At 65.6% G+C, this 457467-nt stretch carries 421 protein-coding genes, 6 tRNA genes, 1 other RNA gene, 4 pseudogenes and 1 riboswitch (1 of these 433 only partly in view); of the genes and pseudogenes, 237 read left to right on the top strand and 195 right to left on the bottom strand.

Annotated elements, in window-relative coordinates; translation table 11 throughout:
• Both LRC39_RS03225 and LRC39_RS03220 read left to right on the top strand, forming a co-directional pair.
• A protein-coding gene (locus LRC39_RS03225; protein ID WP_430624919.1) for a DUF1036 domain-containing protein crosses the window boundary here: on the top strand, positions 1-592 show its 3' portion. The gene continues 428 nt to the left of window position 1, outside the view; the window shows 592 of its 1020 coding nt (coding positions 429-1020); its start codon lies beyond the left edge, outside the window; the stop codon is at positions 590-592.
• Positions 589-1290: a pyrimidine 5'-nucleotidase gene (locus tag LRC39_RS03220; RefSeq protein ID WP_346296307.1), complete on the top strand. Its 702-nt coding sequence runs from the start codon at positions 589-591 to the stop codon at positions 1288-1290. Before LRC39_RS03225 ends, LRC39_RS03220 begins: the two co-directional genes overlap by 4 nt.
• Before the next feature lie 70 nt (positions 1291-1360).
• On the opposite strand, the gene LRC39_RS03215 is transcribed toward LRC39_RS03220, so the two are convergent.
• Complete coding sequence (locus LRC39_RS03215; protein ID WP_346296306.1) at positions 1361-1660, bottom strand: GIY-YIG nuclease family protein; 300 nt, start codon at positions 1658-1660, stop codon at positions 1361-1363.
• Positions 1661-1816: 156 nt separating this feature from the next.
• On the opposite strand from LRC39_RS03215, the gene dapD reads away from it, so the two are divergent.
• Genes dapD through dapE form a run of 3 tightly spaced genes read left to right on the top strand, consistent with a single transcriptional unit; the run spans position 1817 to position 4317 of the window.
• Complete coding sequence (dapD, locus tag LRC39_RS03210) at positions 1817-2662, top strand: 2,3,4,5-tetrahydropyridine-2,6-dicarboxylate N-succinyltransferase (protein WP_346296305.1); 846 nt, start codon at positions 1817-1819, stop codon at positions 2660-2662.
• A gap of 18 nt (positions 2663-2680) precedes the next feature.
• Positions 2681-3154, top strand: a complete 474-nt coding sequence (locus tag LRC39_RS03205) for a DUF805 domain-containing protein (protein ID WP_346296304.1) — start codon at positions 2681-2683, stop codon at positions 3152-3154.
• Positions 3154-4317: a succinyl-diaminopimelate desuccinylase gene (dapE, locus tag LRC39_RS03200; protein ID WP_346296303.1), complete on the top strand. Its 1164-nt coding sequence runs from the start codon at positions 3154-3156 to the stop codon at positions 4315-4317. The genes LRC39_RS03205 and dapE overlap by 1 nt, the downstream gene beginning before the upstream one ends.
• A 143-nt stretch (positions 4318-4460) precedes the next feature.
• Here dapE and truA read toward each other — a convergent pair whose 3' ends face one another.
• The 3 genes from truA to def all read right to left on the bottom strand — a co-directional run bounded on the left by truA (position 4461) and on the right by def (position 6852).
• Positions 4461-5198 (bottom strand): tRNA pseudouridine(38-40) synthase TruA, encoded by a 738-nt coding sequence (truA, locus tag LRC39_RS03195; protein WP_264075391.1) that lies wholly within the window; start codon positions 5196-5198, stop codon positions 4461-4463.
• A gap of 112 nt (positions 5199-5310) precedes the next feature.
• Entirely contained in the window at positions 5311-6246 is a 936-nt protein-coding gene (gene fmt / locus LRC39_RS03190; protein ID WP_264075390.1) for a methionyl-tRNA formyltransferase, read from the bottom strand.
• A 78-nt stretch (positions 6247-6324) separates the two neighbouring features.
• The gene (def, locus tag LRC39_RS03185; RefSeq protein ID WP_263990463.1) at positions 6325-6852 is read right to left on the bottom strand and encodes a peptide deformylase; all 528 of its coding nucleotides are present in this window, start codon (positions 6850-6852) and stop codon (positions 6325-6327) included.
• A gap of 149 nt (positions 6853-7001) precedes the next feature.
• Here def and LRC39_RS03180 point away from each other — a divergent pair, with 149 nt between their 5' ends.
• Both LRC39_RS03180 and LRC39_RS03175 read left to right on the top strand, forming a co-directional pair.
• Positions 7002-8204 (top strand): DNA recombination protein RmuC, encoded by a 1203-nt coding sequence (locus tag LRC39_RS03180; protein WP_346297467.1) that lies wholly within the window; start codon positions 7002-7004, stop codon positions 8202-8204.
• A 199-nt stretch (positions 8205-8403) separates the two neighbouring features.
• On the top strand, positions 8404-9780 hold the full coding sequence (locus tag LRC39_RS03175; RefSeq protein ID WP_346296302.1) for an AmpG family muropeptide MFS transporter: 1377 nt from the start codon (positions 8404-8406) through the stop codon (positions 9778-9780).
• 16 nt (positions 9781-9796) lie between these two features.
• On the opposite strand, the gene LRC39_RS03170 is transcribed toward LRC39_RS03175, so the two are convergent.
• The 5 genes from LRC39_RS03170 to ffs all read right to left on the bottom strand — a co-directional run bounded on the left by LRC39_RS03170 (position 9797) and on the right by ffs (position 13446).
• Positions 9797-10225 (bottom strand): hypothetical protein, encoded by a 429-nt coding sequence (locus tag LRC39_RS03170; protein ID WP_164634053.1) that lies wholly within the window; start codon positions 10223-10225, stop codon positions 9797-9799.
• Positions 10226-10244: 19 nt separating this feature from the next.
• Positions 10245-10847, bottom strand: a complete 603-nt coding sequence (gene recR, locus LRC39_RS03165; RefSeq protein ID WP_011156185.1) for a recombination mediator RecR — start codon at positions 10845-10847, stop codon at positions 10245-10247.
• A gap of 103 nt (positions 10848-10950) precedes the next feature.
• Positions 10951-11271: a YbaB/EbfC family nucleoid-associated protein gene (locus LRC39_RS03160; RefSeq protein WP_164634054.1), complete on the bottom strand. Its 321-nt coding sequence runs from the start codon at positions 11269-11271 to the stop codon at positions 10951-10953.
• A 21-nt stretch (positions 11272-11292) separates the two neighbouring features.
• Complete coding sequence (locus LRC39_RS03155; RefSeq protein ID WP_346296301.1) at positions 11293-13164, bottom strand: DNA polymerase III subunit gamma/tau; 1872 nt, start codon at positions 13162-13164, stop codon at positions 11293-11295.
• A gap of 185 nt (positions 13165-13349) precedes the next feature.
• Positions 13350-13446, bottom strand: an RNA gene (gene ffs / locus LRC39_RS03150) — signal recognition particle sRNA small type.
• A gap of 177 nt (positions 13447-13623) precedes the next feature.
• On the opposite strand from ffs, the gene LRC39_RS03145 reads away from it, so the two are divergent.
• The 3 genes from LRC39_RS03145 to LRC39_RS03135 are packed head-to-tail and all read left to right on the top strand — an operon-like array spanning position 13624 to position 15915.
• Positions 13624-14043: an HIT domain-containing protein gene (locus LRC39_RS03145; RefSeq protein ID WP_107342812.1), complete on the top strand. Its 420-nt coding sequence runs from the start codon at positions 13624-13626 to the stop codon at positions 14041-14043.
• Positions 14044-14047: 4 nt separating this feature from the next.
• The gene (nudC, locus tag LRC39_RS03140; RefSeq protein ID WP_346296300.1) at positions 14048-14980 is read left to right on the top strand and encodes an NAD(+) diphosphatase; all 933 of its coding nucleotides are present in this window, start codon (positions 14048-14050) and stop codon (positions 14978-14980) included.
• On the top strand, positions 14977-15915 hold the full coding sequence (locus LRC39_RS03135; protein ID WP_346296299.1) for a sugar kinase: 939 nt from the start codon (positions 14977-14979) through the stop codon (positions 15913-15915). Before nudC ends, LRC39_RS03135 begins: the two co-directional genes overlap by 4 nt.
• A gap of 125 nt (positions 15916-16040) precedes the next feature.
• Here the strand turns inward: LRC39_RS03135 and LRC39_RS03130 are convergent, their stop codons facing one another.
• Positions 16041-16478 carry a cupin domain-containing protein gene (locus LRC39_RS03130; RefSeq protein WP_346296298.1) on the bottom strand — a complete coding sequence of 146 codons (438 nt, stop codon included), beginning with the start codon at positions 16476-16478 and terminating at the stop codon, positions 16041-16043.
• Positions 16475-17242, bottom strand: coding sequence for a hydroxyacylglutathione hydrolase (gene gloB / locus LRC39_RS03125; RefSeq protein ID WP_346296297.1), 768 nt, complete (start codon positions 17240-17242; stop codon positions 16475-16477). Before gloB ends, LRC39_RS03130 begins: the two co-directional genes overlap by 4 nt.
• A 179-nt stretch (positions 17243-17421) precedes the next feature.
• Between gloB and LRC39_RS03120 the strand changes: the two genes are divergently transcribed.
• Complete coding sequence (locus tag LRC39_RS03120) at positions 17422-18192, top strand: class I SAM-dependent methyltransferase (protein WP_107346406.1); 771 nt, start codon at positions 17422-17424, stop codon at positions 18190-18192.
• A gap of 99 nt (positions 18193-18291) precedes the next feature.
• On the opposite strand, the gene LRC39_RS03115 is transcribed toward LRC39_RS03120, so the two are convergent.
• The 5 genes from LRC39_RS03115 to LRC39_RS03095 all read right to left on the bottom strand — a co-directional run bounded on the left by LRC39_RS03115 (position 18292) and on the right by LRC39_RS03095 (position 25297).
• Complete coding sequence (locus LRC39_RS03115) at positions 18292-18981, bottom strand: DUF4167 domain-containing protein (protein WP_346296296.1); 690 nt, start codon at positions 18979-18981, stop codon at positions 18292-18294.
• A 456-nt stretch (positions 18982-19437) separates the two neighbouring features.
• The gene (gene prmC, locus LRC39_RS03110; RefSeq protein ID WP_346296295.1) at positions 19438-20307 is read right to left on the bottom strand and encodes a peptide chain release factor N(5)-glutamine methyltransferase; all 870 of its coding nucleotides are present in this window, start codon (positions 20305-20307) and stop codon (positions 19438-19440) included.
• On the bottom strand, positions 20304-21389 hold the full coding sequence (gene prfA, locus LRC39_RS03105) for a peptide chain release factor 1 (RefSeq protein WP_346296294.1): 1086 nt from the start codon (positions 21387-21389) through the stop codon (positions 20304-20306). The genes prmC and prfA overlap by 4 nt, the downstream gene beginning before the upstream one ends.
• 54 nt (positions 21390-21443) lie before the next feature.
• Positions 21444-23711 (bottom strand): phosphoenolpyruvate--protein phosphotransferase, encoded by a 2268-nt coding sequence (ptsP, locus tag LRC39_RS03100; protein WP_107354104.1) that lies wholly within the window; start codon positions 23709-23711, stop codon positions 21444-21446.
• 332 nt (positions 23712-24043) lie between these two features.
• Complete coding sequence (locus tag LRC39_RS03095; RefSeq protein ID WP_346296293.1) at positions 24044-25297, bottom strand: aspartate kinase; 1254 nt, start codon at positions 25295-25297, stop codon at positions 24044-24046.
• 191 nt (positions 25298-25488) lie between these two features.
• Between LRC39_RS03095 and ubiG the strand changes: the two genes are divergently transcribed.
• Together ubiG and LRC39_RS03085 are read left to right on the top strand one after the other, a co-directional pair.
• Positions 25489-26250, top strand: coding sequence for a bifunctional 2-polyprenyl-6-hydroxyphenol methylase/3-demethylubiquinol 3-O-methyltransferase UbiG (ubiG, locus tag LRC39_RS03090; RefSeq protein WP_104511875.1), 762 nt, complete (start codon positions 25489-25491; stop codon positions 26248-26250).
• A 127-nt stretch (positions 26251-26377) separates the two neighbouring features.
• The gene (locus LRC39_RS03085; protein WP_107354102.1) at positions 26378-27277 is read left to right on the top strand and encodes an EamA family transporter; all 900 of its coding nucleotides are present in this window, start codon (positions 26378-26380) and stop codon (positions 27275-27277) included.
• Here the strand turns inward: LRC39_RS03085 and LRC39_RS03080 are convergent, their stop codons facing one another.
• From LRC39_RS03080 to LRC39_RS03060, 5 genes are all read right to left on the bottom strand, one after another.
• Positions 27278-27715: an EamA family transporter gene (locus LRC39_RS03080; RefSeq protein WP_346296292.1), complete on the bottom strand. Its 438-nt coding sequence runs from the start codon at positions 27713-27715 to the stop codon at positions 27278-27280.
• 229 nt (positions 27716-27944) lie between these two features.
• Complete coding sequence (locus LRC39_RS03075) at positions 27945-28439, bottom strand: DUF1178 family protein (protein ID WP_346296291.1); 495 nt, start codon at positions 28437-28439, stop codon at positions 27945-27947.
• Positions 28436-29311 (bottom strand): carbon-nitrogen hydrolase family protein, encoded by an 876-nt coding sequence (locus LRC39_RS03070; RefSeq protein WP_346296290.1) that lies wholly within the window; start codon positions 29309-29311, stop codon positions 28436-28438. Before LRC39_RS03070 ends, LRC39_RS03075 begins: the two co-directional genes overlap by 4 nt.
• Positions 29308-29583, bottom strand: coding sequence for a glutaredoxin 3 (grxC, locus tag LRC39_RS03065; protein ID WP_263990447.1), 276 nt, complete (start codon positions 29581-29583; stop codon positions 29308-29310). The genes LRC39_RS03070 and grxC overlap by 4 nt, the downstream gene beginning before the upstream one ends.
• Positions 29584-29625: 42 nt before the next feature.
• Positions 29626-30441, bottom strand: coding sequence for a ComF family protein (locus LRC39_RS03060; RefSeq protein WP_346296289.1), 816 nt, complete (start codon positions 30439-30441; stop codon positions 29626-29628).
• 105 nt (positions 30442-30546) lie between these two features.
• On the opposite strand from LRC39_RS03060, the gene LRC39_RS03055 reads away from it, so the two are divergent.
• Both LRC39_RS03055 and LRC39_RS03050 read left to right on the top strand, forming a co-directional pair.
• Entirely contained in the window at positions 30547-30846 is a 300-nt protein-coding gene (locus LRC39_RS03055; protein ID WP_107342796.1) for a hypothetical protein, read from the top strand.
• A 26-nt stretch (positions 30847-30872) separates the two neighbouring features.
• Positions 30873-31702: pseudogene (locus LRC39_RS03050) on the top strand (methyltransferase domain-containing protein).
• Positions 31703-31800: 98 nt separating this feature from the next.
• Here the strand turns inward: LRC39_RS03050 and LRC39_RS03045 are convergent.
• Positions 31801-32202, bottom strand: a complete 402-nt coding sequence (locus tag LRC39_RS03045; protein WP_011156162.1) for a (deoxy)nucleoside triphosphate pyrophosphohydrolase — start codon at positions 32200-32202, stop codon at positions 31801-31803.
• 184 nt (positions 32203-32386) lie between these two features.
• Positions 32387-33628, bottom strand: a complete 1242-nt coding sequence (argJ, locus tag LRC39_RS03040; protein ID WP_346296288.1) for a bifunctional glutamate N-acetyltransferase/amino-acid acetyltransferase ArgJ — start codon at positions 33626-33628, stop codon at positions 32387-32389.
• Positions 33629-33850: 222 nt separating this feature from the next.
• Here argJ and LRC39_RS03035 point away from each other — a divergent pair, with 222 nt between their 5' ends.
• Complete coding sequence (locus LRC39_RS03035; protein ID WP_346296287.1) at positions 33851-36652, top strand: [protein-PII] uridylyltransferase; 2802 nt, start codon at positions 33851-33853, stop codon at positions 36650-36652.
• A gap of 232 nt (positions 36653-36884) precedes the next feature.
• Here LRC39_RS03035 and LRC39_RS03030 read toward each other — a convergent pair whose 3' ends face one another.
• Entirely contained in the window at positions 36885-38042 is a 1158-nt protein-coding gene (locus LRC39_RS03030; protein ID WP_346296286.1) for a hypothetical protein, read from the bottom strand.
• Complete coding sequence (locus LRC39_RS03025; RefSeq protein ID WP_346296285.1) at positions 38039-38872, bottom strand: hypothetical protein; 834 nt, start codon at positions 38870-38872, stop codon at positions 38039-38041. Before LRC39_RS03025 ends, LRC39_RS03030 begins: the two co-directional genes overlap by 4 nt.
• A gap of 477 nt (positions 38873-39349) precedes the next feature.
• Between LRC39_RS03025 and LRC39_RS03020 the strand changes: the two genes are divergently transcribed.
• On the top strand, positions 39350-40690 hold the full coding sequence (locus LRC39_RS03020; RefSeq protein WP_107354094.1) for a S41 family peptidase: 1341 nt from the start codon (positions 39350-39352) through the stop codon (positions 40688-40690).
• A gap of 164 nt (positions 40691-40854) precedes the next feature.
• On the opposite strand, the gene LRC39_RS03015 is transcribed toward LRC39_RS03020, so the two are convergent.
• Positions 40855-42522 (bottom strand): isovaleryl-CoA dehydrogenase, encoded by a 1668-nt coding sequence (locus LRC39_RS03015; RefSeq protein WP_346296284.1) that lies wholly within the window; start codon positions 42520-42522, stop codon positions 40855-40857.
• Between the two features lie 138 nt (positions 42523-42660).
• On the opposite strand from LRC39_RS03015, the gene LRC39_RS03010 reads away from it, so the two are divergent.
• Genes LRC39_RS03010 through chrA form a run of 4 tightly spaced genes read left to right on the top strand, consistent with a single transcriptional unit; the run spans position 42661 to position 46964 of the window.
• Positions 42661-43296 (top strand): TetR/AcrR family transcriptional regulator, encoded by a 636-nt coding sequence (locus LRC39_RS03010; protein ID WP_346296283.1) that lies wholly within the window; start codon positions 42661-42663, stop codon positions 43294-43296.
• A 39-nt stretch (positions 43297-43335) separates the two neighbouring features.
• Positions 43336-44817 (top strand): amino acid permease, encoded by a 1482-nt coding sequence (locus LRC39_RS03005; RefSeq protein ID WP_346296282.1) that lies wholly within the window; start codon positions 43336-43338, stop codon positions 44815-44817.
• 36 nt (positions 44818-44853) lie between these two features.
• Entirely contained in the window at positions 44854-45747 is an 894-nt protein-coding gene (locus tag LRC39_RS03000) for an SDR family oxidoreductase (RefSeq protein ID WP_346296281.1), read from the top strand.
• The gene (gene chrA / locus LRC39_RS02995) at positions 45744-46964 is read left to right on the top strand and encodes a chromate efflux transporter (RefSeq protein ID WP_346296280.1); all 1221 of its coding nucleotides are present in this window, start codon (positions 45744-45746) and stop codon (positions 46962-46964) included. The genes LRC39_RS03000 and chrA overlap by 4 nt, the downstream gene beginning before the upstream one ends.
• 21 nt (positions 46965-46985) lie before the next feature.
• On the opposite strand, the gene LRC39_RS02990 is transcribed toward chrA, so the two are convergent.
• The 3 genes from LRC39_RS02990 to LRC39_RS02980 form a co-directional block, all read right to left on the bottom strand.
• Entirely contained in the window at positions 46986-49322 is a 2337-nt protein-coding gene (locus LRC39_RS02990; RefSeq protein ID WP_107342785.1) for a Tex family protein, read from the bottom strand.
• Between the two features lie 189 nt (positions 49323-49511).
• The gene (locus tag LRC39_RS02985) at positions 49512-52256 is read right to left on the bottom strand and encodes an ATP-binding protein (RefSeq protein WP_346296279.1); all 2745 of its coding nucleotides are present in this window, start codon (positions 52254-52256) and stop codon (positions 49512-49514) included.
• Positions 52257-52351: 95 nt separating this feature from the next.
• Positions 52352-52780 carry a DUF1330 domain-containing protein gene (locus LRC39_RS02980; RefSeq protein WP_263990436.1) on the bottom strand — a complete coding sequence of 143 codons (429 nt, stop codon included), beginning with the start codon at positions 52778-52780 and terminating at the stop codon, positions 52352-52354.
• A gap of 81 nt (positions 52781-52861) precedes the next feature.
• On the opposite strand from LRC39_RS02980, the gene LRC39_RS02975 reads away from it, so the two are divergent.
• The 3 genes from LRC39_RS02975 (at position 52862) to LRC39_RS02965 (ending at position 55099) form a co-directional block, all read left to right on the top strand.
• Positions 52862-53224, top strand: coding sequence for a DUF1304 domain-containing protein (locus tag LRC39_RS02975; RefSeq protein WP_346296278.1), 363 nt, complete (start codon positions 52862-52864; stop codon positions 53222-53224).
• A 151-nt stretch (positions 53225-53375) separates the two neighbouring features.
• A complete protein-coding gene (locus LRC39_RS02970) occupies positions 53376-54596 on the top strand; it encodes an ABC transporter substrate-binding protein (RefSeq protein WP_346296277.1) in 1221 nt (406 codons plus the stop codon).
• A 290-nt stretch (positions 54597-54886) separates the two neighbouring features.
• Positions 54887-55099, top strand: coding sequence for a hypothetical protein (locus LRC39_RS02965; RefSeq protein ID WP_107342781.1), 213 nt, complete (start codon positions 54887-54889; stop codon positions 55097-55099).
• Positions 55100-55194: 95 nt separating this feature from the next.
• Here the strand turns inward: LRC39_RS02965 and LRC39_RS02960 are convergent, their stop codons facing one another.
• Positions 55195-55446, bottom strand: a complete 252-nt coding sequence (locus LRC39_RS02960) for a hypothetical protein (RefSeq protein WP_107357377.1) — start codon at positions 55444-55446, stop codon at positions 55195-55197.
• A 182-nt stretch (positions 55447-55628) separates the two neighbouring features.
• Here LRC39_RS02960 and LRC39_RS02955 point away from each other — a divergent pair, with 182 nt between their 5' ends.
• The gene (locus LRC39_RS02955) at positions 55629-57845 is read left to right on the top strand and encodes a transglycosylase domain-containing protein (protein WP_346296276.1); all 2217 of its coding nucleotides are present in this window, start codon (positions 55629-55631) and stop codon (positions 57843-57845) included.
• A gap of 62 nt (positions 57846-57907) precedes the next feature.
• Here LRC39_RS02955 and LRC39_RS02950 read toward each other — a convergent pair whose 3' ends face one another.
• The 4 genes from LRC39_RS02950 to LRC39_RS02935 form a co-directional block, all read right to left on the bottom strand.
• Positions 57908-58741, bottom strand: coding sequence for a M48 family metallopeptidase (locus LRC39_RS02950; protein ID WP_346296275.1), 834 nt, complete (start codon positions 58739-58741; stop codon positions 57908-57910).
• 255 nt (positions 58742-58996) lie between these two features.
• Positions 58997-60325, bottom strand: a complete 1329-nt coding sequence (locus tag LRC39_RS02945) for a polyhydroxyalkanoate depolymerase (RefSeq protein ID WP_107342779.1) — start codon at positions 60323-60325, stop codon at positions 58997-58999.
• Positions 60326-60463: 138 nt separating this feature from the next.
• A complete protein-coding gene (locus LRC39_RS02940; RefSeq protein WP_346296274.1) occupies positions 60464-61294 on the bottom strand; it encodes an ABC transporter permease in 831 nt (276 codons plus the stop codon).
• Positions 61291-62088 (bottom strand): ABC transporter ATP-binding protein, encoded by a 798-nt coding sequence (locus LRC39_RS02935; protein ID WP_264076596.1) that lies wholly within the window; start codon positions 62086-62088, stop codon positions 61291-61293. The genes LRC39_RS02940 and LRC39_RS02935 overlap by 4 nt, the downstream gene beginning before the upstream one ends.
• Before the next feature lie 107 nt (positions 62089-62195).
• Here LRC39_RS02935 and LRC39_RS02930 point away from each other — a divergent pair, with 107 nt between their 5' ends.
• Positions 62196-63518, top strand: coding sequence for an ActS/PrrB/RegB family redox-sensitive histidine kinase (locus LRC39_RS02930; protein WP_107354084.1), 1323 nt, complete (start codon positions 62196-62198; stop codon positions 63516-63518).
• 91 nt (positions 63519-63609) lie between these two features.
• The gene (locus LRC39_RS02925) at positions 63610-64164 is read left to right on the top strand and encodes an ActR/PrrA/RegA family redox response regulator transcription factor (protein WP_107342775.1); all 555 of its coding nucleotides are present in this window, start codon (positions 63610-63612) and stop codon (positions 64162-64164) included.
• A 138-nt stretch (positions 64165-64302) separates the two neighbouring features.
• Here the strand turns inward: LRC39_RS02925 and LRC39_RS02920 are convergent, their stop codons facing one another.
• Positions 64303-64782, bottom strand: coding sequence for an MmcB family DNA repair protein (locus tag LRC39_RS02920; RefSeq protein WP_107354083.1), 480 nt, complete (start codon positions 64780-64782; stop codon positions 64303-64305).
• Positions 64783-64937: 155 nt separating this feature from the next.
• On the opposite strand from LRC39_RS02920, the gene LRC39_RS02915 reads away from it, so the two are divergent.
• The 3 genes from LRC39_RS02915 to LRC39_RS02905 all read left to right on the top strand — a co-directional run bounded on the left by LRC39_RS02915 (position 64938) and on the right by LRC39_RS02905 (position 68031).
• A complete protein-coding gene (locus LRC39_RS02915; protein ID WP_346296273.1) occupies positions 64938-66056 on the top strand; it encodes a vWA domain-containing protein in 1119 nt (372 codons plus the stop codon).
• Positions 66057-66146: 90 nt separating this feature from the next.
• Entirely contained in the window at positions 66147-66812 is a 666-nt protein-coding gene (locus LRC39_RS02910) for an MBL fold metallo-hydrolase (protein ID WP_346296272.1), read from the top strand.
• Between the two features lie 454 nt (positions 66813-67266).
• A complete protein-coding gene (locus LRC39_RS02905; protein WP_346297466.1) occupies positions 67267-68031 on the top strand; it encodes an AraC family transcriptional regulator in 765 nt (254 codons plus the stop codon).
• Between the two features lie 63 nt (positions 68032-68094).
• Here the strand turns inward: LRC39_RS02905 and LRC39_RS02900 are convergent, their stop codons facing one another.
• The 3 genes from LRC39_RS02900 to LRC39_RS02890 form a co-directional block, all read right to left on the bottom strand.
• Entirely contained in the window at positions 68095-68514 is a 420-nt protein-coding gene (locus LRC39_RS02900) for a DUF1236 domain-containing protein (RefSeq protein WP_107342771.1), read from the bottom strand.
• Between the two features lie 118 nt (positions 68515-68632).
• Positions 68633-69817: an extracellular catalytic domain type 1 short-chain-length polyhydroxyalkanoate depolymerase gene (locus tag LRC39_RS02895; protein WP_346296271.1), complete on the bottom strand. Its 1185-nt coding sequence runs from the start codon at positions 69815-69817 to the stop codon at positions 68633-68635.
• A gap of 173 nt (positions 69818-69990) precedes the next feature.
• A complete protein-coding gene (locus tag LRC39_RS02890) occupies positions 69991-70254 on the bottom strand; it encodes a hypothetical protein (RefSeq protein ID WP_107354080.1) in 264 nt (87 codons plus the stop codon).
• Positions 70255-70564: 310 nt separating this feature from the next.
• On the opposite strand from LRC39_RS02890, the gene LRC39_RS02885 reads away from it, so the two are divergent.
• A complete protein-coding gene (locus tag LRC39_RS02885; RefSeq protein WP_346296270.1) occupies positions 70565-71026 on the top strand; it encodes a DUF2269 family protein in 462 nt (153 codons plus the stop codon).
• A gap of 1 nt (position 71027) precedes the next feature.
• On the opposite strand, the gene LRC39_RS02880 is transcribed toward LRC39_RS02885, so the two are convergent.
• Positions 71028-72140 carry an FUSC family protein gene (locus tag LRC39_RS02880; RefSeq protein WP_107357374.1) on the bottom strand — a complete coding sequence of 371 codons (1113 nt, stop codon included), beginning with the start codon at positions 72138-72140 and terminating at the stop codon, positions 71028-71030.
• A 170-nt stretch (positions 72141-72310) separates the two neighbouring features.
• Here LRC39_RS02880 and LRC39_RS02875 point away from each other — a divergent pair, with 170 nt between their 5' ends.
• From LRC39_RS02875 to LRC39_RS02855, 5 genes are all read left to right on the top strand, one after another.
• The gene (locus LRC39_RS02875; RefSeq protein WP_346296269.1) at positions 72311-73675 is read left to right on the top strand and encodes an MmgE/PrpD family protein; all 1365 of its coding nucleotides are present in this window, start codon (positions 72311-72313) and stop codon (positions 73673-73675) included.
• A gap of 79 nt (positions 73676-73754) precedes the next feature.
• Positions 73755-74360 carry a PAS domain-containing protein gene (locus LRC39_RS02870; RefSeq protein ID WP_264075354.1) on the top strand — a complete coding sequence of 202 codons (606 nt, stop codon included), beginning with the start codon at positions 73755-73757 and terminating at the stop codon, positions 74358-74360.
• Between the two features lie 174 nt (positions 74361-74534).
• Positions 74535-75956 carry a malonyl-CoA decarboxylase gene (locus tag LRC39_RS02865; protein ID WP_346296268.1) on the top strand — a complete coding sequence of 474 codons (1422 nt, stop codon included), beginning with the start codon at positions 74535-74537 and terminating at the stop codon, positions 75954-75956.
• A gap of 147 nt (positions 75957-76103) precedes the next feature.
• Entirely contained in the window at positions 76104-77021 is a 918-nt protein-coding gene (locus tag LRC39_RS02860) for a pirin family protein (RefSeq protein WP_346296267.1), read from the top strand.
• 70 nt (positions 77022-77091) lie between these two features.
• Positions 77092-78009: a phosphoribosylaminoimidazolesuccinocarboxamide synthase gene (locus LRC39_RS02855; RefSeq protein ID WP_346296266.1), complete on the top strand. Its 918-nt coding sequence runs from the start codon at positions 77092-77094 to the stop codon at positions 78007-78009.
• A 66-nt stretch (positions 78010-78075) separates the two neighbouring features.
• Here LRC39_RS02855 and cysK read toward each other — a convergent pair whose 3' ends face one another.
• Positions 78076-79074, bottom strand: coding sequence for a cysteine synthase A (gene cysK, locus LRC39_RS02850; protein ID WP_107342763.1), 999 nt, complete (start codon positions 79072-79074; stop codon positions 78076-78078).
• A 281-nt stretch (positions 79075-79355) separates the two neighbouring features.
• Between cysK and LRC39_RS02845 the strand changes: the two genes are divergently transcribed.
• Both LRC39_RS02845 and LRC39_RS02840 read left to right on the top strand, forming a co-directional pair.
• On the top strand, positions 79356-79913 hold the full coding sequence (locus LRC39_RS02845) for an HNH endonuclease (protein ID WP_107342762.1): 558 nt from the start codon (positions 79356-79358) through the stop codon (positions 79911-79913).
• A 116-nt stretch (positions 79914-80029) separates the two neighbouring features.
• Entirely contained in the window at positions 80030-80650 is a 621-nt protein-coding gene (locus LRC39_RS02840; protein ID WP_346296265.1) for a class I SAM-dependent methyltransferase, read from the top strand.
• 50 nt (positions 80651-80700) lie between these two features.
• Here the strand turns inward: LRC39_RS02840 and LRC39_RS02835 are convergent, their stop codons facing one another.
• The 3 genes from LRC39_RS02835 to LRC39_RS02825 are packed head-to-tail and all read right to left on the bottom strand — an operon-like array spanning position 80701 to position 83392.
• Positions 80701-81210: an ureidoglycolate lyase gene (locus tag LRC39_RS02835; RefSeq protein WP_346296264.1), complete on the bottom strand. Its 510-nt coding sequence runs from the start codon at positions 81208-81210 to the stop codon at positions 80701-80703.
• A complete protein-coding gene (locus tag LRC39_RS02830) occupies positions 81207-82046 on the bottom strand; it encodes a bifunctional allantoicase/(S)-ureidoglycine aminohydrolase (protein WP_346296263.1) in 840 nt (279 codons plus the stop codon). The genes LRC39_RS02835 and LRC39_RS02830 overlap by 4 nt, the downstream gene beginning before the upstream one ends.
• A gap of 38 nt (positions 82047-82084) precedes the next feature.
• On the bottom strand, positions 82085-83392 hold the full coding sequence (locus LRC39_RS02825; RefSeq protein WP_346296262.1) for a dicarboxylate/amino acid:cation symporter: 1308 nt from the start codon (positions 83390-83392) through the stop codon (positions 82085-82087).
• Positions 83393-83497: 105 nt separating this feature from the next.
• On the opposite strand from LRC39_RS02825, the gene LRC39_RS02820 reads away from it, so the two are divergent.
• The 3 genes from LRC39_RS02820 (at position 83498) to LRC39_RS02810 (ending at position 86256) form a co-directional block, all read left to right on the top strand.
• Positions 83498-84379, top strand: a complete 882-nt coding sequence (locus LRC39_RS02820) for a LysR family transcriptional regulator (RefSeq protein ID WP_346296261.1) — start codon at positions 83498-83500, stop codon at positions 84377-84379.
• 630 nt (positions 84380-85009) lie between these two features.
• Positions 85010-85597: a sigma-70 family RNA polymerase sigma factor gene (locus LRC39_RS02815; protein ID WP_346297465.1), complete on the top strand. Its 588-nt coding sequence runs from the start codon at positions 85010-85012 to the stop codon at positions 85595-85597.
• The gene (locus LRC39_RS02810; protein WP_346296260.1) at positions 85594-86256 is read left to right on the top strand and encodes a ChrR family anti-sigma-E factor; all 663 of its coding nucleotides are present in this window, start codon (positions 85594-85596) and stop codon (positions 86254-86256) included. Before LRC39_RS02815 ends, LRC39_RS02810 begins: the two co-directional genes overlap by 4 nt.
• On the opposite strand, the gene LRC39_RS02805 is transcribed toward LRC39_RS02810, so the two are convergent.
• Positions 86253-87398: an AI-2E family transporter gene (locus tag LRC39_RS02805; protein WP_346296259.1), complete on the bottom strand. Its 1146-nt coding sequence runs from the start codon at positions 87396-87398 to the stop codon at positions 86253-86255. The genes LRC39_RS02810 and LRC39_RS02805 overlap by 4 nt on opposite strands.
• A gap of 181 nt (positions 87399-87579) precedes the next feature.
• Here LRC39_RS02805 and LRC39_RS02800 point away from each other — a divergent pair, with 181 nt between their 5' ends.
• Complete coding sequence (locus LRC39_RS02800; protein WP_346296258.1) at positions 87580-88656, top strand: phospholipase; 1077 nt, start codon at positions 87580-87582, stop codon at positions 88654-88656.
• Between the two features lie 3 nt (positions 88657-88659).
• On the opposite strand, the gene LRC39_RS02795 is transcribed toward LRC39_RS02800, so the two are convergent.
• The 4 genes from LRC39_RS02795 to LRC39_RS02780 all read right to left on the bottom strand — a co-directional run bounded on the left by LRC39_RS02795 (position 88660) and on the right by LRC39_RS02780 (position 91030).
• Positions 88660-89157: a hypothetical protein gene (locus tag LRC39_RS02795; RefSeq protein WP_346296257.1), complete on the bottom strand. Its 498-nt coding sequence runs from the start codon at positions 89155-89157 to the stop codon at positions 88660-88662.
• A gap of 60 nt (positions 89158-89217) precedes the next feature.
• Entirely contained in the window at positions 89218-89940 is a 723-nt protein-coding gene (locus LRC39_RS02790; RefSeq protein ID WP_107346398.1) for an LrgB family protein, read from the bottom strand.
• Positions 89937-90320 (bottom strand): CidA/LrgA family protein, encoded by a 384-nt coding sequence (locus tag LRC39_RS02785; RefSeq protein WP_346296256.1) that lies wholly within the window; start codon positions 90318-90320, stop codon positions 89937-89939. Before LRC39_RS02785 ends, LRC39_RS02790 begins: the two co-directional genes overlap by 4 nt.
• A gap of 152 nt (positions 90321-90472) precedes the next feature.
• Positions 90473-91030 carry a hypothetical protein gene (locus LRC39_RS02780; protein ID WP_346296255.1) on the bottom strand — a complete coding sequence of 186 codons (558 nt, stop codon included), beginning with the start codon at positions 91028-91030 and terminating at the stop codon, positions 90473-90475.
• A gap of 194 nt (positions 91031-91224) precedes the next feature.
• On the opposite strand from LRC39_RS02780, the gene LRC39_RS02775 reads away from it, so the two are divergent.
• Complete coding sequence (locus LRC39_RS02775) at positions 91225-92277, top strand: AbrB family transcriptional regulator (RefSeq protein ID WP_107354063.1); 1053 nt, start codon at positions 91225-91227, stop codon at positions 92275-92277.
• A 2-nt stretch (positions 92278-92279) separates the two neighbouring features.
• Here the strand turns inward: LRC39_RS02775 and LRC39_RS02770 are convergent, their stop codons facing one another.
• On the bottom strand, positions 92280-92828 hold the full coding sequence (locus LRC39_RS02770) for a disulfide bond formation protein B (RefSeq protein ID WP_346296254.1): 549 nt from the start codon (positions 92826-92828) through the stop codon (positions 92280-92282).
• 171 nt (positions 92829-92999) lie between these two features.
• Between LRC39_RS02770 and LRC39_RS02765 the strand changes: the two genes are divergently transcribed.
• Positions 93000-93084, top strand: a tRNA-Leu gene (locus tag LRC39_RS02765).
• 218 nt (positions 93085-93302) lie between these two features.
• A complete protein-coding gene (locus tag LRC39_RS02760; RefSeq protein ID WP_346296253.1) occupies positions 93303-94421 on the top strand; it encodes an alpha/beta hydrolase family protein in 1119 nt (372 codons plus the stop codon).
• On the opposite strand, the gene LRC39_RS02755 is transcribed toward LRC39_RS02760, so the two are convergent.
• Positions 94416-94928 (bottom strand): MarR family winged helix-turn-helix transcriptional regulator, encoded by a 513-nt coding sequence (locus LRC39_RS02755; RefSeq protein ID WP_346296252.1) that lies wholly within the window; start codon positions 94926-94928, stop codon positions 94416-94418. The genes LRC39_RS02760 and LRC39_RS02755 overlap by 6 nt on opposite strands.
• 595 nt (positions 94929-95523) lie before the next feature.
• On the opposite strand from LRC39_RS02755, the gene LRC39_RS02750 reads away from it, so the two are divergent.
• Both LRC39_RS02750 and LRC39_RS02745 read left to right on the top strand, forming a co-directional pair.
• Positions 95524-96975, top strand: coding sequence for a porin (locus LRC39_RS02750; protein ID WP_346296251.1), 1452 nt, complete (start codon positions 95524-95526; stop codon positions 96973-96975).
• 730 nt (positions 96976-97705) lie between these two features.
• Positions 97706-99265 carry an acetyl-CoA hydrolase/transferase family protein gene (locus tag LRC39_RS02745; RefSeq protein WP_107342748.1) on the top strand — a complete coding sequence of 520 codons (1560 nt, stop codon included), beginning with the start codon at positions 97706-97708 and terminating at the stop codon, positions 99263-99265.
• 139 nt (positions 99266-99404) lie between these two features.
• Here LRC39_RS02745 and LRC39_RS02740 read toward each other — a convergent pair whose 3' ends face one another.
• Positions 99405-100457, bottom strand: coding sequence for an acyltransferase family protein (locus LRC39_RS02740; protein WP_264075338.1), 1053 nt, complete (start codon positions 100455-100457; stop codon positions 99405-99407).
• Between the two features lie 173 nt (positions 100458-100630).
• On the opposite strand from LRC39_RS02740, the gene hrpB reads away from it, so the two are divergent.
• From hrpB to LRC39_RS02725, 3 genes are all read left to right on the top strand, one after another.
• Positions 100631-103108 (top strand): ATP-dependent helicase HrpB, encoded by a 2478-nt coding sequence (gene hrpB, locus LRC39_RS02735; RefSeq protein WP_346296250.1) that lies wholly within the window; start codon positions 100631-100633, stop codon positions 103106-103108.
• Positions 103109-103238: 130 nt separating this feature from the next.
• Positions 103239-103760, top strand: a complete 522-nt coding sequence (locus tag LRC39_RS02730; RefSeq protein WP_264054082.1) for a TIGR02281 family clan AA aspartic protease — start codon at positions 103239-103241, stop codon at positions 103758-103760.
• 109 nt (positions 103761-103869) lie between these two features.
• Positions 103870-104082 carry a hypothetical protein gene (locus tag LRC39_RS02725; protein ID WP_346296249.1) on the top strand — a complete coding sequence of 71 codons (213 nt, stop codon included), beginning with the start codon at positions 103870-103872 and terminating at the stop codon, positions 104080-104082.
• Between the two features lie 72 nt (positions 104083-104154).
• Here LRC39_RS02725 and yddG read toward each other — a convergent pair whose 3' ends face one another.
• From yddG to LRC39_RS02710, 3 genes are all read right to left on the bottom strand, one after another.
• Positions 104155-105021 (bottom strand): aromatic amino acid exporter YddG, encoded by an 867-nt coding sequence (yddG, locus tag LRC39_RS02720; RefSeq protein ID WP_346296248.1) that lies wholly within the window; start codon positions 105019-105021, stop codon positions 104155-104157.
• A gap of 76 nt (positions 105022-105097) precedes the next feature.
• Complete coding sequence (locus tag LRC39_RS02715) at positions 105098-105823, bottom strand: beta-ketoacyl-ACP reductase (protein WP_263990389.1); 726 nt, start codon at positions 105821-105823, stop codon at positions 105098-105100.
• Between the two features lie 181 nt (positions 105824-106004).
• A complete protein-coding gene (locus LRC39_RS02710; protein ID WP_346296247.1) occupies positions 106005-107183 on the bottom strand; it encodes an acetyl-CoA C-acetyltransferase in 1179 nt (392 codons plus the stop codon).
• 270 nt (positions 107184-107453) lie between these two features.
• Here LRC39_RS02710 and phaR point away from each other — a divergent pair, with 270 nt between their 5' ends.
• Complete coding sequence (phaR, locus tag LRC39_RS02705; RefSeq protein ID WP_042440735.1) at positions 107454-108044, top strand: polyhydroxyalkanoate synthesis repressor PhaR; 591 nt, start codon at positions 107454-107456, stop codon at positions 108042-108044.
• A 145-nt stretch (positions 108045-108189) separates the two neighbouring features.
• Here phaR and LRC39_RS02700 read toward each other — a convergent pair whose 3' ends face one another.
• Positions 108190-109932 carry a bifunctional diguanylate cyclase/phosphodiesterase gene (locus tag LRC39_RS02700; protein ID WP_346296246.1) on the bottom strand — a complete coding sequence of 581 codons (1743 nt, stop codon included), beginning with the start codon at positions 109930-109932 and terminating at the stop codon, positions 108190-108192.
• Positions 109933-110170: 238 nt separating this feature from the next.
• Here LRC39_RS02700 and LRC39_RS02695 point away from each other — a divergent pair, with 238 nt between their 5' ends.
• Positions 110171-110485 (top strand): hypothetical protein, encoded by a 315-nt coding sequence (locus LRC39_RS02695; protein WP_107342740.1) that lies wholly within the window; start codon positions 110171-110173, stop codon positions 110483-110485.
• A gap of 18 nt (positions 110486-110503) precedes the next feature.
• Here the strand turns inward: LRC39_RS02695 and LRC39_RS02690 are convergent, their stop codons facing one another.
• The 3 genes from LRC39_RS02690 to mtgA form a co-directional block, all read right to left on the bottom strand.
• Entirely contained in the window at positions 110504-111133 is a 630-nt protein-coding gene (locus LRC39_RS02690) for a hypothetical protein (RefSeq protein ID WP_346296245.1), read from the bottom strand.
• 242 nt (positions 111134-111375) lie between these two features.
• A complete protein-coding gene (gene rpmF / locus LRC39_RS02685) occupies positions 111376-111558 on the bottom strand; it encodes a 50S ribosomal protein L32 (protein WP_011156094.1) in 183 nt (60 codons plus the stop codon).
• 161 nt (positions 111559-111719) lie between these two features.
• Positions 111720-112430, bottom strand: a complete 711-nt coding sequence (mtgA, locus tag LRC39_RS02680) for a monofunctional biosynthetic peptidoglycan transglycosylase (protein WP_346296244.1) — start codon at positions 112428-112430, stop codon at positions 111720-111722.
• 101 nt (positions 112431-112531) lie between these two features.
• Between mtgA and LRC39_RS02675 the strand changes: the two genes are divergently transcribed.
• Together LRC39_RS02675 and LRC39_RS02670 are read left to right on the top strand one after the other, a co-directional pair.
• Positions 112532-113458: a polyprenyl synthetase family protein gene (locus LRC39_RS02675; RefSeq protein ID WP_346296243.1), complete on the top strand. Its 927-nt coding sequence runs from the start codon at positions 112532-112534 to the stop codon at positions 113456-113458.
• 7 nt (positions 113459-113465) lie between these two features.
• Positions 113466-114152 carry a DUF1345 domain-containing protein gene (locus LRC39_RS02670; protein WP_107342737.1) on the top strand — a complete coding sequence of 229 codons (687 nt, stop codon included), beginning with the start codon at positions 113466-113468 and terminating at the stop codon, positions 114150-114152.
• Positions 114153-114173: 21 nt separating this feature from the next.
• On the opposite strand, the gene LRC39_RS02665 is transcribed toward LRC39_RS02670, so the two are convergent.
• Both LRC39_RS02665 and LRC39_RS02660 read right to left on the bottom strand, forming a co-directional pair.
• Positions 114174-114617 carry a BLUF domain-containing protein gene (locus LRC39_RS02665; RefSeq protein WP_107354048.1) on the bottom strand — a complete coding sequence of 148 codons (444 nt, stop codon included), beginning with the start codon at positions 114615-114617 and terminating at the stop codon, positions 114174-114176.
• Between the two features lie 16 nt (positions 114618-114633).
• Complete coding sequence (locus tag LRC39_RS02660) at positions 114634-116217, bottom strand: putative bifunctional diguanylate cyclase/phosphodiesterase (protein WP_346296242.1); 1584 nt, start codon at positions 116215-116217, stop codon at positions 114634-114636.
• A gap of 308 nt (positions 116218-116525) precedes the next feature.
• On the opposite strand from LRC39_RS02660, the gene LRC39_RS02655 reads away from it, so the two are divergent.
• From LRC39_RS02655 to LRC39_RS02645, 3 genes are all read left to right on the top strand, one after another.
• The gene (locus tag LRC39_RS02655; protein ID WP_107354046.1) at positions 116526-118178 is read left to right on the top strand and encodes a Na+/H+ antiporter; all 1653 of its coding nucleotides are present in this window, start codon (positions 116526-116528) and stop codon (positions 118176-118178) included.
• A 67-nt stretch (positions 118179-118245) separates the two neighbouring features.
• Positions 118246-118476 carry a hypothetical protein gene (locus LRC39_RS02650; protein WP_346296241.1) on the top strand — a complete coding sequence of 77 codons (231 nt, stop codon included), beginning with the start codon at positions 118246-118248 and terminating at the stop codon, positions 118474-118476.
• A complete protein-coding gene (locus LRC39_RS02645; protein WP_263990381.1) occupies positions 118473-118634 on the top strand; it encodes a type II toxin-antitoxin system RelE/ParE family toxin in 162 nt (53 codons plus the stop codon). Before LRC39_RS02650 ends, LRC39_RS02645 begins: the two co-directional genes overlap by 4 nt.
• A 153-nt stretch (positions 118635-118787) precedes the next feature.
• Here LRC39_RS02645 and ispG read toward each other — a convergent pair whose 3' ends face one another.
• From ispG to LRC39_RS02630, 3 genes are all read right to left on the bottom strand, one after another.
• On the bottom strand, positions 118788-120083 hold the full coding sequence (gene ispG, locus LRC39_RS02640; RefSeq protein ID WP_346296240.1) for a flavodoxin-dependent (E)-4-hydroxy-3-methylbut-2-enyl-diphosphate synthase: 1296 nt from the start codon (positions 120081-120083) through the stop codon (positions 118788-118790).
• 13 nt (positions 120084-120096) lie between these two features.
• Positions 120097-121020 carry a DMT family transporter gene (locus LRC39_RS02635; protein WP_346296239.1) on the bottom strand — a complete coding sequence of 308 codons (924 nt, stop codon included), beginning with the start codon at positions 121018-121020 and terminating at the stop codon, positions 120097-120099.
• A 164-nt stretch (positions 121021-121184) separates the two neighbouring features.
• The gene (locus LRC39_RS02630) at positions 121185-121673 is read right to left on the bottom strand and encodes a Fur family transcriptional regulator (protein ID WP_107354042.1); all 489 of its coding nucleotides are present in this window, start codon (positions 121671-121673) and stop codon (positions 121185-121187) included.
• A gap of 195 nt (positions 121674-121868) precedes the next feature.
• Here LRC39_RS02630 and LRC39_RS02625 point away from each other — a divergent pair, with 195 nt between their 5' ends.
• From LRC39_RS02625 to LRC39_RS02615, 3 genes are read left to right on the top strand one after another with little or no spacing between them, the layout of a single operon-like run.
• A complete protein-coding gene (locus LRC39_RS02625; RefSeq protein WP_107342728.1) occupies positions 121869-122354 on the top strand; it encodes a MarR family winged helix-turn-helix transcriptional regulator in 486 nt (161 codons plus the stop codon).
• A complete protein-coding gene (locus LRC39_RS02620) occupies positions 122347-123516 on the top strand; it encodes an HlyD family secretion protein (protein WP_346296238.1) in 1170 nt (389 codons plus the stop codon). The genes LRC39_RS02625 and LRC39_RS02620 overlap by 8 nt, the downstream gene beginning before the upstream one ends.
• A gap of 3 nt (positions 123517-123519) precedes the next feature.
• A complete protein-coding gene (locus tag LRC39_RS02615; protein WP_107342726.1) occupies positions 123520-125082 on the top strand; it encodes an MDR family MFS transporter in 1563 nt (520 codons plus the stop codon).
• 177 nt (positions 125083-125259) lie between these two features.
• On the opposite strand, the gene pcaF is transcribed toward LRC39_RS02615, so the two are convergent.
• Positions 125260-126468 carry a 3-oxoadipyl-CoA thiolase gene (pcaF, locus tag LRC39_RS02610; RefSeq protein ID WP_346296237.1) on the bottom strand — a complete coding sequence of 403 codons (1209 nt, stop codon included), beginning with the start codon at positions 126466-126468 and terminating at the stop codon, positions 125260-125262.
• A 176-nt stretch (positions 126469-126644) separates the two neighbouring features.
• Between pcaF and mutS the strand changes: the two genes are divergently transcribed.
• The gene (mutS, locus tag LRC39_RS02605; RefSeq protein WP_346296236.1) at positions 126645-129365 is read left to right on the top strand and encodes a DNA mismatch repair protein MutS; all 2721 of its coding nucleotides are present in this window, start codon (positions 126645-126647) and stop codon (positions 129363-129365) included.
• A 107-nt stretch (positions 129366-129472) separates the two neighbouring features.
• Here mutS and LRC39_RS02600 read toward each other — a convergent pair whose 3' ends face one another.
• Positions 129473-130426 carry a peptidylprolyl isomerase gene (locus tag LRC39_RS02600; RefSeq protein WP_164573385.1) on the bottom strand — a complete coding sequence of 318 codons (954 nt, stop codon included), beginning with the start codon at positions 130424-130426 and terminating at the stop codon, positions 129473-129475.
• A gap of 342 nt (positions 130427-130768) precedes the next feature.
• Here LRC39_RS02600 and secA point away from each other — a divergent pair, with 342 nt between their 5' ends.
• On the top strand, positions 130769-133609 hold the full coding sequence (gene secA, locus LRC39_RS02595; protein WP_264075325.1) for a preprotein translocase subunit SecA: 2841 nt from the start codon (positions 130769-130771) through the stop codon (positions 133607-133609).
• A 248-nt stretch (positions 133610-133857) separates the two neighbouring features.
• On the opposite strand, the gene LRC39_RS02590 is transcribed toward secA, so the two are convergent.
• Positions 133858-135291, bottom strand: a complete 1434-nt coding sequence (locus tag LRC39_RS02590; protein WP_346296235.1) for a L,D-transpeptidase family protein — start codon at positions 135289-135291, stop codon at positions 133858-133860.
• Positions 135292-135662: 371 nt separating this feature from the next.
• Positions 135663-136625: an acetyl-CoA carboxylase carboxyltransferase subunit alpha gene (locus tag LRC39_RS02585; RefSeq protein ID WP_346296234.1), complete on the bottom strand. Its 963-nt coding sequence runs from the start codon at positions 136623-136625 to the stop codon at positions 135663-135665.
• Positions 136626-136899: 274 nt separating this feature from the next.
• On the opposite strand from LRC39_RS02585, the gene LRC39_RS02580 reads away from it, so the two are divergent.
• A complete protein-coding gene (locus LRC39_RS02580) occupies positions 136900-137475 on the top strand; it encodes a cytochrome b (protein WP_346296233.1) in 576 nt (191 codons plus the stop codon).
• 6 nt (positions 137476-137481) lie between these two features.
• Here LRC39_RS02580 and xerD read toward each other — a convergent pair whose 3' ends face one another.
• Together xerD and LRC39_RS02570 are read right to left on the bottom strand one after the other, a co-directional pair.
• Positions 137482-138501 carry a site-specific tyrosine recombinase XerD gene (xerD, locus tag LRC39_RS02575; protein WP_346296232.1) on the bottom strand — a complete coding sequence of 340 codons (1020 nt, stop codon included), beginning with the start codon at positions 138499-138501 and terminating at the stop codon, positions 137482-137484.
• Positions 138502-138517: 16 nt separating this feature from the next.
• Complete coding sequence (locus LRC39_RS02570) at positions 138518-138664, bottom strand: hypothetical protein (RefSeq protein ID WP_011156073.1); 147 nt, start codon at positions 138662-138664, stop codon at positions 138518-138520.
• A 138-nt stretch (positions 138665-138802) separates the two neighbouring features.
• On the opposite strand from LRC39_RS02570, the gene LRC39_RS02565 reads away from it, so the two are divergent.
• Genes LRC39_RS02565 through LRC39_RS02555 form a run of 3 tightly spaced genes read left to right on the top strand, consistent with a single transcriptional unit; the run spans position 138803 to position 141971 of the window.
• Positions 138803-139420: a shikimate kinase gene (locus LRC39_RS02565; protein WP_107354033.1), complete on the top strand. Its 618-nt coding sequence runs from the start codon at positions 138803-138805 to the stop codon at positions 139418-139420.
• Positions 139417-140562, top strand: coding sequence for a 3-dehydroquinate synthase (gene aroB / locus LRC39_RS02560; protein WP_264054067.1), 1146 nt, complete (start codon positions 139417-139419; stop codon positions 140560-140562). Before LRC39_RS02565 ends, aroB begins: the two co-directional genes overlap by 4 nt.
• 47 nt (positions 140563-140609) lie before the next feature.
• The gene (locus LRC39_RS02555; RefSeq protein ID WP_107342715.1) at positions 140610-141971 is read left to right on the top strand and encodes an HlyC/CorC family transporter; all 1362 of its coding nucleotides are present in this window, start codon (positions 140610-140612) and stop codon (positions 141969-141971) included.
• 13 nt (positions 141972-141984) lie between these two features.
• On the opposite strand, the gene LRC39_RS02550 is transcribed toward LRC39_RS02555, so the two are convergent.
• Positions 141985-142254, bottom strand: a complete 270-nt coding sequence (locus tag LRC39_RS02550; RefSeq protein ID WP_107342714.1) for a BolA family protein — start codon at positions 142252-142254, stop codon at positions 141985-141987.
• 121 nt (positions 142255-142375) lie between these two features.
• Here LRC39_RS02550 and LRC39_RS02545 point away from each other — a divergent pair, with 121 nt between their 5' ends.
• Entirely contained in the window at positions 142376-143020 is a 645-nt protein-coding gene (locus LRC39_RS02545; RefSeq protein ID WP_107354031.1) for a J domain-containing protein, read from the top strand.
• Positions 143021-143084: 64 nt separating this feature from the next.
• Here LRC39_RS02545 and LRC39_RS02540 read toward each other — a convergent pair whose 3' ends face one another.
• The gene (locus tag LRC39_RS02540; RefSeq protein WP_346296231.1) at positions 143085-143702 is read right to left on the bottom strand and encodes a DedA family protein; all 618 of its coding nucleotides are present in this window, start codon (positions 143700-143702) and stop codon (positions 143085-143087) included.
• A gap of 276 nt (positions 143703-143978) precedes the next feature.
• On the opposite strand from LRC39_RS02540, the gene cobS reads away from it, so the two are divergent.
• From cobS to LRC39_RS02520, 4 genes are read left to right on the top strand one after another with little or no spacing between them, the layout of a single operon-like run.
• Complete coding sequence (gene cobS / locus LRC39_RS02535) at positions 143979-144974, top strand: cobaltochelatase subunit CobS (protein WP_107342711.1); 996 nt, start codon at positions 143979-143981, stop codon at positions 144972-144974.
• A gap of 4 nt (positions 144975-144978) precedes the next feature.
• A complete protein-coding gene (locus LRC39_RS02530) occupies positions 144979-145389 on the top strand; it encodes a GNAT family N-acetyltransferase (RefSeq protein WP_264054063.1) in 411 nt (136 codons plus the stop codon).
• Entirely contained in the window at positions 145386-147290 is a 1905-nt protein-coding gene (gene cobT, locus LRC39_RS02525; RefSeq protein WP_264054062.1) for a cobaltochelatase subunit CobT, read from the top strand. The genes LRC39_RS02530 and cobT overlap by 4 nt, the downstream gene beginning before the upstream one ends.
• A gap of 24 nt (positions 147291-147314) precedes the next feature.
• Positions 147315-148442: an esterase-like activity of phytase family protein gene (locus LRC39_RS02520; RefSeq protein ID WP_346296230.1), complete on the top strand. Its 1128-nt coding sequence runs from the start codon at positions 147315-147317 to the stop codon at positions 148440-148442.
• Positions 148443-148468: 26 nt separating this feature from the next.
• Here LRC39_RS02520 and LRC39_RS02515 read toward each other — a convergent pair whose 3' ends face one another.
• Together LRC39_RS02515 and rpmB are read right to left on the bottom strand one after the other, a co-directional pair.
• On the bottom strand, positions 148469-151693 hold the full coding sequence (locus LRC39_RS02515; RefSeq protein ID WP_346296229.1) for a PAS domain S-box protein: 3225 nt from the start codon (positions 151691-151693) through the stop codon (positions 148469-148471).
• Positions 151694-152018: 325 nt separating this feature from the next.
• Positions 152019-152324 carry a 50S ribosomal protein L28 gene (rpmB, locus tag LRC39_RS02510; protein ID WP_107342708.1) on the bottom strand — a complete coding sequence of 102 codons (306 nt, stop codon included), beginning with the start codon at positions 152322-152324 and terminating at the stop codon, positions 152019-152021.
• A gap of 301 nt (positions 152325-152625) precedes the next feature.
• Between rpmB and LRC39_RS02505 the strand changes: the two genes are divergently transcribed.
• From LRC39_RS02505 to LRC39_RS02485, 5 genes are all read left to right on the top strand, one after another.
• The gene (locus tag LRC39_RS02505; RefSeq protein ID WP_430624918.1) at positions 152626-153498 is read left to right on the top strand and encodes a DUF3108 domain-containing protein; all 873 of its coding nucleotides are present in this window, start codon (positions 152626-152628) and stop codon (positions 153496-153498) included.
• A 302-nt stretch (positions 153499-153800) separates the two neighbouring features.
• Positions 153801-157058, top strand: a complete 3258-nt coding sequence (locus LRC39_RS02500; RefSeq protein ID WP_346296228.1) for a helicase-related protein — start codon at positions 153801-153803, stop codon at positions 157056-157058.
• A 29-nt stretch (positions 157059-157087) separates the two neighbouring features.
• Positions 157088-157357 (top strand): RNA-binding S4 domain-containing protein, encoded by a 270-nt coding sequence (locus tag LRC39_RS02495; protein ID WP_264075312.1) that lies wholly within the window; start codon positions 157088-157090, stop codon positions 157355-157357.
• Between the two features lie 74 nt (positions 157358-157431).
• Entirely contained in the window at positions 157432-157770 is a 339-nt protein-coding gene (gene fdxA / locus LRC39_RS02490) for a ferredoxin FdxA (RefSeq protein ID WP_164573739.1), read from the top strand.
• A 231-nt stretch (positions 157771-158001) separates the two neighbouring features.
• Positions 158002-159126, top strand: coding sequence for a CarD family transcriptional regulator (locus LRC39_RS02485; RefSeq protein ID WP_430624917.1), 1125 nt, complete (start codon positions 158002-158004; stop codon positions 159124-159126).
• Positions 159127-159207: 81 nt separating this feature from the next.
• Here the strand turns inward: LRC39_RS02485 and LRC39_RS02480 are convergent, their stop codons facing one another.
• Both LRC39_RS02480 and LRC39_RS02475 read right to left on the bottom strand, forming a co-directional pair.
• Positions 159208-160713, bottom strand: coding sequence for a M48 family metalloprotease (locus tag LRC39_RS02480; protein ID WP_346296227.1), 1506 nt, complete (start codon positions 160711-160713; stop codon positions 159208-159210).
• Between the two features lie 23 nt (positions 160714-160736).
• Complete coding sequence (locus LRC39_RS02475; protein ID WP_346296226.1) at positions 160737-161525, bottom strand: thermonuclease family protein; 789 nt, start codon at positions 161523-161525, stop codon at positions 160737-160739.
• A gap of 358 nt (positions 161526-161883) precedes the next feature.
• Between LRC39_RS02475 and LRC39_RS02470 the strand changes: the two genes are divergently transcribed.
• From LRC39_RS02470 to LRC39_RS02460, 3 genes are all read left to right on the top strand, one after another.
• Complete coding sequence (locus LRC39_RS02470; protein ID WP_346296225.1) at positions 161884-163089, top strand: ABC transporter substrate-binding protein; 1206 nt, start codon at positions 161884-161886, stop codon at positions 163087-163089.
• Between the two features lie 177 nt (positions 163090-163266).
• A complete protein-coding gene (locus LRC39_RS02465) occupies positions 163267-164055 on the top strand; it encodes an enoyl-CoA hydratase (RefSeq protein ID WP_346296224.1) in 789 nt (262 codons plus the stop codon).
• A 2-nt stretch (positions 164056-164057) separates the two neighbouring features.
• Entirely contained in the window at positions 164058-164822 is a 765-nt protein-coding gene (locus LRC39_RS02460) for a hypothetical protein (protein WP_346296223.1), read from the top strand.
• A gap of 142 nt (positions 164823-164964) precedes the next feature.
• Here LRC39_RS02460 and LRC39_RS02455 read toward each other — a convergent pair whose 3' ends face one another.
• The 3 genes from LRC39_RS02455 to LRC39_RS02445 are packed head-to-tail and all read right to left on the bottom strand — an operon-like array spanning position 164965 to position 168056.
• Positions 164965-165771, bottom strand: a complete 807-nt coding sequence (locus tag LRC39_RS02455) for an enoyl-CoA hydratase/isomerase family protein (protein ID WP_346296222.1) — start codon at positions 165769-165771, stop codon at positions 164965-164967.
• Between the two features lie 33 nt (positions 165772-165804).
• A complete protein-coding gene (locus LRC39_RS02450) occupies positions 165805-166965 on the bottom strand; it encodes an acyl-CoA dehydrogenase family protein (protein ID WP_346296221.1) in 1161 nt (386 codons plus the stop codon).
• A gap of 26 nt (positions 166966-166991) precedes the next feature.
• Positions 166992-168056: an acyl-CoA dehydrogenase family protein gene (locus tag LRC39_RS02445; protein ID WP_346296220.1), complete on the bottom strand. Its 1065-nt coding sequence runs from the start codon at positions 168054-168056 to the stop codon at positions 166992-166994.
• A 259-nt stretch (positions 168057-168315) separates the two neighbouring features.
• Between LRC39_RS02445 and LRC39_RS02440 the strand changes: the two genes are divergently transcribed.
• Positions 168316-169098 carry an SDR family NAD(P)-dependent oxidoreductase gene (locus tag LRC39_RS02440; RefSeq protein ID WP_346296219.1) on the top strand — a complete coding sequence of 261 codons (783 nt, stop codon included), beginning with the start codon at positions 168316-168318 and terminating at the stop codon, positions 169096-169098.
• Positions 169099-169151: 53 nt separating this feature from the next.
• Here the strand turns inward: LRC39_RS02440 and LRC39_RS02435 are convergent, their stop codons facing one another.
• The 3 genes from LRC39_RS02435 to LRC39_RS02425 all read right to left on the bottom strand — a co-directional run bounded on the left by LRC39_RS02435 (position 169152) and on the right by LRC39_RS02425 (position 171550).
• The gene (locus LRC39_RS02435) at positions 169152-169448 is read right to left on the bottom strand and encodes a GlsB/YeaQ/YmgE family stress response membrane protein (RefSeq protein ID WP_164637250.1); all 297 of its coding nucleotides are present in this window, start codon (positions 169446-169448) and stop codon (positions 169152-169154) included.
• A gap of 72 nt (positions 169449-169520) precedes the next feature.
• The gene (locus tag LRC39_RS02430; protein WP_107342695.1) at positions 169521-170081 is read right to left on the bottom strand and encodes a YidB family protein; all 561 of its coding nucleotides are present in this window, start codon (positions 170079-170081) and stop codon (positions 169521-169523) included.
• Between the two features lie 137 nt (positions 170082-170218).
• Positions 170219-171550 carry a TadE/TadG family type IV pilus assembly protein gene (locus LRC39_RS02425; protein WP_346296218.1) on the bottom strand — a complete coding sequence of 444 codons (1332 nt, stop codon included), beginning with the start codon at positions 171548-171550 and terminating at the stop codon, positions 170219-170221.
• A 207-nt stretch (positions 171551-171757) separates the two neighbouring features.
• Between LRC39_RS02425 and LRC39_RS02420 the strand changes: the two genes are divergently transcribed.
• A tRNA-Arg gene (locus LRC39_RS02420) sits at positions 171758-171834 on the top strand.
• A gap of 66 nt (positions 171835-171900) precedes the next feature.
• On the opposite strand, the gene LRC39_RS02415 is transcribed toward LRC39_RS02420, so the two are convergent.
• Both LRC39_RS02415 and LRC39_RS02410 read right to left on the bottom strand, forming a co-directional pair.
• Positions 171901-172902 carry an NADP-dependent oxidoreductase gene (locus tag LRC39_RS02415; protein ID WP_346296217.1) on the bottom strand — a complete coding sequence of 334 codons (1002 nt, stop codon included), beginning with the start codon at positions 172900-172902 and terminating at the stop codon, positions 171901-171903.
• Positions 172903-172994: 92 nt separating this feature from the next.
• Positions 172995-173945, bottom strand: coding sequence for a hypothetical protein (locus LRC39_RS02410; RefSeq protein ID WP_346296216.1), 951 nt, complete (start codon positions 173943-173945; stop codon positions 172995-172997).
• Between the two features lie 295 nt (positions 173946-174240).
• Here LRC39_RS02410 and LRC39_RS02405 point away from each other — a divergent pair, with 295 nt between their 5' ends.
• On the top strand, positions 174241-175872 hold the full coding sequence (locus tag LRC39_RS02405; protein ID WP_346296215.1) for an FMN-binding glutamate synthase family protein: 1632 nt from the start codon (positions 174241-174243) through the stop codon (positions 175870-175872).
• A 29-nt stretch (positions 175873-175901) separates the two neighbouring features.
• Here LRC39_RS02405 and LRC39_RS02400 read toward each other — a convergent pair whose 3' ends face one another.
• Both LRC39_RS02400 and LRC39_RS02395 read right to left on the bottom strand, forming a co-directional pair.
• Entirely contained in the window at positions 175902-177971 is a 2070-nt protein-coding gene (locus LRC39_RS02400; protein WP_346296214.1) for a carbohydrate porin, read from the bottom strand.
• 372 nt (positions 177972-178343) lie between these two features.
• The gene (locus LRC39_RS02395; RefSeq protein WP_346296213.1) at positions 178344-179156 is read right to left on the bottom strand and encodes a creatininase family protein; all 813 of its coding nucleotides are present in this window, start codon (positions 179154-179156) and stop codon (positions 178344-178346) included.
• A gap of 129 nt (positions 179157-179285) precedes the next feature.
• Between LRC39_RS02395 and LRC39_RS02390 the strand changes: the two genes are divergently transcribed.
• From LRC39_RS02390 to LRC39_RS02365, 6 genes are all read left to right on the top strand, one after another.
• Positions 179286-180428 (top strand): ABC transporter substrate-binding protein, encoded by a 1143-nt coding sequence (locus LRC39_RS02390; RefSeq protein ID WP_346296212.1) that lies wholly within the window; start codon positions 179286-179288, stop codon positions 180426-180428.
• Positions 180429-180436: 8 nt separating this feature from the next.
• Positions 180437-181267, top strand: a complete 831-nt coding sequence (locus LRC39_RS02385; RefSeq protein WP_346296211.1) for an ABC transporter ATP-binding protein — start codon at positions 180437-180439, stop codon at positions 181265-181267.
• Entirely contained in the window at positions 181264-182088 is an 825-nt protein-coding gene (locus LRC39_RS02380; RefSeq protein ID WP_346296210.1) for an ABC transporter permease, read from the top strand. Before LRC39_RS02385 ends, LRC39_RS02380 begins: the two co-directional genes overlap by 4 nt.
• Complete coding sequence (locus LRC39_RS02375) at positions 182088-183074, top strand: 2-hydroxyacid dehydrogenase (RefSeq protein WP_346296209.1); 987 nt, start codon at positions 182088-182090, stop codon at positions 183072-183074. Before LRC39_RS02380 ends, LRC39_RS02375 begins: the two co-directional genes overlap by 1 nt.
• Before the next feature lie 2 nt (positions 183075-183076).
• Positions 183077-183760 (top strand): protease inhibitor Inh/omp19 family protein, encoded by a 684-nt coding sequence (locus LRC39_RS02370; protein ID WP_107354004.1) that lies wholly within the window; start codon positions 183077-183079, stop codon positions 183758-183760.
• Positions 183761-183898: 138 nt separating this feature from the next.
• The gene (locus LRC39_RS02365) at positions 183899-185335 is read left to right on the top strand and encodes a DUF1254 domain-containing protein (RefSeq protein WP_346296208.1); all 1437 of its coding nucleotides are present in this window, start codon (positions 183899-183901) and stop codon (positions 185333-185335) included.
• Positions 185336-185389: 54 nt separating this feature from the next.
• Here LRC39_RS02365 and LRC39_RS02360 read toward each other — a convergent pair whose 3' ends face one another.
• Together LRC39_RS02360 and LRC39_RS02355 are read right to left on the bottom strand one after the other, a co-directional pair.
• Positions 185390-186883 carry an NAD-dependent succinate-semialdehyde dehydrogenase gene (locus LRC39_RS02360; RefSeq protein ID WP_346296207.1) on the bottom strand — a complete coding sequence of 498 codons (1494 nt, stop codon included), beginning with the start codon at positions 186881-186883 and terminating at the stop codon, positions 185390-185392.
• Between the two features lie 162 nt (positions 186884-187045).
• A complete protein-coding gene (locus LRC39_RS02355) occupies positions 187046-187375 on the bottom strand; it encodes a hypothetical protein (RefSeq protein ID WP_164572411.1) in 330 nt (109 codons plus the stop codon).
• Positions 187376-187614: 239 nt separating this feature from the next.
• Between LRC39_RS02355 and LRC39_RS02350 the strand changes: the two genes are divergently transcribed.
• Both LRC39_RS02350 and LRC39_RS02345 read left to right on the top strand, forming a co-directional pair.
• Positions 187615-188802, top strand: coding sequence for a serine hydrolase domain-containing protein (locus tag LRC39_RS02350; RefSeq protein WP_263990333.1), 1188 nt, complete (start codon positions 187615-187617; stop codon positions 188800-188802).
• A gap of 130 nt (positions 188803-188932) precedes the next feature.
• Positions 188933-190627 (top strand): AMP-binding protein, encoded by a 1695-nt coding sequence (locus LRC39_RS02345; RefSeq protein WP_346296206.1) that lies wholly within the window; start codon positions 188933-188935, stop codon positions 190625-190627.
• A gap of 214 nt (positions 190628-190841) precedes the next feature.
• On the opposite strand, the gene LRC39_RS02340 is transcribed toward LRC39_RS02345, so the two are convergent.
• Positions 190842-191843: an adenosine kinase gene (locus LRC39_RS02340; RefSeq protein ID WP_346296205.1), complete on the bottom strand. Its 1002-nt coding sequence runs from the start codon at positions 191841-191843 to the stop codon at positions 190842-190844.
• Between the two features lie 378 nt (positions 191844-192221).
• Between LRC39_RS02340 and murJ the strand changes: the two genes are divergently transcribed.
• From murJ to LRC39_RS02265, 15 genes are all read left to right on the top strand, one after another.
• Positions 192222-193778, top strand: a complete 1557-nt coding sequence (gene murJ, locus LRC39_RS02335; RefSeq protein WP_346296204.1) for a murein biosynthesis integral membrane protein MurJ — start codon at positions 192222-192224, stop codon at positions 193776-193778.
• 55 nt (positions 193779-193833) lie between these two features.
• A complete protein-coding gene (trpS, locus tag LRC39_RS02330; RefSeq protein WP_107353998.1) occupies positions 193834-194886 on the top strand; it encodes a tryptophan--tRNA ligase in 1053 nt (350 codons plus the stop codon).
• A gap of 236 nt (positions 194887-195122) precedes the next feature.
• Positions 195123-195617: a universal stress protein gene (locus LRC39_RS02325; RefSeq protein ID WP_264075281.1), complete on the top strand. Its 495-nt coding sequence runs from the start codon at positions 195123-195125 to the stop codon at positions 195615-195617.
• A 147-nt stretch (positions 195618-195764) separates the two neighbouring features.
• Positions 195765-196331, top strand: coding sequence for a NifU family protein (locus LRC39_RS02320; protein WP_164637212.1), 567 nt, complete (start codon positions 195765-195767; stop codon positions 196329-196331).
• A 134-nt stretch (positions 196332-196465) separates the two neighbouring features.
• On the top strand, positions 196466-197161 hold the full coding sequence (gene tsaB, locus LRC39_RS02315; protein WP_346296203.1) for a tRNA (adenosine(37)-N6)-threonylcarbamoyltransferase complex dimerization subunit type 1 TsaB: 696 nt from the start codon (positions 196466-196468) through the stop codon (positions 197159-197161).
• 22 nt (positions 197162-197183) lie between these two features.
• The gene (gene rimI, locus LRC39_RS02310) at positions 197184-197669 is read left to right on the top strand and encodes a ribosomal protein S18-alanine N-acetyltransferase (protein ID WP_107353994.1); all 486 of its coding nucleotides are present in this window, start codon (positions 197184-197186) and stop codon (positions 197667-197669) included.
• A gap of 60 nt (positions 197670-197729) precedes the next feature.
• Complete coding sequence (locus tag LRC39_RS02305; RefSeq protein ID WP_107342669.1) at positions 197730-198161, top strand: Fur family transcriptional regulator; 432 nt, start codon at positions 197730-197732, stop codon at positions 198159-198161.
• Between the two features lie 87 nt (positions 198162-198248).
• Entirely contained in the window at positions 198249-198908 is a 660-nt protein-coding gene (locus LRC39_RS02300; protein ID WP_346296202.1) for an HAD family hydrolase, read from the top strand.
• A gap of 120 nt (positions 198909-199028) precedes the next feature.
• Complete coding sequence (gene miaB / locus LRC39_RS02295) at positions 199029-200420, top strand: tRNA (N6-isopentenyl adenosine(37)-C2)-methylthiotransferase MiaB (protein ID WP_346296201.1); 1392 nt, start codon at positions 199029-199031, stop codon at positions 200418-200420.
• Between the two features lie 6 nt (positions 200421-200426).
• On the top strand, positions 200427-201482 hold the full coding sequence (locus LRC39_RS02290) for a PhoH family protein (RefSeq protein WP_012494162.1): 1056 nt from the start codon (positions 200427-200429) through the stop codon (positions 201480-201482).
• Positions 201483-201550: 68 nt separating this feature from the next.
• Positions 201551-202054: an rRNA maturation RNase YbeY gene (gene ybeY, locus LRC39_RS02285; RefSeq protein WP_346296200.1), complete on the top strand. Its 504-nt coding sequence runs from the start codon at positions 201551-201553 to the stop codon at positions 202052-202054.
• A 1-nt stretch (position 202055) separates the two neighbouring features.
• A complete protein-coding gene (locus LRC39_RS02280; protein ID WP_346296199.1) occupies positions 202056-203201 on the top strand; it encodes a hemolysin family protein in 1146 nt (381 codons plus the stop codon).
• Entirely contained in the window at positions 203198-204811 is a 1614-nt protein-coding gene (gene lnt / locus LRC39_RS02275; protein WP_346296198.1) for an apolipoprotein N-acyltransferase, read from the top strand. The genes LRC39_RS02280 and lnt overlap by 4 nt, the downstream gene beginning before the upstream one ends.
• Positions 204812-205008: 197 nt before the next feature.
• On the top strand, positions 205009-205428 hold the full coding sequence (locus LRC39_RS02270) for a helix-turn-helix domain-containing protein (RefSeq protein WP_011156011.1): 420 nt from the start codon (positions 205009-205011) through the stop codon (positions 205426-205428).
• Between the two features lie 208 nt (positions 205429-205636).
• Positions 205637-206317 carry a tRNA (guanine(46)-N(7))-methyltransferase TrmB gene (locus LRC39_RS02265; protein WP_234822393.1) on the top strand — a complete coding sequence of 227 codons (681 nt, stop codon included), beginning with the start codon at positions 205637-205639 and terminating at the stop codon, positions 206315-206317.
• Positions 206318-206329: 12 nt separating this feature from the next.
• Here the strand turns inward: LRC39_RS02265 and LRC39_RS02260 are convergent, their stop codons facing one another.
• Together LRC39_RS02260 and LRC39_RS02255 are read right to left on the bottom strand one after the other, a co-directional pair.
• The gene (locus LRC39_RS02260; protein ID WP_264054023.1) at positions 206330-207175 is read right to left on the bottom strand and encodes a phytanoyl-CoA dioxygenase family protein; all 846 of its coding nucleotides are present in this window, start codon (positions 207173-207175) and stop codon (positions 206330-206332) included.
• A 121-nt stretch (positions 207176-207296) separates the two neighbouring features.
• Entirely contained in the window at positions 207297-208382 is a 1086-nt protein-coding gene (locus LRC39_RS02255; RefSeq protein WP_346296197.1) for a DUF2336 domain-containing protein, read from the bottom strand.
• A 338-nt stretch (positions 208383-208720) separates the two neighbouring features.
• On the opposite strand from LRC39_RS02255, the gene rimP reads away from it, so the two are divergent.
• The 9 genes from rimP (at position 208721) to LRC39_RS02210 (ending at position 221061) form a co-directional block, all read left to right on the top strand.
• Complete coding sequence (rimP, locus tag LRC39_RS02250) at positions 208721-209500, top strand: ribosome maturation factor RimP (RefSeq protein ID WP_107342660.1); 780 nt, start codon at positions 208721-208723, stop codon at positions 209498-209500.
• Between the two features lie 2 nt (positions 209501-209502).
• Entirely contained in the window at positions 209503-211116 is a 1614-nt protein-coding gene (gene nusA, locus LRC39_RS02245; protein WP_107342659.1) for a transcription termination factor NusA, read from the top strand.
• Between the two features lie 61 nt (positions 211117-211177).
• The gene (locus tag LRC39_RS02240; RefSeq protein ID WP_346296196.1) at positions 211178-211957 is read left to right on the top strand and encodes an RNA-binding protein; all 780 of its coding nucleotides are present in this window, start codon (positions 211178-211180) and stop codon (positions 211955-211957) included.
• Complete coding sequence (infB, locus tag LRC39_RS02235; RefSeq protein WP_164637188.1) at positions 211950-214604, top strand: translation initiation factor IF-2; 2655 nt, start codon at positions 211950-211952, stop codon at positions 214602-214604. The genes LRC39_RS02240 and infB overlap by 8 nt, the downstream gene beginning before the upstream one ends.
• 174 nt (positions 214605-214778) lie before the next feature.
• The gene (gene rbfA, locus LRC39_RS02230; protein WP_107342656.1) at positions 214779-215192 is read left to right on the top strand and encodes a 30S ribosome-binding factor RbfA; all 414 of its coding nucleotides are present in this window, start codon (positions 214779-214781) and stop codon (positions 215190-215192) included.
• Positions 215192-216292, top strand: coding sequence for a tRNA pseudouridine(55) synthase TruB (gene truB, locus LRC39_RS02225; RefSeq protein ID WP_107342655.1), 1101 nt, complete (start codon positions 215192-215194; stop codon positions 216290-216292). Before rbfA ends, truB begins: the two co-directional genes overlap by 1 nt.
• Positions 216293-216294: 2 nt before the next feature.
• Complete coding sequence (gene rpsO, locus LRC39_RS02220; RefSeq protein ID WP_107342654.1) at positions 216295-216564, top strand: 30S ribosomal protein S15; 270 nt, start codon at positions 216295-216297, stop codon at positions 216562-216564.
• A gap of 340 nt (positions 216565-216904) precedes the next feature.
• Positions 216905-219073 carry a polyribonucleotide nucleotidyltransferase gene (gene pnp / locus LRC39_RS02215; protein WP_264054019.1) on the top strand — a complete coding sequence of 723 codons (2169 nt, stop codon included), beginning with the start codon at positions 216905-216907 and terminating at the stop codon, positions 219071-219073.
• A 305-nt stretch (positions 219074-219378) separates the two neighbouring features.
• Positions 219379-221061: a methyl-accepting chemotaxis protein gene (locus LRC39_RS02210; RefSeq protein ID WP_107353979.1), complete on the top strand. Its 1683-nt coding sequence runs from the start codon at positions 219379-219381 to the stop codon at positions 221059-221061.
• Between the two features lie 10 nt (positions 221062-221071).
• Here the strand turns inward: LRC39_RS02210 and LRC39_RS02205 are convergent, their stop codons facing one another.
• A complete protein-coding gene (locus tag LRC39_RS02205) occupies positions 221072-222010 on the bottom strand; it encodes a LysR substrate-binding domain-containing protein (protein WP_264054017.1) in 939 nt (312 codons plus the stop codon).
• 269 nt (positions 222011-222279) lie between these two features.
• Here LRC39_RS02205 and katG point away from each other — a divergent pair, with 269 nt between their 5' ends.
• Together katG and LRC39_RS02195 are read left to right on the top strand one after the other, a co-directional pair.
• Complete coding sequence (gene katG / locus LRC39_RS02200) at positions 222280-224490, top strand: catalase/peroxidase HPI (RefSeq protein WP_346296195.1); 2211 nt, start codon at positions 222280-222282, stop codon at positions 224488-224490.
• A gap of 231 nt (positions 224491-224721) precedes the next feature.
• Positions 224722-225240 (top strand): DUF3060 domain-containing protein, encoded by a 519-nt coding sequence (locus LRC39_RS02195; protein ID WP_346296194.1) that lies wholly within the window; start codon positions 224722-224724, stop codon positions 225238-225240.
• A 355-nt stretch (positions 225241-225595) separates the two neighbouring features.
• Here LRC39_RS02195 and fabI read toward each other — a convergent pair whose 3' ends face one another.
• The 3 genes from fabI to fabA form a co-directional block, all read right to left on the bottom strand.
• Complete coding sequence (gene fabI, locus LRC39_RS02190; RefSeq protein WP_012494145.1) at positions 225596-226405, bottom strand: enoyl-ACP reductase FabI; 810 nt, start codon at positions 226403-226405, stop codon at positions 225596-225598.
• Between the two features lie 176 nt (positions 226406-226581).
• Positions 226582-227808, bottom strand: coding sequence for a beta-ketoacyl-ACP synthase I (fabB, locus tag LRC39_RS02185; protein ID WP_346296193.1), 1227 nt, complete (start codon positions 227806-227808; stop codon positions 226582-226584).
• Between the two features lie 61 nt (positions 227809-227869).
• On the bottom strand, positions 227870-228397 hold the full coding sequence (gene fabA / locus LRC39_RS02180; RefSeq protein ID WP_107353974.1) for a bifunctional 3-hydroxydecanoyl-ACP dehydratase/trans-2-decenoyl-ACP isomerase: 528 nt from the start codon (positions 228395-228397) through the stop codon (positions 227870-227872).
• A 275-nt stretch (positions 228398-228672) separates the two neighbouring features.
• On the opposite strand from fabA, the gene irrA reads away from it, so the two are divergent.
• Complete coding sequence (gene irrA, locus LRC39_RS02175; protein ID WP_413776034.1) at positions 228673-229146, top strand: iron response transcriptional regulator IrrA; 474 nt, start codon at positions 228673-228675, stop codon at positions 229144-229146.
• 109 nt (positions 229147-229255) lie between these two features.
• Here the strand turns inward: irrA and LRC39_RS02170 are convergent, their stop codons facing one another.
• Positions 229256-229780, bottom strand: coding sequence for an SH3 domain-containing protein (locus LRC39_RS02170; RefSeq protein WP_107342646.1), 525 nt, complete (start codon positions 229778-229780; stop codon positions 229256-229258).
• A 234-nt stretch (positions 229781-230014) separates the two neighbouring features.
• On the opposite strand from LRC39_RS02170, the gene LRC39_RS02165 reads away from it, so the two are divergent.
• From LRC39_RS02165 to LRC39_RS02135, 7 genes are all read left to right on the top strand, one after another.
• Positions 230015-231016: a 2-hydroxyacid dehydrogenase gene (locus LRC39_RS02165; protein WP_107342645.1), complete on the top strand. Its 1002-nt coding sequence runs from the start codon at positions 230015-230017 to the stop codon at positions 231014-231016.
• 119 nt (positions 231017-231135) lie between these two features.
• On the top strand, positions 231136-232521 hold the full coding sequence (locus tag LRC39_RS02160; RefSeq protein WP_346296192.1) for a cytochrome P450: 1386 nt from the start codon (positions 231136-231138) through the stop codon (positions 232519-232521).
• Between the two features lie 136 nt (positions 232522-232657).
• Positions 232658-233182 (top strand): TerB family tellurite resistance protein, encoded by a 525-nt coding sequence (locus LRC39_RS02155; protein WP_346297462.1) that lies wholly within the window; start codon positions 232658-232660, stop codon positions 233180-233182.
• Between the two features lie 182 nt (positions 233183-233364).
• On the top strand, positions 233365-234144 hold the full coding sequence (locus LRC39_RS02150; RefSeq protein ID WP_107342642.1) for an SDR family NAD(P)-dependent oxidoreductase: 780 nt from the start codon (positions 233365-233367) through the stop codon (positions 234142-234144).
• Between the two features lie 118 nt (positions 234145-234262).
• Entirely contained in the window at positions 234263-235060 is a 798-nt protein-coding gene (locus tag LRC39_RS02145) for a glutamine amidotransferase (protein ID WP_346296191.1), read from the top strand.
• A 103-nt stretch (positions 235061-235163) separates the two neighbouring features.
• Positions 235164-235664 (top strand): nuclear transport factor 2 family protein, encoded by a 501-nt coding sequence (locus LRC39_RS02140; protein WP_264075266.1) that lies wholly within the window; start codon positions 235164-235166, stop codon positions 235662-235664.
• Positions 235665-235741: 77 nt separating this feature from the next.
• Positions 235742-236554, top strand: a complete 813-nt coding sequence (locus tag LRC39_RS02135) for an enoyl-CoA hydratase (RefSeq protein WP_346296190.1) — start codon at positions 235742-235744, stop codon at positions 236552-236554.
• 186 nt (positions 236555-236740) lie between these two features.
• On the opposite strand, the gene LRC39_RS02130 is transcribed toward LRC39_RS02135, so the two are convergent.
• A tRNA-Ala gene (locus LRC39_RS02130) sits at positions 236741-236816 on the bottom strand.
• A 200-nt stretch (positions 236817-237016) separates the two neighbouring features.
• Here LRC39_RS02130 and LRC39_RS02125 point away from each other — a divergent pair.
• The 4 genes from LRC39_RS02125 to LRC39_RS02110 all read left to right on the top strand — a co-directional run bounded on the left by LRC39_RS02125 (position 237017) and on the right by LRC39_RS02110 (position 240029).
• Positions 237017-237307 carry a YggT family protein gene (locus LRC39_RS02125; RefSeq protein ID WP_012494137.1) on the top strand — a complete coding sequence of 97 codons (291 nt, stop codon included), beginning with the start codon at positions 237017-237019 and terminating at the stop codon, positions 237305-237307.
• A gap of 23 nt (positions 237308-237330) precedes the next feature.
• Entirely contained in the window at positions 237331-237657 is a 327-nt protein-coding gene (locus LRC39_RS02120; RefSeq protein ID WP_012494136.1) for a DUF167 domain-containing protein, read from the top strand.
• Between the two features lie 106 nt (positions 237658-237763).
• Positions 237764-238651, top strand: a complete 888-nt coding sequence (folD, locus tag LRC39_RS02115) for a bifunctional methylenetetrahydrofolate dehydrogenase/methenyltetrahydrofolate cyclohydrolase FolD (protein WP_346296189.1) — start codon at positions 237764-237766, stop codon at positions 238649-238651.
• Between the two features lie 208 nt (positions 238652-238859).
• Positions 238860-240029: an IS481 family transposase gene (locus tag LRC39_RS02110; RefSeq protein WP_346295641.1), complete on the top strand. Its 1170-nt coding sequence runs from the start codon at positions 238860-238862 to the stop codon at positions 240027-240029.
• A 67-nt stretch (positions 240030-240096) separates the two neighbouring features.
• Here the strand turns inward: LRC39_RS02110 and LRC39_RS02105 are convergent, their stop codons facing one another.
• The 5 genes from LRC39_RS02105 to typA all read right to left on the bottom strand — a co-directional run bounded on the left by LRC39_RS02105 (position 240097) and on the right by typA (position 246236).
• Positions 240097-241617 carry a M20 family peptidase gene (locus LRC39_RS02105; RefSeq protein WP_283812318.1) on the bottom strand — a complete coding sequence of 507 codons (1521 nt, stop codon included), beginning with the start codon at positions 241615-241617 and terminating at the stop codon, positions 240097-240099.
• Positions 241614-242153, bottom strand: coding sequence for an inorganic diphosphatase (gene ppa, locus LRC39_RS02100; RefSeq protein WP_107342636.1), 540 nt, complete (start codon positions 242151-242153; stop codon positions 241614-241616). The genes LRC39_RS02105 and ppa overlap by 4 nt, the downstream gene beginning before the upstream one ends.
• A 76-nt stretch (positions 242154-242229) precedes the next feature.
• Positions 242230-242739 carry a GNAT family N-acetyltransferase gene (locus LRC39_RS02095; RefSeq protein WP_011155978.1) on the bottom strand — a complete coding sequence of 170 codons (510 nt, stop codon included), beginning with the start codon at positions 242737-242739 and terminating at the stop codon, positions 242230-242232.
• Between the two features lie 175 nt (positions 242740-242914).
• Positions 242915-244183 (bottom strand): flavin monoamine oxidase family protein, encoded by a 1269-nt coding sequence (locus LRC39_RS02090; RefSeq protein WP_346296188.1) that lies wholly within the window; start codon positions 244181-244183, stop codon positions 242915-242917.
• Positions 244184-244412: 229 nt separating this feature from the next.
• On the bottom strand, positions 244413-246236 hold the full coding sequence (gene typA, locus LRC39_RS02085; RefSeq protein ID WP_164603455.1) for a translational GTPase TypA: 1824 nt from the start codon (positions 246234-246236) through the stop codon (positions 244413-244415).
• A 614-nt stretch (positions 246237-246850) separates the two neighbouring features.
• On the opposite strand from typA, the gene LRC39_RS02080 reads away from it, so the two are divergent.
• The 3 genes from LRC39_RS02080 (at position 246851) to LRC39_RS02070 (ending at position 252838) form a co-directional block, all read left to right on the top strand.
• A complete protein-coding gene (locus LRC39_RS02080) occupies positions 246851-247678 on the top strand; it encodes a hypothetical protein (RefSeq protein ID WP_346296187.1) in 828 nt (275 codons plus the stop codon).
• A 1128-nt stretch (positions 247679-248806) separates the two neighbouring features.
• Positions 248807-249002, top strand: a riboswitch (cobalamin riboswitch).
• A 109-nt stretch (positions 249003-249111) separates the two neighbouring features.
• A complete protein-coding gene (locus LRC39_RS02075) occupies positions 249112-251388 on the top strand; it encodes a TonB-dependent receptor (protein WP_346296186.1) in 2277 nt (758 codons plus the stop codon).
• 4 nt (positions 251389-251392) lie between these two features.
• Positions 251393-252838, top strand: coding sequence for a PepSY domain-containing protein (locus tag LRC39_RS02070; protein WP_346296185.1), 1446 nt, complete (start codon positions 251393-251395; stop codon positions 252836-252838).
• 3 nt (positions 252839-252841) lie between these two features.
• Here LRC39_RS02070 and LRC39_RS02065 read toward each other — a convergent pair whose 3' ends face one another.
• A complete protein-coding gene (locus tag LRC39_RS02065) occupies positions 252842-254287 on the bottom strand; it encodes a TAXI family TRAP transporter solute-binding subunit (protein WP_346296184.1) in 1446 nt (481 codons plus the stop codon).
• A gap of 129 nt (positions 254288-254416) precedes the next feature.
• Between LRC39_RS02065 and LRC39_RS02060 the strand changes: the two genes are divergently transcribed.
• Positions 254417-254719, top strand: a complete 303-nt coding sequence (locus tag LRC39_RS02060; RefSeq protein WP_346296183.1) for a 4a-hydroxytetrahydrobiopterin dehydratase — start codon at positions 254417-254419, stop codon at positions 254717-254719.
• Positions 254720-254802: 83 nt separating this feature from the next.
• Positions 254803-255177, top strand: coding sequence for a YkvA family protein (locus tag LRC39_RS02055; protein ID WP_164572975.1), 375 nt, complete (start codon positions 254803-254805; stop codon positions 255175-255177).
• Positions 255178-255198: 21 nt separating this feature from the next.
• Here LRC39_RS02055 and LRC39_RS02050 read toward each other — a convergent pair whose 3' ends face one another.
• Positions 255199-255819: a TetR/AcrR family transcriptional regulator gene (locus tag LRC39_RS02050; protein ID WP_346296182.1), complete on the bottom strand. Its 621-nt coding sequence runs from the start codon at positions 255817-255819 to the stop codon at positions 255199-255201.
• A gap of 136 nt (positions 255820-255955) precedes the next feature.
• On the opposite strand from LRC39_RS02050, the gene LRC39_RS02045 reads away from it, so the two are divergent.
• Positions 255956-258091: an NAD(P)/FAD-dependent oxidoreductase gene (locus LRC39_RS02045; protein ID WP_346296181.1), complete on the top strand. Its 2136-nt coding sequence runs from the start codon at positions 255956-255958 to the stop codon at positions 258089-258091.
• Positions 258092-258152: 61 nt separating this feature from the next.
• On the opposite strand, the gene LRC39_RS02040 is transcribed toward LRC39_RS02045, so the two are convergent.
• Entirely contained in the window at positions 258153-259127 is a 975-nt protein-coding gene (locus tag LRC39_RS02040) for an NADPH:quinone oxidoreductase family protein (protein WP_346296180.1), read from the bottom strand.
• Positions 259128-259359: 232 nt separating this feature from the next.
• Here LRC39_RS02040 and LRC39_RS02035 point away from each other — a divergent pair, with 232 nt between their 5' ends.
• From LRC39_RS02035 to LRC39_RS02000, 8 genes are all read left to right on the top strand, one after another.
• On the top strand, positions 259360-260196 hold the full coding sequence (locus LRC39_RS02035) for an SDR family oxidoreductase (RefSeq protein WP_346296179.1): 837 nt from the start codon (positions 259360-259362) through the stop codon (positions 260194-260196).
• Between the two features lie 199 nt (positions 260197-260395).
• Positions 260396-260926, top strand: a complete 531-nt coding sequence (locus LRC39_RS02030; protein WP_408017696.1) for an invasion associated locus B family protein — start codon at positions 260396-260398, stop codon at positions 260924-260926.
• A 185-nt stretch (positions 260927-261111) separates the two neighbouring features.
• Positions 261112-262311 carry a 23S rRNA (adenine(2503)-C(2))-methyltransferase RlmN gene (rlmN, locus tag LRC39_RS02025; protein ID WP_164637152.1) on the top strand — a complete coding sequence of 400 codons (1200 nt, stop codon included), beginning with the start codon at positions 261112-261114 and terminating at the stop codon, positions 262309-262311.
• Positions 262312-262314: 3 nt separating this feature from the next.
• Positions 262315-262908 carry an HD domain-containing protein gene (locus LRC39_RS02020; RefSeq protein ID WP_346296178.1) on the top strand — a complete coding sequence of 198 codons (594 nt, stop codon included), beginning with the start codon at positions 262315-262317 and terminating at the stop codon, positions 262906-262908.
• Positions 262908-263408, top strand: coding sequence for a hypothetical protein (locus LRC39_RS02015; RefSeq protein WP_107342621.1), 501 nt, complete (start codon positions 262908-262910; stop codon positions 263406-263408). The genes LRC39_RS02020 and LRC39_RS02015 overlap by 1 nt, the downstream gene beginning before the upstream one ends.
• On the top strand, positions 263405-264184 hold the full coding sequence (locus LRC39_RS02010) for a phosphatase PAP2 family protein (protein ID WP_346296177.1): 780 nt from the start codon (positions 263405-263407) through the stop codon (positions 264182-264184). The genes LRC39_RS02015 and LRC39_RS02010 overlap by 4 nt, the downstream gene beginning before the upstream one ends.
• Positions 264185-264284: 100 nt before the next feature.
• A complete protein-coding gene (gene argG / locus LRC39_RS02005; RefSeq protein WP_346296176.1) occupies positions 264285-265622 on the top strand; it encodes an argininosuccinate synthase in 1338 nt (445 codons plus the stop codon).
• Positions 265623-265866: 244 nt separating this feature from the next.
• On the top strand, positions 265867-267624 hold the full coding sequence (locus tag LRC39_RS02000) for an alkaline phosphatase (RefSeq protein ID WP_346296175.1): 1758 nt from the start codon (positions 265867-265869) through the stop codon (positions 267622-267624).
• Between the two features lie 15 nt (positions 267625-267639).
• On the opposite strand, the gene LRC39_RS01995 is transcribed toward LRC39_RS02000, so the two are convergent.
• On the bottom strand, positions 267640-269760 hold the full coding sequence (locus LRC39_RS01995) for a putative bifunctional diguanylate cyclase/phosphodiesterase (RefSeq protein WP_346296174.1): 2121 nt from the start codon (positions 269758-269760) through the stop codon (positions 267640-267642).
• A 493-nt stretch (positions 269761-270253) separates the two neighbouring features.
• Between LRC39_RS01995 and mepA the strand changes: the two genes are divergently transcribed.
• Positions 270254-271216, top strand: a complete 963-nt coding sequence (gene mepA, locus LRC39_RS01990) for a penicillin-insensitive murein endopeptidase (protein ID WP_346296173.1) — start codon at positions 270254-270256, stop codon at positions 271214-271216.
• Between the two features lie 21 nt (positions 271217-271237).
• Here the strand turns inward: mepA and LRC39_RS01985 are convergent, their stop codons facing one another.
• On the bottom strand, positions 271238-273031 hold the full coding sequence (locus LRC39_RS01985; RefSeq protein ID WP_346296172.1) for a potassium/proton antiporter: 1794 nt from the start codon (positions 273029-273031) through the stop codon (positions 271238-271240).
• Between the two features lie 203 nt (positions 273032-273234).
• Between LRC39_RS01985 and map the strand changes: the two genes are divergently transcribed.
• Positions 273235-274059 carry a type I methionyl aminopeptidase gene (gene map, locus LRC39_RS01980; RefSeq protein WP_107342614.1) on the top strand — a complete coding sequence of 275 codons (825 nt, stop codon included), beginning with the start codon at positions 273235-273237 and terminating at the stop codon, positions 274057-274059.
• A gap of 184 nt (positions 274060-274243) precedes the next feature.
• Positions 274244-275206, top strand: a pseudogene (locus tag LRC39_RS01975) (IS5 family transposase).
• Positions 275207-275566: 360 nt separating this feature from the next.
• On the opposite strand, the gene LRC39_RS01970 reads toward LRC39_RS01975, so the two are convergent.
• The gene (locus tag LRC39_RS01970; protein WP_346296171.1) at positions 275567-276562 is read right to left on the bottom strand and encodes a Ku protein; all 996 of its coding nucleotides are present in this window, start codon (positions 276560-276562) and stop codon (positions 275567-275569) included.
• A gap of 104 nt (positions 276563-276666) precedes the next feature.
• Between LRC39_RS01970 and LRC39_RS01965 the strand changes: the two genes are divergently transcribed.
• Both LRC39_RS01965 and radC read left to right on the top strand, forming a co-directional pair.
• A complete protein-coding gene (locus tag LRC39_RS01965; RefSeq protein WP_107342612.1) occupies positions 276667-276909 on the top strand; it encodes a hypothetical protein in 243 nt (80 codons plus the stop codon).
• 104 nt (positions 276910-277013) lie between these two features.
• A complete protein-coding gene (radC, locus tag LRC39_RS01960; RefSeq protein ID WP_264053989.1) occupies positions 277014-277733 on the top strand; it encodes a RadC family protein in 720 nt (239 codons plus the stop codon).
• A gap of 15 nt (positions 277734-277748) precedes the next feature.
• Here the strand turns inward: radC and LRC39_RS01955 are convergent, their stop codons facing one another.
• The 7 genes from LRC39_RS01955 to LRC39_RS01925 all read right to left on the bottom strand — a co-directional run bounded on the left by LRC39_RS01955 (position 277749) and on the right by LRC39_RS01925 (position 285599).
• A complete protein-coding gene (locus LRC39_RS01955; RefSeq protein ID WP_346296170.1) occupies positions 277749-278270 on the bottom strand; it encodes a DUF1566 domain-containing protein in 522 nt (173 codons plus the stop codon).
• Positions 278271-278317: 47 nt separating this feature from the next.
• Entirely contained in the window at positions 278318-279118 is an 801-nt protein-coding gene (locus tag LRC39_RS01950; protein WP_346296169.1) for a crotonase/enoyl-CoA hydratase family protein, read from the bottom strand.
• Between the two features lie 140 nt (positions 279119-279258).
• Positions 279259-280710, bottom strand: coding sequence for a glycogen synthase GlgA (gene glgA, locus LRC39_RS01945; protein ID WP_346296168.1), 1452 nt, complete (start codon positions 280708-280710; stop codon positions 279259-279261).
• Positions 280707-281969 carry a glucose-1-phosphate adenylyltransferase gene (glgC, locus tag LRC39_RS01940; RefSeq protein ID WP_346296167.1) on the bottom strand — a complete coding sequence of 421 codons (1263 nt, stop codon included), beginning with the start codon at positions 281967-281969 and terminating at the stop codon, positions 280707-280709. Before glgC ends, glgA begins: the two co-directional genes overlap by 4 nt.
• A gap of 8 nt (positions 281970-281977) precedes the next feature.
• Positions 281978-282226: a hypothetical protein gene (locus LRC39_RS01935; protein ID WP_346296166.1), complete on the bottom strand. Its 249-nt coding sequence runs from the start codon at positions 282224-282226 to the stop codon at positions 281978-281980.
• A gap of 14 nt (positions 282227-282240) precedes the next feature.
• Positions 282241-284556 carry an FdhF/YdeP family oxidoreductase gene (locus LRC39_RS01930; protein ID WP_346296165.1) on the bottom strand — a complete coding sequence of 772 codons (2316 nt, stop codon included), beginning with the start codon at positions 284554-284556 and terminating at the stop codon, positions 282241-282243.
• A 104-nt stretch (positions 284557-284660) separates the two neighbouring features.
• Positions 284661-285599, bottom strand: coding sequence for a 1-phosphofructokinase (locus tag LRC39_RS01925; RefSeq protein ID WP_346296164.1), 939 nt, complete (start codon positions 285597-285599; stop codon positions 284661-284663).
• A 224-nt stretch (positions 285600-285823) separates the two neighbouring features.
• Here LRC39_RS01925 and LRC39_RS01920 point away from each other — a divergent pair, with 224 nt between their 5' ends.
• Positions 285824-287104 carry an alpha-glucosidase/alpha-galactosidase gene (locus tag LRC39_RS01920; RefSeq protein WP_346296163.1) on the top strand — a complete coding sequence of 427 codons (1281 nt, stop codon included), beginning with the start codon at positions 285824-285826 and terminating at the stop codon, positions 287102-287104.
• 208 nt (positions 287105-287312) lie between these two features.
• Here LRC39_RS01920 and LRC39_RS01915 read toward each other — a convergent pair whose 3' ends face one another.
• The gene (locus LRC39_RS01915) at positions 287313-288137 is read right to left on the bottom strand and encodes a universal stress protein (protein ID WP_107342604.1); all 825 of its coding nucleotides are present in this window, start codon (positions 288135-288137) and stop codon (positions 287313-287315) included.
• A 152-nt stretch (positions 288138-288289) separates the two neighbouring features.
• Positions 288290-289021: a protein-L-isoaspartate(D-aspartate) O-methyltransferase gene (locus LRC39_RS01910; protein ID WP_346296162.1), complete on the bottom strand. Its 732-nt coding sequence runs from the start codon at positions 289019-289021 to the stop codon at positions 288290-288292.
• 232 nt (positions 289022-289253) lie between these two features.
• Here LRC39_RS01910 and LRC39_RS01905 point away from each other — a divergent pair, with 232 nt between their 5' ends.
• The 5 genes from LRC39_RS01905 (at position 289254) to LRC39_RS01885 (ending at position 294844) form a co-directional block, all read left to right on the top strand.
• Positions 289254-289475: a ChaB family protein gene (locus LRC39_RS01905; RefSeq protein WP_346296161.1), complete on the top strand. Its 222-nt coding sequence runs from the start codon at positions 289254-289256 to the stop codon at positions 289473-289475.
• Positions 289476-289551: 76 nt separating this feature from the next.
• On the top strand, positions 289552-290535 hold the full coding sequence (locus tag LRC39_RS01900; RefSeq protein ID WP_346296160.1) for a zinc-dependent alcohol dehydrogenase family protein: 984 nt from the start codon (positions 289552-289554) through the stop codon (positions 290533-290535).
• 135 nt (positions 290536-290670) lie between these two features.
• Positions 290671-291108: a thioredoxin TrxC gene (gene trxC, locus LRC39_RS01895; protein ID WP_346296159.1), complete on the top strand. Its 438-nt coding sequence runs from the start codon at positions 290671-290673 to the stop codon at positions 291106-291108.
• A gap of 102 nt (positions 291109-291210) precedes the next feature.
• Complete coding sequence (locus LRC39_RS01890) at positions 291211-291960, top strand: 50S ribosomal protein L11 methyltransferase (protein WP_346296158.1); 750 nt, start codon at positions 291211-291213, stop codon at positions 291958-291960.
• Positions 291961-292279: 319 nt separating this feature from the next.
• Positions 292280-294844 carry a sensor domain-containing protein gene (locus LRC39_RS01885; protein ID WP_430624916.1) on the top strand — a complete coding sequence of 855 codons (2565 nt, stop codon included), beginning with the start codon at positions 292280-292282 and terminating at the stop codon, positions 294842-294844.
• A 1421-nt stretch (positions 294845-296265) separates the two neighbouring features.
• Here LRC39_RS01885 and LRC39_RS01880 read toward each other — a convergent pair.
• The 4 genes from LRC39_RS01880 to LRC39_RS01865 form a co-directional block, all read right to left on the bottom strand.
• Positions 296266-296835 carry a Swt1 family HEPN domain-containing protein gene (locus LRC39_RS01880; protein ID WP_346296156.1) on the bottom strand — a complete coding sequence of 190 codons (570 nt, stop codon included), beginning with the start codon at positions 296833-296835 and terminating at the stop codon, positions 296266-296268.
• A complete protein-coding gene (locus tag LRC39_RS01875; RefSeq protein ID WP_346296155.1) occupies positions 296832-297458 on the bottom strand; it encodes a DUF5343 domain-containing protein in 627 nt (208 codons plus the stop codon). Before LRC39_RS01875 ends, LRC39_RS01880 begins: the two co-directional genes overlap by 4 nt.
• 346 nt (positions 297459-297804) lie before the next feature.
• Positions 297805-297879: transfer RNA gene (locus LRC39_RS01870), tRNA-Glu, on the bottom strand.
• Between the two features lie 221 nt (positions 297880-298100).
• Entirely contained in the window at positions 298101-298436 is a 336-nt protein-coding gene (locus LRC39_RS01865; protein WP_012494099.1) for a hypothetical protein, read from the bottom strand.
• Here LRC39_RS01865 and LRC39_RS01860 point away from each other — a divergent pair.
• From LRC39_RS01860 to LRC39_RS01850, 3 genes and pseudogenes are all read left to right on the top strand, one after another.
• Positions 298345-299482 (top strand): annotated as a pseudogene (locus tag LRC39_RS01860) (RluA family pseudouridine synthase). The gene LRC39_RS01865 and the pseudogene LRC39_RS01860 sit on opposite strands and share 92 nt — an antisense overlap.
• 221 nt (positions 299483-299703) lie before the next feature.
• Positions 299704-300603: an RNA polymerase sigma factor RpoH gene (rpoH, locus tag LRC39_RS01855; protein WP_107342595.1), complete on the top strand. Its 900-nt coding sequence runs from the start codon at positions 299704-299706 to the stop codon at positions 300601-300603.
• Positions 300604-300778: 175 nt separating this feature from the next.
• Positions 300779-301141, top strand: coding sequence for a hypothetical protein (locus tag LRC39_RS01850; protein ID WP_107342593.1), 363 nt, complete (start codon positions 300779-300781; stop codon positions 301139-301141).
• Between the two features lie 95 nt (positions 301142-301236).
• Here LRC39_RS01850 and bla read toward each other — a convergent pair whose 3' ends face one another.
• Positions 301237-302112, bottom strand: coding sequence for a class A beta-lactamase (gene bla, locus LRC39_RS01845; RefSeq protein ID WP_346296154.1), 876 nt, complete (start codon positions 302110-302112; stop codon positions 301237-301239).
• A 288-nt stretch (positions 302113-302400) separates the two neighbouring features.
• On the opposite strand from bla, the gene LRC39_RS01840 reads away from it, so the two are divergent.
• Positions 302401-303285 (top strand): hypothetical protein, encoded by an 885-nt coding sequence (locus tag LRC39_RS01840; protein ID WP_346296153.1) that lies wholly within the window; start codon positions 302401-302403, stop codon positions 303283-303285.
• An 87-nt stretch (positions 303286-303372) separates the two neighbouring features.
• On the opposite strand, the gene LRC39_RS01835 is transcribed toward LRC39_RS01840, so the two are convergent.
• Both LRC39_RS01835 and LRC39_RS01830 read right to left on the bottom strand, forming a co-directional pair.
• Complete coding sequence (locus tag LRC39_RS01835) at positions 303373-304986, bottom strand: phosphoenolpyruvate carboxykinase (RefSeq protein ID WP_346296152.1); 1614 nt, start codon at positions 304984-304986, stop codon at positions 303373-303375.
• A gap of 188 nt (positions 304987-305174) precedes the next feature.
• On the bottom strand, positions 305175-305909 hold the full coding sequence (locus LRC39_RS01830) for a HugZ family protein (protein WP_164572003.1): 735 nt from the start codon (positions 305907-305909) through the stop codon (positions 305175-305177).
• A gap of 233 nt (positions 305910-306142) precedes the next feature.
• On the opposite strand from LRC39_RS01830, the gene LRC39_RS01825 reads away from it, so the two are divergent.
• From LRC39_RS01825 to LRC39_RS01805, 5 genes are all read left to right on the top strand, one after another.
• Complete coding sequence (locus tag LRC39_RS01825) at positions 306143-306844, top strand: response regulator transcription factor (RefSeq protein WP_011155926.1); 702 nt, start codon at positions 306143-306145, stop codon at positions 306842-306844.
• 105 nt (positions 306845-306949) lie between these two features.
• The gene (locus tag LRC39_RS01820; RefSeq protein WP_346296151.1) at positions 306950-308749 is read left to right on the top strand and encodes a sensor histidine kinase; all 1800 of its coding nucleotides are present in this window, start codon (positions 306950-306952) and stop codon (positions 308747-308749) included.
• Positions 308746-309213 (top strand): HPr kinase/phosphorylase, encoded by a 468-nt coding sequence (locus LRC39_RS01815; RefSeq protein ID WP_346296150.1) that lies wholly within the window; start codon positions 308746-308748, stop codon positions 309211-309213. The genes LRC39_RS01820 and LRC39_RS01815 overlap by 4 nt, the downstream gene beginning before the upstream one ends.
• 187 nt (positions 309214-309400) lie before the next feature.
• On the top strand, positions 309401-309802 hold the full coding sequence (locus LRC39_RS01810; protein WP_011155923.1) for a PTS sugar transporter subunit IIA: 402 nt from the start codon (positions 309401-309403) through the stop codon (positions 309800-309802).
• The gene (locus LRC39_RS01805; RefSeq protein ID WP_107353926.1) at positions 309799-310131 is read left to right on the top strand and encodes an HPr family phosphocarrier protein; all 333 of its coding nucleotides are present in this window, start codon (positions 309799-309801) and stop codon (positions 310129-310131) included. The genes LRC39_RS01810 and LRC39_RS01805 overlap by 4 nt, the downstream gene beginning before the upstream one ends.
• Positions 310132-310182: 51 nt before the next feature.
• On the opposite strand, the gene LRC39_RS01800 is transcribed toward LRC39_RS01805, so the two are convergent.
• Positions 310183-311721, bottom strand: coding sequence for a glycosyltransferase family 39 protein (locus LRC39_RS01800; protein ID WP_346296149.1), 1539 nt, complete (start codon positions 311719-311721; stop codon positions 310183-310185).
• Between the two features lie 144 nt (positions 311722-311865).
• Here LRC39_RS01800 and lepA point away from each other — a divergent pair, with 144 nt between their 5' ends.
• The 8 genes from lepA (at position 311866) to LRC39_RS01760 (ending at position 322840) form a co-directional block, all read left to right on the top strand.
• Positions 311866-313677 carry a translation elongation factor 4 gene (lepA, locus tag LRC39_RS01795; RefSeq protein ID WP_346296148.1) on the top strand — a complete coding sequence of 604 codons (1812 nt, stop codon included), beginning with the start codon at positions 311866-311868 and terminating at the stop codon, positions 313675-313677.
• A gap of 25 nt (positions 313678-313702) precedes the next feature.
• Positions 313703-314614, top strand: coding sequence for a hypothetical protein (locus LRC39_RS01790; protein ID WP_346296147.1), 912 nt, complete (start codon positions 313703-313705; stop codon positions 314612-314614).
• Positions 314615-314860: 246 nt separating this feature from the next.
• Positions 314861-315271 carry a hypothetical protein gene (locus LRC39_RS01785; RefSeq protein ID WP_346296146.1) on the top strand — a complete coding sequence of 137 codons (411 nt, stop codon included), beginning with the start codon at positions 314861-314863 and terminating at the stop codon, positions 315269-315271.
• A 482-nt stretch (positions 315272-315753) separates the two neighbouring features.
• A complete protein-coding gene (locus LRC39_RS01780) occupies positions 315754-316605 on the top strand; it encodes an alpha/beta fold hydrolase (protein ID WP_346296145.1) in 852 nt (283 codons plus the stop codon).
• 354 nt (positions 316606-316959) lie between these two features.
• Entirely contained in the window at positions 316960-318792 is a 1833-nt protein-coding gene (gene aceK, locus LRC39_RS01775) for a bifunctional isocitrate dehydrogenase kinase/phosphatase (protein WP_346296144.1), read from the top strand.
• 90 nt (positions 318793-318882) lie between these two features.
• Positions 318883-319626, top strand: coding sequence for a sulfate transporter family protein (locus LRC39_RS01770; protein WP_107353921.1), 744 nt, complete (start codon positions 318883-318885; stop codon positions 319624-319626).
• A 578-nt stretch (positions 319627-320204) separates the two neighbouring features.
• Positions 320205-321146 carry an alpha/beta fold hydrolase BchO gene (bchO, locus tag LRC39_RS01765; RefSeq protein WP_430624952.1) on the top strand — a complete coding sequence of 314 codons (942 nt, stop codon included), beginning with the start codon at positions 320205-320207 and terminating at the stop codon, positions 321144-321146.
• 128 nt (positions 321147-321274) lie between these two features.
• Positions 321275-322840, top strand: a complete 1566-nt coding sequence (locus tag LRC39_RS01760) for a S10 family peptidase (RefSeq protein WP_346296142.1) — start codon at positions 321275-321277, stop codon at positions 322838-322840.
• Positions 322841-322969: 129 nt separating this feature from the next.
• Here the strand turns inward: LRC39_RS01760 and nth are convergent, their stop codons facing one another.
• A complete protein-coding gene (nth, locus tag LRC39_RS01755; RefSeq protein ID WP_346296141.1) occupies positions 322970-323752 on the bottom strand; it encodes an endonuclease III in 783 nt (260 codons plus the stop codon).
• A 22-nt stretch (positions 323753-323774) separates the two neighbouring features.
• Here nth and LRC39_RS01750 point away from each other — a divergent pair, with 22 nt between their 5' ends.
• From LRC39_RS01750 to gpmI, 3 genes are all read left to right on the top strand, one after another.
• Positions 323775-324290 carry a DUF2244 domain-containing protein gene (locus LRC39_RS01750; protein WP_346296140.1) on the top strand — a complete coding sequence of 172 codons (516 nt, stop codon included), beginning with the start codon at positions 323775-323777 and terminating at the stop codon, positions 324288-324290.
• A gap of 50 nt (positions 324291-324340) precedes the next feature.
• Positions 324341-325237, top strand: coding sequence for a bifunctional helix-turn-helix domain-containing protein/methylated-DNA--[protein]-cysteine S-methyltransferase (locus LRC39_RS01745; protein ID WP_346297563.1), 897 nt, complete (start codon positions 324341-324343; stop codon positions 325235-325237).
• 91 nt (positions 325238-325328) lie between these two features.
• Entirely contained in the window at positions 325329-326843 is a 1515-nt protein-coding gene (gpmI, locus tag LRC39_RS01740) for a 2,3-bisphosphoglycerate-independent phosphoglycerate mutase (RefSeq protein ID WP_346296139.1), read from the top strand.
• A 78-nt stretch (positions 326844-326921) separates the two neighbouring features.
• On the opposite strand, the gene dapB is transcribed toward gpmI, so the two are convergent.
• The 7 genes from dapB to dnaK form a co-directional block, all read right to left on the bottom strand.
• On the bottom strand, positions 326922-327737 hold the full coding sequence (gene dapB, locus LRC39_RS01735; RefSeq protein ID WP_107342575.1) for a 4-hydroxy-tetrahydrodipicolinate reductase: 816 nt from the start codon (positions 327735-327737) through the stop codon (positions 326922-326924).
• A 94-nt stretch (positions 327738-327831) separates the two neighbouring features.
• Positions 327832-328140: a DUF1330 domain-containing protein gene (locus LRC39_RS01730; protein WP_107353916.1), complete on the bottom strand. Its 309-nt coding sequence runs from the start codon at positions 328138-328140 to the stop codon at positions 327832-327834.
• A 23-nt stretch (positions 328141-328163) separates the two neighbouring features.
• Positions 328164-328877 carry an orotidine-5'-phosphate decarboxylase gene (gene pyrF, locus LRC39_RS01725; RefSeq protein ID WP_346296138.1) on the bottom strand — a complete coding sequence of 238 codons (714 nt, stop codon included), beginning with the start codon at positions 328875-328877 and terminating at the stop codon, positions 328164-328166.
• A gap of 7 nt (positions 328878-328884) precedes the next feature.
• Positions 328885-329466, bottom strand: a complete 582-nt coding sequence (locus LRC39_RS01720) for an NADPH-dependent FMN reductase (protein ID WP_346296137.1) — start codon at positions 329464-329466, stop codon at positions 328885-328887.
• Between the two features lie 106 nt (positions 329467-329572).
• The gene (locus LRC39_RS01715) at positions 329573-330178 is read right to left on the bottom strand and encodes a class I SAM-dependent methyltransferase (protein ID WP_107342571.1); all 606 of its coding nucleotides are present in this window, start codon (positions 330176-330178) and stop codon (positions 329573-329575) included.
• A gap of 93 nt (positions 330179-330271) precedes the next feature.
• Complete coding sequence (dnaJ, locus tag LRC39_RS01710; RefSeq protein WP_346296136.1) at positions 330272-331411, bottom strand: molecular chaperone DnaJ; 1140 nt, start codon at positions 331409-331411, stop codon at positions 330272-330274.
• A gap of 216 nt (positions 331412-331627) precedes the next feature.
• Positions 331628-333523 (bottom strand): molecular chaperone DnaK, encoded by a 1896-nt coding sequence (dnaK, locus tag LRC39_RS01705; protein WP_346296135.1) that lies wholly within the window; start codon positions 333521-333523, stop codon positions 331628-331630.
• Between the two features lie 334 nt (positions 333524-333857).
• Here dnaK and LRC39_RS01700 point away from each other — a divergent pair, with 334 nt between their 5' ends.
• Positions 333858-334799 carry a hypothetical protein gene (locus tag LRC39_RS01700; protein WP_346296134.1) on the top strand — a complete coding sequence of 314 codons (942 nt, stop codon included), beginning with the start codon at positions 333858-333860 and terminating at the stop codon, positions 334797-334799.
• A 104-nt stretch (positions 334800-334903) separates the two neighbouring features.
• Here LRC39_RS01700 and grpE read toward each other — a convergent pair whose 3' ends face one another.
• Both grpE and hrcA read right to left on the bottom strand, forming a co-directional pair.
• Positions 334904-335527: a nucleotide exchange factor GrpE gene (gene grpE, locus LRC39_RS01695; RefSeq protein ID WP_107342568.1), complete on the bottom strand. Its 624-nt coding sequence runs from the start codon at positions 335525-335527 to the stop codon at positions 334904-334906.
• Between the two features lie 90 nt (positions 335528-335617).
• The gene (gene hrcA, locus LRC39_RS01690; RefSeq protein ID WP_107342567.1) at positions 335618-336706 is read right to left on the bottom strand and encodes a heat-inducible transcriptional repressor HrcA; all 1089 of its coding nucleotides are present in this window, start codon (positions 336704-336706) and stop codon (positions 335618-335620) included.
• Positions 336707-336860: 154 nt separating this feature from the next.
• On the opposite strand from hrcA, the gene rph reads away from it, so the two are divergent.
• From rph to hemW, 3 genes are read left to right on the top strand one after another with little or no spacing between them, the layout of a single operon-like run.
• Positions 336861-337574, top strand: coding sequence for a ribonuclease PH (gene rph / locus LRC39_RS01685; protein ID WP_011155897.1), 714 nt, complete (start codon positions 336861-336863; stop codon positions 337572-337574).
• 51 nt (positions 337575-337625) lie between these two features.
• Positions 337626-338258 carry an RdgB/HAM1 family non-canonical purine NTP pyrophosphatase gene (gene rdgB, locus LRC39_RS01680; protein ID WP_346296133.1) on the top strand — a complete coding sequence of 211 codons (633 nt, stop codon included), beginning with the start codon at positions 337626-337628 and terminating at the stop codon, positions 338256-338258.
• On the top strand, positions 338248-339405 hold the full coding sequence (hemW, locus tag LRC39_RS01675; protein WP_346296132.1) for a radical SAM family heme chaperone HemW: 1158 nt from the start codon (positions 338248-338250) through the stop codon (positions 339403-339405). Before rdgB ends, hemW begins: the two co-directional genes overlap by 11 nt.
• 4 nt (positions 339406-339409) lie before the next feature.
• Here the strand turns inward: hemW and LRC39_RS01670 are convergent, their stop codons facing one another.
• Entirely contained in the window at positions 339410-339811 is a 402-nt protein-coding gene (locus tag LRC39_RS01670) for a nuclear transport factor 2 family protein (protein WP_346296131.1), read from the bottom strand.
• Between LRC39_RS01670 and LRC39_RS01665 the strand changes: the two genes are divergently transcribed.
• The gene (locus LRC39_RS01665; protein WP_346296130.1) at positions 339810-340172 is read left to right on the top strand and encodes a winged helix-turn-helix transcriptional regulator; all 363 of its coding nucleotides are present in this window, start codon (positions 339810-339812) and stop codon (positions 340170-340172) included. The genes LRC39_RS01670 and LRC39_RS01665 overlap by 2 nt on opposite strands.
• Before the next feature lie 17 nt (positions 340173-340189).
• Here LRC39_RS01665 and LRC39_RS01660 read toward each other — a convergent pair whose 3' ends face one another.
• Complete coding sequence (locus LRC39_RS01660) at positions 340190-341389, bottom strand: penicillin-binding protein activator (RefSeq protein WP_346296129.1); 1200 nt, start codon at positions 341387-341389, stop codon at positions 340190-340192.
• A 217-nt stretch (positions 341390-341606) separates the two neighbouring features.
• Here LRC39_RS01660 and rsmI point away from each other — a divergent pair, with 217 nt between their 5' ends.
• From rsmI to LRC39_RS01615, 9 genes are all read left to right on the top strand, one after another.
• Positions 341607-342563 carry a 16S rRNA (cytidine(1402)-2'-O)-methyltransferase gene (rsmI, locus tag LRC39_RS01655; protein ID WP_346296128.1) on the top strand — a complete coding sequence of 319 codons (957 nt, stop codon included), beginning with the start codon at positions 341607-341609 and terminating at the stop codon, positions 342561-342563.
• Positions 342550-342942, top strand: a complete 393-nt coding sequence (locus LRC39_RS01650; protein WP_011155891.1) for a YraN family protein — start codon at positions 342550-342552, stop codon at positions 342940-342942. Before rsmI ends, LRC39_RS01650 begins: the two co-directional genes overlap by 14 nt.
• 72 nt (positions 342943-343014) lie before the next feature.
• Positions 343015-343956 (top strand): glutathione synthase, encoded by a 942-nt coding sequence (gshB, locus tag LRC39_RS01645; RefSeq protein ID WP_346296127.1) that lies wholly within the window; start codon positions 343015-343017, stop codon positions 343954-343956.
• Between the two features lie 216 nt (positions 343957-344172).
• Positions 344173-344904 (top strand): HTH-type quorum sensing-dependent transcriptional regulator RpaR, encoded by a 732-nt coding sequence (gene rpaR / locus LRC39_RS01640; protein WP_107353903.1) that lies wholly within the window; start codon positions 344173-344175, stop codon positions 344902-344904.
• 85 nt (positions 344905-344989) lie between these two features.
• Entirely contained in the window at positions 344990-345646 is a 657-nt protein-coding gene (gene rpaI / locus LRC39_RS01635; RefSeq protein ID WP_346296126.1) for a 4-coumaroyl-homoserine lactone synthase, read from the top strand.
• On the top strand, positions 345643-345867 hold the full coding sequence (locus LRC39_RS01630) for a hypothetical protein (protein WP_107342556.1): 225 nt from the start codon (positions 345643-345645) through the stop codon (positions 345865-345867). Before rpaI ends, LRC39_RS01630 begins: the two co-directional genes overlap by 4 nt.
• A gap of 99 nt (positions 345868-345966) precedes the next feature.
• Entirely contained in the window at positions 345967-347505 is a 1539-nt protein-coding gene (locus LRC39_RS01625; RefSeq protein WP_346296125.1) for a YifB family Mg chelatase-like AAA ATPase, read from the top strand.
• A 126-nt stretch (positions 347506-347631) separates the two neighbouring features.
• Positions 347632-349536, top strand: a complete 1905-nt coding sequence (locus LRC39_RS01620; RefSeq protein WP_346296124.1) for an ATP-binding protein — start codon at positions 347632-347634, stop codon at positions 349534-349536.
• A gap of 160 nt (positions 349537-349696) precedes the next feature.
• Positions 349697-350647 carry a GNAT family N-acetyltransferase gene (locus tag LRC39_RS01615; RefSeq protein ID WP_346296123.1) on the top strand — a complete coding sequence of 317 codons (951 nt, stop codon included), beginning with the start codon at positions 349697-349699 and terminating at the stop codon, positions 350645-350647.
• Positions 350648-350792: 145 nt separating this feature from the next.
• Here LRC39_RS01615 and coaA read toward each other — a convergent pair whose 3' ends face one another.
• The 7 genes from coaA to hisB all read right to left on the bottom strand — a co-directional run bounded on the left by coaA (position 350793) and on the right by hisB (position 355502).
• The gene (gene coaA, locus LRC39_RS01610) at positions 350793-351749 is read right to left on the bottom strand and encodes a type I pantothenate kinase (RefSeq protein WP_011155883.1); all 957 of its coding nucleotides are present in this window, start codon (positions 351747-351749) and stop codon (positions 350793-350795) included.
• Positions 351750-351823: 74 nt separating this feature from the next.
• On the bottom strand, positions 351824-352147 hold the full coding sequence (locus tag LRC39_RS01605) for a phosphoribosyl-ATP diphosphatase (RefSeq protein ID WP_011155882.1): 324 nt from the start codon (positions 352145-352147) through the stop codon (positions 351824-351826).
• A gap of 53 nt (positions 352148-352200) precedes the next feature.
• Positions 352201-352968, bottom strand: a complete 768-nt coding sequence (hisF, locus tag LRC39_RS01600) for an imidazole glycerol phosphate synthase subunit HisF (RefSeq protein ID WP_011155881.1) — start codon at positions 352966-352968, stop codon at positions 352201-352203.
• 10 nt (positions 352969-352978) lie between these two features.
• Positions 352979-353716 (bottom strand): 1-(5-phosphoribosyl)-5-[(5-phosphoribosylamino)methylideneamino]imidazole-4-carboxamide isomerase, encoded by a 738-nt coding sequence (gene hisA / locus LRC39_RS01595; RefSeq protein WP_346296122.1) that lies wholly within the window; start codon positions 353714-353716, stop codon positions 352979-352981.
• Positions 353713-354363 carry an imidazole glycerol phosphate synthase subunit HisH gene (gene hisH / locus LRC39_RS01590; protein WP_346296121.1) on the bottom strand — a complete coding sequence of 217 codons (651 nt, stop codon included), beginning with the start codon at positions 354361-354363 and terminating at the stop codon, positions 353713-353715. Before hisH ends, hisA begins: the two co-directional genes overlap by 4 nt.
• Complete coding sequence (locus tag LRC39_RS01585) at positions 354360-354881, bottom strand: DUF2628 domain-containing protein (RefSeq protein ID WP_346296120.1); 522 nt, start codon at positions 354879-354881, stop codon at positions 354360-354362. The genes hisH and LRC39_RS01585 overlap by 4 nt, the downstream gene beginning before the upstream one ends.
• Before the next feature lie 27 nt (positions 354882-354908).
• A complete protein-coding gene (gene hisB / locus LRC39_RS01580; RefSeq protein ID WP_107342551.1) occupies positions 354909-355502 on the bottom strand; it encodes an imidazoleglycerol-phosphate dehydratase HisB in 594 nt (197 codons plus the stop codon).
• A 187-nt stretch (positions 355503-355689) separates the two neighbouring features.
• Here hisB and hslV point away from each other — a divergent pair, with 187 nt between their 5' ends.
• Genes hslV through hslU form a run of 3 tightly spaced genes read left to right on the top strand, consistent with a single transcriptional unit; the run spans position 355690 to position 358210 of the window.
• Positions 355690-356259 (top strand): ATP-dependent protease subunit HslV, encoded by a 570-nt coding sequence (gene hslV, locus LRC39_RS01575; RefSeq protein WP_011155876.1) that lies wholly within the window; start codon positions 355690-355692, stop codon positions 356257-356259.
• Complete coding sequence (locus LRC39_RS01570; RefSeq protein WP_346296119.1) at positions 356256-356867, top strand: DUF2585 domain-containing protein; 612 nt, start codon at positions 356256-356258, stop codon at positions 356865-356867. The genes hslV and LRC39_RS01570 overlap by 4 nt, the downstream gene beginning before the upstream one ends.
• Before the next feature lie 41 nt (positions 356868-356908).
• A complete protein-coding gene (gene hslU / locus LRC39_RS01565) occupies positions 356909-358210 on the top strand; it encodes an ATP-dependent protease ATPase subunit HslU (protein ID WP_012494055.1) in 1302 nt (433 codons plus the stop codon).
• A gap of 335 nt (positions 358211-358545) precedes the next feature.
• Here the strand turns inward: hslU and LRC39_RS01560 are convergent, their stop codons facing one another.
• The 3 genes from LRC39_RS01560 to LRC39_RS01550 are packed head-to-tail and all read right to left on the bottom strand — an operon-like array spanning position 358546 to position 361314.
• Complete coding sequence (locus tag LRC39_RS01560; protein ID WP_346296118.1) at positions 358546-359130, bottom strand: Smr/MutS family protein; 585 nt, start codon at positions 359128-359130, stop codon at positions 358546-358548.
• Between the two features lie 5 nt (positions 359131-359135).
• Complete coding sequence (locus tag LRC39_RS01555; protein WP_346296117.1) at positions 359136-360629, bottom strand: murein transglycosylase A; 1494 nt, start codon at positions 360627-360629, stop codon at positions 359136-359138.
• Positions 360607-361314, bottom strand: coding sequence for a Tim44/TimA family putative adaptor protein (locus tag LRC39_RS01550; RefSeq protein WP_107353894.1), 708 nt, complete (start codon positions 361312-361314; stop codon positions 360607-360609). The genes LRC39_RS01555 and LRC39_RS01550 overlap by 23 nt, the downstream gene beginning before the upstream one ends.
• A gap of 463 nt (positions 361315-361777) precedes the next feature.
• On the opposite strand from LRC39_RS01550, the gene secB reads away from it, so the two are divergent.
• Positions 361778-362251 (top strand): protein-export chaperone SecB, encoded by a 474-nt coding sequence (secB, locus tag LRC39_RS01545; RefSeq protein ID WP_011155870.1) that lies wholly within the window; start codon positions 361778-361780, stop codon positions 362249-362251.
• A gap of 79 nt (positions 362252-362330) precedes the next feature.
• Here the strand turns inward: secB and dnaQ are convergent, their stop codons facing one another.
• From dnaQ to LRC39_RS01525, 4 genes are all read right to left on the bottom strand, one after another.
• Positions 362331-363029: a DNA polymerase III subunit epsilon gene (dnaQ, locus tag LRC39_RS01540; RefSeq protein WP_346296116.1), complete on the bottom strand. Its 699-nt coding sequence runs from the start codon at positions 363027-363029 to the stop codon at positions 362331-362333.
• 35 nt (positions 363030-363064) lie between these two features.
• Positions 363065-363664 carry a dephospho-CoA kinase gene (coaE, locus tag LRC39_RS01535; protein ID WP_346296115.1) on the bottom strand — a complete coding sequence of 200 codons (600 nt, stop codon included), beginning with the start codon at positions 363662-363664 and terminating at the stop codon, positions 363065-363067.
• A gap of 96 nt (positions 363665-363760) precedes the next feature.
• On the bottom strand, positions 363761-364369 hold the full coding sequence (locus LRC39_RS01530; protein ID WP_107353891.1) for a Maf family protein: 609 nt from the start codon (positions 364367-364369) through the stop codon (positions 363761-363763).
• Positions 364366-365205, bottom strand: a complete 840-nt coding sequence (locus tag LRC39_RS01525) for a pyruvate, water dikinase regulatory protein (protein ID WP_107342542.1) — start codon at positions 365203-365205, stop codon at positions 364366-364368. Before LRC39_RS01525 ends, LRC39_RS01530 begins: the two co-directional genes overlap by 4 nt.
• Positions 365206-365659: 454 nt before the next feature.
• Between LRC39_RS01525 and hemJ the strand changes: the two genes are divergently transcribed.
• The 7 genes from hemJ to LRC39_RS01490 all read left to right on the top strand — a co-directional run bounded on the left by hemJ (position 365660) and on the right by LRC39_RS01490 (position 373851).
• Positions 365660-366100 carry a protoporphyrinogen oxidase HemJ gene (hemJ, locus tag LRC39_RS01520; protein ID WP_346296114.1) on the top strand — a complete coding sequence of 147 codons (441 nt, stop codon included), beginning with the start codon at positions 365660-365662 and terminating at the stop codon, positions 366098-366100.
• A gap of 261 nt (positions 366101-366361) precedes the next feature.
• Positions 366362-367627 carry a transcription termination factor Rho gene (rho, locus tag LRC39_RS01515; protein ID WP_011155864.1) on the top strand — a complete coding sequence of 422 codons (1266 nt, stop codon included), beginning with the start codon at positions 366362-366364 and terminating at the stop codon, positions 367625-367627.
• A gap of 86 nt (positions 367628-367713) precedes the next feature.
• On the top strand, positions 367714-369036 hold the full coding sequence (gene mnmE / locus LRC39_RS01510) for a tRNA uridine-5-carboxymethylaminomethyl(34) synthesis GTPase MnmE (RefSeq protein ID WP_346296113.1): 1323 nt from the start codon (positions 367714-367716) through the stop codon (positions 369034-369036).
• 162 nt (positions 369037-369198) lie between these two features.
• On the top strand, positions 369199-371067 hold the full coding sequence (gene mnmG / locus LRC39_RS01505) for a tRNA uridine-5-carboxymethylaminomethyl(34) synthesis enzyme MnmG (RefSeq protein WP_346296112.1): 1869 nt from the start codon (positions 369199-369201) through the stop codon (positions 371065-371067).
• 168 nt (positions 371068-371235) lie between these two features.
• On the top strand, positions 371236-371907 hold the full coding sequence (gene rsmG, locus LRC39_RS01500; RefSeq protein ID WP_346296111.1) for a 16S rRNA (guanine(527)-N(7))-methyltransferase RsmG: 672 nt from the start codon (positions 371236-371238) through the stop codon (positions 371905-371907).
• Between the two features lie 28 nt (positions 371908-371935).
• Positions 371936-372790: a ParA family protein gene (locus LRC39_RS01495; RefSeq protein WP_107342538.1), complete on the top strand. Its 855-nt coding sequence runs from the start codon at positions 371936-371938 to the stop codon at positions 372788-372790.
• A gap of 170 nt (positions 372791-372960) precedes the next feature.
• Positions 372961-373851: a ParB/RepB/Spo0J family partition protein gene (locus tag LRC39_RS01490; RefSeq protein ID WP_346296110.1), complete on the top strand. Its 891-nt coding sequence runs from the start codon at positions 372961-372963 to the stop codon at positions 373849-373851.
• Positions 373852-374106: 255 nt separating this feature from the next.
• Here LRC39_RS01490 and holA read toward each other — a convergent pair whose 3' ends face one another.
• The 4 genes from holA to LRC39_RS01470 form a co-directional block, all read right to left on the bottom strand.
• Positions 374107-375138, bottom strand: a complete 1032-nt coding sequence (holA, locus tag LRC39_RS01485) for a DNA polymerase III subunit delta (RefSeq protein WP_346296109.1) — start codon at positions 375136-375138, stop codon at positions 374107-374109.
• Positions 375139-375194: 56 nt separating this feature from the next.
• Complete coding sequence (gene lptE, locus LRC39_RS01480) at positions 375195-375758, bottom strand: LPS assembly lipoprotein LptE (protein WP_107342534.1); 564 nt, start codon at positions 375756-375758, stop codon at positions 375195-375197.
• The gene (leuS, locus tag LRC39_RS01475; protein WP_346296108.1) at positions 375745-378375 is read right to left on the bottom strand and encodes a leucine--tRNA ligase; all 2631 of its coding nucleotides are present in this window, start codon (positions 378373-378375) and stop codon (positions 375745-375747) included. Before leuS ends, lptE begins: the two co-directional genes overlap by 14 nt.
• A 205-nt stretch (positions 378376-378580) precedes the next feature.
• On the bottom strand, positions 378581-380254 hold the full coding sequence (locus tag LRC39_RS01470) for a diguanylate cyclase domain-containing protein (protein ID WP_346296107.1): 1674 nt from the start codon (positions 380252-380254) through the stop codon (positions 378581-378583).
• 170 nt (positions 380255-380424) lie between these two features.
• On the opposite strand from LRC39_RS01470, the gene LRC39_RS01465 reads away from it, so the two are divergent.
• Positions 380425-381084: a YggS family pyridoxal phosphate-dependent enzyme gene (locus LRC39_RS01465; RefSeq protein WP_346296106.1), complete on the top strand. Its 660-nt coding sequence runs from the start codon at positions 380425-380427 to the stop codon at positions 381082-381084.
• Between the two features lie 67 nt (positions 381085-381151).
• On the opposite strand, the gene LRC39_RS01460 is transcribed toward LRC39_RS01465, so the two are convergent.
• Positions 381152-381721, bottom strand: a complete 570-nt coding sequence (locus tag LRC39_RS01460) for a L,D-transpeptidase family protein (RefSeq protein WP_346296105.1) — start codon at positions 381719-381721, stop codon at positions 381152-381154.
• Between the two features lie 164 nt (positions 381722-381885).
• On the opposite strand from LRC39_RS01460, the gene LRC39_RS01455 reads away from it, so the two are divergent.
• Positions 381886-382572: a response regulator transcription factor gene (locus tag LRC39_RS01455; RefSeq protein WP_011155851.1), complete on the top strand. Its 687-nt coding sequence runs from the start codon at positions 381886-381888 to the stop codon at positions 382570-382572.
• 39 nt (positions 382573-382611) lie between these two features.
• Positions 382612-383061, top strand: a complete 450-nt coding sequence (locus LRC39_RS01450) for a cyclic nucleotide-binding domain-containing protein (RefSeq protein WP_107342529.1) — start codon at positions 382612-382614, stop codon at positions 383059-383061.
• 60 nt (positions 383062-383121) lie between these two features.
• Here LRC39_RS01450 and LRC39_RS01445 read toward each other — a convergent pair whose 3' ends face one another.
• From LRC39_RS01445 to LRC39_RS01425, 5 genes are read right to left on the bottom strand one after another with little or no spacing between them, the layout of a single operon-like run.
• Positions 383122-383934, bottom strand: a complete 813-nt coding sequence (locus tag LRC39_RS01445; protein ID WP_346296104.1) for an exodeoxyribonuclease III — start codon at positions 383932-383934, stop codon at positions 383122-383124.
• A gap of 51 nt (positions 383935-383985) precedes the next feature.
• A complete protein-coding gene (locus LRC39_RS01440; RefSeq protein WP_346296103.1) occupies positions 383986-384582 on the bottom strand; it encodes a class I SAM-dependent DNA methyltransferase in 597 nt (198 codons plus the stop codon).
• An 11-nt stretch (positions 384583-384593) separates the two neighbouring features.
• A complete protein-coding gene (locus LRC39_RS01435; RefSeq protein WP_346296102.1) occupies positions 384594-385538 on the bottom strand; it encodes an outer membrane lipoprotein carrier protein LolA in 945 nt (314 codons plus the stop codon).
• Positions 385539-385555: 17 nt separating this feature from the next.
• Positions 385556-388027: a DNA translocase FtsK gene (locus tag LRC39_RS01430; RefSeq protein WP_346296101.1), complete on the bottom strand. Its 2472-nt coding sequence runs from the start codon at positions 388025-388027 to the stop codon at positions 385556-385558.
• Positions 388028-388040: 13 nt separating this feature from the next.
• Positions 388041-389267 (bottom strand): aminotransferase class I/II-fold pyridoxal phosphate-dependent enzyme, encoded by a 1227-nt coding sequence (locus LRC39_RS01425; RefSeq protein WP_346296100.1) that lies wholly within the window; start codon positions 389265-389267, stop codon positions 388041-388043.
• Between the two features lie 162 nt (positions 389268-389429).
• Here LRC39_RS01425 and LRC39_RS01420 point away from each other — a divergent pair, with 162 nt between their 5' ends.
• Both LRC39_RS01420 and LRC39_RS01415 read left to right on the top strand, forming a co-directional pair.
• Positions 389430-389663, top strand: coding sequence for an AbrB/MazE/SpoVT family DNA-binding domain-containing protein (locus LRC39_RS01420; protein ID WP_346296099.1), 234 nt, complete (start codon positions 389430-389432; stop codon positions 389661-389663).
• Positions 389664-389666: 3 nt separating this feature from the next.
• Positions 389667-390073, top strand: a pseudogene (locus tag LRC39_RS01415) (type II toxin-antitoxin system VapC family toxin).
• A 152-nt stretch (positions 390074-390225) separates the two neighbouring features.
• Here the strand turns inward: LRC39_RS01415 and LRC39_RS01410 are convergent.
• The 5 genes from LRC39_RS01410 to tesB all read right to left on the bottom strand — a co-directional run bounded on the left by LRC39_RS01410 (position 390226) and on the right by tesB (position 395155).
• Positions 390226-391668 (bottom strand): ammonium transporter, encoded by a 1443-nt coding sequence (locus tag LRC39_RS01410; protein ID WP_346296098.1) that lies wholly within the window; start codon positions 391666-391668, stop codon positions 390226-390228.
• A gap of 37 nt (positions 391669-391705) precedes the next feature.
• The gene (locus LRC39_RS01405) at positions 391706-392044 is read right to left on the bottom strand and encodes a P-II family nitrogen regulator (RefSeq protein ID WP_011155842.1); all 339 of its coding nucleotides are present in this window, start codon (positions 392042-392044) and stop codon (positions 391706-391708) included.
• Positions 392045-392353: 309 nt separating this feature from the next.
• On the bottom strand, positions 392354-393682 hold the full coding sequence (locus tag LRC39_RS01400) for an ammonium transporter (RefSeq protein WP_346296097.1): 1329 nt from the start codon (positions 393680-393682) through the stop codon (positions 392354-392356).
• A 75-nt stretch (positions 393683-393757) separates the two neighbouring features.
• Entirely contained in the window at positions 393758-394096 is a 339-nt protein-coding gene (locus tag LRC39_RS01395) for a P-II family nitrogen regulator (protein WP_011155840.1), read from the bottom strand.
• A 183-nt stretch (positions 394097-394279) separates the two neighbouring features.
• Entirely contained in the window at positions 394280-395155 is an 876-nt protein-coding gene (gene tesB / locus LRC39_RS01390; RefSeq protein ID WP_346296096.1) for an acyl-CoA thioesterase II, read from the bottom strand.
• 97 nt (positions 395156-395252) lie between these two features.
• Between tesB and LRC39_RS01385 the strand changes: the two genes are divergently transcribed.
• Together LRC39_RS01385 and LRC39_RS01380 are read left to right on the top strand one after the other, a co-directional pair.
• On the top strand, positions 395253-396614 hold the full coding sequence (locus LRC39_RS01385) for a ubiquinone biosynthesis hydroxylase (RefSeq protein ID WP_263991784.1): 1362 nt from the start codon (positions 395253-395255) through the stop codon (positions 396612-396614).
• Positions 396615-396707: 93 nt separating this feature from the next.
• Entirely contained in the window at positions 396708-397241 is a 534-nt protein-coding gene (locus LRC39_RS01380) for a DinB family protein (RefSeq protein WP_346296095.1), read from the top strand.
• Here LRC39_RS01380 and LRC39_RS01375 read toward each other — a convergent pair.
• The 3 genes from LRC39_RS01375 to trxA all read right to left on the bottom strand — a co-directional run bounded on the left by LRC39_RS01375 (position 397238) and on the right by trxA (position 399150).
• On the bottom strand, positions 397238-397435 hold the full coding sequence (locus LRC39_RS01375; protein ID WP_107342518.1) for a Trm112 family protein: 198 nt from the start codon (positions 397433-397435) through the stop codon (positions 397238-397240). The genes LRC39_RS01380 and LRC39_RS01375 overlap by 4 nt on opposite strands.
• 90 nt (positions 397436-397525) lie before the next feature.
• Entirely contained in the window at positions 397526-398203 is a 678-nt protein-coding gene (locus tag LRC39_RS01370; protein WP_107342517.1) for an LON peptidase substrate-binding domain-containing protein, read from the bottom strand.
• A gap of 26 nt (positions 398204-398229) precedes the next feature.
• Entirely contained in the window at positions 398230-399150 is a 921-nt protein-coding gene (gene trxA / locus LRC39_RS01365) for a thioredoxin (protein WP_346296094.1), read from the bottom strand.
• Positions 399151-399458: 308 nt separating this feature from the next.
• On the opposite strand from trxA, the gene LRC39_RS01360 reads away from it, so the two are divergent.
• Positions 399459-399533, top strand: a tRNA-Gly gene (locus LRC39_RS01360).
• Between the two features lie 274 nt (positions 399534-399807).
• Here LRC39_RS01360 and LRC39_RS01355 read toward each other — a convergent pair.
• A complete protein-coding gene (locus LRC39_RS01355) occupies positions 399808-401745 on the bottom strand; it encodes an acyltransferase family protein (RefSeq protein ID WP_346296093.1) in 1938 nt (645 codons plus the stop codon).
• 224 nt (positions 401746-401969) lie between these two features.
• On the opposite strand from LRC39_RS01355, the gene LRC39_RS01350 reads away from it, so the two are divergent.
• A complete protein-coding gene (locus LRC39_RS01350; protein ID WP_164636376.1) occupies positions 401970-402392 on the top strand; it encodes a secondary thiamine-phosphate synthase enzyme YjbQ in 423 nt (140 codons plus the stop codon).
• Between the two features lie 112 nt (positions 402393-402504).
• Positions 402505-403803, top strand: a complete 1299-nt coding sequence (locus LRC39_RS01345; RefSeq protein WP_346296092.1) for a RuBisCO large subunit C-terminal-like domain-containing protein — start codon at positions 402505-402507, stop codon at positions 403801-403803.
• A 26-nt stretch (positions 403804-403829) separates the two neighbouring features.
• On the opposite strand, the gene LRC39_RS01340 is transcribed toward LRC39_RS01345, so the two are convergent.
• The gene (locus tag LRC39_RS01340; RefSeq protein WP_346296091.1) at positions 403830-404915 is read right to left on the bottom strand and encodes a hypothetical protein; all 1086 of its coding nucleotides are present in this window, start codon (positions 404913-404915) and stop codon (positions 403830-403832) included.
• Between the two features lie 175 nt (positions 404916-405090).
• Complete coding sequence (locus LRC39_RS01335) at positions 405091-405873, bottom strand: cobalamin B12-binding domain-containing protein (protein ID WP_234822295.1); 783 nt, start codon at positions 405871-405873, stop codon at positions 405091-405093.
• 851 nt (positions 405874-406724) lie between these two features.
• On the opposite strand from LRC39_RS01335, the gene LRC39_RS01330 reads away from it, so the two are divergent.
• Complete coding sequence (locus LRC39_RS01330) at positions 406725-407507, top strand: HAMP domain-containing protein (protein ID WP_107342502.1); 783 nt, start codon at positions 406725-406727, stop codon at positions 407505-407507.
• Positions 407508-408004: 497 nt separating this feature from the next.
• On the opposite strand, the gene LRC39_RS01325 is transcribed toward LRC39_RS01330, so the two are convergent.
• The 4 genes from LRC39_RS01325 to LRC39_RS01310 form a co-directional block, all read right to left on the bottom strand.
• Positions 408005-408080 (bottom strand) — tRNA-Thr (locus LRC39_RS01325).
• A gap of 148 nt (positions 408081-408228) precedes the next feature.
• Positions 408229-409929 (bottom strand): heme biosynthesis protein HemY, encoded by a 1701-nt coding sequence (locus LRC39_RS01320; protein WP_346296090.1) that lies wholly within the window; start codon positions 409927-409929, stop codon positions 408229-408231.
• 8 nt (positions 409930-409937) lie between these two features.
• Positions 409938-411347 (bottom strand): COG4223 family protein, encoded by a 1410-nt coding sequence (locus LRC39_RS01315; RefSeq protein WP_346296089.1) that lies wholly within the window; start codon positions 411345-411347, stop codon positions 409938-409940.
• A gap of 51 nt (positions 411348-411398) precedes the next feature.
• Positions 411399-412145, bottom strand: a complete 747-nt coding sequence (locus LRC39_RS01310; RefSeq protein ID WP_346296088.1) for a uroporphyrinogen-III synthase — start codon at positions 412143-412145, stop codon at positions 411399-411401.
• A gap of 242 nt (positions 412146-412387) precedes the next feature.
• On the opposite strand from LRC39_RS01310, the gene tsaD reads away from it, so the two are divergent.
• From tsaD to LRC39_RS01290, 4 genes are all read left to right on the top strand, one after another.
• The gene (gene tsaD, locus LRC39_RS01305) at positions 412388-413461 is read left to right on the top strand and encodes a tRNA (adenosine(37)-N6)-threonylcarbamoyltransferase complex transferase subunit TsaD (RefSeq protein WP_346297562.1); all 1074 of its coding nucleotides are present in this window, start codon (positions 412388-412390) and stop codon (positions 413459-413461) included.
• A 36-nt stretch (positions 413462-413497) separates the two neighbouring features.
• Positions 413498-414487, top strand: coding sequence for an NAD(P)H-dependent glycerol-3-phosphate dehydrogenase (locus LRC39_RS01300; protein WP_346296087.1), 990 nt, complete (start codon positions 413498-413500; stop codon positions 414485-414487).
• 2 nt (positions 414488-414489) lie between these two features.
• Positions 414490-414903, top strand: a complete 414-nt coding sequence (locus LRC39_RS01295) for an EVE domain-containing protein (protein WP_107342497.1) — start codon at positions 414490-414492, stop codon at positions 414901-414903.
• Between the two features lie 183 nt (positions 414904-415086).
• A complete protein-coding gene (locus tag LRC39_RS01290) occupies positions 415087-415749 on the top strand; it encodes a class I SAM-dependent methyltransferase (protein ID WP_346296086.1) in 663 nt (220 codons plus the stop codon).
• 9 nt (positions 415750-415758) lie between these two features.
• On the opposite strand, the gene mtaB is transcribed toward LRC39_RS01290, so the two are convergent.
• Both mtaB and dapF read right to left on the bottom strand, forming a co-directional pair.
• Entirely contained in the window at positions 415759-417030 is a 1272-nt protein-coding gene (mtaB, locus tag LRC39_RS01285; protein ID WP_346296085.1) for a tRNA (N(6)-L-threonylcarbamoyladenosine(37)-C(2))-methylthiotransferase MtaB, read from the bottom strand.
• Complete coding sequence (gene dapF, locus LRC39_RS01280; RefSeq protein ID WP_346296084.1) at positions 417030-417911, bottom strand: diaminopimelate epimerase; 882 nt, start codon at positions 417909-417911, stop codon at positions 417030-417032. The genes mtaB and dapF overlap by 1 nt, the downstream gene beginning before the upstream one ends.
• A gap of 236 nt (positions 417912-418147) precedes the next feature.
• Between dapF and LRC39_RS01275 the strand changes: the two genes are divergently transcribed.
• Both LRC39_RS01275 and LRC39_RS01270 read left to right on the top strand, forming a co-directional pair.
• Positions 418148-418969 carry a GyrI-like domain-containing protein gene (locus tag LRC39_RS01275; RefSeq protein ID WP_346296083.1) on the top strand — a complete coding sequence of 274 codons (822 nt, stop codon included), beginning with the start codon at positions 418148-418150 and terminating at the stop codon, positions 418967-418969.
• On the top strand, positions 418966-419664 hold the full coding sequence (locus tag LRC39_RS01270; protein WP_346296082.1) for an SIMPL domain-containing protein: 699 nt from the start codon (positions 418966-418968) through the stop codon (positions 419662-419664). The genes LRC39_RS01275 and LRC39_RS01270 overlap by 4 nt, the downstream gene beginning before the upstream one ends.
• 9 nt (positions 419665-419673) lie before the next feature.
• Here LRC39_RS01270 and LRC39_RS01265 read toward each other — a convergent pair whose 3' ends face one another.
• From LRC39_RS01265 to LRC39_RS01255, 3 genes are read right to left on the bottom strand one after another with little or no spacing between them, the layout of a single operon-like run.
• Positions 419674-420735, bottom strand: coding sequence for an MBL fold metallo-hydrolase (locus LRC39_RS01265; protein ID WP_346296081.1), 1062 nt, complete (start codon positions 420733-420735; stop codon positions 419674-419676).
• 4 nt (positions 420736-420739) lie between these two features.
• Positions 420740-421147, bottom strand: coding sequence for a type II toxin-antitoxin system VapC family toxin (locus LRC39_RS01260; protein WP_107353845.1), 408 nt, complete (start codon positions 421145-421147; stop codon positions 420740-420742).
• A complete protein-coding gene (locus LRC39_RS01255; RefSeq protein ID WP_107353844.1) occupies positions 421148-421396 on the bottom strand; it encodes a type II toxin-antitoxin system Phd/YefM family antitoxin in 249 nt (82 codons plus the stop codon).
• A 265-nt stretch (positions 421397-421661) separates the two neighbouring features.
• Here LRC39_RS01255 and ffh point away from each other — a divergent pair, with 265 nt between their 5' ends.
• The 7 genes from ffh (at position 421662) to leuC (ending at position 427343) form a co-directional block, all read left to right on the top strand.
• Positions 421662-423206 (top strand): signal recognition particle protein, encoded by a 1545-nt coding sequence (gene ffh / locus LRC39_RS01250; protein WP_346296080.1) that lies wholly within the window; start codon positions 421662-421664, stop codon positions 423204-423206.
• Positions 423207-423373: 167 nt separating this feature from the next.
• Entirely contained in the window at positions 423374-423694 is a 321-nt protein-coding gene (rpsP, locus tag LRC39_RS01245) for a 30S ribosomal protein S16 (protein WP_011155812.1), read from the top strand.
• A gap of 12 nt (positions 423695-423706) precedes the next feature.
• Positions 423707-424237: a ribosome maturation factor RimM gene (gene rimM / locus LRC39_RS01240; RefSeq protein WP_107342489.1), complete on the top strand. Its 531-nt coding sequence runs from the start codon at positions 423707-423709 to the stop codon at positions 424235-424237.
• Positions 424234-424377 carry a hypothetical protein gene (locus LRC39_RS01235; protein WP_346296079.1) on the top strand — a complete coding sequence of 48 codons (144 nt, stop codon included), beginning with the start codon at positions 424234-424236 and terminating at the stop codon, positions 424375-424377. The genes rimM and LRC39_RS01235 overlap by 4 nt, the downstream gene beginning before the upstream one ends.
• Positions 424374-425120 (top strand): tRNA (guanosine(37)-N1)-methyltransferase TrmD, encoded by a 747-nt coding sequence (gene trmD, locus LRC39_RS01230; protein WP_346296078.1) that lies wholly within the window; start codon positions 424374-424376, stop codon positions 425118-425120. The genes LRC39_RS01235 and trmD overlap by 4 nt, the downstream gene beginning before the upstream one ends.
• A 113-nt stretch (positions 425121-425233) precedes the next feature.
• A complete protein-coding gene (gene rplS / locus LRC39_RS01225; protein ID WP_011155809.1) occupies positions 425234-425623 on the top strand; it encodes a 50S ribosomal protein L19 in 390 nt (129 codons plus the stop codon).
• A gap of 310 nt (positions 425624-425933) precedes the next feature.
• Positions 425934-427343 carry a 3-isopropylmalate dehydratase large subunit gene (gene leuC, locus LRC39_RS01220; protein ID WP_164573476.1) on the top strand — a complete coding sequence of 470 codons (1410 nt, stop codon included), beginning with the start codon at positions 425934-425936 and terminating at the stop codon, positions 427341-427343.
• Positions 427344-427403: 60 nt separating this feature from the next.
• On the opposite strand, the gene LRC39_RS01215 is transcribed toward leuC, so the two are convergent.
• The 4 genes from LRC39_RS01215 to LRC39_RS01200 all read right to left on the bottom strand — a co-directional run bounded on the left by LRC39_RS01215 (position 427404) and on the right by LRC39_RS01200 (position 429518).
• Positions 427404-428096 carry a hypothetical protein gene (locus tag LRC39_RS01215; RefSeq protein WP_346296077.1) on the bottom strand — a complete coding sequence of 231 codons (693 nt, stop codon included), beginning with the start codon at positions 428094-428096 and terminating at the stop codon, positions 427404-427406.
• Positions 428097-428218: 122 nt separating this feature from the next.
• Entirely contained in the window at positions 428219-428545 is a 327-nt protein-coding gene (locus LRC39_RS01210) for a hypothetical protein (RefSeq protein ID WP_346296076.1), read from the bottom strand.
• Between the two features lie 111 nt (positions 428546-428656).
• Positions 428657-428938, bottom strand: a complete 282-nt coding sequence (locus tag LRC39_RS01205) for a hypothetical protein (RefSeq protein ID WP_107342484.1) — start codon at positions 428936-428938, stop codon at positions 428657-428659.
• Positions 428939-429173: 235 nt separating this feature from the next.
• Positions 429174-429518: a hypothetical protein gene (locus LRC39_RS01200; protein ID WP_346296075.1), complete on the bottom strand. Its 345-nt coding sequence runs from the start codon at positions 429516-429518 to the stop codon at positions 429174-429176.
• Positions 429519-429621: 103 nt separating this feature from the next.
• Here LRC39_RS01200 and LRC39_RS01195 point away from each other — a divergent pair, with 103 nt between their 5' ends.
• The 3 genes from LRC39_RS01195 (at position 429622) to LRC39_RS01185 (ending at position 433144) form a co-directional block, all read left to right on the top strand.
• Positions 429622-430035 (top strand): metallopeptidase family protein, encoded by a 414-nt coding sequence (locus tag LRC39_RS01195; RefSeq protein WP_164607216.1) that lies wholly within the window; start codon positions 429622-429624, stop codon positions 430033-430035.
• Positions 430036-430120: 85 nt separating this feature from the next.
• Positions 430121-430726, top strand: a complete 606-nt coding sequence (leuD, locus tag LRC39_RS01190; protein ID WP_346296074.1) for a 3-isopropylmalate dehydratase small subunit — start codon at positions 430121-430123, stop codon at positions 430724-430726.
• A gap of 726 nt (positions 430727-431452) precedes the next feature.
• The gene (locus LRC39_RS01185; protein WP_346296073.1) at positions 431453-433144 is read left to right on the top strand and encodes a methyl-accepting chemotaxis protein; all 1692 of its coding nucleotides are present in this window, start codon (positions 431453-431455) and stop codon (positions 433142-433144) included.
• Positions 433145-433319: 175 nt separating this feature from the next.
• On the opposite strand, the gene LRC39_RS01180 is transcribed toward LRC39_RS01185, so the two are convergent.
• A complete protein-coding gene (locus LRC39_RS01180) occupies positions 433320-434198 on the bottom strand; it encodes an HpcH/HpaI aldolase/citrate lyase family protein (RefSeq protein ID WP_346296072.1) in 879 nt (292 codons plus the stop codon).
• A 181-nt stretch (positions 434199-434379) separates the two neighbouring features.
• Between LRC39_RS01180 and LRC39_RS01175 the strand changes: the two genes are divergently transcribed.
• On the top strand, positions 434380-435024 hold the full coding sequence (locus tag LRC39_RS01175; protein WP_107342478.1) for a carbonic anhydrase: 645 nt from the start codon (positions 434380-434382) through the stop codon (positions 435022-435024).
• Positions 435025-435176: 152 nt separating this feature from the next.
• Here the strand turns inward: LRC39_RS01175 and LRC39_RS01170 are convergent, their stop codons facing one another.
• Both LRC39_RS01170 and LRC39_RS01165 read right to left on the bottom strand, forming a co-directional pair.
• Positions 435177-435734 (bottom strand): TIGR00645 family protein, encoded by a 558-nt coding sequence (locus tag LRC39_RS01170; protein WP_346296071.1) that lies wholly within the window; start codon positions 435732-435734, stop codon positions 435177-435179.
• Positions 435735-435893: 159 nt separating this feature from the next.
• On the bottom strand, positions 435894-436928 hold the full coding sequence (locus LRC39_RS01165; RefSeq protein WP_107342476.1) for an aspartate-semialdehyde dehydrogenase: 1035 nt from the start codon (positions 436926-436928) through the stop codon (positions 435894-435896).
• Between the two features lie 114 nt (positions 436929-437042).
• Between LRC39_RS01165 and LRC39_RS01160 the strand changes: the two genes are divergently transcribed.
• A complete protein-coding gene (locus LRC39_RS01160) occupies positions 437043-437852 on the top strand; it encodes a hypothetical protein (protein ID WP_346296070.1) in 810 nt (269 codons plus the stop codon).
• Positions 437853-437994: 142 nt separating this feature from the next.
• Positions 437995-438396 carry a hypothetical protein gene (locus LRC39_RS01155; protein WP_012493995.1) on the top strand — a complete coding sequence of 134 codons (402 nt, stop codon included), beginning with the start codon at positions 437995-437997 and terminating at the stop codon, positions 438394-438396.
• A gap of 167 nt (positions 438397-438563) precedes the next feature.
• On the opposite strand, the gene leuB is transcribed toward LRC39_RS01155, so the two are convergent.
• Positions 438564-439676, bottom strand: a complete 1113-nt coding sequence (gene leuB / locus LRC39_RS01150) for a 3-isopropylmalate dehydrogenase (RefSeq protein ID WP_346296069.1) — start codon at positions 439674-439676, stop codon at positions 438564-438566.
• 218 nt (positions 439677-439894) lie between these two features.
• Here leuB and LRC39_RS01145 point away from each other — a divergent pair, with 218 nt between their 5' ends.
• A complete protein-coding gene (locus LRC39_RS01145) occupies positions 439895-441088 on the top strand; it encodes a YbfB/YjiJ family MFS transporter (protein WP_346296068.1) in 1194 nt (397 codons plus the stop codon).
• Between the two features lie 138 nt (positions 441089-441226).
• On the opposite strand, the gene LRC39_RS01140 is transcribed toward LRC39_RS01145, so the two are convergent.
• The 4 genes from LRC39_RS01140 to LRC39_RS01125 form a co-directional block, all read right to left on the bottom strand.
• Positions 441227-441739 (bottom strand): superoxide dismutase family protein, encoded by a 513-nt coding sequence (locus LRC39_RS01140; protein ID WP_346296067.1) that lies wholly within the window; start codon positions 441737-441739, stop codon positions 441227-441229.
• A gap of 272 nt (positions 441740-442011) precedes the next feature.
• A complete protein-coding gene (locus LRC39_RS01135) occupies positions 442012-442791 on the bottom strand; it encodes a molybdopterin-dependent oxidoreductase (protein ID WP_264075099.1) in 780 nt (259 codons plus the stop codon).
• Between the two features lie 93 nt (positions 442792-442884).
• Positions 442885-443526, bottom strand: coding sequence for a cytochrome b/b6 domain-containing protein (locus tag LRC39_RS01130; protein WP_107353828.1), 642 nt, complete (start codon positions 443524-443526; stop codon positions 442885-442887).
• A gap of 212 nt (positions 443527-443738) precedes the next feature.
• Positions 443739-444314 carry a fasciclin domain-containing protein gene (locus LRC39_RS01125; RefSeq protein ID WP_107353827.1) on the bottom strand — a complete coding sequence of 192 codons (576 nt, stop codon included), beginning with the start codon at positions 444312-444314 and terminating at the stop codon, positions 443739-443741.
• A 272-nt stretch (positions 444315-444586) separates the two neighbouring features.
• On the opposite strand from LRC39_RS01125, the gene LRC39_RS01120 reads away from it, so the two are divergent.
• The gene (locus tag LRC39_RS01120) at positions 444587-446098 is read left to right on the top strand and encodes a malonate--CoA ligase (protein ID WP_346296066.1); all 1512 of its coding nucleotides are present in this window, start codon (positions 444587-444589) and stop codon (positions 446096-446098) included.
• 251 nt (positions 446099-446349) lie between these two features.
• Here the strand turns inward: LRC39_RS01120 and LRC39_RS01115 are convergent, their stop codons facing one another.
• Positions 446350-447294, bottom strand: coding sequence for a cation diffusion facilitator family transporter (locus tag LRC39_RS01115; protein WP_346296065.1), 945 nt, complete (start codon positions 447292-447294; stop codon positions 446350-446352).
• Between the two features lie 377 nt (positions 447295-447671).
• Between LRC39_RS01115 and sdhC the strand changes: the two genes are divergently transcribed.
• From sdhC to LRC39_RS01080, 7 genes are all read left to right on the top strand, one after another.
• Positions 447672-448070 carry a succinate dehydrogenase, cytochrome b556 subunit gene (sdhC, locus tag LRC39_RS01110; RefSeq protein WP_011155787.1) on the top strand — a complete coding sequence of 133 codons (399 nt, stop codon included), beginning with the start codon at positions 447672-447674 and terminating at the stop codon, positions 448068-448070.
• Positions 448067-448480, top strand: a complete 414-nt coding sequence (gene sdhD / locus LRC39_RS01105; RefSeq protein WP_107342467.1) for a succinate dehydrogenase, hydrophobic membrane anchor protein — start codon at positions 448067-448069, stop codon at positions 448478-448480. Before sdhC ends, sdhD begins: the two co-directional genes overlap by 4 nt.
• Positions 448481-448483: 3 nt before the next feature.
• Positions 448484-450307: a succinate dehydrogenase flavoprotein subunit gene (gene sdhA / locus LRC39_RS01100; protein ID WP_264053892.1), complete on the top strand. Its 1824-nt coding sequence runs from the start codon at positions 448484-448486 to the stop codon at positions 450305-450307.
• Between the two features lie 114 nt (positions 450308-450421).
• A complete protein-coding gene (locus tag LRC39_RS01095; protein WP_011155784.1) occupies positions 450422-451204 on the top strand; it encodes a succinate dehydrogenase iron-sulfur subunit in 783 nt (260 codons plus the stop codon).
• Positions 451205-451444: 240 nt separating this feature from the next.
• Positions 451445-451933 (top strand): pyridoxamine 5'-phosphate oxidase family protein, encoded by a 489-nt coding sequence (locus LRC39_RS01090; RefSeq protein WP_264053891.1) that lies wholly within the window; start codon positions 451445-451447, stop codon positions 451931-451933.
• Positions 451934-452194, top strand: a complete 261-nt coding sequence (locus tag LRC39_RS01085) for a hypothetical protein (protein ID WP_164636313.1) — start codon at positions 451934-451936, stop codon at positions 452192-452194.
• Between the two features lie 268 nt (positions 452195-452462).
• Positions 452463-454508 (top strand): OmpA family protein, encoded by a 2046-nt coding sequence (locus LRC39_RS01080; protein ID WP_346296064.1) that lies wholly within the window; start codon positions 452463-452465, stop codon positions 454506-454508.
• 76 nt (positions 454509-454584) lie between these two features.
• On the opposite strand, the gene LRC39_RS01075 is transcribed toward LRC39_RS01080, so the two are convergent.
• Positions 454585-455112, bottom strand: coding sequence for a L,D-transpeptidase (locus LRC39_RS01075; RefSeq protein WP_346296063.1), 528 nt, complete (start codon positions 455110-455112; stop codon positions 454585-454587).
• Positions 455113-455483: 371 nt separating this feature from the next.
• Positions 455484-457436, bottom strand: a complete 1953-nt coding sequence (gene acs, locus LRC39_RS01070; RefSeq protein ID WP_346296062.1) for an acetate--CoA ligase — start codon at positions 457434-457436, stop codon at positions 455484-455486.
• Between the last annotated feature and the right edge of the window lie 31 nt (positions 457437-457467).

Raw genomic sequence — 457467 nt, 5'->3', positions numbered from 1 at the left:
GTATCTGGCCGAAGACTCCGGCTACGACGACGAACAGGCCAAGCTCGCCGCGATCCAGCGGCTGCTGGTGATCGCCGGCTACGACGCCTCGCCGATCGACGGCGTCGACGGCCCGAAGACGCAGGCCGCGCTGTCCGCCTTCCTCAAGAGCCGAGGCCTGAAGCCGGAAATCGTCGATGCGCCGGATTTCTTCGACGTGATGATCAAGGCAGTGCAGCAGCCCTCCGGCAGCGGACTGACCTGGTGCAACGACACCAAGTACAAGATCATGGCGGCCGTCGGTGAAGACGACGGCAAGACCATCACCAGCCGCGGGTGGTACGGCGTCGCGCCCGGCCAATGCCTGCGTCCCGACCTCGGCGCTCAGCCGAAGCGGGTGTTCAGCTTCGCCGAAGCGGTCGACGGCAGCGGCCGGCCGGTCACCATCAAGGGCCGTGCGCTGAACTGGGGCGGTGGCGTGACGCTGTGCACGCGCGACAGCAAGTTCGAGATCGGCGAACAGGGAGACTGCGCGGCGCGCGGCCTCGCCGCCACCGGCTTCGCGGCCGTCGATCTCAGTAGCGGCAAGACATTGAGGTTGTCCGCCCCATGATGCAACTCGGCAAACGCGGCTTCGATCACGTCGAGACCTGGGTGTTCGATCTCGACAACACGCTGTACCCGCATCACCTCAACCTATGGCAGCAGGTCGATGCGCGGATTCGCGACTTCGTCGCCAACTGGCTGAAAGTGTCGCCGGAAGAGGCCTTCCGTATCCAGAAGGACTACTACAAGCGCTACGGCACCACGATGCGCGGGATGATGACCGAGCACGGCGTTCACGCCGACGACTACCTGGCTTATGTCCACGCCATCGACCATTCGCCGCTGCAGCCGAATCCGGCGATGGGCGATGCGATCGAGCGACTGCCGGGCCGCAAGCTGATCCTGACCAACGGCTCGACCGCCCACGCCGGCAAGGTGCTGGAACGGCTCGGCATCGGCCATCATTTCGAGGCGGTGTTCGACATCATTGCGGCCGACCTCGAGCCGAAGCCGGCGCCGCAGACCTACCGCCGTTTTCTCGATCGCCATGGTGTCGACCCGGCCCGCGCCGCGATGTTCGAAGACCTCGCCCGCAACCTCACCGTGCCGCACCAGCTCGGCATGACCACCGTGCTGGTGGTGCCTGACGACAGCCAGGATGTGGTCCGCGAAGACTGGGAGCTCGAAGGCCGCGACGCCGCCCACGTCGATCACGTGACCGATGATTTGACAGGGTTTTTGGGAAAGCTGAGTCCCTCGAAGTAAGGCGCCACGCCTCCCCAGTAATGACGTCATCGCCTGCGCATGCGGGCGATCCAGTATTCCAGTGCACCAGTTAGGCAGGACCGGCGATCTCGGGGTACAGATCATTCCAATCCGGATTGTGCTGCTCGATCAGTCTGATCTTCCATTCGCGCGGCCATTTCTTCAGTCGCTTCTCGCGCCGGATCGCGTTCTCGATACTGTCGAACACTTCGAAATACACCAGCCGATCGACGCCGTAGCGCAGCGTGAAACCCTCGACCTCTTTGGATTTGTGCTCGGCTATGCGGCGGACGAGGTCATTGGTGACGCCGACGTAGATCGTCCCGCTGATCCGACTGGCCAGGATGTAGACGTAAAACTGACGCGACATCGGCGCCCTCCCACGGTCCAATGCTCTAGGATACTAGATCGCCCGGACAAGCCGGCGATGACTTGGGGGACGCGGCGGCGCCTTGACTCCGACCCGGCGAATCCGGACAACACTCCGCAAAACTCTCCCTGAAATCAGCCTCCCAAGGACCCGTCGATGCCGCTCACCGCCCTGGAATCTACCATCAACGCCGCTTTCGACGCGCGCGACACCGTTACCGCGGCAACGCAGGGCGAGATTCGTCAGGCCGTCGAGGACGCACTCGATCTGCTCGACCAGGGCAAGGTGCGGGTGGCGCAGCGCGACGACTCCGGCGCCTGGACGGTCAATCAGTGGCTGAAGAAAGCAGTGCTGCTGTCGTTCCGGCTCAACGACATGGGCGTGATCGCCGGCGGCCCGGGCGGCGCCAACTGGTGGGACAAGGTGCCGTCGAAGTTCGAGGGCTGGGGCGAGAACCGCTTCCGCGAAGCCGGCTTCCGCGCCGTGCCGGGCGCAATCGTGCGCCGCTCCGCCTTTATCGCCAAGAACGCGGTGCTGATGCCGTCTTTCGTCAATCTCGGCGCTTACGTCGATGAAAGCACCATGGTCGACACCTGGGCGACCGTCGGCTCCTGCGCCCAAATCGGCAAGCGCGTCCACATCTCCGGCGGCGCCGGCATCGGCGGCGTGCTCGAGCCGCTGCAGGCCGGCCCGGTGATCATCGAGGACGACTGCTTCATCGGCGCCCGCTCCGAAGTCGCCGAGGGCGTGATCGTGCGCAAGGGTGCCGTGCTGGCGATGGGCGTTTTCCTCGGCGCCTCGACCAAGATCGTCGACCGCGAGACCGGCGAAGTCTTCGTCGGCGAAGTGCCGGAATATGCCGTGCTGGTGCCCGGCACCCTGCCCGGCAAGCCGATGAAGAACGGCGCCCCCGGCCCGGCCACCGCCTGCGCGGTGATCGTCAAGCGCGTCGACGAGCGCACCCGCTCCAAGACCTCGATCAACGAATTGCTGCGGGACTGACACCTGTAGGAGGCGCGAATGGACTGGACCACGCTGTTCTTCAGCTTTCGAGGTCGGATCAATCGCGCCAAATACTGGCTGGTCGGACTGATCTACGTCGCCGCCTGGATGGTGTTCACAGTGCTGGCCATCGCCTGGCTCGGCGGCGTCGATCCCGAGCAGCTGTTCCGCTTCGCCGGCGGCGCGCTGCTGATCTGGTTGATCGCCATCGCACTCGGCCTTGCCGGCACCTGGTCGGGCCTGGCCACCGGCATCAAACGGCTGCACGACCGCGACAAGAGCGGCTGGTGGATCCTGCTGTTCTGGTTCGGCCCGAGCCTGCTCGGCGGCTCCAACCAGACCATGGAGGACAGCCCCGTCAGCCTGGTGCTGGCACTGATCGGGCTCGGCATCGCGATCTGGGGCTTCGTCGAACTCGGCTGCCTGCGCGGCACCCGCGGTCCTAACCAATACGGCCCGGATCCTCTGGAGCCGCAAGGCACGCCGACCTGATGACCTCGACTCCGACTGCGCTTTCGATCGCCCAAGACCTGCTGCGCTGCCCCTCGGTAACTCCGGCGGACGCCGGCGCACTCGATGTGTTGGAGACGCTGCTCAAGGGTGCAGGGTTCACCGTGCATCGCGTCACCTTCTCGGAGCCGGGCACCGCCGACATCGACAATCTTTATGCGCGGCTCGGCGACGGCGCGCCGCATCTTTGCTTTGCCGGCCACACCGATGTCGTGCCGCCAGGTGAAGCCAGCGCCTGGACTCACGGCGCCTTCGCGGGCGACGTTGCGGACGGCCTGCTGTACGGCCGCGGTGCGGTCGACATGAAGGGCGGCATCGCCTGCGCGATCGCGGCGACGCTGGACTATCTGGCGGCGATCGGCGGCAAGTCAAAGGGCTCGATCTCGTTCCTGATCACCGGCGACGAGGAAGACGTCGCGGTCAACGGCACCGTCAAGCTGCTGCAATGGGCCGCCGAGCGCGGCGAGCGATTCGATCACTGCATCGTCGGCGAGCCGAGCAATGTCGAGGCGATCGGCGACACCATCAAGATCGGCCGGCGCGGCTCGCAATCCGGTGTGCTGATCGTCGACGGCGTCCAGGGCCACGTCGCCTATCCGCACCGCGCCGCCAATCCGGTGCCGGATATCGCCAGGCTGATCACCGCGCTGAACGACGAGCCGCTCGACCATGGCTCGGCACAGTTTCAGCCGTCGAACCTGGAATTCACCTCGGTCGATGTCGGCAACACCGCCACTAACGTGATCCCGGCACAGGCGCGCGCCAAGTTCAACATTCGCTTCAACGATCACCACACCCAGGAGACGCTGAAGGCGCTGGTCGAACAGAGGCTGGCGGCCGCGTGCGCCAACCGCATCCGCGCCCGGATCGAATGGCTGCCGTCGAACGCCGACGTGTTCGTCACCAAGCCCGGCGCCTTCACCGATCTGGTCGGCGCCGCGATCGCCGAAGTGACCGGCAGCAACCCCGACCTCAACACCGGCGGCGGCACCTCGGACGCGCGCTTCATCGCCAAATACTGCCCGGTGGTCGAATTCGGCCTGGTCGGCCAGACCATGCACCAGATCGACGAACGCACGCCGGTCAGCGACCTCGACAAGCTGACCGCGATCTATCGCGGCGTGCTGGAGAGATATTTCAAGTAACAACGACCTCGCTTTGTCATTCCGGGGCGCGCGTAGCGCGAGCCCGGAATCCATACTCACTGTGAGGGGTTATGGATTCCGGGCCTGTGCCGCTTCGCGGCCCATCCCGGAATGACGAACGAGATGCTTGCGCCCCTTTGCGCTTAGTAATCCACCTGCATCAGATACAGCCCCTCCGGCGGCGCGACCGGGCCGCAGGCGGAGCGCTTACGCGCGGCGAGTGCGGCGGCGAGGTCGTCCGCGGTCCAGCGGCCTTCGCCGACCCACACCAGCGAACCGACCATCGAGCGGACCTGGCTGTGCAGGTAGGAACGGGCATTGGTGACGATATCGACAGCATCGCCGTTGCGGATCACATCGAGCACATCGAGCGTCTTCTCAGGCGACGCCGCCTGGCATTCGGTATCGCGGAACGTCGTGAAGTCGTGCTTGCCGATCAGCACCTGCGCGGCGCGGTGCATCGCGTCGGTATCGAGCGGCTTCGGCACCCGCCACACCTTGCCGATGTCGAGCGCCAGGTTGGAGCGGCGGTTGGCGATGCGGTAGCGATAATGCCGCCGCACGGCCGAGAACCGCGCTTCGAATGTGTCCGGCACAATTTCGGCCGCCAGCACAGCGACCGGGTTGGGACGCAGATGGGCGTTCAGCGCATCGCGGAGCTTGTCGGCGCGGAACGGCTTCGGAATATCGACATGCGCGACCTGCCCCAGCGCATGGACGCCGGCGTCGGTGCGGCCGGCGCCATGCACCCGCACGGCCTCGCCGCAGGTCGCCAGTACCGCGGCCTCCAGCGCGCCCTGCACCGACGGCAGGGCCGGCTGCAACTGCCAGCCACAAAACGGCGCGCCGTCATATTCGATGGTGAGTTTGTAGCGGGGCATGACCCTATTTGGTGTCATTGCCGGGCTTGACCCGGCAATCCATCGTTCAAGAGAGATTTGTTTCGAGGATGGATGCGCGGGTCAAGCCCGCGCATGACGCTGTGCAATAGGCTCAGCCAACCACTCGCACACCCTTCGCGATCGGCGTGCCGCGCAGGAAGTCCTCGGCGGTCATCGGCTGCTTGCCGGCGCGCTGCAATTGCGCGATTCGGATCGCGCCGTCGCCGCAAGCAATCGTGAGATCGTCGCCGATCACTTCGCCCGGCGTGCCGCGCTCCTCGGCGAGCGCGCAGCGCAGCACCTTGATCCGGACCGGCTGACCTTCGATCGGCAGTTCGCACCACGCGCCCGGAAACGGCGACAGGCCGTGGATGTGGCGCAGCACCGCGCGCGCTGGCTTGGCGAAATCGATCTTGGCTTCGGCCTTGTCGATCTTGGCTGCGTAGGTGACGCCGTCTTCGCTTTGTTTGGTGAGCTGCAGCCCGCCGCGCTCCAGCGCCGCCATCGCCCGCACCATCAGATCGGCGCCGAGCCGGGCGAGCTGATCGTGCACGTCGGTGACCGTCATGGCGTCGGTAATGGCGATACGCTCGGCCATCGCGACATCGCCGGTGTCCAGCCCGGCGTCCATTTTCATCACCATCACGCCGGTCTCGGCGTCGCCGGCCATGATGGCACGATTGAGCGGCGCGGCGCCGCGCCAGCGCGGCAGCAACGAACCGTGCAAATTGTAGCAACCGAGCTCGGGCGCATCGAGAATCGCCTGCGGCAGGATCATGCCATAAGCGACGACGACGGCCGCATCCGCCTCGTGGGCGCGGAAGTTCGCCAGCGCCTCATCGGTGCGCAGCGTCTTGGGCGTCAGCACGGGCGCCTGCAGCCGGTGCGCGGCTAGCGCCACCGGCGTCTCCTGCAGCTTCATGCCCCGACCGGCCGGCTTCGGCTCGCGCGTATAAACCGCGGCGATGTCGTGGCCATGAGCCGCCAGCGCCAGCAGCGTCGGTACCGCGAACTCGGGCGTTCCCATGAAGACGAGGCGAAGCGGCATGGCGTCAGAGTCCCGGACAGGTCTGGGCGACGGAGGGCCGAGCGTCGCAACGCGCCGGCCGATCACCTGCGCGAGCGCTCAGACGTATTTGATGCCGCGCTTGGCAGCCTTCTCGAACTTGCGGATCACCATCGCTCGCTTCAGCTTCGACAGGTGATCGACGAACAGCACGCCGTTGAGATGGTCGATCTCGTGCTGGATGCAGGTCGCGAACAGACCGTCCGCATCCTCTTCCTTCACGTTGCCGTCGAGGTCGGTGTAGCGGATCCGAACCGTCTTGGGCCGTTCGACCTCGGCGTAGTATTCCGGGATCGACAGACAGCCCTCCTCGTACACGTTCATGTCCGACGAGGCGCCGATGATCTCCGGATTGATGAAGGCGCGCGGATCGCTTTTGCCGTCGCCTTCCTTGCGGACGATATCCATCGTGATCAGCCGCACCGGCTCGGCGATCTGGATCGCCGCCAGCCCGATTCCGGGAGCGTCGTACATGCTCTCGAACATGTCGTCGGCGAGCTTGCGGATCTCGGTCGTCACCTCGGTGACGGGCTTGGAGATCTCGCGCAGCCGTTTGTCGGGCAGAATGATGATTTCGCGTAGGGCCATGGCGGCGATTTAAGCGGCGCCGACGTTGCGGTCAATCCGGGACCGACCGGAGCTTCTGCCACTTTCGGCGCGGCCTGCCTTAAAGGTCTGTTCAGCGTCATGTTCTATCTTCGTTCTTGATGGCTGTGCAATCTGCTACACCGGCGGCGATGGACCAGATTCTGTTCAGGCTCGGCGAAGTGCCGGTCAGCCTCGGCATGGCCGGCGCAGCTTTTGCCGCACTCACGCTGGCCCTGCTCGCGATCATCGCCGTCCTGGTGGCCCGCGGCAGCGCCGCGCGGCGGACCGCGGAGATCGATCAGCGGCTGGCGGTGTTGATGCGAGCCCAGCACGAGGCCAACGGCCGGGTCGATGCAATGGGCCGGGCGCTTGCCGGCCGTCAGGCCGAGATGGCCCGGGCGATGAGCGAACGGCTCGACAGCGTCACCCACCGGTTCGGCCAGTCGCTGACCCAATCGACCCGCTACACCATGCAGAGCCTGCAAGCGCTGCACGAGCGGCTCGGCATCATTGACCGTGCCCATGACAACCTCACCGAATTGACCGATCAGGTGACGACCCTGCGCGACGTGCTCGCCAACAAGCAGGCACGCGGCGCGTTCGGCCAGGCGCGGATGGAAACCATCGTGCAGGACGGGCTGCCGAAGGGCTCGTTCGCGTTCCAATACACGCTGTCGACCGGCAAACGGCCGGACTGCGTGGTGCTGCTGCCGGATCAGCGGCCACTGTGCATCGATGCCAAGTTTCCGCTGGAAGCGGTGACGGCGCTGCGCGAGGCGACCACCGAAGAAGCCAAAAAGGCCGCCGCGCAGCGGCTGCGCACCGACGTGATGCGCCATGTCGACGACATCGCGTCCAAATACCTGATCCCGGGCGAGACCCAGGACACCGCGCTGATGTTCGTGCCGTCGGAGTCGGTCTATGCGGAGATCCACGACGGCTTCGACGACGTGATCCAGAAGGCCTACCGAGCCCGCGTCGTGCTGGTGTCGCCGTCGCTGCTGATGCTGGCGATCCAGGTGATGCAGCAGATCCTCAAAGACGCGCGGATGCGCGACGCCGCCGATCAGATCCGCACCGAGGTGCTCAGTCTCGGTGACGATCTGGCGCGCTTGCGCGAGCGCGTTACCAAACTGCAGACCCATTTCGGCCAGGTCACCGACGACGTCCGCCAGATCCTGATCTCCGCCGACAAAATCGAGCGCCGCGCCGCTCGGATCGAGGAGCTCGACTTCACCGACCAAGCCGCCGAGTCCGCATCGGCCCCTGCCCCCGAAGCTCCGTTGGCACCCGATCGCGCCGATCTGTTCGCCTCGCGCGCCTTCAAGATTGACGAAGTCGCGCCGAGCTGAGGCCGCGCCACACAACCCGCCGTCATCGCCCGCAAATGCGGGCGACCCAGTATCCCAGAGCCTTCGTGGCTCAGCGGCGACATGGTCCAGCATGGCCTCGTGCTTCACACAAGTCATGGTGAGTACTGGTTCGCCCGGACAAGCCGGGCGATGACGGACTTTGATGCCCCGCTTCCGTCGAATCTGCTACCAACCACGCATGAATGCTCCCGATCCCGCGTCGAATCCCGAGGCGCCGTCGCAAGTAGCCGTCACCAGGCCGAGCTGGCGCGAGGCGATGGCGGTGTATTTGCGGCCGCGGGTGCTGGTGGTGCTGTTTCTTGGCTTCTCCTCCGGCCTGCCGCTGGCACTGTCCGGTTCGACGCTCCTGGTGTGGATGCGCGAATCCGGCGTCGATCTCGGCACCATCGGGCTGTTCGCGTTGGTCGGCACGCCCTACACGCTGAAATTCATCTGGGCTCCGCTGGTCGACGCGCTGCACGTGCCGCTGTTCACCCGGACGTTCGGCCGGCGCCGCGGCTGGCTGGTGTTCGCCCAGCTGCTGCTGATCGCCGCCATCCTGGTGCTGGCATTCGCGGACCCGGCGAAATCGCCGCTCTACGTCGCGATCGGCGCGTTGCTGGTTGCCACCACGTCGGCCACCCAGGACATCGTGGTCGATGCCTTCAGGGTCGAGAGTCTGCCGGAACAAGAACAGGCCGCCGGCATGGCCGCCTATGTGGCGGCGTATCGGATCGGCATGCTGGTCTCGACTGCCGGCGCGCTGTTCCTGGTCAGCGCCTACGAATCCACCGGGCGGACCCGGCTGGAATCCTGGATGTGGGGCTACGTGACGATGGCCGCGATGGTGTTGATCGGCACCGTCACGGCGCTGCTCGCCACCGAGCCGGAACAGTCGGCGCGGGCCGAAGCTGCAACCAGCGGCGAAAGCGCGTTTCGCCGCGTCACCCAGGCGGCGATCGGTGCGTTCTCCGAATTCCTCGGCCGCAAGGACGCGTTCGCGGCGCTGGCTTTCGTGGTGCTGTTCAAGTTCACCGACGCGTTCTCCGGCACCATGACGGCGCCGTTCGTGATCGACCTCGGCTTCACGCGCAACGACTATGCGGCGATCGTCAAGGGCGTCGGACTGGCCGCAACGCTGATCGGCGGCTTTGCGGGCGGCTTCGTGGCGCGGCGTTATTCGCTCGCCGCCAGCCTGTGGATCGGCGGCCTGCTGCAGGCGGTCGCCAACCTGTCGTTCTCGTGGCTCGCCGTGGTCGGCGTCGATCAATGGGCGCTGGCGCTGGCGATCAGCGCCGAGAACTTCACCAGCGCGATCGGCACGGTGATCTTCGTCGCATATCTGTCGGCGCTGTGTAAGAACCCGCTGCACACCGCCACCCAATACGCCCTGCTGACCGCACTCGCTGCGGTCGGGCGGACTTATCTGTCGTCGGGGGCGGGCTATGTGGCCAAGGCGACCGGATGGCCGGCGTTCTTCGCGATCTGCGTCGCGGTCGCGATCCCGAGCCTGTTGCTGCTGGCGTGGCTGCAGCGCCGCGGCCATTTCGCGGCGCTCGGTCCGGTGAAGGTCTGACGGATCATCCCGCCGATTACTTCAGCAGGCTCCACTTGGTCACCACGGCTTCGCTCATTTGGCCGGGCTCGTTGGCGCAACTGACCGACTCGATCTTCAGCGCAACCTGCTTGCCGCGGTGTGTCTTCAGTTGCGACGCCTGGGCATCGTCGGCCGGCACGATCTGGAAGGTCTCCGGCCCGTTCTCGAGATTGCACAAGCCTGCCGGCGCCGGCAGCCGGCGCGGCTCGCTGACGAGCTGATACACCGGCCCGTTCTTGCCCTTGGCCCGGGTCTTCAGCGCATTGAGTTCACCGCTGAGCACATCGCCGACGCGAAGCGCGGTCGGCTTCGGCAACGCCGCCTGCGTCCCGCCCTGCTGCGCATCTTGCGCGGACACCCCGGAGGCAACGAGCGTCAGGGCGAGCGCGGCAATCGTCGGAAGCGTGAAGCGTGGCTGAGTCATCAGGTCCAATCCGGTTGAGTCAGAACAAAGTGCGCTGTCGCATCGCCGCCGACAGCGTCCCTTCGTCGAGATAGTCGAGTTCGCCACCGACCGGCACGCCATGGGCGAGCCGGGTCACTTTGACGTTGGCGTCCTGCAAGAGGTCGGTGACGTAATGTGCGGTGGTCTGGCCATCGACGGTGGCGTTGAGCGCCAGAATGATCTCGGCGACGCCGGGATCATGCGCACGCTTCACCAACGCATCGATCGTCAGATCCTCGGGGCCGACGCCGTCGAGCGGCGAGAGCGTGGCCCCCAGAACGTGGTACCGGCCGTTTGTGGCAGAGGCGCGTTCGAGCGCCCACAAATCCGCAACGTCGGCCACCACCACGATGATCGAGGAATCGCGCCGGGGATCGGTGCAAACCGTGCACGGGTTCTGCGAGTCGATGTTGCCGCAGGTGCTGCAGACTTCGATCTTGTCGATCGCGACCTGCAAGGCCGAGGCGAGCGGCGCCATCAGCGCATCGCGCTTCTTGATCAGATGCAGCGCAGCGCGCCGCGCCGAGCGCGGTCCCAATCCGGGCAGCCGCGCCAGCAACTGGATCAGACGTTCGATCTCGGGGCCTGCGGCACCGGCCATCGGGACTCCGTCTCCGTGGGTTGATCAGACGCGACGACACAACGCTTCGCCACTCTCATTGCCGAGACGGGCGTCTAAGGCGCGAATCGAAAGGCGAGAAAGACTAGCCCAGGCCGAGCCCGGGCGGCAGGCCGAGGCCGCCGGTCAGCGCCTGCATCTTCTCCTGCATCGCGGCTTCCGCCTTGCGATGGGCGTCGCCATGCGCCGCCACCAGCAGATCTTCGAGCACTTCGCGCTCGTCGGGCTTGATCAGCGACGGATCGATCGAGATGCCACGCACCTCCATCTTGGCGCTCATCCGTACCTTGACGAGGCCGCCGCCCGACAGGCCCTCGACCTCGATCTGGTCGAGCTCGGCCTGCATCGCCTTCATCTTCGACTGCAGTTGGGCAGCCTGTTTCATCATGCCGAGAAAGTCAGCCATGATCGGTTTCCTTTCAGATCGCTAATCGTCGTCGTCAATTCGCTCGGAGGGATCGTCCATATCAGACTCGATCTCCACCGGCTCGGGGGCGAGGCGCCGCACGGTCAGCTTGGCGCCGGGAAATCGCGCCAACACTTCCTGGACCCGCGGATCGTTCTCCGCCGCACGCTCGCGTTCGTTCTGCTGTGCCTCGTTCTGCTTGCGCAGCGTCGGCTGGCCGGGCTCGTTGGACACGATCACGGTCCAGCGCCGACCGGTCCATTGCTCGAGCTTGCGGCCGAGATCGTTGATCAGGCTGCGCGATGCGCTGGGCTCCAGCGCCAGTTCGAGCCGTCCGTCCTCGATCCGCACCAGCCGCACGTCGGCTTCGAGCGCCAGACGGGTCATCACGTCGCGCTTCTCGGAAGCCAGTGCGACGAGCTGCGGAAACGTCGAGATCTTCAGCGCCGATGATTCGGGCTCTGGCGCCGGTGCGCTGACCGGCGAGCGCGCCGTGCTGTCGAGGCCGCCGCGCAACATGGTCGGCGCGGGCGCGGCGCTCATGGTCGGTGCGCTGCGCGGCATCGCCGCGCTGGGAGCGGACAGAGCCGGGGCCGACGTCAGCGCAGCAGACGCACCGCCGCTGCCGCCGCTGCCACCACCGCTGGCGATCGCCGGCGCATCACCGCCGCCGCTCTGCTCCAGCATCCGCAATGCTTCATCGGGCGTCGGCAGATCGGCCGCATAGGCGATCCGCACCAGCACCATCTCGGCCGCCGCGGCCGGGCGGGTCGCGCCCTGCACCTCGGCAATGCCCTTCAGCAGCATCTGCCACATCCGCGACAGCACCCGCATCGACAGCTTGGTGGCGAACTCCCGCCCGCGCACCCGCTCGGTCTCGCCGAACGCGACATTGTCGGCGATCGCCGGCACGATCTTCACGCGGGTGACGAAATTGACGAACTCGGCAAGATCGGAAAGCACCACCACCGGGTCAGCGCCGGTGTCGTACTGGTCGCGGAATTCAGCGAACGCGGCGGCGATATCTCCCCGCGCCAGCGCATCGAACAGTTCGATCACCCGGGTGCGGTCGGCGAGGCCGAGCATCTGCCGCACCGCATCGGCGCGCACCAGACCGGCCGCGTGCGCGATAGCCTGGTCGAACAAGGATAGCGAATCGCGCACCGATCCTTCGGCCGCACGGGCGATGATGCCGAGCGCTTCCGGCTCGACCTCGACGCCTTCCTTCTGGGCGATATTCGACAGGTGATTCATCAGCACGTCGGCTTCGACCCGGCGCAGGTCGAAGCGCTGGCAGCGCGACAACACCGTCACCGGCACCTTGCGGATCTCGGTGGTGGCGAACACGAATTTGGCGTGCTCCGGCGGCTCCTCCAGTGTCTTCAGGAAGGCGTTGAACGCCGCCGTCGACAGCATGTGCACTTCGTCGATGATATAGACTTTGTAGCGCGCGCTCGCCGGCGCATAGCGCACGCTGTCGTTGATCTGGCGGACATCGTCGACGCCGGTGTGCGAGGCGGCGTCCATCTCCAGCACATCCATGTGCCGGCTTTCCATGATCGCCTTGCAGTGCACGCCGTGCACCGGCATGTGGATGGTCGGGCCCTTCACCGAACCGTCCGGCAATTCGTAATTCAGCGCCCGGGCGAGGATACGCGCGGTGGTGGTCTTGCCGACACCGCGGACGCCGGTGAGAATCCAGGCTTGCGGAATACGGCCCGTATCGAACGCGTTGGAGACGGTGCGGACCACCGCTTCCTGGCCGATCAGATCATCGAAGCTGTTGGGACGATATTTCCGCGCCAGCACCCGATAGGCGCCGGCCGGCGCGCTCGCGCTGCCCGGCTGCTCGGGAGCAGCGGACGGCGTCGCGGAAAGGCCAGAGTCACTCATCGGTCGGTCCGCAATGCTGCGTTGGTGGGGCCGGATTGCGGAAGGGAGCGGGGCGGTCGCGACGGGGCAGGATCATGCGGCTGGCCCGGAACACCCCTTACACCGGACCGGCATCCGCCGGTCCTGACCCACCTTCGTCCGGCCGTGGCGCCCCGAATGCCAGGGCAGCACGGCCGAAAAATGAGGTAGGAGACTGACGAGCGACCCGATCCAGACCTCGTTAGGGCTGCTTCCTTCCGGACCTGACCCGGTTGGCGAGAGGCTCGTCCACCGCCAATCTCCCGGTCCCTATTTGGCGCCAAACCGACCCGAATGCAAGTCGCTGGTCCCGCCCTTGGACCTTCGACTAGGTGGCGCTTCCGCCGGTCCGGGCGGCTTGGTATGACTGCGAGGCGGCCTACCGGCCGTCCCCGCCACAGACAAGAGCCCACGCTCCGCTAACGGGCCGATGGAACCGCAATGTCCCCCTCCGACTGGTCGCTGAGCTCCCGGCTCGAACAAGACACCATCAATATCGGCGATCTGCCGCTCAGCCGCGTGCTGGTGATCAAGGACGCACATTACCCCTGGCTGCTGCTGGTGCCGCGCCGGCCCGACGTCAGCGAGATCATCGACCTCGACGAGGTGGCCCAGGCGCAGTTGATGACCGAGATCGCCCGCGTGAGCCGGGCGCTCAAGGAGGTCACCAAATGCGACAAGCTCAATGTCGCAGCGCTCGGCAATCTGGTGCCACAGCTTCACATCCACATCATCGCGCGGCGCTCCAGCGACGTCGCCTGGCCGCGACCGGTGTGGGGCGTGATGCCGCCGCTGGCGCACGATCCCGAAGAGGTGCAGCAGTTCATCAATCTGCTCCGCCGCAAGATCTGGCTGAGCTGAGCCGATGAGCACGCCCTTCCCGCTCGGCCAGCCCGCTTTCGTCACCCACGTGCTCGACCGCGCCGCGCATCTGCGCGGCAACGACGCCAAGCTGATGGCGATGGAGGAACGTGGCGACACCCGCGCCTTCGTGGTGCATCGCGATTCGCTGTTGGTGAAGCACGAGCCCGATGGCCCACGGGCCGAGCTGACGCTCAAAGAGGCGCTGGCACTCGGCGCCAATCCGGGCACGATCTTCCTCGGCTTGCGCAATGGTGCAGCCGTGTTCGGGATGGGGATCGGCGCCCCGGCTGCGGACAAGCTCGCCGGCCGGCCCGACGCCGGCCTCGTCGAGCTGCGCGGCCTTGCGATGCAGGGCGTGTTGCCGGTCGAGCAGCTCTCGGCGATCGCGATGGCGAAGTCGCTGGTGAACTGGCATCAGCGCCACGGCTATTGCGCCAATTGCGGCACTCGTACCGCGATGGCGCAGGGCGGCTGGAAGCGCGACTGTCCGTCCTGCAAGGCCGAGCACTTTCCGCGCACCGATCCGGTGGTGATCATGCTGGTGACGCATGGCGACCGCTGCCTGCTCGGCCGGCAGAAGCAATTCCCGGCTGGGATGTACTCGTGCCTCGCCGGCTTCGTCGAGGCGGCCGAGACGATCGAAGACGCGGTGCGCCGCGAGATCGCCGAGGAGTCCGGCATCCTGTGCACCGACGTGCGTTACTACATGACGCAGCCGTGGCCGTATCCGTCGTCGCTGATGATCGCCTGCACGGCGACCGCCACCACCGACGACATCACTGTCGATCGGACGGAACTTGAAGACGCGCGGTGGTTTTCCCGTGACGAGGCGGCGCAGATGCTGAAGCGCGAACATCCGGACGGACTGTTCGGGCCGCACCCGTTCGCGATCGCGCACCATCTGCTCGGCCGCTGGCTGGAGGGACAATCATGAGCGAGACTGCCAAACGCGCGCCGCGCGTGCTGTGCATCGGCATTCCGGTGCGTGACCTCACGTTCCGAATCGAGGCGGTGCCCGGCCGTGGCAACAAGGTGCCGGCCAGTTCGTTCGGCGAGATCTGCGGCGGCAATGCGCTCAATGCCGCGATCGGGATCGGGCGACTCGGCGGCCGGGCGGAAATGTACGGCCCGATGGGCCACGCGGACGAAGCCGCCGCCCGCTTCATCTTCGACAAGCTGGCCGAGGAAGGCATCGGCTCCAGCGGTCTCATTCATATGCCGGGGCTGGTAACGCCGATCTCCGCGGTGCTGGTCGATCCGACCGGCGAACGCACCATCGTGACGTTCCGTGACCCCGGCCTATGGAAGGTCGCGCTGCCCGACGCCGACACGCTGCTGAAGGATTGCGACGCCATCCTCACCGAAAGCCGCTGCTCCAGCTTCGTCACGCCGCTGTGCGCGGAGGCTACCCGGCGCGGCATTCCGGTGGTCGTCGACGTCGACAACGCGATGTCGATGAACGACGGACTGCTGACCGCCGCCTCGCATCTGATCTGCTCGGCGGAAGCGCTGCACGGCACCGCAGGCATCGACGACGATGCCGAGGCACTGAAGAAGCTGGCGACGCTGACTCATGCCTTCGTGGCAGTGACCCGCGGGCCGAAGGGCACACTGTGGCTCGACGACAAGCACGAGTTTCGCGAGACACCTGCGTTCCCGGTGCATTCAGTCGATACGCTCGGCGCAGGCGACATTTTCCACGGCGGCTTCACCGTGGCGTTCGGCGAGGGCCAGGACATCGCCCACGCACTGCGATTCGCCTCCGCGGCCGCGGCATTGAAATGCACCCGCCCCGGCGGCGCCTTTGCCTGCCCGAGCCGCGCGGAGGTCGACGAACTGCTGGCAAAATCGCCGGTCGGCGCGCTGTAAGTCATTCATGCTCAAATGATGGGTTGGGCGGCCTGTGCCTTAGCCCATCATTTTGTTCGGCCGTTATTGCGATGGGTTACGCGTGGCGCGCGAGCCTGTCGTTCAGCCGATCCTCGCGAGGGACTTCATCGCACCGGCTCCCAGCCGGGCGGCGCCAGTTCGAAGCCGGCGAAGTCGAAACCCGGCGCCACGGTGCAGCCGACCAGCGTCCATTCACCGGTCGACGTTGCCGCCTGCCAAGCCTGCGGCGGAACGATGAGTTGCGGCAGATGCCCGGCGCCGAGATCGGGGCCGAGCGTGGTGGCGCGGCGGCCGTCGTCATCGGCGACCTCCAGCATCAGGGCCGCGCCCGCGTAGTAGTGCCAGACTTCGACCGCGTCGATCCGGTGCCAGTGCGAGAGCTCGCCTGCACGGAGCAGGAAGTGGATCGCGGTCGAGTAGCTGCGGCCGCTGGGGTCGCAGCGAGGATCGCGAAACGTTTCGCGATAGTGGCCGCCTTCCGGATGCGGCTGCAGACCGAGCCGCGCGATCACTTCGGCGGCGCTGAGAGTCACCGCGCTCACCCGTTGTTCTTGCGCTCGCGGATCTCGCCGAACACGTCGGCGGCGGGCGCGTCGGACAGGCCCACGGCGGCGGCGACTGACGGCACATCGGCCCGCAGGAACACGTTGGCCTGCTTCTCCTCGCCGAGCGTCACCGGAATCGTCGGCTTGCCTTCGGCGCGCAGCGCTTCGACCTGCTTGGCGCGGGCCTGCAGCGCCGCATTGTCGGGCTCGATGCCGAGCGCGAATTTGACGTTGGAGGCGGTGTATTCATGGCCGCAATACAGCTTGAAGTCGTCCGGCAGCGCCCGCAGCTTCAGCAGCGACTCCCACATCATCGGATAGGTGCCTTCGAACACCCGGCCGCACCCGATCGAGAACAGCGTGTCGGCCGCGAACAGCGCGCGGTCATCGTCGAACACGTAAGAAATGTGATCGAGGGTGTGGCCGGGAGTTTCCAGCACGCGCGCAGTGAGGCCGCCGATGCGGACGAAATCACCTTCCTGCAGGCGGACGTCAACGTCAGCGATCTTGGCGTTGGCGTCGTGCGGCGCATAGACGCGGCACAGATACTTCTTCTTCAGCTCGGCAATGCCGCCGACGTGATCGCCGTGATGATGGGTGACCAGAATGTCGGTCAGCTTCCAACCTTCTTTGTCGAGCGCAGCGATCAGGGGGGCAGCTTCCGGCGCGTCGATCGATGCGGTCGCTCCGGTGGCCGGATCGTGGACCAGATAGCCGAAATTGTCGGTGAGACACGGAACGATACGGATGTCGGCGGGCATGAGATCTCCGGAACTTGAAGGCGGCAGGAGCGTGCCCGGCGCCGTTTCTGTCGCCGGCGTCACGCAGTGTCGAATCCTAACATGGGGGCAGACCGGGACGAAATGAAGCGGTCACAGCCTCGTAAACCAAGCAGGGTGTGGCTTTGCCGGACGGTACGACGCCGTGGTAAATGGTGGGCATGACCATGGACGTCGTGGATCTGCGGGAGTTCTACAGCAGCCGTCTCGGCATCGTCGCACGGCGGCTGATCAACCGCGGCATCCAGTCGCGCTGGCCGGATGCGCGCGGTGATCGCGTGCTCGGCCTCGGCTATCCGACGCCCTATCTCGGCCTGTTCCGAGACAGATGCGAGCGCTGTATCGCCTTCATGCCGGCGGCTCAGGGCGTGTTGAAATGGCCAACCGCGCGATCGACGCTGTCGTCGCTGGTCGACGAGCACGCTCTGCCGCTGCCGGATGCGGCGGTCGACCGCATCCTGCTGGTGCATGCGCTGGAGATGTCGGACGACCCTGAACGGCTGCTGCGCGAGGTGTGGCGGGTGATGGCGCCGGCCGGACGGCTGCTGGCGATCGTCCCGAATCGCCGCGGCGTCTGGGCACGCCTCGACAACACCCCGTTCGGCCACGGCCGTCCTTATTCGCGCTCGCAGATCGCCGACCTCCTGCGGCGGACCTGGTTCACCCCCACGGCCTGGAGCGAAGCGCTGTTCGTGCCGCCGCTGGGGCACGGCTGGCTGCTGCGATCGGCACCGGCATGGGAGCGGATCGGCGCATCGACCTCGCTGCCGTTCGCCGGCGTGCATGTGGTCGAAGCCACCAAGCAGGTGGTGCGGGCGCAACCGGTCAAGCGCGAGCGCATCCGGCTGATTCCCTCGCTGGAGCCTTCGCTGGTGCCGTCACCGACCCCGCTGCAAGGCGACGAGCCGGACGCGCCGCCGCTGCTGCGTTGAAGCGACATGCGCTGAAACGACATGCGCTGAAATGACAAAGGCCGCACCAACAGGCACGGCCTTATCTGATCCTGGGATCGATCGAATCAAACGCAGCGATTAATCGCCGGCGCCGGCATCCTCACCCGACGGAGCCGGGGCGACGGCCTGTGCGGCGGCTGGCTCGCCACGCGGACGGCGCCGACGACGCGGCGGGAAGCGCTCACCGCCCCCGTTGCTCTCGAAAGCGTTGGGGCCGAGCTGCGGCTGCGGACCGGTGATGAAAGACGGCAGGCGATCGACGCCCTCGGCCGCCGGCTGCGGCTGCTCGCGCGGCACGAACTGCGGCTGCGGACGATGCTCGCGCGGCTGCGGCTGTTCACGCGGCTGATAAGGCTGCGGCTGCTCGCGCTGCTGGTACGGCTGGGGCTGCTGTACAGGGACGAGGCCCGGCTCGGCGCCGAAATTGGAGAAATTGCCCTCGCTGTCGTCGTCGTTGTCCAGCGTGTCGTTGTCGATTCGCGGCTGCGGCTGATTCTGCCGGAATTGCTCCTGGGCAGCCGCGATCAGACGAAAGTAGTGCTCGGCGTGCTGGTAATAGTTCTCGGCCGCCACCGGGTCACCCGAAGAGCGGGCATCGCGGGCGAGCTGAACGTATTTCTCGGCGATGTGTGAAGCGGTACCACGGATCTTGATATCGGGGCCGTTCGATTCAAATACCCGGGTCATCGGGTTTTGGCCGCGCCGATTGTTATTATTGCCGCCGTTATTCCGGTTACGCAGCCGCTTATTGTTCTGCCCGTTTCTCATGTCCTACCTTCTTACCGAACCTCTTTTTGCAAGGCATGGCTGCGCCTGACGCAGGTCGCACTACGCCTCTCCGAACAGCCCTTCAGTCTCTGGTCGCTTAGTGCCGTATGTCGCGTTCAACAAAGACGCGTTCCCCAACTCCGGCGGGCGGTCGTGCTGCGCCAGCCGGACCAAATCAACGAGCCTGTGCAACGAGGCTCAGCTTCTCGCGCGTGAGTTCTTCAAGCGTGAATCGTTTAGGCTTTCGTTCGCTTCGCGGTCGAAAGCTGCGCGGCTGCCCCAGCCTATCGCGCTTGATCGAAACCGCCGTATGGAACCCTTTCGGTCAGGGGCTCTCGTAGAGAAGAACATGCCCCACACCGCACCGCGGGGCCAGCCACTCTGACCGATATCTGGAGCGGAACGTAGTCGCTCTCGGTCGATATTCCAAGCGGTTTTTTGCAATTTGTTCCGATATCAGGGGCCCGCCAGCCGCCCGGTCACCGCCCGGAAAATCCCTGACAAATCAGGCTGGAAGGGGTCAGAGACGGTTAACCCCGAGGCCTGCATCAGGGCGCTTACATCGCGTTCCTGACCTTGTCCGATTTCAACCACCAACGCGCCTCGTGGTTGCAACAGGCGGACCGATTCGGGGATAATTTTCCGGTAGGCATCGAGCCCGTCGGCTCCGCCGTCGAGCGCGCGGCGCGGATCATGCTCCCGCACCTCGCGATCAAGCCCCGCAATCTCGTTAGCTGGAATATAGGGCGGGTTGGAAACGATCAGGTCGAACCGCCCTTGCAGCGCCGAGGCGTAGTCGCAGGCAAGGAAGCCGGCGCGATCAGCAAGTCCAAGACGCTGCGCATTCCGTCGTGCCGTGCGGAGGGCGCCGAGGCTGATATCGGTGGCAACGCCGATGGCATCCGGCCGCTCGTGTAGTAGCGCGAGCAGGATCGCGCCGCTCCCAGTCCCGATGTCGAGTATCCGCGGCGCAGGTAAGGCTCGCTCCTGCAGGATCGCGAGCGCGGCCTCCACAATCGTCTCAGTATCGGGGCGCGGCACCAGCGTATCGGCAGAGAGTTCGAACGGCAGCCCCCAGAACTCCCGCATGCCGAGGATGCGAGCCACCGGCTCGCCGCCGAGCCGCCGCGCCGCAAGCGACTGCAGCCGCTCGTTCTCCTCAGCGGTCAGGATACGCTCGGCCTGAACTAGCAGCCCGGTGAGATCGAGCCCGGCGACCTCGCCGACCAGCAGCCGGGCGTCGAGTGCGGCCGACTCGATCGCCGCATCCTGGAATTGCCTGGCGAGACGACGACGCGCGAATGCGATCGTCGGAGCGTCGCTCACGCCGCGTTGCCCTGCTCGGCGAGCTGCGCCGCCTGGTATTCGGTGGTCAGCGCATCGATCAGTTCACCCAAGCCTTCGCCCGCCATTACTTGCGGCAGCTTGTACAGCGTCAGATTGATGCGGTGGTCGGTGACGCGCCCTTGCGGGAAGTTGTAGGTGCGGATGCGTTCGGAGCGATCGCCGGAGCCGACCTTGGCCTTGCGCTCGGCGGAGCGTTCGGCATCGACCCGCTGCCGCTCGGCATCGTAGATCCGCGAGCGCAGGATGTTCATTGCCGAAGCGCGGTTCTTATGCTGCGAGCGGCTGTCCTGCATCATCACCACGATGCCGGTCGGCAGATGGGTGATACGGATCGCCGACTCGGTCTTGTTAACGTGCTGGCCGCCGGCGCCCTGCGCCCGCATCGTCTCGATCCGCAGGTCTTCCTGTTTGATATCGACGTCGACCTCCTCGACCTCAGGCAGCACCGCGACGGTCGCGGCCGAGGTGTGGATGCGCCCTTGAGTTTCGGTGTCGGGCACACGCTGGACACGGTGCACCCCGGATTCGAATTTCAGCTTGGCGAACGCGCCGCGACCTTTCACTTCGGCGATGATTTCCTTGAACCCGCCGACCGTGCCTTCGCTCGCCGAAATCACTTCGACGCTCCAGCCCTGTAGCGCGGCAAACTTCTCGTACATCCGGAACAAATCGCCGGCGAACAACGAGGCCTCGTCGCCGCCGGTGCCGGCGCGGATTTCCAGCATCACGTTGCGCTCGTCCATCGCGTCCTTCGGCAACAACGCGATGCGGATCTGCTGGATCAGTTCGTCGCGGTGAGCGTCGAGCGCATCGCGCTCGGCCTCGGCCATCGCCCGCATCTCCGGCTCGGTGGCCGGATCTTCGAGCAGCTCGTCCATCTCACCGAGTTCGTCGCGGACCTGGCGATAACTCTTCACCGCCTCGACCAGCGGATTGAGCTCCGACAATTCGCGGGTGATGCGGACGTAGTCCTCGGCGCCGACCTGGGCCATCAGCTGCGCTTCGAGCGAGGCATGATGCGCGAGGAGGACGTCGAGCTTGGCTTCGGGCAGTGTGGACATGAACGATCTCGGGTGAACGCGAAAAACGACAAGCGGCGGCAGGCAGCCGCGTCGCTACAAGGCGAGCTGATGCGCTTCGGCGAATTCGATCAGCTTGTCGCGAATCGAGACGCTGCCGGCCGGCGCGTCGAGCAGCGGTCCGATCATCGCCTCGGCCTTGGCGAGGTCGAGGCCGAGGATCATCGCCTTCACCGGGCCGTGCGCCAGTGCCGACACCGATAGCGAGCGGTAGCCGATCGCGATCAGCGCCAGCGCCGCCAGCGGCTGCGAGGCCATCTCGCCGCAAAGCGACAGCGACCGCTTCGCCGCCCGGGCCTTGCGGACGATGTCGCGCAGCGCCCGCAGGATCGGCGCCGACAGCGTGTCGAACCGCTCCGACACTTTCGAGTTGCCGCGATCGACCGCGAACAGGAACTGGAACAGGTCGTTGGAGCCGACCGAGACGAAGTCGGCGCGCTTGAACAGCTCGTCGAGCTGATACAACAGCGCCGGCACTTCCAGCATGGTGCCAACGTCAACGCGCTCCGGCAAAGTGTGGCCGTGCTGGCGCAGATAAGTCAGTTCACGCTCGATGATGCTCTTGGCGGCATCGAACTCGGCCACCTCCGAGATCATCGGGAACATCACCCGCAGGTAACGGCCGGCGGCGGCGCGCAGCATCGCCCGGATCTGGCTGCGCAGCAGGCCGGGACGGTCGAGCCCGAGCCGGATCGCGCGCCAGCCCAGCGCCGGATTTTCCTCGACCACCGTCTCCATGTAGGGCAGCGCTTTGTCGCCGCCGATGTCGAGGGTGCGGAAGGTCACCGGCTTGCTGCCGGCGGCGTCGAGTACGGCGCGATACAGCGCGAGCTGATCCGACGAGCGCGGCAAGCTCTGGCCGACCATGAACTGCAGCTCGGTGCGGAACAGGCCGATGCCCGACGAGCCGGTGTCTTCGATGTGCGGCAGGTCGATGGTCAGGCCCGCATTGATCATCAGGTCGATCGGCTGGCCGTCCTTGGTGGCGCAGGGCAGATCGCGCAGCGCTGAGTATTGCGCCTGCCGACGGGCGCGGAAGCGCACCCGCTCCGCATAGGCGGCTTCGATTTCGGCCGACGGGCGGACATAGATCGAGCCCGAGGTCGCATCGACGATGATCGCGTCGCCCGGATCGGCGATGCCCGGCGCGTTCGGCACCTCGCCGATCGCCGCGATGCCGAGGGCACGCGCCACGATCGAGACGTGCGAATTGGCAGTGCCCTCTTCGAGCACCAGGCCGCGCAGCCGCTTGCGGTCGTAATCGAGCAGCGCCGCCGGGCCCATCGACCGCGCGATCAGGATGGCGTTGTCGGGCAATTGCTCGCGCGACGGCGCATGGTCCTGCCCGACGAGCTGGCGCATCAGGCGGTGGCCGAGGTCTTCCAGATCATGCAGCCGGTCGCGCAAGTAAGGATCGGTCGAGCGCAGCATCCGCGCCCGGGTGTCCGACTGCACGCGTTCGACGGCTGCTTCGGCGGTGAGGCCGGTGGCCACCGCCTCGTGCAGCTTGTGCGACCAGCCATGGTCGTTGGCGAACATCCGATAGGCTTCGAGCACGTCGCGATGCTCGCCGCCCTCGGCGAAATCACCCCGCTCCAGCATCCGGTCGAGGTCGGAGCGCAACTTGGCGAGCGCCGCGTCGAGCCGCTTGATTTCCTTCGGCAGGTCTTCGGCGATGTAATTGGTGATGACGACGCGCGGCTCGTGCAGCACCACATGGCCGAGCGCGATGCCGTCCGACAGCACCGCGCCGGTCTTGTGGATCGAGTGCCGCGCCGCCGGCTCCGCACCGGGCTGGGCCAGCGCCGACAATTCGCCGGAGGCGATCATCTCGGCCAGCACCATCGCGGTGGTCTGCAGCGCCTCGACCTCTTCCTCGACATAGGTGCGCTTGGCGCGGTTCTGCACCACCAGAACGCCGAGGGTGTTGCCCGCGCGCAGGATCGGCACGCCGAGGAACGAGTGGTAAATTTCTTCGCCGGTTTCCGGGCGGAACGAGAACGCCGGATGGCTCTGCGCATCCGACAGGTTCAGCGGGGTCGCTTCGGAGGCGACCAGACCGACCAGACCTTCGTGGGCGTTCAGCACGGTCTGGTGCACCGCCTCGCGGTTCAGACCTTCGGTGGCGTACAGCTCGAGGGTGTTGTCGATCCGCAGCACATAGACCGAGCACACTTCGGCGACCATGTTGGCCGCGATCAGCACCACGATCTTGTCGAGGCGTTCCTGCGCGGAGACTTGCTCCGCCATGGTTTCGCGGAGCCGTCTCAGCAAGACGCGGGGGCCACCCGACGTGCTCCGCATGTGCCGCAATCTCCTCTGCGAGCCTTGCCTCCCCGCGCGACGCCGCGCCAGCAGAAAAGCTCCAAAAACAATCCTCGTCCGGCGTTCGCCCGGCCCCGCGCGTGTGTCCACAGCGCGTGTCCGAACTCGAACACGAACCCGCAGCTGGTCCGGTCGCGGACACCGCCGCCGAACCTTCGCAACGCAACAAAACCGGCTTTGCCAGCCGACCTGTCAGCGCGCCGCGCCGCTCAGGCCGTATAGCGAATTGACGCTTGATTTGCCAAGCAAAACGCCTGCCAGCGGACGCAACATCGGGCCCGCCGGCTCTCTCAAATCACCGAAAAATTGTTCTAAACTTGATCCAGACCATAGAGCGTATGCAGCGTCCGCACCGCCAGCTCGGTGTAAGCGGCGTCGATCAGCACCGAGAACTTGATCTCGGAGGTGGTGATGGCGCGGATGTTGATGTTGCGGGCCGCGAGCGCAGCGAACGCCTGGGCCGCGACGCCGGCATGGCTGCGCATACCCGAGCCGATCACCGACACCTTGGCGACGTCGGTCTCGCTGTCGAAGCGGGCGTAACCAATCTTGTCCTCCGCCGAGGTGATGGTCTGCTTGGCACGGGCGAAGTCGGCGGCCGGCACCGTGAAGGTCAGATCGGTGGTCTTGCCGTCCTCGGAGACGTTCTGGACGATCATGTCGACGTTGATATTGGCGTCGGCCAGCGGACCGAAGATCGACGCCGCCACGCCCGGCTTGTCCTCGATCCGGCGCACAGAGATCTGCGCCTCATCCTTGGAAAAGGCGATGCCGGTGACGACGTGGTTCTCCATGGAATTCTCCTCGCTGCTGATCAGCGTGCCCGGCGGCGTGCCGTGCGGATCGATATCTTCGGGCTTGTCGAAACTGGAGCGGACGAAGATCGGCATGTTGTGGACCATGCCGAGCTCGACCGAGCGGACCTGCAGCACCTTGGCGCCGAGCGAGGCCAATTCCAGCATCTCTTCGAACGACACCTTGTCGAGCCGGCGCGCCTTCGGCACCACCCGCGGGTCGGTGGTGTAGACGCCGTCGACGTCGGTGTAGATATCGCAGCGGTCCGCCTTCAGCGCCGCCGCGATCGCCACCGCCGAGGTGTCGGAGCCGCCACGGCCCAGCGTGGTGATCCGGCCGGTTTCGGCATGGATGCCCTGGAAACCGGCGATCACCGCCACTTCCTTGCGCTCGGAAAAGCGCTTGATGATTTCGCTGCCGTTGATCCCGACGATCCGCGCCGAAGCGTGCGCGTCGCTGGTCAAGATCGGGATCTGCCAGCCCTGCCAGGACCGCGCCTGAATGCCGAGCGACTGCAGGGCAATCGCAAGAAGACCCGACGTCACCTGCTCGCCGGACGCCACCACCGCGTCGTATTCACGCGCGTCGTGCAACGGCGAGGCTTCGGTGCACCAGGCCACCAGCTCGTTGGTCTTGCCGGACATCGCCGACACCACCACGGCGACCTCATGGCCAGCGTCGACCTCGCGTTTGACATGGCGCGCGACGTTCTGGATGCGCTCGATATTGGCGACGGACGTGCCGCCGAATTTCATCACCAGCCGGCCCATGACGAATAGTGCAATCCTTGGAGACAACGAGTATTGATGGCGCGGAATCCGCCAGGCGGGAGCCGCGTGGCGCGTATACACAGCGTCGCGGTTTCGGGCAAGCAAGGGCATTGCGGCCGCGGAACAGGCGCAACCCGCTCCGGCCGCGTGCCGGGCGACAGGTACGGACATTGAGGAGCATCGCGCACCCCATGGCACTGCAACCCGAGTCCCCCGGCCAGCCGGCCTCGACCGTCGATCCGGCCGAGATCGCGAAATTCTCCAAATTGTCGGCCGAGTGGTGGGACCCCACGGGGCGGATGGCGCCGCTGCACCGGATCAACCCGCTGCGGATCAGCTTCATCCGCGATGCGGCCTGCCGGAAATTCGAGCGCAATGCCAAGAGCCTGAGCTGCCTTGAGGGCTTGCGGATGCTGGACATCGGCTGCGGCGCCGGCCTGCTGTGCGAACCGTTCACCCGGCTCGGCGCCCAGGTGATCGGCATCGACCCGTCGGCCACCAACATTGCGGCCGCCAAGCTGCACGCCGACAAGTCGCATCTGGCGATCGACTACCGCAACGTCATGGTCGAGGAAATCGACCCGCGTGAGCGGTTCGACATCGTGCTGGCGATGGAGGTGATCGAGCACGTCACCGACGTCGGCGCGTTCCTGTCGCGCTGCGCCGCGCTGATGAAGCCGACCGGCATTATGGTGGTGGCGACGCTCAACCGGAACTGGAAGAGCTTCGCGCTCGCCATCGTCGGCGCCGAATATGTGATGCGCTGGCTGCCGCGCGGCACCCATCAGTGGGACAAGTTCGTCACCCCCGCCGAACTCGAGCAGCACCTCAACCGGCTGAAGCTCACCGTCACCGAGCAGTCCGGCCTGGTGTTCAATCCGCTCGCCGACCGCTGGAAGCTGTCGCCCGACATGGACGTGAACTACATGATGGTGGCCGAAGCGGCGCCGTAGTTCTGGACGATCGCGCGCTTCCCCCTCCGGCGCGCGAAAGTCCTCGCAATGCAGGCATGATCCGGGTCCGGTTGACCGCTGCGGACCGGATCGCCGAGGCTGCAGCGTCCCTCCTGCCGCCACCGCCATGTTTACCGTCGCTTCGCTCTGGATCCCCTTCACGCTCGTCGCCGCGCTCGGCCAGGTCGCGCGCAACGCGATGCAGCGCTCGCTGACCGGGCCGCTCGGCACCTGGGGCGCCACCAATATCCGCTTCCTGTTCGGCTTCCCGTTCTCGCTGCTGTTCTTTGCCGGCGTGATCTGGGCGACCGGCGACGCGATACCGTGGCCCGGCCTCGATTTCTGGCCATGGCTGCTGCTCGGCGCGCTGTCGCAGATCGCAGCCACCGGCATGATGCTGGCGGCGATGAACGAACGCTCCTTCGTGGTCACCACTGCCTATCTGAAGACCGAAGCGATCCAGACCGCGATCTTCGGCTTCGTGTTCCTCGGCGATCACCTGAACCTGTGGAAGGTGGTGGCGATCCTGATCGCGACGGTCGGCGTCGTGGTTACGGCGCTGCGGCCGGGTGCTGCCCGCGGCCTCGTCAGCCTGCGGCCGACGTTGCTCGGGCTGAGCGCCGCTGCAGCCTTTGCGCTTTCGGCGGTCGGGTTTCGCGGCGCGATCATCGTGGTGCCTGACGTGACCTTCGTCACGGCTGCGACCTTCACCCTGGTGTTCGGCCTCGGGGTGCAGACGCTGGTGCTGACCATCTACCTGCTGGCGCGGACGCCGCAGGTGCTGCGCGACATCTTGAGATTGTGGCGGCCGTCGATGCTGGCCGGCTTCGTCGGCGCCGCGGCCTCGCAGTTCTGGTTCCTGGCATTTGCGCTCACCGCCGCCGCCAATGTCCGCACCTTGGCGCTGATCGAGGTGCTGTTCGCGCAAGCCGTGGCGTACTACTCGTTCAAGCAGCCGGTGGCGCTGCGCGAGATCCTCGGCATCATCCTGATCGTGCTCGGCGTCGCGCTGCTGGTCGCGGTGTGATTACTTCAGCGCGATGATTACGGCGCCAGCGGCGATCAGCGCGATCCCAATCCATTCGGCGCCGGACGGCCGCTCCCCGAGAAACAGCACGCCGAACAGCACCACCAGCACCACGCTGAGCTTATCGATCGGCGCCACCAGGCTGGCCGGGCCGAGCTTGAGCGCCCGGAAGTAGCACAGCCATGACGCCCCGGTGCATAGCCCTGATAGAATCAGGAAGGTCCAGGTCTTGGCGCTGATCGGCCCGTCCGCGACCAGCTTTCCGGTCGCCGCCAGCAGCCCGCCGAGCGCCACCAGCACCACCACGGTGCGGATGAAAGTGGCGAGATCCGAGTTGACGTCCGCCACGCCGACCTTGGCAAAGATCGCCGTCAGGGCGGCAAACACCGCCGACAGCACCGCCCAGAATTGCCAGGAAAGCAGGGTGTCGGGATTCATGAGCAAAGTCGTTCGTTGCGCATGCCCCATCGGCAGCGAACTCCCTCGCCCCGCCGTTGCGGGGAGAGGGTTGGGGTGAGGGGCGACACGCATAGTTGTCTCTCGACTGTGAGGAGACGCCCCCTCACCCGGTCCGCATCTATCGATGCGAACCGACCTCTCCCCGCACGCGCACGCGGGGAGAGGTTAAGTCGCGCGCCTTCCTGGCGAGAGGCGCACCTCATTGCGGTTAGTTCCGGTCGTCCGGCAGCACCGGCAGCGGCGCCACCTCGATGCCTTCGTCGATCAGCGCTTTGGCCTCGGCCGGGGAGGCTTCGCCGTAAATCGGGCGGTGTTCGATATCGCCGTAATGCATCGCGCGTGCCTGCTCGGGGAAGCGCTCGCCGACATTGTCGGCAGTCTTGACGATGTGGTCGCGCAACTCCTTCAGCTTGGCGCGCAGCTCGCGCTCCTGCGCCATCAACAGCGGCGTCGGCGCATCTGCAGACGTCGTCTCGGCCGGAAGGTTGGTCGCGGCGGGTTCGGCGGCGGCCGGCCCGGGCGCGCGGCCACGGCCTTTCTTGCCGACGATCTGCGGCGCCATGATCGCCTTTTCGACCTTGACCGAATCGCATTGCGGGCAGCTCACCAGCTTGCGCCGAACCTGAGTCTCATAGGCCGACGAGCTCTGAAACCAGCTCTCGAACACGTGGCCTTTGTCGCAGCGCAGGCTGTAGCGGATCATGACTGCCGGACCAGATGCAGGTGTCCCGGGCCGGCGTTCGCATCGGCCACGGTGAAACGCCGGCCGTGCTGCAGCGACGGAATCTTGCCGCGCGCTTTGGTCACTTCGGCCGGATCAATCCGCGCCATGATGAAGCCGGGCTCGATGCCGCCTTCGGCCAGCACCTTGCCCCACGGATCGATGATCAGCGAGTGGCCGAACGTCTCGCGCTTGTTCTCGTGCAAACCGCCTTGCGCCGCGGCGAAGACGAAGCAGCCGTTCTCGATGGCGCGGGCGCGCAGCAGCACGTGCCAATGCGCCTCACCGGTCGGCTTGGTGAACGCCGCCGGCACCGCCAGGAACGATGCGCCGGATTCGGCCAGCGCGCGGTACAGCGCCGGGAAGCGCACGTCGTAGCAGATCGTCAGGCCGATCCGGCCCCACGGCAGGTCCGAGATCACCGCGGTCTCGCCGGGCTGGTAGTTCGCCGACTCCCGGTAGCTCTCGCCATTGCCGAGATCGATGTCGAACATATGGATCTTGTCGTAGCTCGCCAGGATCGTTCCGTCGGGACCGATCAGGAACGAGCGGTTGACCGCACGCTCCGGCGACGCGCGCAGCGCCAGCGAGCCGATGTGCAGATGGATGTTCAGTTCACGCGCCAGCTCGCGATACGCCTTCAGCGACAGATCGTCGTCCTGCTCGGCAAGCTGGGCGAACAGCGCTTCGCGGTTCAGCTGCATCATGTTGCTCACCTCGGGGGTGAGCACGTAGTCGGCACCGGCCTTCACCGCCTCGCGGATCAGCCGGATGCCCTGCTCCAGATTGGGCTCTGGGGTGAGGCCGCTGCGCATCTGCACCAGGGCGGCATTGAACGGCACCGCTTCGGTCATGACGCCGCCTTTTCGCCAGCGAGCAGCGCGTCGAGCTTGCCCTCACGGTCGAGCGCATAGAGGTCATCGCAACCGCCGACGTGGAGGTCGCCGATGAAGATCTGCGGATAGGTGGCGCCGGGGCCGGCGCGCTCGTCCATCTTCACCCGATAGCCCGGATCGACCGCGACGTCGTACTCGGTGAAGGCCGCCTTCTTGCGGTTGAGGAGCGACTTGGCGGCGCTGCAATAGCCGCAGCCGGGGCGGGTGAAGATCTCGATCGCTGCGGGCATTCAGGCTCCGTTGGGTTGCCGAGGATGGGCGCAAGGAGCGGATTATATGGGGGATTTCAGCGTATCGACAACCCGCGCGAAGACCAGCACGTCGACCGAGGCCGCCCTCGCCCGGAGCAGCGCGCGGGCGCAGGCGTCAACGGTGGCACCGGAGGTGAGCACGTCGTCGACCAGCACGATCCGCCGCCCGTGGATCTCGGCCTTACGGTGTTTCGGAACCTTGAAGGCGCCCTGCACATTGGCGGCGCGCTCGCTGCGCGACAGCCCGATCTGGTGCGCGGTCGGCCGGACCCGCTGCAGCGCCTCAACCGCGACCGGCAGCTTGGCCTGCCGGCCGATCACCTGCGCCAGCGCGCCGGACTGATTGTAGCGGCGCGAGAAGCCGCGGCGCCAATGCAGCGGCACCGGCACCAGCAGATCGGCATCGGCCAGCAGAGGCTGCCCGGCGCGCGCCATCCATCGTCCCATAGTCGGCGCCAGATCGGTGCGGTCATGGAACTTCAGGCCGTGCACCAGTGCCTTGGCGACCTCGTCGTAGCGCACGGCGGCCCGGGCACGGCTATAGGCCGGCGGAGCGGCGATCGCCTGCATCGACAGCATGCCGGGGCCGGGATCATAGACGAACGGGATGCCGAGCTTTTCGCAGTAAGGCGGGGCGATGAAGGATAGCTGCGACCAGCACTGCGCACAGACGCCCTCGCCTGCGACCGGCTCGCGGCAAGCGACGCACAGCGTCGGCAGCGCCAGATCCAGCGCCGCCTGAGCCGCGCGGGTCCAGATCCGGCGCAAACTGCTGGCAGCGGCAGAGAAGCCGCCCAGCCCCCGCACGCCAGCCCGGTTGATCGCGCCCACACGCATGACGCGAGGCTAACGCCACTCACGCAACCGTCAAGCGACAGAACCTTGTAGTGCCGGGCCGGAAAAAAGCGCACAACACCGCCAGTCCTTCTCCGGGAGATCGCCGTGTCCGAGCCCACCGACAAGCCTGCCGACGTCACCTATCTGGATATTCCGACCGCGCCGCACGTGTATTTCGACATCGCTCCGGCGCACGGGGTGATCGCCAATGGCGTCGAGGTCGAGCTCGCGGCACGCACCCTGAACCCGCTCGCCGACGGGACGGTCGAGGTGAAATTCGTCACCACCGCTCGGCTGCGCTGCAGCCAGGCCGGCGCGCAGCATTTGCGCAACGCGCTGGATGCGGTGCTGAAGATGTTCGAAGCCTCGCAGCAGAGCCCGGCCGCGGCCTCCAAGCTGAACTGATCGTGGCGCGAACGATTTGACCTGCGATGTCTGATTCCACGCCGATCCTGTTCGATCGCCGGCTGCTCGCGGCGCGGCTGCAGCGTGCCGCCACGCTCGGCCCGGTGCCCTTCCTGCTCGACCGCGTCGCCGACGAGATCGACGAGCGGCTGCACGCCGTGCTGCGCGACTTCACCAACGTCGCCGATCTCTGGACGCCCGGCGGGCTGAAGCTGCAGCGATTTCCCAAGCTCGCGCATCTGGCAGTCGACCCGTCCGGCACCGAAGCCCTGCCGTTCGCGCCGGGATCGCTCGACCTGGTGGTCTCGGCGCTGGCGCTGCAATTCGCCAACGACCTGCCCGGGGTGCTGGCGCAGCTCCGCCGCGCGCTCAAGCCGGACGGCCTGCTGCTCGCGGCGCTGACCGGCGGCGATACGCTGACCGAACTGCGCCAGGCCTTCGCGGCCGCCGAGGCCGAGATCGAAGGCGGGGTGTCGCCGCGCGTCGCGCCGGCCGCCGACCTGCGCGATCTCGGCGCACTCTTACAACGCGCCGGCTTCGCGCTGCCGGTGACCGACGTCGACCGCGTCGTGGTGCGCTACGACCACGCGTTCGCGTTGATGCAGGATCTGCGGCGGATGGGTGCCACCAACGTGCTGATCGAGCGCCGCCGGACGCCGCTGCGCCGCGCCACGCTGGGACGGATGGCCCAGATCTACGCCAACCGCTTCAGCGACCCCGACGGCCGCATCCGCGCCACATTCGAGATCGTCTGGCTCTCCGGCTGGTCCCCCACGAAAGCCAGCAGCAGCCGCTGAAGCCGGGCTCGGCGAAGGCGAGTTTGGAAGAGGCGGTGAAGGGCAGTCAGCCGATGTAGTTCCACCGTCATTGCGAGGAGCGCCGCGACGAAGCAATCCAGCTCGGTGCACTGAGCTGGATTGCTTCGCTTCGCTCGCAATGACGAGAGCCGGCGCCTTACATCAGCAATTCGATCAGCGGCGGGATCAGCGGCAGGTCCGCCGGCGGCATCGGGTAGTCGCGGAGTTTATTGGCACGAACCCAGGCGAGTTCCTGGCCCTCGCGGGGCATCGCCAGGCCTTCCCAGCGCCGGCAGACATACAGCGGCATCAGCAGGTGAAAGTCCTCATAGGCGTGACTGGCGAAGGTCAGCGGCGCCAGGCAGGCTTCCTTCACGGTGATGCCGAGCTCCTCGTCGAGCTCGCGGATCAGCGCCGCCTCCGGCCGCTCGCCGGGATCGAGCTTGCCGCCGGGAAACTCCCACAGGCCGCCGAGCTGCTTATGCTTCGGCCGCTGCGCGATCAGCACGCGATTATCGGCATCGATCAGCGCAACGGCGACGACGAGGAGGAGGTTCATACCACGCTCCCGATGAGACGCACGGCGGCTTTCCGACTAACAACGTCGTGCCCCGCGAAGGCGGGGCACCCAGTATCCCAGAGCGCTTGTGAAAAACCACGAGCGGCACGGCGTACTGGATCGCCCGCCTGCGCGGGCGATGACGACCTACAAAGAAATAGGGCCGTGCTGCTCATAACCAAACTCACGACCGATAGTCGCCGTTGATCGCGACGTATTCCTTGGTGAGGTCGCAGGTCAGCACGCGGGCGCGGCCTTTGCCGAGGCCGAGGGCGACCTTGATCTGAATGACCGGCTTCTTCATCTGCGCCGAGACTTCCTTCTCGTTGTAGGACGGATCGCGCGCGCCGGCCTTGGCGACGCGGATGCCGTTGAACGAGATCGACAGCTTATCGCGATCGGCCGGCTCGCCGGCCTTGCCGACCGCCATCACCACCCGGCCCCAATTGGCGTCTTCGCCGGCGATCGCGGTCTTCACCAGCGGTGAATTGGCGATCGACAGCGCGATCTTGCGGGCCGAGACCTTGGTCTTGGCGCCCTCGACGATGATCTCGACCAGTTTGCGGGCGCCTTCGCCGTCGCGCGCCACCTGCTCGGCGAGGTCGGCCAGTACGGCGTTGAACGCCTTGACGAACGCCTTCAGCCGCGGGTCCGAGGCGCGCGAAATCTTCGGCGCGCCGTTTTCGGCGGCCGCACCGGTCGCGAAAGCCAGCAGCGTGTCGGAGGTCGAGGTATCGCCGTCGATCGTCACGGCGTTGAAGGTATCGGTGACGCCGGCCTTGAGCAGCGCCTGCAGGCAGGACGCCGACAGCGGCGCATCGGTGAAGATGAACGACAGCATCGTCGCCATGTCGGGCGCGATCATGCCGGCGCCCTTGGCCATGCCGTTGATCGTCACCTTGGCCTTGCCGAGCTTGACGGTGGCGGTCGCGACCTTCGGGAAAGTGTCGGTGGTCATGATCGCCTTGGCGGCGTCCATCCAGCCGTCGGGCCCCGCGTCGAGCGCCAGAGCGTCGAGCACGCCATCGAACTTGGTGGCGTCGAGCGGTTCGCCGATCACCCCGGTCGAGGCCAGGAACACTTCGGCCGGCTTGCAGCCGACCGCCTTGGCGGCGAGCTGCGCGGTCAGCGCGGTCGCCTTTTTGCCGGTCTTGCCGGTGAAGGCGTTGGCATTGCCGGAATTGACCACCAGCGCCCGGGCGCCGCCGCCCTTCAGCTTATCGCGGCACCATTCAACCGGCGCGGAGGCGCATTTCGAGGTGGTGAACACGCCGGCGACGGTGGTGCCCTTCTCCATCTCGACCAGCAGCACGTCGGTGCGGCCCTTGTAGCGGATGCCGGCCGCGGCAGTCGCGAGGCGCACGCCGGCGATCATAGGCATGGCGGGGACATCGGTGGGGGCGAGCGGGGAGACTTTGCTGGACATCGTGCGCTTTCGGCAGGTTGTACCCCCGCCGGCGCGGGAGCGGCGTTCCCCTCTCTCACAAGCTCGCGACGATGAGAAGGAGAATTCGCGAAAACTGACGAAAATCCCATCGTCACAATCCGTTGCGGGCGCCTATGCTGGCTGGGCCGAGCTCGCCTCCGCAGTTACCCTCGGGCGGAATTCCGTGACAGCAGCGTTGCCGTCCGATATCCGGAAATAGCCATGGACAAAGTCGTTTCACCTGCCCGCCCCGCCGCCGACGAGCGCTTCGACAGCGCCCGGGTCGCCGCCGAGATCGCCACGCTCGCCGAGAAGCACGCCGGCAACGACGGCATGTTCCGCACCGCGCTGGCGATGCTGATGAAGGCCGAGCTGGCGAAAGCCCGCACCGAAGCCGAGGCGCAATTGCTGCGCGACCGCCACGGCCGGCGATGCGCCGAGCGGCTCTGCTACGTCCAGGACGCGATTATCCGGCTGCTATTCAACGCCGCAACTGAATACCTCTACAACACCCCGACGCCGTCGAGCTCTGAGCGGATGACGGTGGTGGCGACCGGCGGCTACGGCCGCGGCCTGATGGCGCCGGAGAGCGACATCGATCTGCTGTTCATCCTGCCCTACAAGCAGACCGCCTGGGGTGAGCAGGTCGCCGAAGTCATCCTGTACTGCTTGTGGGACATCGGCCTGAAGGTCGGCCACGCCACTCGCTCGGTCGACGAGTGCATCCGCCAGGCGCGCGCCGACATGACGATCCGCACCGCCATCCTGGAGACGCGATTTCTGGCCGGCGACGAAGCGCTGTACGCCGAGCTGGTCGAGCGTTTCGACAAGGATGTGGTCGAGGGCACCGCAGCCGAATTCGTCGCCGCCAAGCTCGCCGAACGCGAGGAGCGTCACCGCCGCTCCGGCCAGTCGCGCTATTTGGTCGAGCCCAACGTCAAGGACGGCAAGGGCGGCCTGCGCGACCTGCACACGCTGTTCTGGATCGCCAAATACGTCTACCGGGTACGCGAGCCCAGCGAACTCTCCGAACGCGGCGTGTTCGATCCGGCCGAGCTTCGGACCTTCCGCCGCTGCGAAGACTTCCTGTGGTCGGTCCGCTGCAACATTCACTTCGTGACTAAGCGCGCCGAAGACCGGCTGTCGTTCGATTTGCAGCGCGAGATCGGCGTGCGGCTCGGCTACACCTCGCATCCGGGGATGCAGGACGTCGAGCGCTTCATGAAGCACTACTTCCTGATCGCCAAGGAAGTCGGCAACCTCACCGCGATCCTGTGCGCCAAGCTGGAAGACCAGCAGGCCAAGGCGGCGCCGGCGCTGACCCGGATGATGGCGCGGCTGCGCCCGGCCGCCAAGCGCCGCCGGGTGCCGGAGAGCGACGACTTCGTCACCGACAACAACCGCATCAATCTGGCGGTGCCGGACGTGTTCAAGCACGATCCGGTCAACCTGATCCGGGTCTTCCGGCTGGCGCAGAAGAACAACCTCGCTTTCCACCCGGACGCGATGCGCACGGTGACGCGGTCGCTGTCGCTGATCACCCCGCAGCTCCGCGACAATCCCGAAGCCAACCAGCTGTTCGTCGAGATCCTGACCTCCGACAACGCCGAGCCGGTGCTGCGGCGGATGAACGAGACCGGCGTGCTCGGGCGTTTCATCCGCGCCTTCGGCCGCATCGTGTCGATGATGCAATTCAACATGTATCACAGCTACACGGTGGACGAGCATCTGATCCGCTGCGTCGGCAATCTGCAGGAGATCGAGCGCGGCGGGAACGATGAGTTCGCGCTGTCGTCCGAACTGATGCGCAAGATCCGGCCGGATCACCGCGCGGTGCTGTACGTCGCCGTGCTGCTGCACGACATCGCCAAGGGCCAGCCCGAGGATCACTCTACCGCAGGCGCCAAGGTGGCGCGGCGGCTGTGCCCGCGATTCGGCTTCAGCCCCGCCGACACCGAACTGGTGGCGTGGCTGATCGAGCAGCATCTGGTGATGTCCACGGTGGCGCAGTCGCGCGACCTGTCGGACCGCAAGACCATCGAGAACTTCGCCGCGGTGGTCGAGACCGTCGAGCAGATGAAGATGCTCACCATCCTGACCACCGCCGACATCCGCGGCGTCGGTCCGGGGGTGTGGAACGGCTGGAAGGCGCAGCTGATCCGGACCTTGTACTACGAGACCGAACCGGTGCTGACCGGCGGCTTCTCGGAGGTGAACCGCGCCGAGCGGATCCGCGCCGCGCAGGCCGAATTCCGCGCCGCCTTCACCGAATGGCCGGAGGCCGACCTCAACGCCTATGTGGCGCGGCACTATCCGGCCTATTGGCTGAAGGTCGATCTGCAGCGCAAGATCCGCCACGCCCGCTTCCTGCGCGCCTCCGAACAGGCCGGCCACAAGCTGGCGATCAATGTCGGCTTCGACGAAGCCCGCGCCGTCACCGAGCTGACGATCCTGGCGGTCGACCATCCCTGGCTGCTGTCGGTGATCGCCGGCGCCTGCGCCAGCGCCGGCGCCAACATCGTCGACGCCCAGATCTACACGACCACCGACGGCCGCGCGCTCGACACCATCTCGATCAGCCGCGAATACGACCGCGACGAGGACGAGGGCCGCCGCGCCACCCGTATCGGCGAGACCATCGAAGAGGTGCTGGAAGGCAAGCTGCGGCTGCCCGAAGCAGTCGCCCGCCGCGCGACCAGCGGCAGCAAGGCCAAGCTGCGCGCCTTCGTGGTCGAGCCCGAGGTCGAGATCAATAACAACTGGTCGGACCGTTACACCGTGATCGAGGTCAGCGGCCTCGATCGCCCCGGCCTGCTGTACCAGCTCACCACGGCGATCTCGAAGCTCAACCTCAACATCGCCTCGGCGCATGTCGCAACTTTCGGCGAACGCGCCCGCGACGTGTTCTACGTGACCGATCTGTTAGGTGCCCAGATCACCGCCCCGACCCGCCAGGCGGCGATCAAACGGGCGCTGGTGCATCTGCTCGCCAACGGCGACGCCGCCGAAAAGCCGGCGGCGTGAGCTCAAGACGTCGAAGAGCGGTTCTGTTCTAACGGAATCGGGAGTGCGCTTCTGGAGACTTATCACCGGAGCTACCTCTTGGTGAAAAGGCGCGAAGCGCCGTCTCGAACCATGCGCAGCAGGTGATGCGCCTCCTCATCCTCCGATGCGCCGGCCTTGCCAGCCCCCTCAGAATGAGGGCTTAGAACTCTCGGCAAAGGACAAATACGCCCCAATCGGTCGATGAAGCGACCTAGCCCAACTTCAGAAGGATATCGTTGCTAGCAGCGGCGATGGCTTGCGAGCCAGATTCGAATACTATGCTTCTTAGTGAATTGGATATCTGACGAAAGGAACCTAGACGCTCTGCCATATGGAACAAAAATTTTACTCGATTAAAAGAGACAGCCCGACTTGTATACCTCTTCAGGCTACGAGCTACCCTCTGCTCAATTAACTCAGCATTCATGCCGGGGCTTAAGCCCCTTCGCAGATCGCCGATCACGTAGTTAGCGAACGACCCGACATCTTCGTATCTTTCGAGCACATCAAACCCTGCGCGCCCCTCAGTCAAGAGAACGCGAATAACCTCAGCGATCCGCTCTTCTTGCCGCCGCAAAGGCCTAATGCGCCGCTCGATCAAATCATTCACAGGCCGGGAATTGTAACGCCTCTCAACTCGTGGATCACGATATCCGCGCCCCCTCACTCCAATCACTAGATCACATTCAGTTGCGCTTTTTGCCAGATCTACAAGGCCCCCAAAATCATCACCCGTCTTCCGAATTGCCAAAGGATCAACCCAACGCGGCAATTCAACGTAAACATTCTTGCCTTCTTGGCGCACCACCACATCAGCCGACTTAAAGCAATCTTCTACGACCGCCTCATCTTTCATGTTCTTGGTCAGGGCCTTCAGGAGTGGCGCAACAATAACGCTGCCCATGAACCAAATAACTGCATTATTTCTGCTGCTGAATTCGACTTCCTTCCTCTGAACCGCGTCGAAGGCAGCCTTATATGCGACAGCTCTTGCGTTACAAAATAAGGCATAGTTCATCTTTGTAAGTGGCGCCTCTATTTTGGTGAGCCACTCTTTTACCTTAGGAGAAAGCTCATCTCTCGTCCCAACATGCACCACACCCTCAATATCGAGCAGCGCAAACACTTCAGGATCACCAACCGCTACAGAGCGATTACCAGCGACGGGCTGACGGAGGCACCGATCGATAAAGACCTGAAATCCAACAATCCTTCCACCCCGATCGGTTCGCTGAACGTAAGTGGCATTGCCATCACTCCTTGAAACAAGCAACGGAATTGCGAATCCTGGCCCCTTACGCGACCCGACACTTACACCCACAAGTCGCAAAGAACGAAAAGCAACGGCATCAAGATTGCTGTTGCTCATAGCCATCCCTTCGCCTGATAGACGGAATGAACCAGCGCCCTGACGGTCGCATGATTTTCGATTGGCCGACTACCGCTACTGAAGGGATATTCATGAATTGGTATTCCGTAAGCCTTCAATCGCCCCCCGATGTCGGGGTCGCTCGCTAAACTATCTGGAATTATGGCGGCACAGACACACTTCTTCAATTCTATCGGATCACCAAATACTAACTCTGGGGTCGAAACGCGATCATCAAGACCGGAAACTGCTTGCATACTGGCCAAGACCATCCGTTTGTAGCAATCAGCCTCGAAATTAGAGCCTGGCACATTCAATTCTCCTTCAATCGCGTTCCTCAGAAAATCTTCCGCAGATCCGAACAGAGTCGAAACCAAGCGCGCAGCGGATTGGGGCTCTGGTGCGAGAAGAAAATCAAATAGCGGCATATATGGATGCAGGTATTGATCCATATAGCCCTTAACGAATGCGCCACTGTCGAAGGCGAACACGTATTTTGGAGACGGGACCAAGGTCGGATCAAGAACGAGCACGGTTGGGAATAAGCAAGCTAGAGAAGCTGGCTCAAAATCGCTGGTGCCACGAAACGCTGAACGACCATAGAACGCATATGTAACCGCTTCACCAAGCACTCCACAGACTTCTGGAGCAACAATTTTTCCAGACGAGATAATGTCCCGCAACACGTAGCTGCTTGTGATGTGCGTCAGCCCCAACAATTGATTTGGCACCGTCAGCTTCTGGACAAGGTCCCGAAAAGCGGTTTGGTTCGCTCGCCCTGTTGGACCGCGCAACTTTCGCCTCACTTTATTTTCCAGCAACGACGTCATTATTCAAAGCGAGACGATTAGAGCCAATTCCAATGTACTTGCCATTATCTCCCCCTTCGCGCCCGTCGCAAGGGCTTGCTGTCCGTGAACAGAGGATTTCTTCTTTTGGGCCACTACGTCAACTCAATCCACTTATCTCATGACCTTCGGCTCCTGCGCTCGACATCGAATGGGTGAGCTGCGAATATGGGCTATAATGTTTGACCGATCTGTTAGGTGCCCAGATCACCGCCCCGACCCGCCAAGCGGCGATCAAGCGGGCGCTGGTGCATCTGCTCGCCAACGGCGATGCCGCCGAAAAGCCGGCGGCCTAACCGCGTCGGGCGCCTTGATCACGCCCGCTTCGCACGTATCTGATCAGGCGTCCTATCCGGGCGCCGGTGCCCCTTTCACGGGAACCGATGGCGACCGCGGTCGGTTCTGGTTCCGCAACGCCCCCACGGCGGCCGTTTTCCGCCCCTTCACATGAGTTCGCCCATGCGCAAAATCGTCGTCCGCTCGCTTGCCGTCCTCGGCGTCGTCGCGGTTCCTGTTGTGTCCGCGCTCGCCTTGCAGCGCGAGCAGACCGCCCCGGCCGATCTCGACCTGATCGGCGGCGTCATCCAGCTGGTGCAGCGCGCCTACGTCCATCCGATTCCCTCGGACGAACTGACCAAGGATGCCCTGAAGGGCATGCTGAACCGGCTCGATCCGCACTCGGACTACATGGACGAGAAGGAATTCAAGGACATGCAGACCGACATGTCGGGCCAGTTCGGCGGCCTCGGCATGCAGATCACCGCTCAGGGTGGGATTCCGCGGATCGTCTCGCCGATCGACGGCACGCCGGCGGCGCGCGCCAAGCTCGAGCCGGGCGACCTGATCATCAAGGTCGGCGCCGCCACCACCCAGGGCATGAGCCTGCGCAACGTCGTCGACATGCTGCGCGGCGTGCCGGGCACCAAGGTCACCATCACCATCATGCGCGGCAAGGACGAGCCGTTCGACGTCACCCTGACCCGCGAAATCATCAAGGTCGCGTCGGTGAAGTCGGAGATGAAGCCGGACGGCGTCGGCTATATCCGCATCAGCCAGTTCGGCGGCGACACCGCCGATGGCTTCACCGCCGCACTCGCCAAGCTGAAGAGCGACGCCAAGAACGATGGTCTCAAGGGCCTGGTGATCGACCTGCGCAACGATCCGGGCGGGCTGCTCAACGCCGCGGTCTCGGTTGCCGGCGATCTGCTCGACGGCGGCACCGTGGTGTCGATCCGCGGCCGCCAGGCCGACGATCAGCGGGTATTCTCGGCGCCGTCGAAGGGCGACAAGCTGCCGGGCGTGCCGATCGTGGTGCTGATCAACGGCGCCTCGGCCTCGGCATCGGAGATCGTCGCCGGCGCCTTGCAGGACCGCAAGCGCGCCACCGTGATGGGCACCACCAGCTTCGGCAAGGGTTCGGTGCAGACCGTGATCCCGATCAAGGGCCACGGCGCGGTGCGGCTGACCACGGCGCTGTACTACACGCCGGCCGGCCGCTCGATTCAGGACGAGGGCATCGTGCCGGACGTGATCGAAGAGGCGCCGAAGGATCAGCAGATCAGCGGCGGACCGCTGATCCGCGAGAGCGCGCTGCACGGCGCGATCGCCAATCCGGGCAAGCTCAGTAAGTCGGACGCCACGCCAGCGCCGACCACGCCGAAGATCGGCGAGCCGACCGACGACAAGACCAAGTCCGCGACCTCGGCACCGATCAAGGCCGACCTGATCGGCAAGCCCGAAGACGCCCAGCTCAACGCAGCGCTGGCGCTGGTCCTGAAGAAGGACGCGGCGCCGAAGTAACCACCAGCGCGCAACCGCAGCGGTCCGCCTAATACGCACGTGATGCCCGGCCTTGTGCCGGGCATCGACGTTTTGATCTGACCTTGCTCTTCAAGACGTGGATGTCCGCGACAAGCGCGCGGTATGGCGACTTAGATTCAAGGCCGCTCTCACGACCGCAATGGTCACCGCGGCCGGGCGCGGTCGATGATCGCGGCGAAGTTCACGCCCTTCGGCAAAGCGCCATAGTGATGCGCGCCGCGTTGCGCCAGCCGCGACGCACAGAACGCTTCGGCGACCTCTTCCGGCGCGTGCCGGATCAGCACGCTGGCCTGCAGCCCGACCGCGAGGCGATCGACCAGATCGCGGGCGCGCTCCTCGAAGTCCGAAGCATCGCGCATGTCATCCTTCAAAGCGGCGATGTGACGGTCGAACGCCACATCGGCGCCCTTGGCCTGCTCGACCTCGGCGAAATATGCCTGCAGCGTCTCGGGCGTACGGGTCATCGCCCGCAGCACATCGAGGCACTGCACATTGCCGGAGCCTTCCCAGATCGCGTTGACCGGGCTTTCGCGGAAGTGACGCGGCATCGGTCCGTCTTCCATCACGCCGGAGCCGCCGATGCACTCCATCGCTTCAGCGGTGAGACCGGGCGTGCGCTTGCAGATCCAGTATTTGCCGATCGCCGAACCGATCCGGATCAGATGCGCCTGCTGCTCGTCGCCGCGGTGGTCGAGTGCGCGGGCGATCCGCATCGTCAGCGCCAGCGCCGCTTCGGTCTCCAGCGCCAGATCCGCCAGCACGTTCTGCATGATCGGCTGATCGATCAGCAGACGGCCGAATGCCTTGCGCTGCCGGCAATGATCGATCGCCTGCGACAACGCCGCCCGCATGATCGCCGACGAGCCAATCATGCAATCGAACCGGGTCATCGCCACCATCTCGATAATGGTGGCAACGCCGCGGCCTTCCGGCCCGATCATCCAGCCGAGCGCGCCGCGCAGCTCGGTCTCGCTCGAGGCGTTGGAGGCATTGCCCATCTTCTTCTTCAGCCGCAGCACCTGCAGCGGGTTCTTGGCTCCGTCCGGCTTCCAGCGCGGCACCAGGAAACACGACAGCCCGCCCGGCGCCTGGGCTAGCACCAGGAAGGCGTCGCACATCGGTGCCGAGACGAAGAACTTGTGGCCGACCAGCTCGTATTCGCCGCCCGGTCCGCCGGCGCCGACCGGGATCGCCCGGGTGGTGTTGGCGCGGACGTCCGAGCCGCCCTGCTTCTCGGTCATCGCCATGCCGATGGTGATGCCCTGCTTCTGATCGACCGGGACGTTGCGGGCGTCGTAGCTGCGCGCCAGGATCTTCGGCAGCCACTGCTTGGCAACGTCGGGCTGCAGGCTGATGCACGGCACCGCCGCGAACGTCATGCTGATCGGGCAGCCGTGGCCGGCCTCGATCTGGCTGTGCAGATAGAACCGCGCCGCGCGGGCGACATGCGCGCCCTTGCGCGGGTCGCTCCACGGCGAGGCGTGCAGCCCGTTCTCGATCGAAGTCTGCATCAGCTGGTGATAGGCGGGGTGGAAGCGCACCAGATCGGTGCGGCGGCCATAGCGATCATGGGTGTCGAATTCCGGCAGATGCCGGTTGGCAAGCGCGCCGAGTTCGAGATATTCGGCGGTGCCGATCCGGGCGCCGAAATCGGCAATATCGTTGGCGGCCCATTCGGCGCCCTCACGCGTCACCGCCTCGACCAGCGGCCGGTCGGCGGTGAACAGATTGTAGTCGGCGAGTTCGACCGGCTGGTTGATCACCTCGTGGGTGACGGCGCCGTAGTTGTCGGCGATCGCGGCGTTGAGCATTCAGGTCCTCCCGGGCGGCGCCTCTGGCGCTTGCGATGGTTCGGCAGGCATCATAGGCAACCCGTATCGGGCAGGTGTTCGGATTGGGCCTGGATGGCGAAGCGCGCGGAAACCTCAGCAAAAACACGGCGAAGGCCGGTGCAGCCGCGCTCGCACGAAACCTCGCGGGCGATCCGCGACGCATTTGTTCGGCTTCTGGACGAAAAGCCGTTCTCCGAAGTCACGATTCGCGAGATCGTGCTGGTGGCCGGCGTCGGGCTCGGCACCTTCTACGAATATTTCTCCAGCAAGGATGAGCTGGCGCGCGCCTGCGTGCATCTGCGGACCAAGGATCTGCTGCTGGCGCTGCGCCGCCGACGCACCGCGCTCGGCAGCTATGACCTCGCCACCGGCGTCACGGCGGCGATCACGGCGCAGGCCGAAATCTATGCGCAGGCGCCGCGCGAATGGATGCAGCATTTCATGCTGGAGCGGCACAAGAGCGAGCGCAGCCACTATCTCGAAGCCTACGACCTGTTCCTGAAGGAATGGGAGGCGCTGCTCGAAGGCGCCTCCGACTGGCCACCCGGCCGCTCCGCCGCCGAGGCGGCGTTGCCGGTCTTCAGCCTGATGTACGGAATGTTCGCCCACGCTTTGATCCGGGGCATGCCGCCCGCCGATTTTGCGGTGTACCGCCACCAGCTGGTGAGGGCGGCGCTCGGCTGTCTGGCGGGAATGGTGCCGCCAGAGGCAAGCGCCGGAGCAGTGGAACCCGGCGGCCGTCGCCGCGCTTGAGATCGAGCGGGTTCCGCCGCAGGGAACTGGGATTCGAGAGTGGCCGACATCTGGACGCGTAAATCGCTGAGCAGCCTGCAAATCGAGGCTGCGGCCGGGGACAGCGGCGACGGCGAGGTGCACCACCTGAAGCGGTCGCTGTCGGCGGTCAATCTGGTTGCGCTAGGGGTCGGGGGCATTATCGGCGCCGGCATCTTCGTGCTCACCGGCCATGCAGCCGCCGCGAATGCCGGACCGGCCGTCTCGCTGTCGTTCGTGCTCGGCGCGGTGGCCTGCGCTTTCGCCGGGCTGTGCTACGCCGAGATGGCTTCGACCGTGCCGGTGTCGGGCAGCGCCTACACCTATGCGTATGCGACGATCGGCGAGCTCGTGGCCTGGATCATCGGCTGGGACCTGATCCTGGAATACGCCGTCGGCGCCACCACGGTGGCGATCGGCTGGTCCGGTTACTTCGTTAGCCTGCTCGGCAATTTCGGCATCCACCTGCCGGCGCAGTTCACGACGGCGCCGCTCGCCTACGACGCAGCCACCCACGCCTGGTCGACCACCGGGGCGATTCTCAACCTGCCGGCGATGGCGATCATCCTGGCGATCTCGACGCTGCTGGTGATCGGCATCCAGGAATCGGCACGGTTCAACAACGTCATCGTCTGCATCAAGCTGACGGTGATCGCGCTGTTTCTGATCTTCGCCGCGCCGATGGTGACGCCGGCCAATTGGGTGACGGCGGCCAATCCGGACGGCGCGTTCATTCCGCCGGCGCAGGAGAACGGCGTCTTCGGCTGGTCGGGCGTGCTGCGCGGCGCCGCGGTGGTGTTCTTCGCCTTCATCGGTTTCGACGCGGTCTCGACCGCCGCGCAGGAGGCCAAGAACCCGCAGCGCGACATGCCGCTCGGCATCCTCGGCTCGCTGGCGATCTGCACCGTGCTGTACGTCTCGGTGGCGTTCGTGCTGACCGGGATCGTGCCCTATGACCGGCTCAACGTGCCCGACCCGATCGCAGTGGGGATCGATGCCGCCGGGATCGGCTGGCTGTCCTCGATCGTCAAGATCGGCGTTGTCACCGGGCTGACCTCGGTGATCCTGTTGCTGCTGCTCGGCCAGACCCGCGTGCTGCGCGCAATGGCGCATGACGGCCTGATGCCGAAGGCGGCCGCCGCCACCCACCCACGCTTCCGCACCCCGCATGTCGCCACCATCGGCACCGGCCTGATCATCGCCGGCCTTGCCGGGGTGCTGCCGATCGGACTGGTCGGCGAGCTGGTCAGCATCGGCACACTGTTCGCGTTCGCGGTGGTCTGCGTCGGCGTGCTGGTACTGCGGATCAAGCACCCGGAGCAGCACCGCCCGTTCAGGGCGCCGGCGATCTGGCTGGTGGCACCGGCCGGCGCGATCGTGTCGTTCATCCTGATGCTCGGCCTGCCGCTCGATACCTGGATACGGCTCGGGGTGTGGCTGGCGATCGGTCTTGCAATCTACTTCCTGTACGGGCGTCATCACAGCAAGCCCGCGGGGCGCTAGACTAGGCTCGGCGGACAACGGCCAGGAGGGCATCCGATGAGCACGAGCGCCGAGCATCAACGCACCGCGCTGGTCACCGGCGCCAATTCCGGCCTCGGCAAGGCCATCGTCACCGCGCTGGCGGCGGATGGCCTGCGTGTCGGGCTGGTGTCACGCGACCGCGCTCGCGGCGAAGCTGCGCTCGCGGATATTCGCGCCGCCACCGGCAATCAAGACCTGCACCTGTTCGTTGCCGACCTGGCCGACCAGGCCTCCGTCCGCGCCTTGGCGCAGGCGGTGCGCGACCGCTTCGACCGGCTGCATCTGCTGATCAACAATGCCGGCACTGCTTTTGCGGAGCGGCGGCTGAGCCCGCAAGGCATCGAATGCGCGCTGGCGACCAATCACCTCGGCCCGTTCCTGCTCACCAACCTGCTGCTCGACCTGATCAAGGCGAGCGCGCCGGCGCGGATCGTCAATGTCGGCACCCGCATCGATGCAGCAATGGATTTTGACGACCTTAACTGGGACAAGCGCCCCTACGGCATGATGAAGGGCTACGCGCAGTCCAAGCTCGGCAACCTTCACTTCACCTTCGAACTGGCGCGCCGCCTGCAAGGCAGCGGCGTGACCGTCAATTGTGTATTCCCCGGGGTGTTCAAATCCAACCTCGGCGGCACCGACGGCGCCCAGGGCTTGTTCTGGAAGCTGCTGATCAGGTTCGGCGGCTGGGCAATCCCGACAGCCGAAACCGCCGCCCAGCGCGTGCTGTATCTCGCCAACGCACCGGAGCTTACGGGCGTCAGCGGTCAGTACTTCGCGGATCGCAAGACGATTCCCGCGCCGGCGCAGGCGCTCGACACAGAAGCCAATCGGCGGGTGTGGGAGATCAGCGAACGGCTGACCGGGCTGTCACCGCCGCAACCCGGCATCGGCCAGGAGACGCCGTGACGCCTCCTCCCGCTCCAACAGCGCAGCAGCCGCAGAGCGGCACGCCGCGCGAAGTGCTGCTTGTGTTCCTCAAGCTCGGCCTCACCTGTTTCGGCGGGCCGATCGCGCATCTGGGATATTTCCGCGACGAGTTCGTCGTCCGGCGGCGCTGGCTTGACGAGCAGAGCTACGGCGATCTGGTCGGGCTGTGCCAGTTTCTCCCTGGCCCGGCCAGCAGTCAGGTCGGACTCGCGATCGGCCTCAAGCGCGCCGGCGCTCTCGGCGCGCTCGCCGCCTGGACCGGATTCACGCTGCCATCGGCGCTCGCGCTGGTGCTGTTCGCTTATGGCGCCGCCGCGCTCGACGGACCGCTCGGCACCGGCCTGCTGCACGGGCTGAAGCTGACGGCGGTGGCGATCGTCGCCCAGGCGGTGTGGGGGATGTCGCGTCAGCTTTGTCCTGATCGCGAGCGTGCAACCATTGCGATCGCGGCGGCGCTGATCGTGCTCCTCAGCGCGATGCCCATCGCTCAGCTCGGCGCGATCGCGCTTGGCGCGGTGGCCGGGATGTGGTGGTGCCGCAGCGACACGCTGCAGAATTTCGGCGACGTCGGGGCGCGGGTATCACGGCCGATCGGCGTCGCGGCGCTGCTCGGCTTCGTGGTGCTGTTGCTCGGCTTGCCGCTCCTCGCTCAGCTGAGCGGATCGTCGATCGTTGCGGCGTTCGATGCGTTCTATCGCTCGGGTGCTCTGGTGTTCGGCGGCGGTCATGTGGTGCTGCCGCTGCTCCGCGATGGGTTCGTCGGGCCGGGCTGGGTGAGCGACGACGCGTTCCTCGCCGGCTATGGCGCGGCGCAGGCTGTGCCGGGACCGCTGTTCAGCTTCGCCGCTTACTTGGGCGCGATCGCAGCACCGGTCCGAGGACTGGTCGGCGCGGCGATCGGTCTGGCCGGCATCTTCCTGCCGGGATTCCTGATCCTGCTCGGCGTGCTGCCGTTCTGGCATGGACTGCGGCGCTATTCGGCCGCGCAGGCGATGATGCGCGGCGTCAATGCCGCCGTAGTCGGTCTGCTCGGCGCCGCACTGTATAGCCCGGTCTGGACCAGCACGATCCGCAGCACGGCCGACGTCGCGGTCGCGCTCACCGGCTTTGCGTTACTCACGATCTGGCGCGTGCCGCCGCTCGTCGTCGTCGCCTTCAGCGCGGCGGCGGGAATCGCTGGCGCGCTGTTCGGCTAAGCGCAGGAAGCGGTAAAGCGCTCACCGCCCCTTGCTGCGGCCCTTCTCGGCCGCCTTGGCCAGCGCTGCCGCGAATGCGCCGCCCCCGCTCGGGGCTTCCTGGCGCGGCTTGTAGCGGTCGACCAGCTTGGCGCTGGCGCCGCCGCCACCACCGCCGGTGCGGCGCTCGCCGGGAGCGGGGATCGGGTCGGACATCCGCAGCGTCAGGCCGATGCGGTTACGCGGCACGTCGACCTCGAGCACCTTGACCTTCACCACCTGACCCGGCTTCACCACTTCGCGCGGATCGTTGATACGCCGCTCCGACATCGCCGAAATGTGGATCAGGCCGTCCTGATGCACGCCGATATCGGCGAAGGCGCCGAACGCCGCCACGTTGGTGATCGTGGCTTCCAGGATCATGCCGGGCTTGAGGTCGGTGATCTTCTCGACGCCTTCCTGGAAGGTCGCGGTCTTGAACTCGGGACGCGGGTCGCGGCCGGGCTTTTCCAGCTCCTTCAGGATGTCGCTGACGGTCGGAATACCGAACTTCTCGTCCGCGAAGGCCTGCGGCTTGAGGCCCTGCAGCACCTTGGTCTGGCCGATCAGCGCCTTGATGTCGCTCTTGGTGGCGGCCAGGATCTTCTTGACGAGCGGATAGGATTCCGGATGCACGCCGGAGGCGTCGAGCGGATTTTCGCCGTCGCGAATCCGCAAGAACCCGGCGCACTGTTCGAACGCCTTCGGCCCCAGCCGCGGCACTTCCTTCAGCTTGTCACGGCTCGGGAACGGCCCGTTGGCGTCGCGATGCGCCACGATGTTCACCGCCAGCGTCTCGCCGATGCCCGACACCCGCGCCAGCAGCGGCGCCGAAGCGGTATTGAGATCGACGCCGACCGCGTTCACGCAGTCTTCCACGGTGGCGTCGAGCGCGCGCGCCAGCGCGTGCTGATTGAGGTCGTGCTGATACTGGCCGACGCCGATCGACTGCGGCGGCACCTTCACCAGTTCGCCGAGCGGATCCTGCAGACGGCGCGCGATCGACACCGCGCCGCGGATCGACACGTCGAGATCGGGGAATTCCTTGGAGGCGAATTCCGAGGCCGAATACACCGACGCGCCGGCTTCCGACACGATCGCCTTGGTCAGCTTCAGATCCGGCTTGGCCTTCATCAGATCGGCGACCAGCTTCTCGGTCTCGCGCGAGGCGGTGCCGTTGCCGATCGCCACCAGCTCGATGCGGTGCTTCACGCAGAGCTGCGCCAGCGTCAGCATGCTCTCGTTCCACTGCCGCTGCGGCTCGTGCGGATAGATCGTGGCGTGATCGACCAGCTTGCCGGTGCGGTCGATCACCGCGACCTTGACGCCGGTGCGGAAGCCCGGATCGAGGCCCAGCGTGGCGCGGCCGCCGGCCGGCGCGGCGAGCAGCAGGTCGCGCAGATTCGCCGCGAACACCCGGACCGCTTCGGTCTCGGCCTGTTGCCACAGCCGCATCCGCATATCGAGCGCCAGCGCGGTCTTAATCCGCGTCCGCCAGGCCCAGCGCACGCAATCCGACAAGAAGCCGTCGGCGGGGCGGCCCTTGCGGGCGATGCCGAAGGTCGCGGCGATGCGGTTCTCGTACTGGGTCGGCTCCTTCGACTCCGGATCTTCGCCGTCGCCGAAATCGAGCGACAGCACCTCTTCCTTCTCGCCGCGCAGCAGCGCCAGGATGCGGTGCGACGGCAGCTTCTCGTAGGGCTCGGAGAAGTCGAAGTAATCGGCGAATTTGGCGCCGACGGTCTTCTTGCCGTCGCGCACGGAAGCCTTCAGCGCACCGCGGCTCCACATCGCTTCGCGCAGTGAGCCGGTGAGGTCGGCATGTTCGGAGAAGCGTTCGACCAGAATGGCGCGGGCGCCTTCGAGGGCGGCCTTGACGTCGGCGACCGGGTGCTCGCCCTCGGCCTTCACATAGGCGGCCGCCTCGGCCTGCGGATCCTTGTCGGGGTTCTGCAACAGCAGGTCGGCGAGCGGCTCCAGGCCCGCCTCGCGCGCGATCTGCGCCTTGGTCCGGCGCTTCTCCTTGAACGGCAGATAGATGTCTTCGAGACGCGCCTTGCTGTCGGCCTTCAGCAGCGCCGCCTCCAGCTCCGGCGTCATCTTGCCCTGCTGCTTGATGCTGTCGATGATCGCGGTGCGGCGCGCCTCCATCTCGCGGAGGTAACGCAGCCGCTCCTCGAGGGTGCGGAGCTGCGCGTCGTCGAGCATCCCGGTCGCCTCTTTGCGGTAGCGGGCGATGAACGGCACGGTCGATCCGCCGTCGAGCAGGTCGATGGCGGCCTGGACCTGCTGCTCACGGACGGCGAGTTCGGATGCGATGACGGACGCGATGTTCGGCACTGGGAGTCTCTTTGGCAGATTCGAAGGAGGGGGACTCGGCCACGGCGGCGCGGCGAATCGAAGGCAACCTACGCGATCTTGCGGGCAAGATGCAGGGCGCGTGACCGCCCGGTGCACGACGTGTGCATAACCCCTCGGGCACCGCTCCGGACCAAATCGATTTGCCGTGTTCCCTGTTGAAAACGCGGTCTATTTCGCCGGCACGTCGGCTTCGGCGTCGAGCACCCGGCGCAGCATCCGTGCCAGATCGGCACGGCGATACGGCTTCGGCAGCAGCTGCACGGCAGGACCGAGCCGGCCATGATGCAGCATCGCGTTCTCGGTATAGCCGGAGGTGAACAGCACCTTCAGACCCGGCTTGTACTTGCGCAGCTCCTCGGCGAGCTGCGGCCCGTTCATGCCGCCGGCCAGCATCACGTCGGTGAACAGCAGATCGAATTCGACGTCGTCATACACCATCGACATCGCTTCCGCCGCGGAAGCCGCCGAGTGCGCGGTGTAGCCGAGCGCCTTCAGATGCGTCATCACGTAGCTACGCACCAGCGCATCGTCCTCCACCACCAGCACCGACTCGCGGCCGCCCTGCGCCAGCGGCGGCGCGGCACTGTCGAGCCCGGTATCGAGCGACGCGACCGCATACGGCAGATACAGCCGAATGGTCGTCCCGTGCCCTTCCTCGCTGTACAGCTCGATATGGCCGCCTGACTGCTTGACGAAGCCGTACACCATGCTGAGGCCGAGACCGGTGCCTTCGCCGACCGGCTTGGTGGTGAAAAACGGCTCGAACACCCGGTCACGGATCGCCGCCGGAATGCCGCAGCCGGTATCGCTCACCGCCAGCATCACGTAGCGGCCGGCGCTGACTTCGTCGTGCTGCGCCGCATAGGCCTGGTCGAGATCGACGTTGCCGGTCTCCAGCAGCAGCTTGCCGTTGCCCTTCATCGCATCGCGGGCGTTGATCGCAAGGTTGATCAGCGCGCTGCCGAGCTGCGACGGATCGGCCAGCGCCGGACGCAGATCCGGCGACGGCTCGACATCGATCTCGATGCCGGCCCCGAGCGTCGGCCGCAACAGCTTGACGGTGTCGAGCATCAGCGCGTTGACGTCGATGCTGCGCGGCTGCAGCGGCTGCTTGCGCGAGAACGACAACAGGCCGTGGGTGAGATCGGAGGCGCGCGTCACCGCCTGGTCGACCATCGTGGCAACGTCCTTCAGCGCCGGCCGGTCGGACACGCCGTCGGCGAGCATTTCGATGCCGCCGGTGATCACCGTGAGGATGTTGTTGAGGTCGTGCGCGACGCCGCCGGTGAGCTGGCCGATCGCCTGCATCTTCTGCGCCTGGCGCAGCTGGCGCTCGGATTCCTTGAACGCCGTGAGGTTGCGATACACGATCACCGCGCCGGCGAACGAGCCATCCGGGTTTTCCATGCGCCGCGCGCTTGCGGCGAGCTGCACCACCGGGTCATCGCCGTGGCGGATGCCGAGTTCGACATTGTCGAAACTCTCACCGCGCCGCGCACGCGCTGCCGGACTGTCGTAATCCGGCATCGGCGTGACGCCGTCGGCGAGGAAGCGTTTGTACTTCCGCTTCCAGCGCTCGGAGCCGATGTCCTCGGCGACTCCGAACAGCGTCACGCAAGTCGGATTGGCAAACACCCGCTTGCCCTCGGCGTCGAGCACCGCCACCGCGTCCGCCATGCTGGCGATGGTCTTGTCGAGCAGCTCCGACTTGCTCCGCAGCGCCGCGTTGGCGGCGTCGATCTTGGCAACGGTTTCGTCGAAGGCGTCGGCAAGGATGCGGCTCTCGCCGCGCAGCCCCGCCGGCATCACCAGCCGTCCGGTGCGGGAAAATGCCGCGACCGCCCGGGTGAGCTGCATGATCGGACTGGCGATCGAACGCGACAGCAGCGCCGACAGCAGCACCGCACCGAGGATGGCGGCAAGGCCAACGATCAATCCCGGCGTCCGCAGCGCGGTGGCGGGCGCCATGATCCGTTCCAGCGGTTCGGTCTCGATCACGGCGGTGCGGATGCCGTTCGACAGCGGCGCCATCACGATCGCCGCGGCGACGCGTTCACCGTCGGGCCGGGAGAACACCGCCGCAGCGCCGGGCTTTTCGCTAAGCGCGGCGGCGAGTTGCGGGAAGTCGTCCTGCCAGCGCCGCTCCGGCTCCGCCGGCACGATTCGGCCGTCCATGTAGTTCATCATGTAGCCGCCGTCGGCTTCGACGAAATACACGTCAGTGTCGTTGTCGAGCACGTCCCGGATGCGCTCGAACACCGGACGCAGATCGTAAGTGATCATCAGCACCGCAAACACCACGCCACTGGCATCGCGCACCGGTGCCGCGGCTGTGAACCGCGGCGACGACGAAGCGGCGGCGTCTGTGCCGCTCGGTGCCCAAAAGATCCGGATCGGCGAGAAGTACACCTCGTCGCCCGTCAGCCCCGCGGCATGCCTGAACGTTTCATCATCACCGAGCGTTGGCAGTTCAGCGTCCGGCACGGTGCGGATGCTGCGGTTCGGCACGTGGCGATCGACGGCGATCAAGGCGCGCCCGCCATTGGCGACGCCGACCAGCCGATAGGCCAGAAGGCCGGGCTTGACCTGCATGTTGCCCGCATACGCCGCCGCCAGATGCGCGCGCCACTGCGCTTCGGTGAGCCCGACGTCCGGATCTGTGCCGCCATTGAGCCGCGCCCGGACGATGCCGAGATGCGCTGGCAACAGCCGGGCTGACAACACTTCGTTGCGGATGATGCGGAGCACCGATTCGTAGGCGCCAAGCCGCGCCTTGGCCTGATACGCGAGCCGCGTCAGCCCAGACGGCACGGCTGCCCGCCCGATGTTGTAGTACGCGAGCACTCCGATCGCCGCCACCGTACACGCCACCAGCACGGTCATCGCCAGGGTCAGGCGCACCGACAGGCGCATCGATCGAATCTCCGGGAAGGAACTCAAGATAAAAGGCAAACTATAGGAAGCGCCGAAGCGGCGCTACCTATAGTCCTATCCTGACGTCCGGCGCATCAGGTCGGGATTTCGCCGAATCCTTTGCCAGGCTTCAGCGGCTTCAGGCGGATCAACCGGGAATCCTCGACGGCCGCCTGACGGTGTTTCACCGCCTCGCGATACACCGGATCGCGAATCATCTCCACGAATGCCGCAACGCTCGGGTACTCGGCGATGAACACGTGATCCCAGTGTTCGTCCTGCGGGCCGATCAGCATCAGTTCGAACTGGCCCTGCCACACCACCTTGCCGCCGAGCCGCTCGAACACCGGGCCCGAGTCGCGGCCGTACGCCGCATAGGCTTCGGCGCCGGTTGCGTCACGACCGTCCGGATAGGCAGCGCGCGGCTTCAGCCGCACCAGGTTGAGCATATGGATCGGCCCCGGACGATCCATCTCGCGAAACTGCGCGAACACTTCCTTGGTCGGATCGATATGGCTGGTCATGCGCCCTCCTGTTGCTTTGAATTTGTTTGGCCGTGCTAGTATCACGATTGAGCCGCCGATGTCTGCCACTGGAGCCTGTGCGTGAACGCCGCTGCCACCCTTCTTGTCGCGCTGGTCGCGGCCCTGCACGTCTTCTTTCTCGTGCTCGAGATGTTTCTCTGGACCAAGCCGCTCGGGCTCAAGGTGTTTCGCAATAGTCCCGACAAAGCCGCGGCGTCTGCGGTGCTGGCCGCCAATCAGGGTCTGTACAACGGCTTCCTGGCGGCCGGGCTGATCTGGTCGCTGCTGCATCCGAACGCCGCGGTGGCGCTGCAGCTTGCCACTTTCTTTCTCGGCTGCGTCATCGTCGCCGGATTGTACGGCGCCTGGACGGTGAGCCGGCGCATTCTCTACGTCCAGGCAGCTCCCGCCGGGGTGGCGCTGATCGCAGCGTGGGTCGCGTAGTCGGCAAGTAGGATGCTGCATCGCACAGCGCGGCAAATTGCAACGGCGCGCCATCGCGGCATTGCCAGACCTCGAGTGCTGATCCACACTCCCCGCTAACGGCGGCAGGCAAAACGCCGCCGGTCATAAGCCATGAGGGAGTAGACCAGCGATGAAGAGCCTGTATCAGGCCGCCGTAGCGGCTCTTGCGACCGTTGCGCTGACCGCCGTGCCCGCCGCGGCGCAAAAGAAATACGATCCGGGAGCGTCCGACACCGAGATCAAGATCGGCCAGACGGTGCCGTTCTCCGGCCCGGCCTCTGCGTACGCCGGCATCGGCAAGACCCAGGCCGCCTATATGCGGATGATCAATGATCAAGGCGGCATCAACGGCCGCAAGATCAACCTGATCCAGTACGACGACGCCTATTCGCCGCCGAAGGCCGTCGAGCAGGTCCGCAAGCTGGTCGAAAGCGACGAGGTGTTGCTGACCTTCCAGATCATCGGCACGCCATCTAACGCCGCCGTGCAGAAATATCTCAACGCCAAGAAGGTCCCGCAACTGCTCGCCGCCACCGGCGCGACGCGATTCACCGATCCGAAGAACTTCCCCTGGACGATGGGCTTCAACCCCAACTACCAGACCGAAGGCCGCATCTACGGCCGCTACATCCTGCAGAATCACCCCGACGCCAAGATCGGCATCCTGTTCCAGAACGATGACCTCGGCCGCGACTACGTCACCGGCCTGCGCGCCGCGCTCGGCGACAAGGCCGACAAGATGATCGTCGCCGAAGCCTCCTACGAACTCACCGATCCGACCGTCGACTCGCAGATCGTCAAGCTGAAGTCCGCCGGCGCCACACTGCTGTACGACGCGTCGACGCCGCGCTTCGCCGCGCAGGCGATCAAGAAGGTCGCGGACCTCGGCTGGAATCCGATCCATATCCTCGACATCAACGCCAGCCCGGTGTCGGCCACGCTGAAGCCGGCCGGCCTCGACATCTCCAAGGGCATCATCAGCGTCAATTACGGCAAGGACCCTGCCGATCCGCAATGGGCCAACGACGAGGGCGTGAAGAAGTATTTCGCCTTCATGGATAAGTACTATCCGGATGGCGACAAGCTCAACACTGTCAACAGCTACGGCTACAGCACCGCGGAGCTGCTGGTCACTATCCTGAAGCAGTGCGGCGACAACCTGACCCGCGAGAACGTCATGAAGCAGGCCGCCAGCCTGAAGAATGTCGTCGGCGACCTGTCGCTGCCGGGCATGTCGGTCAACACCTCGCCGACCGACTTCCGCGTCAACAAGCAGCTCCGGATGATGAAGTTCAACGGCGAGCGCTGGGAGCTGTTCGGCCCGATCATCGAGGACGACGCGGCGATGTAATCGCAGCAATCAGTTCGGCAGCAGCACGTCATTCCGGGTCGCGGATGGAACTCGCGCCCCGGATTCCCCCATAGCGATAGTAGCAAAGCCAATCTCCGAGGGCGGTTTCCCGATCCTCACAGAGGACGGCCTATTCAGCCGGATACCAGAAGACGGCCTTTCTACCCCGGTACATCGCCGGGTATCGACCAATTCTGCACAGACAGCCTGCCCGAATCGCGTTCGAATGCCGCCAACAGACGGGAGTAGAAGCCGTTGAGTGGAGGCGCTGCCGGCGGCGGCGGATCAGCATGAGAGCAGACAGCACCAGCAACCGCTATTTCACCGTCGAACAGCTCGAGGAGCTGGCGGTCGCCAAGTACATCGAGGCGGCGCTGACGCCGGCCGGCGAGGAGCGCGACGAGCTGCTCGAAGAGGCCAAGCGGTTCGCCAGCCGGGCCAAGATGAAGAGCTGGCTGATGGGCGAGATCGGCGCTGCACCGCGCCGTCGCAACTATCACTAACCGCCGATACCCGATTGCCGGTGCAGCGGCCTGGCACTCAGCGAAGGAACGGCTTTGCCCAAATCAGAACCGGCCGGTGGTGTTGACCCTCGCGATTACTCCCACGGGATCGCGCTGACTTCGCGCTGCAGCCGATCCATCGCGGTCATCACCGCGGCGCCGGCAAATTCTCGGCTGGCCTGGCCGGGATCGACCGTGGCGACCTTCCAATTCGCACCATTGGTGTCGTCACAGGGCTGGCACGGCCGAATCCGGATCGCCTCGACCTTGTCGCAGTGACGCTGGCCGCGGACGTCCTGCAGCAGCAGCGCCTCGATCTCCTCCGCGGTCCTCAACACCCTGGTCATCACTGGTTCCTTCTGTACGGTCGGCGGGCGCCGCATCGATCGCAGAGCTGTAGCGCAAGGTCTTGAGATGCCTCAAGTCTGCGCCGGTTCCATCAAATCGGGAACCGCGCTTTAACCTTCGCTTTACCGGGCCTTAAACCGGGTTCGCTAGCGTCGCCTCAACGGTCGGCGTGGACGATGCGATGGCGTGGGGCAGGAAAAAAGCCGGCGAGAGGCGAGAGCCGAAATTCGGGTCCGGTGAATCGCTCGCCGACATGCGCCTGACGCCGCAGGATCGGGTGAACGTGGCCGACGACAAGCCAAAGAAGAAGCCCACGGGCAAAGCCGGCGGCGGCGCGCGCAAGCGCAAGGCGCGCAAGGGCGTGATCGCGTCGGTGCGCCAGGCGATCGGCCGCGTGGTGTATTGGAGCGCGGTCGCCGGCATTTGGGCGGTGCTCGCCGTGGTCGGCGTCATGGTCTGGGTGGGCGCGCATCTGCCGCCGATCCAATCGCTGGAAATTCCGAAGCGGCCGCCGACCATCACCATCGTGGCCGACGACGGCTCGACCATGGCGGTGCGCGGCGAACAGGCCGGCACCAATGTGGCCCTCAAGGAGCTGCCGCCGTATTTGCCGAAAGCCTTCATCGCGATCGAAGACCGCAGGTTCTATCAGCACTTCGGCGTCGATCCGCTCGGCATCGCCCGCGCCGCGGTCACCAACGTGCTGCATCGGGGCGTGTCGCAGGGCGGCTCGACGCTGACTCAGCAGCTCGCCAAGAACCTGTTCCTGACCCAGGACCGCACGCTGACCCGCAAGCTGCAGGAGGTCGAGCTGGCGCTGTGGCTGGAGCGCAAGCACTCCAAGGCCGAGATCCTCGAACTGTATCTCAACCGGGTGTATTTCGGCTCCGGCGCCTACGGGGTCGAGGCTGCGGCGCAGAAGTACTTCGGCAAATCGGCCAAGGACGTCACGCTGGTCGAGGCGGCGATGCTGGCGGGCTTGGTCAAATCACCGTCGCGCCTCGCGCCGAACCGCAATCCCGAAGGCGCCGAAAAGCGCGCTCAGATCGTGCTCGCCGCGATGGCGGAGGCCGGCTTCGTCACCGACAAGCAGGCCCAGGCCGCGATCGCCAACCCGGTTTACACCGTCAAGCCGACCGGCGCCGGCACCATCAACTACGTTGCCGACTGGGTCACTGAGGTGCTGGACGATCTGGTCGGCCAGATCGATCAGTCGATCATCGTCGAGACCTCGATCGATCCGAGGCTGCAATCGGTGGCCGAGGCGGCGATCATCGACGAGCTGGCGGCCAAGAGCGTCAAATACAAGGTCACGCAGGGCGCACTGGTGGCGATGACGCCGGACGGAACGGTGCGGGCCATGATCGGCGGGCGCAATTATGCCGACAGCCAGTTCAACCGCGCCGTCACCGCCAAGCGGCAACCCGGCTCGGCGTTCAAGCCGTTCGTGTATCTGACGGCTGTCGAAGCCGGTCTGACGCCCGACACCATCCGCCAGGACGCCCCGCTCGACCTCAAGGGCTGGAAGCCGGAGAACTACACCCACGAATATTTCGGCTCGGTCACCCTGACCCAGGCGCTGGCGATGTCGCTGAATACGGTGGCGGTGCGGCTCGGGCTCGAAGTCGGGCCGAAGAACGTGGTGCGCACCGCGCACCGGCTCGGCATCGCCTCCAAGCTCGACGCCAACCCGTCGATCGCGCTCGGCACTTCGGAAGTGACGCTGACCGAGCTGGTCGGCGCCTACTCCACCTTCGCCAATGGCGGACTGTTGGTGTCGCCGCATGTGGTGAAGCGGATCCGTACCGCGCAAGGCAACAAGGTGCTGTACGTCCGCAGCGACGAGCCGGCGAGCCGGGTTGTCGATCCCCGCGCGGTGGCGATGATGAACACCATGATGCAGGAAACGCTGCGCTCCGGCACCGCCCACAAGGCTGACCTGCCGGGCTGGGTTGCGGCTGGCAAGACCGGCACCAGCCAGGATTTCCGCGACGCCTGGTTCCTCGGCTACACCTCGACGCTGGTCACCGGCGTCTGGCTCGGTAACGATGACAACTCGCCGACCAAGAAGGCCACCGGCGGCGGACTGCCGGTCGAGGTGTGGACGCGGTTCATGCGCGAAGCGCTGAAGGGTGAGACGCCGCAGCCATTGCCCGGCGACTGGAGCGGCGGCCCGATCGCGAGCAGCCCGCCGGCCGGCCTCGGCGGCGGCCTGAATGCCCCGCCCACAGGCGGCGGCACTATCGCGCAGGCCGGCCCGCGCGGCGAAACCCAGGTGATCAACGCGCCCCCGCCCCCCGGGGCAGCCCGCATGCCTCCGCCGACCCGCGCCAACGTGCGGCCAGAGGCGGACGCCGGCCTCGATGGCTGGCTGATGGATCGGTTGTTCGGGCGGTGATGCGGCGTGCAAGTCTGAGCGGCGCGGCAGGCCGCAGTCACCGCGCCCGCGTCCAGCGCACCTCAGTCGCTGATGCCGTATCGGTGCAGGTCGTTGCCGTAGGAGTCGAGCCAGGTCTTGGCGCGCTCCATCTGCGGGCACACCTTGCCGACCACGCGCCAGAACCGCGCCGAGTGGTTCATCTCGACCAGATGCGCGACTTCGTGGGCCGCCAGATAGTCCAGCACATAAGGCGGCGCCAGGATCAGCCGCCACGAGAACGACAGCGAGCCGGCCGAGGTGCATGAGCCCCAACGGCTCGACTGGTCGCGGATCGACAGCCGCGTCACCTTCACGCCGAGCTCCGGCGCATAGCGATCGCAAGCCTTCTGCAGGTCGCGGCGGGCCTCGCGCTTGAGGAAATCGAGCACCCGGCGCTCGATGTGCTCGGTCTCGCCGGCGACGCACAGGATCTTTTCGCCGGACTCGCGCACTTCGGTCCACACCGTGCCGCGGCCGGCGCGGTGCACGATCTTATGGTCCTGGCCACGGAGGGGCACAAGCGTGCCTGGCAGGAACGGCGCCGCCTTCGGCAGCCGGCCGAGACGCGCGGCGATCCACGCGCCGTGACGCTGGGCGAATTCCTTGGCGTCGGCGAGCGTGCCGCGCGGCGGCATCGTCAGAATCGCTTCGCGATCGCTCGGATGAATCCGCAAGGTGTAACGTCGCGCGCGGCGGTGGCGGCGAATGCGAACGGCGAAGAACTGCGAGCCGTGTCGGACGGGGATTGTCGACGGCTCCGTGGGGCGCCGATAGAGAAGTGCGCGGGCCATGTCTGCAGGTCCAGGGAAAGGAAGGTCCCCTGGAATCTGCCATAACCGCCGCCATGGGAAGCGCTCGGCGCAAAAACAAATCATTTGCCCAATATACAGGGCAAAGCCGATGTCGCACCCCTAAGTGATGGGGCTCGGAACTCGAAATTTTCGCGAATTTCGATTCAAAACGATACCCTGAGAGGTGACTCACTCCTCACTACTTGCGGAACCCATGAATCCGGATTCCCCCAGGCTATGTACACAACTGATCAGACCGCTTGCGCTTTGATTTATCAGCGCAAACTGATCAGCACCAACGCGTCATCCACAGCGCCTGCTAATGACGACGCGTAGTAGTCACTCCGCCGCGCGCGCCGGCGTATCGCTCGCCGACGACGCATGGAAATCACAGATACGCGGCACGATTTCCGAACGGAAACGCGAGCCGTTGAACACACCGTAGTGGCCGACGCCCTTCTGCACGTAGTGCACGCGCCGATTATCCGGGATCGACGAACACAGACCGTGCGTCGCCTCGGTCTGACCGAGACCGGAGATGTCGTCGTTCTCGCCTTCCACCGTCATCAGCGCGACGCGCTTGACCTTCGACGGCTCGACCAGCTTGCCGCGATGCGTCATCTCGCCTTTCGGCAGCGCGTGCTTGACGAACACCAGATCGACCGTCTGCAGATAGAACTCCGCGGTCAGATCCATCACCGCCAGATACTCGTCGTAGAACTCGCGGTGCTTGTCGGCGAGGTCGCCGTCGCCCTGAACCAGATGGTTGAACAGGTTGCGATGCGCGTCCATGTGCCGGTCGAGGTTCATGCTGATGAACCCGTTGAGCTGCAGGAACCCCGGATAGACGTCGCGCATGAAGCCCGGATGCGGGAACGGCACCTTGGTGATGACGTGGTTGCGGAACCAGTCGATGCCCTTCTCGGCCGCGAGATTGTTCACCGCGGTCGGATTGCGGCGGGTGTCGATCGGGCCGCCCATCAGCGTCATCGACAGCGGCACGAACGGATCTTCGTTGGCCTCCATCACCGACACCGCGGTCAGCACCGGCACCGACGGCTGGCACACCGCCATGACGTGAACGTTGCCGCCCAGCGTCTGCAGCATCTCGATGACGTAATCGACATAGTCGTCGAGGTCGAACCGCCCGGCCGCGGCCGGCACCATCCGGGCGTCTGCCCAGTCGGTGATGTAGACTTCATGGGTCGGCAGGAAGGCTTCGACCGTGCCGCGCAGCAGCGTGGCGTAGTGGCCGGACATCGGCGCTACGATCAGCAGCCGCGGCTGCGGATGGCGCAGCGGACGCTCCAGCTTGCGCTCGAAATACAACAGCCGGCAGAACGGCTTTTCCCAGACATTGTGGATCTCGATCGGGACCCGCATGCCGTTGACTTCGGTGTCGTCGAGCCCCCACTCCGGCTTGCCGTAGCGGCGGGTGGTGCGCTCGAACACTTCGCAGGCCGCGGCAATCGACTTGCCGAATTCGGTGTGGCTCCACGGGTTGAGCGGGTTCTTGAACGCCAGCTTGGTCGCGTCCGACATCGCCCGCGCCGGATTCAGCGAGGCGTGCGCCATCTCGTAGAACCAGTACATCGGCGTGGTCAGCGCCGGACTGACTTCCGCAGGCATCTCCGGCGGGCGACCAAATTCACCAATGACAACCGGCATCGTGTCGTGTCCCTCGTAACCCCGTGCAGCGCAACATAGTGGCGGCTGGGTACAGGCGCGTCAATCACAAGATCGAAATATGCGCTTCACCGCGCAAAAAGTAAGCACGGACAGTCCACAGGCCTGTCCGGATTCATCCTACTCGCCGCTCTGGATCAGTGAGCCGTGGCGTCGGGCGCTGTTCAGCATCGCCAGGAAGCTGATGAACGCGGCCACGAACAGCAGCACGTTGATGCCGAGCGCCCACAGCATCAGATCGCCGCGAAACTGGTGATCTATCAGCAGCGCCCGCATGCCTTCGAACACGTAGGTCGGCGGCAGCATCCAGGCGACGGCCTGCAGCCAATGCGGCAGCACCGCGACCGGATAGTAGACGCAGGCGAGCGGCATCACGCCGAACATCAGGCTCCAGACGATGCTCTCGGCGCCGAGGCCATGACGCAGCACAAGTCCCGACACGAAGATGCCGAGCGCCCACGAGGTAAAGATCAGGTTACAGAAGAACGCGCCGAGCGGCAGGCCGAAGCCGAACAGGTTGAAGTCGAACAGCGTCATCGCCAGCACCACCATCGGCACGACACCGATGGCGAGACGGATCAGGCTCATGATCATCAGCGCGATCAGAAACTCGAGCGGCTTCAGCGGGCTCATCATCAGATTGCCGAGATTGCGCGCCCACATCTCCTCGAGAAACGAGATCGAAAACCCGAGCTGACCGCGAAACAGAATGTCCCACAGGATCACCGCGCCGATCAGCGTGCCGCCGGCGCGGGCGAAGAACCCGGCATTCTGCGCCACGTAGCTCTGGAGAAAGCCCCAAGTGATCACTTGCAGTGCCGGCCAGTACACCAGCTCGAACAGCCGCGGCCATGACGACAGCAGCAGGTACCAATAGCGCAGCACCATGGCGCTGATGCGATGCCAGGCGAGGCCGTGACCGAGTTCGAGGCCGGCGATCAGACTTCTCATGATTCAGCATCCCGGGCTCGGCCGCGGGCGACGTCGAGAAACACCTCCTCCAGCGTCGACCGGTGATAGCGCGCCATGATGGCCGACGGGGTGTCGTCGTCCTCGATCCGGCCGCGCTTCATAATGACGACGCGATCGCACAGCCGCTCGACTTCGAGCATGTTGTGCGAAGCCAGCAGGATGCTGGCGCCGCGGCGCTTGCGATAACTCTCCAGATGCGACCTGATCCAGTCGGCGGTGTCGGGATCGAGCGAAGCGGTCGGCTCGTCGAGCAGCAGCAGTTCGGGCTGGTTGATCAGCGCCTTTGCCAGCGCCACCCGGGTTTTCTGCCCGGCCGACAGCTTGCCGGAGGCGCGGTCGAGAAAGTCGGTCAGGTCGAAATCGGCGGCGAGTTCGGCGATCCGGCCGCGCAAATCCGGCACCGCATAGAGCTGGCCGAACACGGTCAGGTTCTGCCGCACCGTCAGCCGCGACGGCATGTCGACATAGGGACTTTCGAAGTTGATCCGGCCGAGCACGTCGGCCCGCTGCTCCGGCATCGCGCAGCCGAGCACCCGGATCCGCCCTGCGGTCGGCAGCACCAGACCCATGATCATTGCGATCGTCGTGGTCTTGCCGGCGCCGTTGCCGCCGAGCAGCCCGGTGATACTGCCGCGCGGCACCCGGAACGAGATGTCGTCCACTGCCCGCGTGGTCTTGTAGGTCTTGACCAGATTCGAGACTTCAATCGCCGCAGACACGGAGGAAGACCCCGCCGGGTCGTCGACCCGGTCAACGCTATCGATCGCCATCATGGAGCCTGTTTGGCGATTGCCGGCGGTGAGCGCAAGCGTGCCGCCGGGCGATCCGCCGCGGGCGGCGTCAATTGGCATCCCGAGCCGCCGACGCTACTGTCCGGCGCATGTCCGATGATCTGATTTCCGCCGACTTCCGGCATCCGCGGCGCCACGTTCGCCTCGATACCATCCTGCGCCTGCGCTGGCTGGCGGCGCTCGGCCAGCTCGCCGCGATCTTCGTGGTCTCGGAAGGGCTGGAATTCGACTTCGCGGTGATGCCGTGCATCGTCATCATCGCCGTGTCGGGCCTGGTCAACCTCGCGCTGCAGATTGCCTTCAATCCGATGCAGCGGATGGAGCCGATCTACGCCGCGCTGCTGCTCGCGCTCAACATCTCGGAGCTGGCGGGCCTGCTATACTTTACCGGCGGCCTGCAGAACCCGTTCGCGTTCCTGTTCCTCGGGCCGGTGCTGATCAGCGCCACCGCACTGCCGACCCGGATGACGATCTCGCTCGGGATCTTCGCGGCGGGCTGCGCGGCATTCCTCGGCTATAGCCATCTGCCGCTGCCCTGGGCCGGCGAGGAGCCGGTGGCGCTGCCGCGGATCTATCTGGTCGGCGTCTGGCTCTCGATCCTGCTCGCGATCGGCGTTACCAGCCTCTACACCTTCCAGGTCACCGAAGAGGCCCGCAAGCTCGCCGACGCGCTGTCGGCGGCCGAACTGGTGCTGGAGCGTGAGCAGCATCTGACCCAGCTGGATGGCCTCGCCGCCGCGGCCGCGCACGAACTCGGCACGCCGCTATCGACCATCTTCCTGATCTCGCGCGAACTGGAAAAAACCGCCCCGCCGGAGATGGCCTCCGACCTGCGGACCCTGCGCGAACAGGCGCAGCGCTGCCGCGAGATCCTCGGCAAGATCGCCCAGTTGTCGTCGGCCGGCGCGCCGTTCGACCGGATGCCGCTGTCGACGCTGATCGAGGAGGCAGTGGCGCCGCATCGCGACTTCGGCATCGCCATCAAGATCCGGCTGGCGCAGCACGGCGAACCTGAGCCGGTGGTGATGCGCAACCCCGCGATCCTGTACGGCATCGGCAATATCCTGGAGAACGCCGTCGACTTCGCCCGCAACGCCGTCGAGGTGAATGCCTGGTGGAACGCCGAGACCGTGCAGATCGTGGTGTCGGACGACGGTCCGGGCATCAAGCCGGACGTGCTGCGCCGGATCGGCGAGCCTTATCTGTCGCGCCGCCGCAGCGCCGACGATCCCAATCGCGAGCGGTCAGGCCTCGGCCTCGGCGTGTTCATCGCCCGGACCTTGCTGGAGCGAACCGGCGCCAAGGTCGAGTTCCGCAACAAGACCTTCCCGGATCATGGTGCCATCGTCCAGCTCAGTTGGCCCAGGAACCGCTTCGAGACTATCGAAAAGACCGAAGAAACAATGGCTTGACCTGCCCCGCGCGCTCCGGTCGCAGGCGCACGCTCTTGGCAGCGCGGTGTCGCACCCCCATATCTTGTGACACTCGACGAGGAGCCCCGCCGTGAACGCCATTCCCGAACTGAATGACCACACCGATCGCTCGCTGCTGATCGTGGAGGACGACAAGCCGTTCCTCGACCGGCTGGCACGGGCCATGGAAACGCGCGGCTTCGCGGTCACGGCCTGCGACAGCGTCTCCAGCGGTCTCGCCCAGATCGGCAAGGCGGCACCGGCATTCGCCGTGGTCGATCTCCGTCTCGGCGACGGCAACGGCCTCGATGTGGTCTCGGCGCTGAAGCGCGAGCGCCCCGATTGCCGCGCCATCGTGCTGACCGGCTACGGCAACATCGCCACCGCCGTGACCGCGGTGAAGATGGGCGCGGTCGACTATCTGTCGAAGCCGGCGGACGCCGACGACGTCGTCGCGGCGCTGCTCTCGACCGGCAACGAAAAATCCGAACCGCCGCCGAACCCGATGTCGGCCGACCGCGTCCGCTGGGAGCACATTCAGCGCATCTACGAGATGTGCAACCGCAACGTCTCCGAGACCGCGCGCCGACTCAACATGCACCGCCGCACCCTGCAGCGCATCCTCGCCAAACGCGCCCCGCGGTAAGCAAAGCCCTCTGTCGATTATCAGTCTGGTCATTCCGGAGCGCGAACAACGTTCGCGAACCCGGAATCTGACGCGCGAACAACCCATCGGGCTTCCGGGCTCGCTGTCACGCGGCGCCCCGGAATGACGGCGGGATAACTACCCTTCGGCAAATCCCTGCGGGTCGGCGAGGCGGCCAAGGCGTTGAGCGGCGGCCAGCGCAAAACGCAGCATCATCACCTTGCGGGTCGCCGCCGGCAACTTGTGCTCCGGCGCTTCGCAATGCAGATGAGCGCCGTAGCCGTCGGCCACGATCAGCCCGGTCTCAGCCGGAAAAATCTCGCACGGCAGATCCTGAGTGAAGGCGAAGAACAGCCGATCGCAATGCGCCCGGTAGTCGGGCCATTTGTGATCGGCCCGCAGATCCTCGATCGACGATTTGATCTCCACGATCCAGATCTCGCCGCGCTCGTTCAGCGCCACCAGATCGGCGCGCCGCCCGGACGGCAACGATAGCTCACTGACGCAGGCGAAGCCGAGCGAACGCAGCAGCCGCTGCGTGCCGCGCGCAATGCTGAGCGCGGTCTCCGACTGCCGCAGATCGCGCGGCAGAATCATTTGAACGGCATTCGATTCCATCGCGTCCAAGTCTAGCCGAAGTCGGAGCGGGTGCCCAACCGGTCCCGTCAGTTCCGATCTCGGCCGCAGGACCGTTGCGACGGCACCATTTTCGAAGGCGCCGCACGGCGGAGCATTGAGTTGCGGGCTTGGCGGGGGCGCCGGAGACCATCACGATGAAACGCATCACTCTCAAAACCGCGCTGGCTGCCGCCGCGCTGGCGCTTCCACTCTCCTTCGCGACGGCAGCGCAGGCGCGGCCCTCGGTCGAAGTCGCATTCGTACTCGACACCACCGGCTCGATGAGCGGCCTGATCGAAGGCGCCAAGCGCAAGATCTGGTCGATCGCCACCACCATCCTCGACGACAATCCCGACGCCGACATCCGGATGGGGCTGGTCGCCTATCGGGACATCGGCGACGACTACGTCGTCCGCAGCGTCGACCTCACCACCGACATCCAGGACCTCTACGGCCAGCTCCTGCAACTACAGGCGCGCGGCGGCGGCGACTGGCCCGAAAGCGTCAACGAGGCGCTCGATACGGCGATCAACAAGCTGCATTGGCGGCAGGGCGGCGACACCCGCCGCATCGTTTTCCTGGTCGGCGATGCTCCGCCGCACATGGACTACGCGCAGGACACCAAATACCCCGAGACCCTGGCAGTCGCCCGGCAGAAAGACATCATCGTCAACGCGGTGCAGGCCGGCACCGCGCAGGACACCGCGCGGGTGTGGCGCGAGATCGCCGACGGCGGCCGCGGCCGCTACATCGCCATCCCGCAGGACGGCGGGCAGATCGTGGTGATCCAGACGCCCTATGACGACGAGATCATCATCCTGCAGAAGCAGATCAACGGCACCGTCATCCCCTACGGCCCCGCGCCGATGCAGCGGCGGACCGAAGAGAAGACCGGACAGCTCGCCAAGGTCGCGGCCGCAGCGCCGGCCTCGGCGTCCGACATGGCCAGCTACATCAACAAGCGCGCCCGCAGTTCGTCCGAGGCCGTGACCGGCGGCGGCGATCTGGTCAGCGACGTGCTGGCCGGGCGGCAGAAGCTCGATCAGGTCAAGGACGCGGACCTGCCGCCGGAGTTGCGCGCGCTGCCGGCCGAGCAACGTGCCGCCAAGCTCGACGCCCAGATGACGGCCCGCAAGGCGCTCAACGACAAACTCGCGGCCCTGGTGAAGCAGCGCGATGCCTATCTGATGGCGCAGCGCGACAAGCAGCCGAAGCAGGCTTCGTCGTTCGACCGCGAGGTCGAGGCGACCCTGAAAGCGCAGCTCAAGCGATAGCGAGCGCTGTCGGCGGTTCGGGCGTGAGCGGCGATACCGGAGGGTGAGCCGAGCTTTGACTCACCCTCATCGACGCGGCATTGTCCGGCCATGACCGAGACCCAGACCAAGGCCAAAGCCGGCGCCGCAATCATTCGCGTGACGCCGTTCCAGCAGAACTGCACGCTGTTGTGGTGCGAAGCGACCCGCAAAGCCGTGGTTGTCGATCCCGGCGGCGACGTGCCGGAGATCCTGGCTGCGATCGAAAAGACCAATGTCGAGGTCGGCGCAATCTGGCTCACCCATGGCCACATCGACCATGTCGGCGGCGCCGCCGATCTGCGCGATGCCTTGAAGGTCGAGGTGATCGGCCCGCATCGCGACGACCAGTTCCTGCTCGACAATGTCGTCAACTCCGGCCGCAGCTTCGGCATCGACGGCGTCCGCGACGTCACCCCGGACCGTTGGCTCGCCGACGGCGACAGCGTCAGCATCGGCGAGCTGAGCTTCCAGATCCTGCACTGCCCGGGCCATTCGCCGGGCAGCGTCGTGTTCTTCAATGAAGCGATGCGGTTCGCCTTCGTCGGCGACGTGCTGTTTGCCGGCTCGGTCGGGCGCACCGACCTGCCCGGCGGCAGCCACGCCACACTGATCCAGTCGATCACTCAGAAGCTGCTGCCGCTCGGCGACGACGTCGGCTTCATCTGCGGTCACGGGCCCGGCTCCAGCTTCGGTCAGGAGCGCCTGACCAACCCATTCCTGACCGGCGAAGCCTGACCGCCACCTCCGGCTCTTCCGTTTTTCTGAGCTGACCCGGCCGGCGCGACTCGTTCGCGCTGGCTGAAATGCCTTGCGCGGGGGCCGCCGAACGGTGCCCTGGTCAGTCGTTTGAACCTATTGCCGGCTGCTACGTCCAATTTTCCGCAAATACCTGGGAATCTTACGAGGACCTACGGTTCCCTCGTTCTGTTACCAGGATCGGCCGGAATGTTGCGTGCGGACTGGAGACGTAATCGGAGATGACCGTCGAGCTTCTCAACGAACCTCTCTCCCGGTACCCCGCGTTTGACACCGCCGATCCGGAAGAACTGCGCCAAGCCTTGAGCTCCGTTTACGGCGCCAAGTTGGTGGAAGGCCCGATCTGCGCCGATTTCCACGCGCGCAGCAATTTCGTCCAGCTCGATGACATCGCGCTCGCCTTCGGTGTCGGCACCGGTTCGATCGTGGTCGAATTCCCCGAGGGGAATGTGCGCGGCTGCAGATCGCTCTGTCGGGGCAATTCATCACCCGCAGCGGCGGCACCAGCACAGCGATCAACGCGCGGCAGGCCGGCATCATCTCGCCCGGCCGCAATGCACGCACCGAATATGGTCCGTCCTACAGTTTCAGCCTGCTGCGCGTCAGCACCACGGCGCTGGAGCGGAAGCTGACCACCCTGCTCGGCTGTAAGCCGAAGGCGTCGATCGAATTCGAGCCGGCGGCCAACAACGAAGCGCCGCAGGTGGTCAACTTGCGCCGGATGCTGTGCTTCCTGGCCAATCAGCTGAATTGCAGCCCGCTGCCGCCGGTGGTGCTGGGCGAGCTGCAGGAGGCCATCACCCTGCTATTCCTCAGCGCCTTCCGGCACAATTACAGCCGGCAGCTCGAGCGCGAGTCGCACGGCATCGCGCCGAAGCACGTCCGCCAGGTCGAGGAATACATCGAAGCCAACTGGATGCGCCCGATCACCATCGAAAAACTGACCGCACTCACCGGCATCAGCTCGCGCGGCATCTTCAAGGCGTTCCAGCGCAGCCGCGGGTATTCGCCGATGGCGTTCGCCAAGCGGGTGCGGCTGCAGCACGCCCATAATTTGCTGTCGGACGGATCGACGCCGACCACCGTGACCGCAGCCGCGCTGTCCTGCGGCTTCTCCAACCTCGGCCACTTCGCCCGCGACTATCGCGACATGTTCGGCGAAAAGCCCTCCGAGACGCTGCAGCGCGCGCGGCCCTGAACATAAGAGAACGGGCCGCGTCCCCTCCGACGCGGCCCGCCCCTCGTTCATCAGGTCGTTCGATTATTCGATGATCTCGACGACCTTGTGGGTGCGCGGATCGACCAGCACGGTGCGATCGTTCACCACGGTATAGCGATATTCGCTGGCGCGGCCGAAGCGATCCGGCACCTCATAATAGGTCACGCCGTCCGAGGGCAGCACGACGCCGACGCGAACTTCGTCACGATAGCGGAACGACGGATGACGCTGCTCGACCACGTAGTGACGGAACTGCGGACGATCGTCGACGCCCAGGATGCCGGCTACGCCGCCAACGACGCCACCGATCGTTCCACCAACCACCGCGCCGACCGGACCTGCGGCGCGCTCACCATCGCGCGCACCACGCTCGATGCCGCCCGGAACGCCCTGGGCGTTGGCCACAGCAGGCGCCGCAAGGGCAAGGACGACGATAGCGGTTCCGGCAAAACGATTGATCATGGTCAGACTCCCGTTCGGTGAAAGGTGGTCTGACAAGTCTCGTTTCGGCGATCCGTTCCGTACCCCGCTGCACCGTCGCGTGCGCATAATTGGTGCACCCAGTCAGGGAACCCAGCGCTTACTTCATCAATCCTGCGGCGGTGAGGGCGCGGGTGATCACAGCGCCGACATCGAGCCCGCGCTTGCTATCAGACGCCTCATCCGACGCGCCGGCCTTGTTGGATCGCTGCTGCGACTTGCGGTGAGGAGTGTCGGTCGCACCGGAGCGATGTCCATCCGTGGCGGCTCGTGCCACCGCCGTCTTTTCCGGCGATCGCGTCTGATAGACCCGCCCGGTCAGGCCGAAGAACTGCGCGATGTGGTAGGACGATGAAATCCCGACATCGAGCAAATAGGCGCCGGCAACGCCATAGCGTTCATCCCCGGCGCCTGCACCGAGCGGCGTGCCATGCGCCATGCCGGTGATGGTGTAGGATTCCACCACGGTCTCGCCGCTCGAATTCCACCACACGCGGTGCGGATAGCCGTCGATCTTGTTCTGAGACATCGGCGCCTCGGGCAGCCCGTGCAGGTCGAGCCATTGCCGGACCAGCGCGTCGGCATTGGCCGGATCGACCGTCCGGTCGGCATCGCCGTGCCACACCGCCAGCTTCGGCCATGGTCCTTTGTGCGCAGTGGCACCGCGCACCAGATCGCCGAGCTGATGGCCCGTGCGCGCCGAAGCGTGACGCATTTCCTTCAGCGCCTGCCGCACATTGAGCGCGACACCGTAAGGCAAGCCCGCGATCACTGCGCCGCCGGCGAACACGTCCGGATAAGTCGCGAGCATCGCCGCCGCCATCGCGCCGCCCGCCGACAGACCGGTGACGAAGATCCGCGCACGGTCGATGTGATGGCTGCGCGCCATGTGCTCGACCATCTGCCGGATCGAGCCGACCTCGCCGCTGTCGCGGCGGATGTCGTCGGGCGCGAACCAGTTGAAGCAGGTGTTGGGATTGTTGGCGCGGGTCTGCTCCGGCAGCAGCAGCGCGAAGCCGTAACGCTGCGCCAGCGTGCACCAGCCGGCGCCGATCTCATAGCCGGCGGCATTCTGGGTGCAGCCGTGCAGGACAACGACCAGGGGCAGCTTCTGGGTGATCCCCTCAGGGACGAACGAGAACATCCGCAAGTCGCCGGGATTGGCGCCGAACGCGGTGGTCTCGGCGAGCCGGCTGTCGTGAGCCGCCTCGCCCCAAGCCAAGCCATTGAGACTGTGCATTTTTCGGAGCTGGCCGAGGAAATCGATATGGTCTTTCAGTGACACGGTCGCTCCTGGTCTGGGCCCCTGCCCTGGCACGGATATAATTGCTGCGGTGCAATATGGTAGGCCCGCGCGGGCGACCAGCCGGTCTGCGCCAGCCGAAGATCCGCGGTCACAAAAAGACCCGCAGCTTGCTGCTGCGGGCCATAGTCGGGGAGGAATCCCGAAAACGCGAGCTACTTGGCGGGCCCCTTCGACATGCTGCTGGGCTGCACGTCGTTCTTCTTCGAGGAGTGCTTTTTCGATTTGCTGGTCGCCATGCCCTGGGTCGAGCCTTTGGACATGCCGTTATCGGACATGCCGGGCGAGCCGCCGCCGGACATGCCGTTGTTCATCTTGGTCGAATCCTGCGGCGCCGGTCCGGTGGTCTGGGCCGAAGCGGTGCCGGCGAACGTGCCGATTGCTGCGCAGCAGAGCGCAGCAAGCAATGCCTGTTTCATAGGTGAGCTCCTGTCGCTGTCACGCCGGCCTAACCGCAAAGCGGTTTGAACGTTCCTGCCGTACATCCGGAACGGCTGCGATAAGGCTGGGGGGATCGACGTCACGCGCGGCGTGTTGAAGCAGACCCGGCCATGTGGGAGCGAAAACGCATGCGCCCAGCGATACGCGCGTTATTCCAAAGCGCTGCAGCTTTCCGGGCGACGAAGGTCGATTTGACAAATCATCCCAAAACAATGAGCACAAAGCGAAAATTCGAGCAGTGGCGCGGCGGGGTGCTGGTCACGACGGCACAGGCGCGGAACAGACCCGATGTATGATGTGTTCAAGTTTCTCCACGTCGTCGGCGTGGTCGTGCTGGTCGGCAACGTCACCATCACAGCCTTCTGGAAGGCGTTCTCCGACATGACGCGCGATCCGAAGATCGTGGCGCATGCGCAGCGCGGCGTGACGGTCTCGGATTTCATCTTCACCCTGGCCGGCATCGTCCTGATCATCATCGGCGGCTACGGCGCCGCGCTGGTGAAGGATATGCCGCTGTTCACCTCGTTCTGGCTGGTGGCCGGGCAGATCCTGTTCGTGGTCTCGGGCGTGATGTGGCTCGGCATCCTGATCCCGCTGCAGATCCGGCAGGCGCGCCTTGCGCGCAGCTTCGCCCAGGGCGGCGAAATCCCGGCGCAGTACTGGCGCGACGCCAAGACCTGGCTGGTCTGGGGCATCATCGCCACGGTGCCGCTGGTCGCGGCCGTGTTCGTGATGGTCTACAAGATCTGAGCTACGCGACCCGCGCGGTCGGCTTGCTGGGCTGACCCCATTCGGTGACCCGCATTTCCAGGTCGCGGAAGTTCTGGTGGAGCTGCTCCATGGCGAAACCGAGCGCGAAGAACCGTTCGGCCTGATCGCCCGGCAGCGCCCGGATCAGCCCGTCGCGCCGCACCGCGGCGACCTCGGCCGCATAGGCGGCCAGCGCCTGTTCCATCGGGCCCAGCGGTGGCGGCGCATGGCGCTGGCGCAGCGCCTCGGCGCAGGCGGCCAGATGCGAGGTCGCAGCAAGGCGCAGATTGTCGATCGCGCCCCCGAGCCGCTCCTGCAATGACGGCGGCAGCGGCGCGGTGACGGAGCGACCGACCATCACCAGATCGTGGCGCAGCCGCAGCAGGGTGCGGACCAAGGGCGCGACATCCGGCCCGCGCGACAGCCCGGCGTTCCGCTCGCGCTGCGCCTCGGCACCGATTTCGGCCAGCGTCACCAGCGACGCGCCGATGCCGTCCTGCAGGCGGTGCAGCGCGTCGTTGTCGAGGCCCTTGGTCAGGCCGGCCAGCAGCGCTCCGAGCGCATCGGCCATCAGCTCCAATGAGCGCGCCGCGGCGGCGAGCGCCAGCCCCTGCGCCCGCGACGGCAGCACTACGAACGACACCGCGAGCCCCACGATCGCCCCGACCCCGACTTCGAGCACGCGGTCGATCGCCGAGGCCAGCGGCTCCACCTTGGTGATGGTCGGCACCAGCAGCACGATGATCGCCGTCACCGTGGCGACGTTGAGATTGGGCTTGATGGCCGCCAGCAGCGCCAACGGCGCGACCGCCAGCGCCAGGGCGCCGAGCAGCCCGAGCTCACTGTGATGCGGCACGAAGATCGTGATGGCGCCGCCGTAGATCGCGCCGCCGATGGTGCCGACGAGATAATCGCCCGCCGTTTTCAGCGACCGTCCGACGCTGGTCTGCGTCACGATGATCGCGGTGAGCACCGCCCACAGCGGCAGATGCAAATGCAGACTCTGCGCGACCCCAAGCGCAAGCAGCGCCGCGAGGGTGATACGCAGGGCCAGCCCCCATTGTGGCTGGCGCGGTTTCCATTGCGAAAGCAGGCGTGTCCTGGAGGATGTCATCGGCGGCAGCAATCGTTCCGGTTGCACCGTCTGGCGCGGAATCACCCGCGCCAGAGAGCACGGCCCTGCGCACCGCGCAAATCCGCACCACTGCGGATGGGCCCTGCACCGGCGCGGCTTGAACCGCGTCCGCGGCGCGCCTAACGTGCCGCGCAAAAGAGGGAGCCCAGATGGCCAACGAAACCGCCACGCTCGCAGGCTACGTCGCCGCGCTGCAATTCACCGACATTCCGCAGGACGTTCTGGCGCGCGCCAAGCTGCTGACGCTGGACTTCCTCGGCAGCGCGATCCGCGCCCGGCGCGAAGCCGAATCGACGCCGTCGATCCTACAGATGTTGCAGGCGTTGTCGCTCGACGGAACCGGCGACTCCACGGTGTTCGGCGATGACAAGCGCTGGACCCCGGCGGTGGCGGCGCTGCTGAACGGTGCGCTCGGGCATTCGCTCGATTTCGACGACACCCACGCCGACTCGTCGCTGCATCCCTCGGCCCCGGTGGTACCCGCCGCATTTGCTGTCGGCGAACTGGTCGGGGCCTCGGGCCGCGATGTGCTGACCGCGATCGTCGCCGGCTATGAAGTGTGCTGCCGGCTCGGCAACGCGCTCGATCCGACCTCGCACTACGCGCGCGGCTTCCACCCGACCGCAACCGCCGGCACCTACGGCGCCGCGGCCGCCGCCGCCAAGCTGTTCGGCCTGTCGCAGGATCAGATCGTCGCAGCGTTCGGCGTGTCGGGCAGCCAGGCCGCGGGCTCGCTGCAATTCCTGGTCAACGGTGCGTGGAATAAGCGCTATCAGGTCGGCGCCGCCGCGATGAACGGCGTGATCGCCGCGACGCTGGCGAAGAACGGCTTCATCGGATCGACCGAGTCGGTCGAGGGCATCCATGGTCTGCTGGTCGGCTACACCGACACGCCGCATCACGACAAAGCGGTGGCCGACCTCGGCAGCGTCTATGAGACCATGAAGATCGGCGTGAAGCCGTATCCGAGCTGCCGCTACACTCACGCGGCGATCGACGCGCTGATCGCGATGCGCCGCGAGCACAATCTGACGCCGGCGCAAATCACGCGCGTCGAAGTCGGGCTGCACAAGAACGGCATCACGCTCACCGGCGACGCGCCGACCAAGCGGCATCCGCGCTCGATCGTCGGCGGTCAGTTCTCGATGTTCTTCACCGGCGCATTGGCGCTGGAGCAGGGCAGCTTCGGCTGGGACGACTACACGCGGCTTGGCGACCCGGCGATCGATGCGCTCGCGGACAAGTTCGACGTGGTGCGCGACGAACGGCTTGAAGGCAAAACCCATCCGTTCGGCGCCCGCGTGTCGATCACCACCGAGGACGGCGTGCATGAACGGATCTACGCCGATCCGTCCGGCGAGCCGAACTCGTTCCCGAGCGACCAGGCAATGACGCAGAAATTCCTGCAGCTCGCCCGTCCGGTGCTGGACGGTCGCGCGCAGAGTTTTGCCGATGCAGTGCTGACGCTGGAGCGCTTCGCCAAGGTAAGCGAAGCAACCGCCTTGGGACGCTAGGGAACCATCGGCGGTATTGACATACTCACAATCTGGCGTAGCAAAAGAGCCGACACTCCCGGACCACGGAGAGCGGTCGATGCAACGCTTCGTCTGTGAACAGAATATCGCGCACTTCCAAAAGCTGCTCGAAACGGCCGAGGATGAGAAGCTGCGCCGGACGCTGCTCGGCCTGCTATCGTCGGCCAAGCGCGAACTGGCGCTGCTGCACTCGCAGCTCTCCGGCGCCGACCTGTCACCGCTGGCGCATCGTAACCGCGGCGGCGATCTCAATTCGGTGCTGGCGCAAATCCGCGCCGGCTTCGATGCCTCCGACCATCCCTACATGCTGATCGATGCCGGCCCCGGCCTGAAGATCATCGACATCAACGACGCCTATGCGCGCGCCACGTTCACATCGCGCGATAGCATCGTCGGCCAGCCTCTGTTCGAAATCTTCCCGGACAATCCGGCAATCGAGACTGCCGACGGCGTGAGCAACGTCTACAACTCACTGCGCACCGTCGTGGAGACCGGTCAGCCGCACGCGCTCGCCGTGCAGCGCTACGATGTCCGCAACGCCGAGGGCGTGTTCGTCGAGCGCTATTGGCAATCGATCAACACCCCGGTGCGCGACGCCGACGGCAAGCTGATGTGCCTGCTGCACAATGTCGAGGACGTCACCGCCGAAGTGCTGGCGAATTAGCCGGCGGCGGTCCTCGGCGCACCCAGCGACATCCCTTCCGGCCCGGTCACGAAGCCGTGGCGAAACCATCGTCCTGCTCATGCGTCTGGAAGGCGTTGTCCGGAACGTCTATGGTTGTGACGTACCGCGCTTCGTACGTGAAGCGACGATGTCGCAAGCCTGGGGATGAAGCTGATGCCGATAGCCACCACCGCAGACCGCGCTTCGGAGTTTCTCGGCGGCCTGTTCAACAGCCTCACCGAGCGCGGCCGCAGCCTGTTCGGGCTGACCAGCTCACAGCCGATGTCTGGTGACGAACTGATCGCGCTCGGCGAGACGCTGCTGTCGCGGCGCGGTGAAGCGTCCGGCGTCGCGCTCGCTGCGTCACTGCTCGCCGGCTACGATGCTGCTGACGACGAGGACAAGCTGGCGTTTCTCGATGCGCTCGCCGAACAGTTCGGGCCCGACCTCGCCGAACTCAACGCCGCGATCGAAGCGTTTCGTGCCGACGCCTCGGCCGAGGCGATCGGCGAATTGCTCCGGGCTGCCGAGCCGCGCCGGCAGGAACTGATCCGCCGCCTCAATCACGCGCCGGGCGGCACCGCCGCGCTGGTGAAGATGCGTGAGGCGGTGCTGGCCCGCATCGCCGCGCATCCGCAGTTGCGTCACGTCGACGACGACTTCGTGCATCTGTTCACGTCGTGGTTCAATCGGGGGTTTCTGGTGCTGCAGCGGATCGACTGGACGACGCCTGCCAACATCCTGGAAAAGATCATCCGCTACGAGCAGGTGCATACCATCCACGACTGGGACGATCTGCGCGCGCGGCTGGCCCCGCCAGATCGGCGTTGCTACGGCTTCTTCCACCCGCGGCTGGTCGACGAACCGCTGATCTTCGTCGAGGTCGCGCTGACCAAGGACAGCCCGGCCGCGATCGCGCCGCTACTTGATCTCGAGCGCGAGCCGATCTCCGCCAGCGATGCTACCACCGCGGTGTTCTATTCGATCTCCAACACCCAGCAGGGCCTTGCCGGGATCTCGTTCGGCAATTTCCTGATCAAGCAGGTGGTGGAGGAAATCAAGCGCGAGCTGCCGAACGTGCAGACCTTCGTGACGCTGTCGCCGGTACCGGGCTTTGCGAAGTGGCTGAAGCGCGAGCGCGACAATCCGGACTCGACGCTGCTCGATGCTTCTGCGCGCACCGCGCTGGAAGCGCTGGATACGCCGAGCTGGTTCGACGATGCCGACACCGCCGACCGGCTGAAGCCGATCGTGCTGCAGCTCGCCGCCGCTTACTTCCTGCAGGCCAAGGGGCCGAACGGCCGGCCGCTCGACCCGGTGGCCCGCTTCCACCTCGGCAACGGCGCGCGGCTCGACCGGCTGAACTTCCTCGGCGATCGGTCACCGAACGGCATGCGGCAATCGCACGGGTTGATGGTCAACTACCTGTATGCGCTCGGCGACATCGAGGCCAACCACGAGGCGCTGTTCGAACGCGGCCAGATCGCCGCCGCCTCCGCGGTGCGCAAGCTGGTGCCGACCAAGCCGGTGACCAGCGAGCCGCGCAAGGGCAACGCGAAGTCCGCCAGCGCTCCGCAGCCCGCGCCGACGGCATGACAAACGACGGGATGCCTGCAGCATCTTACACGGGCCTCACGCCGTCATTGCAAGGAGCGAAGCGACGAAGCAATCCAACTGGCTCCGCTCGGCTCCTGGATTGCTGCGCTTTGCTCGCAATGACGAAGACAACTTGGGAGTGATCCGATGAGCTGGATGCCCACCAACGATCCGGTGCTCGGCGATCCGACCACCTGCGATGCGCTGGAATTGATCATCGTGCCGCGCACCCGCGATCTTGGCGACGGCTTCGCGGTGCGCCGCGCGCTGCCGCACGGCAAGCGGCAGATGGTCGGTCCGTTCATCTTCTTCGATCATTTCGGGCCGGTGCAGTTCATCGCCGGCAAGGGCATGGACGTGCGGCCGCATCCGCATATCGGGCTGGCCACCGTCACCTATCTGTTCGACGGCAAGATCATGCACCGCGACAGCGAGGGCAACATCCAGGAGATTGCGCCCGGCGCGATGAACCTGATGACCGCCGGCCGCGGCATCGCGCATTCCGAACGGACGCCGGACGTCGAGCGCCGGGACGGCCAGTCGATGCTCGGCCTGCAGAGCTGGATCGCGCTGCCGCAGGCTGCCGAAGAGATCGCGCCGAGCTTCCAGCACTTCGCGGCGGCGACGCTGCCGCTGGTGCAAGACACCGGCTTCACCGCCCGGGTGATCGCCGGCTCGGCGTTCGGCAAAGTCTCGCCGGTGACGATGGTGTCGCCGTGGTTCTACGTCGAGGTCAACGCCAAGGCCGGCACCGCGGTGCCGCTCGATCCGGACCACGAGGAGCGGGCGATCTATGTGGTCGACGGCGAGGTCGAGATCGCCGGCGAGAGCCACGTCGGCCCGACCCTGCTGATTTTCCGCCCCGGCGACCGCATCACTGTCCGGGCAAAGACGGACACGCGGATGATGTTCCTCGGCGGCGATGCGCTGGAGGGGCCGCGCCACATCTGGTGGAATTTCGTCTCGTCCAGCAAAGAGCGCATCGAACAGGCCAAACAGGACTGGAAAACCGGCCGTTTCGCCGCCGTCCCGAACGAGAGCGAGTTCATTCCGCTGCCGGAATGATAGACTGCGGGCCCGAAACGATCCCCGCCGCCGGCTGCACCGGCGGCCGTCTCTGCCTGGAACACCGCCCATGACCACGATGCTCTCGAGCGACCTGCCGCTGACCAAGATCGGCCGCGGCAAGGTGCGCGACATCTATGCCGTCGACGACGACCGGCTGCTGCTCGTCACCACCGACCGGATCAGCGCCTTCGACGTCGTGATGGGCGAGACCATTCCGATGAAGGGCGCGGTGCTGACCCAGGTGAGCGCGTTCTGGTTCGGCCAGCTCGGCGGCGTGGTGCCGCATCACATGATCAGCGCCGACATCGACGAGATCATCGCCGCGATCCCGGCGCTGCAGGGCCATCGCGCGGCGCTGGCCGGCCGCACCATGCTGTGCCGGCGCACTACCGTGTTCCCGATCGAATGCGTGATCCGTGGTTACATCACCGGCTCGGCCTGGAAGGAATACGCCGCCTCCGGCACGCTGGCGGGCGAGAAACTGGCCGAAGGCCTCAAGGAAAGCGAGCGGCTGGATCCGCCGATCTTCTCGCCGGCCACCAAGGCCGAGACCGGTCACGACGAGAACATCACCATCGCGCGGATGCGCGAGATCGTCGGCGACGAGGCCGCCTACACGCTCGAGAGCATGACACGCGCGATCTACACCCAGGGCGAACAGGTCGCCCGCGAGCAGGGCATCATCATCGCCGATACCAAGTTCGAATTCGGCCGAGACAAGGACGGCCGCATCATCCTGATCGACGAGGTGATGACGCCGGATAGTTCGCGGTTCTGGGCGGCCGATACCTACGCGCCGGGCCGGTCGCAGCCGTCGTTCGACAAGCAGCCGCTGCGCGATTATCTCGATGCCGAACGCCGCGCCGGGCGTTGGAACGGCGAAGCGCCGCCGCCGAAGCTGCCCGCCGAGATCGTCGAGGCCACCTCGAAGCGCTATCTCGACGCCTACCGCCGGCTCACCGGCGCCGATCTGGTGGTGACTTAAGTTACTCCGTGCTGCGCCGGATCGCGGGGCACCCGCCATCCGGCATCAGCATCAGCACGCGTTCGATCACACGCCTTCGAACAGCACCGTCGACAGGTAGCGTTCCGAGAACGACGGCACGATCGCCACGATGGTCTTGCCGGCGTTTTCCGGCCGCTTGCCGAGTTCAATCGCGGCGGCGATCGCCGCACCCGACGAGATGCCGCCCGGGATACCCTCGTGCCGCGCCAGCGCGCGCGAGGTTTCGATCGCGGTAGCGCTCGGGATCTTGACCACCTCGTCGATCACCGAACGGTCGAGAATGTCCGGAACGAAGCCGGCGCCGATGCCCTGGATCTTGTGCGGGCCGGGCGCGCCGCCCGACAGCACCGGGCTTTCCTCCGGCTCGACCGCCACTACCTTCAGCGACGCCTTGCGCGGCTTCAGCACCTGGCCGACGCCCGAGACGGTGCCACCGGTGCCGACACCGGCCACGAAGATATCGACCGCGCCGTCGGTGTCGTTCCAGATCTCTTCCGCGGTGGTGCGGCGATGCACCGCCGGGTTGGCAAGGTTCTTGAACTGCTGCGGCATCACCGCGTTCGGGGTCGCCGCCACCAGCTCTTCGGCCTTGGCGACCGCGCCCTTCATGCCCTTGGCGGCTTCGGTCAGCACCAGCTCGGCGCCGAGGAACGCCAGCATCTTGCGGCGCTCGATCGACATCGATTCCGGCATCACCAGCTTCAGCCGGTACCCCTTGGCGGCCGCAACGAAGGCCAGCGCAATACCGGTGTTACCGGAGGTCGGCTCGATCAGCACGGTGTCGGGCTTGATGATACCTTCCTGCTCCAGCGCCGCGATCATCGCCGCACCGATACGATCCTTCACGCTGCTCGCCGGATTGAAGTACTCGAGCTTGGCATAGATCGTCGCGTTGACGCCGTGCTGCTGCGGCAGCCGGTTCAGACGTACCAGCGGCGTATCGCCGTAAGCATCGGCGATCGACTCGTACACCCGGCCGCGGCCGGGACGGTGGGCGGGTGCTTCTGCGACGGCTTTGATCGATGCGGTTGCTGCGCTGGACATGACGCCTCCTCACTTAGGTTGGCGGATTTACGGGAACTGTCACTGGGCAATCTGCTAGGCCGCCGCGGCCCCGTCAACGCGGCGGGTAAAAATGGAACAAACACCTCTAAAGCGACGGGTTTCTGGAATACGTTTGCTGCTTATGCGCTCCAGCTTGGGCTGAAATCCCGCCCTGCGGGAGAGACATTTCTGCATCGCCCTTCACAAGCCCGTCACGCTGACTGTAGTATGCCTTCGCATGCTGCTTCGCAGCGTCGATCGACGGGGGTCAGGAGCGTTTCTTGAACGCGCATGTCTCACATGGCGGTTGGCCGGTGCTGGTGCTCAACGCGGACTTCCGGCCGCTCAGCTACTATCCGTTGTCGCTTTGGTCGTGGCAGGACGCGGTCAAAGCGGTGTTCCTTGATCGCGTCAATATTGTCGCCCACTACGACCGCGCGGTGCATAGTCCGAACCACGAGTTTCGGCTTCCCAGCGTCGTCTCTCTGAAATCCTTCGTCAAACCGACCACGCATCCGGCCTTCACCCGGTTCAACGTGTTCCTGCGCGATCGGTTCGTCTGCCAATATTGCGGCGCGCCCGAAGATCTCACCTTCGATCACATCATCCCCCGCTCCAAGGGCGGCCAGACCACCTGGGAAAACGTCGTCGCCGCCTGCTCGCCGTGCAACTTGCGCAAGGGCAATCTGACGCCCGAACAGGCCAAGATGTTTCCGCGCCAGACCGCATTCGCCCCGACGGTGCATCAGCTCCATCGCAACGGCCGGCTGTTCCCGCCGAACTATCTGCACGAGAGCTGGCTCGATTACTTGTACTGGGACACCGAGCTGGATCCGTAGCCCTCGGCCGGACGTCACCTCGTCTCGCTCCTGTCATCACACATCCTCTGCCCGCTTTACACCGCCTCTCGCAGGCTGCACTGCTGCGTTCGAATGCGCGTGCGAACGGATCGGTGATGTCGGGTTTTCTTGTTCTGCTGGTGCTGCCGGCCCTCTGGGTGGGCTGGCGGATGGCGTCCAGGCGGACGGTGCTGCCGTGCCCGTCGGAGATCGCCTGGCTGGTGGAAATGGAAAATCCGCTGGCGCGCGCCACGCGCTCCGAACAGGTCGTGGCGCAATTGCAGCTGCGGCCGGGCGACCATGCAATCGACATCGGCTGCGGCCCCGGACGGGTGACGCTTCCGCTGGCGCGGGCTGTCGGACCAAGCGGCCAGGTCACCGCGCTCGACATTCAGGACGGCATGCTGGCGAAGGTGGCTGCCAAGGCTGAGGCCGAAGCGCTGACCAACATCCGCCCGCTCCGAGCCGACGTACGGGACGCAGACGTCGCGGCGGGCTCGCTCGATGCCGCCGTGATGGTGATGGCACTCGGCGAATTTCCGCGCGGCACCGAGATCTTTCCATCGGTGCATCGCATGCTGCGCCCCGGCGGCCGACTGCTGGTCGCCGAGAGCGTGTTCGATCCGCATTACGTGTCCCGCCGCCGGGTGCGCGAGCGGGTCTCGGCCGCGGGATTTCGGGAGCTGCGCTGCTCCGGCAACGCCTTCGGCTACAGCATCACGTTTGAGCGGCCGTAGCCCTTCGCCACGTCCTATCTGGCGTGCCCTAGTCCTATCGAGCGTCGAAGTCAGCTCTTGGGCAGGTGCACGATCCACGGTTCGTCGAACACGTGCTCCTCCAGATTCACGCCCGGCCCGCTGCGGTCGATTACCACGAAATCCTGCGCGGCGCCGAACGGCGTCAGCACGCTGTGCCAGATGTTGCGGGCGTAGCAGATGCCCTGATGCGGGGCGGTGACGAAGGCCTGCGGCGCGCCGGGCTTGCCGGCTTCATCCGGGCAGACCACCACCAGAAACGGCGCGGCGTTCAGCGGCACGAACGCCTGGGCGCCGAGCGGATGGCGCTCGACCAGGTTGAGCCAGAGCGGCATCGCGTAAGGCTCCGCCTCGACCAGGCCGACCACCACGCGCGCGCCGTCGCCGATCACCTCGATCTCGGCAAGATCGTGGAAGCGCCTTGCCATGCCAGCATTCATCGGACGCGAAGAGGTCTGCGCCGTATCGATCACCTGGCCGAACGGCGCGAACGCCGCCGCCGTCAGCGGCTGCGCCACGATTTTTCGCGCGGCCGCGGTCATCGTCCGAGCCCGCGGCGGCCGAGCGCCGGGTGGCGGTTGACGTCCTTGTACAGCAGATAGCGGAAGCGGCCGGGACCGCCGGCGTAGCAAGCCTGCGGGCAGAACGCGCGCAGCCACATGAAGTCGCCGGCCTCGACTTCGACCCAGTCGCGGTTGAGCCGATACACCGCCTTGCCTTCGAGCACGAACAGCCCGTGCTCCATCACATGGGTTTCCTCGAACGGAATCGAGGCGCCGGCCTGCAGCGTGACGATGTTGACGTGCATGTCGTGGCGCAGATCCTCCGGGGAAACGAACCGCGTCGTCGCCCAGGTGCCACCAGTGCCGGTCATGCCGGCGGGCTCGATCTCGGACTCATGAGTGACGAAGGCATCCGGCGCAGCAAGACCGGGGACGGGTTCGTAGGCCTTGCGAATCCAGTGGAAGCGCGCCGGCTCGGAGCCAGCGTTATGCAGCCGCCAGCCGCAGCCCGGCGGCAGATAGGCGTAGCTGCCGGGGCGCAGCGCATGGGACTTGCCGCCGAGTTCGAGGCTCGGCGTACCACCGACCACGAAGACGACGCCTTCGCCCTGCGGATCCGGCTCCGGATGGTCGCTGCCGCCGCCGGGCGCGACCTCCACCAGATATTGCGCGAAGGTCTCGGCGAAACCGGACAGCGGCCGCGCCAGAATCCAGACGCGGGTATTGGTCCAGCCGGGCAGCAGGCTGGTGACAATGTCGCTCATCACGCCGTGCGGGATCACCGCATAGGCCTCGGTGAACACCGCGCGGCCGGTGTGGAGCGTGCTCTGCGGCGGCAGCCCGCCGCAAGCCGGGTTGTAGATCGGGGCGTTCATCGCGGTCTCCCTGCGTTTCTTGGTATCAGGCGGGGCGGTCAGGCAGAGGCTTCGGCGATCGGCGCATCCAGGATCGCTGCGGTGTCGGTGGTGACTTCACCGTTCAGCACGCGTTTTGCCTGGGCGCGGTCGATGTCGCCCTCCCAGGCAGCGATCACCACGGTCGCCACGCAGTTGCCGACCAGATTGCCGAGCGCCCGGGCGATGCCGACGAACCAGTCGACCGACAGCACCAGCACCAGCCCGATCAGCGGAATATCCGGCACCGCCGACAGCGTTGCGGCCAGCACCACGATCGCCGAGCCGGGGACGCCGTGAGCGCCCTTCGAGGTCAGCAGCGCGATGCCGAGGATCACCAGCAGATGACCGAACGACAGCGGCGTATTGGTGGCCTGGGCGATGAACACCGTCGCCAGTGTCAGATACAGCGAGAACGCATCGAGGTTGAATGAGTAGCCGGTCGGAATCACCAGACCGACCGTGGAGTCCTTGATGCCGAGCCGCTCCAGCTTGCGCATCACCTGCGGCAGCACGCTGTCGGATGAGGCGGTGCCGGCCACCACCGTCAGTTCTTCGCGCAAGTAGGCCAGCAGCTTGAGCAGGCTGAAGCCCGCCAGCCGCATGATGCTGCCGAGAATCACGAACACGAACAGCGCGACGCCGGCATAGAACAGGCCGACCAGCAGGCCGAGCTGCTTGAGCGAGCCGATGCCGTATTTGGCGACCGTGAACGACACCGCGCCGAGCACGCCGAGCGGCGCCAGCTTGACGATGATGCCGATGATCTTGAACAGCACCTCGGTGATCCGCTCGATGCTGTCGGCTAAGGGCTTGCCGCGCTCGCCGAGCAGCGACAGGCCGGCGCCGAACAGGATCGCGATGATCAGCACCTGCAGCACGTCGCCTTTGGCGAACGCGTCGATGAAAGTGGTGGGCACCAGCCGCATGATGAAGTCGGTGAAGCCGGTGACTTCCTTGACGTGGCTGCTGTAGCCGGCGAGTGCCGAGCCATCCAGCGTCGCGGTGTTGACGTTCATGCCGGCGCCCGGCTGGAACACGTAGGCCAGCACGATACCGAGCGCGAGCGCGACCGTTGTCACGGCTTCGAAGTAGATCAGCGATTTCAGCCCGACCCGCCCGACCTTCTTCAGGTCGCCGGCGCCGACCATGCCGTTGACCACCACGCCGAACACCAGCGGGGCGATCGCGAACTTGATCAGTTTGATGAACAGGTCGCCGAGCGGCTTCAGCGCGACCCCGACCTCGGGCCACAACGCACCGAGGGCAACACCAAGCACAAGGGCGGCGACCACCTGCCCAAACAGCGACCTGAAAAACCGCGTCATCGGAATGTTCCCGGGATTTGGAGCCTGCGAAACAATCACTGCTGAGTTTCTAGACGTCAAATATTTCATGTGTCTCGATTGATACGTTTGAAGTATGATTGAGGGATGGAAATCCGCCATCTCCGCTATTTCGCCGCCGTGGCGCGGCACCTGAATTTCACCGCGGCCGCCGAGAGCCTCGGCGTGGCGCAGCCGCCGCTCAGCCAGCAGATCAGGGATTTGGAGGCCGAGATCGGCACCCCGCTGTTCGAGCGGACCACGCGCCGCGTCGCGCTGACCCGGGCCGGCGAAGACTTCTTGAAGCAGGCGCTCGCGATTCTGGAGCGGGCCGACACCGCCGTGCAGCGCGCCCGCTCGATCGGCGCCGGCACCGCCGGCATTCTCAATGTCGGGCTGACCGGATCAGTGCTCACCGGCCCGCTCGGGCGAGCGATCCAGCAGTTTGCGCTCAACTACCCGAACGTCGATCTCCGCATCCACGAGATGTCGCCCGACCGGCAGGTCGCAGCGCTGAAATCCGGCCAGACCGACGTCAGCTTCCTGCGCTGTCCGCCGCAAGATGCCGAGATCACCAGCGACTTGGCGTGGCGGGAATCGGTCCGGCTGGTGCTGCCGAAAGGCCATGCACTATCGGCCAGGAAGGTGACGCTGGCGGATCTCCGGGACGAGAGCTTCGTGTTTCTGCGGCTGGAGGATTCGCTGTTTGCGAAGTATCTGTGGCAGTGCTGCTTCGAGGCGGGGTACGCGCCGCGCGTCACCCATCAGGCGATCGAGTCGGCATCTCTGACGAGCCTGGTCGCTGCGGGTCTCGGCATCGCCATTATCCCCGAATTCGTCAGCAAGCTGGCGCATCAGGACGTGGTGTATCGGCCGATCGCCGGACCGGCGATTTTGGCCGATGTCTACGCCCTAACGACCGGCGCCAACAATCCGCTGGCGCGTCAGTTCATCGCGCTGGTGCAGACGCTGTCCAGCAAGGCGGGCTGACGATCCGATTCGTTCGGCCCAGCTGCCGACCGCACAAAAAGACCCGACTCAGAGTCGAGGGCCCGCCGGCATCGCCGGCAGGCCCCGCGACCATGGCTGGGTTCGCGTTCGATCGGTCACGTTGCTGTCGCCGAAGATCAGCCGAGCACCGCGTACGGCACCAGCGGAGCGAGCGTCATCAGGAGCGCGCCGCCGATCACAGCAGCTTCCATGCCGTTCAGTTTCCGAAGCATCGACATCATCAAACCTCCCGTTGGCTGTTAGCACGCTGTTTACGAAGCGGCGGCGCCGTCGGATCACCGCTTCGCCATCACAGCCGCGTGAGCCGGACCCGGCCTGATGCGCTCGCCTGCCGCATGCGATTTTTTGTCGGGATGCGGTGATCCAAACGATCGGCTGGTTCGTATCAGAACAAATGCAATCGATCCGATCGCGCGCTCGCTGCTCATGATTCTCCGCACACCAGATTCGATCCTCAGGCGCGACTACCTGATTACTACTCGCGAGCATGTGAGCGCGACACATGGCGCGCTCCGCATCGCCGCGTCCCGCGTTAGGCTGCAGGGTTCAGAGCGTGCGCTTCAAGGCGATGTTGCGGATCGGTGCACGCCCGGCAACGGAGCGGTCGTCATGGATCAATTGCGCGACGGTCCACGCCCGCCTTCGGCGGAGATGGCGGACTGCATCGTCCGGATCGCGGCCGCGCAGGATCGGGCCGCGTTCGAGACGCTGTTTCGCCACTTCGCGCCGCGCCTGAAATCATACTTCGCGCGGCGCGGCGGCGATCCGGCCCTGGCCGAAGAGATCACACAGGAGACGATGGTATCGGTCTGGCGCAGCGCCGCGCAGTTCGACCCGGCCAGAGCCTCGGCCTCGACCTGGATCTTCACCATCGCGCGCAATCTCAGCATCGACCGGCTGCGGCAGGCGAAGCGGCCGAGCTTCGATCCCAATGACCCGGCATTCGTGCCCGACGAGGAAGAACCGCCCGACCGCCGGCTGGAGCGCACCGAAACCGAGCAGCGCGTGCGCGACGTGATGGAGACGCTGTCGTTCAACGAGAAGAGTGTTTTGATGCTGTCGTTCTACGAAAACCAATCGCACAGCGAGATCGCCGAGCAGCTCGGCCTGCCGGTCGGCACCGTGAAGTCGCGAATCCGACTCGCCTTCGGCAAGCTGCGGGCGGCGCTCGATGCGCCCGCCGGAGAGCCGCGATGACGGTGCGACACCACATCGGCGACGATCTGCTGCTGAGCTACGCCGCCGGCGCGCTGGACGAAGCTTCGAGCCTGCTGGTCGCCACCCATCTGGCGCTGTGTCCGCATTGCCGTGCACGCGCGGCCGCGGCCGATGCGCTCGGCGGCGAAATGCTCGACGCGCTGCCCACCGCGGACGTGACGCCGGACTTGTGGCAGAGCGTGCTGGCGCGGACCCAGGCCGAACCAGAGATTCCCTCCGCGATCCCTGCAACGGCGCTGCGGCCGCGCTCCGACATCGTGATCCCCGAGCCGCTGCGCAGCTATCTCGGCACTGACCTTGCCGGCTTGCGCTGGACCCGGCTGGCGCCGCGGGTGCAACAGATCACCATCGACATCCCGGGCTGCCGCCCGCGCGCCCGGATGCTGCGGTTCGAGGCCGGCACGCGGGTGTTCGAGCACGGCCATTCCGGGCGCGAACTGACGCTGGTGCTGCATGGATCGCTGTGCGACGGCGACACCGTGATGCGGCGCGGCGACGTCGCCGAGACCGACGAGCGCACCGAACACCAGCCGCAGGCCGGCGCGGGCGAGGACTGCATCTGCCTCGCCGTCACCGACGCGCCGCTGCGGTTCAAGAACCGGTTCGCCCGGCTGCTGCAACCCTGGTTCGGGATTTAAGCGACCGGCGTCGTGCCACGATCGCTACGGATCGGGGCGACTGCGACCGGCTCGGCCTCGACCGGGCTGGCATTAACACCGATCGGCGGCGTATCGCCCGCATCCTCACGCGCGGACGAATAGATGTCCCAGGTGGCGATGAACATCGCGGCGATCACCGGGCCGATCACGAAGCCGTTCAGGCCGAACACTTCGAGACCGCCGAGGGTGGAGATCAGCACCACGTAGTCCGGCATCCGCGTATCTTTGCCGACCAGGATCGGGCGGAGGAAGTTGTCGACCATGCCGATCACCAGCGAGCCCCAGACGATCAACCCGACGCCGTGCCAGACCGAGCCGGTGGCGATCAGATACAGCGCCATCGGCAGCCAGACGATTCCGGCTCCGACCGCCGGCAGCAGCGACAGGAACGCCATCACCACCGCCCACATCAGCGCGCCGCTGATGCCGAGCACATAGAAGGCGAGCCCGCCGAGCGCGCCCTGAATCAGCGCGATCAGCATGTTGCCCTTCACGGTGGCGCGGATCACGACGGTGAACTTGTCGAGCAGCCGGCTCTGATGATCGACGCCGAGCGGCATCGCTCGGCGGATACGTCCGGCCAACAGATCGCCATCGCGCAGCAGGAAGAACAGCAGATACACCATCACGAACAGATTGACGGTGAAGTCGAAGGTGCTCTGGCCGATATCGAGCGCTTGGCCCGCCAGATACTGGCTGCCGCGCAATAGCGCAGCCGACAGCCGCTGCTGTATGTCCGCGAGATTGCCGACGCCGAACCGGCTGAGCAGATCGCCGAGCCAATCGGGCCGGGACGCCAATAGCTCCCGCATGGTTTTCAGCAGATCGAGGTTGCCGGACTCGATCTTGGTGTAGGTCGCAGCCGCCTCGCGCGCCAGGGCGGCGCCGAGCAGCGACATCGGCAACAGCACCATCAGCACGATGATCGCCACCGAGGTGAACGCCGCGAGATTGCGCCGGAAGCCGAAGGCGCGGTTGAGATGGCGGTTCAGCGGCGCGAACAGGATCGCGATCACCATGCCCCACAGCACGGCGCTGTACAGCGGCCAGAGAATCCAACCGAACAGTCCGGTGGCGACCACCAGCAGCAGAATGAAGAACTTGTTTTCGGATGCCGGCATCCAGGTCCCCTTGCCTCGCCGACGGCAACGTTCCGCTCGGGCTTTGGCTCCTCGCCACCCTAGAGGGTTTTGCGCCGAATGGGACCCCGCCTGATCACCGCAGCGTTCTTGTTTGCGGTTTGCAGCGCCCCCGATCCCTGACACTGTCGGGCCGTACAACACAAGATCGGAAAGGGATGGGATGAGCGAGGCCGTGATCGACGACATCGTGGCGCTGCTGCCGCCGCTGCTGCAGAGCCTCGAATCGCTCGGCTTCGTCGCGCGCTATCTGCATCCGCCGGAATTCGGCGACCTGCTCAAGCTCGCCGGCACGCCCGAACAGGCCCTGCAGGCCGAGTTGCCACGACTGGCGAATTGGCCCGAGACCTTCGCGCATCTGCGGGGTCCGCTCCAGACCGCCGGCGAGCAGGCGCTCGCGGCGTTTGCCGGCCTGCGCGCGGTCGATGCCGGCCAGGGCGATCTCGGCGACGTCTTCCGGGCGCTCCGGCGTCTGCCGCAGGGGCTGGAGGCGCTGTATCCGCTCGCGGCAACTCTGCCGCCGGTGTCGAGTTTCTTCCTCGATCCGGACAGCCAGCAGAACGAAACATTGCTGGCGCGGCTGACGCAGCCGAAGCATCCCGACAGCGGTGTGTTTCACCGGTTCAACAAGCCCGGCAGCCGTGGCGGCTATTCGCTCTACGTGCCGGAATATTACGACCCGGACCGGGAATGGCCGCTGGTGATGGCGCTGCACGGCGGCAGCGGTCACGGCCGGCTGTTCCTGTGGAGCTGGCTGCGCGACGCGCGCGCCCGCGGCGCCATCGTGGTGGCGCCGACCGCGAGCGGGCGAACCTGGGCGCTGATGGGCGAGGATGTCGATTCACCCAATCTGGCCCGCATCCTCGACGAGGTGCGGGGGCATTGGCGGATCGATCCGTCCCGGCTGCTGCTGACCGGCCTCAGCGACGGCGGCACGTTCTGCTACGTCTCGGGCCTGACCAGCGACTCGCCGTTCACCCATCTGGCGCCGATCGCCGCGAGCTTTCATCCTCTGCTCGCCGGCGCTGCGGATTCCGCACGGCTGCGCGGGCTGCCGATCCAGATCGTCCACGGCCGCCACGACTGGATGTTTCCGGTGGAGGTGGCCCGGCAGGCCCACGAGGCGCTGGTCTCGGCCGGCGCCGACGTCAGCTACCGCGAAATCGCCGACCTCAGTCACAGCTACCCGCGCGAGGCTAACGTCGCGCTGCTCGATTGGCTGAAGCTGCCGGCGGCGTAGCGCTCAGGCCGTACGCCGCACCAACAATGTGCGCCGGACCAGTTCCGAGGCCTGGCCGCGGTCGGCGAACAAAGCGAGCAGCAGCAGCGCCAAGCCGCCATGAAACAGCCCGGCGCCGAGCGCGGTGGGCGCGATCTGCCAGATCAGCAGCGGCGCCGCGACCATCAGGGCGGGCGCGAGCACGTAGGCTGCGCTCAACACCGGCGAAGCGGGATAGCCGAGCCGCCACACCACCGCGCCAAGCGCGGCCAGCGCCATCAGAGCTTTCACTCCGGCCATGAAGCGCAACAGCAGCACCAATTCGGCATCGCTCTGGGCACGCGCGGCGATCGTCGCATCCGGCGAAGCCAGAATCGCGGCCATCACCGCGATCAGCGCGGCCGTAATCGCCACGACCGGACGCGGCATCGACCAGCGCAGCGGCGGGGCCGCGACGTACGAGACAGGCCCCACTGAAACATCGGACATCAGCGACATCCTCAGACGGATGATTTCGCGCAAAGCGTAACGCGGTGGTTGCCGCGGCGGCAAATCACACTGCAGCGACAGCGTGAGCCGACCTCAGTGCACCAGCAGAGTGACCAGGACCGGCACCAAGAGCGCGGTGATCAGCGCGTTCAGGCTCATCGCGATGCCGGCGAACACGCCGGCGATGGCGTCGACCTGGAAAGCCCGCGCGGTGCCGATGCCGTGCGAGGCTAGGCCGACCGCGAAACCCCGCGCCCGGTAATCCCGAATCCCGAGCCGGTTCATCAGCGGCGAGACGACGATCGCGCCGAGGATGCCGGTGAGGATCACCGCCACCGCGGTGAGCGACGGATCGGCGTGCAGCGACTCGCTGATACCCATCGCGACGCCCGCAGTGACCGATTTCGGCGCCAGCGACAGCACCACGGTCTCGGGCAGCCCGGCGAGCTGCGCCAGCCAGACCACCGAGACGATCGCGGTGACGCAGCCGACGACCAGCGCCAGGGCCATCGGCAGGATCGCGGCCAGCACCAGCTTGCGGTTCTCGTACAGCGGCACCGCCAGCGCCACGGTGGCGGGGCCGAGCAGAAAATGCACGAACTGCGCGCCGCTGAAATAGGTGGTGTAGGAGGTGCCGGTCGCCCACAGGAACACGCCGATAATCCACATGGCGTGCAGAACCGGATTGACCAGCGGATTGCGCCCGGTCGCCTGCGACACCGCATCGGTCGCCGCATAGACCAGCAGCGTCACGGTCAGCCACAGCAGCGGCGTCTGCGACAGGTACACCCACAGCGAGAACGGGTTGGCGTTCATCGGGGCACCCACATCGCCAGCAGCCGCGCGACCACCACGAATGTCACCACCGTGACCACCAGCGTGATCAGCACCGACCCGGCCAGGACCAGCATGATCGCAACACCGTGGGTGGTAATCATATCGAGCTGCTGGATTACCCCCACGCCGGCAGGCACGAACAGCAGCGACAAATGCGCCAGCATGCCCTTGGAGGCCTCCTCGACGCCGCCATTGCCGAGCGGTCCGAGCGCCAGCGGCTTGACGTAATCGCGCAGCACCAAAAGGCAGAACAGCAACATCAAGCCGAGCACCGGGCTCGGCAACGGCCAGCCCAGCCCGCGAGCGATCACTTCGCCGACGAGCTGGCACAGCAGGATCAGGCCGACACTGGCGATCATCGGGTTCCCTCACGCGGAAAATCGCCCGCACCGATGCGGTCTCCGCCGGAACCTGTCAATCGCAACGGCAGGACGGCTGCTATGCGCCCGATATCGCCGGTACGACGCACAAAGGCCGGTTCGCCCGCAGCCGTCCATGAAAGCGCGTGACGTCAGCCCTTCAGGCGCTTGTTGCACTCGCTCCAGTAGCCACCGCCCTTTTGAATCCAGCGCAGGCCGCCCGTGGTGTTCGCGGCCTTGTTCGCCTTCCACTGCTGCGCGCAAGTATGCAGTCGCGCCAGCGTCGGTTTTTCCTGTGCGAACTTGGCATCAATCGCGGTCGGATACACCGCCGGCCCTTGCGGCCCAGCCGGCGCTGCGGCGCTCTTGGCTTTCGACTTGCTCTCGGGTTTGGATTCGGCCGGCTTGGCTTCGGATTTGGCCTCCGGCTTCGCGTCGGGCTTGGCATCTGCGGGCTTGGCATCTGCGGGCTTGGCATCTGCCGGTTTGGCTTCCGCGGCCTTGCTGTCGGCGCTCGCCGCTGCCCCGCAATGCTCCTTGCGGAAGTCGTTCCAGCCCTGCCCGTTCAGCGTGCCGTCAGTCTTGGCGGCCTGATACTTGGCACTGCACTCCTGCGCGGTCAGCGCCTGCGCGGGCGTTGCGGCCAACCATGTCAGCAGCGCCGCCGCAGTCACTAGCGCCGCACGGGTCTCGTACCTCAGAACTCTCATGTCCCATCTCCCTGGTGTGCCACCCATTGATATTCTATCTCGCGGGATGCAACTGACAATTGCGATCCGATTACCAGCGGCGAGAGACAGCCAGCACCCGCATCGCCGGCATGGCCGCGCGCGCGAGGCGCAATTGCCGAAGGTATAATGATTTGCAATAAGGTCGCGTGCCTCAAAATCCTGCGCTGACCGCCATGACGTTGCGGTCCAAGACTCTCCAGGTGGTCGAAACGATCGCCATCGGCTCAGCCGGCGGCGCATTGTTCTATTGGGCGCAGCTCCCCGGCGGACTGATCACGGGCGCAATGATCGCGGTCGGCGCCGCCGGCCTTGCCGGACGCAAGATGGGCCTGCCGCCGCCACTGTCGCACATCGTGCTGATGGCGCTCGGCGTCTCGCTGGGCTCGGTGGTGTCGCCCACCATGGTGCACAATCTGGCGTCCTATCCGGTGACGATCGGGCTGCTCGCGGTGGCGACGTTCTGCGCCACCTTCGGCAGCAGCATCTATCTGCAGCGCGTCCATGGCTGGGACCGGACGTCGGCATTGCTGGCCGGCAGTCCCGGCGCGCTGTCGCAAATCATCATGCTGGCCACCGAACGCAAAGCGGACGTGCCCGGCATCGCCGTCGTTCAAGTCATGCGTGTGATCATCCTGACCAGCGCAGTGCCGATGCTGCTGGCGCTGATCGGCATGGCGGGTCACGGGCCACTGCCGTCGCGCGGGCCGGAGGCGACACCGCTCGTCCTGGCCGTCCTGATCGCGGTCGCGGTCGGCGTCGCGCTGCTGCTGCGGCTGGTGAACTTTCCCGCAAGCTGGATGTTCGGCGCAATGCTCGGCTCATCGGTGCTGCACGGCGGCGGTTGGGTGGAAGGCACGCTGCCGCAATGGGCCTATCTGGCCGCACTGGTCGGGATCGGCACCCTGATCGGCGCTCGGTTCGGCGCCATCAAGCCGCGCACGATCCTCAGTTATATCGGGGCAGCGCTCGGTTCATTCGCCGTCGCGATCGCGATCTCGGCGGTGTTCGTCGTCGCCATCATGCTGACCACACCGGTCAAGCTGAACGACCTGGTGGTGGCGTTCTCACCCGGCGCCATGGATGCCATGATGGCGCTGGCGCTGACGCTGCACATCGATCCGGTGTTCGTCGGCGCGCACCATCTATCGCGCTTCATCTACGTCTCGATCGTGACGCCGGGGATCGTGCATTGGTTCGGGCACAGCCCGGACGACGTCGACGACTGACCTCAGCGCCGCTTGAGCCGGACCAAGCCCCATCCGCACAGCGCGGCGAGCGCCAGCGACGCCAGCACGTTGTAGCCGGCAAACGACAGGCCGAGAAACCGCCACTGGACCTCGTCGCAACGCACGACTTTGACCGTGTCGAGCTGGGCGAGCAGTCCACCAGCCTTGCTGAGGTCCAGGATCGGTCCCGAGCAGTCCGACGGGCCGGCCCAGAACCGCCATTCGACTCCGGCGTGGTAGGCGGCAAGGCCGGCATTGCCGAGCGCCATCAGGCCGAGCACGACCAGTCCAGCCGCCAGCAGCCCCACCGGTGCACGGCGCCAGGCCGCAAAGGCGATCAGCAGCCCGAGCGGAATGTCCAGATAGTAGGCGTAACGCTGCTCCAGGCAGAGCTTGCATGGCGCCAGCCCCAGCACAAGCTGGGAAAACCAAGCGAGCCCCAGCGCCGCCACGGCGACGACCGCGACGGTCAGCGCCACGCCTCCCGCGATCCGCTCCGGGCGGCCCGTCTCGGCAATGGTGCCTCGATGGTCGATCAAGTCGGCGGTCACTGTCGATCTCCGGGATGCGGCAGGGGTCGTATCTCGGGGCCGAGACGCTGTCGAGACGTTGTCCGATCAAACCAGAGTGTCCGCCGCCGCCTCGGCGCGTCGGGTTGACCCCGACTCCGGGACCGCTATAGTCCCGCGCGCTTCGCGGCCGGATGATTTTTGGTCGCGCGGGCCCCTGTGGCGGAACTGGTAGACGCGCTCGACTCAAAATCGAGTTCCGCAAGGAGTGCTGGTTCGATCCCGGCCAGGGGCACCATTTCGCCGAGCACATCTGCCCCCGTGTTTCAGCAGCCCCTTTGTACGACAGCCTCTGCCGGGGACGGCATGCTGCAGTGCGCAGCAGAGCGTGCAACGCAGCATCGATCTTGGCTCTCAGGACCCGCTTCGCGAGTGACAGCAGCTCGCAATTCAGTTATTCGATCAACTAAGTAATTTAACGAAGTCGGTCGAGGTAATCGGGAGGGGGTCGCAGTCTTGCGACTGGGCAACAGCATCCAGGATCATTGCGACGTTCGAGGACTGCTCGATCACGACGAGTACAGTGACGAATTCAGCAGATTGCTATGCGTGGCGCAGAACGAAGGCGTCAGCTTTTCCGAATGCGTGGCCGCCGCGAAACTGATCCGATCGAGCAACGGGCCCGGTTGGCGGCAGGCTTGGGAAGAGCTCGCCAGATCACATCTCCGTCGCGCTCAGGAAGCCTGTCGCACCGGCAATGAGTTGGCGGCGCAGAAGGGCTGGCTGCATGCGGCTAACTATTTCATGGCCGCAGCGATCGAGAGCTGCCCGGAGGGCGCAGAACCAACCCTGGGAGCTTTGGCGCACACCTGCCTCCGGCACTTTCTGGCGAAGCTGACTCCCCAAGGCGAGACCGTCGTCATCCCGTGGCTGGAAGAGAGATCCCTTGAGGGTTTCTATCTGCCGGTCACGTCTCACGGCGCAAACGCACATCCGGTCGTCGTCTGTATCGCCGAGACCCGGCGCACCAAAGAAGAGATCTTGTCACTGGTCCTGCGCTCCGCTCGTCAGCGCGGCATGGCGCTGCTCTGTGTCGATCTTCCCGATGAGGCACCATCGCCACGTGTCGCCGCCGAGACGGGCATCACAGCGGCACTCGACTATCTGATCGAGGCCCGCGGGATCGACCCGGCGCGAATCGCCGTCATCGGCGACGGCAGCCCTTCTTCGCTCGTCACCCGTGGCATCGCTCTCGACGGCCGCGCCGCAGCCGCCGTGTGCGACGGCGGGCTCTGGGACTTATGGGCGGCACGTCAGACCGACGCGTGTGTCGCGGCGCTGGGCATGGTTCAGGCCGGGCCACGGCTGCCGGCGATGAACTGTCCGATGCTGGTTCCGCTGCGGGCGGGCGAAGCCATCGAGCCGGGCCACGCCCGCCATCTGCTGGCCCAACATCACCCCGGAAACCGCGACATCCTGCTGAAGGTATTTGGCGAGACGAGCAGCGGCCCGTGGACGCTCGACGGCTACGACCCAATTCTGGTGGCCGACTTCGTATTCGACTGGCTCGGCCAGCAATTGAATGCCGGAGCCGGGGAGGCCGACTGCATTCGCCGGCTGGAGTCGCGCTTATAGGCCGCTGGCGAGTTTGACGGTCGCCTTTTCCAGGCGGTTCTGTAGCTCCCCGAGCTGGGACGTGAGCTGTTCCAGTTCCTCGCCACTGATCTCTTCAAAGATGAAGCTGTTGAGGGCGCGCTCGTCGGTCGCCAGACCGGCAATCTGCTTGTAGGCCTTATCAGATAGAGACAGTTTCACCACCCGCGCGTCGTGGCTGTCGACCTGACGCCGGACCAAGCCCTTCTTCTCCAGAAGCTTGGATTGCGTGGTGATGAACGACGGATCGACGTGGACAGCCTTGGCGACATGGCGGATCGAAACTCCGTCACCCTGCTCGAGGTCCATGACTGCCATCAGCAGCGCGAACTGCGGCCCGCTGATGCCGAGCGACTTGGCGCGGAACTGACGGATCTCGTCGAGAAAGACGGCGACGCTCGCGACCGTCGTGGCGAAACGCCTGGCGAGGTCGGGATCAATCGTCGAGCCGCGTGGCGCACGAGCCTCTGCTTTACTCTTGGTCTGCATTGTCCGGTCAATGTCCCGCACAAGCGCCAATGCTCGTGCATAGCTCGTCGCACAACTAGGTTGGCAGTGTACACAACTTCCTCAACCGCTCATATCAATTCCGGTCGAACAAGGGCGTCTGTGCACGCTGCGCGCAGCTATACAGGTTTTGCGGGAAGATTGCTGCCCGGACGAGTGCGGTCAAGACGGCCGCTCCTCGCATAACTTGTGAATGCTCGAGGGCAGAGTGGGAGCGGCACGCTCAACAGCCGCCCGACTTGCAGCTTCAACGCTGCAGTCGACATGAGCCGCTGAACCGACCTCGATCTTCTTGCAACACCTCGACCTCCCACCAGTCGTGGAAATTGTGCGTCGCCACCGTCTTGTTGCACAAATGCAACGTGCCGATCCAAATCATATTGCTGAGTAGATAAATGAATTTGCTAACGTGATGAAATCAACCATGATCCGCCGCAGACGGGGTGGGGCAAACACTAGTCGTCCCGTTGAGAGGTCTGTCGCGCCGAGGCGCTGGCGAACTTCGCGTCACAGGGCCACCTCGGGGCGCTCCCGAAGGAACCGGCTCCATCCACTTTGTTGACCTTGGAGGGTTGCAATGAACATCATTAAGCAACTGGCGCTGGGAACAGCTGCAGCGGTAATCGCTGTTGGCAGTGCTCAGGCCGCTGATCTTCCGTTGAAGGCGAAAGCCGTCGAATACGTGAAGGTCTGCTCGATCTACGGCGCCGGCTTCTACTACATCCCGGGCACCGACACCTGCATCAAGCTCGGCGGCTATCTGCGCGCCGACGTCACGATGTTCGGCAGCGGCGGCTATAACGCTCCGGCCTGGAACGGCAACGCCGGTCAGAAGAACCGTCTTTCCAACGACTACATCTTCCGGTCTCGCCAGGATATCAACATCGATACCCGCACCGCGACCGAATACGGCGTGGTTCGCACCTACTTCGATGCGACCTTCAACTGGACCACGGGCACCGACACCATCGCCAACGGTTCGCTCGGCGTTTACTACGCGTTCATCCAGTTCGCCGGCTTCACCTTCGGTAAGGCGGTGTCGCAGTTCGACACTCCCTGGACCGGCTATCCGGGCAACAACACGTCGTTCCTGATCGGCGGCTATGACGACGTCACCGGCATCAACCAGGTGTCGTACACCGCGGAATTCGGCAACGGCGTGTCGGCCTCGATCTCGCTCGAAGATCAGTCGTCGTACCTGCAGTCGGCGCTGTACAACGTGTCGTCCGCTCCGAACTTCCTGGCCTACGGCGCCAACTCCTACGCCGGCACCTCGATCCCCGACATCGTCGGCAAGATCCGTGTCGACCAGGCTTGGGGTCTGTTCCAGGTTTCGGCCGCGGCGCATCAGGTTCGTGCCAGCTACTACAACCCGGCGCTCGAGACCTCGGGTCATCCGAGCGATACCTGGGGCTACGCGGTCCAGGGCGCTCTGTCGCTCAAGAACCTGCCGACCGGCCCCGGCGACAGCATCAACATCACGGCGACCTACTCGAACGGCGCGACCCGTTACGTGCTGGGCGGCGTGAGCCCGAACTCGTTCGCGATCTACGGCAACAACTCGGTCCCGGGTACCTACCAGAGCGTCGCGTTCGGCGTTGCGGCTGACGGCGTGTTCGCCGGCCTCAACAACCTGACCGGCACTGGCATCGAGAAGACCAGCGCCTGGGGCGTCCGTGGTGCGTTCAACCACAACTGGAACCCCTACTGGTCGAGCTCGCTGTTCGGTTCGTACACCAAGATCGACTACAACGGCACCGCGACCGCTCTGATCTGCACCGGTCTCGGCGCCAATGTGGCCGGCTTCAACTGCAACCCGGACTTCGCGATTGCTCAGGTCGGCACCGTCACCCGCTGGACCCCGGTCAAGAACCTGACCCTGTCGGGCGAAGTGATGTACACCTATCTCGACCAGGCTTCCTCGGGCGTGCTGCCGCTGACCGCTTCGGCGACCAAGCCGGCTGCGAACTACGAGTTCAAGGACCAGGGCGTCTGGAGCGGCAACCTCCGCGTTCAGCGTAACTTCTGATCCGCGCTTCTCGAAGCGAGAATCTGATGAACCCCGGCGGGCAACCGCCGGGGTTTTTCTTTGCGCATCGAACACCGGTTCTCTGAATGATTTCGATCGGAAGCCAGCACACAACGCGAAGCGTGGGGGCACGTATCAGGGCTCCCTCTCCGGCAGAGGAGGAGATCGCCATTTACTACGAGTGTTCGCGAAGCCGCTTCCTGGAGACAGGTCGATCGGCCACACTCATTGACTAAATTACCTGTTGTAGTCAGGCAAAATACTCATATACTTATGAACAAGGTCAGCGGGTGATCGGTGACCGTCGAAGGAGAGGAAAGAGATTTCGGTTCCTTCATGAGACCTCCAGAAAACCTCCGGCAATGCCCTGCCGGAGGTTTTCGCTTTTGGGGCATCGCCTCGACTGCCAACAGGCCCAGCCGGAAAACGGCACCATCGCCGAACAGCGGTTGGCGCGGGCCTGCCCTGCAAACGCCACATGCCGGCTCGTCACCCTCCCACGTGCCTCTTCGCGCCCGTTTGACGCTTTCCGTTCGGCGGAGTTTGATTGAGGAATCAAATAGCTGATGCGAAGGTGCGGCGCCGGGCGTGACCTTCAGATACGGCGCGCGGCATCGTTTGGGAGCGGGACGCATGCCTCCTTCGCCATAGGTTGCATGGCTCTTTTTGTCACAGCGACTAGACGAATCGCATCAATCCCCTGGCCGCTCCTAGCAAGAAAGAGTCGTTGATGGTCAACGCCGAGCGCATCCTTGCTCCCCACCTCCGCTCCAAGGTCATGACCGCAGCCGACGCTGCCGCGCTGATTCCGTCCGGCGCGCATGTCGGCATGAGCGGCTTCACCGGCGCCGGTTATCCGAAGCTGCTGCCGCTGGCGCTCGCCGAGCGCATCAACGCGCATCACGCCCGCGGCCAGAAGTTCAAGGTCAGCGTCTGGACCGGCGCCTCGACGGCGCCCGAGCTCGACGGCGCACTCGCCAAGGTCGACGGCATCGAGATGCGGCTGCCTTATCAGTCCGACCCGACCTGCCGTAAGCGGATCAACGCCGGGCGGATGGAATACATCGACATCCATCTGTCCCACGTCGCCCAGCACGCCTGGTTCGGCTTCCTCGGTAAGCTCGACATTGCTGTGGTCGAAGTCGCTGGCATCCGCGAGGACGGCAGCCTGATCCCGTCGTCGTCGATCGGCAACAACAAGACTTGGCTCGATCTCGCCGACAAGGTCATCCTGGAGGTCAACGCCTGGCAGGACATTCGCCTCGAAGGCATGCACGACGTCTATTACGGCACGCAGCTGCCGCCGAACCGCAAGCCGATTCCGATCATCGCCTCTGGTGACCGTATCGGTGAGCAGTATCTGCGCTGCGATTCCGCCAAGATCGTCGCGATCGTCGAGACCAACCTGCCCGATCGCAACTCGGCGTTCTCGCCGCCCGACGACACCTCGCAGGCGATCGCCGGCCACATCCTGGATTTCCTCGGCCACGAGGTGAAGAAGGGCCGGCTGCCGCACAATCTGCTGCCGCTGCAATCGGGCGTCGGCAACGTCGCCAATGCGGTGATGGCCGGCCTCGAAGATGGCCCGTTCGAAAATCTCACCGCCTACACCGAGGTGCTGCAGGACGGCATGCTTCACCTGTTGCGCAAGGGTAAGCTGACTCACGCTTCGGCGACCGCGTTGTCGCTGTCGCCGGAAGGCTATGACGAATTCCTGCGCAATCTCGATTTCTATCGCGAGCGCATCGTGCTGCGTCAGCAGGAGATTTCCAACCATCCGGAAGTGATCCGCCGGCTCGGCGTGATCGCGATGAACGGCATGATCGAGGCCGACATCTACGGCAACGTCAACTCGACCCACGTGATGGGCACGAGCATCATGAACGGCATCGGCGGCTCCGGCGACTTCGCCCGCAACAGCTTCCTGTCGTTCTTCATGACGCCGTCGGCCGCCAAGGGCGGCAAGATTTCCTGCATCGTGCCGATGACCTCGCATGTCGATCACACCGAGCACGACGTTCAGGTGATCGTCACCGAGCAGGGCCTCGCCGATCTGCGCGGCCTGTCGCCGAAGCAGCGCGCTAAGGTGATCATCGAGAATTGTGCGCACCCGACCTTCCGGCCGGCGCTGAAGGAGTACTTCAAGCGCGCGCTGGAATACTCGCCGGGCCTGCACACTCCGCACATTCTCGACGAAGCGCTGACCTTCCTGCCGAACTGGATGGCCAACAAGGCCGCACGTGAAGCCTGGCGCGACGACGCCGTGGTGCAGGCCGACGCCTGGCGGTAAAGACCCACCCTCTCCGTCGTTGCAAGCGACGCGAAGCATCCAGCCCCCATACGAGGCTGGACTGCTTCGCGACAGGGCTGTGCGCGTACGGCACAAAGCGCGGATCCGAGTTGCCGAGCTATGAAGACGTAAGTCTTGATTACTCCGCGGCCTGCAGCCGCGGTGCCTTTTTGCGCGGGGCGATCCAGAAGGCATCGGGACGTTCGAACAGGAACGTGGCGCCGCTCTTCATCGCCAGTTTCCAGATGATCAGCGCGCCGACCACCCCGGCAATGTTGACGATGATCGCGATCACGCCGAGATCGAGAAACGGCGCGTACTTCAACAGCAGCGACCGGCTGATCGCCATCGGCAGGAAGAACGCGAGATAGATCACAATCGAATGCTCGCCGCAGAACCGCAAGCCGTCGAGCCAACGCTTCTCCGCCAGCAACGTGCCGACCGTGATGATGGCGCAGGCGCCCGCGAGGCCGAGCAGCAGCGAAATCACCGGCAGGTCGGCAGCCCCGATATGCACCAGCACCGCGTTGATCACCGCCCACCCCGCGAGGCCGATCAGCGCCAGGGCCGGGCGGGCGCGGGCCGCATCGGAAAACGCGAAGACGTGCCGGGCGAACAGATAGCCGGTGTAGAAATAGAAGAACCGCGCACAGAACTCGTCCGGCACCATCCAGCCGGTGGCAACATGCAGGGATTCCAGGAGCGCGGCGACAGCCCAGATCAGCAGCGGCGGCAACCGCCGCGTCAGCTTGGTGACGACAAAGAAGATCGGCAGCAGATAGATGAACCATAGCGTGCCGAATGGATCGATGAACGACAGCGCATATAGCTTCGCGACGCCGATCCACCCCATCTCGGCGGCGAAGCTCGGCGCCTTGAAGGCGAACTGGATCGTCACCCACAGCACATAGAAGTAAGCGAAGTGCACGACCTTGCGATCGAGATAGGTCCGCCAGCCGCGATCGATCACCACCGCCAGGAATAGGCCGGAGATCAGGAAGAAGTCCGGCATCCGGAACGGGCGGGCGAACTCGACCACATAGTGCATGAAGCTGGTCTGGCCTGCCGCGGCCTCGACGCCGAGCACCGAGTGCATCATCACCACCATGATGATGCAGATGCCCTTGGCATAGTCGACCCAGTCGACCCGGCCGCCGTGCATGCGCGGAGCCAGTGTGCCGTTCGCAGTCATGGTTGTTCCCGTCTGATGCGGCTCGGATGCATCATCGGCGCGATCGGTTGAGTTAGTGTTGCCCCCACTATCGAATGTGCGGCATTTCCGGAATTGGAAGCCTGGGTGGGCTGTTTTGCCGCTGCAGGTTGTTTCTGTTAACCATCCGCCCCTTGCATCCTTCGAGCTGACTTTTGACCCGCACCTTCGATACCCCGCTGCCGATCGACGACGCGCTCGACAAGCTCACCGCCGCGCTCGAGGCGAGCAATACCGCGGTGTTGGTCGCGCCCCCCGGCGCCGGCAAGACCACCCGCGTGCCGCTCGCGTTGCTCGATGCGCCGTGGCGGAAGAACCAGAAGATCATCGTGCTGGAGCCACGGCGGATCGCCGCCCGCGCCAGCGCCGAGCGGATGGCGAAGACGCTGGGCGAGAAGGCTGGCGAGACGGTCGGTTATCGCGTCCGATTCGGCTCCAAGGTGTCACGCGCCACCCGGATCGAGGTCGTCACCGAGGGCATTTTCACCCGCCAGATCCTCGACGACCCGGAACTCACCGGCGTCGCCGCGGTGCTGTTCGACGAGTTTCACGAACGCTCACTCGATGCCGATCTCGGCCTCGCCCTGGCTCGCGACGCCCAGCAAGGTCTGCGCGAGGACCTACGCATCCTGGTGATGTCGGCGACGATCGACGGCGCCCGCGTCGCCCGGCTGCTCGGGGATGCGCCGGTGGTCGAAAGCCTCGGCCGGGCGTTTCCGGTCGAGACCCGCTATCTCGGCCGGCGCAGCGACGCGCCGCTAGAGCGGCAGATGGCCGAGGCGATCGCGCAGGCGCTGCGGGCGGAAATGGGCTCGGTGCTGGCGTTTCTGCCCGGCGCCGCCGAAATCCGGCGCACCGAGACGATGCTGCGCGAGCGGGTGCAGGATCCGGCGGTCGAGATCGTACCGCTGTTCGGCGCGCTCGACGCCGCGGTGCAGGACCGCGCCATCCAGCCGGCACCTAAGGGCCAGCGCAAAGTGGTGCTGGCGACCTCGATCGCCGAGACCTCGCTGACGATCGAGGGCGTGCGGATCGTCGTCGATTGCGGCTTATCCCGAGTCCCCCGTTACGAGCCGGACCTCGGCCTGACCCGGCTGGAGACGGTGCGCGCCTCGCGCGCCGCCGTGGACCAGCGCCGCGGCCGTGCCGGCCGGATCGAGCCCGGCGTCTGCTATCGGCTGTGGGACGAGCCGCAGACCGCGTCGCTGCCGGCCCATACGCAGCCGGAAATCCTGTCCGCCGATCTGTCGTCGCTGCTGCTCGACCTCGCCCAATGGGGCGTCGCCGATCCGTCGTCGCTGGCCTTCCTCGATCCGCCGCCGCAACCGGCGCTGAAGGAAGCCCGCGAGCTGCTCGGCGAGCTCGGCGCGCTCGATCCGGACGGCCGTATCACCGACGAGGGCCGCAGCCTGCGGGCGATGGCGCTGCCGCCACGGCTGGCGCGGATGATCGTCGATGCCGCCCGCCACGGCTGCGCCGAGGATGCCGCCGAAATCGCCGCGATTCTGACTGAGCGCGGGCTGGGCGGCGACGGTGCCGACCTCGACCATCGCCGCGACCAATTCCGCCGCGACCGCTCGCAGCGCGCCAGCAGCGCCCGGCAGATGGCGCAGCGCTGGGCAGCGCAGGCCGCGTCGTCGTCTCGCTCCCCGCAAGACGCTGGCGAGCTCTCCTCCGGCGTCCTGCTCGCCTTCGCGTTTCCGGATCGTGTCGCCAAGAACCGCGGCAATGGCAGCTTCACGCTCGCAAATGGCCGCGGCGCCGCGGTTGAGCAGACTTCTGCGCTGGCACGCGCACCGTATCTGGCGGTCGGCGAACTCACCGGCAGCGCCGCACAGGGCCGCATCCTGCTGGCGGCGCCGATCACGCTGTCCGAGATCGAGCTGCATTTCGGCGATCAGATCACCGACGCGGACGAGGTGAGCTTCGACCGCTCCGCGATGGCTCTGCGGGCACGGCGCCGCCGCGGGCTGCATGCGATCACACTGTCCGAAGCGCCGCTGGCGCTGACGCCCTCCGAACAGACCGCGCGCGTGCTCGCCGACGGCCTTGTCGCGGCCGGGCTCGAGCGGCTGCCGTGGTCGAAGCAGCTTCAGCAATGGCGCGGCCGGGTGATGTTCCTGCGCAAGGCCGAGGGCGACCCATGGCCTGATTTGTCGGATGCCGCCCTCGCCGAGTCGCGCGAAAACTGGCTGGTGCCGGCACTATTCGACAAGACCGGCCTGAGAGACTTTTCGGCCTCCGACCTGTCGGACGCCCTGATGAATCTGCTGCCGTGGGAGCTGCGGGGCCGGCTCGACCGCGAGGCGCCGACGCATTTCGAGGCGCCGACCGGCTCGAAGCTGCCGATCGATTACGAGGCCGAACAGGGCCCGACCATCGCGGTGCGGCTACAGGAATTGTTCGGCCTGACCAGCCATCCGTCGGTCGCCGGCGGCGCGGTGCCGCTGGTGCTGGAACTGCTGTCGCCGGCGCACCGGCCCGTGCAGGTCACGCGCGACCTGCCGGGATTCTGGCGCGGCTCGTACGCCGGGGTGCGGGCCGATCTACGTGGCCGCTATCCGCGCCACCCCTGGCCCGACGACCCCGCCTCGGCGCCGCCGACCCGCCGCGCCAAGCCAAAAGGCACCTGAGCCGGCGCTCGCGTTAATCCTTCGCTCACCGTTTTCGCCAAAAACATCCGGATGCATCGGACGCCGCGGTCGCGTCCGGCATCCGCGCGTGATCCAATCTGCGCGGCGACGGACTGTGTGAGTAGGCGTTATGCGTAGCATCCTGATTTTCGCCGCAGCCCTCGTGGTGCTCGGCACCGCGATGGCTCAAATCGCCGACCGGATTACCCCGGCTCCGGCGCAGGCCCATGCGGCGCCTCACGCCACTGTCGGCATGGCGGCGGCGACTTCCGAACCCTATGGCCGCAGCATCAGCATCGACCGCGACCCGCGCGGCCATTTCCGCACCGATGGCCGGATCGACGGCCAGCGGCTGTCGTTCATGGTCGACACCGGCGCCTCGGTGGTCGCTCTCAATGAAAGCTCGGCGGCGCGGTTCGGTCTGCGGCCGTCGCGCGGCGACTACACCGCCAAGGTCTCGACCGCGAACGGCCAGGTGAAGGCGGCGCGCGCCCGCATCGCGATGCTGGACGTCGGCGGACTGATCGTACGCGACGTCGATGCGCTGGTACTTCCCGACGAAGCGCTGTCGGAGAACCTGCTCGGCCTGTCCTATCTGTCGAAGCTGAAGCGCTTCGCCTATGCGGACGGCCGCATGGTTCTCGAGCAATAATCTCGATTACTTCCTGAACATCCGTTCAAGAAAATCCCTGCGGTTCCGCAGGAACGCTCATCGCGACTGCATGTTTTCTCTCCGCAATTTGAACAGAGAGGAGACACACATGAAGATGGGCTACGTGCTCGCCGCGGTTGTCGCGGCCGCGATTTCGCTTCCCTCGATTGCGTCCGCCGAGACGACGATCATCAAGAAGAAGGTGTATCGCGATGGCCCGCGCGCCGAGATGATGCATCGGGATCATGGCTGGCACCGCGGCTGGCGCCACCACCATCATCACGGCGACCGCGTGGTGGTGATCCACAAGCACCGCTACTGATTTCTTCGGCAGACCGAGACGACAAAGCGACCGGACAGCCTCCGGTCGCTTTGCTGTACGGGCCTCGCTGGATCAACTCCGCTTCAGCATGTCCTTGGCAGCGAGCAGGCCGCCGCCGGCGATCAGCAACGCTGCAATTGCCAGCGCGGTGGTTGGACGGGCATAGCCGGCGAGGATCAGAAACGCTGTCGACAGCAGCGGCGTGGCATAAGATGCGGCGCCGAGCACACGGATGTCGCCGCGTTTCATCCCGATGTCCCAGGCGTAGAAAGCCGCGCCCACAGGTCCGATGCCGAGCGCGATGATCGCCGCCCATTGCATCGTGGTGTCCGGCCACACGGTCGGCTCGATCAGCACATGCACGGCCGTGGCCAGCAGCGCGGTGACGAAGCAGAAGCCGGCGACCGCATCGGTCGGCACCGCACTGAGCCGGCGCGACAGCACCGAATAGCTCGCCCAAACGAAAGCCGCGATGAACGCCGCGGCAAGCCCGGGCAGATAGGCCCGCTCGATCACCGCACCGTTGCCGGTGAACAGCAACACCGTGCCGGCAAGCCCGAGCAGCGCCCCGGCAACGTGATGCAGCTTCAGCCGCTCGCCCGGCAGCAGCGAGGAGAACAGCACGATCAGCAGCGGCCATAGATAATTCAACAGGCCCGCCTCGGCTGGCGGCGCCAGTCGCAGCGCCAGGAAATACAGCGCGTGATAGCCGAACAACCCGCCGACGCCGACCGCCCACACCAGCGGCGGTTGGCGCAGCGCGCGAACCGCCTGCGGCCGCACGATCCAGCCGACTGCGGCAGCGAGCGCACCGATCGCGAACGTCATGGCGGCAAGCTGAAACGCCGGGATGGTGCCGGTCGCAACCGTCATCACCGCAAGCAGCGACCACATCAGGATCGCCGACAGGCCGATCAGCGTCGCAACGCGCGACGTCATGAGCGCACCTGCAGGCTGATCCTCGCAGCAGCACGGCAGACGCGCCGTGCGAGGATCGAAGTGCCGCCCTTGTGCCTCAAACCATGTATTGGCCGCCGTTGATGGTGAGCGTCGAGCCGGTGATGTAGCCGGCATCGTCGCCGGCGAGGAACACCACGGCGCGCGCGATCTCCTCGGCCTCGCCGAGCCGGTTGCATGGGATCAGCGGCAGGATCGCCTTGTCGAGCACATCCTTCGGCACCGCCTGCACCATCTCGGTGTTGATGTAGCCCGGGCAGATCGCGTTCACCGTGATGCCGCCGCGCGCATTCTCCAGCGCCAGCGCTTTGGTGAAGCCGATGTCGCCCGCCTTGGCAGCCGAATAGTTCACCTGACCGAACTGGCCCTTCTGCCCGTTGATCGACGAGATGTTGACGATGCGCCCGAACTTGCGATTGCGCATGCCCTCGATCACCTGCCGCGTCATGTTGAAGAGCGAGCCGAGGTTGGTGTTGATCACCGCATTCCATTGCTCGAGCGTCATCTTGTGGAAGGCGCCGTCGCGCGTGATGCCGGCATTGTTCACCAGAACATCGACGGGACCGAGTTCGGCCTCGACTTTCTTGACGCCCTCGGCACAGGCATCGAACGAACTCACGTCCCATTTATATACCGGAATACCCGTCTCGTTTTTGAATTTTTCCGCTGCCGAATCGTTGCCCGCATAGGACGCTGCGACTTTGTAGCCCGCCGCTTTCAACGCCTTGCTGATTGCTGCACCGATACCGCGCGTCCCCCCAGTCACCAACGCCACCCGCGTCATTGCAAAGCTCCTCCCGCAATTCCTTTTTTGTCTAGAACGCGATTGTGTCTTTTCGAATAAAAGGATGGTCGCTCGTGAACATCAAGCAAAAACGCCCGGCAATCTGCCGGGCGTTTGAACAATCGTTCTTGCACTGCAACTGATCAGTCCGTGTATCGCGACATCGTCGCGACACGCGCGATCAATCGCGCGCGAGGCACATCGCAATGCCCATGCCACCGCCGATGCAAAGCGTGGCAAGACCTTTCTTCGAATCGCGCTTCTGCATCTCGTGCAACAGCGTCACAAGGACGCGCGCACCCGACGCACCGATCGGATGACCGATCGCGATCGCACCGCCGTTGACGTTAACCTTAGAAGTATCCCAGCCGAGATCCTTGTTCACCGCGCAGGCCTGCGCCGCGAAGGCTTCGTTGGCTTCGATCAGATCGAGATCGCCGACCAACCAGCCGGCCTTCTTCAGCGCCGCGCGCGACGCCGGGATCGGACCAGAACCCATGATCTTCGGATCGACGCCGGCCTGGCCCCACGACACGATGCGGGCCAGCGGCTTCTTGCCTAGCTTCTCCGCCTGCTTGGCGGTCATCAGCACCACTGCCGCCGCGCCGTCGTTGATGCCCGAGGCAGAACCCGCCGTCACCGTGCCGTCCTTCTCGAACGCCGGCTTCAGCTTGGCCATCGCTTCGATGGTGGCGCCGTGGCGCGGATACTCGTCGGTGTCGACCACGATGTCGCCCTTGCGGGTCTTGATCGTCACCGGCGCGATCTCGTCCTTGAACTTGCCGGCCTTCTGCGCGGCTTCGGCCTTTTGCTGAGAAGCCACCGCGAATTCGTCCTGCTGGTCGCGGGTGATCTGCCATTGCCGCGCGACGTTCTCGGCGGTGTTGCCCATGTGGTAACCGTTGAAGGCATCCCACAGACCATCCTTGAGCATGGTGTCGACGAGTTCGACCGCGCCCATTTTCACGCCGCCGCGCAAATATTGCGCATGAGGCGCCATGCTCATCGATTCCTGGCCGCCGGCAACGACGATATCGGAGTCGCCGTTCATCAGCGCCTGATAACCGAGTGCGACCGAGCGAAGACCCGAGCCGCAAAGCTGGTTGATGCCCCATGCCGGGCTCTCGACCGGAATACCGGCCGCGATCGACGCCTGCCGCGCCGGGTTCTGCCCCTGACCGGCGGTGAGAATCTGGCCCATGATCACTTCAGAAACCTGCGCCGGATCGATACCGCCGCGCTCCAGCGCAGCCTTGATCGCGACCGCGCCGAGATCGTGCGCCGGCGTATTGGCGAAGGCGCCGTTGAAACTTCCGACAGCGGTGCGTGCGGCGCTGACGATGACGACATCGTCCGACATGGACATCTCCTGGGCTTGAGTTTTTGACGGTCTCTTGGACGGCGGGGCCTGGTTGGCGTGCCGGTGTCGGCGCACATCCTGTGAAGCCGGCGGCGGCGTGTCAATCCGGCACACGCATGTTGGTGCTGCGATGCCGATAAATTCACTCTGCCTGGCGGCGCCGCACAAAACGGTAGCCGAGGTGCATTGAAAGTGCTTACTTTATTGCATTGCGTCTCAGCCTGCTGTCGGGAGGCGGCGGGTTCCTTATCCTCCGTGTGTGTGGGTGACATGGCGAAATCAGACCAACCGACCACGATCAAAAAATACGCGAACCGGCGGCTCTACAACACCGGCACCAGTACTTACGTGACGCTCGAAGACCTTGCCACGATGGTCAAGGATGGTGAGGACTTCCTCGTTTACGACGCCAAGACCGGCGACGACATCACCCGAAGCGTGCTCGCGCAGATCATCTTCGAGCAAGAGAACAAGGCCGGGCAGAACCTTCTGCCGACCACCTTCCTTCGACAACTCATCCGCTTCTACGGCGACAGCATGCAGATGGTGGTGCCGAAGTATCTGGAGCAGTCGATCGATTCGCTGACGCGCGAGCAGGAGAAATTCCGCAAGCAGATGGCGTCGACCTTCAGCCTGACTCCGTTCGCGCCGCTGGAAGAGACCGTCCGCCGCAACATGGAGCTGTTCCAGCAGACCTTCTCGATGTTCGTGCCGCGCCCGCCGAGCCACGAATCGACCGACGAGGTACCTGCGGAGACCAGCGGCGGCGCCGACAGCATCGAAGATCTGCGCCGGCAGATGAAAGAGATGCAGGACCGGCTCGAGCGGATGTCGCTCGAACAGCCGAAGAAAGACGAATAGCAGCGAGGTTTGCTGCTCAGAATCTTTCCGGTTCTGATCCTATCAGAACCGGAAACCCTCGATGATCTCTCACGAGAGTTTAAGCCAGGCCGGCCAACGCTCGCGGTGCCCGGTCGCTCGCTTAGCCTTGCTAATCGACGGCTTTCTAATAGACCGCTTTGCCGGCGAGGCCCGCAGCCGCTTCGGCGACGATCGGCCACGGTCGCTGCTGCGACGCCAATCCGATCAGCCGGCCCTGGATGTAGTCGCAGCCCCAGTCGCGCAACAACTGCGCTGACTCTTCGTCCTGCACCCATTCGGCCACGGTTTTGATCCCGAGCCGGCGTGCCAGATCGATCAGCGTCTGCACGAAGGCACGGTCGTCGGCCGAGCGCGCGATGTTCTGCACGAAGGCGCCGTCGATCTTGACGATGTCGACGCCGAGCGCACGCAGATTGCGAAACGACGTGTAGCCGGCGCCGAAGTCGTCGATCGCGATCTTGGCGCCGAGCGTCTTCAGCCGGTTGACGAAGCCGCGCACCTCGTCGAGGTCGGGGATCGCCACCGTCTCGGTGATCTCGACGATCATCCGCTCGGCGATCCCGGGATGCGCCAGCATCAGCGATTCGATTCCGGCCCACCAATCGGCATCGATGGTGGTGTCGGGCGAAATATTGAGGCTGAGGGCGACACCGGGCGCCAAGGCGAGCTCGGCCACCACCAGTTCGAGCACGCGATGATCGACCAGCCGGATCAGCCCGAGCCGCTCGGCCACCGGCACGATATCGGGCGCGAGCAGCACCTGGCCGTCGTCGGTTCTCATCCGCACCAGGCATTCGTGGAAGGCCGGCACCCGCGAGGCCGCGTCGACCACCGGCTCGTAGGCCAGCACGATGCGGCGCTCGTTCAGCGCGGTGACGATCTCGTCGGTGACGCGGATGTTGACCCGGCGCTGCGTGTCGCGCTCGACATTCGGCCGCCACATCGCGAACGAGCCGGCGCGCCGATGCTTGGCGGCGGCCAGCGCCTCCTGGGCGCGGTTGATGGCTTCATCGGCGGTGCGGGCATGGCGCGGCGCACTGACCGCGCCGATCGATGCGGTGATCGACACCGGGCCGGATTTGGTCGGCACGATCTCGTCGCGCACGGCCGCGAGAAACCGTTCGGCCGCGATATGCGCGTCGTCGACCGTGCAGTTCTTCAGCACCAGGCCGAACTTGTTGCCGGAGAACCGGCCGAGCTGATCGCCGGCGCGCAGCCGGCTGCGGATCCGGCCGGCGATGGTCGAGATCACTTCGTCGGCGACATCGAAGCCGAACGAATCATTGACCCGCGCCAGATGATCGAGCCCGACCAGCATGAACGACAGGTTGGTACGAAAGCGCGACGCTTCCTCGATCGCTTCGGCGAGCGCGGCGATCAGATGGGTGCGGTTGAGTTCGCCGGTCAGCGGATCGTGCTGCGACAGCTTGAGGAGCTGCTCGTCGCGGGCGTGGCGCTCGTTGTTGATGCGGACGATGCCCTCGACCCGCGCCGGGCGACCGTCGGGGCCGGCGAACCAAACCCCGGTCTCCTCGATCCAGCTCACCGGCGCCGAGGTGGAAGCCCGGATGCCGTATTCGATCCGGTACGGCACGCAGCCGGGGCCGACCGCGGCAGCGCCGTTGAGCAAAGCTTCGGACCGGATCGCGCGGGACGGCTCCAGCATCGCCGCAAAGCTCGCGCCGGATGCCAGCGCTTCGGCCGGAATGTCCTGAAACAGCTCGCCGACCCGGCCGGTCCAGCTCAAGGTATCGGAAGCGAGGTCCCACACGAAGGCGGCTTGGCCGAGCAGCGACAGCAGCGACGGATCAGACGCGGTCGCGGTCTGCGCGGTCGATGAGCGTGGCGCAGGAGCGGCGGACGACACGACTGCCTCGTTTCGGGACGCTGTCAGGTGATTCTCCTGTGCAGGATAGGTCGGCCGAACATCCCAACGCTAGGTCGATAATATAAAGAAATTGGAAACCAATTCGGATTCCGGGGCAGGAACGGAAAGCCGAGCCTCGGCATACTACGAGGTGGAGGCTCCGGCACACGACTTGCGACGACGCCATCAGGACGGGGAGACCCGTCCCGAAACGAGACAAGTAAGCGTAGGTGCGACAATGGCGAAGGTCTGGATCGACGATGGAAGCGACGTCCACGCCGCCTCGGCGGAGCCGGATTGCGCCGAGGGCGAACTGATCGAGCCGTTGCCGATCCCGGTGACGCCGCCGCCGATGCGGACCCGCTACACCGACCGCCTAGTCCGGCCGTCGTCGAATTTCGTGGCCCAATTGATGGCGATCGATGGCGGCTATCCGCAGACCCGCGACTGCAATCGGGCCGAACCCGGCCACGCCAATGCGGCGTACCGCTCGACCACCGGTCACGCCTTCACGGCGCCGCCCACCGGCTTTCGAACCCAGCGGATGTCCTGATCGCCTACGCGGCGCGGCTCAGCGCGCCGGCGACTTTTCCTCGTCCTTCGCCGTCGCAGTCGGCTTCACCGGCTCGGGCCGATCGAGCAGCACCGCTTCGGCGATCGACGCCGCGGAGGCAGCGGATGCAGAGGCCGGTTCGACCGTCTGCGGCGCCAGCTCGGTCGCGGGCACCACCACCGGTGCCGGCTCGGCAACCGGCGCCGGCTGCTCCGGCTCGTCTTCAATGATCTCGGCAGACGATTTGGCGGCGGCACGCGCCGCGCGGGCTTCGCGCTTGTGCCGGCTGCGCAGCGCGATGCCGCTGAGAAAATCGACCAGCGCCAGCAGCGCCAGCAGAGCCACCGTGGCATTGGCGAACTGCGGCAGCATCACGAATTCGGCCGTGATGCCGGCGAGCACCAGCAGCGACAGCAGATGATCGGTGAGGTATTTGGCTCCGGGCCGGGCCGCCTTCATCACTTCGGGCAGCAGCAGCAGCACGCCGAGCGCCACCAGCATGTCGCCGAGCGCGATCGTCCAAGTGGCACCGGAGGGCAGCACGACACGGGTCATTGCCGCGTCGAACGCCAATCCCGGCATCAGGAAGACGATGATGTTGCAGATCGCGACCGGGATCAGCAGCAGCGGGAAACCGATAATCGACATCGGCGAAGCCTGTGGTTCAGAACGACCGGACGCGAGTGGGCGATCGTCCGGACGCGGACGTCAACTCCCTAACGCAACACTTGGTACGAATTCAGGCATCGGGCGGATCGCATTGCGCGATGTGCCGCCCCGCGTGCGCGGCCGACACTTGCGTCCTTCCCGCGAGTGCGACGCGGCGTCTTGTCTGAGTGTGGCCGAAACCACCCGACATGCCGCGCCGACTCAAGGATCCGAGCGAGAGCTCAGGAATCCTTCTTCTTCAGAACCTGGCGGCCCTTATACATCCCGGTCTTGAGATCGAGATGGTGCGGGCGGCGCAGTTCGCCGGAATCCTTGTCCTCGACATAGGTCGGGCGCTTGATCGCGTCCGCGGACCGGCGCATGCCACGCCGCGAGGGCGAAGTTTTTCTTCTCGGAACGGCCATATCGGTAATCCTTAACGGAGGTTCCCTGGCGAAATCGGTCTCGGCGTCCGCGTTTGGACGGCCCGCTTGCGCGCAGGCGAAATGCGTAAGGCCGGGCTTATAACGGAAGCCGGATCGGAATGCTAGGGCGGTCGGCGCGCAAAATGCGCCCCAAACCGTCGTCACGACTCGCGATTTTCCCGCCAGCACTGCCGCAGCTCCGCCGCACGGGCGCGGGCGACGTAGGTGGCGGCAAGCCGGCGGACACCGGGGCCCGGCGCACGGGCGCTGCGAATCTTCGGATTGGGCAGGATCGCGGCCAGGAGCGCGGCCTCCTTGGCGGACAATTGCGCGGCGGAGCGGCCGAAGGCGTAATCGGCGCCGGCCATCGCGCCGAACTGACCGCTCGGGCCCCATTCGGCGATGTTGAGGTAGATTTCGAGGATCCGCTGCTTGGGCAGCACGAAGTCGATCCACAGCGCCAACGGCGCCTCCAGCGCCTTGCGGATGACGCTGCGCGCCGGCCACAGGAACAGGTTCTTGGCGACCTGCTGGGTGATGGTCGAGCCGCCGCGGCTGGTCTCGCCGTCCTGCATGTCGTCGATCACGTCGCGCACCGAATCCCAGTCGATGCCGTGATGGCTGCAGAACTTGGCGTCCTCGGCCGCCACCACGCTACGCGGCAGCGTCGGCGAGATGGCTTCGATATCGATCCAGGTCCGGCTGACCGGCGCACCGGTGGCCCAGCGCCACAGCATCAGCGTCGAAACCGGCTGGCCGCCGCCATACAGGATGGTGAGGAGATAAGGCAGGGCCAGCAGCGCGAGCCCTGCGAGGATGACAATGCGAACCACACGCTTGGTGCGAGGCGCAAACGCAACGGGATCAGACACGATCGCTCCCGGTGATGGCCTGGCCCCTTGCCCTCCGCCGAATTGACGAAGCCGGTGCCATGATGAATGGTCCGGCCGAATTTTATCTGGAGCACTTCCGAATGGCCACCGGCACTTCCACGATCGACTTTGCCAAGCGGCTCGACACCACCGCCGAGGATACCGAAGCGCTGCTCGGCCGGCTGTTGTCCGACGAATTGATGTCCGACGAGATCGCCCGGCCGCGCCGGCTGATGGAGGCGATCCGCTACTCCACGCTCGGCGGCGGCAAGCGGCTGCGGCCGTTCCTGGCGGTCGAGAGCGCTGCTGTGTTCGGCATCGATCGCGCCGCCGCGCTGTTGGTCGGCGCCGCGCTGGAGTGCATCCATTGCTACTCGCTGATCCACGACGACCTGCCGGCGATGGACAACAGCGATCTGCGCCGCGGCCGGCCGACGCTGCACAAGGCCTATGACGACGCCACCGCAATCCTGGCCGGCGACGCGCTGCTGACCTTCGCGTTCGACATCGTCACTCGCGACGAGGTGCACAAGGATCCGACGGTGCGGCTGCTGCTGACGCGGGTGCTGGCGCGTTGCGCGGGTCTCGGCGGCATGGTGGGCGGCCAGATGCTCGACCTTGCCGGCGAAGGCCGGTTCGGCGACCGCGAGCCGGTCGACGTCGCGCGGCTGCAGCAGATGAAGACCGGCGCCCTGCTTCGCTACGGCTGCGTCGCTGGCGCGATCCTCGGCCAGGCCAACGCCGACCAGTATCGCGCGCTCGACGATTACGGCCGCGCGCTCGGCGAGGCGTTCCAGATCGCCGACGATCTGCTCGACGTCGAAGGTGACGCCGCCGCGCTCGGCAAGCCGGCCGGCGCCGATGCCGCGCTCGGCAAGACCACCTTCGTCACCCAACTCGGCATCGACGGCGCCAAGCAGCGGCTGCGCGACCTGATCGCGCGCGCCGACCAGGCGCTGGCGCCGTTCGGCGACCGCGGCGACGTGCTGCGCGCCGCCGCCCGGTTCGTGGCGGAGCGGAAGAACTGATCGCCGCATGACCCATCACCCGGACGACGATGCGCGGCTGCTTCGGTTTCGAAAGCTGCCGCGCGTCGTCCGGCTGGTGTATTCGCGGCCGCGGCTGTTCGCTTCGATCGCGGTCGGCATCGCCGCGGTGCTGCTGCTGCCGGCGTGGCTGCGGCCGGTGACGCGGGCGCTGATCGGCTGGGACGTGTCGATCGTCGTCTATCTGGTGCTGGCCTATTCGATGATGGCGCGCTGCGGCGTCGCCTATATCCGCCGCAACGCGGTGTGGCAGGACGACGGCCGCTTCCTGATCCTGATGGTGACGGCGTTCGGCGCCTACGCCAGCATCGCGGCGATCGTCTCCGAACTCGGCAACGCGCATCGCGGCGCCGCCGAGCTGGCGCTGGCCACCTTCACCATCGCGCTGTCATGGGCAGCGGTGCACACCACCTTCGCGCTGCATTACGCCCACGAATATTATCGCGGCGACCGCGAAGGCGGGCTGGCGTTTCCCGGCAGCGACGAGCACACCGAACCCGATTATTGGGACTTCGTGTACTTCTCATTCGTGATCGGCATGACCGCGCAGGTGTCGGACGTCGGCATCACCGACCGGACCATCCGCCGCACCGCGACCGCGCACGGCGTGGTGTCGTTCGTGTTCAACACCGCCTTGGTGGCGTTGATGGTCAACATCGCGGCGAGCGCGATCTGACGTGCTGTTCGCAGGCGCCGCTCAGGCGGCGCGGGCTTCTTCCTCGAAAGCGAGATGGCGCACGATCTCGAGCAGCCGGTCGCCCTCAATCCGCTCGGCGTTGAACCCGGTCTGCCGGCCGAAATGGCCGAACAGATCCTGATCCTCACGCGAGCGACCGAGAAACGCCATCGACCAGTTGCTGAACAGCCGCTCGCGCGCGGCGCCGAAACCGAGCACCTGAATGTCGCCGTGGCGCTCGTCGCGCAGGATCTTCTCGAACAGCGATTCGACCGATGGGCACGGCCCTTCCAGCACCTGGGCGAACAGGCCGCGATTGAACACCAGCGCGCCGGTCACCGAGAGCGGCGGATTGTTGCGGCGGGCCGCAGCCAGAATCGATTCGATCTCTTCGGCGATCCGCAGCGAGCCGCCGGCAATCAGGTTCTTGCTGTAATACACGCAGCGATACAGCTCGCTCGGCATCGGCCGATGCTCCCCCTCAGAGGCTGACTTCCGTCGCCGCGTCGATCACGTTGCGGCTTTCTGCGAGAAAATGCTCGATCTCGCCCGGCGGGATCGGCCGGCTGATCAGATAGCCCTGCACGTCGGTGCAGCCGTCGGCCGCGACGCGCGCCAGCTGATCCTCGGTCTCGACGCCCTCGGCCACCGTTGCCATGCCGAGGCTGGCGCCGAGCGAGGCGATCGCCCGCACGATCGCGCGGTTGCCGCGATCGTCCGAGGCCTCGCGCACGAACGACTGATCGATCTTGATCTTGTCGAACGGGAAGCTGCGCAGGTAGCCGAGCGACGAATAGCCAGTGCCGAAATCATCGAGCGACACCCGGACGCCGAGTCCGCGCAGTTGCTGCAGCACCGCCAGCGCATTGCCGCGGGCATCGAGCATCACGCTTTCGGTAATCTCCAACTCCAGCCGCCGCGGATCCAGCCCGCTGTCGGCGAGCGCCGACACCACGGTCGCGACCAGCGACCGGTTGGTGAACTGGGTCGCCGAGATGTTGACCGCGACCGTGTAGTCGCCGGGCCAGCTCGCAGCATCGCGGCAGGCGGTGCGCAGCACCCATTCGCCGATCGGGCCGATGATCCCGGTCTCTTCGGCGATCGGAATGAAATCGAGCGGCGACACCGGGCCGCGCGTCGGGCAGCGCCAGCGCAGCAGCGCCTCGAAGCCGGCCACCCGCCGGCTCTGCAGATTGACCTGCGGCTGATACACCAGCGAGAACTCGCGCAGCGCCAGCGCGCGGCGCAGATCGGTCTCCAGCGCGCGCCGCGCACGCATGCTCTCGTCCATGGCGGATTCGAACACGCGATAGCCGGCGTAGCGCTCCTGCTTGGCGCGATGCAGCGCCAGTTCGGCGTTCTTCAGCACGCCGTCGACGTCGAGCTCGTCGTCGCTCACCAGCGCGATGCCGACGAACGCGCTGACATTGATCAGCTGACCCTCGAGCAGATACGGCCGGCTCAGCAGATCGACCAGACGCTTAGCCAGGATCACAGCAGCTTCGGGCTGATCGCGGCCGGTCTGGATCACGCCGAACTCGTCGGCCTCGAGCCGGGCCAGCACGTCGCTCGGCGTCAGCGCCGAGCTGATGCGCTTGGCGACCAGACACAGCAACGCATCGCCGATGGTGCGGCCGAGCGTGTCGTTGATGGCCTTGAAGCGATCGAGATCGATCGTCAGCACCGCGGCGTCGCGGCGGACCTCGGCGGGCTGCGTCAACAGATCGGCGAGCCGCTCGTGAAACACCAGCCGGTTCGCCAGTTGCGTCAGCCGGTCGATACGCGACAGCTCGACACCGGCGATGCCCTGGCGCAGGCGCTCGCTGATATCGGCGGCGCTGATCAGCCAGCCGCCGGTAAATGCCGTGATGTCGATCCAGTAGATCCGCTCGTCCGGGAAAATGATCGGGCGCGACGCCTTGCCGCCCTCGCAGCTCGGGTCGAAACCGAAACGAGACAGCAGCTGGTCGCGCGGTATCGCACCGAAGGCCAGATCGAACATCGGATTGGTCATCACGATCTCGCCCTCGGGCGAGATCAGCGCCAGCCCAATGTCAATCGCCATGAACGCCGCCAGCGTCAGCTGAGCGGTGCGTTGCGACGGGTCGTGATCGGCCGCACCATCCGGAGCGCTTGCGCTCCCCTGTGGCTCCAGCAGATCAGCCGTTCTGATGACTGAGACTAACCCCATAACCTTGAACAGAACGCGGGGAGTGTTGCCAAATGCATAATTACCACCAGACCGCCACATCGACGGTAAATCCAAGGTTAGTTGAACAGCAGGCGTTTGAGACGAAAGTCGCACGTAGTGTTACGAAGGATTGCGCCTGATGCGTAATTGGCTACCGCTTGACCGACCGAAACTTCCGGGCGATGCAAGCATTCTCCGGCAGGCTCACTCGAAATCAGCGTGGTGACGTGGAAGCCAAATTCCAGATTTTTCTCACGCTGCTCGCGGTGCTGGCCGGAACGGCGCTGCTGGCCCGACGCGTCAACATCGCACCCGCGATCCTGCTGCTGATCGCAGGCATCACGCTGGCCTTCATTCCCGGAATGCCGGCGATCGAACTGCCGCCGGACCTGATCCTGCTGCTGGTGCTGCCGCCGCTGATCTATTCGGCCAGCGTAGCGATGAGCTGGCGCGAATTCTGCGCCAATCTGCGGGCGATCGGCCTGCTCGCGATTGGCTGCGTGATCTTCACTGCTTGCGCGGTCGCGGCAGCGTCGCACTATCTGATCGGCCTGCCGTGGTCGGTCGGCTTCCTGCTCGGCGCGATCGTCGCCCCGCCCGACGTGGTGGCGCCGCTGGCGATCGCCCGCAAGCTCGGCCTGCCGCGGCGGATCGTCGTGGTGCTGGAAGGCGAAGGGCTGGCCAACGATGCGACCGCACTAATCCTGTACCGCTTCGCGGTGGCGGCGATCATGACCGGCGCGTTCTCGCTGACCAAAGCATCGGGCACCTTCGTGGCAATCATGGCGGGCGAACTGGCCTTCGGCGTCGCAGTCGGCTGGCTCAGCCTGCGGGCGCGGCATTGGGTGCGCGACCCGCAGATCGAGATCACGCTGTCACTGCTGACGCCGTACATCGCCTATTGGATTCCCGAACATCATGGCGGCTCCGGCGTGATCGCCACCGTCGCCTGCGGGCTGTACATCTCGTGGAACGGCCCGCTGCTGATCTCGGCTGCGACCCGGCTGCAGGGCATCTTCTTCTGGGATCTGGTGATCTACCTGATCGAGGGGATGCTGTTCCTGCTCACCGGCTTCCAGCTCCGCGCGCTGCTGGAGCGGTCGAAGGAATTTGCCTTCGGCGACATCCTGTCGGCGACGCTGCTGGTCGCCGCGATCGTGATCGCCGCGCGCTTCATCTGGGTCTATCCGGCGTTCTATCTGCCGCGGTTTCTCAGCCGCCGCTTGCGAGCAAGCGATCCCTATCCGTCATGGCGCACGGTGTTCGTGATCGGCTTCACCGGCGTGCGCGGCGCGGTGTCGCTCGCCGCGGCGCTGGCGCTGCCCTATGCGCTGCCGGGCGGCGAGACGTTCCCGTATCGCGACCTGATTCTGTTCGTCACCTTCGGGGTGATCCTGATCACACTGGTCGGCCTCGGCCTGACGCTGCCCGCCGTGGTGAAGCTGCTCGGCGTCACCCGCGTCGGACACCGGGAGCAGATCGCCGAGCACGACGACGAGATCACCGCCCGCCGCGAAGCATTGGCTGCCGCGCAGGCATCGCTGAAGAAGATCACCGACAATCGCGAACTCACCGACGAGGTGCTGAAGCTGCTGCACGCCCGGCACCAGACCAGGGCCAGTCTGCTACCCGATCCGATCGGCTCCCCGGAGCACGAGGCCTCGGCGGTAGGCATCGCCCTGGTGCGCGAACTGATCGCGGTCGAGCGCAAATTCATCCACGCCCAGCTCCGCGCCGGCAAGATCACCGACGAGGCGCGACGCCGAATCGAGCGCGATCTCGATCTCGAGGAGGCCAGTCTAGCTAACCGCGAAAGCGGACCGGCGCCGTTGTAAGGCCGTCATGCAGTGACCGAGCCGGCCAAATTCTGCCTGATCGTCGGAATCGTGCTAATCTGCATGCATGAAAAAACCTGAGCTGGAACTATTACTCGACCGGGTCTCGACGTGGCCTACGGCCACCCAGCAGGACCTGCTGGATTCGATCGCCGAGATCGAGTCCCGCCACGATCTCGTTTACCGGCTGAGCGATGGTGATCGGATTGCCGTCCAACGCGGACTAACGGACCTTCAAGAGAACCGGCTTGCCAGCGATGAAACGGTGGCCGCGCTGTTCAATCGCTTTCGGACATGAAGGTTCGCTGGTCCGACAACGCGGTCCACGAACTCGACGAGATCTTATCGTTCATTGCTGAGCGCAACCCATCCGCCGCCCATGCGGTTGCGGATTTGATTTGGGAGCGAACGCGCCTGCTGGGCGAGTTTCCTTTGGCCGGCCACAAGACGACCTGACGACCGTCCGAGCGCTATCCGTGGTCCGCTATCCGTTCGTGATCTTTCACAGAGTGGACGACGCAAAGGATGAAGTCGTCATCCTCAGCGTCCGCCACACCGCAAGACGCGACCCCACGCGCTCAGCATGAGAGCGCTAACCGTGGCCGGGACTTACTCCGCCGCCGGCACCATCTGGGCCGCGCCGGGCTTCGGCGTCGCGCCGTAGCGCTGCTCGATGTAGTCGATCACCAGCGCCTTGAAGTCGGACGCGATGGTGTCGCCGCGCAGGGTGCGGAATTTCTGGCCGTCGACGAACACCGGAGCCGCCGGAGATTCGCCGGTGCCGGGCAGCGAGATGCCGATATTGGCGTGCTTGCTTTCGCCCGGGCCATTGACGATGCAGCCCATCACCGCGACGTTGAGATTCTCGACGCCCGGATAGCGGCTGCGCCATTCCGGCATCTCGTCACGGATGAAGTCCTGGATCGAGCGCGCCAGCTCCTGGAAGGTCGTCGAGGTGGTGCGGCCGCAGCCGGGGCAGGCCGCGACCAGCGGCACGAAGGTGCGGAAGCCCATGGTCTGCAGCAGTTCCTGCGCGACCTGGACCTCACGGGTGCGGTCACCGCCCGGCTCGGGGGTGAGCGAAATTCGGATGGTGTCGCCGATACCCTGCTGCAGCAGGATGCCGAGTGCCGCGGACGACGCCACGATGCCCTTCGAGCCCATGCCGGCTTCGGTGAGGCCGAGATGGATCGCGTAGTCGGAGCGCGAGGCCAGATCCTGGTACACGGCGATCAGGTCCTGCACCGCCGAGACCTTGGCGGACAGGATCATCTTGTTCTTGGGCAGGCCGATCTCTTCGGCGCGCGCGGCGGACAGCAGCGCCGACTGCACCATCGCCTCGCGGGTGACGGCGCGGACGTCGCGCGGATTGGGGCTGGCTGCGTTCTCGTCCATCAGCTTGGTGAGCAGCTCCTGGTCGAGCGAGCCCCAATTGGCGCCGATGCGGACCGCCTTGTTGTTCTTGATTGCGATCTCGACGATATCGGCGAACTGCGTGTCACGCTTGTTCTTGAAGCCGACATTGCCGGGATTGATCCGGTACTTGTCGAGCGCCTCGGCGCAGGCCGGGTATTCGGCGAGCAGCTTGTGGCCGATGTAATGGAAGTCGCCGATGATCGGCGTGGTCAGGCCGAGCTTGCGGATGCCGTCGCGGATGTGCGGGACAGCGGCGGCCGCCTCCTCGCGATCCACGGTGATCCGGACCATCTCCGAGCCGGCCCGGGCCAGCGCGGCGATCTGCTTGATGGTGCCCTCGATATCCGCGGTGTCGGTATTGGTCATCGACTGAACGACGATCGGGGCACCGCCGCCGACGGCCACATCGCCGACCATGACCTGGGTGGTTTGGTGCCGCGGCGCGGGGCCGGCGACGTCGTCTCGCAGCGGATTTTCGAGCTTGTTCATGGCGGTCCGAATATCAGGTTTTGGTGACATTCAGCAATGGATCGTTGGGTGCAGGAACCGGAGCCGGCCGGTTCACGAGATAGAGACCGGCGATCACCAGCACCGCCGCGGCGCCGAATGCCGGGGTCAGCGGGTCGTGCATGATCAGATAGCCGGCCGCCACCCCGAATAAAGGGGTAATGAAGGTGAAAGCCGACAATTTGCTGGCCGAATAGGTCTTCACCAGCCCGAACCAGAGCAAAAATGTCAGTCCGACCACCCAGATGGTCTGATAGGCCATCAGCCCGAGCGACAGCGTCGACGGCATTTTGGTGATGGTTTCGCCCGACAGCAGCGCCGCGCCGGTCAGAATCGGCACCGAGATCGCCACCTGGTAGGCCAGCCCCTTCTCGGCCGGGGCCCGCTGCAGCCGGGTTCCCTTGACGATCAGGGTGGTGGCGGCCCACAGCGCACCGCCTCCGACCAGCATCAGGTCCCCGATCAGCACACTGCTATCGACATCGGCCTGCGGCACCCCGATCGCCAGCGCCACGCCCGCAAAGCTCAGCGCCAGCCCGGCCCATTGCATCCGGCGCAGCCGCTCGCCGAGCAGCCGGTAGGAGCCGAGCGCGACGAAGAACGGCGCGGTGTACAGGAACACGACTGCGCGCGACGCCGTTGTCAGCGTCAGGCCGTGATAGATCAACACGAATTCCAGTCCGAACAGCGCCCCGGCGAACAACCCGGCGCGCAGCGTTCCGTCGCGCTGGAACAGCTTCACCCGGCGCGATTTGGCGATGATCAGGATCACGATCAGGGCGCCGGCCGACCGGATCGCCGCCTGCAGGAACGGCGGAATATCCGGCAGCACCAGCTTCACGGCGATCTGGTTGAAGCCCCACGACAGGCAGCACAGCAGCATCAGCGCAATCGCGCCGGCGCTCAGCGGACGCCCCATGGTGCCGCTCACCGCAGCGGTCGCGGGGACTTAATGATCAGGCGCGCGGGAATCGCCGGGGTCCGGCGTGACGTCTTGACCAACATGGTGCCTCCGGCTTTTCGCCGTGTTGTGGCGGGCGCTGGCGCGCCACGCTCCTCCCATGGATCAAGGCGTAAACTGCGTCAGGCGGCTTGGCAATGGCCGCACACGCCGGTGATCTCGACCACCGACATCTTCGGCGTGAACCCCGTTTGGCGGGCGGCTTCGTTGAGGCGCTGGGTCACTTCGGAGGCCGGGACCTCGGCAACCGAGCCGCAGCATTCGCAGATCAGGAACGCGACGGTCGCAGCGTCGTCGTGATCGTGGCCGCAGGCCAGGAACGCATTGCGGCTCTCGATCCGGTGCACCAACCCGTTCTGCATCAGGAAATCGAGCGCCCGATACACCGTGATCGGCGCCGGACGCGGCATGTCCCGGGCCAGTTCCTCGATCACCTCATAGGCGCCGAGCGGCCGATGGCTGGACAGCAGTGCGCGCAGCACCTGGCGGCGGATCGGCGTGAGGTTTTGCGAGCGGCCGGCACAGACCCGCTCGGCGTGTTCCAGACCTTCGGCGGAGCAACGGTCGTGATCGTGCCCCGGCGCGGGGAAGGTCGGCTTCAATGCGGTCATCGGGCCCATCACACTCACGCGCCGGCCAACCGGGCCGGCTCATGTTTGAGCAACATCCTACACCGGGGCGGCGTTCAAGTCTCGCGACCGACCCAGGTTTGAGAGGCATGCGCAACTCGGATTTGTCGTATGCGAATCGGCGCCTTGAGAAATAATAAGCTTGCTTATCTTATGCAAAGCTTAGGAGGCGGCGCTATGACCCGGGGTCCGGAGGACCAGAACTTCATCTTTGCGTTCGCCGAGGTGCAGCGCCTGATGCGCGCCTATGCGGACAGGCAGGCCTCCCGGCACGGCATCACCCGCGCCCAATGGGCGGTGCTGGCCAAGGTGGAGCGCGCCGAAGGGCTGAAGCAGTCCGAACTCGCCGAACAGATGGAGCTGCAGCCGATCACCCTGACCCGGCTGATCGACAAGCTGTGCGACCACGGCTGGCTGGAACGCCGCAGCGACGACAGCGACCGGCGCTGCAAGCGGCTGTACCTGCGCGAAGCGGCGCGGCCGCTGCTCGGCAAGCTCGCCGGCCTCCGCGCTGAACTCACCGACACCGCGCTCGCCGGCCTGACGCCGGAGGATGCCCAGCGCCTGGTGCGGCAGATGCAGATCATCAAGGAAAACTTGCGTGGCGCGATCCAACAGCACTGCCACCGCGAAGAAAAACGACGGGAGGAGCACTATGGCTGAACCGGCCCTGAAATTTCCGACCGAGCAGAAGGAGCCTTCGGCCGCCCCGTCCGTCGCCGCGAGCGGCGGTCCGCGCCGCGGCCTCGGCGGCACGTGGCGGCGCTATCGCCGGCCGCTGCTGCTGGTCGTGCTGCCGATGGTGGCGCTGATCGGAGGCATCACCTTCTATCTGGAGGGCGGCCGCTACGTCACCACCGACGACGCCTATGTGGGCGCCCAGAAGGTGCTGATTACGCCAGACGTCGCCGGCAAGATCGTCGAAGTGACCGTCAAGGAAGGTCAGCGCGTTCAGCCCGGCGACGAGCTGTTCCAGATCGATCCGGTGCCGTTCCGCCTCGCGGTGGCGCAGGCCCAGGCCAAGCTCGCCGATGCCAAGACCAGCCACGCCAATCTGGTCGCCAACGTCAAGCTGTACGGCCAGACCATCGACCTGGTGAACGCCGGCATCGCGCTGAAGCAGCGCGACGTCGAGCGCAAGACCTCGCTGGTGCAGAGCCGCGCCGGCTCGCAGCTCGATCTCGACAATTCGACCGCCGCGCTGGTGACCGCGCAGGCGCAGCTGCAGCTTGTCAAGCAGCAGCAGTCGACCGCACTCAACCAGTTGCTCGGCGATCCCGAACTGCCGCTGAAGAAATTCCCCGCTTACGCCCAGGCCAAGGCGGCGCTCGACGACTCCGAACGTAACCTGCGGCTGTCGACCGTGCGGGCTCCGATGAGCGGCACCGCCACCCAGGTCGACAACATCCAGCTCGGCCGTTTCGTCGCCGCCGGCACGCCGGTGTTCAGCGTGATCGACACCGCGCAGCCATGGGTCGACGCCAATCCGAAGGAAAGCGACTTCACCTATGTGGCGGTCGGCCAGACCGTGACGCTCGATGTCGACGCCTTCCCGGATCATCAGTTCAAGGGCCGGGTGTCGTCGCTGTCGCCGGGCACCGGCGCGCAATTCGCGGTGCTGCCGCCGCAGAACGCCACCGGCAACTTCGTCAAGGTGGTGCAGCGGGTGCCGCTACGCATCACGCTCGACGAGACCGATCCGATGATCAAGCGGCTGAAGGCCGGCATGAGCGTCAACGTCGCGATCGACACTAACCACCGCCGGTCGCTGGCCGGCCTGCTCGGTTTCGGCCGCGCCGCCGCGGCCCAGCCGGAGCACAACTGACCGATGGCGGGCGCGGCACAATCTCACGCGGTCCCCGGCTTCCGCCGGAATATGGTGACGATCTGCGCCATGACCGCGACGATCATGCAGGCGCTCGACACCACGATCGCCAACGTCGCGCTACCCTATATGCAAGGCTCGCTGTCGGCATCGCAGGACCAGATCAACTGGGTGCTGACCTCCTACATCGTCGCCGCCGCGATCATGACGGCGCCGGTCGGCTGGATCGCCAACCGGTTCGGCCGCAAGCGCATCTTCATCATCTGCTCGGCCGGCTTCACCATCGCGTCGGTGATGTGCGGCCTCGCCCAGGACATCACCCAGATGGTGCTGTTCCGGCTGCTGCAGGGCGTGTTCGGTGCCGCGCTGGTGCCGCTGTCACAGGCGGTGATGCTGGACAGCTACGCGCTGCACGAGCGCGCCAAGGCGATGTCGATCTGGGGCATGGGCGTGATGATGGGGCCGATCATGGGCCCGTCGCTCGGCGCCTGGCTGACCGAGACGTATTCCTGGCACTGGGTGTTCTTCGTCAACCTGCCGTTCGGCGCCATCACCGTGCTGGGGCTGGCGATGTTCATGGACGAGACCGACAAGAACCACGAATTACGGTTCGACTGGTTCGGCTTCGCGGCGCTGGCGGTCGGCATCGGCGCGATGCAGCTCGCGCTCGACCGCGGCGAGCAGCTCGACTGGTTCAACTCGCCCGAGATCATCATCGAGTCGATCATCTCGGTGGTCGGATTCTACTACTTCTTCGCTCACTCCTTCACCACCGAACGCCCCTTCATCCAGTTCGCGATCTTCAAGGACCGCAACTTCGTCGGCGGCGTGGTATTCATGACCGTGATGGGGCTGGTGCTGTTCTCCACCATGGCGCTGTCGTCGCCGTTCCTGCAGAACGTCGAAGGCTACCCGATCATGACCGCCGGCCTGCTGCTCGCCTCGCGCGGCTGCGGCACCTTCGTGGCGATGATGATTGTCGGGCGGATCATGCGCTACATCGAGGCCCGCACCCTGATCGCGACCGGCCTGTCGCTGACCTGCGCGTCGCTCTACGTGATGACCGGCTGGACCGATCAGACCAGCGTGTCGAGCGTGGTGGTCACCAGCATCATCCAGGGCTTCGGCTTCGGTCTGGTCTTCGTGCCGCTGTCGACGGTGGCATTCATGACGCTGCCCGGGCAGCTCCGCACCGACGGCACCGCGATGCTGACGCTGGTGCGCAACGTCGCCAGCTCGGTCGGCATCTCGGTGGTGATCGCCAAGCTATCGTCGGGCACCACCACGGCGCACGCGATCCTCACCGAGCACATCAACCCGTTCAACGACGCGCTGCAGATGCCCAACGTCACCGGCATGATCGACCTGTCGACCACCACCGGCAAGGCGATGATGGACGCGATCGTCACCATGCAGGCGCAGATCATCGCGTTCTCGCACGACTACGCGATGGTGATGTTCCTCACTGCCGCCGCCGTGCCGATGGCAATCATTATCGGCTCGACCAAGGCCGCGCTGCGCAAGCAAAGCGAAGCCGCTGCCGATCATGCCGCGGTGATGGAATAGCTCTCCCCCTCTGCCCGCAAGAGCGGTGCGAGGGAGATCATGGGCACGCCGCCCCACACCCCAGCGTCATGCGCGGGTTTGACCCGCGCATCCATCGCGCGCCGAGCGCGCCTCACGAAAGCCCTTGCGAAGAGGATGGATTGCCGGGTCAAGCCCGGCAATGACGTAACATCTTCGTTAGTTCACCTTCTCGATCGCCATCGCGACGCCCTGGCCGACGCCGACGCACATCGTGGCGAGAGCGAGCTTGCCGCCGCGCTTTTCCAGGCCGTGCACCGCGGTCAGCGCCAGGCGGGCGCCGCTCATGCCGAGCGGGTGGCCGAGCGCGATCGCGCCGCCGTGCGGATTGACGAAGTCGGCGTCGTCCTGGACACCGAGCTGGCGCAGACAGGCGATGCCCTGGCTGGCGAACGCCTCGTTCAGCTCGATCAGGTCGAAGTCGCTGATCTTGAGCCCGAGCCGCTCCATCAGCTTGCGGGTCGCCGGCACCGGGCCGATGCCCATGATCCGCGGCGGCACCGCGGCCGAGGCGAGGCCGAGGATTTTTCCGCGCGGCGTCAGGCCGTATTTCTTCACCGCCGCGGCGGATGCGATCAGCAACGCGGCGGCGCCGTCATTGACGCCCGAGGCGTTGCCGGCGGTCACGGTGCCCGGATTGCGCACGATCGGCTTCAGCTTGGCGAGGCCTTCGAGCGTGGTTTCGGGACGCGGATGCTCATCCTTGTCGACCGTGATCGGGCCAGCCTTGCCGCCCGCATAGGTCACCGGCGCGATCTCCTCGGCGAAGTAACCGGCCGCGATCGCCGCGCCGGCGCGCTGCTGGGAGCGGATCGCGAACGCGTCCTGGTCGGCACGCGAGATCTGGAATTCTTCGGCGACGTTCTCGCCGGTCTCCGGCATCGAGTCGACGCCGTATTGCTGCTTCATCAGCGGATTGATGAAGCGCCAGCCGATCGTGGTGTCGAAGATGTCGGCGGTCCGGGCGAATGCTTCGGTCGCCTTACCCTGCACGAACGGCGCGCGCGTCATCGACTCGACGCCGCCGGCGATCGCCAGATCGATCTCGCCGCCGCGGATCGCGCGACCCGCCGCGCCGACCGCATCGAGTCCGGAGGCGCACAGCCGGTTGAGGGTCTGGCCGGGCACCGAGTCCGGCAAGCCCGCGAGCAGCGCCGCCATGCGGGCGACGTTGCGATTGTCCTCGCCGGCCTGATTGGCGCAGCCGAAGAACACCTCGTCGACCGCGCTCCAGTCCATGTCGGGATGCTTGGCCATCAGCGCCTTGATCGGCACCGCCGCGAGATCGTCGGTCCGAACCTTGGCAAGAGAGCCGCCGTAACGGCCGATCGGGGTGCGCACCGCGTCGCAGACAAACACGTCGGCCATCGAAACTCTCCCTATTTTGCCGATCCGGGCTGGGGCGCCGGACTTGAAGCCGGGTTGTAGGAAGCGCCGCCGAACAGGTCAATCCGCCGCAGGCTGGCGCGCACCCGGTTGAAACCCGTGCATGGCTCGCCGCGCGAGGTAGGAACAAAGGTGCGATTTTTGCTATGCATCGGGCCATGACCATCCGCCCCGACATCGCTCTGCCGCCCGACGCCGCTCCGCCTCCGGAAGCGCCCGCCAAAATGTCGCCGATGATGGAGCAGTACCACGAGATCAAGGCCGCAAATCCGGGCCTCTTGCTGTTCTACCGGATGGGCGATTTCTACGAACTGTTCTTCGACGACGCCGAGATTGCCGCACGCGCACTCGGCATCACGCTGACCAAGCGCGGCAAGCATCTCGGGCAGGATATCCCGATGTGCGGCGTGCCGGTGGAGCGTGCCGACGATTATCTGCACCGGCTGATCGCGCTCGGTCACCGCGTCGCGGTGTGCGAACAGACCGAAGATCCAGCGGCGGCGCGCGCACGCAAGAGCGTGGTGCGGCGCGACGTGGTGCGGCTGATCACGCCGGGCACGCTGACCGAAGACACCCTGCTCGATGCCCGCGCCAACAACTACCTGCTGGCGATCGCGCGCGCCCGCGGCTCGGCCGGCGCCGATCGCATTGGCCTCGCCTGGATCGACATCTCGACCGGCGAATTCAACGTCACCGAGTGTTCGACCGCCGAGCTTGCCGCAACGCTGGCGCGGATTAATCCGAACGAAGCGATTGTGCCGGACGCGCTGTACAGCGACACCGAACTGGCTCCGACGTTACGCGAACTCGCCGCCGTCACGCCGCTGACGCGCGACGTGTTCGATTCCGCCACCGCCGAGCGGCGGCTGTGTGATTACTTCGCGGTCGCCACCATGGACGGCCTCGCCGCGCTGTCGCGGCTGGAAGCGACCGCCGCCGCAGCCTGTGTGACGTATGTCGATCGCACTCAGCTCGGCAAACGCCCGCCGCTGTCGCCGCCGTCGCGCGAAGCCGCCGGCACCACGATGGCGATCGATCCGGCGACCCGCGCCAACCTCGAACTCACCCGCACGCTCGCCGGCGAGCGCCGCGGCTCGTTGCTCGACGCGATCGACTGCACCGTCACGGCCGCCGGCTCGCGCCTGCTGGCGCAGCGTCTCGCCGCGCCGCTGACCGATGCGGCGGCTATCGCAAGGCGGCTCGACGCGGTCGAAGCCTTCACGGCGGACTCGGGACTGCGCGAACAAATTCGCAGCTCGCTGCGGGCGGCGCCCGACATGGCCCGCGCACTGGCGCGGCTGTCGCTGGGCCGCGGTGGTCCGCGCGACCTGGCGAACCTGCGCGATGGCATCCGTGCCGCCGACGAGGTGCTGGCACAGCTCGGCCAACTCGCCACGCCGCCGCAGGAGATCGCGAGCGCGATGGCGGCGCTGCAGCGCCCCTCACGCGGCCTGTGCGCCGAGCTCGGCCGTGCGCTCGCCGACGATCTGCCGCTGCTCAAACGCGACGGCGGCTTCGTTCGCGAAGGCTACGAGCCGGCGCTCGACGAGACCCGCAAGCTGCGCGACGCCTCGCGGCTGGTGGTGGCCTCGATGCAGGCGCGCTACGCCGACGACACCGGCATCAAGGCGCTGAAGATCCGGCACAACAACGTGCTCGGTTACTTCGTCGAAGTCTCGGCGCAGCACGGCGACAAGCTGATGGCGGCGCCGCTGAACGTCACCTTCATCCATCGCCAGACGCTGGCCGGCCAGGTGCGGTTCACCACCGCCGAACTCGGCGAGATCGAAGCCAAGATCGCCAATGCGGGTGATCGCGCACTCGGGCTCGAGCTGGAAATCTTCGACCGCCTCGCGGCAATGATCGATGCCGCCGGCGAAGACCTGCGCGCCGCCGCGCATGCGTTCGCACTGCTCGACGTCGCCACCGCGCTCGCCAAGCTCGCCAGCGACGACAACTACGTCCGACCGGAGGTCGACGAGTCGCTGAGCTTTGCGATCGAAGGCGGCCGGCATCCGGTGGTCGAGCAGGCGCTGAAAAAGGCCGGCGAGCCGTTCATCGCCAATGCCTGCGATCTGTCACCCGGCCCGGCGCAGACCAACGGCCAGATCTGGCTGCTGACCGGCCCGAACATGGCCGGTAAGTCGACCTTCCTGCGCCAGAACGCGCTGATCGCGCTGCTCGCCCAGGTCGGCAGCTTCGTGCCGGCGAGCCGGGCGCGGATCGGCATCGTCGATCGTCTGTTCTCACGCGTCGGCGCCGCCGACGATCTCGCCCGCGGCCGCTCGACCTTCATGGTCGAAATGGTGGAGACCGCCGCGATCCTGAACCAGGCGTCCGAGCGGGCGCTGGTGATCCTCGACGAGATCGGCCGCGGCACCGCGACGTTCGACGGCCTGTCGATCGCCTGGGCGGCGATCGAGCATCTGCACGAACAAAACAGATGTCGTTCGCTGTTCGCCACGCACTACCATGAGCTGACCGCGCTGTCGGCCAAGCTGCCGCGGTTGTTCAACGCCACGGTGCGGGTCAAGGAATGGCGCGGCGAGGTGGTGTTCCTGCACGAGGTGCTGCCCGGCTCCGCCGACCGCTCCTATGGCATCCAGGTCGCCAAGCTGGCCGGCCTGCCGCCCTCGGTCGTGACGCGCGCCAAGGCGGTGCTGGCCAAGCTCGAAGCCAACGACCGCGGCCAGCCCAAGACGCTGATCGACGATCTGCCGCTGTTTGCGATGACGGCCCGCGCACCGGCCGAGGCCGCGCCGCCGAGCGAGGCGGAGCAGCTGATCGAAGCCGTCAAGGCGCTGCATCCGGACGAGATGACCCCGCGCGAAGCGCTGGACGCGCTGTACGCCCTGAAGGCCAAGCTGCCACAACCGTAGGATAGGTTGAGCGCACGCGAACCTATCCTACGAACTGAACCGCACCCGGTCACGAAAAATGGCCGGGACAAGCCCGGCCATTTCGACAATCAACTCTTTGAAAAGACTTACTTCTTGGCCGGCGCCGGGGTGGCGGGCTTGGCCGCATCGGCAGGCTTCGCCGCATCCGCCGGCTTGGCGGCATCCGGCTTCGCAGCCGCGTCGGGCTTGGCGGCCGGCTGGTCCAGCCGCTCGATCTTGGCGGCCTGGCGCAACTTGCTGACGTAGTCCGACTGCGCCTTGCGGGTGACGTACTGCTCGATCTGCGCCTTGACCTGATCGAAGCTCGGCGGCTTGCGGTTGCGCTTCTCTTCGACCTTGATGATGTGCCAGCCGAATTGGGTCTTGATCGGATCTGAGATCTTGCCCGGCTCCAGCGCGAACGCCGCGGCGGAGAATTCCGGCACCATCTGGTCCTTGGTGAAGAAGCCGAGGTCGCCGCCGTCGGACGCACCCGGGTCCTTGGACTTCTTCTTGGCCAGCTCGGCGAAGTCGGCCCCCTTCTTCAGCTCTTCGGCGACCGCCTTGGCCTCATCCTCGGTCTCGACCAGGATGTGGCGGGCGTGAACTTCCTGCTCGCCGGAGATCTGCTTGGCGGCTTCGTCATAAACCTTCTTCATCGCCTCGTCGGTGGTCGCGGCCTTGCCTTCGGCGGCGAGCACATCGTCCATCAGCAGACGGTTACGGGCGAAATCCAGACGCTTTTTGAAATCCGCGTTGTCCTGGATCTTCTTGTCCTCGGCTGCCTTGGCGACGATCTTCATGTCGATCAGGAAGGCGAGCACGTTTTCCTTCCGGGTCGCGGGATCGAGCTGGGCGAGGCTCGGGCCGAGCTCCTGCTCGGCAAGGTCGACGTCGCTCTGGCGGATTTCGGCGCCGTTGACCTTGGCGAGCACGGGGTTCGCATCCTGGGCGCGCGCAGCCGGCGCGGCCAGCAGCGCAAATGCGAGACAACCTGTCACAGCCGCGCTGATGAGGCCGGCGCGCAGGCCGGATGAGACTGCGTTGGACGCAGGTGTCATGGAAAATCCTTGTCTTGAAAGCCGGGGTGTCGGGGCGGCGGAACAGTCACCCAATCGCGGTGCCTTGGCAACGCGAAAACTCTGTCAAAATGATGAAATCCTTGAAAGGCGGGCGCGTTGACAACCCTCAGGCCCAGCCATATCTGTGCCGCCACAGGCTCGGGTCGGGCGGTCGTCGCGCGACCGCACCCTGGGCAGCCGGCCCTCGGATTGCTGGATTACCAATCATTTCGCGCGCGCACCTGTATCCTGATAGGTGCCTGAGCGTCACGATGAGTTGATAGTGGCTCGAGCGAACGGCATCAAGGCTGCGAAGTCACACCGCAACAACAGGAAGCTGGCATGATCGGCGCGCTCGCCCGCAAACTCTTCGGCTCCGCTAACGACCGCAGGGTCAAGGGCTACCAGACGCGGGTTGCCGCGATCAATGCGCTCGAACCGGAACTGGCCGCGCTGTCCGACGAGGCGCTGCGCGCCCGTACCGCTGAATTCCGCGCCGAGCTCGCCAACGGCAAAACCCTCGACGATCTGCTGGTACCGGCGTTCGCCACCGTCCGCGAAGCCGCCAAGCGCACCCTCGGCCAACGCCACTTCGACGTCCAGCTGATCGGCGGCATGGTGCTGCACGAGGGCGACATCGCCGAGATGAAGACCGGCGAAGGTAAGACCCTGGTCGCGACGCTGGCCGTGTACCTCAACGCACTCGCCGGCAAGGGCGTTCACGTCGTCACCGTCAACGACTACCTCGCCAAGCGCGACTCCGGCTGGATGGGCCAGATCTACGGCTTCCTCGGCATGACCACCGGCGTGATCGTGCACGGCCTCGACGACGCCCAGCGCCAGGCGGCCTATGCCTGCGACATCACCTACGGCACCAACAACGAATACGGCTTCGACTATCTGCGCGACAATATGAAGTACCGGCTGGAGGACATGGTCCAGCGCGGGCACAATTTCGCGATCGTCGACGAAGTCGACTCGATCCTGATCGACGAAGCCCGGACCCCGCTGATCATCTCTGGTCCGCTCGACGACCGTTCGGACTTCTACAACACCATCGACACCTTCATCCCGCGGCTCGACAAGTCGGACTACGACGTCGACGAAAAGCAGCGCACCGTGACGCTGACCGAAGCCGGCATGGAGAAGATCGAGACGCTGCTGCGCGACGCCGGCCAGCTTCGCGGCGAGTCGCTGTACGACGTCGAAAACGTCTCGGTGGTGCACCACGTCAACCAGGCGCTGCGCGCCCATGCGCTGTTCCAGCGCGACAAGGACTACATCGTCCGCAACGATGAGGTGGTGATCATCGACGAATTCACCGGCCGCATGATGCAGGGCCGGCGCTATTCGGAAGGCCTGCACCAGGCGCTGGAAGCCAAGGAGCACGTCACCGTCCAGCCGGAAAACCAGACGCTGGCGTCGATCACCTTCCAGAACTACTTCCGGATGTACGACAAGCTCGCCGGCATGACCGGTACGGCGGCCACCGAGGCCGACGAGTTCTTCGACATCTACAAGCTCGAAGTGGTCGAGATCCCGACCAACCTGCCGATCGCCCGTCTCGACGAAGACGACGAGGTGTATCGCACCCAGCAGGAGAAGTACGCCGCGATCCTCGCCGAGGTCGAGCGCGCCAACAAGCGGATGCAGCCGGTGCTGGTCGGCACCGCCTCGATCGAAAAGTCCGAGGTGCTGGCCGAGTATCTGAAGAAGAACGGCTACAAGCAGATCGACTTCACCGACCCGAAGGGGATGGACAAGCTGTACGCCGCCGCCCGCGCCGGCAAGCCGGCCAAGCTGTTCGCGGTGCTGAACGCGCGCTTCCACGAGCAGGAAGCCTATATCGTCGCCGAAGCCGGCGTACCGGGCGCGATCACTATCGCCACCAACATGGCTGGCCGCGGTACCGACATTAAGCTCGGCGGTTCGCTGGAGATGCGGATTCAGCAGGAAGCCGCGCACATCACCGACGAAGCCGAGCGGGCGGCGAAGATCACCGAGATCAAGGCCGACATCGAGCGCTTCCGCGACATCGTGCTGAAGGCCGAAGACGAAATCGAAATCGAGCCCGCCAAGGGCAACAAGCCGGCCAAGACCGCCAAGCGCCCCGGCGGCCTGTACATCATCGGCTCCGAACGTCACGAGAGCCGCCGTATCGACAACCAGCTGCGCGGCCGTTCCGGCCGTCAGGGCGACCCGGGCCGCTCCAAGTTCTTCCTGTCGCTGGAAGACGACCTGATGCGGATCTTCGGCTCCGACAAGCTGGACACCATGCTGACCCGCCTCGGCTTGAAGGAAGGCGAGGCGATCATCCATCCGTGGATCAACAAGGCGCTGGAAAAGGCGCAGCAGAAGGTCGAGGCGCGCAACTTCGACATCCGCAAGAACCTGCTGAAATTCGACGACGTTCAGAACGACCAGCGCAAGGTGATCTTCGATCAGCGCATCGAGCTGATGAAGGAAGACAGCGTGGCCGAAACGGTCGCCGACATGCGACACACCTACATCGAGGACCTGGTCGCCAAATACGTGCCCGAGCACGCTTATGCGGAGCAGTGGGACGTCGCCGGGCTGAAGGCCGAGGTCGAGCGCGTGGTCGGCCTCGACATTCCGGTCGACGAATGGGCCAAGGAAGAAGGCATCGCCGACGAAGAGCTGATCACGCGGCTGGAGCGGGTATTCGACGAGCACATGGCCGCCAAGGTCGGTCAGTGGGGCGCGGACGTGATGCGCTACGCCGAGAAGAGCATCCTGCTGCAGACCCTCGACCATCTGTGGCGCGAGCATCTGGTGATGCTCGATCACCTGCGTCAAGTGATCGGCCTGCGCGGCTACGGCCAGCGCGATCCGCTGCAGGAATACAAGTCCGAAGCCTTCAATCTTTTCCAGGAGATGAGCTCGCACCTGCGCGAGGCGGTGACGGCGCAGCTGATGCGGGTCGAGATCATTCCGCCGGATCAGCCGCAGGAATTGCCGCCGATGGAGGTCCACAAGATGGACCCCGACACCGGCCAGGACGAGATGGCGCTGGCCAGCGTGACGCTGGCACCGGCGCAGATCACCGACAAGGCGGACCGCGATCCGAACAAGCCCGAGACCTGGGGCAAGGTCGGCCGCAACGAGGACTGCCCGTGCGGAAGCGGCAAGAAGTACAAGCACTGCCACGGCCGCTACGCCTAAGCGCCGCCAAGCAGATCAAAAGAACGAGCAATGCCCGGCCTCACCGCCGGGCATTTTGCTGTTTGCTGTCTGGAAAGTCGGCCACCGCAGTCGTCATCCGGGGCGCGCAGCAAAGCTGCGCAAACCCGAAATCCAGATGTTCTTGAAATCCTGCCGGTGTCGACACGGCGAGATTCCGGATTCGCTCACTGATGCGAGCGCCCCGGAATGATTGGCCGATGGACTTTGCTAAAGAAGCGCGAGCCGCCTCAGCGGAACGCAGAGAACCGGCTGTCGAACGAGTTCGACGACACCACCGGCGCGCCGCCGGAGATCATGCCGGACGGCCTGGCGGGGGCCGACGAGGTAGTTTCGGCATCGACGCTCGGCTTCAGCGGCGGCCGCGACGCGGCGGCCTGCTTGGTCTCGGCAGTCTTCGGCGCGGCGCCTTGCGGACGCGGCGCCGGCTCGTGGCGCGCTGCGGTGCTAGCCGGCGCGGACGGCGCCGGCCGGGCGGCTGCGGAGGACTCGCCAGGCTTGTGGCTGCCGGCGAGCAACCCACCGATGTCGTCTTTGGAGGCCGAGGCGACGCGCGCCTTCGCGGCGGATGCATTCGGCTCCGCCGGAGCTGCGACCAGCAGATTATCCGAGGGACGCGGCGGATTGACGGTCGGCGGAATCGTGCCGGGCGCGCGGTCGAACGAGGCGACCGATAGCGACTTGTCCTCGGGCACTTCCGACAGGCCGGTCGAGGCATCCGGAATCTTCGAGGCGAACACGTGGTTCATGCCGCCGTCGATGCCGGTGTTCAGCCGGGCCACCGGGGTGCCCTTGGCGACCAGCTCAGCGATCTTGATGTTGTCCTGCTTGTCCTTCTCGCGCACCGCCTCGGCGATGTCGGGACGGATCTCGTAGGTCGGACACTTGGCCGAGGCGTTGAACTGCAGCGGCCTGCTCGAGCCGGGCGGCGGCGCGGCGTCGAACACGTATTTATGCTCGCAGAAGTCGACTTTCGGCTCCTGCCGGGTAACTTCGAAATGGTCGTAGCCTTCCTTCAGCATCTTCCAGAACGGCATGTTCGGGTTGTTGCGATGCTTGGCGAAGTTCACCGGCGTCATCTTGAACGGATAGGCCTGCAGCTGGAACGCGCGCTGGCCTCCGAAGAACGACTCGCGCCCCAGCGCGTAGATCTCGGCGATCTGCTCGTCGGTCATCGCGTAGCAGCCGCGCGACGAGCAATCGCCGTGCACCATCAGCTGTGAGCCGGTGCGGCCGAGCGACTTGTCGAACGCGTTCGGGTAGCCGGTGTTGAACGACAGATAGTACGAGGACTGCGGGTTCATCTGGCCCGGAGAGATCGAATAGAATCCCTCGGGTGCCTGACGATCGCCTTCGCGGATTTTCGGCCCCAGATCGCCGGACCATCGGCAGATCGGATAGGACTTCAGCAGTTGGAAAACACCGGTGCGGTCCTGCTTCCAGACCTCGAGCTCGGCTTCCTGCTTGAACAGTCGCACCAGGATCGGCGACTGCAGGTCCATATTCTTTTCCTGCATCGCCGCGACCAGCTTGGGCGGCACCGGCTGATTGGCCTTGGCATTGGTCGCCAGCGCCATCTGATCGCTGTTGCAGCCGGCGAGCAAAGGCATCGTCGCGAGCGCAGCTGTCAGCATCAGCGCGCGTACAAGCGGGCTTTTCGTCACCACGAAGCTCCCCCGACGACCGGCAAACCCGCACCCCACATTCGAGCTATCCAGTCGTCCAGCTTCCGCGCGGCCATCTCCGGCACCGGATCTTGCAAGATCCGGCGGATTCGACCGCTCGCATTTACCAAACTCTGCACCGCGTTGGCTCCAAACCGCTGGGGCCGTGTGCAGTCTGCCAAGATTATCCTTAAGCCCTTGGGGTCGCAAGCCGATCAGGCCGGCGGCAGGGCGGTCCGGAGATCATGGTCAAGGAACATTGAATCGCCGGCGCGCGGCGAAACTGCGGCCGAGCGCCGAATTTCGAACCAGCGGTGCAGATTTGGTTAAGATTTGATCAATTCGCCGGACCGGTGGCGAGCCGGTCCCGATCAGGCCAGCTTGCGGCCGATATCGAGGAATTTCTGCCGGCGCTGGGCGCGGATCGCATCGCGGCCCTGGCCCTTCAGCTCGGCAAAGGCGGCCGCGATCGCATCGCCGGCGGTCGCGATCATCGCCTCCGGATCGCGATGGGCACCGCCCTTCGGTTCGGCCAGGATCTGGTCGATCACCCCGAACCTCAGCAGGTCCTGGGCAGTGATCTTCATCGAATTCGCCGCTTCCTGCGCCTTGGTGCCATCGCGCCACAGGATCGAGGATGCCGCTTCGGGCGAGATCACGCTGTAAACGGCGTGTTCGAGCATCAGCACCTTGTTGGCGGTGGCGATCGCGATCGCGCCGCCGGAGCCGCCCTCGCCGATCACCAGCGCGACGTTCGGCACCCCGAGCTGCAGGCAGGCGTCGGTCGAGCGGGCGATCGCCTCGGCCTGGCCGCGCTCCTCGGCGCCGATGCCCGGATAGGCGCCCGCGGTATCGACCAGCGACAGCACCGGCAGATCGAAGCGGTCGGCCATTTCCATCAGCCGCACGGCCTTGCGATAGCCTTCCGGCCGCGCCATGCCGAAATTATGCCGGAGCCGGGTTTCGGTGGTCGAACCCTTTTCCTGGCCGATGACGCAGACGGCTTCGCCGCGGAACCGGCCGAAGCCGCCCACCAGCGCCTCGTCGTCGCCGAACTTGCGGTCGCCGGCCAAAGGCGTGAACTCGGAGATCAGACCTTCGATGTAATCGACGCAGTGCGGCCGCTGCGGATGACGCGCGACCTGGGTCTTCTGCCACGGCGTCAGCGCCGCATAGAGATCCTGCAGCGCCTGCTGCGCTTTCTCTTCGATCTTCTCGATTTCCTCGTGGATGTCGCTGCCGGAGGCCGCGAGCGTGCGCAATTCGTCGATCTTGGAATCGAGTTCCGCCACCGGCTTTTCGAAGTCGAGATAGCTGCGCATGGGCCCGGACATGACTTTGGCGATATGGGGAGGAAAGCTGCGGCCGATAGGGCCGCCCGGCTTTTCAAGCCATCCGGGAGCCAAGTCAAGCGGCTGGGACAACTGTCGCAGCGCCGGATCGTGCACCAGCCGGCGCGGCTCGCGCCGGTCGGGAGGCCGGCAGCCGGCGGTTGAACCGCACAACCGCTGCCGGCTGCGGTCGAAATCGATGAAGCTTCGGTAAGTTGATTTTCACTCGCCGATCTGATGGCTCGGCACCGCCCCTGCCCTAGCCAGAAAGTCCAACATGACCGCCTCAGACGACGCTCCCATCTCGACCGATCGCTTCATGTTCGGGCGCGCGCAGCGCTGGCTGCACTGGTCGATGGCGCTGCTGATCTTCGCGGCGATCGGACTCGGCATCGTGTCGGCCTACTATCCGTCAGGCCAGCAGCCGCGGCAGGGTTTGCTCGAACTGCACAAATCGATCGGCTTCACCATCCTGGCGCTGCTCATCGTCCGCATCGTATTGCGGCTGATCAGCGGCGAGCCGCCATATCGACAGCCGCTCGGACATCTCACCGAAATGGCGGCGCGCGCCGGCCATCTGGCGCTCTATGGCCTGATGCTGTTCATGCCGGTCAGCGGCTATCTGTTCTCCGGCGCCGGTGGCTACTCGCTGCCATGGTTCGGACTGTTTCAATGGCCGCGTCTGGTGCCGCGCGATCACGCCCTCTCCGAATGGGGCCAGATGCTGCATGACCGCGGCGCCTGGGTACTGGGCGCGGTGCTCGCAGTGCATCTCGGCGCGGTGTGCTGGCATCAGTTCGTCAAGCGCGACGAAGTGCTGTCGCGGATGACCGGCCGAGCTTCCAAAAGCTAGCGCGGTTCAGCGGCCTTCGCCGAGCGGGTGCAGGTCGCGCACCAGGCTCTTCAGCCGCTCCTCGACCACATGGGTATAGATCTGCGTGGTCGAGATATCGCTGTGACCGAGCAGCGTCTGCACGATCCGCAGGTCGGCGCCGTTGTGCAGCAGGTGGCTGGCGAAGGCGTGGCGCAGGACGTGCGGGCTCACCAGACGCGGCGACAGCCCGGCGCGTGCCGCCAAATCCTTCAGATCGCGGGCAAAATGCTGGCGGGTGAGATGCCCGCTCTCGCCGAAGGACGGAAACAGCCATTTCGAGGCCGGCGCGCCTTTGGTTTCTTTGGTGGCGGCCGCAACCTCTTCAAGATAGCGCGCCATCGCCTGCTTGGCGCCGGCGTTGAGCGGCACCAGCCGCTCCTTGTCGCCCTTGCCGCGGACCACGATCATCCGAGCGTCGCGCCGCGCTGCCGAGAGCGGCAGCGACACCAGTTCCGAAACGCGCAGCCCGGTGGCGTACAGCACTTCGAGCAGGCAGTTCAGCCGCGCCGCGCGCAGCCGGGCCGGCCCCTCCGCAGCATCGGTCTCCTGCCGGGCGCAGGCCAGCAGCCGGTCAACATCCGCAATCGACAGCACTTTCGGCAGGCTACGGCCGCGCTTCGGCCCAGCCAGGATCGCGGCCGGGTCATCGGCACGAATCCGCTCGCTGAGCATGAACCGAAACAGATGGCGCAGCGCCGACAGCCGGCGGGCGACGCTGGAGGTGGCAAAGCCGCGGTTGTCGAGATCGGCCAGATAGGCCCGCAGTGCCGCGGTGTCGGCGGAGCCGATGCTGAGTCGGCGGCGGGACAGGAAGTGCGACAGATCCGCCAGATCGCGCCGATAGGCATCGAGCGTGTTGGCGGAAGCGCCCTGCTCGGCCGCGATCATGTCGAGAAACAGCTCGGTCAGCCCGGCGTCCGAATAGGAGGCGGGACGCAGCGGTGCGGCTTGAGGCTCAGGCTCCGGCAGCGCGGCGGCTTTGGATGTGGTTCGCGGTCGACGCATGCGACCAGCCTAGCGGCTATTTCTTGAGAAATTTGTCCGGGCCGATCGTCACGGTCATTTCGCGGCTGTTCGGCCCGACGAAATTGGCCAGCGCGAAAATCGTCCCGTAAATGATACCGCCTACCACACCAATCACCGTCAGGAACCGAAACAGGGTGGGCATTCGCGAATCTCGGCAGCGGCAGGCGTTTGGCGGCGACGCGCGACTACGACCATGTTCGCCCTTCCCTTGCAAGAGACTCTGGCAAGCCCGGCGACCGGGGTAGTATAGCTTGCCCTTTCAGTCCCACGGATGCCGCGAATGTCTGAAACCGTACCGACGGCTGCTGCCGGCAGGTCGCCCCAGGAAGCCGAGATCGTCGCGGCGCTGGGCGATCGCCCGGTCGTGCTCATCGGCATGATGGGCGCCGGCAAATCCACCGTCGGGCGCCGGCTCGCGCTGCGGCTCGGGCTGCCGTTTCTCGACGCCGACACCGAAATCGAATCGGCCGCGGCAATGACCATCCCGGAGATCTTCGAAACCCACGGCGAGCCGCATTTCCGCGACGGCGAAGCCCGGGTGATCGCCCGGCTGCTCGACGGCGGCACCAAGGTGCTGGCGACCGGCGGCGGCGCTTTCATGCGCGAGGAGACTCGTGACCGGATCCGCGAAAAGGCGATCTCGATGTGGCTCGAGGCGGAGGCTGACGTGATCCTGCGCCGGGTCAAGCGCCGGGCCGACCGACCGCTGCTGAAGACGCCCGACCCGGCCGGCACCATCGCCCGGCTGATCGCCGAGCGCTACCCGCTGTACCGCGAAGCCGACATCACCATCGCGTCGCGCGACGTGCCGCACGAAAAGATCGTCGACGAATGCGTCGCCGCGCTCCACCACTATCTGTGCGGCGCACCTGCCCCAACCCTGAGCGAGACTTCATGAACGCCCCGCAGAAACACTCCGCCCCGATCACCGTCGAGGTCGCCCTCGGTGACCGCGCCTATGAGATCGTGATCGGCCGCGATGTGATCGCCTCGCTGGGCGAACGGATCGCCAAGCTGCGGCCCGGTGCGCGCACCGCGATCGTCACCGATCGCACCGTGGCGAAGACCTGGCTGAAGCGCGCCGAGGAGGTGCTGGACCAGGCTGGCATCGCGCATGCATCGGTGATCGTCGGCGAAGGCGAAAGCTCCAAGAGCTATGCGGGCCTCGAACAGGTCTGCGAGGCGCTGATCGCCGCCAAGATCGAGCGCAACGATCTGGTGATCGCGCTCGGCGGCGGCGTGATCGGGGATCTTGCCGGCTTCTCCGCTTCGCTCCTGCGCCGCGGCGTCGATTTCGTGCAGGTGCCGACCTCGCTGCTGGCGCAGGTCGACTCCTCGGTCGGTGGCAAGACCGGCATCAACTCGCCGCAGGGCAAGAACCTGATCGGCACATTCCATCAGCCGGTGCTGGTGCTGGCCGATACAGCGATTCTCGATACGCTATCGCCGCGCCAATTCCGCGCCGGCTATGCTGAAGTGGCGAAGTATGGCGCGCTCGGCGACGAGGCGTTCTTCGCCTGGCTCGAAGCCAATCATGCCGAGCTGTTCAGCGGCGGCGCCGCACGCGAGCACGCGGTGGCCACCTCGTGCCGGGCCAAGGCCGCCATCGTCGCCCGCGACGAACGCGAGACCGGCGACCGCGCCCTGCTCAATCTCGGCCACACCTTCGGCCACGCGCTGGAAGCGGCGACCGGGTTCTCGGACCGGCTGTTCCACGGTGAGGGCGTCGCGATCGGCATGGTGCTGGCGGCGGAATTCTCGGCCGAGCGCGGCATGATGCCGGCGGCCGACGCGCAGCGGCTCGCCAAGCATCTCACCGAAGTCGGCCTGCCGACCCGGCTGCAGGACATCGCCGGCTTCACCCAAGAAGGCCTTGCCGACGCTGACCGATTGATGGCGCTGATGGCGCAGGACAAGAAGGTCAAGCGCGGCGAACTCACCTTCATCCTGATGGAAGGCATCGGCCACGCTGTGATCGCCAATAAGGTCGAGCCGGCGCCGGTGCGCGATTTCCTGCAGCGGAAACTGGCGCAAGCCTAACGGCCGCTGCGGCGCCCTGCGGTCACGCAGGCGAACCCAAGAGCATCATGAACTCGACTCTGAGCAACGTTCTGATCGCGGTCCTGCTGCTGATCGCCAACGCCTTCTACGTCGCGGCGGAGTTCGCGCTGGTGCGCAGCCGCGGCTTCCGCATCAAGGCGATGGTCGAGAAGCAGCGGTTCGGCGCCGAACTGGTGCAGCACATCCTCGGCAACGTCGAAGCGTATCTGGCCTGCTGCCAGCTCGGCATTACCATGGCGTCGCTCGGGCTCGGCTGGGTCGGCGAGCCGACCGTCTCGGCGCTGCTTGCACCGGTGCTGCAGCCGATGGGCTTGTCGGAATCAGCGCAGCACTTCATCGCGTTTCTCGGCGGCTTCCTGTTCTTCTCGTCGCTGCACATCGTGATCGGCGAGCAGGTGCCGAAAACGCTGGCAATCCGTCAGCCGGAGCCGGTGTCGCAGTGGATCGCCTATCCGCTGCACATCTCGTTCATCCTGCTGTATCCTCTGAACTGGCTGCTGAACCAGGCCTCGCGCGGCGTGTTGAAGCTGCTCGGCGTCGAAGAAAACTCCGAGCACGAGATCCTGACCGACGTCGAGATCGAGGGGCTGGTCGGCGAATCCGCTGAGCACGGCAAGATCGAAAGCGGCGAGGCTGAGTACATCCAGAACGTATTCCGGTTCGGCGAACTGGTGGTGTCGGACGTGATGGTGCACCGGACCGCGATGGTCACCGTCAACGCCGATCAGCCCAGCGAACAACTGGTGAAGGAAGTTCTGGCGACCGAATACACCCGCGTGCCGCTGTGGCGCGACAAGCCGGAGAACATCGTCGGCGTGCTGCACGCCAAGGACCTGCTGCGCGCGCTACGCGCCGCTGACGGCGACGCGTCCAAGATCGATATCGGCAAGATCGCGCTGCAACCCTGGTTCGTGCCGGAGATGCGTCCGGTCTCCGAACAGCTCAAGGCTTTCCGCACCCGCAAGACTCACTTCGCGCTGGTCGTCGACGAATACGGCGAAGTCGAAGGCATGGTGACGCTCGAGGACATTCTCGAGGAAATCGTCGGCGATATTTCCGACGAGCACGACGTCGTGGTCGCCGGCGTCCGCACCCAGCCGGACGGCTCGGTGGTGGTCGACGGCTCGGTGCCAATCCGCGATCTCAACCGCGCAATGGACTGGAACCTGCCGGACGAGGAAGCCACCACGGTGGCGGGCTTAGTGATTCACGAGGCACGGTCGATTCCGGACCGCGGTCAGAACTTCACCTTCCACGGATTCCGCTTCCGCGTTCTGCGCCGCGAGCGTAACCGCATCACGGCGCTGCGGATCTCGCCCGTGCCGCGCGACGGCGAGGCCGATCTGATCGAAAAGAAGAGCCGGAAGACACGAGCCGGATCAGCCTAAGCGATTTGTTGGCTCAGGCTTCGCCGGGCGCTTTGGCCTTGATGGCGAGCGCGTGCACGCCGCCTTTCAGTTCCGGGGCCAGCAGGTCGTTGACCATGCGGTGACGATCGACCCGGCTCTTGCCCGCGAAGGCCGCCGATACGATATTCACCCGGAAGTGAGTCTCGCTGCGACCGGCGTGACCCGCATGACCTTCATGTAGGTTGGATTCGTCGATGACGTCGAGGCTTTCGGGCGTGAAAGCTTCGCGCAACTTCTGCGTGATAGTGTCCTGCGTGCCCATGCCGTGATGCCCCACCCGTTCGGCCGTTATTCCGTCAAATCCGTCTGCGACGCATCAACCCGGGGGCTGCTCGGAATGTCAAGACTTGAAGCCCGGAGCGTTGCGTAGTCAAAGTCCGCCCATGCCAATCGACTCGTCCAAATTCTTCGACAAGATCCGCGTCAAGCCGCGGGCCGCGGAAGTGGCGCGTGAAGCCGCGCGCGAACAGGTGCGGATGTGCGACGCGCCCGGCTGTACCAGCCGCGCGGCGCACCGTGCGCCGAAGGGCCGCGGCTACGAGAAGGATTACTGGCACTTCTGTCTCAACCACGTCCGCGAATTCAATCAGGGTTATAACTTCTTCGAAGGGATGAATCCGGATGACGTCGCCCGCTATCAGAAGGACGCGCTGACCGGTCATCGTCCGACCTGGAAGATGGGACAGAACGGCGCCAAGAGCCGCGCCCGCAGTCCCGAGGATCTCGAAGGCGCCGCCGATCCGTTCAATGTTTTCAACGAATTCACCGGCAGCCGCCGCCGGCGTCGCGGGCCCGACCCGGCCGACGAGGCGCGCGCCGAGCCGCGCAAGGTGTTCAACGCCGAGCGCAAGGCGCTGCAGGTGATGGGCCTCGAGAGCGACGCGACGCTCGAAGTGGTCAAGGCCAAGTACAAGGCGCTGGTGAAGCAGCATCATCCCGACGCCAATGGCGGCGACCGCTCGACCGAAGACCGCCTGATCGAGATCATCAAGGCCTACAACTATCTGAAGACGGTGGTGCGGAGCTGAACGCTCTCGGCGGCACCTGCCCGTCGCTGGCGAATGACGCCTGCGTCGTTGACCTTGATTGAAGCTAAGCCGGCGTGCCCTTCCAGCGCCGATACGCCCATAGCCCCAGCAACAGCGTTCCGGCAACGCCGGCGAGCACCGGCAGCCAGTGGTGCAGCGTCGTGTGGCTGCGCTCGAGCGCGGTGGCGGCGATCACGCCCGGCAGCACATGCGCCGGGGCCCACAGCAGGATCGCCGGGACATCGACGGCAAAGAACCGCTGCGGCGTCATCTGCATTGCGCCGGCGGTGACCGGCACGAAGGCACGGATCGGCGGTACGAACCGGCCGAACAGCACCGCCCAGGTGCCGTAACGCACGAAGAACGCTTCGGGCTTCGCCACCACGTCCGGATAGTTCGACAGCGGCCACGTGCTCAAAATGCGGCGCTGCCCACGATGGCCGGTCCAATACGCCGCACCGTCGCCGATCAGCGCGCCGGCGATCGCCGAGGCGAGAACGCCTATGAGACTCAGTTCGCCACCGGGAATCAGCGCGCTCAGCGCCAGGATCACGGTCGAGCCCGGCACCAGCGATCCCACCACCGGCACGGCTTCGAGCAGCGCCGCCAGAAACAGCGTCAGATAGGCGAGGCCGGGATGCGACGCGGCAAAATGGACCAGCGAGTCGAGCAGTGAACTCAAGGCGGTGGGGCTCCAACGAGATGGACAGGCAGTTGCGACAGCTTACGACCCCTGCCCTGCCGAAAAGTTGCACGCCGATTCGGCATCGCCCACCGAATCCGCAACACAGCCTTCACAAAACCGCGTCACGCTCCTATCTCAATGAAACATCGACGGAACTTTGATCGCGCGGCGGGCTTCTGCGGATCGCGGCTCTCTGCTAGGTTCAATTCCGCACTCAACCGCATCCACCAACGAAGATCGGGTTTCGGGCGCGTCCGGGACCACGGAGGATTGATGACCGCCGCTACGACCACCGCTCCGGAGATCACTGGCTTACCCGACATGAAGGTGTCGGTCCGGCAGGTCTTCGGCATCGACAGCGACCTTGAAGTTCCGGCCTATTCCGAGGTCGACCCCCACGTCCCGGATGTTGATCCGGATTACCGTTTCGATCGCGCCACCACCCTGGCGATTCTGGCAGGCTTCGCCAAGAACCGGCGTGTGATGGTCACCGGCTTCCACGGCACCGGCAAGTCGACCCACATCGAGCAGGTCGCGGCGCGTCTCAATTGGCCGTGCGTGCGCGTCAACCTCGATAGTCACATCAGCCGTATCGATCTGGTCGGCAAGGACGCGATCGTGGTCCGCGACGGCAAGCAGGTCACCGAATTCCGCGACGGCATCCTGCCCTGGGCGCTGCAGCACAACGTCGCGCTGGTGTTCGACGAATACGATGCCGGCCGTCCCGACGTGATGTTCGTGATCCAGCGCGTGCTGGAGATTTCCGGCCGGCTGACGCTGCTCGACCAGAACAAGGTCATCAAGCCGCACCCTGCCTTCCGGCTGTTCGCCACCGCCAACACCATCGGCCTCGGCGACACTTCGGGCCTGTATCACGGCACGCAGCAGATCAACCAGGGCCAGATGGACCGCTGGTCGATCGTCACCACGCTGAACTATCTGCCGCACGACGAGGAAGTCGAGATCATCCTCGCCAAGGCCAAGCACTATCGCAATGCCGAAGGGCGCGACATCGTCAACAAGATGGTCCGGCTCGCCGATCTGACGCGTAACGCCTTCGCCAACGGCGATCTGTCGACGGTGATGAGCCCGCGCACGGTGATCACCTGGTCGGAGAACGCCGAGATCTTCGGCGACATCGGCTTCGCGTTCCGCGTCACCTTCCTCAACAAGTGTGACGAGCTGGAGCGGCCGCTGGTGGCGGAATTCTATCAGCGCTGCTTCAACGCCGAGCTGCCCGAGAGCTCGGTCAACATCGCGATGAGCTGATCCCATGCCTTCAGTTTCCGTCGACCGCACTTATGGCAAGACCAAGAAGGCGGTTCTCGACGGACTGAAGGCCTACAACAAAGAGCAGTGGGGACGGCAGAAGTACAAGCGCTTCGCCGTCTCACTGCGAAACGGAGAGCAAATCGTCGGAGGCGTCGTCGGCGAGATGTGGTCGACGGTACTGTTCATCCAGTACTTCTGGATCGAGCAGGCCTACCGGGGCAAACGACACGGCAGAAAGTTGCTCGCGGCAATCGAGGACGAAGCACGGAAGTTTGGAGCCACGAGGTCATATCTCGACACGATGAGCTTTCAGGCTCCAGGCTTCTATTCGACCTCCGGTTATAAAAAGTTCGGCGTCATCGACGGTTATCCTGACGATGTGACGCGGCACTGGTTCATGAAAGCGCTATGAGCACCACGACCAACACAAAGCTCCGCACCGGATCGAAGGAAGCGCCGACCGAGCCGTTCAAGCGCGCCGTCACCTCGTGCCTGCGCGCGATCGCCAAGGCTCCGGAGCTGGAGGTTACTTTCGCGGCCGAGCGCCCCGGACTCGCACCGGGCAAGGCGCGGCTTCCCGAGCCGGCGCGCAAGATGAGCAAGCGCGACGCCGCAATCGTGCGCGGCCACGCCGACTCGATCGCGCTGAAGCTCGCCTGTCACGACCCGAAAGTGCATCGCAAGCTGATGCCGGGCAATCCGCAGGCCCGCGGTGTGTTCGAAGCGGTGGAGCAGGCGCGCGTCGAAGCGCTCGGCGCACGGCGGATGGCGGGCGTCGCCAAGAACCTCACCGCGATGCTCGACGATCATTTCCATCGCGGCAAATTCGACGAGATCACCGACCGTGCCGATGCGCCGCTATCGGATGCGCTGGCGATGCTGGTGCGCGAGCGGCTGACCGGGCTGGCGCCGCCCACCGCGGCCAAGAAGCTGGTCGACCTGTGGCGGCCGGTGCTGGAAGACAAGCTTGGGTCGCGGCTCGATCAGCTCGAACACTTCGCCGACAACCAGGCGAAGTTCGGTGACGTGATCCACGACATGCTCGACGCGCTCGAGCTCGGCGACGATCGCGACACCGAGACCGACGAAGACGAGAACCAGGACGACAAGCAGGAAGGCGAGAACGATCAGTCCGGCGCCGAGGGCGAGCCGCAGGGCGAAGCCGCGCAGGAGATGAGCGCCGAGCAGGCCGAAGCGACCAGCGACGAGGTCAGCGACAGCCAGATGGAAAGCGCCCAGGCATCGACCTCAGACGCCTTCGACGATTCCGAACTCGGCGAGGACGAAACACCGGGCGAAGCCACCCGGCCGCACAATCGCGGCGCCAACGAGCCGCGTGGGCCGGAGTATCACGCCTTCGCGCCGAAATTCGACGAGATCGTCGCCGCCGAAGATCTCTGCGACCACGACGAGCTGGAGCGGCTGCGCAGCTATCTGGACAAGCAGCTGGCGCATCTGCAGGGCATCGTCGCGCGCCTCGCCAACCGGCTGCAGCGCCGGCTGATGGCGCAACAGAACCGCGCCTGGGACTTCGACCTCGAAGAAGGCATTCTCGATCCGGCGCGTCTGTCGCGCGTGGTGATCGATCCGTTCCATCCGCTGTCGTTCATGAGCGAGAAGGAAGCGACCTTCCGCGACACCGTGGTGACGCTGCTGCTCGACAATTCCGGCTCGATGCGCGGCCGCCCGATCACGGTGGCGGCGACTTGCGCCGACATTCTGGCGCGCACGCTGGAGCGTTGCGGCGTCAAGGTCGAGATCCTCGGCTTCACCACACGCGCCTGGAAGGGCGGGCAGTCGCGCGAGGCCTGGCTTGCCGCCGGCAAGCCGGCCAATCCGGGCCGGCTCAACGACCTGCGCCATATCATCTACAAGTCGGCGGACGCGCCGTGGCGCCGGGCTCGCAAGAACCTCGGGCTGATGATGCGCGAGGGGCTGCTCAAGGAAAACATCGACGGCGAGGCGCTCGACTGGGCACACAAGCGCCTGCTCGGCCGCCCCGAGCAGCGCAAGATCCTGATGATGATCTCGGACGGCGCTCCGGTCGACGACTCGACGCTGTCGGTCAATCCCGGCAATTACCTCGAACGGCATCTGCGCCACATCATCGAGGAAATCGAGACCCGCTCGCCGGTGGAGCTGATCGCGATCGGCATCGGCCACGACGTGACGCGCTACTATCGCCGCGCCGTCACCATCGTCGACGCCGAAGAGCTCGGCGGCGCCATCACCGAGAAGCTCGCCGAACTGTTCAGCGAGACCGCCACCCCGGCCGCAACGCCGGGTCCGCGCCGGCGTCGTCTACACTCGTGAGCGCTCTTAGGCTGAGATGAGCCGATGAACGCTCCGCGGGGCGAGGCTGGGAAGCGGAGCGATCCCACGGCGACAGCCGTACCGGACTTCGCCACGACGACGCGCCGCAAGTTGCTTGCGGCCGGCTTGTCACTGGGCGGCGCCGCGGCGTTGGCCAGTTTCGCGCCGACCCTGGCGTTGTCGCAGGCCAAGCCTGTCGAAGCCGACGAGCTGACACCGCCGGCACCGCGTTCGATCGAGGTGCGGGCTCGCCCGATCGATCACTTCGATCTGCGCGATCGCGCCCATCGCCAATTCGGTGCGCTGCAGTTTCGCAGCGGCCTGATCCTGACGTCCGGCTTCCGCGGGTTCGGCGGGTTGTCCGCACTGCGCCTCGATCCCCGCGGCGAGCGGTTCGTCGCGATCAGCGACAAGGCGACCTGGTTCACCGGCCGCATCGCCTATGACGGAGCGGCGCTGAGCGGTCTTGCCGACGTCGAAGCAGCGCCGCTGCTCGGCCCCGACGGCATGCCGCTGCGGGCACGTAAGTGGTACGATAGCGAGTCGCTCGCGTTCGACGGCGGCACAGCCTATGTGGGCTTCGAGCGCGTCAACCAGATCGTCAAATTCGATTTCGGCCGCGACGGCATCCGCGCGCGTGGCCAGCCGATCGCGGTGCCACCGGCGCTGCGCAAGCTGCCCAACAACAAGGGCATCGAATCGCTGGTGGTGGTACCGAAGCCGCACGCGCTGGCTGGCACGCTGATCGCGCTCTCCGAGCGCGGCCTCGATGCCGAGCGCAACACCATCGGCTTCCTGATCGGCGGCAAATCTCCCGGTCAGTTCTCGGTCCGCCGGACTGCCAACTACGACATCGCCGACGCCGCGCTGCTGCCGGGCGGCGAGCTGTTGATCCTGGAGCGCAAGTTTTCCTGGTTCGAAGGCGTGCATATCCGCATTCGCCGGATCGCGCTGAACACGATCATCCCGGGCGCAACCGTGGATGGCCCGGCTATCTTCGAGGCCGACCTCGGCAACGAGATCGACAACATGGAAGGGCTCGACGTCCATGTCGATTCCAGCGGCGCGATCGTGCTGACGATGGTGTCGGACGACAATTTCTCGATGCTGCAGCGAACCCTGCTACTGCAGTTCACGCTGGAAGCCGACTAAAGCCGCTGAGTGCGATTGCGCGCGGTTCAGGCCGGCCGTGCCGCTGCGGCCCTGCTCGGCTTGGGCGGTTCGGCGGCGGCGGTCGACCGCGCCGCTTCGGCCTCCTGGGCGGTCGCCAGGGCACGGCGGATCATCCGGGCGAGATCGCTGCGCCGATATGGCTTCGACAGCAGCAGCACGTCGGAATCGATCCGGTCATTATGGATCAGCGCGTTCTCCGAATAACCGCTGGTGTACAGCACCCTGAGCCCCGGCCGACGCTTGATCATTTCGGCCGCGAGTTGCACGCCGTTCATCGGGCCGGGCATCACCACGTCGGTGAACAGCAGGTCGAATGCGGTGTCGCTCTCGCCGATCGACAAGGCTGCGGCGGCGTTGCCGACCGACAGCGTGGTGTAGCCGAGGCTTTTGAGCTGGGCGTTGACGTAGCTGCGCACCATGGCGTCGTCTTCGACCACCAGGATCGTCTCGGTGCCCCCAACCGCGTTCTGCTCGATGGCCGGCGCAGCCTCGGCGTCGACCTGGATCTGAGCTCGCGGCAGATACAGCCGGAACGTCGTGCCCTGCCCCTCCTCGCTGTCCAGCGTGATGTGTCCGCCCGACTGCTTGATGAAGCCGTACACCATGCTGAGGCCGAGACCGGTGCCCTTGCCGACCTCCTTGGTAGTGAAGAACGGATCGAACACTTTGCTGCGGATCGCTTCCGGAATGCCGCAGCCGGAATCGGTGATCGCGATCATCACGTAGTCGCCCGGCGCCAGATCACCGAACCGCTTACCGAGATCCGGATCGACCACGACGTTGCTGGTCTCGATCGTGAGCTTGCCGCCCTTCGGCATCGCGTCGCGTGCATTCACCGCGAGATTGACCAGCGCCGATTCAAGCTGGCCGCGGTCGACATAGATCGACCACGTATCTGGCGCGAGCACGGTCTCGACTTCGATCGGCTCGCCGAGCGTCGGCCGCAGCAGGCTCTGCAAGCCCGACAGCAGCGCGTTGACCTCGGTCTCGTCGGGCCGCAGCGGCTGCTTACGCGCAAAGGCGAGCAGCAGCCGGGTCAGCTCAGACCCCCGGTCGGCCGCCTCGCTGATCAGCTTGGCGATCGCCGCTAGATGCGGCTGGTCGGCAACACCGTCGCTGATGATGTCGATGGTGCCAGTGATCACCGTCAGCATGTTGTTGAAGTCATGGGCGATGCCGCCGGTCAGCTGCCCGATCGACTCCATCTTCTGCGATTGCCGCAGCTGCTCTTCGAACGCGATCTTCTCGGTCAGGTCGCGCATGAAGACGTTGACGACGAACCGCCCCTCGACCGGCAGCGCCGTCATCGAGACTTCGAGGGCGATCGGCGAGCCATCGCGCCGGACTGCTTCGATCTCGATGCGATGCCCCTGAATCACGCTCATGTCGTGTTCGATCGCTTCGATGAAGCGTCGATAACCGGTCTTGATTTCTCTGGTTTGATCCGGCGGGAGCGCTAGCTCGCCGAAATCCTGACCGATCGCTTCCTCGCGGCTCCAGCCCAGCATCGACTCGGCGTGCGGGCTCCAATCGGTGATCCGCCCCTGCGCGTCGAGCTGCACGAACGCGTCGAGCGCCGTATCGATGATCGCGCGCGACATCTGCTCGCTGCGACGAAGCGCGTCCTCGGCCTTCTTGGTCTTGGTAATGTCGTGGTACACCATCACGGCGCCCTGAATCTCGCCGGTTTCATTCCGCAACGGGCGGCCGTTCGCGATCAGATAGGAGCGGCGCGTCGAGCCGATCGGCTGCACCGCGAACTCGAAATTGATGATGGTCTCGCCGCGAAAGGCGCGGAGCAGCGGCGACTGATCCTGCGCCATCGGATTGCCGTCGGCATCGAACCGGTCGAACGATCGAGTGGTGTTGAGCATGCCGACGCCAGACAGCTGGCCGAAGGTTTCCCGAGCGGCCGGATTGGTGAGAATCACCATGCCGCTCGCGTCGGCGACCAGTACCGGATCGACCATGTTGTCGATGGTGTTCTGCAGTACTTCGGCGATCCGCGAACGCTGCTCGACCTCGGACGCCAACGCCTCCGCCTTGCGCTGTGACTCTGAAGCCATCCGCGTAAAAGCGTCGGCCAGCATGTTGATCTCGTGGCCACCGCCGGTTTTCACCTTGACCGGCACGCCGCTCGATGAGAACGCCACGATCGAATTGGTGATCCGCACCAATGGCCGTGTCAGCGAGCGCGCCAGCGGAAACGCCATCAGCATCGCCACCAGGATCGCCACCGTGCCGCCCAGGATGGTGGAATTCCGCACCGCCGTTTGCACCGACGTCAACGACACGTAGGGCCGCATTTCCACCACCGCGAGCCTCGGCCCGTTCGGCAGCTCAGCCCAGTCCCACCCGGCGCCGAAGCGTTCGCCGGCGCTATCCGCGACCAGGGTCGGTGTATCGCCACCCTTGCGCAGAAACAGCAGTTCGGACATCCGCGGGAAGTCGTCTTGAATGCGACTTGGTTTGCCGAGGTCAAAGCCGAATTCACGCGACCGGTCGGGATGCAGCAGGTAATCGCCATCGGCGTTGACGACGTAGATGATGCTGCTGCCGTCGGAGCTCTCGCGGATCCGCTCGAGCAGGCCGCGCAGATCGGTATTGATGACGAGGAGACCGAGACGCGTGCCATCGGCCCCGTCGATCGGCGCCATGGTGCGCACCGTCGGCACGTAGGGTGTCTCGAGACCGGTCGCGGTCTTGTTCAGCTCGACCTTCGACATCGCCACCCGGTTGGGCGGCAACGCCATGCCTTCCTTGAAGTACGTGCGATCGCCGCGGCGGGTCAGCTCGGACTGCGGCACGGCGCGGATGCTGTTGTTCGGACCGAGCCGATCGACCCGCACCAGCTCGCGGCCGCCGTCCTCCGGGCCGATCACGCGCAGAATTGCACAGCTCGGCTTGGCCACCAGCTCGGCGATGAAACGGGCTTCAATCCGCTTGCGCCAGTTCGCCGGCTCCTCGCCGGTGGTTTGCAGGCTGTCACGCCGGGCTGAGAGCAAATCGCGCAAGGCCGCCGAGGACTGCGCCCCAACCGCATCGGCATGCGTATTCTGCAGTGAGGTCTCGATCAGCAGCGCGTTGAGCTGAGCGTGGGTGTGAAGCCGCATCAGCGCCCGCGGCATCACCAGATCGACGACGTTCTGGTAATTGAGAAATCCGAGGACCGCGGTGGTCACCAAAACCAGCGCTACCATGGCGAGGGTCAGCCGGGTCGACAGTTTCATGAAGGCCCCTGCGATGGCGACCGCACCGGCGCGCATGGAAGAGCGACGGCGGCGGCTTATGCTGCGGTATGCGCTCGAATGGGCGATCAGACCGACGTGAAGAAGTTGTGCGATCGGCCGATCGCTCCGTCACCTCGGGAAAGTACGTGATTCGAACGAAGGTATATTCCTGGTAGTGATACCGGGATGTCGCACCCTCGAATGCCGGTCCTGGCCACGCAGGGGCCTGCGGCCGCCCATCCGGACCAGCACGCACGACAAAACGGCCGGGTCGAACGACCCGGCCGCCGAAATCTCAATCAGGCCTGAACTGGCGAAGCGGCGATCAGCTCGCCGCGGCAACCGGCGCGCCCGCCGTCTTCTTGGCGATCGCGCGCTTCAGCTCCACCGCCTTCGGCGACAGCTCGGCGTCGCGAGCCTTGAGCAGGTAGGCGTCGAGGCCACCGCGGTGGTCGACGCTCTTGAGCGCATTGGTCGAAACGCGCAGCCGCACCGCGCGGCCAAGTGCGTCCGACAGGAAAGTGACGTTGACCAGGTTGGGCAGGAAACGCCGCTTGGTCTTGATGTTCGAATGGCTGACCTTGTGGCCGACCTGGGCACCCTTGGCGGTCAGTTCGCAGCGCCGAGACATGGCGAAAATCCTCTGTCATCCCCCGCCGGCCCACCAGCAGGCGCGGGGCTTCATCATTCGTCCGTTTTCAGGAACCGCGGACCTATAAAAGGGCTGGCGCGCAGCGTCAAGCGACGGCTGCGCCGGAACCCGAAAATGCCGAATCGGGAACTGCCGTGAGGTGCTCGGCGATACGCGGATTGCGGGCACCATCAAGCATCTGGCACCATATAAAGGACGTATTCGGTTCCGACACCAACAAATCGGCCCGGTGCGAGTTGACCCATCGACGGCGCCCTCCGCGCCAGGCAGGACATCGTTCGTGAACATCAGCAGCCGCCACATTGCCACTGTCATTCCCGCGGCGACCCGGTACGCGGGTCTGGGCTGGCTGCTGGCTGCCGCCGCGGTGCTGACCGCAGCTCCTGCGGCCGCTCAGGGCAAGCTCGACGCCCGCTATGAAGCGTCACTCGCCGGAATCGAGGTCGGCAAGGGCGCCTGGGTGATCCAGGTCGACGATGATTTCTATTCGGCGTCCGCGACCGGGACGACCTCCGGCGTGATGCAGGCGTTTTCCAGCGGCCACGGCCGCGGCGAAGCGCAGGGCCGGGTGATCAACGGCCAGCTGGTGCCCGGCAACTACATGGCCAGCATCACGGGCGGTAAGAAAACAGAAACCATCCGCATCACGCTCGCGAACGGCAACGTCAAAGAGTCCAGCATCGAGCCGGAGCCGCCACCGGACGACGACCGCATCCCGGTGACGGACGCGCATCGCCGTGGTGTGATCGATCCGATGACGGCGTCGTTCCTGCGCGTGCCGGGCACCGGCGAGGTGCTCAGCCCGGATTCTTGCCGGGTGTCGACACCGATTTTCGATGGTCGGATGCGCTATGACCTGCGCATGGAATACAAGCGCACCGAGACGGTGAAGGCCGAGAAAGGCTATCGCGGGCCGGCGCTGGTCTGCGCGGTCTATTTCAACCCGGTGTCGGGCTACATTCCGGATCGTGCCGCGATCAAATATCTGATCAAGCAGCGCGACATGGAAGTCTGGCTGGCGCCGATTGCCGGCACCCGCGTTCTCGCGCCCTTTCGGCTGAAGATCCCGACGCCGGTCGGCAACGCGATGCTGGAAGCAACGCAATTCATCACCCAGGCCACGCCGCCGAAGTCGGCGTCACGCGCGCAATAGAGCGCGGCCCCGCCTGCCTGCGATCGGCGGCGTTGAATCATGTTGACTCCCGTCGGAATCGCGGAACGCATGAACCGCGGCGAACTCACCCGGGCGAAGAGGATAATGGCCTGTCTTTTCACCTGATCTTGAGCGCGCGGCTGAGCCCTGTACGACATATTGCGTCAGCCACTCCCGACTCAGAACGAGTCAGCGATTCGGCCGCGTTTCGTTCCGGACTCGTTCCAGCCCTTAATCGGCGATTGCTGCGGCGTCGCGATGTGACACAGATCTGACCGCGACCACGCAGAAATCCACTCGAAATGCCCAACCTGTACTCTGAATCGTTTACCAATGACCGCGTTCCCGGCGCCGGCGTGACCGCGGTGCTAGGCCCGACCAACACCGGCAAGACGCATCTGGCGATCGAGCGGATGGTCGCGCACCCGTCAGGCCTGATCGGTCTGCCGCTGCGGCTGCTCGCGCGCGAGGTCTATAACAAGATCGTCGACAAGGTCGGCGCCAACGCCGTGGCGCTGGTCACTGGCGAAGAGAAGATCAAACCCTCCAAGCCGCGCTACTGGGTCTCAACCGTCGAGGCGATGCCGCGCGATCTCGACGTCTCGTTTCTGGCGGTCGACGAAATCCAGATCGCGGCCGACCTCGAGCGCGGCCACGTCTTCACCGACCGGATTCTGCGCCGGCGCGGCCGCGACGAGACGCTGCTGCTCGGCGCCGCGACGATGCGGCCGATGATCGAGCGGCTGTTGCCCGGCGCCAGCATTGTCACCCGGCCGCGGCTGTCGCAGCTCGAATATGCCGGCGACCGCAAACTGACCCGGCAGCCGCGACGGACCGCGATCGTGGCGTTCTCGGCCGACGAGGTCTATGCGATCGCCGAATTGATCAAGCGCCAGCACGGCGGTGCCGCGGTGGTGCTGGGCTCGCTGAGCCCGCGCACCCGCAACGCCCAAGTGGCGATGTTTCAGTCCGGCGACGTCGATTACCTGATCGCCACCGATGCGATCGGCATGGGGCTGAACCTTGATGTCGACCACGTCGCGTTCGCGTCCGACCGCAAATTCGACGGCTATCAGTTTCGCCGCCTGACCCCGCCTGAATTTGCTCAGATCGCCGGGCGCGCCGGCCGCGCCACCCGGGACGGCACCTTCGGCACCACCGGGCGCTGCGCGCCGTTCGAGCCCGAGCTGGTCAACGCGTTGCAAAATCACAGCTTTGAACCGGTGAAGATGCTGCAATGGCGCAACGCCGAGCTGGATTTCGCCTCGCTCGGCGCGCTGCAGGTGTCGCTGGCGGAGTCGCCCCGGCACGAGGCGCTGACGCGCGCCCCGGTTGCCGAGGATCTCCGCGTGCTCGACCACGTTGCCCGCGACCCTGAGGTGCGCGAAATCGCGCAGGGCAAAGCCGCGGTGGAGCGGCTATGGGATGTCTGTCAGGTCCCGGACTACCGTAAGATCGCACCAGCGGCCCATGCCGAGCTAGTGATCACGCTATACCGGTTCTTGATGCAAAAGGGGCGGATACCGGATAGCTGGTTCGCTGCCCAGGTCGATCAGGCGGATCGCACCGACGGCGGTATCGACACGCTTTCCGCGAGAATTGCGCAAATCCGCACCTGGACCTTCGTCGCCAACCGGCCGGATTGGCTCGCCGACCCCGAACACTGGCAGGGCATCTCGCGCGACGTTGAAAATAAATTGTCAGATGCGTTGCATGAACGGCTCACGGAACGTTTCGTCGATCGCCGGACCAGTGTATTGATGCGCCGCCTGCGGGAAAACACGATGTTGAATACGGAAATTGGCAAGACTGGTGAGGTGATCGTCGAGGGCCACGTGATTGGCCGGCTCGATGGCTTCACCTTTGCGCCCGACGCGGCCGAGGCCGGCTCGGATGCGAAGGCGTTGCAGGCGACGGCGCAAAAGGCGCTAGCCGGCGAAATCGACGCGCGCGCCGAGAAGTTGTCGAACGCACCAGACGATCAGTTCATCCTGACCTCAGACGGGACCATTCGCTGGACCGGCGATGCGGTCGCGCGGCTGGTGGGCTCGGACGACGTGCTGCGGCCGCGGCTGCGGATCATCGCCGACGACCGTCTGGCCGGCGCGCCGCGCGAAGCGGTGCAGACCCGTCTCGACCTGTGGCTCAAGACCCATGTCGAAAAGATCCTCGGACCGCTGTTCGAACTCGGCAAAGCTGAGGATGTCAGCGGCATTGCCCGCGGCATCGCCTTCCAGCTGATCGAGGCGCTCGGCGTGCTGGAGCGCGCCAAGATCGCGGCCGAGATGAAGGATCTGGACCAGCCGTCGCGCGCGACTTTGCGCAAATACGGTGTGCGGTTTGGCGCCTACCACATCTACTTCCCCTCGCTGCTGAAGCCGGCGGCGCGAGCGCTTGCCTCGCTGCTGTGGGCGCAGAAGCAGGACAATGTCGACCTTGCCGCGCTGTCCAGCGCGCAGCATCTCGCCGGCAGTGGCCGCACCTCGTTCCCGGCCGACAAGGCGCTGGATCGCGATGCCTACCGCACGCTGGGCTACCGGTTGTGCGGCGAACGCGCCGTCCGCGTCGACATTCTCGAACGTCTCGCCGACCTGATCCGCCCTGCGCTGGCGTGGCGTGAAGGCGCGCCCGGCGAGAAGCCGGCGGGTGCGTTCGACGGCCGCAGCTTCGTCGTCACCCAGGCGATGACGTCGCTGACCGGTTCGGCTGGCGAAGACTTCGCGTCGATCTTGAAAGCGCTCGGCTACCGCATGGAGCGGCGCCCGGCGTTGCCCCAGGCGCCGAAAGCTGCCGAAGCGGCGGCTCCGGCCTCGACCGAGGCGGCGAGCACGACCGAAATGTCGGCTGAAGATCAGGCCATTCTGGCCGGCGCAATCGCGTTCGAGCCGTCGCCGACGGACGGCGACGCCGCCGAGGCTGCGCCGAGCGCCGACGAACAGCCCGTCGCCGAGCAGCCTGCGGCTGTTGCAGCGGAGCCGGTTGCGGAAGCCACCAACACCGAGACTGCGGAGCAGCCCGCTGCTGAAGCCGGCGAAGCCGCCGCGACCGAAGCGACGGCAGCCGAAGCTTCGCCCGCAGCTGCCAGCGCCGAAGCAGCGCCGGCCGCCAAGGCGGAGCCGGAGCTGGTTGAAGTCTGGCGTCCAGGTGGACGCTCCGACGAGCATCGGCCGCGTCACGATCGTAACCGCCATCGCAATCGTCCGCAGCACGGCGCTCCTGCCGGCGCGACTGAAGGCGAAGCGGCCGAAGCCAAGGGTGACCGTGGTGGAGGGCGCGGCAAGGGTGATTTCCGTCGCAATCGGCGCGATCAGGAAGGTGAAGGCGGGCGCCGCGAGGCTTCCGGCGAAGGACGGCCGCCGCGCGAGCGCTTCAAGGGCCGCGACAAATTCCAGGACAAGTATCAGGGCGGGCCGAAGGGTGGCCGCGACAACCAGGGCGGCTCGCACCGGCAGGTGCATTCCAGCGCCCCGCGTGAGCGCGACCGGCCGATGGATCCGAATTCGCCGTTCGCCAAGCTCGCCGCGCTGAAGGAGCAACTCACCGCCGGCCGCAAGGACTAAGGCGCGCCGGCATAGCCAGTGGTTCGGGCTTGGAGCGTCAGCGTCTCGATAAATGGCTGTGGCATGCGCGCGTCGTGCGCGCCCGCACCAGCGCTGCGGCTCTGGTCGAACGCGGCCACGTTCGCATCAATGGCGTGCGCGAGACCTCACCGGGGCATGGCATCAAGACCGGCGACGTGCTGACGATTGCGCTGGATCGTGGCGTGCGGGTGCTGAAGGTGGTTGGGTTCAGTGAGCGCCGCGGCGACGCCGAGTCGGTTACTGGACTTTATGCCGATCTCGGAATGCCACGGGAATAGGCATCGACACTTGCGGCTGCGGAGCTCCTGCGGTACGCAAACACTCAAAATTAGAACCGTTCCGGAGCGTTGGGATGACTTACGTCGTCACTGAAAACTGCATCAAGTGCAAATACACCGACTGCGTTGAAGTCTGCCCCGTGGATTGTTTCTACGAGGGCGAGAACATGCTGGTCATCCATCCGGACGAATGCATCGACTGCGGCGTGTGCGAGCCGGAATGCCCGGCGGAAGCGATCAAGCCGGATACCGAGCCGGGCCTTGAGAAGTGGCTCGAGCTGAATTCGGAATACGCCAAGACGTGGCCGAACCTGACCCAGAAGAAGGACGCTCCGGCGGACGCCAAGGAGTTTGACGGTCAGGCTGGCAAGTTCGAGAAGTACTTCTCTTCGGAGCCGGGTTCGGGCGACTAAGCCGAAGGTCTTGAGAAGGCCGGCTCAGCCGGCCGACCAGCTTAACCCTGTTGACGAGATGAGCCCCGGGGCACCGCCCCGAATGGGCTGGAATCGTCATAAATCATTGATTTTTGCGGGGAATGTGCTATATTTAGCACATTCGTCAACTCCGGCATGCCGTTTTTGCGGCCGGGAAGGGTTCCCCGTCAAAAGCAACGAACAGGGGCGTGGCGGTTCCACGCGCAGGCTGTGTCACAGAAAACGCGTAAAACGAGTGTTTCTTCAAAGGGTGCCAAGTCGGCATCTGCGGCCAGCCGCGGAGCCACAAAGAGCCGTTCGAAGGCTTCTGTCAAGGACACCCGGACAGCCGCCAAAGCGACCGCCGCAAAGGCTTCTGTTTCCAAGACCCAGACCAAGGCGGGCGCCAGCAAGGCGAGCGCCACCAAACACGCTACCGCAAAGGGGTCTGCTGCAAAGGCTTCGGCCTCTAAAGCTCCGGCCTTCAAGTCCTCGAAAATCAAAAGAAGTGAAATGCCAACCAAGTCTGCGAAAACTCCCGCCAAGCCGGCGGCCTCCAAGCCCGTCGCCGCACCCAAGCCGGCGGCGAAGCCTGCCAAGGCTGCCGTTGCCCCCAAGGCGGAGGTGAAGGCCGAGGTCAAGACCGAGGTGAAGGCGCCCGTTGCCAAGGCGGCGGTAAAGCCGGAAGTGAAGCAGCCGGTGGCGGTGTCCAAGCCGGCGGCCCCGGCGCAGGCGCGCGTCGAGGAGCCGAAAAAGGCCGTGACCCAGCGTCAGGGCTTCAAGGCCAACGAATTCGTGGTCTATCCGGCCCACGGCGTCGGCCAGATTCTGGCGATCGAGGAGCAGGAAATCGCGGGCGCCAAGCTCGAGCTGTTCGTCATCAACTTCATCAAGGACAAGATGACGCTGCGGGTGCCGACCGCGAAGGTCGGCAATGTCGGTATGCGCAAGCTGTCCGATCCGGCGCTGGTGAAGAAGGCGCTGGAGACACTGAAGGGCCGTGCCCGCGTCAAGCGAACGATGTGGTCGCGCCGCGCGCAGGAATACGAAGCCAAGATCAATTCGGGCGACATCGTTGCGATCGCCGAGGTCGTCCGCGACCTGTATCGCTCGGAATCGCAGCCGGAGCAGTCCTACAGCGAACGCCAGCTCTATGAAGCCGCGCTGGATCGTCTGTCGCGCGAGATCGCGGTGGTGCAGCACATCACCGAGACCGAAGCCGTCAAGGAAGTCGAGAGCCAGCTCGCCAAGAGCCCGCGCCGCGGCGCCAAGGCCGAGGCGGAAGCCGAAGCCGAGTCCGATGCGGATCTCGACGGCGATTCCGACGACGAGGCGGTGACCGACGAGGCCGCGTAAGCAGCCGCATTCGGTTTGAAGCAATCAAGGCCCGGCCATCCAGCCGGGCCTTTTTCGTGGGCCAAGAGACCTGTTCTTCGGTTAGTCGACGACGATCTTCACCAGCTCGCGCGGCTTGACCTGGGCGTGGGCGTCGAGGCCGTTGAGCACACGGAAGCGCTCCAGCGGCCGGTCGACACCTGACATCCGGTGCGACAGCGACTCGACGGTGTCGCCGGGCTGCACGCTGATCACCTTTATGCGCAGCGGTCGGGCGGCCTGGATCTCCTCGAGCGACAGCCGCCGGAACGAATTCACCGTCTCGCGGGCGTTGCGGTCGCTCTCGGCGGTGCGCTGCCGGGTCGCGAAGATGAAGCGATAGACGTCGCTGCCGAACCGCAACGCATAGACCCTGAACTGCCACTGCTCGCCGCGCGCCGTCACCGACGCGGTCGGAAAGCCGTTGACGGTCAGCTCCTCGGTCGAGCTCTTATCGACGTTCTCCATCCAGCCGGAGTTCAGATAGTCGGCAAGCGACTGCTCGGCCGGCACCCGGACGACGTCGAACCGCATCGCTTGATTGCCGCCTTCACGCAGGCCGATCACCGCCTGCGCGGTGTTGTCGAGCGTGAACGATTCCGGCACCTGGAAGGTGAAGCCGAGCTTGGGATGCAGGAAGCGCCGGCCGCGCACGAAGCCTTCGCTCGGGTCTTCGCCATAGACAATGTTGTCGATCGCGTTGAGATAGGCCTCGCGGTCGCGCTCGCCGCGTTCGCCACGCCAGCCGCCCTGCGGCGCGGTGTATTGCCGGGCGTTGTTCTGGGCGTTGCTGACGCGCTCCGGCGTCGCCGGATGCGACGACAGAAAGTCGGTGCGGCTGTCGCCGGTGGCGCGATTGGCCTTGAGCGCCGCGTTGCGCTCCATCGCGGTGAGGAAGCGCGCCGCGCCGTAGGGATCGAACTGCGCCCGCGCCGAGATGCCGATGCCGATGCCGTCGGCTTCGAGCTCCTGCTGCCGCGAGAAGCTCGCCATCGACAGCTTGGTCTTGGCCAGCGCCAGCGCCGTCATGCCCGGGTCGTTGCCCATGTCGGTGACGACACGGGCGACCAGCGCCGCCTGCCGTGCCTGGTCCTCGCGGATGGCGGCGTGCTTGGCCAGCACATGCGCCATCTCGTGCGACAGCACGGACGACAATTCCGATGTGTCGGTGGCGAGCGCGATCAGCCCGCGGGTGACGTAGAGCTGGCCGGTCGGCAGCGCGAAGGCATTGACGGCGCCGGAATTGAGGATCGTCACCTTGTAGGTCAGGTCGGGCCGATCCGACGCCGCCACCAGCCGGTCGACGATGCCGGAGATCAGCGCTTCGAGCTTGGGGTCATCATAGGCGCCCCCATAGGTCGCGAGGATGCGCTCGTGTTCGCGCTCGGCGGCGGGGGATTGGGCTGGGGGGCGGTTGGGTTTTGTGGGCGGGGCGGCGACGACCGGGCCGGTCTCGAACCTGGAAGGATCGCCGCAGCCGGCCAGCGTCAGGGCAGCACCCAGCAGCAGCCACGCCGCCACCTGGCGGCGGCCCTTGCGGAAGTTGCGCCGTGCTGCACCCCAATTCACGCGACTGCTCACTTTCGGGCCCTTCAGTCCCCGCCCGCTCGTTCGATCTGTCCCACGTCGCGCACCGCCATACTCGCCCCGGCCCGCTTCTCGACCCAGCCGCGCACCCGAATTTGTTGTCCTGTCAGAGACTTGGGTGCGAGCCCGGCGGCCTCGAACGACCCGATGATGCGCCTTGAAATAGTCACCGCAAAGCCACGAGTCCAGCGACCGCCAAAGTTCAGATAGACCGTCGAACCGACTTCCCGCACCGAGCTGATTCGGCCTTCGACCACGGTAAAGCGCCCTATCCAGGTCACCATATCGCCGGAATTTGCGGCGTTTTTTATGACATCCCTCGCCATCCAGATACCGACCGCCGCAGCGCGGGCGCCGGCTTCCGCCGCCAGCAGGTCCTTCCGGCACTCCGCCGGCAGGACGTCGATCCCTACCAGTGCACCACCCTCGGCCAGCAGCCGGCGCTGCACCAGCTCCCTGCCCGGCTCCGTCACCACGAAGGCCGATTGCCGGCCATAGCGGTCCGGCCCGTCGTCGGCACCATGCAGCAATACCTTTCGGCCGAGCGTCAGGGCCGACAGGGCCGCGGCCTCCGCGTCATATCGTTCGCGGGAAGGCTCGATGCCGGCGAGCCGGATTTCGCGGCCGTCGGCCAAGCGCAGCGTGCGCGGATCGATCACCGACGCCACCACGCCCTCGCCCTGCACCGGCAGATCCAAACAGCCAGCCGCCCCGGCGCCGTCCGCCTGCGACAGCATCACAGCACCGCCGCAGATCGCGTTCAGCCACCAGGCGCTGTTTCGCCGAAATGCCATCGAGACCGCCGTGCTGATTCGGGTTCGCCGCAAACATCACGAAGACTAGCGATCCGCGCGATCCCGGCGAAGTGGAATGGCTAGCGCTTCCGTCAGGACGTTGATCGTTACGCGACAGACCGATGAGCGATATCGCAGGCCCGTGCAGCGCGTATCGCGCGAGCCCGCATCGATCGTAACCGCGCGACTACTAATCGCCTCAGATGCATCAACGTGTAGTAACACACCTCTGCACGCACAGACTCATTCCACTCGCCGGAAAACGGCGTCGCTTGCCGCGCAGCAGGCGATGCGGCATGATCGCGGGCAATCATCAGAAGCGCCGCGATCATGATCGGCGCTCGCCAGGGAGGATGTCTTGAAGCCGTTCCGCAGCACTCTACTCGCATGTCTGTCGATCGCAGCGATCACCGCCGCGCAGGCGCAGACTCAGCCACCGCTGAAGCTCGGCGCGATCCTCGACATGTCGGGCCTCTATGCCGACATCACCGGGACGGGCAGCGAGACTGCGGCCAAGATGGCGGTGGAGGATTTCGGCGGCACGGTGCTGGGGCGCAAGGTCGAGATCATCGCCGCCGACCATCTCAACAAGGCCGATCTGTCCGCCAGCATCGCCCGCGACATGCTCGACAATCAGGGCGTCGAAGCGATCATCGACGTCGCCGCCTCGGCGACCGCGCTGGCCGCCGCCGAGATCGCCAAGGCCCGCAACAAGATCATCATGTTCTCCGGCCCGGGCTCGATCCGGCTCAGCAACGAAGCCTGCGGCCCCTATACCGTGCACTACGTGTTCGACACCTTCGCGCAGGCCAACACCACCGGCCTTGCGGCGGTGAAGCAAGGGCTCGACACCTGGTTCTTCCTGTCGGCCGACTACGCATTCGGCCAGGACCTCGAGCGCGACACCACCAATGTCATCAAGGCGTCGGGCGGCAAGGTGCTGGGCAGCGTCAAGCATCCGCTCAACACCTCCGACTTCTCCTCATTCCTGCTGCAGGCGCAAAGCTCGAAGGCGAAGGTGATCGGCCTCGCCAATGCGGGCGGTGACACCATCAACGCGATCAAGCAGGGCGCCGAGTTCGGCATCACCAAGGGCGGCCAGAAGATCTCGCCGCTGCTCGCCTTCATCTCCGATATCGACAGCGTCGGGCTGGAAACCGCCCAGGGCCTGATCCTGGCCGAAGCGTTCTATTGGGATCTCAACGACGAGACCCGCGCGTTCTCCAAGCGCTTCATGGAGCGCACCAAGCGGATGCCGACCTCGGCGCAGGCGGGCCTGTACTCCGAAACGATGCACTACCTGCAGGCAGTCAAGGCGGCCGGCACCACCGACGCGGCCGCGGTGACCAAGAAGATGAAGGAAATGCCGATCAACGACTTCTTCGCCAAGAACGGCAAGATCCGCGAGGATGGCCGGATGGTGCATGACATGTACCTGTTCGAGGTCAAGAAGCCATCGGAATCGAAGGGCCGCTGGGACTACTACAAGCTGCTCGCGACGGTACCGGGCGATCAGGCGTTCCAGTCGCTCGCCGATTCCCGCTGCCCGCTGGTGAAGAAGTAGCTCGATCAACATCGTCATTGCGAGGACGCAGCGACGAAGCAATCCAGCTCAGTGCACGGCGCTGGATTGCTTCGCCTTCGGCTCGCAATGACGGACTACCCATAGTCGGAGACGGCGCCGAGACGCGCGTCATCCAGACAGTCGCTGGGGCACAACGAACAACAACAAGGACCCGCCATGACCGACATCGTCCTGCAAGACCTCGACCGCGGCCTGCTCACCATCACGATGAACCGTCCCGATCGACGCAACGCGCTCAATCAGGACATGATCCGCGGCTTGGTCGAGGCGGCGCATCGCGCCAAGGATGATCCGGACGTCCGCGCGGTGCTGCTGAAGGGCGCCGGCGGCACGTTCTGCGTCGGCGGCGACGTCAAGTCGATGGCGGCTGCGGGTGCTCCGCCGCCGCTCGAACAGAAGGTGGCGAACCTCCGCCGTGGCATGGAGGTGTCTCGCATCCTGCATCAGATGCCGAAGCCGGTGGTGGCGCAGATCGACGGCGCGGCGGCCGGAGCAGGCCTGTCGATGGCGCTCGCCTGCGATCTGCGGGTGGCGGGCGCTTCGGCCAAGATCACCACCGCGTTCGCCAAGGTCGGGCTCTCCGGCGATTTCGGCGGCACCTACTTCCTGACGCATCTGATCGGCGCCGCGAAGGCCCGCGAGCTGTACCTCACCTCGCCGGTGCTGACCGCCGAGCAGGCGCAGGCACTCGGTATCGTCAGCCGGGTAGTCCCCGACGCCGAAGTTGAATCCGCCACGCGCGAGCTGGCGCTGTCGCTGGCGCAGGGCCCGACCGTGACGCTCGGCTACATCAAGACCAACATCAACAATGCCGAAACCCTGTCGCTCGAAGCCTGCTTCGACGCCGAGGCGCTGCATCACTCGCGCTGTGCCGAGACTGCGGACCACAAGGAAGCCGCCGCCGCCTTCGTCGAGAAGCGCGCGCCGGTGTTCCAGGGCTGCTGACGATGGCGCCGTTCCTCCGCCTGCGCCAGATCTGCCTGGTTACTGAGCCGATCGAACCCGCTGCCTCGCGCGTCGCAACGATTCTCGGGCTGAACATCTGCTACCGCGATCCCCACGTCGGCAAATACGGCCTGGAGAACGTGCTGCTGCCGGTCGACGCGACGCTCCTGGAAATTGTCGCACCGACCCAGCCGGGCACCGCGGCGGGCCGCTTCCTGGAGAAGACCCAAGGCCGCGGCGGCTACATGGCGATCTTCTGTTGCGACGATCCCGACGCCCGCGGCCGTCACGCCGCCAGCCTCGGCGTCCGCACCGCCAATGTGATCGACCACGCGCCGTATCACGGCGTCCAGCTCCATCCGCGCGACTGCCGCGCCGCGTTCATCGAGCTCAACCACACTGCAGGCTCCGACAACATCCGCGGGCCTTACCCGCCGGCGGGGCCGGACTGGGCCAAGGCGATCCGCACCGACACCACGCAGGCGCTGACCGCAGTCGAGATGCAAAGCCCCGACCCGGCCGATCTCGCCGCGCATTGGGGCCGGATTCTCGAACTGCCGGTGGAAACGAATGCGGATGGCGTCGCCGAACTGCGCCTACCGAACGCCACGTTCCGGTTCGTGCAGGGCGCCAGCGAAGCGCTGACGGCGCTGACGTTCAAGGTGGCGGATGCGGAGAAGGTTCGCGCAGCCGCACAGGCGCAGGGCGTGCCGCTCACCGCCAACGGCTTCCGCCTGGCAGGCGTCGAGTTCAGGCTGACCGCCTAACTACGAGTCATTCCGGGGCGCTCGCAAAGCGAGCGAACCCGGAATCTCTGGCGTCCATCAAGGTGCGAAATAACTTCGAGATTCCGGGTTCGCGCTCCGCGCGCCCCGGAATGACGACGTGGGGCCGACGAGTAGTTTTGCCCTACCGTCCCTTGAAATGCGCGACGCGGCGTTCTTCGGTAGCTTTGACGCCTTCCTTGAAGTCTTCGGTGGCGCGCAGGCGGGTTTGCTCGGCGAGTTCGTGCTTGGTGGCTTCCATCACCCGGTCGGCCAGGTCGGCGCGCATTGTGGCGCGGGTCGACAGCAGGCCGAGCGGCGAGCATTCAGCGATCTCGCGGGCGAGCTTCAGTGCGCCGCTGCGTACCTCGTTGATCGGCACCAGCACGTTGGCCAGGCCCATCTGCACCGCTTCTTCGCCGGTGACGCGGCGCGAGGTGTAGAACATCAGCTCGGCGTTGTTCTTGCCGATCAGCTCCGGCAGCGTCACGGTCAGGCCGAAACCGGGGTGGAAACCGAGCTTGGTGAAGTTGGCCGAGAACCGCGCCTCCGCGCAGGTGACGCGGAAGTCCGCCGACACCGCAAGACCCAGTCCTCCGCCGATCGCGGCGCCGTGCACCGCTGCGATGATCGGCTTCTTGGCGCGGAAGATCCGCACCGCCTCGTAGTACAGATGACCGATCTCGCCGAGGCTGTCGGCCGGATCGCCCTTCGCCGCCGCCGGGTCGGCTTCCTGCCGGGCCGGATCGCCGAAATTGGCGCCGGCGCAGAACGCCTTGCCTTGCGCCGCCAGCACGGTGGCGCGCACTTGCGGATCGGCGTCGATCTCATCCAGCGCGTTGGCGATCTGCCGGATCAGCGAGATGTCGAAGAAGTTCAGCGGCGGCCGCTGGATCTCGATGGTGGCGACATGGCCGGTCTTTTCGACCGCGATATCGGTGTAGCTGCTCATGATTGATCCTCGATCGTTCGATGCGCGCCGGCGTCAGCGCAGGCCGAGCCCGCGGGCGATGATGCCGCGCAGCACCTCGGTGGTGCCCCCCTGGATGGTGAGCTTCGGTGCCAGCTTGGTGGCGAACGCCGTCAGCTCGTCGAGCGTTGCATGATTCGATGCCTCGCCATCGACGAAGGCGGCGAGCTCACGCACCCGGTGCGGTAACTGCTGCTCCCAGATCGTGCCAATGTCCTTGACGATCGAGGCTTCCACCACCGGCTCCTTGCCGGCCTGCAGCATGCCGGCGACCGACACCGACATCCGCCGCATGGTGTGCAGTTGTGCCACCAGCCGGCCGATACCCTCGGCGCCGCGGGTGTCCGGATCGGGACCAAGCGCACGCACCAGCTCGGTGAGCACGTAGTAGGTCTCGAGGAAGCGTTCCGGCCCCGACCGCTCGTAGGCGAGTTCGGAGGTTGCCTGCTTCCAGGCGCCGTCGACCTCGCCGAGCAGATGATCGTCCGGTACGAACACGTCGGTGAACACCACCTCGTTGAATTCATACTGCCCGGTGATCTGCGCGATCGGGTTCACCTTGATGCCCGGCGACCTCATGTTGACCAGGAATTGAGTGAGCCCGTGGCGGCGGTTTTCCTTGGTGGGCGGCGAGGTACGGAAGATCGCGATCATGTAGTCGGCGATGTGCGCCGAGGTGGTCCAGATCTTCGAGCCATTGATCAGGTAGCCGCCGTCGGTCTTGGTCGCCTTGGTCTTGGCAGCGAACAGATCGGAGCCGGAATTCGGCTCGCTCATGCCGATCGCGAAGCACAATTCGCCGCGGCAGATCCGCGGCAGAATGTCCATCTTGATGTGCTCGGGCGCGTATTTCAGCAGCACCGGTCCGCTCTGGCGATCGGCGACGAAGAACCGCCGGGTCGGCGCATTGGCGACACGCATTTCTTCGGTGACGACGTAGCGCTCCAGGAAGGTGCGCTCGTGGCCGCCGTATTTCTTCGGCCAGGTCATGCCGAGCCAGCCACGCTCGCCGACGCGGCGGGAGAATTCAGGTGCGTCGGAGTCTTCGCGCTGCGGCTTATTGGGATCGAAGGTCCCGGCGGCGATCTCTTCGGCGAGGAAGGCGCGGACTTCCTTGCGCAGTTCTTCGCAGACGGGCGGCAGGCGGATCGGATCGAAACGGAGGGCGGCGGTCATCGCATAATCTCGCTACGTTGATGCGGTCAGCGCGAAGCGACCAGCGGCCACAAATCATCGGCGCCGCGCGCCGCGACCATGCGGCCGAGCTCGACCGCCCAATGGCTTTCGTTGCCAAAATCGTCGCGCCAGGCGAGCGCGCGCAGGCTGAAGCGATGCAGGATGTGCTCGCGGGTGAAGCCGATCGCGCCGTGCACCTGATGGGCGATCGCCGCGCCTTTCTCAGCCGCTTCGGCGCAGCGGATCTTGGCCGCACTGGCTTCGAGGAACACGGCGTCGTCGAAGCCTTCGGCGCTGCTGATCGCATCGGCCGCGGAAGTTGCGGCGGCCAAGGCAGCAGACGTCTCGCCGGCGAGCTTCGCCAGATTGTGCTGCACCGCCTGGAATTTGCCGATCTTCTTTTCGAACGCGACGCGCTCATTGGCGTAAGTCACGCTGCGGTCGAGCAGCGTTTCCAGCGCGCCGGCGATCTGCAGGCTGCGCGCGACGGCGCCCATCAGCATCAGCGAAGTCTGATCAAGCCCTTGGGGCGCGGGCGCCGTGGTAATCGGCGCGACCTTGTCGAAGGTGACGACATCTGACGCATCGCCACCAAGGCCGAGGCCCTTATCAATTCGGCAGGTCGACGCCGGGACCAGCGCGATCTTCGCGCCGGCGGCGCTCTGCGCCAGCACGGCGATATGCTGTGCGTCTTGCGCGAACGGCACGCTGCGCGCGCGACCCGACAGCTTGCCGTCGGCATCGAGCGTGAGGCGATCTTTCGGGTGGGCGGGCGCGATCGTCATGGCGCCTTCCGGCGCGGCGATCTTGCCCTGCGCCAGCAGCCAGCCGGCCAGCATGGTCTCGGCGAGCGGCACGGCGAGGCCGGCGCGGCCTGCTGCGTTGAGGACGCCGAAGCCCTCGGCAAGGCTCGCGCCCGAGCCACCGAATTCCTCCGGCACCCATGACAGCGGCAGCCCCGATTCACTCAGCGCCTGCCACAGCGGCGCCTTCCAGGTTTCGGCTTTGTCGGCATTGATGGTTTGCGCATCGGCGAGGTCGGCGAAGATCTTCTCCGCGGTCTCGACGACGATATTGTCGGTCTCCGTCACGGCGTTTCCCGGTTGCGCACTCAGCTCCCGGCGGATCGCCAAGCATGTGTGCTGGTCTTGTTGTTGTGCGGCATGATGCGGAAAAGCTGAAACGAACACAAGCGCAGCCGGCACGGGGCGGATTGCGCACCGGACATGGTCAAACGCCTCACGCCGCAGGCTTATTCCGCATCATGGGCTTTGTCGGCTTGCTCTCGATATCGCAACCGATATGGTTGCGGCGACGCGGCGAAGCCGGTTCGATGCAAAGGGAGTGAAGATGTCAGACGGACTGAACGTAATCGTCACCGGGTCGGCCTCGGGCCTCGGCGCCGCGACCGCCAAGATCCTCGCCAAGGACGGCGCGCGGCTGGTGATCAACTACGCATCGAGCAAGGACGACGCCGAGAAGACTGCCGAAGAGTGCCGCAAGCTCGGCGCCGCCGAAGTGATCGTGGTGCAGGGCGACGTCGCCAAGGACGAGGATTGCAAACGCATCATCGAAGCCGCGGCCCCCTGGGGCAAGCTCGACGCGCTGGTGAACAACGCCGGCACCACCAAGCACGTGGCGCATCATCTGCTCGATCAATTGTCGGCCGACGACTTCCAGCGGATCTACGCGATCAACACCATCGGCCCGTACCAGATGGTCCGCGCGGCGCGCGAGCTGCTCGTCGCCGGCGCCAAGGCGGCCGGCCGTGCATCGGCGGTGGTCAACGTCTCGTCGGTCGCTGGAATCAGCGGCATCGGCTCGTCGATCGCCTATGCGGCCAGCAAGGGCGCGCTCAACACCATGACGTTGTCACTGTCGCGCGCGCTGGCGCCGAACATCCGCGTCAACGCGATCTGCCCCGGCTACATCGACACGCCGTGGTTCACCAAGGGACGCGGCGCCGAGGAAGCCAAGCAGGTGCGCGACATGGTGGTGTCGCGCGTGCCGCTGAAGATCGCCTCGACCGCCGAAGACATCGCCGAATTGGTATGCTTCCTGGCAACGCCGAAATCGAGCAGCATGACCGGCGAACTGGTGCGGATGGACGCCGGCATGCACCTGGCCGGCTGACCTCACATCCGCACGCAGCAGTAAGCGGCCCGGCGAACCGGGCCGCGACAGTCTCAGCGCGGATCGTAGGGATAGCGATTGCCGGGATCGGAGATCACCCGCCGCGCCACCAGCCTGTTCCAGATGAACAGCACCGCCACCGCGCCGATCGTCGCGGTGATGAAGCCGGCGCCCTGATTAGGGCCGTAGTGCCCGATCATCTGTCCGACCGCGGTGGCGAGGAATGCGCCCGCGATGCCGAGGACCGTGGTGAGCACGAAGCCTTGCGGATTGTTCGGCCCCGGCGACAACACCCGCGCGATGATGCCGGCAATAAAGCCGACCAGCAGAATCCAGAGTAACCCGCCCATCTTCCGTATCCTTTCTCACGGTCCGCTCCGGACCGCTCGCAACCAAAGCAACAACAACCCCGCCGCTGCCGATCAGATCCAGCGCGACGCTTCGTCGTCGGTCGGCAGCCGCCCGTCCGGGGTGAGCTGGTCGACCACGTCGGGCAGATAGCGACTGAGGCCGTCGAGCAGTTCGTCGCGCGACATCCCGGTCTGCCGGGTCATCGCGTCGATCTGTTCAGAGCCGAGCGCATTGGCGAGATCGCTCGGTCCGATCTGCTGGTTGGGGCCGTGACCGACCCAGGAGTTGGCGGCATCGCCGAGGCCATTGTGCTGAAGCTGCCGCAGCAGATCGCCGAGCCCGCCCGACAGCACGCTGCCGGCCGCACCGCCGAGCACCAGGCCTCCAAGACCGCCCTTCAGGAAGTCACCCCAACCACCGCCGGTATTCGCGGGCGGAGGCGCCGGCACCGGGCGCGGCTGATTGGCCGGCGCAGCCTGCGGCTGGCCGCTGGTCATATGTTTGTAGGCCTTCCACGCCAGCAGCGCGAGAATCGCCATGGTGAACTTGGACATGCCGCCGCTTTTGTCCTGCGGGTCGGCCGGGCCGCGCGGGCCGTTCTGCATGCCGTTGAGGATGTCGAGCAAGCCCATCGAGACCTCCTATGTGGTGCCGGCACGGCGCCGCTCCGGCGCGGCGCTCCCGGCCGGCATCACAACGTAGGAAGGGGTGATGGAGTTTCCAAGGCGGACCCGGCGGTCGCGCCGAATCCGAAAACCGTACCTGTCGCTCAGCTGGTGATGCGCGCGTCGGCGACGGCCTTCTTGAACAACGCGTTCATCGCTTCGGCGATACCCTGGGTGGGGCTGACCTCGAAGTAGAAGCCCGGCGACGCGCAGGCTTCCATGTTCTGCGCGATCTCGCTGTTCGGCGACGGGCCGTAGGGGCCGGCATTGAACGGCGCGATCCACTGCTTGTACCAGTCGTTGCTCGGCAGGTTGAGATAGGTGGTGTACAGCACCGCGATCTTGACGCCGCGATCCTTCAAGGTCTTGCACAGCGCCGGATTGATCGGCGACTGGCAGCGGTTGCCGGTCTTCGGCTTCAGGCAGCTCGGATTGTATTCGTCCGCGACGCCGTCCGAGACAAAGAACAGATATTTCTGCGGCGAGCCGGACACGCCCGAGCCGGGCGCGCTGATCTCTTTGTTGATGGCGGGAAAGATCGTCGTGTAGCTGGTGTCCTGGTCGTTGTTGTCGTTCTGACCCTTCACCGTCATCAGGTCGATCGCGCTCGCCGCGGTCTTGGCGCTCGACAGGCTCGCCGATAGCGAGAACAGGTTGCGCAGCCCGGCAGACTGGGCGGACGCGCCGAAGTCGTAGATCGCCATGCGGAACTGGTTGGAGTAGGTCGCGGTCGCGTTCGCGGTGTCCATCAGTTGCTGCGTGGCGCTGCGCAGCACGTCGATCCGGGTGGTGATACCGAGCGACTTGGCCAGATTGTAGTAGTTATTCTTGTTGTTGACATCGTGACAGGCGAACGCGCAGTGATCGTCCGACGACTTGTTGGCGGTGGCCGCGATCATCGCCGACACGTCGTTGGGGGTGGCACCCACGCCCATCGACGGCGAATTGTCGAGCAGCAGATAGAAATCGATGTATTTGGGCATGCTGGCGGTGGCGGTGGACGTGCCGCCCACCGTCATGGCCGACATCCCGACCACCTTCATGAACATCGTCGAGATCTGGGCCGAGAACGTCACCTGCGAGGTGACGACGTCCGACGCCTTGGTCACCGTCGCCGATGAGCTGGCGAGGGTGTAGCCGGTCAGGCCGTTCAGATTGCCGTTGAAGATCCGCAGTGCGTCATCCGCACCGGACGAGATCACACCATCGCCCGACATCGCTCCGGCGGCCACATAGGCCGGCGAGGTCCGCGACACCGCACCGACCGAGGCCGCATCCGCCGCGGCCTGCAGCTTGCTTCGCAGCGCATTGGCGCGGCTGTAATCGACCGCGCAGCCGATCGCGGAGATCAGCGGAACCAATACCAGCGCAAAAATCACCGCGATATTGCCGCGCCGGTCACGAGAAAAGCGAGCTATCGACCTCGAAAACGTCATGAGTACGCCCGACTAACACAGCCGGGCGCGAACCTAGCGGGGGCCGCCTAAGCAAGATTTAAAGTCTATGACGAAACCACGGCCCGAGCCGGCGCCGTGCGACGACGGGGAGCCCGATCGCGGTCAGCAAGCCCGACTTCCGGGTGGCGATCGGACCGCCGCTCTGCTATGGGAGGCTCCTGCTCGCGGCCCTGGCCGCAGCCGGACGGTCCCGTAGCTCAGCCGGATAGAGCGGCGGTTTCCTAAACCGTAGGTCGGATGTTCGAGTCATCCCGGGATCGCCAGCTTTGCTCCCCGGCACGGCTGGCCGGCACGAGGCCGGCCAGGTCGACGGGTAAGCCCCCCTTAGCTCACACCTTGACCATCCGCTTGCCGCGGTTTTCGCCGGCCAGCAGGCCGATCAGCGCCTGCGGGGTGTTCTCCAGGCCGTCGATGACGTCCTCCTGCACCTTGAGCTTGCCGCTCGAGACCCACTCCTGCAGCTTGGCGACCGCTTCGTCGCGCTGATCCATGTAGTCCATCACGATGAAGCCCTGCATGATCAGCCGCTTCACCACGATCAGGCCGGGGATGCCGCGCGGGCCGGTGGCCGAGGGGGTGCGGTCGTATTGCGAGACCGCGCCGCAGCAGGCGATCCGGCCCTTCAGGTTCATCTGCGGCAGGCAGGCTTCGAGGATGTCGCCGCCGACATTGTCGAAATACACATCGATTCCGTTCGGCGCCGCGGCGCGCAGTGCCTTGAACAGCGCGCCGTCCTTGTAGTCGACCGCCGCATCGAACCCGAGCTCGCTCACCAGCCAGTCGCACTTCTGCTTGCCGCCGGCGATACCGACCACGCGGCAGCCTTTGATCTTCGCAATTTGGCCGACGATCGAGCCGACCGAACCGGCCGCGGCCGACACCACCACCGTCTCACCGGCGCGCGGCTTGCCGATGTCGAGCAGCCCGAAGTAAGCGGTCAGGCCGGCAATGCCGTAGACGCTGAGCAGATGCGTCATCGGCTCGACCTTGGGCAGCTTGGCGAGATGCTTGGCGGGCAGCGCCGCATAGTCCTGCCAGCCGGTATCGGCGAACACGAGATCGCCCGGCGCCAGGCCCGGCGCTTTCGAACTCACCACCTCGGCGACGCTGCCGCCCGGCATCACGCTGTCGGTTTCGACCGCGGCCCGATAGGTCGCGCCCTGCATCCAGGCACGGTTGGCGGCATCAAGCGAGATGTAGCGAACCTTGACCAGCGCCTCGCCGTCTTTCGGCTCGGGAACCGGCGATTCCGCCAAACGGAAATGCTCCGGGCCGAGTTTCTCCTTCGGCTTCTCGATCAGCAGGATCTGGCGGTTGACGGTCGCGGTCATGAGCTTCCTTGTTGCTTGATGGAAATGCGGACGCGACGCGATCTTAGTTGATCCGCGGCGAAAGGAAATCGGCAGCACCGAAGGCCGTGCTGTTAGACCGCCATCGCCTGCATCACGCGATCGAGCGCGCGGGTGTAGACCTTCCGGGCGATGTCCGGAAACCGGCGGCTGAGCGATTCGATCATCACGCCCGAATTGATCTCGAGCACCCGGGGGCCTTGCGCGGTCCACACCACGTCGACCGCGCCGAAGCCAAGGCCGATCGCACGGGCGGCTTCGGCCGCAAGCGCAACGCAGCTATCGCGCAGCTCGCCATCGCCGAGTAGTTCGGGCTCCGCGCCGAATTCGAGATTGTGCCGCCAATCGAGCCGGAACTGCGTGCCGGCCGGCACCACGGCATCGAGCGCAGCATGATCCGCCGGCAGGTTTGCCAGCACGGCGCCGAGCCGATCCGCCGGGACCGCGTCGAGCAGAAGCTGCAAGGCGCTGCGCACGCCGTCGCCGCCGATCGCCGGCCGCTTCTTTTCGTAAACCACCAGCGGCACGCGATCGAGCAGGATGACGCGAACCTCGCGGGCGATATCGAAATACGGCGCGATCGCCAGATTCTGGTTGGCGGCGAAGATCGCGGTGGCGGCCCGTTCGAGCTCGAGCTCCGTGGTCGCCTTGAACACCAGATGGCCGCAGGTGCCCTCGTTCGGCTTGAGCACCAGCCCGGCCGGATGCGCGCGCAGCATCTCCAGCATCGCCGACCAGTGGCCACTGCTCGGCACGTACTTGAAGTGTTCGTGATTCATGAACAGCCGGTGCGGCACGCAGGCAATGCCGGCCGCGGCGAGGATGTCGGCGGTCGCCGCTTTGTCATTGGCGAGGCGATGCGTCACCGAGCTGTTCAGACCGAAATCGTAACCATAAATAAAATGCCGGACGTCGCCTTTGCTCAGCACGATCAGCCAGCCGTCGAGCCCGAGCGTGACGTCGACGCCGCGCGCGTCGCAATAGTCTTTGACGATCCGGACGATCACGCGGTCGGCATATTGCATCGGGGGTCTCGTCAACAGGCAGTGACCGGCGCGGCGGACGGCTGCCGGCCGGCGCGCGGTGGGATCGCTTTGCAGCGGCGAAATGTCAAGCCGAACCGCATCGCACGACTCTCGGGCGCCGGCCATCGTCACAGGATTGCGACCGCGGCGTGACCGGATGATCGCGGAAGCTCCGAGGTTATCGAGGCCGGCGCGCCGTGCTATACCGCGGCCCGGTCGCCGCACTCACACGCACGGGGCTCCCCGCTGCGGCGGCTGATCGAACGTCAGTCCTGCCGACCCCCGCGGGGATTCCATGGAAACGCTGCTGCTTCCGCTCTCGCCGCGCTACATCGTTCTCACTGTCTGCGCCGTCCTCACCGCACTCCTCGCCGCACTCGCAGCGTTCGACGCCCACACGCCGCTGTTCGGCGTGGTGCTGGTGCCGCTGCTGGTGTTCGGCGCGCTGACGCTGCTCGGCATCCACGATCTGCTGCAGACCAGTCACGCGGTGCTGCGCAACTATCCGATTTCGGCGCATCTGCGCTTCCTGCTCGAAGAAATGCGCCCGGAGATGCGGCAGTACTTCTTCGAGAGCGAGAAGGACGGCAAGCCGTTCAGCCGCGACACCCGCGCGCTGATCTATCAGCGCGCCAAGATGGAACTCGATAAGCGTCCGTTCGGGACTCAGAAAGATGTCTATGGCGACGGCTACGAATGGATGCACCACTCGGTCGCGCCGCGGCCGCACGCCGACGAGCCGTTCCGGATCACGATCGGCGGACCGGACTGCGCCAAGCAGTATTCGGCCTCGGTGTTCAACATCTCGGCGATGAGCTACGGCGCGCTCAGCCCGAACGCGATCCGCGCGCTCAATGCCGGCGCCAAGAAGGGCGGCTTCGCGCACGACACCGGCGAAGGCGGTGTCAGCCCGTATCACCGCGAGCACGGCGGCGATTTGATCTGGGAGATCGGCTCCAGTTACTTCGGCTGCCGCACCCGCGACGGCAGGTTCGATCCCGAGGCGTTCGCCCGGGTCGCGGCCGACGACCAGATCAAGATGGTCGAGCTGAAGGTCAGCCAGGGCGCCAAGCCGGGCCATGGCGGCGTGCTGCCGATGGCCAAGATCTCGGAAGAGATCGCGCAGATCCGCGGTGTCGGCATGGACGAAGACTGCGTCTCGCCGCCCTATCACAAGGCGTTCTCGACGCCGATCGAGATGATGCGGTTCATCGCCGAGATGCGCCGGCTCGCCGGCGGCAAGCCGGCCGGTTTCAAGCTCTGCGTCGGCCACCCCTGGGAATTTCTGGCGATCTGCAAGGCGATGCTCGCCACCGGCATCTATCCGGATTTCATTGTCGTCGACGGCAAAGAAGGCGGCACCGGCGCCGCCCCGCTGGAATTCATGGACCATCTCGGCATGCCGATGCGCGACGGCATCAGCTTCGTGCACAACGCGCTGATCGGAATCGGCGCCCGCGACCGCATCAAGCTCGGCGCCTCGGGCAAGATCGCCACCGGCTTCGACGTCGCGCGCGCGATGGCGCTCGGTGCCGACTGGTGCAACTCGGCGCGCGGCTTCATGTTCGCACTTGGCTGTATCCAGTCGCTGAGCTGCCACACCGACCGCTGCCCGACCGGCGTGACCACCCAGGAGCCGTCGCGCTACCGTGCGCTGGTGGTGCCGCACAAGCTGGAGCGGGTTTACAACTATCACCGCGCGACGTTGCAGGCGCTGGCCGAACTGGTGGCGGCCGCCGGCCTCGACCATCCGCGCGATATCCGCCCGTATCACTTCTCGCAGCGGACCTCGCCGTCGGATGTCATCTCGCTGGCGCAGCTCTACCCGGCGCTGCGTCCGGGTGAGTTGCTGGAGGGCACCGACGATCTCCGCTTCAAGCAGGCCTGGGCAATGGCCCGAGCGGAGAGCTTTGCGCCGGTGGTTTAACGCTCATCATCGCAGCGCAGGTGGGCGCGTCAGAACTCCCCGTGTACCCGGCCTGAGAACACCGAGACCGGGCCGCGGTCGGCGTTGTAGGCGGGGTTGGCGATCAGCTGATAGTCGGCGGTTGCGGTCCACGACGAGTTGAGCGCCAGCGCATAGTAGCTTTCGAACACCCGCTCGCGGCGATAGTTCAGCGCGCCGTCGCCGATCAGCGGGCCGAGCCCGCCGGCGGCTAGGAAATCGCGGTGATCGCGTGACAACCCGTTGAGCGCGCCGGCGATGCCGATCACGTCGTCCGGGCGGCCCCAACGCTGGCCGCGGATCGACACGCCGCCCGACAGGCTGCTGTCGATATCGGTGAACGCCATGATCTCGTTCTTGCCGTCGTTCCAGCTCCAGCGGCCGAACACGCCGATGTCGTCGGTGACCGCCTGCTCCAGGTTGAGCGCGTAGCCGTATTTGATCCGGCCGCGGCGGGTCTGGGTGATGTCGAGGTTCAGCGACGGATCGTTCAGCGTCTCGCGATAGCTGCCCGAATAGGTGCTGTTGATGAAGCCCAGCGTGCGCAGCTTGCCGGGAAGGCCGAACAGCGAATAGCGGGTCTCGAGTTCGGCGACGTATTCGCCGCGCTTGAGCAGCTTCATGTCGTAATTGTTCGAGTTGGATTCGGCATCGACCAGGAAGTAACCGGCGCGGATCGCCCATTGCTTCTGGTTGAGTTCGGCGGTGGCGCCGTAGCCGAGGCCGAGCTTGTCGGCGGCGTAGTCGAACGCGCCCGAGGCCCAGATCGACCAGTTCATGAAATCGCGGCGCGGATCGTGCGCGTAGGAGTTGCCGTCGAACACGTCGATGACGCTGAAGCGGCCGACCTGCAGCGTCAGCCGCGAGATGTCGGCCTTGCCGGAGAGCTGCGAACCGCTCGAGGCGAGCTGTTCCTGCTCGCCGCCGAGCCCGAAGGTCTGGCGCAGATAGAACCGCGACGGGCTGAAATGCGGGTAGGCGAAGCCGGATTTCTGCGCTTCGCCGTTCGGGAAACCGCCGGCGCCGACCGTGTCGCTGAGCCCGTAGCCCTGCAGGAATTCCGGATTGAAATAGAACTCGCCGCCGTCCCACAGCCGGACATTGGCGAACAGGCTGGTGCTCCAGGTGTTCTTGAACTGCGCGCCGGGGAACAGGCTGTTGGTACCGCTATACGGTGCCCGGAACGACGGGTAGCCCTGCCCGATGAAGGTGGTCTGGCCGTGGAGCTCCCAGCGATCGGTCTCCGGATCGGCCACCGCGGCGAGCGACGGGAAGGCGTCGGCGCTGCCGGTGCCGAACCAGTCGATCTTGCGGTTCACGCCGACACGCACGGCCTGCAGGTTGAGCGACGTCGCGTAGCTCGCGCCGGTCGGCAGCGCGACGGTGGCGTTCTGATACTGGCTGTAGAGGTATTCGATCCGCGCGCTCCAGTTCGGCGTGAAGCCGTATTCGACGCCGGCACCTGCCGCCCAGCCGATCCGCGCGTTCATCACGCGGCCGACGTCGGGGTCGGTGAGATAGCGCTCGTGCTCGAAAGCGAGGCCGCCGGTGACATAACCGAGCCATCGGCCGGCGATGACGCCGAGCCGGGCCCGGACCGTGCCGTAATAGTCGAGGTGCTGCAGCGTGTTGGCGGTGCCGTTGTCGAACTCCGACAGCACCGCGTTCTGCGGCAGATAGCTCGGAAACGAGATGTCGGCTTCGACACCGAGCAACAGGTTCGATCCGGTGACGAAATTGTAGCCCGCCTGGGCGCCCGCGGTGGCTCCACCGGCGCCGTTGCTGTTCTGCGCCATCGAATTGGCGTCCTGCAGCGTCGCGCCGGCATGGCCGCGGACGTAACCCGCATGGGCGCCGACGTAGAACCCGCTCCAGTCATAGGCCGGGTCCGGCCGCGGCTTGCCAATGCCGCCCGCGGCTGCGCCCTGCGGCAGCAGCAACGCGGCGGCGGTCGCCGCGCCGGCGATCAGCGTCGAGGCGGACGGACGCCGAAAGGTCCGATTGTGCGGCGAGCACAGCTCACGCGAGGCGAAGTCGCGGCGGTCCGAAATCGGGCTGGCGGGGCATCGTCGAACAGTCATCAAGCTCACCTGAAACGCAAAAGAGCGCGCGGCGATTGGTCGCGCCTCGTCACCCCGACGGCATCTGAATGTCGTTCGCAACCTGACGAAAGTCGGAAGCAGTGTCAGCTTATGAGGGCCGGCGACACGCAAAAGCGCCATCTACCGCACACAACTCGAAGCGTCGGGGGCAGGACAGCGCCAGTCTGGAATTCCTCAAAGTCCAGATGGCACGGTAACTTACTGCCGTTGATGAGGCGCGCGAGGCCGGCGGCTTCTCCGCCTCAAAAGATCCAGTGGTATCAGAGGAAGAACCGGTTGGCCGGGCACGGCGCAGGTGAGCAGCGACGCAACCCAGCGTGGCGACCCCGCCGATGCGCTCGGCGGATACCCTCAGGCGGAGGGTTTGGTCGACAGCGCGGCGAGATCGAAGCGGTGCATGTCGGCCAGCAGCTCGCAGAACGCGCCGGCCCCATGGTCGAGCAGCCGCCGACCCTTCTCGGCGGTGGCCGCGGAGGCGTCGCCGATGGCGCCGCTCGGATGCAGGTCTTCGGCCGCCCAGGCAAACGGCGCCGGCCGCTGCGCCGACAACCAACGATAGGTCTGCTCCATCGCCACGCTCGCCGGGCGGAAGTCGGCGACTTGGTCGGCCCGCACCAGCTCCGGCGCATGCGCCAGCATGATCGAGGTCTCGGTCGCGCCGCCATGGATGCCGTGGCGCAGCTCGTCGGCGGTGAACAGCCCGTCGGGCACGCCGAACCGCGCCCAGCCGGTGGTCACCACCAGCATCCGGTGCCGGACGCGCAGCTCCTGCGCCACCAGGCCCATCGCGGCGCTGTTGCCGCCATGGCTGGTCACCATCACCAGCTTGCGCACACCCGCCCGGGCGATGCTGTCGCCGATCTCGGTCCACAGCTTCAGCGCGGTCTCGGTCGACAACGTCAGCGTGCCCGGGAACGACAGATGTTCGGTCGACAGACCGATCGCCTGCACCGGGAGGAACGTCGCGGGAATGTCGTCCGGCAGGCGATCTCTCACCCGCGCCAGATAGGCTTCCGCAATGGTGACGTCGGTCGACAGCGGCAGATGCGGCCCGTGCTGCTCGATCGCGGCGAGCGGCAGCACCGCAATCCAGCGCGACGGATCAGCGCCGGTGATCTCCGGCCAGTGAATCGCGCTCCAGTCGCGGGGCGGCAGCTTGGTCATCGGCGAAATGCGGGGTGACGGAGAAGTGGTTCAAATGCCGGCATTGTTTCGCTATCAATCCTGAAACGCTCGAATCCGCGCCGCCCTGATGCCGCCATCATGGGCCAAAATGAACGACGGAGTCCAACCATGAGCCCCGCTTTCCTGCTGCGAGCGTTAACCGGGGTGCTGTTGGCGGTGGGAGTGGCGCTGGCTTCTCCCGTTCATGCCTCCGGCCACGGCCATGGCGCCGAAAAACCCATCGAAAAGCCGCCGGAACCGCCGCCCCCGCCCCGACCGAAGAAGCCGCCGCCGCCGAAGGTGCAGCCGGTCCGCAAAGTGCCCGAAGGCGGCTTCGACAAGGTGTCGTTCGGCACCAATTGGGTGGCCGAAGGCGAGCATGGCGGGTTCTTCCAGGCGGTCGCGGACGGCACCTACAAGACCTACGGCCTCGACGTCAGCATCGTCCCGGGCGGCCCCAACGTGAACAATCGGGCGTTGCTGATCGCCGGCAAGCTCGACTTCTTCATGACCGCCAACACGCTGCAGTCGTTCGACGCGGTGGCCAACAACGTGCCGGTGGTGGCGATCGCGGCGATCTTCCAGAAAGACCCGCAGGTGTTCGTGTCCCACCCGGAGTCGAAGATCGAAACGCTGGACGATCTGAAGCCGCTGACGCTGTTCGTCTCCAAGGAGGGCATCACCAGCTACTTCCAGTGGCTGAAATCCGAATACGGTTTCAGCGAAGCCAAGGTGAAGCCCTATACCTTCAACCCGCAGCCGTTCATCATCGATCGCCGCAGCGCGATGCAGGGCTACGTCACCTCCGAACCGTTCACCGTCGAGCAGGCCGCCAAGTTCAAGCCGAACGTCCTGCTGCTGGCCGATTACGGGCTCAACGGCTACTCGACGCTGATCGAAACCCGCCGCGATCTGATCGATAAGAATCCCGACATGATCCAGCGCTTCGTCGACGCCTCGATCATCGGCTGGTACAATTATCTGTACGGCGACAATTCCGCCGGCAATGCGATGATCAAGCAGCTCAATCCGGAAATGACCGACGAGATGCTGGCCTATTCGGTCGATAAGATGAAGCAATACGGCATCGTCGATTCCGGAGACGCCATCAAGAATGGCATCGGCGCGATGAACGACGAACGCTACGCCTCGTTCTTCGACAAAATGGCGCGGGCCGGCGTGGTGACCCGCGGCCTCGATTTCCGCAAAGCCTATACGTTGCAGTTCATCAACAAGGGCGTCGGCGTCGACCTGCGTCCGAAACAGAAATAGCCGGCCGCATGGCCTCATCGCCGCGACCGTCCGCTGCGGATGCCGGCGCCACCGGGCCGGCGATCGAACTGCGCGGCGTCACCAAGACCTACCGTACCGGCACGCTGGCGCTCGGCCCGATCGACCTCAATATCGGCCGCGGCGAGTTCGTGTCGCTGCTCGGCCCCTCCGGATGCGGCAAGTCGACCGCGCTGCGGATGATCGCCGGATTGGCAGCGCCGTCCTCGGGGCGGATCGAGGTCGGCACCGCGTCGCCGCGCAGCCGCGGCGAACATCCGATCGGCTTCGTGTTCCAGGAGCCGACGCTGATGCCGTGGGCGAGCATCCGGCACAACGTCGCGTTGCCGCTGAACCTGGCGCATGTCGCCAGCGCCGAAATCGCCCGGCGTGTCGACGAGGTGCTGGCCCGGGTCGACCTGGCCGAGTTCGCCGACGCGTTTCCGCGCGAACTATCCGGCGGCATGAAGATGCGAGCGTCGCTGGCGCGCGCGCTGGTGACGAGGCCGGACATCTTGCTGATGGACGAGCCGTTCGCCGCACTCGACGAGATCACCCGGTTCCGACTCAATGACGATCTGCTGGCGCTGTGGCGCGAGCTGCAGATGACGGTGGTGTTCGTCACCCATTCGGTGTTCGAGTCGGTGTATCTGTCGCAGCGCGTGGTGGTGATGACGCCGCGCCCAGGCCGGATCGCAGCCTCCTTCGATATCGATGCACCGACATCCCGCGGCGAGGAGTTCCGGCTCTCGGCCGACTATGCGGCGCAGTGCCGTGAGGTCTCGCGCGCCCTCGCGTCGACGGGCGAAAGCCCCCCCACCACACGCGAGGCGCGGGTATGAGCGCCCTACCCACTTCACGTGACGACGCTTCTTCGCTTGGCGCCCGCGCCGGGCTCCGGGTCGCGCTGCCGATCGTGGTGCTGATCGCTGCGATCGTCGCGTGGGACCTGATCGTCAGACTCAATCAGATCCCGCCTTACGTGCTGCCGGGCCCGGTGCTGGTGGCTTCGACGCTGATGCAGGACTGGCCGGTGCTGTTCGGCTCGCTGCTGACCACGCTATGGACCACGCTGGAAGGCTTCGTCGCCGCCGCGGTCGGCGGCATCGCGCTGGCGCTGCTGTTCAACCAGTCACGACTGCTCGAATATTCGCTGTTCCCCTATGCGGTGGTGCTGCAGGTCACGCCGGTGATCGCGATCGCGCCGCTGCTGCTGATCTACCTGCCGCAGGAAACCGCGGTTATCGTCTGCGCCTGGATCGTGGCGTTCTTTCCGGTGTTGTCCAACACCACGCTCGGCCTTAACTCGGTCGATCGTAATCTCGCCGGCCTGTTCCGGCTGTATGGCGCCTCGCGCTGGCAGACGCTGCTGCGGCTGAAGCTGCCGGCGGCGCTGCCTTACATCCTCGGCGGCCTGCGCATCGCCGGCGGACTGTCGCTGATCGGCGCCGTGGTCGCCGAGATCGCGGCCGGTTCGGCCGGCGCCGGCTCGGGCCTCGCCTACCGGATTGCCGAATCCGGATACCGGCTCAACATTCCGCGCATGTTCGCAGCATTGCTGTTGCTGTCGACGGCGGGCATTGTGATCTATCTGCTGCTGGCGCTGGTGTCGCATCTGCTGCTGCGGCGCTGGCACGAGAGCGCGTTGGGAAAGGATAATTGATGCCGGGGGAAACGGGCGCGTCGGAGCCGATTGATCTGTTGATCTATGGCCCCCGCAAGGAGGTCATCGATCAGGGCTTCCCGGCCGGTTATGTGCTGCACAAATGTGAGCGTGCCGATGACCTCGAAAAGCTGAGCGACGAGGCTCGCGGCCGCATCCGCGGGATCGCGGTCACCGGCCTGGTGCCGACCGGCGCGGCGATGCTGGCGCGGTTTCCGAAACTCGAAATCGTGGCGAGCTTCGGCGTCGGCTACGACCATGTCGACTCCGCCTGGGCGGCGCAGCATGGCGTGATCGTCACCAATACCCCCGACGTGCTCACCGAGGAAGTCGCCGATACCGCGCTCGGGCTGCTGATCGCGACGTTGCGCGAGTTCATTCGTGCCGACAAATACGTCCGCGCCGGACAGTGGCAGACCCAGGACTATCCGCTCAGCACCGGGTCGCTGCGCGACCGCAAGGTCGGTATGGTCGGCATGGGCCGGATCGGTCAGGCGATCGCCCGCCGGCTCGACGCCTCGCTGGTGCCGGTGGTGTATCACTCGCGCAATCCGGCGCCCGGCGTCGCCTACCAGCACTATCCGAACCTGATCGAGATGGCCAAGGAGGTCGATACCCTGGTGGTGATCACCCCGGGCGGCCCCACCACCGCCAAGCTGATCAACGCCGAGGTGCTCGATGCGCTCGGGCCGCGCGGCGTGGTGATCAACGTCGCGCGCGGCTCGGTGATTGACGAAGCGGCGCTGATTGACGCCCTGAAGTCCGGCAAGATTCTCGCTGCCGGCCTCGACGTATTCGCGGCCGAACCGAACGTTCCCGAAGAGCTGCGCGCGATGGACAACGTGGTGCTGCTGCCGCATATCGGCTCGGCCTCGGTGGTGACGCGCAATGCGATGAACCAGCTGGTGGTCGACAATCTGAAAGCCTGGTTCGCAGGCCAGCGGCCGCTGACGCCGGTGGCCGAAACTCCGGTGAAAGGCCGCTGACGATGTGGCGCGCGTTCGGCACGGTGATCCTCTCGGCGCTGCTCGCGTCTGTCGCCGCGGCGCAGGACGCAGCCTCGATGAAGAAGGAGATGGTCGGCCAGTGGGAGCTGGCGACCACCGAACGCAGCAAGACCTGCGTCGTCACGCTGACGTCCGAACCCGCCGCCAAGGGGCTGAAACTGACTCTCGAGCCGGACTGCGCCAAGACGCTGCCGTTCACCAAGGCGATCGTCGCCTGGGACGTCAAAGGCCTCGACATCGTCCGGCTGGAGACCGCCGACGGCGACTCGGTGATCGATTTCACCGAGGTCGAGAGCGGCATCTTCGAAGGCCATCGCGACGGCGAAGGGATCTACATCCTGCAGAACCTGGTCGCAGCCCGCTCGCTCGCCAAATCGATGGAGCAGATGATCGGTGACTGGACGATGGTGCGCGGCAACGGCCGCCAGGTCTGCGGCCTGACACTCACCAATACCGAAGCCGGCAACGATAATTTCCAGGCATTCCTGAAGCCGCGCTGCGATGCGCAGATCGCCGGCTTCGGCCCGACGATGTGGCGGCTCGAGCATGGTGCAATGCTGCTGGTGGCGCCGAACGGCGATAGCTGGCGGTTCGAGGCCGACGACAATGCGCAGTGGCGCAAGGTGCCTGATACCGCCGACCCACTGATCATGCTGCGGCAGTGACTTCGTAGAGTTACCAGTCAGCTTCCAGTCTCGACGATCGAGCTTCTGGCCGTTTGACCTGCGTCATAGCTCAGCCGGCACTCAACTCAGCATCCTGCCCGGAACGCCATCTGCGATGCGTCGAGGGAGGACGGCAACATGATTGGCTGGTTGAAGGCAATGTCGGCGGCCGCAACGGCCGCGCTGCTGCTGATGACGGCGCCCGCGCGAAGCGAGCCGGCGCCGGTCTCCGACGAGGAGGCGCTGAGCCTCGGGATCGATGCTTATTTGTACTTCTATCCGCTGGTGACGATGGACCTTACCCGCAAGCAATCGACCAATGTCGAGGCGGGCAAGGAGTTCGGCAAAGGGCCGATGAACAGCTTCGTCAGCGTGCCGGCCTATCCGCCGGCGGATTTCAAGACGATCGTGCGGCCGAATTTCGATACGCTGTATTCGATCGCCTGGCTCGATCTGGCGCGAGAGCCGATAGTGGTGACGGCGCCCGACACGAACGGCCGCTACTACCTGCTACCGATGCTCGATATGTGGACCGACGTGTTCGCCTCGCCCGGCTGGCGCACCACCGGCACGCAGGCGCAGAAATTCCTGGTCACCGCGCCCGGCTGGAGCGGCGCAGTGCCGGCTGGATTGCAGCGGATCGAAGCGCCGACGCCGATCATCTGGATCATCGGCCGCACCAAGACCGACGGGCCGGCGGACTACGCCGCGGTGCACCAGATCCAGGCCGGCTACACCGCGACGCCGCTATCGCAATGGGGCAAGCCGCCGGGACCGGCCCCGGCCTTCCTGCCCGATCCGGCGATCGACATGAAGACGCCGCCGAAGCAGCAGGTCGACAGCATGCCGGCCGGCCAGTTTTTCGCCTACGCGGCCGAGCTCCTGAAACAGAACCCGCCGCATATCACCGACCAGCCGATCATCGCGCGGCTGCGCCGGATCGGGCTGGAGCCGGGCAAGAGCTTCGATCTCGACAAAGCCGCCCCCAATGTGCGCAAGGCATTGGGCGCAGCACCGGCCGAGGCGCTGAAGCTGATGAGCTGGAAGATGCCGACCATGGCCCGCGTGACCAATGGCTGGAGCATGAACATCGACACCATGGGGGTGTACGGCAATTACTACCTGAAACGCGCGATCGTCGCCCAGTTCGGGCTCGGCGCCAACGTGCCTGAGGACGCGATCTACCCGGTCAACATCGCCGACGAAACCAGCAAGCCGCTCGACGGCACCAGCAACTACGTGCTGCGTTTCCAGAAAGGCGCCACGCCGCCGGTCGACGCGTTCTGGTCGCTGACGCTGTACGATTCCGACGGCTTCCCGGTGCCGAACGCGCTGCAGCGCCAGGCGCTGAGCAGCTGGATGCCGCTGAAGCCCAACGCCGACGGCTCGCTCGACCTCGTGATCCAGAACGCCAACCCCGGCACCGAGCGCGAATCGAACTGGCTGCCGGCGCCGAAAGGACCGTTTACCCTGACGATGCGGATGTACGCACCCAAACAGGAAGCCCTGACCGGCCGCTGGGCTCCGCCGCCGGTGACACGCGTGCAACCGCCGACCCCGCTCGGCCAGCAATAGCCCCAACGACGAACGGCGCGTCATCCGGCGCGCCGTTCATCGACGAGGCTGCTCTCAGATCCCCGCCATCATCACGTATTTGATCTCGACATACTCTTCGATGCCGTGATGCGAGCCTTCGCGGCCGAGGCCGGATTCCTTGACGCCGCCGAACGGGGCGACTTCGGTGGTGATCAGGCCGGTGTTGACGCCGACCATGCCGCTCTCCAGCGCTTCTGCAACGCGCCAGACGCGGCCCAAATCGCGGGCGTAGAAATAGCTGGCGAGGCCGAACGGCGAGGCGTTGGCGAGCCGGATCACTTCGGCTTCGTCCTTGAAGCGGAACACCGGCGCCAGCGGACCGAAGGTTTCTTCATGCGCCACCAGCGCGTCGGGCCGAACATCGGCCAGCACGGTCGGCTCGAAGAAGGTGCCGCCGAGCGCATGGCGCTTGCCGCCGGTGATCACCTTGGCGCCGTTCGACAGCGCATCCGCAATGTGCCGCTCGGTCTTCTCGACCGCGGCCTCATTGATCAGCGGACCTTGCGTGACGCCCTGCTCGGTGCCGTCGCCGACCTTCATCGCCTTGACCTTGGCGGCGAGCTTCTCGACGAACGCGTCGTAAACGCCGTCCTGCACATAGAGCCGGTTGGCGCAGACGCAGGTCTGACCCATGTTGCGATATTTCGACACCATCGCGCCTTCGACCGCGGCGTCGACGTCGGCATCGTCGAACACGATGAACGGGGCGTTACCGCCGAGTTCGAGACCGAGTTTCTTCACCCCGACCGACGCCTGCTTGTAGAGGATCTTGCCGACTTCGGTAGAGCCGGTGAAGCCGACGAAGCGCACGGCCGGATGTTCGCACAGCACCTTGCCGATCGCCGGCGCGTCGCCGGTGAGGACGTTGAACACGCCCTTCGGCACGCCGGCCTTTTCGGCCAGCGCCGCCAGCGCGAAGGCGCTGAGCGGCGTTTCCTCGGCCGGCTTCAGCACCACGGTGCATCCCGCCGCCAGCGCCGGCGAGACCTTGCGGGTGATCATTGAGCTCGGGAAATTCCATGGCGTAATCGCGCCGCAGACGCCGATCGGCTGCTTGATGGCGATCAGCCGGGCATCGGCACGCTGGGTCGGGATGGTTTCGCCATACACCCGACGCGCCTCTTCGGCGAAGAACTCGACATAGGCGGCGCCGATATCAACTTCGCCGAGCGCCTCGGCAAGCGGCTTGCCCTGTTCGGTGGTGAGGATCAGCGCCAGATCCTCGCGGTTGGCGAGGATCAGCTCGAACCATTTGCGCAAGATGTTGGAGCGATGCTTGGCGGTGAGCTTGGCCCAGGCCGGAAAGGCCTGCGCGGCTGCTTCGACCGCCTGGGTGGCCTCGGCGGCGCCGAGATGCGGCACCTTGGCGATCGTCTGGCCATTGGCCGGATTGGTCACCGCAATCGTCGACGTGCCCGACCAAGCGCCGCCGATGTAGCACTGCTCGCGCAGCAGCGACGGGTCCTTCAGTCGATCGCGCAGCGAGGTGGCTTGATCGGCGGTGCGGGCGGCGGCGGTGGGTGACATGGAATGCTCCGGCGTTGCTGGTGGATCGCAGCGGGACCGCGATGGCCCCTGTCGCCGGTCAATATAGGCAGAGATCGCGCGGCGCACAGCGCCGGCCCGGCATCGTCCTGCGCATCACCGCACGCTTTCGCGGCCGCGAATCGAGGCCGCGGTGCACCACGTTCAGGCGGCGCCGGCGATCCAGGTGCTGCGCAGATTGATCATGCGTTCGGCGGCGGTGCGGGCATGAGCGCGCGAAGTGGTGGCGCAGACGCGATACTCAAGCTCCGGGAACGGCTGTGCGGTGCGGCGGCCGAACCACGATCCAGCACGTGCCGATTTGACCGGCAGCTGCGCCAGTGCGACCGCGAGATTGTCGACCGCCTCGAAGCCGTACAGCGCGCCGGTCTGCGCGTAACGCACTTCGTAGATCCCGGGACTGACCGGCGCCTCGATATTGCCGCCACGGCCGGGCTGCGGATAGCGCTTCCAGTCACTCCAGGTCGGGATCATCTCGGTGCTCCGGGCGGGGGCGTCGCAACTTTGGGTTGGACGGCGGCTGCGGCCGCTAGGTTCAACACTGCGGCGACTTTGTGAACGCCACGCCTACCCGTTCGTTCCCGGCACGAATTCGTCGCCGCTCGCAGATGCGAGACTTTGTCGCCCGACCTCGTTAACGCTTGCCCAGCGGAACCGCTCGGTGAACAATCCGGCCGCTTTAGAAAACTGCCAAGCAAACAAGGGAGGACAACATGCAAAGCAGCAACCCGATCGACCAGAGCTTGCGCCAGATGAGCGAGCGCGGCGACATCCCCGGCGTCGTGGCCATCGCAGGCAATTCGCAGGAGGTGTTGTACCAGGGCGCGTACGGCAAGCGCGATTTGTCGAAGCCGGAGCAGATGACCACCGACAGCGTGTTCTGGATCGCATCGATGACCAAGGCGATCACCGCCGCTGCCGCGATGCAGCTCGTCGAGCAGGGCAAGCTGTCGCTCGACGAGCCGATCGGCAAGCTGCTGCCCGATCTCGCCCAGCCGCTGGTGCTCGACGGATTCGATGCCGACGGTACGCCGAAGACCCGGCCGGCCAAATCGCCGATCACGCTGCGGCAATTGCTCACCCACACCGCCGGATTCTGCTACGACATGTGGAACGCCGACATGGTGAAGTACATGGAGCGGCACGGCATCCCCGGCATCATCGGCTGTCAGGAAGCCGCACTGAAGACGCCGCTGGCGTCAGATCCGGGCACGCGCTGGGAGTACGGCATCAACATCGACTTCGCCGGCAAGGCGGTCGAGGCCGCCAGCGGCATGAAGCTCGACGCATATTTGCGCGATCATTTGTTTGCGCCGCTCGGCATGACCGACATCGGCTTCAAGATCACCGACGACCAGCGGAAGCGGCTGGTCGCGGTGCATGCGCGCGGCGAGGATGGCTCGCTGTCGCCGATTCCGTTCGAGGTCGCGCAGGAGCCGGAATTCCACATGGGTGGCGGCGGCCTGTACGGCACCGCGGCGGACTATCTGAAGTTCACCCAGATGATCCTCAACAAGGGCCGCGGCAACGGCAACCAGGTGCTGAAGCCTGAGACCGTGGCGATGATGGGCCAGAACCACATCGGCGATCTCAACGTCACCAAGCTGAACTCGGCGATCGCCTTCGCCACCAACGACGTCGACCTCTATCCCGGCATGACCAAGAAGTGGGGCCTCAGCTTCCTGATCAACACCGAGAAAACGCCGGAGGGCCGCAGCCCGGGCAGCCTCGCTTGGGCCGGGCTCGCCAATACCTATTACTGGATCGATCCGACCCGCGACGTCTGCGGCGTGATCCTGATGCAGGTCTTGCCGTTCGCCGACGCCAAGTGCCTGGAGGCATTCGCCGCGTTCGAACGCGGAGTCTATGCCGGCCTCGGCGCGGGACAGCAGGCAGCCTAAATCTCTAGCGCCGCCGGCGGGGTCGCAATGCCCTGCCGGCGGCGCTATGCTTCGTGAAAGAGGCGACAAGCCCACACGATGACGACCCGGCACTCCAAACCGTCCGGGCGCTAAGGCGAGGACCAAGGACGTGACCAGCTCGACCCCCAGCTATGTCTGCGGCGTCTCCGACGCGCCGCTGCTCGGAATCACCATCGGCCAGGCACTCGACCGCGCGGTGGCGCTGTGGCCCGATCGCGAAGCGCTGGTTTCACCCAGCCATGACACCCGTTGGACCTGGCGCGACTTCGCTGCACGCGTGGATGCGCTGGCCGCCGGCTTTGTTGCGCTCGGCCTGGAGCGCGGCGCCCGCATCGGCATCTGGTCGATGAACCGGCCGGAATGGACGCTGACGCAGTTCGCCGCCGCCAAAGCGGGACTGATCCTGGTCACCATCAATCCGGCCTACCGGCTGAGCGAGCTGGAATTCGCGCTCGCCAAGGTCGGCTGCGCCGCGCTGGTGACCGCCACCGCGTTCAAGACCTCGCACTACATGGAGATGCTGAACACGCTGATCCCGGAGCTGGCGACCTCGCCGCCCGGCGCATTGCAATCAGCCAAGCTGCCGAAGCTGCGCACCGTGATCCAGATCGGCGGACCGAAGGCGCCGGGCACGATTGCGTTCGATGAGGTTGCGGCCATGGGCGGCGCGCGCCACCGCGACCAGATCGCGGCGTTCGCAAGCGAGCTGCAGTTCGACGATGCGGTCAACATCCAGTTCACCAGCGGCACCACCGGCTCGCCCAAGGGCGTGACGCTGACGCATCACAACATCCTCAACAACGGGTACTTCGTCGGCCGCGCGATGAAACTGACCGCGGCGGATCGCATCTGCATTCCGGTGCCGCTGTATCACTGCTTCGGCATGGTGATGGGCAACCTCGCCTCCGTCACCTGCGGCGCCGCCATGGTGTATCCCGGCGAAGGCTTCGATCCGCTGGTGACGCTGCAGACCGCATCGCGCGAGAAATGCACGGCGCTGTATGGCGTGCCGACGATGTTCATCGCCGAGCTCGATCACCCGGACTTCGCCAGCTTCGATCTGTCGTCACTGCGCACCGGCATCATGGCGGGGGCGCCGTGCCCGGTCGAAGTGATGCGCCGCGTCAACGATGCGATGAACATGCGCGAAGTCACGATCGCCTACGGCATGACCGAGACCAGCCCGGTCAGCTTCCAGAGCGCTGTCGACGATCCGGAAGACCGCCGGGTCTCGACCGTCGGCCGCATTCATCCGCATGTCGAAGTGAAGGTTGTCGATCTCAACGGCAAGGTCGTGCCGCGCGGCCAGCGCGGCGAACTCTGCACCCGCGGCTACAGCGTGATGCTGGGCTATTGGGACGAGCCGGAGAAGACCGCCGACGTGCTCGATGCCGCCGGCTGGATGCACACCGGCGACCTCGCCACCATCGACGACGAAGGCTTCTGCAACATCGTCGGCCGCATCAAGGACATGGTGATCCGCGGCGGCGAAAACCTGTATCCGCGCGAGATCGAGGAATTCCTGTATCGCCACCCGAAGATTCAGGACGTCCAGATCTTCGGCGTCGCCGACGACCGCTACGGCGAAGAACTCTGCGCCTGGGTCCGCCCGCGTCCCGGCGAAACGCTGAGCGCCGACGACGTCCGCGCGTTCTGCCAGGGCCAGATCGCCCACAACAAGATCCCGCGCTACATCGAATTCGTCGACGAATTCCCGATGACGGTGACCGGCAAGATCCAGAAATTCATCATGCGCGAGAAGGTCGAGGCCAAGCTCGGCCTGAAGGCGGCAAAGACGGCGTAGTTAGCTCGATGATGTCTCGTTCGTCATTCCGGGGCGCGCGGAGCGCGAACCCGGAATCCATACTCCCTGGACTCTCGGTGAGGCGCCGTGGTGGCGGCACTTTGCAGAACTAACAACAAACAGGGGTTATGGATTCCGGGCTCGCGAGCTGCGCTCGCGCCCCGGAATGACAAAAGAGAGGTGGGGGTTCAAAGGCCCGCTGTGTCGCCTCGACCTACACCGCCAGCCCGTGCTGCTGCGCCAATTCCTTCAGCGACACCTGCGGGCGGGCGCCGATGTGCTGGATCACTTCGGCAGCGGCCAACGCGCCGAGGCGGCCGGCGTTTTCGTAGCCGAGATTGCGGACCAGGCCGAACAGGAAGCCGGCCGCGAACAGGTCGCCGGCGCCGGTGGTGTCGACCAGCTGATCGATTGCGGTCGCGGGCACCAAGGTCACGCCGTCCTTGTCGACCACCGCGCAGCCCTTTTCGCTGCGGGTGACGACGCCGAGCGCGACGTCCTGAGCCAGCAGAGTCAGCGCGGCATCGAAATCCGAGGTCTGGTACAGCGAGTGCAGCTCGGCCTCGTTGGCGAAGATCAGGTCGACGGTCTTGGAGCGCATCAGCTCGAGGAATTCGCCGCGATAGCGGTCGACGCAGAACGCATCCGACAGCGTCAGCGCCACCTTGCGGCCGGCACCGTGGGCGATCTTCGAGGCCTTCAGGAACGCTTCCTTGGCCTGCGGCGGATCCCACAGATAGCCTTCGAGATAGGTGATGGCCGAGGCGGCGATCTTGGCCTCGTCGATATCGGCAGGCGACAGGTCCTGCGCCGCGCCGAGATACGTGTTCATGGTGCGCTGGCCGTCCGGCGTCACCAGGATGTAGGAGCAGCCGGTCGCCGGGCCGTCGGTCGCCGGCTTGGTGTCGAAGGTGACGCCTGCGGCGCGGATGTCGTGGGTGTAGAGCTTGCCGATCTGGTCGTCCTTGACCTTGCCCAGATAGACCGTGCGGGCGCCGAACGAAGCCAGCCCGACGATGGTGTTGGCGGCCGAGCCGCCGGACATCTCGGTGGCCTGGCCCATGTCGGCATAGATCGCCGCGGCGCGGGCTTCATCGATCAGCGCCATGCCGCCCTTGGCCATGCCGTGCTTGACCAGGAAGTCCTCTTCGGTGCGGACCAGCACGTCGAAGATCGCGTTGCCGATGGCGAGGACATCGTATTGGGCTGAGCTCATCGAATTCGATCCATAACGGGGAGAAATAAGGAAAACCCCGCGGATTGTGCGGGTCGGGCCGGTGCGTCGCCGGCCGCGCGAAAGGCGGGCCGACCTATCATGTTCGGGTCGGCAGCCGCAAGCGAGGGTGGTTCCCAAGGTCGTCATGCGCGGGCTCGACCCGCCTGCGGGGCCGAAGCCCTTCGGCGCGGCGAAGGCCCGCGCATTCCTCGTCTTCGCAAGATGCTCTTTTGAGAAGGTTGGATGGCCGGGTCGAGCCCGGCCATGACGGCGGGAGTGAGGAAGCCTACCGGCCAACAGGGCCACCCCCTTTACCAATCGGCCACTAAACCGAGCTGCGCCGGGCCGTTGCGCCGGCAATCCGGCTATAAGGCCGGGATGCTTCGCCCGCTGCTCACCGTCTCCGCAGGGACTCTGTCGTCACGTTTGTTGGGATTCGTTCGCGACGCACTGGTCGCGGCGCTGCTCGGCGCCGGCGTGGCGGCGGATGCGTTCCTGCTGGCGTTTCAGCTCGTCAACGTGACGCGGCGGCTACTCACCGAAGGCGCGCTCAACGCCGCGCTGGTGCCGGCGTGGCTGAAAGTGCGCGAACACAACGGTCCCGTGGCAGCGGCCGCGTTCGCCGGGCGGCTGCTCGGCAGCATTGCGCTGGCGACGGTGCTGCTGGCGATCCTGCTCGGCGTGTTCATGCCGCTACTGATCGCGGTGCTGGCCCCCGGTTTCATCGGCCAGCCCGCACTACTGATGGCAACCCGCGACGCCCGGCTGATGCTGCCATATCTGGCCTTCGCCGGCCCGGTCGCGGTGATGATGGGACTATTCAACGCGCAAGGCAAAGTCGGCCTTACCGCGTTCTCGCCGCTGTTATTCAACATATCGCTGATCGTCGTCACGGCAGTGCTGCTGCTCGGCCACAACGACCCGAGCCTTGCGGCGCTGATCCTGTCCGGCACCGTCGGGGTTGCCGGGTTGCTGCAGCTTTCGATCCTGGCGGTCAACGGCCGCGGCGAACGGCTGGCGACACCGCTGCGCGCCGGTTTCGACGCGGCGATGCGGACATTCTTCGCCAAGGCGATCCCCGGGATGATCGCCAATTCCGGACCGCAGCTCCTGATCGTCGCCGGCGCCATCATCGCCTCGGCGCAGCCGGCGGCAGTGTCATGGCTGTACTTCGCTAACCGGCTGATCGAGCTGCCGCTCGGCATCGTCGGCGTTGCGATGGGCGCGGTGCTGGTGCCGGAACTGGCGCGGGCGGTTCGCGGCGGCGATCGGACCGCATTGTCGGAAGCCGCCTCGCGCGGTCTGGAACTGGCGGTCGGGGTGGCGCTGCCTGCGACCTTCGGACTGATCGTGCTGGCCGAACCGATCGTGCGGCTGTTGTTCGAACACGGCGCGTTCAGCGCCGCGGACTCGGCCGCCACCGCCCAGGCGCTGGCGGTGCTGGCGGTCGGCCTGCCCGCTCAGGTGCTGGCCAAGAACTGGTCGGCCGCGTTCTTCGCCCGCGAAGACACCCGCACGCCGCTCGTGGCGACCCTGATCTCGGTCGCGGTCGCGCTGGTTGCCGCCGTGCTGCTCGGCCGGCTGTTCGGCGCCGCCGGGGTCGCGGCCGCGATCAGCCTCGGCGCCTGGAGCAACGCAGCCCTGCTGCTGGGGCGCGGCGTGCAGCGCTTCGGGGTCACCATCGATGCGCCGGCGCGGCGCCGGGTGGTGCTGATCGTGCTTGCATCCCTGGTGATGGGCGCGCTGCTGTGGTTCGCCGCCGGCGTGGTGCTGCCGCTGATGGCGACAGGCTCCACTTTGGTCCAAGGTGCGGCGCTCGCGGTGCTGATCGGCGGCGGTCTAATCGTCTATGCCGCAGTTTTAATGCTGTCCGGCGTCATTCGTCCTGATGGGGTGCTCCGCGCGCTGCGGCAGCCACGCGGCTTGCGCGACTAGCGCAGCTGTGCCACTTCACGGCGCCTTTTCCAGACCAAGCGCGGGAATCACGATCATGGCCATCACGCAGCGGGTATTCTCCGGCATCCAGCCGACCGGCAATCTGCATCTCGGTAATTACCTCGGCGCGATCGTGAACTTCGTGAAGATGCAGGAGACGCACAATTGCGTTTACTGCGTCGTCGACCTGCATGCGATCACCGTTCCGGTGACGGTCTGGGGCGGTCCGGACGAGTTGCGCAAGAACATCCGCGAAGTGACCGCGGCGTTCATCGCGTCCGGCATCGATCCGAAGAAGCAGATCATCTTCAACCAGAGCCAGGTGGCGGAACACTCCGAATTGGCCTGGGTGCTGAACTGCATCGCGCGGCTCGGCTGGCTGAACCGCATGACTCAGTTCAAGGAGAAGGCCGGCAAGGATCGCGAGAATGTCTCGGTCGGCCTGTACGACTATCCGGTGCTGATGGCCGCCGACATTCTGGTGTATCGCGCCACCCACGTTCCGGTCGGTGAGGACCAGAAGCAGCATGTCGAACTGACCCGCGACATCGCCCAGAAGTTCAACAACGACTTCTCGGCATCGATTGCGGCGCAGGGCTTCGGCGACGCTTACTTCCCGCTGCCTGAGCCGGTGATCACCGGCCCGGCGACCCGGGTGATGAGCCTGCGCGACGGCACCAAGAAGATGTCGAAGTCGGACCCCTCCGATTACTCGCGCATCAACCTGACCGACGATGCCGACGCGATCGCGCAGAAGATCAAGAAGGCCAAGACCGATCCGGAGCCGCTGCCGAGCGAAGAAAAGGGCCTGGAGACCCGCCCTGAAGCCGACAATCTGGTCGGCATCTACGCCGCGCTGTCCGGCAAGCCGAAGACCGACGTGCTGACCGAGTTCGGCGGCGCACAGTTCTCCGCCTTCAAGTCGAATCTGGTCGACCTCGCCGTGACCAAGCTGTCGCCGATCGCCGGCGAAATGAAGCGACTCTCGGCCGACCATGCCTATGTCGACTCAGTGCTTGCCGACGGCAGCGACCGCGCCCGTGCGATCGCTGCCGAAACCATGGTGGCCGTGAAGGACATCATGGGCATGGTGCGCAAGAAGGGCTGAGGCTTCGCACGCTCCCGTCATGGCCGGGCTCGACCCGGCCATCCATCTTCTTCAAAGGACTCTTGCAAGATTGGATGGATGCGCGGGCCTTCGCCGCGCCGAAGGGCTTCGGCCCCGCAGGCGGGTCAAGCCCGCGCATGACGTCGTGTCCGAGACGCCCGCTTGTCCTGCCCGCTGTCGCCATGGCAGCATCGCGTCGTTGCGCGGGCGCGCGCTTGGGAACTCCGGGGGCACCAATGAGCAGCCAGCGACGGAGCTATGAATCCGGCCACAAGCCGAAATGTCTGGTGATCGTCGACGACACCGCCGAGTGGGATCGCGCGGTGTATTACGGCAGCCGCTGGGCGGTGCGGGTCGGCGGCGGCGTGGTGATGGTGCGCGTCATCGAGATCCTCGACAAGAACCAGCAATGGCTCGGCGTCGCCGACGTGATGCGCGCCGAAGCGATCGAGACTGCGGAGCTTGCGCTCGACCGCGCCTCCGGCCGCGCCAACGGCGTCGCCGGGATCACGCCGGAGCGGGTGATCCGCGAAGGCGACACCATCGCCCAGGTGCGCAAGGTGATCGACCAGGACGTCGACATCGTCATGCTGGTGCTGGCGGCCGATGATGGCCCGGAAGGACCGGGTCCGATCGTCACCGCGATGGTGCGCCATCTCGGCACCTTCCCGGTGCCGGTGATGATGGTCGCCTCCAGCCTCACCGACGACGACATCGACGCCCTCGCCTGAGCCTGTGCGGCCCTCGAAAACGTGAGCGTTGTCAGCGACTTTCAGCAACCTCCGGGAGAGCCCGCGGGTTGACCGTGCGTTTCCGAGCGCTATTTGCTAGGAGAAGCCTACGCACCGGCCTTGAACCGGCGACGACGGAGACAATCGATGTTCATTCAGACCGAACCGACCCCCAATCCGGCCACGTTGAAATTCATTCCCGGCCGGACCGTGCTCGACAGCGGCACGCTGGAATTCACCGATGCGGCCCAGGCGGCCCGCTCGCCGCTCGCGGCGCGGCTGTTCGACATCGATGGCGTCAGCGGCGTGTTCTATGCCACCGACTTCGTCACCGTCACCAAGGACAAGGGCGAGTGGCAGCACCTCAAGCCCGCGATCCTCGGCGCCATCATGGAGCACTACATGTCGGGCGCGCCGATCCTGGCCGACGGCAAGTCGGACGGCGAGGATGGCGATGACGACGAGTTCTACGCCGAGGGCGACGCCGAGACGGTCGAGATCATCAAGGACCTGATCGAAACGCGGGTGCGCCCGGCGGTCGCCAATGACGGCGGCGACATCACATTCCGCGGCTTCAAGGACGGCATCGTCTATCTCAACATGCGCGGCGCCTGCGCCGGCTGCCCGTCGTCGACCGCGACCTTGCAGCACGGCATCCAGAACCTGCTGAAGCACTTCGTGCCGGAAGTGGTGGAAGTCCGCCCGGTCACCTGACCGATAGCTGCCGCAACGCTAGGCAGGCACGACAAACAGGCATGACGCACCGCGCCATGCCCTCCGTCCGAATAGTTGTCGATCGACCCGCCCGGGACATGACGCAACCGTCGCATTGCTGATATGTTAGCCGGATGCTGATCCTCGCCATTGATACGGCGCTCGACGCCTGCGCAGCCGCGGTGCTGGATACCGAGGCTAATTGGCTGCTCGCGGGCGAATTGCAGGCGATGCAGCGTGGCCACGCCGAAGCCCTGATGCCGCTGCTCGGCCGGGTGATGGACGCATCCGGGATCGGTTTTCTCGATATCGACCGCATCGCGGTGACCACCGGGCCTGGTAGTTTCACCGGCCTCCGGGTCGGCCTTTCGGCTGCGCGCGGTATCGCACTCGCAGCCGCCAAGCCGGTCGTCGGGCTGACGACGCTGTCAGCGTTCGCGGCGCCGCTGGTGAGCGAGACCGACGACACGCCGATCCTGTCGGTGATCGATGCCCGTCACGACCACGTCTACTACCAGCTCGTCGCCGGCAACGGCACGATGATTATACGCCCGCGGGTGGCGCCGATCGCCGAAGCGCTGGAAGCCGCGCGTTACGGCGCGCCGCGGCTGGTCGGCAACGCCGCGCAGCTGCTTGCCGATCGCTGGCCGGCCCTGACCCCGCCGCCACTTGCAGTGGATCAGCGCCCCGCGCCGGATATCGGCTGGCTCGCCTGGCTTGGTGCAGCAGCAACACCGGAAGCCGCACCCGCCAAACCGTTCTATTTGCGGCCGCCGGACGCCAAGCCGAAGATTGATCCCATCGCTCAATCGGCGCAGCCCGCCGCATGACGCGCTGCCTTATGTGCCATCAATGATGACTTGGCTGGCCGAATTCTGGGGCTACGCCGACGCTGTGGTCGAAACGGCGACGCTGCGCGACGCGCCGAAGCTCGCCGAACTGCATGCCGCTTCGTTTCATCGCGGCTGGGACGAACAGGAATTCGCCGACCTTTTGAGCGAGCGCAATACGCTGGTGCACCGACTGCGGGTCGGCCGGCGAATCATCGGATTTGTTGCATCGCGGATCGGCGCGGACGAAGCCGAAATTCTATCAATTGCGATCGCAGCCTCGTATCGCGGCCGCGGTCTGTCGCGTGAAATGCTGCTGACTCACCTCGGCCATCTCGCAGGACGTGGCGTCGCCACGGTGTTTCTCGAGGTGGAGGAAAACAATCAGCCGGCACGACGACTCTACAATCGTACCGGTTTTCAGGTGGTTGGCCGACGCGAGCGCTATTACCGACAGCCCAACGGGGAACAATTGAACGCATTGATAATGCGTCGCGACTTGTCCTGATCGCCTTACAGTGGCAGAACAATGCCCAATAACCATTCACCCGCAACCACGTTGACGCCGATGTCCGAACCCAAGGCAACCGAAATCGAAGCCCGCTGCGCCGCCACCGGCATGCGCATGACGGAGCAGCGCCGCGTGATCGCGCGAGTTCTGGCGGAGTCGGAAGATCATCCCGACGTCGAAGAACTGTACACCCGCTGCGTTGCGATCGACGACAAGATCTCGATCTCGACGGTGTACCGCACCGTCAAGCTGTTCGAAGATGCCGGCATCATCGAGCGTCACGACTTCCGTGAAGGCCGCGCCCGCTACGAGCAGATGCGCGACAGCCATCATGACCACCTGATCAACCTGCGTGACGGCAAGGTGATCGAATTCACCAACGAAGAGATCGAGAAGCTGCAGGCCGAGATCGCCCGCCGCCTCGGCTACAAGCTGGTCGACCATCGGCTCGAACTGTATTGCGTGCCGCTCGAAGACGATAAGTCCTGAGCCGGTAGCACGCCCGACGCAGCTGCCGATCGCCGCGAGCTTACCGGCTCGCGGCGTTATTAGTTTCAATCGCAGCCGGCCGCAGATGTGAATCCCGAACTTGTTATCTTCGATTGTGACGGCGTCCTGGTCGACAGTGAGCTGATCTCCTGTCGGGTTCATGCCGAAACGCTGACCCGCTACGGCTATCCGATCACGCCGGACCAGGTCGCGGCGCGTTTCCTCGGCCGGTCGGGTCGCGAGGCCCGGCGCGAGATCGAAGCCGAGACTGGCCGGCGCTTCGCCGACGACATCGAAACAAACCTGCTCGGCGCACTGCTCCGCGCCTTCGCCGAAACGCTGCAGCCGATCCCGTTCGTCACCGACGCGCTCGACACGCTGGAGCAGCCATTCTGCGTCGCCTCGAGCGGCACGCTGGATCGGATCCAAATCGCGCTGACCCATGCGGGTCTCATTGGCCGGTTCACCCCGCATCTGTTTTCGGCCGAGCAGGTGGCGCACGGCAAACCGGCGCCGGATCTGTTCCTGTTTGCGGCGGCGCAGATGCGAGCCGCCCCGGAGCGCTGCGTGGTGATCGAAGACAGCGTGCCGGGGGTGCTGGGGGCGAAAGCGGCCGGCATGACCGTGCTGGGCTTTCACGGCGGTGGCCATTGCACCGAGGCCAGCGCGGCCGCGCTGACCGCCGCCGGGGCCGATCGGTGTTTTGCCGACATGCGGCAACTGACGACAATCATTGAAGAAATTTAGCCGCCCGAGAGACCGCGCGCGGCAAATCGACGGTCGCGGCTGGATTTCGCCGGGTTTCGCCTATAAGTGACGGGCAACGCGCTGGAAAACGCGCGTTTTTTGTTTGGGCCCCCGCACGCAATGTCTCCGCCGCGCAAGCTGCACATCAAGTCATACGGCTGTCAGATGAATGTCTACGATGCTCAGCGCATGGTGGACGCGCTGGCGCCGGAAGGCTTTGTCGAGACCGCGAACGTGGATGACGCCGATCTGGTGATCCTGAACACCTGCCACATTCGCGAGAAGGCGTCCGAGAAGGTCTATTCCGAGCTCGGCCGGCTGCGCGTCGCGCGTGACGAGGCCGCAGGCCAAGGCCGGCGGATGCAGATCGCGGTCGCAGGGTGCGTGGCGCAGGCCGAAGGCGAAGAAATCATCCGCCGCGCGCCGGTGGTCGATGTCGTGGTCGGGCCGCAGAGCTATCACAACCTGCCGCACCTGCTGGCCAAAGCCGAACAGCATGGCCGGGCGCTGGAGACCGAGTTCCCGATCGAGGACAAGTTCGGCGTGCTGCCGCAGCCGGCGCCGGACGCGATCCGTGCTCGCGGCATCTCGGCCTTCGTGACGGTTCAGGAAGGCTGCGACAAGTTCTGCACCTTCTGCGTGGTGCCCTATACCCGCGGCGCCGAAATGTCGCGCCCGGTGGCGGCGATCGTCGAGGATGTCAAACGGCTCGCCGAAAACGGCGTCCGCGAAATCACGCTGATCGGCCAGAACGTCAACGCCTATCACGGCGACGGGCCGGACGGCCGCGCCTGGTCGCTCGGGCGCCTGGTGCGGCGACTGGCCGAGATTCCGGGGATCGTCCGGCTGCGCTACTCGACCAGCCATCCGAACGACGTCAACGACGATCTCTTGGCCGCGCATCGCGATCTGCCGGCGCTGATGCCGTTCGTGCATCTGCCGGTGCAGTCCGGCTCGGACCGGATCCTGGCGGCAATGAACCGCAAGCACACCGCCGACGATTATCGCCGCGTGATCGACCGGTTCCGTTCTGCTTCCGCAGCGATCGCTTTCTCATCGGACTTCATCGTCGGTTTCCCGGGTGAAACCGAGCGCGATTTTTCCGCGACTCTCGCGCTTGTCGTACAAATCGGCTACGCTGGGGCGTATTCGTTCAAATACTCCCCGCGGCCCGGCACGCCCGCGGCGGACATGCCGGAGATGGTGCCTGCAGCGGTCATGGACGAGCGGTTGGAGCGGCTCCAGCAATTGATCGACCAGCAGCAATCGGCCTTCAACAAGGCCGCGATCGGCCGGACCGTGGAGGTCCTGTTCGAGCGCGCCGGCCGCAAGCCCGGCCAGATCGTCGGCCGCACCGCTTATCTGCAGCCCGCCCATGTGATGGCGCCCGACAGCATCATCGGACAGGTGCTGCCGGTCCGCGTCGACAGCCTCGAACGCTACAGCCTGCTCGGCGAACTCGCATCCGCAACCTCCCGGCCGGCCGATGCGATGGCCGCCACAGGAGCCTGAGCCCCCTTGGTCAAAAGCGCACCGGAATCGTCTTCGTTCGTTTCCCGCCGCAAACCCGATCGCGACAGCTTGAACCCGCCTGAAACCCAGGTCGTCATCGATTTCGACGACAACCGTGCCGCCTCCGCTCTGGTCGGTCCCTACGGCCAGAACCTCGCTCAGATCGAGCGCAGGCTCAGCGTGGTGGTGGATTCGCGCGGCAACCACATCACCATCGGCGGCTCGCGCGAGGGCTGCGATGCAGCCCGGCGCGTGCTGGAAACGCTGTATGCCCAGGCGGTGTCGGGCCACGATCTAGTGCAGGGCGACGTCGAAGGCGCGATCCGCGCCGTGATCGCCCAGGGGTCGCTGTTCGAATTCGACACCAAGCAGCCGTCCGCCACCGCGTTCGAGGCGATCAATTTGCGCAAGCGCCCGGTCCGGGCCCGCACCGCCGCGCAGGACTCCTACATCCGCGCGCTGAAGCGGCACGAGCTGGTATTCGGCGTCGGCCCGGCCGGCACCGGCAAGACCTGGCTGGCGGTGGCGCATGCCGCGCAGCTGTTCGAGCGCAAGGAAGTCGACCGCATCATCCTGTCGCGGCCCGCGGTCGAAGCCGGCGAACGGCTCGGCTTTCTGCCCGGCGATCTGCGCGAGAAGGTCGATCCTTACTTACGGCCGATCTACGACGCGCTGTACGACCTGATGGATGCCCGGATCGTCGAACGCGCGCTGCAGTCCGGCGAGATCGAGATCGCGCCGCTGGCATTCATGCGCGGCCGCACCCTGACCAACGCGGCGATCATCCTCGACGAGGCGCAGAACACCACGTCGATGCAGATGAAAATGTTTCTCACTCGTCTCGGCGAGAACAGCCGGATGATCATCACCGGCGACCCGAGCCAGGTCGACCTGCCGAACGGCCAGACCTCAGGCCTGGCCGAAGCGGCCCGGTTGCTATCCGGCGTCGAGGGCATCGCCCAGGTCCAGTTCAGGGCCGAGGACGTGATCCGCCACGAGTTGGTGGCGCGAATCGTCGCCGCCTACGAAGGAGCGCCGTCACCGGCGAATGGTAAGTCGTGATGTCGCAGCCACGCCCTGGGCGCCACCCCGATTGCAACGGGGCGGACCCGGATAGTAATTTTGCCTCGATGACCCATCGTGCTCGTCTATTCACCGAAGTCGTGATCGAAGCCGATTGCTGGCAGGCCGAAGCATCGGCCGAAGCAACCGTGCTGCGCGCGATCGAAGCCGCCGCCGATGCGATCGACAGCGACACCGGCGGCGCCGAGCTGGCCGTGATGCTGACCGACGACGATCACATCCGCCAGCTGAATGCGTCGTTCCGCGGCAAGGACAAGCCGACCAACGTGCTGTCGTTTCCCGCTGCCCAACCCGAGGTGCAGCCGGACGGCGCGCCGCGGATGCTCGGCGACATCGCGATCGCGTATCAAACCGTCCGTCGCGAGGCCGACGACGAAGACAAACCGTTCGATCACCACCTCAGTCACCTCGCCGTGCACGGCTTCCTGCATCTGGTCGGTTACGACCACGAGACCGATCAGGAAGCCGAGGAGATGGAAGACGCCGAGCGCGCAATCCTGGCGCGGCTCGGGATTCCGGATCCGTATGCGGGCCAGGATCGGGTGAGCTGACATGCCCGACGGCGACAGAGCTCAGACCGGTTCGCAGGCTTCGCTGCAGGATTCCACGCGCGGTCAGTTACCCGCGGTGGTGCACCAGGGCGAAGTGCTGCATCCCTATGGCGGCAATTGGCTGATCCGTGCGATCCGTTCGCTGTTCGGCTGGAAGCCGGGCTCGGTGCGCGACGATCTGCAGGTCGTACTCGACACCAGCCCGCCCGACGACTCCGGCTTCTCGACGCTCGAGCGCACGATGCTGCGCAACATCCTCGGGCTGCACGATCGCCGGATCGCCGACGTCATGGTGCACCGCGCCGACATCGTCGCGATCAAGCAGGACATCCAGCTCGGCGAACTGCTCAGCCTGTTTCAGGACGCGGCGCATTCGCGGCTCGTGGTTTACAACGAGACGCTCGACGATCCGGTCGGCATCGTTCACATCCGCGACCTCGTGGCGTTCATGACCGCCAAGGCCAAGGTGCCGCCGGCAACGGTTGCCAAGCGCAAGAAAGCACTGCCGGCCGGGCTCGACCTCCGCGCCATCGATCTGAAGATGCCGCTGACCGAAACCGGCATCATCCGCAAGTTGCTCTACGTGCCGCCATCGATGCGGGCGATCGACCTGCTGGCCCAGATGCAGGCGGCGCGGATTCATCTGGCGCTGGTGGTCGACGAATACGGCGGCACCGACGGCCTGGTGTCGATCGAAGACATCGTCGAACAGATCGTCGGCGAAATCGATGACGAACACGACTCGACCGAGCCGCCGTCGATCGTGCGCCAGGCCGACGGCTCGTTCATCGCCGATGCGCGAGCCAGTCTGGAAGACGTCCGCGCCATGATCGGCGATCAGTTCGTCACCGGCGAAGCGGGCGAAGACGTGGAAACCCTCGGCGGCTACCTCGTCAATCACGTCGGCCGGCTGCCGGTGCGCGGCGAAGTGATCGCCGGCCCCGGCACCTTCGAATTCGAAGTGCTCGATGCCGACCCGCGGCGGGTGAAGCGGCTGCGGATCGGGCCGCGCAAGGAACGCCCCGCCCCACGCACACGCGACAGTCGGCGGCGCGAGACCGCGACCGATTCCGCTGCGCCGCCGACCACGGACGGCAGCGGCTCCACCTCATCACCAATGACCGGCGACGGGACCGGTTCGCCGTGACGCGTCGGGGTGTGCTGAGCCGGATCGCCTCGGGCATCATCCTGGCGTGGGGCTGGAAGCGCGCTGTGATCGCGCTGCTGGCCGGCGCACTCTCCTCACTGGCGATGGAGCCGTTCAAGGCCTGGCCGGTTCTGTTCATTACCTTCCCGATCGCGGTGTGGCTGATCGACGGCTCTGCGGCCGGCAAGCGGCGCGGCGTCCCCGCTGCGGCGATGGCCGGCTGGTGGTTCGGCTTCGGTTATTTCGTCCCCGGCCTGTACTGGATCGGCTACGCGTTTCTGGTCGATGCCGACACCTTCGCCTGGCTGCTGCCGGCCGCGATATGCGGCTTGCCGGCCTATCTGGCGCTGTTCACCGCGCTCGGCTTCGCGCTGGCACGGCTGTTGTGGCGCCCCGATAGTCTGCGCATCCTGTCGCTCGCCGTCAGCCTGACGATCAGCGAGTGGCTACGCGGCCACCTGCTCACCGGCTTTCCCTGGAATGCGTTCGGCTACGCCCTGACCGAGCCGCTCGCGCTGGCGCAAAGCATTTCGGTGATCGGCATCTGGGGACTGACGCTGCTGGCGGTGGCGATCTTTGCCTCGCCCGCGGTGCTGATCGATGGCGGCACCACCGGCAAGCGGCGCTGGCCGGCGCCGGCGATCGCACTGGGCGTGCTGGCCGCGATGGCGGTGTTTGGTGGCATTCGACTCAAATTGTCGCCGACCCAGCTCGTCGACAACGTCCGGCTGCGGATCATGCAGCCCAACCTGCCGCAGGACGCGCGCTTCAATTATTCCGCCAAAGCCGACGTGATGCAGAAATATCTGTCACTGTCGGACCGCTCGACAGGGCCGAAATCGACCGGGGTGCGCGACGTCTCGCTGCTGATCTGGCCGGAATCGGCGTTTCCGTTCTTCCTGTCGCGGGAAGCGGATGCGATGGCGCAGATCGCAGAGCTGCTGCCGAAGGGCACCGTGCTGCTGACCGGGGCGGTCCGCCCGCCTGAATTACCGCCGGGGCGCCGGATTACCCGCGCGTACAATTCGATCTACGCGATCGATCATGATGGCAGCATTTTGTCGGTCTACGACAAACTCCATCTGGTCCCATTCGGCGAATTTCTGCCGTACCAGAATCTGATGGAGAAGATCGGCTTCGTCCAACTTACCAAGGTGCAGGGCGGATTTTTATCCGGTGTGGCGCGTCATAACCTCGAACTGCCCAACGCCCCGCCGCTGCTGCCGCTGATTTGTTACGAGGCCATTTTCCCGGACGAAATTGCGATCGGCAACAACCGTCCCGGCTGGATGCTGAATCTCACAAACGACGGCTGGTTCGGCATTTCCAGCGGCCCCTATCAGCACCTGCAGCAGGCGCGGATGCGTGCCATCGAGCAGGGCCTGCCGCTTGTTCGCGCAGCGAACACCGGCGTTTCCGCAGTGATCGATCCGGTCGGACGGATCGTCGCAGAGCTCGGCCTCGGCGTCGAAGGGGTGCTGGATTCGGGGCTGCCGGCACCGGTGGCACCGACGATCTATGCGCGGGTGGGCGAACTTCCTGCAGCCGTGCTGGTTGCGTTAGTGATGATGCTTGTACTATTACGAAAGCGCTCACCGGGCTCGTGCTAATACGCGGATCGGCGACGCAACCAGAGATTAAGTTCGAGAAAATTCGCACTCGCGTAGCCCGCGAATTTTCCTCGGCGTAAATTAACGCCGAATCCCCGTTGGATTCCAAAGACATTTGACGACTCCAATATTTGAGGCGTATTCCAACCCGCATGCGCTAACTGTTGGCGTATGCACGTGCCTGAGGAGTGAGTGAGATGTCGACTAAAGCGCCCAATCCTGTTGACAAATACGTCGGCAGCCGTGTGCGCATGCGACGCATCATGCTGGGCATGAGTCAGGAGAAACTCGGCGAAGCGCTGGGTCTGACTTTTCAGCAAGTGCAGAAATACGAGAAGGGGACCAACCGCGTCGGCGCCAGCCGCATTCAGCAGATCGCTGAAGTCCTGCAGGTCCCGGTGTCCTTCTTGTTCGAAGGCGGCCCGAGCGGCGGCCTCGCTAACGGCAACGGCTTCAGTGAGGCGCCGTCGCCTTCATACGTGTCCGACTTCCTCGCGACTTCCGAAGGTCTGGCGCTGACCCGCGCCTTTACCAAGATCACCGATGCCAAGCTTCGTCGCAGCATCGTCGATCTCGTCGAACGGATCGCCGCGCGCGAAGCGGACGAGACGAACTGATCGATCGACCTCCGTCGCGCCGGCCTCCGCAAATGATATAAGCGGGGCCGGTTTTTCGTTCACGGTCGAAACAAGATGGCGGTCCTGTATGCAGGGCAGCCTGTCGAAGAAGTGCGAGCGCGGTCGCTTGATGTTCAATATTGATCACCCAGACTCGGCGCCGGACACTGAAGATCACAATGGCGAAGATCACGATGGTGACGTCGTGATGCACGGCCAGGGATCGTTCTTCGGCCGCCGCAAGGGTCACAAGCTGCGGGCTCATCAGGCCGACCTGATCGAGAACCTGCTGCCGCATCTGTCGCTGCAGATCGACGCTCCGGCGCCCGAACCGCTAACGACATTGTTCGATCCTCCGGTCGAGCATATGAGGCTCGAAATCGGTTTCGGCGGCGGTGAACACCTGATCGCCGAAGCGCTGGCGCATCCAAACACGGGGTTCATCGGCGCCGAGCCTTACGTCAACGGCATGGCGAAGATTCTGGCCCGGATCGAGGCCGAGAACATCCGCAACATCCGGCTGTTTGCCGGCGACGCCTCGGAGCTGCTGGCCTGGGTGCCGGCCGGCTCGCTGGCGCGGATCGACCTGATCCATCCCGATCCGTGGCCGAAGCGCCGACACTGGAAGCGTCGCTTCGTGCAGGACGCCACCGTCACGGCGATGGCACGCGCGTTGACGCCGCACGGCGAATTCCGCTTTGTCAGCGACATCGACGGCTACAACGCCTGGACGCTGGCGCATCTGCTGCGTGCGCCGAGCTTCGACTGGCTCGCCCAGCGCGCCGACGATTGGCGCAAACCCTGGCCCAACTATACGATGACGCGCTATGGCCGCAAAGCCGAACGCGAGGGCCGGCGCGCCAACTATCTGCGTTTCGAACGACTCTAATCTCTCCGGCGATTAGTTCGTCTGCGCGGCGAGCCTGGCGTTCCGCACGTCGGTCGCCTCCCACACCATTCGCTTGCCGCGTTCGCGTCCGAGCAGTTCGATCGGATCGTGATTGTCGATGTGGCCGAACTGACCTTTGTACACGCTGTAGCCGCATAGCTCCTGCAGCCGCCGCGGAAAGCGCTGCGCGATCTCCTGCGGAATCCCGAGCTGCAGGTTTTCCTGCTGCCGCATCCACCCCCAACAATAGGCGCAAGAGAATGCAAAGCGGCGAGCCTCCGAGGTGTTGGGGCCGCCGCCGTGCCACAGCGCGCTGTCGAACAGCATCACGCTGCCGGCCGGCATCGTCGCGGTGAGCGCGTCGTAGTCCTGGCCGTACACCGGCGAGGTCGCGTACTTATGACTTCCAGGAATGATCCGGGTCGCGCCGTTGGTTGCGGTGAAATCCGACAGCGCCCAGATCGCGTTCAGCGTGATCGGAATGTGTGGCCGCGGCAGCGGAATGAGTTGCGTATCTTCGTGAATCGGCTGCGCCTCCTGGCCGGGCCCGAGCACCAGCGAACAGAACGATGAGAGCAAACACTCCTTGTCGAGCACGGCCTCGACGATCGGCAGCACGCTGCTATGCAGCGGCACGTCCCAGAACACCTCGTCGTAAGTGAGCAGGTTGTTGACCCGGAGCGTCTTGAAGCCTTCGAACGACGTCTTGGCGCAACCAAGCTGATGGTCACGCTCGATCCGTTCGACCGCGCTGATCAGCGCCGCGACCAATGCCGGGTCCGCGGCCCGTTCGATCACGGTGTAGCCGTCGTCGCGGATACGCTGGGCATGCGTGGTGATGTCAGCTTCGCTGAGCATAATCATCCTCCCTTGTCGGCGCTGTTGGCCCGCCGTTGAGGCAAGCATAGAGCGATTTTGACCGAAGTGGATACTGCTTGCGCAGAAAGAAGACGCGCGAGCTGGCAGCCGCGCGGGCGGCTCAGGCGTCGGCCTGCCGCATCTTCCAGAAGCCGAGCACGCGCTGCGCCGTCGACAGCGCCAGGCGCTCGAAATTGTGCTGCGCTTCTTCAACGTCCGGGCAGGCCACCGAGCGGTCCGGCCCCAGCCGCAGCCCGATCAGGGCGCGCACCGTCGCCCAGCCGAAGCCGAGCGCCTTGCCGAGGATCAGCACCGGGTCGTGCCGCTCGCCGGACATCATCTGATCAAGGGTGGAGATCCGCGTGCCGGTCATCGCCGACAGCGCCGCCACCGTCTCCTCGTATTGATGCGCCCGCGCGAAGCCGAGCACGGTCGCTTCGTTGAGTTCGCCCTTGTTGTGCAGCTCCACCACCGAGCGCTGCGCGGCGTCGAAGTCGCGCTGCACCGACGGCTGCCGCGACTCGCCGGCGAGCTCGCGCATCGCCCGGTTGATCGCGATCCGCGAACTCGGCCTTGCGCTTTCGAACAGGCGCCGGCGCACCAGATCGGTCGAGCACGCCAACAGATCCTTCAGCCGCGGCGGCGACAGATCATCCCGCGTGCCGACCGCGATCGCCAACACCCCGTCCTGCGCAGCGCGGCGGATCAGGCCGTTGAAGCCGGTCGCGGAGAATTCGGCACCCGCATTGCTGGCGACCTTGCGCACCACGTCGCGGTCGCCGCGACGCACGATCACGTCGGTGACCGGCGGCGAAATGCTCGGCCGCTCTGAGATGGCGAGCAGATGCGTCTGGCCGCGCAGCCTGGCGAGCTCGACCAGCGTCGGATCATCGAGCATCATCGAGCGCCGCAGTAGCGGTCCGGCGATGCCGATGTCTTCATCGTGCACCAGCTGCCGGACCAATTCGGGCGGCGCATTGCTGATTTCCGAAAACCGCCGCGCCAATTCGCTGCGAACTTCGACGTCGATCTCCGGCACCAGCGTCAGCAGGATGCCGTCGAACAGCGCGACATGATCGGGCTGGAAGCTCTCGGCACCCCGAATGTACAGGTCGGAAATCCGGCGCACGGCATCAGCACGCCGGACGGGATCGCCCTGCCTGACAATGTCATCGAGTTCGGGAAGCTGAGATGTAGCGGCAGGCATCCATCGTTCTCGCGGGCGGGCCGCATTGGTACGACTGGAACCTAAAGCGGCTGCATGAACGAAGCGTTGAGCTGCGGCGTCGCATTTGCTGCGGCTGCCCCGAGGATCGGCCCAGCGCGGGGGCTCCGGACAGCTCTTGTCGCTGGGCGCAAAAAGCGCTATATCGGCGCTACTTCGAAATTCTCATACGATCCGTATCGAGAGTGGGCCCTGCGGGACCCGCTCTTTTTTATTACCTGGATCGTGGGACGCGGACCGTCGCCCCCTCGGGAGCGAGACCTCATTCACCACCTTGATACCGTTTATCGGCGAGACGTTATAACGCTTTGACCCAGGACATGACCGAGCCGACCACAGCCGTTCCGGAAACCGATGCCCTGGCCGAACCGCGCCTGGTGATCGAGCCCGGTGTCGCGGCGCGGTTCAGCGCCGTCGCGGAGCCGGTCTTGCTGGCAATGGGTTACCGCCTTGTTCGGATCAAGGTGTCAGGCGACGCCGGCTGCACCGTGCAGATCATGGCCGAGCGGCCCGACGGCACCATGCTGATCGACGATTGTGAGGCGGTGTCGCGAGCGCTGTCGCCGGTGCTCGACGTCGCCGATCCGATCGACCGCGCCTACCGGCTGGAAATCTCTTCGCCCGGCATCGACCGGCCGCTGGTGCGCCGCTCCGATTTCGCCCGTTACGCCGGGCACTTGGTCAAGATCGAGATGGCCGTGCCGCACCAGGGCCGCAAGCGGTTCCGCGGCCTGCTCGACGGCGTCGAGGGCGACGCCGTGCGGGTGCAGCGCGAGGGCGGCGCCAAGGACGAAGATCCGCTGGTGCTGCTGCCGATGCACGACATCGGCGATGCCCGGTTGGTGCTGACCGACGAGCTGATCGCCGAATCGATGCGCCGCGGCAAGCAGGCCGAGCGCGACCTGAAGCAGAGCCTCGGGCTCGCACCGGAACCGCCGCCGCACGCCAAGCGCAGCGATCCGACCAAGAGCCAGGCGCCGAAGCGCGGCGCCAAGGCCGCCAAAGCGGCCGCCAAGCCGACACCGCAGAACACCAAGAAACACCGCCTTGCCGCCGAACGAGCGCGGCGTGGCGAGATCGACACCTCTGAGGGAGACTGACCATGGCCGTCAGCGCCAATAGGCTGGAACTGCTGCAGATCGCCGATGCGGTGGCTCGCGAAAAAACCATCGACCGCGGCATCGTGATTGCCGCGATGGAAGACGCGATCGCCAAGGCGGCGCGTGCCCGCTACGGCTCGGAGACTGACGTCCACGCCGAAATCGACCCGAAGAAGGGCGAGCTGCGGCTGTCGCGCCATATGCTGGTGGTCGAGCAGGTCGAAAATCCCGCCAACCAGATTTCCCTGAAGGATGCGCAGCGCGCCAATCCGGGCGCGCAGATCGGCGACACCATTGCCGACACGCTGCCGCCGCTGGAATACGGCCGGATCGCCGCGCAGTCGGCCAAGCAGGTGATCGTGCAGAAGGTCCGCGAGGCCGAGCGCGACCGCCAGTACATGGAATTCAAGGACCGCATCGGCGACATCGTCAACGGCGTCGTCAAGCGCGTCGAATATGGCAGCGTGATCGTCGACCTCGGCCGCGGCGAAGCGATCATCCGCCGCGACGAAATGCTGCCGCGTGAATCGTTCCGCAACGGCGACCGCGTCCGCGCCTATGTGTTCGACGTCCGCCGCGAGACCCGCGGCCCGCAGATTTTCCTGTCGCGCACCCATCCGCAATTCATGGCCAAGCTGTTCGCGCAGGAAGTGCCGGAAATCTACGACGGCATCGTCGAGATCAAGGCGGTGGCCCGCGATCCGGGCTCGCGCGCCAAGATCGGCGTCGTGTCGCGCGACTCGTCGGTCGACCCGGTCGGCGCCTGCGTCGGTATGCGCGGCTCGCGCGTGCAGGCCGTGGTGAACGAGCTGCAGGGCGAGAAGATCGACATCATTCCGTGGTCGCCGGACATCGCCACCTTCGTGGTCAATGCGCTGGCGCCGGCCGAAGTCTCGAAGGTCGTGATCGACGAAGATCGCGAACGTATCGAGGTTGTGGTTCCGGATACCAATAACCAACTATCCCTGGCGATTGGTCGCCGCGGTCAGAACGTGCGGCTCGCTTCGCAGCTCACCGGCTGGGATATCGACATCCTGACCGAGAGCGAAGAATCCGAGCGCCGCCAGGCCGATTTCGAGAAGACCACCCGGGCCTTCATGGACGCGCTGAACGTCGACGAGGTGGTCGGCCAGCTGCTCGCCTCCGAAGGCTTCACCTCGGTCGAAGAACTGGCTCTGGTCGACCCGCGTGAACTCGCCTCGATCGAAGGTTTCGACGAGGAAACCGCCGCCGAACTGCAGATGCGCGCCCGCGAATATCTCGACCGGATCGAATCCGAACTCGAGGCGCGCCGCGTGGAACTCGGCGTCGAGGACGCCCTGAAGGACGTCCCCGGCGTCACCTCGAAGATGCTGGTGAAGTTCGGCGAGAACGACGTGAAGACCGTCGAGGATCTGGCCGGCTGCGCCACCGACGATCTGGTCGGTTGGACCGAGCGCAAGGACGGCGCCGAGCCGGTGAAGTATCCTGGCATCCTCGACGGCCTGGAAATGTCGCGCGAGGACGCCGAGCACCTGATCATGCAGGCCCGCGTCAAGGCCGGCTGGATCGACGAGTCGGAGCTCGCCTCCGAAGAAGAACCCGCGGACGAAGCGTCCGACGAGTCGGCGGACTGAACCGCCGATGCGTTGCGACCCGAACCCGCGCAGCACGTGAGATGAAAGGCCCGCTGCACCCATGCTCGCTGCCGAACCCGGCGCAGATCTCGACGACGGACCGCGGGCCAAAACGCCCGCGACCGTGCGGATGTGCGCGGTCACGCGGCAGGTGCGGCCGACCGGAGAACTGATCCGGTTCGTGGTCGGCCCCACCGGCGAAGTGGTGGCCGATCTCAAGCGCAAGCTGCCGGGCCGCGGCCTCTGGGTCACGGCGTCTCGGGAGATGGTGACGCAGGCGGTTCGCCGCCGCGTCTTCGCCAAAGGTTTCAAGCGCGACGTCAAGGCGCCGGCGGATCTCGCCGACGCGATCGAACGCCTGTTGGTGCGGTCGGCCCAGGATGCGCTGGCGATCGCCGCCAAGGCCGGCCAGGTGGTCAGCGGTTTCGGCAAGGTCGAAACCGCGCTGAAGAACCGCGAAGCCGTCGCGGTGATCCATGCCACCGACGGCGCGGCCGATGGAATCCGCAAGCTGGACGGGCTTTGTCGGCAAATCGACGGAGATGCGACCGCGGGCCGCAATTTTCCTCGCCTCGCCGCACTCAGCTCTGCAGAATTGGATTTGGCATTAGGGCGGTCAAATGTGATACATGCTGCCCTGCTTGCGGGCCCGGCCGGACAAACATTCCTGTCGCGCTGCCAGATCCTGGTCCGATACCGGCTGGCGGGCGATGGCGATGCCGATGCGGCCACGGCGGAAACGCCGATCGACACGCCGAAAGACGCTGCTGACCAAGACGCCGCTGACGAAGTCCGTGCGAACGCGCACAACGTTGAGAGATTGGGACTACTGAATGGTTGATACGAAAACTCCTGGCGACAAGACTCTGACGATGCCGACCAAGACTTTGACGCTGAAGCCGCGCGTCGAGCAGGGCGTCGTGCGCCAGAGCTTCAGCCACGGCCGTAGCAAGCAGGTGGTGGTCGAGAAGCGCGGCAAGCGGCGCATCGGCGGCGACGAGCCGGCCGCGCCCGCAGCGCCCGAAGTTGCAAAGAAGCCCGCCCCGGCGCCCGCCGCGCCGAGCCGGCAGCAGTCACGCCCAGCGCCGCAGCAGTCGCGCAGCGGTATGGTGCTGCGGACCTTGACCGAGGACGAGCGCACCGCCCGCGCCACCGCGCTGGCCGACGCCCGCGTGCGCGAGATCGAGGAGCGCAAGCAGGCCGAGATCGAAGCCCAGCGCCGCGCCGAGCAGGAAAAGATCGAGAAGGCCGAGCGCGAAGCCGCCGAGGCCCGCCGCAAGGCCGAGGAAGAGCGTCACCGCCAGGAAGACGAAGCCAAGCGCAAGGCCGAGACCGAGGCCAAGAAGCGCTTCGGCGACGCCGAGCCGGCCAAGAAGCCCGCCGAAACGTCGACGACGACCACCACCACGAGTGCGGCGCCGGCCCGTCCGGCGACCACGACGACGCGCGCCCCGACTCCGGCCGGCCGTCCGCCGGCCGTTGCGGCCGAAGCGGGCGACGACGATGAAGCGCCGCGGATGATCCGCCGTCCGGGCGGCCCCGCCCGTCCGGCGCCGGCGCCGAAGCAGCCGGCCGCCAAGCCGGGCGCCTCGAAGCAGCGCGGCCGTCTCACCGTCGTCACCGCGCTCAATGCCGATGACGTGCGCGAACGTTCGATCGCCTCGTTCCGTCGCCGCACCCAGCGGCTGAAGGGCCACGCCTCGAACGAGCCGAAAGAAAAGTTGGTGCGTGAAGTCGTTATTCCCGAAGTGATCGCCATCCAGGAACTCGCCAACCGCATGTCTGAACGTGCGGTCGACGTGATCCGCCTGCTGATGAAGCAGGGCGCGATGCACAAGATCACCGACGTGATCGACGCCGACACCGCGCAGCTGATCGCCGAAGAGCTTGGCCACACCGTCAAGCGCGTTGCCGCGTCGGACGTGGAAGAAGGCCTGTTCGACGTCGTCGACGATTCCACCGATACCGAGCCGCGGTCGCCGGTCGTGACCGTGATGGGCCACGTCGACCACGGTAAGACCTCGCTGCTCGACGCGCTGCGCCACGCCAACGTGGTGTCGGGCGAAGCCGGCGGCATCACCCAGCATATCGGTGCCTATCAGGTGACCTCGCCGGAAAGCGGCAAGAAGATCACCTTCATCGACACCCCCGGCCACGCCGCATTCACCGCGATGCGCGCCCGAGGCGCCAAGGTCACCGACATCGTGGTTCTGGTGGTCGCCGCCGACGACGGCGTGATGCCGCAGACCATCGAGGCGATCAATCACGCCAAGGCGGCCGGCGTTCCGATCATCGTGGCGATCAACAAGATCGACAAGCCGGACGCCAAGCCCGACCGTGTCCGCACCGACCTGCTGCAGCACAACGTTCAGGTGGAATCGATGGGCGGCGACGTCGTCGACGTCGAGGTGTCGGCCAAGAACAAGATCAACCTCGACAAGCTGCTCGAGATGATCGCGCTGCAGGCCGAAATCCTGGAGCTCAAGACCAACACCCAGCGTCCGGCCGAAGGCACCGTGATCGAAGCCAAGCTTGATCGCGGCCGTGGTCCGGTCGCCACCGTGCTGGTTCAGCGCGGCACCCTGCGGGTCGGCGATATCATCGTGGCCGGCGCCGAAATGGGCCGCGTCCGCGCGCTGATCTCCGACCAGGGCGAAACCGTGCAGGAAGCCGGCCCGTCGGTCCCGGTCGAAGTGCTGGGCTTCAATGGTCCGCCGGAAGCGGGCGACCGCCTCGCGGTGGTCGAAAACGAAGCCCGCGCCCGCCAGATCACCGATTACCGTGCGCACCAGAAGCGCGAGAAGTCCGCAGCCTCCGTTTCCGGCATGCGCGGCTCGCTCGAGCAGATGATGACGCAGCTGAAGACGTCCGGCCGGAAGGAATTCCCGCTGATCGTCAAGGCGGACGTGCAGGGCTCGCTGGAAGCGATCCTCGGCTCGCTGGAGAAGCTCGGCACCGACGAAGTCGCCGCGCGCATCCTGCACGCCGGCGTCGGCGGCATCAGCGAGAGCGACGTCACGCTGGCCGAAGGCTTCAACGCCGTCATCCTCGGCTTCTCGGTCCGCGCCAACAAGGAGGCCGCTGCGGCCGCCAAGCGCAACGGCATCGAGATCCGCTACTACAACATCATCTACGATCTGGTGGATGACATTAAGAAGGCGATGAGCGGCCTGCTCGCGCCGACCCTGCGCGAAACCATGCTGGGCAACGCGCAGATCCTGGAGATCTTCAACATCTCCAAGGTCGGCAAGGTCGCCGGCTGCCGTGTCACCGACGGCACCGTCGAGCGCGGCGCCAATGTTCGCCTGATCCGCGACAACGTCGTGGTGCACGAAGGCAAGTTGTCGACCTTGAAGCGCTTCAAGGACGAAGTGAAGGAAGTCGTCGCCGGCCAGGAATGCGGCATGGCGTTCGAGAACTACACCGACATGCGGGCAGGCGACATCATCGAGTGCTACCGCGTCGAGACCATCCAGCGCTCGCTGTAAGTCCGATTCTTACAGTCGAGACGCTCGGATTGAACTGAGGCGTCATGGCCGGGCCGAAGCGCGAAGCACGTCTTCGCGACGAAGTCCCGGCCGTCCACGTCTTGCTTTGCCCCATCGAAGACGTGCATGCCCGCGGCCAGGCGCGGGCATGGCGGCAGTATTTGAGAGAACATCATGTCTCGCCAAAACCAGAAGAGTTCCCCGCCCGGCGGCTCGACCCGCTCGCTGCGCGTCGGCGAGCTGATCCGCCACGCCGTGGCCGAGATCCTCGCCCAGGGCGGCGTGCACGACCCGGTGCTCGAAAGCCACCTCGTCACCGTGCCCGAGGTGCGGATGTCACCCGACCTCAAGCTCGCGACCATCTACGTGATGCCGCTCGGCGGCCGCGACGAGAAGCTCGTGCTCGACGCGCTCGAGCATCACAAGCGCTTCCTGCGCGGGGAGATCGCCCACCGCGTCAATTTGAAGTTCGCCCCCGAACTCCGCTTCCGCATCGACGAACGTTTCGCCGAGGCCGAGCGGATCGACAAACTGCTGCGCTCGCCGGCAGTCCAGAAAGACCTCGAACCGAATTCGGACCAGGATTAATGACCGTGACCACCCCCGACGCCCTGCTCGCCCCGCACGACGTGCAGCACGCCGGCGCCGACGAATCCGCCGCGCAGATCCGTAAGCCGCGCGACAACAACGACCCGCGCAACGCCAATCGCGGCGGCGGCAATGGCAAGCCGCGCCGCGACAAGCGCGACGTCCATGGCTGGGTGGTGCTGGACAAGCCGATCGGCATGACCTCGACCCAGGCGGTCGCGGTGCTGAAGCGGCTGTTCTCGGCCAAGCGCGCCGGCCATGCCGGCACCCTCGACCCGCTCGCCTCCGGCGGCCTGCCGATCGCGATGGGCGAAGCCACCAAGACGGTCCCGTTCGTGATGGACGGCCGCAAGCGCTATCGGTTCACCGTGGCGTGGGGCGAGGAGCGGGATACCGACGACACCGAGGGCCGCGCGGTTGCCACCAGCCCGGAGCGGCCGACCGCCGAGGCGATCATGGCACTGCTGCCGCGGTTTACCGGCGTGATCGAACAGGTTCCGCCGCAATATTCGGCCGTGAAGATCCAGGGCGAGCGCGCTTACGATCTGGCGCGCGATGGCGAGGTCGTGCCGCTGGTCCCGCGGCCGGTCGAGATTCACGAATTAACCCTTGTGGAACATGGAGATGACGGCCGCTCGGTGTTCGAGGCCGAGTGCGGCAAGGGCACCTATGTACGGGCGCTCGCCCGCGACATGGGCCGGCTGCTCGGCTGCTACGGCCATATCTGCGCGCTGCGCCGCACCGTGGTCGGGCCGTTCGACGAGTCGGACATGATTCCGCTGGAAGAACTACAGGCTTTGTGCGATAGAGCGGCGTCCGGCGAGGGTAGCCTCGCCGACGCGCTACTGCCCGTTGAGACCGCGCTGGACGACATCCCGGCGCTGGCCGTCACTCGGGCTGATGCGGCAAGGCTCCATCGGGGCCAGGCCGTTTTGTTGCGCGGACGGGATGCGCCTCATTGTAGCGGCACAGTCTATGTCACGGTGGCAGGCCGGCTTCTGGCCCTCGCCGAAGTCGGCAATGGCGAGCTCATCCCCAAGCGCGTTTTCAACCTCACCGGGCTGACTGCCAGCTCGGCCGTTCGCAAGGAAAGTATCTGACGATGTCGATTACCGCAGAACGCAAAGCGGAAGTCATCAAGACCAGCGCCACCAAGGCCGGTGATACCGGCTCGCCCGAGGTTCAGGTCGCGATCCTGTCGGAACGCATCAACAACCTGACCACGCACTTCAAGACCCACACCAAGGACAATCACTCCCGCCGTGGGCTGTTGAAGCTGGTGTCGACGCGCCGTTCGCTTCTCGACTACATCAAGAAGAAGGACGAAGCGCGCTACAAGGCGCTGCTCGAAAAGCACAACATCCGTCGCTGAGGCGTCGGAACACCGGCCAAAGCGGATGTGCCACGACACGTCCGCGACGGCCGAAGCAAGATGTTCGCACGGGCGAGTCTTCCATCCGCCCGTGTCAGTCGGCTCAGTCGCATTCCGGCGGTTGAGCTCGTCAACGGGCCTCCAGCCCGCCGTGCGGGACCGAAGACCGATGCGTCTTCCCCGCAGCCGGGAGGAATGAACGCCATTTCCCAACTGAAGACCATGGCAGGATCGCCGGACGCTGTTTGTGCACTCGCGCAGTCAGCGTCTCGCCATCTTGCGCATGGTCTTTTGGTATTTGGCGTCCGGTCTTCCCGACAACCGATGAAAGAAAGACCCGATGTTCAATATCCATTCCGTGGAAATCGATTGGGGTGGCCGTCCCCTCAAGCTTGAAACCGGCAAGGTCGCCCGCCAGGCCGACGGCGCCGTCGTCGCGACCTATGGCGAGACCGTCGTGCTCGCCACCGTGGTGGCCGCCAAGGCGCCGCGTGAAGGCGTCGACTTCCTCCCCCTCACCGTCGACTACCAAGAGAAGGCCTACGCGGCCGGTCGCATTCCCGGCGGCTACTTCAAGCGTGAAGGCCGTCCGACCGAGAAGGAGACGCTGGTCTCCCGTCTGATCGACCGTCCGATCCGTCCGCTGTTCGCCGACGGCTGGCGCAACGAGACCCAGGTCATCGTCACCGTGCTGTCGCACGACATGGAGAACGATCCGGACGTGCTGGCGATGGTCGCCGCCTCCGCGGCGCTGACGCTGTCCGGCGTGCCGTTCAAGGGCCCGATCGGTGCCGCCCGCGTCGGCTTCATCAACGACGAATACGTGCTCAACCCCGTGCTCGACGAGATGGCCGAAACCCAGCTCGAGCTGGTGGTGGCCGGTACCGCCGACGCGGTGCTGATGGTCGAATCCGAGGCCAAGGAGCTGTCGGAAGAGATCATGCTCGGCGCCGTGATGTTCGGTCACCGCCACTTCCAGCCGGTGATCGACGCGATCATCGACCTCGCCGAGAAGGCCGCCAAGGAGCCGCGCGAACTCACCGTCGTCGACGACAGCGAGATCGAAAAGGAAATGCTCGGCCTGGTCGAGCAGGAGCTGCGTGCCGCCTACGCCATCCCGGTCAAGCAGGATCGCTACGCCGCGGTCGGCAAGGTCAAGGAGAAGGCGATTGCGCACTTCTTCCCGGAAGGCCAGGAGCCGAAATACGACAAGCTGCGCATCGCCGGCGTGTTCAAGGAACTCGAGGCCAAGATCGTTCGCTGGAACATCCTCGACACCGGCAAGCGCATCGACGGCCGTGACAGCAAGACCGTCCGCAACATCCTGGCCCAGGTCGGCGTGCTGCCGCGGACCCACGGTTCGGCGCTGTTCACCCGCGGCGAAACCCAAGCGATGGTCGTGACCACGCTGGGCACCGGCGAAGACGAGCAGTATGTCGACTCGCTGTCCGGAACGTACAAAGAGACGTTCCTGCTGCACTACAACTTCCCGCCCTACTCGGTCGGCGAGACCGGCCGCCTCGGCGGCACCAAGCGCCGCGAGATCGGCCACGGCAAGCTGGCGTGGCGCGCGATCCATCCGGTGCTGCCGCCGCATCACGAGTTCCCCTACACCATCCGCGTCGTCTCCGAGATCACCGAGTCGAACGGTTCGTCCTCGATGGCGTCGGTGTGCGGTGCCTCGCTGGCGCTGATGGACGCGGGCGTGCCGTTGAAGCGGCCGACCGCGGGTATCGCGATGGGTCTGATCCTGGAAGGCGAGCGCTTCGCCGTGCTGTCCGACATCCTCGGCGACGAGGACCATCTCGGCGACATGGACTTCAAGGTGGCAGGCACCGAGGCGGGCATCACCTCGCTGCAGATGGACATCAAGATCGCCGGCATCACCGAAGAGATCATGAAGGTGGCGCTCGGTCAGGCCAAGGACGGTCGCATCCACATCCTGGGTGAGATGTCCAAGGCGCTCGATCGCGCCCGCGCCGAGCTCGGCGAACACGCGCCGCGTATCGAAACCTTCAAGATCCCGACCGACAAGATTCGCGAAGTGATCGGCACCGGCGGCAAGGTGATCCGCGAGATCGTCGAAAAGACCGGCGCCAAGGTCAACATCGAAGACGACGGCACCGTCAAGGTGGCCTCATCCGACGGCGAGTCGATCAAGGCCGCGATCAAGTGGATCAAGTCGATCGCTTCCGATCCGGAAGTCGGCGAGATCTACGAAGGCACCGTCGTCAAGGTGATGGAGTTCGGCGCGTTCGTGAACTTCTTCGGCGCCAAGGACGGTCTGGTCCACATCAGCCAGCTCGCCGCCGGCCGCGTGCAGAAGACCTCCGACGTCGTCAAGGAAGGCGACAAGGTCAAGGTCAAGCTGCTCGGCTTCGACGACCGCGGCAAGACCCGGCTGTCGATGAAGGTGGTCGATCAGGCCACCGGCGAAGACCTCGAAGCCAAGCAGAAGGCGGAAGCCAAGGCCGAAGGCGAAGCGCCCGCACAGGCTGCCGGCGAGTAAGCCGTTCGGCGCGACACCACGTCGTAACAACTCATCATCGATCAAGGGCGGCCTCATCGGCCGCCCTTTTTCATTGGCAGGACGTTGATTGGCAGGACCTTCCGAGCGGCAGCGGACGCGACTTACCACCATGCCGAGCGTTGTTAGTTCATCGTATGAATCCTGGGTTGAATTAAATTCGGTAATTGAGTGCTGATTGCTCCCCCCGGGCTAGGGCAAACTTAACGGGGCCTTCACCAAAATGGCGATCAGCTTCGGCCCCGGATCCTCCGATCAGCGCAACCGAATCCCGAGGAAGGCATCGAATGTTCTCCTTCACCCGCTCCGCCGGCCATGACCATGCGGCAGCGATGCTCGCGGCGCTCAATCGCTCCCAAGCGGTGATCGAATTCGACCTCGACGGCAACGTGATCGACGCCAACGACAACTTCCTCGCCGCGCTCGGCTACTCGCTGCCCGAGATCAAGGGCAAGCATCACAGCATGTTCGTCGATCCGACCGAGCACGACAGCCCGGCCTATCGCGAATTCTGGACCGCGCTGCGCGCCGGTCAGTATCAATCCGGCGAATTCCTCCGCATCGGCAAGGGCGGCCGGGAGGTCTGGATTCAGGCGTCCTACAATCCCATCCTCGACAAGAGCGGCAAGCCGACCGGTGTGGTGAAGTTTGCAGCCGACATCACCGCAGCCAAGACCCATTCGTTAGAAGACGCCGGCAAGCTCGCGGCGATCGGCCGCGCCCAGGCGGTGATCGAGTTTGCGATGGACGGCACCGTCCTCACAGCCAACGATAATTTTCTCGCCGCGATGGGGTACTCGCTGGGCGAGATCAAGGGCAAGCATCACAGCATGTTCGTCGAGCCATCGGTGCGCGACAGCAGCGACTACCGTGAATTCTGGTCACGGCTGAACCGCGGCGAATACTTCCCCGGCGAGTTCAAGCGGATCGGCAAGGGCGGCAAAGAAATCTGGATCCTGGCGTCCTACAACCCGATCCTCGATGCTCGCGGCAAGCCGTTCAAGGTGGTGAAATACGCAACCGACGTCACGGCGCAGAAGCTGAAGAACGCCGACTTCTCCGGCCAGATCGACGCGATCCGCAAGTCGCAGGCGGTGATCGAGTTCAGCATCGACGGCACGGTGCTGGACGCCAACGACAACTTCCTGCACGCGCTCGGTTACTCGCTGGGCGAGATCAAGGGCAGGCACCACAGCATGTTCGTCGATCCTGCCGAGCGTGAGGGTGCGGCCTATCGGGCGTTTTGGGCGGCGCTCGGACGGGGCGACTACCAGGCCGGCGAATACAAGCGCATTGGCAAGGGCGGCAGAGAGGTCTGGATCCAGGCGTCGTACAATCCGATCCTCGATCTCAATGGACGGCCTTTCAAGGTGGTGAAGTACGCCACCGACACCACCCGCCAGGTACTCACCCGCATGGGCAATGAACGCGTTCGTGCCATGATGGAATCGGTTGCGGCGGGTGCGGAGGAACTCAACGCTTCGGTGCGCGAGATTTCTGAAGCGATGACCAAGTCGCGGCAGACCGCGATGAACGCGGTCGGCGAAGTCGATGCCGCCGACTCGCAGGCCAACCAACTCAACGATGCGGCGCAGGCGATGAGCGGCATCGTCGAACTGATCAATCACATCACCGGGCAGATCAACCTGCTGGCCCTCAATGCCACGATCGAATCGGCGCGCGCCGGCGAAGCAGGCCGAGGCTTCGCCGTGGTGGCGGCGGAGGTGAAGAACCTCGCCAATCAGGCCAAGCAGGCGACCGACAAGATCGGCACCGAGATCGGCAATCTCACCAGCATTTCCGGCGACGTCGTCGGCGCACTCGGCAAGATCAAGACGGCGATCCAGAACGTCAGCGAATACGTCAGCTCGACGGCTGCGGCGGTCGAGGAGCAGAGCACGGTGACCAGCGAGATGTCGTCGAGCATGCAGCGCGCCGCCGCCGAAGCGGCTGCGATCGCGGCCGGCTAAGTAACCAGCCTCAGGCGACCGCGGATTCGATCGGCGCCGCGCCGGCGATCCCCTGTTTAACGACCTCGCCGAATGCCTCGAAGTCAGCGCGGCGCGGCGAGGTTTTGCGGAAGACGAGGCCGACACTGCGGCCAGGCTGCGGCCGGCGCAGCCGCAGAAATTTCACCCGCGAATCACGGCGCTCCACCTCGGCGGCGATCTGCGGAATCAGCGTAATGCCGTAGCCGCCCGCGACCATCTGAATCACCGTCGTCAGGCTGGACGCACCGAAACTGGCGGTGCCGGCGCTCCCGATCTGAATGCCGCGATTGCGCGCAGTGGCGCAAAACGCCAGTGCCTGATCGCGCAGGCAGTGCCCATCCTCCAGCAGGATCAGCCGCGACTGGTCGATCTCCTCGACCCCGATCGGCGTGTGTTCCGAGCGCGGATCCTCGGCCGGCACCGCGAGCAAAAACGGGTCATCGAACAGCGGAATCGCGTCCAGATCGGAATGCCCGGCAGGCAGCGCCAGCAGCGCGGCATCGAGCACGCCGCTCACGACGTCGGCCACCAGCGGGCGGGTCTGGCTTTCCCGCAGCTCCAGCCGCAGCTCCGGGAAGCGCTGTTGCAGCAGCGGCAGCACCTTCGGCAGCAGATACGGCGCCAGCGACGGAATCACCCCGAGGCTGAGCCGGCCGGTGAGCGGCTTGGCGCGGTGGCGGGCGAAGTCCACCAGATCGCGGGTCGCAGCCAGCACCTCTTCGGCACGCCGGGCGATCTCGCGGCCGATGTCGGTGAGAAACACCTCACCGGGCCGGCGTTCCACGACTTTCACCCCGAGCGTGCGCTCCAGCTCGGCGATCTGCATCGACAATGCCGGCTGAGTCACCGAACAGGCATCGGCGGCGCGGCCGAAATGGCCGTGCCGGGCCAAGGCCGACAGATAGCGAAGCTGCCTCAGGGAGATCATGCGATCAGTTTATCTGATCACGAGGCAAAATCAATTCGACTGGACCTGATGATAGAACTGATCCAAGGTCTGCATGCTGGACCTGGAACACAACTTCCGGGGGTGAACGGCCAACACACACCCTTCACTCCAGGAAGCAACGCCGCGGGCGATCCCCCACGCTCGCGGCGTTCAATTCGATCCCGGACCTGGCCGGCGTCACGAAACTTTCCAAAGACGCCAGCACATTGCGCCGGGAAAACACTGCAACGCGAGATCGGAGAGACACCATGGACGCAAAGACGGATGACAAGGGCGCAGGCAAGTGCCCGTTCTCAGGCGGCAGCCACGGCCACCGCAACCGTGATTGGTGGCCGGATCAGCTCGACATTTCGGTGCTGCACAACAACTCGAAAAAGTCCGACCCGATGGGCGAGGCGTTCGACTACGCCGAAGAATTCAAGAAGCTCGATCTGGAAGCGGTGAAGAAGGACCTTCACGCGCTGATGACGGATTCGCAGGAATGGTGGCCGGCCGACTTCGGTCATTATGGCGGCCTGTTCATCCGCATGGCCTGGCACTCGGCCGGCACCTATCGCATCACCGACGGCCGTGGCGGCGCCGGCGCCGGCCAGCAGCGTTTCGCGCCGCTGAATTCGTGGCCGGACAACGCCAACCTCGACAAGGCCCGCCGGCTGCTGTGGCCGATCAAGCAGAAGTACGGCCGCAAGATCTCGTGGGCCGACCTGATGATCCTCACCGGCAACGTCGCGCTGGAATCGATGGGCTTCAAGACCTTCGGCTTCGCCGGCGGCCGCGCCGATGTCTGGGAGCCGGAAGAGCTGTATTGGGGCCCGGAAGGCACCTGGCTGGGCGACGAGCGCTATTCGGGCGAGCGCCAGCTCTCCGAGCCGCTCGGCGCGGTGCAGATGGGCCTGATCTACGTGAACCCGGAAGGCCCGAACGGCAACCCCGATCCGGTCGCCGCCGCCAAGGATATCCGTGAGACGTTCTATCGCATGGCGATGAACGACGAAGAGACCGTGGCGCTGATCGCCGGCGGCCACACCTTCGGTAAGACCCACGGCGCCGGCGATCCCTCGCTGATCGGGCCGGCTCCGGAAGGCGGGCTGCTCGAGGAGCAGGGTCTCGGCTGGACCAGCAAATTCGGCACCGGCTTCGGCGCCGACACCATCACGGGCGGCCCGGAAGTGATCTGGACCACCACGCCGACCAAGTGGAGCAACAACTTCTTCTGGAATCTGTTCGGCTACGAGTGGGAGCTGGAGCAGAGCCCGGCCGGCGCCAAGCAGTGGCGCGCCAAGGGCGCGGGCGCGACCATTCCGGATCCGTTCGATCCGGAGAAGAAGCACGTGCCGAAGATGCTCACCACCGACCTGTCGCTGCGCTTCGATCCGATCTACGAGAAGATCTCGCGTCGCTTCATGGAAAATCCCGATCAGTTCGCCGACGCGTTCGCCCGCGCCTGGTTCAAGCTGACGCATCGGGACATGGGACCGCGCGTGCGCTACCTCGGCCCGGAAGTGCCGAAGGAAGAGCTGATCTGGCAGGATCCGATCCCGGCGGTCGACCACGAACTGGTCAGCGATGCCGACATCGAGTCGCTGAAGGCGAAGATCCTCGCCTCTGGTCTGTCGGTGTCGCAGCTGGTCTCCACCGCGTGGGCGTCGGCCTCGACCTTCCGCGGCTCGGACAAGCGCGGCGGCGCCAATGGTGCGCGCATTCGCCTGGCCCCGCAGAAGGACTGGGAGGTCAACCATCCGGCCGAGCTGGCGCAGGTGCTGAGCAAGCTCGAAGCGATCCAGGGCGAGTTCAATGGCGCGCAGAACGGCGGCAAGAAGGTTTCGCTCGCCGACCTGATCGTGCTCGGCGGCGTCGCTGCGATCGAGAAGGCCGCCAAGGATGCCGGCACCACCGTCAAGGTGCCGTTCACCCCCGGCCGGATGGACGCGTCGGCCGAGCAGACCGACGTCGAGTCGTTCGAGGTGCTGGAGCCGCGGGCCGATGGCTTCCGCAACTACATCAACACCAAGCGGCATCAGTTCATGCACCCCGAGGAGGCGCTGGTCGACAAGGCTCAGCTTCTCCGGCTCACCGGCCCTGAACTGACCGTGCTGGTCGGCGGCCTGCGTGTGCTCGGAGCCAACTACGAACACGCCACCCACGGCGTGCTCACCGAGCGGCCCGAGAAGCTGACCAACGACTTCTTCGTCAACCTGCTCGACATGGGCACCAAGTGGACCAAGGCGAACGGCGAGGTCGAGATCTACGAAGGCCGCGACCGCAAGACCAACGAGTTGCGTTGGACCGGCACGCGCGTCGACCTGATCTTCGGCTCGCACTCCCAGCTCCGCGCCTTCGCCGAAGTGTACGCGTGCTCGGATGCCCAGGATAAGTTCGTGAAGGACTTCGCCGCGGCCTGGGCCAAGGTGATGAACGCCGACCGGTTCGACATCGTCGGGCAGAAGGCCGCGGCCTGATCGCCACCGACGATGAGTTGATGACGACGAAAGGGCGGCCTTCGGGTCGCCCTTTTGCGTCTCCGCAAGCGGGCCTGATAGCAACGCTTGATGGACGTGAACCTCAATCAGCGTTTGCCCATCTCACGAAATGTCTGCGCGCCGCTGCGGTTCCATTTCTCTGCGTTGCGTTGACGATACTTGATCGGTTTGCTTTCCTTTGCGTCCCTTCAACAACGCAAGGATGTCTTGATGCTGCTTCGCCTGCCTGTGATCACCGCTGCGATGCTGGCCGTTGTCGGCCTCGCTCATGCCGATGACGATGAGCTGACGATTCAAGGCATCGGAATCAGCCGCGACATCGACTGTCAGGGCAAGAATGTCGGCGTGTACGGCGCGGAAAACGAGATCGCTCTGACCGGCCAATGCCGCACCATCACGGTACATGGCAGCAAGCACAAGGTCAGTTTCGAGCAGGGGCAGACGCTGTCGGTGTCGGGCTCGGACAACGTCGTCAACGGCGGCCGCGCCAACGACGTCGTGGTCAGCGTGGCGAAGAACACCGTGACGACGACGCTGGAAGCCGGCGAGGAGCCGGGCAAGCTGAAAGCCACCGGCGCCAATAACAAGATCACGCTGATGCTGTCCGGCCCGTCGCGGCTGGACGTCGGCGGCGTCGAGCAGGTCGTCGAGTGGTCGAAGGCAGACGGCGCCCCAAATCCCGAAGTCCGTTCGTCCGGCGCGCTGAATTCGATCAAGCGGAAGAAGTAAGCCCGGCGCCTGCCGGCTGCATCTCCGCTTTCGCAAGGATGACGGATGCTGCGACGCGCGTCGCCCTCACCCCAGCCCTCTCCCGCAAGCGGGAGAGGGAGTCCCGCTGCGGTTGGGGAGAGGCCTCGCGTGGACTCGTTAGCTCATAAGCTCGGTGATGGCGCGAGATCGGTGATGGCCCTCTCCGCCAGCACGGCGCGCTCCCTCTCCCGCGTGCGGGAGAGGGCTGGGGTGAGGGCGCCCCAGGCACGGCAGTAGCGTTCGCCGCAACTCATCACGCTGGATTAAGCGCAAAGCGCCTTTCGCCCAGACTGCCGACTGATAGGAGACGCCGCGCGAGAGCCCGGCCTATCCGCTACGCCTTGTCGGCGTCCGCCTTCAGCGCGTCCGGCTTCGGCATCAGCACGATGTTGTAGCCGGAATCGACGTAGTGGGTTTCGCCGGTGACGCCGCCGGAGAGGTCCGACAAGAGATACAGCGCCGAGCCGCCGAGTTCTTCCAGCGTCACGCCGCGGCCGAGCGGCGAGTGTTTTTCCATGAAGCCGAACATCGCGCGGGAATCGCCGATGCCGGCGCCGGCCAGCGTCCGCACCGGACCGGCCGAGACCGCATTGACGCGGATCCCCTTCGGGCCGAGGTCGCAGGCGAGGTAGCGCACGCTGGCTTCCAACGCCGCCTTGGCGAGGCCCATCACATTGTAGTTCGGCATCGCCCGCTCGGACGCGCCGAAGGTCAGCGTGATCATCGCGCCGCCATCCGGCATCAGCGCCGCGGCGCGCTTGGCGACCTCGGTGAAGGAGAAGCAGGAGATCACCATAGTGCGCGAGAAGTTGGCGCGGCTGGTGTCGATGTACTGACCGCGCAGCTCGTTCTTGTCGGAGAAGCCGATCGCGTGGATCACGAAGTCGAGCTTGCCCCACTTGTCCTTCAGCGTATCGAACACCGCATCGACGCTGGCGATATCTTCGACGTCGCAGGGCAGCACCAGATCGGAATTCAGCGACTGCGCCAGCGGCTTGACCCGCCGGGCCAGCGCTTCGCCCTGATAGGTGAAGGCGAGTTCGGCGCCGTGCGCCGCCAGCGTCTTCGCCATGCCCCAAGCGATCGAATGGTCGTTGGCGACGCCCATGATCAGCCCGCGCTTACCCTGCATCAGTCCCTGCATTGTGGTCGCTCTCTGGTTCGGACCTCATCCTGAGGAGCACGCGACAGCGCGCGTCTCGAAGGATGAAGCGGTCAACAACTCATGGTTCGAGACGGCGCCAAAGGGCGCCTCCTCACCATGAGGATCCTAGCACGTGGATGTGGCAACTCACCGGGACCGGGGAGAGCCTTCCGCGATCACGCATCCAGCCGCTTGAACACCAGCGTGGCGTTGGTGCCGCCGAAGCCAAAGGAGTTCGACAGCACGGCGCCGAGCTTGGCGTTGTCGACGCGCTTGCGCACGATCGGCATGTCGGCGAAGGCCGGATCGAGTTCGGTGATGTGAGCGCTTTCGCAGATGAAGCCGTTCTGCATCATCAGCAGCGAGTAGATCGCCTCCTGCACACCGGTGGCGCCGAGCGAGTGGCCGGTCAGCGCCTTGGTGGCCGAGATCGGCGGGCACTTGTCCTCGTTGCCGAACACCTTGCGGATCGCCGCGATTTCCGGCGGGTCGCCGGCCGGCGTCGAGGTCGCGTGCGGATTGATGTAGTCGATCTTGATGCCGCCGGTGGTTGCCAGCGCCATCTTCATGCAGCGCTCGGCGCCCTCGCCCGACGGCGCCACCATGTCGTAGCCGTCGCTGGTCGCGCCATAGCCGATGATTTCGCCGTAGATCTTGGCGCCGCGCGCCTTGGCGTGTTCGAGCTCTTCCAGCACCAGGACGCCGGCTCCGCCGGCGATCACGAAGCCGTCGCGCGACACGTCATAAGGGCGCGAGGCAGTGGCCGGAGTGTCGTTGTACTTCGACGACATCGCGCCCATCGCGTCGAACAGCACCGACAGCGACCAGTCGAGTTCCTCGCAGCCGCCGGCGAACATCACATCCTGCTTGCCCCACTGGATCAGCTCGTATGCGTTGCCGATGCAGTGGTTGGAGGTCGCGCAGGCCGACGAGATCGAGTAGTTGACGCCCTTGATCTTGAACCAGGTCGCGAGCGTAGCCGACGCCGTCGAGCTCATCGCCTTCGGCACCGCGAACGGACCGACGCGCTTCGGGCCCTTGGTACGGGTGATGTCGGCGGCTTCGACGATGGTGCGGGCCGACGGGCCGCCGGAGCCCATCACGATGCCGGTGCGCTCGTTCGAGATATCGGACTCTTCGAGCCCGGAATCGGCGAGCGCCTGCTCCATCGCAACGTGGTTCCACGCCGCGCCTTCACCGAGAAACCGCATCGCGCGACGATCGACCACATCGGCCGGATTCAGCGTCGGTGCGCCCTGGACCTGCGAGCGGAAGCCGAGCTCGGCATGCTTTTCGGCACGCGAAATACCGGACTTGGCGTCGTGCAGGCTCGCCAGAACTTCTTGTGTGTTGTTACCAATCGACGAGACGATCCCCATCCCCGTCACAACAACTCGTCTCATGTGATCGCCTCGTTCACTCCAGGGTCGTTCGCGGCTGAAGACACGGCTCGGCTAGCACTCGCTAGCCGCCGACCGGCTGCGCCGTCTGCTTGAACAGACCGACTTTCAGATCCTTTGCGCGGTAGATGACCTCGTCGTCGGCCGAAAGCCAGCCATCGGCAATGCCGAGCCAAAGCTTCGAGCGCATCACCCGCTTGATGTCGACATTGTAAACGATCTTGCTGATGTGCGGCAGCACTTGGCCGGTGAACTTTAGTTCCCCGAGGCCGAGCGCGCGGCCCGGGCCTTCGCCGCCGACCCAGCCGAGAAAGAAGCCGACCATCTGCCACATCGCGTCGAGGCCGAGGCAGCCCGGCATCACCGGATCGTTCTTGAAGTGGCAGGCGAAGAACCAGAGGTCCGGCTTCACGTCGAGCTCGGCGCGAACCTGGCCCTTGCCGAACTCGCCGCCGTCCTCGGTGATGATGGTGATGCGGTCGAACATCAGCATGGGCGGCAGCGGCAGCTGGGCGTTGCCCGCGCCAAACAGTTCGCCCCGGCCGCAGGCCAGCAGATCTTCATATTCGTAGCTGGAGCGACGGTCCCGCATGCGACGATGCCTTCTTCTTGATTCGATCGTGAGGTTTTTGGCTGCCCACGCGGCCGATTCGGTGCGTGCGCGAAGCGCGCCCGGTGAATGCGCGGGTCTGTAACATAGGCATATTGCCCCGCCTAGCGGCACCTCCGTGATCTTACTTAAGCAAATCGACCGAGCTTCGCTAGTTGCGAAGCGCTTGCACCAACAAGGAATGCTTCCTATAATCAGACGGTCGAGTTTCCAACAGGCGCGCATTAGGGGTTGCGGAAGTGGACATCGGTGAACGAGTGGCATTTTTGCAAGAGGAACCGGCGCACGAGGCGCACTCGCACGCAGAACCTCGGCTGAACGGCTGCCCGTGGCATGATGTCAACGAGATGCTGCAGTCGGTCGGCCTGCGTCCGACCCGTCAGCGTATGGCGCTGGGCTGGCTGCTGTTCGGCAAGGGCGACCGCCATCTGACGGCGGAAATGCTGTACGAAGAGGCCAGCCAGGCCAAGGTGCCGGTGTCGCTGGCGACCGTCTACAACACCTTGAACCAGCTCACCGAAGTCGGTCTGCTGCGTCAGGTCAGCGTCGACGGCACCAAGACCTATTTCGACACCAACGTGTCGGCGCACCAGCACTTCTACCTCGAGAACAACCACGAGCTGATCGACATTCCCCATGCCGAGCTCGAGCTCAAGGCGACGCCGGATGTTCCCGATGGCTACGAGATCGCCCGGGTCGACGTCGTTGTGCGGCTGCGAAAGAAGGGCTGAACGCCGTCTTTCGAGTGATTCTTGGTGATGGTTGAGGCCCGAGCGCAGCCTTCCCTCGGGCTTTTTTACGCGCCCTCGCCGCGGCCGTCGGGCATCGGCTACGGCGCGATCAGTTGACCTGCTCGTCGGCGTAAACGCCCCACAGCTGCAGCTTCTCGATCCAGCCGTCGAAGCCACTGCCGACGATCCGGCACCATTTCATGTCGCAGCGCTTGACCTGCGCCACCACGCCGGCCTGCAACCGGGCCACCACGGCGCTGCCGGAGCTGGCGCTCTCATACAGCGGCGCCAAGCCGTCCTTGTCCTTCATGGTGACGACCGCGGTGCGGCGGCCGGACAGCAGCGAGTGGTACACCCAACCTTCGGCGCCCTCGGAATCCCGGACCCGCCGCCAGTTCTCGAATTCGGCGGTGACTTCGACCGGCAGGCCCGCGCGGGTGTAGACCCAGGCGACGTCGTTGTCCTTGGTCGGTCCGACCCGGACATTGACGTGATCAGACTTAAGACTGACGTATCGCGGCACCGGCAGTCCGCTCGCCGACAACGGTGACTCCTTGCCGGCGTGCGCGAAGGTCGCAGCGCAAATCATCGCACCTGCGAACGCCGTTACCGCCATCAGGTATTTCATCGACATCGACACGCCTCTTCGTCGCGGGATTTGCGGCGCGGCCGTCTCCGGCGAAACCCAGGGGTCCTTGTCTTGGCGCGGTCTTCTGCTAGAGAAGGCCGGAAGGCATCCGGTAACCCAAGGAACGGAAGGGACCTTATGGTCGGGACCGGCCCCTGTGGTCACGCTGCTGCGGGAGTGTCGAACAGCTGAGTTAACGGGGACTAAACGATCTCGTTAAGCTCGTCAGAGAGCGTTGGAATGTCGGTTAAGAAAAAGCCTCTGGTCGTCGTCACCCGCAAGCTTCCGGACTCGATCGAAACCCGGATGCGTGAGCTGTTCGACGCCCGGCTGAATCTCGACGATGTCCCGATGACCGCCGAGCAACTCGCCGAAGCCGCCCGCACTGCCGACGTCCTGGTACCAACGGTGACCGACGAGATCACCGCCGCGATGGTCAACCAGCCCGACTGCAAGCTGCGGCTGATCGCGCATTTCGGCAACGGCATCGACAATCTCGACGTGGCCGCAGCGCATGCGCGCGGCATCACCGTCACCAACACCCCCAAAGTTCTGACCGAAGACACCGCCGACATGACCATGGCGCTCATCCTGGCGGTGCCGCGCCGGATGATCGAAGGGGCCGCGCTCCTGACCGACGGCGGCGAATGGCCCGGCTGGTCGCCGACCTGGATGCTTGGACGCAGGCTCGGCGGCAAGCGGCTCGGCATTATCGGCATGGGCCGGATCGGCCAGGCGGTGGCGCGCCGCGCCCGCGCGTTCGGGCTGCAGATCCACTATCACAACCGCAAGCCGGTGGCCCCGCGGATCGCCGACGAACTCGGCGCGACCTATTGGGATTCGCTCGACCAGATGCTGGCGCGGATGGACATCATTTCGGTGAACTGTCCGCACACCCCGGCGACGTTCCACCTGCTGTCGGCGCGGCGGCTGAAGCTGATCCGCAAGGACGCCTTCATCGTCAACACCGCCCGCGGCGAGGTGATCGACGAAGAAACGCTCACCAAGCTGATCGAAGCCGGCGACATCGCCGGCGCCGGCCTCGACGTTTACGAGCACGAGCCGGCGGTCAATCCGAAGCTGGTGCGTCTCGCCAAGCACGGCAAAGTCGTGCTGCTGCCGCACATGGGCTCGGCCACCATCGAGGGCCGCGTCGAGATGGGCGAGAAGGTGATCATCAACATCCGCACCTTCCTGGATAATCACAAGCCGCCGGATCGCGTCCTGCCCGGAATGCTCTGAGCCCGGTTTGGGCCGCCACGCTGCGGCCGAACGCCTCGCTTGCGGGTTCCGCCGACGCCTTCTCCCTGCCTGTTTCCCACACTACCTTCGTTGGACAACGACGAGGGAGTGGGTTCGAGGTGAGCATCGCCGCAATCGACGACCGCCCGGCATCCCGTGCGCCGCTGATCCCGCCGACGCCGCCGCGCGCGCCAGAGAATCTTTCGGCGCTCGGCCGGCTCGCCGCGATCCGCCACAACGCGATCGCGAGCTGGGGCGACCGCGCCTACCAGGACGATGTCGTCCGGGGCCGGTTCTTCGCCCACTCCAGCTACATCCTCAACACGCCGGACGCGATCCGCCACGTGCTGGTCGACAATTTTGGCAACTATCACCGCACCGCGACGGGAATCCGCGTGCTGCGGCCGATGCTCGGCGAGGGCCTGCTGCTGGCCGAAGGCCGCGACTGGAAGCATCAGCGCCGGACGCTGGCGCCGGCCTTCACCCCGCGCGCCGTCGCAACGCTGGTGCCGCATATGGCCTCGGCCACCGACGAGGTGGTCGAGGGGCTGCATCGCAAGACCGGCGCTCCCGTGGACTTGCGCGAAACCATGCAGCATTTGGCGCTGGAGATCGCCGGGCGGACGATGTTCTCGTTCGAGATGGGAACGCACGGTCAGACGCTGCGCAGCTTCGTGATCGACTACGGCACCCGGCTGGCGAGCCCGCGGTTTCTCGATCTGTTGCTGCCGCTCGGCTGGCCGACGCCGCAGGATGTTTCGCGCGCATTGTTTCGCCGGCGTTGGACGCGCTTCATCGGCGAACTGATCGCCGCGCGACGTGCAGCCGGCAAGGCGGAAGGCGCGCCGCCGCGCGACCTGTTCGAACTGATGCTGGCGGCGCGCGACCCGGAAACCGGTGAAGCATTCTCCGACGCGCAGCTTGGCGATCAGGTCGCCACCATGATCCTGGCCGGGCACGAAACCACCGCCGCCGCGCTGTTCTGGGCGCTGTACCTGTTGGCGCTCGATCCCGACGCCCAGGAGCGGTTGGCCGGTGAAGTTCGCCGGGTCGGTCTCGGTGGCACCGAGATCGACCGGCTGCCGTTCACCCGTGCGGTGCTCGACGAAACGCTGCGGCTGTATCCGCCCGCATTCCTGATCGTGCGGGAAGCCGCGGGGCCCGACCAGGTCGCGGGCTTTGCGGTTCGTCGGCACGACGTGATGCTGATCGCGCCGTGGCTGCTGCACCGGCACGAGAAGCTCTGGAGCGATCCGAACGCGTTCGTGCCCGAGCGCTTTCTGCCGGGCGCGCCGCCGCCCGACAGGTTCGCCTATCTGCCGTTCGGCGTCGGCCCGCGGGTTTGTATCGGGGCGCATTTCGCCCTGGTCGAAGCCACGCTGGCGCTGGCGAAGGTCGTCGGCAACTTCCGGATCGAGCTGATCGATTCCGAGCCGGTGGTCCCGATTGGGGTCGTCACCACCCAGCCTGATCGGTCGCCGCGGTTCCGGCTCACCGCCCGGTGAGCCTTGCGGCACCAACGAAGCCCTTTCGCATTGCCAAACCGTCATGGAACTCCCCGGAACCGGGGCAGGATTGCGAGCGTTCCCTTTCCACGTCATAGAGCGACGAGCCGTCGCCCCCATCGAAAGACGAGAGACGATGCTGGACAAACTGCGCCAATTCATCACCGACGTCGTCGCCCCGAGCGCCCCGGATGAGCTGACGCTCGACGAGGGCGGCTACCGCCTCGCCGCGACGGCGCTGCTGATTCATGTGATTTCGATCGATGGCGACCCGTCGGAGGTCGAAAAGCAAAAGCTGCACGCTTTGCTCGAACAGCGCTTCGGTCTCGACACCGCGACCGCGTCTCGGCTGATTGCCTCGGCGACGCTGATCGAGGGCGAGGCCGTTGACCTTTACCATTTCACCAGCGTGATCATGCGTTCGGTCAATGAGCAAGGCCGGCTGCGGATCGTCGAAATGATGTGGGAGCTGGTGTACGCCGACGGTACCGTCACCGAATTCGAAGAGAACGTGGTGTGGCGCGCAGCCGACCTGTTGGCGGTCTCGACCCGCGACCGCGTCACCCTGCGCCAGAAGGTAGCTGCCGAGGCTCCGGTCGCGCCCAGTGCCGCCCAAGGCGGTACGATGGGGAGTATGCCTGAGGTCGATCCCGCGAACTAACCAGAAATCCGGCGAAACCTCGGGTAACGGGAACCCTTATTTGTCCCGCCACGCCTCGCAGCATCAGCGTGCGTTTCGGCCCTGCAAGCCGCATCGGCCCTTGCACGCTGCTTGCTTCCCGCATAAGGCCATAGCTGTTCCCTGGAGGCCGTTCGGCCCATTTGAAACATGAGTTTCCTGTCGTGACTGAACGTGTGACGTTGATTACAGGCGCATCGGCCGGGATCGGTGTCGAACTGGCGCGAATTTTTGCAGACAATGCTCATCGCGTGGCACTGGTGGCGCGGCGCGGCGACCGCCTCGAATCCCTTGCGGCGGACATTCGCGCCAAGGGCGGACCGGAGCCGATCGTGATCGCATGCGATCTCGGCCAGCCGGGCGCCGCCGAACAGATCATCTCGGCTCTGAACGCGGCGGGCGTCGAGGTCGAGTACCTCATCAACAACGCCGGCTACGGTCTGTTTGGCCGCGCGGTCGAGCTCGATCGCGAAAGCCAGCTTGGTATCATCGACCTCAACATCAGGGCGCTGACCGATCTGACGCTGCGGTTTGCCGACAGCATCGCCCGCCTGCGCGGCGGCATCCTCAATGTCGCGTCGATCGCCGGCTTCCTGCCCGGCCCCGGCATGGCGGTGTACTACGCGTCGAAAGCCTATGTGCTGTCGTTCAGCGAAGCGCTGCATCAAGAGCTCGGTCCGAAAGGCGTGCGCGTGACCGCGCTGTGTCCGGGCCCGGTGCAGACCGAGTTCCAGGACCGCGCCGGCTTCGAGCCGGGCTTCGACAGCGCCGTGCTCAACGTGTCGCCCGCGGAGGTCGCGCGTCAGGCCTATCAGGGCCTGATGGACAACAAGCGGATCGTGCTGCCGGGCCTTGGCGTGAAGATCGTGCCGTTCCTGCTGCGCTTCTTCCCGCGCGGCTTCATCGCCGCCGCAGTCAGCGGCTTCCAGTTGCGCCGTCGCTGATATTTCGCAGGGCCATGATCTGGCCCGAGCCTTGCTTTAAGAATTTGTCATCTTCCGCCGGACATCCTGATCGGCGGTGCGGCAATTCTGTTCGGCGCGGCTCTGGACTGACCCTCCCATGCTTGTTCGACTGACCGATTGCGGCCGGGCATCTTCGCCTGCGCTGCAGCCTGCAAAGGCCAATGATCCGAGACCGGTGCTGATCGTTCTGCACCAGGAGACCTCGACGCCCGGCCGCGTCGGCAATGCGCTGCGCGCGCTCGGCCATCCGCTGGACATTCGCCGGCCGCGGTTCGGCGATTCCCTTCCGCCGTCGCTCGACGAACACGCCGGCGCGGTGATCTTCGGCGGACCGATGAGCGCCAACGATCCGGACGATTACATCCGCCGTGAGATCGATTGGATCGCCGTGCCGCTGAAGGAACGGCGGCCGTTCCTCGGCATCTGCCTCGGCGCGCAGATGCTGGCCAAACAGCTCGGCGCCCGCGTGGCACCGCATCCTCACGGCCGTGCCGAGGTCGGCTACTACGACATCCGCCCCACCGCCGCGGGCCGCGCGATGTGCGCGCACTGGCCGCGGCAGGTGTACCACTGGCACGTCGAAGGCTTCGAGCTGCCGGCCGGCGCCGATCTGCTGGCGGAAGGCGGCGACTTTCCGGTGCAGGCGATCCGCAGCGATACCGCCTTCGGCTTTCAATTCCATCCCGACGTGACCTGGGCGATGATGCATCGCTGGACCACCAAGGGAGAGGAACGGCTGTCGCTTCCCGGCGCGCGGCCGCGACGCGAGCATTTTGCCGAACGCGCCGTGCACGATCTCGCCGAGCGGATCTGGCTCGAACACTTCCTCGACCACTGGCTGTCGCGCGCGCCCCTCGGCGCGCCGGTGACGGCGCTGCGTGAGGCCGCGGAATAGCGCCGGGCTCCCCGCCGCAAATCCGCTTCCCTCGCGGCCGCGGCGATTGCTAAGCTCCCTGCCAAGCTTCGGCGGACATGACCGGGGCAGCAAGGGAGTGCGCATGACGAGCGAGGAATTCGCGCGGCTGCTGGAGAGTTTGACTCGCGCGGCGGAATCCGGCGACGGCGCAAGGTTCGCCAACCATTTCACCGAAGACGCGACGTACCACGACTACATCTACGGCCCGCACACCGGACGCGCCGAGATCGCCGCGATGATGCAGGACCTGTTTCATCGCGACGCCGCCGATTATCGCTGGGAGATGTTCGACCCCGTCTGCAACGGCGACCTCGGCTATGCATGGTCGCTGTCGAGCTTCACCTCGACCGTGCCCGACTTTGCAGGCCAGCGCGTGGTGATCGACGGCATCAGCCGCTTCGTGCTGCGCGGCGCGCTGATCGCGGAGTATCACGAATCGGTCAATGGCGGCGTGGCGATGGCGCAGCTCGGCGTCGCACCCGAGCGGATGGCCAAAGTCTTCCGCAAATGGAGCGGCTGGCTGCAGCAGCGCCCAGAAACCCAGGACTATCTGGCCCGGCCCAAGGGCTCGCGCCGCGCCTGAAATCTATCGCCCACGGCGGGCGACGCGCACGACGCTGGTCGTGCGCCCAACAACAATCAACAAAGGGAGAAACGCCGTTGAGCTACCAGGACATCCTCTATGAGGTCGCGGATCGGATCGCGACCATCACGCTGAACCGGCCGGACCGCATGAATGCGTGGACGCCGGTGATGGAGCAAGAGGTGCGGGCTGCGATGCAGCAGGCGGCTTCGGACAACGACGTGCGCGTCATCGTGCTGACCGGCGCCGGCCGCGGCTTCTGCGCCGGAGCAGACATGGAGGTGCTGCAGAACATCGATCCATCCGACGTTCGCCGCGCCGCCGATCTGCCGCCGTTCGACATGAATCGCAGGGCGGACTGGCAGACCCGCTACGCGTTCTATCCCTCGATTCCCAAGCCGATCATCGGCATGCTCAACGGCGCCACGGCCGGGATCGGCATGGTCCACGCGCTCTATTGCGACGTTCGCTTCGCCGCCGACTCTGCGGTGTTCACCACCGCCTTCGCGCGGCGCGGACTGATCGCCGAGCATGGCATCTCCTGGATGCTGCCGCGGATCGTCGGCCACGCCAACGCGCTCGATCTGTTGCTGTCGGCCCGCCGTGTGTCGGCCGACGAGGCGCTGCGGATGGGACTGGTGAACCGGCTGTATCCGGCCGATCAGCTCCGGGAGCAGACCTACGCCTATGCCCGCGACCTCGCCGATAACGTCGCGCCGGCATCGATGCGGGTGATCAAGCGCCAGCTCTACGACGTGCCGTTCCAGACGTTGGCGGAGGCGACCATCGAGGCCAATCGCGAGATGGCGATTTCGCTCGCCAGCGCCGACTTCAAGGAAGGTGTCGCCAGCTTCGTCGAAAAGCGCCCGCCGCGCTTCAGCGGCGTGTGATCGAGTGTAGATCGCCGGGCGTCTCGACAGGGACGCTCGGCGGCCGTCAGCCGGCTGTCAGGCTATCAAAGGTTCAGACGCGAAAAATCAGCGGTCGAAGACCGAGGGTTCGTCCTGTTTTTCAGAAAAACCGTGCTGGGATCGTGTCGCGAAGGTCGCCAACTTTCCGTCTTGGTCTCGGAAAGTTGGTGGAGCCAGGCGGGATCGAACCGCCGACCTCATCATTGCGAACGATGCGCTCTCCCAGCTGAGCTATGGCCCCTTGCGCGGTCAGGACATGTCGTCCCGGCCAGCGAACGCCGCCATTTACAGTGCAGGTCGCGGCCAAGTCAAGGACGACAGGGCGGATCGAAATCGGCCGGCCGCGGCTTTATTGCCGCCGAGTTCCCTTGTTTGGACGGGGGTGAACCGATATCTACGGCTCGAGCTTTCCGCGACCGAAACCGCGAGTTTTCCCCCGCCATGCGCGCCATTCTCGACATCGTTCTCATCATCCTCGATCTCTACATCTGGCTGCTGATCGCCTCCGCGATCCTGTCCTGGCTGATCGCCTTCAACGTGGTGAACACGCGCAACCAGTTCGTCGGCGCGGTGTCCGAGTTCCTGTACCGAATCACCGAGCCGCTGCTGGCGCCGATTCGGAATCTGCTGCCCTCGCTCGGCGGCCTCGATATCTCGCCGATCATCCTGATCCTTCTGATCATGTTCCTGCAGCGCGTGATCACCTATTACATTTACCCGGCAGTGTTCTAACCGCCGGACAGGCGGAGGCCGGCATGGCGGAAGCTTGGCGGTATTCGGCTCAGGGCGTGGCGGTAGCGGTGCGGGTGACCCCGCGCGGCGGCCGCGACGACATCGACGGGCTGGAAACACTCTCCGACGGGCGGCCGGTGGTCAAAGTGCGGGTTCGGGCGATCGCCGATGGCGGCGAGGCCAACCGGGCAGTGACGGAGCTGCTGGCCAAGGCGGTCGGCGTGCCGAAGCGCAATGTAAGGCTGCTGTCGGGCGCGACCTCGCGGCAGAAACAGATCGCGATCGACGGCGATCCAAAACAGCTCGGCGAGGCGTTGCGCCGCCTGGTGGCGGCCAAGCCCGCCGAATAATCACCCGGGAGGCCCGCGAGGGCGATCCACCGTTCGCCTCTCCGCTCCGGGGAGGCGTTGTCATTTCGATGCGGACGCATCGGCTGGGACAGGCAAAGAGGACGACATGACAGCCCGGATCATCGATGGAAAAATCATCTCGGCCGAGCTACGCGCCCGCGTCGCCGCCGAAGTCACGCGGCTGAAGACCGAGCACGGCATCACGCCGGGCCTGGCGGTGGTGCTGGTCGGCAACGACCCCGCCTCCGAGGTCTACGTCCGCTCCAAGCACAAGCAGACCCAAGAGGCCGGCATGGCCTCGTTCGAACACCGGCTGCCGGCCGATGTCCCGCAGGCCGAGCTGATGGCGTTGATCGCAAAGCTCAATGCCGATCCGGCGGTACATGGCATCCTGGTGCAATTGCCGCTGCCCAAGGGGCTCGACAGCAATGCGGTGATCGACGCGATCGATCCTGCCAAGGACGTCGACGGCCTCAACCCGACCAATGCGGGCCGGCTCGCTTCCGGCCTGTTCGCGCTGACGCCGTGCACGCCGCTCGGCAGCATCATCATGGCCAAGACGGTGCACGCCTCGCTCGAAGGCATGAACGCGCTGGTGATCGGCCGCTCCAATCTGGTCGGCAAACCGCTGGTGCAATTGCTGCTGAACGAGAACGCGACTGTGACGATCGCGCATTCGCGCACCCGCGATCTGCCGGCGCTGTGCCGCCAGGCCGATCTGGTGTTCGCCGCGGTCGGCAAGGCCGAGATGGTGAAGGGCGACTGGATCAAGCCGGGCGCCACCGTGATCGACGTCGGCATCAACCGGACGCCGGGCAAGGACGGCGGCAAGGACAAGCTGCTCGGCGACGTCGCGTTCAACGAGGCCAAGGAGGTCGCCGGCGCGATCACGCCGGTCCCGGGCGGCGTCGGCCTGATGACGGTGGCGTGCCTGCTGGTCAACACCGTCCGCGCCGCCTGCGCGATCCACGGCCTGCCGAAGCCGGCGGTGTAAGCGGACGCGGCTATAGCCGCGTCTCCGCATTCGTCATACGCGGGCTTGACCCGCGTATCCATCGCGCGCGGAAGCGCGCGAAAGAAGCATTTCGCGAAGATGATGGATTGCCGGGTCGAGTGTTCAGCCCGGAGACATGACCTACGGGTGTTCGGAGACATAGTCGACGCATCATAGTGGCTGGATTTGGCGGTTGGAGGCCAAGTCCATGCCCTGGCGTGAGGTGTCGGCAGTGGATCAGAGACGCGAGTTCGTACGGCTTGCGATGCAGGAGGGGGCGAACCGGCGCGAGCTGTGCCGGCGGTTCGGCATTCATTGGACGACCGGCTACAAATGGTTGGAGCGATGGGCGGCCGGAGGTGATCTCGCCGACCTGTCGCGGCGGCCGCACGACAGCCCGCGGCAGACCTCGGCGGCGTGTGAGGCACAGGTGCTGGCGGTTCGTGATGCGCATCCGGCATGGGGCGCGCGCAAGATCGCCAGCTCGATGGAGCGGTCCGGACAGCACGCTCCGGCGGTGTCGACGATCCACGAGATCCTGCGCCGGCACGGCCGGATCAAGCCTGCCGCCGGCGGTCCACCGGCGACGCTGCGGTTCGAGATGCCGGCGCCGAACATGCTTTGGCAGATGGACTTCAAAGGCTGGGTTCGGCTCGGCAACGACGTCCGCTGCCATCCGCTGACCGTGGTGGACGATCACTCACGCTACGATCTGTGCCTCCAGGCTTGCGCCGATCAGCGCGGCGAAACCGTGCAGGACAGGCTGCAAACGACGTTCCGGCACTACGGCTTGCCCGACACGATCTTCGTCGACAACGGCTCGCCGTGGTCGGACAGTTCCGGCGAGCGCTGGACATGGTTCTCGGTGTGGCTGCTCAAGCTCGGCATCAGGGTGATCCGTAGTCGTCCCTATCACCCGCAGAGCCGCGGCAAGAACGAGCGTTTTCATCGCACGCTGGACGACGAGGTGTTTGCACTGCGGCCCTTGCGCGACCTCGCCGAGGCGCAACGTGCCTTCGATTCCTGGCGCGAGGTGTACAACTTCGAGCGCCCTCACGAGTCGCTAGGCCAGCTGGTGCCTGCTGATCGCTACCAGCCGAGCCGGCGTTCTCTGCCGGACCGCCTGCCGGCTCCAGAATACGATGAGCGCGACATCGTCCGATCCGTCTCGAAAACCAAGGCCTATGTCAGCTTCAAAGGTCGTTTGTGGAAGGTGCCGCAAGCCTTCGCCGGAGAGCGCTTGGCCATCAGGCCGCTCTCCACCGACGGCAAATACGGCGTGTTCTTCGCTGCCCACCAAGTCGCCACCATCGACTTGACGGGCGTGGAAAGTGTCGGTCATGTCTCCGAACACGTGTCGACTATGTCTCCGGGCTGAACATCGAGCCCGGCAATGACGATGCGCGTTAAGTCACGCACTGTGCCGTGACCGGAGGCGCGGTGCTTCAGCCCGCCGTGCTCTGCATCAGCCGTACGTAGAACCGGATCATGTCCGCGTAGTTCTTGATGCTGATACGCTCGTTGGTGCCGTGGAAGCGCTTAAGATCTTCGGGCGTGGCGCGGACCGGCGAGAACCGGAAGATGTTGTCGGCGACCTGCGCGTAGTGCCGCGAGTCGGTTGCGGCGATCATCAGGCCCGGCGCGACGATCACGTCGGGAAACACCTCGCGGATGGTGCGGTTCAGCGCCTGATAGGACGGGCTACTGGTGCCGGTCACCGGCGGCGGATCGAAATTGCCTTCGAAGCCGCTCACCGCGATCTTGTCGTTGGCGACCACGCTGCGGACATGATCGGTGACGCTGGTCTGGGTATCGCCCGGCAGCAGGCGGAAATTGACGCTGGCCTCGGCGACGCCGGGCAGCACGTTGTCCTTGTCGCCGGCGTTGAACACGGTGAGCGCCGTCGTTGTCTGCACCATCGCCGCGGTGGTGCCGCTCTTGGCGAATTCGCGCAGCAGCAGCGGCCGGAACAGCCAGAGGTTCGACAGCGCGACCCGGCTGAAGCCGCTCATCTCCGGCGCCAGGGTGTCGAACATCTCGGCCACCGAACCGCGGATCCGCATCGGCAGCCGGTTGTCTTCGAGATGGGTCAGCGCCGCCGCCAGCATCCCGATCGCGGTGTCGCGCGGCGGCATCGACGAATGGCCCGGGGTGCCGCGGGCGGTCAGCACCAGCGTGGCGTAGCCCTTTTCGGAGACGCCGATCAGCGCGGCGGGCTTGTCGAGGCCCTTCATCACCCCGTCGGTGATCAGGAGCCCCTCGTCGAGCACGAAATCGAGCCGGACGTTTCGCGACGCTAGCAGCTCGGCGATCTTGGCGGCCCCGCGCAGGCCGGAGACTTCCTCGTCATGGCCGAACGCGAAATAGATCGTCCGCTTCGGCCGGAAGCCCTGCTTGGCCATCAGCTCGGCAGCCTCCAGCATGGCGTAGAGGTTGCCCTTGTCGTCCCACGAGCCGCGGCCCCAGACGAAGCCGCCTTCGATCGCGCCGCTGAACGGCGGCTGCTGCCAGTCTGCTTCGGTCTTCGGCGCGATCGGCACCACGTCCTGATGCGCGAGTAGCGCGATCGGCTTGGCCTGCGGGTCGCTGCCTGCCCAAGTGTAGAGCAGGCTGTGACCGCCGACGACCTCCTGCTTGGCCGCCGCGTGGAACGCCGGGAAGCTGGCCTCGATATGCGCGCGCAAGCCGCGGAGCGCCTCGGCGTCCTGCTCGGGATTGAGGAAATTGGAGATGGTCTGAAAGCGGATCGACTGCGACAGCCGCTGCGCGGCGCCCTGCTCGTCGATCGCGATCGGCGGCACTGCGGCGACATCGATCTGCCGCGAGCCGTGCCGGAAGGTGTTGTAGGCCAGCACCCCGGCCAGGACCGCGACCGCCAGCACGGCGATCGCGACCAGGTTCCGAATCCATCGAAGCAGCCGGCGCATCAGAACTCCTGTTCGCCGGCGTTTCGTCCGGCCGCTCAGCCCTTCTTGGCTTGCTTGGCCCGGTCGAGGCCTTCGAGGATCAGCTTATGGGCCTCGTCGGCACCGCCCCAACGCACCACCTTGACCCACTTGCCGGGCTCGAGGTCCTTGTAGTGCTCGAAGAAGTGCTGAAACTGAGCCAGCGTGATCTCCGGCAGGTCCGAGTAGGTCTTGATGCGGTCGTAGCGCTGGGTCAGCTTCGACGACGGGACCGCGATGATCTTCTCGTCGTGGCCGGCTTCGTCGCTCATGTACAACACGCCGACCGGCCGCACGCTCATCACCGCGCCCGGCACGATGCCGCGGGTGTTGGCAACCAGCACGTCGCAGGGGTCGCCGTCGTCCGACAGGGTGTGGGGGATGAAGCCGTAATTCCCCGGATAATGCATCGAGGTATAAAGGAACCGATCGACCACCAGGGTACCGGCGGCCTTATCCATTTCGTACTTGATCGGCTCACCGCCGACCGGCACCTCGATGATGACGTTGACGTCATACGGAGGGTTCACGCCGACGGGGATTGCGTCGATGCGCATCAAGAGCTCCAGACTGATTTGATTTCAGGAACCACCCGAATAGCCTGCGCTGGCGGCGTTCGCCAGCGCAAAAAGCTTAGTTGCTCCAGGCAAACGCAACCTTGTCGAGCGACTTCGGCCCGAACCGCTCCGACGAGCGGGCGACCATCCGGCCGCCGAGGGCGCGATAGAACTCGGTCGCCGGCTCGTTATCGGACAGCGCCCAGATCACCATGCTCTTCAGGCCGCTCTGCACCAGATCGCGCCGGGCGGCGGCGAACAGGCGGCGGCCGAAGCCGAGCCCCTGGAACTCGGGACGCAGATAAAGCTCGTAGATCTCGCCTTCGAACTGCAGGCTGCGGGCGCGGTTACGACCGTAATTGGCGTAGCCGGCAATCTTGTCGCCGAAGCACAGCACGCTGATTCGGCTGCCCTTGCGGATCGCCGAGTCCCACCAGGTCGGACCGCGGCGGTTGATCAGCTTTTCCAGCTCCGCACCCGGGATGATGCCCTGATACGCGGAACGCCAGGCTTCGTCATGGGTGGCCGCGACCGCGGACGCATCCGCTGCCCTTGCCGCTCGTACCTCGATCAGGGTCGTGCTCATGACGGTGATCAAAGCAAGTCGCGGGGCCGGCTTCAAGCTCCAACGTTAATTATCGGTTAACGTGTGGATTTTCTGCACCAGACGCCGCCCGCGCTGTGCCGGAATCGGACAACTCACCGGAAGGCCTGCGTATTTCCGCGCCGATTTGCGGCAGTCGCGACACGTCGGGTGGAAGTTAGTTCGCGGCGAAACCTGCACCGCTGCGACAATCGATCGCTTGTCGCGCTGCACGCTCGCCCGAATCACGCGCCCCATGGGCGGTCGAGAAGAACTGCGGCGAGGTCGCCTCCCCGGCAAAGAACAGCCGGCCGTCGACCGGCGCGGCCAGCACCGCGCGGGCGCCGGCATGGCCGGGCAGCGCGTGCGAATAGGCGCCGCGCGCGAACGGATCGTGGGCCCATCGCGATTCCGCCAGCGGCGACAGCTTGCGGCGGATGTCGTTGCCGAGCAGATCGGCGATCTCGTCGACCGCCTGCGCGGCGAACGCCCCCTCGCCGGCGTCTTCCAGCTCACGCGCGTAGCGGCCGCCGAAGAAGCCCTCGATGCAATCATGACCGAACGGGCGCAGGTGATACGTCCCCATCGCGCTCCGCATCGTGGCAGCGCGTAAGTTGCCGTCGGCGGGAAAGCCGTTCGGATCGGACAGCTTCAGCATCACCTTGTCGTCGACGCCGAGCGGCAGATGGCGCGCGGCCTCGACCTTGTCCGGCAACGCCGGCGCAAACCGGATGGCCTCGTCGGCGATCAGATTGGTCGGCACCGTGATGATGACCTGGCTGGCACTGAGCGTGCCGAGCGAGGTCTTGATTTTGATCTGCCGCTCGGAGTGATCGATCAGCTCGACCACACAGTTCAGCGCAACCGGACATGGCGCACCGTAGGCCGCAATCAGCGTGCCGTAGCCTTCGCGAACCCGCCAATTGATGCCGGTGTCGCGATAGGATTCGAGATCGTGCACCGAGATGCGATCAAGCTCGGCGCCGTTGACGTAGGTCGACACCGCATCGATCATCGGATTCCAGCGGTTGCCCGGCTCGAGCAAGGTCGCTGCAGCAACGTCGGTTTTCTTTTTCGCCGCGCGCCAGACCCGCTCGTAGAACGCATCGAGCGCCTTGCCGAAGGCGGCGCGGTCGCGCTTGGGAAACACATCGCCGAAGCTCGCCTCGCCCCACGGCGGGTGCGTCTTGTCGATGCCAATGCCGAGCTGCTCGGCGATGCCGACGAACGAGTTCTCGTCGGCCGAATGCAGCCAGCCGCATCCGACGTCGAATGCGATCTCCGGCGTCACCATCCGGGTCCAGGCCCGGCCGCCGATCCGGCTGCGCGCTTCCAGCACGATCACCGACAGACCCGCGCCCTCCAGCGCCCGCGCCGCGCCAAGGCCGGCCGCGCCGGCGCCGATGATCGCGATGTCGACCGATGATGGAAGGCTGGATGACGGCATGCCCGATTCTACCATGGCGATGACGGCGGTTGGATGTCAGGGCCGCTGAAACGACGATGCCCGGCACGAAGGCCGGGCATCGGGTATCGAAACGGCGTCAAGTTCCAGCGTTCGGATTGATCACCGACCTCTCAGCGTCATTGCGAGGAGCGAAGCGACGAAGCAATCCAGAGCTCGGTGCACGGGCCCCTGGATTGCTTCGCTTCGCTCGCAATGACGGAAAGGGAGATCAGGCGACCGCCTGCTTGCTCTTCTCGGCGCGCTTGCGCTCGTTGGGGTCGAGCAGGCGCTTGCGCAGCCGGATCGACTTCGGGGTGATCTCGACCAGCTCGTCGTCCTCGATGTAGGCCAGCGCCTTTTCGAGCGTCATCCGGATCGGCGGCGTCAGGCGCACCGCTTCGTCCTTCGAGGTGGTGCGGATGTTGGTGAGCTGCTTGCCCTTGAGCACGTTGATCTCGAGATCGTTGTCGCGGGTGTGCTCGCCGACGATCATGCCCTTGTAGACCTTCCAGCCCGGCTCGATCATCATCGGACCGCGATCTTCGAGCTTGAACATCGCATAGGCGACCGCCTCGCCCTGATCGTTGGAGATCAGCACGCCGTTGCGGCGGCCCTGGATCTCGCCGCGATACGGCAGGTAGTCGTGGAACAGCCGGTTCATGATCGCGGTGCCCTTGGTGTCGGTCATCAGTTCGCCCTGGTAACCGATCAGGCCGCGGGTCGGCGCGTAGAATACCAGGCGCAGACGGTTGCCGCCCGAGGGCCGCATCTCGATCATCTCGGCCTTGCGTTCGCTCATCTTCTGCACGACGACGCCGGAGAACTCCTCGTCGACGTCGATCACGACTTCCTCGACCGGCTCGAGCAGCTGGCCGTTCTCGTCGCGGGTCAGCACGACGCGCGGACGCGACACGCTGAGTTCGAATCCTTCACGGCGCATGTTCTCGATCAGGATCGCGAGCTGCAATTCGCCGCGGCCCGACACTTCCATCGCGTCCTTGTCGGCGGATTCGACGACGCGCAGCGCGACGTTGCCCTCGGCCTCGCGGAGCAGACGGTCGCGGATCAGGCGGCTGGTCACCTTGTCGCCTTCGGTGCCGGCGAGCGGCGAGTTGTTGACGATGAACGACATCGACACGGTCGGCGGATCGATCGCCTGGGCCTGGATCGGAGTATCGACCGCCGGATCGCAGAAGGTGTCGGCGACCGTCCCCTTGGTCAGGCCGGCGATCGCCACGATGTCACCGGCTTCGGCGATATCGAGCGGCACGCGCTCGAGGCCGCGGAAGGCGAGGATCTTGCTGATACGACCCTGCTCGACCAACTTGCCGTCGCGCGACAGCACCTTGACGGCCTGGTTCGGCTTCACCGAGCCCGACGCGATGCGGCCGGTGATGATGCGGCCGAGATAGGGGTTGGCTTCGAGGATGGTGCCGAGCAGACGGAACGGGCCTTCTTCGACCACCGGGGCGTGAACGTGCTTGAGCACCAGCTCGAACAGCGGCTTCATGCCTTCGCTCGCATCGCCGTCCGGCTTGTCCGACATCCAGCCGTTTTTGCCGGAGCCGTACAGGATCGGGAAGTCGAGCTGCTCGTCGGTGGCGTCGAGCGCGGCGAACAGGTCGAACACCTCGTTGACCACTTCGGTGACGCGGGCGTCGGAGCGGTCGACCTTGTTGATCGCGACGATCGGCTTGAGGCCGAGCTTGAGCGCCTTGCCGACCACGAATTTGGTCTGCGGCATCGGGCCTTCGGCGGCGTCGACCAGCACGATCACGCCGTCGACCATCGACAGGATGCGCTCGACCTCGCCGCCGAAGTCGGCGTGGCCAGGCGTGTCGACGATGTTGATGTGGGTTTCGCCCCAGACCACCGAGGTGCACTTCGCCAGAATGGTGATGCCACGCTCGCGTTCGAGGTCGTTGGAGTCCATCGCCCGTTCGACCTGGCGCTGGTTGTCGCGATAGGTGCCGGACTGCTGCAGCAGCTTGTCGACAAGAGTGGTCTTGCCGTGGTCGACGTGGGCGATAATAGCGATATTACGGAGGTTCATGGCTCTCTGTCGGTCCTGCGGGCGTTGCCTGATCAGCGCGATCACAGGCACACCGCGCGAATCGCCGAAGGACGCACCGCAGCCAGCCTGTGTCTGAAACGCGCCGGGCAATCGCAATCTGCAATCGCAAAAAACAGGCCCGGCCGAATAGGACCGGGCACCAGCACGCGTTGCGACGCAATATACGCAGAAATCGCGAAATAACAATGACGGTTGCGGATGGACAGACCTGCTTCGGCGCGGTGGCCGCCGGAACGTGCCTCGGAGCACCTCCGTCTTTATGCGGCGTAATGTAGCTATCTCACCACGATAAAAGTCTATAAAAATCAACACCTTATCCATTCAGCGATCACCGCCAAAGAGTGCTGAGCGACGATTCACAACTGTCTCAACCGAGGATTTTCAGTCTTGAAGAAAGAAAGGGAATCGGGCATGCTCCAAAACGACAAACAGCCACCCAGAGGGTGGCCGTTTGAAGCGATCTTCGGCGGTAGAGCAATCCGGCTCGCCGTAGCGAAGGCGGAATCGAGCACCAGCTAGGACCGAGCGTAGGAAGCTTAATTTTAGCGAGATGCTCGGTTCCGGTCAACGACTACCCAATGTCGGGACCAATCGTGGAGACCAGCAAGGCCAGCATACGCGAGCAGCTTGAACGTGAGAGGGTTCGTCTGATGGACGAAGCCGCTCAACGTATCGAGGCGGCGCGAGCGCTTGAAGTCAAGATGGCAAAGCTGGCCGAGCTGGAAAAGCTCGCTGCCGACTACGGCTATCGGCTGACCCCAACTGACGGATCGTCAGAGCCGCCTACCCAGGAGACGACCGCTCCCCCGCCCAAACGGGAGCGTACTGCCACCTCCAACCAGTATGACGGCACGTTCGGCGGACTGATTGACCGGTACCGAAGCGACGAACGGTCCCCGTACAATCAGTTGAAGCATAACGTTCGCAATAACTACGACTTCACCCTTAATCGCCTGCGCAGCGAGATCGGCGCGGAACTGGTCCGAGATTGGAGTGCCGCTCGCGTGCAGCGTCAGTACGACGACAGTTGGGCGGCAAACGGCAAGTTGGCTATGGGCCACGCGGTTGTTGGCAAACTCCGATTGTTAATGACCTTCGGCTCTACGATTCTGAATGATGACGCCTGCACTAGGCTAAGTTCTATCTTGGGGAACATGCGTTTCCCTAGGTCAAGTTCAACGCCGCGTGTTGGGTTGCTGACGGTTGAGCATGTGGACAGCATAAGAAGGCAGGCCCATAGCTGGGGGCTTCATTCCATTGCGCTTGCCCAAGCCTTTCAGTTCGAAGTCCCAGGTCTCCGGCAAATGGATGTTATCGGCGAATGGGTGCCGTTGAGTGAACCGGGCCCCCCTCCGAAATCGCGAAAGGCGACGAAAAGTGGATGCGCGGTCTCCGATGGTCAGACATCGATGAAAACATGATACTTCAAAGGATGCTAAGTGGAGGCCGATTCAGCGAGGAAAGAGCAATCGTTGTCGATCTCAAGAAGTGCCCAAGAGTAATGGAAGAGATTGGCAAGACTCCTCCTTGGCTCAAGAACGGTCCGCTGATTGTGAGCGAGTCGACTGGGCTTCCTTGGAGGCACGCAGAGTATCGGAGAAAATGGCGGCAAATCGCCAATTCAGTTGGCGTTCCAAAAACCGTCAAGAATATGGACAGCGGCCGAACCGGCGATAACCAATCCGCAACCGCTGTGGGGATCTTCGGGTGATATTGCCGGATGCAAAGAAATCCGGGGCCACAAAGGCCCCGGTGGTCTCTCTAACCAAGTGTGGCACCCGCTGACGGGCGGGTCGAAAGGTAGGTGGTACATGACAACATAAAGCTGCCAGATCACCAAAGAGGCTGTCGATCATGTTGGCGCATGGTCGGCAGCTTCTGCGGAGGGCCGGGGCTGGTGCCGCTAGCTGGATTTCCACCCGCGACGCTTGGGTCCAATCCCCAACCGGTCCACCATTTCTAATATCAGATTCAACCGGTTATGTCCACTTGGACGCCGATATGCCTTGGAGTGTTTCACTCTCAACAAATGAGACGCCAGCCTTTTTCCAGAGCCGCTTTCATTGCCGTTAGAATGTTCGCAATCGGCGCGCGGTGGGTCTTTTCAAAATCCTGCACGGTCAAAAGGGACGGCGTCCAGGTCGCCCGTATAGCCCAGCGTCCCGAGAACCAAGTCAATCGCGCCTACGTCGTTCTTGATCTCGGCTAGGCGTTCCCTGATGCGCTGGGCTTCGTTGAACGGTCCGCGCGCTTCGTAAGTAGCCCGTTGACGGTTTGCTCAAATGTCTCGGTTCGGGACCGCTTTATGGTCTCGGTCACGTCAGATCGCCCCTGCCAGCATGTTCGCGCCTTTGGACCGCAACGGCAGCGGCTTAGTAAGTTTGCTGCCTAAGGCCAGGCTTTGTTGCTCAGAGCGCTTGACCCATCTATGTAATGTTATAACGTCACATCCATCGTCGCCGAGATAGGTAATTTCATAGTGCAGCCGCTGCCCCTTGGACTGACTGGATTTTTTCCGTTCGGTTCGTTGACACCGCTGCCGTATGTCCAATACCGTGCCCAGCGACGGTTCCCGAAAGGGATCAATAGGGAACGCGGTGCGGGTCTTCGGGCTCTATTCCGCGGCTGCCCCCGCAACTGTAAGCGGCGAGCCATTCGCCACACGCCACTGGGCTTTCGTCCTGGGAAGGCGGTGAACGGCAACGACCCGCGAGCCAGGAGACCTGCCGTCAGTCGTGGTCACACGCGAGCACATCGGGCGGGGTGTCCTGGTGCGAGTCGAACCGGAGCCCACAAGAAGGCTGCGGCAGACCTGTTTCGCGGTGACGTGCCACGTTAGCCGCGAGCCAAGAAAATGACTCCCGCCGTTCTGCCTCTCGGGCGCAATCGTCGCCTGCTGTCCTCTGTCGCCCTCGTCCCTCTCCTCTGGCCGGTCGACGGCCTTGCGCAAACCGCCTCGGCCAATCCGCGCGGTCTCGACCCGATCGTGGTCGAGGGCCAGACCGTACGTGCCGCCAAGCCGCGCGCGACGGCCAATGCCGGATCGTCGCGCCAGCGCCGCGCCGCCGCACGTCCGGTCGCGACGCCCGCCCCCGCGCCCACTCAGCCGACGACGACCGCGGCGACCGCCCCGACCTTCAACCTCGGCACCCCGTCCTCGACCGGCAGCCGCCTCGGCCTGACGCCGCTGCAGACACCGGCCAGCGTCGAAGTGATTCGCGCCGAAACCATCGCCGAGCGCGGTCAGCACAACGTCATCGACGCTGTGACGCAGAACGCCACGGGCTTCACCGCGAGCCCGCGCCCGGGAAATGGCGGCCTCGCCTTCACCACCCGCGGCTTCACCGGCAACGGCACGGTGATGTCGCTCTACGACGGCACCCGGCTGTATGTCGGCTCCGGCACCATGACGTTCCCGTTCGACACCTGGACGGCGCAGAGCATCGAAGTGCTGCGCGGCCCGGCCTCGGTGATGTATGGCGAAGGCGCGATCGGCGGCGCCATCAACGTGATCTCCAAGAAGCCGCTCGATGTGGCGCGCAACGAAGCCGAGATCTCGCTAGACACCAACCTGACCCGGCGTCTCGCGGTCGACTCCGGCGGCCCGATCAATCCCAATGTCAGCTATCGGCTGGCGGCGATCGGCAACATGTCGGACGGCTGGGTCGACCGTGACAAGACATCGAACGTCGCGGTGTCCGGTTCGGTCCGGGTACAGGCCGCCGACAATCTCGCCTTTACGCTGAGCGAAGACTACGCCGACCGCAGCCCGTCGCGCTATTTCGGCACGCCTTTGGTGAACGGCCGGCTCGACGAGTCGCTGCGCTTCCAGAACTACAATGTCGGCGATGCCTCGATCCGCTATCGCGACAACTGGACCCAGCTCAAGACCGAGTGGGACGTTGCCGAAGGCGTCTCGGTGAAGAACGTCACCTACTATCTCAGCACGCACCGGCACTGGAAGGACGTCGAGAGCTACGCGTTCAGCCCGACCACCGGAAATATCAACCGCAGCTCCTATATCGAGATCTTTCACGACCAGGAGCAGATCGGCAACCGCTTCGACACCACCTTCAAGGGCCATGTCTTCGGCCTCGCCAACGAATTCGTCGCCGGCTTCGACGTCAACCGCATCGCCTTCACCCATACCAACAACTCGCCTTACGCCGGCACTTCCTCGGTGCCCACGTACAATTTCGATCCGGGCACTTTCCTGCCGGTGAGCCCGACACGGCCGAGCTTCCATACGCTGACGACGCAATATGGCGTGTTCGCCGAGAACCGGCTCAGCCTGACCGACCAGCTTTCGCTGATCGGCGGCATCCGCTCTGACAATCCGACGGTGCAGCGCACCGATTTCCTCTCGCCTTCGAACAGCTTCGAGAAGACCTACTCGGCGCCGAGCTGGCGGGTCGGGGCGGTGTACAATCCGATCGAGAACCTCTCGATCTACGGCCAGTATTCGACCGCGGTCGATCCGGTCACCAACCTGATCACCATGACGGGCGTGAACCGCGACTTCTCGCTGTCGACCGGCAAGCAGGTCGAAGTCGGCATCAAGCAGCAGCTCGCCGGCGGTCGCGCCGAATGGACCCTGGCGGCGTATCACATCGTCAAGAACAACCTGCTGGCGCGCGATCCTCAGAACCCCGCCAACACCAATCCGCTGCAGATCGGCCAGCAATCGTCGCGCGGCATCGAAGCCTCGGCCGGCCTCAAGGTCACCGAAACCATCCGGCTCGACGCCAACTTCGCCTGGCTGCGGGCCAAATACGACGACTTCACCCAGGTGGTCGGCGGCCGGGCGGTGAACTACGCCGGCAACGTCCCCAACAACGTGCCGCAGATCGTCAGCAACATCTGGGCGACCTGGGCGTTCGCGCCGGGCTGGTCGGCCAATGCCGGCATCCAGCTCGTCGGCGACACCTGGGCCGACGACGCCAATACGCTGGTGCGGCCGGCCTATAACGTCGTCAATGCCGGGCTGATGTGGAAGCCGGACGCCCGGCAGACGCTGGCACTGCGGGTCTATAATCTGTTCGACACCGTCTATGCGACTTCCGGCGGCACGTCGCAGTGGATCCTCGGCATGCCGCGCACCGCGGAACTCTCCTACAACGTGAAGTTCTAGAGCGATGTCCAGCGTCGTCAGGCGCGCGAAGCGGTGGCTGTATCTCGGCCACCGCTGGCTCGGCATCGCAGGGTGTCTGCTGTTCGCGATGTGGTTCATCTCCGGCGTGGTGATGATGTACGTCGCGTTTCCGCATTTCGACAAAGAAGAACGCTGGGCGGCGTTGCCCGACCTCGCCTGGCAGCGCGTCTTGCTGCCGCCCGATCAGGCGATGCAGGTGGCCGGCGTGACGCACTATCCGCGCGACCTGCGGCTGGTGATGCTCGATACCGAGCCGGTGTACCGTCTGCTCGACTGGAGCGGCCGGCGCACCACCGTCTCGGCGGTCGACGGCCGCAAGATCGATCAAGTCAGCGCCGATCAGGCGCTGGGGATCGCGCGGCACCATCCGGCCGCAGTCGCGCCGCGGCTGATCGAGGCGGTCGATCGCGACCAATGGAGCGTGACGTCGCGCTACGATCCGTTCAGGCCGCTGTACCTGATCGGGCTCGGCGACGCCGCCGGGACAGAGCTCTATGTTGCGTCCCGCGGCGGCGAGATCGTGCTCGATACGACACGGCAAGAGCGGATCTGGAATTGGTTCGGCGCGATCCCGCACTGGATCTACTTCACAGTGCTGCGCCAGGACGGGCCGCTATGGCGGCAGGTGGTGCTGTGGGTCTCTGGCATCTTGATGGCGGTCGCGGCGAGCGGCGTCTGGATCGGACTGCTCCGCGCCGGCCTGCGGCGGCGCTACGCATCGGGCCGGATCACGCCGTATCGCGGCTGGATGGCGTGGCACCACATCACCGGGCTGATCGGCGGCGTGGTCGTGCTGACCTGGATGGCCTCGGGCTGGCTGTCGATGAATCCGGGCGAGGCCTTCGCCCGCCGCGGCGAGAGCCGCGACATGCTGCAGCGCTATGCCGGCCACGATGCTCCGACGATCGCTGCCAAGCTTCCCTCCACGCTTCTTCCGGGCGTCGTCGAAGCCCGCTTCGCCTGGATCGGCGGCACGCCGCTAATGCTGCTGGGACACCGTGACGGACGCCAGACTGCCGCCGATCCTGAAGACAGCACGGCAAAACAGCTGCCGGAGGAAACGATCATCGCCGCCGCAGCCACGCTGCTCCCGGACGCCACGATGGTGCTACGGCAGCGGCTCGAACGGTACGACACCTATTGGTACCAGCACCATCGGCAGCGCGTGCTGCCGGTGCTCCGGGTCGGCTTCGACGACCCAGCCTCAACCTGGTTTCACCTCGATCCCGCAACCGGTGAGCTGCTCGGGCGCAGCGACACCAGCGCGCGGAGCTATCGGTGGTTGTTCAATGCCCCACACAGCTTCGACTTCCCGGTGCTGCTGGCGTATCGGCCGGCCTGGGATCTGGTGGTGATCGTGCTGTCACTCGCCGGCCTGGTGATCTCGGTCAGCGGCGTGGTGATCGGCTGGCGGCGGTTGGTGCGCTGAACGCTACACCGCCTGCGGCCGGGCGCCACGCACCGGCGGTAGCGACGTCACGTCGGCAAGCAGCAGCTTGCGGTCGGTGACGGCGTTGTGGAACTGCTCCAGCGCGATGCTGAACGCCGTCAGCGCCGCGCTGTCGATCGCACCGTTCTCGTAAGCCGTCAGCGTGTCGCGCAGGATTGCGTCGGCCTCGGTCTGCATGGCATCGAGTTCTTCGGCCGAACTGCAGCGGCGCGCGGTCGCCAGCATGTCGAGCAGCCGCTCGCGCTGCGACGCCGTGCTGGTGCGTTCATCCTTGCGCAGGAAACTGGCGAACCACGCACCGGCCGACCCCATCAGCGACAATCCCATCAGCGAGAACCAGATCAGGTCGCTGTAGCGATCGAGGAAGCTCTTCTCTTCGCCGTCCACATAGGCGGCGGCGCCCGGCTGCACCGGAATCACCGCATCCTTGTCGGTGTCGGGCGTTTCGATCTTCGCGGCGAGCGGCACTTCACCCATCACGATCTGGCGGGCGGTGAACAATTGCTCGGTGAACGTCGCGATCGTGGTGTCGGAGGCGCCTTCGCGCGCCACGATGTAATGCGAAAAGCTGACGGTCTTGATCTCGTTGTCCGGCCGCGCCGGTGCGCCGCCGAACGCGCCGGCCGGAATCGACGCCGCCTCATAGGACGGGTGATTGGCTGCCAGCGCTTCGGAGGATTCGATCGACAGGAACACCGGCTCGCGCCCGGTGTGAGCGGTTGCCGCCACCGCATCGCCGATGATCTTGCTGTTGAGCGGACCGGCGGCCAGCAGCGCATCGACCTTGCCGGTGCGGACCGCGTCGGCGACTTCGGCCACCGGTACCGCCAGCGTCTGCACTTTCGACGGATCGACGCCGTATTGCTGCAGGATCACCGTGAGCAGACCAGCGTTGGCTTCGGTGCGACCGACGACGCCGACCCGCTTGCCGGTCAGATCGGTGATGGCGGCGATGCCCGCGCTCTTGCTGCCCTTGCGTTTGCCTTTCGGCTCCGTGCTTGCAGGCGCCCACAGCACCGCGACGTTCTTATGCAGCACGGCCACCGACTGGGCCTGCTTCGGAACCGGCAGGTCGCCGCGGATCACCGCGAGATCGACGGAGCCGGACTTCAACGCCAACGCGCTCGCGGCCGGACCATCGGTCACCACCGGCCGCAACCGAACGGTATTACGCTCGCGTGCAAACACTTGGGCAAGCGCCTGGATCAGCTTGTAATCGTCGCCGGTCTGCGGCCCGACCGCGATCTTGAGGGTGACGGGCCGCATCGCGAAGTAATAACCCGCGCTGGCGATCCCGATCAGCGACAGGATCGTCGCCAGCACGACCAACAGCATCCGGCGCCAGGGCGAGCGCAAAGACGGCTGCAGCATCGTCTCCAGGGAGTCGGAACCGTCCGCCAACCGTGACAATCGCTGCGTGCTGCTCATCCGTGATCCGAACCCGTCCCGTCAGCAGTTCCCAGCGGACGCTGGTTCCGCCGCCTGCTGCTTCGCTAGCCGAGCGGTTTGGCTGCATTATGGTGGTGCCGGGGCGACGGCACTTGGGAGACACACGGCATGAAGCGATTAACTGAAGCAGACCGACGGACCGCGCTGGCGGACCTCACCGGCTGGCGCGAGGTCGAAGGCCGCGAGGCAATCGGCCGCAGCTATCAGTTTCGCGACTTTGGCGAAGCGTTCGGCTTCATGACGCGGGTCGCGCTGGTCGCCGAAAAGGCCGATCATCACCCCGAATGGCGCAACGTTTACAGGACGGTGGACGTTGTGCTGACGACTCATGATGCCGGCGGCGTCACCGAGCGTGACATCCGGCTTGCCCAGGCGATGGACGCGATCGCCGCGCAATGCGGCGCGAAGTGACGCGCAGTCTTGCGAGCACGCCGGCCGATCACCAAATCCGGCGGGACCGATCATTTTGTTCCGCCGCGCGCGGGAGTGCTTCGATGACGACTGATCACAGCGTGGGGTTCGAACCTGCCGACCGCTTGGCGCAGGACCCGGAACAGGTGCGCCGGCGGTTCTGGCGCAAGATCAAAAGCGTCGCGGTCCGGCTTCCGTTCGTCGAAGACATTCTGGCCGCGTATTACTGCGCGTTCGACCGGCAGACGCCGCGGCACGTCCAGATCGCGCTGCTGGGTGCGATCGCTTACTTCATCCTGCCGTTCGATTTCCTGCCCGATTTCCTGCCGGTGTTGGGCTTCACCGACGACGCCGCGATCCTCGCCACCGCGCTGCGGATGGTCGCCAGCAACATCACGCCCGAACACCGCGAAGCCGCGCGCGCCGCGATGCAGCGCGGGCTGGAAGAAGAGGCGTAACGACGCCCTGCCGTATTCCGTTTAAGCCGGCTCGAGCATCCGCGCCAAAACCCGCGTGGCGAGTGCGGCACGTTGCGCCATCGCGTCCGTGCTGATCGGCGGCTCGCCGAGCAGGGCTTGCAGCGGCGCGATCCCGATCAGCACTGAAAAGAACACGCTGATCAGCGTCGCGACCTCATCGCAGCGGATGATGCCGCGGTCCGCAGCCTGCTCGAAGAACCGCGTCGCGGCCTGCGTCACCGGCGCCCGGCCGCTGGCTTCCAGCTCGCGCGCGACCGAACCGCCGCCGCGCCCCGCTTCGGCGATCGCCAGCCGATACATCGCGGTCCGCTCCGGATGCAGCAGCTCGCTGAGGAAGATCCGGCCGAACTGCTCCAGCACGACGAGAAACTGCTGCCGGTTTTGCGGCTCCGGGAGCTCCGGCGACGGCTGCATCCTGGCGGCGCCATAGCGGATCAGCGCCGTCAGGATCTCCTGCTTGCTGGCGAAGAACTCGTACAGCGTCCGCTTCGAGGTGCGAGCGCGGCGGACGATCTCGGCGGTGGTCGCCGCCTCGAACCCCTTCTCGACGAAGACATCGAAGGCGGCCTGCAGGATCGCTGCGCGGCGCTGGTCTTGCTCAGTTTCTTGTTGTTTTTCCATAACTTGGCGACCGCTTCAGTTGCCCCCGAGATTCCGGTACCAAACGGTACCAGATGTGATAGATTGTGGTACCCAATGGTACCGCAAGCGCGACCGACGTCAAAGCCGGTGTTTGGCGGACCTGAGCGGAGGCAGCATGAAGACCTTCCTGACGGTGAAACTGGTCCTGGTTCCGTTTGCGGTGTTCTGGGCGTTGCTGGCACTGCATCAGCCGGCCATGGCGATGTGGTCAGGCCTCGCACTCTCGCTCGCGGGCAATGCCTGGCGGGCCTATCGGCGCGAGCTGTTCGTACTCGAAGCCGGCGGCCTGGTGCTGTTCGCAGGCCTCGCGGCCCTGCACCTGATCGATCCGGCGACCGCGGCCGCCAATGCACTCTGGCTGTCGTTTGCCGGGCTGGCAGCGGTCAGCGCGATTAGCCTGGCGGCCCGACGACCGTGGACGTCCGACTATTCGCGCGCCGCACATCCGGACAACGCCGAGACGCCGCAGTTCTTCCTGGTCAATGCTGCGATCACCGGTCTCTGGGCAGTGCTGTTCGCCGCGATTGCCCTCTGCCGCTATGTCGCCGCGCCGGGCGAAGTGATCACCGCGATCGTCAGCGTTGGCGCGGTGATCTCGATCTTCGGACCGAAGCTGGCCATTCACCTAATCCTGAACCGGATGGCGGCGTCACGGGAAAGCTACCGCTGGCCGGCACCGTCGTTCCCGCCGTCTGAAGGGCAGGACTGCGACGTCGTCATCATCGGATCGGGCATCGGCGGTCTGACGGCGGCGGCGCTGCTCGCCGACGCCGGACTGCGCGTGAAAGTCTTCGAGCAGCACGTCGTCGCCGGCGGCTATTGCCACACTTATTTGCGCAAGGCGCATCATCAGGGCCGGCCGGTGCTGTACCGGTTCGACGCCGGCCCGCACGACTTCTCCGGCGTGCAGCCGGGCGGGCCGTTCGCCACGCTGTTGCGGCGCCTCGGCGTCGCCGATCGCATCGTTTGGGAGCGGGTCACGCACAGTTTCCACACTGAGGCCGGTGCGATCGACGTGCCGCCGGACTGGCGCGACTACGTCAGGCTGCTCGGCGATCGGTTTCCCGGCAGCGCCAGCGGTCTCGCGGCGCTGTTCGACGAGATCAAGGCGATCTTCGACGACATGTTCGCGACCGCTGCCGGCCGCGGCGGCGTACCCGGGATGCCGTCGAGCATCGATGAGCTGCTGGCGTTTCCGCGCAATCACCCGCACGCCTATCGCTGGATGAGCCGGCCGTTCGCCGACCTGGTCGCGGCGCATGTCCAGGACCCCGCAGCGGTAGCGTTCATCAACGGCCTCGCCGGCTATATCGGCGATGGCAGCGAGCCGCCGACCTGTGCCCGGATGGTACCGATCTTCGGTTATTACTTCCACGGCGGCTATTATCCGCGCGGCGGCTCGAGCGTGGTCTCCGACGCGCTGGTCGCCGCGATCGAGGCACGCGGCGGCGAGGTGAATCTCAAGACGCCGGTGGCGCGCATCCTGATCGAGAACGAAGCGGCTGCCGGCGTGGTGCTCGGCAACGGCAGGGCAGTGCGGGCCCGCGCGGTGATCTCCAACGCAGACCTGAAGCACACACTGCTCGACCTGGTCCCGGCCGAGGCGCTGCCACGGGACGCCCTGCGCTGGATCACCGAGGCGGCGCCGGCGAATTCCTGCTTCAGCGTGCATCTCGGGCTCGACTGCGTGCCGGACATCCGCCCGTCAGTGCATCTGCACGCGCCGATGCGGATCGGGCTGGCGATGATGTCGAAGCTCGACCCGACGGCGGCACCGGCCGGACACTCGATCCTGTCGCTGATTCATCTGGTGCCGCACGCGGAGGCGAGAAGCTGGTTTCCGCCCGAGCCCGATCACGATTGGAAATCCTGGCGGCGGTCGGAGGCGTATCTGCGTCGCAAGCAGGAACTCGGCGACCGCATGATCGCGGCGGCCGAAACCGTGATCCCGAACCTGTCGCAGCACATCGTGTACCGCACCGATGCCAGCCCGGTGACCTACGCGCGCTACGACGGAGCGAGCTTCGGGTCGATCTACGGCATGTCGCGCGCCGGCCAGCTCAAAGGCTCGAAATCGCCGCTGCGCAATCTGGTGATCGCCGGCGGCGGCAACATCGGCGCGGGCATCGAGGCCGTGGTGATATCAGGCGCCGAAGCCGCCGAAGCGCTGCTACCCGGGCTGCTGGCGCGCACGCAACCGGTCGCCAGCGAGCCCGCCGCGGCTACGACGCCGGAGTTGATGCCGGCGTAACGCGATCACTCCTAAGGAGGGTTACGCGCTGCGCGCTAACCCACCTTAGGATTCAGCATTCTCACGGATGCAGGATCACCTTGCCCATCGCCTGACGGCCGGCGAGCACCTTCAGGGCGTCGGCGGTCTGCGCCAGCGGGAAGGTGCGGTCGACGTGCGAGGAGATCTTGCCCTCGGCCGCCCATTGCACCAGCTTCTCGAGATTGGCGCGGTTCTTCTCCGGGTTGATCCGCGTCCACGCGCCCCAGAACACGCCGCGAATATCGCAGCCCTTCAGTAGCGCGAGGTTGAGCGGCATCTTCGGAATGTCGCCGGCCGCAAAGCCGATCACCAGGAAGCGGCCTTCCCAGGCGATCGAGCGCAACGCGGCTTCAGCGTAACTCCCACCGACCGGATCGAACACGATGTCGACGCCCTTGCCGCCGGTGAGTTTCTTCAGCCCCTCTTTCAGATCTTCCTTCGCGTAGTTCAGCGTCAGCTCGGCGCCGTGCTGCTTGGCGAATTCGAGCTTCTCGTCCGAGGAGGCGCAAGCGATGACTTTGAGGCCCATCAGCTTGCCGAGCTCGCACGCCGCAAGGCCGGTGCCGCCGGCAGCGCCGAGCACCGCGAGTGTCTCGCCCGGCTTCGGGCTGGCGCGGTCTTCCAGCGCGTGCAACGCGGTGCCGTAGATGATGAAGATGCCGGCGGCGCGGTCGTAATCGAGACTGTCGGGGATCTTGACGATCGACGCGGCGGGGAGCGCGATCTTTTCGCGCGCGCCATTGTGGCCGCAGGACGCCGCGACGCGGTCGCCGGGCTTGAGGTCGGTGACGCCCTCACCGACGCTCTCGATCACGCCCGCGACTTCCGCGCCCGGCGAGAACGGGAACGGCGGCTTGATCTGGTACTTGCCCTGGATCATCAGGATGTCGAAGAAATTCAGCGCCGCCGCCTTGATGGCGATCACCGCCTCGCCGGGGCCGGCGACCGGATCGGGCACGTCGGCGTAAACGAGATCGTCGGGACCGCAATATTGCTGGCAGAGAATGGCCTTCATGTATCCACCCAGGTGCGAGGTTTGTGATTGCCTGCCGTTCTGCCGGATTTGCACGGCAGGGACAATCGGATTCGGCCCGTGCGCCCAGCCGCATCGTCATTGCCGGGCTTGACCCCGGCAATCCATCCGTTCTCGAAAGATGATGGATGCCCGGATCAAGTCCGGGCATGACGCAGCATGCGGGACTAATTCCGCACGAATTCCGCTTCGCGGTTAATCAAGGAGGCGCGCGATGTTCGAGGCTGGTCTGCTTGCGAACAAACGGATTCTGATTACCGGCGGCGGTTCCGGACTCGGTGCTGCGATGGCGGCACGCTTTGCCGAACTCGGTGCGTCGCTGCTGCTGTGCGGACGACGCGCCGAGGTGCTGCACGAGACCGCGGAGCAACTCCGGTCACGCGGCAGCCAAGTCGACACCCTCGTGTGCGACGTGCGCGATCCGCAAGCGGTCGAAACCATGCTCGACGAAATCTGGCGCGCAGCGCCGCTCGACGTGCTGATCAACAACGCCGCCGCGACCTTTATCGCGCAGACCGAGCGAATGTCGGCGCGCGCCGCGGACGCGATCCTGGCACCGACGCTGCACGGCGCGATGTACTGCACGCTCGGCGCCGGGCGGCGCTGGATCGATGGCGGACGCGCGGGCGTCGTGCTCAGCATCCTGTCGACCTCGACGATCACGGGGCGCGCCTTCACGGTACCGTCCGCGATGGCGAAGTCGGCGGTGCTGGCGATGACCAAGAGCCTCGCGGTGGAGTGGGGACCGAAACAGATTCGGCTGGTGGCGATCGCGCCCGGTGCCTTTCCGACCGCGGGTGCGACCGCGCAGCTCAGGCCGGACGGACGCGCCGCCGATCCGGCGGACCGGGTGCCGCTCGGCCGTGTCGGCCGCCACGACGAGCTTGCTAACTTGGCGAGCTTCCTGATCTCCGATCAGGCCGCCTACATCACCGGCGAGATGGTGGTGCAGGACGGCGGCACCCATCTGCGCAGCTCCGGCGCCGAGGACCTGCTGCAATGGAGCGATCAGCAATGGGCCGCGCACCGGGCCGGACGCGCCAAATCCTGAAGGTACGCCAGCTACATGCCGAAGCCACATCGGCGGTGAGCAACGCCCGTTGACGGCTTTCCAGAATCGACCGTCCCGGCTATTCCGGGCGTCGTGATCAGCGGACCCCCGCGAGCCATTTTGCAGTCACAATGATGAGGGACCAGACTTGCCCATGATCATGAGGCGAATGCTGATTGCCGCGTTGGCGGGTTCATTGATGGTTGCGGCGGGCGACGCTGCGGTGGCGCGCGAAGCCAAGGGCAAGCCGGCCGCGACGCCGGCAGCTGCCTCAGGCGGCGCGGAGCCGACGCTCATCGGCCAGTTCGGCAGCTGGGGCGCCTATACGGCGGCGCCTGGCGGCAAGAAGGTGTGCTTCGCGCTGGCCAAGCCGTCCTCCTCCAAGACCACTCCGCCGAACCGGCCGCGCGATCCGGCCTACGCGTTCATCTCGACCCGGCCGTCCGAAAAGGTGGTTAACGAGGTATCGGTGATGGTCGGCTATCCGCTGAAGCCGGGCTCGGAATCGGCCATCGAGGTCGCCGGCAGCTCGTTCGCAATGTACACCCAGGGCGACGGCATCTGGATCAAGAACGCCGCCGAGGAAGAACGCCTGGTCGAGGCGATGCGTCGCGGCGCCGAAATCACCGTCAAGGGGGTCTCGGCCAAGGGAACCGCCAGCACCGACGTGTTTTCGCTGAAGGGGCTGGCCCAAGCGCTCGACAAGGTGGCGCAGGCCTGCGGCAGCTGAGAGCCCGCCCCGCGGGCCGCCGCTATTGAGGCCGGCCGCCCCGTTCGGTAAAGCATTCCGGTACAGACGACCCGCCAGCCGGCGACAACCGGGCGGCGGGTTCTTATATGCATGGCGACCGGCGGCTTGTGCCCCGCTCTGCACGCCCGCCGCGGATGGCCGGCCACCAACCTGAACGTGATGCGATGACGCCTTCTGCCGCCTCGGCCCTGGTCGAGAAGACCCCGCTGGAAACCTATGTGCCGCCGGCCAAGCCGTCGCTGATCGGGCTGTCGCGGGCGCAATTGTGCGACCGGCTCGGCGAAGTCGGCGTGGCGCCGCCGCAGCGCAAGATGCGGGCGCAGCAGCTGTGGCATTGGATCTATGTCCGGGGCGCTCGCGACTTCTCCGAAATGACCAATGTGTCCAAGGAGATGCGGGCAACGCTGGCGGAGCACTTCACGGTCGACCGGCCCGAAGTGGTGGCCGAGCAGATTTCGGCCGACGGCACCCGCAAATGGCTGCTTCGGCTGCCGAGCGGCGGCGACGGCCAGAAGGCCCACGAGGTCGAGTGCGTCTATATCCCGGAGACCGACCGCGGCACGCTGTGCGTCTCCAGCCAGGTCGGCTGCACCCTGAATTGCGCATTCTGCCACACCGGCACCCAGCGCCTGGTGCGCAACCTCACCGCCGGCGAGATCGTCGGCCAGGTGATGGTGGCTCGCGACCGGCTCGGTGACTGGATCGACCGCGAGACCCCGAACGGCAATCGCCTGATTACCAACATCGTGATGATGGGGATGGGCGAGCCGCTCTACAATTTCGACGCGGTGCGCGACGCGCTGCTGATCGTCTCGGACAACGAAGGCATCGGCATCTCGCGGCGGCGGATCACGCTGTCGACCTCCGGCGTGGTGCCGAACATCAAGCGCACCGGCGACGAGATCGGCGTGATGCTGGCGATCTCGCTGCACGCCGTGCGCGACGAATTGCGCGACGAACTGGTGCCGCTGAACCGCAAGTACCCGCTGAAGGAATTGCTGCAGGCCTGCCGCGACTATCCGGGCGCGTCGAATGCCCGCCGCATCACCTTCGAATATGTGATGCTGAAGGGCGTCAACGACTCGCTCGACGATGCGCGTCGCTTGGTGCAGCTGCTCAAGGGCATTCCGGCCAAGATCAATCTGATCCCGTTCAATCCGTGGCCCGGCTCGAAATACGAATGCTCGGACTGGGACCAGATCGAGAAGTTCTCGGAATACATCTTCAACGCCGGCTACTCGTCGCCGGTGCGCACCCCGCGCGGCCGCGACATTCTGGCCGCCTGCGGTCAGCTCAAATCCGAGACCGAAAAGCTGTCGGTACGCGAACGCAACGCGCTGCGCGCGATGGCGATGACGGACTGATCCATGCTGCCCGCCGACGAGATCCAGGGCGTGCTCGCCTTCCTGCGGGAAGCCGAGCGGCTCAAAAGCGTGATCCGCAGCGGGTACACGTCCACCGGCCGCCCCGAGAGCACCGCCGAACACACTTGGCGTTTGTGCCTGATGGCGATGCTGCTCGCCGACGGGCTCGGCGACATCAATGTGGCGCGCCTGTTGAAGATCTGCATCGTCCACGATCTCGGCGAAGCCCTGCACGGCGACGTGCCGGCGGTCGCACAAGTGGAGGGCGATGACAGAGCCGCACGGGAGCGCGCCGATATCGAAACTCTGACGCAGCCGCTCGACGACAAGCGCCGCGCCGAGATTCTGGCTCTGTGGCACGACTACGAGACCGGAGCCTCGCCGGAGGGCCGGCTCGCCAAGGGGCTCGATAAGCTGGAAACCATCCTGCAGCACACGCAGGGCCTCAACCCGGCCGACTTCGACTACGCGTTCAATCTGGATTACGGCACCAAGCACACCGCGGTTCACCCGCTGATCGGTGCGATCCGCGCCGAACTCGACAACGACACCAGGGCGCGGATGACAGCTCAGCAAGCCTCCGGAGCACCCCACTAATGGCATTGCTCGGCCGCCTGTTCGTGATCGCGATCGGCTTTCTGTTCGCCTCGATCGCCGCCGGCCTGGTGGTGGTCGGGATGCTGCTGTTTCCGGAGCTCAGCCAGATCGCCGACGGACCGATCGACACCGATGCGCTGAACATCGTGATGGGCTTCGGCTTCATCTTCGTGTCCGGCTTTGCGCTGCTGCCGGCGCTGGTGGTGATGCTGATCACCGAGGCGTTCTCGATCCGCAGCGCGCTGGCCTATGCGATCGGCGGCGCGCTGGTCGGGGTCGCATGCTATCTCGGCCTGGTGCCGTTCGATCCGGCGACCCTGCATTTCGACGGCATCATCCGCCGCCACCTCGAAATCATGACCGGGGCCGGCATCGTCGGCGGCATGGTGTATTGGCTGGTCGCCGGCCGCAACGCCGGCGCCTGGCGCGATCCGCCCCGCCGGCGCGCGCCATTGCCGCCTTCCCAACCCGCACCGCCTCCGGTAAACCGCGCCCCATGAACCGCAACGGACTTCTCATCGCGCTGGCGCTGTTCGCCGGCATCGGGCTGACGTTCGGTCTGTTTCCGGGCCTCGACCTGTGGCTGGCCGGCCTGTTCTACGACACGGCCGCCAAGACCTTCCCGATGCGCGCGATGCCGGATCTCGAATTCGCCCGCGATTTTGCGATGTGGATCGCCTGGGCGATCGCGGCGCCGTCGATCTTCGCGCTGGTCTACAAGATGATCCGCCCGGACCGGCCGCTGGTGATGCCGGGCCGCACGGTGGCGTTTCTGCTGATCAGCATCACGCTATCGGCCGGCATCCTCACCAACATGACCTTCAAGAGCCATTGGGGCCGGCCGCGGCCGGCCGCGGTGACCGAATTCAACGGCCCGTGGCAGTTCAAGGCGTGGTGGGACAATTCCGGCGCCTGCCCGAAGAACTGCTCGTTCTTCTCCGGCGAGGGCGCCACCGCCTATTGGACCTTCGCGCCCGCCGCGCTGACGCCCCCGGCGGTGCGTCCTTACGCCTATGCGGCGGCCTTCACCTTCGGCACCGTCACCAGCGGCCTGCGGATGGCGTTCGGCGGGCACTTCTTCACGGACGTCGCGATCGCCGGCCTCGTCACCTTCCTGGTGATCTGGCTGCTTTACGCACTGATCTACCGCTGGGCCTGGAGCCGGACCTCGGACGAGGCGATCGACGCGGCGCTGACCCGCGCGTTCTGGCCGCTGTACCGGCTGCGGCTGAAGAAATGGCGCGGCCAGGACATCGGCCCGGCGCCGGCCGCCTGAGCCGCATCCGCACCTCCGCCGCGATTAAACGCGTGCCGCTGGCCGCGAAGTTTGGTATGCGCGCAGCAACCGCAACTGCTTCAACCGATTGGGACTTCCAATGACTACGATCTTGAAAAGCCTGCCCAAGGGCGAAAACGTCGGCATCGCTTTCTCAGGGGGTCTCGATACCAGCGCGGCGCTGTTGTGGATGAAGCAGAAGGGCGCCCGGGTGTTCGCCTATACCGCGAATCTCGGCCAGCCCGACGAGGCCGATTACGACGCCATCCCGCGCAAGGCGATGGAGTTCGGCGCCGAGAAGGCCCGCCTGGTCGATTGCCGCACCCAGCTGGTGCACGAAGGCATCGCGGCGATCCAGGCCGGCGCCTTCCACGTTTCGACCGGCGGCATCGCCTACTTCAACACCACCCCGCTCGGCCGCGCCGTGACCGGCACCATGCTGGTGTCGGCGATGAAGGAAGACGGCGTCAACATCTGGGGCGACGGCTCGACCTACAAGGGCAACGACATCGAGCGGTTCTACCGCTACGGCCTGCTCACCAATCCGGCCTTGCGGATCTACAAGCCCTGGCTCGACCAGCAGTTCATCGACGAGCTCGGCGGCCGTGCCGAAATGTCGGCGTTCATGACCTCCCACGGCTTCGCCTACAAGATGAGCGCCGAGAAGGCGTATTCGACCGACAGCAATCTGCTCGGCGCCACCCACGAGGCCAAGGATCTCGAACACCTCGACAGCGGCATCAAGATCGTCAACCCGATCATGGGCGTGCCGTTCTGGCGCGACGACTGTGCCGTCAAGGCCGAGACCGTCAGCGTGCGGTTCGAGGAAGGCCAGCCGGTCGCGCTCAATGGCCAGACCTTCACTGATCCGGTCGCGATGTTCTACGAAGCCAATGCCATCGGCGGCCGCCATGGCCTCGGCATGAGCGACCAGATCGAAAACCGCATCATCGAAGCCAAGAGCCGCGGCATCTACGAAGCGCCCGGCATGGCGCTGCTGCACATCGCCTATGAGCGGCTGGTCACCGGCATCCACAACGAAGACACTATCGAGCAGTACCGCATCAACGGCATGAAGCTCGGCCGGCTGCTGTATCAGGGCCGCTGGTTCGACTCGCAGGCCCTGATGCTGCGCGAGACCGCGCAGCGCTGGGTCGCCCGCGCCGTCACCGGCGAAGTGACGCTGGAGCTGCGCCGCGGCAACGACTACTCGATCATGAACACCCAGAGCCCGAACCTGACCTATGCGCCGGAGCGGCTGAGCATGGAGAAGGTCGAGGACGCACCGTTCACACCGGCGGACCGCATCGGCCAGCTCACCATGCGCAACCTCGACATCACCGACACCCGCGCCAAGCTCGGCCTCTACGCCAAGACCGGCCTGCTGTCGTCCGGCGAAGGCACCCCGATCCCGCAGCTGGAGAACGACAAGGGCTAATAATAGCTCACCGTCATTCCGGGGCGCGAGCGCAGCTCGCGAACCCGGAATCCCGAGGTTGTTGAACGACCGGCGGTACCCCGAACGTCGAGATTCCGGGTTCGCACGAGCTGACGCTCGCGCGCCCCGGAATGACATGCTTGGTTAGTCACTAAGATCGAGCACACATCCACCACCACGCGGCGCGGCGTCATCCAGCCGTCATTTGCCGCTCATACGGTCCCGCGCATCAATCAGGACCGTGATGATGACCAGGCATGTTGTCGCGACGGCGTTTGCGTCGCTGATGTTCGTTTCGGCCGCTTCGGCCCAGACTATTTACCCGATCGACCGCGCCGAGATTCTGGCCGGCGCCAAATTCGACCTCAAGGTCGAGTTCGGCGGCGAAGTCACTGCGGACAAAGCCAGCCTCACCATCAATGGTGCTGACGCCGCGAGCGTGTTCGGCAAAGCCCCGGAACTGATCGCGCAAGAGGCGGGACAACCCCGGTCGGCACTGCTGCTCCGCGACGTGACGCTGAATAAGCCCGGCCGCTACAGCATCGAGGCCGGCGACGGCGCTACGCGCCGCAGCGTCAGCTGGACCGTGTACGACACCGGGCCTCGGCGGGCCAAGAACGTGATCCTGTTTGTCGGCGACGGTCTGTCCCCGGCGTATCGGGTGGCGGCGCGACTGCTGTCGAAAGGCATTCAGGAAGGCCGCGCGGGCGGCAAGCTGGCGATCGACGACATGCCGCAGATGGCGCTGGTGTCGACCGCGGGCAGCGACTCGATCATCACCGACTCGGCCAATGCGGCCAGCGCCTATGCGACCGGCCACAAGGCCGCCGTCAACGCGATGGGGGTCTATGCCGACCGCACCCCCGACCCGCTCGACGATCCCAAGGTCGAAACGCTGGCCTCGCTTGCCAAGCGCAAGCTCGGGCTGTCGATCGGCATCGTCACCAACACCGAGGTGGAAGACGCGACGCCCGCGGCGGTGATCGCCCACACCCGCCGCCGCGCTGCCTATGACGACATCGTCGCGCAGTTCTATGCCGCCCAGCCCGACGTGCTGATGGGCGGCGGCGCGGCTTACTTCCTGCCGAAAGCCGCGAACGGCAAGCGCAAGGACGATATCGATTATCTGGCGAAATTCCGCGATGCCGGCTACGCGGTCGCCACCAACGCGACCGACCTCGACGCGGCGAGCAAGACCGGCCCGCGAAAACTGCTCGGCCTGTTCGCGCCCGGCAACATGGACGGCGTGCTCGACCGCCGCTTCCTCAAAGGTGGCGGGGTCGCCAAGAACCCGGACCAGCCCGATCTGACCCAGCAGGTCGCGGTCGCCCTCGACGTGTTGTCGAAGAACGACGCAGGTTTCTTCCTGATGGTTGAATCCGGCCTGATCGACAAATACGCCCATGCACTCGACATGGAGCGTGCCGTGTACGACACCATCATGCTCGACAACGCGGTGCGCCAGACCCGCGACTGGGCCAAGGCCCGCGGCGACGACACGCTGATCCTGGTAGTGGCCGATCACAACCATCCCAACGCGCTGGTCGGCACCGTGCGCGACGATCTGGCCGAGGGCGACGAGGTGCCGCTGCGCGAGCGGATCGGCGTGTACGAGCGCGCCGGCTTTCCGAACTATCCGGCGCCCGATGCGGACGGCTATCCGGAGCGCGTCGATGTCAGTCGTCGCCTGGCAATCTTCTCCGCCAGCCTGCCGGATCACTACGAGACGCTGCGGCCGAAGCTCGACGGCCCCAACCAGCCGACCGAGGCGGGCGACAAGCCCGGCACCTTCAAGGCCAACGACAAGTACAAGGGCGTGCCCGGCGCAGTGCTGCGCATCGGCAATCTGCCGGCGATGATGAACGCCAGCGTGCACTCCGGCGAGGACGTGATCCTGACCGCCGCCGGCCCCGGCAGCGAGCGGGTTCGCGGTTCGCTGGAGAACACCGATGTGTTCCGGGTGATGGCCGACGCGCTGGGCCTCGGCGCCGAGGCCAAGTAGCAGGCGGCGCGAGGCTTAAGCGACCCGCGCCGACCCCATCGCAAACTCTGCACCGGCGGAAGCACCGCTCTGCTGCAGGTCGAGCAGCCCGGTGATTTCAGAATTGGGACGGGCCTGGCTGAACAGGAAGCCCTGCGCTTCCTGGCAGCCTTCGGCGCGCAGCCAGCTCAGCTCCGCCTCGCTTTCGACGCCCTCGGCCGTGATGGTGACGCCGAGACCGTTGCCGAGGCTGATGATCGAACGCACGATCGCCTGGGATTCGCGATTGTCACACAGCCCGCGGACGAACGACTGATCGATCTTGATCTTGTCGAACGGGAAGCTGCGCAAATAACTCAGCGACGAATAGCCGGTGCCGAAATCGTCCATCGAGATCCGCACCCCAAGGGCGCGCAGCGCATGCAGCGTCGCCAGCACCTGGCTGCTCTTTTCCAGCAGCAGCGTTTCGGTGATCTCGAGCTCCAGCCGACGCGGCGGCAGGCCGGACTGCTTCAGCGCATCCATCACCACCGAAAGCAGATTGCCGACCCGGAATTGCAGCGGCGACAGGTTGACGGCGACGCGGACATCGTCCGGCCAGCGCGCGGCGTCCATGCAGGCCGAGCGCAGGATCTGCGCGCCGATGGCGTTGATCAGTCCGGTGTCTTCGGCGACCGGAATGAATTCGGCCGGCGAGATCATGCCGCGCTCCGGATGCGGCCAGCGCACCAGCGCTTCGCTACCGGTGATACGGCCGTCGGCGAGACGGACCAGCGGCTGATAGTAAGGGCGCAGCACTTCGTGCTGCAGCGCTGCGCGCAGATCAGTCTCGATCTTGCGCCTCGCCTGGGCACGCGCGTCCATCCCGACTTCGAAGAAACTGAAGGTGCCACGGGTGTCCTTCTTGGCGCGCGACAGCGCCATGTCGGCGTTCATCAGCAGTTTTTCGGAATCATCGCCGTCGCCGGGCGCCACCGCGATGCCAATGCTGGCGCCGACCACGACCGAATGGCCCTGCAGCAGATAGGGCTCGGCGATCGCGTGCAGCAGCCGCTTGGCGAGCAGCACGATGTCCTCGGGCCGCTTGATGCCGGTCTGGATCACGGCGAATTCGTCGGAGTTGAGCCTCGCCAGCGGATCTTCCTCGCGCAGCGTCGAGCGTAGCCGGCGGGCGACGCCGCGCAGCAGCTTGTCGCCGACCGCGTGGCCGAGCGTGTCGTTGACGGCCTTGAAATTGTCGATGCCGACGAACAGCACCGCGGTCTTCTCGCCGGTGCGCCGGGTCTGGATCAGCAGTTCGTCGAGCCGCTTGCGCAGCGAATTGCGGTTCGGCAGCCCGGTGAGCCCGTCATGATGCGCCATGAAGGCGAGCCGCATCTCGGCGCGCTTGCGCTCGGTAATGTCCATCAGCGCCAGCAGCACCGCGGGCTCGCCATTATAGGTGAGCTGCCGTGAGTAGATCGCCAGGTCGATCAGCGAGCCGTCGGCCTTGACGTGCTTCCAGGTCCGCGCGGTGCGTTCTTCGTGGGTGTGATTGCCGGTCCAGGGCAGTTCGGTCTCGAATGCCTGAAGGCGGCGGATCGTCAGCGAGGCGAATTCGGACGGCGAGTAGCCGTAGTGCTCGACCGCGGCATCGTTGACGGCGAGGATGCGCTCGTCATTCAGCTGGCAGACGATCATCGGCACCGGATTGCTTTCGAACATCAGCCGGAACGAAGCTTCGCGCTGCTTCAGCTCGGTGATGTCGACGCGCAGGCCGATGATGCCGCCGTCGGAGGTGGTCCGCTCCTCGATCTGGATGCAGCGGCCGTCGGCCAGCACCTGCTCGTGGCTGGAGCCCGGATTGAACATCCGCTGCAACCGCTCGGCGATCCATTCTTCCTCGCGGCCCTCGGCCTCCGGATAGTCGCCGCGCGCGATGCCGATGCGCATGGTGTCCTGGATCCGGGCGCCGGGCTCGAACTGATCGGCACTGGCCTTGTAGATCTCCGCGTAGCGCTTGTTCCAGAGGATGTAGCGGCCGTCGGCATCGAGAAACACGATGCCCTGCGGCAGGATGTCGATCGCCTCACGCAGCCGGGCGTGCGAGCGCCGGGCTTCCTCGAGCGCGGCTGCGACCGCGCGCTCGCCTTCGGCGACGTCCGCCGGCCGCGCCATCCGGCGTGTTTTTGACGACAGTTTGGGGGCGGGCAGCGCGCTGCGGCGCGGCTTAGCGCTGCCGGCAGACGGACGGATTCGAGCCGTCTTCTTTTTCTTCAGCCGGACTTGCGGACTCACCACGCATCACCACCACGCAAATGACGCCCTGGTTGTGCAATAAGTGTCTGAAAAAATTGTATAACGGCAGGGATGTCGCAGGCTGGAAGGGTTAACAGCCGGGCCCGGCGTGCTCGTGGGACAGGCAATTTGCCAGCTCGAGGCGGTGCCGAATAACCTCCAGCACAGGGATTCGGCCGTCTTTCCGGGGACTCCGGCCCGGCATTGCCCACGCGGTGAGCGATTGCCCACCCGGCGCGGCAAATTGCGCCAGACTCCAGCAAGGTTAGCGCCGGCTTAAAGACAGGCGAATTAGCGCGAAATCATCTCCGCCAAGCCACAGCCCCGAGCCCAACCCAGTCGAGATCAGGCGCGCGTGCGGTATAGTGAGCTTATGCGCCGCGCGATTCTTGCTGCTCCGGTCCGGCTCGCCAGTCTGCTGGCTGCGATGATGTTGTTCGTCCCGGCCGCGATGGCCCAGGACAAAGGCACCCTCGACCCCAAGCCGCTGCCGCCGCTGGCGCATCCCAACGATCCGGGCCTCGCGGCGCGCGAGCTGTTCGCCCGCAAGCTGCGCCCAACCGCGCAACAGCCCCGCCCGATCGGCTTCTACGCCAAGGGCTGCATGGCCGGCGGCGCCTCAATACCGATTAACGGTCCGACGTGGCAGGTGATGCGCCTGTCGCGCAACCGGGCGTGGGCGCTTCCCGCCACCGTGCGGCTGATCGAACGGGTTGCCAACAAGGCGCGCGAGCAGGCCGGCTGGAACGGCATCCTGATCGGCGACATGTCGCAGCCGCGCGGCGGGCCGATGCTGACCGGCCACGCCAGCCACCAGGTCGGGCTCGATGCCGACATCTGGCTGACGCCGATGCCGAACCGGCTGCTGTCGCGCAATGAACGCGAAGAGATGTCGGCGGTGATGATGGTCCGCAGCGACCGGCTCGACATCGAGCCGTCGGCCTGGACGCCGACGCATTGGAAGGTGATCCGGGCCGCGGCGCTGGAGCCGGAGGTGGACCGCATCTTCGTCAACGCCGCGATCAAGAAGGCGCTATGCCGCGAAGCCAAGGGCGACCGCAGCTGGCTGCACAAGGTGCGGCCGATGTACGGCCACGATTACCACTTCCACATCCGGCTGCGCTGCCCGGCCGGGATCGACGGCTGCGAGTCGCAGGCCGAACCGCCGCCGGGCGAGGGCTGTGGCGCCTCCGATTTCGCCTATTGGTTCAGCGATGCGGTGCTGCATCCGAAGCCGCCGCTGAAGCCGCCTCCGCCGCGGCATCAATTGACGCTGTCCGAGCTGCCCGCCGAATGCCGGGCCGTGCTGAACGCCCCCGACAAGAAGCCGGACTGATCAGCCCGGAGCGACCACGAGCTACACGCCCGCGAGCGCCGACCAGACGTCCGACAGCTTGGACTTCAGTTTGGTGAGCCGGGTCGGCGGCGGCGCCTCGTCTTCTTCCTCCGGCAGCCGCAGACCGACCACGTTGACGCGGCCGCCGCCGAGGCTGCGCGCCACCAGCACGATCGAATCCAGCGGCAGCGTCGCGCCGACCATCGGGGCCTGGTCGAGATAGATGTCGAAGTAATCCGCCAGCGTCAGCGCCTCCTGGCCGGCCGGCACGCTGACGCCGTAAGCGGCCGCAAGATCGCCGAGCGAGGTTTCGCCCGGCACGATGAAATCGCCGAGCAGATGCGGATCAGGCGCGGTCGACGGCGGCATGTCGACGAAGAAGCGGTCGAGCGCGGCGGCCTTTTCGGGCGGCGCCAGCAGATAGACGTAATCGCCGGGCGCGACCGGATCAGCTTCCTCCGGCGTCAGGATGCGCTCGTCGCGGATCACCAGCGTCGGCTTCGACCACGACGGGATCAGGCCGCGCTTCAGATACAGGCTCTTCGGCCGCACCGCGTAGCCGACCAGCTGTTGTTCGAGCTGGCCGGGTAGGTCGAGTTCAATACGCCGCGGCCCGCGATCGGTGCGCGGCAACGCGACGTGCAGCTTGCGGGCCGCCGGCGCCAACGTCCAGCCCTGCAGCATCAGCGAAATCAGCACCACCACGAAGGCAACGTCGAAATAGATATACGCCTTCGACAGCCCGACCAGCATCGGGATCGACGCCAGGAAGATCGCGACTGCGCCGCGAAGGCCGACCCAGGCGATGAACAGCCGCTCCCGCCAATTGAAGCGGAACGGCGCCAGGCAGATGAACACCGCGAGCGGCCGCGCCACCAGCATCAGGGCCAACGCGATCACCACCGCCGGGCCGATGCTGTCCATCAGCCGCTGCGGCGACACCAACAGGCCGAGCAGCACGAACATCACGATCTGCGCCAGCCAGGTCGCGGCATCGAGAAACGCCACCACCGAATTATGCGCGCGGGTCGGCTGATTGCCGATGATCATGCCGGCCAGATAGACCGCGAGAAATCCCGACGCGTGCGACATCTGCGCGGCGCCGAATACCACCAGCGCCGCGGTGGTCACGAACGGCGCGTGCAGGCCCTGCGGCAGCGCCACGCGATTGAGCGCCATCACCACGACGCGGCCGCCGACCACGCCGATCACCGCGCCGAGCGCCGCCTCGCGGACGAACTCGATCAGCACATGCAGGATCGAGCTTTCGCCGCGGGTGATCAGCTCCACCAGCATCAGGGTGAGGAACACCGCGAACGGATCGTTGGTGCCGGATTCGACCTCCAGGGTCGCGCCGACGCGCGGGCGAAGCCGCAGCCCCTGGGCGTGGACCAGCAGGAACACTGCCGCCGCGTCGGTCGAGGCGACCACCGCGCCGGCCAGCAGCGCTTCGACCCAGCTCAGATCAAGCGCGTAGCGGGCCACCGGCGCCGTCGCCAGCGCGGTCAGCAGCACGCCAACCGTCGCCAGCCCCATCGACGGCGCCAGCACCGCCTTGATGCTGGAGAATCGCGTCTTCAGGCCGCCGTCGAACAGGATCAGCGCCAGCGCCACGGAGCCGACGAGGTAGGTGGTGCCGAGATCGTTGAAATTAAGGCCGCCGGGGCCAGACTCGCCGGCCAGGATGCCGATGACCAGGAACACCAGCAGCAGCGGCGCGCCGAACCGCAGCGCCAGCAGGCTCGACAGGATCCCCGCCATCACCAGGACGGAGCCGAGCAGAATGGCGATGCTGACCGAGTCGAGGGACTCCATTGCCTCTCTGCGATTGGGTGACGGGACGCTGCCGCATCCTTAACGTCGCCGGATTGCGTCGCCAAGAGAGCATTGCGGCCGATAGCCTGCGGCAGCGGCCATGTCCGGCCGGCGACCCAGACGGCCGGCGCGCGCGCTTGCTGCGGCGGCCCGCGATCACTAGATTGGGCTCAAATCACCGCATCCCCAAAAGACTGGTCCGCATGAGCTACGTCGACGCCACCGAAACCGCCCAGCGCAAGACCGGGCAGATCAAGCTGCACGGCCCCGCCGGTTTCGCCGGCATGCGCAAGGCCGGCCAATTGGTGGCGCGTTGCCTCGACGAACTGGTCGACATCGTCAAGCCGGGCGTTCCGACCTCGAAGATCGACGACTTCGTTCGCGAATTCGCCTTCAGCCACGGCGCCTATCCGGCGACGCTGATGTACCGCGGCTATCGCTACTCGACCTGCACCTCGCTGAATCACGTGGTCTGCCATGGCATGCCGGGTGACCGGCCGCTGAAGGAAGGCGACATCGTCAATGTCGACGTCACCATGATCGTCGACGGCTGGTACGGCGATTCCAGCCGGATGTATCCGGTGGGTCCGATCGCCCGCAAAGCCGAGCGGCTGATCGACGTCACCTACGAGTCGCTGCTGCGCGGCATCGCGGCGGTCAAGCCGGGCGCCACCACCGGCGACATCGGCCACGCCATCCAGAGCTTCGTCGAACCGCAGCAGATGAGCGTGGTGCGCGATTTCTGCGGCCACGGCCTCGGCCGGCTGTTCCACGACGAGCCGAACATCATCCACGTCGGCAGCCCCGGGCAGGGCGCGGTGCTGAAGCCCGGCATGTTCTTCACCATCGAGCCGATGATCAATCTCGGCAAGCCATACGTGAAGATCCTGTCCGACGGCTGGACCGCAGTCACCCGCGACCGCTCGCTGTCGGCGCAGTTCGAACACTCGATCGGCGTCACCGAAGACGGCTGCGAGATCTTCACGGCTTCGCCCAAGGGCCTCGACAAACCGCCGTTCCAGAGCTGAGCGCGTCCATCGCGCAGCCGCCGCAGCATCGGCAAACGCCGCCTCAGCGCGGTGCCGACGCTGAAGAGTCAACTCAGTGCTCGCGTCGCCCTCACCCCACCCCTCTCCCGCAAGCGAGACCTCTGCAAAACCTGACTGTTCTATCCAGATGTGATTCACTTGCGCTTAGTCGGAGGTGAACGGGATGGCGCAGGACAGTTTCATTGAGGCTTTGCTGCCGGCGGGCTTTGGGCGCAACGAGCGGCTGGAGCGCATTTCGGGCCTGATCGATTGGGGCCGTCTTGCCGTCCTGATCCGGAAGGTGCGGCCGGGCGAGACCGGTCGGCCGCCCTACGAGCCGCTGACAATGTTCAAAGCCTTGTTGCTGCAGCAGTGGTACGGACTGTCCGACCCCGGTCTCGAAGAGGCCCTGCTCGACCGAGTTTCGTTCCGGCGCTTCTGCGGGTTCGCGCTGGATGCGCAGACACCCGACGAGACGACGCTTTGCCGGTTTCGCAATGCCTTGCAGCAGGCCGGCCTGGGAGACGCCCTGTTTCAGGAAGTTCTCCGGCAGCTCGAAGCGGCTGGATATGTCTTGAGGACAGGGACTTTGATCGACGCAACCCTGGTTCAAAGTTCAGGGCGGACGCCTGCCTCGGGATCGACCCCGCGCGAGGTCGAGAGCCGCTCGTCACACGATCCGGAAGCCAACTGGACAAGGCAGGGCCCCAAGCGCCAGCTGTTCTTCGGCTACAAGGCGCACATCGCAATCGATCAGGGATCGGGGCTGATCCGGGCCCGCAAACTGACCGGGGCGAAGACGTATGAGAGCCAAGTCGCCGACGATCTCGTCCTCGGCGACGAGAAGGCGGTCTATGCCGACAAGGCCTACGAGAAACGTGCGCGCCGCCAAGCCCTCAAAGCTCGTGGCATCAAGGATCGCATCTAGCATCGTCGCAACAAACACCAGAAGACGCTGCCGCGATGGCAGGCCGTACGCAACAAGCTGATCGGGCGCGTGAGGCAGGCGATCGAACGGACCTTCTCGCAACTCAAAGGCCGCTACGGCTTCACCCGCATGCGCTACGCCGGCATCACCGCCAACGCATTCCACCTCGATCTAATCTCGATCGCCTACAACCTGCGAACCGCAGCCGCCATCCGCTGACCAATCTCCGGCCACGGCGGCCGAAACCGCCGCTCGCAGCCAAATCGCATCACGCCATCACCCCTCCAGCTGCCAACTCGCCAAATCAACGAGTTTCGCAGAGGTCTCGCAAGCGGGAGAGGGAGCCGGCTGCCTGCGGGGTTAAGTAATACATTTCGAGCGGACGCAGAGTGGCAGGCCACAGTCATCTTCCGAGCCACAGGTCCTCTCGCCAAACTAGCGGCTTTCTCGCAAGCCACAGCCTGCTCACACACGGCTCTCTCGCTGAGCCACAGCCCCTCCCGATGCACAGCGCGCTCCCTCTCCCGCTTGCGGGAGAGGGCTGGGGTGAGGGGACGCGAGCATTGAGGTCGTGTTGAACTAACCGGCCTTCCGGGCTTTAGGCCCCACCGCGCTCCGCGCGGGCTTCTTTGCCTTTGCCGGTTCTTCCTTCGCCTTGCCGGTGCCACTCCCTGCGATTGGCAGCAGCATTTCTTTTTGCCCAGGCGCGGTCTTGCGCTTCTTGGCGCGGGCAGGCTTGGCGGGGGAAGACTTCTCCGCGGTTTCGGATGAGGCCGACTTCTTGGCCGCCGGCGCCGACTTCGCGTCGCCGAGGCTCCTGCGCAGCGCGTCCATCAGGTCGACGACGTTATCGCCGCGCGGGCGGGCTTGCGGCTTGATCGGCTGTCCGGCCATCTTGCTGTTGATCAGTTCGGTGAGGGCGCTCTCGTAGTGATCTTCGAAAAGATCGGGCTGGAAGTGGCCGGACTTCTGCTCGACGATGTGCTTGGCGAGGTCGAGCATGTCCTTGGTGATCTTCACGTCCTGGATGTCGTCGAAGTAGTCGCCGGCGTCGCGCACCTCGTAGGGATAGCGCAGCAGCATTCCGACCAGTCCTTTGTCGCGCGCTTCCAACGCGATGACGTGCTCGCGATTGGTCAGCACCACGCGCGCCAGCGCCACCTTGTCCATGCTGCGGATGGTTTCGCGGATCACCGCGTAGGCGTCGTGACCGACCTTGCCGTCCGGCACCAGGTAATACGGACGCACCAGATACAGATCGTCGATTTCGGACCGCGGCACGAACTGATCGATTTCGATGGTGCGGGTCGACTCCAGCGCGATGTTGTCCAGCTCGTCCTTGGTGACCTCGATGTAGCTGTCGGTATCGACCTTGTAGCCTTTCATGATCTCGTCAGACGGCACCTCGTCGCCGGTCTCGGCATCGACCTTCAGGTATTTGATCCGATGCCCGGTGGCCCGGTTGATCTGATTGAAGCTGATTTTTTCGGAATCCGATGTGGCCGGGTAGAGCGCTACCGGGCAGGTCACCAGAGACAACCTGAGAAAGCCCTTCCAGTTGGCGCGGGGGGCCATGACGCATACTCCACTGCTACTCGAACCGGACTCAAAGCCGGAAGGACTCGGATTCGTTCCCGTGACCGACTATCTTGCTGTCGAGGAGCAGCGGAGCCGCCGCCATGATCGATCGTCCCCGGGATTTGCCGCGCGATCTTGCGACGCGGATGGCGCGGCGCAGCAAGCCGGCCGACGGCTTTCTGCGCGAGACCTTCGTGCTGCCCCGCCCCGCGGCTCGGGCCAAGGCGAAGGCGTTTCTCGAGGCGTGGCCGAAGGCCGCCTATATGAGCAGCGTCGAGAGTTGGCGGGAATTGCCGGACGACACCATCGAATTCACCATGCGGCGGCTGCCAAGCGCCGACTAGCGCCAGGAACTCTGTTAAGCGCCGAAAACCAGTGCCGAATTCGGGTTGCAAAAGCCGCGCAGCACGGCATGGTTGTGCGTGACCAGACCTGCGCGGCCGTGGACATGCCGACAGACAACGCCGAGCGATTGCATCCAGCCGGATTTGCCGAAGCGCCGCATTATCATGGCCATCGGGAGCGGCTGCGCGAGCGGTTTCGCGACGCCGGGGCCGACGCGCTGTCGGACTACGAGCTGCTCGAACTGGTGCTGTTCCGGGCGCTGCCGCGCCGCGACGTCAAACCGATCGCCAAAGAGCTGATCGTCCGGTTCGGTTCGTTTGCCGAAGCGGTGCATGCGCCGGCCGAACGGCTGCGCGAAGTCAACGGGGTCGGCGACGCCGCCATCATCGAAATCAGACTGATCGCGGCTGCGGCGGCGCGGGTGACCAAGGGGCAGGTGAAGCAGCGCACCGTGCTGTCGTCCTGGTCGGCGGTGATCGACTATTGCCGCACCACCATGGCGTTCGCCGACAAGGAGCAATTCCGGATCCTGTTTCTCGACAAGCGCAACCAGCTGATCGCCGACGAACTGCAACAGGTCGGTACCGTCGACCACACGCCGGTGTACCCGCGCGAGATCGTCAAACGCGGCCTCGAACTGTCGGCCACCGCGGTGATCATGGTGCACAATCACCCGTCGGGTGATCCGACGCCGTCGCAGGCCGATATCCAGATGACCAAGTCGATCATGACGATCGCCGAGCCGCTCGGCATCGCGGTGCACGACCACATCATCGTCGGCAAGAACGGTCACGCCAGCCTCAAGGGGCTGAGGCTGATTTGAGGCCGCCGGTGGGGCTTAGTCCGCGTTCGGCTTGGTGTCGGGACCAGCCGAGCGCACCAGCCGCACGGCGAGGCGGATGCCCCGGCTGTTGCTGTCCGGATGGCCGTCGACGAAGTCGAAATTCCAGTACAGATCGAGCATGCCGTACGGCGTGACGGTCCAGTATTTGGCGAGGCCCTCCTCGGTCGGCACGATGTCGGGAAACACCGTGGTATCGACCACCGGGCTGCCGCAGTCGCTATCGACGAGACTCTCGAGCTCCGCGCCCGACGGCACGCGCCAGCCATCGCCAGCACTGCCCGCCGCCGCGATCGCCTGATCGAGGCCGAGATAGCTGACCGCTCCTTTGCAGCCGGCGTTGCCGCTCCAACTGTTGCCCACCGAGCAGCGCTGCCAGATCAGCCCGGTGCGCTGGTCGATCGCCTCCGCGGCCGCCAGACGAAAGCGCGTCTGATGGCCGCTGCGGTCGCGGTCGTAGCAATCGGCGCGGGCGGGGGAGGCGGCGAGCGACAGCGCAGCGCCGATCAAGGCGGTCACCAAACCGCGATGCGATCTGCTGGCCCCAGCCTGCTCGCCGCGCCTGATCATGATGCCGGCTTGCCGAACGCTCCGTGGCGACCTTCGCCCTGCGCGAACCGGGTGGCGCCGGACAGGGTTTCGCCGGACTGGATCACTTTCAATCCGCCGCGCATCTCGTTCATGATCGCGTCTTCTTCCGGCAGATCCCATTGCTGCAGGGCCGACAGCCGGTCGGCGCGCAGGCAGGTCTGCGGGAACTCGGAGATCTGCTTGGCGAGCTCGATCGCACGCGGCAGCGCCTCGCCGCGCGGCACCAGGCGGTTGGCGAGCCCGATGCGGTGCGCCTCGTCGGCCGCCACCGGACGGCCGGTGAGAATCAGATCCATCGCCTGCGAGTGACCGATCAGCCGCGGCAACCGGATGGTGCCGAGGTCGATCAGCGGCACGCCGAAGCGGCGGCAGTACACCCCGAAGGTAGCATCTTCAGCGACCACGCGCATATCGGCCCACAGCGCCAGCTCGAGGCCACCGGCGACCGCAAAACCTTCGACCGCGGCGATCACGGGCTTGGACAGCCGCAGCCGGCTCGGGCCCATCGGCGCCAACGTGTTGTGGCCAGCGATCTCGCGCTTCTTTTCGGCGTCGCCGGCCGCCACCGCTTTCAGATCGGCTCCGGCGCAGAACGTGCCGCCCGCACCGGTGAACACCGCCACCGACGCAGTCTCGTCGGCATCGAACGCCAGGAAGGTATCGTACAGCTTCTTGGCGGTGGCGCCGTCGACAGCGTTGCGGCGTTCGGGGCGGTTGATCGTGACGATGGTCACCGGACCATCGCGTTCGATCCGGACGGTGTCCTGGCTGGGCATGGGTTTCTCCCTTTTGGTCGCCTTGCGTCCCTTGGCGGGATCGTCATGACAGCATCGCTGTCACGAGCCGCGACGGCGATCAAGACCATCAGCGACAACGCCGGGAGCGGGTTCATCGTTGGAGCCCGCCGACGGCCCGCTCAGCGCTCGGCCACCAGGTCGCGATACAGCTTCGCGTAGTGCTGCGCCGGGTTCTTCCACGACACGTCGGTGGTCATGCCGTTGATCTGCAGATTGCGCCAGGCGACGACGTCGGCGAACAGCGCGCGGGTTTTGCCGAACGCCTTGATCAGCGCGTCCGTCGTCACCGGTGCGAACTGGACGCCGGTCGCGACGCCGGTCGCGGTCGCCATCTCGTTGGCGTCGACCACCGTATCGGCCAGACCGCCGACCCGCGCCACCACCGGCACCGCGCCATAGCGCAAGGCGCAGAGCTGCGTCAGGCCGCAAGGCTCGAACCGCGACGGCACCAGCAGCGCGTCGGCGCCGGCCTGGATCTGATGTGCCAGCGCTTCGTCGTAGCCGATCACCGCGCCGACCTGGCCGGGATATTTGCGGGCCGCGGCGGCGTAGGCCTGTTCGAGTTCGGAATCGCCGGAGCCGAGCAGGGCGAGCTGTGCGCCGCCCGCGATCAACTGCGGCAGGGCTTCGAGCAACAGGTCGAGCCCCTTCTGCCACGACAGCCGGCTGATCACGCCGTACAGCAGCGCGCCCGGCTCGGGCTTGAGGCCGAACCGTGCCTGCAGCACCTTCTTGTTGCGGGTGCGGGCCGCAATGCTTTCGACGTCGTAGGTGGCCGAGATCAACGCGTCATTGGCCGGATTCCAGACGTCGGTATCGATGCCGTTGAGGATGCCGGACAGCCGGTCGGCGCGCAGCCGCAGCAGGCCGTCGAGGCCCATGCCGGCTTCCGAACCCTGGATCTCGGCTGCATAAGTCGGCGACACGGTGGTGATGCGGTCGGCAAGCTGCAGGCCGGCCTTGAGATAGCCGATGCCGCCGTAATACTCGATGCCGTCGAGGCCGAAGGCGCGCTCCGGCAGGCCCAGCCTGGCGAGCAGCTCGTAGGGAAACCGCCCCTGGAACGCCAGATTATGGATGGTGAAGACAGTCTTCGGTCCCGGCCGTCCGCTGTATTTCAGATAGGCCGGCAATAGTCCCGTCTGCCAATCATGGGCGTGCAGCACGTCCGGCTTGTAGTGCGGCAGCAGGCCCTGGCCGATCGCGGCCCCGACCTGCGCCAGCGCCGCAAAACGCAGGCCGTTATCGGGCCAATCCTTGCCGTCCGGGCCGACATAGGGATTGCCGGGCCGGACATAGAGATGCGGCGCGTCGAGCACGAACAGATCGAGATCGCCGCAGCGCGCCGCCAGCAGCCGCGCGGTGCCGCCGAACAATTCGTTGAAGCTGTGGACCTGCTGCGGATCCTCGATCCCGCCGAGCACCGCCGGATAGCCCGGCAGCAGCGAGGTGACGGCGATGTCGTTGGCCCGCAGGGCGGCCGGCAACGCGCCCGCCACATCGGCGAGCCCGCCGGTCTTGATCAGCGGAAACAGTTCCGACGCAACAGAGAGAACCGCCAGGGTGGTCATGCGTCGAGCTTCTCGATCATCGCGCGGGTAATCAGACAGATGCCGTTCTCGGTGCGCCTGAACCGCTTGGCATCGAGCTCCGGATCTTCACCGACCACCAGACCGGCCGGCAGCTTGACCTCGGCATCGATCACCACATTCTTCAGCCGGCACGAGCGGCCGATGTCGGCGTAAGGCAGCACCACGGTGTTCTCGACATGCGAGAACGAGTGCACGCGGACGCCGGTGAACAGCAGCGAATGCCGCAGCGATGCACCCGAGATGATGCAGCCGCCGGACACCAGCGACGACACCGCTTCGCCGCGGCGGCCTTCCTTGTCGTGGACGAATTTCGCCGGCGGCGTGATCTCGCCATAGGTCCAGATCGGCCATTCGCGATCATAGAGGTCGAGCTCCGGCACGATGTCGGTGAGATCGATATTGGCGGCCCAATAAGCATCGACCGTGCCGACGTCACGCCAGTAGCTGATCGCTTCGGAGCTCGACCGGCGGCACGATTTGTCGAAGTGATGCGCCACCGCTTTGCCGTGCTTGACGATGTAGGGGATGATGTCCTTGCCGAAATCGTGCGTCGAATTCGGATCGGCAGCGTCGCGGCGCAGTTCGTCGAGCAGAAATTTGGTCTCGAAGACGTAGATGCCCATGCTGACCAGCGACTTGTCGGCCTTGCCGGGCATCGCCGGCGGATCGGCCGGCTTTTCCAGGAACGAGATGATGCGATCGCTCTCGTCGATATGCATCACGCCGAAAGCGGTGGCTTCGTCCCGCGGCACTTCGAGGCAGCCGACCGTGACGTCGGCACCCTGCTCGACGTGCTGCTGCAGCATCTTCTCGTAGTCCATCTTGTAGACGTGGTCGCCCGCGAGCAGGACGATGAACTTCGGATCGTAGCTCTCGATGATGTCGATGTTCTGATAGACCGCGTCCGCCGTGCCCCGGTACCACATCTCTTCAGAGACGCGCTGGCTCGCGGGCAGAATGTCGAAGCTCTCGTTGCGCTCCGGCCGAAAGAAGTTCCAGCCGCGCTGCAGATGCCGAATCAGGCTGTGGGCTTTGTACTGCGTCGCCACCGCGATGCGGCGGATGCCGGAGTTGAGCGCATTCGACAGCGCGAAATCGATGATGCGGGATTTGCCGCCGAAATACACCGCAGGTTTGGCGCGCCAGTCGGTCAGCTCCATCAGGCGGCTGCCGCGTCCTCCCGCCAGCACGTAAGCCATCGCATGACGGGCGAACGGAGCGGTGACACCTTGACTCATGCGGCCTCTCATTCCAGCGGCCGGGAGCCGGCCATTCCCACTGTGCGCGACGGTGTCTTGCGCATGACGACGGCGATGTCGCAGCGCCACATAGTGGCCGACGCGTGCATGGCTTGCAATGCCACCCCGCCGTGCGCAGACGCAACCCGATCATTCGATGGCAGCAATCCGGAAGCCGGCAGGATGACGCGCGTGCGACACGACGCATCCTGCGGCGGCTTAATCGAACGGCGTGAATAGGCGATGACGTGGATCAAGCAGTCATGCCGTCTCAGGTCCGAATTCGCACCGGCACCGACTTGGCCGCCGGCGTCTTCGATGGACCGTCATGGTGCCACACCGGCATCAGCGAATTCATCTCCGGGTAATAGGCCCCCAAGCAGCCGTCGGGCAGCTTGAACGGCGTCACGACAAGCGGCCCGGCCTCGCGATGCACGCCATCGCCGGCGTCGCCTTCAAGCCACACTTGCTGGCCTTCGGTCAGGCCGGCCTTCGCCATCTCGTCCGGATTGATCAGCAGCACGTCGCGGCGACCCTCGATGCCGCGCAGCCGGTCGCTCATGCCGTACACCGTGGTGTTGAACTGGTCGTTGGAGCGCATCGTGATCAGCCGGTAGCGGCCAGGCGCTTCATCGAAGCCGATCGAATTCAACCGGTCGGGCGTCGTAAACTCCGCCTTGCCGCTCTCGGTCTTCCAGATCCGCTCGCGCGCCGCGTTGCCCTTGTAGAAACCACCGGGCGTGAACATCCGCGCGTTGAAGTCGCCGAACATCTCCGGGTAGCTCTCCTCGATCAGATCGCGGACCAGGCCATAATCGCCGACCCACTCGTCCCACTTCAGCTTCGGGTTGCCGCCCGGCAGCGTCGCCTTGGCGATGCCGGCGACGATCGCGAGCTCCGACTTCAGATGCTCGCTGGCCGGCTTGCGCAGCCCGATCGAGCCCTGGATGCAGCTGAAGGTGTCTTCCATCGTCACCGCCTGCGGGCCGCCGGCCTGGATGTCCTGTTCGGTGCGGCCGAGGCAGGGCAGCAGGTAGGCGGACTTGCCGTTGATGAGATGGCTGCGGTTCAGCTTGGTGGCGATCTGCACGGTGAGCTGCATCCGCGTCCAGGCGGCTTCCATCGCGTCGCGCTCCGGGATGGCGCGAACGAAATTGCCGCCGAGGCCGATGAAGGCGCCGACCTTGCCTGCCAGAATGCCGTGGCAGGCTTCGACCGTGTTCATGCCCTTGTGGCGCGGCGGATCGAATCCGAACTGCTCGGCCATCTTGTCCAGCGGCACCAGCTCGGGCTTTTCGGAAATGCCGACGGTGCGCTGGCCCTGCACGTTGGAATGGCCGCGCACCGGCGAGATGCCGGTGCCGTCGCGGCCGATATTGCCCTTCAGCAGCAGCAGGTTGACGAACATCGCGACGTTGAGGAAGCCGTGGGCGTGCTGGGTCAGCCCCATGCCGTAGATGCCGATCACCCGATCGGCCTTCACATAGACGTCGCCGGCCGCCTCGATCGCCACGCGGCTGAGACCGGACTCGCGCTCGATCTCGTCCCACGAGGTGGCGCGCACCTTGGCCTCGAATTCGTCGAGCCCATCGGTGTGCGCTTCGATGAAATCGACGTCGAGCACGCGGCGGCCCTCGCGCTTTGCCTCATCGTCGCGCGCGAACACGTGCTTGCACAGGCCGATCAGCACCGCGACATCGCCGCCGGCTTTGACCTGGTGATATTGGCTGCTGATCTTGGTCTCGCGGCCGGTCAGCATCTCGGCCGGGTTCTGCGGATTGACGAAGCTTTCGAGACCCTTCTCGCGCACCGGATTGAAGGTGATGATCTCGACGCCGCGCTTGGCGGCCTCCTGCAGCGGATGCAGAAAACGCGGGCTGTTCGAGCCGGTGTTCTGGCCGAAGAAGAACATCGCGTCGCAATTCGACAGATCGTCGAACACCACCGTGCCCACGCCGACGCCGAGCAGCTTCTTCAGCGCCACCGAGGTGGTCTCGTGGCACATGTTGGAGCTGTCCGGCAGGTTGTTGGTGCCGTACAGCCGCGCGAACAGCGCGTAGAGATACGATGTCTCCAGGCTGGCGCGGCCGGACGCATAGAACACCACCGACTTCGGATCGAGCGAGCCCAGATGCTCGCCGATCGCCTGAAACGCCTCGTCCCACGAACACGGCACGTAGTGATCGGTCGCGGCGTCGTAGCGCATCGGGTGGGTGAGCCGGCCCTGCATTTCGAGGTCGTAGTCGGACCAGCCGCGCAGCTCGGTGACGCTGTGCTCGGCGAAGAACTCCGGCGTGCAGCGCGCGCTGGTCAGCTCCCACAGCGTCGCCTTGGCACCGTTCTCGCAGAATTCGAAGGTGTGATAGTCGGCGGGCTTGGCCCAGGAGCACGACACGCACATGAAGCCTTTCGGCTTGTTCTGGCGCATCAGCGTTTCGATCGCGGCGGGCGAGCTCCACTCTTTGCCGAAAATTCTGCTGATCCCCTGCAGCGAGCCCCAGCCGCCGGCCGGGCCGTCATACGCCACCGTGCCGTCGGCGGGTTCGGGGATGTCGGTGTCGTGAAGTCGGGAATCGTCTTGGGACATGCGAACTCCTGGCAACGCGCCGCCAGCCCTAGCGCACGTCAACCAAGGGTTCCGCGAACAGTTCCTGGACCGCGCGGCAAAACCCGCGCGAGCCTCTCGTTCGGTCAGATCGGCTCGATGATCACCTGGGCGTAGAGCCGCTCGACCTCGTCCGGGTCGCACAGCTGCGTGCCATGCACCGTCAGGGTCGCCGAGCCCGCCGCGAGGCCGAGCCGGAACGCCTCTGCGATCGAGCCGCCTAGCGCCAGCCGGTGCGCGATTGCGCCGAGGAAGCTGTCGCCGGCGCCGATGGTGGACACTGCGGTCACCGGCAGTGCCGGCGAGCGCAGCGCCTGATCCTTGGTCACCAGCAGCGCGCCGAGATGGCCGAGCGACAGCGCCACGATCTCGACCTGACCGGCCGCGATATGCGCGCGCGCGGCGTCGACCCATTCCTTCTCGCAGCCGAGCGGGCGGCCGGCGAGCTCCTGCATCTCGCGCAGGTTCGGCTTGATCAGCGTGACGCCCTGCGCCAGCGCCGCGGTCAGCGGCTTGCCGGAGGTATCGAGGAAGAACTTGGCGCCGAGCTGCTTGGCCACCGCGGCAGCCTGCGCGTAGAAATCGACCGGCACGCCGGGTGGCAGGCTGCCGCTGCCGATCACGATCTTCGGTGCCGGCGAGGTCGCCGCCAAGGCATCGAGCATGCCGCGCCATTCGTGCTCGGCGAGCGGCAGCCCGGGCAGCACGAAGCGGTATTGTTCGCCGGTGGCATTCTCGCTGACCGAGAAGTCCTCACGCGTCTCGGCAACTGCTTCGACGATCCGGCTCGGCACGTTCTCTTCGTCGAGCAGCAGCTTCAGCAGCTTGCCGGTGAAGCCGCCGGCCGGAAAGATCGCCTCGACGTCACCGCCGAACCGCTTCACCACCCGCGCCACGTTGATACCACCACCGCCGGGATCGCGCTTCTGCGCCGCGCAGCGCAGCTTGCGGCTCGGCACCAAACGCTCGACCGACGTCGACAGGTCGATCGCAGGATTGGGCGTAAGGGTGACGATGTCGACCATCGCGAGGCGCACTCCGGTTTGATGCTTTTGAGGAAATTTCGACAGGCGGGCGGGCAGTCAGTGTGGCGTGGCGATGTGCCGGTGCCGTTGATCGGCGTCAAGACCGCGCCCGCACGGCTGCGGTTCACTTCAGATCCGTTCGCAGCGGAGTAGCAGGCGAAAGCCGGTGCGCGGATCTGCCCGCTCCACGCGGCTAACCGGCCTGCCGGCGGAGGCGACTTGAGATGACCAACACCACCAAGATCGTGTTCCTCGGCGCCTCCAGTGCGTCGTTCGGTCTCAGCATGTTTCGTGACCTGTTTGCGTCGCCGGTGCTGGCCGGTTCGACGCTGACGCTGGTCGGACGCAATCCGGCAACGCTCGGCCGAATGACCGAGCTGGCGAAGCTGATGAACGCAAGGTCCGGTGCCGGACTGATCATCGAGCAGGCCACCGACCGCCGCGCCGCGCTGGATGGCGCCGGGTTCGTCATCAACGCCACTGCGATCGACCGCAACCGGCTGTGGAAGCAGGATTTCGAGGTGCCGAAGAAGCACGGCATCCGCCACACCCTCGGCGAGAACGGCGGCCCCGGCGGATTGTTCTTCACGCTGCGTACGCTGCCGCTGGTGTTCGACTTCATCCGCGACATCGAGGAGCTGTGCCCGAACGCGCTGTTCCTCAACTACTCCAATCCGGAGAGCCGGATCATTCTGGCGCTCGGCCGCTACACCAAGGTGCGCCACATCGGGCTATGTCACGGCATCTTCATGGGCCGCGACGCGGTCGCCTACATCATGCAGATGCCGCGTGACGAGATCGAAGTCTGGGGCGCCGGGCTCAATCACTTCCAGTGTCTGACAGAAATCCGCCACCGCGACACCGGCGAGGATCTGTATCCGCGATTTCGCGCCGCCGAGCAGAGCTTCGATCCGGATGCCTGGCGGTTCACGCGGCGGCTCTATCGCGCGTTCGGCTACTGGCTGACCTGCAGCGACGATCATCTCGGCGAGTATCTGCCGTATGGCTGGGAAGCCGGCGAGAAGGGCTACGATTTCGACCAGGACGAACGCTGGCGCGGCGAATTCCTCACCCAGCTGAACGGCGTGCTCGGCGGAACGATGCCGATTCCGCAGTGGTGGACCGAGCCCTCGGGCGAGCGCGGCGCCGCGGTGATCGCCGCGATGCTGCACAACCAGAAGCGATTCATCGAGTCCGGCATCGTGCTCAATCGTGGCGTGATCCCCAACCTACCGGCCGAGCTCGCCGTCGAAGTCCCGGTGACGGTGGACTCCGCCGGCGTGCATCCGGTGTCGCTCGGCCCGCTGCCCGACCCGATCGCCAAGCTGATGCTGATGCAGGCCAGCGTGCAGCAGCTCGCGGTCGAAGCCGCCGTCCACGCCTCGAAAGAACTGGCCCTGCAGGCCCTGCTGATCGACCCGGTAGTCAACTCGGCGGTCGCGGCCGAGAAGATCCTGGACGAGCTGTGGGAGATCAACCGGCCGTATATTCGGAAGTGTGTTTAGCGTTACTACACCACGCACACTCGGTCATTGCGGGGCGGACTCGGAGCAATCGCAATGGTCATTCCGGGGCGCTTGCGTCAGCAAGCGAACCCGGAATCCCGACGTCGTGGAAACTGCCGGGTGCGCAACAATCTCGGGATTCCGGGTTCGCGCTGCGCGCGCCCCGGAATGACGGTGAGGAGTTCGGAGTAAATGCCGAACGACCGCGTCAATGCGACATCAGCACCGGTACGGTCATCGACGCCAGCATCTCGCGGGTGACGCCGCCGAGCACGAATTCGCGCAGGCGGGAGTGGCCGTAGCCGCCCATCACCAACAGGTCGGCCGAGGTATCGGCGACGTGCGACAGAATGGTGCCGGAGACGCCGATATCGGGCGCCGTGATGGTCTTGATGTCGACCTTGACGTCGTAGCGGGCCAAGTGATTGGCCATCTCGATGCCGCGCAGTTCGTTGGGATCGCGCACCTTGTGGTCGCGCACGATCACCAGTTCGACCTGGCCGGCGCGGCGCAGGAACGGCTTGGCGTCGTTGATGGCGCGGGTCGCGGCGCGGCTTCCGTCCCAGCAGCAGATCACGCGATCGAGCTTGACCGGAGTCTTCTGGATGTAAGGCACGATCAGCAGCGGCCGACCGGAGTCGAACAGCACCTGCTCGATCAGAATGTCGTTGTCGCCGTTCTCGGCGTCGGACTGCATGATCACCGACAGATCGAACCGGCGCGCCAGCTTGGGGAAACGCCCCGAAGTGCCATAGGCGGTCTCGAGCAGATGATGCTCGGCCGAGACGCCCTCGCGTTTGCAGGCGGCTTCGAACTGGGCGACCGCAGCGCGCGCCGCTTCTTCGCTCGCCGCCAGCATCTTGCTCAGCACGTCGGACGGAAAGTCCGGCATCGTGAAGCTCGGCAGCGAATCATAGGCAAAGCAGCAGCCGGCCACATGAGCGCCGAACAGCTCGGCAACGCCGAGCGCGATGTCGGTGATCTGCTGGCGATCCGTGCTACGTTCGAGATTGACGATGAGATCCTTGATCATGTCGCGCTCCCCGGCTGCGTCTTGTTGGATTTGATTCGAAGTGGTCATGAGGGGAGGCCGTGACGGGCGCCGACGGCCAATCCTCGAACTTTAGCACCGCCTTTGTTCCAGACCGATGAAGATCGGGCAATGCTGATCTTCCGCAAGCTCGATCATCTCGGATCATCCCTGTCCCGTGCCGTCCTGCCGGCCGGCTCCGGCTGCTGCCAACCTTCGGCGCCGAGCAGCGGCACGAAACGCACGTCGCCAAGATGCTCGCGCTTGAAATCGGCCTCGCCGAGCCGCGTCAGCCGCACCAGCTGCTGGGCGTGCTGATCGGCGCCGACCGGCATCACCAGCCGCCCGCCGATCTTGAGCTGGGCCTTCAGCGACTCCGGCACCTGCGGCCCCCCGGCGGCAACCACGATCGCGTCGTAAGGCGCGGCCGCAGGCCAACCGCGGGTGCCATCGCCGCGATGCACGTCGACATCGCCGTAGCCGAGAGCGGCGAGCCTTGTCGCCGCAGCGTCCGCCAGCGCGGCGATCCGCTCGACCGTGGTGACGTGACCGGCGATCTCGGCGAGCACCGCGGCGGCGTAGCCGGAGCCGGCACCGATTTCGAGCACGTTGTCGCCGCCCTGCAGCAGCAGCGCCTCGACCATCAGCGCCACGATGTAGGGCTGCGACATCGTCTGCTCGGCGGCGATCGGCACCGGCGCGTCTTCGTACGCCAGATCACGCATCGGCTCGGGCAGGAAGGCTTCGCGCGGCACCTTGCGCATCGCGGCCAGCACGCGCGGATCATGCACGCCGCGCGCTGCAATCTGGCGCTCGACCATCAACTCGCGCAGCACCGCGAACGACCGCCCGCTGAGCGGCGGCAAGTCCGAAGCCGGAGACGTCATCGCCATCTCCCCCGTGCTTGTTATTTTGTTGGCCGGGGCCCGATCGGCCGGGCTGGTGTCAGTCTAGGAGCCTGGGCCAGCCGGCCGATTGACCGGCGTCAACACCCACACCGCGACGCGAGCTTGCCGCAATCGGGTGCGAGCGTCGCGACAGGTAGCGCCGCACGACCCGGAAACGGGCGACCACCGTCGCCAGTTCCTCGGCGGAGCGGCGCGATAAGGGAGGGCCTGCGTGCCTTATGCTTCCACCGACGATCTACCGCCGGGGCTGCAAGTCCGGCTGCCGCTGCACGCGCAGGAGATCTACATCGCGGCCTTCAACAACGCCTTCGCCGAGTACCAGGATCGCGGCGCCGAGGAGCAGGAGGCGACCGCGCATCGCGTCGCCTGGGCGGCGGTGAAGAAACACTACCGCAAGCTGGGCGAAAACTGGGTGGCACGCGAGCGGGGCTGATCGGCTCGGCTTTGATCGATAAGCCTGCGCGCGCTATGTCCATCGCATCCGATCTTTCCGACCCTGGAGCCCCGCGATGGATGCGATGGTGCTGACGGCGCCGGGCACGCCGCTGCAATGGCAATCGCGCGACACGCCACAGCCGGGCGACGGCGAGGTGCTGGTCACGGTGAGCGCGTGCGGCGTCTGTCGCACCGACCTCCACGTCGTCGACGGCGAATTGCCGAACATCCGTTATCCGATCATTCCCGGCCATGAGATCGTCGCCCGCGTCGCGGCGGTCGGCACCGGTGTCACCAGCCACCAGATCGGCGACCGGGTCGGGATTCCCTGGCTCGGCCACACCTGCGGGGTGTGCCGCTACTGCCGAAATGGCATGGAGAATCTGTGCGACGCGCCGCTGTTCACCGGCTACACCCGCGACGGCGGCTTTGCGTCTCACGCCATCGCCGACGCGCGCTACGCGTTTCCGCTCGGCGAGGCCGGCGATGACGTTGCGATTGCGCCGCTGCTGTGCGCCGGACTGATCGGCTGGCGTTCCCTGGTGATCGCCGGAGATGCCGAGCGACTCGGCATCTACGGCTTCGGCGCCGCCGGGCACATCGTGGCGCAGGTCGCGCGCTGGCAGGGGCGGCAGGTATATGCCTTCACCCGCGGCGGCGATGGCGCCGCTCAGGACTTCGCCCGCAGCCTCGGCGCCGTGTGGGCCGGCGCCTCGGAGGAGCTGCCACCGCAGCCGCTCGATGCCGCGATCATCTACGCGCCGGTCGGCAGCCTGGTGCCGGCGGCGCTGAAGGCGGTGCGCAAAGGCGGCCGCGTGGTGTGCGCCGGCATCCACATGAGCGACATCCCGAGCTTTCCGTATGACCTGCTGTGGGAGGAACGCCAGCTGGTGTCGGTCGCCAACCTCACCCGGCAGGACGGTGTCGATTTTCTGAAGGTGGCGCAGCAGGCCGGCATCCGGACCGAGACGCACGCCTTCCCGCTGCGCGAGGCTGGCGCCGTGCTCGGCAAGCTCCGTGCCGGCGAGCTGCTCGGCGCCGCCGTGCTGGTGCCGTAGCAAGCCCTCGCCCCGTCATTGCGAGCGCAGCGAAGCAATCCAGAGGCCGCGCAGCGTGACCTGGATTGCTTCGTCGCTTTGCTCCTCGCAATGACGCAGACGACCACTACATCTGTCGGCGAGGAGGATCCGACCATGTCCGACCATCTCGTGGTGTGCACGCATTGCGGCGGGGTCAATCGGTTGCCGGAGCAGCGGCCGGCGCTGGATGGCAAATGCGGCAAGTGCGCTCATAAGCTCTTCGAAGGCCATCCGGCCGACGTCAGCGGTGAATTGTTCGACAAGCAGGTGTCGCGTAGCAGCGTGCCGGTGCTGGTCGATGTCTGGGCGCCGTGGTGCGGGCCGTGCCGGGCGATGGCGCCGGCTTATGAGCAGGCGGCGCATGAGCTGGAGCCGAACGTCCGCCTGATCAAGCTGAACTCCGACAACGAGCAGCAGATCGCCGGCCGGCTCGGCATTCAAGGCATCCCGACCATGATCCTGTTCGAGAACGGACGCGAGCGCGCCCGAACCTCCGGCGCGATGCCGGCGGGAGAGATCGTACGCTGGGTGAGGCAGCACCTCGCGCACTAAGAGCGCAGCATCTCATCGCTTCGTCATCGCCTCCGGCGCAGATAGGAACGGTAGCGCCGGACCGTCGTTGTCGCCCGACCAGGCTCAAAGCGGGGGGAAACATTGACGGATTCAGCGCTGCGTGGCCCAGCCACGGCCGACCGCTACTCGCTGCCTCGCACCCTGTTCCGCAAATTCGTCCACTGGGCGTCCCACACCTTCATTCTTTCCAGCAAGCGCACCCGGCGGACCCGCGTCGGCGACGTCGTGCTCGAGGTGCCGCCGTCGGTGTTTCATCCCGGCGTATTCGTCACCAGCGGCATGTTCGCGGCGCATCTGCGGCGGCTCGACCTGCGAGGTAAGCGCGCCGTCGAGATCGGCACCGGGTCCGGCATTCTGGCGCTGTCGGCCGCGCTGGCCGGCGCCGACAAGGTGGTGGCGCTCGACATCAATCCCAACGCGGTGCACGCCGCCCGGATCAACGCCGCAACCAACGGCGTCGCCGATCGCGTCGAGGCGCGGCTGTCGAATCTATTTTCGGCGGTCACTCCGGATGAAAGATTCGACCTGATTATTTCCAGCCCGCCGTCTTTCGCGGGCGAGCCGGTCGATATCGCCGACCACGCCTGGGTCGCCGGCCCGGGTTACTGCCATCTCCGCGACCTGTTCGGCTCGGCGCGCCGGCACCTCGCGGCCGGTGGCGAGATGCTGCTGCTGTTGTCCTCCGATTCCAACATCCCGCTGCTGAGAGCGTGGGCGCAGGAAGCAGGGTTCTCGTGGCAGCAGATCGAACAGAAATCGATCCTGATCGAGAAATTCGTGATCTTCCGATTGTGTACCAGCGAAGCTGCGTCGGTGGCCGCGCTGCGCTGATCCTCAACCGGCCGTCGCTGCCGGCAGCCGAATACGAGATGACAGGTGATCACTGCGGACGTGGTCTGCACCGCGGCGGCTGGAGGACCACGAGGAGACCTATTAGGAGCATTGTGACCTGCGCACTTCCACGACAACACCGGAACCCGAAGTTCCGTTTTCGATCAGACTGGCAGCGGCCCGGCAGGTTCCCAGTTCGGTTCACGCAAATTACACCACGATAGCGAACACTCTGATCTCGTTGGAACTTTCGCTCTGACGCCGACCGGCGCCATGCTACGACTGTACCCTGGTGAGGGTTCGTCTTGGGTGGTGAGAGATGGCCGTTCGTGGAGTGTCATTGCGGCAGCCATACCCACGAGAACCGCGGGGGTGGCATCAGGAATGGTCGCTGCGTCGCGCGATGCGGATGGCACGCGCCGCGTATTGGGAGTCGCACAGCGCCGCCGCCACCGACTTCTGGATGTCGGCCGAATTCGCCTCCCTCTACGACGCCGAAACGCCCGACGATTCCATCGCGATCACGCCGGCTCACGATCATGACCTCACCGACAGCCACGCGATTCTGCAGGCTCACTACACCGCGTGCTGGACGGAGGGCCGGCCGTTTGCGGTGGAAACCAAACTGATCAAGCCTGACGGTCGTCCGCTCGATTGCGTCGTGCACGGCGAACCGGAGTTCGATGCGAACGGTCAGGTGCAGCGGGTGTTCGGCATCGTTCGCGATGCGACCCCTGAAACATCCGCCCTCCGGCAGCTCGCCGTGAGCGAGCAGCGTCTGGCGGATTTCGTCAGCACCGCGTCGGACTGGTGTTGGGAGTCCGGCCCCGATCATCGGTTACTTCCCTACCCGAAATCACTCGACGGCAATGCGGCGCTGCAGACCGTCGCGTCCGGCGGACGGGCCCGATGGGAGCTCGCTTACGCCCCCGAAGAAGCCGCCTCCATGGCGCTGCACCAGGCAGACATGGAAGCCCATCGCCCGTTCCGCGACTTCGTCTACACATCGATCGGCAATGACGGCTCGCGGATCATTATCTCCACCAGCGGCAAGCCGATCTTTGCCGATGACGGCACATTCCTGGGCTATCGCGGCACCGCGAGTGATATCACCCAGCTCGCCGCCGCCAGAACCCTGCTCGACCAACGCACCGGAGCCTTGGAAGAGGCGCATCGGCTCGGCCGGATCGGAACCTGGACGCATCGGCTGGACACCGGCCGGACCGTGTGGTCGCCCGAACTCTATCAGCTGCTCGGCCTGGAGCCCGATGCGTTCGAACCGACCTATGAAGGCACGGAGCCTTTCTTTTTGGATGACGACGCCGCCCGCCTGCTGAAGATCCAGAAGCGCGTGCTCCGCACCAGCACGACGGAAGCCACCGACATCCGGATTCTGCACACCGACGGCGCGCCGCGCGATCTGGCCATCATCTGCAAGGCGGAGATTTCGAACGGGACGGTCATCGGCCTGATCGGCACCGCGCAAGACGTCACCGATCGCAAGGAAGCGGAGCGGCGGCTGGAGCAGCTCGCCTATACGGACCCGCTGACCGGCCTTGCTAATCGCGCGCTGTACAAACGCAAACTCGCCGATCTTTTCGAGAACCAGCTCTCGGAGCACGGACAGCACACGCTCTACCTGATCGACCTCGATCGCTTCAAGGAGGTCAACGATTCGCTCGGCCATTCCACCGGCGACAGCCTGCTGATTCACGTCGCCAGAGTGTTGCGGCGGGAGCTGGATCCGCAGGCCTTTATTGCCCGGATCGGCGGCGACGAATTTGCGGTGCTGACAAACAGTCCGAATCCATCTGGCGAAGCGCCGACTGCGCTTGCTGATCGATTGATCGCGAAACTATCGGTCCCGGTCGAGCTCGCCGAAGGCGAAGCCTGCATCGGCGCCACGATTGGCATCGCGCTGTTACCAGAGCATGGCGCCACCGCCGAGAAGGCTTCGCGCAACGCTGACCTGGCGCTCTACATGGCGAAGGAAGCCGGGCGCGGCCGGGCGCAGCTGTTCGAGCCGATGTATGCCGAGGCGGTCGACCAGAAGCTCGACCTCGGCCGGCGTCTGCGCCATGCCGTCGACAGCGGCGGGCTCAATACGCACTATCAGCCGCAGATCGATCTCAAGACCGGGCGCGTGATCGGTTTCGAGGCGCTGCTGCGGTGGAGCCATCCCGAGCGCGGACCGATTTCGCCGGCGGAGTTCATTCCGATCGCGGAAACCACCGGCCTGATCGTCGACCTCGGCCATTGGGTGCTGCGCGATGCCTGCAAGCAGATGCGCGGCTGGCTCGACGCCGGACTGCCGGCCCGGACCATCTCGGTGAACGTGTCTCCGGCGCAGATCTGGAACGGCGATTTCGAGAAAGTCGTCGCCACGGTGCTGGCCGAGACCGGTCTGCCGCCGGAGCTATTGTGCTTGGAGCTGACCGAAAATCTGTTCGTCGATCATACCAAGCAGAAGGTCAGCACGACGCTCGCAGCGCTGTCGAAGCTCGGCATCCAGCTCGCGCTCGATGATTTCGGCTCCGGCTATTCGTCGCTCGGCTATCTGACACGCCTGCCGTTCAATCGCCTGAAGATCGACCGCACCTTCGTCGACGGCATCGCCACCGTGCCGGAGAAGTGCAAACTGCTCGGCGGCATCATCGCGCTGGCGCACGGCCTCGGCATGAGCGTCGTCGCCGAAGGCGCCGAACTCCACGCCGAAGTCGACCTGCTCACCGCGTTCGACTGCGATTTCGTGCAAGGCTACGTGTTCTCGCGGCCGGTGGCGGCGGATCAGGCACCGGTAGTAGCGGCGGGAATTGAGCGGGAAGCCGAACGCGGCCGTGAGCACTGGAACGCACGTCACGAGGGCAGGTGTTCGGATATTTGAACGAGACTGGCGCTCCCTATCAATAGACGCATCCCCTGAGCGCTAGCACCTCTCCGCTTCTTGAGGTGAGCTGCATCTGAACGAGCAAAGCCTCTAAACTCCTCCCGAGACAACTCTGAACCGGCACAGATGTAACTATCCGGACTTTCATCACGAGTTACGCATCGAAAACACAAAATCAAAATACCTTCGGACTAGAAAGCAACTTGACATACTTCAAGAACAATTCGCGCCTGTCATTTGATTATGATGAACTGACAGTTTTTATTTCGACCTCCCTATTGCGGGAATGCAATGCGATACGCTCCGGAATTGATCGAAGCACTCGTCCTTATATTCCTTGCCGGACTACCTCTCGCCTGGAAGCAGGATAGGTCGTGGCCGCCTTGGCTAAAATACTCAACCACCTCGTTCGCCATCTTTTACTGTATCTGCTGGCTTCTGTTCAAAGGATTTACCGGAAAAGGTCTCGATGACGTCGTTGGCGGCGCGCTAGCGAGGATTATCTGCCACGCTTTTTCGCTAGAATGGTGCCTTAGCTTGAGCAGAGATACCGCCGTAACAGCCGACGATGCTACAAAAATCTCGCTCCCTAAAAGTGAGAGTATGCCTCGAAGCAGGGAACACTCGGAACAGGCGAGACCATCTGAAGATAGGCCGATGTCATGTGAAGCATTTAGAACCATCGCACATCAGGCTGGGAAGTTCTGGGCTGTGGCCTGCAACAAAAACACGGGACCCGGATATTATTGGGCCATAGCAGCACCTCGTATTAGACCTTATGCTTTCTACGGCTTAATTGGCACGGGAGCTGAACCGAAGTGCGATTCGGAAGAGGATCTTGAAACTACCGGCGAATCGGCAAGCTTTGAAAGCTCAATCGGCATGTGGACAGTTCGCGAGTTCTATTGTCGGGGGAACGGGCCCTATGGGAACGAGACCCGTTGCACGCAGCCGGACGAGGCAGGCCTAACGTTCGGCACGGACAAATATTACAATGGTGTTTTTCGCGCAGTCTGCAGAAGACAGTAAATTTCACACTTCGTAGCCAAACGTACGAACGCGAATGGCGCTCCCGAGGAGAATCGAACCCCTATTCTAGCCTTGAGAGGGCCGCATCCTAACCGCTAGACGAAAGGAGCGAGAGGATCAGAGGAATAGCCGCGAAACGGCTGCCTTATGATAACGTTCGGTTCTATCCTTGTCGTTCACTGTCCTCCATTTGCCGGACAAACATAGCAGCGCGACGTCGCAAAGCGGGGCACAGAATTACCTACTCGACCGCGCCGAACGCCGAACGAAAACCTAAGAGGGTAGTCGATAGTTTGGAAGCACCGATGTCCCCTTGAGGCGCACTCCAGGCAAGTGATCCCGGCAGCTGCACATCGCCTTGACCGAATAGATAGCAGCGGCTGCCGAGGCTACGGAGCTATGACACGGAACCAATCTCGCATTGTTTGACGGATGCGATCGGCTTCCTCAGATGATATTTCGCTCATGTGGCATATCGTATTCCGCAGATGCACAAGTAATCGAGCCTCTTGGATTAGGCCCCTGTCTCGGATGAGATCATTGAAGCCTTCTTTCCACGTATGCTCGATAACCTTCAGCAATTGCGGCAGTGTCATCAGCGCCGATTTATCTCGTGAGCCTAACGACATCCATGCCTTCATTTCCTCAGTCTGCTCAAGCTTGGTGATTTCTTGTTGAACGTCGGGCGGCACCTTCTCCCACCAATTTGATGCTCCGTCTTTCGTTAGGACTGCTACGATCAGCTCTCTCAGAAAGTCTTCGAAAACAAAAAAGAGCTTATATGACGTCGCGGCATCAGCTGCGCGGCGGACTTTCTCGGGCACGATTTCGGCCAAATCATATTCCGCAGACAGCAGAAGGGCGTCCTGCGGAACGACATGCTCAATCTTGGCGACCACCTTCTCTGCGGCCTGCCCGAGCATGAGGAATAGAGCCGCTGTCGCATCGAGATTGGTCATTGGAACGTTTTGCGGATGGCGTTGAAGATGTTTAGGTACGTTTCTTCTGTGCCGTTTGATGGCAACTGGACTTGAATGACATACTGGAATTCCGTGCGGAGCCCATCCACGCGGTTGCGCGATGCCCGATCGTCTTTCGGATGATGAGCTTCGCCCTTGGTCTCATCCTTAGCTATTTTAGTCTCGCCCTGAAGCGTCGGCTTCGCCTTGAAATCTCCTGCTCTAGTGAGGGATGAGAAGGTGGCGGCGATCCGTCCCGTAGCATCGTCATCTGTCCCCGCGATCTGAGCGATTAATCTCTTCAAGGAGTCCCCTTGCAACTCCCAGACACCTTCGTCCGCCTTGAACAGTGGCTCGTATGCTTTCCGTATGCCATCCGCCAACGCTCTTTTTCGATCGGCGCCCTTCAACAGCGGATAGGTTGCGGTAGGCGTATTCGCTTGATCCAGAAATCCCAGGTTACGCATTAGGGGAATCATCTGCCGGTCGTTAGTACTTTTCAGCCCAACGGTCGTCTCCAAAAATTCGCGATTGAACTTAGGTGGGACCGCTGCCGATGCGATCCGCGTAAACAGGGCGTCAACGTTCTTGTTGCTCGCCAAGTATGGCAGTGACACTGGCATCCAAAGCCTTTCCCCTAGCTGAAGGCCAAAGCGTACTTTTGGGGAAGGCAGATGACAATTCTCCCCTAAGTTGAGCGCCGAAAAATCGGGGGAAACGATCTGGCCGACGCGAAGGCCACGTTGCGGCTACGGCATTACGAACAGGTTCTTGATCGGCTTCGACTTGCCCTCATCCGCTTTCCTAATCGGTTTCGTTTGGAATCGTGCAGACATTCACGCGACTTTTCGCAGCCGGAACATCCACAACGGGCACGTCACGGCCGTTGCCTGCTTCTATTGGGAAGAGCGCGAGGGTGTGCACAGTCACCTATTGCTCGTCGGCAATAGTGCTCAACGGCAATTTCACTGGCGCTCCCTAGGGGAATCGAACCCCTGTTTCAGCCTTGAGAGGGCCGCGTCCTAACCGCTAGACGAAGGGAGCGTGAGGGCCGAACCAATAGCCGCGAAACCGCGCCGCCGCAAGATCGGGGGGCGGGCTTTTCCGAAATCCGTCATGCCCGGGCTCGACCCGGGCATCCATCGACAAGAAATGTCCGTGCCTGTGGCGTGGATGGCCGGGTCAAGCCCGGCCATGACGGCTTTGATGGGGCAGCGGTCGGCTCACCAATCGAACGGTGCCCGAACGGCTTCTCCCGCATCCGCCTACGGTTCGGTCGCGAAGGTCAGGCGGCCGGTCGGTTTCAGGGTTTTGGCCTCGAAGGTGCGCAGCTCGGTGGCGCCGCCGATGTCGAGGGTGACGACCACATAGTCGCCGGCGGAGGCGGTGGAGACCACGCGGGCGCCCTTCGGCAGCCGCAGGGTATGCTCGGTGGCGGCCGGCGCGCTTCCCTCGGCGCGGAAAAGCTTATAGCCGATGGCGATCAACACCGCGGCCACCGCCAGCGTCGTGGTCAGGCCCGCGATCAGCATCATCCGCCGCACCCGCGCAAACAGCGCGGCCTGCTCGGGGGTGGGGTCGGGCGTGGCGGTGTCGGTCATGCGAATCTCTGTTTGAAGGCGGCTGTTTTGGAAGGTGCGGTTGTGGGCGAAACGCCGGAAAATCCCGTGAATGTGGTGGTGGCCGGCGACGAGGGCTCGCCGCGGCTCGACCGCGTGCTGGCGGCGCGTTGCCCCGAGCTGTCGCGGTCGCGGCTGAAAGCGCTGATCCTCGACGGCCGGGTGGCGATCGCCGGCAACCCCGTCCGCGACCCCGCTTATCACGCCTCCCCGGGCGAGACGATCACAATCGACGTGCCGCCGCCGGTCCCGGCCGAGCCGGCCGGCGAGGCGATCGCACTCGACATCGTCTATGAGGACGCCGACATCATTGTGCTGAACAAGCCGCGCGGGCTGGTGGTCCACCCGGCGGCCGGGCACGAGACCGGCACCCTGGTCAACGCCCTGATCGCGCATTGCGGCGCGTCGCTGTCCGGGATCGGCGGGGTGAGGCGGCCGGGGATCGTGCACCGCCTGGATAAGGATACCACCGGCCTGATGGTGGCGGCCAAGAACGACAAGGCGCACCAGTCGCTGAGCGCGCAATTCGCCGACCACGGCCGCACCGGGGAACTGCGCCGCGGCTACCTCGCCTTCGTCTGGGGGGGCCGGGCCGCAAATACGGCACCATCGACGCCCCGATCGACCGCCACCCGCACGCGCGGGAGAAGATGGCGGTGCGCCAGGGCGGCCGTGAGGCGATCACCCATTGGGAGGTCTTGGAGAACTTCGCCGGCAAGGACGGCAAGCCGGTCGCGGCGCTGATCGCCTGCCAGCTCGAGACCGGGCGGACCCACCAGATCCGCGTCCATCTCGCCCACCTCGGCCATCCCCTGCTGGGTGACGACGTCTATGGGCCGCACTTCAAGACCAAAGCGAACCAGCTCGCCCCGGCGGCGCGGCGCGCGCTATCGGAGCTCGGACGGCAGGCGCTGCACGCGTATTTGCTGACGCTGGAGCACCCGTCGAGCGGCGAGGTACTGACCTGGGAATCGCCCCTGCCGGCCGATCTGGCCCATCTTCAGGCCGCGCTGATCGCGACGGAATGACGCGGCGAAGTCAGAAAACATAAATCATTTCACCGCGTTGTTGCGGCGTAACAACGACGTGACAAGACCGTAACTAAACTTGCGCGACTAACGTATTGTATATTGCAGGTGCGTTGGGATGGCCCAACGCGGAACATCGCAGGCCGGTCGGCTTTGACACAGCGATCCGCCTGCCTGGCCGCCCGCTGTCGGGGGCCTGAAACCCAATTGGAGGGCGCTGAATGGCCCGTGCTGCTACGCTCCCGGTCCTTAACGGAGAATCCGGCCTCGCTCGTTACCTTGCGGAAATCCGCAAGTTTCCGATGCTCGAGCCCGGCCAAGAGTACATGCTCGCCAAGCGCTGGCGCGAACACGGTGATCGCGACGCGGCGCATCAACTCGTCACCAGCCACCTTCGCCTCGTCGCCAAGATCGCGATGGGCTACCGCGGCTATGGCCTGCCGATTTCCGAAGTCGTCTCCGAAGGCAACGTCGGCCTGATGCAGGCGGTGAAGCGGTTCGAGCCCGAGAAGGGCTTCCGCCTCGCCACCTACGCGATGTGGTGGATCAAGGCGTCGATTCAAGAGTACATCCTGCGTTCGTGGTCACTTGTGAAGATGGGGACCACCGCGAACCAGAAGAAGCTGTTCTTCAACCTGCGCAAGGCGAAGAGCAAGATTTCGGCGCTGGACGAGGGTGATCTGCATCCCGACCAGGTCAAGCTGATCGCGACCCGTCTCGGCGTCACCGAGCAGGACGTGGTCGACATGAACCGCCGCCTCGGCGGCGACGCCTCGCTCAACGCGCCGATCCGTGACGATGGCGAGCCGGGCGAATGGCAGGACTGGCTGGTCGATCAGTCGCCGAGCCAGGAAGCCGTGATGGCCGAGCACGAAGAGCTCGACCAGCGCCGGGCCGCGCTGAACGGCGCGATCCAGGTGCTCAACCCGCGCGAACGGCGGATCTTCGAGGCCCGCCGCCTCGCCGACGAGCCGATGACGCTGGAAGACCTGGCCGCCGAGTTCGGCGTGTCGCGCGAGCGCGTGCGCCAGATCGAGGTGCGGGCGTTCGAGAAGGTGCAGAGCGCCGTCAAGGGCACCATCGCCCGCCAGGAGCAGGCGGCGCTGGAAGCCGCGCACTGATCGCACGCCGCGATAGACCGAAAGCTACGAACCCCGCCCTCGCCGGCGGGGTTTTTGTTTGCGCGCTCGCATCGCGGGCGCAGGGCCTGTGGCCAACCGACGCGCCAATCCTTAACACACTGTTAACCCGCCGGGTGTGGAGTGCCCGGGCGAGATTCGTTATGGGAGCCGCGCGATGGCTGACATCATGAGCGTGCTGGCGTCGGGTTATACGTCCGCGGCGCTGCAGACGCCGTCGAAGACCAAATACGTCAATGTCGATCCGGCGCTCTACAACGGCACCTGGACCGGCACCTATTCGAACACCAAGAAGTTCTCGATCACCGTCTCCGACGTGCAGGGCTTCCGCGCGCAGGTGAAGTATCAAAGCGAAGGCACGGTGAAGTATCAGAGCGTGCTGATCAAGGACGGCTCGTTCCGGATTGGCGATACCAAGTTCGCGCTCGGCAAGAACGACACCGCCTCGATCCGCAACGTCGTCACCGATCCGGCCACCGGCCAGACCCAGCTCGTCACCGGCACGGCCAAGCGAAGCTGAGGCATCGCGCTCGCGGATGCCGCTCGGCGGCTGTTTCGAGCGCGTTATTTTCATCAGTTGCCGTCATGGCCGGGCTCGTCCGCGCCTCGCGCGGCTCAGCCGCGCAGGGCGTCCGCCACCGCGACGCCGACATCGGCAATGATCTTGTTCTGCTGATCGCGCGCCACCGTCGCGCCGGTGAGATACACCGTGACGATCAGCGGCGCACGCTGCGGCGGCCAGAACACGGCGATGTCGTTGGCGGTGCCGTTGTCACCGGTGCCGGTCTTGTCCGCCACGGCCCAGCCGGACGGCACGCCGGCGCGCAGGCGGGTGCCGCCGGTGGTGTTGGCCTTGAGCCAAGCAATCAGCTGCGCGCGCAACGTCGCCGACAGGGCGTCACCCAGCGTGAGCGCGCGCAGAGTCTGCGCCATCGCACGCGGCGAGGTGGTGTCGCGCGGATCGCCGGGCAGCGCTTGGCTGAGTTCCGTTTCGATGCGATCGAGCCGCGTGGCCTCGTCGCCGAGTGATCGGACGAACGCCGTGAGCCCGGCCGGCCCGCCGAAGCTCGCCAGCAACAGATTGCCGGCGGTGTTGTCGCTCAGCGTGATCGCGGCCTCGCACAGCTCGGCAATCGTCATGCCGCCCTCGACGTGTTTCTCGGTCGCCGGCGAATAGGTGACGAGGTCCGACTTCGCATAGCTGACCCGGCGGTCGAGGTTTTCCTGCTTACGGTCGACCCGCGCCAGCACGAGACCGGCGGCGAGCGCCTTGAAGGTGCTGCACATCGGAAACCGCTCGTCGAGACGATGACCGATCATGCGCCCGCTGGCGGTGTCCAGCACGCCGACGCCGAGCCGGCCGCCGCTGCCGGCTTCGAGCCGCGCGCACCTATCGGCGAGTGCGTCGGCTGCCAGCGCGGCAGAACCGCCGAACAGGCTTAAGCCGGCGAGTGCCGTCGCGGTCTTCATCAATTCACGCCGATCGATCATTCATCACCTACTACGCAGATGTTTGCGCGATATGTATCAAGAGAAACGAGGCGACGTTGCGGCCATTCTGTCGTCCATCGCACAGATCGAGCGCGCAGTCGCGCCGATCTGCGACAGTGCGCCTCAGGCCGCGGCCGGCCGTCTGCAACAGCACTGTCATGCTGCATCGGTAATTCGCAGTCGATGTCTCGTCATCGACCGCCTGATGCGGATCGCACATCGCGCCCGATCGGGACCGCGTCGGCGCGATCGCATCGCCTCCGTTCAGTTCCCACCAAGGGCCAATTCATGCGCCACACCCTGCTGACTTCGATTACTTCCGCGCTCATCGCCGTGGCGGTCTCCGCCGGCGCCGCCGCTGCCGCCGCTGCCGCCGATGGCACGATCGACAACAGCGCGCTGTCGAAATCCGAATTCCGCGATCACGCTCGCACCTTCGGCCTGGTCTACACGCTGCCGCAGAACGTCAACGACGTGCTCGACAGTACCATCCGCGGGCCGCTGAAAGAAAAGCTGCTGAACGCCAAGCTCGACACCGAAGCGCAGATGTTCAACATCCCGCACGTCACCGTGGTGCACGTCCACAGCGCCGATCCGGCGACGCCGGAGAAGATGCTGGCGGCGATGCCGAAGCTGCCGCCGGTGCTCACCGTCAAGCTGAAGACGTTCTACACCACCGAAGCCGCCAAAGGCGCCGGCCGTCCGTGGTGGTTCGACCTCGGTGTTGTCAAAGAAGGCAAGAGCTTCGACGACATGATGGCGTTCAACACCACCGCGACCGCGGCGCTGACTCCGCTGCGCGACGGCCCGCTGCCGCGCTGCACCGGCCCGGTCTATGGGGCGATGGGCGACGCCGCCAAGGATCTGGTCCGGACCGTCGGCGTCAGCGGCGTCAACGTCGTCAAGGACGGCAAGGAGCTGCGCTCGCACAATCCGCACACCACGCTGGTCTACAGCATGGCCAGGTTCACGCCGGAGCTGCAGGCGCAGATGAATCAGGCCGCCAAGGAGTTCAACCAGATCCTGCCGGACGGCATCGACGCCACCTTCAAAACCGTGTCGATCGTCGAGCTCGGCTTTGCCGGCAACGTGCTGCGCGAAGTCTATCGGATCAGCCTCGAAGACGGCGCGGTGACGACCATCGCCACCGGCAAGACCGCGTCGCTGAAGTAATCGTCGCTGCCGGGCGTTCGGCATACGGGCAAGAAAAAGGGCGGCCTTGCGGGCCGCCCTTCGTATTTCGTTCGATCGCCAGCGTGCTTATTCGGCGGCCATCTTGACGTCCGGCGCGGCGGCGCGGACTTCGGCGTCGACCTGCGCTTCGAACTTGGCGAAGTTCTTCTGGAACATGCCGACCAGCTTGCGGGCGGTGGTATCGAACGCCGCCTTGTCGGCCCAGGTCTTCACCGGGTCGAGGATTTCGCTCGGCACGCCCGGCAGCGCGGTCGGGACCGCGAAGCCGAAATACGGATCGGTGCGGAATTCGACGTTACGCAGGCTGCCGTCGAGCGCCGCGGTCAGCAGTGCGCGGGTGACCTTGATCGGCATGCGGTGGCCGGTGCCGTAGATGCCGCCGGTCCAGCCGGTGTTGACCAGCCAGCAGTCGACATTGTGCTTGGCGATCAGCTCGCGCAGCATGTTGCCGTACACCGACGGATCGCGCGGCAGGAACGGCGAGCCGAAGCAGGTCGAGAATTCCGGGGTCGGCTCGGTGACGCCACGCTCGGTGCCGGCCACCTTGGCGGTGTAGCCCGACAGGAAGTGATACATCGCCTGCGCCGGGGTCAGCTTGGCGATCGGCGGCATCACGCCGAACGCGTCGGCGGCGAGCATCACCACGTTCTTCGGCTGGCCGGCGCGGCCGGTCAGCGACGCATTCGGGATCGACTCCAGCGGATAGGCCGAGCGGGTGTTCTCGGTCTTGGAGCCGTCGTCGAAGTCCGGCTTGCGGTCGATGTCGCCGAGCACGACGTTCTCGAGCACGGCGCCGAAGCGGGTCGAGGCGGCGTAGATTTCCGGCTCGTTCTCGGCCGACAGCTTGATGCACTTGGCGTAGCAGCCGCCTTCGAAGTTGAAGACGCCGTCCTTGCCCCAACCGTGCTCGTCATCGCCGATCAGCGTGCGGTTCGGATCGGCCGACAGGGTGGTCTTGCCGGTGCCGGACAGGCCGAAGAAGATCGCGGTGTCGCCATTCGGACCGACGTTGGCCGAGCAGTGCATCGGCAGCACGCCCTTCTCGGGCAGGTAGTAGTTCAGCGTGGTGAACACGCTCTTCTTCATTTCACCGGCGTACTGAGTGCCGCCGATCAGCACGATCTTACGGGCGAAGTCGATCGCGACGACGTTTTCGGAGCGGCAGCCATGGCGCTTCGGATCAGCGCGGAAGCTCGGCAAATCGATCAGCGTCAGCTCGGGAACGAAGTTCTCCAGCTCGGCGCGCTCGGGACGGCGCAGCAGCGTGCGGATGAACAGCGAGTGCCAGGCGAGCTCGGTGTAAACGCGGGTCTTGATGCGGAAGGTCGGATCGGCGCCGCCGTACAGGTCCTGCGCGAACAGGGTCATGCCTTCGGCGTGCTTGAGGAAGTCCTGATACAGCGTCTCGAACTGCTCGGCGGTGATCGACTGATTACCACCCCACCACATGGTGTTTTCGGTGGTGGCGTCGCGAACCGTGAACTTGTCCTTCGGGCTGCGACCGGTGAACACGCCGGTGTCCGCGACAAGCGCGCCATCCGACGACAACACCGCTTCGCCGTTCTTCAGGGCGTGCTCATAGAGCTGAGGTGCACCGAAGTTCCAGTACACGCCTTTGAGATTTTTGAGGCCGAATTTGTCGGTGCCGTAAGCACCGTTATGCACGCCCGTCTCTTGCACGAATAGATCCTCCTCGAATCCGCGTTGTCTCGATCGCGCGATTGCCGCCAACGCGCATCACTGGCCGCGGTAACGTCAATATATACCGCCCTGATCCAGTGGGGCGACTGAATAGTGGCGAACGAGGGGTTTGCCAACCCGGCCGGCATTATTTCGTTTACCGCCGAGCGACATTGCGCTGGCTCAAGTCATTCCGTTTTGCGGGCAATGTCAGCCATGCGTTTCAGCATGTCCCGCAATGCAACAGAGTTTTCCACGCGAGATGGAAAGTCGAGCCGCAGGGTTGCACGCTCGCATTGCAGATCGAGTCCTTCAGGGTCGATGCCGGTGCAGCGCCAGTCGGCTTCGCCGGCGCCGAGTAGCTGCGTTGCGTACAACTTCATTGTATCTGGATGATCGGCATTGATGTGTTCGACCGCTGAAGCCTCCACCTCGAGCAGCGCCTCTGCGCCGGTCAGATCGGTCAAGTAACGGTCGGGCGAAAGGTCGAGGATCCGGCCGAACCCGGCCACCAGATGCAGCCCCGAGCTCTCGATCTTGAACAGCGAGAAGTCGGCAAAGTCGATGTAGCCCTCGGCCCCGGGATGCGCCGCGAGATACCGCCGCCGCCACAGCGGCAGTTCGTCGGGGCGCGCCGCAACGACCTTGCCGACCAACATGATCCGCGCACCCTCGAGCGGGTCGCCGGCACTGCGCTCATCCAGCATCAGCGATACCCGCGGGTCGGCCAGGACGTTGCGGGTGTGGATCGCAAGCCGGGAGATCAGCAGCAGCGGCGAGCCGTCGGGATGGCTGGCAAGATTGACCAGTGAGCAATACGGCGCACCGTCCTTTTCCATCAGGGTCGCGAGCGCGCCCTCGCGGCGGCGGCGCAGCAGCGATTTGGCGAGCTTGGGGGCGCTGAAATCGGGGGTCGGCTGCATCGAACACCTGTCGATTTGAGTTCAGTTCCTGCCAAGGATTGGCAGGTTGGGCCCTTTGCAGCCCGAAAAAGCGGCATATATCAGGGCCGGCTTGGCCCGATCGCGCGAATTCGGAACCGGCCACATTTCAGCCCAGCTTGCATTGCTCGTTGACTGTGCTTTCTGGGCCACCTCACACCGCGGATCGCCGAATCGTTTCGCTGTCTCGCCACGCCGTTTCGGAAAGAAGCCTCATGCCTACAATCGCTTTGGTCGACGACGACCGCAACATTCTGACTTCGGTCTCGATCGCGCTGGAAGCCGAAGGCTACCGGATCATGACCTATACCGACGGCGCCTCGGCGCTCGACGGCTTCCGGACCACGCCGCCCGACCTTGCCATCCTCGACATCAAGATGCCGCGGATGGATGGCATGGAAACGCTGCGCCGGCTGCGGCAGAAGTCCGACCTGCCGGTGATCTTCCTCACCTCCAAGGACGAGGAGATCGACGAGCTGTTCGGCCTGAAAATGGGCGCCGACGATTTCATCCGGAAGCCGTTCTCGCAGCGGCTGCTGGTGGAGCGCGTCAAGGCGGTGCTGCGGCGCTCGGCGCCGAAGGACCCGGCGGCGGCTCCGAAGGAGAACGACGCCAAGGCGCTCGACCGCGGCCCGCTGCGGATGGACCCGGAGCGCCATACCTGCACCTGGAAGAACGAGCCGGTGACGCTGACGGTCACCGAATTCCTGATCCTGCAGGCGCTGGCGACCCGGCCCGGCGTGGTGAAGAGCCGCAATGCCTTGATGGACGCGGCCTATGACGACCAGGTCTATGTCGACGACCGAACCATCGACAGCCACATCAAGCGGCTGCGCAAGAAGTTCAAGGCGGTCGACGACGAGTTCGAGATGATCGAGACGCTGTACGGCGTCGGCTATCGTTTCAAGGAAATCTGATCGGGGCGGCATACCGCCGGCGCTGCGGCTGACGATGTCGCTGCATTGCGCTACAATCCGCGACGCGCGCTGTGCGCGTGTCGGTAACCATCGGGCTGATGGCCATTGCTAGATCGCACCTCGCCTGATCCAGATGTCCGCGACACCGACGATGATTCCTCGGTGCACGATGAGACTCCGGTGCACGGTCGTTGGCCGCGGCCGCTCGACTGGGTGCGCCGCACCGGTCAGTTCTTCTTCACGCTCAGCTTCTCGAGCCTGACGCGGCGGATTCTGTCGCTGAACCTCGCCGGCCTGCTCGCGCTGTCGACCAGCATTCTGTACCTGTCGCAATTCCGCGCCGGCCTGATCGACGCCCGCGCCCAGAGCCTGCTGGTGCAGGCCGAAATCATCGCCGGCGCGATCGCCGCCTCGGCGACGGTCGAAACCAACACCATCACCATCGATCCCGACCGGCTGCTCGACCTCAAGCCCGGCGAGAGCTACGGCCCGCCGGACGAATATGCGGTACTGGATTTCCCGATCAATCCGGAGCGCGTCGCGCCGGTGCTGCGGCGGCTGATCTCGCCGACCAAGACCCGCGCCCGGATCTACGATCGCGACGGCGTGCTGATCCTCGATAGCCGCAGCCTGTATGGCCGCGGCGACGTGATGCGGTTCGAGCTGCCGCCGCCGACCGCCGAGAAGCCCGGCATCGTCGAGCGGGCGATGATCGCGATCCGCACCTGGTTCAATCGCGGCGACCTGCCGCTGTATCGCGAGCTCGGCCCGGAGAACGGCAACGGCTATCAGGAAGTCGCGCAGTCGCTCAAGGGCCAGAAGAGCAGCATGGTGCGGATCAACGACCGCGGCGAAGTGATCGTCTCGGTGTCGGTGCCGGTGCAGCGCTTCCGCGCGATCTACGGCTCGCTGATGCTGTCGACCCAGGGCGACGACATCGACCAGATGGTCACCGCCGAACGGCTCGCGATCCTCAAAGTGTTCGGCGTCGCCGCCGTAGTGATGTTCGTGCTTTCGGTGCTGCTGGCCTCGACCATCGCCGGCCCGGTGCGCCGGCTCGCCGACGCCGCCGAGCGGGTCCGACGCCGCATCCGCGCCCGCGTCGAGATCCCGGATTTCACCAAGCGCCGCGACGAGATCGGGCATCTGTCCGGCGCGCTGCGCGACATGACGGACTCGCTCTACAACCGCATCGAGGCGATCGAGCGGTTCGCCGCCGATGTCAGCCACGAATTGAAGAACCCGCTGACGTCGCTGCGCTCGGCGGTGGAAACGCTGCCGCTGGCCAAGACCGACAACAGCCGGGCGCGGCTGCTCAGCGTGATCGAACACGACGTCAAACGGCTCGACCGGCTGATCTCGGACATTTCCGATGCCAGCCGGCTCGACGCCGAATTGCAGCGCCAGGACGCCGCGCAGGTCGATCTGCGCCGGCTGCTGACGACGCTGACGCTGGTCGCCAACGAGACCCGGCTCGGCCACAACGCGCTGGTCGAGGTGAAATTCGACGGCCCGGCGGCCGATCAGTTCTCGGTGCCCGGCCACGACTCCCGGCTCGGCCAGGTGATCTCCAACCTGCTGTCGAACGCGCAGTCGTTCTCGCGCGAAGGCGGCAAGGTCCGCATCCTGTGCCGCCGCCGCAAGACCGAGATCGAGATCATCGTCGAGGACGAGGGCCCCGGCATCCGCGACGACGCATTCGAGAAGATCTTCGAGCGCTTCTACACCGACCGGCCGCACCAGGGCTTCGGCCAGAATTCGGGCCTCGGCCTGTCGATCTCCAAGCAGATCGTCGAAGCCCATGGCGGCAAGATCTGGGCTGAGAACCGGGTCAGCCCGCGGGGCGAGGACGGCGAACCGACCATCGCCGGCGCCCGCTTCATCGTCCGGCTGCCGGCGACATGACCGAAGCTGTGCCGCGCACCGTCCATGCCTCCGCCGTGAAGGTCGGGGACCTGGCGGTGGTGATTCGCGGCCCGTCCGGCTCCGGCAAGTCACGGCTGGCCTGGGCGCTGATCCTCGCCGGCCGTGCCGGCCAAATCCCGCCGGTGGAACTTATTGGCGACGACCGTGTCTTCATGGAACCCGAACAGGGACGGGTGACGGTTCGTCAGGTGCCGGAGCTCGCCGGCATGATCGAAATCCGCGGTCTCGGCCTGCGGCGCACGGCTTCGGCCGCCTGCGCCGTCGCCGGTCTGGTGGTCGATCTGGACGCCGCGGATGCGTCGCGCATGCCGGAGGCGGCGGCACGACGGACCGAAATCGGCGGCGTCCAATTGCCGCGGGTTCCGGTCGGGGCCGGCTACGATCCGCTACCCTTGGTAGTGGCGGCGCTGACAACAACCGACGCCGCGGAGGAGGACGCTTGATTGGAGGTTTGTTCGCAGCGATTTGGTAACTATATCAGCCACACAATCGTCACTGAACGGCCCCGCCGCAGCTCCTCAGCGCCTTGCCTTCGACGGAGAATCGCGAAGACCCCCTTGCATAGGGGCTCTGGATGGTCAAAGTGACCGGTTCGCGCGGTGCACCACAAGCACCCGCGAGGAGTTTCCGATGATTGGTCTGGTACTTGTGACCCACGGGCGCCTTGCCGACGAGTTCAAGGCAGCGCTGGAACACGTGATGGGGCCACAGCAACAAATCGAAGCCGTCACGATTGGCGCCGAGGACGACGCCGATCTGTGCCGCAGCGACATCATCGAGGCGGTCAACCGCGTCGACAGCGGCGAGGGCGTCGCGATCCTGACCGATATGTTCGGGGGCACGCCGTCCAACCTGGCGATTTCCTGCATGAGCCGGCCGAAAGTCGAAGTGCTTGCCGGCATTAATTTGCCCATGCTGGTGAAGCTCGCCAAAGTCCGCGAGGAACGCTCGCTGCCGGAGGCGATTGCGCTGGCCCAGGAGGCCGGACGCAAATATGTCACCATCGCCAGTCGGGTATTGGCCGGTAAATGACGATCGACGCGCCTCAGCCCGGTTCCGCACCGGACCAAGCCTCCGGCGCTTCCGGCGATAAGATTTCCCGTGAGATCCCGGTCATCAACAAGCGCGGCCTGCATGCGCGGGCCTCGGCCAAGTTCGTGCAGATGGCCGAGCGCTTCAATGCCGAGGTCTGGGTCACCCGCAACGGCGAGACTGTCGGCGGTACCTCGATCATGGGCCTGATGATGCTGGCGGCGGGGATCGGCACCACCGTCACCGTCTCGGCCAGCGGCCCCGAAGCGCGCCAGGCGCTGGATGCGATCACCGAGCTGATGGGCTCGAAGTTCGGCGAAGAAGAATAGCGCCGCCGCCACGCCGGCCGGCCGGGCCGCCGCACCGGCGGCAACTCCCCGCTATTTCGCGCTCGCCCCCGAAGGCAGCACCAGGAAGAAAACGTCGCTGACCCGCCCGCCCGGCTGTCCGAACAGCGGCCGGCTCAGCCACACCTTGCCGCGCAGGATCTGCGGCTGGCCGGCGATGATCTGCTCGGCGGTCGCGATACAGCCCTTGTCCTCGGCCGGACACACCAGCACGGCGCCGCGCGCCGCGGCCCGCTGCTTCAGCACAGCAAGATCGGCGGTTTCGAAGCCCAGCGTGTCGGTGCGCAGGTAGAACGCGGTATTCTCGGCCAGCACGGTTTCGCCGGCGACCAGCGGCACCGCCTCGTCGCTGTGCCGGCGCCATTCACGGTCGACATGGTCGGCGAGCAGCGAGGCGTATTCGAACGGTCCCGGCGGATCGCTGAGGTGGATCACCAGCGCCACCACCGGCGACAGCGCCAGCGAGCCGAGCGACACCGCGGAGGCGACGATCAGCCCGCGCCGCACCGCCTCGCGCCCGACCGCGATCAGCGGCGAGGCCAGCAGCACGACCGGCAGCAGCGTGTAGGCCGGCATCGCCCACAGCGGCACGATGCGGATACCGGTGACGAGCGCGACCGGCATCGGCGCCACGAGCAGCAAGAGCTGGATCAGCAGGATGGTGCGCCGCTCCGACTCAGCCGGCCATGCGATGTCGGCCAGCGCCGCGCGCGACGGCCGCAGCACCACCGCGGCGGTGATCAGCGCCACCGCCGCATAGGCGACGGCGCCGGGCAGATAGGTCAGCGTATCCCGCAGGTTATCGGCCAAATCCGCCGACTCGTGCGCGGCCGCATAGGCGAAGGTCGGAAAGCCGTGGTCGGCGAGCCACCAGATATGCGGCCCCAGCACCAGGCCGCCGCACAGGATCATCAGCCACGGCGCCGGTGAGGCGAACAACCGGCCGCGCCGCGGATCGATCAGCGCCGCCAGCCCGAGCGCGACGACCAGCACGATCGACCAGTATTTCCCCAGCATCGAGGCGCCGGCGAACATGCCGGCGAGCGCCGCCCACATCGCGGCACGGCTTTCCAGCGCGCGCAGAAAACAATGGATAGTCAGCGCCCACAGCGGCAGCAGCACCGCATTGGCGTTGTATTTCAGCGCGATGAAATTGAAGAACGGGATCAGCGTCAGTAGCGCCAAGCCGAACAGCGACTTCTCGGCGTCCATGTAGCGCCGCATCGTCCGCCAGGCGATGTACAGCGTTAGCGAGATATTGGCGGTCGCCAGCAGGTGGACCGACAGATCGGACGGCGGAACCAGCGTGAACCAGGCGCGCGCCACCCAGGCCGAGAACGGCGGATGCTTGTCGGTGCCGAGCGCCAGATGCCGCGACCAGCCATACAGCTCGGTCTCGTCGGCGTGCAGATCGCGCGGCCAGGTGGCGATGATCCGATACGCGGTCCACACCGCCATATAGGCGAGCAGGGTCCAGATAACGGTAAGCTCCTGCCGCTTGGGATCGAGCAGGGCATCGAGCCAGCGCGTCAGCGGAGCGAAGGGGCGGCGGGGGGTGGAGGGAGGGGACATCCGGGCCCTGGGCTTGAGGCGTAGCGCGGCGGACATCATCCACTTCCACCGGCCACGTCAAGCGCGGCAAAACTGGCGGTTTTTCGGGAGGTTGCGGCTTCCGTTCGCCTTGCCGGGCCTGAGTCGCGATGCTATCTGGCCGCCATGACAACCGTCCCCATCGACAATATCCGCAACTTCTCCATCGTCGCCCATATCGACCATGGCAAGTCGACGCTCGCCGACCGTCTGATCCAGATGACCGGCGCGCTTAGCGACCGCGAAATGGCCGGCAAGGAGCAGGTGCTGGACTCGATGGACATCGAGCGCGAGCGCGGCATCACCATCAAGGCGCAGACCGTGCGCCTGACCTACCGGGCGCAGGACGGCAAGGACTACATCTTCAATCTGATGGACACGCCCGGCCACGTCGACTTCGCCTACGAAGTGTCGCGGTCGCTGGCGGCGTGCGAGGGCTCGCTGCTGGTGGTCGACGCCTCGCAGGGTGTCGAAGCTCAGACGCTGGCCAACGTCTATCACGCGCTCGACGCCAACCACGAAATCGTCCCGGTGCTCAACAAGGTCGACCTGCCGGCGGCCGAGCCTGAGAAGATCAAGCAGCAGATCGAGGATGTGATCGGGCTGGACGCCTCCGACGCGGTGATGATCTCGGCCAAGACCGGCCTCGGCATCCCCGACGTGCTGGAGGCGATCGTCAAGCGTCTGCCGCCGCCGAAGGGCGATCGCGACGCGACCCTGAAGGCACTGCTGGTCGACTCTTGGTACGACGTCTATCTCGGCGTCGTGGTGCTGGTGCGCGTCGTCGATGGCGTGCTCAAGAAGGGCCAGCGGATCCGGATGATGGGCACCGGCGCCGCCTACGACGTCGAGCGCGTCGGCTACTTCACGCCCAAGATGGTCAATGTCGAAGAGCTCGGCCCCGGCGAGGTCGGCTTCATTACCGCCGCGATCAAGGAAGTTGCCGACACCCGCGTCGGCGATACCATCACCGACGACAAGAAGCCGGTCACCGACATGCTGCCGGGCTTTAAGCCTGCCGTGCCGGTGGTGTTCTGTGGCCTGTTCCCGGTCGACGCCGACGATTTCGAAACGCTGCGCGCCGCGATGGGCAAGCTGCGTCTGAACGACGCCAGCTTCTCGTTCGAAATGGAAACCTCGGCCGCGCTCGGCTTTGGCTTCCGCTGCGGCTTCCTCGGTCTGTTGCACCTCGAGATCATCCAGGAGCGGCTCAGCCGCGAGTTCGATCTCGACCTGATCGCGACCGCGCCGAGCGTGATCTACAAGATGAAGCTGACCGACGGCACCGAGATGGAGATCCACAATCCGGTCGACATGCCGGACGTGGTCAAGATCGCCGAGATCCAGGAACCGTGGATCGAGGCCACCATCCTGACCCCCGACGAGTATCTCGGCTCGGTGCTGAAGCTGTGCCAGGACCGCCGCGGCAATCAGAAAGAGCTGACCTACGTCGGCGCCCGCGCGATGGTGAAGTACGACCTGCCGCTCAACGAAGTGGTGTTCGACTTCTACGACCGGCTGAAGAGCGTATCGAAGGGCTACGCCTCGTTCGACTATCACCTCACCGACTACAAGCCGGCGGATCTCGTCAAGATGCAGATCCTCGTCAACGCCGAGCCGGTCGACGCGCTGTCGATGCTGGTGCACAGGACGCGCGCCGAAGGCCGCGGCCGCGCCATGGTCGAGAAGATGAAGGAACTGATCCCGCCGCACATGTTCCAGATCCCGATCCAGGCGGCGATCGGCGGCAAAGTGATCGCCCGCGAAACCGTCCGCGCCCTACGCAAAGACGTCACCGCCAAATGCTACGGCGGCGACATCACCCGAAAGCGCAAACTTCTGGAGAAGCAGAAGGAGGGCAAAAAGAAGATGCGCCAGTTCGGCAAGGTGGACATTCCGCAGGAGGCGTTCATCGCGGCTCTGAAGGTGGATGGGTGACATCCCGAGTCGGAGCAATTGAGCAATGCCCGGAGGCGGCGAGAATCAGGAGCTCGGTGACCTTGGTGAGTCGGACTTCCAAGGGTGGTGCATTCGAAACAGCCTGAGATGTACAAAATCGAATCCTGACCGGATGGGCTGGGATTTTTTCGTTGAATTCCCCTCTCAGGCGACCCGAGGGCGCTCGCTAGATAGCCAGAACGACCTGAAAAAGGTCATGATACAAGTCAAGTCTAGCCGGAACAAGTTTGAGCATGTCAGGTGCAAACTGTCGGCTCTCAAGAATCTTGTTGATGCGGACATTCCAGCTTTCATTGCCTGCCTTCAATTCAATGGAGATAACCGCGTTATTCATGCCATGCTTGTCCACATCGGGACAGCCGCCATCGAAGTTATATTGAGAAGAGTCCGACAAGCGGAAGCAGACGGCGCCCCCGATCTTCACAGGACGTTTCTGAGCCTGCCGCTAGATGACGCAAATGAGATTCACCTTGACGGCTCAAATCTAAGAGCATTGCTTGAGCAGCACATCGGCAGCAGCAATTCCCAATATCTACAACAGAAGATCCGTGCGCGAGCTTCGTGCGGCTACGATCACAATTCGATTGGCGTGAACTTCTCGTTCGATGGCGACGATGAGCAACTTGTTGAGTTTTTAATCGGTAGACACCCTGAGATCACCATAACCAATCTCACCATACAGAGACGACGATTCGGAATCGCACTACCCTCTGACATCGATCGAATCGAGAACGGCACTCTTTCCGTCAAGTCATCTGATGCGGCGGAGGCGACTATTACGGTATCCAATAAGACGCTCGGAAGGACTGTTACATTAGCTGCTGAAATAAGCTCCACCGCTGGGATTGAGCTACCTCAAAACCTGCACCGAATGAGGCTGAACAACGATTGTTTTGACATAGTATTCAATTTTTGAGCTCAGGCGGTAGAGCTAAAATTTCTTATAGAGTCCGACGCCAAATTTCCCCTGACCGAAATTTCAAGACGTCTTCAAGCGGGTTACTTACTCGGTGAAACCGGGACAATTTTATCTCTTCAGCGCCCCCCTCTACCAAAACTCGAAGTACCAATTACTTGCGAGTCTTCAAGACTGACGGGCTATAGACTTCTCCATCAATTCGTCGAGATCTTTACGACTGCCATTCTAAAGTATCGATCAGGGATGGATCCAACAGCAACGCTTTCTCAGATTACCTCTGCCTTTGATTCGAACAAAGCAATGTTTGCGACTCTTACTCGCCGCGGATTCAGAGCCGTCATTCCATCTGAGATTGCGCAGAAGATGCCTGCGATCCGGAGATTTGTAGTCGTTATTCCGACTGTGCTCTGTCTTAACGAGATCACTTATCTTGCGGTGGCTGTTTCAGAAGCGACCTGGACCGTTCGAGCCGACGGGTCTATCGAAGCAATTGGCGGCCATCCAACAATCGTCTGGGATGGAATTGAACGAGAAGAGAATTCGGTCGCTCTGGTGATGGAAAAGACAATCTCAATTGCAAAAGCAAATGAAGGCGAGAACATCGCGATCATCACGGGGTCTGTTGAAAGAGCGCAAGCGCCTGCTGATGAGTAAATGTCGGAATGAATGAAGTAGCAAGCAGTCCGCGTGAGCGTAGCGACATCCGGGAATGGACGCTCCGTATATCGCGGTCATCTAGATAGCGGCGCGAGGCCCAGATCATGATCGATTCAAGCTACGGTCCCGAGGCCGATGCAGAACGGCGTATTCTCGACATCGAGACTTTGTCCGCCAGCATGGTATTGGCGGCCGGAGATTGGAAAAAGCCCGCCTGCCCAACAGATCCGGCAATGCCACGGCCGAATAGCCGAAGGCTCTCGGCGAGCGAGATTGAGGGCTTCCAGGCGGAAGCAAGGCTGATGGCGCATCCGGAGAACGATGCGACCGACGATTGGATCGAGGCGAATCGCGTCTGGATGGCTGGACGTGGGACGGCGATTTCGACGATTTCCCGTAGCGCTCCACTTTATCCGCAACGACGCTTCCCGCGCTTGCTGCTATCCGGCGACGATTCGACACGTCGCAAGGTGATTCGCATGGCAAAGCTCACTCGGCTGTTCGCTCCGGGTATCGTCGCACTCCTGCTCTCCGCGACCTCCGCCCTCGCCGATCCCATCGCGCCGGCCGGCAAGGCGATCGGCCATGACGCGGGTGGCCACACGATCTATCAGATCGACGCCAATGGCATCTCGATCGGCTACAAGCTGATCGGCCAGGGCGCGCCGATGGTGATGATCATGGGGCTCGGCGGCACCGCCGAGAACTGGCCGCCCCAGGTGGTCGAGGCGCTGTCGAAGACCCGTCAGCTGATCCTGATGGACAATCGCGGCATGGGCCACACGACCGCCAACGACACCACCTTCAGCTATCCGCTGTTCGCCGCAGACGTGATCGGCCTGCTTGACGCGCTCGGCGTCAAGCGCAGCGATGTGCTCGGCTATTCGATGGGCAGCACGATTACCCAGCAATTGCTGCTGCAGTACCCGGACCGGTTCAACAAGGCGCTGATTCACGCCACCTCGACGGACGGCAGCAACGTCGCCAAGGCGCTGCACGGCCGGGTGCCGGCCGACCCGATCGTGGCGCGGCAGGTCGAGGCCACCACCCATTGGAAGACCCCGCTCGATAAGCTGCCGGCGATTCCCAATCAGGTGATGCTGGTGGTCGGCACCGCCGACAACGTCGTCGGCACCGACAGCTCGAAGACGATCGCCTCCGCAATTCCCGGAGCGTGGTTGGTCCAGTTCAAGGGCGCAACGCACCATCTGATGTATGAGACCCCCGATGGCTTCTCAGCCGCCGCGCTGACGTTCTTCGAGACCAACGAGACTGTGACGCCGAAGATCGAGCCGAACGCCTCCGTCGCTCCGCCACCCGCGCAGCCGTGAGAGAGACTGAAGCGGGGCGACGGCGTCCTATCTGTCGTACCCGGTGACATTGGACAGCCCAACGACGTCACGCGGGACAGGCTCAACACCGCCGCGGTTGCTGGTCCTCTGCCTCGCCCGCTGATCGGCCAATCTCGGTCCACCAGACCTCACGGCCCCAAGCCTTCCCGCCCCGACAGATTGTCGCATCCGTCTTTCGGCGGGGGGTGTTTTGCGTCAGATCACGCTTGGAGGGGCCAAAGCCTCCCATGATGACGCAATCGCCCCGGTGGTTCGGTCCGGTGGCCGGCTGAGAGGCCGGTCCGGACGGGCAGCCGGAGGCGCGACCTGACGAGATGCGCTGACCCCGACGCAATGACCGCAACCATTTCCCACACCCGCGCCCGGCCGCTCGGCGCCGCCGAGATCGAGCACGCCACGCGGATCGCCGAGCCCGATTTCGACCTGCTCGACGCGCTGTACCGCACCGACGATCCCGACGATCAGGCGCGCCTGCTGGCGCGCGTGCTGCTGTCGGCGTTCGACAACTACTACTCGGTGTCGCGTCGGATTCCGGCGCTGGCGCAGGCGGCGTTCGAGGCGCGCGATTGGCCGGTGACGGTGCGGCTGTCGAAGATCCGGATCGGGCTGTACACCGCCTGCATCGACCAGCTGGTTCCGCTGCTGAAAGCCGGGCTGCCGGAGCTGACGACCGACGAACAGCTGTGGCCGACCGCCGAGGCCGAACTGCTCGCCGCGATCGAGGGCCGCTACGAGGCCGATTTCGCCTTCGCGTTCTGGCAGTCGCTGCGCCGCAAGCTGGTGAGCGACGAATGGCGGCCAGTGTCCTATGACGCCGGCGCCACCGCACGGCGCACCACCTCGCCAGCAGCGGTGCTGAAGACCACCACCACCACGCTGCCGATCACCGCCGAAGTGATCGCCGGGATTCTCGACGACGCTGGCTTCCGCGTGCCGTGGCGCGATCGAGACGGCGACGCGGCGCTTGCCGCGCAGGCAATCGAGACGGCGCTGGAGCCGCTCAGCCCGCGTCCCGGCGAACCGGTCAAAATCGAGATCGCCGACTCCGGCTTCTTCCGCAATCGCGGCGCCTGCCTGGTCGGCCGGATCAAACTGCGCGACCGCGGCGACATGCCGATGCGCAACCTCCCGCTGCTGATCGCGCTGCTCAATGAGAAGGACGGACTGGTCATTGACGCGGTGCTGACCGACAGCGACGAGTTGCAATATGCGTTCTCGTCGACGCTGGCGAACTACCACGCCACCAACCCGCGCTATCACGAGCTCGCCCGGCTGCTCCATGAGCTGATGCCGAAGCGGCCGCTCGGCACGCAATATTCCTGCATCGGCTTCCATCACCTCGGCAAGGTCGCGGTGATGACCGAGATCCTGGCCGAACATCGTAAGACCAAGGAAAAGCTCGCCACCGCACCGGGCTTCAAGGGCACGGTGGCGATCGCCTTCACGATGCCGTCGTCGGCCTATGTGCTGAAGATCATCCGCGACCATCCGACCGACGATTACAAGTTCGATTACTTCGACGGCCTCGACGAGGTGTTGCGCAAATACAATCTGGTGCACGAGATCGACCGCGCCGGATCGATGCTCGACAACATCATCTACTCCAACGTCAAGCTCGACCGCACGATGTTCGCACCCGAGCTGCTCGACGAGCTGCTGGAAGCCGGGATCGGCACGGTAACGCTCGATCGCGGCGCGCTGGTGTTCCGGCATCTGATCGTTCAGATCAAACTGACGCCGCTGCCGCTGTATCTCGCCAATGCGTCCGCAGCCGAATCCCGCGCCGCGGTGATCAATCTCGGCGATTGCATCAAGAACAACGCCGCGGCCGATATCTTCAACAAGGATCTCGACGGCCGCAATTACGGCGTCAGCCGCATTCGCAAAGTCTATCTGTTCGACTACGACGCAGTGGAGCCGCTGACCTCGGTCACCGTGAGCCGTGACGGTGCGGCGCCGGGTGAATTCGACAATGGCATGGTGTTCAGGCCGCAGGAGATGCTGGAGGGGCTGCGGATCGATGACCCCGGCCTGCGACGGGCCTTCCGCGACGCCCATCCGGAGCTGATGCAGGCCGATTATTGGGAAGGCATGCAGCAGGCGCTTCGCGACGGCAAGGTGCCGAAGGTGATGAATTATCCGGCGTCGCGGCGGCTGCGGCGGTAAGCGCGCGCGCCGCAGACGTCCCGGCCCTTGCCGAACATCGGCGCGGTCTCTACCTGTTCGAGGCTGTTTTTCCGGGACGAGGACGCCGCCATGCTCGACGCCGCCATCAAGGCGCTGACCCAGATTCTGTCGCCGCCGATGCGCTCGATCCTGTGGCGCTCGGTTGGCTTCGCGCTGGCGCTGATCGCGGTCGCGGCGGTCGGATTGCAGCGGCTGCTGAGCTGGCTGGCGAGTTCGAGCGAGATCTGGGCCGAAGCCACGCTGGGCGGCTTTCACACCCCGCTGAACATCTTGTCGTGGATCGTGTCGATCGCGGCGGGGCTCGGCATCGTTGTCGGCGCGGTGTTCCTGATGCCGGCGGTGACCTCACTGGTGGCCGGCATTTTCGTCGACGAGGCCGCCGAGCACGTCGAGCGCGAATACTATCCGCACGAAGCGCCGGGCGTCGCGCTGCCGATCGGGCTCGCCACCTGGGAAACGGTGAAGACCGCGCTGCTGACCATCTTGGTGTATCTGGTGGCGCTGCCGTTCCTGTTCGTCGCCGGCGCCGGCGCGATCGTGTTCTTCGTCGCCACCGCCTGGCTGCTCGGCCGGGAATATTTCGAGCTCGCCGCAATGCGTTTCCGCCCAGCGCCGGAAGCCAAGGCGATGCGGCGCGACAACGCCACCACGGTGTTCATCGGCGGACTGATCATCGCCGCCTTCGTGTCGATCCCGATCGTCAACCTGGCGACGCCGTTGTTCGGCATGGCCTTCATGGTCCATCTGCACAAGCGGCTGTCGGGATCGCGGCCCGAAGTGCTGGCGCCGGACCGGCGCAGCATGCTGCAATAAGAGGAGCCGCGCGGAACGTTAGTCGGTGCGCGCCACGCCGCGAAGCTTGCGGCGAACCGCGGACGACACCTCCTGCACGGCCCCACCGACGATCATCATCAGGAAATTGGCAAGGTGAGACATCTTCATCGCTGAGCACTCCTGGCGGGCATGGGCACCGCTTCGAACTTGAACCTGGAGGATCTTGCGATCGTTCCAAGTTGCGATGAAGTATCAGGTGGTTTGCGTCGACCGGATGCACAAAAGAGATCGCCGCTCGATATAATCGATGATGTGTCGGTCGGAGCTGACACTCAGCGTCAAGCCAACACGACGCAGAGAGATGATGAGCTGTGCCTGGTGTCGGGCTAACTTGACGAAGCGATGTCAACCTCGCGCAGGGTTCACTCCGAGCTGTTAGTTGCATTCCAATCGACGCTCTCTGTCTTTCCGCACTAATTACCATTCTGCAATTGCGAGGCGCGAAATCGATTCGCCGCAGGAACTCTGCGGCGGGACTGCGTTTGTCCGTGTGCGCCAGTTTGCTTTCGGCGCCATGGAGGCGATCAGCTTTGGTCCTTCATCCCGCGCGCGATACTCTGCAGACCTCGTCGCCGAGGCTTCCCTCACGACGGCATCATCCAAAGCCTGATTGGCAGCATGACGGCGGCGATTGGCCTCACCGCGACCGCAGCCGCTTCGTCGAAGCCGCCGGTCTTCGTTGGCACGTGCAGCAGATGGGGCGCGGGCCGACGTTGCTGCTGCTCCACGGCACCGGTGCGGCGACGCATTCGTGGCGCGACCTCGCACCGCTCCTCGCCGAGCACTTCACGGTGATCGCACCCGATCTTCCCGGTCACGGCTTCACCGAGACGCCGGAGCGCGGACGGATGTCGCTCCACGCGATGGCCGAGGACATCGCCGCACTTCTGGGCACGCTGGGGCAGCGTCCGGCGCTGGTGGCAGGACATTCGGCCGGCGTCGCAGTGCTCGCGCGGATGTGCCTCGATGGTCTGATCGCGCCGTCGGGTCTCGTCAGCCTCAACGGCGCGCTGCTGCCGATCGGCGGACGCGCCGGGCGCTGGATGCTGCCGCTCGCCAGAGTGCTGGCAGGCAGCGCCATGGTGCCGCGGCTGGTGGCGCGGTTCGCGCGCACGAAGGGCATGGTGGACCGGATGATCGCCGACACCGGCTCCTCGCTTCAGCCGGACGGCATCAAGCTGTATCGCGGGCTCGTCTGCAGCCCGGGTCACGTTGCGGCGGCACTCACCATGATGGCGAGCTGGCGGTTGGAGCGCCTCGCCGCGGAGCTGCCGCGGCTGACGCCGCGCCTGTTGCTGGTCGCCGGCAGCAACGACAAGACGATCGCGTCGACGGATGCCGAGCGGGTGCAAGCGATGGTCCCCGGCGCCCGCAGCGTGATCATGCCGGGCCTCGGCCACCTCGCGCACGAAGAACGTCCGCAGGACGTGGCCGGCCTGATGGTGGAATTCGCCCGCGAGCTCGGCGCGCTGCCGCCGGCGCTCGCCGCGGCGGAGTGACGCTGGCGGCCGCACCGGCCGCAGCGTCGCCAAACTGACGCAGTCCTGCGCTCAGAGTCGGTCCCGACGATTTCAAGCCCCATGCCCAACGCTGCGGTGACGCTGCGGCGTTGCCGAAGGAGATGTCGATGCCGCTGTCGCCCCGGTCCGCCGTGACCGCCTCAATGTTGATCGCAGCGCTGGCGCTGCCGCAGCTGCATTCGAACGCCATCGCCCAAGAGACGCGGCCCGCAGCACCGCACGCCGATCGGGCGAAATCAGCTGCGGAGCAGACCGACACGGTCGCAAGCAAAGCCGAGGCGTCGCCGGCCCGCGCCGAACTCAACAGCCTGCCGCCGGACGTCACCACCAAGCACAGTCTGGCGTTGCCGGGGCGCACTCTGGCGTTCACCGCCACCGCCGGCTCGATCCGGCTGTACAACGGCAAGGGCGAGCCGCAGGCCGATATCGCCGTCACCACCTACAAGCTCGACGGCGCCGACCCGCGCAACCGGCCGGTGACGTTCCTGTTCAACGGCGGCCCCGGCGCATCCTCGGCTTGGCTGCAGCTCGGCGCCGCCGGACCGTGGCGGCTGCCGATCGGCAGCAGCGTGGTGGCGTCGTCGCCGCCGGTGCTGCAGGCCAATGCGGAGACCTGGCTCGACTTCACCGATCTGGTGTTCATCGATCCGGTCGGCACCGGCTATAGCCGTTTCGTCGCCAGCGGCGACGAGGTGCGCAAGCATTTCTATGCGGTCGAGGGCGACATCTCGGCGATGGCGGTGGTGATCCGGCGCTGGCTGGAGAAGAACGACCGGCTCGCTTCGCCGAAGTATCTGGCCGGCGAAAGCTACGGCGGCATTCGCGGACCGAAGGTGGTGGACAATCTGCAGACCAAGCAGGGCGTCGGCGTCAACGGTCTGATCCTGGTATCGCCGGTGCTCGACTTCCGCGACCTATCCGGCTCCAGCCTGCTGCAATATGCGGCGCGGCTGCCGTCGATGACCGCGGTGGCGCGGCAGCAGAAAGGCAAGGTGACCCGCACCGACCTCGCCGACGTCGAGAGCTACGCGCGCAGCGAATTCCTCACCGACCTGGTCAAAGGCGAAGCCGACAAGGAAGCGACCACGCGGCTCGCCGACCGCGTTTCTGCACTGACGGGAATCGACAAGACGGTGAGCCGGCGATTGGCCGGACGGTTCGACACCCGCGAATTCCAGCGTGAGTTCGACCGCGATCGCGGCCGGGTCACCGGACGGTTCGACGGGGCCAAACTCGGGCTCGATCCATTCCCGGATTCCAGCGGCTCGCATTTCGGCGATCCGTCGGCAGATTCGCTGATCGCACCGCTCACCAGCGCGGCCGTGCAGCTGACCCGCTCGACGCTGAACTGGAAGCCGGACGGCTCGTACGAACTGCTGAATGGCTCGGTCGCCGAACAATGGGATTTCGGCCGCGGCCGCCAGCCGCTGGAATCGACCACGCAGCTCCGCGAGATCCTCAGCGTCGACCCGAGCCTGCAGGTGCTGGTGACCGGCGGCCTGTTCGATCTCGCCGCGCCGTATTTCGGCACCCAAATGGTGCTCGATCAGTTGCCGCCGACGCTGGCCGAGAAGCGCGTGAAGTTCGTCGTCTATCCCGGCGGCCACATGTTCTACGCCGACGACGCCGCACGGCAATCGCTGCACGACGAAGTGAAAGCGATGATGAAGTAGCTTGACGTCGGCCTCCCCGTCATTGCGAGGAGCAAAGCGACGAAGCAATCCAGGTCCCGCGTCGCGGCCTCTGGATTGCTTCGCTTCGCTCGCAATGACGGACGGGCTTCGGACGCAGGACTGCCCGAACTAACTCACCGTCTTCTCGGGCCAGCGGCACAGATCGTTGATCAGGCAGACCTCGCAGCGCGGCTTGCGGGCGAGACAAGTGTAGCGGCCGTGCAGGATCAGCCAATGGTGGGCGTGCTGCATGAATTCGGCCGGGATCACCCGCTCCAGTTCAAGCTCCACCGCCAGCGGCGTCTCGCCCGGCGCCATGCCGGTGCGATTACCAACCCGGAACACATGGGTATCGACCGCCATCGTCGGCTGACCGAACGCCATGTTCAGCACCACGTTGGCGGTCTTGCGGCCGGCGCCGGGCAGCGTCTCGAGCTCCTCGCGCGTATTCGGCACCTCACCGCCAAAGTCGGTGATCAGCTTTTGCGACAGCGCAATCACGTTCTTCGCCTTGGTGCGAAAAAGACCAATGGTCTTGATGTACTCGCGCAGCCGCTCCTCGCCGAGCGCCAGCATCTTCTGCGGCGTGTCGGCGACCGCGAATAGCGGCCGCGTCGCCTTGTTGACGCCGGCGTCGGTCGCCTGCGCCGAGAGGACGACCGCGACCAGCAGCGTGAACGGATTGAGATGCTCAAGTTCGCCCTTCGGCTCCGGGTTGGCCTTGGCAAAGCGGCTGAACGCCTCGTGCACTTCGGCTGCACTCCAGCGGCGCGGGGCCTTGCCGCGGCGCACGACCGGCTTGGCCGGCGCTGATTTCGGCTTTGCGGCTGCGATACGCTTGGCGGGTTTGGCAGGGGACGCCGCAGGCGGCTTGGCAGCGGGCTTGGCGGGGCGGCGGGTGGTTTTCGGCATGGGTGAGGTATAATATTCCGCTATGGCGACAGAACCCGATCTTGGTCCGGATTCGAGAGAGCCGAAACTGTTTTCGGCGCGGCTGAAGCCGCATCGCGCCTTGAGTCACAACGGATTTCTGATTCTGATTGGGCTGGTCGGCACCGCCAGCTTCGCCGCCGGGCTGGCGTTCTGGTTGATGGGCGCTTGGCCGGTGTTCGGCTTCTTCGGGCTGGATGTGCTGGCGCTCGCTTTCGCCTTCAAGGTGAGCTTCGCGCGCGCCCGGGCTAGCGAGGAAATCTCGATGACCTGCAGCGAATTGCGGGTCCGCCGCACCTCGGCGCGCGGCGAAGTCGCCGAATGGGTGCTGAACCCACTTTGGGTGCGGCTGGAAAAAATCGTCCACCACGAGGCCGGCGTCGAGCGGCTGTATTTGGTCTCGTCCGGCCGGCGGCTGGCGATCGCCAGCTTCCTTGGCGCGGAGGAAAAAGCGAACTTCGCCAAAGCTTTGATGGCCGCCCTCGACGCCGCCCGGCGTGGGCCGCTGTACCCGGCCTGAGACCAGGAAATCGGGTGGCGGCGCGCGCCGCGGCGGGTAACATCGGCGGGATGATGAACCTTGCCCTTGCCGACCACCAGCTGATCAAACCCGGTGCCCGCGATTCCGCGCTGGCCGATTACGACTGCGTGCGGCGCGCCATCGCCTTCATCTCGCAGAAATGGAAGGCGCAGCCCACCATCGAGGCGATCGCCGAGGCAGCCGGGCTGACGCCCGACGAGCTGCACCATCTGTTCCGGCGTTGGGCCGGGCTGACGCCGAAGGCATTCATGCAGGCGCTGACGCTCGACCATGCCAAATCGCTGCTGCGCGATTCTGCCAGCGTCCTCGACGCCGCCTTAGCGTCCGGTCTGTCTGGCCCCGGCCGGCTGCACGATCTGTTTGTGACCCACGAGGCGATGTCGCCGGGCGAATGGAAGAGCGGCGGCGCCGGGCTCAGCCTGCGCTACGGATTCCATCCGTCGCCTTTCGGCACGGCGGTGATCATCGCGTCCGATCGCGGCCTTGCGGGTCTTGCCTTCGCCGATCCCGGCGAGGAGCAGGCGGCGCTGGTCGATCTGCAACAGCGCTGGCCGCGCGCGCTCAGCGTGCCGGACCAGGAGGCGACCGCGCCGCTGGCGCAGCGGATCTTCGATCCAACACAGTGGCGCGCCGAGCAGCCGCTGCGGGTGGTGCTGATCGGCACCGATTTTGAAGTGCGGGTGTGGGAGACGCTGCTGAAGATCCCGCTCGGCAAGGCGGTTTGCTACTCGGACATCGCCGCCAAGATCAGCCTGCCGAAAGCCTCGCGCGCGGTCGGCGCAGCGGTCGGCAAGAACCCGATCTCGTTCGTGGTCCCGTGCCATCGCGCGCTCGGCAAAGGCGGCGCGCTCACCGGCTATCACTGGGGCCTGACCCGCAAGCAGGCGATGATCGGCTGGGAAGCCGGGCAACTCAGGGCCGATTGAGCTGCAGGCCTAACCCGATTGACGGGGGCGGGTCGCGACCATAGGTGTGAGGGGCGCTGAGGCGCCCCCCACATCCAGGAAAGTTCTTGCCATGCAGTCCCGCCGCCCCGTGATGCTCGTGATTCTCGATGGCTGGGGGTGGCGCGAGGACCCGGCGGACAATGCCGTGCTGCAGGCCAAGACTCCGACCTTCGACGCGCTCTGGACCAACGGCCCGCACGCGTTTCTGCGCACCTCCGGCAAATCGGTCGGACTCCCGAACGGCCAGATGGGCAACTCCGAGGTCGGCCATCTCAACATCGGCGCCGGCCGCGTGGTGATGCAGGATCTGCCGCGGATCAGCGACGCGATCGCCAGCGGCGAGATCGAGCGGGCGCCGGGTCTGGTGACGTTCATCGAAAAACTGCGCGCCAGCGGCGGCACCTGCCACCTGATGGGCTTGGTCTCGCCCGGCGGCGTACATTCGCACCAGGACCACGCCTGCGCCCTGGCCAGGATCCTGACCAAGGCCGGCGTGCCGACGGTGCTCCATGCCTTCACCGACGGCCGCGATACGCCGCCGAAGTCCGCAGTCGACGACATCTCCCGGCTACGCGCCGACCTGCCGCCGAATGTGCCGATCGCCACCGTCAGCGGCCGCTATTATGCGATGGACCGCGACAACCGCTGGGAGCGCGTCTCCAAGGCCTATGGGGTGATCGCCGATGCTGACGGGCCGCGGTTTGCAGACGCGGGTGCGGTGATCACCGACGGCTATGCGGCCGGAGTGAACGACGAGTTCATCGTGCCGGCCGTCGTCGGCGACTATCAGGGCATGCGCGATGGCGACGGCGTGCTGTGCTTCAACTTCCGCGCCGACCGGGTGCGCGAGATTCTTGCCGCCTTGCTCGACCCTGCGTTCGCCGGCTTCCCGCGCAAGCAGGTGAAGAAGATCGCGGCCGCCGTCGGCATGACGCAGTACTCGACCGCGCTCGACGCGCTGATGGGTACGATCTTCCCGCCGCAAAGCCTGGTGAACGGCCTCGGCCAGGTGGTCGCCGACGCCGGCCTGCATCAGCTCCGGATGGCGGAGACCGAGAAATATCCGCACGTCACTTACTTCCTGAATGGCGGCGAGGAAGTGCCTTATCCGGGCGAAGACCGGATCATGGTGCCTTCGCCGAAGGTCGCAACCTACGATCTGCAGCCGGAAATGTCGGCGCCTGAGCTCGGCGACAAGGCCGTCGCCGCGATCGAGTCCGGCAAGTACGACCTGATCGTCCTCAACTTCGCCAATCCGGACATGGTCGGCCACACCGGCAGCCTGCCGGCGGCGATCAAGGCGGTCGAGACCGTCGACACTCAGCTCGGCCATATCGTCGCGGCGATCCGAAAGGCCGGCGGCGCTCTGCTGGTTACGGCCGACCACGGCAATTGCGAGATGATGCGTGATCCGGAAACCGGCGGCCCGCACACCGCACACACCACCAATCCGGTCCCGGTGCTGCTGGTCGGCGACAACGGCCCGCTGAGCGACGGCCAGCTCTCCGACCTCGCCCCGACCCTGCTGAAGCTGATGGAATTGCCGCAGCCGGCCGAGATGACCGGCAAATCGCTGATCGGTTAGTTTCTTCGCGCTTGGAAACGCACCGGGGCGGCCGAACGACCCGCCTCGGGAAACCTCACGCGCCGATCGACGCGGACGTCAGATGTCGCCCAGGCCGAGCACGTCGGCCATCGAGTACAGGCCGGGCTTCTTGTCCTTGGCCCAGCGTGCTGCCGTCAGCGCGCCGTGGGCGAAGATCATGCGATCTTCGGCCTTGTGGGTGAGTTCGATCCGCTCCGAGGCGCCGGCGAAGATCACGGTGTGATCGCCGGTGACGGTGCCGCCGCGCAGCGACGCAAAGCCGATATCGCCGGGCTTGCGGGCGCCGGTGAGGCCGTCGCGGCCGCGAGCCGAATGGGTCGCGAGATCGATCTTGCGGCCTGCCGCCACCGCTTCGCCGAGCAGCAGCGCCGTGCCGGACGGCGCATCGACCTTGGCGCGGTGATGCATCTCGACGATCTCGATGTCGAAGCTGTCGTCGAGCGACTGCGCGACGCGCTTGGCGATCGCGGCCAGCAGATTGACGCCGAGGCTCATATTGCCGGACTTCACCACCACGGCGCGATTGGTGACGCTCTGGATCACCGCATTGTCGGAGGCCGACAGTCCAGTGGTGCCGATAATGTGGGCGATGCCGCGCTGCGCCGCGATCGCCACATTGGCAATGGTGGCCTGCGGCACGGTGAAATCGACGATGCCGTCGGCATTCGCCGACAGCGACCACAGGTCGGCCGACAGCAGCACACCGTTGGCGGACAGGCCGGCGAGGGTGCCGGCATCCTTGCCGAGCAGCTCGGAATTCGGCGACTCCAGAGCGCCCGTCAGCACCACGCCCTCGGTCTCGCTAATGGCGCGGGTCAGCGCCCGGCCCATGCGGCCACCGGCTCCGGCAACGATCAGGCGCATATCGGACATCGGCTGAGCATCCTTTTTCAATGCCGCGGTATAACCGCCGGCCCCGCGCCCGGCAACTTACCGAGCACTGGGGCGGTGGCGTTTCGTCTCGACGTCAGGACGGCTGCGGCCCGTCATAACCCTCGATGATCACCAGTTCGCCCTGCGAGAACGGCGAGCGCGCTTTGATCAGCGCCTGGTACTCCGGCGAATGATAGCAGGCGAGCGCGGTCTCGTAGTCCTTGAATTCGATCACCACGTTGCGCGATCGTGCCGGCCCTTCGTTGGCCTCGAAGCTGCCGCCGCGCACCAGAAACTTGGCGCCGTATTTTGCGAACACCGCGCCATTATGGGCCACATAATCACGCTTGTAGCTGTCGAGATCGTGCACGTCGATCCGCGCCACCCAATAGCCTTTCGGCATCCAGACTCTCCCTTTGCGGTTCGTTAGGCAGCGCGCGCCGCCGCGATCTCGGCGACGATCGCATCGGCAGCGGCCTTCGGATCGGGCGCGTCCAGCACCGGCCGGCCGACCACCAGATAGCTGGCGCCGGCAGCGATCGCCTTGGCGGGCGTCATGATCCGCTTCTGATCGCCGGCCGCAGCACCTGCGGGTCGAATGCCCGGCGTTACCAGATCCATCTCGGGACCGACGATGCCGCGCAGATGCGCGGCTTCTTCCGGTGAACAGACCAGGCCGTCGACACCGATCGCCTGCGCCTGGCGGGCGCGGGCTTCGACAAGATCGCGCACGCCGAACCGATAGCCCGCGTCCGCCAGATCGCGGTCGTCGTACGAGGTCAGCACGGTGACGGCGAGGATCTTCACCTTGGAGGAGCCACGAGCCTCGACCGCGGCCTTCATGGTCTGCGGATAGGCATGGACGGTGAGGAAGGATGCGCCGAGATGGCTCAGGCTTTCGACGCCGCGCGCAACGGTGTTGCCGATGTCGTGCAGCTTGAGGTCGACGAACACCTTCTTGCCGGCGCCGACCAGCGCGCGGGCCAGCGGCAGTCCGCCCGCATAGGCGAGCTGATAACCGATCTTGTAGAAGCCGACACTGTCGCCGAGCCGGTCGACCATCGCTTCCGCGACACGAATATCGGGCAGATCGAGCGCGACGATCAGCCGGTCGCGGTCAGGGGTGTCGGCTGGCGCCATGAACTCGTTACCTCATCATCTGCTGGGCGAAATCGATCAGTTGCTGCACCATCGCCTGCAGGGCGGCGATGTCGGCCGGGTGCTTGAGCCGGTCGTTGTCGTCATAAGCCTCGTGGGCGAACGACAGCGTGAGCTGACTGGGAATGACGGGCGCGCGGCAGCCCGATAGGATCAGCCGCAGCGCGGCGAGGCAGCGCGCACCACCGAGCTTGCCTTCGGAGGCTGCGGCGAGCGCGAAGGCGCGGTCGCGAAACACTTGCCCCTGGGTCTCATGCGGATCCTCGACCCGCGACACCCAGTCGATCGCGTTCTTGAGCAGCGGCGGCGGCGCCGAATTGTATTCGGGACTGACGATCAACACGCCATGGTGCGCGCCGATCATCCGCTTCAGGCCGACAGCATTCTTCGGCACCCCGGATTTCGCCTCGAAGTCGGCGTCGTAGATCGGCAGCGGGTAGTCGGCGAGCGACAGCCAGGTGGTGTCGATATCAGCCCGCGCGAATTCATGCGCGGCAGCGGCCGCCAGCCGCACATTGTGCGAGCCGGTGCGCAGCGAACCGGGAATGATCAGGATCTTGACCGCGGACATGGCCCGGTATCCCCCAGCGCGCCGCCGCGATCAAGGGCGGGTGGGGTGATCGCGAACCAAGTGCTGTCAGCAAATCAGAGAAGTCGGAGCTCGAACCGGCGGCGCGTCAGCGCTTGCGGTAAACCCAGACACGGGCGGGCGGAACGTTCATCCAGATTCGCTCGGAACCCTCGGTCGACACGCCGGGCAGCGACTTCGGGATCGGAGGGGCCACCGAATAGGTGAATTGCACGAACGGCGCGCCGGGTTCGAGCAGCGTGAACGCATCGCGGATCAGTTTCATCCGCGTCAGCATCGGCTTGGTCACCAGCGGCAGACCGGATACGACCGCAGTTGCCGGGACCTCGAGCGCATCCCACAGTGAGTCGCGCAGCCGGTAAGCATCGCCCTGCACGACTTTGGCGAGCGGAAAGCGCTCGCGCAGCAGCGCGCAGAAGCCGGGATCAAATTCGAGCAGAACCAGACGTTTCTGGTCGACACCATGCTCCACCAGCGCGCTGGTAATCGCGCCGGTCCCAGGCCCAAGTTCGACGACCGGCCCATCGGATTGGATGTCGACGTAACGCGCCATGGTCCGGGCGAGCAGCTTGCCCGACGGCATCACCGCGCCCATGTGCAACGGCTTCTCAATCCAGGAGCGCAGAAAGCGGACCTCGTCGACAAGCGGACGGGGCGGCTTCTTGAACGCGCGAACGGACGACTGCAAAGCCATTCAGCTACCAACCGGGAAAACGCGGCCCAGTGTCAAATTTTTGTTACATCAACAAGTATAGGCCACACCCAGGCCGGTCAAGTTAGACGACCGTCAGGGAGCGCTAGCGCGGGAGCCAAAGAATTCTTTGACCTTCGAGAAGAAACCCACGGCCTCGGGCTGGGTTTCACCGGAGGACAATTTTTCGAACTCCGCCAGCAGTTCCTGCTGCTTCCTGGTGAGGTTCTGTGGCGTTTCGACGACCACCTGGACATACATGTCGCCGACCTGCCGCGAGCGCAGCACTGGCATGCCCTTGCCGGCGATGCGGAAGCGGCGACCGGTCTGCGTGCCCGACGGGACTTTGACCTTGGTCTTACCGCGATCGATCGTCGGCACTTCGAATTCGCCGCCAAGCGCCGCCGTCACCATCGAGATCGGCACGCGGCAATGCAGGTCGGCACCGTCGCGCTGGAAGATGGCGTGGTTGGCCAGCGAGAGGAAAATGTAGAGGTCGCCGGGCGGTCCGCCGCGCAGACCGGCTTCGCCTTCACCGGCCAGCCGGATCCGGGTGCCGTCTTCGACGCCCTGCGGAATGTTGACCGACAGCGTCCGCTCCTTGGTGACGCGGCCGGAGCCGGTGCAGGACGGGCAGGGGTCTTCGATGGTCTGGCCGCGGCCCTGGCAGCTCGGGCAGGTGCGCTCCAGCGTAAAGAAGCCCTGGGCCTGGCGAACGCGGCCGGCGCCGCCGCAGGTCGAACAGGTCTTCGGCTTGGTGCCGGCCTTGGCGCCGGTGCCCGAGCACGCTTCGCAGGTGACCGAGACCGGAATTTCGATCTGCGCGGTCTTGCCCTTGAAGGCGTCCTCCAGGGTGATTTCCATATTGTAGCGCAGGTCGGCGCCACGCTCACGGCCGGTGCCGCGGCCGCGCTGCGCCGCCATGCCGAACAGATCTTCGAAGATGTCGGAGAACGACGACGCGAAGCCCGCGCCGAACCCGGCGCCTCCGCCGAAGCCGCCCTGCTCGAACGCCGCGTGGCCGTAGCGGTCATAGGCGGCGCGCTTATCGCCATCCTTGAGGACTTCGTAAGCTTCGTTGATCTCTTTGAACTTGATCTCGCACTGCGGGTCGCCGGGATTGCGGTCCGGGTGCCATTTCATCGCGAGCTTGCGGAAGGCGCTCTTCAGCGTCGAGTCGTCGGCGTTGCGCTCGACTTCGAGGGTTTCGTAGTAGCAACGCTTGGTGGTGGACATCCGTCAAACCTGCTGGAATTCAACCCGTTTGGCTCCGGGTGCGTGCAGCTTTCATGCCGGTGAAAGATCCGTTCCGAAGGAGCGTCCGCCACGGCCGGCGCCCAATCCCGAAACGGGATCGATACACCTTACAAGACAACCCCCACCTGATGACCGCGGATGGCGTTCCTCAGATGGGGGCATGGTCCACGTCGCGTAGTCTCCGTCGGAGGTGACTTACGCCGACTTCTTCTTGTCGTCGTCGACTTCGGTGAACTCGGCGTCGACCACGTCGTCCTTACCGGCCTGCTGCGCACCGCCGCCGGCTTCGGCCTGCTTGTACATCGCTTCGCCGAGCTTCATCGAAGCCTGCGCCAGCGTATTGCTCTTGGTCTTGATCGCCTCGGCATCGTCGCCCTTCAGCGCTTCGCGCAGATCGCTCAGCGCGTCTTCGATGCTGCGGCGCTCGCCTTCGTCGATCTTCGAACCATGCTCGGCCAGCGCCTTCTCGGTGGAGTGCACCAGCGCGTCGGCGTGGTTCTTGGCGTCGACCGCCTCGCGGCGCTTCTTGTCTTCGGCCGCGTTGGCTTCGGCGTCCTTGACCATCTTGTCGATCTCGGAGTCGGACAGACCGCCAGAAGCCTGGATGCGGATCTGCTGCTCCTTGCCGGTCGCCTTGTCCTTGGCCGAGACGTTGACGATACCGTTGGCGTCGATGTCGAACGTCACTTCGATCTGCGGCATGCCACGCGGTGCCGGCGGAATGCCCATCAGGTCGAACTGACCGAGCATCTTGTTGTCGGCCGCCATCTCGCGCTCGCCCTGGAAGACCCGGATGGTGACCGCGTTCTGATTGTCTTCGGCGGTCGAGAACACCTGGCTCTTCTTGGTCGGGATCGTGGTGTTGCGATCGATGATGCGGGTGAACACGCCACCCAGCGTCTCGATGCCCAGCGACAGCGGGGTCACGTCGAGCAGCAGCACGTCCTTGACGTCGCCCTGCAGCACGCCGGCCTGGATCGCCGCGCCGATCGCCACGACTTCGTCCGGGTTGACGCCCTTGTGCGGCTCCTTGCCGAACAGCTGCTTCACCACTTCCTGGACCTTTGGCATGCGGGTCATGCCGCCGACCAGCACCACTTCGCTGATCTCACCGGCGGTGAGGCCGGCATCCTTCAGCGCCTTGCGGCACGGCTCGATGGTCTTCTGCACCAGATCGTCGACCAGCGCTTCGAACTTGGCGCGAGTCAGCTTCATGGTCAGATGCTTCGGACCGGACTGGTCCGCAGTGATGAACGGCAGGTTGATCTCGGTCTGCGTCGTCGATGACAGCTCGATCTTGGCCTTTTCGGCGGCTTCCTTCAGGCGCTGCAGCGCAAGCTTGTCCTTGCGCAGGTCGATGCCCTGCTCCTTCTGGAATTCGTCGGCGAGGTAGTTGACCAGACGCATGTCGAAGTCTTCACCGCCGAGGAAAGTGTCGCCGTTGGTCGACTTCACCTCGAACACGCCGTCGCCGATCTCCAGGATCGAGACGTCGAAGGTGCCGCCGCCGAGGTCGTACACCGCGATGGTGCCGGTCTTGGCCTTGTCGAGACCGTAGGCCAGCGCGGCCGCGGTCGGCTCGTTGATGATGCGCAGCACTTCGAGACCGGCGATCTTGCCGGCGTCCTTGGTGGCCTGGCGCTGGGCGTCGTTGAAGTACGCCGGAACGGTGATGACGGCCTGATCGACTTTCTGGCCGAGATGCGCTTCCGCGGTCTCCTTCATCTTCTGCAGAATGAAGGCCGAGACCTGCGAGGGCGAATAGGTCTTGCCGTCGGCTTCGACCCAGGCGTCGCCGTTGGAAGCCTTGACGATCTTGTAGGGGACGAGACCCTTGTCCTTCTCGACCATCGGGTCGTCGTAGCGGCGGCCGATCAGGCGCTTGACTGCGAAGAAGGTGCGCTCGGGATTGGTGACCGCCTGACGCTTCGCCGGCTGGCCGACCAGACGCTCGCCGTCGTCGGTGATCGCGACGATCGACGGGGTCGTGCGCATACCCTCGGCGTTCTCGATGACTTTGGCAGACTTACCATCCATTACGGCAACGCACGAATTCGTGGTGCCGAGGTCGATACCAATGACCTTTCCCATGGTGTTCACATCCTTCTTTTTGCGGCGAGTTGGACGGGCCCTGACGGCGCACCGGTCCAAACCCCCTAAGAAAATTCACTTGCTCGCGATTTGGCGGCGGTGAGCCTGATATAGGAGGGGGGGTCGGGTCCGCAAGGACCGTGGCGGCGTTTCGATCACGAAAACATGGGCTTTACGAATCGTTACGAACCGCCTGCATAGCGCGCTGCGGCGCGGCTTGCCGGGCCGGCGCGCGCAGCGCATCATCGCAGTCGCCGGCCGTCCGATTTGCAGCACCAAACCCGGTCGAACCCGACCAAACAACGGCCTCAATGCAGCCCCAGGACAACTCGCCATGAGACAGATAGCGCGCTTGTTTGCGATTGCCCTGCTGTCGGCCGCCGCGACCAACGCGGTTGCCGCCGATGCGGTTTACCCACGCGGCATCCGGGTCGGCATCGTACCGATGCCGGGGCTGAACCAGTCCACGGCCTTCCTGGGCTTTGAGTCCGCCGACCAAGGCGTCAAGGTGCTGGTGTCCGAGCTGCCGGGGCCGGCGTTCGATCAGATCGACGCGGCCTTCAAAGCCGCGCCCGAAAGCTCGCTCGGCAACGTCAAGCCGGAGAAGATCGAGACCACCGCCGGCAACGGCTATTTCACCGCCGAAGATGCCGTGGTGGGGCCCGACAAGGTCCGCCGCTACTCGCTGATCGTGCCCGGCAGCAAGCTGTTTTCCGGCTATGTCGCCGTCCAGGTGCCGGCCACCGAGGCGAAGACCTACTCGGACGAGGCCGTCAAGAAGATGCTGTCCTCGGTGTCGGTGCGGCAGCAGGTGCCGGTCGACGAGCAGGTCGCGCAGATGCCGTTCAAGATCCGCGAGCTCGGCGACTTCAAGACGGTGCGGACGCTGGCGCCCGGGGCTGCGCTGCTGCTGACCGACGGCAACGAAGAGGCGGTCGAGACCGGCCCGTTCATGGTGCTCGGCCTGATCGGCTCGGTGCCGGAGAAGACCGACGACCGCGCCCGCTTCGCCCAGCAGGCGGCCGAAGCGATCCCCGGCGTGCGCGAGAGCAAGATCACGATGTCGGAGCCGATCCGGATCGACGGCGCACCCGGATTCGAGACCCGGGTCACCGGCGTCAGCGGCAAGGACAATACGCCAGTGACCGTGGTGCAGTGGCTGCGCTTCGGCAGCGCCAATGTGGCGATGCGGGTGATCGGCTCGTCGCCGAAAGAGCAATGGGAAACCGCGTTTCCGCGCTTCCGCAAAGTCCGCGACGGTCTGCAACCGCGCTGATCAAATGAAAAACGACGCGCAGGCGGCGCGTCGTTTTTTCTCTCAGAGCAACTTGAGGCTGATCGGCGGCGCGGCTCCGGCTCGCGCCGAAGCCGCAGCTCGCCTCAGTTGACGCTGCCGGTCTCGCTGCCGCCGTCGCTCGGCGCCGCCTTGGCGCCGCCCTTGGCGACACCGACCAGCGCCGGACGCAGCACACGGTCACCGATCGTGAAGCCGGCCTGAACCACCTGCACCACGGTGCCGGCCGGCACCGACGGATCCGGCACTTCATACATCGCCTGCTGGAAGTTCGGATCGAACTTCTGGCCCTTCGGATCGAACTTCTTGACGCCGTTCTTTTCCAGCGCGTTGAGCAGCGAGCGTTCGGTCAGCTCGACGCCCTCGATCAGCGCCTTCAGACCCGGCTCGGCATTGGCGCGGGCGTCGGCCGGCACCGCGTCGAGCGCACGCTGCAGATTGTCGGCGATATCGAGCACGTCGCGCGCGAACGAGGTCACCCCATAGGTACGTGCGTCGGCGACTTCCTTCTGGGTCCGCTTCCGCAGATTCTCCATTTCGGCGAGCGTCCGCAGCATCTTGTCGCGCGCGTCCGCAGCCTCGCGCACCAGTGCCTCGTTCGATCCTTCTTCCGGGTCGTCCGGCATGATGTACGGCTTGGAAACGACCGGATCGGCGGCGGCCTGCGCCGTGTCCTGGTTGTTGTCCTTCTGTCCATCAGTCTCGGTCATCACGCTACCTTCTTGAAAAATCTCTGGATCGTTACGGGAGAGCTGGCCGGGATATCGTGGTTTGCGGCGCGAAAATCAAGTTTCGGAAAATCAGCCGCCGAGCATCCGGCTGACGATCCGCGCGGTGTAATCGACCATCGGGATCACCCGCGCATAGTTCAGCCGAGTAGGCCCGATGACGCCGAGCACGCCGACGATGTGGCCGGCACCGTCGCTGTAAGGCGCGATGATGGTGGACGAGCCCGACAGCGAGAACAGCTTGTTTTCCGAGCCGATGAAGATCCGTACGCCGTCGGCGCTTTCGGCGCGGCCGAGCAGATCGATCACCCCGCGCTTGGTCTCGAGGTCATCGAACAACAGCCGCACCCGCTCCAGATCATCGAGCGCGTGCAGGTCTTCAAGCAGATTGGCGTGGCCGCGCACGATCAGCTGCCGGTCTTCGCCGTCGCCGCCGGACCAGCTGGCGATGCCCGCCGCGATGACCTTCTGGGTGAGCTGATCGAGCTCGGCCTTGTTCTGAACCATCAGCGATTCGAGCTCGAGCCGGGCTTCGGCCAGCGTCCGGCCGCGAATCCGCGCGTTGAGATAATTGGCCGCTTCGATCAGCGCCGACGATGGCACCCCGGGCGGCAACGTCAGCACGCGGTTCTCGACCTGGCCGTCTTCGGCCACCAGGATCACCAGCGCACGCTCCGGCTCCAGCCTGACGAATTCGATGTGCTTGAGCCGGACGTTGGCCTTGGCGGTCAGCACCACCGCGGCGGCGCGCGTCAGGCCGGACAGCCGCGTCAATGCCTCGCCGAGCGCGGCTTCGACCGTGTGGGCCCGTCCCACCGACGAAAGCTGCGCCTGGATCGACTGCCGCTCCGGCTCGGTCAGGTCGCCGACCTGCATCAGAGCGTCGACGAAGAACCGCAGGCCGAGTTCGGTCGGCAACCGGCCGGCCGAGGTGTGCGGGGCGTAGATCAGGCCGAGCTGTTCGAGATCGGCCATCACGTTGCGCACCGAGGCCGGCGACAGCGGGACGGAAATCAGACGGGAAATGTTGCGGGAGCCCACCGGCTCACCGGTCGCGAGATAGCTTTCGACGATCTGACGAAAAATCTCCCGCGAGCGCTCGTTGAGCTGGGCAAGGCCGGCATTGGGCGCGATCAGGCCGATCGGGTCGTGCTGAGCCAAATTGTCCTCCGTAATCCCCTTAATTTGTCGTCGCTTCGGCCCGGTTACAAGCGGGGAGCGCATGGCTTTGGCCCGCAACCCTTGCCGCTGCGGCTGCGGCCCCCTAAAAGCACCGCAACATTGTTCTTCCCCCTGCCATAGATGGAGGTCCCCCATGCGGCCGAGCCGCCGTGCGCCCGACGAATTGCGCGCCGTGTCGCTGGAACGCGGCGTCGTCAAATATGCCGAGGGCTCCTGCCTGGTGAAGTTCGGCGACACCCACGTGCTGGTGACCGCCACCCTGGAAGAGCGGCTGCCGCCGTGGCTGAAGGGGCAGGGCCGCGGCTGGGTGACGGCTGAATACGGCATGCTGCCGCGCGCCACCCTGGAGCGCACCCGCCGCGAAGCGTCCGCCGGCAAGCAGAACGGCCGGACCGTGGAGATTCAGCGCCTGATCGGCCGCTCGCTGCGGACCATCGTCGATCTCGAGGCGCTCGGCGAGCGTCAGATCACGGTGGATTGCGACGTCCTGCAGGCCGACGGCGGCACCCGGACCGCCTCGATTACCGGCGCCTGGGTGGCGCTTGCGGACTGCCTGAACTGGATGAAGGCCCGCAACATGATCAAGGGCCAGGTGCTCCGCGACAACGTCGCGGCGATTTCCTGCGGCATCTACAACGGCACGCCGGTGCTGGACCTCGACTACGCCGAGGATTCCGAGGCCGAGACCGACGCCAACTTCGTGATGACCGGCGACGGCCGTCTGGTCGAAGTGCAGGGCACCGCGGAACGCACCCCGTTCTCGCAGGACGAGTTCCTGCAGCTGATGGCGCTGGCGCAAAAGGGCGTCGCCCGGCTGGTGGACCTGCAGAAAATGGCGGTTGGGTGAGTCATTCCTGCCACTTCTTTGCAACGCGAGCTGAGCTAGGCTGACATCGCCATGCATCGTCGAATCACCGGCAAGCTCGTGATCGCCACCCACAATCCCGGCAAGCTGGCCGAGATGCGAGAGCTCTTGGCGCCTTACGGCATCGAGGCGATCTCCGCCGGCGAGCTCGGCCTCGCCGAGCCGGACGAAACCGGCGACAGCTTCCAGGCCAATGCCCGAATCAAGGCCGAAGCCGCCGCCAAGGCCGCGCAGCTGCCCGCGTTTGCCGACGATTCCGGCCTTGCGGTGGATGCGCTCGACGGCGCTCCCGGGATCTATTCGGCCCGCTGGGCCAGGGATTCGAAGGATTTTGCCGGCGCGATGGCGCGGATCGAGCGCCTGCTCCAGGAGCGAGGTGCGACTGCGCCGGAGCAGCGCAAGGCGCATTTCGTCTCGGCGCTGTGCGTCGCCTGGCCGGACGGGCATATCGAAGAGGTCGAGGCCCGCGCCGACGGAACTTTGGTGTGGCCGCCGCGCGGCACCGCCGGCTTCGGTTATGATCCGGTTTTCCTGCCCGAGGGTCACAGCCGCACCTTCGGCGAGATGACCAGCGTCGAGAAGCACGGCCTACCGCCGCTCGGCCTCGGCCTGTCGCACCGCGCCAAGGCGTTCGTCAAACTGGCGGAGATTTGCCTTGCGGGCTAGCTCCGACCCAGCTTTCGGCGTCTACGTGCACTGGCCGTTCTGCCTGTCGAAGTGCCCGTATTGCGACTTCAACAGCCACGTCCGCCACGCCGCGATCGACGAGGAGCGGTTCGCCCGCGCGTTTACGCGTGAGATCGCCACCACCGCCGAGCGGATCGGGCCGCGCCAGGTGAGCTCGATCTTTCTCGGCGGCGGCACGCCGTCGCTGATGCAGCCATCGACGGTGGCGGCGATCCTGGATGCGATCGCCCGGCACTGGCAGGTCGCGCCCGACGCCGAAGTGACGCTCGAAGCCAACCCGACCAGCGTCGAGGCGACGAGGTTTCGCGGCTATCGCGCCGCCGGCGTCAACCGCGTCTCGCTCGGCGTGCAGGCGCTCGACGACGCCTCGCTGAAGGCGCTCGGCCGGCTGCATTCGGCCGAAGAAGCCTTGAATGCGGTAGCGATCGCCAAATCGGCGTTCGACCGCTATTCATTCGACCTGATCTATGCGCGGCCGGGACAGACCGCGGCGATGTGGGAAGCCGAGCTGCGCTACGCGATCGGCGAGGCCGCCGAGCATCTGTCGCTGTATCAACTCACCATCGAGCCCGACACGCCGTTCTATTCGCTGCACAAGGCCGGAAAGCTGCCGACGCCGGACGAGACCGAGGCGCGGGCGCTGTACGACGTCACGCAATCAGTTTGCGCCGAACTCGGCCTGCCGGCCTACGAGATCTCCAACCACGCCCGCCCGGGCGCGGAATGCCGGCACAATCTGATCTACTGGCGCGGCCAGGAATATGCCGGGATCGGCCCCGGCGCCCACGGCCGGCTCGATATCGGTGCGGCGCGCTACGCCACCGCCACCGAGAAACGTCCCGAGAGCTGGCTGATGCGCGTGGAAGCCACCGGGCACGGGCTGATCGCCGACGAACGCCTCACCAGCGAAGAGCGCGCCGACGAATTCCTGCTGATGGGGCTGCGGCTCGCCGAAGGCATCGACCCGCAGCGCTATCAACTACTGTCCGGCCGTCCGCTCGATCCGTCGCGGATCGCGCTGCTGCGCGAGGAGGGCGCGATCGCGGTCGACGCCGACGGCCGATTGCGCGTGACGCAAGAGGGCTTCCCGGTGCTCGACGCCGTCGTGGCCGATCTGGCAGCCTAGCGGACTATGCGCCGATCTCGAGCGATGTGATGCCGTCCTCGCCGAGACCGAACCGATAGGTCAGCCGCGCGGGACTGCCCGGAAAATCGCCCGCGACGCGGGCCGTCACGATCGCGGTCTGTGCGGCCCGTTCGATCGTCAGTGGCTCCATCTGCATCTGATACTTGTCGAGTGCCGCGCGCTTCCAGGCCGCGATCGCTTCGCGCCCACGATGGATCTTGCCCTCGTCGCGGACCTCGGCATCGGCGGCGAAGGCCGCTGCAACATCCTGCACCGCCCGTGCATTGGAGGCGACGAAATAGGCTTCGATGGGTGCCGGAAGGGAAACCGTCATGGGGACCTCGCTCAACTCTCGAAAGCGCCGCAGGATTGCGACGTGACAGAGCTGGCAATAGGCTGCGGCCATGGCAAGAACGCACCAAAAGGTCGGTGACTTACCTCGAAGTAACCCAGCGCACACGCCGCTGACCGCCGCGCAGGGAATCGCGGCCGGCTTCCGGCTACTCGAGGGGCGCTGGAAAATCCTGATCCTGTTTCATCTGTTCGGCGGCCGCGTCTTGCGGTTCTCCGAACTGGAGCGCTCAATCCCCGACGTTTCGCAGAAGATGCTGGCCCAGCAACTCCGGCAACTGGAGGCCGACGGCATTGTGGCCCGAACGGTGTATCCGGAAGTGCCACCGAGAGTGGAATATCACCTCACCGATTGGGGGCAGTCGCTTTGCCCTGCGCTCGACGCCCTGCTGGGCTGGGTGGAGCAGAAGCCCTGAGGCGCTGACGTAGGTTGTCAGGCGCCGAAGCTCTTCGGCGAACCGGCAACGGCCTGCGCACCGCCGCTGGCGACCTTCATCACCGCGAGGCCGCGCTCGTTGGTGCCGTCGGCCCTAAACCTGAACAGCCCGTCGATGCCGGCGAAGCCGGACGGATTGGTCAGCGTTTCGGCGGAGAACCGCTGCGGGCCCTGGGTGCGGGCGAGCGCCGCCACCAGCGCGACGCCGTCATAAGCAAGCGTGGCGGTGCGAACGGGGTCCTGGCCATAGCGGGCGCGATAGCGGCCCGAGAACGCCCGGAAGCCGGACGGATCGGGAGCCGCAAACAAGCCACCTTGCAGGGCCTGCGTGGCGAACACCCGCGGATTGTCCCACAGCCCGGTGCCGAGCAGCTGCACCCGCTTCAGATCCGCGCCGGCAGCCCCGAGCGCGTCGGCCACCGCGGCCAGCGCGTCGCCATCATCGGCGAGCAACAGCGCATCGGCACTGGCAAGAGAGGCCGCGATGGTCCGCGCCGGACCGGCACGGTCGGCACCGTATTTTTCGAACGCGACGATGCGGCCGCCCTTCTGGCTGGTGATCTGCTTGAACGCAGCTTCGACCACCGCGCCGTAGGCGTTCTCGGGCAGCAACGCCGCATAGGACCGCTTACCGATGCTGCCGGCATAGCCGATGATGCGATTGACGTCGGACTCCGGCAGGAAACTCAGCAGAAACACGCCGCGACCGGCGACACTGGAGTCGGTCGAGAACGCGATCACCGACACGCCGCGGGCGCGGGCCGCCTGCGCCGCAGCCGGCACCGATTGGGCGAACAGCGGACCGAGAATGATCTCCGCGCCTTCGTCCAGCGCCTGCTGGGTCGCGGTCTGTGCACCGGTCGGATTGCCGGCGTCGTCCTTGATCAGGAGCTGAACGTCCGGATTGCGGAATTCGGCGAGCGCCATTTCGGCGGCGTTCTTCATCGACTGTGCGGCGAGCCCGGCGTTGCCCGGCGCCGACAACGGCAGCACCAGCCCGACCTTGACCCGGCCGTTGCCGACCGCAGCCGGCTGCTGCGCCGGCCCGGCGGCAGGCTGTTGCTGGCCGAACTGATCGCTCAGGCTTTGCTGGACGCCCGAGCAGGCGCTCAGCAGCGGCGCTCCGAGGAGCAGGCCCAGCGCGGTGCGGCGGGTGGTTCGCAACGGTTTCGTGTGTGGATCGTGCAAGCTTGCCATGCCATCTCTTGCAGCGGTCCGGCGGGCTGCCGGATCCCGTGTCGTCCTCCGTACGATCGGCCTTTCGGCCTTTGACGGAAGATTTCATCACAATGTCGGCCAATGAATAACCGGGCCAAAAGGTTTATGCTCATTAAGAGCGCCGGACAAATCACCGTGCCGTCGTTTTCAACCTTTCCTCTGCCATCCTGCCTCCAGGCCGATCAAGTTAGTGACGATGCGCGTCAAACCAGAAATTTCAGCACCGCCGCCCGCAGCCGCGGAACCGGAGGCACGAACGTTTCTGGTCGCCGGCCAACGTCTGCTCGCTCCGCGCATCGCACCGGGACTGCATCTGGTCGCCACCCCGATCGGTCACCTCGGCGACATCACGCTACGTGCGCTGGAAACGCTCGCCGGTGCCGATCTGATCGCGTGCGAAGATACACGAATTACCCACCGCTTGCTCGAACGATATGGCATCTCGGCGCGGCTAAAGCCGTACCACGAGCACAATGCCGCGCAGGCGCGACCGAAGCTTTTGGAAATGCTGGCGCAGGGCCAGTCGGTCGCGCTGGTCTCCGATGCCGGTACGCCGCTGATCTCCGATCCCGGCTACAAGCTGGTGCGCGAGGTGTACGCCGCCGGACATCAAGTGATCGGACTACCCGGCGCGTCGGCCGTCTTGGTTGCCCTGTCGCTCGCCGGCCTGCCGACCGACCGTTTCTTCTTCGACGGCTTTCTGCCTTCGAAACAGGGAGCCCGCCGCACGCGGCTCGGTGAGCTGGCGGCGATCGACGCGACGCTGGTGCTGTTCGAGGCCGGCAGCCGGATTCAGAACTCGGTACATGATCTTGCCGACCTGCTCGGTGCGACGCGCGAGGCGGCGATCTGCCGCGAACTCACCAAACTGCATCAGGAGGTACGACGCGCCACGCTCGGCGAGCTCGCCACGCAGGCCGACACGATGGAGACGCGCGGCGAATTCGTCGTGGTGATCGGGCCACCCGATCCGGCCTCACGGGTGATGAGCGATGACGACCTCGACCGCTGGCTGAACCAAGCTCTGACTCGCCACAGCGTCAAGGACGCGGTCGCGCAGGCGGTCGAACTCTCCGGCCGTCACAAGCGCGAGATCTACGCGCGCGCATTGGAGCTGTCGCGGCAGCGCGAGGCCGACGATGGCGAAGACTGATCGTTCGCAGCCCTCCGTGCTGGCGCGCATCGCAGCGTTTCGCACCGGGCTGTCGGCTGAAGCCAGCGCGGCGGATTATCTCGAACGACAAGGCTACCGGATCCTGGCGAGACGCTTCAAAACCCGCTGCGGCGAAATCGATCTGGTGGCGCAGCGCGACGCGCTGGTGGCGTTCGTCGAGGTGAAGGCGCGCGGCAATGTCGACGATGCCGCCTACGCAGTGACGCCGCGGCAGCAGAGCCGCATCGTTGCGGCCGCCGAAGCATGGCTGAGCCGGCATCCCGAACACGCGATGAGCGAGCTGCGCTTCGACGCCATCCTGATTGCCCCCAACACAGCGCCGCGGCACTTGCCCGGCGCGTTCGACGCCACGCCATGAGCCCGGCTGCTTGACCAAGCCGCCGCCACCCCGCATCGTCACCGCCGCTCTGCCAACTCCGGAACACACGACATGACATTGAAGGTCGCCGTCCAGATGGACCCCATCGCGCGCATCAACATCCGCGGCGATTCGACGTTCGCGCTGCTGCTCGAAGCGCAGGCTCGCGGCCACGCGATCTCGTACTTCACGCCCGACAAACTGTCGCTGCGCGGCAACGACGTCGTCGCATCAGTACAGAGCCTGAAAGTGCGCGATCAGGAAGGCGATCACTTCACCCTGGGCGAACCGATCCGCGTCGATATGCGTAGTTACGACGTGGTGCTGCTGCGGCAGGATCCGCCGTTCGATCTCGCCTACATCACTTCGACGCATCTGCTCGAGCGGATTCATCCGGCGACGCTGGTGGTCAACAATCCGGCCAGCGTGCGCAACGCGCCGGAGAAATTGTTCGTGATGGACTTTGCCGAGCTGATGCCGCCGACGCTGATCAGCCGCGACAAGGATGAGATCAACGCCTTTCGGGCCGAGCACGGCGCGGTGGTGATGAAGCCGCTGCACGGCCATGGCGGCGCGGCGGTGTTTCGGGTGCTGCCGCAGGACATCAATTTCGGCTCGCTCTACGACATGTTCGCGGTCACGTTCCGCGAGCCGTGGGTGATCCAGCGCTTCCTTCCCGAGGTGAAGCACGGCGACAAGCGGATCATCCTGGTCGACGGGGAATTCGCCGGCGCGGTCAATCGCGTGCCGGCTGAAGACGATCTGCGCTCCAACATGGTCCGCGGCGGCGCCGCGGCGGCAACCGAATTGTCGCCGCGCGAGCGCGAGATCTGCGCGACACTCGGGCCAAAGCTGCGTGAGCGCGGGCTGTTATTCGTCGGTATTGACGTAATCGACGGCTACCTGACCGAAATCAACGTGACCTCGCCGACCGGTATCCGTGCGGTGGCACGGCTCGGCGGGCCCGACATCGCGGCGAAGATCTGGGACGTGATCGAGGCCAAGCGCGCCTGATCTGCCGCCAAAGAGAGACCAAGCAACGACGCCCTTGCCAGTCGGCAAAGGTGGCCGCACAACTACGGAGATCGTCCACTATGCGGACGCTCACGGGAGCTGTCGGAATATGGACGCGTGGTGAATACGGCAACGGTAAGCTAATGATGTCGGGACGGGCGGCGGCTGGCACATGACCCCGCTGTTCCTGGTAATGGGATCAGAGGTAGCGGCGGTATGATCGTCGGCGAAGATCAGCATTGGGGACGGCGGGCGCTGGAATTCGTCGATTCCGTCGAGCGGCTCGAGGCGCCAGCGCTGATCAGCCGGTTCGAATCGATGATCGCGAGCTGCGGTTTTACCGCCTACATCATGGCCGGCCTGCCATCGCGGAACGCCGGGCTGCCCGAACTGACGCTGGCGAACGGCTGGCCGCGTGACTGGTTCGACCTCTATGTGAGCGAGAACTTCAGCGCGGTCGATCCGGTGCCGCGTCATGGCGCCACCACGGTTCATCCTTTCGTATGGTCCGAGGCGCCTTACGACCGCGACCGCGATCCGGCCGCCCACCGGGTGATGACCCGCGCGGCCGAGTTCGGACTGGTCGAAGGCTACTGCATTCCGCTGCACTACGACGACGGCAGCGCCGCGATCAGCATGGCCGGTCGGGAGCCGGATCTCAGCCCGGCGGCGCGCGGCGCGATGCAGCTGGTCAGCATCTACGCGCATAGTCGGCTGCGCGCGCTCAGCCGGCCAAAGCCGATCCGGCGCAACCGGCTGACCCCGCGGGAGTGCGAGATCCTGCAATGGGCGGCGCAGGGCAAGACCGCCTGGGAGATCTCGGTGATTCTCTGCATCACCGAGCGCACCGTGAAATTTCATCTGATCGAAGCCGCCCGCAAGCTCGACGCCGCCAACCGCACCGCCGCGGTCGCCAAGGCATTGACGCTCGGATTGATCCGTTTGTGACCTGTCCGATCGGACAGTAGTTAGGTTCCCGTTCGCACCTGCACTGTTCCCGCCTGCAGACCCACTGCAGGAGGGGAATTTCATCATGCAGGTTCATGTCATCCGTCGGGAGAACCGCGCGCTCTATGCCGGTCTGCTCGACAAGTACTTCCGCATCCGTCACCAGATCTACGTCGTCGAGCGCGGCTGGAAGGAGCTCGATCGGCCGGACGGCCGCGAGATCGATCAGTTCGACACCGAGGACGCCGTGTATCTGCTCGGCGTCGACAATGACGACATCGTCGCCGGCATGCGGATGATGCCGACCACGTCACCGACGCTGCTCAGCGACGTCTTCCCGCAGCTCGCATTGGCCGGCCCGGTGCGGCGGCCGGATGCCTACGAGCTGTCGCGGATCTTCGTGGTGCCGCGCAAGCGCGGCGAACATGGCGGCCCGCGCGCCGAAGCCGTGATCCAGGCAGCCGCGATGGAATACGGCCTGTCGATCGGCCTGTCGGCCTTCACCATCGTGCTGGAGACCTGGTGGCTGCCGCGGCTGGTGGACCAGGGCTGGAAGGCCAAGCCACTCGGCCTGCCTCAGGACATCAACGGCTTCTCGACCACCGCGGTGATCGTCGACGTCGATGACGACGCCTGGGTCGGGATCTGCAATCGCCGCGCGGTGCCCGGCCCGACGCTGGAATGGCGCGGGCTCGAAGCCATCCGTCGTCATTCGCTTCCGGAATTCCAGGTGATTTCATGAACGCCCCCTCCAAACCACGCGGCGCCCGGCCGATCACGCTGAACCCGCCGCTGAAGCAGCACGCGGTCTGCATCGACGCGCTGGCCTCGACCATCAACCGCGCCATCGAGCAGGCCGAAGAGCTCGGCATCTCGTCGGCAGTCCAACTGCTGATGATGGCGCGGCTCGAGGTCGACCTGACCGAAATCGCGCTCGAAAGCCGCACCAAAAACAGTGCCTGACACCGCGCCGGCGGGCGAATGCCCGCCGGCTTGTTCCCTTAATGTTCTTGCGCAGGGACTGCGCCGCGGTTAGCCTCGTTGCTCTGCGGAGAGGGCGTTATGGTCCAGCACGTATCCACCGTAGCGTTCGAAGGCATCGAGGCGCGCAGCGTCGACGTCCAGGTCCAGGTGTCACCCGGACTCCCGGCCTTCGCCATGGTCGGGCTGGCCGACAAGGCCGTGTCGGAAGCGCGCGAACGGGTGCGATCGGCGCTGATCGCCTCGGGCCTGGCGCTGCCGGCGCGGCGGATCACCGTCAATCTCGCTCCCGCCGATCTGCCCAAGGAGGGCAGCCATTACGATCTGCCGATCGCGCTCGGCCTGATGGCGGCGATCGGCGCCATCCCGGCCGACGCGCTCGAAGGCTTCACGGTCCTCGGTGAGCTCGGGCTCGACGGCTCGATCGCGCCGGTGGCCGGCGTCTTGCCGGCCGCGATCGCCGCCAATGCGCGCGAGCACGGCCTGATCTGCCCGGCGGCCTGCGGCTCCGAAGCAGCCTGGGCGAGCCCCGACATCCAGATCATCGCGGCCAGCTCCCTGATCCAGATCGCCAATCACTTCAAGGGCTCACAACTACTCGGGCGGCCGCAGCCGCGGGTCCGGGAAGCCGAAGCGTCGATGCTCGACCTGCGCGACATCAAGGGCCAGGAGAGTGCCAAGCGCGCGCTCGAAATTGCCGCGGCCGGAGGACATCACCTCCTGATGATCGGGGCGCCGGGGGCCGGCAAATCGATGCTGGCGGCACGGCTGCCCTCGATCCTGCCGCCGCTGTCGCCGGCCGAGCTGTTGGAAGTCTCGATGATCGCCTCGGTCGCCGGCGAAATCCGCGATGGCGCACTGACGGCGCGCCGGCCATTCCGCGCACCGCACCACTCCGCCAGCATGGCGGCGCTGACCGGCGGCGGCATCAAGGCGCGGCCGGGCGAGATTTCGCTGGCGCATCAGGGTGTGCTGTTTCTCGACGAGCTGCCGGAGTTCGATCCGCGCGTCCTGGATTCGCTGCGCGCACCGCTCGAAACCGGCGAAGTCGCCGTGTCGCGTGCCAATCACCGCGTCACCTATCCGGCGCGGGTGATGCTGGTGGCGGCGATGAACCCGTGCCGCTGCGGCCACGCCTTCGAACCGGGCTTTGCGTGCAAGCGCGGCCGGATCGATCGCTGCACCTCGGACTATCAATCCCGCATCTCCGGTCCGCTGATGGACCGCATCGATCTGCGGATCGAAGTGCCGGCGGTGAGCGCCGCAGACCTGATACTGCCGCCACCGGCCGAAGGCTCGGCTGAAGTCGCGGCGCGGGTGGCCGCGGCGCGCGAGGTGCAGCGGACACGCTACGCCTCGATCGGGCTGCCGCAGGTCCGAACCAATGCGGAAGCGCCGGCCGCGGTGCTGGAGACGACGGCACAGCCGGATTCGGCCGGGCTGAAACTACTGCACGAGGCCGCCGAAACCATGCGGCTGTCGGCGCGCGGCTATCACCGCGTGCTGCGGGTCGCCCGCACACTGGCCGATCTCGGCGGCTGCGACCGCATCGGCCGCGTCCATCTGGCCGAAGCGTTGTCGTATCGCGCGTTGGCCGACGATCAGCGCCGCGCGGCGTGAGCGCCGTTAACGCGCTATCAACTCTGTTGGCAGCACCGACGCCGTCCTGCGCTACTTTCAACCGGATGGCAGCACCCCAAGCGCATGTTTCTGCGTTGCCGGACAACGGCAAATGGTGGAGCGGCGATGGCGGGAAAGCTGCGGATCAGGTCGAGGCTGCGTCTGTTGGCGCGCCGGCATCCGCGCATCGCGATGGCGGGCCGCGCCGTGACGGCGTTTTCCGCCGGGTTCGGCGGTGCCTACGGGTTGCTGTTCGGCAGCGGGCCGGAGATCTCCGGCTACGATCCGCATGCGTTTGCGATCGGCACCAGCTTCCTGTTCGCCTTGGCCTGCCTGGCGCTGGCGATCCAGACGATGCGGCTGCGGCGGATGCGGAGCCGCCTGCGCCTGCTCACCGATCTGCGTGACACAGCGACAGCGAGCCCGCGGGAGCACGGCGGCCAAAATGCCGTGACTGGACTTCGCGACAGCGCGGGGGCGGACAGCCGCGCAAAGTCGCGGCTGCTGGCGATGGCATCGCACGAAATCCGCACCCCGCTGAACGGCATCATCGGCATGAGCCGGTTGTTGCTCGATACGCCGCTCAGCCCCGAACAGGCGACCTACGCCAAGGCGGTGAAGACCTCCGGCGAGGCGCTGCTGGCACTGACCGACGAACTCCTCGATTACGCACGCGTCGAGGCCGGCAAGATCGAACTCGACGCAAAGCCGTTCGCGCTCGGCGGGCTGATCGAAGACGTGGCCGAACTCCTGGCGCCGCGGGCACAGGCGCGCGGGCTCGAGATTGCCGCCGATGTCGACGAACGGCTGCCGGCGTGGCTGATCGGCGACGCGGCCCGGCTGCGGCAGGTCCTGCTCAATCTGTGCGGCAACGCCATCAAGTTCACCGAATCCGGCGGCGTGGCGCTGATCGCCGAGCCGGGCGAGGCCGGCGAATTCCGTGTGATCGTCCGCGACACCGGAATCGGGATTGCGGCGGAAGCCCAGGCGCGGATTTTCCGCGAGTTCGAACAGGCCGACGCTGGCATCGCCCGCCATTTCGGCGGCACCGGGCTCGGCCTCAGCATCAGCGACCGCATCGTCACGGCGATGGGCGGTCGCATCGCCCTCGACAGTCAGCCGGGGCAGGGGTCGACCTTCACCGTCACGCTGCCGCTCGTCGCTGCCGAAGACGATCCCGCCGCGACCTTCGCGCCGCCCGATCTACACGGCAGTTCGGTGATGATCGTCTCGCCGCACGGTGTCGAAGCTTCGCTGGCCGCCCGGCGGCTGGGACGCTGGGGCGCCCAGACCTGCCTGTGTGATGACATTGCCGCCGCGACGACACGTTTGCCGGAACGAGGCTGGCACGCGGTGCTGATCGATCATGCGTTCGGTTCGGACGCGATCGAGACTCTGGCGCGCGCGGCTCAGCCGCGCGCGACCCATCGCCTGGTGATGCTGACCCCGGCGGCACGGCAGGAGCTGTTACCGACTCTTCCGGCCGCATTCACCGGCTATCTGGTGAAGCCGCTACGCGCCGCCTCGCTGGCCACACGGCTCGGGACACCGGTCGAGGTCGCGGCGCCGAGTATTGCAGACGGCGATCCGCCGACGCTGCAACATATGCCGTCAGCCATCCCGGATAAGCCGCTCGCCATCCTGGTCGCCGAAGACAACGACATCAACGCGCTGCTGATTCGCGCGCTGCTGCACCGACTCGGTCATCACGCTGAAATCGTCGGTGACGGCCGCGGTGCCGTCGAGGCGTGGGGCGCTGCTGACAAGACTGGCAAGCCATTCGATCTGGTGCTGATGGACGTGCAGATGCCGATGCTCGATGGGCTGGAGGCGGCCCGTCAGATCAGGACGCAGGAAGCCGAACGCGCAAGGCGGCGGGTGCCGATCCTGGCACTGACGGCGAACACGCTGGCGGAGGATCGCGAAGCCTGTTTGGCGGCCGGGATGGATGGCTTCCTGATCAAGCCGGTCGATCCCGACAAGCTCGCCGACATCCTGGCGAACGTGGACGCCGCGCATCAAACCGCCTGACACGGCAAGTAAATACCGAACGCGGCTGCTAACAACAAAGTCAGCCGCAATGTCATCGTTCGGCAATCATCGCGTCACATCGCTGTTGAACGGTCATGATTGTTGGTGCGATCAGGCCGCGGCGATTCCGTTTCGGGACGGGTGCGGTCGCGAGGACGCCATGCACACCGACCATCTCGCCCGTTCGAAGAAATTCATTAAGCTGCTGCGCCCGGAGACCGCCGGAGCCGCTGCGCAAACCGCAATTACTTGGTTCAAGCCTGCGCCGAAGCTGGCCGAGACCGGCAAGCCGATCGGCCCGTCGCCGGCGACGCTGGGCCGCCTCGGGCCGCTCGAGGTTCGGCTCGCGCAGACCAAGCAGGACGTCAAGCGCGCCCAGAAGCTGCGCTACCGGGTGTTCTACAAGGACGGCACCGCGATTGCCGACGCGCCGACGATGCTGGCGCGGCGCGACAAGGATGCGTTCGATCCGATCTGTGATCACCTCTTGGTGGTCGATCACGCCGCCAAGCCGTCGCTGAGCGGCAAGCAGCCGGTGGTCGGCACCTATCGGTTGCTTCGCCAGGATGTCGCCAATCGCAATGGCGGTTTCTACACCGAGAGCGAGTTCGATATCGGCAGACTGATCACCCGGCATCCGGAGCTGCGCTTTCTCGAACTCGGCCGCTCCTGCGTGCTGCCGCCGTATCGGAACAAGCGCACCGTCGAACTGCTGTGGCACGGCATCTGGACTTACGTCCGCCAGCACGGCGTCGACGTGATGCTCGGCTGCGCCAGCTTCGACGGCACCGATCCGGATCGCCTGGCGCTGCCGCTGTCGTTCCTGCACCACTACGCGCCGGCGCCGGAAACCTGGCGCGCCCGCGCACATCCGTCGCGCTATGTCGAGATGAACCGGCTGCCCAAAGAGGCGATCGATCAAAAGGCGGCGCTGCGCGAGCTGCCGCCGCTGATCAAAGGCTATCTGCGGCTCGGCGCCACGATCGGCGAGGGCGCGGTGATCGACTATCAGTTCGGCACCACCGACGTGCTGATCATCCTGCCGGTCTCGGCGATCAGCGCTCGCTACATCGAGCATTTCGGCGCGGATGCATCGCGGCACGCGGCGTAGCAGGGTTCATCCACCCGACACGTCCGTCATTGCCGGGCTGACCCGGCAATCCATCGTCTTCGAGAAAACACATCGTCGCGCGCGCTTGCGCGCGCGATGGATCCGCGGGTCAAGCCCGCGGATGACGCTGAGTAACCTGCGAGGACTACAACCTTCGCAGCGCCACCGAGTCCACCACGTGATCGGCGCCCTTCTTCAGGATCAGCGTCGCGCGCGGGCGGGTCGGCAGGATGTTGTCTTCGAGGTTGGCCAAGTTGGTCCGTTCCCAGATCGCGATCGCAGTCGCGGTCGCCTCTTCGTCGGACAGCACCGCGTAGCGATGGAAGTACGACCGCGGATCGTGGAATGCGGTGTCGCGCAGCGCCAGGAAGCGCCGGACGTACCAGTCGCGCAGCACCGGCTCATCGGCGTCGAGATACACCGAGAAATCGAAGAAGTCGGACACCACCGGCACCGCCTTGCCGTCGCGCGGCAGCCGGCCGGTTTGCAGCACGTTGACGCCCTCGACGATCAGGATGTCGGGGCGGTCGATCACCGTGAACTTGTTCGGCACGATGTCATAGGTGAGGTGCGAGTAGATCGGCGCCTTGACCTTGCGGCGGCCCGACTTGATGTCGGACAGAAAGCCGAGCAGCGCCGGCAGGTCGTAGCTTTCCGGAAAGCCCTTCTTCTGCATCAGGCCGGCGCGCTCCAGCACTGCGTTCGGATGCAGGAAGCCGTCGGTGGTGACGAGATCGACCGTCGGGCGCGGCGACCAGCGCGCCAGCAGCGCCTGCAGCACGCGCGCGGTGGTCGACTTGCCGACCGCCACCGAGCCGGCGACGCCGATGATGAACGGCATCTTGCGCTCGACCACGCCGAGGAAGCGGCGCTGCGCGTAGTACAGCTGCTGCATCGCCGCGACATGGATCGACAACAGCCGCGACATCGGCAGATAGATTTCTTCGACCTCGCTGAGATCGAGCCGGTCGTGCATCGAGCGCAGCGCCGCAACCTCGGCGGCATCGAGCGTCATCGGCGTGTCTTCACGCATGCTCGCCCATTCCGCCCGCGAGAACACCCGGTAGGGGTTGTAGTGGTGCAGATCCGACCTTGCGTCCATCTCGCGGGCCCTTCGCCTTGGTTTTGAGTGGCGGGATTTATTGTTATTGCGGCCGCTTGCTGCGGCCGATGCCGTCAGTCGCGCTTGCGCGACGCCTTTTCCTCCAAGCCCGACATCGAGGTGCGCTGCGCCAGCGCGGCCTCGACTTCCTCGAGCTTCACGCCGCGCGACTTCAGCAGCACCAGCATGTGAAACAGCACGTCGGCGGTCTCGGAGATCAGATGGCCGCGATCGTTCTCGACCGCCGCGATCACCATCTCGACCGCCTCTTCGCCGAATTTCTTGGCGCAGTGCTCGGGGCCCTTGTCGAGCAGCTTCTTGGTGTAGGAGCTCTCGCCGCCGGACGCCGCGCGGGCATCGACCGTCGCGGCGAGATCATGAAGGGTGAAACGGGCCATACGCTAACTCTGCCGGTTCTTGGTGCGAGAGTACCGCCCCTCGCCGCGTTACGCTAGGGATCGAGCCGCATCGGCAGCCCGGCCTGGACCATATGATCCTTGGCCTGACGAATGGTGTACTCACCGAAATGGAAGATCGAGGCCGCCAGCACCGCGGTGGCGTGGCCTTCGCGGATGCCGTCGACCAGGTGATCGAGGTTGCCGACGCCGCCCGAGGCGATCACCGGGACCCCGACGCTGTCGGCGATCGCCCGGGTCAGCGGAATATCGAAGCCCGACTTGGTGCCGTCGCGGTCCATCGAGGTCAGCAGGATCTCGCCGGCGCCGAGCGACACCACTTCCTGGGCGAACTCGATCGCGTCGATGCCGGTGCCCTTGCGGCCGCCATGGGTGAAGATCTCCCAGCGGTCGCGGCCCGGCACCCGCTTGGCGTCGATCGCCACCACGATGCACTGATCGCCGAACTTCTCGGCGGCTTCCTTGACGAACTCACGCCGCGCCACCGCGGCTGAGTTGATCGAGACCTTGTCGGCACCGCTGCGTAGCAGCGTCTTGATGTCGTCGACGGTGCGGACGCCGCCGCCGACTGTCACCGGCATGAAGCAGGCTTCAGCCGTCCGCCGCACCACGTCGAGCATGATGCCGCGGTTCTCATGGGTGGCGGTGATGTCGAGAAAGCAAAGCTCGTCCGCGCCGGCGGCGTCATAGGCGATCGCCGCCTCGACCGGATCGCCGGCGTCGCGCAGGTCGACGAAATTGACGCCTTTGACGACTCGGCCATCTTTGACGTCGAGGCAGGGGATGACGCGGACCTTGAACATCGCGGCGTCCTTACGCGGCCTTGGCGGCGCCGATCAGCGCCAGAGCTTCGGCCGGATCGAGCCGGCCGTCGTACAGCGCCCGCCCGGCGATCGCACCTTCGAGCTTGTTGGCGCGCGGGCTGAGCAGCGTCTTGACGTCTTCGATCGAGGCAAGACCACCCGAGGCGATCACCGGGATCGAAATCGCCTCGGCCAGCGCGATGGTCGCGTCCCAATTGATGCCCTTGAGCAGGCCGTCGCGGGCGATGTCGGTGAAGATGATCGCGGCCACGCCAGCGTCTTCGAAGCGTTGCGCGATATCCAGCGCGGTGACTTGCGAGCTCTCGGCCCAGCCCTCGACCGCGACCTTGCCGTCGCGGGCGTCGAGGCCGACCGCGACGCGGCCCGGAAACGTCTTGGCGGCTTCCTTCACCAGCGCCGGATCGCGCACCGCGGCGGTGCCGATGATGACGCGGGCGATGCCCTTGGACAGCCAGGCTTCAATGGTCTTGAGGTCGCGGATGCCGCCGCCGAGCTGCACCGGCATCTTGACCACCTTCAGCATCGCTTCGACCGCCTGGGCGTTCATCGGCTTGCCGGCGAAGGCGCCGTCGAGATCGACCACGTGCAGATACTGAAAGCCCTGGGCCGCAAAGCTCTGTGCCTGCGCGGCGGGATCGAGATTGAACACGGTGGCGCGCGCCATGTCGCCCTGTTCGAGCCGCACGCACTGGCCGTTCTTGAGATCGATCGCGGGGAAGAGAATCACGGCTTCCACTTCAAAAAGTTCGAGATCAGCGCCAGGCCGAAGCGCTGGCTCTTCTCGGGGTGAAACTGAGTCCCGATCGCGGTGTCCTTGCCGACCACAGCGGTGACCGGCCCGCCGTAATCGGCGCGCGCCAGCACGTCGCCTTCGTGTTCGGCGGCGAGGTGGAAGGAGTGCACGAAGTAGGCGTGCAGGCCCTTCGAACCGAGCGGCAGCCGGTCCAGCACCGGGTGCTCGCGGACCTGATCGAGCGTATTCCAGCCCATATGCGGGATCTTCAGATCCTCGCGATTGGGCGCGATCTTGACGACGTCGCCAGCGATCCAGTTGAGCCCGTCGGTGGTGACGTGCTCCTTGCCGCGGGTCGCCATCAACTGCATGCCGACGCAAATGCCGAAGAACGGCCGGGCCTTGACCCGCACCGTCTCGTTCAGCGCCTGGACCATACCGTCGATCGAATCCAGCCCCTTGCGGCAGTCGGCGAAGGCGCCGACGCCGGGCAGGACGACGCGGTCGGCCCGAAACACCTGGTCCGGATCGCGGGTCACGAGGATCGGTTCGGGGTTTTCCATGCTCCGCGCCGCGCGCTCGAACGCTTTCGCCGCCGAGTGCAGGTTGCCGGAGCCGTAGTCGATGATCGCGACGCTCATCGCGAGCCTCCGGGATTCGGGAACGAGCCGAAGATGTCGCCATGGATCGACGACGCGGGCAGCGGAATGCTGCGCGCCGGCGGCGGCGCGCCGCGGTCGACCGGAAGGGTGAAGCTGATCGGCTGCGGCTGGCCTGCGACCCAGCGATCGAAGAACCGCCGTTCGGCGATCTCGCGGTCCTCGCCGACCGCGACGCCGACGGACTGCCAGCCGCGGCGGGCCAGGGTCCAGCGCCACAGGCTGCCGGCTTCGAGCCCGAGCAGGCTGGCGAGCAGCAGCGCAACCACGAAACGGGTGCCGCTTCCGGCATGCAGCGCCGTGAGCGCCACTGCGGAGGCGGCGATCACCACCAGATAGCCGAGCGTCGCCAGCCAGAGCCGGCGATACAGCAGCCAGAATGGGCCGAACACGAAGGCCCAGACGTAGAATCCATCGCGGACAAAGCGGAATTGATCGGGCGCAGCCTGCTGCAGCTCGTCATCGTCCGCCCGCGGGGCATGAACAGTGAACACCGGCATGGACTTGTCTCCGCCGCCCGACGGCGATTAGCCGCCGAGCTGCCCCTTGGTCGAGGGCACTTCGCCGGCCGTCTTGGGATCGATCGCGACCGCCGCACGCAGCGCCCGGGCCAATCCCTTGAAGCAGGATTCGGCGATGTGATGGCTGTTCTCGCCATATAGGGTCTCGACGTGCAGAGTCACGCCCGCGTTCATGGCGAAGGCCTGAAACCACTCTCGCACCAGCTCGGTGTCGAATTCGCCGATCTTGTCGCGCGGGAAGTCGGCCTTGAACACCAGGAACGGCCGGCCCGAGACGTCGACCACGACCCGGGTCAGGGTCTCGTCCATCGGCATGAAGATACTGGCATAGCGGCTGATGCCCGCCATGTTGCCGAGCGCCTGCTTCACCGCCTGGCCGAGCGCGATGCCGACGTCCTCGGTGGTGTGGTGGAAGTCGACATGGAGGTCGCCCACCGCCTTGACGGTGATGTCGATCCGCGAATGCTTGGCGAGCAGATCGAGCATATGGTCGAAGAAGCCGATCCCGGTGGCGGCGTTGGCCACACCGGTGCCGTCGAGGTCGACCGTGACTTCGATGTCGGTCTCCTTGGTCTTGCGCTTGATCGTCGCCGTGCGCATGAAGCGGGCTCTCCGGTAAAAACGCCGGTCTTTTAACAGGCCGGTGACACCTTCGCTACTGCGCCAGCTGCGGAGCGGGGCCGATCTTCGTCCTATGGTGAGCGGATTGGCCGCTCCGGCGGCCTCCCGGAGAGCAATTGCATCGCCGCCCGGCCGTGCCTAGATCAGCGCTCGCGAAAGGAACTCCATGGCACCTCATAGCTCTTCGGCAGACGCCGGCCCCCCGGTCTGGCACGGCACCACCATTCTGACCGTGCGCAAGGGCGGCAAGGTCGTGATCGGCGGCGACGGCCAGGTCTCGATCGGACAGACGGTGATCAAGGCCAACGCCAAGAAGGTCCGCAAGCTCGGCAAGGGCGACGTGATCGGCGGCTTCGCCGGCGCCACCGCCGACGCTTTCACGCTGTTCGAGCGGCTCGAAGCCAAGCTCGAACAGTACCCCGGCCAGCTCACCCGCGCGGCGGTCGAACTCGCCAAGGATTGGCGCACCGACCGGTATCTGCGCCGGCTGGAAGCGATGATGATCGTGGCCGACAAGGACGTGTCGCTGGTGCTGACCGGCACCGGCGACGTGCTCGAGCCCGAGGCCGGCGTGATGGCGATCGGCTCCGGCGGCAATTATGCGCTGGCCGCCGCCCGCGCGCTGATCGACACCGATCAGGACGCCGAGACCATCGTGCGCAAGTCGCTCGGCATTGCCGCCGACATCTGCGTCTACACCAACGGCAATCTCACGCTCGAGACGCTGACCGCATGAGCGCGGCCGGGGCCGAACGGCCGATGTCGTCAGTGGCCGGCCTGCCGGTCCGCTGGGCACTGGCCGTCGTCCTGGCTCTGCTGGCGGTCCAGGCGACCGCGCTGTTTGCGATGGGACGGGTGCCGATCTGCACCTGCGGCACCGTCAAGCTGTGGCACGGCGTGGTGCAGAGTTCTGAGAACTCGCAGCACCTCACCGACTGGTACACGTTCTCGCACATCATCCACGGCTTCCTGTTCTATGCCGGCACTTGGCTGCTGCTGCGGCGCTGGTCGTGGACCGCGCGGCTGATCGTGGCGACACTGATCGAAGGCGGCTGGGAGCTGGCGGAGAATTCGAGCTTCATCATCGAGCGCTACCGCGCCGGCACGATCTCGCTCGATTACTACGGCGACAGCATCGTCAATTCGGTCGCCGATACGCTTGCGATGATCTCCGGATTCCTGCTCGCACGCTGGCTGCCGGTCACCGCAACCGTCGCGATCGCGGTGCTGTTCGAAGTGCTGGTCGGCTTGCACATCCGCGACAATCTGACCCTCAACGTGATCATGCTGATTCATCCGTTCGATGCCATCCGGCAATGGCAGGCGGGACCTCCGATCATCTGACCCCGCTTGTTCCCTCGTTCGACCGACCTTACGTAGGCCCCATGACCGACTTTTCCCCCCGTGAAATCGTCTCCGAACTCGACCGCTTCATCGTCGGCCAGGCCGACGCCAAGCGCGCGGTCGCCATCGCGCTGCGCAACCGCTGGCGTCGGCTGCAGCTCGAAGGTTCCTTGCGCGAAGAAGTGCTGCCGAAGAACATCCTGATGATCGGCCCGACCGGCGTCGGCAAAACCGAGATCGCGCGGCGGCTCGCGAAGCTCGCCGGCGCACCGTTTCTCAAGGTCGAGGCGACCAAGTTCACCGAGGTTGGCTATGTCGGCCGTGATGTCGAACAGATCATCCGCGATCTGGTCGAGGTCGCGATCGCGCAGGTGCGCGAGAAGAAGCGCAAGGACGTACAGGCCCGCGCCCAAGTCGCCGCCGAGGAGCGTGTGCTTGATGCACTGGTCGGGCCCGGCTCGGGTCCGGCGACGCGCGACTCGTTCCGCAAAAAGCTGCGGGCCGGCGAGCTGAACGACAAGGAAATCGAAATCGAGACCCAGGCCGGGTCGGGCTCGCCGATGTTCGAAATCCCCGGCATGCCCGGCGCGCAGATCGGCGCGGTCTCGCTCGGCGACATCTTCGGCAAGATGGGCGGCCGCACCAAGAAGCGGCGGCTGACAGTGGCCGACTCGCACGAGATCCTGGTCAACGAAGAAGCCGACAAGCTGCTCGACACCGATCAGCTGGTGCAGGAAGCCATTGCCGCGGTCGAGAACAACGGCATCGTGTTCCTGGACGAGATCGACAAGATCTGCGTGCGCGACGGCCGCAGCGGCGGCGAAGTCTCGCGCGAAGGCGTGCAGCGCGATCTGTTGCCGCTGATCGAAGGCACCACGGTGTCGACCAAGCACGGCGCGGTGAAGACCGAGCACATCCTGTTCATTGCCTCTGGCGCGTTCCACATCGCCAAGCCCTCCGACCTGCTGCCCGAACTGCAGGGCCGTCTGCCGATCCGCGTCGAACTCAACGCGCTGAGCCGCGACGACATGCGCCGGATCCTGACCGAGCCGGAAGCCTCGCTGATCAAGCAGTATGTGGCGCTGATGAAGACCGAGGGCGTGACGCTGGATTTCTCCGACGACGCCATCGACGCGCTGGCCGATGTCGCGGTCGCGGTGAACTCCACCGTCGAGAACATCGGCGCGCGCCGGCTGCAGACCGTGATGGAGCGCGTGCTCGACGAGATCTCCTTCGTCGCCCCCGACCGCCACGGCGAGACCTTCCAGGTCGATGCGGACTACGTGAAGACCAATGTCGGGGACCTGGCCAAGAACACGGATTTGAGCCGGTTTATTTTGTAGGCGGTCATAAGGCACTTCGTTTGTTCACCGACCGCAGCTACGTAAACAAACGTCATGCGCGGGCTTGACCCGCGCATCCATCCTTCTTCGCAAGACGATGGATTGCCGGGTCAAGCCCGGCAATGACGAATTCCTATTTATGATACGCCGCAAGTAACAACAGTCCTCACCCCACCCCCTCACGTCATCGCCCCGGCTTGTCCGGGCGACCCAGTATTGCAGAGCATCTGCGTCCAAGTAACAACCTCTCTGGGAGACTGGATCACCCGCATGCGCGGGTGATGACGTTTGGAAACCGGGGCTCGTCGGCCGATGAACACCCCGTGCTTTGCGCACTAACCGCGCGCCCGTCTCACCCGCACGTACAACGCGCCTTCGCCGCCGTGGCCGATGTGGGCTTCGTCGAAGCCGACCACATAGGCGCGGAATTCGGGGAGGGCGAGCCACTGCGGCACCTGGCGGCGCAGGATGCCGCGTTCGGTATCGCCGCTCTTGCCCTTACCGGTGATCACCAGCACGAAGCCGAGCCCGTCATGACTGGCGCGCTGCAGGAAATACAGCAGCGCGTGATGCGCGCGCGCCTGGGTCATGCCGTGCAGATCGATCCGCGCGTCGATGTCCTTGCGGCCACGCGACAGATGCGCCCGTTCGCGGCGGCCCAGCGTGGCGAGCGGCGGCGGGGCGGTCGGGAGCGATGGTTTCGCGGCCCGCTTGAGCGGTTGCGGCGGCGCCACCGGCGCCGGCTTGATCGCGGGTGCAGGGACCTGCGGATCGGCAATCTCGACCTTGATCAGCCGCGGCCGGCCGCGCAGCGGTTTGATCTGACGGGCTACGCCGTCCCACAGCGCCCGCTCGTCCTCAGTCAGGCTGCGCTTGCGGCGCGACATCGGCGGGTCGAGCGGCGGGATGATGCGTTTCATCGAGATCAGCGCAGGTGGCGATGGTGCCGCGAGTGGTGGGAGCGATGCCGTTGAGCGGCCGGCCGTGACGGCGCCGTGGCCGGCCGGCTATCCGGTGTCGGGACAGTCGTGGCACCGTCTTTACCACCGGACTTCGACGGCGTCGCTGCGGGTTTGTTGGCTTTAGCGGGCGGGCGCGGCTCGGGCACCGGCAGACTGCGGGCGCGCGCAACCGGATCGAGGCTCTTCGGCACCAGCATGGCGAAGGCGATCGGATGCCGGATCCGTCCTGCGATCGCGCCCGCTTCGGTACCGGCGCCAAAATACAGGTCGGCCCGCGCCGGGCCGACGATCGCCGAGCCGGTGTCCTGGCCGATCATCAACCGCCGAAACGCTGTCTTCGCGGTCGGGGAATCGATCGGCAGCTCGCCCGTAATGAAGAACGGCGTGCCGTAGACGTGCAGCCCCTTGTCGACGGCGATCGAGCGGCCTGGAGTCAGCGGCACACCCTGGGCGCCGATCGCTTCATCGTCATCCTTCAGCTCGACCTTGCGGAAGAACACGTAAGAGCGGTTCGCCCGCCGCAGCTCCTTGGCGCCGTCGGGGTTAGCGTCCATCCAATCGCGGATGCGGTGCATCGACATCTCTTCGCGCGGGATGATGCCGCGCTCGATCAGGATGCGGCCGACCGGCGTGTAGGGGAAACCATTGTGGGCGTCGTAATTGATTCGAATCACCCGCCCGTCGGGCAGTTTGATCCGCGCCGAGCCCTGGATCTGCGCAAACAGCAGATCCGTCTGACTCTTCAGCCAGCAGATCTCCAGACCCCGGCCATCGATCGCGCCGTCTTCGATTTCTCCGCGGTCATAATACGGCACCAGCTTGCGCCGGCCGATCTTGCGAAACACTGGCCCGCCATTCGGCAAGGCCGCATCCTGCTTGTAGCCGCGAACGGACAGGTTCGACGGGCGGCGATACACCGGCACGGTGTAATCGTCGGTCTTGACCGGTGAGCCCTCGATCACCGGCTCATAGTAGCCGGTGACGAAGCCGAGCGGCTCGCCGAGACGGGAGATCTGCAGCGGCACAAAATGCTGTTCGAAGAACGCGCGAGCCTCGGCCGCGGTGGTGACGTGCGCCGAGCGCGCCGCATGACATGGCTCCCACAACGAGCCGCCGAGCGGCTTGTCGATCGAGGGCGCTCGGCCCGCCGCCAGGATCGGGCGGCAACTGACGCGGAAGGTTTTCAGCGCGGCGAGCTGATCGTCGGCGTCCCAACCAGGGACGTCCGACCAGGCGACCGGCAGATATTGGCCGCCCGGGATTTCCAGCGGCCACAGCGGATGCCGATACTTTGCGTGATGCTCGGCGAATTTCGAGACGGATCGGGCGCCAGAATGGTGATGCCGGCTGCGCGCGTCCGCCTCACTCGGCGCAGACAATAGCGCGGCTGCGAGAACGCAGCCGGCCAGGGCGGCGCGGTACGCGCCGCGTACTTCAGCTGCCGCTGCCGGTCCCAACCAGCTTCCAGTTCGGATCGCGCGAGCTCGTGTCGCGGGCGAAGGTCCAGACGTCGGTGATATCGGCGACCTTGTCGGGCGAGCCGTCGACCACGGCGCCGGTCTTGTCGCGGGTCGCCGAGATCATCTGCGATACGAACTTCAGCGTCAGCATCGCGGTGCGATCGCGCAGCTCGGCGCCGATCAGCTCGGCCTTCTCGATCGACACGAAGCGGGTCTCGACCTTCAGGTCGTTCTTCTCGCGATCCTTGATCGCCGCATCGAAGCTCTCATAGACCTCGCTCGACAGCAGATCCCGCAGCGCGCGGCGGTCGCCATTGGCGAACGCCATCACGATCATCTCATAAGCGCTCTTGGCGCCGGCGATGAAGTGCTGCGCGTCGAACGACGAATCGTTCTGGGCGATGGCGTTGAGGCCGTGCTCAAGTTCGGAGTCCGGCTCGGCGATGCCCTTCCAGCGATCGGAGGGCGGCACCACGTCCGCGTTCGGCGCCATCGGCGCCTGGTCGATCACGGTGCCGGGCATCGAAATCACGTTGGTGTCCTGCTTGCCGGGAATCATGTCCCGCGCGGCAGCGCGATCGAACGGCGGCCGTTCGCTGCCGGTGCGCTGGCCGAGCACGTTGCGCAGACGCAGGAAGATGAACACCGCGAGCGCCAGGAAGATGATGGTGTAAATATCCACGTCGCATTCACTTTCTGATCGGGCCGGGGCCTGCCGGCGCGCTTTGGTCTCCGGCCTCGCGACGCCAACGCGGCAGAGAGCCGGTTTGCACCATGTAGGCATCAACCGCGGCGCGCCAATGGCGCGTTTTGGCACAGCCGGTGGGGTTGGCAACCCCCACACAGCGATCTTTGGAGCTGTGGCCCGGCGAGCTTACGCGCTTCGCGCCCCGCCGGAAACCGGTGAGAGGCCCGAAAACCTGGCCGGTGGGCGGTTAAGGAGAGGTTTCGGCGGGCCATCCCGGGACCTTTAGGCTGTGGGCGCGGTATCCGGCACCCGCCTGCCAGGCTGCGGCCGCAGCCTCTGTCTACCTTGTGGAACGCCGGGGGCGTATGATAGCCACTCGCCAAAGCACCTGCCCATTGTTGCGACGCCCTCTGCAAGTCGGCGGCCGCCATCCAATCCGCTTCCAGGAGAACCATCGATGACCAACGGTAACGGCACGCCTCCTGAGGGTGCTCCTCCGCAACTCAATGTGCTGGCGCAGTACACCAAGGATCTGTCGTTCGAGAACCCGAACGCTCCGGCGTCGCTCGCCCCGCAGCAGCAGCAGCCGGCGATCAACATTCAGATCAATGTCGGCGCCAACAACGTCGGCGAGAACGAATACGAAGTGACGCTGTCGATCGAAGGCAAGGCCGAATCCGGCAGCAGCGTGCTGTTCAGCTTCGAGCTGGCCTATGCGGGCGTGTTCCGGGTGCTGAACGTGCCGCAGGAGAACCTGCATCCGCTGATCATGATCGAATGCCCGCGGCTGCTGTTCCCGTTTGCCCGCGAGATCATCGCCAGCGCCGTGCGCGACGGCGGGTTCCCGCCGCTGATGCTCGATCCGGTCGATTTCATCGGCCTGTATCGCCAGAACCTCGAGCGCGCCCAGCAGCAGGGCCAGCCGAGCTGATCCACTCGCCGTTCACGCTCATGACTTCTGCAATGCCCGGCCGACGCGCCGGGCATTGTCGTTTCGGGGGAAATAAAGCTCAGGCGCCGGCGGCCAGATAGTCCGGCCAGATCGCCTTGTCGCCCATGGTGGCAATGAAGGCGCGGTGGGCTTCGAGGTCGGCGTCGGTCAGCCGGTTCGGCAGCGGCACGGGTCGCTGGCGGCGACGGTTCTCGCTGGCAGCCCCAACCACCTCGGCGGGCACGTCGGCCAGAATGAGCTGCGACTGCCGGGCACCGATCAGGTCGATATAGACTTCGGCCAACAGCTCGGCGTCGAGCAATGCGCCGTGCTTGGTCCGGCGCGAATTGTCGATCGCGTAACGCGAGCACAGATCGTCGAGCCGGTTCGACACGCCCGGATGCTTGCGGCGGGCGAGCAGCAGGGTGTCGACCAGGCGATCGCGTGGCACCGGCGCACGCGACAACCGCGACAGCTCCGCATTGATGAAGCCGATGTCGAACGAGGCGTTGTGAATCACCAGCGGCGCATCGCCGATGAATTCGAGAAACTCGTCGGCCACCTGTGCGAACAGCGGCTTGTCGGCGAGGAATTCGCTCGACAGCCCATGCACCGCAAAGGCTTCAGCCGGCATGTCCCGTTCGGGATTGAGGTATTGATGATAGGTGCGGCCGGTCGGCATCCGGTTGAAGATCTCGACGCAGCCGATTTCGACCAGTCGATCGCCGCGCAGCGGATCGAGGCCGGTGGTTTCGGTATCGAGGACGATCTCACGCATCGCTTTTGATCAGGCCGTGTTGGTCGCCGCGCGAATCAATCGCGCCGGCGCGGCATTTTAGCAGCGGCCTCGAGGATTTCGCGGATCTGAAGCCGCACCGGGTCGAGTCCGTTCGAAGTATCCACCACGAAATCCGCGCGCTTGCGCTTCTCGGCATCAGGCATCTGCCGGGCCAGAATCGCATCGAGTTTTTCAGGGGTCATGTTGTCGCGCGCGAGAATCCGTTCGCGCTGCACCTCTGGCGACGTCGTCACCACCACCACCGCGTCGACGCGCTTTTCGCCGCCGGTTTCGAACAGCAGCGGCACATCGACCACCGCGACCGGTGCACCGGATGATTCGGCATCGTCGAGAAACTGCTGGTGATGGGCGCGCAGCATCGGGTGCACGATTGCTTCGAGCCGCTTCATCGCGGCCGGATCATGCACGACCTTCGCCGACAACAGCGCGCGATCGACCTTGCCGCCAACCGTGGTGCCGGGAAATGCTTCTTCGATCGCCGGCACGGCTTCGTTCTCGTAGATCTTATGCACGGTGGCGTCGGCGTCGTAGACCGGCACCCCGGCTTCGGCGAACAGTTTGGCGGTGGTCGATTTGCCCATCCCGATCGAACCCGTCAGTCCGAGCACCAGCATTCCGTCGCCTCCGTCTTTTTCTTCCGCGCGAGACGTTTCAGATCCGATCCCGATCGGTGCTGCGTCTCGCTTGTTGTTTGGTTCGTGGCCCGTGCCTCAGACCGCCAGCAGGTTCTGGCTACGCAGAAAACCGAGCAACGGCAACAGCGGCAGACCCAGGATGGTGAAATGATCGCCGTGGATGCCGTCGAACAGGTGGACCCCGAGACCTTCGATCTGATAGGCGCCGACGCTGGTGGTGGCCTTGTCGCCGACCACGTCGAGATAAGCGTCGATCTCCGCCTCGGTGAGCGGCCGCATCGTCATCCGCGCGATCGACACATCGGCAAACAACGTGATGCCGTTGCGGACGATAGCGATCGCCGAGTGCAATTCATGACGGCGGCCGGCAAGTTCGCGGAGCTGCTTGGCAGCGGCGGTGCGATCAGCGGGTTTGTTGAAACCACGGGCACCGAGCGCCAGCGTCTGATCGGCGCCGAGCACCAGGCGGCCGGGATGATGGTTGCTGACGAACGCCGCCTTCTGCTGCGCCAGCAGCGCGGCGATCTCACCCGGCGCACTGAGGCCAGATGCGTCCGCGATGCCGCGCTCATCGATGTCGGCCGGAATCGCATCGAACGGAATTCCGGCGTTGCTAAGCACCGTCTGGCGTGCGCGGCTCTGCGAAGCCAGCACCAGCGGCTGCGGCCCGAGCCACAGCGTCATTCCGGCACCTTCTGGCGCTGCCGATCGGCAAGCAGTTTCATGATCGCCGCGGCAGTCTCTTCGATCGAACGGCGGGTGACGTCGAGCAGGGACCAGCCATATTTGGCGCTGAGCTTACGCGCCAGCAGCACCTCGTCGGTCACGGCCTGGCGATCGATATAAGAGTCGTTGCCCGTACCGGCGCCGAGACTGAGAAGCCGGTTCTGCCGCACCTGGATCAAACGCTCCGGCGACGCGTGCAGGCTGACCACCAGCGGCTTCTTCAGCGTCTCGAGCTGATGCGGAATCGGAATGCCGGCGACAAGCGGCACGTTGGCGGTGCGGATGCCGCGATTGGCCAAATAGATCGAGGTCGGCGTCTTCGAGGTGCGCGACACACCGACCAGCACCACATCGGCTTCTTCAAGCCCTTCGACGTGCTGGCCGTCGTCGTGCATCATCGAATAGTTCAGCGCGTCGATGCGCTGGAAATATTCGGCATTGAGCGTGTGCTGCGCACCGACGCGGCCCATCGTCGACGCGCCGAGATAGGCTTCGAACAGCTGCATCACCGGACCGATGATCGACAGGCTTGGGCTGTTGATCTCCTGGCATTTCGCCTCGAGCCGGGTGACCAGCTCGGTCTCCAGCAGCGTGAACAGGACGATGCCGGGCGCTTCCTCGATCTCCTGCAGCACGCGATCGAGCTGCTTCTGGCTGCGCACCAGCGGATAGACATGCTCGACCGGGGTGACGTTGGCGTATTGCGCCGTCACCGCACGCGACACCGTGATCAGAGTTTCGCCGGTCGAGTCCGAGACCAGATGAAGGTGAAAGTAGCTGCCGTCGGTCAGCATCGTAGCCCTGTGTAACCTGTGAACAACGGGGCGAGAATCGCACCAAAGCTGACCCCCAGCCGTCGCGGTCGGGATAACCCGGCTTTTTCTTCACAGGCGTCGGGTGAGAGAAGCATTTCGGGATGGCAGTGAGGTTAGCGGGTGAATGTGGATTTGTCTCTCGGTAATGCGGCGACGATCCGGCGCAACCCTCTGATCCTGCAAGAGCCCGACGAACAGACCAGCAGTTGGGGATGACTGTGAAGATGTGGGTCGATGCGGAAGAACTCTGGAATGCCGTTGGGTGAGTCAAATCCACGGCCACTTAGACTCAAACCTTAAGAATCTATAAATATTGATAAGAAAGCGGGCGCTTGCGGAAATCTCCGCATTCGAGCATTCGATCAACGCGCGATGCGGGTCCTGCGTTCCGGATCGTCTGGCAGCTTCGCGGCACAGCGGAATGGAAGATCGAATGATCGACTGGGTGGATGTCTATCCGTGGGTGAAGACCCTGCACGTGGTGGCGGTGATCTCCTGGATGGCCGGCATGCTGTATATGCCGCGATTGTTCGTCTACCACTGCGCCGCCGAAGTCGGATCGACCCAGTCCGAGACTTTCAAGATCATGGAACGCCGGCTGTACCGGGCGATCATGAATCCGGCCATGATGGTCGCGTGGGTCGCCGGTTTGGCGATCGCCTGGGAGCAGGGCTATTTCAGCTCGGGCTGGTTTCACGCCAAGCTCGCCGCCGTCGTGCTGATGACCGTGATCCATCTGCTGCTCGGCCGCTACGTCCGCGACTTCGCCGCCGACCGGAATACCCGGTCTCATAAATTCTATCGCATTATCAATGAGATACCGACGCTCCTGATGATCGCGGCGGTGCTGTTCGTGATCGTCAAGCCGTTCTGACGGCCCTGGATGACGGTACGGCGTCGATCGTCTTGCGTGGACGCAACGGATTTTCTATACTGGCATTCGTCCCACCTAAAGCAGGCGAATGTGGTTGCGATCAGGTTCCTTTCTGAACCGGCCGCCGCATCGGGTCTGAAACCTCCCGCACCTTCCTTGCTCAAGACACCGTCGACCTGAAGACCTGCGGACTCCGGTTATTTCCTCCCGCTTTTTCTTCCGCTGACGAATCCCCAGTCTCGTTTCCACAGGACCACCCCCATGCGGGAAATCAAACTTCAAGACCTGAAGGCCAAGACGCCGGCCGAACTCGTTTCTTTTTCGGAAGAGCTCGGGGTCGAGAACGCCAGCACGATGCGCAAGCAGGAGCTGATGTTCGCCTGCCTCAAGCAGTTGTCGGCCAAAGAGACCGACATCATCGGCGAAGGCGTCGTCGAGGTGCTGTCGGACGGTTTCGGCTTTCTGCGCTCGCCGGATGCCAACTACCTTCCGGGCCCGGACGACATTTACGTTTCGCCCTCGCAGATCCGCCGCTTCGGTCTGCGCACGGGAGACACCATCGAAGGCCACATCCGCAGCCCGAAGGAAGGCGAACGCTACTTCGCGCTGCTCAAAGTCAACTCGCTGAACTTCGAAGATCCCGAGAAGTCCAAGCACAAGGTCAATTTCGACAACCTGACGCCGCTGTTTCCGGATGAACGCTTCCGGCTCGAGATCGACGATCCCACCCGCAAGGATCTGTCGGCCCGCGTCATCGACATCGTCGCCCCGATCGGTAAGGGCCAGCGCGCGCTGATCGTCGCGCCGCCGCGCACCGGTAAAACCGTGCTGATGCAGAACATCGCGCACTCGATCACGGCGAATCACCCCGAGTGCTACCTGATCGTGCTGCTGATCGACGAGCGGCCCGAAGAAGTCACCGACATGCAGCGCTCGGTGAAGGGCGAGGTGATCTCCTCGACCTTCGATGAACCTGCGGTCCGCCACGTTCAGGTCGCCGAAATGGTGATCGAAAAGGCCAAGCGCCTGGTCGAACACGGCCGCGACGTTGTCATTCTGCTCGACTCGATCACCCGCCTCGGCCGCGCCTACAACACGGTGGTGCCGTCTTCGGGTAAGGTGCTGACCGGCGGTGTCGACGCCAACGCGCTGCAGCGGCCGAAGCGGTTCTTCGGCGCCGCCCGTAACATCGAAGAGGGTGGATCGCTCACCATCATCGCCACCGCGCTGGTCGATACCGGCTCGCGCATGGACGAAGTGATCTTCGAAGAGTTCAAGGGCACCGGCAACTCGGAGCTGATCCTCGACCGCAAGGTCGCCGACAAGCGCACCTTCCCGGCGATCGACATCTCGCGGTCCGGCACCCGCAAGGAAGAGCTGATCACCGATCCGCAGCTGCTGAAGAAGATGTACGTGCTGCGCCGTATCCTCAACCCGATGGGGACGATGGACGCGATCGAGTTCCTGCTCGACAAGCTGCGCAACACTAAGAACAACTCGGAATTCTTCGACTCGATGAACACCTGAGCGAGTCGGATATCCGGTCATCAAGGGCGCCCCGTCGGGCGCCCTTTTTGTTTGCGTTCGGAACAGTGCCTCGGCAAGACAGCGCCATGCATCCGAGCGACCAGACCATCTTCGCCCTTGCGACCGGACCGCTGCCGTCGGCAATCGCCATCCTGCGTGTCTCCGGATCGCGAGCGGGCGACGTGCTGAGAGCGCTGACCGGATCTCTGCCGTCGCCGCGGCGCGCCGTGCGCTGTGATCTTCGGACCCGCGACGGCGAGATGATCGATGACGGTGTGGCGTTATGGTTTCCGGCGCCTGCGTCCGCGACCGGCGAAGACATCGCCGAATTGCACATCCACGGCAGCCGCGCGGTGGCGGCGGCGCTGATCAAGACCCTCTCGGCGTTCGAAGGCGTGCGGCCGGCGGAGCCAGGCGAGTTCACCCGGCGGGGCTTCGAAAACGGCAAGCTTGATCTGACCGAAGCCGAAGGTCTCGATGATCTGATCCATGCGGACACCGACGCGCAGCGGCGTCAGGCGCTGCGCCAGCTCGGCGGTGTGCTCGGCGACCGGGCACGTCGATGGCGCGATCAGATCATCGAAGCACTGGCGCTGGTCGAAGCGGGGATCGACTTTTCCGACGAGGGGGATGTCGCCGATGAGCTGATGGGGCCGGCGCGGGCGAAGATCGCGGAGCTGTCCGCAGAGATCGCCGAGGTCTTGGCCCAGCAGGGTCGGGGAGAGAAGCTTCGCGACGGGATGGTGGTGGCGATCGCCGGGCCGCCGAATGTCGGCAAGTCCACTCTGATCAATCGCCTGGCGCGCCGCGAGGTGGCGATCGTGTCGCCGCATGCCGGCACGACCCGGGATGTGATTGAGGTTCAGCTCGATCTCGACGGCTATCCGGTCACGGTGATTGATACCGCGGGATTGCGAGACAGCGACGATCCGGTCGAGCAGGAGGGAGTGCGCCGCGCCCGCTCGCGAGCCGCTTCGGCGGATCTGGTGCTGTGGCTGAGCACGGCCACGGATGCTTCCGATCCGGATGTGAGCGGTCCGGAAGTCTGGCGGGTCCGCAACAAGATCGATCTGGCGGTCGGCGATGCAGGATCCGGTGGGGCAGAGCATGCTTTCAGGATTTCGGCGGCGACGGGCGAGGGGTTTGCGGAGTTGCTGCGCGAGCTGACGCGATTTGCTGCGCAATATTTCGGGTCTGCAGAAGCCGGACTGATCACGCGGGATCGCCATCGGCTGTTGCTTGCCGAAGCTTCGGCGTCGCTGGAACGGAGTCTGGTGTCGGGACTGGCCGAAGAAATCGTCGCCGAAGAACTCCGTGCTTCCGCTCACAGTCTTGGCCGATTGCTGGGGCGGGTCGACGTCGAGGACGTCCTCGGTGAGATCTTCAGCCGGTTCTGCATCGGCAAATAGGCTCACCGGGTCGCCGGTCAGCGGCGCGGTTACAATTGGTTAACCACGATACCGGGATTTCGGCGCCGCTGTTTCACGTGAAACAGTCCGGTGAGGTTTAGCCGGTATCAAGGTCGGCGGACTCGCCTTCAAAGCTCCTCGGAGCTGAGCTACAACCCCATCATGCGCACCTCTTTCGACGTCATCGTCATCGGCGGCGGCCACGCCGGCTGCGAAGCTGCGGCTGCGGCTGCCCGGATCGGCGCGGCTACCGCCCTCGTCACCCATCGGTTTGCCACCGTGGGTGCGATGTCCTGTAATCCGGCAATCGGAGGGCTGGGCAAAGGTCATCTGGTCCGCGAAGTCGATGCTCTGGACGGCTTGATGGGCCGGGTCGCCGACGCTGGCGGCATTCAGTTTCGGATGCTGAACCGTCGCAAAGGCCCCGCCGTCCGCGGTCCCCGCGCCCAAGCCGATCGCAAACTGTATGCGGCCGCGATGCAGACCGCGATCCAGGCCATTCCGAACTTGTCGGTCATCGAAGGGGAGGCCGACGCACTGCTCTGGCAGAATGGCCGCGTGACCGGCATTCGGCTCGGCGACGGCCGGGAGTTTGCGGCCGCGGCGGTTGTGATCACCACCGGGACCTTCCTCCGGGGCCTCATTCACCTCGGCGAGCGAAGCTGGCCGGCAGGCCGGATCGACGAAGCCCCGGCGTTGGGGCTGTCGGGATCGTTCGAAGCGCTCGGATTCAAGCTCGGCCGGCTCAAAACCGGCACTCCACCACGTCTGGATGGCCGGACGATCGACTGGAGCGCTGTCGAGATGCAGCCCGGCGATGATCCGCCGGAGCCGTTTTCGGTGCTGACGCCGGCGATCACCACGCCGCAGATCGAATGCGGCATCACCCGGACGACGACAGCCACCCACGAGGTGATCCGCGCCAATGTGCATCGCTCGCCGATGTATTCCGGGCAGATTCAGTCCACCGGCCCGCGTTATTGCCCGTCGATCGAGGACAAGATCGTCAAATTCGGCGACCGCGACGGCCACCAGATCTTCCTGGAGCCGGAAGGGCTCGACGATCCGACGGTCTATCCCAACGGGATTTCGACCTCGCTGCCCGAGGACGTGCAGCGCGCAATCCTGAAGACGATTCCTGGCCTGGAGCGGACCGAGATGTTCCGCCCGGGCTACGCGATCGAATACGACCACGTCGACCCGCGAGAACTGGAGCCGACGCTGCAGACCAAGCGACTGCGCGGGCTGTTTCTGGCCGGGCAGATCAACGGCACGACCGGATATGAAGAGGCCGCGGCCCAGGGCTTGGTCGCGGGTCTCAACGCGGCTTTGGCCGCCGGGGGAGGCCACCTGGCGGTGTTCGATCGCGCCGACGGCTATCTCGGCGTGATGATCGACGATCTGGTGACCCGTGGCATCACCGAGCCGTACCGGATGTTCACCTCACGGGCCGAATATCGCCTGACCCTTCGGGCCGACAATGCGGACCAGCGCCTTACCGACAAAGGACTAGCGATCGGCTGCGTCGGCACGGAGCGGGCGGCCTTCCATCAGGAAAAAATGGCGGCACTGTCTGAGGCGAAAGCGCTCGCCCAGTCGCTGTCGATCACCCCGAACGAAGCCGCCAAGCATGGGCTGGCGCTGAACCGCGACGGCCAGAGGCGCTCGGCGTTCGATCTGTTGTCCTATCCGGAGATCGAGTGGACTCAGGTCCGCGCGATCTGGCCGGAGCTCGGCAAGGTCGATCCGGGAATCGCGGTCCATGTCGAGATCGACGCCAAATATCATGTCTATCTGGAGCGGCAGACCGCGGACGTCGAGGCGTTTCGTCGGGATGAGAGTCTGCGGCTCACCGATGTCGATTACGGAGCGGTCCCGGGTCTGTCGAACGAGGCTCGCACACGGCTGGAACGGCATCGGCCCCACACCGTCGGGCAGGCGGGGCGGCTCGACGGGATCACGCCGGCCGCCCTCGGAATTCTGGCGGCCTATCTGCGGCGTGAACAACGAAAGCGGAAATCGGCAGGATAAGGTCCCGAAAGTGTTTCACGTGAAACACACGGTCTCTGAGTTCCGCCGTGTTTCACGTGAAACGTTAGCGGTCGATTGCAGATCGGTGCCGGATTCGATGGCCGGAATCGGTTTGCAAGAATATAATCAAAACAGGCCCGCAGCGGCCGTCTCTCCGCAGTGAAGTCCATGCAGCGCGCTGCCAAACCTCTCGTTTCTCTCTCTGATCTCGACGCCGACAAAGCGGCGGCGCTCAAGCTCGTCCCGATCTCATCAGCGCTCGAAGCGCGGCTCGATGCCTATGTCGCCTTGCTGCAGCAATGGCAGGCTAAGACTAATCTGGTCGCTCCCTCGACTCTGCCGCAGCTTTGGACGCGCCACGTCGCGGATTCGCTGCAGCTCGTCAGCGTCCTGCCACAGGCCCGGCGATGGCTCGACTTTGGATCTGGAGGCGGGTTCCCCGGCGTGGTGCTGGCCTGCGCGATGGCGGAGGTCGGCGGGCACGTCACGTTGGTGGAGCGGATCGCCAAGAAGGCGGCGTTCCTGCGCGAGGCGCTCCGCGTGGCGGGCGCGCCAGGCACAGTGATGCTCGCGGACATCGGGGATAGCGTGGATAGATTCCCACAGGCGCTGGATTGCATCACCGCCCGTGCGGTCGCTCCGCTACACCAGCTCATCGGTTTTGCTGAACCTCTGATGACCTCCGGAACCACGAAGGTGTTGTTTCTGAAAGGTCAAGATGTAGATGCAGAATTGACGGAAGCTACTAAATATTGGAAATTCCAGCCTAAGCTGCATGCCAGCGTGACCGGTGGCCAAGGCTGGATCGTCGAAATCGATCACATCGAACGACGCACATAACCGCCACCAACCAGCCGAAGAACCTGCCATGACCGTAATTGACGAGATTTATCAAGGGGATAGGGCGAATTCAGAGCCCGGGCGTCCGCGCATTATCGCGCTCGCCAACCAGAAGGGCGGGGTCGGCAAGACCACCACCGCGATCAATCTCGGCACAGCGCTGGCCGCGATCGGCGAACGGGTGCTGATCGTCGATCTCGATCCGCAGGGCAATGCCTCGACCGGGCTCGGCATAGATCGCCGCGATCGCAACACCTCGACTTACGACGTGCTGGCCGGTGAAGCGCCGCTCCGCGACGCGGTGGTCGCGACCGCGGTGCCGCGGCTCCACATCGCCGCTTCGACGATGGATCTGTCCGGCCTCGAGCTCGAGCTTGGTCATCGCGGCGACCGCGCGTTCAGACTGCGCGACGCCATCGGCGTGCTCAACAAGGACATCGATCCGCCGCTCGACTACACCTACGTGCTGATCGACTGCCCGCCGTCGCTGAACCTGCTGACTGTGAATGCGATGGCGGCCGCGGATGCGATCCTGGTGCCGCTGCAGTGCGAGTTCTTCGCCCTCGAAGGTCTGTCGCAATTGCTGCAGACGGTCGAGCAGGTCCGGGCCAACCTCAACCCGAACCTGACGATCCACGGCATCGTGCTGACGATGTTCGACAGCCGCAACAATCTGTCGAGCCAAGTCGTCGCCGACGTGCGCCAGTTCATGGGCAAGAAGGTCTACGACACCATGATCCCGCGTAACGTGCGGATCTCGGAAGCGCCGAGCTACGGCAAGCCGGTGCTGGTTTACGATCTGAAATGCGTCGGCAGCGAAGCCTATCTGAAGCTCGCCACCGAAGTGATTCAGCGCGAGCGCGAACTCCGTACCACGCATTGAGGTGCGCGGCCGGCGGTGCCGACCAGGCCTCGTCATTGCGGGCGAAGCAAGCGATCCAGAGCCGGGCAGGGCGCCGGCTTGCTTGCGATGCCGCTTGTCAGTGACGATGCGAACTAACAACTTTCATTTCATCAGTGCGGAGTAGCGACGTGAATCCAAGGGAGCTGGCGATGGCCGATGAGCACCGTTCGCGACTGGGGCGCGGCTTGGCGAGTCTGATCGGCGATGTCGGCGGCGAGGCCACGCAGGCCGAACGGCCGCGGGCGCAGCGCAAGGTGCCGATCGAATTCATCAAGGCCAATCCGCGCAACCCGCGCCGCACCTTCACCGACGCCGAGCTTGGTGAACTGTCCGACTCGATCAAGCAGCACGGCGTGATCCAGCCGATCGTGGTCCGCCCGGTGAAGGGCACCGCCGATCGCTACGAGATCATCGCCGGCGAACGGCGCTGGCGCGCGGCGCAGCGCGCCGGTCTGCACGAAGTGCCGATCGTTCCGGTCGACGTGTCGGATGCGCTGGCGCTGGAAATCGCCATTGTCGAAAACGTTCAGCGCGAAGATCTTAATCCGCTCGAAGAGGCGCTCGGCTATCAGGCGCTGGCCGCCGAGTTCAATCGCAGCCAGGAAGAGATCGCCAAGATCGTCGGCAAGAGCCGCAGCCATGTCGCCAACATGATGCGGCTGATCAAGCTGCCCGACGACGTCAAGTCGCTGATCGCCTCGGGCGAACTGACCGCAGGCCATGCGCGTGCGCTGATCGGTCTGCCCGACCCGTCGGCGATCGCCAAGCGGATCGTCGCCGAAGGTCTCAACGTCCGTCAGACCGAGGCGTTGGCGCATGAAGAAGGCGTGCCGGAGCGCAAGCCGCAGAAGCCCCGTGCCGCCTCGGGTGCCAAGGCGGTGAAGGACGCCGACACCGTGGCGCTGGAAAAACGCCTGAGCGACGCGCTCGGCATGAAGGTGACGATCGACGACCACGAAGGCACCGGCGCGGTCCAGATCCGCTACGCCGATCTCGATCAGCTCGACGACATCATCCGCCGGCTCGAGGCGGGCGGTTAGTTCGGTTGTTCGTTGACGCCTGAGGCGGCTATCTCTCGTTGGTCATTCCGGGGCGCGCAGCTACGCTGCGCGAGCCCGGAATCCATAACCACTGCCGTCAATGGTTCGTCATCCACCGCCGTGCGCTCTCACGAGCGTCGGGAAGTATGGATTCCGGGTTCGCCGCTGCGCGGCGCCCCGGAATGACGAACGAGAGGAGTCTTGTGTGGCGAGCCGGGTGGGCTTCGCTGCGCTCAGCACTACGGATGATACCAACTAACTCCGCCGCCGCGCACTGACCGCGATCGACAGCAGCGTGCGCTGTGCGATTGCGGCGCCGAGTGTGGCTTGGCGACGAGTTTCGAGTGCGGCGCTGGCGAGCTGCTCGATGATTTGCCCGAGGCGGGTCGTTGAGAGATTTCGGAGCGCCGTCTCGGCTGCGGCCTTGCGGGAGAAATGCAGCCGCGGAAATCCGGAATCGAGAACCACGGCGGCTGGCGTGCCGCCTTCGACCACAAGGCTGGTCTTGTGCAGAAACGCCGCGTGGCGCTGCGCCGCGAGGATGATCTGACCCGGATAAGTGCCGGCCACCATCGCCTTGGCGAATTCAGTCTCGACCACAATCGGCTTGCCGGAAAACGCAGCGTCGACGATCGCGTCGAGCTTGAGATCGGATGCGTCTGACACACAGGTGATCACGTCGTCGAGCGTGACTTCACCCTTGCCGTGCGCGTACAGCGCCAGCTTCCGCAGCTCATTACGCGAGGCCTGGCGATCGCCGCCGAGCAGCGTCGTCAGCACCGCCTTTGCATCCTTGGCGATCTGTAGATTCGAGCCGCGCAGTTCGTCGTCGATCAGCCGGGCGATGTCGGCTTCCGCATCCGGATAACAGCCGATCGCGACCGCGCCAGTCGTCGCCTTTTCGCAGGCCTTGCGCAGCGCATTGTCGGGCTTGATGTCGCCGGCTTCGATGACGACCCGGCATTCTTTCGGCGGCGAGGAGATCAGCGCTTCGACGCCGGCGACGAAACTGCGCGACCCCGCGCGAACCCGGATCGCGCGGCGTCCGCCGAACATTGGAATGGCGAGGGCTTCGTCGACCAGCCGCGACGGCTCTGCGGCGAGCTCGTCGCCGTCGAGCCGAACCAATGCGAATGGATCTTTGGGGTCGTCGAGCGAGGCGGCGATCAGCGCATCTGCGCGTTCGCGCACGAGCCCCGCATCAGGTCCGTACAGCAGCACGATCGGCCGGCCCGGATCGGGCCGGCTCAGAAACGAGGTGGCATCTTTGCCGCGAAGCGCAACCATCACTCAGCGCCAGAGCCGAATGTGAACCAACACCGCGTGGTCGGCGGAATCGCGGATCACATCCCGGCGTAGAAGAACGAGGCCAGCCGAGTGTTGATGTTCTCGGCGATCTCCTGCACGGCGCGGTCTTCCGCATCGCGGCCGGCGCGGGTGCGGGCGAAGCGCTGCGACTGGCCGGGCACGTCGTATTCGACGCGCGAGAAGGTGTTGCCGCTCATCACCGTTTTGCCGGTGGCGATGTCCTTGAGCTGATAGCTGGCATCGATCGCGTAGTTTTCGATCGTCGGCAGCTGCGTGCTGGGATCGACGATCAGCGACGACCGCGAGGTCGAGATCGAGATCTTCAGCGTGTACAGCGGCGGCGCGCCGGTGGCGCTGCCGTACAGCTTGAACATCAGCTTATTACGCAACTCGACGCCGAGGCGGGAGTTGCGCGACCCGTTCGGAATATCGAGCGGCGGGACTTCGATGGCGTTCAGCTTATCGCGCAGCGTCGGCGAACCGTCGCCGCGATCGGCGTACATCGGTTGGAAGCAGCCGGCGACCGGGGCGGCCAGCGCAACCGCCAGCGCCAACCGGACGACGAACTTCTTGAGCTCCGCTGGCTTAGCCGACGACATTCACGATCCTCTGCGGGACGACGATCACCTTGCGAACGGGCTTGTCACCCAAGGCCTGTTTTACCGCATCGAGCGCCAAAACGGCAGCCTCAATTTCGCTGGTCGGAGCGTCGCGCGGTACCGTCACCTCGCCGCGCTTCTTGCCGTTGACCTGAACCGGCAGCGTGATGCTGTCCTCGACCAACAGATCCGGTTCGATCTGCGGCCAGAGCGCCTCGGAGACCAGGCCGGTCTGGCCGAGCACGGTCCAGCATTCCTCGGCGAGGTGCGGCATCATCGGGTGGAACAGCTGCACCAGAATCACGGTCGATTCGCGGATCGCCCAGGCGAGATCGGGCGAGGGCGTCTGCGAACGGGCCAGCGCGTCACCGAGGGTATTCGAGAACTCTCGGATATGCGCCAGGCTGACGTTGAAGGCGAGCCGCTCGATGCCGGACAGCACCTTGTCGAGCGCACCATGTGCGGCCTTGCGCAAGGTGAGCGCGTCGGCACTGAAGCTTGCCGGCCGTTCGGCCGGAGCCGACGCGGCGATCGGGGCCGCATCGTTCACCATCCGCCACAGCCGCTGCACGAAGCGCGACGCACCCTTGACGCCTTCCTCGCTCCAGATCACGTCGCGATCCGGCGGAGAGTCCGACAGCATGAACCAGCGCGCGGTGTCGGCGCCGTAGGTCCCGATGATGTCGTCGGGATCGACGGTGTTGCGCTTGGACTTCGACATCTTCTCGATCGGGCCGATCTCGACCGGGCTGCCGCCGTCGATCAACGTAGCGCGCCGCTGATCGCCATCGACCACGATCGACACTTCGGCGGGCGAGGCGAAGTGGCCGTCGACCTTCCGATAGGTCTCGTGCACCACCATGCCCTGCGTGAACAGGCCGGCGAACGGCTCGTCATGCTTGATGTCGATATGACCCGCCGCCTTCATCGCCCGGGTAAAGAACCGGCTGTACAGCAGATGCAGGATCGCGTGCTCGACGCCGCCGATGTACTGATCGACCGGCATCATCCGGTTGACGACGTCCGGCGTGGTCGGCGCCTCGGTGTTCCACGGATCGGTGAAGCGCGCGAAGTACCAGGACGAATCCACGAAGGTGTCCATGGTGTCGGTTTCGCGCACGGCCTTGCCGCCGCATTGCGGACAGGTGACGTGCTTCCAGGTCGGGTGATGGTCGAGCGCATTGCCCGGCTTGTCGAACGACACGTCCTCCGGCAGCACCACCGGCAGATCCGCGTCCGGCACCGGCACCACGTCGCAAGTCGGGCAGTGAATGATCGGGATGGGACAACCCCAATAGCGCTGACGTGAGATACCCCAGTCGCGCAGGCGGAAATTCACCTTGCGTTCGCCGACCGGTGCGCCGCCGAGCTGCGTGGTCTCGAGCCGCTTGGCGACCTCTTCCTTCGCCTCGGCGATCGTCTTGCCGTCGAGGAAGCGCGAATTGATCATCCGGCCGTCGCCGTCATAGGCGGTGTCGGTGATGACGAAGCTCGTCGGGTCCTGGCCTTCGGGACAGACCACCGGCGTATTGCCGAGCTGGTACTTGTTGACGAAGTCGAGGTCGCGCTGGTCGTGCGCCGGGCAGCCGAAGATGGCGCCGGTGCCGTATTCCATCAGCACGAAGTTGGCGACATAGACCGGCAGCTTCCAATTCGGGTCGAACGGATGCACGGCGCGGATGCCGGTGTCGATGCCCTGCTTCTCGGCGGTGTCGATCTCGGCCTGCGCGGTGCCGCGCTTCTTGCAGTCGTCGATGAACGCCGCGACCTTCGGGTCCTTCGCCGCCGCGGCCTGCGCCAGCGGATGGTCGGCCGCGATCGCCATGAACTTGGCGCCGAATAGCGTGTCGGGGCGGGTGGTGAAGATCTTCAGCTCGGTCTCGCCGGCCGGCGTCGTCGCGCTATCGAGCGCGAACCGCACCATCAGGCCTTCGGACCGGCCGATCCAGTTGCGCTGCATCAGCCGGACCTTGTCGGGCCAGCGATCCAGCGTATCCAGCGCGTCGAGCAGCTCCTGGGCGTATTTGGTGATCTTGAACACCCACTGGTTCATCTCGCGCAGCTCGACCACCGCGCCCGAGCGCCAGCCGCGGCCGTCGATCACCTGCTCGTTGGCCAGCACGGTCATGTCGACCGGGTCCCAGTTCAGCTTGCGCTTCTCGCGCTCGACCAGCCCGACCTTCAGGAAGTCGAGGAACATCTTCTGCTGGTGCTTGTAGTAGGACGGATCGCAGGTTGCGAATTCACGCGCCCAGTCCAGCGACAGCCCCATGGTCTGGAGCTGCTTCTTCATCGCCGCGATGTTGTCGTAGGTCCAAGCTTTCGGGGCGACCTTGCGCTCGATCGCCGCGTTCTCCGCCGGCAGACCGAAAGCGTCCCACCCCATCGGGTGCAGCACATTGTAGCCGCGCGCCCGCATCGTCCGCGCCACCACGTCGCCCATGGTGTAGTTGCGGACGTGGCCCATGTGGATCCGCCCCGACGGATACGGGAACATCTCCAGCACGTAATACTTCTTGCGCAGGTCGTCGTTGCGGGTGGCGAAGATCTTCGCCTCGTCCCATTTCGCCTGCCACTTCGGCTCGGATTCGCGGGCGTTGTATCGTTCGTTGCTCATGAGATCAGGTTCGGGAGATCAGAAGACGGCCGGCCGGTTCGAGCGCGGATCAGGGCGGAAAAACGGGGCGCGGCCGAGGTCGCCAACCGGTGCGGGGGCTCGGTTCAAATCGCGCGCGAAGCGCGCGGACTAGGCCATGAAACATGGTGTCGGGTCAATGGGATGGCGCAAGCCCGGCGGCTCGCCGGGCAGCCCTTGGGCGGCCTCAGCTCGCCATCGCCACCGGGCCGTCGCTGGCCCGGATGAAGCCGTGCTCGACCACGTTGTTGCGGCCGCGATGTTTGGCCGCGTACAGCGCCGCGTCGGCGGCTTCGATCAGCTCGGCCGGGGAGGCGTGTTCGCTCGGCAACGTACAGGCGACGCCGATGCTGACGGTCACGTGCTCGAACGCACTGGTCTTATGCGGCAGGGCGAGCTGTTCGACGGTGGTGCGGACCAGCTCGCCGACCTGGAGGGCGCGGCCGATCCCGGTTTCCGGCAGCAGCAGGCAGAACTCCTCGCCGCCATAACGCGCCGCGAACCCGCCGGTCTGGTCGGCCACCGCCGCCAGCGTCTCCCCGATCCGGCTGAGGCAGGCGTCGCCTTCGGGATGGCCGTAGGAATCGTTGAACAACTTGAAATGGTCGACGTCGATCATCATCAGCGCCAGGCGATGGCCGGTCTGCTGGCCCTTCATCCATTCGAAATCGAGCCGGCTCTGCAGGCCGCGGCGGTTGGCGAGGCCGGACAGCAGGTCCATCGAGGCCATCACGGTCAGGCGGCTGTTGCTGGCGACCAGCTCGCGTTCGCGCTGGCCGAGCTGCGCCGCCATCGCGTTAAACGCCCGCGCCAGCGGCACAAATTCGGACGGCAGCCGCTTGCGAGCGACCCGGGCCGACCAGTTGCCCTCGGCGAATTTCTTGGCGACTCCGGTCAGCACCGAGATCGGCTGCACGATCAGCCGTTCGGCCGCGATCAGCGCGCCGAGCAGCACGAACAGGCAGACCAACGCCAGCTGCAGATAGGCGGTGCGGATGTCGCGATTGATGCCCGCGGACACCTTGTTCTCGTCCACGGTCACCACCAGCCGCGCGCTGGTGCCGGGAATCCGGCTCACGGTCATCAGCCGGCCGGCGTCGTCGTGCATGGTGATGCTGCCGCGGCCCTGCGGCGTCTCGGCCATCGCCGGCAGCAGCGACATACGGTCGAGCTTCTTGCCGATCAGGCTGCGCTCGTCCGGGGGAGCGGCCAGCACGGTGCCTTCGCCGTCGATCAGGGCGGCGTTGACGCCGACGCGGCCGGCCAGGCTGCTCATCATGTCGGACAGCCAGTCCAGATTCATGCCGGCGACGATCACTGCCTCTTCGCCGGTATCGATCGCTGACACCGGGTAGGCGGCCAGGATCGTACCTTTCTGGGTCTGCCGGCCGACCAGGAAGTCGCTGACGACGAAGTCGTGTGTTTCCAGAGCTTTACGGAAATAGGGACGGTCACTGATGTTGCTGCCGACGAACATCGAAGAGGTCGAGCAGTGCACCACGCCGTCGGGGCCGGCGACCATCAGCATCCGGATCGAGGGCAGATCGACACGCAGGCTGGCGCGCAGAATGCTGCAGCTTCGCCCCGCCTGGGCGGCGGCGGCGTGCACATAGGCGGCCGATTTCAGCACCGCTTCGACCGACGAAATCACCTCGCGCTCAGCGTCCGCGGTGCGCTGCGCCAGCGTCGACAGCTCATTGGCCATGGCGGCGAGCTGAGCGGTGCGCGTCTCTTCGAGCAGACGCACCCGGTCCAGCATCAGCGGACACACCAGGATGAGCGCCAGCACCACGAGCCTGGCCCGGATCCCGAGCAACGCCCTCAGTTTGGCTTTGTTGCGGACGATTGCGATGCGTGACATCGTTGCCCCTCGACCCCCCGCAATCACCCTAGGTGGAAGGCTTCAAGAAGCCTTTCTTCGATTCATTACAATTTGAGCGAAGCCGGAACCGTGCACAAACTTGCAGCTCTGAGCGCGCCGCCAAGGTCGCCTGTCACCCGCCGCCCCCTGTCATCTGGAGCTTCGAGCCGATGAGCGCCGCCGACAATCTGGCCGCGGTCGAGGCCGAAATCGTCAATGCTTGCAAGGATGCACGGCGCGAGCGCAGCGAGGTGACGCTGATCGCGGTGTCGAAAACCTTCGAGGCGGACGCGATCCGCCCGGTGCTGTCGGCCGGCCAGCGGGTGTTTGGGGAAAATCGCGTCCAGGAAGCCAAGGGCAAATGGCCGGCGCTGGTCGAACAATACCCTGGCACCGAATTGCATCTGATCGGGCCGCTGCAGTCCAACAAGGCCAAGGACGCCGTCGCGTTGTTCGATGCGATCCATTCGGTCGACCGCGATAGCCTGTGCGAAGCCCTGAGCAAGGTGCTGCCGCAGGCTGGCCGCAAGGTCGAACTGTTCGTTCAGATCAACACCGGCGAGGAGCCGCAGAAGGCCGGCATTGCACCGCAGGATGCCGACGCCTTTCTGGTTGCCTGCCGCGAGCGGTGGGGCCTGACCATCAGCGGGCTGATGTGTATCCCGCCGGTGGACGAAGCTCCGGCGCCGCATTTTGCGCTGTGCGCCAAGATCGCCAAGCGCAATGGACTGGCGAAGCTGTCGATGGGCATGAGCGCCGACTTCGCCACCGCCATCCAGTTCGGCGCCACCCATGTGCGGGTGGGGTCGGCGATCTTCGGGCATCGCTGACGTCGCGACTTGCACGGCATCGTCGAAGACCGGTCTGCCCGCTCGCCGCGCGATGACGGTGGTGCGGCTACCCAATCACGATCTTCGTGTTGGGTCCCAGCCGGGCCAGCAGGCGTGTGAGGTTCGGGCGGGTCATCGCCACACAGCCGGCGGTTGGGCCGAAATTATCGCGGGCCAGATGCAGAAACACCGCACTGCCGCGGCCGGCGATGCGCGGCCGGGTGTTGTGGTCGATCTCGGCGATCAGGTCGTAGAGATGATCGTCGCGCATCAGGCGGTCGCCTTCGCCGGCCGGTGACCGGTGGATCGGCCGGTTGTAGTGCCGGCTTGCCGGGTCTTCGCACCAGGCATCGTCAGAACCGATAATCCGGATCGGCAGATGGGTGCGGGGGCGGGGGCCGCGGTCGGCGCGCCACCATAGCCGCAGCGGGCGGAATGTGCCGCGCGGGGTGCCGCCGTCGCCTTCGCGCTTGTTGGCCAGAATGCCGCCGCGCCCAAGCGCCACCGGGATGGTCAGCCCACCGGCGATCAGCCAGCCGCGGCTAAGCTCGCCGGCAGCCCTGCGCACGATCAGCCGAAGCAACGGCCCGGTCTGCGGCGATTTTCGCGAAGGTGCTGATCTGGCTGTCTTTTTCATGCGTCCGGAAGGTTTGCCGCAGGCATCATGGCGGCAAATTTAGGTGGCCGCAGTTAAATTCCGCGGAATCGCTCCCTATCTGCTGATCTGCGATACAATCGCGCGTGATTTGCGTGCGCGCCCCCACGAGAGCCGCGCCGCCAGACGACGGAAGGACAGCGCCGATGCCGAACGCCCGCAAGATCCTGATCGTGGACGACGACAATGATCTGCGCGACGCGCTGGTCGAGCAGCTGTCGCTGCACGAAGAGTTCGAGGCTTCCGCGGTCGACACCGGCGCCAAGGGTGTGCAGACCGCCAAGGCGCTGTCGCCCGATCTGGTGCTGATGGACGTCGGCCTGCCCGACACCGACGGCCGCGAAGTGGTGCGCAGCTTGCGCAAGGGCGGCTTCAAGGCGCCGATCATCATGCTGACCGGCCACGACACCGACTCGGACACCATTCTGGGCCTGGAAAGCGGCGCTAACGACTACGTGGCCAAGCCGTTCAGGTTCGCGGTGCTGCTGGCGCGGATCCGCGCCCAGCTTCGTCAACACGAAGCCAGCGAGGACGCGGTGTTCACGGTCGGGCCGTATTCGTTCCGCCCCGGCTCGAAGATGCTGACCGGCGCCAACGCCAAGAAGGTCCGGCTGACCGAGAAGGAAACCGCGATCCTGCGCTTCCTGTACCGCGCCGGACAGGCGCCGGTGTCGCGCGAAACCTTGCTGCAGGAGGTGTGGGGCTACAATTCCGGCGTCACCACCCACACGCTCGAGACTCACATCTACCGTCTCCGCCAAAAGATCGAGCGTGACGCGGCGAATCCGGAGATTCTGGTCACCGAGGCCGGTGGCTACAAACTCGTGCCGTGATACCAATAAGGGGCCGATTCACTCGTTTCCCGGTCCCGCATGTCGATCGAAGATGATGTTGCCCTGCTCGCGCGCGTTCCGACGCTGCGTCTGCTCGGCGAGCAGGCGCTGCGGATGCTGGCAATCGGCTCCGAGCAGCGCGACTTCGCGCGCGGCGACGTGATGTTCAATGCCGGCGAGCCGGCCGATGCCGGCTATGTGGTTCAGCGCGGCGCGTTTCAGATCACAATGGAAGACGGCGGCCTGCACGAGATGGTGGCGCGGCCGGGCGACCTGATCGGCGAACTCGCGCTGGTGATGCCGATGCGGCGTCCGACCACCGCGGTGGCGCTGGAATATTCCTCGGCGATCCGGATCGCCCGCAGCCTGTTTCAGCGGGTGCTCGAAAGCGATCCCGGCGCAGCGCTGCGGCTTCGCGACGAATTCGCCGCCCGCACCACCCAGGTTGCCAACGACATCGTCATGGTGGGCAGCAAGCTGACGTCGTAGCGACTTCGCTGCGAACTGGATTGCTGGGGTCGCGCGACGGCCGCGCGGCGAAGCAACTAACTACAGCTCCATCGTCATCGTGACTGGGACGTGGTCGCTCGGCCGCTCCCAGCTGCGCGCGTCGCGCAGGATCTTGAAGTCGATGACGCGGTCCTTCAGCGCTTCCGACACCCAGATATGGTCGAGCCTCCGGCCGCGGTCACCGACCGTCCAATCGGCAGCCCGATAGCTCCACCACGTATAGACCTTCTGATCGAGCGGGATGCGATCGCGCGCGACGTCGACCCAGTTTCCGGCGCGCAGCACCCCGAGCAGCTTGTCGCATTCGACCGGCGTGTGCGACACCACTTTCAGAAGCTGTTTGTGCGACCAGACGTCGTGCTCGTGCGGCGCGACGTTGAGGTCGCCGACCAGGATGTGCCGCTGATCGCCGGATGGATGCAGCGGCTCGCAGGCTTTCATCTCGTCGAGAAACGACAGCTTGTGCTTGAACTTGGGATTGACGGCTGGATCGGGAATGTCACCGCCGGCCGGAACATAGAAATTGTGCAGCACCAGCGGCGGCGCGGTCTCGTCGGTCTTCACCGAGACCGAGATATGTCGGCTGTCGATGATGTCGCAGAAGGTGCGGATGTCGGTGGCGACAAACGGCAGTTTCGAAATCACCGCGACGCCGTGGTAGCCCTTCTGTCCGTTCAGCGCGATGTGCTCGTAGCCGAGGCGCTTGAACCGCTTCAGCGGAAACGCGTCGTCCGGACACTTCGTCTCCTGCAGGCACAGGATGTCCGGGCGCTGGGCTTTGAGGAATTTCGCCACCAGCTCGATGCGAAGCCGCACCGAGTTGATGTTCCAAGTCGTGAGCGTGAGACGCATCTGCGCGACCTAGCGGATCGCAGCCAGGGGGGCAAGCCTGGGCAGGAGGCTTCAACCGGATTTCGCCAGCCACACGGTATGACCCCCGCAATCTGGATCATTGGCGCGGTGGGCTACGACCGTGAAACCATGCCGGGCGAGCAACTGCCGATATTCGGCCGGAGCAAGGCTTGCATGATACAGCGGCTCGCCCTGGTACGAGCCGGTCGCGACGCCTTCAGCCGGACCGGAGGTGAACATCAGCGCTGCGCCGGGGGCCGCATGCGCACGAAACACCGCGAACATCGCGCGCTGATCGTCGGGCGACAGATGAAAGAAACTGTCCCAAGCGAGGATGCCGCCGAATTGGCGCTTCAGATCGGCGCGCCGCATATCGCCCACGACCCAATGCTGATCTGGAAAGCGCCGCTGGGCCAGCTCGATCAAGCCGGGTGAAGAATCCAGCCCGGTTACACCATGCCCCGCTGCGATCAAGAACCGGGCGATCGGTTCGCCCGAGCCGCAACCGAGGTCCAAGACGGCGGCGCCATCGCCGGCGCAATGGCGAAACTGTTCGAGCCAGGCGCGCTCGAGCAGCGTCCGGCCGCGTTCACGATCCCATTGCTGTGCGTGTCGTGTGTAAAGACCGATGATCGCATCCGCGGTCATGGTTTGGACGACTAACCGGGCGGAGTGCCGTAATTGGTGTAGTCGATCTTGAACATCGACGGATCAGGGCGCCTGGTGGTGTCGAGATTGTACACCGCCACGGTGGTGTCGTAGCCCTGCGGATCGGTGACGGTCCATTGCTTGAGCTGACCGTCTTTGGTGCCGAACATCAGCAGCAAGCGGCTGGTGCCGATGACCGCGTTTTTCTCTTCGATGATGATGTTTGAATACAGATCGTCGGAGGTGATGCTGACGACGTTGGTGTCGCGGAGCAGATCGAGCCGGTCGCTGAGTAGATAGCGCAGCGGCGTCTGCGACAGCGGATAGACGTCCTGGGTCGCCAGCTTGCGATCACGCACCACCACCGACTGGCCATCGGCGATCATCGAGATCGGGCTCGGGTCGTCATACTCGAACCGCACCCGGCCGGGTTTCATGATGTAGAAGTCACCGGTGAGCTTGCTGCCGTCCGGTCCGACCTGGACGAACTGGCCGACCAAGGTCTGCAGCGACGATAGATACGTGCTGGCCTTGGCAGCCTCCGCCTTCTGAGCGGCATCGAAAGTGGTGAAGATCGAGGCCGGCACGTTGCGCCGCGGATCGGGGATCACCGGCTCCGGCGGTGTGGTCAGCTTGGCGACCGGCGGCTGGGCAGGGGCTTGCGGGGCGCGCTGCTTCGGCTCGGCCGCGCTGAGCTGGGTCGCGCGCGGCGACGGCTTCGGGGCCGGCACCGGTTCGGCCGCTGACGGCTGAATCGCGGCGCCGACGATCGCGACCGCAGCGGCGGCGACGCAAATCTGCCGCAGCCGGGTCGCGGTCGTCCAATTCGGCATCAAGTCGTTGAATTGTTTGATCAAGCTCATGTCCTGCACGGCCGTGACGGCGTCGCCGCGGTGCTGGTCTGCCGCTACAGGGGCGCTGTGGCGATTTCGCGACCCCATGTCGGCTCCCTGCATGACCCTGATCCCGCGCCTCAAAAGTTGGAATCCTCTTCGGCGACCAGGATCTCGCGTTTGCCGGCGTGGTTTGCCTGGCCGACGATGCCTTCGAGCTCCATCCGCTCCATCAGCGACGCGGCGCGGTTGTAGCCGATCTGCAGCCGACGCTGAATATAGCTGGTCGAGGCCTTGCGGTCGCGTTTGACGATCGCCACCGCCTGCTGGAACAGATCGCCGCCGCCGTCGCCGCCCATGCCGGTGGCGTCGAACACCGCGCCGTCTTCTTCGCTCGGCTCTTCGGCCGTGACCGCCTCGAGATACTCCGGCGCGCCCTGTGCCTTGAGGTGCTTGACGACCTTCTCGACTTCCTCGTCGGAGACGAATGGGCCGTGGACGCGGCTAATGCGGCCGCCGCCCGCCATGTACAGCATGTCGCCCTGGCCGAGCAGCTGTTCGGCGCCCATCTCGCCGAGGATGGTGCGGCTGTCGATCTTCGACGTCACCTGGAAGGAAATGCGGGTCGGGAAGTTGGCCTTGATGGTACCTGTGATGACGTCCACCGACGGGCGCTGCGTCGCGAGGATCACGTGCAGGCCGGCGGCGCGCGCCATCTGGGCAAGGCGCTGCACCGCGCCTTCGATATCCTTGCCGGCCACCATCATCAGGTCGGCCATTTCGTCGACGATGATGACGATGTAGGGCAGCGGTTCGAGGTCGAGCTTCTCTTCCTCGTAGATCGCTTTACCGGTCTCCTTGTCGAAGCCGGTATGCACCGTGCGGGTCAGCTCTTCGCCCTTGGCTTTGGCTTCGCCGAGGCGGGTGTTGTAGCCGTCGATGTTGCGGACGCCGAGCTTGGCCATGCGCTTGTAGCGCTCTTCCATCTCGCGCACCGCCCATTTCAGCGCCACCACCGCCTTCTTCGGATCGGTGACGACGGGCGTCAGCAGATGCGGGATGCCGTCATAGACGGAGAGTTCGAGCATCTTCGGATCGACCATGATCAATCGGCATTGATCCGGCCGCAGCCGGTACACCAGGCTGAGGATCATGGTGTTGATCGCGACCGACTTACCCGAGCCGGTGGTACCTGCGATCAGCAGATGCGGCATGCGGGCGAGGTCGACGATGATCGACTCGCCGCCGATGTTCTTGCCGAGGCACAGCGGCAGCTTGTGCACGGTCTCGTTGGTGTCCTTCACGCTGAGCAGTTCGCGTAAGTAAACCTTCTCGCGATGCGCGTTGGGCAGTTCGATGCCGATCGCGTTGCGGCCGGGCACCACCGCGACGCGCGCCGACAGCGCGCTCATCGAGCGGGCGATGTCGTCGGCGAGGCCAATGACGCGCGACGATTTGATGCCGGGGGCCGGCTCCAGCTCGTACAGCGTGACCACCGGGCCCGGGCTCGCCTTGATGATCTCGCCGCGCACGCCGAAGTCCTGCAGCACGCCTTCCAGCGCGCGGGAATTGGCTTCGAGCTCGGACTTGCTGAGCGGCTGCCGATCCGAGGCCTTCGGGGCAGATAGAACGTTAACCGAGGGCAGGTCGAACCGCGCCTTCTTGGCGGCTGGCTTCGGCGCCGCCTTCTTGCGCGGCGCGCGGGCGACCGGAGGAGCTTCCTCGTCGTCGTCGTCGTCGTCTTCGATCTCGTCGACCGGCTCGGGTTCGTAGTCGTCGTGGTGATCGACGTCCGGGGCGATCGGCGGCGCGGAGCGGCCGCCGAGCCGCGGCTCCTGCCGTTCGAAACCCTGCTTGCCGGCCGTGGGTGCACTGCTGACGAGGCCCTGATAGGACAGCTTCGCCAGCCGCCACAGCCGGGCCTTTGCACTCAGCATCGCGTGCACCAGCCAGCCGAGCGACACCGAGCCGCGGTCGGATTCTTCTTCGTCTTCGAGCGGCAGATCCTCATCGGACGCCACCTCGTCGGGTTCGCGCTCACGAGATCCGAAACCGCCTGCGATCAGGAACGTCGCCAGCACCGCTGCGCCGAGGATGAAGCTGAGGATCACGCGGAAGATCAGGCCGGGACCGAACACCAGCGACGGCGCCCGCACCAGCGCGTCGCCGACCACGCCGCCGAGCCCGGTCGGCAGCGGCCAGGCGGTGTCATGCGGAAACGATGAGGCGAAGCCGGCGGCGAAGATCGTGCACAGGAACCAGGCGCCCATCCGCAGCGCGGTGCGGTCGAAGGGGCGGTGATTGAGCATCCGCCAGCCCCACACCGCGACCGGCATCAACAGTCCGATCGCACCGAGGCCGAGGATCTGCATCGCCAGATCGGCGCCGATCGCGCCCGGGTAGCCGAGCAGGTTGTGAATGCGCCGCGAGGTGGCGTGGCTGAGGCTGGGGTCCTGCACCGACCAGGTGGCGAGTGCGGCTGCCGCCACCGCCGCGAGGGCGATCAGGCCGAAGCCGGCAAGCTCGCGCAGCCGCCGCGCCAATACCTCGCGCACCGAGGGCGGGAGGTGTCCGACCAGAGGAAAGGCTCGTTCGATCGCCGGCATGCTCATGGGGCCCTGCGCATCATCCGAGAATCCGCACCAGGCGATGCAGCGCCTCTGCGGTGGTTTCGCTGTCCTGCACCATCGCGACGCGGATATAGCCGGCGCCTGGATTGCTGCCGTCGTTCTGCTGTCGGGCCAGATAGCTGCCCGGCACCACGCGGACGCCGCCGTCCTTGAACAGGCTCACCGCCGCGGCCTCGTCGCCGCCATGAGCGGAGACGTCGAGCCACAGGCAGAACCCGCCGGCGGGCCGCTGATAACCGTAACGGGCCCCGAGGATCTGATCGGCGAGATCGAACTTCAGCCCATACAGCCGCCGGTTCTCCTCGACATGCGCTTCATCTGAATATGCGGCGACCGCGACGTGCTGCAGCGGGATCGGCACCTGCGGCCCCGCGACGTTGCGCAGCTCGTGGTAGGCTTTGAGAAAGTCCTTATCGCCGGCGACGAAGCCGACCCGCATGCCGGCCAAATTCGATCGCTTCGACAGCGATTGGAACACGACGACGTTGCGGAAGTCGGGACCTGCGACCTGCAGCGCGCTGCCGGGCGCGACCTGGGTGTAGATCTCCGAGTAACACTCGTCGCTGAGGATCATGAAGCCATAGCGATCGGCGAGCTGCTTCAGCCGCACGAAGTAATCGCGCGAGGCCACCGAGCCCTGCGGGTTCGCCGGCGAAGCCAGATAGATTGCCACCGTGCGCTTTAGCGTGGCCTCGTCGAGCCGATCGAGATCCGGCAGGAAACCATTGGCGAGCGTGGTCGAGAGGAACACCGCCTCGCAGCCGGCGGCGCGCGCGCCGGCCGCATAGGCCGGATAGAACGGGTTAGGCATCAGGATCGCCGGCGTGCCGTCGCGCTTCGGCACGTAGCGCGCGGCCGCGATCGCGGCGAGAAACAGCCCTTCGCGGCTGCCGTTCAGCACCAATATTTCGGTCTCGGGATCGGGGGCGCGACCGAGCGCAAAGCGCTTGGTCAACCAGGCGGATGCGGCTTTGCGGAACGGTTCGATGCCTTTGGCCAGCGGATAGCGGCCGAACTCGGCGGTGTGCCGCGCCAGCACGGCGCCGACGAAATCGGGCACCGGATGCTGCGGTTCCCCGACCGACAGATTGATCAGGCTTTGGCCCGGCTGATACGGCGCCAGCAGTTCGGTCAGCCGCGCGAACGGCGAGCGCTCGCTCTGCCCGGTAGCGTCGACGCTGCCGGCCGCACGCGCCGGTGTGGTGGAAGCGGACAAAGCCATTCGAAATACGCCAGTCTTCACCGCACCCGATCGCCATGGTGGATCGAGCGGAAACAGATCAGCCACCATAGATACGGCGAGGTTAAGACGCGATTAACCATCGACGGTTGGGGGCGGCGTGCCTAGATTATGGGGGTGCCTCGCGAACAGGCGGAGGTCGGTATGGCGAGCAAGATCACCGGCAAGGGCCAAGTGACGATCCCGCAGGACATCCTCGAAACGCTCGGGGTTGGTCCTGGCGGCGAGGTCGACTTCAAGCGGGCCGCGAATGGTCGTGTCGTGGTTGAGAAGGCCCATCCGTCCGGCCTAGAGAGCGATTGGAGCAAGGCGCGCGGATCGGCCGATGCCGGGCTGTCGAGCGATGAGTTGATGAACCTGCTACGCGGCGACGATTGAGCTGTGACGCTGGTCGACTCCAATGTGCTGATCGACTTCTTCACCGATGATTCAATTTGGTTGGGATGGTCTCTGACCAAATTGCGCGAGGCCGCGAGCCGAGGACCGTTGCTGATCAACGATGTGATCTTGCGGAGGTCTCCGCCAGTTTTCAGAAGCTCGAGACTGTCGAAGCCGGCTTGAGGACTCTCGGAGTTCAGACTGTGCCGATCCCGCGCGAAGCGCTGTTTCTTGCCGGGAAGGCGTTTGTCCAGTATCGGCGCGCGGGTGGAGTAAGGACCGGCGTCTTGCCGGATTTCTTTATCGGGGCACATGCCGCGAACGCGCAGCTGCCGCTGTTGACGCGCGATACCCGTCACTACCGCACGTACTTTCCCACCGTCGAGCTGATCGTTCCGGATGGCTATTAATCCCCTTGGCGCAATAGCCGTTGCCCCGCGCCATAAAGAAAGGGGCCCCAGCTTGCGCTGGGACCCCTCGACGGTTCGGACATTGCCGGGTAGTTGCCCGAACCGTAGGTCTGGGCGCGGCGGTCTGGAGAGCGCCGCGCCCTCGGGAGAACTTACATGTTGTAAGCGCGCTCGGTGTGCTCGACGAGGTCGAGGCCTTCGCGTTCGACTTCCACCGGGGCCCGCAGACCGACGATCACGTCGACGACCTTGTAGAGGATCGCCGAGCCGATGCCGGACAGCAGCACGGTGGTGCCGACGCCCCAGCACTGCGAGATCAGCTGGGTGGTCAGGTCGTAGTCGCCGACCTTGCCGGCCACGTAGTCGTACACGCCGGTGCCGCCGAGAGCCGGGTTCACCAGAATGCCGGTGCCGATCGCGCCGACGATACCGCCGACCGCGTGGACGCCGAACACGTCGAGCGAGTCGTCATACTTCAGCGCGTTCTTCACCACGGTGCAGAAGAACAGGCAGACCACGCCGACCACCAGGCCGAGCACGATCGCGCCCATCGGGCCGGAGAAGCCGGCGGCCGGGGTGACCGCGACCAGACCGGCGACGGCGCCCGACAGCGCACCGAGCACCGACGGATGACCCTTGAAGATCCACTCGGCGAACATCCACGACAGCGCCGCCGCCGCAGTCGCGACGAAGGAGTTGGTCATGGCGAGTGCAGCGCCGCCCGAAGCTTCGAGGTTCGAACCGGCGTTGAAGCCGAACCAGCCGACCCAGAGCAGCGAGGCGCCGATCATGGTCATGGTCAGCGAGTGCGGAGCCATCAGCTCCTTGCCGTAGCCGGTGCGACGGCCGACCAGCAGGGCGCCCACCAGGCCGGCGATGCCGGCGTTGATGTGCACCACGGTGCCGCCCGCGAAGTCGATCGCGCCCTTCTTGAACAGGAAGCCGGAGTCGGCGTTGACTTCGTCGAGCTTGGCCTGCGCGGCAGTCTTGGCGGCTTCGTCGGCAGCGGCAGCGAGCGCCTTGGCGGCGTCGTTGATCGCGTCCGGACCGGCCCAGTACCAGACCATGTGGGCCATCGGCAGGTAGATCAGGGTGATCCACAGCGGGATGAACAGCGCCACGGCGGCGAACCGGGTGCGTTCAGCGAAGGCGCCGACGATCAGCGCGGGAGTGATCGCGCAGAAGGTCATTTGGAAGCAGACGTACACCAGCTCCGAGATGTTGGCGTCGACCGAGAAAGTCGCGGCCTTGGAGTCGGTGGTCACGCCGGCGAGGAACGCCTTGGAGAAGCCGCCGATGAAGTCCGAACCGCCGGTGAAGGCGAGGCTGTAGCCGTACAGTGCCCAGATGATGCAGGCGATACACACGGTGTAGAACACCTGCGCCAGCACCGAGAGCATGTTCTTGGAGCGGACCAGACCGCCGTAGAACAGCGCCAGGCCCGGGATGGTCATCAACAGCACCAGCACCGTCGAGGTGAGCATCCAGGCGTTGTCGCCCTTGTTGACCGTTGGCTCGGCGTAGGCCGCGGTTGCGGCGAACATGCCGGCCGCAAGGACCGCCAGTCCCGCGCCGTAGGGACGTTTGAACGTCATTTGTCGTCTCCTGAGTGAAGCAATGAAGGTGAGGGGATCAGAGGGCGGCCGCGTCGGCCTCGCCGGTGCGGATGCGCACTGCGTGGTCGAGGCCGATGACGAAGATCTTGCCGTCGCCGATCTGGCCGGTCTTGGCGGCGCTGGTGATCGCCTCGATGGTCTTCTCGACCTGCTCGTTGGCGATCGCGACCTCGATCTTGATCTTGGGCAGGAAGCTCACCGCGTATTCAGCGCCACGGTAGATCTCCGTGTGGCCTTTCTGGCGGCCGTATCCCTTCACTTCCGTCACCGTCAAACCGTGAACGCCGATGGCGGTCAGGGCGTCACGGACTTCTTCGAGTTTGAATGGCTTAATGATCGCCATAACAATTTTCATGGGTCCTATCCCCGCTAGGTCCCGACCGAACTGGCCGGGAAATGATCTCGACTGAAAATCCCCACGCGGAGCATCACTACGCGGGCACAGCCGGCCCCTTAGAATCAAATGCCGTGCCAGTCCGGCGGGGCTTTGGAATCGTTTCGGAATCAGCGCCTTTTTCGCGGTGCGGCACTGGAGCACCAGCTGCGCTATTCGGTCGCGCTCAACAGGTGGGCATGCCTGATCAAAAATCAGGCATGCCAGCTTGCGGACACAATGATTGCCCAACCGAAGGGCATAACGCTTAGTCTAAAGTCGGGCGCTGGCTTACTGCAGCGCCTCTCCATGCTGCGAAATATCCAGGCCTTCGATCTCGTGCTCGCGGGAGACGCGGAGCGCCACGAACAGGCTGACAGCCTTCAGCAGCACATAGGTGGCCACGCCGGACCAGACGAAGGTGACCAAGATACCGGCAAGCTGGGTCAGCGGCTGCATCCAGGAGCCCTCGAGGGCGCCCGAGACGCCGCCGATCGAGGCGGTGGCGAAGATGCCGGCCAGGAACGTCCCGGTGAGACCGCCGATGCCGTGGACGCCGAATACGTCGAGCGAGTCGTCGTAGCGCAGCTTGTGCTTCAGCCAGGTGCAGGCCCAATAGCAGATCAGGCCGGCGACGATGCCGATCACCACGCCATGCCAGGGTTCGACATAGCCCGACGCCGGCGTGATGGTGCCGAGACCGGCGACGGCGCCGGAAATCATGCCGAGCACCGACGGCTTGCGCCGCGCCATCCATTCGATCGCGCCCCAGGTCAGCGCGCCCGAGCAGGCGGCGAGGTGGGTGGCGGTGATGGCGAACACCGCGCGGGAATCCGCCGCCAGGGCGGAGCCGCCATTGAAGCCGAACCAGCCGACCCACAACAGGCCGGTGCCGATCACCGCCAGCGACAGGTCGAACGGCGACAGGTTTTCCATGCCGTAGCCGTGGCGTCGGCCGATCACGAGCGCAGCCACCAGGCCCCCGGTGCCGGCCGACAGGTGCACCACCAGGCCGCCGGCGAAATCCAGCACGCCCATCGCGCCCAAAAAGCCGCCGCCCCAGATCCAATGCGCCAGCGGCACATAGACGAAGATGAACCAGCCGATCGAGAACAACAGATAGGCGGAAAACCGCATCCGGTCGGCGACCGAGCCGGCCACCAGCGCCACCGTGATGACTGCGAAAGTCATCTGGTAGAGCATGAACAGCGCTTCCGGGATGGTCTTGGCCGCCGGATTGACGCTGTCCATGGTCATGCCGGCCAGGAAGATCCGGTCGAACGAGCCGATCAGGCTGCCGCTGCCGGTGAAGGCCAGCGAATAGCCGAATGCCACCCACAGGATCGAGATCAGCGCCACGGCCGCGAGGCTCTGGGCCATCGTGGCCAACACGTTCTTCTTGCGCACCATACCGGAGTAGAACAGCGCCAGGCCGGGGATCGTCATCATCAGCACGAAGGCGGTGGCGACCGTCATCCAGGCGGTGTCGGCCGGGCTGATACCCGATGCCGTGGCCGTCCCCTGCGCCAGCGCCGGCGTCACGCCGGCTGCCGCAAGGCCGAATGTTGCAAGGATGTAGCCCGTCGCGGCCGACGCCGCGCGGCGTAGCAACAAGGTCATGATGCCCGTCCTGTTGGAACTGTGCGCGGCGCCCCCCGGCTCCGCGGGGTTGGGAAATGGCTGTCGAAGGCCGGCTTACAGCGCGTCGACGTCGGTCTCGCCGGTGCGGATCCGCAGCGCGCGGTCGATCGGCGTGACGAAGATCTTGCCGTCACCGATTTGGCCGGTGCGGGCGCCGCGGGTGATCACTTCGACCGCCTTGTCGGCGAGCGCGGAATCGACCGCGATCTCGATCCGCAGCTTGGGCAGGAAATTCACGATGTACTCGGCACCACGATAGATCTCGGTATGGCCGCGCTGGCGGCCGTAGCCCTTGACCTCGGTGACGGTCATGCCGTGAACGCCGATCTCGGTCAGCGCCTGGCGGACCTCGTCCAGCTTGAAAGGTTTGATGATGGCGACGACCAGTTTCATGCGTTAGCCCCTCATTCGCGCAAAGCCTTTTGACACCGCCGCGGCGGTGCTCCGGTCCCGTGTATATGCCGGGTTTAGCGGCAAGGCGCGCAGAAAATAAGCTGATTGACTGCTCAGCGAGAAGGCTAGGTGCTCGAGGTCGTCATTGCTGGCAGCCGAGGGGCCGCCGCGCCGGAGCGGCGGTCAACCCTTGGGCGCCTCGCGGCGTTCGCGCACCGAGCCTTCCTGGGCGACGGAGGCCACCAGGGTGCCGTCGGTCTTGAAGATCTGGCCGCGGGTCAGGCCGCGGCCGCCCTGCGCCGACGGCGAGTCCTGCGCGTACAGCAGCCATTCGTCGGCGCGGAACGGCCGGTGAAACCACATCGCGTGGTCGAGGCTGGCCGGCATCATCCGCTTGTCGAACAGGGTGCGGCCGTAGCGCGCCATTACGGCGTCGAGCAGCGAGAAGTCCGACGCGTAGGCCAGCGCACACATGTGCAGCGCCGGATCGTCCGGCAGCTTGGCGGCGGTCTTGATCCAGACGTGGATGCGGCCGTCATCGATCTTCTGGCCGAAATAGCGTGACAGCTCGACCGGGCGCAGCTCGATCGGCCGGTCGCTCTCGTAATAGCGCTTGATGAAGTCCGGCATCTCTTTGAAGAACGGCTGCTTGATGATCTCCTCGGCCGACAGCGCTTCGGGCGGCGGCACGTTGGGCATCTTGTCCTGGTGGTCGAAGTTGGTCGGCTCGTCGTCGTGGAACGACATCATCAGCGAGAAGATCGCGTTGCCGTGCTGGATCGCCGTGACCCGGCGGGTGGTGTAGCTGCGGCCATCACGCAACCGCTCGACCTGGTAGATGATCGGCACCTGCGGGTCGCCCGGCAGGATGAAGTAGCAATGCAGCGAATGCGGCAGCCGGTTCTCGACGGTGCGGCAGCCGGCGACCATCGCCTGGCCGATAACCTGGCCGCCGAACACCCGCTGCCAGCTGGTCTTCGGGCTGGTGCCGCGGAACAGATTCACCTCGAGCGGTTCGAGATCGAGAATCGAGATCAGATCGATCAGGCTCTTGGACACCGGTCGAGCTCCTTCAGGGCGTTCGGGCGAGGCGGGACAACGCGCAACAAAGCGTCGAAACAACAAGTTGGCCCGTCGCAACAGCGACCAGGGCGGAATGCCGCGCGGCCATGCAGGTGATTTCCCACCGCCGGCGTTGTCTGTTAGAAACCGCCCCAGCAACAGCGGGTTGGTCCTTGAAACCTGTTTCGCCCAGCTCCGATCCGGGCGCAAGGATCATGGCGCGAGAGTGAGAAATATGACGGCACCGCGAAGCATTGTGATTGGGGGCGGGGCGTTCGCCGGCTTGGCGCTGGCACTGGCGCTGCGCCAGGGGCTCGGGCCCGAGGTGCCGGTGATCGTTGCCGATCCGGCGCTGGCGCTGCGACCGAGCCGCGACCCGCGCGCCACCGCGATCGTCGCGGCGTGCCGGCGGCTGTTCGAGGCGCTCGGAGTTTGGGACGAGGTGGCGCCGACCGCGCAGCCGATCGTCGACATGATCGTCACCGACAGCCATCTCGAAGATGCGACCAGGCCGGTGTTCCTGACGTTCGCGGGCGAAGTGCAGCCCGGCGAGCCGTTCGCCCACATGGTCGAGAACAAATATCTGGTCGAAGCGCTGGCCAAGCGCGCCGAGGCCGAAGGCGTCGAGCTGCGCGCCACCCCGGTCACCTCCTACGACGCCCGCACCGAAGCGATCGGCGTCACGCTCGGCGACGGCAGCGTGATCGATGCCAGCCTGCTGGTCGCCGCCGACGGCGCCAAGTCTCGACTGCGCCAGCGTGCCGGCATCGCCACCTATGGTTGGGATTATGACCAGTCGGGCATTGTCGTCACGGTCGAGCACGAGCGCGACCACAATGGCTGCGCCGAAGAACACTTTCTGCCGGCCGGTCCGTTCGCGATCCTGCCGCTCACCGGCCGGCGCTCGTCGCTGGTGTGGAGCGAGAGCCGCCGCGATGCCGAGCGGATCGTCGCGCTGCCGGAGAAGGAATTCCAGCGCGAGCTGGAAAAACGGTTCGGGCTGCGGCTCGGCGACGTCAAGCCGCTCGACAAGCCGAAGTCGTTTCCGCTCGGCTATTTCGTCGCGCAGTCGTTCATCGCGCCGCGGCTTGCACTGATCGGCGATGCTGCGCACGTGATCCATCCGATCGCCGGGCAGGGCCTCAATATGGGCCTGCGCGACGTCGCGGCTCTGGCCGAGGTGGTGGTCGATGCGGCGCGGCTCGGAATCGATCCCGGTCAGGTCGACGTGTTGGAGGGCTATCAGCGCTGGCGGCGGTTCGACACCATGGCGATGGGCGTCGCCACCAACGGGCTCAACTTCCTGTTCTCCAACAACTCGCCGCTGCTGCGCGGGATTCGCGACATCGGCCTCGGTCTGGTCGACCGCCTGCCGCCGCTGAAGGGTGCCTTCATCCGTCAGGCCGCCGGCCTCACCGGCGAAACGCCGCGGCTGCTGAAGGGCGAGGCGCTGTAAGTCGGCGCCCTTCGCGCGTTGCAAAAAGCTGAAATATCTCAGCCGTGCCGCACGAGCCTCCTGGCTACGGTGCTGCCGAGAGGGAATCAGGGCATGGATGGACGCCATTTCGCGCAATTCGCGGCCTACAACCGCTGGGCCAACGCCCGGCTCTATCAGGCCGCGTTGGCGCTGCCCGATGACGTCTACCGGCGCAGCGTCGGTGTGTTCTTCGGCAGCCTGCACGGCACGCTCAACCATGTGCTGGTGGCCGACCGAATCTGGCTGAAGCGACTGACCGGCGCGGGCGAGGCGCCGACCCGCCTCGATGAGATCTTGTTCAACGACCTTCGTGCGCTGGCGGGTGCCCGTGCCGCGGAGGACGAGCGCATCATCGAGATGATCGACGGCCACGACGCTGCGGCGTTGGCCGGGGTGGTCGAGTACGCGACCACCTCAGGCAAATCGTTCCATCAGCCGCGCGCCGAGATCCTCAGTCACGTCTTCAATCACCAGACGCACCACCGTGGCCAGGCCCACGCCTGCCTGTCGATCCTGACCGGAGCCGAGCCGCCGACGCTGGATCTGCTGGCATTTCAGCGCGGGGTGACGGCGCCGGATCTCGCCGCACTCGCGGCGGGGCGTTAGTCGAGTCGACGTGCCTCTTCTGGAAGCATGATCGGAATACCGTCTCGGATCGGGTAGGCCAGCTTGGCGCCTCGCGAGATCAGCTCCTGGCGGGCGGCGTCGAACTCAAGCGGTCCCTTGGTGACTGGACAGACCAGGATGTCGAGCAGCTTGCGGTCGACGGTGTCGGGCCGCTCGGACGGCGAAATGGTCATAGCTTCAGGCTCCAGGACAACGGGCTCGCATCGGGCTTGATCGGACAGCTGCGCGGCGCCGTCAACGCGCCCGCGCAAATTGCTGTGTCGTCACTGCAGCGGCGGGTCGCCGCTGGTGCGCTTCTTGGCGAGGTCCATCTCGGTGACGGCGATCAGGATTTCGGCGCGGGTCTTGAGATCGGGCGCCTCTAAGAGCGCCTGCTTCTCCGCCGGCCCATAGGGCGACATCATCGCCAGTGCGTTGACCAGGGCTTCGTTCGGCGCGCTTTCGACGCCGTCCCAATCGACTTTGAGGTTGTTGGCCTTGAGAAAGTCGGTCAGTACCGACAGCAGGGTCTCCCGATCGACCTCATCCTCGCCCTTGCGAGCGGTAAAATCGTCGACGAACGGGAAATAGTCGACCTTGCACTGCCGGTACGGCGTCAGCACCTCCAGCTCCTCGACGACTTTGAAGCGAGAGACGCCGGTCAATTCGAGGATGTAGCGGCCATCGCCGGATTCGGCGAGCTGGGTGATTCGCCCGACGCAGCCGACGTTGAACAGCGACGGCTTCTCGGCGGTCTCGGATGAATGCGCCGTATCCGGCTGAATCATGCCGATCAGCCGATGGCCGTCGCGCAACGCATCGTCGATCATCGCCAGATAGCGTGGTTCGAAGATATTCAGCGGCATCTGGCCGCGCGGCAGCAGCAGCGCTCCCGCAAGCGGAAACACCGGAATCACCTCGGGAAGATCGGCTGGCCCGCGATAGGCGGCATTGATCGGCATCGCCGGCTCCGCGCTTTGAATTTCAATTACGAGAACAGAATCGTCGACAGCCGCTTGCGGCCTTCGACGGTGGCGTCGTCGGTCGGTCCCCAGGCGTCGAAGAACTGCACCAGCTGCTTGCGGGCGCCGTCGTCGTTCCATTTACGGTCGCGCTTGACGATGTCGAGCAGGTGCGTGGTCGCATCCTCGCGCCGGTCGGCGGCATTCAGCGCGATCGCCAGATCAAATCGCGCCTGATGATCGAGCGGATCGGCCGCGACCTTTTGTTCGAGTTCGGCAATCGGGCCGAGCGACTGTGCCTGTTCGGCAAGATCGATCATCGCCTGCACCGCCTTGACGGCGGCATCCTCGCGCTTGGCCTCTGGCACCAGCCCGAGCGTCTTCTTGGCTTGTTCGGTGGCTCCGGTCTGCATATAGCAGCGGGCCAGCCCGGCGATCGCGGCGACATTGGTGCCATCGGCCCGCAGCACTTCGGCGTAGATCGAGGCCGCCGTCTGGACATCGCCCTCCGCCAGCACCGCTTCGGCTTCCTGCAGCAGCTCGGCGGCAGTCGGCGCACCGCCCGGCATGCCGGCGGTCAGTTTTTCGATGAAGGCGTTGACCTGGCTCTCCGGCACCGCGCCCATGAAGCCGTCGGCCGGGCGGCCGTCGACGAAGGCGATCACGGCCGGAATCGACTGGATGCCCATCTGGCCGGGAATCGACGGATGCTCGTCGATGTTCATCTTGACCAGCTTGACCTTGCCGTTCGCGGCCCGAACCGCCTTTTCCAGGATCGGGGTGAGCTGTTTGCACGGACCGCACCACTGCGCCCAGAAGTCGATTAGAACCGGCTGGCGCTTGGATTCCTCGATCACATCGCGGACGAAGCTCTGGGTCGTGGTGTCCTTGATCAGATCTGCGGCTGCCTGAGGCGCCGCACCGCTGCCGTGCTCCAAAATCGTCACGTCGTCCTCGCTGTTGTCGGTCGGTCCGCCGTTTTAACACGGCCCTCGCTTTAGATGGCGCAGGAAGTTCGATTTGCAACGGGAACCGGGTCTGCGCCGGCCCCCGTCAGCGAGCCCCGACCGGGTCGAGATTGCGCTGGCTGACGCGCCTCGCCCCCGCGCTCGGTCGCATTTGAGGCAAAATCTCTCACGCGGTCATCGATCCGCAAAAAGCCGGCACATGAAATGTCGAACGGCTGTTGCAATCGCTCGCGGCATTTGGCATACGACTGCCCACGGTCGTGCCCACGGCGCGCCGTTTCTCGGATGCGGGTGTAGCTCAGGGGTAGAGCACAACCTTGCCAAGGTTGGGGTCGAGGGTTCGAATCCCTTCGCCCGCTCCAGAGATCCGCCAGATCAGGCGATTGCTTTTCCAGTCTATCGATCCGCTTGTCGTGACGGTAGTTGTCCGCGCGCGCAAAGCGCCGAGCAGACTTCTGATTCGCCCGACGCTCGTCCTGAACTTTAGATCGCCGCAACGAAATCGGGCCCCGCACGGGATGACACCGCGCGGAGCCCGCTGCACCGTTGGCGATCGTGATCGGGGTAGTGACGCGCGATCCTTCGGCGACCGATGCTTCCCGGCCGTGCTCGCGCGGCAGCTTTCTGCCTAAACACTCAACGGCCGAGCAGCTCCTTCGCGATCTGCCTGACGAAGAACTGCGACGACGCGATCGTCAGGTGGCTGCCGTCGAACGTCACCGGGGTGCCGCTGCCGGGCACCGCGAGCAGGCAGCCCTGGTCGTTGCAATAGACCGGCGTCGGCGAAATGAACTCGACGCCTTGCGCGGCGAAGAAAGCGCGCAGCCGTTCATTGGTTTCGGCTTCCGAGCGATCCAGCCGGGGCGGGCCGTCGCGCGCCGGGATCTCGGATGCGGAGATCAGGCCGGCAGCCTCGGACCGGTAGGCCTGCGCCAGAATCCGCTTCGGCGGCGTTCGCCAGCTCGGAAATTTCCCCACCACGACGATCCGCCTGACACCGATGCTACGCAGTTCGGCGAGCGTCGCCTTGATCATGGCGTCGATCGCCGCGGGATCGCGGTCGGCGCCGTCGTAGTCGTGCCACTGCCGCGCCACCAGGATCACCGTGTCAGGCTTGATCGCGTTCAGCCGCTCGCGCGCATTGGCGTTGGCGGCGGTGCAGCCCGGTGTTTGAACGCTGACGTAGCCGAAGATCGGCGGACACCCCGCGGTGGTGTATTGCGACAGCACAAAGCCGCCCTCGCTCTCCTGCAAGGCGCGCAGCCCGGGATAGAGATGCGCGGCATGGGAATCGCCCCACAGTGTGATCCTCGGCACACCGGGCAATGCGGCGTCATCGCACTCGCGCGCGAAGGTCGAGCCCGAGCCGAGGAAGCAGCTCTTCAGCCGATACGCCGGCATCGCCTCGGCCTGATGATCGCGGGTGACGATTTGGACGCTGGGGCTGAAGCGCGCCGGAAAGCCGCTTCCCAAGTAGATACCCGCGCCGAAAAGTCCGACCAGCGCGACACCGGTGAAAGTGGCGGCGGTCTTGGCGCGGGTCGGCCGGTAGCGAATCTTCGGTTCGACGAACCGATAGGTGAAATCGGCAAGCCCGAACGCCACCACGACCGCGATCAGCTTCATCAGCGGCGGCGGCTCCTCGCCGAGCCGCACGATCCGGATCGCGGCGAGCACCGGCCAGTGCCACAGATACAGCGGGTAGCTGATCAACCCGACATAGACCATGGCGCGATTGCCGAGCAGCCACCGCCCGACCCAGGTGCTAGGGCCTGTGCCAATCAGCAGCGCGGCGCCGAGCACGGGCAGCACCGCCCACCAGCCCGGAAAAGCGCGGCTGCGGTCGATGATGGCTGCGCCGGCTGCGATCAGCGCGAGGCCGGCGATCGCCCCGATGTTGCGCAGCGTGACGGCGTGCTGCGCGAATGGCGCCGCGCGGTTCGCCTTGGCGATCGCCAGAAGGCAGCCGGTCATCAGCTCCCAGAACCGGGTCACCGGCAGATAGAACGCGGCGGATTGGTGCGTCGGTGTCAGCAGCAGATTGGTGACGAACGATGCCAGCAGGATCGCCACCGCAGCCACCACGGCGCCGTTCCTCCAGCGCCACGCCAGAATGATCACCGGCGGCCACAGCAGATAGAACTGCTCCTCGACGCCGAGCGACCACAGGTGCAGCAGCGGGTTCAGCTCGGAGGCGGTGTCGAAGTAGCCGGCGTCATGCAGCAGTGCGATGTTGGCGAGGAATGCGGCGCCGAACCCGATCGCCTTGCCGGCGTCGCGATAATCGACCGGAAAGAGCAGGAACCAGCCGCCGATCGCGCAGGCCGCCAGCACCAGCAGCAGTGCGGGGAAGATGCGGTTGATGCGGCGGGCGTAGAACGTGGCGAAGCTGAAGTCGCCGCGGTCGAGCGCCTGGCAGATGATCGACGTGATCAGGAAGCCCGAGATGACGAAGAAGACGTCGACGCCGATGAAGCCGCCACGGACCTCCGCCGGAAAGGCGTGGAACCCAACCACCAGCAGCACTGCGATCGCGCGCAGGCCATCGATATCGCTACGATAGGCCGGTCTCATCGGGAATCGTGTCCTGGCGGGGCAAGAAGATCGAACTGGGCGCTGCGGGCTCCGTCAACACGCAGGGATGCAAACAGCGCGTCATCGCGAAGCCCTCCCGCACTGTCAAGTTACGGTCGTGCCAGGTTGCGACCGGATCGCATGTCGCGCATGCGGCACCGCCGTGCGTTGCCCCGACGTGGGCACCGGGCTAACACTCGGGCGGTTCCAGTCAGGACGTCGCCATGCAGATTCAACGTCACCGTATCGAACTCGCCACCACCGCGCCGATCCAGCTGATCGACATCACCGATCAGGTCCGCCGCTTCGTCACCGCCAGCGGCATCAAGGATGGTCTGGTCACGGTGAGCTGCCTGCACACTACCGCGCGGATCAACGTCAATGAGCGCGAGGAAAAGCTCGAGCGCGACATGCTGACGTTCCTGAAGCGCTTCGCGCCCCGCGACGGCGACTATCTGCACAATCTCGATCCGGTCGACGGCCGCGACAACGCGCACTCGCATCTGATCGGTCTGTTCATGAATTCGTCGGAGACGATTCCGGTGGCGCATGGCGCCATGGTGCTCGGCGAATGGCAATCGGTGTTCTTCATCGAGCTCGACGGTCCGCGCGAGCGCCGCGGCGTCGAGCTGCAGATCATCGGGTAAGCTAGGCGCTTCGCGCGCCCGCGCCTCCACCGAAAGAACGGGGTATTCCGGATAGATACGCGGGCCGCGCCCGCGTATGACCGCAGCGGTATCACCAAACAGGTCATCAGCCATGACGCCGGACGACATCGCAGGCTTCTACGCCAAGCGCGCCGATCTCGACCTCGACCAATACATCGAGCTGGATTTCGATTTCGAATGCGCCGGCGATCCGCGGGAAGCTGCGGCGCATCTGTGCAGCGAACAGTCGACCGCACAGTGGCGCCGGGTCGGGTTCGACGAAGATTTTCGTCCGCGCTTCGCCGCCAAGGTGCTGGAGCTGTCGGCGGAGCCGCGTCCTTCGGGATTCAGTGTTCCGGTCGAGTGCGCCGCGCGCGGGCCAGTTCATGCCTGCCGCGTCACCATTGCGCATCCGCACGGCAATTTCGGCGCAAAGATTCCCAACCTGTTGTCAGCCGTGTGCGGCGAGGGGGTGTTCTTCTCGCCGGGCATTCCGCTGATCCGGCTGCAGGACATCCGTTTCCCCGAGTCTTATCTCGCAGCGTTCGATGGTCCGCGCTTCGGCATCGCAGGCTTACGCGAGCGACTGCAGGCGTTCGATCGTCCGATCTTTTTCGGCGTGATCAAGCCGAATATCGGCCTGCCGCCGCAGCCGTTCGCCGAGCTCGGCTATCAGAGCTGGACCGGCGGTCTCGATATCGCCAAGGACGATGAGATGCTGGCGGATGTCGAATGGTGTCCGCTGGCGGAGCGTGCGGCGCTGCTGGGCGACGCCTGCCGTCGAGCCTCGGCTGAAACCGGCGTGCCGAAAATCTATCTCGCCAATATCACCGACGAGGTTGATCGGCTGACCGAGTTGCACGACGTCGCGGTCGCCAAGGGAGCCGGCGCGCTGCTGGTCAATGCGATGCCGGTCGGGCTCTCCGCAGTGCGGATGCTGCGTAAGCACGCGACCGTGCCGCTGATGGCACATTTCCCGTTCATCGCCGCGTTCAGCCGGCTGGCGAATTACGGCATTGATTCGCGGGTGATGACGCGACTGCAGCGATTGGCGGGCTTCGACGTCGTGATCATGCCGGGCTTCGGTCCGCGGATGATGACGCCGGAGCGCGAGGTGCTCGATTGCATCCGCGCCTGCCTGGAGCCGATGGGGCCGATCAAGCCGTGTCTGCCGGTGCCAGGCGGCAGCGATTCTGCGGCGACGCTGGAGACTGTGTATCGCAAGGTCGGCAGCGCCGATTTCGGCTTCGTGCCCGGCCGCGGCGTGTTCGGCCACCCGATGGGACCGGCCGCGGGCGCGGCGTCGATCCGGCAGGCCTGGGACGCGATCGCCGCAGGCATCCCGGTCGCTGATCACGCCGCCAGCCATCCTGAATTGGCGGCGGCGCTGAAAGCTTTCGGCGGGCGCTGATAGCACCCGCCGCGTTGGTCCGCGCCTTAGCGGGGCAGTTCGGTGAAGGTCACGATCACGGCGCTGCGCCGTCCCTGGCTCGGCGCTCCGTCGCGGTGAATGCCGGCCGGATCGTAGATCACCGCATTGCCCTGGCTGCTGGTCACCGCAACCTGGTTCTCGGCGATGGCCGCCGTGAAGTTGCTGTCGGCGACGAGATCGGTGCCGAACGTCGCCTTGCGCTGCAGGCCGGCCGGCAGCGCGTAGAACGTCTCGCGCGCGGCCGGTAGCGTCGACGACAGACCGCACAGATCATTGGCGCGGCGGATCATCGCGTCCCAGAACCGGCGGCCTGCACGATTGCTGCCCGCCACATAGGTGAGCGGGCCGTTCGCGGCGCCGGTCTCGCCGAGATACACCACCATCTTCAGCACGTTGTAGCCGGTGTCGACCTTGAAGCCGTCGCATGGCGAAGCGTCGACGCTGACATCGGCAAACGGGCTCGACAGCGCGCCGCTCGATGCTTCAGTCACTTCAGCGGCGATCCGGCCGATGCCGACCGGGCGTTTCAGATAGCCGCTGGCCGCCTCGGTCAGGCCGGCGTCGGCGGCGATCTGGTTGAACCATTTGTAAAGGTCGGGAGCAGCAGCCGGGTCGAGCACCACGCGGGTCGAATCCGGATCGCCCGGAATCGCGACGCGATGTTCGAGCGTCTTGAACGCGGCGTCGAGCTGGTTGCGCAGGTCGACGATTTTGTCCGCACCAAGCTGCACGGCGGCAAAGCCGTCGCGGGCGAGCGGGACGAACACCGCGGTGCCGCGCTCGGTCTTCGGCGCGTAGGCGGAGCCCGCACTGAACCGGCCAAGCCGCTGCAGCATGATCAGGCGCAGATAGGTCGGCAGGCTGCGCAGCGTGGTGACGAAGCGGTTGCCGGCCTCCGCGGGGCGCGGCAGGTGCTCGACGTCGATCATCCGCTGCGCGGTGGTGAGACAGAATCCGTAACCGAAAATCGTGATCGCCTTCAGCCGCGCGCCGAGCATCGGCATCGACATCACGCGCCCATAGGCCGGGTGGGCGTCGTAGTCGATCATCGGTAGGTGATCGAACGGATAGGATTTCGTTTCGGATTGCATGACCAGCCCCTCTGAAGGCATCACCGATAGCACGGACGCACGATTGGAATATGGCGGCGGGGCGCGAGTCGGGCGAGTTGGCAATCCGGCCAACACAGATGCCAGGTGCGACTCAACGCAACGGCCGCCTCGGTATCCGAAGCGGCCGCGAGACGAACGAAAGGTGCGGCGAAGATCAGATCCAGGCGAAGTTCGCCGCCGGACGCGCCGTGCGATTGAGCAACGAGCGCATCAGGCAGCGCTCGATCTGTACCGACGAAATCGTCGCGGCGTCGGCGCCGACGAGAGCAACGGCGTCGCTGCGTTCGGCGAACACGCGGCCGCTGGCGACCACTGCGAGCGCCGGGTTGCGCGACGCGGCGCGCAGCTTGCGGATGGTCTCGGCCATCCGCGGCAGCCAGTGCTCGCGGCGCAGCGCTGGCGACAGCGAGATGTTGACGGCATCGAACCAGCCGTTGGCGACCAGATCCGACAGCGCGCGATCAGTGTCGGGGAATTCGCTCACGGTATTCCAACCGGCCTGACGCAGCAGCTCGGCATGCAGTGCCGCACAGAACGAATGCGGCTCGCCGGGCTGCGACACCAGCAGCACGCTGCGCGGCTGCGAACGCGCCAGCGGCGCCGACAACAGATCGAAGCTGATCCGGCGCATCGCCGTCTGCAGATGGCAGAGGCCGATCGTGACTTCGAATTCGCTGCAGGCGTCTTCGCTCCACAGATTGCCGAGGCTGCGGGCGGTCGGTTCGAACAGGCCGGTGAACAACGCGGTCGGCGACGCAGCCCGCGCCAGTGATTTGTCGATCAGGTCGAACGCATCGGCGAGGTTCGGCGCGATCAGGAGTCGGGCGAGTTCCGCGGCGCGAGCTTCCGCCGGATCCTGCGCAACGCGGGTCCTGGCGGAGGTGTGTTTGACGACGAGATGTGGAATAACAGTCGAGACAATGCTTTCAGTATGCACGGCACGCACTCGATCTGGTTGCCCTCGACCAAAAAACAGAATGCTGAACGAGTGCGATGAGACCGTGGCCGCTGCCGAGGGGAAGCAGGGATTGGATCGCCTCGCGCGGCTGTTGGCCCGTCGAAAAGCCGGCAGCGCCGTTGCCGCGGTGCGAAGGGAGCCCCGGAAACGGAGACTCGTCTTTGCTCTGGATCAAAACGAAGCATTCGCATCTGCCGCCGCGATCAGGCGGCGGCGCCGGACTGCAGCGCAGCACGGCCAGCGGCATAGGGTCGCGGCGCATGAACGCGTCTGCTCGGCCGAGGTGCGCCCCGGACCTGGGCGCCAGATCGGCGTCCATATGATCAGGATCGAAGCTGCGTGCCACTGCAGAAGCCGCGAGGCAGCGGCGTCACCGATTGTTACTTCGGCATGACGGTAGATCTGCCGAGCGGTATGTCAGGTGTCGGGAATTAGTAAACGAACACCGCTCGATCGGGGCTCCGTCAAAGGAGTGAAGCCGACTTACTCCCATTGCGATCGGCCGAGCGACGGTACTGACTTCTCTATATATTTACAGCCGCGCGAATCGGAGCAAAACTGATTCCACGGACCGTGAGTTACTGAGCAACTACCTGTTTAATCAAAGAGTTAGACGGCTAATTGGCTCACCGTGATTCGCGATTCTCTCGAACGAGTGCCTGGTTACCAGCGCTCGTTCACCGTTCCAGCGTGAGGCGTTTTCTTAGCGTGGTCCCAAGCAGGCCTACGCGGGAGTTAGCAAATCGTTAACGTTAATAAGTAAAGCGTTGTTCACGCTGTTCACCTTAGGGGGCAAGCCGCCCCTAATTGAAGAAAGCTGGAGAACTACGATGCAATTCGATCTGTCCAACCGAAACCTAGCCCAGAAGATCTCGATCCTCGTCTTGGGAATTACGCTGTTCGCCTCGGTCGCCATCGGTGGTGTGGGCGAAATGGTCTTGCACAAGGTCACCGATAGCCATGCCAAGCAGGCTGCGAGCGTTGCGTCGCTCGACCGCCTGGTCGGCCAAGGGGGAGCGACGCTGTCGCCAGTCCGCGCCGCGGACGGCAGCATCGTCGGCATGCTGGTGATGCAGCAGGATGCCGGGCCCGTGGTGATGCCGGCATCGTACGAAGGTCAGGGTCTGGTGGTTCAGGCTTCGGAGACGGTGGTCACCTCGACTCCGGATTACGGTGTCGGCGCTGCCCGCACCATGCTGCTGCTCGCCGGTGTCGTGGTGTTCGCGGTGGTCGGTCTGGTCGGCACCCGGATTTCGCGCGGCCTGCTCGCCCCGCTCGGCGAACTGGAGAAGGACGTGGAACGCCTCGCCTCTGGCGACACCAGCGTTCGTATCCATGCGCTGAGCCGCTCGGATGAAATCGGCCGGATCGCGCGGTCGATCGCCAAGATCCAGCAGTCGCTGATCGAGCTGGCCAAGCTGAAGAGCCATCGGGTCCTCGACGGCACGAACGGTATTCTGGCCAATCTCAAGGAAATGTGGATGGATCTGAAGGGGGCCGTCAGCAATGCCCGCGAGATGCTGTTCACGGACGGCCGGACGGTCAGCGAGACGCTGTCGCGATCGTGGAGCAGCTGGCTGCACAACGGTTTGGGCGTTCCGAAGCGCGCCTGATCGGCGCCTCTTCCGCGACCCTGAACGCGCCTCCTCGAGTCATTGAAGGCGCGACGATCAAAACCAAGCGTTGAGATCATCACATTGAGGCTCACCCTGGCGGGTGAGCCGGTACCAACAAAAGCCCGCGCATCGCGCGGGCTTTTCTATTTGGGGCGGGCGAATGTCTTGAGGTTGTGCCTGGCCAAGATACGGAGCATCGCCCCCTGCCCCGTCCAACGCAGTCCGATGTGTCGACTATGTCTCCGAACGCTCCGCTGGGCGTTCGATGCAGCCAGACAGGTGTTCGCTCCAAGGCAGGCCTAGTCGTGCCAAGCGCTTGAGCGAGCCAGGATGGAGACCGCTCGGCGTCCAGATCACACCCGGGACAACAGAGATGTTCCACTGGACGCGCTTGCTTCGGAAGCGTCCTGACCAAGCCCTTGGAAGCCGAGGCCCGGCTGCACTCGAACTCACGCGGGGCGTGGCGGATCAGGATCGGTGCGGTGAAGAAAGGGTGGTGCCGCAAGAGGGATTCGAACCCCCGACCCCGTCATTACGAATGACGTGCTCTACCAGCTGAGCTATTGCGGCGACCGCGAGCGCGCTGACGAAGCGGCCCGAAACGTCGGCCCCTGATATCGGGCGGCGGCCTGATTGGCAAGAACCAGGGTGCCTGAACCGGCGGCCGCCGGTGTGGTTTTGTTGAACGTCGTCCCAATAACCGAACCGCGCCGAGGGCTCAGCGCGGCGGCCGGTAACCCCGCCAGCCAGTGCTCTGCCCGGCCGCCGGTGCCTGCGAGCGTTCGGCGAACTCTTCAGGTGCCGCGTCTTCGTCGACGCCCGGATCGTCGGGAGCCCGCACGATCGGAATCACTGGGGCCGCCTCCTTGCGGCGGTGGAACAGCGGCGCCGCAGACGACGCCGGTGCGGCCGCCACCTCAGTCGGAGCCTCAGTCGCCTTGGCTGGCTTGTCCGATTTGGAGGGCTCATCGGCCACAACGGTGGTTTCCTTCGGCGTCACGATCGGTGTTTCCGGGGCCGCCTCCACCGTGACGGTGACGGCTTCCGCCGTCGTGCTGGCGGGAAGCGCTTCGCCGGCCGCCGAGGCGATCAGGGCGTCGTGGAACTTGTCGTCGATCACCTCGACCTTATTGGACGGCAACGCCGACACCGGCACCTGCCACTGGAACGCGTCGAGCCGTCCGGTGACCGGCGATACCGGCCGCCAGTGATCCGACACATAGCCGTCGGCGGTCCACACCGGGTCGTGCAGCGCGCGCACTGCCCTCAGCGTCCAGGCCCGCGCCTTCGCGGTGTCGCCGCGATCGCCGTGCTCGATCTCGGCCATCAGCATCGCTACGCGCTGGGTCGGCATGTCGAGATAGGGCTGCAGTGCGGCGCGGGCGCGGCTGAACGAGCCAGCGTCGATCGCCGCGCGGGCGATCGCAACGGCGCTCTCGAGTTGCTGCGGACCCTTGGCGACCAGATTCTCGACCCGGCCGAGCCGCGCAGTCGCGGTGTCGCCCGGCTTCAGGTTAGCGTAGGTCGAGGCCAGGTCCGGATGCGGCTGCGCCTGCCAGGCGGCCTCGATCACCTTCATGGCGCGCCGAACCTGATGGGCTTCGGCCAGATATTTGGCTGCCAGCACCGCCGCGGGCACCAGGGTCGGTGCCAGCTTGTTGGCTTCCAGCGCGCTGTCGCGGGCGAGGCTCTCGTCGCTTTCTTCAAGATCGGTCGCCCGCGCGGTCAGCAGCACCGCGCGCTGCCGGCGAAACGCCTTCTTGTCGATCAGGCCGGCCGAGAGATTGCGCTCGAGAATCTCCAGCGCGCCGGTCCAGTCCGAGCGGGCGCAGCGGAAACCGAGCACCGCCTGCGACGCCCAGGCACAGGTCGGCTGCAGCCGCAGCGCTTCTTCGGCGATCGCCAGGGCCGCATAGGGATCGTCGGCGCGCTGCGCCTCGATATACAGCCCGCGCATGCCGAGCGACTTGGTGTCCTTGCGGGCGGCCATCGCCAGGAACGCGCGACGGGCGCCCTCGCGGTCGCCTTCGAGCTGCGCCGACTGCGCCTGCAGCAGCAAAGCGAGCGGATCGTGCGGGGCGTGCCGCCGCGCCGCGTTGGCGTGGGCACGGGCGGCGCTGCTGTCGCCATGACCGACGGCGAGCAGGCCCTGGGTGATGGCGTTGCGGGCGCGGGCGCTGCGCCGCGAGCTGCGGCCGCGCTTCATCCAGCCGGGTGCGCGCAGCACGCCGAGGATGATCGCCCAGGCCAGCATCACGGCGACCACGCCGGCGCCAAGCACCAGCGCGAACACTGGCAGCGTCATCGACGCCTTCCAGTCGTTCCACGACAGCACCACTTCGCCGGGCTGTTCGGCCACCCAGGCAGCGCCCGCCGCCGCGAGCGCGATGATCACGAGAAACAGAACGATGCGCAGCATGGGCAGACCTATGGCGACGGTTTCTGCAGCGCCCCGAGCGCTGCGGTGGCGAATTCATGGGACGCGGCGAGCGCTTGGTCGCGCGCCTCGGCCTTGTCGATCCAGGATTGAACAGGAGCGCGGTCACCCGGCGCAAGCGCTTTCAGCTCCTTCAGCGCGGCGGCGATGTCGCCCTGCTTGCCGGCCGCGGTCAGCCGGCCGACGATCGCGGTGCGATCGATGCCTTCGACTGCGTCCGAACGCTGAATCTTCACCAGCCGCTCGGCGTTGGCCTGAAACCGGTCGATGAAGTTGGCGTTCGTGGTGCTCTTGTCGGGCAGCAGGCCGGGCAGCTGGTCGACCAGCTCCTGGCCGAGCGCACGGGCGCTCGGCACGCCGGTCGCAGCGAAGCGGTCGAGCGGCTTCAGCGCGCCAGCATCGGGCGCGAGCGGCGCCGCGGCCTTCAGCAGCGCCTGAAACGGTTGGCCTTGCGTGACCGCGAGGTCGAGCAAGGTGGCGGCGACCGCGCGGCGCAACGCGCCGTCTTCAGCGGGGGCCGTCTTCGGCGCGGGTTTTTCGGCTTCGGCCTTGGCGACAGTTTCCAGTGCGTCGAGGCGCCGATCGATCGCCGCCATCGCGGCGGTAGTCTGCTCCAGCGCGGCCGTCTTGTCAGCGGCGGCTGCGTCCGCAGTCGGCTTAGCCTCGCCAGCGCTGGCGTCCGGCGACGCCTTCAGCTCCTTGATGGTCGCGGCCAGCTGATCGGTCTGGCCGCGTAGCGCGGTCAGATCGTCGCGCAGCGACGCCACCGACTTCTCCAGCGCGTCGATCCGGCCGGTAGCGGCGGTATCGGAATTGGCCGCGCCATCGGCCGCCGCCTTTGGCCGCGCTTCGAGATTGGTGATCCGGATCGCGAGCGCTTCCAGCGCCGCGGTGTCGCTCGGCGCGGCTGCGGCGCCGCCGGTTGCGGGAGCGGCTTCGAGCTTGGCGATCCGTGCGTTCAGCGCGTCGAGCGCCGTCGGATCGGCCTGCGGGGCGGTAACGCTGGTCGACGACAGGAACTGCGGCAACAGCCCCATCTTGGCGGCGCCGACCACGAGGCCGGTGGCGATCGCGATCGTCAGCACCGGCGGCAGAATCAGCGACGCGATGCTGTTCCGCGGCGCTGCGGCGCTTTGCGCGGTCGCCGACGCATCGGCTGCAGCCGTGGTGGTGGCAAATTCGGGTTCCGGCAGCCCGGCGGCCTGTTCGGCCTGCTCGCGCTGATCGGCGGCGATGTCGAACGCCTGCTCCGGTCCCCGCGCCGGTTCGGCCTCGGGTGCTGTCTCCGCCGCGGCTTCCGCCTCGGCGCCGGCGGGCGCGGCGCTGGTCTCCCCGCCGGTCGGCTGAGCCAGCTCGGCCGGTTCCGCAGCCTGTTCGTGTTCGGGCCTGTTCTGGACCATCCCTGGATTTTCCTCGTCGCTACCTGTCGGCGCCGGCGGTCCGGCGCGGCATCAATTCACTTTGGCCGGGCTGAGCGCCCGATCCAGCGCTTCGAGCAGCGCCTTTTCGTCCGGCTTGCGCGCCACCATCACCTGGTTGGCGCCGGCTTCACGCACCACCTCGGAGACCGCCTCCGACAGGCAGCATTGCGGAATTGCCAGCGCCGAAATCTCGATGCCGGAGGTCCGCGTCGCGTCGATGAACGCCCGGGCGCTGCGCCGCGAGTAGTGCAGCACAGCCTCGATGCGATTAGCCGCGAAAGCGTCGCACACCTCGGCCGGCAGGCTCGGCACCGGCACCATCCGGTAGGCCGTCTGCATCACCACCTCAAAACCATCTTCGCGCAATTCGCCGGCGAGGTCGCGCGACAGATCGGCGCCCGCCAGATACAGCAACGCGCCAGCGAGCTTGTCTTTCCCGCTGAAGGTGTCGCGGATCTTGATCCTGAGCTTGGCCGCATCGCCGTCGGCGATGATCACGTCGCTAAAGCCGGCGTCCTGCGCCTTGCGGGCGGTGTGCTTGCCGACCGCGAACAGCGGCAGTTTCAACAGCCGCGCCAGCACCGGCTGGTCGTCCAGCGCACGCAGCGCATTGGCGCTGGTGACGATCACGCCGGTGTAGTGCGCGTCGGGATCGTCGGGGAACGGCACCGGCTCGAACCGCAGCATCGGCGCCAGCAACACGACATAACCCTTGGCGCGCAGCGTCTTCGCAGTCGCGTCGCCGTCGGGTTGCGGGCGGGTGACGAGCAAAGCCACGCGTTACGTCCTCGGCTGTCGATTGATGAGAGTGAATCCAAAGTAGCCCGGCCGCATGACCCTGAGCCGCGTGAAAACCGGTCGCGCCGCAGCGCCCCGCTTCGCTGCTCCCACGCAATCTGCCGGGGCCGCAGGGCGCCAAGGGGATGATTGCATTCCAAGACCCCGCAATGCTACGCGAGGCAAGGAGAACGCTGGTTCGGGCGCAAACGCAAGGGCTCAATTTGACTAGTGAACAAGCCTTGCTGGTGCTGGGGATCGAGACCACCTGCGATGAAACCGCAGCCGCCGTGGTCGAGCGCCGCGCCGACGGTAGCGGCCGGCTTCTCTCCAATATTGTACGTTCCCAGACCGACGAGCACGCCCCGTTTGGTGGCGTCGTCCCTGAGATCGCCGCGCGCGCCCATGTCGACGTGCTCGACGGAATCATTGCCGCTGCGATGAACGAAGCCGGCGTGGCGTTTGCCGGTTTGTCGGGGGTGGCCGCGGCCGCGGGCCCTGGACTGATCGGCGGCGTCATCGTCGGGCTGACCACAGCGAAGGCGATTGCGCTGGTGCACGGCACGCCGCTGATTGCGGTCAATCACCTCGAAGCTCACGCGCTGACGCCGCGGCTGACAGATGCGGTCGAGTTTCCCTACTGCCTGTTTCTGGCCTCGGGCGGCCACACCCAGATCGTCGCCGTGCTCGGCGTCGGTAACTACGTCCGGCTGGGGACGACGGTCGACGACGCGGTCGGCGAGGCGTTCGACAAGATCGCCAAGATGCTCGGCCTGCCCTACCCCGGTGGCCCGCAGGTTGAACGCGCGGCCGAAGCCGGCGATCCCAACCGCTTCGCATTCCCCCGCCCGATGCTCGGCCGCCAGGATGCCAATTTCTCGTTGTCCGGCCTGAAGACGGCGGTGCGCAACGAGGCCGGCAAGCTGACGCCGCTCGATCCGCAGGACGTCAACGATTTGTGCGCGGGCTTTCAGGCCGCGGTGCTCGACTCGGTGGCGGACAGGCTCGGCACCGGGCTGCGTCTGTTCAAAGAACGGTTCGGCCCGCCGAAAGCGCTGGTCGCGGCGGGTGGTGTCGCCGCCAACCAGGCGATCCGCCGGATGCTGCGTGAAGTCGCCGCCAAGGCGCAGACCACGCTGATGGTGCCGCCGCCGGCGCTGTGTACCGATAACGGCGCGATGATCGCCTGGGCCGGCGCCGAACGGCTGGCGCTCGGCCTCACCGACACGATGGATACCGCGCCGCGCGCGCGCTGGCTGCTCGACGCTGGCGCCACCGCGCCGGCCAAATTTGCCAACACGCGCGCCGGGTTCTAAGGCCGGGCTCAAGTCGATGGCTTGGATGATGTTGCGATGAGTTCGTTGAAGTCGATTGCCGTGCTCGGAGGCGGAGCCTGGGGCACGGCGCTGGCGCAGACCGCCGCGCGGGCGGGCCGAAGCGTGACGCTGTGGGAGCACGATGCCGGCAATGCCGAGCATCTGATTGCGGCGCGTGAGAGCCGCTTCCTGCCCGGCGTGCGGCTCGAATCCTCGATCCAGGTGACGCGCGACCTCGCCGAGGCGGCGCGCGCCGACGCGCTGCTGCTGGTGGTGCCGGCACAGGTGCTGCGCCAGGTGGTGACGTCGCTGCAGCCGCTGATCGCGCCGCGAACCCCGCTGGTCGCGTGCGCCAAGGGCATCGAGCACGGCACCCACCGGTTCATGACCGAGATCGTTGCCGAAGCGGCACCGGCCGCGATCCCGGCGATCCTGTCGGGGCCGAGCTTTGCGGCGGACGTGGCGCGCGGCCTGCCGACAGCGGTGACGATCGCCGCCACCGATGCGGCCTGCGCGCAGGCGCTGGCCCAGGCGATGAATTCCGGCAGCTTCCGCCCGTATCATTCGACCGACGTGCGCGGCGTCGAACTCGGCGGCGCCACCAAGAACGTGCTGGCGATCGCCGCCGGCATCGTCGAGGGCCGCCAGCTCGGCGCGTCGGCGCTGGCGGCGATGACGACGCGCGGCTTCGTCGAACTGGTGCGGTTCGGCAAGGCCTATGGGGCACGGATCGAGACCATGCACGGCCTGTCGGGTCTCGGCGATCTGACGATGTGCTGCTCGACGCCGCAGTCGCGCAACTTCTCATTCGGCATGGCGCTCGGCCGCGGCGAGCAGATCGAGACCGCCGCGCACGGCAAGCTGGCGGAAGGCTACTACACCGCGCCGGTGCTGCTGGAGATGGCGCAGGCCAAGGACATCGACATGCCGATCTCGACCGCGGTAGCGGCGGTGCTGAGCGGCAAGCTCAGCGTTGATGCAGCGATCGAAGGGCTGCTGACGCGGCCGCTCAAGGCGGAGGAATAGACGTGGCGTATTGGCTGGTGAAATCCGAGCCGTCGGTGTGGTCGTGGGACCAGCAGGTCGCCAAGGGTGCCGAGGGCGAAGCCTGGACCGGCGTACGCAATCACTCCGCCAAGCTGCACATGGTGGCGATGCGCCGCGGCGACCGCGCGTTCTACTATCACTCCAACGAGGGCAAGGAGATCGTCGGCATCGCCGAGATCATCCGTGAAGCCTACCCGGATCCAACCGATGCCAGCGGCAAGTTCGTCTGCGTTGATATCAAGGCCGAGAAGCCCTTGAAGACGCCCGTGACCCTCGCCGCCATCAAGGCCGAGCCCCGCCTCGCCGAAATGGCGCTGCTGAAATACTCGCGCCTGTCGGTTCAGCCGGTCACCGCCGAGGAATGGAAGCTGGTCTGCAAGATGGGCGGGCTTTAGCCCCAAGGTGCCCTGATTATTGTGACGTCATCCCCGCGGATGCGGGGGATCGAGTATTCCAGAGCGTTCGCGATCGACCTCGGGCTCTCTTCCGATACTGGATCGCCCGCCTGCGTGGGCGATGACGTGGTTGGCCTTTGGGCAACGCTTTACATCTCTCCGCCGCTCGCCCATCACCGCGCGATGAGCAGCTCCGCCATTACCGATCCGATCGCCTTCATCCATGCCAACACCCGGCTGCACGAGGTGCCGCTGGTGCCGGAGGTGGTGCTGCATGTCGCCGACGAGGCGCTGCCGCTGTGGAGCAAGACCGAAGAAGAGCTCGGTGAGGCCGGTTTGCCGCCGCCGTTCTGGGCGTTCGCCTGGGCCGGCGGGCAGGCGCTGGCGCGCTATGTGATGGATCATCCGCAGGATGTCGCCGGCAAGGAGGTGATTGATCTGGCCTCCGGCTCCGGGCTGGTGGCGATCGCGGCGATGAAGGCCGGCGCGCGCAAGGTCACCGCGTTCGATATCGATGGTTTTGCCCGCGAGGCGATCCTGGTCAATGCCGCGGCCAATGGCGTCGTGATCGAGGTCTGCGGCGACGATCTGCTTGCCGGGCCGCATCCGCTGCCGGCTCAGGCCGTGCTGGCCGGCGATATCTTCTATCAGCAGGACATCGCCGGGCTTGCCTTCACCTTCCTGCAAGGCCGTGCAGCACAGGGCGCGCAAGTGCTGATCGGCGATCCCGGACGCTACTATCTGCCGAAAGACAAGCTCGTGCAGCTTGCGAGCTACGGCGTGCCGGTGACGCGCGAACTGGAAGATTCCGAAATCAAACACACCGGCGTTTGGACGCTGAAGTAATTGGCGTCGCTATACGGTCAGCCGCGCACCGTCGTGACCGGTGATCCGCAGGGTCTGCACATCTCCGGGCGTCGCGCCTGAGATCGCGACCGGAAGGAAGTGCTCGGTGCGGCCCTGCGTCGGGCTCTCGATCAGCACCGCGCGGGTCGCGCCGATCTCGGCGGCCCGCCGCCGCTGCAGCGCTGCTTCGCCGGCGGCACGCAGCCGGGCGGCGCGATCGCGGATCACGCGGCCGTCGAGCTGCGGCATCCGCGCCGCCGGCGTGCCGGGCCGCGGCGAATACGGAAACACATGTAGAAAAGTCAGGCCGCATTCTTCGACCAGGTCGAGCGAGCGCTGAAACATCTCGTCGGTCTCAGTTGGAAATCCGGCGATCACATCGGCGCCGAGCGCGATGTCGGGCCGCAGTCGCCGGGCCTCGGCACAGAATGCGATCGCGTCAGCGCGCGCATGCCGGCGCTTCATCCGTTTGAGGATCAGATCGTCGCCGGCCTGTAGCGACAGGTGCAGATGCGGCATCAGCCGCGGCTCGGTGGCGAGCGCATCGATCAGATCGCGATCGGCCTCAACCTGATCGATCGACGAGATCCGCAGCCGCTGCAGCTCCGGCACGTGCCGTAACACTTTCTTAACCAGGGCACCGAGCTTCGGCGTGCCCGGCAGGTCGGCGCCGTAGCTGGTGAGGTCGACCCCGGTCAGCACGATCTCGGCGTGGCCGCGCTCGGCCAACCGCCGCACCTGCTCGACCACCGCGCCGACCGGCACCGAGCGGGAATTCCCACGGCCATACGGGATGATGCAGAAGGTGCAGCGATGGTCGCAGCCGTTCTGTACCTGCACGAACACCCGCGGCAGTCCGCTCTGGTAACCGTCCAGCAGATGCGGCGCCATCTCGCGCACCGCCATGATGTCGGCGACCGCGATCTTCTGTTCGCTGTCGAGTCCGAAGCTCGGGCCTGCGTCGAGCGCGCCCTTGGCGGCGTGCCAGGCGTGGCTGCGGGTCTTGTCGTCGTTTCCGATGACGCGGTCGACTTCGGCCATCGCGGCGAATGTCGCCGGCTCGGTCTGCGCCGCGCAGCCGGTGACGATGATCCGGGTCTCGGGGCGCGCGCGCTTCAGCTTGCGGATCTGCTGCCGCGCCTGCGCCACCGCCTCGTTGGTCACCGCGCAGCTGTTGACCACGATGGTGTCAGCGAGGCCGGCGCCTTCAGCCTCGCGCCGGATCAGCTCGGACTCGAACGCGTTGAGGCGGCAGCCGAAGGTAACGACCTCGACGGCCATCAGGCGCCAGTCGGGTCGAGCGCGCGGGCGAACAGCGCCGGATCGAACCGGCCTTCGAACTCGAATTCGGCGCCGCCGGTCATCAGCACGTGGTTGTCGCTCTCGCGCCACTCGATGGTGAGCGGGCCGCCCGGCAGCGTCATCTCGACAGTCCGCTCGGTGCGCTTCAGCCGCGCGGCCGCGACCGCGGTCGCACAGGCGGCCGAGCCGCAGGCCTTGGTCAGCCCGGCGCCGCGCTCCCAGGTCCGCATCGTGATGTGCTGGCGATCGACGATATGGGCGAGCGTGATGTTGGCCCGCTCCGGAAAGATCGGATGGTTCTCGAGCAGTGGTCCGAACCGGCCGAGATCATAGGCGTTCACGTCGTCGACCCAGAAGATCGCGTGCGGGTTGCCCATGCTGACGACCGAAGGCGTGTGCAGCACCGGCGCGTCGATCGGGCCGATCTGCAATTCGATCATCCGGGTGTCGCGGAATTCCTCGGCCAGCGGAATGTCCTGCCAGCCGAACTTCGGCTCGCCCATGTCGACGGTGTAGAGGCCGTCGGCCGGGCCGCGCCAGCAATTGAGCAGTCCGGCGCGGGTCTCGAAGGTCAGGCCGTTCTGGTCGCTGCCGGCGAACATCTGCCGCGCGACGCAGCGCATGCCGTTGCCGCAGGCGCCGGATTCGGAGCCGTCATTGTTGTAGATCCGGACGAAGGCTTCGGTGCCGGGCAGCCGGGCCGGCTGCAGCAGCATCAGCTGATCGTAGGGCACATGCGTCGCCACCGCCCGCGCATCGGCCGGCGTCACCGGCGCAGGCTGGTCGCGCAGGTCGACCACCACGATTTCGTTGCCGATGCCGTTCATCTTGGCGAACAGGCGGTTGTCCAGCGCGCTCATGCTCTCGTCCTCGCCGCGCCTATATGGCGAACCCGGCCCGGTTTGGCCAGCCTGCCGCCCGCAGCGGCGCGCGGCCACAGGGAAGCCACACCGTCATCGCATGGCTCGCCAGGACGGGACGAAATCGCGGATCGGATGTTATGAGGAGCCGCTCGACTCGGTGACTGGCGCGAACTCCGATGCTGCGCCACGCGGGAAGGTCGGGCGACGCTCGCGGTGGCCTTGGGAGAGATGGAATGGAACGCCCCTGCCTGTTTGGTGTTACGCGCGTCGGGCTGATGCCGGCGCTGGTGCTGACGCTCGGCATTGCCGGCGCGTCCGCCCAGACCGCCCCCGACGCCAGCAAGGATGCCAAGGACAAGCCGGCCGCCGCAGCACCGGCGCCAGCTCAGACCGCGCCGACCCAGCCGGCACCGGCTCAGGCCACGTCGGCACCTGCCACCCCGGCAAATCCGTCGACCTCTGCGCCGTCGACCTCTGCCCCGGCGACGCCGCCGACCGCGAGCGAAACACCGGCTGCGACGCCGGCTCCCGCCACGCCTCCGTCAGCGGCTCAGACACCCGCGGCGCCGTCCACGCCCGCACCGGTGCAGACAGCTGATCCGTTCGGCGAGGAGACCACGCTGGAGCCGAAGACGGTGGTGATCCTGAAGGGCAAGGCGAACTGGGATAACGCCTTCGACAGCCTGATGGATGCGTTCAAGTCGCTGACGGCGCTGCTCGACAAGCAGGGCATCGCGCCGAACGGCAACCCGATGATCGTCTACACCTCGACCGACGATGCCGGCTTTACTTTCCAGGCCCAAATCCCAGTGCCGCAGGAGCCGAAGAACCTCGCCAAGTCGATGAGCATCGGCAAGTCGCCCGACGGCAAGGCGCTGAAATTCGTCCACCGCGGCTCCTACGACAACATGGACAACACCTACGAGGCGATCACCAACTTCCTCGACGACAAGAAGCTCGAGGCCAAGGACACCTTCATCGAGGAGTACATCACCGACCCGCTGAAGACCGCCGAAGACAAGCTGGTGATCAACGTTTATGTGCCGATGAAATGAACATGCTCCGCTCGCTCTCCATCGCTGCCGCCGCCTGTTGTCTGTTCGTCGCGCTCCCGGCCAGCGCTCAGGACGTCCCGCCGCCGGGCATCGTCGTGCGCGGCGAAGCCCAGAAGTCGGTCGCGCCCGACACCGCCCTGATCGAAGCCGGGGTGTCGAACTTCGCCAAATCGGCCCGTGCGGCGGCGGAAGCCACCAATCTGGCGATCGGCAAGGTGCTGCTGGAGTTGAAGAACGCCGGCATCGACGGCAAGGACATCCAGACCTCGCAACTGTCGCTGCAGCCGCAATACGCCGACCGACCCGGCCCGAGCGAAGTCACCGGCTATGTGGCCAAGAACATCGTGTCGGTGCGGGTACGCGAAGTCGCGGCGTTGGCGGGCATTCTCGACCGGCTGATGGTAGCCGGCGCCAATGAGGTTCGCGGCATCAGCTTCACGGTCAGCAACGCATCGAAACTGCTCGATGAAGCGCGGACCGAAGCGGTCGCCGATGCCCGCCGCAAGGCCGAGATCTACGCGCGTGCCGCCGGTCTCACGCTGGGCGCGCCACTATCGATCGCGGAGGAGTCCGGCCCCAGCGTGATGCCGATGCGCAAGATGGCGGCGGATCTGTCGGCCGGCGCCCAGGTGGCGCCCGGCGAGCAAACCCTGAATGTCTCGGTCACGGTGAACTGGGGCATCAAGGCGCAGTAAGCTCGGCGCTCACAGCTCGAACACCTGCCCGGGCTTGAGCACCGGAAACCGCTCGCGCGCAATGCCCTCTGCAGCGAGCGCCGCATACAGCGCCTGTTCGGGGGCGTCGATCGCCTCGTCGGTGAGCTGGAAGGTGCCGTGGTGATTGGCGAGCGCCCGCTCGGCGCCGCAATCGGCCAGCGCTTTCACGGCGTCAGCTGGATTCATGTGCTGATCCTGCATGAACCAGCGCGGCTCGTAGGCGCCGATCGGCAGGATCGCCAGCTTCAGCGGGGCGTGCGCATCGCGAACGCGGCGGAAGTGCCGGCCATCGCCATAGCCGGAATCGCACACCACGTAGATCTTGCCGGCGGGCGTTTCGAGCACGAAGCTGGCCCACAGCGCGCGGTTGCGGTCGAACAGGCCGCGGGCGGTCCAATGCCGGGTCGGCACCAGCGTCACTGCGACGCGATCATTCAGTTCGACGCGGTCACTCCAGTCATAAGCTTCGGCGCGGATCGTGGCATCGTGCGCCGTCATGGTCAGATCGTTGCCGAGCGGCGTGATCACCCGCGGCCCATGCGCGGCAGCAAGCCGCGACAGCGTAGCGAGGTCGAGATGGTCGTAATGGCCGTGTGACACCAGCACCACATCGATCTTCGGCAGGCGGTCGAACGCGATGCCCGGATCGTTGTGCCGTTTGGGTCCGGCGAAGCTGACCGGCGACACCCGCTCCGACCATACCGGGTCGATCAGGATGTTCAGTCCGGCGGTCTGGATCAGCCAGCTCGCATGGCCGACATAAACCAGCCTGACGCGGGCGCCGTCGACACGCGGCGGCGGGGTGTCGGCGAACGGGCTCGGCGCCCAGTCCGGCCATTGCGCTGGCTTGTGGCTGAATCGCCAGCGCATCACCTCCCAGAAGCTCTTCGGCGGCGCCCCATCGGGATCGAAGAAGCGCGTGCCATCGAAGTGATCGGTGACCGGGCCTTGGTAATAGCTCATGCGGGAGATCCAGAGGGAGGAAAGCCCGGCCGTGGCGGCAAGGCCGGCAGCGGTCGCCAGCAGGCGGCGGCGCGTGATCAGGCTCATTCGCTCATGCGCCGACCAGGGCAACGCCTTCGGCGGTCGCCGCCCGGACCAATGCCGCGTCGAGCGTCGCCAGCCCGATCCGCTCGCGCTGCGCCAGTTCGAGATAGGCGGCGTCGTAGAAAGTCAGGCGGTGGCGCTGGGCCAGATCGAACACGGCATCAGCACCAGGAAGAGGATCCAAGACGATGGCCGCCCGATTTATCCGATCGAGCACTCGCTTCATTTGCTGATGGTCGATCCGGCCCCGCCTTGATCCGACCAAAACGGCGTTGCGGAGTTCAAACCAGAACAGCGCGGGTGCAACTGCGGTTGCGCCGCGTTGCAGACGTGTAAAAGCGGCGTCGGCGACAGGTTCATCCTCATCGTCGAAACAATACGCCGCTGCCACAGAGGCATCGATTACGAAGCGCACTTAGAACCGACGGCCTTCGTCGCGCCAAGCAATGATCTCTTCGGCAGTTGCCCGTCCCGACTTCTTACGCAGCTCTTTCAGTTCTTCGATGGCCCGCCGAGCATCCTCCCGACGGCTTTCGTCGAACGGAGGCGCGAGCTCGAACGAACCCGCTCCCTCGCGGCTGATCGTCACTGTTTCGCCGCGCTCGACCTCATCGAGCAGTTTCGCGATATTGGCCCGCGCATCTGCCAAGCTGACGTGCTTCATGACCTTGGACCTCGTTAGGCTCTCGAAATATAGCGTCTTTCCGCGTATTCGGGAGTCCCGCCGAAGCGCCGGAGCGCCGGATTTCTTGACTTCGGGGGCCTCCGGCGTCTAGATGCGCGCGAAATCTCGAAAAGTGCTCTTTTCGATCCGCCGCCCGGTCCAAGAGGCCGGAGGTCAACGTCCGACAGCGCGATGCGCCCTCGGGCGCCATAAGTGTTTGGTTTTGTAGGCCTTTCGCCGGAAGGCCGTCGCTGGAATTGGGCCGATGTTCGACAATCTCTCGGATAAGCTGGGCGGTATTCTCGATCGGCTGACCGGGCGCGGTGCGCTCAGCGAGGCCGATGTCGATGCGGCGATGCGCGAAATCCGTCGCGCGCTGCTGGAAGCCGACGTCGCGCTCGAAGTGGTGCGCTCGTTCACCGAACGGGTGCGCGAGCAGGCGGTCGGCGCCACCGTCGTCAAGTCGGTCAAGCCCGGCCAGATGGTGGTCAAGATCGTCAACGACGAGCTGATCGCCACGCTGGGGTCCGAAGTTCAGTCGATCGACCTTAACGCCGTGCCGCCGGTGCCGATCATGATGGTCGGTCTGCAAGGCTCCGGTAAGACCACCACCACCGCCAAGCTGGCGCGCCGCATGACCGAGCGCGACAAGCGCAAGGTGCTGATGGCCTCGCTTGACGTCTATCGTCCGGCCGCGATGGAGCAGCTCGCGGTGCTCGGCCGCGATCTTTCGATCGACACGCTGCCGATCGTCGCCGGTCAGCAGCCGCCGGATATCGCCCGGCGTGCGATGGAAGCCGGCAAGCTCGGCGGCTACGACGTGGTGCTACTCGACACCGCCGGCCGCACCACGCTCGACGAAGAGATGATGACCGAGGCGGCCGAGATCAAAGCTGCCGCCAATCCGCACGAAGTGCTGCTGGTCGCTGATAGCTTGACCGGTCAGGACGCCGTCAATCTCGCGCGCGCGTTCGATCAGCGGGTCGGCCTCACCGGCATCGTGCTGACCCGTATCGACGGCGACGGCCGCGGCGGTGCCGCGCTGTCGATGCGCGCCGTCACCGGCAAGCCGATCAAGCTGATGGGCACCGGCGAAAAGACCGATGCCCTCGAAGACTTCCATCCGAGCCGGATCGCCAGCCGCATTCTCGGCATGGGCGACATCGTCTCGCTGGTCGAAAAGGCCGCTGCGACGCTGGACGCCGAAAAGGCCGCCGCCGTCGCCGAGAAGATGCGCAAGGGCAAGTTCGACCTGACGGACTTGCGCGATCAGCTGCTGCAGATGACCAAGATGGGCGGCATCGGCGGCCTGATGGGCCTGATGCCCGGCATCTCGAAGATGAAGAACCAGATCGCCGCCTCCGGCATCGACGACAAGGTGCTCAAGCGCCAGGTTGCGATCATCGATTCGATGACCCGCGAGGAGCGCAAGAACCCCGACATCCTCAAGGCCAGCCGCAAGAAGCGCATCGCCGCCGGCGCCGGCATCAAGGTCGAGGACGTCAACAAGTTGCTGAAGATGCATCGCAACATGGCCGACATGATGAAGGCCGTGGGTCGCGGCAAGGGCGGCCCGATGGCCGGCTTCGCCAAGGCGATGGGCTTCGGTGGTGGCCTGCCCTCGCCGGACGAGATCAAGGCGATGCAGGAAAAGATGAAGAGCGGCGACATGCCCGAAGGGCTGCCGGAGCTGCCGAAGGACCTGCCGGCGTCGCTGCGCGGCGGCATGCCCAATCTGCCCGGCCTCACCGGCCTGTCCGGCAAGCCGACTCTGCCGGGCCTCGGCGGCTTCCTCGGGAAGAAGAAATGAGGCAGCTCACTCACCTCTCTGTCATTTCGGGGCGCCGCGCAGCGGCGAATCCGGAATCTCTCTCCCAGAACAGCTCGGGATTCCGGGTTCGCGCTTCGCGCGCCCCGGAATGACGAACTAATCATTTAGTCACAAACACACACGAACCCCCACCTAGGAGATCCGTAATGTCCGTCGTCATCCGCCTCGCGCGCGCTGGTACCAAGAAGCGCCCGTTCTATCACGTCGTCGTCGCCGACTCGCGCTTCCCGCGCGATGGCCGCTTCATCGAGCGTCTCGGCTACTTCAATCCGCTGATGGCGAAGGACAACGAAGCCCGCCTCAAGCTCGACCTCGACAAGGTCAAGGATTGGCTCGCCAAGGGCGCGCAGCCGTCGGACCGCGTGGCCCGCTTCCTCGACACCGCCGGTGTCCGCAAGCGTGAAGCCCGCAACAATCCGGAGAAGGCGGTGCCGCGCAAGGAGCGCAAGGCCGCCGACGGCAAGTAAGCGGGGCGGTTGATGCCGTCCGGGCTCATCTGCGTCGCCCGGATCGGCGCGCCGCACGGCGTGCGCGGTGCGGTGCGGCTGTGGAGCTTCACCGCCGATCCGTTCGCCGTGAGCGACTACGGTCCGCTCGTGACCAAGGACGGCGCGCGCCAGTTCGAGATCGCGAGCGCGCGCGAGGCCAAGAGCCATCTGGTGGTGACGCTGAAAGGCGTCACCACGCGCGATGAGGCCGAACGGCTCAACGGCGTCGAGCTCTATGTGGCGCGCGACAAGCTGCCGCCGACCGAGGCCGACGAGTACTACCACGCCGATCTGATCGGGCTCGCCGCGGTCACCACGACGGGCGATCCGCTCGGCAAGGTGGTGGCGATCCATAATTTCGGCGCCGGCGACATCATCGAAATTGCGCCGCCGTCGGGTCCGACGCTGCTGCTGCCGTTCACCAACGCGGTGGTGCCGACCGTCGACCTCGCCGCCGGCCAGGTGGTGATCGAACCGCCGAACGAGATCGAAGGCGACACGCCGAACCATCCGGAGGCGTGACGCGGACGTTCCGCACCGACGTCGCCGCGCTTATCATCGTCATCGCCGGGCTCGACCCGGCGATCCATCATCTTGCGAAGAAGCTGGATGCGCGGGTCAAGCCCGCGCATGACGCCTCACCTTTTGCAGGCTCTGCATGACTTGGCGCGCCACCGTCCTCACCCTGTTTCCGGAGATGTTTCCCGGCCCGCTCGGCGTCAGCCTGGCGGGGCGCGCTCTGGCGTCCGGGCTGTGGGGCCTGGAGGCGCGCGATATCCGGGACTCGGCCACTGACCGACACCGCAGCGTCGACGACACCCCGGCGGGCGGCGGCCCCGGCATGGTGCTGCGGGCCGACGTGCTGGCGGCCGCAATCGACGCCGTGGACGCATCCGCGGACCGTCCGCGTTTGGTGATGAGCCCGCGCGGTCGGCCATTGACCCAGACGCGCGTTGCCGAGCTGGCGGCCGGGTCCGGGCCGCTGATCGTCTGCGGCCGGTTCGAAGGCATCGACCAGCGGGTGATCGACGCGCGCGGGCTCGAGGAGGTCTCGATCGGCGATTACGTGCTGTCGGGCGGCGAGATCGCCGCGATGGCGCTGATCGACGCCTGCGTCCGGCTGCTGCCGGGCGTGATGGGCAAGCTGGAATCCTCGACCGACGAGAGCTTTTCGGCCGGTCTGTTGGAATATCCGCAATACACCCGGCCGCAGACGTTCGAGGGCCGGCCGATCCCCGAGGTGCTGCTGTCGGGCGATCACGGCAAGGTCGCGGCGTGGCGGCTGGGCGAAGCAGAGGCCCTAACCAAGGCCCGGCGACCGGATTTGTGGGCCGCTAGGCCGGCGCAAACCATTCGGGCAAAGGGCGAATCGCAAAAAACGCCAAAAAACAAGACGGACGGGTGACAAACCCCCAAGATTGCCGTATAGCACCGCCAAATCCGTGCAATGGCAGGACAATGGATCTTTGCGCAGCCCGCGCCGGGATGGTCGGGCGCGCCGCCGATGGAGAATTATCGATGAACCTGATTCAGACGCTCGAAAAAGAGCAGTTCGACAAGCTGTCGGCCGGCAAGACGATTCCGGAGTTCGGTCCCGGTGATACCGTGATCGTCAACGTGAAGGTCGTCGAAGGCGAGCGTTCGCGCGTGCAGGCCTACGAAGGCGTCTGCATCGGCCGCTCGGGCGGCGGCATCAACGAGAGCTTCACGGTGCGCAAGATCTCGTACGGCGAGGGCGTGGAGCGCGTGTTCCCGCTGCTGTCGCCGATGATCGACTCGATCAAGGTTGTGCGCCGCGGCAAGGTGCGTCGCGCCAAACTGTATTACCTGCGCAACCTGCGCGGCAAGTCGGCCCGCATCGTCGAGAAGAAGCAGGACCGCACCGCTGCAGTCGCTGCCGCCGAGTAATCGGCGCTTCGACATTTTGGTTTTTCGAAAGCGCGGCCTTCGGGTCGCGCTTTTTTGTTGCGCCTGCGCTGTGCGCCTGTCTGCTCGGCGAAGCGTTGTGGCCCTGCCGCGACGTGCTATATGGATGGAATGTTTCCAAACCGCCGCCGCGCCTCGAAGATTGTGCTCGACGACCGCAGCCGCCTGCCGTGGCGGTTCTTCGGCCGGCTGACCACGGCCGCGCTGATTAGTTGATCAGCCGACGGCGCATTGGCGCCGCGCGATCCACCTCACTTCGACAAATCAAAGATCCTTCCGAAGGACCGACACCATGTCCGCTAAGCCCACTACGCTGTACGACAAGATCTGGAACGACCATCTGGTCCACGAGGCCGAAGACGGCACTTGCCTGCTGTATATCGACCGGCATCTGGTGCACGAAGTGACTTCGCCGCAGGCGTTCGAAGGTCTGCGCACCGCCGGCCGCAAGGTGCATGCGCCGGAGAAAACGCTGGCGGTGGTCGATCACAACGTGCCGACCACGGATCGCTCCAAGCCCAATCCGGATCCGGAAAGCGCCGAGCAGATCGCCGCGCTGGCCGAGAACGCCCGCGACTTCGGCATCACCTACTACAACGAGTTCGACAAGCGTCAGGGCGTCGTCCACGTCATCGGCCCGGAGCAGGGCTTCACGCTGCCCGGCACCACTATCGTCTGCGGTGACAGCCACACCTCGACCCACGGCGCGTTCGGCGCGCTGGCGCACGGCATCGGCACCTCCGAGGTCGAGCACGTGCTGGCGACCCAGACGCTGATCCAGAAGAAGGCCAAGAACATGCGCGTGACCGTCGACGGCAAGTTGCCGGACGGCGTCACCGCCAAGGACGTGATCCTGGCGATCATCGGTGAGATCGGCACCGCGGGCGGCACCGGCTACGTGTTGGAATACGCCGGCGACGCGATCCGGTCGCTGTCGATGGAAGGCCGCATGACGGTCTGCAACATGTCGATCGAAGGCGGCGCCCGCGCCGGCCTGATCGCGCCGGACGAGCGCGCCTACGAATTCCTGAAGGGCCGTCCGCTGGCGCCCAAGGGCGCCGCCTGGGACGCCGCGCTGCGCTATTGGGAGACGCTGCGCTCCGACGACGGCGCGCATTTCGATCACGAGCTGAAGCTCGACGCCGCCGCATTGCCGCCGATCGTCACCTGGGGCACGTCGCCAGAGGACGTGATTTCGGTCACCGGCCGCGTGCCGAACCCGGCCGATATCGCCGATGAAGCCAAGCGGCTCTCCAAGGAGCGCGCGCTGGCCTATATGGGCCTGACGCCCGGCACCAAGATCACCGACATCAAGATCGATCGGATGTTCATCGGCTCCTGCACCAACGGCCGCATCGAAGACCTGCGCGCCGCCGCCAAGGTCGCCGAGGGCAAGACCGTCAACGCCAACGTCAACGCCATCATCGTGCCGGGCTCCGGACTGGTGAAGGAACAGGCCGAGGCCGAGGGGCTGGACAAGATCTTCATCAAGGCCGGCTTCGAATGGCGCGAGCCGGGCTGCTCGATGTGCCTCGCGATGAATCCCGACAAGCTGGCGCCGGAAGAGCGCTGCGCCTCGACCTCGAACCGCAACTTCGAGGGTCGTCAGGGCTTCAAGGGCCGCACCCATTTGGTGTCGCCCGCGATGGCCGCCGCCGCCGCGATCGCCGGCCACTTCGTCGACATCCGCGACTGGCACTAAGCACCGAACTAACAACCAACCAGGCGCCCCTCGGGGCGCCTGGTTTGCTTTTGAGATCGGTCAGTAAACGCGCCAGTGGCGATGGTGATGATGGTGGCGGTGATGATGCCGCCAGTGCCGGTGCCAGTGGTGCCGCCAGTGTCGGACATGGCAGACCCGACGCGGGCCATAGTAGGTCCACACCACGCGGCAGACCCGCGGCCGGTAGTAGCCGTAATAGGCTGGGTAGTAGTAGGCGGAGCCGTAATAGGCCGGCCCGTAATAGCCGTAAACGCGCGGCCGGTAGTAACGGCGGTGGAAGCCGTAGTGACGAGCGCCGAAATAGCGCGGCCGTCCGTAGAAGTGCGGTGCGCCATAGATCCGCGGGCCGCCGTAGAAATGCCGTCCGCCGCCGTAGAACCGTGGTCCAACCGCCGGTCCGCCGCGGAAGCCGCCATGGAATGCAGGTCCTCCCCGGAAATGACCGCCGCGGAATCCGCCGCCATGGAATCCGCCGACGCGGGGCCCACCGCCGCCATGGGCGAAATGATGCTGCACCTGGATCGGCTGCGTCGCTGCGGCAGAGCTGATAGATTTGGTCGCGGGAGTAGCCGGGGACAACGCCAGTGCTGGACGCGGTGTGATCGCTGAAATCGAAAGCGCCGCGGCTGCCATCAGCGCCGCCGCACCGATCCGGCGAACCAGCCGCAGAGGACCGGGCGCAGGTCGCAAGGATTGAGTTGCGGGCAAATGGATCACGCGCAGATCCGCCATCTCGCCTCTCCCTGCGCCGCAGGCGGCGCATTGTCGTTGCACCAGGAGCGCGACGCTAGGGCTGGCTGACTGAACGCGTGATGAATGGCCGAAGGCCGCCTACAGCGGCAGCGCCGCGGTGCTTACCACGACGGCCCGAGGCCCCAGCCGTAGCTGAACGGGAAGAACGGCGACACCGGGTCTGGCCGGTACCAATGCGGGCGGGCGTTGTAGTCGTAGCTGCCGCGCGGCCCATACACATAGGTGCGGTGCGGCGCCGCATGCCGCCGGACGTGGCGATGCTTGGCCTGCGGCTTGCGCTGCCGGGCGCTGATATCTGTCGCCTGCAGTGTTGTCACGCCGGGTGCCGTCACGCTGAGTGTCTGGGCGGCGCTCACAGGAGTTGCGCCCGCGAGACCGGCGGCGCCGAGCGCCGTCGCCACAATGGCCGCTCCGATCCATGTCCGCATCGTCACCTCCATCGGCTGTTACTGGCCATCATGTCGGCGTAACCTGCCGAAATGCAACCGCCGCAATGAAAACGGGCCCGCGTTTGCGGGCCCGTTGGTAACCGATCCGTATCAGCGCCAATGGCGGTGATGATGATGCCGGTAATGATGATGGTGGTGCCGGTGGCCGTAGTGCCGACGAATGTGGTGGTGACGGTGCCCACGGTAGTGATGGCGGTGCATGTGCCGGTGATGCCGGTACTGCACTTCGGTCGCCTGCGGGATGGCGTCCCGCTGGACCGCGGCGGCGATGCCCGGGGTCGACAGCGGCGCCGCCTCGGCGCGTTCGCCGGGGGCAGCGATCAGCAACAGACCGGCGATCGCAGCCAGGCCCGACCATTTCAGAATCTTCATCCAACAACTCCTTGGTTGGCGACGCGCGTCCGGCCGCTTGCTGGCGGTCGGCGGGCCGCTCGGCATGACCCCCTGACAATCAGGCTGACGCGCACGACGTGAATGCGGAGTGAATGCGCCACTCGCCGCACAGCAATGCGCGATCAGCGTACGAAGTTCCGGAAAGGGTGCTTATTGCTTGGTACTTGGCGTACCAACGAGGGGCCGCTGCGAAGCCTTCAGGCGAAGGCGAGGCTCACCCGCGGCGCCAGAAGCAGTTCATCCGCGGCACGATCACGGTGCCGCTCGGGCGATATTCCTGGACGTAGCTGGCAGTGCAGTCGCGCACCGCGTTCGGGCCCGGGTTGTATCGCGGAATGACGTCGTCGCCCTCGTCGCGCGGATAGACCGGCACTCGCCGCGGCGCCCGGCGAACCCGTTCCTGCGACGAGAAGTCGGTGAGACGATCGGCCGCTGAGCGCGAGGTGGTCGCTACCGCCTGCTGGGCCCCAGCCGGCACGGTCGCCGGCAGGCTGACAGCCAGCCCCAGTCCCAGCGTTGCCGCTGCGATCATAATCCGCCCCATGCTGCGCTGGTCCATGCCATCCGCCCCCTCAAAGCCCCGCGGCAACGTCCCCGATCACGGCGCCGTCGTCAACCGCAAGCCGCTTGCCGCCCCCACCCGATCGCGTACAACGGCCGGTATGTGGATCAATGCCAAAGCCCCCTCCCTCGCCGAGCTCGAACAGATGGCGCACGAGATGTTCGCCCGCCTGCCCGGCGAGTTCCGGTCGCTGTGTGAGGACGTCATCATCCGGGTCGACGATTTCGCCACCGAGGAGGTGCTCGACGAGCTCGGGGCCGAGACCGAATTCGACGTGCTCGGGCTGTTTCAGGGCATCGGCCTGCCGCAGCGCTCCAGCCAGGACGTCGCCCCGATGCCCAATATGATCTGGCTGTATCGCCGGCCGATCCTGGACTATTGGGCCGAGCACGACGACAGTCTGGGCGAGATCGTCCGCCATGTCCTGGTGCACGAGATCGGCCATCATTTCGGCCTGTCGGACGACGACATGGAGGCGATCGAGGCCAAGGCGGACGAGACGGCCGAGGATTGAACCCGCCGCGCGGGGCTCTGCGGTTTGCCGGCTTGACCGACGGCCTGGGGGCGCTAAGACCATTCCAAACCCCGGAGACCTGACGATGGACAAGTTCACCACGCTGGAAGGCGTCGCGGCGCCGCTGAAGATCATCAATGTCGACACCGACATGATCATTCCGAAGCAGTATCTGAAGACCATCAAACGCACCGGTCTCGGCAAGGGCCTGTTCTCGGAGCAGCGCTACAAGGACGACGGCAGCGAGAACCCGGATTTCATCCTCAACAAGCCGGCCTATCGCGGCGCCAAGATCCTGGTTGCCGGCGATAATTTCGGCTGCGGTTCGAGCCGTGAGCACGCCCCCTGGGCGCTGCTCGATTTCGGCATCCGCTGCGTGATCTCGACCTCGTTCGGCGACATTTTCTACAATAACTGTTTCAAGAACGGCGTGCTGCCGATCCGCGTGTCGCAGGCCGAGCTCGACAAGCTGTTCGACGACGCCGAGCGCGGCTCCAACGCCACGTTGACGATCGACCTGCCGGCGCAGGAAATCCGCGGTCCGGACGGCGGCGTGATCAAGTTCGAGATCGACCCGTTCCGTAAGCACTGCCTGATCAACGGCCTCGACGACATCGGCCTGACGCTGGAAAAGAAGCCGTCGATCGACGCCTACGAGACCAAGCTGAAGACCCAGCGCGCCTGGGCGTAACGCCCCGGCCTCCTGGCCCGGCGCGGGGAGACGAGCGGCGAACCAATATCGCTGCTTTTGCTCAGTCGGACAGTTCGCCGATCAAGCTTCGTGATGGCCGGGCTCACCCCGGCCATTTTCGTCTTTGTCGTCACGTCGGCTCAAAGCGTGGATTCTCGGGTTGTCCGAGCATGACGCGGGGAGAGAGCAGGCGTTCGACATCGCGGGCTCCGCGGAGCGGTGGCTTCAATCCATCGATGAAGCGCGCTATGCGACCACGCAATTGCGTCTCCGCTTACTTCATGCTTCTCAACCCGTAACGCCGCCGCGTGCATCGAATCGAGGCGCTGCCTCGATTCTCATCGAGGGCAACGACGATGCCAAGTGTGGCGGTGGCACGATCCGTGACCCTGCCACGATCGTCGTATGGACTCGCGCGCCGCATCGTCGCAATGCATGCTGTGCTACGCGGTTCGAAGTTTGCGTCTGGGGATGACGGAGGCCTGCGGCCTGCCCCCATCGCGAACTAACTACGCAGACGCGGCTCGATTCACCCGATCGGAATTGATCTGAAAACGGTTCTGCGTTGCGTAGAATCGTGCGTTCGCGTGTTCGTTGAATGACGGGAGTATGTCATTCTCACCTCGTGTAATTACGATCTTTAGAAGCGAATTCTCCCGTGGCGTAACGTCGTCTTAAGCCGGTGGAACTAATCAGATCGAAACTGATCCATCCGAGACTAACGTCATGAAAATTCGTCTTTCGATCACATCGATGATCGTCGCTTTCGCCGTGGTTGTTTTGGTGAGCCTCACGGCGATGCTGACCACCAACTTCATGGCGCTCAATCAATTGCGGGTCGGCGGGCCGTTGTATTCGCAGATCAAGCTTGGCAACGATCTGGTCGCCGACATCCTGCCGCCACCGGCCTATGTGATCGAAGCCTATCTGGAAGCGACGCTGGCGCTGCGCCGGCCGTCCGAATGGCGCGCCCATGCGGCAAAGCTCGAGCAGCTGCACCGCGACTATCTCGATCGGCAGAAATACTGGTTGGGCTCCGAACTCGATCCGGCCCTGAAGACGCGTCTGACCGTCGACTCCGACGCGGCGGTGCAGAAGTTTTGGAGAGCGGCCGAGCAGGAGCTGATCCCGGCCTTGAGCGCAGGTGACGAGGCGGCGGCCGAAGCCGCCTACACCAAGCTCGATTCAAACTATGCGGCGCATCGCGCCGTCATCGACGACATCGTCAAACGCGCCAATGCCGAGAACGCCGAACTCGAAACCGAAGCCGCACGGCAGGTCGGCAGCTACTCGACCATCGTGTGGATTCTGTCGGGCTTTGCGGCGCTGCTGATCGCGCTCGGCGTCGCCGGTCTCGCAGTCGGAATGGTGCGTCCGCTGGTGCGTCTCACCGCCGCCATGCAGGCGATGGCCGCCGGCATGCTCGACGTGGTGATCCCTGGCGCCGGCCGCAGCGATGAGATCGGCGGCATGGCCAAGGCGATCACCGCGATCAAGACCAACGCCGAGGAGAAGGCGAACCAGGAGGCCGCCGAGAAGAGCCGGCAGGAGCACCTCGCCGCCGAGCAGCGCAAGGCCGATATGGCGCGGCTCGCCGACGGCTTCGAAGACGCGGTCGGTGAGATCATCAAGACCGTGTCGTCGGCCGCCAACGAATTGGAAGCCGCCGCGCACTCGCTGTCCTCGACCGCGGCACGCTCGCTCGAACTGGCGGTGGGCGTCGCCTCGTCGTCGCAGGAGGCGTCTGCCGGCGTGCAGTCGGTGGCGTCGGCCAGCGAGGAGCTGACCGCATCGGTGCACGAGATCGGCCGGCAGGTGCAGACCTCCGCCAACGTGGCGAGCGAGGCGGCCGATCAGGCGCGCCGGACCAATGAACGCGTCAGCGAATTGTCGGCCGCTGCGGCCCGGATCGGGGACGTCGTCGAGCTGATCAGCAATATCGCAGGCCAAACCAATCTGCTGGCGCTGAACGCGACGATCGAAGCCGCCCGCGCCGGCGAAGCAGGCCGCGGCTTCGCCGTGGTGGCGTCGGAGGTCAAGGCGCTGGCCGAGCAGACCGGCAAGGCCACCGGCGAGATCGGCCAGCAGATCACCGGCATCCAGGCGGCGACCGGCGAGTCGGTGGCGGCCATCAAGGAGATCTGCTCGATCATCGGCCAGATGTCGGAGATCTCCTCCTCAATCGCCTCCGCGGTCGAAGAGCAGGGCATGGCCACCAAGGACATTGCGGTCAACATCCAGCACGCGGCCCACGGCACCTCGCAGGTCGACGAGGACATCGCCCGCGTCCAGGCCGGTGCGCGCGAGACCGGCGCTGCCTCGGTGCAGGTGTTGTCGGCCGCCAAATCGCTGTCGAGCGAGAGCAGCCGCCTCCGCGCCGAGGTCGGCAACTTCCTGGCGTCAGTGCGGGCGGCTTGATAGGGCGCTGCTTTAGCAGCCAGAACCAACCGTCATTCCGGGACGCCGCGCAGCGGCGGACCCGGAATCTCGACGTTCAAAGCACCGCCGGTCGCACAACCATCTCGGGATTCCGGGTTCGCGAGCTATCGCTCGCACACCGGAATGACTCCCGACTGAGTGATGTCCGTGGCGCTTAGTGGCCAGCCGTTTCGATCGCATCCGCGATCGCGATCGTCTTTTTGGCGATTTCTGCGTGCAGCCGTTCGACCATGCGGCCATCGAGCTGGATCGCGCCGCGGCCCTGGTTCTCCGGCCGCTCGAACGCCGCCAGGATCTTGCGGGCCTGAGCGACGTCTTCGGGCGGCGGCGTGAAGGCCGCGTTGCAGGCGTCGATCTGGCCGGGGTGGATCAGCGTCTTGCCGTCGAAGCCGAGATCGCGGGCCTGGGCACATTCCTCGGCGAGGCCGTCGACATTGCCGATGTCGCTATAGGGACCGTCGAGCGCGATCAGGCCGTGGACACGGGCGGCGAGCACGCAATGCGTGATCATCGACAGCATGGTGGAGCGGCCGGGCAGCATCCGGATCCCGGTCTCGCGCGAAATGTCGTTCGGGCCGAACACGAAGCCCTCCAGACGCGACTTCGGATCCTGCTTCTGAGCCGCCAGCTCTTCGGCGTGCAGCACGCCGCGCGCGGTCTCGATCATGATCCAGACCCGGATCGACGGATCGGCGCCGAGCTCGGCGAGCTTGTTGCCGACGGTGGCGATGTCTTCGATGGTCGAGACTTTCGGCACCAGAATGCCGTCCGGCCCGGCCTTCGCCGCCATCGCGATGTCGTCCTGCCACCAGGCGGTGTCGAGTGCGTTGATCCGCACCAGGATCTCGCGCTTGCCGTAGCCCTTGGCGGCCACCGCCGTGGCGATCTGATCGCGCGCCGTATCCTTGGCGTCCGGCGCCACCGCGTCTTCGAGGTCCAGGATCAGGCCGTCGGCGGGCAGCAGCCGGGCCTTTTCAAGCGCCCGCGCGTTTGATCCCGGCATGAACAACAGGCTGCGGCGCGGTCGAATCATGGTTCCCCCTTTGGCGTCACGAAAACGTCCGAGCCGATAGCATCTGGATCATCCGGTCGGAAGGCTTGTTCGCGGCCCCGTCCTGTGATTATGCGAGCGGCATCTGGCCGCGCGCGTTGTGACGGCGGTATCGTTCGCCGACGCGCCTCACCCCCGCACCCCGAAGGAGGGAACTGCACCGATGACATCCTTTCCGAAGTCCCTGATCGACGGTTACGAGGCGTTCCGGACGCAGCGGCTGCCGACCGAGCAGAGCCGCTTCCGCGAACTCTCCGAGCGCGGTCAGTCGCCGGAAGTGATGTTGATCGGCTGCTGCGACAGCCGCGTCTCGCCCGAGGTGATCTTCGACGCCGGACCGGGCGAAATGTTCGTGGTGCGCAATGTCGCCAATCTGGTGCCGGTGTATGAGCCGGATGGCGGCGCCCACGGCGTCTCGGCGGCGCTGGAGTTCGCCGTGCAGGTGCTGAGGGTGAAGCACATCGTGGTGCTCGGGCACGCGCTGTGCGGCGGCATCAAGGCGTTCACTGACAAGACTCCGCCGCTGACCGAAAGCGACTTCATCGGCCGTTGGATGCAGATGTTCACCAAGCCGGGCGAAGTGGTCGAAAAGCGTGACCACGAAACCGTGCAGGACTTCCGCACCCGGATCGAAAAGGCCGCGGTGTTCCGCAGCATCGAGAACCTGATGACGTTCCCCTGCGTCAAGATCCTGGTGGAGCGCGGCAAGCTGCAACTCCACGGCGCCTATTTCGGCGTCGCCGATGGCGATCTGTTCGTGCTCGATCAGGAAAGCAAGCAGTTCGTGCCGGCCGTGAAGGTGGTGTGAGGCACACGCGACGTCATTGCGGGGCTGGACCCCCGCGTCCAAGCACGAAAGCTCATCAGCTCTCTTCACCGCGCTGCGCGCGGGATGGATGCGCGGGTCAGGCCCGCGCATGACGCTGTGCAAGGAGAGAGAAGAGGCCTTGCGGAAGGCGGCTAATGGCCGCCTTTGTCGTCGCCGTGATGACCGAGCCGGTCCGACAGTGCCAGGATCAGCGTCGAGGCAACGAACACCAGATGGATGCCGACCAGCCAGGCGAGCTTGGTCTGGTCGTAGCTGTCGATGTTCATGAACGCTTTGAGCACCTGGATCGCCGAGATCGCCACGATCGAAGCCAGCAGCTTCTGCTTCAGTCCAGAGAAGTCGACCTTGGTCATCCACTCCGGCCAGTCCGGGTGATTGCCGGGATCGATCCGCGACACGAAGTTCTCGTAGCCGGAGAACACCACGATCAGCACCAGATTGCCGGTCAGCGACACGTCGATCAGGCTGAGCACGCCGAGGATGATATCGGCTTCCTTGGCGATCGTGGCGTGTACGATGAATTCGTACAGCAGCATCACGAATTTGTAGAGCAGCACCGCGAGGCTGATGACGAGGCCGAAATAGAACGGCGCCATCAGCCAGCGGCTGTTGAACAGCACGGTCTCGAAGCCGCGCTCAACCCGGCTGCCGGACGCGCGGGATTTTGCAGGATGAGGTTGATCGGTCATGGCACGCATCAAGGCTGGTGAAGCGGAAACCAGCCTAGCGTCTCGCCGTGACTTCGTCAGTACCGATCATGGCCCTGATACGCGAATGGCCGGGGCGAGCCCCGGCCATTGTTGATTTCGAGCAACGCGAACTGCGCGGTTCGTGCAGGCTGCCTGATATTACGCCGCCTGCTTCTTGGCGGTGATCAGCTTGCGGTTGATCAGCACCTCGGCGATCTGGATCGCGTTCAGCGCCGCACCCTTGCGCAGGTTGTCGGAGACGCACCACAGCACCAGGCCGTTGTCCACCGTCGCGTCCTCGCGGATGCGGCTGATGTAGGTGGCGTCCTCACCGGCGGCTTCGTACGGCGTGACGTAGCCGCCCGGCTCGTGCTTGTCGATCACGAGGCAGCCCGGCGCCTTGCGCAGGATTTCGCGCGCCTCGTCGGCGGTGATCGGGTTCTCGAACTCGATGTTGACCGCTTCGGAATGGCTGACGAACACCGGCACGCGCACGCAGGTCGCGGTGAGTTTGATCTTGGGGTCGAGGATCTTCTTGGTCTCGACCACCATCTTCCACTCTTCCTTGGTAAAGCCGTCTTCCATGAAGACGTCGATCTGCGGGATGAGGTTGAAGGCGATCCGCTTCGGGAATTTCTTATTCACCAGCTCGTCGTTCGTGTAGACGGCCTTGGTCTGCGAGAACAGCTCGTCCATCGCATCCTTGCCGGCGCCCGACACCGACTGATAGGTCGACACCACGACGCGCTTGATCTTGGCGGCGTCATGGAGCGGCTTCAGCGCCACGACGAGCTGCGCGGTCGAGCAGTTCGGGTTGGCGATGATGTTCTTCTTGGTGAAGCCGGCGGCGGCCGCAGCGTTCACTTCCGGAACGATCAACGGCACATCCGGATCCATCCGCCACGCGCTGGAATTATCGATCACCACCGCGCCCTGCGCACCGATCTTCGGCGACCATTCGGTCGACACGCTGCCGCCCGCCGACATCAGGCAGATGTCGACGTCGCTGAAGTCGTAGTGCTCGAGCGCCTTGCATTTCAGGGTTTTGTCGCCGTAGCTCACCTCGACGCCGACCGAGCGGCGCGATGCCAGCGCCACCACCTCGTCGGCCGGGAACTTGCGTTCGTCCAGAATGGCGAGCATCTCACGCCCGACATTGCCGGTCGCACCCACTACCGCGACTTTGTAACCCATCGTTCACTCTCCGAAGGAATTTGCTCCGCTGCGGCATGCCGCAGCAAGGAGAAGTCAGCGCTTCTATGCGAGAAACGCCTCGGACACAACGTAATACCCGTTCGAGCCCACGCAATGCGAAGCAGCCCAGCCCTCCGCGCCGCAGCCTCCCGGCACCGGATTCATCCGGCGCTGGACAGCTTCGCCGACGAGTGCCGTGACGCGGTATTGCGGGTGATGGCCTATGTGGGCGCGCTGGCGCTGATCGGCCTGATTGTATTCTACACCGCCAATCCGCTGACCGACGCCGCGATCACCGCGGCGACCACCGCAGAGGCCGGACCGGGCTGGAGCGTGGCGACGCGGTCGCAGGCGGCCTACACGCTCAGTCAGCTCGATTGGCCGGGCAAGACCGAGACCACCGAAATCCTGCGTCATCCGGATGGCGGCCGCAAAGACATCCTGCGCCTCGCTACGCCAGGCGAACCGGCGGCGGCCGAGATCGAGATCTACCGGGTCGGCAGCGAGACGTCCCGCGCCACGGCCGAAGCCGCCCTCGCGGCCCGGATGGACCCGGGCGGGACCGCGACGATCGAGACCGCCGGCGTGATCGACACCAAGTTCGGCCCGGTGGCGCTGTTCAGCCTTGCGGGCAGCGACCGTCCGTCCGGTTCTTGTCTGGGCTTCGTTAAAGCGATCGACACAGCAAGCTTGCGGATTTCCGGTTTCTCCTGCCGCGGCGACACCGCGCCGCAGCGCCGAGCCGCGGTGGCCTGTCTGCTCGACCGGCTGGTGCTGCTGAGCGGCGATGCGGCGACGGCCGCGGCGTTTGCCCAGGCCAACCTGCGGCGCGGCAGCTGCGGGCCGAATCAGTCCGCGGCTTCGGCGGCGTCCGGCGACTGGCTGACGGGTCCTCAGGACCCGTCGCTGCGCGGACGGCTATGAGCTGGAGACCTGCCGGGGCGGCGTAACGTCCTGGAGTTGATGCAACATTTTGGCGACAGCCGGATTGAATGATTGTCGGCCGGTGTTGCCGGATTGATCTTGTGGCCGGTGTGCGGCGGCGGCTACAAAGGACGAACCTGGAATGCGCCTGCCGATGGGGACCCCGATGTTCGTGAAATCCACTGCCGCCAGACTGTTGCCGGTGCTGCTCGCGGCAGCCGCCGTCGCCGTGATCGGCGTCAGCAATGCCGATGCCGCTCCGAAGAAGAAGCGGGTTTACGGCACCTCCGACCAGATCCGCTACGGCTCCCGCGGCCCGAACGTGGTCTATCAGGCCGGCCCCCGCACCCGTGTGTACGTCACCAAGCGGTCCTGGCTCGACGCCGGCACCGAAGTGCAGCCGGGCGAACGCCACTTCTCCGATTACGCTTTCCCGCCGGGCTACTCGTTCGCCCGCGAGAACGGCCAGCGCCCGCTCGATCGTTGGCCGCTCAATCCGGCCTCCGATCTCGGCGGCTCTCCGACCGGTTTCCCGCTGTACTGATCGGCCCGCGGCACCCGCCGCCGCCCGCGACAGCGCCAGAAACGAAAACGCCCGCCGAATTCGGCGGGCGTTTTTTGTTTTTGCTCGACGCCCCCGCCGGGACTGGCCCGGCGGTCCATCGGATTTCGTGAAGACGGCTTCGCGGAGCAGGCCCGCGAAACCAGTCGTCAGGCTTGCAGCGCCTGCAGTTCGGTGACGATCGCTTCGCCCATCTGCGAAGTCGAAATCACCGTGGTGCCTTCGCTCTTGATGTCGGCAGTTCGCAGGCCCTTGGCCAGCACCGCGGCGATCGCTTCGTCGAGCTTGTCGGCGAGCGCGCCCATGTCGAGCGAGTAGCGCAGCGCCATGCCGAACGAGGCCATCATCGCCACCGGATTGGCCATGCCCTTGCCGGCGATGTCGGGCGCCGAGCCGTGCACCGGCTCGTACATCGACTTGCGCTTGCCGGTCTTGGCATCGACTTCGCCGAGCGAGGCCGACGGCAGCATCCCGAGCGAGCCGGTCAGCATCGCGGCGATGTCGGACAGCATGTCGCCGAACAGGTTGTCGGTGACGATGACGTCGAACTGCTTCGGCCACTTGACGAGGTTCATGCCGCCCGAGTCGGCGAGCTGGTGGTCGAGCTGGACGTCCTTGTATTCGCGGTCGTGCACCGCGGTGATCACTTCGTTCCAGAGCACGCCCGTCTTCATGACGTTGCGCTTCTCCATCGAGGTGACCTTGTTGCGGCGCTTGCGGGCGAGGTCGAACGCGACCCGGCCGATCCGCTCGATCTCGTAGGTGTCATACACCTGGGTGTCGACCGCGCGCTTCTGGCCGTTGCCGAGATCGGTGATGGTCTTCGGTTCGCCGAAATACACGCCGCCGGTGAGTTCGCGGACGATCATGATGTCGAGGCCTTCGACCACGTCGCGCTTCAGGCTCGAGGAATCCGCCAGCGCCGGGTAGCACACCGCCGGCCGCAGATTGGCGAACAGGCCGAGATCCTTGCGCAGCCGCAGCAGGCCGGCTTCGGGGCGGGCGTCGTAGGGCACGCCGTCCCACTTCGGGCCGCCGACCGCGCCGAAGATCACCGCGTCGGAGGCCTGCGCCAACGCCATGGTGGCGTCGGTGATCGCTACCTTGTCGGCGTCATAGGCGGCGCCGCCGACCAGGCCGTGCTCGGTCTCGAAGCTGGCAATGCCGGCCTTGTTGAGCCAGTCGATCAGCCGGCTGACCTCGGCCATCACTTCGGTGCCGATGCCGTCGCCGGGAAGAAGAAGCAGTTTGTGCGTTGCCATGATCGGGTCCTTGCAAGCGTCATCGCCGGGCTCGACCCGGCGATCCATCGTTTCAAGAAGGATGGATGCCCGGGTCAAGCCCGGGCATGACAAGAAGAAATGAATTCGCGGGCCGAGTGCTAGATCGCCGGTGCGGGCTTGGCAAGACAGTGTTGCCGCCGGTGCGTGTTGCGGGTGCGGTGCATTCGCTGTCACAATGCCCGCGCCGGAGACCTTCCTTGACCCTGCTCGACCGCACCGAGGCGGCGCCCGCTCATCCCGCGCGCCTGATCCTGATCCTGTCGCTTGCGCCGACCGTGGGGCTCGGCATCGGCCGTTTCGCCTATTCGCTGCTGCTGCCGGACATGCGCGACAGCCTCGGCTGGTCGTATTCGGCGGCGGGATTCATGAACACCATCAATGCGGCCGGCTATCTGGCCGGCGCGCTGGTCACCTCCCGGCTGGTCGCCCGGTTCGGCATGGCGGCGATCGTGCGGGTCGGCACGCTGGCCTGCGTCGCCTCGCTGGTGCTGTGCGCGATCTCCGGCAATTTCGCGCTGCTGTCCGGCGCCCGGTTGCTCGCCGGGATCGGCGCGGCGCTGGCCTTCGTGGCCGGCGGGGCGCTCGCCACCACGATCGCCCAGGCGCAGCCGGCGCGGTCGGCGTTTCTGCTCAGCCTGTTCTATGCCGGCCCCGGCATCGGCATCCTGTCGTCGGGGTTGATCGCGCCATTCCTGCTGCAGGCCGCCGGACCCGGCTCGTGGTGGCTCGGCTGGCTGGTGCTCGCGGCGCTATCGGCCGCGATGGCGCTGCCGGTGCTGCTGGCGCCGATCGGGTGCGATGCCGGGTTCGGCGGCGGCCGCGCCGCGCCGTTTCGGATCGCTCCGGTGCTGATCTATCTGGCCGGCTATTTCATGTTCGGTGCCGGCTACATCGCCTACATGACCTTCATGATCGCCTATGTGCGCGACGCCGGCGGCGGCGCCGCGGCGCAGAGCGCGTTCTGGTGCCTGATCGGGATCAGCGCCTTCGTCACGCCCTGGGTCTGGCGCCGGGTCATGGCGCTGCATCGCGGCGGGCTGTCGACCACCATCATCCTGGCCGTCAATGCGGTCGGCGCCGTGCTGCCGCTGTTCAGCCTGTCGCCCGTGATGCTGGCGACCTCGGCGCTGGTATTCGGGGTGTCGTTCTTCGCGGTGGTGGCCTCGACGACCGCCTTCGTCCGCTTCAACTATCCGCAGTCCTCCTGGCCCGGCGCGATCGCCGCGATGACCATCGCGTTCGGTATCGGCCAGACGCTCGGCCCGCTGGTGGTCGGCGCCATCACCGACGCGATCGGCAGCCTGTCGTCCGCGCTCGCCGTCTCCGCCGCAACGCTGGCAATCGGTGCCTTGCTGTCGGCGTTCCAGCGGCCGCTGCAGAGAAGTAACTAACATCGTCATTCCGGGGCGCTTGCGAAGCAAGCGAACCGGAATCCGGATGTTATTGCGACGTGGTCTCTTGGGTGCGTGCCCTGAACATCGAGATCCCGGGTTCGCGCTACGCGCGCCCCGGGATGACGGTGCGGGTTGCTACTGTTCGATCACGCCGCAGGCGATGCGGTCGCCGGCGTTGCCGGCGGGGTCGGTCTTGTAGTCGTCGGCCTTGGCATGGATCACCAGTGCGGTGCCGCCGTCCTTGAACACCGAGTTCGGCTTGCCCTTGGCGAGCGTCACCGCGTCGTTGACCACGTCGATGCTGAGCGCGCCGGAGGCTGGGACGTCGAGGTTGGGCATGTCGCCCGCATGGGCGCCGCCCTCGGCCATCTTGCCGTGCTTCTTGTTCTCCGGATTGAAATGGCCGCCCGCCGAGGTGAACGGCGGCTCGCATTTGCCGACGGCGTGAATGTGGAAAGCGTGTTCGCCCGGCGGCAGGCCCTTCAGCGCCAGCTTGATGGTGACGCCCTTGCTGCCCTCGGTCAGCAGTGCGGTGCCGACTTCGGCGCCTTCGGCGTTCTTCAGCGTCGCCTTGGCGCTGTCCGCCGCCATCGCCGTCGTGGTGACGCCGAGCAGCGCGCCCGTGCACAACAAAGCTCGCAGGATCATCAGGACCTCCCGTGACGTGTTCTGAAACGTGATGCGCAACGCTAACACCGCGTCCGCCGCGACGCCAACACGCGATTGGCCGCGGATCAGGCCGGGAACCATTTGTGATTGTTGGGACATGACAGTGCTTTCACGAGTCATTCCGGGGCGCTCACGCAGTGAGCGAGCCCGGAATCTCGACGTGCGAGGGCACGCGCCGACCACAGCAGCCGCGATCTTCCGGGTTCATGCGCGTTGCGCGTGCCCCGGAATGACGGGCGGGTGAGGGGCGACTACAACCCGCTGAACGAGTTGTAGCCCTGGTCTTCCCAATAGCCGCCTTTGTAGTCGTTGGTCACTTCCATCGACACGACATATTTGGGATTCTTGAAGCCGAGCTTGGTCGGGATCCGGATCTTCATCGGATAGCCGTAGGCGCGAGGCAGCACCTCGCCGCCGAATTTGAAGGTCATCTGGGTCTGCGGATGCAGCGCGGTCGGCATGTCGATCGGCGAGGTGTAGTCGTCGGCGCAGCGGAACCAGACGTAGTTCGCCTTGGTGTCGGCTCCGATCAGTTCGAGGAAGTCGCGCAGCCGCACGCCGCTCCAATGGCCGATCGCGCTCCAGCCTTCGACGCAGACATGCCGGGTGATCTGCGATACCTCGGGCAGCTGCGTCAGTTCCTGCAGCGTCCAGCTCTTCTTGTTCTGGACCAGGCCCGACACCTCCAGTTTCCAGTCGCCGCCGTCGATCGTCGGCGCCTCGTCGAGCGAGTAGTAGGCGTTGAATGGAAACGGCCGGGTGATGTCCTTCTCGCTGAAGGTCGGCGCCAGCGTGTTCGGGTTGAAGATCGCCGCCTGCACCGCGTCGTTGAACTTCGACACCTTAGCCAGCAGCGTTTCGGCCGAGGCGCCGTCGACCACGTCGCAGCCGGTCAGCAGCGTCAGCGCCCCGAGGCTGGCACCGCCGGCGAGGAAGCGCCGCCGCGACACGTCGGGCATCAGCTTGGCGGCATCGCGGACCAGCAGCTTCTTGTCGACGCCCGGGATCAGCAGTTTGTTGATGCGCAACATATCTTTGTCCTCTTGGCGTCAATGGGAGCAGCGAAGGGCACCGTGTTTCGGGTTCTTCGCCGCACTGGCCATGACGGAGAAACGGCTTCGTGGTCAGCGCCCGATTATCATCGCCCGCAGCGCCTTCGGCACCAGGGCGGCGAGCAGGATATGGATGGCCGAGAACGCGACGATGGCGCTCATCGCGCCGAAATGCACGTAGCGAGCGGTGTCGTAGCCGCCGAGCAGCGCGGTGAGTGAATGGAATTGCACCGGCTTCCAGATTGCGAGGCCCGATGCGACCGACAGCACGCCGACGATCAGGACGCCGACATAAAGCAGCTTCTGCACTGTGTTGTAGCGGCTGAGGTCGTCGTGGGAGAGCCGCAGCCGGATCGCCTGTGACAAATCGGAGGTGATGCCAGACAACGTGATCGGCCACAGCTTGCGCCGGAATCTGCCGGTGGCGAAGCCGAGGATGACGTACAGCACGCCGTTGATCACCAGCACCCACATCGCCGCGAAGTGCCACAACAGGCCGCCTCCGAGCCAGCCGCCGAGCGTCAGCGCCCGCGTGAACTGAAAGTCGAACAGCGGCGCGGCGTTGTAGATCTGCCAGCCGGACAGGATCATCGCCAGCATCGCGGCGGCGTTGATCCAATGCATCACCCGCACCCACACCGGCTGCAGGATGGCGCGGGGCTCGGCGATCACGGTGGTGGTCGGGGCAGGTTCGTTCAGGATGGTGGTAGACATCGGCCCTATTCCTGGAAGCCAGCGGTTGCACCGGACATTACGGGCAATGCGCCGATTTCGTTACTGCCGATTATCGATGATTACGGCTTCGCGCGCGAGCAGGATCACGAAAGCGCGAGCCGGTTGCCCGGCCCGCGCCCTCGCTCGCGGCAGCTTGCCGCAGCCTCCGCGGCGCCAGGGGGACATCATGCGCCGCGGAGGTGAGCCCGGAATTACGACGGCAGCAGCACGGTATCGATCACGTGGATCACGCCGTTGGACTGATTGACGTTCGGGATGGTCACGGTCGAGCTGCCGCCCTTGGCGTCGATCAGCATCACCTGATCGCCCATCCGCTTCACGGTCAGGGTCTCGCCTTCCACCGTCTTCAGCTTCTTGCCGTCGGTGAGGTCCGCGGCTTCGAGCTTGCCGGGCACCACGTGATAGGTGAGGATCTTGGTAAGCTGCTTCTTGTTCTCCGGCTTCACCAGCGTATCGACGGTGCCGGCCGGCAGCTTGTCGAACGCCATGTTGGTCGGCGCGAACACGGTGAACGGGCCCTTGCCCTCCAGCGTCTTGACCAGACCGGCGGCCTTCACGGCGGCGACCAGCGTGGTGTGATCCTTGGACTTGACGGCGTTCTCGACGATGTTTTTCGACGGATACATCGGCGCGCCGCCGACCATCACGGTGTCGCTGGAGCTCTTCATCATCTTGCCGGATTCGGCGGAGGCCGGGACGCTCACAGTGGCGGCGAGCGCCAGAGCGCTGAAGGCGGCGGCGGTCAGCAGAGCAATTCGCTTCGTCATGGTTCGTCTCCCGAGAGTGATGGCAGCCCGCGATCGCCGCGGGCGGGTTGAGTGACGCTGGCGTGCACCTTCAAGGTCTGGGCGCCTCGTCGCGGCGAGCTACGGGAGGTTTTCAGGCGCGTTTCAGGAATTCTTTTTTGTCGCAGGCTGAAACCGAACGCGACTTTGTTCGTTTAGGCGCGCCACGGACCGGTTCTGGCGTTGCGCTGGTCGGAGCGTTCTTGCTAATCAACGGCGCTTTCCCGACAACCTGACGCGACCGGAACATCGACATGAATGCCAACCTGTTCGCCCGCCTGTTCGATAAGCTCGACGACCCGCACAAACTCGCGATCGAAACCGCGGCCGGCGACAAGATCAGCTACGCCGATCTGGTGGCGCGGGCAGGGCGCGTCGCCAACGTGCTGGTGGCGCGTGGCTTGAAGGTCGGCGACCGTGTTGCGGCGCAAACCGAGAAGTCGGTCGAGGCGCTGGTGCTGTATCTCGCCACGGTGCGGGCCGGCGGCGTGTATCTCCCGCTCAACACCGCCTATACGCTGCACGAGCTCGATTACTTCATCACCGATGCCGAGCCGAAGATCGTAGTGTGCGATCCCTCCAAGCGCGACGGTATCGCGGCGATCGCCGCAAAGGTCGGCGCCACGGTCGAAACGCTCGGGCCGGACGGCCAGGGCTCGCTGACCGACGCGGCCGCGCAGGCCAGCGAGGCGTTTGCCACGGTCGAACGCGGCGCCGATGATCTTGCGGCGATCCTGTACACGTCGGGCACCACAGGCCGCTCCAAAGGCGCGATGCTGAGCCACGACAACCTCGCGTCGAACTCACTGACGCTGGTGGAATTCTGGCGCTTCACGCCGGACGACGTGCTGATCCACGCGCTGCCGATCTATCATACGCATGGATTGTTCGTGGCCAGCAACGTCACGTTGTTCGCGCGTGGGTCGATGATCTTCCTGCCGAAGTTCGATCCCGACAAGATCCTGGACCTGATGGCGCGCGCCACCGTGCTGATGGGCGTGCCGACGTTCTACACGCGGCTGCTGCAGAGCCCGCGGCTGACCAAACAGACGACCAGCCATATGCGGCTGTTCATCTCCGGCTCGGCGCCGCTGCTCGCCGATACCCACCGCGAATGGGCGGCAAAGACCGGTCACGCCGTGCTCGAACGCTACGGCATGACCGAGACTAATATGAACACCTCGAACCCGTATGACGGCGACCGCGTCCCCGGCGCGGTCGGGCCGGCACTGCCCGGCGTGTCGGCGCGGGTGACCGATCCGGAAACCGGCAAGGAGCTGCCGCGCGGCGAGATCGGCATGATCGAGGTAAAGGGCCCGAACGTGTTCAAGGGCTATTGGCGGATGCCGGAGAAGACCAAGTCGGAATTCCGCGACGACGGCTTCTTCATCACCGGCGACCTCGGCAAGATCGACGAGCGCGGCTACGTCCACATTCTCGGCCGCGGCAAGGATCTGGTCATCACCGGCGGCTTTAACGTCTATCCGAAGGAAATCGAGAGCGAGATCGACGCGATGCCGGGCGTAGTCGAGTCCGCGGTGATCGGCGTGCCGCACGCCGATTTCGGCGAGGGCGTCACCGCCGTGGTGGTGCGCGACAAGGGCGCCAGCATCGACGAGGCGCAGGTGATCAAGGGCCTCGACGGCCAGCTCGCCAAGTTCAAGATGCCGAAGAAGGTGATCTTCGTCGACGACCTGCCGCGCAACACCATGGGCAAGGTCCAGAAGAACGTCCTGCGTGAGACCTACAAGGATATCTACAAGTAATCACGCGTCGCACCTTCACCATTACCTTACACACCGTCATTCCGGGGCGCGCGCAGCGCGAACCCGGAATCCCGAGATTGTTGCGCACCAAGTCGTTTTCACCACGTCGAGATTCCGGGTTCGCTCGCTGACGCGAGCGCCCCGGAATGACGGTAGATGGGCCGGCCGAACTAACTACGGCTTTGATGGTGCGAGGCGCTCGTTAAAGCCCTCCCCAGTGCGGGAGGTTGCCTGGCGAAGCGGAAGCTCGCCTACACCACATGATCCGGCGCCAGCGCGCACACTGTGTTGGGGTCCGTCTCGATCTGCACGGTGGTGTGCGCGATGCCGAAATCGTGCTGCAGCTCGTGGGCGAGGTCGACCAGGAACGGATCGCCCGGCGAGCCGCCGGGCATCACCAGATGGCAGGTCAGCGCGACTTCGGTGGTCGACATCCCCCAGATGTGCAGGTCGTGCACCTGGGTGACGCCGGGAAGTTTCGATAGGAAGGCCCGCACCGTCGCCGGATCGATGCCGCGCGGTACCGCGGCGAGCGACAGCGCGGTGGAGTCGCGCAGCAGGCCCCACGTCCCCCACACGATCACCACCGCGACCAGCAGGCTGACGGCCGGATCGATCCAGTACCAGCCGGTGAACAGGATGATCACGCCTGCCACCACCACGGCCGCCGACACCGCCGCATCCGCTGCCATGTGCAAGTAAGCGCCGCGGATGTTGAGGTCGCTGTGCCGACCCGATGCGAACAGCCAGGCGGTGACGGCATTGATGACAATGCCGATGCCGGCCACCACCATCACGGTGATACCTGCGACCGGCTCGGGCGTGAACAGACGCACCACCGCTTCCCAGCCAATCGCGCCGACTGCGAGCAGCAGGAAGACGGCGTTGAACAGCGCCGCGAGAATCGAGGAGCCGCGTAGCCCATAGGTGTAACGCGCCGACGGCGGACGCTTCGCCAGCCCGGCCGCGATCCATGCCACCACCAGTCCGGCGACATCGGACAGATTGTGGCCGGCGTCGGCAATCAGCGCCATCGAGTTGCTGAAGTAACCGAATGCCGCTTCGGCAACCACGAACACCAGGTTCAGGGTAATACCGATCGCAAAGGCGCGGCCGAAATCCTGCGGCGCGTGGCTGTGACCGCCGGCGCCGTGCGCGGCACCGGGTCCGTGATGGTGATGATGATCGTGGCTCATGCAGACAGAACGCGGTGCTGCGGGACAGGGAAATCCCGGCGATGATCGCCAAACTGTCGCATGCGGCGGCGGGTCGCGAAAGCGGGCGCGCAAGCTGGCGATCAGAATTAGTCCAGTTTGCACCAAGCTGCAGCCGCCGCTTCGCGGTCGCAGCTCGGTGCCGGCTCCCGGGTTGTGAATCGATCTTCAGCGCTCGGAGCAGTCCGCCACCAAGGGAACGCTGCCAGGGCCTTGCATCGACGTGACTTCAAGAATTGAACTGAAATTCTGTGGATGTCATTTCATCGTTGCGCTCAATCAATGAGCTCCGTAAATAGAGGCACCTTCGCGAGCCTCTCCCCGGGGCCCTGTCCGCTCGCCGCCAACCGATTGAGCCGATGACCGCCAGGATCGAACGACCGCTTTCGCCTCACATGCAGGCCTACCGCTGGAGCCTGACGATGACGATGTCCATCGTCCATCGTGCCACCGGCATTGCCCTGTATTCTGGAACCTTGTTGCTGGCGTGGTGGCTGATCGCCTGCGCCGCCGGCCCCACCGCCTACGCCAACGTCCAGGCCTTTACCGGCTCCTGGATCGGCCGGTTGATCGTGTTCGGCTACACTTGGTCGCTGATGCACCACATGCTCAGCGGCGTCCGCCATTTCGTCTGGGATCTCGGCTACGGCTTCAAGACCGCCGACCGCGAGTGGCTGACCTGGGCGGCGCTGATCGGCGGCATCGTGCTGACCGTTCTGCTCTGGGTGATTGCCTATTCGATGGGGGTGGCCCGATGAGCGGCGACGCACACGGCGCGCGCACGCCGTCCTCGATGCGCACCCCGATCGGCAAGGTCCGCAAATTCGGCCCGGCCGGTTCCGGAACCTCGGACTTCTGGCGTCAGCGCATCACCGGCGTCGCCATGACGCTGCTGATCCTGCCGACCATCGTGGTCATCATGATGCTGCTCGGCCGCAATCAGGCGGCCGCCGCGCAGATCCTCGGTTCGCCGCTGATCTCGCTGATCATGATCCTCTTCATCATTGCCTCCGCGATCCACATGAAGATCGGCATGCAGGTGGTGATCGAGGACTACGTTCAGAACGAAAAGCTCAAGTTGGTCACCATCATGGCCAACAACTTCTTCTCGATCGCCGTGGCCCTGGCCGCGATCTTTGCGATCTTCAAAATGGCATCCGGAGTTTAAGGCATGGCGGCGAACGTCAACGGCGCCCCGGCGGCGGGCGGCTACGCCTATCCGATCGAGGACCACACCTATGACGTCGTGGTGGTCGGCGCCGGCGGCGCGGGCCTGCGCGCGGTGGTCGGCTGCAGCGAAGCGGGCCTCCGCACCGCCTGCATCACCAAGGTGTTCCCGACCCGCTCCCATACCGTGGCGGCGCAGGGCGGCATCTCGGCCTCGCTCGGCAACATGCACAAGGACGACTGGCGCTGGCACATGTACGACACCGTGAAGGGGTCGGACTGGCTCGGCGATCAGGACTCGATCGAGTACATGGTCCGCAACGCGCCGGAAGCCGTGTATGAGCTCGAGCATTGGGGCGTGCCGTTTTCGCGCACCGAGGAAGGCAAGATCTATCAGCGTCCGTTCGGCGGCATGACCACCGAGTTCGGCAAGAGCCAGGCGCAGCGCACCTGCGCGGCCGCCGACCGCACCGGCCACGCCATGCTGCACACGATGTACGGCCAGGCGCTGCGCCATTCGGCCGAGTTCTACATCGAGTTCTTCGCCATCGACCTGATCATGGACGATCAGGGCTGTTGCCGCGGCGTCGTGGCGCTAAAGCTCGACGACGGCACCATCCATCGCTTCAAGGCCCAGACCACCATCCTGGCGACCGGCGGCTACGGCCGCGCTTACGCATCATGCACGTCGGCGCACACCTGCACCGGCGACGGCGGCGCGATGGCGCTGCGGGCCGGCTTGCCGCTGCAGGACATGGAGTTCGTTCAGTTCCACCCGACCGGCATCTACGGTTCGGGCTGTCTGGTGACCGAAGGCGCCCGCGGTGAGGGCGGCTATCTGGTCAACTCCGAAGGCGAACGCTTCATGGAGCGCTACGCGCCGTCGGCCAAGGATCTCGCCTCGCGCGACGTGGTTTCGCGCGCGATGACGATCGAAATGCGCGAAGGTCGCGGCGTCGGCAAGAAGAAGGACCACATCTTCCTGCACCTCGACCATCTGGCGCCGGAAGTGCTGCACGAGCGGCTGCCGGGCATCTCGGAATCGGCGCGGATCTTCGCCGGCGTCGACGTCACCCGTGAGCCGATCCCGATCCTGCCGACCGTGCACTACAACATGGGCGGCATCCCGACGAACTTCCACGGCGAAGTCGTCACCAAGAAGGACGGCGACGACAACGCAGTGGTGCCGGGCCTGATGGCGATCGGCGAAGCCGCCTGCGTGTCGGTGCACGGTGCCAACCGCCTCGGCTCCAACTCGCTGATCGACCTCGTGGTGTTCGGCCGCGCCGCTGCGCTGCGCTGCGCCGAGAAGCTGGTGCCGAACGGCAAGCAGCCGGAGCTGCCGGCGAACTCCGCCGACATGTCGCTCGGCCGCCTCGACAAGTATCGCTACGCCAAGGGCGGCACCCCGACCGCCAAGCTGCGCGAGCGGATGCAGCACGTGATGCAGAACAACTGCGCGGTGTTCCGCACCGGCGAAGTCCTTGCCGAGGGCAAGGAACTGATCGCCAACGTCTACGGCAGCGTCGGCGATGTCGGCGTGTCGGATCGCTCGCTGGTGTGGAATTCGGATCTCGTCGAGACCCTCGAATTCGACAACCTGATCGTCCAGGCGGTGGTGACGATGAACTCGGCCGCCAATCGCACCGAAAGCCGCGGCGCCCACGCCCGCGAAGACTTCCCGGATCGCGACGACGCCAACTGGATGAAGCACACGCTGGCCTGGATCGGTGACAAGGGCGACGTGACGATCGATTACCGGCCGGTGCACGACTACACGATGACCAACGACGTTCAGTACATTCCGCCGAAGCCGCGGGTGTATTGATCGCCAGAGAACGAACTGTCATGCCCGGGCTTGACCCGGGCATCCATCATCTTCGCGAGAAGATGGATTGCCGGGTCAAGCCCGGCAATGACGCGCAGAGCCAGAGGCAACGAGATGGTTGAATTCGCACTTCCGAAGAATTCGAAGATTGTCGGCGGCAAGACCTGGCCGAAGCCGGAAGGCGCGACCGAGGTTCGTGAATTTCGCGTCTATCGGTGGAATCCGGACGACGGCAAGAACCCGAGCGTCGACACGTACTACGTCGACAAGCACGACTGCGGCCCGATGGTTCTCGATGGCCTGATCTGGATCAAGAACAACATCGATCCGACCCTGACCTTCCGCCGCTCCTGCCGCGAAGGCGTGTGCGGCTCGTGCGCGATGAACATCGACGGCGAGAACACGCTGGCCTGCACCAAGGCGATGGACGACGTGCGCGACGACGCGGTGAAGATCAACCCGCTGCCGCATCAGCCGGTGGTGAAGGATCTGGTTCCCGACCTCACCAACTTCTACGCGCAGTACGCCTCGATCCAGCCCTGGCTGCAGACCGTCACGCCCACACCGCAGAAGGAATGGCGCCAGAGCCACTCCGACCGCGAGAAGCTCGACGGCCTGTACGAGTGCATCCTGTGCGCCTGCTGCTCGACCTCGTGCCCCAGCTACTGGTGGAACTCGGACCGCTTCCTCGGCCCGGCCGCGCTGCTGCAGGCGACCCGCTGGGTCGAAGACAGCCGCGACGAAGCCACCGGCGAGCGCCTCGATAATCTCGAAGATCCGTTCCGGATCTATCGCTGCCACACCATCATGAACTGCGCCAAGGCGTGCCCGAAGGGTCTCAACCCGTCGGAAGCGATCGCGAATCTCAAGCTCAAGCTGGTCGAACGCCAGATCTGACGCGCGCAAGTTATCGTCGATACCAACGGCCGGGCGAGAGCCCGGCCGTTTTGTTTTGATCGCGGATCTCTCCGTCGTCATTGCGAGCGAAGCGAAGCAATCCAGCCCCTTGCAAGAGGTCTCTGGATTGCTTCGTCGGCTTCGCCTCCTCGCAATGACGGTGCGGCCACGTCGCCTCGCCCCCGCGGAACATCGCCGCAAAGCGATCGTTATCGCCGCTGACGAACAAGGGAGAGCGAGATGGCGGCGACGATGAACGAAGGCAATGCGCAGCACGCCTGGGATCTGATGAAGAAGATCACCTTCGCGATGCTGGCGACGCGCGACGGCGAAAAGATCCGCTCGCGCCCGATGGCCGCCTATGTGAGGCCCGAAGAAGGGGCGATCTATTTCCTCACCGACGTCCGCCGCCACAAGGATGAGGAGATCGCGCAGGATCACCACGTCAATCTCGGCTTCGCCAACGCCAGTGCCCAGAAGTACGTCTCGGTCACCGGCACCGCGGCGATTAGCAACGACCGCGCCAAGATCAAGGAGCTGTTCGGCACCGAAGCCAAAGCGTGGTGGGACAGCCCGGATGATCCAAACATCCGTGTGCTCAAGGTGACGCCGGAGGAAGCCGAATATTGGGATTCGCCCGGCACCCTGGTGAGCTACGCCAAGATGATGGTGGCGGCTGCGACTGGCGGTCGGCCCGATCTCGGTGAGAACGCCAAGGTGGCGATCTAAATGGCGCCCGGCGAGCCTCAGGAAGTCCCGAACAATCCCGGACCCGCGACGCCTCCTCCGGAGGTGCCGCCGAGCACGCCCGGTACGCCGACCGAGCCGCCGCTGGAGCAGCCGCCAGGCAATCCAAATCCGGATATCCCGCCGCCGATCACTGAGCCGGGCGCGCCACCGCAGCCGGATGAACTCCCTGGACAGATGCCGGACGAACTGCCCGTGCGATCGCCTCCCGGTCCCGGCGCACCAAATCCCGGCGTGGCGTGAGGTCGGCGCTCGCTGATCGTCAGGACGTCACCGCGTGCGTGTTAGTACGCTGTGTACCAACCAGCATCTATCGCCGTACTGCTTATCCCCGTCCTGAACTCCTGATGAATACCGCCGCGTTCGAGCCTTGAACGCGGCGGAATTATTTCTCTACGGCTGAAGCCGGTTGCCACAATTGAGCCTCACGCCTTGTCGTTCATCGGAACACGGCGGATCACCGTTCGACTGCGTCGCGCGACATCCGCCTGCTCCATTGAGGGTCTGTTTGATGACGAAGCTAAATGTTGCACTGCTCGCGACCACGGCGCTGACGCTCGGGTCGCTGATCGGTCATCCCGCGGCGGCCGAGAGCGCGTTCGCGCCGATGCTGCTCGCGCAGGCGGTGCAGGGCGGCCCAGCGCCGGCCCCGTCCGAGGAAAAGAAGGAGGCGCCGCCGCCTGGCCCGCGCCCTGCACCCGCGCCGCCCAAGGCTGCTCCGCCCGCACCGCCGCCGCCTCCCCCGGCCGCTGCCCCGCCGCATGCTGCTCCTCCGCCGCCACCGGCCGCACCGAAGGCCGCGCCACCGCCTCCTCCGCCGGCTGCCGCCCCTGCGCCCGCGCCCAAGCGCGCCGAACCGCCGCCGCCTCCGCCGCCGAGCCATAGCGCACCGCCGCCGGCGCCCCCGCACGCGGCCCCGCCGCCTCCGCCGGCTCCGAAGCCCTCGGCTCCGCCGACGGCTGCGCCCGCAGAGCGTCCTGCTGCGCCCCCGCCCGCCGCTGCGCCAAGCCGTCCGCCCGCGCCGCCGGCCGGCGAAGCGCCGCAGCGCCGTGGCCCGCCGCCCGGCGCCACTCCGCCGAACGCAGCCGCTCCGGATGCTGCCAAGCAGCCGCCCGCCGGTGAAGCGCCTCAACGCCGTGGCCCGCCCCCCGGCGCGCCGGGTGCTACCCCGCCGAATGCAGGTGCACCTGGTGTGACCCCGCCTTCGGGCGAAGCGCCCCGCCGTGGCCCGCCGCCACCGCCCGCTTCTGCCAATCCGCCGCCCGCCGCTGCGCCGACGCCGGCCCCCTCGGCTCAGCCGCAAGCTGCGCCGACATCGCCGAATCCGTCGGGTCCAGCCGTTGCACCAGGCGCTCGTCAGCCGGGTGAACGGGGTCCGCAACCGGGCGCTCCTGCGGGCGGTCCGCCGCCGCGGCCGCAAGCTGGTCCGGGTGCTCCCGGCGCCGGCCCGGCTGTCGCTCCGCCGCCCGGCCAACCGCAGCCGGCCCAGCCGCAGCCCGGTCAGCCGACGGCAGGTCCCGCGGTGGTTCCGCCGCCACCTCCGCCGCCGGCCGTGACGGCGCCGATCCCTGCCGCGCCGCCGCCGCCGCAGGCGCTGACTCCCATCGCTCCCGGCACGCAGGCGCCCGGGCCGCGCAACCTCTCCGACTTCCGCAGCCAGCGCCGCGAAGTCAACGAGAACGGACGGATCGTGATCACCGAGCCGGGTCGCATCATCGTGCGCGATCCGAGCGGTCAGGAATTTATCCGCCATAACGAGGTGGATCGCTTCCGCTATGGCGCGCGCGACATCCGGGTCGACGATCGCGGCGACGAACGCCGCACCATCGTGATCCGGCCCGATGGCAGCGAGATCATCAACGTCACCGGGCGCGACGGTCAGCTGCTGCGGCGTATCCGCCGCGACCGCGACGGCCGCGAGATCATCATCATCGACAACAGCTACGGTCCGCGCGACCGGGCGAACTTCTATGTCGACCTGCCGCCGCCGGTGATCCGGATTCCGCGCGACCGCTACATCGTCGACTACGAGGACGCATCGCCGGAGCTGATCTACGAAACCCTGGAAGCACCGCCGGTCGAACGGATCGAGCGTCGCTACACCATGGACGAGATCCGCTACAGCCCCGCGGTGCGGCAGCGGATGCCGTCGATCGACCTCAATACCATCAACTTCGACACCGGCTCGTGGGACATCCCCCCGGATCAGGCCGCGAAGCTGCAGGTGATTGCGGACGGTCTCAACCGGGCGATCCAGCGTAACCCGCGTGAGGTGTTCCTGATCGAAGGCCACACCGATGCGGTCGGCAACGACACCGACAATCTGTCGCTGTCGGATCGTCGCGCCGAGGCGGCTGCTGCACTGCTGACTCAGCAGTTCGGGGTGCCGGCCGAGAACCTGACCTCGCAGGGCTATGGCGAGCAGTATCTGAAGATCCAGACCCAGGCTCCGGAGCGTCAGAACCGCCGCGTCACGATCCGGCGCATCACGCCGCTCCTCAATGGCGGTCAGGCGTCGCTGCCGCCGCCTCCTCCGGGCGTGGCACCGCCGCGCTGAGCGGACGGTAGCCTCTCGACAACAAAAAAGCCGCGGACCCGTCCGCGGCTTTTCCTTTTGGCGTGTGCTGCTGTCCTCAGCGCATCACCACCACCTGAGTGCCGACCGGGACGCGCTCGTACAGATCGGTGATGTCGTCATTCAGCATCCGGATGCAGCCATACGACACGAAGCCGCCGATCGACTGCGGCCGGTTGGTGCCGTGAATGGCGTATTCGCCGCCCGCCAGCGTCATCGCCGCGACGCCCATCGGGTTGGCGGGCGATCCGCCCGGGATCACGTCCGGGATGGTCGGGACATCGCGCTTGACGTCGGCCGGCGGAGCCCAGGCCGGATTGCGATATTTGCCGTCGATCTTGGTGGTGCCGGCCCACTGCTTGCCGGCCTTGCCGACGCCGACCGGATAACGCACCGCGTGGCCCGGTTCGACCACCAGGTACAGCCGCCGCTCGCCTGTCCTCACCACAATCGTCCCTGGCGAATAGTCGCCGCGGAAAACGACCAGGTCGGGCCGCGCCTCGGCCTGCGGTGCGGTCAGCACGCCGGCGCCCGCCAACACCGCGACCGCCATGGCCAATTTCGCCGAACGAGATCCAAAAGACATTCAGTCTCTCCAGTTTCCTCGCACCGGACAGCTTCGCTCCGGCGCCCCTCAGCGCCCGCGATGGTCGCAGCGTGAACTAACCAACCGGTGTGTGCTGGACGACCGAAATGAACGCGGGCGTACCATTGAAGAAAAATCCGGGGAACAAAGTAAATGTCCGGCAAACAACACCCGCCGGCAAAATGGTCGCGAGCCGTGTTCCTCGCTCGGATGTGATCGAATCAGCACAGCTTGACCGGGCGGAAGCCACTCGACGCCGCTCTGTATCAACGTCCACGTGACCCCGGCGCGCGTACCCGCCAGACGCGAAAAGGCCCCGCCTGCGAATCACAGGCGGGGCCTTTGGGAATGGCTGCGTCCGCAGGGCTCGGTTAGCCGGCCTTGTGGTGCTTGTTCTGGCGATGCTCGACCAGATCGTCGACGACCGCCGGATCGGCCAGCGTCGAGGTGTCGCCAAGCGAGGACGGCTCGTCCTCGGCGATCTTGCGCAGGATCCGGCGCATGATCTTGCCGGAGCGGGTCTTGGGTAGGCCGGGCGCGAACTGGATCAGGTCGGGCGAGGCGATCGGGCCGATGTCCTTGCGGACCCAGGCGACCAGCTCCTTGCGCAGCTCCTCGGTCGGCTCTTCGCCGGCCATCAGGGTGACGTAGGCGTAGATGCCCTGGCCCTTGATGTCGTGCGGATAGCCGACCACGGCCGCTTCCGACACCTTGGGGTGCGCGACCAGCGAGGATTCGACCTCGGCGGTGCCCATGCGGTGGCCCGAGACGTTGATGACGTCGTCGACCCGGCCGGTAATCCAGTAGAAGCCGTCGGCGTCGCGCCGGCAGCCGTCGCCGGTAAAGTACTTGCCCTTATAGGCCGAGAAGTAGGTCTGCTCGAACCGGGCATGGTCGCCGTACACGGTGCGCATCTGGCCCGGCCATGAGCGGGCGAGGCAGAGGTTGCCGGTGCATTCGCCTTCCAGCACGTTGCCCTCCGGATCCAGGATCTCGGGCACCACGCCGAAGAACGGCCGGGTCGCCGAGCCGGGCTTCAGCTTGGTGGCGCCGGGCAGCGGGGTGATCAGGATGCCGCCGGTCTCGGTCTGCCACCAGGTGTCGACGATCGGGCAACGGTCCTCGCCGACGACGCGGTGGTACCACTCCCAGGCTTCCGGATTGATCGGCTCGCCAACCGAGCCGAGCAGGCGGAGCGACTTGCGCGAGGTCTTCTTCACCGGCTCATCGCCGGCCTGCATCAGCGCGCGGATCGCGGTCGGTGCGGTGTAGAAGATGTTGACCTTGTGCTTGTCGATGACTTCCCAGAACCGCGAATTGCTCGGGTAGTTCGGCACGCCTTCGAACATCAGCGTGGTGGCGCCGTTGGCCAGCGGCCCGTACAGGATGTAGCTGTGGCCGGTGACCCAGCCGACGTCGGCAGTGCACCAGTAGATGTCGCCGTCGTGATAGTCGAAGACGTACTGGTGCGTCATCGAGGCGAACACCAGATAGCCGCCGGTGGTGTGCAGCACGCCCTTGGGCTGGCCGGTCGAGCCCGAGGTGTAGAGGATGAACAGCGGGTCTTCGGCGTGCATATGCTCGACCGGGCACTCGGTCGTCACCATCTCGGCCGCTTCGTGGTACCAGAAGTCGCGGACGTCATCCATTTCGACCGCGGCGCCAGTTCGCTTGACCACCATCACCCAGTCGACGCCGTCGCACTTCTTCAGTGCTGCGTCGACATTGGCCTTCAGCGGTACCTTGCGGCCGCCGCGCAGGCCTTCGTCGGCGGTGATCACGATCTTCGACTTACAGTCATTGATGCGGCCCGCGAGGCTGTCGGGCGAGAAGCCGGCGAACACCACCGAGTGGATCGCGCCGATCCGGGCGCACGCCAGCATCGCGAACGCGGCTTCCGGGATCATCGGCAGATAGATGGTGACGCGGTCGCCCTTGCCGACATTGCGGTTGCGCAGGATGTTGGCGAACTTGCAGACTTCGTCGTGCAGCTCGCGATAGGTGATGCTGCGCGACTGCGAAGGATCGTCGCCTTCCCAGATGATCGCGACCTGGTCGCCGCGCTTGTCGAGGTGACGGTCGATGCAGTTGTAGGCGGCGTTGAGAACGCCGTCCTCGAACCACTTGATTGAAACATTGCCGGGCGCGAACGACCAGTTGTCGATCTTGGTCGGCGCCTTGATCCAGTCGACCCGTTTGGCGTGCTCCGCCCAGAATCCGGTCGGATCCGTCACCGAGCGCTCGTACATCTGGCGATATTTGGCGTCGTCGACGAAGGCGCGGCTCGCCCACTCTGCGGGCACGTCGTAGATCTTCTCGGACATTCGTTCCTCCACATTAACGCGGCCGATGCCG

The organism is Rhodopseudomonas sp. P1, assembly GCF_039642825.1.
Lineage (GTDB): Bacteria > Pseudomonadota > Alphaproteobacteria > Rhizobiales > Xanthobacteraceae > Rhodopseudomonas > Rhodopseudomonas palustris_H.
The sequence above is the reverse complement of the archived record's forward strand: the minus strand, read 5'-3'. Positions and strand labels throughout refer to the sequence as shown.

Coding starts and splice junctions, on each gene's coding strand:
- LRC39_RS03220 (WP_346296307.1), top strand. CDS start 589: ATGATGCAACTCGGCAAACGCGGCTTCGATCACGTCGAGACCTGGGTG.
- LRC39_RS03215 (WP_346296306.1), bottom strand. CDS start 1,660: ATGTCGCGTCAGTTTTACGTCTACATCCTGGCCAGTCGGATCAGCGGG.
- dapD (WP_346296305.1), top strand. CDS start 1,817: ATGCCGCTCACCGCCCTGGAATCTACCATCAACGCCGCTTTCGACGCG.
- LRC39_RS03205 (WP_346296304.1), top strand. CDS start 2,681: ATGGACTGGACCACGCTGTTCTTCAGCTTTCGAGGTCGGATCAATCGC.
- dapE (WP_346296303.1), top strand. CDS start 3,154: ATGACCTCGACTCCGACTGCGCTTTCGATCGCCCAAGACCTGCTGCGC.
- truA (WP_264075391.1), bottom strand. CDS start 5,198: ATGCCCCGCTACAAACTCACCATCGAATATGACGGCGCGCCGTTTTGT.
- fmt (WP_264075390.1), bottom strand. CDS start 6,246: ATGCCGCTTCGCCTCGTCTTCATGGGAACGCCCGAGTTCGCGGTACCG.
- def (WP_263990463.1), bottom strand. CDS start 6,852: ATGGCCCTACGCGAAATCATCATTCTGCCCGACAAACGGCTGCGCGAG.
- LRC39_RS03180 (WP_346297467.1), top strand. CDS start 7,002: ATGGACCAGATTCTGTTCAGGCTCGGCGAAGTGCCGGTCAGCCTCGGC.
- LRC39_RS03175 (WP_346296302.1), top strand. CDS start 8,404: ATGAATGCTCCCGATCCCGCGTCGAATCCCGAGGCGCCGTCGCAAGTA.
- LRC39_RS03170 (WP_164634053.1), bottom strand. CDS start 10,225: ATGACTCAGCCACGCTTCACGCTTCCGACGATTGCCGCGCTCGCCCTG.
- recR (WP_011156185.1), bottom strand. CDS start 10,847: ATGGCCGGTGCCGCAGGCCCCGAGATCGAACGTCTGATCCAGTTGCTG.
- LRC39_RS03160 (WP_164634054.1), bottom strand. CDS start 11,271: ATGGCTGACTTTCTCGGCATGATGAAACAGGCTGCCCAACTGCAGTCG.
- LRC39_RS03155 (WP_346296301.1), bottom strand. CDS start 13,164: ATGAGTGACTCTGGCCTTTCCGCGACGCCGTCCGCTGCTCCCGAGCAG.
- LRC39_RS03145 (WP_107342812.1), top strand. CDS start 13,624: ATGTCCCCCTCCGACTGGTCGCTGAGCTCCCGGCTCGAACAAGACACC.
- nudC (WP_346296300.1), top strand. CDS start 14,048: ATGAGCACGCCCTTCCCGCTCGGCCAGCCCGCTTTCGTCACCCACGTG.
- LRC39_RS03135 (WP_346296299.1), top strand. CDS start 14,977: ATGAGCGAGACTGCCAAACGCGCGCCGCGCGTGCTGTGCATCGGCATT.
- gloB (WP_346296297.1), bottom strand. CDS start 17,242: ATGCCCGCCGACATCCGTATCGTTCCGTGTCTCACCGACAATTTCGGC.
- LRC39_RS03120 (WP_107346406.1), top strand. CDS start 17,422: ATGACCATGGACGTCGTGGATCTGCGGGAGTTCTACAGCAGCCGTCTC.
- LRC39_RS03115 (WP_346296296.1), bottom strand. CDS start 18,981: ATGAGAAACGGGCAGAACAATAAGCGGCTGCGTAACCGGAATAACGGC.
- prfA (WP_346296294.1), bottom strand. CDS start 21,389: ATGTCCACACTGCCCGAAGCCAAGCTCGACGTCCTCCTCGCGCATCAT.
- ptsP (WP_107354104.1), bottom strand. CDS start 23,711: ATGCGGAGCACGTCGGGTGGCCCCCGCGTCTTGCTGAGACGGCTCCGC.
- LRC39_RS03095 (WP_346296293.1), bottom strand. CDS start 25,297: ATGGGCCGGCTGGTGATGAAATTCGGCGGCACGTCCGTCGCCAATATC.
- ubiG (WP_104511875.1), top strand. CDS start 25,489: ATGGCACTGCAACCCGAGTCCCCCGGCCAGCCGGCCTCGACCGTCGAT.
- LRC39_RS03085 (WP_107354102.1), top strand. CDS start 26,378: ATGTTTACCGTCGCTTCGCTCTGGATCCCCTTCACGCTCGTCGCCGCG.
- LRC39_RS03080 (WP_346296292.1), bottom strand. CDS start 27,715: ATGAATCCCGACACCCTGCTTTCCTGGCAATTCTGGGCGGTGCTGTCG.
- LRC39_RS03075 (WP_346296291.1), bottom strand. CDS start 28,439: ATGATCCGCTACAGCCTGCGCTGCGACAAAGGCCACGTGTTCGAGAGC.
- LRC39_RS03070 (WP_346296290.1), bottom strand. CDS start 29,311: ATGACCGAAGCGGTGCCGTTCAATGCCGCCCTGGTGCAGATGCGCAGC.
- grxC (WP_263990447.1), bottom strand. CDS start 29,583: ATGCCCGCAGCGATCGAGATCTTCACCCGCCCCGGCTGCGGCTATTGC.
- LRC39_RS03060 (WP_346296289.1), bottom strand. CDS start 30,441: ATGCGTGTGGGCGCGATCAACCGGGCTGGCGTGCGGGGGCTGGGCGGC.
- LRC39_RS03045 (WP_011156162.1), bottom strand. CDS start 32,202: ATGAACCTCCTCCTCGTCGTCGCCGTTGCGCTGATCGATGCCGATAAT.
- argJ (WP_346296288.1), bottom strand. CDS start 33,628: ATGTCCAGCAAAGTCTCCCCGCTCGCCCCCACCGATGTCCCCGCCATG.
- LRC39_RS03035 (WP_346296287.1), top strand. CDS start 33,851: ATGGACAAAGTCGTTTCACCTGCCCGCCCCGCCGCCGACGAGCGCTTC.
- LRC39_RS03030 (WP_346296286.1), bottom strand. CDS start 38,042: ATGAGCAACAGCAATCTTGATGCCGTTGCTTTTCGTTCTTTGCGACTT.
- LRC39_RS03025 (WP_346296285.1), bottom strand. CDS start 38,872: ATGACGTCGTTGCTGGAAAATAAAGTGAGGCGAAAGTTGCGCGGTCCA.
- LRC39_RS03020 (WP_107354094.1), top strand. CDS start 39,350: ATGCGCAAAATCGTCGTCCGCTCGCTTGCCGTCCTCGGCGTCGTCGCG.
- LRC39_RS03015 (WP_346296284.1), bottom strand. CDS start 42,522: ATGCTCAACGCCGCGATCGCCGACAACTACGGCGCCGTCACCCACGAG.
- LRC39_RS03000 (WP_346296281.1), top strand. CDS start 44,854: ATGAGCACGAGCGCCGAGCATCAACGCACCGCGCTGGTCACCGGCGCC.
- LRC39_RS02985 (WP_346296279.1), bottom strand. CDS start 52,256: ATGCGCCTGTCGGTGCGCCTGACCCTGGCGATGACCGTGCTGGTGGCG.
- LRC39_RS02980 (WP_263990436.1), bottom strand. CDS start 52,780: ATGACCAGCCATATCGATCCGACCAAGGAAGTGTTCGCGCAGTTTCGC.
- LRC39_RS02970 (WP_346296277.1), top strand. CDS start 53,376: ATGAAGAGCCTGTATCAGGCCGCCGTAGCGGCTCTTGCGACCGTTGCG.
- LRC39_RS02965 (WP_107342781.1), top strand. CDS start 54,887: ATGAGAGCAGACAGCACCAGCAACCGCTATTTCACCGTCGAACAGCTC.
- LRC39_RS02960 (WP_107357377.1), bottom strand. CDS start 55,446: ATGACCAGGGTGTTGAGGACCGCGGAGGAGATCGAGGCGCTGCTGCTG.
- LRC39_RS02955 (WP_346296276.1), top strand. CDS start 55,629: ATGGCGTGGGGCAGGAAAAAAGCCGGCGAGAGGCGAGAGCCGAAATTC.
- LRC39_RS02950 (WP_346296275.1), bottom strand. CDS start 58,741: ATGATTTGTTTTTGCGCCGAGCGCTTCCCATGGCGGCGGTTATGGCAG.
- LRC39_RS02945 (WP_107342779.1), bottom strand. CDS start 60,325: ATGCCGGTTGTCATTGGTGAATTTGGTCGCCCGCCGGAGATGCCTGCG.
- LRC39_RS02940 (WP_346296274.1), bottom strand. CDS start 61,294: ATGAGAAGTCTGATCGCCGGCCTCGAACTCGGTCACGGCCTCGCCTGG.
- LRC39_RS02935 (WP_264076596.1), bottom strand. CDS start 62,088: ATGATGGCGATCGATAGCGTTGACCGGGTCGACGACCCGGCGGGGTCT.
- LRC39_RS02930 (WP_107354084.1), top strand. CDS start 62,196: ATGTCCGATGATCTGATTTCCGCCGACTTCCGGCATCCGCGGCGCCAC.
- LRC39_RS02920 (WP_107354083.1), bottom strand. CDS start 64,782: ATGGAATCGAATGCCGTTCAAATGATTCTGCCGCGCGATCTGCGGCAG.
- LRC39_RS02915 (WP_346296273.1), top strand. CDS start 64,938: ATGAAACGCATCACTCTCAAAACCGCGCTGGCTGCCGCCGCGCTGGCG.
- LRC39_RS02910 (WP_346296272.1), top strand. CDS start 66,147: ATGACCGAGACCCAGACCAAGGCCAAAGCCGGCGCCGCAATCATTCGC.
- LRC39_RS02900 (WP_107342771.1), bottom strand. CDS start 68,514: ATGATCAATCGTTTTGCCGGAACCGCTATCGTCGTCCTTGCCCTTGCG.
- LRC39_RS02890 (WP_107354080.1), bottom strand. CDS start 70,254: ATGAAACAGGCATTGCTTGCTGCGCTCTGCTGCGCAGCAATCGGCACG.
- LRC39_RS02885 (WP_346296270.1), top strand. CDS start 70,565: ATGTATGATGTGTTCAAGTTTCTCCACGTCGTCGGCGTGGTCGTGCTG.
- LRC39_RS02880 (WP_107357374.1), bottom strand. CDS start 72,140: ATGACATCCTCCAGGACACGCCTGCTTTCGCAATGGAAACCGCGCCAG.
- LRC39_RS02875 (WP_346296269.1), top strand. CDS start 72,311: ATGGCCAACGAAACCGCCACGCTCGCAGGCTACGTCGCCGCGCTGCAA.
- LRC39_RS02870 (WP_264075354.1), top strand. CDS start 73,755: ATGCAACGCTTCGTCTGTGAACAGAATATCGCGCACTTCCAAAAGCTG.
- LRC39_RS02865 (WP_346296268.1), top strand. CDS start 74,535: ATGCCGATAGCCACCACCGCAGACCGCGCTTCGGAGTTTCTCGGCGGC.
- LRC39_RS02860 (WP_346296267.1), top strand. CDS start 76,104: ATGAGCTGGATGCCCACCAACGATCCGGTGCTCGGCGATCCGACCACC.
- LRC39_RS02855 (WP_346296266.1), top strand. CDS start 77,092: ATGACCACGATGCTCTCGAGCGACCTGCCGCTGACCAAGATCGGCCGC.
- cysK (WP_107342763.1), bottom strand. CDS start 79,074: ATGTCCAGCGCAGCAACCGCATCGATCAAAGCCGTCGCAGAAGCACCC.
- LRC39_RS02840 (WP_346296265.1), top strand. CDS start 80,030: ATGTCGGGTTTTCTTGTTCTGCTGGTGCTGCCGGCCCTCTGGGTGGGC.
- LRC39_RS02835 (WP_346296264.1), bottom strand. CDS start 81,210: ATGACCGCGGCCGCGCGAAAAATCGTGGCGCAGCCGCTGACGGCGGCG.
- LRC39_RS02830 (WP_346296263.1), bottom strand. CDS start 82,046: ATGAACGCCCCGATCTACAACCCGGCTTGCGGCGGGCTGCCGCCGCAG.
- LRC39_RS02825 (WP_346296262.1), bottom strand. CDS start 83,392: ATGACGCGGTTTTTCAGGTCGCTGTTTGGGCAGGTGGTCGCCGCCCTT.
- LRC39_RS02820 (WP_346296261.1), top strand. CDS start 83,498: ATGGAAATCCGCCATCTCCGCTATTTCGCCGCCGTGGCGCGGCACCTG.
- LRC39_RS02815 (WP_346297465.1), top strand. CDS start 85,010: ATGGATCAATTGCGCGACGGTCCACGCCCGCCTTCGGCGGAGATGGCG.
- LRC39_RS02810 (WP_346296260.1), top strand. CDS start 85,594: ATGACGGTGCGACACCACATCGGCGACGATCTGCTGCTGAGCTACGCC.
- LRC39_RS02805 (WP_346296259.1), bottom strand. CDS start 87,398: ATGCCGGCATCCGAAAACAAGTTCTTCATTCTGCTGCTGGTGGTCGCC.
- LRC39_RS02800 (WP_346296258.1), top strand. CDS start 87,580: ATGAGCGAGGCCGTGATCGACGACATCGTGGCGCTGCTGCCGCCGCTG.
- LRC39_RS02790 (WP_107346398.1), bottom strand. CDS start 89,940: ATGAACGCCAACCCGTTCTCGCTGTGGGTGTACCTGTCGCAGACGCCG.
- LRC39_RS02785 (WP_346296256.1), bottom strand. CDS start 90,320: ATGATCGCCAGTGTCGGCCTGATCCTGCTGTGCCAGCTCGTCGGCGAA.
- LRC39_RS02780 (WP_346296255.1), bottom strand. CDS start 91,030: ATGAGAGTTCTGAGGTACGAGACCCGTGCGGCGCTAGTGACTGCGGCG.
- LRC39_RS02775 (WP_107354063.1), top strand. CDS start 91,225: ATGACGTTGCGGTCCAAGACTCTCCAGGTGGTCGAAACGATCGCCATC.
- LRC39_RS02755 (WP_346296252.1), bottom strand. CDS start 94,928: ATGCAGACCAAGAGTAAAGCAGAGGCTCGTGCGCCACGCGGCTCGACG.
- LRC39_RS02750 (WP_346296251.1), top strand. CDS start 95,524: ATGAACATCATTAAGCAACTGGCGCTGGGAACAGCTGCAGCGGTAATC.
- LRC39_RS02745 (WP_107342748.1), top strand. CDS start 97,706: ATGGTCAACGCCGAGCGCATCCTTGCTCCCCACCTCCGCTCCAAGGTC.
- LRC39_RS02740 (WP_264075338.1), bottom strand. CDS start 100,457: ATGACTGCGAACGGCACACTGGCTCCGCGCATGCACGGCGGCCGGGTC.
- LRC39_RS02730 (WP_264054082.1), top strand. CDS start 103,239: ATGCGTAGCATCCTGATTTTCGCCGCAGCCCTCGTGGTGCTCGGCACC.
- LRC39_RS02725 (WP_346296249.1), top strand. CDS start 103,870: ATGAAGATGGGCTACGTGCTCGCCGCGGTTGTCGCGGCCGCGATTTCG.
- yddG (WP_346296248.1), bottom strand. CDS start 105,021: ATGACGTCGCGCGTTGCGACGCTGATCGGCCTGTCGGCGATCCTGATG.
- LRC39_RS02715 (WP_263990389.1), bottom strand. CDS start 105,823: ATGACGCGGGTGGCGTTGGTGACTGGGGGGACGCGCGGTATCGGTGCA.
- LRC39_RS02710 (WP_346296247.1), bottom strand. CDS start 107,183: ATGTCGGACGATGTCGTCATCGTCAGCGCCGCACGCACCGCTGTCGGA.
- phaR (WP_042440735.1), top strand. CDS start 107,454: ATGGCGAAATCAGACCAACCGACCACGATCAAAAAATACGCGAACCGG.
- LRC39_RS02695 (WP_107342740.1), top strand. CDS start 110,171: ATGGCGAAGGTCTGGATCGACGATGGAAGCGACGTCCACGCCGCCTCG.
- LRC39_RS02690 (WP_346296245.1), bottom strand. CDS start 111,133: ATGTCGATTATCGGTTTCCCGCTGCTGCTGATCCCGGTCGCGATCTGC.
- rpmF (WP_011156094.1), bottom strand. CDS start 111,558: ATGGCCGTTCCGAGAAGAAAAACTTCGCCCTCGCGGCGTGGCATGCGC.
- LRC39_RS02675 (WP_346296243.1), top strand. CDS start 112,532: ATGGCCACCGGCACTTCCACGATCGACTTTGCCAAGCGGCTCGACACC.
- LRC39_RS02670 (WP_107342737.1), top strand. CDS start 113,466: ATGACCCATCACCCGGACGACGATGCGCGGCTGCTTCGGTTTCGAAAG.
- LRC39_RS02665 (WP_107354048.1), bottom strand. CDS start 114,617: ATGCCGAGCGAGCTGTATCGCTGCGTGTATTACAGCAAGAACCTGATT.
- LRC39_RS02660 (WP_346296242.1), bottom strand. CDS start 116,217: ATGGCGATTGACATTGGGCTGGCGCTGATCTCGCCCGAGGGCGAGATC.
- LRC39_RS02655 (WP_107354046.1), top strand. CDS start 116,526: ATGCAAGCATTCTCCGGCAGGCTCACTCGAAATCAGCGTGGTGACGTG.
- LRC39_RS02650 (WP_346296241.1), top strand. CDS start 118,246: ATGAAAAAACCTGAGCTGGAACTATTACTCGACCGGGTCTCGACGTGG.
- LRC39_RS02645 (WP_263990381.1), top strand. CDS start 118,473: ATGAAGGTTCGCTGGTCCGACAACGCGGTCCACGAACTCGACGAGATC.
- ispG (WP_346296240.1), bottom strand. CDS start 120,083: ATGAACAAGCTCGAAAATCCGCTGCGAGACGACGTCGCCGGCCCCGCG.
- LRC39_RS02635 (WP_346296239.1), bottom strand. CDS start 121,020: ATGGGGCGTCCGCTGAGCGCCGGCGCGATTGCGCTGATGCTGCTGTGC.
- LRC39_RS02630 (WP_107354042.1), bottom strand. CDS start 121,673: ATGACCGCATTGAAGCCGACCTTCCCCGCGCCGGGGCACGATCACGAC.
- LRC39_RS02625 (WP_107342728.1), top strand. CDS start 121,869: ATGACCCGGGGTCCGGAGGACCAGAACTTCATCTTTGCGTTCGCCGAG.
- LRC39_RS02620 (WP_346296238.1), top strand. CDS start 122,347: ATGGCTGAACCGGCCCTGAAATTTCCGACCGAGCAGAAGGAGCCTTCG.
- LRC39_RS02615 (WP_107342726.1), top strand. CDS start 123,520: ATGGCGGGCGCGGCACAATCTCACGCGGTCCCCGGCTTCCGCCGGAAT.
- pcaF (WP_346296237.1), bottom strand. CDS start 126,468: ATGGCCGACGTGTTTGTCTGCGACGCGGTGCGCACCCCGATCGGCCGT.
- mutS (WP_346296236.1), top strand. CDS start 126,645: ATGACCATCCGCCCCGACATCGCTCTGCCGCCCGACGCCGCTCCGCCT.
- LRC39_RS02600 (WP_164573385.1), bottom strand. CDS start 130,426: ATGACACCTGCGTCCAACGCAGTCTCATCCGGCCTGCGCGCCGGCCTC.
- secA (WP_264075325.1), top strand. CDS start 130,769: ATGATCGGCGCGCTCGCCCGCAAACTCTTCGGCTCCGCTAACGACCGC.
- LRC39_RS02585 (WP_346296234.1), bottom strand. CDS start 136,625: ATGTCCGGGCCCATGCGCAGCTATCTCGACTTCGAAAAGCCGGTGGCG.
- LRC39_RS02580 (WP_346296233.1), top strand. CDS start 136,900: ATGACCGCCTCAGACGACGCTCCCATCTCGACCGATCGCTTCATGTTC.
- xerD (WP_346296232.1), bottom strand. CDS start 138,501: ATGCGTCGACCGCGAACCACATCCAAAGCCGCCGCGCTGCCGGAGCCT.
- LRC39_RS02570 (WP_011156073.1), bottom strand. CDS start 138,664: ATGCCCACCCTGTTTCGGTTCCTGACGGTGATTGGTGTGGTAGGCGGT.
- LRC39_RS02565 (WP_107354033.1), top strand. CDS start 138,803: ATGTCTGAAACCGTACCGACGGCTGCTGCCGGCAGGTCGCCCCAGGAA.
- aroB (WP_264054067.1), top strand. CDS start 139,417: ATGAACGCCCCGCAGAAACACTCCGCCCCGATCACCGTCGAGGTCGCC.
- LRC39_RS02555 (WP_107342715.1), top strand. CDS start 140,610: ATGAACTCGACTCTGAGCAACGTTCTGATCGCGGTCCTGCTGCTGATC.
- LRC39_RS02550 (WP_107342714.1), bottom strand. CDS start 142,254: ATGGGCACGCAGGACACTATCACGCAGAAGTTGCGCGAAGCTTTCACG.
- LRC39_RS02545 (WP_107354031.1), top strand. CDS start 142,376: ATGCCAATCGACTCGTCCAAATTCTTCGACAAGATCCGCGTCAAGCCG.
- cobS (WP_107342711.1), top strand. CDS start 143,979: ATGACCGCCGCTACGACCACCGCTCCGGAGATCACTGGCTTACCCGAC.
- LRC39_RS02530 (WP_264054063.1), top strand. CDS start 144,979: ATGCCTTCAGTTTCCGTCGACCGCACTTATGGCAAGACCAAGAAGGCG.
- cobT (WP_264054062.1), top strand. CDS start 145,386: ATGAGCACCACGACCAACACAAAGCTCCGCACCGGATCGAAGGAAGCG.
- LRC39_RS02520 (WP_346296230.1), top strand. CDS start 147,315: ATGAACGCTCCGCGGGGCGAGGCTGGGAAGCGGAGCGATCCCACGGCG.
- LRC39_RS02515 (WP_346296229.1), bottom strand. CDS start 151,693: ATGAAACTGTCGACCCGGCTGACCCTCGCCATGGTAGCGCTGGTTTTG.
- rpmB (WP_107342708.1), bottom strand. CDS start 152,324: ATGTCTCGGCGCTGCGAACTGACCGCCAAGGGTGCCCAGGTCGGCCAC.
- LRC39_RS02500 (WP_346296228.1), top strand. CDS start 153,801: ATGCCCAACCTGTACTCTGAATCGTTTACCAATGACCGCGTTCCCGGC.
- fdxA (WP_164573739.1), top strand. CDS start 157,432: ATGACTTACGTCGTCACTGAAAACTGCATCAAGTGCAAATACACCGAC.
- LRC39_RS02475 (WP_346296226.1), bottom strand. CDS start 161,525: ATGGCATTTCGGCGAAACAGCGCCTGGTGGCTGAACGCGATCTGCGGC.
- LRC39_RS02465 (WP_346296224.1), top strand. CDS start 163,267: ATGACCGACATCGTCCTGCAAGACCTCGACCGCGGCCTGCTCACCATC.
- LRC39_RS02460 (WP_346296223.1), top strand. CDS start 164,058: ATGGCGCCGTTCCTCCGCCTGCGCCAGATCTGCCTGGTTACTGAGCCG.
- LRC39_RS02455 (WP_346296222.1), bottom strand. CDS start 165,771: ATGAGCAGCTACACCGATATCGCGGTCGAAAAGACCGGCCATGTCGCC.
- LRC39_RS02450 (WP_346296221.1), bottom strand. CDS start 166,965: ATGACCGCCGCCCTCCGTTTCGATCCGATCCGCCTGCCGCCCGTCTGC.
- LRC39_RS02440 (WP_346296219.1), top strand. CDS start 168,316: ATGTCAGACGGACTGAACGTAATCGTCACCGGGTCGGCCTCGGGCCTC.
- LRC39_RS02435 (WP_164637250.1), bottom strand. CDS start 169,448: ATGGGCGGGTTACTCTGGATTCTGCTGGTCGGCTTTATTGCCGGCATC.
- LRC39_RS02430 (WP_107342695.1), bottom strand. CDS start 170,081: ATGGGCTTGCTCGACATCCTCAACGGCATGCAGAACGGCCCGCGCGGC.
- LRC39_RS02425 (WP_346296218.1), bottom strand. CDS start 171,550: ATGACGTTTTCGAGGTCGATAGCTCGCTTTTCTCGTGACCGGCGCGGC.
- LRC39_RS02415 (WP_346296217.1), bottom strand. CDS start 172,902: ATGACCGCGACCGTCAACCGCCAGATCCTGCTGATCGAGAAGCCGAAG.
- LRC39_RS02410 (WP_346296216.1), bottom strand. CDS start 173,945: ATGCAATATGCCGACCGCGTGATCGTCCGGATCGTCAAAGACTATTGC.
- LRC39_RS02405 (WP_346296215.1), top strand. CDS start 174,241: ATGGAAACGCTGCTGCTTCCGCTCTCGCCGCGCTACATCGTTCTCACT.
- LRC39_RS02400 (WP_346296214.1), bottom strand. CDS start 177,971: ATGACTGTTCGACGATGCCCCGCCAGCCCGATTTCGGACCGCCGCGAC.
- LRC39_RS02395 (WP_346296213.1), bottom strand. CDS start 179,156: ATGACCAAGCTGCCGCCCCGCGACTGGAGCGCGATTCACTGGCCGGAG.
- LRC39_RS02390 (WP_346296212.1), top strand. CDS start 179,286: ATGAGCCCCGCTTTCCTGCTGCGAGCGTTAACCGGGGTGCTGTTGGCG.
- LRC39_RS02385 (WP_346296211.1), top strand. CDS start 180,437: ATGGCCTCATCGCCGCGACCGTCCGCTGCGGATGCCGGCGCCACCGGG.
- LRC39_RS02380 (WP_346296210.1), top strand. CDS start 181,264: ATGAGCGCCCTACCCACTTCACGTGACGACGCTTCTTCGCTTGGCGCC.
- LRC39_RS02375 (WP_346296209.1), top strand. CDS start 182,088: ATGCCGGGGGAAACGGGCGCGTCGGAGCCGATTGATCTGTTGATCTAT.
- LRC39_RS02370 (WP_107354004.1), top strand. CDS start 183,077: ATGTGGCGCGCGTTCGGCACGGTGATCCTCTCGGCGCTGCTCGCGTCT.
- LRC39_RS02365 (WP_346296208.1), top strand. CDS start 183,899: ATGATTGGCTGGTTGAAGGCAATGTCGGCGGCCGCAACGGCCGCGCTG.
- LRC39_RS02360 (WP_346296207.1), bottom strand. CDS start 186,883: ATGTCACCCACCGCCGCCGCCCGCACCGCCGATCAAGCCACCTCGCTG.
- LRC39_RS02355 (WP_164572411.1), bottom strand. CDS start 187,375: ATGATCCCGACCTGGAGTGACTGGAAGCGCTATCCGCAGCCCGGCCGT.
- LRC39_RS02350 (WP_263990333.1), top strand. CDS start 187,615: ATGCAAAGCAGCAACCCGATCGACCAGAGCTTGCGCCAGATGAGCGAG.
- LRC39_RS02340 (WP_346296205.1), bottom strand. CDS start 191,843: ATGAGCTCAGCCCAATACGATGTCCTCGCCATCGGCAACGCGATCTTC.
- murJ (WP_346296204.1), top strand. CDS start 192,222: ATGCTTCGCCCGCTGCTCACCGTCTCCGCAGGGACTCTGTCGTCACGT.
- trpS (WP_107353998.1), top strand. CDS start 193,834: ATGGCCATCACGCAGCGGGTATTCTCCGGCATCCAGCCGACCGGCAAT.
- LRC39_RS02325 (WP_264075281.1), top strand. CDS start 195,123: ATGAGCAGCCAGCGACGGAGCTATGAATCCGGCCACAAGCCGAAATGT.
- LRC39_RS02320 (WP_164637212.1), top strand. CDS start 195,765: ATGTTCATTCAGACCGAACCGACCCCCAATCCGGCCACGTTGAAATTC.
- tsaB (WP_346296203.1), top strand. CDS start 196,466: ATGCTGATCCTCGCCATTGATACGGCGCTCGACGCCTGCGCAGCCGCG.
- rimI (WP_107353994.1), top strand. CDS start 197,184: ATGATGACTTGGCTGGCCGAATTCTGGGGCTACGCCGACGCTGTGGTC.
- LRC39_RS02305 (WP_107342669.1), top strand. CDS start 197,730: ATGTCCGAACCCAAGGCAACCGAAATCGAAGCCCGCTGCGCCGCCACC.
- miaB (WP_346296201.1), top strand. CDS start 199,029: ATGTCTCCGCCGCGCAAGCTGCACATCAAGTCATACGGCTGTCAGATG.
- ybeY (WP_346296200.1), top strand. CDS start 201,551: ATGACCCATCGTGCTCGTCTATTCACCGAAGTCGTGATCGAAGCCGAT.
- LRC39_RS02280 (WP_346296199.1), top strand. CDS start 202,056: ATGCCCGACGGCGACAGAGCTCAGACCGGTTCGCAGGCTTCGCTGCAG.
- LRC39_RS02270 (WP_011156011.1), top strand. CDS start 205,009: ATGTCGACTAAAGCGCCCAATCCTGTTGACAAATACGTCGGCAGCCGT.
- LRC39_RS02265 (WP_234822393.1), top strand. CDS start 205,637: ATGCACGGCCAGGGATCGTTCTTCGGCCGCCGCAAGGGTCACAAGCTG.
- LRC39_RS02260 (WP_264054023.1), bottom strand. CDS start 207,175: ATGCTCAGCGAAGCTGACATCACCACGCATGCCCAGCGTATCCGCGAC.
- LRC39_RS02255 (WP_346296197.1), bottom strand. CDS start 208,382: ATGCCTGCCGCTACATCTCAGCTTCCCGAACTCGATGACATTGTCAGG.
- rimP (WP_107342660.1), top strand. CDS start 208,721: ATGACCGAGCCGACCACAGCCGTTCCGGAAACCGATGCCCTGGCCGAA.
- nusA (WP_107342659.1), top strand. CDS start 209,503: ATGGCCGTCAGCGCCAATAGGCTGGAACTGCTGCAGATCGCCGATGCG.
- LRC39_RS02240 (WP_346296196.1), top strand. CDS start 211,178: ATGCTCGCTGCCGAACCCGGCGCAGATCTCGACGACGGACCGCGGGCC.
- infB (WP_164637188.1), top strand. CDS start 211,950: ATGGTTGATACGAAAACTCCTGGCGACAAGACTCTGACGATGCCGACC.
- rbfA (WP_107342656.1), top strand. CDS start 214,779: ATGTCTCGCCAAAACCAGAAGAGTTCCCCGCCCGGCGGCTCGACCCGC.
- truB (WP_107342655.1), top strand. CDS start 215,192: ATGACCGTGACCACCCCCGACGCCCTGCTCGCCCCGCACGACGTGCAG.
- rpsO (WP_107342654.1), top strand. CDS start 216,295: ATGTCGATTACCGCAGAACGCAAAGCGGAAGTCATCAAGACCAGCGCC.
- pnp (WP_264054019.1), top strand. CDS start 216,905: ATGTTCAATATCCATTCCGTGGAAATCGATTGGGGTGGCCGTCCCCTC.
- LRC39_RS02210 (WP_107353979.1), top strand. CDS start 219,379: ATGTTCTCCTTCACCCGCTCCGCCGGCCATGACCATGCGGCAGCGATG.
- LRC39_RS02205 (WP_264054017.1), bottom strand. CDS start 222,010: ATGATCTCCCTGAGGCAGCTTCGCTATCTGTCGGCCTTGGCCCGGCAC.
- katG (WP_346296195.1), top strand. CDS start 222,280: ATGGACGCAAAGACGGATGACAAGGGCGCAGGCAAGTGCCCGTTCTCA.
- LRC39_RS02195 (WP_346296194.1), top strand. CDS start 224,722: ATGCTGCTTCGCCTGCCTGTGATCACCGCTGCGATGCTGGCCGTTGTC.
- fabI (WP_012494145.1), bottom strand. CDS start 226,405: ATGCAGGGACTGATGCAGGGTAAGCGCGGGCTGATCATGGGCGTCGCC.
- fabB (WP_346296193.1), bottom strand. CDS start 227,808: ATGAGACGAGTTGTTGTGACGGGGATGGGGATCGTCTCGTCGATTGGT.
- fabA (WP_107353974.1), bottom strand. CDS start 228,397: ATGCGGGACCGTCGCTCCAGCTACGAATATGAAGATCTGCTGGCCTGC.
- LRC39_RS02170 (WP_107342646.1), bottom strand. CDS start 229,780: ATGTCGATGAAATACCTGATGGCGGTAACGGCGTTCGCAGGTGCGATG.
- LRC39_RS02165 (WP_107342645.1), top strand. CDS start 230,015: ATGTCGGTTAAGAAAAAGCCTCTGGTCGTCGTCACCCGCAAGCTTCCG.
- LRC39_RS02155 (WP_346297462.1), top strand. CDS start 232,658: ATGCTGGACAAACTGCGCCAATTCATCACCGACGTCGTCGCCCCGAGC.
- LRC39_RS02145 (WP_346296191.1), top strand. CDS start 234,263: ATGCTTGTTCGACTGACCGATTGCGGCCGGGCATCTTCGCCTGCGCTG.
- LRC39_RS02140 (WP_264075266.1), top strand. CDS start 235,164: ATGACGAGCGAGGAATTCGCGCGGCTGCTGGAGAGTTTGACTCGCGCG.
- LRC39_RS02125 (WP_012494137.1), top strand. CDS start 237,017: ATGCGCGCCATTCTCGACATCGTTCTCATCATCCTCGATCTCTACATC.
- LRC39_RS02120 (WP_012494136.1), top strand. CDS start 237,331: ATGGCGGAAGCTTGGCGGTATTCGGCTCAGGGCGTGGCGGTAGCGGTG.
- folD (WP_346296189.1), top strand. CDS start 237,764: ATGACAGCCCGGATCATCGATGGAAAAATCATCTCGGCCGAGCTACGC.
- LRC39_RS02110 (WP_346295641.1), top strand. CDS start 238,860: ATGCCCTGGCGTGAGGTGTCGGCAGTGGATCAGAGACGCGAGTTCGTA.
- ppa (WP_107342636.1), bottom strand. CDS start 242,153: ATGCGCATCGACGCAATCCCCGTCGGCGTGAACCCTCCGTATGACGTC.
- LRC39_RS02095 (WP_011155978.1), bottom strand. CDS start 242,739: ATGAGCACGACCCTGATCGAGGTACGAGCGGCAAGGGCAGCGGATGCG.
- LRC39_RS02090 (WP_346296188.1), bottom strand. CDS start 244,183: ATGCCGTCATCCAGCCTTCCATCATCGGTCGACATCGCGATCATCGGC.
- typA (WP_164603455.1), bottom strand. CDS start 246,236: ATGAACCTCCGTAATATCGCTATTATCGCCCACGTCGACCACGGCAAG.
- LRC39_RS02075 (WP_346296186.1), top strand. CDS start 249,112: ATGACTCCCGCCGTTCTGCCTCTCGGGCGCAATCGTCGCCTGCTGTCC.
- LRC39_RS02070 (WP_346296185.1), top strand. CDS start 251,393: ATGTCCAGCGTCGTCAGGCGCGCGAAGCGGTGGCTGTATCTCGGCCAC.
- LRC39_RS02065 (WP_346296184.1), bottom strand. CDS start 254,287: ATGAGCAGCACGCAGCGATTGTCACGGTTGGCGGACGGTTCCGACTCC.
- LRC39_RS02060 (WP_346296183.1), top strand. CDS start 254,417: ATGAAGCGATTAACTGAAGCAGACCGACGGACCGCGCTGGCGGACCTC.
- LRC39_RS02055 (WP_164572975.1), top strand. CDS start 254,803: ATGACGACTGATCACAGCGTGGGGTTCGAACCTGCCGACCGCTTGGCG.
- LRC39_RS02050 (WP_346296182.1), bottom strand. CDS start 255,819: ATGGAAAAACAACAAGAAACTGAGCAAGACCAGCGCCGCGCAGCGATC.
- LRC39_RS02045 (WP_346296181.1), top strand. CDS start 255,956: ATGAAGACCTTCCTGACGGTGAAACTGGTCCTGGTTCCGTTTGCGGTG.
- LRC39_RS02040 (WP_346296180.1), bottom strand. CDS start 259,127: ATGAAGGCCATTCTCTGCCAGCAATATTGCGGTCCCGACGATCTCGTT.
- LRC39_RS02035 (WP_346296179.1), top strand. CDS start 259,360: ATGTTCGAGGCTGGTCTGCTTGCGAACAAACGGATTCTGATTACCGGC.
- LRC39_RS02030 (WP_408017696.1), top strand. CDS start 260,396: ATGGTTGCGGCGGGCGACGCTGCGGTGGCGCGCGAAGCCAAGGGCAAG.
- rlmN (WP_164637152.1), top strand. CDS start 261,112: ATGACGCCTTCTGCCGCCTCGGCCCTGGTCGAGAAGACCCCGCTGGAA.
- LRC39_RS02020 (WP_346296178.1), top strand. CDS start 262,315: ATGCTGCCCGCCGACGAGATCCAGGGCGTGCTCGCCTTCCTGCGGGAA.
- LRC39_RS02015 (WP_107342621.1), top strand. CDS start 262,908: ATGGCATTGCTCGGCCGCCTGTTCGTGATCGCGATCGGCTTTCTGTTC.
- LRC39_RS02010 (WP_346296177.1), top strand. CDS start 263,405: ATGAACCGCAACGGACTTCTCATCGCGCTGGCGCTGTTCGCCGGCATC.
- argG (WP_346296176.1), top strand. CDS start 264,285: ATGACTACGATCTTGAAAAGCCTGCCCAAGGGCGAAAACGTCGGCATC.
- LRC39_RS02000 (WP_346296175.1), top strand. CDS start 265,867: ATGATGACCAGGCATGTTGTCGCGACGGCGTTTGCGTCGCTGATGTTC.
- LRC39_RS01995 (WP_346296174.1), bottom strand. CDS start 269,760: ATGGCGCGGCCGGCGGACGTCGCCGAAGGCGAGCGCGCGGTCGCAGCC.
- mepA (WP_346296173.1), top strand. CDS start 270,254: ATGCGCCGCGCGATTCTTGCTGCTCCGGTCCGGCTCGCCAGTCTGCTG.
- LRC39_RS01985 (WP_346296172.1), bottom strand. CDS start 273,031: ATGGAGTCCCTCGACTCGGTCAGCATCGCCATTCTGCTCGGCTCCGTC.
- map (WP_107342614.1), top strand. CDS start 273,235: ATGAGCTACGTCGACGCCACCGAAACCGCCCAGCGCAAGACCGGGCAG.
- LRC39_RS01970 (WP_346296171.1), bottom strand. CDS start 276,562: ATGGCCCCCCGCGCCAACTGGAAGGGCTTTCTCAGGTTGTCTCTGGTG.
- LRC39_RS01965 (WP_107342612.1), top strand. CDS start 276,667: ATGATCGATCGTCCCCGGGATTTGCCGCGCGATCTTGCGACGCGGATG.
- radC (WP_264053989.1), top strand. CDS start 277,014: ATGCCGACAGACAACGCCGAGCGATTGCATCCAGCCGGATTTGCCGAA.
- LRC39_RS01950 (WP_346296169.1), bottom strand. CDS start 279,118: ATGCCCAGCCAGGACACCGTCCGGATCGAACGCGATGGTCCGGTGACC.
- glgA (WP_346296168.1), bottom strand. CDS start 280,710: ATGACCACCCTGGCGGTTCTCTCTGTTGCGTCGGAACTGTTTCCGCTG.
- glgC (WP_346296167.1), bottom strand. CDS start 281,969: ATGAGTCAAGGTGTCACCGCTCCGTTCGCCCGTCATGCGATGGCTTAC.
- LRC39_RS01930 (WP_346296165.1), bottom strand. CDS start 284,556: ATGTCCCAAGACGATTCCCGACTTCACGACACCGACATCCCCGAACCC.
- LRC39_RS01925 (WP_346296164.1), bottom strand. CDS start 285,599: ATGGTCGACATCGTCACCCTTACGCCCAATCCTGCGATCGACCTGTCG.
- LRC39_RS01920 (WP_346296163.1), top strand. CDS start 285,824: ATGACCAACACCACCAAGATCGTGTTCCTCGGCGCCTCCAGTGCGTCG.
- LRC39_RS01915 (WP_107342604.1), bottom strand. CDS start 288,137: ATGATCAAGGATCTCATCGTCAATCTCGAACGTAGCACGGATCGCCAG.
- LRC39_RS01910 (WP_346296162.1), bottom strand. CDS start 289,021: ATGACGTCTCCGGCTTCGGACTTGCCGCCGCTCAGCGGGCGGTCGTTC.
- LRC39_RS01900 (WP_346296160.1), top strand. CDS start 289,552: ATGGATGCGATGGTGCTGACGGCGCCGGGCACGCCGCTGCAATGGCAA.
- trxC (WP_346296159.1), top strand. CDS start 290,671: ATGTCCGACCATCTCGTGGTGTGCACGCATTGCGGCGGGGTCAATCGG.
- LRC39_RS01885 (WP_430624916.1), top strand. CDS start 292,280: ATGGCCGTTCGTGGAGTGTCATTGCGGCAGCCATACCCACGAGAACCG.
- LRC39_RS01880 (WP_346296156.1), bottom strand. CDS start 296,835: ATGACCAATCTCGATGCGACAGCGGCTCTATTCCTCATGCTCGGGCAG.
- LRC39_RS01875 (WP_346296155.1), bottom strand. CDS start 297,458: ATGCCAGTGTCACTGCCATACTTGGCGAGCAACAAGAACGTTGACGCC.
- LRC39_RS01865 (WP_012494099.1), bottom strand. CDS start 298,436: ATGACCGACACCGCCACGCCCGACCCCACCCCCGAGCAGGCCGCGCTG.
- rpoH (WP_107342595.1), top strand. CDS start 299,704: ATGGCCCGTGCTGCTACGCTCCCGGTCCTTAACGGAGAATCCGGCCTC.
- LRC39_RS01850 (WP_107342593.1), top strand. CDS start 300,779: ATGGCTGACATCATGAGCGTGCTGGCGTCGGGTTATACGTCCGCGGCG.
- bla (WP_346296154.1), bottom strand. CDS start 302,112: ATGATCGATCGGCGTGAATTGATGAAGACCGCGACGGCACTCGCCGGC.
- LRC39_RS01840 (WP_346296153.1), top strand. CDS start 302,401: ATGCGCCACACCCTGCTGACTTCGATTACTTCCGCGCTCATCGCCGTG.
- LRC39_RS01830 (WP_164572003.1), bottom strand. CDS start 305,909: ATGCAGCCGACCCCCGATTTCAGCGCCCCCAAGCTCGCCAAATCGCTG.
- LRC39_RS01825 (WP_011155926.1), top strand. CDS start 306,143: ATGCCTACAATCGCTTTGGTCGACGACGACCGCAACATTCTGACTTCG.
- LRC39_RS01815 (WP_346296150.1), top strand. CDS start 308,746: ATGACCGAAGCTGTGCCGCGCACCGTCCATGCCTCCGCCGTGAAGGTC.
- LRC39_RS01810 (WP_011155923.1), top strand. CDS start 309,401: ATGATTGGTCTGGTACTTGTGACCCACGGGCGCCTTGCCGACGAGTTC.
- LRC39_RS01805 (WP_107353926.1), top strand. CDS start 309,799: ATGACGATCGACGCGCCTCAGCCCGGTTCCGCACCGGACCAAGCCTCC.
- LRC39_RS01800 (WP_346296149.1), bottom strand. CDS start 311,721: ATGTCCCCTCCCTCCACCCCCCGCCGCCCCTTCGCTCCGCTGACGCGC.
- lepA (WP_346296148.1), top strand. CDS start 311,866: ATGACAACCGTCCCCATCGACAATATCCGCAACTTCTCCATCGTCGCC.
- LRC39_RS01790 (WP_346296147.1), top strand. CDS start 313,703: ATGCCCGGAGGCGGCGAGAATCAGGAGCTCGGTGACCTTGGTGAGTCG.
- LRC39_RS01785 (WP_346296146.1), top strand. CDS start 314,861: ATGGATCCAACAGCAACGCTTTCTCAGATTACCTCTGCCTTTGATTCG.
- LRC39_RS01780 (WP_346296145.1), top strand. CDS start 315,754: ATGGCAAAGCTCACTCGGCTGTTCGCTCCGGGTATCGTCGCACTCCTG.
- aceK (WP_346296144.1), top strand. CDS start 316,960: ATGACCGCAACCATTTCCCACACCCGCGCCCGGCCGCTCGGCGCCGCC.
- LRC39_RS01770 (WP_107353921.1), top strand. CDS start 318,883: ATGCTCGACGCCGCCATCAAGGCGCTGACCCAGATTCTGTCGCCGCCG.
- LRC39_RS01760 (WP_346296142.1), top strand. CDS start 321,275: ATGCCGCTGTCGCCCCGGTCCGCCGTGACCGCCTCAATGTTGATCGCA.
- nth (WP_346296141.1), bottom strand. CDS start 323,752: ATGCCGAAAACCACCCGCCGCCCCGCCAAGCCCGCTGCCAAGCCGCCT.
- LRC39_RS01750 (WP_346296140.1), top strand. CDS start 323,775: ATGGCGACAGAACCCGATCTTGGTCCGGATTCGAGAGAGCCGAAACTG.
- LRC39_RS01745 (WP_346297563.1), top strand. CDS start 324,341: ATGATGAACCTTGCCCTTGCCGACCACCAGCTGATCAAACCCGGTGCC.
- gpmI (WP_346296139.1), top strand. CDS start 325,329: ATGCAGTCCCGCCGCCCCGTGATGCTCGTGATTCTCGATGGCTGGGGG.
- dapB (WP_107342575.1), bottom strand. CDS start 327,737: ATGTCCGATATGCGCCTGATCGTTGCCGGAGCCGGTGGCCGCATGGGC.
- LRC39_RS01730 (WP_107353916.1), bottom strand. CDS start 328,140: ATGCCGAAAGGCTATTGGGTGGCGCGGATCGACGTGCACGATCTCGAC.
- pyrF (WP_346296138.1), bottom strand. CDS start 328,877: ATGGCGCCAGCCGACACCCCTGACCGCGACCGGCTGATCGTCGCGCTC.
- LRC39_RS01720 (WP_346296137.1), bottom strand. CDS start 329,466: ATGTCCGCGGTCAAGATCCTGATCATTCCCGGTTCGCTGCGCACCGGC.
- LRC39_RS01715 (WP_107342571.1), bottom strand. CDS start 330,178: ATGGCTTTGCAGTCGTCCGTTCGCGCGTTCAAGAAGCCGCCCCGTCCG.
- dnaJ (WP_346296136.1), bottom strand. CDS start 331,411: ATGTCCACCACCAAGCGTTGCTACTACGAAACCCTCGAAGTCGAGCGC.
- dnaK (WP_346296135.1), bottom strand. CDS start 333,523: ATGGGAAAGGTCATTGGTATCGACCTCGGCACCACGAATTCGTGCGTT.
- LRC39_RS01700 (WP_346296134.1), top strand. CDS start 333,858: ATGAGACAGATAGCGCGCTTGTTTGCGATTGCCCTGCTGTCGGCCGCC.
- grpE (WP_107342568.1), bottom strand. CDS start 335,527: ATGACCGAGACTGATGGACAGAAGGACAACAACCAGGACACGGCGCAG.
- rph (WP_011155897.1), top strand. CDS start 336,861: ATGCGGCCGAGCCGCCGTGCGCCCGACGAATTGCGCGCCGTGTCGCTG.
- rdgB (WP_346296133.1), top strand. CDS start 337,626: ATGCATCGTCGAATCACCGGCAAGCTCGTGATCGCCACCCACAATCCC.
- LRC39_RS01665 (WP_346296130.1), top strand. CDS start 339,810: ATGGCAAGAACGCACCAAAAGGTCGGTGACTTACCTCGAAGTAACCCA.
- LRC39_RS01670 (WP_346296131.1), bottom strand. CDS start 339,811: ATGGCCGCAGCCTATTGCCAGCTCTGTCACGTCGCAATCCTGCGGCGC.
- LRC39_RS01660 (WP_346296129.1), bottom strand. CDS start 341,389: ATGGCAAGCTTGCACGATCCACACACGAAACCGTTGCGAACCACCCGC.
- rsmI (WP_346296128.1), top strand. CDS start 341,607: ATGCGCGTCAAACCAGAAATTTCAGCACCGCCGCCCGCAGCCGCGGAA.
- LRC39_RS01650 (WP_011155891.1), top strand. CDS start 342,550: ATGGCGAAGACTGATCGTTCGCAGCCCTCCGTGCTGGCGCGCATCGCA.
- gshB (WP_346296127.1), top strand. CDS start 343,015: ATGACATTGAAGGTCGCCGTCCAGATGGACCCCATCGCGCGCATCAAC.
- rpaR (WP_107353903.1), top strand. CDS start 344,173: ATGATCGTCGGCGAAGATCAGCATTGGGGACGGCGGGCGCTGGAATTC.
- rpaI (WP_346296126.1), top strand. CDS start 344,990: ATGCAGGTTCATGTCATCCGTCGGGAGAACCGCGCGCTCTATGCCGGT.
- LRC39_RS01630 (WP_107342556.1), top strand. CDS start 345,643: ATGAACGCCCCCTCCAAACCACGCGGCGCCCGGCCGATCACGCTGAAC.
- LRC39_RS01625 (WP_346296125.1), top strand. CDS start 345,967: ATGGTCCAGCACGTATCCACCGTAGCGTTCGAAGGCATCGAGGCGCGC.
- LRC39_RS01620 (WP_346296124.1), top strand. CDS start 347,632: ATGGCGGGAAAGCTGCGGATCAGGTCGAGGCTGCGTCTGTTGGCGCGC.
- LRC39_RS01615 (WP_346296123.1), top strand. CDS start 349,697: ATGCACACCGACCATCTCGCCCGTTCGAAGAAATTCATTAAGCTGCTG.
- coaA (WP_011155883.1), bottom strand. CDS start 351,749: ATGGACGCAAGGTCGGATCTGCACCACTACAACCCCTACCGGGTGTTC.
- LRC39_RS01605 (WP_011155882.1), bottom strand. CDS start 352,147: ATGGCCCGTTTCACCCTTCATGATCTCGCCGCGACGGTCGATGCCCGC.
- hisF (WP_011155881.1), bottom strand. CDS start 352,968: ATGTTCAAGGTCCGCGTCATCCCCTGCCTCGACGTCAAAGATGGCCGA.
- hisH (WP_346296121.1), bottom strand. CDS start 354,363: ATGAGCGTCGCGATCATCGACTACGGCTCCGGCAACCTGCACTCGGCG.
- LRC39_RS01585 (WP_346296120.1), bottom strand. CDS start 354,881: ATGCCGGTGTTCACTGTTCATGCCCCGCGGGCGGACGATGACGAGCTG.
- hisB (WP_107342551.1), bottom strand. CDS start 355,502: ATGCGCACGGCGACGATCAAGCGCAAGACCAAGGAGACCGACATCGAA.
- hslV (WP_011155876.1), top strand. CDS start 355,690: ATGGCACCTCATAGCTCTTCGGCAGACGCCGGCCCCCCGGTCTGGCAC.
- LRC39_RS01570 (WP_346296119.1), top strand. CDS start 356,256: ATGAGCGCGGCCGGGGCCGAACGGCCGATGTCGTCAGTGGCCGGCCTG.
- hslU (WP_012494055.1), top strand. CDS start 356,909: ATGACCGACTTTTCCCCCCGTGAAATCGTCTCCGAACTCGACCGCTTC.
- LRC39_RS01560 (WP_346296118.1), bottom strand. CDS start 359,130: ATGAAACGCATCATCCCGCCGCTCGACCCGCCGATGTCGCGCCGCAAG.
- secB (WP_011155870.1), top strand. CDS start 361,778: ATGACCAACGGTAACGGCACGCCTCCTGAGGGTGCTCCTCCGCAACTC.
- dnaQ (WP_346296116.1), bottom strand. CDS start 363,029: ATGCGTGAGATCGTCCTCGATACCGAAACCACCGGCCTCGATCCGCTG.
- coaE (WP_346296115.1), bottom strand. CDS start 363,664: ATGCTGGTGCTCGGACTGACGGGTTCGATCGGGATGGGCAAATCGACC.
- LRC39_RS01530 (WP_107353891.1), bottom strand. CDS start 364,369: ATGACGCTGTGGCTCGGGCCGCAGCCGCTGGTGCTGGCTTCGCAGAGC.
- LRC39_RS01525 (WP_107342542.1), bottom strand. CDS start 365,205: ATGCTGACCGACGGCAGCTACTTTCACCTTCATCTGGTCTCGGACTCG.
- hemJ (WP_346296114.1), top strand. CDS start 365,660: ATGATCGACTGGGTGGATGTCTATCCGTGGGTGAAGACCCTGCACGTG.
- rho (WP_011155864.1), top strand. CDS start 366,362: ATGCGGGAAATCAAACTTCAAGACCTGAAGGCCAAGACGCCGGCCGAA.
- mnmE (WP_346296113.1), top strand. CDS start 367,714: ATGCATCCGAGCGACCAGACCATCTTCGCCCTTGCGACCGGACCGCTG.
- mnmG (WP_346296112.1), top strand. CDS start 369,199: ATGCGCACCTCTTTCGACGTCATCGTCATCGGCGGCGGCCACGCCGGC.
- rsmG (WP_346296111.1), top strand. CDS start 371,236: ATGCAGCGCGCTGCCAAACCTCTCGTTTCTCTCTCTGATCTCGACGCC.
- LRC39_RS01495 (WP_107342538.1), top strand. CDS start 371,936: ATGACCGTAATTGACGAGATTTATCAAGGGGATAGGGCGAATTCAGAG.
- LRC39_RS01490 (WP_346296110.1), top strand. CDS start 372,961: ATGGCCGATGAGCACCGTTCGCGACTGGGGCGCGGCTTGGCGAGTCTG.
- holA (WP_346296109.1), bottom strand. CDS start 375,138: ATGGTTGCGCTTCGCGGCAAAGATGCCACCTCGTTTCTGAGCCGGCCC.
- lptE (WP_107342534.1), bottom strand. CDS start 375,758: ATGTCGTCGGCTAAGCCAGCGGAGCTCAAGAAGTTCGTCGTCCGGTTG.
- leuS (WP_346296108.1), bottom strand. CDS start 378,375: ATGAGCAACGAACGATACAACGCCCGCGAATCCGAGCCGAAGTGGCAG.
- LRC39_RS01470 (WP_346296107.1), bottom strand. CDS start 380,254: ATGTCACGCATCGCAATCGTCCGCAACAAAGCCAAACTGAGGGCGTTG.
- LRC39_RS01465 (WP_346296106.1), top strand. CDS start 380,425: ATGAGCGCCGCCGACAATCTGGCCGCGGTCGAGGCCGAAATCGTCAAT.
- LRC39_RS01460 (WP_346296105.1), bottom strand. CDS start 381,721: ATGAAAAAGACAGCCAGATCAGCACCTTCGCGAAAATCGCCGCAGACC.
- LRC39_RS01455 (WP_011155851.1), top strand. CDS start 381,886: ATGCCGAACGCCCGCAAGATCCTGATCGTGGACGACGACAATGATCTG.
- LRC39_RS01450 (WP_107342529.1), top strand. CDS start 382,612: ATGTCGATCGAAGATGATGTTGCCCTGCTCGCGCGCGTTCCGACGCTG.
- LRC39_RS01445 (WP_346296104.1), bottom strand. CDS start 383,934: ATGCGTCTCACGCTCACGACTTGGAACATCAACTCGGTGCGGCTTCGC.
- LRC39_RS01440 (WP_346296103.1), bottom strand. CDS start 384,582: ATGACCGCGGATGCGATCATCGGTCTTTACACACGACACGCACAGCAA.
- LRC39_RS01435 (WP_346296102.1), bottom strand. CDS start 385,538: ATGCAGGGAGCCGACATGGGGTCGCGAAATCGCCACAGCGCCCCTGTA.
- LRC39_RS01430 (WP_346296101.1), bottom strand. CDS start 388,027: ATGAGCATGCCGGCGATCGAACGAGCCTTTCCTCTGGTCGGACACCTC.
- LRC39_RS01425 (WP_346296100.1), bottom strand. CDS start 389,267: ATGGCTTTGTCCGCTTCCACCACACCGGCGCGTGCGGCCGGCAGCGTC.
- LRC39_RS01420 (WP_346296099.1), top strand. CDS start 389,430: ATGGCGAGCAAGATCACCGGCAAGGGCCAAGTGACGATCCCGCAGGAC.
- LRC39_RS01410 (WP_346296098.1), bottom strand. CDS start 391,668: ATGACGTTCAAACGTCCCTACGGCGCGGGACTGGCGGTCCTTGCGGCC.
- LRC39_RS01405 (WP_011155842.1), bottom strand. CDS start 392,044: ATGAAAATTGTTATGGCGATCATTAAGCCATTCAAACTCGAAGAAGTC.
- LRC39_RS01400 (WP_346296097.1), bottom strand. CDS start 393,682: ATGACCTTGTTGCTACGCCGCGCGGCGTCGGCCGCGACGGGCTACATC.
- LRC39_RS01395 (WP_011155840.1), bottom strand. CDS start 394,096: ATGAAACTGGTCGTCGCCATCATCAAACCTTTCAAGCTGGACGAGGTC.
- LRC39_RS01385 (WP_263991784.1), top strand. CDS start 395,253: ATGCCGCGCGGCCATGCAGGTGATTTCCCACCGCCGGCGTTGTCTGTT.
- LRC39_RS01380 (WP_346296095.1), top strand. CDS start 396,708: ATGGATGGACGCCATTTCGCGCAATTCGCGGCCTACAACCGCTGGGCC.
- LRC39_RS01375 (WP_107342518.1), bottom strand. CDS start 397,435: ATGACCATTTCGCCGTCCGAGCGGCCCGACACCGTCGACCGCAAGCTG.
- LRC39_RS01370 (WP_107342517.1), bottom strand. CDS start 398,203: ATGCCGATCAATGCCGCCTATCGCGGGCCAGCCGATCTTCCCGAGGTG.
- LRC39_RS01355 (WP_346296093.1), bottom strand. CDS start 401,745: ATGAGACCGGCCTATCGTAGCGATATCGATGGCCTGCGCGCGATCGCA.
- LRC39_RS01350 (WP_164636376.1), top strand. CDS start 401,970: ATGCAGATTCAACGTCACCGTATCGAACTCGCCACCACCGCGCCGATC.
- LRC39_RS01345 (WP_346296092.1), top strand. CDS start 402,505: ATGACGCCGGACGACATCGCAGGCTTCTACGCCAAGCGCGCCGATCTC.
- LRC39_RS01340 (WP_346296091.1), bottom strand. CDS start 404,915: ATGCAATCCGAAACGAAATCCTATCCGTTCGATCACCTACCGATGATC.
- LRC39_RS01330 (WP_107342502.1), top strand. CDS start 406,725: ATGCAATTCGATCTGTCCAACCGAAACCTAGCCCAGAAGATCTCGATC.
- LRC39_RS01320 (WP_346296090.1), bottom strand. CDS start 409,929: ATGCTGCGCATCGTTCTGTTTCTCGTGATCATCGCGCTCGCGGCGGCG.
- LRC39_RS01315 (WP_346296089.1), bottom strand. CDS start 411,347: ATGGTCCAGAACAGGCCCGAACACGAACAGGCTGCGGAACCGGCCGAG.
- LRC39_RS01300 (WP_346296087.1), top strand. CDS start 413,498: ATGAGTTCGTTGAAGTCGATTGCCGTGCTCGGAGGCGGAGCCTGGGGC.
- LRC39_RS01290 (WP_346296086.1), top strand. CDS start 415,087: ATGAGCAGCTCCGCCATTACCGATCCGATCGCCTTCATCCATGCCAAC.
- mtaB (WP_346296085.1), bottom strand. CDS start 417,030: ATGGCCGTCGAGGTCGTTACCTTCGGCTGCCGCCTCAACGCGTTCGAG.
- dapF (WP_346296084.1), bottom strand. CDS start 417,911: ATGAGCGCGCTGGACAACCGCCTGTTCGCCAAGATGAACGGCATCGGC.
- LRC39_RS01275 (WP_346296083.1), top strand. CDS start 418,148: ATGGAACGCCCCTGCCTGTTTGGTGTTACGCGCGTCGGGCTGATGCCG.
- LRC39_RS01270 (WP_346296082.1), top strand. CDS start 418,966: ATGAACATGCTCCGCTCGCTCTCCATCGCTGCCGCCGCCTGTTGTCTG.
- LRC39_RS01265 (WP_346296081.1), bottom strand. CDS start 420,735: ATGAGCCTGATCACGCGCCGCCGCCTGCTGGCGACCGCTGCCGGCCTT.
- LRC39_RS01255 (WP_107353844.1), bottom strand. CDS start 421,396: ATGAAGCACGTCAGCTTGGCAGATGCGCGGGCCAATATCGCGAAACTG.
- ffh (WP_346296080.1), top strand. CDS start 421,662: ATGTTCGACAATCTCTCGGATAAGCTGGGCGGTATTCTCGATCGGCTG.
- rpsP (WP_011155812.1), top strand. CDS start 423,374: ATGTCCGTCGTCATCCGCCTCGCGCGCGCTGGTACCAAGAAGCGCCCG.
- rimM (WP_107342489.1), top strand. CDS start 423,707: ATGCCGTCCGGGCTCATCTGCGTCGCCCGGATCGGCGCGCCGCACGGC.
- trmD (WP_346296078.1), top strand. CDS start 424,374: ATGACTTGGCGCGCCACCGTCCTCACCCTGTTTCCGGAGATGTTTCCC.
- rplS (WP_011155809.1), top strand. CDS start 425,234: ATGAACCTGATTCAGACGCTCGAAAAAGAGCAGTTCGACAAGCTGTCG.
- leuC (WP_164573476.1), top strand. CDS start 425,934: ATGTCCGCTAAGCCCACTACGCTGTACGACAAGATCTGGAACGACCAT.
- LRC39_RS01215 (WP_346296077.1), bottom strand. CDS start 428,096: ATGGCGGATCTGCGCGTGATCCATTTGCCCGCAACTCAATCCTTGCGA.
- LRC39_RS01210 (WP_346296076.1), bottom strand. CDS start 428,545: ATGCGGACATGGATCGGAGCGGCCATTGTGGCGACGGCGCTCGGCGCC.
- LRC39_RS01205 (WP_107342484.1), bottom strand. CDS start 428,938: ATGAAGATTCTGAAATGGTCGGGCCTGGCTGCGATCGCCGGTCTGTTG.
- LRC39_RS01200 (WP_346296075.1), bottom strand. CDS start 429,518: ATGGACCAGCGCAGCATGGGGCGGATTATGATCGCAGCGGCAACGCTG.
- LRC39_RS01195 (WP_164607216.1), top strand. CDS start 429,622: ATGTGGATCAATGCCAAAGCCCCCTCCCTCGCCGAGCTCGAACAGATG.
- leuD (WP_346296074.1), top strand. CDS start 430,121: ATGGACAAGTTCACCACGCTGGAAGGCGTCGCGGCGCCGCTGAAGATC.
- LRC39_RS01185 (WP_346296073.1), top strand. CDS start 431,453: ATGAAAATTCGTCTTTCGATCACATCGATGATCGTCGCTTTCGCCGTG.
- LRC39_RS01180 (WP_346296072.1), bottom strand. CDS start 434,198: ATGATTCGACCGCGCCGCAGCCTGTTGTTCATGCCGGGATCAAACGCG.
- LRC39_RS01175 (WP_107342478.1), top strand. CDS start 434,380: ATGACATCCTTTCCGAAGTCCCTGATCGACGGTTACGAGGCGTTCCGG.
- LRC39_RS01170 (WP_346296071.1), bottom strand. CDS start 435,734: ATGACCGATCAACCTCATCCTGCAAAATCCCGCGCGTCCGGCAGCCGG.
- LRC39_RS01165 (WP_107342476.1), bottom strand. CDS start 436,928: ATGGGTTACAAAGTCGCGGTAGTGGGTGCGACCGGCAATGTCGGGCGT.
- LRC39_RS01160 (WP_346296070.1), top strand. CDS start 437,043: ATGCGAAGCAGCCCAGCCCTCCGCGCCGCAGCCTCCCGGCACCGGATT.
- LRC39_RS01155 (WP_012493995.1), top strand. CDS start 437,995: ATGCGCCTGCCGATGGGGACCCCGATGTTCGTGAAATCCACTGCCGCC.
- leuB (WP_346296069.1), bottom strand. CDS start 439,676: ATGGCAACGCACAAACTGCTTCTTCTTCCCGGCGACGGCATCGGCACC.
- LRC39_RS01140 (WP_346296067.1), bottom strand. CDS start 441,739: ATGATCCTGCGAGCTTTGTTGTGCACGGGCGCGCTGCTCGGCGTCACC.
- LRC39_RS01135 (WP_264075099.1), bottom strand. CDS start 442,791: ATGTTGCGCATCAACAAACTGCTGATCCCGGGCGTCGACAAGAAGCTG.
- LRC39_RS01130 (WP_107353828.1), bottom strand. CDS start 443,526: ATGTCTACCACCATCCTGAACGAACCTGCCCCGACCACCACCGTGATC.
- LRC39_RS01125 (WP_107353827.1), bottom strand. CDS start 444,314: ATGACGAAGCGAATTGCTCTGCTGACCGCCGCCGCCTTCAGCGCTCTG.
- LRC39_RS01120 (WP_346296066.1), top strand. CDS start 444,587: ATGAATGCCAACCTGTTCGCCCGCCTGTTCGATAAGCTCGACGACCCG.
- LRC39_RS01115 (WP_346296065.1), bottom strand. CDS start 447,294: ATGAGCCACGATCATCATCACCATCACGGACCCGGTGCCGCGCACGGC.
- sdhC (WP_011155787.1), top strand. CDS start 447,672: ATGACCGCCAGGATCGAACGACCGCTTTCGCCTCACATGCAGGCCTAC.
- sdhD (WP_107342467.1), top strand. CDS start 448,067: ATGAGCGGCGACGCACACGGCGCGCGCACGCCGTCCTCGATGCGCACC.
- sdhA (WP_264053892.1), top strand. CDS start 448,484: ATGGCGGCGAACGTCAACGGCGCCCCGGCGGCGGGCGGCTACGCCTAT.
- LRC39_RS01095 (WP_011155784.1), top strand. CDS start 450,422: ATGGTTGAATTCGCACTTCCGAAGAATTCGAAGATTGTCGGCGGCAAG.
- LRC39_RS01090 (WP_264053891.1), top strand. CDS start 451,445: ATGGCGGCGACGATGAACGAAGGCAATGCGCAGCACGCCTGGGATCTG.
- LRC39_RS01085 (WP_164636313.1), top strand. CDS start 451,934: ATGGCGCCCGGCGAGCCTCAGGAAGTCCCGAACAATCCCGGACCCGCG.
- LRC39_RS01080 (WP_346296064.1), top strand. CDS start 452,463: ATGACGAAGCTAAATGTTGCACTGCTCGCGACCACGGCGCTGACGCTC.
- LRC39_RS01075 (WP_346296063.1), bottom strand. CDS start 455,112: ATGTCTTTTGGATCTCGTTCGGCGAAATTGGCCATGGCGGTCGCGGTG.
- acs (WP_346296062.1), bottom strand. CDS start 457,436: ATGTCCGAGAAGATCTACGACGTGCCCGCAGAGTGGGCGAGCCGCGCC.